Origin of the sequence: Spirillospora sp. CA-128828 (assembly GCF_050945415.1) — a bacterium.
Classification (GTDB): domain Bacteria; phylum Actinomycetota; class Actinomycetes; order Streptosporangiales; family Streptosporangiaceae; genus Spirillospora.
In genome coordinates this window covers 8,761,036-9,208,518 of sequence record NZ_CP191986.1, presented here as the reverse complement: position 1 = coordinate 9,208,518, position 447,483 = coordinate 8,761,036, and the positions used below count along the sequence as shown (strand labels likewise).

The window sequence follows — 447,483 nt, the reverse complement described above, 5'->3', positions numbered from 1 at the left end:
ATGGGCGCGCCGGAGTGTGCTCGGGGAGACCTCCGACAGCCCGTACCCGCCGATCTTCCCGGCCTCGACCAGCTCGCCGAGCACCCCGGCCGTCTCCTCGATCGGGGTCGTGGGGTCGAGCCGGTGCAGGTAGTACAGGTCCACGTGGTCGGTGCGGAGCCGGGACAGGCTGGCGTCCAGTGCGCGCCGGATGTAGTCCGGGCGGCCCATCCCCGGAATGAGGATCCCCTGCGAGTCCTGGTTCCCCCCGAACTTGGTCGCGAGGACGAACTCGTCGCGGCGCTTCTCCAGCATCCGGCCGATCAGGTCCTCACTGGACCCGCGGCCGTAGATGTCGGCGGTGTCGACGAACGTGAAGCCGGCGTCCAATGCGGCCAGGAGAGTGTCGGCGGCCTCGCTTTCCTCGACACTGCCGTAGACCGGCGCCAGGTTCATCGCACCGAACCCCACCACCGATACCTGCGGCCCGCCCGTTCCTAGAGTGCGATAACGCACTGAGAGTCACCTCTTGTCGCTTGTCGATTTGCCTCCACATTGCCGGGGCCCCGGCGTGCCGACCAGTGGCCGCCCATGGCTAGGAACCGCAGGGCTAGGCATGGGAGGGCAAACTTGAGCCATGGCGACACGCGAGATGGCGGATTTCCTGCGCTCCCGGCGCGACCGCATCAAGCCCTCGTCCGTGGGCCTGCCCGACAGCGGGCGCCGGCGCGCGCCCGGCCTGCGGCGCGCGGAGGTGGCGCAGCTCGCCGGGATCAGCCCGGACTACTACATGCGGCTGGAACAGGGACGCGGCATCCGCCCCTCGCCGTCCGTCCTCGACGGGCTGGCCAAGGCCCTCGTCCTGGACGACGACGAGCGCGACCACCTGTACCGGCTGGCGCTGTCCATGCCCTCGCCGCCGCACGCTCCGGCTTCCGTCCCGCCCGACGGCCCGGTGCACCCCGGCGTGCGGCGGCTGCTGGACGAGATCGACCCCGTCCCCGCCTACGTGATCAACGGACGGCTGGACGTGCTGGCCTGGAACCGGACGGCGGCGGCCCTCATGTCCGACCTGGCCGAGCTGCCCTGGCCGCGCCGCAACATGCTCAGGTACGCGCTCCTCGATCCTCGCGCCCGCTCGTTCTACGTGGAATGGGAGGAGATCGTCCGGCACGGCCTGGCGCAGCTGCGCACCGCCACCGGCCGCGACCCGGGCGATCCCGCGACCGAGGCGCTCATCGGCGAGCTGTCCGGGAGCCCGTGGTTCCGCACCTGGTGGGACAGGCAGGACGTCAAGGGACCGGGGATGGGCAGCAAGGAGTACTGCCATCCGGTGGTCGGCCGGATCACCCTCGACTACATCGGCATGATCCTTCCAGGGACCCCCGACCACCAGTTCGTCACCCTGACGGCCCCGGAGGACGGCCCCTCCCGCGCGGCCCTCGACAAGCTGGCGGCCCTGGCCCCGCCGGCCGCGGATCTGCGCCGGCCCTGACAAGGGTGTTCCGAACTTTCGGGGGCGGGCACGCGTTGGACTGTAGAGGCTAGGCCGAGGAGGAAGAACGTGGCTTCTCTCATCGACCGGATCAAACGGTTCGCCCAGGGCCCGCAGGGGCAGAAGGCGAGGGCGAGGGCGGAACAGATCGCCCGGGACCCGCGCAACCAGGCCAAGATCCGTCGGCTGCTGGCGCGCGTGCGCGGCGGCGGCCGCCGGCACTGATCACCGAACACCCGGACCCGTCCCCCGCCAGGGGACGGGTCCTCGTCATGTCGCATGCCGGGAGCGCCCTAGTCTGCTCCCCATGACCGGCGAGTATCTGTACTGGGAGAACGTCCCCACGCGGTGGAAGGACAACGACGTCTACGGGCACGTCAACAATGTCGTCCACTACTCGCTGATGGACACCGTCATTAACGGGTGGATGATCCGGACCGCCGGTTTCGACCCCGCGACCTCCGCGGCCATCGGGCTCTGCGTCGAGTCGCACTGCGAGTACAAGGCCGAGGTGTCGTTCCCCGACGCGATCCGGGTCGGGCTCCGCGTGGGTCAGCTGGGCCGCTCCAGTGTCCGCTGGGAGATCGGCATGTTCCGGGCGTCCGACGACGCGCTCATCGCCGAGGGCCACTTCGTCCACGTCTTCGTCGACCGCCGCACCCGCCGCCCAGTCGAGATCACCGGCCCCGCCCGCACCGCGATGGCGAGGCTTCTCAGGTGAGGACGTGGGTGGACAGGAGCCGCTCGAAGTCGGTTTCGAAGGCCTCGTAGCGGGTGCGGAGGTCGGGGCCCGGCCACTCCGGCGGGAGCAGGGACGAGGGGAGCAGCGGGTCGTTCAGGAGGTGGCGCAGGACGGCGGCGGCGTAGGTGAAGCGCTCGGCGATCGTGGTCGCGTCGGCGAGGGCCGTGCGGAGGGCGCCGGCCTTGGCGGTCCAAGCGTCCAGGTCCCAGAGGGCGGCGGCCAGCGTCTCCGGGGCTTCTTCGGGGCGGCCCACCAGGAAGGTGCACTGACGGACGACCGGGCCGGGGCGCGGGCGGGTCAGGTTGGCCGGGCGGAGCCAGGTGCCCTCGCGGAGTTCGGCGAGCCGGAGCGTCGACATGGCCTGGCGGAGCGCGGCGCGGTCGGCGGCGGGACGGCGTTCGGCGGTGATGACGGCGATCTCCCAGGTGCCGTCCCAGGGCCGGGTCGGGGGGAGGCGGGCCTCGTCCTGGCGGGCCTGCCGTTCCAGGAGCCGCTCGGTGAGGGCGTACGTGCCGCCGGACTGGACGAGGTCGCCGGCACCGACCATCCGGGAGAGCGCGACCCGGATCGTCCCCTCCGCGATGCCGAACAGGTCGCCGACGCGGACGAGGTACCGGGCCGGGAGCCGGGGCGGGTGGACGCCGAGCAGCGTGCTCAGGACGACGGACCGGGCGGTGAGCGGGCGAATCTCCAGGCTGTCCATGTCTGCTGCCGAGCCTATCGGCGGCGCCGCTGCCTAGAGGTGGGTCACGGCGAACTTCCAGTGGCCCTCCGCACGGATGTGGAGGAGGGTCGGCCCGGCCACCTCGCCTTCGGCCGTGGACGGGTCGGTGCCCCGCAGCACCTCGCGTCCCTGCTCGAAGTCCGGAGTGAGCTCGGTGACGGAGTAGGCGCCTCGGTCCTTGTGCTCCATGAGGATCCGCGCCGGTCCGCCGACGTAGTGGCAGACGAACGAGCCCCGTGACGCGATCCGCTCGTTGACGATGGGCACGGTGCCGCCAGGCTGCAACCACGCCGTCCAGGTGCCGTCGCACCAGATGTCGAGCTGGACGGTCGTGTCCGTGGCCCGCGGAAGTGGCGCCACAAGGCGGGCCGTCCCTTTGCCGCGAAGCGGCGTCGTCGCCCAGCCGTCCTGGAAGACGTCGACCTGGCATTTCTTATAGGCACGGATCCGTACCACGAGCACGGACGGCGCGTCCCCTTTGAGCCGCTGCAACCTGACTCTCGCGTTGCCTCGCCCCTGGGCGCGGTGCTTGCTGCTCAATCCCGGAGGGATCACCTTGAACGGCGGCGGCTCCTTCTGGGGGCCGTCGGATGCCGGGTTCGGGCCGCCCGGCCTGGGCGTCTCATGCCGGGCGGGGCGGACCGGTGCCGATCGGCGGGACGCTGCGGGACGGCGGCCCGTCGCGATGGGCGGCATTCCCTCGGCGAGCCGCACCGCATCGGCGGCGCAGACGTCGATCATGCGGGTGGCGCCGCCCTCGGGGGCCCAGGCGACGTGCTCGGTGGACGGGCCGTGGCGGGAGTCGAAGAAGCACGGGGGCCGCAGGGGGCGGCCGGACAGCCGGGCGTCCACGCGGGCGAGGGCGCTGCGTCCCTCGCTGAGGGCGTGGGTGACGTCCGCGGCGTCCTCGCGGTCGCGGTCTCCGACGAAGTCCCGCTTGGCCTGCTCGTAGGCGTCGAGAGCGCGGGCGTAGTCGGTCAGCAGGTCCGGGTCGGAGTGGTCGTCCGGGTCGAAGGGCAGCCGCGCGAGTTCTTCGCCGAAGGCGGTGATGTCCGCCTCGATGAGCGCCAGTTCCTCGTCCCGCCGGCGCCTGAAGAGTCCGAACATGCGCCCCCTCCCCGGTCGGGTCGATCGTATCGGCCGGCGATGGGATTACGACCTATCTTCAGGTGGTGGAGAACTGTAATGTCGGTGGCATGACCTCTTACCTGATCGAGTCGTTCGACCGGCTGCCGTTCGGGGACGCGGAGAAGGCGCGCCGGTACGCGACCGAGCGGTACCGGGGGGCCGCGGGCCGCAACTGGTACGACTGCGACCCCACGCTGCGGTTCCTGATGCGGCGGCATCTGGGGGACGGGTTCGGCTGGGCCGAGCCGCGGCTCAGGGAGCTGGGCGCGCTGATGGGCGGGCCGATCGCCGAGCGGGCCGAGGCGACGGACCGGAACCCGCCGCGCCTGGAGAAGTACGACCGGTGGGGGCGGGACGTCAGCGAGGTCGTCATGCCGCCGTCGTTCGAGGCGGCGCGGCGGGACATCGTCGCGACGTCGTTCACGCGGCCCGACTTCGCCGCGGAGGCGAAGCGCAGCGGCGTGGATCCCGCGCCCATGGGCGTCGCCTGGAGCTACCTGCTGGACCAGGCCGACATCGGAATGGCGTGCGCGCTCGGAACCGGTGGCGACATGGTCGTGCGGTTGACGGAGATGTTCGCGCCGGACGACGTCAAGGCGCGGGTCCGGGAGTTGTTCGCGGCCGGGGAGATGTCCGGCGAGGCCGCTCAGATGCTCACCGAGCGGTCAGGCGGATCGGATCTCGGCGCGCTCGAGTCGACCGCGTCCAAGGACGGCGACGCATGGCGGCTCAACGGTTTCAAATGGTTCGCGTCCAACGCCAACGGTTCGGCGTTCGTCGTGCTGGCCAAGCCGGAGGGGGCCGTGGACGGCGTCCGGGGAATCGCGCCCTTCCTCGTCCTCAGGGAAAGGCGGGACGGGTCGCGCAACGGCGTCCGGATCCGCCGGCTCAAGGACAAGCTCGGCACGCGGTCGGTCGCGTCCGCGGAGATCGAGTTCACGGACGCGGAGGCGTTCCTGCTGGCCCCGGCGTCGAGCGCCGGCGAGGGCGGGGACGGCAAGGGCCTCGCCCGCATGATGGAGCTGACGAACGGCGCCCGCCTCGGCATCTCCATGATGGGTCTCGGCTGCGCGCGGCGGGCCCTCGTCGAGTCGCTCTGCTATGCGCGGGCCCGGGAGGCGTTCGGGACCTCGCTCATCGAGCAGCCCCTCATGCGGCGGAAGCTCGCCGAGCTGATCGTCGAGACCGAGGCCGTCCAGGCGCTCGTGTTCGACGGATATCTGGGGCGCCCCCGGCTGCGAATCGGGGCGGCGCTCATCAAGCTGAGGGCCGCGCGGCTGGGCGTGACGGCCGCCAGTGACGCCATCGAGATCCACGGTGGGAACGGCTACATCGAGCAGTGGCCGGTCGCGCGGATCCTCCGGGACGCGCAGGTCAACCCGATCTGGGAGGGCGGCGACAACATCCTGTGCCTGGACGTCCGCCGCGCCATCGAACGGCAGGGCGCGCACGAGCCGTTCCTCGAAAGGCTCGCCCAGGCCGTCCAAGCCGCGCCGGAAGGCGACGACGCCACGGCAGAGCTGGTCGGCGCGCGCATCGAGCATCTCCGCCAGGCCATAGAGAAGTGGCGCGGCCTCGACAGGACCGTCGCCGAGGCGCGGCTGTTCCCGCTCGCCCAGTACATGGCGGACGTGTACGCTGCGGCCCTGCTGCTGGAACAGGCCGGGTGGGAGCGCACCGATTCCGGTGCGGACCGCAAGGCTCTGGTCGCGCGGCTGTACGCTCGGAGCCGGCTCGCCGACGCCGGTCCGCTGCGCGCGATCGACGCTCCGGCGGAGGACCTCGAACGGTTCAAGGACCTGGCGGACGGCGCGTTCATCGGCGACTAGAAGGCCGTGTGGCGCATCCGGCCGTGCCGGTCGTTGACCGAATGAGATTCGGGATCATAGGTTCCTTGAGGGCGGCCCGCCATGATCGAGGAGCAGAGCAATGACGCTGACCGTGGAGGAGGCGGGCCTCGCGCTCGCCGACCCGAAGGCATACGCGGACGAACGGCGGCTCCATGAGTCGCTGGCGCTGCTCCGCCGCGCGTCCCCGGTGCACCGGGTCGTCCCGCCCGAGTACAACCCGTTCTGGGCGATCACCAGGCACGAGGACGTCCTGGAGATCGAGCGCAACCACCAGGTCTTCCGCAACGCGCCGCGCCCGGTGCTCGGCACCGCCGAGTTCGACGAGCTGAACCGGCAGCGCATCGAGGAGGGCGTCGCGCTGCGCACGCTGATCCACATGGACGACCCCGACCACCGGGTCATCCGGGCGATCGGCGCGGACTGGTTCCGGCCGCGCGCGATGCGGGCGCTGGAGCCGCGCGTCCGCGAGCTGGCGAAACGGTACGTCGACCGGATGGCGGACTTCGGCGGCGAGTGCGACTTCGCGCAGGAGGTCGCCGTCCATTTCCCGCTGTACGTGATCCTGTCGCTGCTCGGCCTCCCCGAAAGCGACTTCGACCGCATGCTGAAGCTCACGCAGGAGCTTTTCGGCGGTGACGACGAGGAGTTCCAGCGCGGGACGACCAACGAGGAGAAACTCCAGGTCCTGCTCGACTTCTTCGCCTATTTCCAGGGGCTGACGGAGGCGCGCCGCAAGAACCCGACCGACGACCTCGCCTCCGCCATCGCCAACGCGCGGATCGACGGCGAGCCGCTGAACGACTTCGACACCGCGTCCTACTACGTCATCGTCGCGACGGCCGGGCACGACACGACCAGCGCGACGATCGCCGGCGGCCTGCACGCGCTCATCGAGCACCCCGACCAGCTCGAACGGCTGCGCGAGAAGCCGGAGCTGATGCCGCTCGCGGTGGACGAGATGATCCGCTGGGTCACGCCCGTCAAGGAGTTCATGCGCACCGCCGCCGAGGACTACGAACTGCGCGGCGTCACGATCCGCGAGGGCGACGCGGTGCTGCTGTCGTACCCGTCGGCGAACCGGGACGAGGACGTTTTCAACAACCCGTTCAGCTTCGACGTGGGACGCGACCCGAACAAGCACCTGGCGTTCGGATTCGGCGTCCACTACTGCCTCGGCGCCGCGCTGGCCCGCATAGAGGTGCGGGCCTTCTTCGAGGAACTCCTGCCGCGCCTGGACACGATCGAGCTCGCCGGGTCCCCGGAGAGCATCGCCACCACGTTCGTCGGCGGTCTCAAGCGCCTTCCCGTCCGCTACTCCCTGGCCTGAGGAACTCCTGGTGCAGATCAAGGCCGCGGTGCTGCGCGCCGCAGACGCCCCCTACACGATCGAGTCGCTCGACCTGGCCGACCCGGGCCCCGGCGAGGTCCTCGTCAAGATCGCCGGTGCCGGGATGTGCCACACCGACCTGCTGGGGCGCGTTCCCGGGGACCTGGTCGCGAAGCCGGTCGTCCTGGGGCACGAGGGCTCCGGCGTGGTCGAGGCGGTCGGCCCCGGCGTCACCGGCCTCACCCCCGGCGACCATGTGGTCATGTCCTTCGACTCGTGCGGGTCGTGCGACAACTGCCGCGCCGCGCAGCCCGGCGCGTGCCCGCAGATGACCGCGCTCAACATGCTCGCCATGCCGCTGGACGGCACGCCCCGCGCGACCGGGCCCGGCGGCGAGGCCGTCCACACCCGCTGGTTCGGGCAGTCGTCCTTCGCCGGCCACGCGCTCGGGACCGTCCGCAACGTCGTGCCGGTGAACAAGGACGTCCCGCTGGACGTGCTCGGCCCGCTCGGCTGCGGCGTGCAGACCGGGGCCGCGTCCGTGCTGGTCTCGCTCGGCGTCCGGGCCGGCGACAGCATCGCGATCTTCGGCACGGGCGCGGTCGGGCTGGCAGCCGTGATGGCGGCCCGGGTCGCGGGCGCGACCACGATCGTCGCCGTCGACCTGCACGAGTCGCGGCTCGACCTGGCCCGCGAGCTGGGCGCCACCCACGTCGTCAACGGGGCGGACGACGACATCGCCGGACAGATCCGGGCCCTCTCCGGTGGTGAGGGAGTGCAGTACTCGTTCGACACCACCGCCGTCCCCGAGGTCGTCTCGACGGCGGTCGCGTCGCTGCGCACCACCGGCGTCTGCGGCCTCGTCGGCGTGGGCGCCGCCGAGTACCGGCTCGACGCGAACCTCCTGCTCATGGGACGGACGGTGAAGGGCATCATCGAGGGCGACGCCGTCCCGCACACGTTCATCCCGAAGATGATCGAGCTCTGGGGGCAGGGACGGTTCCCGTTCGATCGGCTGATCACGACCTACCCGCTGGACCAGATCAACCAGGCGGAGGCGGACACGACGTCCGGCAAGGTCGTCAAGCCCGTGCTGATCCCCTAGACGACGCGATGGAGGAGGCCGTCGCCGCGGGCGAGGCGGCGGCAGTTCTCCGCCGCGACCGTGAAGTACCGGTCCCAGGTCTCGGTGGTCAGCCAGGCGACGTGCGGCATGACGACGACGCCGTCCAGGGCCAGTAGCGGGTTGCCGGCGTCGACGGGCTCCTTCTCGAAGACGTCCAGGCCGGCGCCGCCCAGCCGGCCCGACCGCAGCGCCGCGACCAGCGCCGTCTCGTCGATCACCGCGCCGCGCGCCGTGTTCACCACGATCGCGCCCGGCGGCAGCAGCGCGAGCCGGTCGGCGTCCAGCAGATGGTGGGTCTCGTCCGTCAGCGGGATGTGCACGGACACGATGTCGCTGGCCCGCAGCAGGTCGTCCAGCTTCCTCCAGGCCGGGTCGCCGGGCCGGGGCCGCCTCGACGTGTAGAGGACGGTCGCGCCGATCGCCTCCAGCATGCCCCGCAGCAGTGACGCGATCTCGCCGCCGCCGAGGAGCCCGACCGTCCGTCCGGCCAGTTCCCCGCCGACCAGGGACCGGTCGGCGGGCCAGCCCTCGCCGCGCCGCGTCCGCACGTCGAACGCCACGACCCGGCGCAGCGCCGCCAGCATCAGCAGCAGGGACGTCTCCGCGACGGCCTGCGCGTTGCGTCCCGGCATGTTCGCGACCGCGATCCCGCGTTCCCGGGCGGCGTCGAGGTCGATGGTGTTCACGCCGGTGCCGAGCTTCTGGATCAGCCTCAGCTTCGGCGCCCGGTCCATGTCGGCGGCCGTCAGCGGACGCAGCACATGCCAGATCACCTCGGCGTCCGGCAGCAGCTCGGCGAACCGCGCGTCGTCCTGCTCCGAGCAGCTCACGATGTCGAGCCCGGGCTCCTCGTGATCCATGTCGTAGTGCAGCAGCACCCGCATCCCGACCCCTTCCGTCCGTCCCTGGAACCCCGGCGCCGGTCTCCGGCGTTCCCGGGGATTATCGTGCGGATCATGTGGAACGGGCTTCCGATCGTGCAGGCGCCGATGGCGGGCGGGCCGTCGACCCCGGAGCTGGCCGCGGCCGTGTCGAACGCGGGCGGCCTCGGGTTCCTCGCCGCCGGCTACAAGACCCCCGGCGCCATGCGCGCCGACATCGCCGCGACGCGGAAGCTGACATCGCGCCCGTTCGGGATGAACCTCTTCATGCCGTCCCTGGACGAGGTCGACCCGGCCGAGGTGGCGGCCTACCGCGACCGCCTCGCCGCCGAGGCCGCCCGCCTCGGCGTCGCGCCCGGCACCCCGTCCGCCCGCGACGACGCCTACGAGGCCAAGATCGCCGACCTGCTGTCCGACCCGCCCGCCTTCGTGAGCTTCACCTTCGGCTGCCCGTCCCCGGACGTCATCCGGGCGTTCCAGGTTCGGGGCGTCATCGTCATCGTCACCGTGACCTCGGTGGACGAGGCCCGGCAGGCGTCCGCCGCCGACGCGCTCTGCCTCCAGGGGGCCGAGGCCGGGGGCCACCGGGGCTCGTTCGCCAACACCTTCGACGATCCGGTGCCGCTGCGGGTGCTGCTGCCGTCCGTCCGCGAGGTCACCGCCCGGCCGCTCATCGCCGCCGGCGGGCTCGCGACCTCCTCGGACGTCGCCGACGTCCTCTCCCTCGGCGCCGTCGCCGCCCAGATCGGGACGGCGTTCGTCCGCTGCCCGGAGAGCGGCGCGAGCGCCGTCCACAAGGCGGCCCTGGCCGATCCTCGCTTCACCTCGACCGCCATGACCAGGGCTTTCAGTGGACGGCCCGCCCGTGGCCTGGTCAACCGGTTCCTCACCGAGCACTCGGCGCACGCGCCGGCCGCTTACCCGGACGTCCACTACGTCACGTCGCCGCTGCGCAAGGCTTCGGCCGCCCAGGGCGACCCGGACGGCGTCAACCTCTGGGCCGGCGAGTCATTCCGCAAGGCGACCGAGACCCCCGCCGGCGCTCTCACCGCCGCCCTCACCCCGCGGTGAACCGGCGCGGCGATGAGTTTTCCCGTCGGTCGTGGTCAACCCTTCGACACCACCTCGATCCGAACGAGAGGGAGCGAATCGGATGGCCGCCGATGTGCAGAGAGAGCAGCAGTCCCAGCGGGATGCGGTCGCCTTGGGCGAGGACGAGGTCGCGGACGCCGTGAAAGCCGAGCGGCGGCGCCTTTCCGACTATCTGGAGAACCTCGATGACGAGGCCTGGACAGTGCAGTCGCTCTGCGACGTCTGGACCGTGCGGGAGGTGGTCGCGCACCTGACGATCAGTACGCGGGCCACGATCGGGTCCGTCATCGGGCCCGCGATCAGGGCGCGCGGCGACTTCGACCGGATGACCGCGCGGATGGCCCGTGACCGGGCGGCGCGGTTCACGCCCGCCGAGCTGATCCAGCAGCTGCGCGAGAGCGCCGAATCGTCCCGGCGCATGCCCGGCAGCGGCCCCATGGACCCGCTGATGGATCTGCTCGTCCACGGTCAGGACATCGCCCGCCCCCTCGAGCGGCGTCACGAGATGCCGGTCGAACTCGCCGTGCCGGCATTGGCGTACGTCGCGGGGAGCCGGTTCCACGGCGGGCCCAAGCGCCTCGCCGGGCTGGAACTCATCGCGACGGACGCCGACTGGTCGTGGGGGCGAGGGCTCCGGGTGCGGGGAAGCGCCGAGGACCTGCTCCTCGCCGCCGCCGGGCGTCCGGTCGCGCTCGCACACCTGACGGGTCCCGGCACCGACCTTCTGGCCGAGAGCCTCAGCGCCCGGTGAGGTCCTGCCCGCCGGACGGCTCGCGGCAGTGAGCGGCGGCGGGGTCTTCCCGGTCCAGGGCGGCGCGGTTACTCTGCTGATGGCGTCCATGCCGGTCGTTTGCGCCTTGCGCCTGGGAGGGTCCCGTCCGCGGGATCCGTTCGGCTCTTGCACCGGCTCCTCTGTCCCCGTTCTGGAGGAGTCGTCCCCGTGAGAATCACGCACAAGCGATGGGCCGCGGCCGTCGCCGCACCGGCGTCGGCCATGGCGGCGCTGGTCCTGTCCCTGGGCGGGCTGGTCGTGCTGTCAGCGCCATCGTCCGCCCAGCCCACCACCACGCCGCCCACGACTCCGCCGAGCGCCGACGAGACCTGCGCCGTGAAGCCGAAGCCCGCAGGCAAGGTGCTGCAGGGTTACTGGGAGAACTGGGACGGCGCGTCCAACGGCGTCCACCCGCCGTTCGGCTGGACGCCGATCGGCGACCCGGCGATCGGGCGGCACGGCTACAACGTGATCAACGCGGCGTTCCCCGTCATCCGCTCCGACGGCACCGTCCTGTGGGAGGACGGCATGGACTCGACGGTCAAGGTCGCCACCCCCGCCGAGATGTGCGCGGCGAAAGCCGCAGGCGCCACCCTCCTGATGTCCATTGGCGGCGCGACCGCGGGCATCGACCTCGGCTCCGGCAGCGTCGCGGACCGGTTCGTCCAGACGATCGTGCCGATCCTGAAGAAGTACAACTTCGACGGGATCGACATCGACATCGAGACCGGCCTGACGGGCAGCGGGGACATCGGTCAGCTGTCCACGTCGCAGGCCAACCTGATCCGCATCATCGACGGCGTGCTCGCCCAGATGCCGTCCGGCTTGGGGCTCACGATGGCGCCGGAGACCGCGTACGTGACCGGCGGCAGCGTCACCTACGGCTCCATCTGGGGCGCCTACCTGCCGATCATCAAGAAGTACGCGGACAACGGCCGGCTGTGGTGGCTGAACATGCAGTACTACAACGGCAGCATGTACGGCTGCTCCGGCGACTCCTACTCCGCCGGGACGGTCGAAGGCTTCGTCAAGCAGACCGAATGCCTGGACAACGGCCTGACCATCCAGGGCACGACGATCCGGGTGCCGTACGACAAGCAGGCCCCGGGCCTTCCCGCACAGCCGGGCGCGGGAGGCGGATACATGTCCCCGAGCCTCGTCGGCCAGGCGTGGAACCACTTCGACGGCCGGCTGAAGGGCCTGATGACCTGGTCGATCAACTGGGACGGCTCGAAGGGCTGGACGTTCGGCGACAACGTCCGCGGCCTGCAGGGCCGCTGACCCGAGCCCCGGGACGGGCCCGGCCCGTCCCGGGGCTTGACCTTGACGCCGGTGTCAAGGGTTAGCTTCGTAGTCGGCCACGGAGGCGAGGAGGGCCATGCGAATCGGGGAACTGGCCGCGCGGGCCGGTGTCAGCACCCGCACGCTGCGCTACTACGAGCAGCAGGGGCTGCTGCCGGCGCGGCGCGCGGCCAACGGCTACCGGGAGTACGAGGAGTCGGACGTGCGGCTCGTCGCCGAGATCCGCTCGCTGCTGGCGGCCGGTTTCACGCTGGACGACACCCGCCCGTTCGTGGACTGCCTGCGGGCCGGGCACGCCGACGGTGCCGCATGCCCCGAGTCGGTCGCCGTCTACCAGCGCAAGCTCGCCGAGATCGACACCGAGATACGCACCCTGATCCGCCGCCGCGCCGACGTGGCCGGCCAGCTCGCCCGGGCCTGTCCGGGCTGCGCACTGTCTACGGAGGGCACGAATGATCACGCTGACGGCCGAGAACTTCGACGAGCAGGTGCTCCGCGCCGGCAAGCCGGTACTGGTCGAATTCTGGGCGGACTGGTGCCCGCCCTGCAAGATGATCGCGCCGATCCTCGAACAGATCGAGGCGGAGCACGGCGACCGGCTGACCGTCGCCAAGATCAACGGCGATGACCACCCGGAGATCGTGGCCCGCTACGGCGTCATGGGCTTCCCCACGATGAACCTTTACCGCGACGGCGAAGTCGTCCGGCAGATCGTCGGCGCCAAGCCCAAGCGCGCCCTGCTGGCCGACCTGGACGGCCACATCTGACGACCGGCCCGCCCCGCGGGTACCTATCCTTGAGGTGGGTGGCGCTGCGGTAGGGGAGGGTGTCGTGCGGACGCTGTTGAACGTCATCTGGCTGGTGCTCGCGGGATTCTGGATGGCCCTCGGCTACGTGACCGCCGGGATCATCTGCTGCATCCTGATCATCACGATCCCGTTCGGCATCGCCTCGTTCCGCATCGCGGTCTTCGCGCTCTGGCCGTTCGGCCGGACGGCGGTCCCGAAGCGGAACGCGGGCGTCGCCTCGCTGCTGGGCAACATCATCTGGATCATCGTCGCGGGCTGGTGGCTCGCCCTCGGGCACCTGGTGACGGGCGTCCTGCTCTGCATCTCGATCATCGGCATCCCGTTCGGCATCGCCAACTTCAAGCTGATCCCGATCTCCCTCATGCCCCTGGGCCACGAGATCGTCTCGTCCGACGACTCCTTCGCCTTCTGACCGGACCTCCGGAAGGCCCGGCCTTCCGGCCGGGTCAGGAGGTCCAGGGGGTGCCGGTCAGGCGTTCGTAGACGTCGATGTAGCGGGCCCGGGTGGCTTCCACCACGTCGTCGGGGATCGCGGGGCCGGGCGGGGTGCGGTCCCAGTCGAGGGTGCTGCTCCAGTCGCGGACGTACTGCTTGTCCAGGGAATGCTGGGGACCGCCCGGCCGCCACTCGTCGGCCGGCCAGAAGCGGGACGAGTCCGAGGTCAGGACCTCGTCGCCGAGGACGAGCGTGCCGTCGGCCGCGCGGCCGAACTCGAGCTTGGTGTCGGCGATGATGATGCCGCGCTCGGCGGCCAGGGCGGCGCCGCGCCTGTAGATCTCCAGGGTGACGTCCTTGAGGCGGGCGGCGGTGTCGTCGCCGATCCCCCGGACGACGTCGTCATAGGTGATGAACTCGTCGTGGCCCTCGGTGGCCTTGGTCGTCGGGGTGAAGATCGGCTCGGGCAGCCTCGACGCCTCGACCAGGCCGTCCGGGAGCGGGACGCCGGAGACCGTGCCGGACTTCTCGTACTCCTTCAGGCCGAGGCCGGCGAGGTAGCCGCGGGCGATCCACTCGACGGGGAGCATGGTGAGGCGGCGGCAGCGGACGGCGCGCCCGGCCCACTCGTCCGGCACGTCGGTCGCGGACACGATGTGGTTCGGGATGATGCCGGCGAGCTGCTCGAACCACCAGAGGGAGAGCCGCGTGAGGATCTTGCCCTTGTCGGGGATCTCGGTGGGCAGGACGACGTCATAGACGCTGACCCGGTCCGACGCGACGAGGATCAGCTCGTCGCCGTCCGCGTAGACGTCCCTGACCTTGCCCGAGTGGACCAACTCCATGACGCTCCTCAACCTCGCAGTCCTGCCCGGTAGGAGTCTTCCACAGCGGATCTCCGCCGCCCGAGGTGGCACCGCGGGTCTCAGTCCTCGACGAGCACGCGCACGCTGTCGAGGGACGCGTCCGACGCGTCCGGTACGACCATCCCGGCGGACACCCCGGAGCGCGGGTAGTCCAGGACCGGCGACGTGATCCGCTCGCCCGGCAGGACGGCCGGGATGCCGGGCGGGTACGGGGTCAGCATCTCCGCGCAGACCCGTCCGGCGGCATCGGACGCCGCGACCTGCTCCGCCGGGCCGAAGAACGCGTCCCGGGGCAGGACGGCCAGTTCGAGGCGCAGGTCCCCGGGTGCCGGCACCTCGACGGCGGGCGTCCCGCGAAGGGAGCCGATGTGCGCGTGGAGGTCGCGCAGGGCGGCGAGCAGCCGCCCGGCGGTCTCCTTGTCGTCGGCGAAGGTGAGCTGCGCGCTGATCCGCCGGTGGTCGGCGAGATGCAGGTTGACGCGGTGGTGTTCGCGCAGCCAGTCGGCCGCCCGGTACCCGGTGACGCCGAGGCCGGCGATGTCGACGACGACGGGCAGCGGGTCGAGGGCGTAAGCGTGTCCGGGGCCGGTGAACTCGTCCGCGCCCTGCACGTCGAAGCCCGGGAGGGCCGAGATCTCCGCGCGGATGCCGGCGGCCAGGTCCAGCGCGTCCTGCAGCAGGCCATGCCCGTGTTCGACCATCTGCCGCCGCCACCCGTCCAGGCCCGCGTAGAGCAGGACGGACGGGCTGGTCGTCCCGAGCAGGTCCTCCCGCTGCTTGAGCACGGACGGGTCGACGAGATCGCCCTGCTGATGGAACACCGACCCCTGTTCCAGCCCGGCGCCCATCTTGTGGACGCTCGTCACGCAGACGTCGGCGCCGGCGTCCATGGCCCAGGTGGGCAGGTCGGGGTGGAACGGCAGGTGCGCTCCCCACGCCTCGTCCACGATCAGGGGCTTCCCGCGCTCGTGGCAGGCGGCGGCGATCGCGGCGAGGTCTGCGCACGTCCCGTAGGGCGTCGGGCTGGTGACGAGGGCGCCGCGCGCGTCGGGGTGCTCGTCGAACCCGGCCGCGAACGCCGCGGCGGCCGGCGGGTGCGCCAGATGCCGGGACGCGTCCCACTGCGGCTCCACCCAGAACGGCCGGACACCGGAGAGGATCAACCCCGACACGACCGACTTGTGGGCGTCCCGTCCGACCAGGAGCTTCTCACCCGGGCCCGCCACCGACAGCATCGCGCTCTTGACCGACAGGGAGCTGCCGCAGGTCGAGAAGAACGTCTGCTCGGCGTGGACGGCGTCCGCCATGAGCTCCTGGGCGCGCTCCAGCACCTTGCCGCGCGACTCGCGGTCGTCGAGGCCGGAGATCGCGAGCACGTCCGAGCGGAACACGGCGTCGCCGAGCACCTCCCGCACCCGCGGGTCGGCGCCCCGGCCCTGCTTGTGGCCGGGCGGGGTGAACGGCAGCTGCCCTTCGCGGTGGTAGGCGGCGAGGGCGTCGAGGACGGGGGCCTCCGAGTGATCCATGGCCGTCCCGTTCCCCCAAGGGTCCCGCAGTAACGCGAATGGGGCGGCGGTCACCGGGTAGGGCGGGCCTGAACGGTCGACAGGGAGCTACCGATGAACGATCGACTACCGGCTGAGGCTGAGCTGGCCTGGGAGGACTTCCACCGGCTCGTCAACATGACCTCCGACGAGCTGCGAACCTGGCTGCTCACGGACGCCTCGGGCGAGGAGGCCTTCCCGGCGGACGGCCCGGGCCCGGGAGTGTCCGAGCTCGGCGCTCGCGTGGTGGACGTGCTGCGCAAGCGGAAGGTCGACCTGACCGAGGACGACGCCGAGGTGATGACGGAGGTCGTCGACTTCGTGGAGGACCGCCTGGAGCACCGTCCGCCGAACGAGGAGCGGGACGAGGAGTGGCGGCACGCGCTGATGAGCGTGGGGCACGACCCGCTGCGTCCCGAACCGTCCAGCGCATAGGAGGCGAGGATCATGCCGAACCCGCAGCAGCCCGAGATCCGGCGGTCCGAGCGGACCGCGGTGACGGACGAGCCCGCGCCGGAGGCCGCCGACCCGAAGTCGACGAGGCGGAAGGGCCACGCGCACGGCACCGACAAGGGGAACAAGGGAGGCGGCGAAGGCGGCGGAACCCCGCCCGACCAGCAGCCTCCGCATCCCGAATAGCGGGCTTGCCGCAGGCCGCCCCGGAGTCTCCGGGGCGGCCTGCGCGGCTCAGGGGACTTCGGTCTGCGGGCTGTAGCCGTCGTCCTCGCCGCCGGGGGTGCCGGCTTCGGCGATCGGCGGGTCGGTGGGGCCGGGCGTGTGCTCTTCCCCGAAGTCGTCGTCCGTCTCCTGCGGCGCGCCCGCCTCGGCGCGCCGGTCGGCGAGCGGTCTGTCCTCGTCACGCTTGCGTTCGGTCATCGGCCCTCCTCAAGGGCGGGGCGGGCCCCGGCGGGCCGCCCCGGGACGTTCAGCCGCGCGCTTTGCCGATGGCGTCGCGGACGCGGTCGGCGACGGCCGCCATGGGACCGACCGCGAGGTTCTTGGCGGGCGACTCCGTCCCCTGATGGGGATGGGTCGGCGCGACCGCCTCGGCGGCCTTGACGGCCTTGGCCAAGCCGCGCATCTGCTCGGGCGTCGCCTCGCGTGCGATGCGCGGGAACTCTTCCTTCTCCTCGTGCGAGGCGTGCGCCTCCAGGTCCTTGTGGAACTTGGAGAACCGTTCTTGGAAGTCGGCCGAGTCCGGGTCCATCTTCTCCAGCTCGGTCAGGACGCCCTTGGCCTTGTTCTCCTCCTTGAGACGATCGTCCACCACGTGGGAGCCGTTGCCGATGGCGCGCCGCGCGAACGGGTGGACGACCTCCTCCTCGGCGGTCTCGTGCACGGCGAGGAGCTCGCGCAGCCGGTCGAAGGCGTCCTTGCGTACCTGGCCGTGGTTCCTCTCCACGGTCGACGCGAGGTGGCGTATCTGCTCGTGCTGCGAAAGCAGCAGGTCAACAACGTTCTCGGCCGGGTCGGCCATGATCAACCTCCTGGTTCGGGTCCGGTTCGGGGCGATACCCGGCCGGCGGGCTTCAACCCTCCGGGCGCCGCGGACGGCTGAGTAGGGTGAGTTCATGCTTCACGGGCGGGACCGGGAACTGGCCGCGATCGACGGGCTCCTCGGGCGGGTCCGCGCCGGGCGCAGCGGAACCCTCGTCCTGCGGGGCGAGGCCGGGATCGGGAAGTCCGCCCTCCTCGACCACGCCACCGAGGCCGCGGGCGACATGCGCGTCCTGCGCGGGACGGGCGTCGAGTACGAGAGCGCGATGCCGTACGCGGGCCTTCATCTGCTCCTCGGCCGGCATCTCGACCGGGTCGGCGGGCTCCCGGACGCGCAGGCCCAGGCGTTGCGCGCCGCCCTCAACATGGGCGGGCGGCTCGGCGAGGGCGACCGGTTCCTGGTGGGGCTCGCGGTGCTGACCCTGCTGTCCGACCTGGCCGAAGAGCGCCCCCTGCTGTGCCTGGTGGACGACGCCCACTGGGTGGACGGCCCGTCCGCCGAGGCCCTGCTGTTCGCCGCGCGTCGCCTGGAGGCCGAGCCCGTCGCGATCGTCTTCGCGGCCCGCGACGCGGACGCGCTCGAGTTCGCCGCGCCGGGCCTGCCCGAGCTGCGCCTGCGCGGGCTCGACCGGGACGCCGCGGCCGGGCTGCTGGCCGAACGCGCCACGGACCTCCCCCGGCACCGCCGGGAGGAGGTCCTGAGCGCGGCGATGGGCAACCCTCTCGCGCTGCTCGAACTGCCGGGCCGGGGCGGGCACGGGCCGGCGTACGAGCGGATCCGGCGGTCGTTCGCCGAGCGGATCGCCGAGCTGCCGGAGCCGGCGCGGCGCCTTGTCCTGCTGGTGGCGGCGGACGATCTCGGGGACGCCGGCGTGGTCGTCCGGGCGGCGCGGCGGTTCGGCGCGTCCATCGACGACCTGGAGCCCGCCGAGCGCGAGGGCGTGCTGCGCACCACCGCGGAGGGGCGGCTCGAGGTGCGGCATCCGCTGATCCGCACGGCCGCCATCGGGGACGCGACGCTCAACGTCCGCCTGGCCGCGCATGAGGCGCTGGCGGAGGCGTACCTGGAGCGCGGCGACGAATGCCATCACGCGTGGCATCTGGCCCGGTCGGTGACGGGCCCGGACGAGCATGTCGCGGCCGTCCTGGAGAAGACCGCCGAGACGGAGCGGAACGCGGGCGGCAACGCGTCCGTCGCCGCCATGTACGAGGGCGCCGCCGCGCTCAGCCCCGACCAGGCCGAGCGCGGCCGCCGGCTGGCGGCGGCCGCGCGCGCCTCCGCCGACGCGGGGCTGCCCGGGCGGGCGATCGAGCTGGCGGCCCGCGCGGAGGCCGACCTGCCCGATCCGATCGCACGGGCTGAGCTGACGCTGATCCGCGCGACCCTGGCGGACGAGCAGGACCGGACGCGGGACGCCCACCGGCTGTTCGCGGAGACGGCGGCGTCGGTCGCCGCGCTCGATCCGCGGACGTCCGGCTACCTGTACTTCCAGGCCGCGTCCGCCGCCGCGAACGCGGCGGACTTCGCCGCGCTGGACGACATCGTCGCCGAGGGGACGCGCCTCGGCGTGCCGAACGCGTCTCATCTGCGGGCGCTGAGCCGGGTGTTCGCCGGGCAGAACCCGCTGGCGGACGGCGGCGATCTCGCGGAGGGCATCGCGGGGCTGCGCGAGCTGATGGACGGGATGAGCCTCTGCTACGCGCCACGCGACCGGGTCCGGGTGGGCATGTGGCACCTCATGATCGGGGACGTGCGGGGTGCCGCGGAGGCCGCCGCCGCGCTGGAGCGGCGGTTCCGCGACCAGGGCGCGATCGGGCTGCTCGCGTCCGCCCTGATGCTCCGGTCCCGGACGGACCTGCTCCTCGGCCGGCACCGGGAGGCGCTCACCGGCGCGACGGAGGGGGCGCGGATCGCCGCCGACACCGGGCAGCACCGCATCCGCGTCTACCTCGACACCGTGCTGGCGCAGCTCGCCGCGATCGAGGGCGACGAGGAGCGCTGCACGGAGCTGACGGAGGAGGCGCTGGCGCGGGCCGTCCCGCCGAGCAACGTGCACGCCGCGGCGGCCCGCAGCCTGCTCGACCTCGGGCTCGGCCGATATGAGGCGGCCCTCGAACGGCTCGCGGACGTCGTCGCCGGGCCGAACCGGCAGGGTGCCATCGCAGCTTTGCCCGACCTCGTCGAAGCGGCCGTCCGGGCCGGGGCTCCGGAGCGGGCGCGGGAGGCGGCCGACTGGTTCGGCGGGTGGGCCGCGCAGGTCGGCCGACCGTGGGTGCAGGCGATCGCCCTCCGCTGCGCCGCCCTCCTCGACCCTGGCGACGCGCCCTTCTCGCGTGCTCTGGAGTTGCACCGGGAGGGTGGTAGCGCCTTCGAGCAGGCGCGCACCGAGTTGCTCTACGGGGAGTGGCTCCGCAGGTCACGGCGCCGGAACGACGCGCGGGCCCGGCTGCGTCCGGCACTGGAGACGTTCGAGCGGCTCGGTGCCGTGCCGTGGGCGGAGCGTGTCCGGACGGAACTGCGCGCCGCCGGGGAAAGCCTCGCGGACGGGCAGGAGCGAGACGATCTGGCCGCCCGCCTCACCCCGCAGGAGCTTCAAGTCGTCCGGCTGGCGGCGGAAGGGCTGAGCAACCGGGAGATCGGTGCGCAGCTCTTCCTCAGCCCCCGGACGGTCGGCTACCACCTCTACAACGCCTACCCGAAGCTCGGCGTCGCCGTCCGCGCCGAGCTCGCCCGCCTCGACCTCGCCTAGGCTCTGGCGTGCACGAACTCGATGAGCGCGGGGACGTCCTCGCCCTCCAGGACGATCCCGAAATCCTCGGCCAGTGTCTCGGGCAGTTCCTCGGGAGCCAGCGTGCGGCTTTCGGTGGCGCCGTCCGGGCGGGTGACGGTCAGCGTCGTCCCGTCCAGAACGTGGAGGGCGTCGGGCGAGAACTTCTGCGTGAACGGGCGGGCGGTGAACGGTGAGCGTGCGTTGGTCGAGACGTAGTAGTTGAACACGTCGAAGTCGATGCGGAACGTCTCGTTCAAGGGGAACGTGTGCCGCTGCACCCATCCGTCCGGGCCGCGCTGGTGCATCTCCCAGCCCGCCGTGTTGGGCTCCCGGGTCGTCACAGTGCGTCCGCGCTGAATCCGGAACCCCCAGCCGTCCTGGACGACCTCCTCGCCGTCGGTGAACCGCAGGGGTTCCAGCGGACCGGCGCCGAACCCCACGTCACACAGCCACGCCGGGTCGTCCCGTGACGCGTCCGGCGGGCGGACGTGCAGGAGCGCATGCGTGGACGGGCGCAGCTTCGGCGACCCGAGCGTCACCCGGGCCGCCAGCGCGGTGACCTCGTAGCCCAGCTTCTCCAGCACCGCCGCGAACAGCCGGTTGTGCTCGAAGCAGTAGCCGCCGCGAGGGCGTCCGACCAGTTTGGCCTGGACGGCGTCCAGCGACAGGTCGACCGGCCGCCCGAGCATGATCTCCAGGTTCTCGAACGGGATGGACGTGACGTGCGCGCGGTGCAGGGCGCGCAGGGTCGCGACCGTCGGGGCCAGGTCGCCGTCGTGGCCGACTCGCTTCAGATAGGCGGGCAGGTCGAGCAGCTCGCTCTGCCACCCGTACCCGAGGTCCTCGCTCATGTTCTCCCTCTCGCCGGTGCTGGGCGTAACACCTGACCCTGCACGGATCCTTCCCGCGTCCCCAGGTCCGGCCGCCCTTGGAGCGTGAACAGGACACGGGGCGCGGTCCGTACATCAGGGGTGACGGGTGACCTTCCGGACGTGAAGGGAGCCGGGACGGGGAGGCGGTGCTGTGGTCGAGGCGCGGGACCGCGTGGTGATCGGCGAGATCACGTTGCCCGGCGTGCGGCGGTCGGTCGGGTGCGCACGGAGCTTCGTCCGGAACGTGGCGGCGGGCCATCCCGGACTGGACGACATGGTCATGGTGGTGAGCGAGACGGTCGCGAACGCGATCACGCACACGGCGTCCGGGCTGGAGGGCGGGGTGGTGACGGTCGTCCTCGCGGCCGGGGGCGGGGTGTACCGGCTGGAGGTCGCCGATGACGGCGCGGCGGGCGGGCGGCCGCACGTGCAGGACGAGACGGGGGCGGAGACGGGCCGCGGGATGCGGATCGTGGAGGCGCTCGCGTCGCGGTGGGGGTTCCGCTCGGACGGCCCTCGGACGGTGGTGTGGGCGGAGTTCCCGGCCCCGGCCGCCGCGCGGCGGGGCCGGGACCGGGAGGCGCCGGTCAGCGGCCCCGGTTGAGCTGCCGGGTCGGCATCTGCCGGGCGTTGCGGCGGTTGTTCGCGAAATTCGCCGCCCTGAAGTCGGCGTTGTTCCGCTTGCCCCTCTTCTTGGGCTTGGGGAAGGGGTCGTTGCTGATGGCACGCATGAAGAGAACACCTCCGGGCACGTCTGAATTCGGCCATGGAAGGGCCGTGGAAAAGGTGGGTGGGCGCACGGCGACATCGCAGGTCACATGAGTGCGCATGCGATGAGAGGGTGCCTTGAAAGGAATGGGAGCGGGCCCGTGGACAATGCCGGGGGCGGCTCGACCGGAGAATGATCACAGCTCCATGCGTAAGAGTTAGCCATAGGTCCGGTGGGGTGTCAACCCGTTAATTTCGCTCCGGTGTGAACCCGGAGGGGGGTGAGCGGCGATACAACACCGGGAGGCCTCATGAAGCTGCTCGCTTGGGTCGCCGTCGCCGCCGCGGCGGTGATGGTGACGGGGAGCCTGTCCGCGTACGGGTACTACTGGAAGCTGCAGAACGCCGTCCAGCAGGAGGACGTCGACGAGCTGATCGGCGGGAACCGGCCGAAGAAGCTGAACGGCGCCACCAACATCGTGGTGCTCGGGTCCGACACGCGGGAGGGCGCCAACGCGCGGTACGGGAAGGGCCTGCGGAACAAGCCGCCCGCGTCCGACACGATGGTGCTGCTGCACCTGTCGCCCGGCGGCGGGCAGGCGATCGCCGTCAGCTTCCCGCGCGACCTGATGGTGCCCATCCCGGCGTGCACGCGCAGGGACGGGACGAAGGCCCCCGGCAGCGGCGTCGCCATGCTCAACGAGGCGATCGCCCGGGCAGGGCCGGCGTGCACGGTCAACACGATCGAGCAGGTCACGAAAATCCGCGTCGACCATTTCGTGCAGGTCGACTTCGTGGGCTTCAAGCGGATCGCGTCCGCGGTCGGCGGCGTGCCCGTCTGCGTGACGGACGACGTCCAGGACAAGGACTCGGGCCTGAACCTCACCAAGGGCCGGCACAGGCTGAAGGGCGAGGACGCATTGGCGTACGTCCGCAGCCGGAAGGGTTTCGGGAACGGGAGCGACACCGAGCGCATCAAGCGGCAGCAGCATTTCTTCGGCGCGCTCGCCAAGGAGGGGATGAGCAAAGGCGTCCTCACCGATCCCGGGAAGCTGAACGAGCTGCTCCAGGCGACGGCCGAGTCACTGACCACCGACAAGGGGCTGACGGTCGCGGAGATGCTGAAGATCGCGCAGGGGATGCGCGATCTGGACGCCGGCAAGCTGCGTTTCGTCACCGTGCCGTCCGGGCCGTATCCGCTGGACAAGAACCGGGTGGCACTGACGCGTCCGGCGTCCGACCGGTTCTTCAAGGCCATTCGTGAGGACGTGGTGGTGCCCGCGCCGGCGAAGGCGCAGGGCGCGCGGCCGGGGAAGGTGCGGGTGTTCAACGCCTCCGACGCGGAGGGACGTGGTGCGCAGGTCGCCGCGCAGCTCAAGGACGCCGGCTGGCAGGTCGCCGGGGTCGGCAACCTCGGCTCCCGCACCCGGGCCACCTACGTCCGGTACGGGACGGGCGCGGAACCGCAGGCGCGGGCGCTCGCCGGGCTGCTGCCCGGCGCGAGGGTCGCGCCCCGGGCGAAGACGGCGCCCGGCGTCGTCGATCTCGTCATCGGGACAGGGTTCACGCGTGTCCGGACGTCCGGCGGCATCCCGGTTCAGCAGGGGGAGAGCCGGGCGAGCGACGAGGTGTGCGAGCAGGTGGCGTGATCTGTGGGGTGCCGGTCGTTGACGCCATGACCGGGCCGCCGACAGCCTGGAGGCATGCGCGTCGCGTTCGTGATCTATGACGGGTTCCAGATCCTGGACCTGACCGGGCCGCACGAGGTGTTCCAGCACACCGGGCGGTACGAATGCCTGGTCGTCGGGCCTCAGGCCGGACCGGTGACCGCGTCGGGCGGGCTGTCGGTGCACGCCCGGTTCGGCCCGGACCTCGCGCCCGCGGGCATCGACACGCTGGTCGTGGCCGGTGGGATCGGGGTCCGCGAGGCGCGAGGCGACGCGGCGCTCGTCGGCTGGGTCGCGGAGGTCGCGCGGACGGCGCGGCGGGTCGCGTCGGTGTGCAGCGGCGCGCTCCTGCTCGCCGAGGCCGGGGTTCTGGCCGGCCGCCGTGTGACGACGCACTGGCGCCGGGCGGAGCAGCTCCGGACCGAGTATCCCGGGCTGGTGGTCGACTGCGACCCGATCTTCATCCGGGACGGGCATGTCTGGACGTCCGCCGGCGTGACGGCCGGGATGGACCTGGCCCTCGCCCTCGTGGAGGACGACCACGGCCGGGAGGTCGCGCACGAGGTGGCGCGGGAGCTGGTGATGTTCCTGCGGCGCCCGGGCAGCCAGTCGCAGTTCAGCGTCCCGCTGTGGTCGGCGCAGCCCGCGACGGACCCGATCCGGGCGGCGGTGTCGTCCGTCCAGGCCGATCCGGGCGCCCGGCACACCATCGCCGACCTGGCGAAACGCTCCGGCCTCAGCGAGCGCCACCTGCAGCGCAGGTTCACCGCCGAACTGGGCGTCCCGCCCGCCGCGTACGTGGAGCGCGTCCGGGTCGAGGCGGCGCGGCGGGCGCTGGCGGAGGGGGACGAACCCGTCGAGACGCTCGCGCGGCGGCTCGGCTTCGGCAGGGGCGAGACGTTGCGCAGGGCGTTCCACCGGCAGGTCGGTGTCGCGCCGTCCGACTACAGGGACCGTTTCAGAGGAACGAGGGAGTACGCATGACCACATATGGACTGCTGGTCTTCGAGGAGGCCGAGGAACTGGACTTCGTGGGCCCATGGGAGGTGTTCACGGCGTCGGCGATGGTGCGCGACCAGGGAGACAAGGCCGTACTGGTCGCCGAGCGGACCGATCCGGTCCGCTGTAACAAGGGCATGAGGGTCGTGCCCGACCACACTCTGGACGACCACCCGGAGCTGGACGTCCTCCTGGTTCCGGGTGGACGTGGCGCAAGGGTGACCCAGCCGCAGAACCCGTCCGTCACGGGCTGGATAGCGAAGGTCGCCGAACAGGCCGACTGGGTGACGAGCGTCTGCACGGGCTCGATCCTGCTGCACGCCGCAGGCCCGGCCAAGGGACGCAGGGTCGCGACCCACTGGGGATCAGAGGACGCACTGGAAGCCCGTGGTGACGTGACCGTCGTCCGCGACGCGCGCTACGTCGTGGACGGCAACCTGGTCACGAGCCAGGGCGTCTCCGCCGGCATCGACATGGCCCTCTGGCTGATCGGACGCATCCACGGCCGCGACCACGCACGGACCGTGCGCCGTTACATCCAGTACGAGCCCGCCCCTCCGTACATGGCGGACGAACCCCTCTGATCGGAACGAACATTCCGCCAAAGCGGTGATGATCTTCGCTTATCGGCATAATCACGCGAATGGCGATATCGCTTCCGGTGAGGTTCCGCAGCGACGGCGTGCGTGTGGCGGTGGAGACCGATCCACTGCACGCCCCGCTGCGCGACTTCCTCATCAACGACCTGGGCGAGGACGTCTCGGCGATCGCGCGCGCCCAGGGCCGGCTGAACGGGGACGCGGCGCGGCCCTGGCAGGAGCTCTACCGCTACCACCGCCTCGACTTCGACGGGACGATCGTGCACGTCCGGGACGTCGCCGGATGGGCGTCCTGCGACCTCGACCCGGCCGTCCTCCGGCAGTGCCTGGACGAGTACCTCCAGCAGGTCGGCGCCCTGCAGAGCCGCCGCAGCCTCGAACGCGACCTCGGCCAGGCGCGCAACGGCGAGCCCGTGGCCACATCGCTCGCCCTCGGTTCCGTCTCCCCGCGGAAGCAGGGATGGGCCCTGATCCAGTCGCCCCGGGCCGTGCTCGAGGACTTGGCCGGGCTCACCCCGCACCCGGACGGATGCCTGCCGCACGGTGTCCTGGGGACCGGTTCCGGTCCGTGCTGGGCCGACCTCGCCGTCCTGGACGAATCGGGAACACGCCTACGCGGCGGCACCAAGACGTTCATGCCCAGGGGCATCGACCCAGAACGCCTCATGAGCGAACTGGGCAACGCCTTGACCCAAGCCCGCTTCATCAGCGCCGTCCCAGGAGCGTGGTCAGGAGTCGTCGCCGGCGTACCTGTGCACGGCTACGTCGACCCGGACGCTGTACTACGGCTCCCTTGCGAGCCCATCGAGATCGGTGGGGTCGCGAGGCACGTCAAGGTCTTCTTCCCGGAACTGGCGGATTCCGGCGTTGACCTTGAGTCCGCGGCGTCCAGCGCGAGCGCCTTCACCGAGTCGGTGTACGGGCCGGTTCACGTCCTCACGGCGTTCCTGCTTCACGACGTGCAGAGCCACCGTCACCACTTGGAAATCGTCCGCGCCGCGCATCCCGGCTGGGAGCACACGGGCAACGCCTGCCATCTGCGCGTCGACGCCCAGACCGTCCGCCTGGAGCACCTGTGGCTGCCCGGGCACGCCTGCGAAGTCCCGACGCGCGAGTTCGCAGGCGTCCTCTACGAATACGAACGCCTGACGACCGCAGCCTAGAAAACCGGGAAGGAGTGCCCTGTGGCCGTTTCGGGACGACTTGTGGACCGCCTCCTCGGCCTTCCCGAATCGCCGTCGCCGCACGCCGAGGTAGTCCGCGACCTGCGGGTGCCGATGCCGGACGGAGTCGTGCTCGTCGCCGACCTGTACCGTCCGCGCGGTGCGGGGCCGCTGCCGGTCGTGCTGATGCGCACCCCGTACGGCAAGGCGCAGGCATTCGTGCGGCTGTTCGCGGGCGTCCTCACGCGGCGCGGGTTCCAGGTCGTCGTGCAGAACGTGCGCGGCGTCCTCGGATCGGGCGGGCGGTTCCACGCCTTCCACGACGAGAAGGACGACGGCCTGGCGACGCTCAAGTGGCTTCGTGCGCAGCCCTGGTCCGACGGCAGGATCGCGATGGCCGGCGCCAGCTATCTCGGGTTCACCGAGTGGGCGGTCGCGCCCTACGCGGATCCTCCCCTGGAGGCGATGGGCCTCGGCATCACCGCCTCCGAATTCGCGAGCTCGTTCTACCCGGGTGGTGCGCTGGCCCTGCACAACACGCTCGTCTGGTCGTCGTTGATGGGAACGCAGGACGAGAGGAGGCGGCCGTTCCACCACAGGCGGGTTCGCCAGGCGATGCGCCACCTGCCCGTGGGCGAAGCCGATCTCGCCGCCATCGGACGCCCCGAGACGTTCCTCCGTGAGGTCGCGGCCCACGCCGAGCCTGGCGACGACTTCTGGAAGGGCACCGACCACAGTGCCGCCGTCCACGAAACCCCCACTCCCACCACGATGGTGACGGGCTGGTGGGACCTCTTCTTGCGCGGCCAGCTCAGGGACTTCGCCGCCCTTCACGCGGCGGGACGCCAGGTCCGCATCACCATCGGCCCATGGGGGCACGACGGGAAAGCCCTCCGCGCGACGCTCTACGACCAGGTGTCCTGGCTGAACGCTCACTTTAACGGCGACAAGGCCCAGCTCCGTCAGGCGCCGGTAAGGCTGCACCTGCAGAAGGCGAACACCTGGCTGGACTTCGCCCAGTGGCCCCCGCCTGAAACCAAGCCCACGCCGCTCTACTTTTCCGGCGGCCTCACTTGGGACCGGCCAGACGCGGCCCCCGCCACGTTCACCTACGACCCGTACGACCCCACCCCGAACATCGGCGGCCCGCTCCTGTCACCCGGCAAGGGGCGGCAACACGACAACTCACGGCTCGAACGCCGTGACGACGTGGTCGTCCTCACCGGTGCGCCGTTGGCCGAAGACCTCGACCTGATCGGCCCAGTCTCGGCGACGGTCCACGTCCGGACGAGCACTGGCCAGGGGGATCTCTTCGTCCGTCTCTGCGACGTCGACCGCGCCGGCGTCTCCCGCAACGTCACCGACGGCATCCTGCGCATCACCTCGGAAGGGATCGTGCGCGCCGAGATCGAGATGCATCCGACCGCGTACCGCTTCCTGCGCGGCCACCGGCTCCGCGTCATGCTCGCGGGCGGCGCTTTCCCCCGTTTCGCCCGCAACCCCGGAACCGGCGACCCCACGGGCAGGGCCGTCGCGTTCCGCCGCACCCGGTTCGAGATCCTCCGCGACCGGGACCACCCGTCCGCCGTCCACCTGCCCATCTGGGCCGGCTAGCCGTCCTGCCCCCTGAGGTCGGGGCGCGGCCGTTGAGCGCGGAGAGTATTCCGTTCGTCGCACACGGTAGTCCGTTCGCCGACGCGCCCGGGCAAAGCCTCGATGGGCCCGGGAGGTGCTCGCTACGTTCTTCACATCCGCCGAACGGCCGGTGCGAGCCGCTTCGGGGGGAGCGGCCGGTCCTGTGCACGCGCCGGGGCCGACACGGCGGAACGGGGGGAGAGGGGTCACTTCGGGGGGAGTGGCCCCTCCGTCCGTTTCCGGGCTTTTGTTAGTTCGCTATAAGGCCGTCCGCACGAAGGTAGCGCCGTGCGAGAAGTAAAGAAGGCCAGGGCGTCCCACAATTCTGGCACCCGCGAATTCCCACCCCCTCGCGGTTTCGGCTAGTGAAGGGTACGCCCCCCATGAACAGGCATCTGACGCATGCGTTCAGAGTGCTCCCAGCCGCCGTTCTCGCCGCCTGCGCCGCGCTCGCACCCGCCGCGAACGCGGCCGCCCCCGCCGGTCCCGCCGCCGCCCGCCTCGCCGCCAATCCCTATGAGCGCGGGCCCGCGCCGACCGAGGCGAGCATCACGGCGGAAAAGGGCCCGTTCGCCATCGAGAAGATCGACGTTCCGGCGGGCAGCGGCACCGGTTTCAACAAGGGCACCATCTACGCGCCGACCGACCTGAGCCAGGGGACCTTCGGCGCCATCGCCGTCTCGCCCGGCTTCGTCTCCCCGCAGGCGCTGATCGACTGGTACGGCCCCCGCCTCGCGTCCCAGGGCTTCGTCGTCATGACCCTGGAGACCAACAGCCTGCTGGACGTGCCCGCCGCCCGCGGGGAGCAGCTCCTCGCCGCGCTCGACTACATGACCGGCAAGAGCACGGTGAAGAACCGCATCGACACCTCCCGCCTCGCCGTCATGGGCCACTCCATGGGCGGCGGCGGGACGCTGGAGGCCGAGAACAGGCGCACGTCGCTGAAGGCCGCCGTGCCGCTCGCACCGTGGGACACCAACTACGACTGGAAGAACGTCCGGACCCCGACCATGATCATGGGTGCGGACAACGACGCCATCGCACCGGCGGACTCGATGGCGCACTCGTACTACCAGAACCTCACGTCCGTCCCGGAGAAGGCGTACCTGGAGCTGAAGAACGCCGGGCACCTGACCTTCAACTCGCCGAACACGACCATCGCGAAGTACGCCATCGCGTGGATGAAGCGGTTCGTCGACAACGACGCCCGCTACGAGAAGTTCCTCTGCCCCGCACCGAAGCCGGACACCAACATCGCGCAGTACGAGGGAACCTGCCCGACCGGCTGAGCCCGATCTCCTGTGGGGGGACGACCCCCCACACCCCTCGCAAGAGCAGGCCGGCCCGGCTCCCTCCGCTCCGCTGGAGCTCCGCTCCGGGAGCCGGGCCGGCGCCTGTGACGGCCGTCCGCCCGGTCGTCACCGCCGCCTCGTGGTCCGGGCGCCGGGGGACAGCCGCCGGTCGCCCGGATCAAGGCGGACGAGGTGATGCAGGAGCAGCAGCAGCTCGATCCGCCGCTCGGGGTCGAGCATGACGCCGCCGAGGGTCTCCTCCAGGCGCCGGATCCGGTACCGGACGGTCTGCTCGTGGACCATGAGCCGCTCCGCCGCGGCCACCGCGTTGTCGCGGCACTCCATGTAGGTCAGCAGCGTGCGCGACAGCGCGTCCCGCCGGTGCGGCGGCAGCCGCATCAGCGGCGCCAGCCGGGTGCTCAGCGCGACGTCGATCAGCTCCTCGCTCTGCGCCGCGACCAGGCTCGGCAGATGGTCGAGGCAGCGCAGCGGCTCCTTGCCCGGCAGCACGCCGCGCTCCACCAGCGCGAGCCCCTGCCGCGCCCAGCGCAGCGAGAGCGCGGCACGGGACGGCGGAACGGACGGGCCGATCGCCGCCCCGCGTGTCCCCTTGATCGCGGCGAGCAGCCGGTCCCGGCCGGGGCCGTCCGGGTCGGGGCATATCAGGTAGGGGCCCGGGGCGTGCCAGTCGACGAGGAACACGGGCGGCAGCACCGGGACGGCCTGGTCGGGGCCCGGCCGGAGCGCCACGGCGGCCAGCGTCCGCGGCACCGGCCAGCCGGCCGACTTCGCCAGCTCCCCGACCGCCTCCGCGCTGGCGGGCGGGTCCATGATCAGCAGATCGCGCAGCCGCCAGCGGAACCGTTCCCGTTCCCCGGCGAGCTCGCCCTGGGCGTTCGCGTACCCCTGGCCCGCGGCGCTGGCGATGCGCTCCAGGAACACGAACAGCGACTCGGTGAACGACCCGAGGGTGTCCAGCGACCAGCCGAGCCGCCGGGCGTCCTTGATGAACCGGCGGCAGGCGACCTGCCCGCTCACCCGGATCGCGGTCTGCAGCCCGTCCAGGCTGCGCCCCTGCCGCGCCTCGTACGCGCCGATCCCCTCGAAGATGCCGGTGACCGTCGCCCACTCCACGTCCGGGCGGCCGATCGCCTCCATGAACTGCCGGACGGTCTCCTCGACCGCCCACCGCATCCGGCGGCCGTACCGGCTCTCCGGCGGGCGCGCGTACTCCGGGACGAGCCCCTGGATCTCCTCGACCATCTCGACCGCCGCCGCCTCCAGGTGCGGCAGCATCGGGCCGGCGACCTCCTCCGGGAGCCCGGACAGCGGGAAGTCCCTACCAGCGGACGGGGTGGTCCGGCTCATCACGCGCCCTCCTGAAGCCCGGCCGGCCTGTCATGCGGGGACGATCCCCGGCCGCCGTTCTCCAGAGTCCGTTCCGGACGCGTGCGGCGATAGGCACGCGCGGAAAGTTTCGATGGTTCCGGATTGTCACCCCGCTGACAGCCGTGAACCGGCCGTGCGGCGTGTCGCGACGGCCCGGACACGGTTCCGGGACCGCGCCGGCGGCGGGCACCGGCACATGAAAGGAGATCTCCCCGCAGCGGGCCTCGCGGGGCACTACCGGAATTCTTCGTAAAAGAATTCCCGGGCCTGTTCAAATATTCCGGGACGGCGCGTCAACCGGGTGGAGATCGCGGTGTCCGGCGGACGTTCCCGACCTGACGGCAAATGGTCGTTCCGGCACCCGGGCCGGAAAACTTGACCCGGCGGAAGTCGACTTCGGGGCCCGGCTGCGAAATGGTCTCCCCCATGGATTCACGAATTCGAGCCGCCGGGGCGTCCGGGCCCACCGGGTGGCTGCTGGCCTTTCTCGGCGCCCGCGAGCAGGCGCTGCGCACGCACACCGGGGTCGCCGCCGGCCCCACCGAATGGCTGCTGGTCTTTCTGGAGGTCGAGCGCACCGAGCTCGCGGCCCGGCAGCGCCCCGCCCCCCTGCTGGCGCGGCGCGGCAGGACCGAGGAGTCCCCGTTCGGCCGGCTGACCGCCCGCAGCGCGTAAAGGAAGTCATGACCATCGAGATGCTCCTCGCCGCCCTGATCGGCGGCGCGATCGGCCTCGCCGAAGTCGTCGCGCGCTACCGCGACAAGCCCGTCTCCGCCCTGCTGTCCCCGGGCGGCCTGCTGTTCGTCTTCGTCAACGCCAGCGCCTCCATCGTCGCGCTGATCGCGGTGACCGCCACCGGCTGGACGTTCGGGCTGCCCCCGGCCACACCCCCGGCGAGCCTCATGGTCGTCCGGGTGATCGCCGCCGGGCTCGGCTCCGCGGCGCTGCTGCGGATGTCGTTCGGCCCCGCGCAGAGCAGGGCCGCAGGCACCGGCCCCGTCGCCCTCCTCAACGGCATCCTGCGGATCGCCGACGGCGAGCTGGAGCGCAAGCGCGCCCTCAGCCGGCTGTCGCACAACGACCTGTCGGGGCTGTCGTTCGAACGCGACCACGCGGCCCTCGCCGAGCTGTGCTGCCACCTCATGCGCGAGTTCGACCTGTCCGAGGCGCAGCGCCTCGGCGGCCTCGCGGCCGAGTTGAGCGGCCGCGACGACCTCACCGACGCCGACAAGCTGGACTGCTGGGGGCTGGAGCTGACGCGGCTCGTCGGCGAGCGTGCCCTGCGCCAGGCGGCGCGGCGGCTGCGGGACCGTCCCCGCGACGACCCCCGCCCCGCCGAGCGCGGCGACCGCCCGGCCGCGCCGCAGTCCGAGCACGACCACCCGCTGGAGACCATGCCGGTGCGCCCGTCCGCCGCCAAGACCTCCCGCCTCGCCGCGAGCACGAACGGCAGAACGGAACGCAAATCGTTCAGCGATGCCTGACACCCCGTGAAATACCGGTGCGTCCCCCTATCCGGGCGCACCGGTATTTGCGCTGGGACGGCCGCTACTTAGGCCGGACGAACAATGGCGGGACAACGTCGGCCTCGTCCCGCTGCTCCAGGGCCGCCGCGATGCGGTGCAGCGCCTCCGCCATAGAGACGAGCGCCTGCACCTGGGCTGCGGCCATGAGGTTTCCCGGCGAGGGATCGGCGGCCTGCGCCTCCGCGGCCGCGTCGCTGGCCTGCTGGCTCCACCAATGCACACCGCGATTCTATTCGCGAACCGAATGCGGCACATTCCGCCGCGCCGCCCGTTGCCGGCACCGGAGAAATGAAAGGCCCCGCCGTGAACACAGAACCGCGCGCCGCACCGCCGCCCGGCCCCGCGCCCTGGACCGGGAAGCCGGTCCGGCGGCTGACCGCCGCCGAACTCGCCGAGGCACTGGAGTACCTGGAACGCCACCGCCCCGAGGACGACGTCCTCGGCCGCGCCCTCGCCGGCGAGTTCGCCCGCCGTACCGCCGCCACCGAGTTCGCCACCCGAAGCACCACCACCACGCCTCCGGCGGCATCGGGTTTCGGCGGGAGCCGTCGTTCCGGTCCCTGAGTACACGACCCGGGCCGCGTGAGTTCAGCGGGGAGGGTATACGTCGGTGCATGGACGTACGACTGCGGAGGGTGTACGAGCCGGCCTCGTCCGACGACGGGAAGCGGATCCTGGTCGACCGCGTGTGGCCACGGGGCCTGTCCAAGGACAAGGCGCGCCTGGACGAGTGGGAGAAGGACGCCGCCCCGTCGACCGAGCTGCGCAAGTGGTACGGGCACGACGTCGACAGGTTCGAGGAGTTCATCCGCCGCTACGACGCCGAACTGGCCGAGCCCGAGCGCGCGTCCGCGTTCGGCCGCCTGCGGGAACTCGCCGGCCAGGGCACCGTCACCCTTCTCACCGCGACCAAGGACGTCGACCACAGCCAGGCCGCCGTCCTCGCCGCCCGCCTCCGCGACTCCGGCTGACGTCGCGCCGTCCCCCGGTCGCGCCGGTCGAGCGCGGCCGGGGTTTCTACGTGTCCTGTACAGGCCGCTTGAATTCACCGGACCACTGGATGGAACGATCCTTTCCACCGTCCTGATCATTGGACGTTCCATTAGCGCTGTTCAATGCCGCGGAAGAGTTCGTTTCGTTGTTTTCTCTCGATCCGGAAATGTTGAAAAGCGGCGATTGACCCGCTGACCGGCGAAGTTTACGCTCCCTTTGCGCAGGTCCAGCGAGGAGGAATCGCATGCGTAAAGGGATTGCCGTTTCCGCTGCCGCTGCAATTGCCGGGATCGCGGTGACCGCCGTGCCCGCGTCCGCCGCCCCGCTCCGGGCGCACGGCCCGGACGGCTTGACGATCGAGATCGCGACCGTCAACGGGTCGGGCTGCCCGGCCGGGACGGCCGCCGTCGCCGTGTCGGACGACAAGGAGGCGTTCACCGTCACCTACAGCGACTACATGGCCCAGACCGGCGGTTCCTCCGGCCCGACCGACTTCCGGAAGAACTGCCAGATCAGCATGAAGGTGCACGTCCCGCAGGGGTTCACCTACGCGATCGCGTCCACCGACTACCGCGGCTTCGCCTACCTGGAGCCGGGCGCCGGCGGCATCGAGAAGGCGAGCTACTACTTCCAGGGAATGCCGCAGACCGCCGCCGTCTCGCACAACCTGAAGGGCGCCTACGCCGACAACTGGCAGTTCACCGACACCAATGACGTCGCGCAACTCGTCTACAAGCCGTGCGGCGAGGAGCGCAATTTCAACGTCAACACCGAACTGCGGGTGCTCAAGGGAACCTCGGACCCTGCGAAGACCAGCTTCATGTCCATGGACTCCACCGACGGCAGCATCAAGACCACGTATCACTTCGCCTGGAAGCAGTGCCCTCCGCGGTAATGCCGGCCCTGGCCCCACAGTAAAGGAGAATGATCGATGCGCACGGGACTGACCGTTTCGGCGGCCTGCCTGGCCGCCCTGGCGCTGCCGCTGTCCGCCGCCCCCGCTTCCGCCGCGCCGGCGGACCCGCCGCCGCCCGACCGGATCGTCATCGACGTCCTCACCGTGAACGGGTCGGGCTGCCACGCCGGGACGGCCGCGGTGGCGACGGCGAGCGACAACACCTCGTTCACCGTGACCTACAGCGACTACCTGGCCCAGACCGGCGGGAACTCCGACCCGACGGACTTCCGGAAGAACTGCCAGATCAACCTGGCCGTGCACGTTCCGCAGGGCTTCACGTACGCCATCGCCGGTGCCGACTACCGGGGCTTCGCGCACCTGGCGGAGGGGGCGACCGGCATGGAGAAGGCGAACTACTATCACCAGGGCATGGCGCAGACGACGCCGGTCAGCCACACGCTCCGCGGCGGCTACTCCGACAACTGGCAGTTCTCCGACCGGACGGACGTCTCCGAGCTCGTCTTCAAGCCGTGCGGCGAGGACCGCAACTTCAACATCAACACAGAGCTCCGCGTCTACAAGGGCACCTCGGACGCGGCGCAGACGAGCTTCATGACCTTCGACTCCACGGACGGAAGCGTCAAGACGACGTACCACTTCGCGTGGAAGAAGTGCCCCGCCTGACCCGACCCCGCCCACACCGCCGGGCCGCGTCCCACCCAGGGGGACGCGGCCCGGCCTCACGTACTCGCAAATTTGAACGTGTTCAAGATTCTGCGCTAGGGTGGCCGCCACGAGCCGGGGGTGGGGCCGATGAAGATTGTGATTCCCGGGGGTACCGGGCAGGTCGGCACGGTTCTGAACCGCGCCCTCACCGCCGCGGGCCATGAGGTCGTGGTGGTGACCAGGAGGCCGACGGGCGAGCGCGAGATCGCCTGGGACGGCCGGACCCCGGGCCCCTGGGCGGCGGCGATCGACGGCAGCGACGTCGTGATCAACCTGGCGGGGCGGAGCGTCAGCTGCCGCTACACGCCCGCGAATCTCCAGGCGATGATGGACTCCCGCGTGCATTCGGCCGAGGCGGTGGGCGCGGCGATCGCGGCCGCCGCGCGCCCGCCCGGGGTCTGGCTGCAGATGAGCACCGCCACCATCTACGCCCACCGCTACGACGCGCCCAACGACGAGGCGACCGGCGTGCTCGGCGGCGCGGAGCCCGGAGTCCCGGGCTACTGGGCCTACAGCGTCAAGATCGCGAAGAACTGGGAGCGCGCGCAGCAGGAGGTGCGCACGCCGTCCACCCGCAAGGTCGCCCTGCGCGCCGCCATGGTTATGAGCCCTGACCGCGGCGGCGTCTTCGACGTCCTGTCCTGGCTGGCGCGGCTCGGCCTCGGCGGCCCGGTCGCGGGCGGCGCGCAGTACGTGTCGTGGATCCACGACCACGACTTCGTCCGCGCGATCGAGTTCCTCGTGGCCCGGGACGACATCGCCGGGCCGGTGAACCTCGCCGCCCCGAACCCCCTGCCGCACCGCCCGTTCATGCGGGCGCTGCGCGCCGCGTGGGGCACCCCGGTGGGCGTGCCCGCGACCGCCTGGATGGCGGAACTCGGCGCGCTCGCCATCCGCTCCGACACCGAACTCCTGCTGAAGAGCCGCCGCGTCGTCCCCGGCCGCCTCCTCGACGCGGGCTTCTCCTTCCACCACCCGCACTGGCCGGAGGCCGCCGGCGACCTGGTGCGCCGCGCCCGCCGAAGCCGCCGCTGAGCTGAGGGGACGTGAGCGCGCTCACGGTGTGCCGCAGGGTTTCCAGGGGTCCTGCACGGGCAGGTCCCTGACCGTTGTGTGACGTGACCTTCGATGACCGGGGGGTTTCGAAGATGACCGCGGGGTGGTACGGGCCCGGAGGGCCGGACCCGTTCGAGGAGATGCTCGCCCGCTTCTTCGGCGCGCGGGCGCACCGGCGCCCGATGGAACGGATCAGCATCGCGCGGCTGATGAGCGAGCCCGCGCGCGAGCTGGTGCGGGACGCGGCCGCGCAGGCGGCGCAGTGGGGCAGCGTGGACCTGGACACCGATCACCTGCTGTGGGCGGCGACCCGCCAGCAGGGGACGCGGCACTGGATGGCACGGGCCGGCGCCGACCCCGACAAGATCAGGGAAGAGATCGAGGACCATGCGCGGCGGGGCGAGCCGCGGGACGTCCCGCCCGAGCTGACGCCGTCCGCCAAGCGCGCGCTGCTCGACTCGCACCAGGTGTCGCGGGCGCTCGGGTCGTCCTACATCGGGCCCGAGCACCTGCTGTTCGCGCTGGCGCTCGACCGCGGGTCCAGCGCGGGACGCATCCTGGACCACGAGCACGTGACGCCGGACTCGCTCCAGCAGGCGGCGGCCGGCGGTGGCCAGCCGCCGAGCGGCCCCGGCGGCGGCCAGCCGACCGGCACGCCCACGCTGGACGAGTTCGGCCGCGACCTGACCGCCCTCGCCCGGGAGGGCCGCATCGATCCCGTGATCGGGCGCGAGGACGAGATCGAGGAGACGGTCGAGGTCCTCTCGCGCCGCACCAAGAACAACCCCGTGCTGATCGGGGACCCCGGGGTCGGCAAGACCGCGATCGCCGAAGGGCTGGCGCAGCGGATCGTGGACGACAACGTCCCGGAGACCCTGCGCCGCAAGCGGATCGTCCAGCTCGACCTGGGCGGCGTGGTCGCCGGAACCCGGTACCGGGGCGACTTCGAGGAGCGGCTGAAGAAGGTCGTCGACGAGATCCGCGAGCACGCCGACGAACTCGTCGTGTTCATCGACGAGATCCACACCATCGTGGGGGCGGGCGGCGCGGAGGGCGCGATGTCCGCCGGCAACATGCTGAAGCCGCCCCTGGCGCGCGGCGAGCTCCACGTGGTCGGCGCGACCACCATCGACGAGTACCGCCGCAACATCGAGAAGGACGCCGCGCTGGAACGCCGCTTCCAGCCGATCCTGGTGCCGGAGCCGAGCGTCGACGACAGCATCGAGATCCTGCACGGCCTCCGCGACCGGTACGAGGCGCACCACCAGGTGCGGTTCACCGACGAGGCCCTCGCCGCCGCCGTCGACCTGTCCAGCCGCTACCTCACCGACCGGTTCCTGCCGGACAAGGCGATCGACCTCATCGACCAGGCCGGCGCCCGCGTCCGGCTGCGGTCCGGGACGCGCGACGGCGGCCGCCGCGAGCTGGAGGACCGCCTCGACCGGCGGCGCCGCGAGAAGGACCAGGCCGTCGCGGACGAGGACTACGAGAAGGCGTCCGAGCTGCGCGACGAGATCGTCCGGCTGGAGAAGGACCTCGCCGAGACGCGCGAGAACGGCGGGCCCGCCACGGTTCCCGAGGTGACCACCGAGGACATCGCCGAGGTCGTCTCCCGGATCTCCGGCGTCCCCGTCACCCAGCTCACCCAGGCCGAACGGGAACGGCTGGCCAACCTCGAAGAGCACCTGCACCAGCGGGTGGTCGGGCAGGAGGACGCGGTGGCGGCGGTGGCCCGGGCCGTCCGGCGGTCCCGCGCCGGGATGGGCGACCCCGACCGCCCGATCGGCGGGTTCCTGTTCCTCGGCCCGACCGGCGTCGGCAAGACCGAGCTCGCGAAGGCGCTGGCCGAGGCGCTGTTCGGCAGCCGCGACCGGCTGGTCCGGTTCGACATGAGCGAGTTCCAGGAGCGGCACACCGTCAGCCGCCTGATGGGCGCGCCGCCCGGATACGTCGGCTACGAGGAGGCCGGGCAGCTCACCGACGCCGTCCGCCGCCAGCCGTACTCGGTGATCCTGCTGGACGAGATCGAGAAGGCGCACCAGGACGTGTTCAACGTCCTGCTCCAGCTGCTCGACGACGGGCGGCTCACCGACGCGCAGGGACGCACCGTCGACTTCCGCAACACCGTCGTGATCATGACGAGCAACCTCGGCTCCGAGCTGATCACCGGCACCACCGAGATCGGGTTCGGCACGTCCGGCGGCGCCGGCTCCGCGCTCAGCGACCGGATCATGCGGCGGCTGCGCGAGTCGTTCCGGCCCGAGTTCCTCAACCGGATCGACGAGATCATCGTCTTCCGGCGGCTGGAGGCCGGCCAACTCCGCCAGATCACCGACCTTCTCCTGGACGAGACGCGCCGCCGCCTCCGCGCGCAGGACGTCACGGTCACCTTCAGTGCCGAGGCCGTGGACCTGCTCGCCGAGCGCGGCCACCAGCCCGAGTTCGGCGCCCGGCCGCTGCGCCGCACGATCCAGCGCGAGGTGGACGACCGGCTCTCCGACCTGCTGCTCTCCGGCGACCTGGGGCACGGCGGGCACGTCGATGTCTCCGCGGGGAATGGCGGCCTCCAGTTCGACGTCACTGCCAAGTAAGGGCTACAGTCCTCCTATAACTCTTACAGGAGGACGTGTGCACATACCGATCGCCGACTACGCGACGGGGGTCGAGGTCGCGAACGAACTGGTCAGCACGGCGCCGGGCGTGCGGGGCGGCGAGGCGCTTCCCGACCCCGCCGCACTGGCGGGCCTCCTCCCGCCGCTCGGCTTCCGGACGCCGGACGCCGAGGACGTCCACAAGGTCCGCCTCCTCCGCCGCGAGGTGCGCGCCGTCATGGAGACCGGGACCGCGGAGGAGGCGGTGGCGAGCGCCGAGCTGCTGGCGGGACACGCCGGGCTCGCGCCCGTCCTGCGCCGGGATCCGTCCGGTCGATGGCAGTGGTACGTCCCGACGGTCCGGGACGCGTCCCTCGTCGGCGAACTGGCCGCCGTCATCGGTGTCGCGCTGCTCGGCCTCGTCCGGGCGCTCGGGCACGAACGCTTCCGGCCCTGCGCCGCCCCCGGCTGCGGCGGCGTGTTCGCCGACGCCAGCCGTGCCGGGCGCCGCCGGTACTGCATGCCCGACTTGTGCGGCAACCGCCTCAACGTCGCCAACCACCGCGCGCGCCGCCGGACGGTGACCCAATGAAGCGGCGGAGCCGCACCGGGGGGTGTGGGGGGTCGTCCCCCCTCGGGAAGACGACGACGCTCAGCGGTGCCCTCCAACTGCCGGACGGGACCCCGATCCGGGGCCGCGGCCTACGCAACCCCCTGCCGGAAGGGCCCGTGCCCGACTTCGGCCTCTACCTGGGATCCGCCCGCCTCCGCCGCCGGCACGAACCGGATCTGCGCTGGCCGTCCGCGTGGATCGTCTGGCCCGACTTCCTACTGCCCCGGGATCGGGACGAGGCCATCCGGCAGATCCGCGCCCTGCACGAGCGCGCCCGCTCGGGCGCCTCGGCCGAGGTCGCCTGCGGGGGCGGCGTCGGACGCACCGGCACCGTCATCGCGTGCCTCGCCGTCCTGTCCGGCCTGGACCCGTCCGACGCCGTCGCCTGGACGCGCGAGCACCACCATCCGCGGGCCGTGGAGACCCCCTGGCAGCGCCGCTGGGTGACCGCCTTCCCGGCGTGACCTCGGCCGGGCCGCCCATCACCCGCCGAGGATCAGCTTCGCGCCGTGCTCGCCGATCATCATGCTCGGGGCGTTGGTGTTCCCGCCGATGATGCTCGGCATGATCGAGGCGTCCGCGACGCGGAGCCCCTCGATGCCGCGGACCCGCAGCTCCGGATCGACCACGGCCCGCTCGTCCGTCCCCATCCGGCAGGACCCGACGGGGTGGTAGACGGTCGTCGCGCGGTTCGGCAGCTCCTTGGCCATCGCGGCGCGGTCCGGGTACTCCGGTCCCGGTGACAGCTCCTCCGTCACCTGCCCGGCGATGATCTTGCTGGCCATCACCTCGCGGACGAGTTCGACGCCGTCCAGCAGCAGCCGCGCGTCGTCCGGGTCGGTGAGGTAGCCGGGGTCGATGACGGGCGGCGCGGACGGGTCGGCGGAGCCCAGCCGGACCGTGCCGCGGCTCTTCGGATAGATCAGCGTCGGCATGATCGTGAGCGCGGGCCGCTTGTCGACGGCGTGCCGCACCGGCGCGTCCTGGTTCGGGAACGGGTACGACCACGGCAGTGCGTGCAACTGGATGTCGGGCACGGCACCCGCCTTGCCGCTGCGGACGAACCCGACCGCTTCGAACACGGTGCGGGCCACCCACGTCCCGCCCCTGATCCACTCCTTGGCGACGCCCTTGGCGAAGTAGGGCGCCGTGCCCTTGTTGCGGGCCGTGTCCATGACGAAGGTCATCGGCAGGAACATGTGGTCGTGCAGGTTGTCCCCGACGGGAAGGTCGGCGCGCACCTCGATGCCGTGCTCCCGCAGATGCGCGGCCGGGCCCACGCCGGACAGCATCAGCAGATGCGGCGAACCGAACGCCCCGGCCGCCAGGACGACCTCCTTGGACGCCCGGATCGTCCCCTTGCCCTGCTTGGAGACGACCTCGACGCCTGTGGCCCGGCCCTTGTCGATCACCACACGCCCCACGGTCACGTTCGTCAGGACCGACAGGTTCGCCAGGCCGTGGTCGTCCAGGTAGCCGACGGACGAGCTGTAACGCAGCCCGTCCGCGACGCTCTGCTGGAAGATCCCGACGCCCTCCTGCTCGGCGCCGTTGTAGTCGTCGTTGCGCTTCACACCGACGGTCTCGGCCACCGCCTCGATGAACGCCTCCGACGCCGGCGTGAGGTCCTTCTGCCGGGTCACCTGGATCGGGCCGCCCGCGCCCCGAAGGTCGGTGGCGCCGTCCTCCCAGTTCTCCAGTCGCTTGTAGCTGTCGAGGACGTCGTCGAAGGCCCATCCCGCGCAGCCCTCGGCGGCCCAGTCGTCGTAGTTCTTGCGGTGGCCCCGCACGAACAGCATCCCGTTGATCGACCCGGACCCGCCGAGAACACGCCCCCTGACCTGCGGGATCTTCCGGTCGAGCGCGTTCTTCTGCGGAGCGCTGTAGAACCCCCAGTCCAGCCGCTTCTTCAGCTGCGGGACGTTGTGGAAGACGGCGATCAGCCCGGGCTTGCGCACCAGCCGCGTCCGGTCCGGCCCGCCCGCCTCGACCAGCACGACGCTCGCCCCCGACTCGGCCAGTCGCTTCGCCAGCACGCACCCGGCGCTCCCGGCGCCCACCACGACGTAATCAGCGGTCTGGTCCATGTGTTCCTCCCAGCGGCCGCCCCGTGTCGAGGCGGCCGCTCATGAGGGCCCGCGCCTGGCCCGTTCGGTCTCGCCCTCCCGGCCGGCCGCGGTCGCTCCCACCGGTCAGGCGACAAGTTGGGTGCGCCGATCGTAAAAGCCCCCAGCACCCCGCACCCGCCCAAGTCCCAATGACCGGAACCAGGAGGCCCTCTGGGTCTTGCGCGGGGTTGGCGGGGGAGTTAGCGTCGGGTGAATCCGATAGGAAAGTTTCCTATCTGATGGAGTTCCGATGCCCCGCTCCCGCTCCCCGCCATCGGTTCCGTGCGGCGTGCTCTCCGCCGCGACGGAAAACGACCACCCCAGCACGCAAGGACCCCCCGCATGAAGAAAGCAAGGCGCAGGCTCGCCGTGATCACGGCGAGCCTCGGAATCGCTCCCCTCGTCGCCGTGGTACTGCCGGCGACCTCGGCCTGGGCCCACGGTTACGTGTCGGCCCCGATGAGCCGGCAGGCCCAGTGCGCACAGAAGATCGTCCAATGCGGCTCCATCCAGTGGGAGCCGCAGAGCGTCGAAGGACCGAAGGGCCTGCAGAGCTGCAGCGGCGGAAACGCGCGGTTCGCCGAGCTCGACGACGACGGCAAGGGCTGGCGGGCCACCACCGTCGGCAACACCGTGACCTTCACCTGGACGTTCACCGCCAGGCACCGCACCCAGAACTACGAGTACTACGTCGGCGGCCGCCGCGTCGCGGTGGTCGACGGACACGACCAGCAGCCGCCGGAAAGCGTCTCCCACACCGTCGACCTCGGTGGCGTGTCCGGCCGGCAGAAGGTCCTGGCCGTCTGGAACATCGCCGACACGGCCAACGCGTTCTACGCCTGCATCGACCTGCAGGTGCAGTGATGGCGGGCCGCAAAGTGAGAAGGATCCCCGCGCTCCTCGGTGCCCTGGCGCTCGCGGCAGGGATGCTGTCGGCCGTCCTGCCGACGGCGCCGGCCTCCGCCGTCGCTTTCGTGGTGAGCGAGTCGCAGTTCGGCCAGATGTTCCCCAGCCGGAACTCGTTCTACAGCTACAGCGGGCTGACCACCGCCATGGCGTCCTTCCCGGGGTTCGCGAACACCGGCGGCGACACCGTGAAGAAGCAGGAGGCGGCGGCCTTCCTGGCCAACGTCAGCCATGAGACCGGCGGGCTCGTGTACATCGTCGAGCAGAACACCGGGAACTACCCGCACTACTGCGACGCGAGCCAGCCCTACGGGTGTCCTGCAGGGCAGGCCGCCTACTACGGCCGCGGTCCGATCCAGCTGAGCTGGAACTTCAACTACAAGGCGGCGGGCGACGCTCTCGGTCTCGACCTGCTGAACAACCCGTGGCTCGTGGAACGGGACGCGTCGGTGGCGTGGAAGACCGGGCTCTGGTACTGGATGACCCAGAACGGCCCGGGAACCATGACCGGGCACAGCGCGATGGTCAACGGCCGCGGGTTCGGCGAGACGATCCGCAGCATCAACGGCAGCCTGGAATGCGACGGCAGGAACCCCGCCCAGGTGCAGAGCCGGGTGAACGCCTACCAGCGGTTCACCCAGATCCTCGGCGTCCCCGCAGGCGGCAACCTGACCTGCTGACGACGCCCGATCCACCCGATCACCCAAGCGACGACCCGCGCCGGCCACCCCGCGCGCGGGTCGTCCGCCGTCGTTCCCGCTCCGGCGGGGGCGCGGGCTGACGCGGTGAAAGGGTTGTTGACGGGGGCGGTGGGCGTCCGTACTTTCGCTAGAAAGCGCTTTCTGAGCGCGTCGGAGCCGGGCCGCCGCCACGGGTTCGCTCGGCTGAGCTCCCCCGTGAAGGCGGTGACGATGCTTCCGAAGCAGGACTGGGAGCGCTCCCAATCAGGTCCGCCGACCGAGACCGCACGCACCGAGTTCCATCGCTTCTTCCTGCGGCACCACCGCGACCTCGCCCGGCTGGCCTTCCTGATGCTGGGCGATCCGGACGGTGCCGACGACCTGGCGGCGGACGCCATGACGGCCGCCTGGCAGCGCTGGGACCGGGTGCGCGCCGCCGACCAGCCCCTCGCCTATGTGCGCCGGATGGTCGTCAACATGTCGCGGAGCCGGATCCGCGCGCTGGTGCGCGAGCGCGACAAGGCCGCCCGGCTCGGCGCCATGTCGGACGACCGGATCCCCGCCCCGGACGTCCCGGCGGTCGTCGACATGCGCGCCGCGCTCCAGCGGCTGCCGAACCGGAAGCGGGCCTGCGTCGTCCTGCGGCTCGCCTTCGACATGTCCGAGAAGGAGACGGCGCACTTCCTCGGCGTCGCGGTGGGCACCGTGAAGAGCCAGACCTCCAAGGGCGCCGCCGAACTGGCGAAGGCGCTCGACGACCGGCACGGCTGACCAGCCGTCGACGGGGCCGTCAAGGCCGGCGGCAACCTTCCGGGGCCGGGCGGCGACTAGTGGGAAAAGCCTTTCCCAGGACGGTGCCGGCCCCCGCCCCGGCCGATCCCCACGGAGTCGCCTGTGAGATCGACACCCCGCCGGGCCGCACGCGGGCCCCGGCTCCTGCCGGCCCTGGCCGTCGCCGCCGCGATCGCCCTGACCCTGCCCGGCGTCACGGTGCCCGCCGGGCGTCAGGTCGCGGTGGCGCACCGGGCAGCCGCCGCGCGGCAGGCCGAAGACCTCGACCGCGGCCTGATCAGCGTCCGGTCGGGCGGCGGCAACTACGTCGGCTGGCGGCTTCTCGGCACCGACCCGCCCGCCGCCACGTTCGCCCTGTACCGGGGGACGACCCGCGTCGCCACGGTCACCGGCTCGACCAACTACTGGGACAACGGAGCACCCGCCGACGCGTCGTACACCGTGCGGCCGATCGTGAACGGCGGTGAAGGAACGCCGTCCGAGCCCTCGCTGCGGTTCGGCGACGGATACCTGGACGTGCCCATCCAGCCGCCCGGGTCGAACTACAGCGCCAACGACGCGAGCGTGGCGGACCTCGACGGCGACGGACGCCTGGAGTTCGTCCTCAAGTGGGACCCGTCCGACTCCAAGGACAACTCGCAGAGCGGCTACACAAGCGACGTCTACGTTGACGCCTACCGGCTGGACGGTACCCGGCTGTGGCGCCTCGACCTCGGCCGCAACATCCGCGCCGGTCAGCACTACACCCAGTTCCAGGTGTACGACTACGACGGCGACGGCCGCGCCGAGGTCGCCATGAAGACCGCGGACGCCACCGTGGACGGAACCGGAAAGGTCATCGGCAACGCGTCCGCCGATTACCGCAACTCCAGCGGATACGTCCTCAGCGGCCCCGAGTACCTCACCATGTTCGACGGCCGGACGGGCGCCGCGCTGCAGACCGTCGACTACGTGCCGCCGCGCGGCAACGTCTCGTCCTGGGGCGACTCGTACGGCAACCGCGTCGACCGCTTCCTGGCCGGAACCGCCTACCTCGACGGACAGCGTCCGAGCCTGATCATGGCGCGGGGCTACTACACCCGCACCGTGATAGCCGCCTGGGACTGGCGGGACGGCCGCTTCACCCGCCGCTGGACGTTCGACACCAACAGCTCCACCAACACCGGCCGGGGCTTCGACGGGCAGGGTTCGCACAGCCTGTCCGTCGGCGACATCGACGAGGACGGCCGGGACGAGATCGTCTACGGCGCCATGACGGTCGACGACAACGGCTACGGCCTGTGGACGACCCGCACCGGCCACGGCGACGCCCAGCACCTCGGCGACTTCGACCCGGCCCGCCCCGGGCTGGAGTACTTCAAGGTCAGCGAGTCGTCCGGCCAGCCGTCGTCCCTGTACATCGACCCGCACAACGGGCAGGTCCTCTGGTCCACGTCCGCCTGCTGCGACAACGGCCGCGGCGTCGCCGGCGACATCTGGACCGGACGACCCGGCGCTGAATTCTGGTCGGCCGCCGTCTCCGAGCTGCGCAGCGTCACCGGCAACAACGCGGGCCGCAAACCGTCCTCCATGAACTTCCTTGCCTGGTGGGACGCCGACCCGGTGCGCGAGCTGCTGGACGGAACCCACATCGACAAGTACGGCACGTCCGGCGACACCCGGCTCCTGACTGCCTCGGGCGTGCACTCGAACAACGGCACCAAGTCCGTCCCGTCGCTGTCCGGCGACCTGTTCGGCGACTGGCGCGAGGAGGTCGTCTGGCCGACCACCGGCAACACCGCGCTCCGCATCCACACGACCAGGGAGGTCACCGACCGGAAGCTCTACACGCTGCTGCACGACGTCCAGTACCGGACCGCTCTGGCCTGGCAGAACACCGCCTACAACCAGCCGCCGTACCCGAGCTTCTTCCTCGGGAACGGCATGTCCACCCCACCCCAGCCGCAGATCTACGTGCGGTGACGAGGAGGAACCCCGCATGTCCACCAAACCCCTGCTCATCGGAACGCTCGCCGTCGCCTTCGCCGCGGCCGCCGCAGGTACCGGCGCCGCGATCCAGGCCCGTCCCGCCGCCGCGGCCGAGTCCACCCCCGTCGGGTACGCGAGCATGAACGGCGGAACCACCGGCGGCGCCGCCGGGACCACCGTGACCGCGACGAGCGCGTCCCAGCTCAACACCTACGCGACGTCGAGCACCCCGTACGTCATCCGGATCACCGGCACGATCTCGGTGTCGGGCATGCAGAAGGTGGCGTCGAACAAGACGATCATCGGCGTCGGGACGTCCGGCCGCATCACCGGCGGCGGGCTCAACGTCTCCCAGGTCAGGAACGTCATCATCCGGAACCTGACGTTCACCGGCGCGAGCGACGACGCGATCAACGTCCAGTACTCGACGAACGTGTGGATCGACCACAACGACCTGTCCAACGGCCACGACGGCCTGACCGACATAAAGCGCGGGTCCGACTTCGTCACGGTGTCGTGGAACCGTTACCACGACCATGACAAGACCGCCCTGCTCGGCCACAGCGACGACAACGCGGGCGAGGACCTCGGGCATCTGCGTGTCACCTACGTGCACAACTGGTTCGACGGGACGAACCAGCGCCACCCGCGCGTCCGGTTCGCGAACCCGGTGCATGTGCTGAACAACTACTACAGCAACATCGGCAGCTACGGCGTCGCGTCCACAGAGAACGCGGGCGTCTACGTCGAGCGCAACTACTTCGAGAACGTCGAGCGGCCCACCTCACTGCAGGAGGGGTCGTCCGACGAGGGCAACATCAAGGTCCTGAACAACTACCTCGTCAACTCGGGGACGCCGGTCACCCGCAATCCCGGATCCGTCGCGGCGATCCCGTACTCCTACACCCCCGAGGCCAACAGCACCGTGAAGGCGACCGTCACCGCGGGCGCCGGGGTGGGCCACATCTGATCAGGCGACGCTCGCTCGGCGGCCCGGTCACTCGTAAGGGTTGCCGGGCCTGCCGATCCGCTGGAGGGACCGGCCGCGCAGGGCCTGGACGACCGTCGCCCCGCGGCCGGTCGCGGGCGGCTCCCAGACGCCCACGACCTGAACCCAGGAGTCGGCGGGCGGACGCGGCAGACCGCGCACGATCACCGGGAACGGGACGGCGTCGCCCGCGCAGCAGGCGACCTTGAGCCGGGTGACCCGCCAGCCGCGATCGCCCTTCCCGGCCGGGGTGACGAAGCCCGTCAGCCGCACCGGGACGCCCTCGAAAGCGGCAGGGGCGCCCGTCTGCGCCTCGTAGGCGCGGCCGATGAACTCGCCCATGCTCATCGAGACGGGCGCCCCGGTCCGCGGCAGGGGCGCGAAGCCTTCGGCCGGGGCGGGCGGCGGCGCCGTGCGGCCGGTGTCGCGGGACGCGGTGAACGAGCCGAGCGCGGGCGGCGCGATCACGAAGATCGCGAGTACAGGCAGGCAGAGCAGCCACGCCACCCGCGGTCCGTGGGAGTGCTCGTCGTCGTCGCCGGCGTCCCGCCACTCCCGGCGGAGGCCGGCGGTGCCCAGCACCAGCAGCGCCACGGCAGCGGCCACCAGCGGATACCGGAAGCCGGGCCGCACGTAGTTGACGTACTCGCCGCTGCCCAGCGTCGTCCACAGAATCGCGGCGCCGACAAGGACGAGCAGCAGGTTCTGCGCGGCCTTGCTCACGAGAGGAGCCCTCCCACCAGCGCGCTGACGCCCACCGCCAGGCAGAACGTCATCGGGACGAACCGGACCGCGAACCGGCGTCCGAAGAAGCCCGCCTGCAGGGCGATCAGTTTCAGGTCCACCATCGGCCCCACCACCAGGAACGTGAGCCGCGCGGTGGTGGAGAACTGCGACAGGCTGGCCGCCACGAACGCGTCGGCCTCCGAGCAGATGGACATCAGCACGGCCAGCAGCGCGAGCAGGAGGACCGACGCCCAAGGGTTTCCCGCCACTGCCGACACCCACCCGGAGGGCACCACCGCGTTGATGGTCGCGGCCCCGACGGCGCCCACCACGAGGAACCCCCCGGCGTGCATGATGTCGTGCCGCATGGCCTGCCGGAACGCCTCCAGCCGGCCGGCCGTCCCGTGCGCGTGCGGCCGGGACGGAACCCTGATCCAGTCGCCCTTGCCCAGCAGCAGCCACGCCCACCCGGCCAGCACCGCGACCAGCAGGGACGCGGCGAACCGTCCCGCGACCATCTCCGGCCGCCCCGGGAACGCGACCGCGGTGGCGACCAGCACGACCGGGTTGATCGCGGGGGCGGCGAGCAGGAACGTGAGTGCGGCGGCGGGCACCACCCCGCGCGCCATCAGCCCGCCCGCGACCGGCACCGACGCGCACTCGCACCCCGGCAGGACCGCCCCCATCGCGCCCGCGACCGGCACCGCCGCGGCCGGCCGGCGCGGCAGCACCCGCCGCCACACCGACGCCGGGACGAACGCGGTGATCGCGGCCGACAGCGCGACCCCGAAGACCAGGAACGGCAGCGCCTGCACGCACACCGCCACGAAGACCGTGGCCCACGCGTCCAGCGCCCGCGCGTCGATGCCCGGCGCCACCCAGATCCGGCCCAGCACCAGCCCCGCCGCGAGCACGCCGAACAGCAGCACGGCGCGGGTGCCCGGCGCCGATCCTCCGCGGCGTCCCCAGTCGGCGGGAGGCAGCAGTTCGTCCTCGGCCAACCCCAGGCCGGCACGATCACTCATGCCCGCCATCGTTCCAGGTGCCGGCGCTCGCGGATCACCGGTCGCCGGATCAGCCCCGGGCGGCGTCGAGGTGGGCGGCCGCGGCCTTCTCCAGATGGACCAGGTCGGAGGCGACGGTGGCGACGGTGAAGCCCTCGGCCAGCCGGATGGCGGCGGTGGCGCCGTCGGGCAGTGGACCCCGGCGGTCTCGATCATCACCAGGCACGCCACCGCCGCGTCCGCCTCGGCGGGACGGGGGCCGACCCGCAGCCCCGAGCACATCGGGCCGTAGCTGCGGGTGCCGGCCGGCGGATAGCGGCAGGCGCGGACGGCCGCGTCGTCACGGTCTGACCGGCCGGCCGGTCGTCAGGTGTGCGCGAGGAGGACGGCGGGGCTCTCCACGCAGTCGGCCACGTAGCGCAGGAAACCGCCCGCGGTGCCCCCGTCGCAGACCCGGTGGTCGAAGGTCAGGGACAGCTGGGCGACCTTGCGCGGCACGACCGCGCCGCCGTGCACCCAGGGACGGTCGATGACGCGGCCGACGCCGAGGAGCGCCGCCTCCGGATGGTTGATGATCGGAGTGGATCCGTCCACGCCGAAGACCCCGTAGTTGTTGAGGGTGAACGTTCCCCCGGTGAGCGCCTCGGGCGGCAGCCTGCCCGAGCGGGCGAGGCCGGTGAGCCGGGCCAGTTCCGCGGCGAGCCGCGCGGTCGTCATCAGGTGCGCGTCCCGGACCACCGGCACGACGAGGCCCCGGTCGGTCTGCGCGGCGAAACCGAGGTTGACGTGCCCGTACCGGACGATCTCGGCGCGCCCGGCGTCCACCGAGGAGTTCAGCTCGGGGAACCGCCGCAGTCCCTCGACGCAGATGCGGGCCAGCAGGGCGAGCAGGCCGACGCCGAGATCGGGGAGCGCCCGCCGGAGCGCGTCCCTCGCTTCGAGCAGGCCGGTGGCGTCGACGTCCACCCAGGTCGTGGCGTCGGGGATCTCGCTGCGGCTGCGGCTCATCTTGTCGGCCACCGCCCGCCGCAGCCCGCGCAGCGGGATGCGCTCCGTGGTCGGTTCGGAGGCGGCCGGGATCGGCGCCTCCGGGCGCGGGTCGTGACCGGCGGCGGCCTGTTCGACGTCGCGGCGGAGGATCACGCCGTGGGGTCCCGTGGGGGTGACGGCGGCGAGGTCCACCCCGTGCTCGCGGGCGATCCTGCGGACGAGCGGGGAGATCACGCGGGGCGCGCGCCGTGGCGCGGGCACGAGAGCCGGAGCGGCGGCCTTCCCGCCGCGGCGCCGCCGGCGCGACCCGGACGCGGGGCCGGTGCCGTAGCCGATCAGGACGTTGCCGGAACCGGCCTGTTCCTCTTCGCGGTAGCGGGCCGCAGCGGGGTCCACGTCCGCTGGGCCCTCGCCCGGGGCGTCCGCCGTGCCGACCGCGATGAGGGGTTCGCCCACCCCGAGGACGGCACCCGTCTCCGCGTGCAGTTCCAGCACGGTCCCTGCGTAGGGGACCGGAACCTCCACGGCCGCCTTCGCGGTCTCGACCTCCACCACGACTTGGTCGACCGCCACGACGTCGCCGACGGCGACCTTCCATTCGACGATCTCGGCCTCGGTCAGGCCTTCGCCAAGGTCGGGCAGGCGGAACACCTGCACCACGTCGGTCGCCGTCAAGACGCCTCCCTGGCCAAGTGCAGGACGTCGGGCTCGTCGTCGAACTGGAGCCGGTCGACGGCGTCGAGGATCCGGTCCACGTCCGGCAGGTGCGAGTGCTCCAGCTTCGGCGGCGGGTAGGGGATGTCGAACCCGGTCACCCGCAGCACGGGAGCGGCCAGCGAATGGAAGCAGCGTTCCTGGACGCGCGCCGCGATCTCCGCGCCCACGCCCGCGAATCCCTGGGCCTCCTGGACCACCACGCAGCGGCCCGTCTTGCGCACCGAGGAGACGACGGTGGCGTCGTCGAACGGGACGATCGTCCGGAGGTCGAGCACTTCGAGGGAGATGCCGTCCTGCTCCGCGGCCTCGGCGGCCTGGAGCGCCACCGGGACGCTGGGCCCGTAGGCGACCAGTGTCGCGTCCGATCCCGTGCGCCGTACCGCCGCCCGCCCGAACCGGGCGGCTCGCCGGTCGCCGAACGAGACCTCGCCCTTGGCCCAGTACAGCCGCTTCGGTTCCATGAAGACGACCGGATCGGGGTCCTCGATGGCCTCGCGGAGCAGGTGGTACGCGTCGTCCGGGGTCGCGGGCGTGACGACCTTCAGGCCCGGGGTGTGGGCGTAGTACGCCTCGCTGGAGTCGCAGTGGTGCTCGACGCCGCCGATGCCGCCCGCGTACGGGATGCGGATCACCATCGGCAGCGCCACCCGGCCGCGGGTGCGGTTGCGCATCTTGGCCACGTGCGAGGCGATCTGCTCGAACGCCGGGTAGGCGAAGGCGTCGAACTGCATCTCCACCACCGGGCGGAAACCGCCCATGGCCATGCCGACGGCGAGGCCCACGATCCCCGCTTCGGCGAGCGGGGTGTCGAAGCACCGGTCCTCGCCGAACTCCCCGGTCAGCCCGTCGGTGACGCGGAAGACCCCGCCCAGCGGGCCCACGTCCTCGCCGAAGACCAGGACCCGCTCGTCGTCGCGCAGCGCGTCCCGCAGCGCGGTGTTCAGGGCCTGCGCCATCGTCAACGCGGTCATGTCAGTCCTCCGCGGCGGTCAGCTCGGACGCGAGCAGCGCCCGCTGCTCGCGCAACTGGGCGGTGGGCTCGGCGAAGACGTGGTCGAACAACTCGAACGGGTTCGTCTCCCCGTCGGCGTTCATCTGGTCGCGGAGCCGGGAGGCGAACTCCTCGCCGGCCTCCTGTGCCGAGGCGACGTCCTCGTCGGTGAGGAGCGCCCGGCCGCGCAGGTAGGTCTCCAGGCGGGCGAGGGGATCGGCCGACTCCCACTCCTCGACCTCCCCGGCCTGCCGGTACCGGGTGGCGTCGTCGGCGTTGGTGTGCGCGTCCATGCGGTACGTGTGCGCCTCGACCAGGAACGGCCCGTGTCCGGCCCGCGCGTGCTCCACGGCGGCGGTCAGGACGGACAGCACCGCGACGAGGTCGTTGCCGTCCACCTGCTCGGAGCGGACGCCGTAGCCGATCCCCTTGTACGCGAGGGCCGGCGCGGCGGTCTGCTTGGCCAGCGGCACGGAGATCGCGTACTTGTTGTTCTGCACGAAGAACACGACGGGGGTCTTCAGGACCGCGGCGTAGTTGAGCGCCTCGTGGAAGTCGCCCTCGCTGGTGCCGCCGTCGCCGATGAAGGCCATCACGACGGCGTCCTCGCCCTTGCGGCGCAGGGCGTCGGCCATGCCGACCGCGTGGATGGTCTGGGTGGCCAGCGGCGTGCACTGCGGCGCGACGCGGCTGGCCGCCGGGTCGTAACCGCAGTGCCAGCCGCCCTGCAGCAGCGTGAGCACCTCGACGGGATCGAGGCCGCGGGACACCAGCGCCACCGAGTCCCGGTAGGTGGGGAACAGCCAGTCGTCGTCGCGGAGCGCGAGCACGCCGGCGATCTGGCACGCCTCCTGCCCGCGGCTGGACGGGTACACGGCGAGCCGGCCCTGTTTGGTGAGCGCGGTCGCCTGGCGGTCGAAGCGGCGTCCGAGGACCATGCGCCGGTACGCCTCGACCAGCCGCTCGTCCGGGGGCGCGGAGTAGCCGCCGGGCGGTTCGACGGCCGTGCCGTCGGCGGTGACGAAGCGCACGGGCACCGCCGCGGGCAGAAGATCGTCGACCGCCGGGTGAGATGTCCGCACGGACATGGCGCCGCTCGCTTTCTCTGGACGCATGACAAGCCAAGCGTCCGCGCGGGTGACCATACGTTCAAGATGTCGGGCACAATGAGCGACGAATGGCTTCCTGGTGGATGCGAAGGGGATCGAATGTCTTCCGAGGAGGGTCCGGAGCCCGGCCCGCCGGGACGTTCTGCCACCCGGCTGGACGACGTGGACCGCGCGATCATCGCCGAGCTGCGCCGCGACGGCCGGATGTCGGTGCGCACCCTCGCCGAGCGCGTGCACGTCTCCCGCGCCAACGCCTACGCCCGGCTCACCCGGCTGACCGGCGACGGAGTGATCACCGGTTTCACGGCCGAGGTGTCACACCAGAAGGCGGGCCTCGGCACCAGCGCGTACATCTCGGTCACCATCGAGCAGAACACCTGGCGGGCGGTGTCGGCCAGGCTCCGGGACATCCCCTACGTCGAGCACTTCGCGATGGTGGGCGGCGACTACGACATCCTCGTCCTGGTCAGGGCACCGGACAACACGGCGCTCAGGCACGTGGTGCTGGAGTGCGTCCAGGACATCCCCGGAGTCCGCGGCACCCGCACGTGGCTGGTGTTCGAGGAGTCCAGGGGACGCGGCGCGGAGCCCGCCGGCTGAGCCTGATCACCCGGCCTGCCCGGCACCGCGGCCCTGTTGCGCGGACGGGCCGTCTCGTGCGACGGTATTACTTACCGAACGATCAGTAAATGAGCCGGACGTCCGGAGGGACGATGACGACGACCCCCGCCGAGCCCGCGCCGGAGGAACGGCTGCAGGCCGCGTTCGACGCGACCATCGCGCGGCACGACCGCATCGAGCCCCGGGACTGGATGCCGGACGCCTACCGCAGGACGCTCGTGCGCCAGATCGCCCAGCACGCGCACTCGGAGATCATCGGCATGCAGCCCGAGGGCGCCTGGATCGGCCGCGCCCCGTCGCTGCGCCGCAAGGCGATCCTGCTGGCCAAGGTGCAGGACGAGGCCGGGCACGGCCTGTACCTCTACTCGGCGTGCGAGACCCTCGGGATCTCCCGCGCCGAGCTGACCGAGCTGCTGCTGAGCGGCAGGCAGAAGTACTCCTCGATCTTCAACTACCCGACCCCGTCCTACGCCGACGTCGGAACGATCGGCTGGCTCGTCGACGGCGCCGCGATCTGCAACCAGGTCCCGCTGTGCCGCACCTCCTACGGCCCCTACGGCCGCGCCATGATCCGCATCTGCAAGGAGGAGTCCTTCCACCAGCGGCAGGGCTACGAACTGCTGATGACGATGATGCGCGGCACCGATGACCAGCGCGCCATGGTCCAGGAGTCGGTCGACCGGTTCTGGTGGCCGTCCCTGATGATGTTCGGCCCGCCGGACGTGCGGTCCCCGAACAGCGAGCGGTCGATGGCGTGGGGGGTCAAGCGCAACTCCAACGACGAGCTGCGCCAGAAGTTCGTCGACATGACCGTCCCGCAGGCCGAGGCGCTCGGGGTGACGCTGCCGGATCCGGACCTCCGCTGGAACGAGGAACGCGGCCACTACGACTTCGGTGAGCCCGACTGGGACGAGCTCGCCGCCGTCATCCGCGGGGACGGGCCGTGCAACGCCCAGCGGCTCGCCCATCGCCGCGCCGCGCACGAGGACGGCGCCTGGGTGCGCGAGGCGGCCACGGCCTTCGCGAACCGTTCGGCGACTGCGGGTGCCCGATGAGCGCCGACGACCGGCGGGAGTGGCCGCTGTACGAGGTGTTCGTCCGCGGCAAGCGCGGGCTCAACCACGTCCACGTCGGATCGCTGCACGCCCCGGACGACGCGATGGCCCTGCGGCACGCACGCGACGTCTACACCCGGCGCAACGAGGGCGTGAGCATCTGGGTCGTCCGGTCCGACGCGATCACGGCGTCCAGCCCGGACGAGAAGGACCCCCTGTTCGCGCCGAACGGCGACAAGGTCTACCGGCACCCGACGTTCTACGAGATCCCCGAGAACGTCCCGCACATGTGAGGACACCATGAGCCACGACCCCGTGAGCGATGGGCAGGGCAGCGTCTTCGACGGCCTGATCGGCGGAGACTCCTCCCAGTGGGCGTTCGGCACCGACTTCGAGGACCCGCTTGCCGGTGTCGACACGACGGTTCCGGACGGCGCCGACCACGCCGAACTCGCCGCGTACTGCCTCATGCTCGGCGACGACGCCCTGATCATGTCGCAGCGGCTGTCGGAGTGGTGCAGCCGCGCCCCCGACCTCGAAGAGGACATCGCGCTGGCGAACATGGCGCTCGACCTCCTCGGGCAGGCGCGGCTCCTCCTCGCACGGGCGGCCGCCGCGGATCCCGGCGCGGTACCGGCCCTGCCCGGGGGCTCGCCCGTGCCCGCCGAGGACGCCCTCGCCTTCTTCCGCGACGCCGGGCGGTTCCGCAATGTGCGCCTCGCCGAAGTGCCGAACGGCGACTTCGCGCACGTCGTCGTCCGGCTGCTGCTGTTCTCGGTGGCCCGGCTCGCGCTGCTCGAACGGCTCCGTTCCAGTGCCGACACGGTGCTGGCGGCGGTCGCGGCCAAGGGTGTCAAGGAGGTGGCCTACCACCGTGACTGGGCGGGCCGCTGGTTCCTCACCCTGGCACAGGGGACCGCGGAGTCCAGGCGCAGGCTCGTCACGGCCCTCGACGCCCTGTGGCCGCTGCTGACCGAGCTCGTCTCCGCGCACCCGCTCGAACGGTCCCTCGCACTGGCGGGGGTCGGCGTCGACCCCGCGTCGCTCCGCGACGAGGTGGACGCCGTCCTCGGCCAGGTCCTCGCAGTGAGCGGTGTCGACCGTCCCGACGATGCCGCGCAGGCCGGATCGGGCGGTCGTGACGGCCTGCACACCGAAGCCTTCACCGCGCTGCTCGCCGAGATGCAGGTGGTCGCGCGGGCCCACCCGAGCGGGCGCTGGTGACCGCCCGGGAACGCGCGGTCCGGCTAGCGGGGCAGGCCGCCGGGCAGGTGCGCGACCCCGAGATGCCGATGCTCACCCTCGCGGACCTCGGCGTCCTGCGCGGCGTCGATGTCGACCCGCGGCCGGACGGCGATGTCGTCATCGCCCACATCACCCCCACCTACACCGGCTGCCCGGCCATGGCGACCATGCGCGACGACCTCGTCCACCGGCTGAACGACGCCGGGTTCCCGCACGTGGAGGTGCGCGTCGTGCTCGACCCGCCCTGGTCGAGCGACTGGATCTCCGAGCGCGGCCGGGCCGCCCTGCGGGAGGCCGGGCTGTCGCCGCCCGGCCCGGTCTCCAGTGGGGGGACGACCCCCCACACCCCCCGGCAAGAGCAGCCGGGCCGGCTCCCTCCGCTCCGCCGGAGCTCCGCTCCGGGAACCGGCCCGGCGAGCGGCCGCCCGGTGGGGCTCGTGCTCGGCCCGGTCCGGCTCGCCCCGCGCTGCCCGCGCTGCGGCTCGGCGTCCACCCGGCTGACCTCGGAGTTCGGCGCCACCGCCTGCAAGGCCCTCTACACCTGCACCGGCTGCCTCGAACCGTTCGAGCACGTCAAGGAGATCTGAGGATGACCATGCTCGCGCCCGCCCCGTCCCGGGCGGCGGCCTTCCACCCGCTGACCGTGTCGGCGGTGGACCGCCTGTGCGAGGACGCCGCGGCGATCACGTTCGCCGTCCCCGGCGAGCTGCGCGACGCGTACGCGTTCCGGGCGGGGCAGTCGCTCACCCTCCGCCGTGTCGTCGACGGGCAGGAACACCGCCGGACCTACTCGATCTGCGCCCCGGCCGGAGCCGCACCGCGCATCGGCGTCCGCGAGATCCCCGGTGGCCTGTTCTCGTCATGGCTCGTGCACGAGGTGGAGCCCGGGACCCGGATCGAGGTGCAGACCCCGACCGGCTCCTGGCGGGCCGACCCCGCCCTGGGGGAGCGGCACCTGTGCGTCGCCGCCGGGTCGGGCATCACGCCGATGCTGTCGGTCGCCTCGACGGTGCTGACCCACCCCGGCGCCCAGGTGTCGCTCCTGTACGGCAACCGGACCAGCCGCACGGTGATGTTCACCGAGGAGCTCGGCGACCTGAAGAACCGGTACGGTCCCCGGCTGCAGACCGTCCACGTGCTCTCCCGCGAGCCCCGCGAGGTCGAGTTGTTCTCCGGCCGCCTCGACGGCGGCCGTCTGCGCCGCCTCCTCACCGAACTGGTGCCGGTCGAGACGTTCGACCACGTCTGGCTGTGCGGGCCGCTCGACATGGTCGAGGACGCACGGGCGGTCCTCGACGACCTCGGCGTTCCCGCCCGCAACGTCCATGTCGAGCTCTTCTATGTGGACGCGCCCCCACCTCAGCCGCGACGGGACGACCGGGTGGCGCCCGGGGCGACGACCGAACTGACCACGGTCCTCGACGGTGTGCGCACCACCTCCACCGTCTCGCGCGAGACCACGCTCCTCGACTCGGCCCAGGCCACGCGCTCCGACCTGCCGTTCGCCTGCAAGGGCGGCGTCTGCGGGACGTGCCGCGCCGCAGTCCGCGAGGGCGAGACCGACATGCGCCGCAACTATGCGCTGGAGCAGTCAGAGCTGGACGCCGGGTTCGTCCTCACGTGCCAGACGTTCCCGGTCGGCGAGAACGTGACCGTCGACTACGACGCCTAGCCCCGTTCGTGGCGGGACAGGCCGTCGAAGGCGATGGCGGTGACCGCGTCGGCGACGGTCGCCGGGTCGTACGCCCCGTCCGGCCGGTACCACTCGACCAGCGAGTTCACCATGCCGAACAGCAGCCGGCTCACCAGCGCGGGCGGAACGTCGTCGCGCAGCGCGCCCTCCGCGACGGCGTCCGAGACGAGCGCGGCGAGGCGGTCGTCGAGCCAGCGCCGCCGTTCCAGCGCCGCCACCTCGACCTCGCTGTTGCCCCGCACCCGCAGAAGGAGCGTGACGGACGGCTGGTGCGCGGCGAGGACTTCGACGCTGCGCCGCACCACCTCGCGGAGGCGCCCGTACGCGGTGGCCCCGGCACCGTCCCGGGACGCCTCGGTCACGACCGCGGTGAGCTCGTCGAGAGCGTCGTCCAAAGCCTCACCGAGCAGCTGCTCCTTGCCCGTGACGTGGTGGTAGATCGCGGGCTTCGTCAGCCCCAGCTCCTTGGCCAGGTCGCCCATGCTCGTGGCGTCGTACCCCTTGCGGTTGAACAGCTCCACCGCGGCCCGCAGGATCGCCGGCTGGTCGTAACCGGGACGGCCCCGCCGGCGGCGCGGAGGAGGTTCGGCGGGCCCGGTCGACGTCACGCCTGCAGCATCTCACGGCGCCATGATCACCACCGACGCGTAGACTCCACGGGACGCCGGCTCAGGAGCCGTTCCGGGCGGGAGGGACTCATGCCGAAGCGCGCGCCGCGGCGGGTCATGCGGGTCGTGCTGAACCGCGACCTCATCGTGCACACCGCCGTCGGCCTGGTCGAGCGCGAGGGCGCGAAGGCGCTGTCGATGCGCGCGGTCGGCGCGGAGCTGGGCGTGACGGCGATGGCGATGTACAACCACGTGCCCGACAAGGAAGCCCTCGTCCGAGGCATCGCCGAGTACGTGATGGGCGGCATGGACCTGCCCGAGGAGCGGCCCGGCGACTGGCGGGAGGGCGCCCGCGACCTGGTCCGTGCCTTCCGCAGAACGGCGCAGGAGTATCCGCGGTGCATGGCGCTGGTGGTGGCGAACAGGACCGGGATCCCGGTCGGGCTGCGGGTGATCGAGCGTGCCCTGGTCATCTGCGCGCAGGCCGGTCTGGACACCGTCACGTCGGTGCATGTCGTGCGGTCGCTGATGGCCTACGTGCTCGGTTCCCAGCTGCGGGAGGCCGGCATGAGCAGGCTCCAGCGGCAGAAGGCCGGCGGCCTGGCCGACGACCTGCGGAGCCTGGACGCGGAGAAGTTCCCGCACGTCGTCGCGCTTCCCTGCGAGCTGTCCGAGCACGGGTCGGACGCCTCGTTCGAGTTCGGCCTGGAGCTGTTCCTGTCCTCGGTCGAGGTGATGGCGGCCGGGCGCTCGACCTGATGGACCGCTAGCGGGCCTTCCGCGGCAGCCGGTCGAGCGCGTCCAGCAGCATCTCCAGCCCGCACTCGAAGTCCGGTTCGAGGCCCGGGCGCGTCAGCTCGTCCGCCGCCTCGACCACGTGCGGGATCTCCGCGGGGTCCACTTCGAGCCGCAGGGCGGTGAGATCGCCGGGGAGCCGTCCCGGGATCGTGAGCGCCCCGCCCTCCAGCATCTGGGCGCCGATGACGTACGACATGAGCGCGCGGAAGGCGTGCACGGAGGTGGCGCCGTCGAACCCGGCGGCGTCGAACACCGCCAGCGCCTGCTCCGTCGTCCGCCAGCCGAACGTCTGGCCGGTGCTGCTGGTCAGCACCAGATGCGTGGTCCGCGGGTAGCGCCGCGCGATGGCGCGGAAGGCGGCGACCAGGGCACGCGCGCTGCGCTTCCAGTCCAGCCCGGGACCGGCGTCGAGGACGTCCAGGCCGGCGAGGACGGATTCCGCCACGGCCGCGAGGAGCGCGTCCTTGTTCGGCACGTGGTTGTAGAGCGACATCACGCCGACGCCGAGTTCTGCGGCGATCCTGCGCATGGACAGCGCCTTGGCGCCGTCCCGTTCGATGAGTGTGATGGACGTCCGAACGATCAGCTCGCGCGTCAGCGGACGCCGCTCCGCGTGCTCTGCCGTCTTCCTCGCCATCACCGTCCCTCTTCACCGATCCGTGCCGTGTGGCCAGGAAGTCCCCGCTACGCCCCCATAGAGCGTATCGACAGGGCACCGGCCGGCGGGGGCGCCGGCGCCGCTGAGGCGCCCTGTTGCGTACGTCATAAATCTTGTTTACAGCGTACGTACCGTGTCATGGTGATGGTGGGCCGAGGCACCACGTCCCCCGGAAACCTGGAGGTGTCATGACAACGGCGACCGCCGGAGTCGGCGACAAGGACTGGGTCGACAAGAAGAAGCACCTTTGGATGCTGGGGCTGGCCGTGCCGCTGTCGCCCTTCTTGTCCTGGGGGCTGGTCGTGCTCACCGGGTGGGACGTCCTGTGGTTCACCGGCGTCCTCATCTTGGGCGGTATCGGTCCCGTCCTGGACCAGGTCCTGGGGGAGGACTCGTCCAACCCGCCCGAGAGCATCCTGGCCTGGCTGGAGAACCAGAAGTACTACCGCTGGTGCACCTATCTCTACGTCCCGCTGCAGTACGCGGGCCTGGTGCTGGCCTGCTCGATGTGGTCGCGCGGGGACGTGTCCGTCCTCGGCAAGATCGGGCTCGCCCTGACGATCGCCAACGTCGGCGGCGTCGGCATCAACACCGCCCACGAGCTGGGGCACAAGAAGGAGTCGCTGGAGCGCCGGCTGTCGAAGATCACACTGGCGCAGACCGCCTACGGGCACTTCTACATCGAGCACAACCGCGGCCACCACGTCCGCGTCGCCACGCCGGAGGACCCGGCGAGCGCCCGGCTCGGCGAGAGCTTCTACCGCTTCTGGCCCCGGACGGTCTGGGGCGGCCTCAAGTCGGCGTGGCGCCTGGAGAAGGCGCGGCTGGCGCGCCGGGGCAAGCGTCCCTGGACGCTGCGCAACGACGTGCTGAACTCCTGGGCGATGACCGTCGCGCTGTTCGGTGTCCTGATCGGCGTCTTCGGCCCGGGCATCGCCCCGTACCTGGCGGCGCAGGCGGTGCTCGGGTTCACGATGCTGGAGGTCATCAACTACCTGGAGCACTACGGGCTGCTGCGCCAGAAGACCCAGAGCGGGCGGTACGAGCGGTGCGCTCCCAGGCACAGCTGGAACAGCAACAGCATCGCGTCCAACATCCTGCTCTACCACCTGCAGCGGCACAGCGACCACCACGCCAACCCCACCCGCCGCTACCAGGCACTCCGGCATTTCGACGAGGCGCCGCAGCTGCCCGGCGGCTACTCGGTGATGAGCCGCCTGGTGTTCGTCCCGCCACTGTGGCGGCGCGTCATGGACAAGAGGGTCATCGCCCACTACGGCGGGGACGCGTCCCTGGCCAACATCCAGCCCGGGCAGCACTCCCGCTACGGGGTCGTCCCGCCGGCGGTGCGGGAGAAGGCGGCGGCGTGACCTACCGGTGCCCGGTCTGCGGCTACGAGTACAGCGAGGAGATCGGAGAGCCCCGGGAGGGCTTCCCGGCGGGAACCCTGTGGCCTGACGTCCCCGACGACTGGTGCTGCCCCGACTGCGGCGTCCGCGAAAAGATCGACTTCGAGAGGGTGTGAATCCATGGAGTACCGGGTCTGGGAGTGCATGGTCTGCGGCTTCGTCTACGACGAGGCCGAGGGCTGGCCCGAGGAGGACATCCCGCCGGGCACCCGCTGGGACGACATCCCCGACGACTGGTCATGCCCGGAGTGCGGCGCCGCGAAGGCCGACTTCCAGATGACCGAGGTGACCCGTGCCTGACCAGGTTCGGCGGCCTCCAGGCGGTTAGCATCACCAGGTGTCGCATACCGTCGCCGGTGATTTCGTCGCGTACGGGCCGTCGCACTGGGCGGCGCTCGGCCTGTTCGCGATCGGCTGCGCCGGGCTGGTGCGGCTCGGCCGGACGCAGCGGACGGAGCCGGGCGGCGGGTTCGGAGGCCAGGCGAGGGGTTTCGGCAAGGCGTACGCGCTGGCGATCGTGTACGTGGTGATCGGCACCCATCTGTACTCGCTGCTGCCGGGGCAGTGGCGCATCGGCGGGTCGCTCCCGTTGCAGCTGTGCGACCTGGCGTGGGTGGTCGCGGTCGGCGCGCTGTGGACGTTCGGCCGGCGCTGGTTCGCGCTGACGTACTACTGGGGGCTCACCCTGTCGGTCCAGGCCCTGCTCACCCCGGCGCTGAACGGCGCCGACTACCCCGGCATCGACTACCTGGGCTTCTTCGGGATGCACCTGATGATCGTGTGGGCCGCCGTGTACCTGACCTGGGGGCTGGGGATGCGGCCGGGCTGGGGCGAGTACCGGTTCGCGGTCGCCGCCACCCTGGTGTGGGCCGTCGCCACGTCCGTCTTCAACGTGATCGCCGGAACCAACTACGGGTATCTCAACAGGAAGCCCGGCACCGCCTCGGTGCTCGACCTGATGGGCCCGTGGCCGTGGTACGTGCTGGTCGAGACCGTGATCATCCTGCTCGGCTGGGCCCTGATCACCTGGCCCTGGACCCGGATGGCCGGGCCCCGTCCGGCCGCCGGCCGGGAACGCCGCTGACCCGTCCCCCGCGCATGTCGCCTCGCACGAGGTTCAGGGCCGTGATGACGCCCCGCGGCCGGCGGCCGCCATCAGACCCCGACCGAGTCGTCCTCCAGCGGCGTCGCCGGGCGGAGCGCCTCCCGGGCCGCGATCGCCGCACCGCGGGCGCCCGCCATGTCCAGGTCCGGGACGACAGCGAAGATCGCCTTCTGCGCCTGCTCGACGCGCAGTGCCGTGTGCCGGCGCACCAGCGACAGCAGCCAGTTCCGGAACCGGGGGTGTGCCTCGACGACGCCGCCGCCCAGGAAGTAGGCGTCCGGATCGGTGAAATCCGCCGCGAGGGTGAAGAGCCTGCCCAGCGCCTTGGCCTGCTGCTCGAAGATCGCCAGTGCCAGCGGGTCGTCTCGTTCGGCGTAGGAACGCAGCAGCTTGGCGGCCTCCGCGAGCGGCACCTCCGACAACGGGTGGCCGGGGAAGCGGCTCAGCCAGTACGGCAGCAGATTCCGCCCGAGAGCGGTCAGCGAAGCGATGCTCTCCACATCCCCCGCGTTGCCGCAGTTGCACATGGGAAGCGGCTGCCCGTCCTCGACGACTCCCTCAAGGGGGATGCGGACGTGCCCCAGCTCCCCGGCCATACCGGACGCGCCCCGGACGACGCGCCCGGATTCGACCACCCCGCCACCCAACCCGGTCCCGACGATCGCAGCCACCGAGGAGCGTTCCATCGCCTCCGCGCCGAAATACGCGTGATGGGCGTACAAGGCCGCCGCGTTCGCGTCGTTGCTGTAGACGACCGGCAACCCGATCCGCTCCTCCAGCGCGGTGCGGATGTCGAAACCGGCCCATTCCTCGTGGCCGAAGTTCGTCGAGCCCTTCGCCGAGATGACCCCCTCGGCGGTCGCCGGACCCGGGGTGTCCAGCCCGACGCCGGCCACGGCCGACCTGCTCACCCCCGTGGCCTTCAGCACCTCGTCCAGGGACGTGCACAGCGCCCGCAGCGCCGCCTCCGGCCCCTCGCGAACACAACTGGCGGACTCCATGAGCCCCGACACCACGAACCGGCCCCCGGCGTCCAGGAGCGTCGCGTTGTTGGAGGTTCCGCCATTGTCAAGACCCACGATGTACCAAGGGCCGACTGCCATGCCCGCTCCCGTCCATGAATGCGCCGGCGCGCCCGGCGCACCCACAGCATGGAGAACCCGCCGCCCCGACGGCAAGACCGCGATGATCGCGCCGACCGGCCCACGGGGCTCACCGGCCGCCGTCAGGACGGCGTCAAGATTCCCCGCGTGCGCGGTCCGGGTGGTGCCGGTGACCTGATGCCCGGCGGCGACGAGAAGCGGCACGAGAGTTCTGCCCACGGCGACGGTGGCGCCGGCGACGAAGACGCGCACGGCGGGCTTTCCGATGTGGATGTCCGATGGAGAGCCGGGAGGCTCCGTCTCGACGGTAGGGAAGAATTAGTCCACTAAACTGGGCCATTAGATGGACAAAAGATTGGACAGCTTTCCAGCCCGGACGCCGGCGTCGGCCGTGGGGCCCGAGCTGTTCCTGGAGGTTCCGCCCAGAGGCGGGCGGCGCCGGGCGGTCGAGGAGTCGTTGCGGGCCGCCATCCGCGACGGGCGCCTCCTGTCCGGGGCGCGCCTGCCGTCGAGCCGGGACCTCGCCGCCGAACTGGGGGTGGCGCGCGGCACCGTCGCCGCCGCCTACGAGCAGCTGGTCGCCGAGGGCTGGCTCACGGCCCGGTCCGGCTCGGGGACGCGGGTCGCCGCCGGGGCACGCGCGCCGGCGCCGGCGCCCCGGGAGCACGCCGCCCCGCGGTCGTCCGCGCCCCGCCACGACCTGCGGCCCGGCCGCCCCGACACCGGTGCCTTCCCACGCGCCGCCTGGGCCCGCGCCATGCGGCACACGCTGCGGGAGGCGCCCGCCGACGCGTTCGACCTCGGGGATCCGAGAGGGCGGCCGGAGCTGCGGAGCACCCTCTCCGCCTACCTGGGCCGCGTGCGCGGCGTCCGCGCCGACCCATCGCATCTGATCGTGTGCTCCGGCTTCACGCAGGCGCTCGACCTGCTCACCGGGGTCTTCGCCGAGCTCGGGGCGGGGACGGCCGGGATGGAGAACCCCGCCATCGGCGACCACGTCTCGATCGTCGCCTCCCGGCTCGCCGTCGCGGACATCGCCGTGGACGCCGAGGGCATGTCCCGGGCGGAACTGGCCGCCTCCGCCGCGCAGGTCGCCGTGTGCACACCGGCGCACCAGTTCCCGCTGGGGACGAGCATGTCCCCCGGACGCCGGGCCGGGCTCCTGTCCTGGGCGGACGAGAACCTCGGCTGGATCGTCGAGGACGACTACGACGGGGAGTTCCGCTACGACCGGCGTCCCATCGGCGCGCTCCAGTCCCGCCGGCCGTCCCGGGTGATCTACGTGGGGTCGGCCAGCAAGAGTCTCGGACCGGCGGTGCGGCTCGGGTGGATCGCCTGCCCGCCGCGGCTGCTCGAACCGCTCGCCGAGGCCAAGCGCCGGGCCCGCCCCACCAGCCCGCTGGAACAGCTCGCGCTCGCCCGCATGATCGACAGCGGCGACTACGACCGCCACCTGCGCGGGGTCCGCGTGGCCTATCGCCGCCGCCGCGACCTCCTCGCCGAGGCGGTGCGCTCACGGCTGCCGCGAGCGCGCGTCCTCGGCATCGAGGCGGGCCTGCACGCCATCATCGAACTGCCGGCCGGCTCGCCGGACGAGGCGACGGTGTCCGCCGCGCTGCGCGCCGCGTCGGTGGACGTGCACACCCTGGGCGACTACCTGCGTCCGCCCCTCGGCCACGACCGGCGGCGGCCGTCGCTGGTGGTCGGGTACGGCACGCCTCCCACGCACGCCTACCCGGGTGCGGTCAACGCGCTCGTCGGTGTGCTGCGGAGGCTGGACGCGGCCTAGCGATCCGTGGACGCCCGGCGTCCCGGAACCTCGAACAGCCCAATGTTTCAGGCCGCGAATGGCCCAGTGTTCTGGGCCGATTCCGGCCTAGCGTGCCGTCCATGGAAAGCACCCCGCAGTCGAACACCGTTCTGACCGTCCTCCAGGAAGAGCAGCCGTCGATTCCCGGCGGGGCCTGTGCGATGACGGTCCACATCGAGCTGCCGCCGGGCGACCCGGGCACCCCGCCGCACCGCCACGCCGGCCCCGTCTTCGGCTACATGCTCGAAGGAGAAATGATCTTCGAGCTGGAGGGCGGGCCCGAGCGGGTGATCCGCGCGGGTGAGGCGTTCTGGGAGCCGGGCGGCGACGTCATCCACTACCAGGCGGCCAACAACCTCAACGACCGCCCGAGCCGATTCGTCGTCGTCATGATGTGCCTCCCGGGAGAGCCGATGCTCACCCTGGTCGGCGAGGAGGAACTGCGGCGGCGGCAGGACCGCCGCGCACCCCGCCCGTGACTCCGGCCCGTGACTCCGGCACGCGCCGCCGGCATGCGTGAGCGGCGGGCGGCCCGAGGGGCCGCCCGCCGCTCAGCCGGCGATCAGGCGGGGACGATGTTCTCCGCCTGAAGGCCCTTCTGGCCCTGCGTGATGTCGAACGACACCTTCTGGCCCTCCTGGAGCTCACGGAAGCCCTGGGCCGCGATGTTGGAGTAGTGGGCGAAGACGTCGGCGCCGCCGCCGTCCTGCTCGATGAAGCCGAAGCCCTTTTCCGCGTTGAACCACTTGACGGTGCCGGTGGCCATGATCGTCTCCTTCTGGATCGGTCCCGGTCGCACACCCTGTGCGGCCGGGGATGCCGCGATGGCCCATCCGGAAGATCCAGAACAACAAAAATGCGCCTGAGGTCAGATCCACCAGGCGCACGCACATGTCTTTGGGAACCGCAACTACCAGCGACGGTATCACATGATTTGGCGGGTCGACGGAAAACATGCGCAGGCCGCGCGCCGTGAATTTTCATCAGGCGCCGGAGTCTCCCCGCAAACGCTCAGGTGGCGCATAATGGGGGTAATGAAACCCACCAGACCCACCGGGCGGCGGCATCTGCCCACCAGCCCCTTCAAACCCCCGCCCGCGGCTCCGCCGACCAAGGAGTTCGAGCTGGGGGACCAGGTCACGCATGACAAGCACGGGCTCGGGCGCGTGCTGGAGGTCGAGCCCGGGCGTGCCGTCCTGGTCGACTTCGGGACGCGGAAAGTCAAGATTCTCGCTCCGTTCGCGAAGCTTTTCAAGCTCTGAGGCACCGCCGGGAACCCGGCCAGGGCAGGGCCGAATCCGCGGAATCGCCGACCGACGACCGCCGGGCCGGGAAAGGGCCCGCCCAGGCGGTTTTCAGGCCTGCCCTGGAGCCGGCAGCGGTGCCGTCTCCTCCTCCGGCGGGGTCACGTCGGCCGTGGGTTCCGCCGGGGTGTCGGAGACGCGCGCTCCCGCCATCTCGATCAGCCGGGCGGCCATGTCGCAGAACAGGAGCATCTGGCGAGCGGTGGCCGGGCTGAACGGCTGAGCGCCGGGTTGTCCCACGACGGCGAGCACTCCCCGGGTGGCCTCGCCCGTTTCCAGCGGCAGGATCAGGATCGGGCCGGCCGGCAGGCCGATGAGCGTCTGGTCGGCGGCGATCCGCGCCGACACGGCCCGGCGGGAACTGAACGCCCGGCCGAGCATCGACCGGCCGCGTCGCACCGTCAGCCCGCGTATCCGGTCGCTGTCGGTGCCGACCGCGACCTCGATCCGCAACGTGTTGCCCTCCTCGGCGGGGAGGGCCATGAACGCGAGAGGAACGCGCGCCAGCGTGCGGGCGTGCGCCGTCACGAGAGGCAGCATGCCGGACGGCCGGGTCCCGTTCAGGACCTCCGTCATCAGTTCGAACGCGGCGGCGAAGCGCCGGCGGTCCGCCCCGGTCGGCGCGGCTCCCGCGGACCCCCACCCGCTCGGTCCCAGATCGTCGCCCGTCATGTCGTCATCGCGATGTCGAGAGCTCCGACCGCGTGTCGAGAAACCAGGAGGACGCAGGCTTGGCCGTCCGCATCGGGAACCCCTCGTTCGCCATGAGTCTACGCCCTTTCGGGAAGCCCTATCTTGAGGGAGAGGGCGTGTGGGCTTCCGAGCCGGGGAGATGAGGCTCATGAGCGAAGTGTGGATCTCCGCCGCTGATGGCTCCGACATGATCCGCGCCGATGCGATCGTGATACTCCGCATGGACAAGACGGGCCGCCTGACCGCGCAGCTCCGCGACGAGGCGAAGGTCAACGTGACCCTTCTGGAGGGCTCGCCGGGTGGCGCCCGCCCGCCCGCCGACTTCCACCGCCTGCTGATCCGGATGATCGCCGAGCTCGCGGACTCCGGCGGTGCGCAACTGGTCCGCGCCCGGCAGGAGGGCGGCACATGGAGCTGGGCCAGTGAATCGCTCTAGCGCGTCGCGGCATGTTGGGAGAGCCGCGGGCGGGCAGAGGGGATATACGAGATGATGGGCGCGAGTTGCCGCACCGAGGGGCTGGCGCATGACGGACACTCCGCGACCGGAGATCGACACGACCGTGCCGCACTCGGCGCGCATCTGGGACTACTGGCTGGGCGGTAAGGACAACTACCCGGTCGACCGCGAGGCCGGCGACGCCGTCCTGCGCATACTGCCCGGGATCGCCGTGTCGGCCAAGCAGGACCGGGCCTTCCTCGGCCGCGCGGTGCGCTTCCTGGTCTCCCAGGGGATACGGCAGTTCCTCGACCTGGGCACGGGGCTGCCCACCGTCGACAACACCCACGAGGTCGCGCAACGTGTCGCGCCGGACTCCCGGATCGTCTACGTCGACAATGATCCGCTGGTGCTCGCCCACGCCCGGGCCCTGCTCACGAGCAGCGAACAGGGGGCGTGCGACTACATCGAGGCCGACATCCGCGACACGCGGGCGGTGCTGTCCGAGGCGGCCCGCACGCTCGATTTCGACCGCCCGATCGCGCTCATGCTGCTCGGCGTCCTGAACCATGTCCTGGACGACGACCAGGCACAGCGACTGGTCGCCGACCTGCTGAGCGCCCTCGCCCCCGGCAGCCATCTGGTCATCTCCCACACCTGCGACGCGACCACCGAGGAGCTGGACGGCGAAGCCATGCGCAGGGCCGTGCGGGAGGTGATGGAACGGGGCGGGACGCCGATCCGCGCCCGTTCTCCCGAGGAGATCGAGGCGCTGTTCGCCGGAACCCGGCTGCTGGAACCCGGGGTGGTGTCCTGCTCGCGGTGGCGGCCCGAGCCGTCCCCCTGGCGGGAGCCGGAGGTCCCGCACTTCAGCGGCGTCGGAGTCGTTCCCGGGGCTCCCTGAGACCACCGGATGAGCGCTGATCACAGGATGAGCGCGATGAAGATCAGGTAGGTCACGATGTTGACCAGCCAGCTGTGGGTGTTGATCCATTCCCTGACCTGGGGCATGGCCCGCTCCGCGCGCTTGTGGAGGAGCAGGAGGCCGAGCAGCGGCAGCGCCGCGATCAGAACGGTGGCGGCGATGAACGGCAACGCGTCGGCAAAGCTCGCGGAGTGCTGTTCCAGATGGGCGCCCACCGTCAGCATGACCGCGATGTCCGAGGGCATCAGCAGGATCACCAGAAGGCCGACCTTGAACGCCCTCCGGGGATCCGCCTCCATCAGCGTTCCGAGCCACTTGGGCGGCTTCACCGTCTCACGCTTCACGTAGCTCTTCACCGCCGCGGCGAGCAGGAGGGCGACGAGCGTGTACTGAATGATGCTCCCCACCGACCCCGCGTCGGAAGGGTCGCCGAAGGAGACGCCGTTTCCCAGCAGCGCGAAGACACCACGGGCGATGGCGGTTCCGACCAGCGCGGCGGTGGCCACACCCAGGAGGAAGGCCAGGGACACACGTACGGCCTGTTTGGTGGTCACCAAGACGATGGCGGACATGATCTGCGGTCCCACCATCATGGTGATGGCCAGCGGGAGTATGCGGAGATCCAAGTCTCCCCCCTCTCCGGCATCGGCGCCGCGATTCTCCGCCATCGATTCGCGCTCCAGGCGACCGACGCCTTACCTGCACATGCTGAGTCGGGCCACGCGTGCACGGCATCACCCGGACAAGGTGAGGTGAGCCCGGGAGACTTACCTTGTACGAGTAGAGTTCGTCGGGAGGAAGATCGATGACCCCACGGACCGACGCCGACGAGCTGACCGAGGAGCCCCGCATTCCGCTGAGCCGGAGGCGGGTGCTGCGCGCCGCGGCGGGGCTCGCCGACCGCGACGGCCTCGACTCGCTCACCATGCGCCGCCTCGCGCAGGAGGTCGGGGCGGAGGCGATGTCGCTGTACTACCACGTCGCCAACAAGGAGGCCGTCTTCGACGGCCTCGTCGAGGTGATCCTCGGGGAGATCATGGAGGCGGTGGAGCAGGTCGAGGCTCCCGCCCCGGACGAGGACTGGCAGGCCGCGTTGCGCGCGCGGATCCTCGCCGCCCGGGAGGTCTTCCTGCGCCACGGCTGGGCTCCGCAGCTGCTCGGAACCCGTACCACCACGAGCCCGGTCGTCATCGCCTACTTCGACCAGGTCGTCGCCGTCCTCCGCGCGGGCGGATTCTCCTACGATCTGGCCCATCGCGCGCTGCACGTCCTCGGCAGCCGCGCTCTCGGTTTCGCTCAGGAGCTGTTCCGGCCCGACGGCGCCCAGAGCGCGGACGCCGAGGCCGCCGCGATGATGGAGCAGATGGCCGACCGGTTCCCGAACATCGTCGGGATGCTGGCGCACGCCGTCCACGACGATCCGGACGGCACTCTGGGCTTCTGCGACGACCAGTTCGAGTTCGAGTTCGCGCTCGACCTGATCCTGGAGGGGCTGGAGCGGCGCCGCGCCGCCGGTTCCTGACCCCTTCCGACCTCGGCTGAGCGCGCCCGGTGCGCCGTCGTCTCCGGTTACGGGCCGAGTCCCGTTCCGGCGCGGCCCTTGACCCTCTTACGGCGTACGATTACCTTACGACGTACGAACACCTTACGTCGTACGACGGCGATCACACCCCGTCACCGAAGGGAAGACGCCATGAAAGCCTGGAGCTGGGACCGCTACGGCCCGCCCGAAGTGCTGACCCTCAAGGACGTCGACGAACCCGACATCGCCCGGGACGAAGTGCTCGTGCGGGTGCGGGCCGTGTCGGTCAACCCCTACGACTGGCGCCACGTGGGGGCCGACCCGAAGCTGGTGCGCCTCGGCATCGGCCTCCGCCGCCCGAGACCGGGCCTGATCCCCGGTGCCGACCTCGCCGGCGTCGTCGAGCGGGCAGGCGACGACGTGACCGGACTGCGTCCCGGCGACGAGGTCTTCGGGGAGGTCCGGCTGGGCTCGTTCGCCGAGACCGTCGCCGTCCCGCAGAACAGGCTGGCCGCCAAGCCCGCCCGCCTCACCTTCGAACAGGCCGCGTCGGTGTCGATGGCCGCGCACACCGCGCTGCAAGGGCTGCGGGACGTGGGACGACTCTCCGCCGGGCAGCGGGTCCTCGTCAACGGGGCGTCCGGCGGGATCGGCACCTTCGCCGTCCAGCTCGCCAAGACGCTTGGCGCCGAGGTCACCGGCGTGTGCAGCACCCGCAACATCGAACTGGTCCGTTCGCTGGGCGCGGACGACGTCGTGGACTACACCCGCGAGGATTTCACCGAGCGGAAGGGGCGATACGACCTGCTCATGGACATCGTGGGCGACCGGTCGCTGGCGCGGCTGCGGCGCCCGCTGACCTCCTCCGGCACGCTCGTGATCGTGGGCGGCATCGCCTCCGCCCGCGGCGGGTTACTGGGTCCGGCGGCACAGGTGGTCCGGGGGGCGCTGGCCTCCCCCTTCGTGAGCCAGCGCATCGTCACCGTCAGCTGGAAGCCCAACTCCACGGACCTGCGGTTCCTCGCGGAGCTCATGGACAAGAAGCAGATCGCACCCGTCATCGACAGGACCTACCCGTTCGCCGAGATCCCCGAGGCGCTCCGCTACATCGCGCGCGGCCACGCCCGAGGCAAAGTCGCCATCACCCTCTGATCGTCGTGGCCGCCATGAAGCGGGACGCGCTCATCCGCGGCGAAGGGGACACAATGCTCGGTGTGACGGGGTTGCTGGACGACGATGCGCTGGAGAGTTCGGCGGTGGTGGCCAACTGCGCGATGAATCGCGAGCGGTCGCTCAGCGGCTCGAACGGCTACGGCCGCGAGCTCGGCTTCGACGTCATGGCGGAGCTGGCGGACCGCGGTGCGCGGTCGGCTCGCGTACGGTGGCTGGACCTGTGCTGCGGGAGCGGGCGCGCACTTACAGAGGCGGCCCGGCTGCTCGCAGGCCGGGATGTGGGAGCACGGGTCGAGATCGTCGGGCTCGACCTGGTGGACCACTTCGTCGTGGCCCCCGTCCCGCCGGGATTGCGGCTGGTCGCCGGCTCTGTGGCCGACTGGGTCCCGACGGCCGGTTCGACCTGATCACGTTCTACGAACCGTTCGACGATCGGCCCGGCGCGATCCGCTGATCCGGACGGCGCCGGCGGGCCGGGAGGGGTCCCGTGCGGGCAGGCCGATCATTGTCGCCCGTGTGGGAGAGACAACGGACGGAAGTCCGCCAGATCGCGGGTGCCATCGCGTTCGAGACCGTCATGCGGTACGGGGACGCCCTCGCCAGATCGCCGCATGCCGAGAAGACCATGGAGGCGACGGCGGAGCGCGTGGCCACCGCTGTCGCCCGTGCGGTCGCCGGTGAGCGCGTGGCCCATGCCGAAGAGATCGTCCGGTCGGCCAGGTCGGCGGCGCTGGAGGCGGCCACCGGCGCGGCGGAGGATGTCGCGGAGAAGACGGCCGCGCGCCTCACGGCCGAGGCGGCGGCCGCGTCGCTGAAGGCGGCGCGCGAGGCGGTGGAGGAGGAACTGAAGGACGCCTGGGAGGCGTTCGAGGAGTCGAGGGAGGGGCTGCGGCGGTCCCTCGGCCGGTTCGCGCGGGAGGAGGCGGCCCGGGTGGTCGCCGAGATCGCCGCCGAGACGGTGCCGCCCGTCGTGGAGGTCAGGGTGGCGGGCGCCCCCGGCCCGGTCCGCCTCGGCGGTCACGCCCACGCCGTGCTCCCCGACGTCCTGCTCGCGCTCGGCGCCGGCTGCCACGTGCTCCTCGTCGGCCCGGCCGGCACCGGGAAGTCGATGATGGCGCAGCAGGCGGCGGAGGCGTTCGGGCAGGGGTTCCACGCCCTCTCCCTGGGGCCGACCACGCCGATGAGCAAGATCTTCGGCTACTACGACGCGCACGGCCACTACCACGCGACGCCCTTCCGCCGTGCCTTCGAGGACGGTGGGCTGATGCTGCTCGACGAACTGGACAGCGGCCATCCCGGGCTGCTGGCGGAGCTGAACCAGGCGCTCTCGCTGCGGTCCTGCGCGTTCGCCGACGGCATGGTCACCGCGCATCCGGACTTCCGCCTGGTGGCCACCGCGAACACCTACGGCACCGGCGGCGACCGGCAGTACGTGGGCCGGCAGGCGCTGGACGCGGCCACGCTGGACCGGTTCACGATCATCGACGTCCCGGTCGACGAGGACCTGGAGGAACTGATCGCGCTCGCGCACGCGCCCGCGCGGCCCGACGACACCCGGCGGGTGATCGCGGAGGTGCGGCGGCTGCGCGCCACGGCGGCCGAGAAGCGGCTGCCGGTCATGTTCTCGCCCCGCGCCGCCATCGACGCGGCCAAGCTGCTCCAGGCGGGGGCGAGCGTGGAACAGGCCGTCCGGTGGCGGGTGGTGCGGGGCATGTCGGCGGCACACCGCTCGGCCCTCGGGCTGGCGGAGGACGAGGAGTGAGCCGGGGGGACCCAGGACACGCCGACACCGTGCACGCACTTCGTCCGATCTGGTCCTGGCAGGAGTTCGTGGACCGGGCCTGCGCGCCCGACAGCATCGCCGACGGCAGCGGACGCCACAGCACCGCCGAGTGGGCCGGCGCGTCGTGGGACGAGACGATGCTGCTGGCCAGGGACGGCTGGACCACCGTGCTGCCCGAGGTGGACGCCGAGGTCGCCGAGCTGCGCGAGCGGGTCAAGGACGAGGTGCTGACCACGGCCCTCGTCCCCGCCTGGGACGTCACCGGCAGCGAGGTGGACATCGGCGCCTACCTGTCCGGCGAGCCGGAGTGCATGGTGGACGCGGTGCCGCAGCGGATCTCGGCGCGCGGCCGCGTCGTGACGTTCCTGGTCCCCGCGGGATTCGTCACCGACACCCCGCACTCGGCCGTGCACAACCGGGGGACGGCGCTGGCCGCGCTGTGTTCGTCGATCATCGCGTCCGGGCACAGCGTCGAGATCTGGTCGGGTTTCTGCCCCTACGTGAGCGAGACGGAGCGGTACGCGTCGGTGGCACGGGTGATCTCGGCAGCGGAACCGCTGGACATGGGACGGCTGATGTTCGTGCTGGCGCATCCGGCGATGCTGCGCCGGCTGTGGCTCGCGGTCTGGGACGGCGCGGAGAAGCCGGTGGCGTTCCGCATGTGGAAGGAGTTCTACGGGTGGCCGCCGTACGACTGCCATCCGGAGGATCTTCCAGAAGGCATCGAGGATCCGTACATCCTGCCCTTCCTGGCGCCGCACGACCCCCAGTGGCAGACGATGGACACCGCGCTCGCGTGGTGCAGGGAGATGTTCACCGGCCTCGGCCTCCTGCGGGCCGTCGCGGGATGAGACCGGGCGCCGGGTCAGGAGGTCCCGTGGCTTTCGCCGGTGGTGTTTCCGCTCGCCGATCCCCACCCGTTCATGATCCTGTCCACGACGACGCGGTAACTGACCTCGCCTTCCTTGTGGCGGTACTTGATGCGCCACTTCGCGGAGCCCGGATCGGCGGGGATGTCGACGGCGGTCCGCCACGGCAGCTTGACGTTCTTCAGCGTCGTGCTCTTCCCGTTGACCGTGTACGTCAACGACGTCAGCCTGACGTTGCCGGTCACGTAGAACTCCAGTACCCGGGTCCGCGCGGTGGCGGACGGGGAGGCGGATGCCGAGGACGCCGGCCCGGCCGGGGACGAACGGGGCGCCCGGTCCGGCCCGGTCTCACCCGAGGACGGCCCCGGGCCGCCCAGGACCAGGACGCCGGCGGCCAGTCCGCCCGCGATCAGAACCCCCGCCCCGGAGAGCAACACCGGGCGGCGCATTCGAACCCTCGCAAGACGGGGCCGGGCCGCCGGCGGGTTCTCCATCTCGGCGACCTGCCGGTGGATCTCGCTCGCGATCTGCGGCGGCCACGCCGTCCGGTCCCCGCCCGTGACCGGCGGGGCCGCCCGTGCCGCCAGTCCGGCGGGGTCCGGACGGGCGGCGGGGTCGGGGCGCAGACAGTCGGCGATCGCCGCCCGCAGGTCGTCGCCGATGACGGCCTCGGGGGAGCCCCCGCCGGGCGGGCCGCCGGTGCACGCGAAGGTCAGCGTGCAGCCCAGGGAGTAGACGTCGCTCGGGGGCCCGGCGGGCGCGCCGGCCTCCTGCTCGGGCGACATGTAGCCGCGCGACCCGGCCGGGGTGCCCGGAACCGTCCCGTCCGGGCGCCGCTCGCCCACGATGCCGAAGTCGATCACCCGGGGCCCGTCGGCGGTGAGCAGCACGTTCGCCGGTTTGAGGTCGAGGTGGACGTACCCGGCGCGGTGGATCAGGGTGAGCGCCTCGGCGAGACCGGCCGCCAGGGACCGGACGGCGTCCGCGGGCAGCGGGCCGAAGCGCCTGACGGCGTCCCGCAGCGAGACCGCCGGGAGGAACTCGGTCGCCATCCACGGCCTCGGCGCGTCCGGGTCCGCGTCCAGCATCCCCGGGCCGTACAGGCCGCCGACGGCGCGGGTGGCGGCGACCTCGCGGCGGAAACGGGCCCGGTGCTCCTGATCGCCGGCGAGGTCGGCGTGCATCATCTTCACCGCCGCGGCACGCCCGCCCGCGGACCGGCCGAGGTAGACGACGGCCATGCCCCCGGACCCGGCTCGCGCCAGCAGCCGGAAGCGGCCGGCCTCCCTGGGGTCGGTGTGCTCCAGTCCCCGCACCCGTCAGCCCCCGTCCGGTGGGGTGAGGGCCTTCACGTATCCGCCGGCGGTGCCGATGAACACCGAACCGCCGATGGCCACCGGTGCCGAGGTCCGGAGCGTGACATCGGCCGGATAGGTCCACTTGATCCGTCCGTCGGCCGCGCCGAGCGCGTAGACGTTCCGGTCGGCGCAGCTCGCGTACAGCGTGTCTCCGGTCAGGCCGAGCGCGTTCCACTGGTTCCTGGACGCGCCCGGAGCCAGCCGGCGCGACCACACGACCTCACCGGTCGCGGCCCGGACCGCGGACACGTCCCCGGCCGCGGTTCCGAAGTGGACCAAACCGCCCCCCTTCCCGAATCCGAAGCTCTCGTAGACCGTGTCGCCGAAGTACCTCTTCCAGACGAGCGCGCCGGTGTCCGCACGCAGCGCGTGCACCGTGCCGGGCCCGTCGAGGACGAAGACCAAGCCGTAGCAGACCTGCGGGTAGTGCGCCCACTCCACCTGATACGTCCAGCGGGGACGGCCGCTGCCGGCGTCCAGGGCGGCCACCCTCGTCCTGTCGGCCACGACCACCACGTCGTCGGCGACGGCGATCCCGTACTCCGCCTTCACGGGAGCGTTCCAGCGGCGCCTGCCGTTCTTCCTGCCCAGGGCGGTCACCGAGTAGTAGCCGAAACAGGCCATCTTGGTGCCGGCCACGGGATACATCGGAACGTTCTTCTCGGACGGCCATGGGCGGCTCCACCGCTCGGCACCGGAATCGGCGCGAAGCATGGTGAGACGCGAGGCGAAGTGGTCGACGAGGAACACGTCGCCGCCGTTCACGCTGACGTGGTCGACGTCGACGGAGCGATGTTTCCAGCGTGTCTTCCCCGTGTCCGGGTCGAGGGCTTTCAGGATGCCGTCGCCGTGCGCCAGGAGAACCCCGCCGGCCGCCAACAGGTCGGGGTAGTAGTCGCCCGCTTTCACTTTCCACCGCGACTTCGCCCGAGGGGGCGGGGTGGACGGTGATGGCGTGGGGGACGGCGTCGCCGCCCGCGCGGCCGGACGCCGGACGGGGTCCCGGTTCCTCGACAGCGTGGCCGCGCCCGCGGCGACACCGGCCGTGGCGAGCGCCGCGGCGCCGCCGATGAGCAACGCGCGTCTGCTCGGTACTCGGGTCGCGGTGGGCGGGCCGGACACGGCGTCGCCGTCCGTGGTCGGCGGCTCGGCGGTCTCCTCCGCCGAACCGGCCCGGTCGGCGACCGTGGCGGAGGCGGCCGGGGGCATCGCGGACTCGGGCAGGCCCCGGGCCTGGACGGTCCGGCGGCCGATGGCCTCGGCGACGCCAGCCGGCAGCCACCTGGCGCCGTGCGCGGGACCGGCCCCGTCCAGCCTGGCGAGCAGGCCGGCGGCGGAGGGGCGCCGCTCCCGCTCCAGCCGGAGGCAGTCCCCGACCAGGTCGCGCAACCACGGGTCGGAGATCCCGCCGAGATCGGCCTGCCCGGCCTTGATCCGTCTCAAGGTGGCCGCCGTGCCGTCGGCCGCGAAGGGCTCCGCCCCGGTCGCCGCGTAGGCCAGCACGGCACCGAGCGAGAACACGTCGCCGGCCGGCCCGACCTTGAGGCCGGCGGCCTGCTCGGGCGACATGAACCCCGGAGTGCCGGGCGTGCCTCCCACCCTGGTGATCGTGACGGCGTCCTCGGGACGGGCGATACCGAAGTCGATCACCCGGGGACCGCCGGCGGTCAGCATGATGTTCCCCGGCTTGAGATCGCGGTGCGTCAGCCCGGCCCGGTGGATGTCGACCAGCGCCTCGGCGAGTCCGGCGGCCAGCGTGCGGACGGCGGGCGCCGGAAACGGCCCATGCCCGGCGACCGCCTCCCGCAGCGACAGCCCAGGAAGGTAGGCGGTGGCGAGCCAGGGCGTCCCGGCGTCCGCGTCGGCGTCCAGCATCGAGGCGGTGAAGGCACCGCTGACGGTCCGGGCCGCGCCGATCTCCCGTTCGAACCGGGCCCTGTACTCGGCGTCGCCTGTGAATCTCGCACTGACGACCTTGACCGCGACCAGCCGGCCGCCCGGGGACCGTCCGAGGTAGACGACGCCCATGCCGCCGGCGCCCAGCCTGGCGAGCAGGCGGTAGTGACCGATCCGGTCGGGATCGTCCGGCCGCAAGCGCTGCACAGACCTGCCTTCCGCACGCTCTGGAGTCTCTCCACGCCCTTTTGTAACGACTTTCTCTCATGATGGCGTGGGGTTCCACTTGATCGAGTATGAAATCTTCGGAGGCTTCCCGGGAGGAAGGGCTGATGACAGTGCCGCGATTTCAACCCAAGGTGGAGTTCCTGCCGGCGGAGATCAGGACCCTCTCCGACGGAATTCCCCCGGCCCAGCCCGGGACACTGTTCGCCTTGGGGGCGCGCGGCGGGATGAGGGTCGCACCGGACGCCGGGTTCACTCTCGTTTTCGGGCGCCAGGAGGACTCCGTCCACGTCTGCGTGGGCCCGGGCGACACCCACGTCAGCCGGAGGCACGGCCACATCACGCGCGAGAATTCGCGCTGGATTCTGTACAACACCGGGAAACTGGCCATCCGGTTCCCCGGGTCGCGCCTGGTCCTCCGCGGCCAGTCGGCGGAACTGCCCCCCGCGGGATACATGCCGCTGTTCATCGTCGCACCCGATCAGGATCATTTGTTCGAGGTGCGGATCGCGGCGGGCGCCGCTCCACTGGGAGCGGGCGCCCGCAACGAGGCCCCGACCGACGAACGCCGGCCGTGGCGACTGGAGGCGTCCGAGCACCTGGTCCTGGTGTGCCTCAGCCAGCGGTACCTCCGCCACGACCCGGACCCGCAGCCCCTGACCTGGGCCCAGGTCGCCGACGAGCTGGGCCGCCTCCAGCCGAAGGCGGGATGGAACCAGAAGAAGGCCGCCCGCCGCGTCGAGAAGGTGCGCCACCAGCTGAGCGGCGAGGTGCCCGGACTGCTGGAGCACGAGGTCGCCCCGCCCATCGGCAACGCCCTCAACGTCAACCTGATCCGGAACCTGCTGATCACCGGCACCATCACCCCGGACCACCTGAGCCTTCTGGACGAACCGCCAGAGCGCTAGCGCCGGCCGATGGCCGGGCAGCGCTCGTCGCCGGGCGGGAGGGTTCTGGTGGCCAGGTAGGTGTTGACCTTGGCGTCGACGCAGGGGTCGCCGTACTCGCCGTAGATTCCGTGGGCGACGGCGTCGAGGGTGAGGAGCCGGGAGCCCGTCATCAGCCGGTGCATGGCCTTGCCGCCCTGGTAGGTGGTGGCGGCGTCGCCGGTGGCGGACACGATCAGCGCCGGGGTGGGGTTGCCGATCCGCGTCGGCTGCTCGCGTGGCGAGCCCGGCCAGAAGGCGCAGGGCCAGATGTTGTTCTTGAGCGGCCCGAACAGGGGGTGGCGCGACCGGCTGCGCTGGACGTCGTTCCAGTAGGTCTCGGGGTCGCGGGGGGCCGCGCGGTCGCCGCAGATGATGGCGGCCGCGGCGCTGCCGTACTGGGAGTTGGCGCTGGTCAGCAGGAACGCCAGGAGACCGTCCAGTTGTTCGTTGGGGGTCGCCGCGCGGCCGTTGGCGGCCTCGTTGAGGACGCGGACGGTGGAGGCGAACTCGGCGCGGTCGGCGGGCCGGTCGGCGGCGCTGCCGACATAGATGATCTGGGGGAGCGCGTGCTCGTCCACCAGGTACGGGCCGACCTTGAGGGGGCGTTCGGCCGCGGTGTCGGTGATGCGGCGCACCGTGGCGAGCACCTGGCGGCGAGTCTGGCCAAGGCCGTACACGTCGTGGTGTTCGGCCGCCCAGCTCGCCCAGGCGCGCAGGGCGTGCTCGGCCTCGTCCTCGGTGCCCTGCATGAGCCTCGGGCCGTACGTGCGGGGGTCGCCGGCACTGTCCAGCACGACACGGTCGGTCCGGCCTGGGAACATCTGGGTGTAGACCGCGCCCAGGTAGGCGCCGTAGGAGTAGCCGAGGAACGAGATCTTGCGTTCGCCGAGGGCCCTCCGGACGAGGTCGATGTCGCGGGCGGTGTCGCGCGTCGTGACGTAGGGGAGAACGTCGCCCTGGCCGCGGCGGCACCTTTCCGCGAGGTCGCGCTGGAAGGCGACCTGGCGATCGAATCCGGCGCGGTCGGACCCGGCGGAACGGAGCCACAGGCCGATGGGCCAGCCGCAGTCGAGCGGTGTGGAGCGGCCGACGAATCGCGGGTCCAGCCCGATGAGGTCGAACCGGGAGGCGACCTGCTTCAAGTACGTGCGGGTCTCCAGGGGCATGCCCAGTGTGGGCTCGGCCGGGCCGCCGCTGTTGAGCACCATGGTGCCGATCCGGTGGGCGCGGTCGGTCGCCTTGAGCCGGGACAGCGCGATCTTGATCGTGCGGCCGTCCGGCCGGGCATGGTCGAGCGGCACGGTGATCTGCGCGCACTGGGCGCCGGCGCGGTCGAGTTCACCGCCCACCGCGTCGTCGGGGCTCTGGGCGCACCGTTTCCAGGCGATGTGCCGATCGTGCTGGCGGCCTGGGGTGTCGGCGTGCGCCGCCTGGACGGCCAGGGGCGGCACGGCGGCGAGCATGAGCAGGAGGGCCGGGATCCGGCGTCGTGATCGTGTCATGGCTCAGAACGCTAAGTAACGGGGGCGGGCCTGTCCGATACAGCCTGCTGCCTCAAGAAGGTGGAGCGGGCTGTAGTGCCGCCCGGCCGATCGTCCCGCAGACTGGGCGTTGTCCCTGGCATCTGTGGGAGATCGGACGGCACGTGCGGGAGCAGTGGAAGCGAGCCTTTTCCGGCAATGGTTACCTGCTGGGAGCCTTGGGCACGGCCTTGGCCTCACTGCTCGCGCTGCCGCTGTGGCTTGTGCCGGGCCTCGCCGGCCCATGGGCCGAATGGCACCGCGGGCGCGCTGGGCGGCTGCTCGGCGACCCGGTGACCAGTCCGGGTGCACGGTGGGCACTTCTGTGGCCGATCGTGCACGGTGTCGTCGGCGGGGTGTTCGGTCTCGCCGCGTTGCTCTGCCTGGGCAATCTGCTGACGGTCGTCACCGTGCCGTTCTGGTGGGCGTTTCCCGCTTACACACGTCCCGAACTCTTCTGGAGCGTGAAGGTCAACGGCTGGGGGACGGCGCTGGTCCTGGGGCCGGCGCAGGTCGTCGTGCTCGGGGCGGTGGCGTTCTGGGTTCTTCCTGTGCTGGCGCGCGTCCACGCGCGGGTCTGCCTGGCGTTTCTGTCCCCGCCGATCACCGAGCGCCTCTCCGCGAGGATCGACGTGCTGACCAGGACCAGGGCCAGGGTCGTGGACGCCCACGGCGCCGAGCTCCAGCGGATCGAACGCGACCTGCACGACGGTACGCAGGCCCGCCTGGTGACGATCGCCATGTGCCTGGGCATGGCCCGCGAGTCGCTCACCGATGACGCCGAGACGGTGGCGGTGCTGCTCCGGCAGGCGCACGAGACCGCGGAGGAGGCGATGGTCGAGCTCCGCACGGTGCTGCAGACGATCTACCCGCCGATCCTCGCCGACCGCGGGCTGGACGGGGCACTGGCCTCCCTGGCGGCCCGGTCACGGGTGCCGGTACGTGCGGACGTCGGCGAGCTGGGGGCGATCCCCGCGGCCGTCGAGGCGGTGGCGTACTACGTGGTGGCCGAGGCGCTCACCAACGTCGCCAAGCACGGCGGCGCCGATCGGGCGGCCGTCCGGGTCGGGCGCGCCGGCGACCGCCTGTCGATCGAGGTCACCGACGACGGCGTCGGCGGTGCGGACGAGACCCGGGGGACCGGGATCGCGGGGATCCGGCGCCGGGTCCTCGCCCTGGACGGCACGGTCCGCCTGAGCAGCCCCGAAGGCGGGCCGACCACGCTCGCCGTCCGGCTTCCGTGTGCGTCGTGAAGGCCGAGGGGGTGCCGTGCGCGTCGTGATCGCGGAGGACAACGTCCTGCTGTCCACCGGGCTGGAACTGCTGCTGGCCACCAAGGGGTTCGAGGTCATGGCGACCGCCCGCGACGCGGAGGCCTTCGAGGACGCGGTGGCCGAGCACCGGCCCGACGTCACGATCGTCGATGTGCGGCTGCCGCCGTCGTTCCGCGACGAGGGGATCCACGCCGCGCTGCGCGCCCGACGCCGGCATCGCGGCCTGCCCGTTCTGGTGCTCTCGCAGTACGTCGAGCGGGACTACGCCGGCGAGCTCCTGTCGGACGGGCGCGGCGGGATCGGCTACCTCCTCAAGGACCGGATCGGCCGGGTGGCCGAGTTCGTCGACGCGCTGCGTCGCGTGGCGGCCGGCGGTACCGCCATGGATCCCGAGGTCGTCGCGCAACTCCTCGCCCGCCGCAACGGGGACCCCATCGACGACCTCACGCCGCGCGAACGGGAAGTCCTCGCCCGGATGGCGCAGGGACACGACAACACCACCATCGCCCGGCGGCTGAGCATCACCGAGAACGCCGTGCACAAGCACATCGGCAACATCTTCGCCAAGCTCGGCCTCGCACCCAGCGACAGCGGCCATCGACGCGTACTGGCGGTGCTGGCGTATCTCAACGGACGCGCTCCCGAAGCGTGACCTGCCTCCGCGTGTACCGCATGCCCGGTTCACGTGCTCGCGGCCACCGCCGCCGGATGCGCACGCAGCGCGACCCAGCTCGACAGCAACGTCACGGCGACGGTCAGCGCGCTCGCCGAACCGATCACGGTGAGGTAGATCCACAGTGGCCCGCCGGGCGTGGGTGAACCGCTCAGGGCGAGGCAGAACGGCACGAGCGTCAGCGTCGACACGGCACCGCCGAGGAGCACGCCGGCGAGGGCGACGGCCAGCCCCTCGACGCCCATCATCCGCAGGAGCCGGCCGCGGTCGGCCCCGATGAGCCGCTGCAGGGCGAACTCGCGCCGCCGCTCCAGCGCGGCGATGATCAGAGTGTTGACCTGCGAGATCACCGTGTAGCCGATGATCATCCCGACGAGCATGTAGTTCACCCAGGCGCCGATCCGCTCCTGCTCGGCGTGTGCCGCGGTGGCCTGGTCGCGGTCGGCGACCCGCGTCCCGGGACGGCCGGAAACAAGCCGGGCCAGCGCGGCGGTCAGCCGGGCATGGTCCACCCCGGGCGCGGCGCGGACGAGAATCTGCGCGGGGGCCCCCGACGTGACGTGCCGCGCCAGCAACGGAGCGGGCAGCATCACGGTCTTCGGTCCGGTGCGCGTGGTGAACAGCGCGACCACCCTCAGGTCGGCCTTCGCCCCATCGCCGAGGCGTAGCGTCACCGTGTCGCCCAGACTCACGCCGCCGCCGATCCGGCGGGCATGCTCGTTCGTCAGGGCGACCGTGTCGCCGCGCAAGGCGGTGAGCGACCCGGCGTTGACCGAGACCGCCGACGTGGCCGCGGCGCCCTCCGGTGTGACCCCGCGGAGAGGCAGCCCGTCCTCGCTCTGGGATCCGAAGCGCGGCGCCTCGATGTACCCGGTGCTGGTCACCAGTTCCGACGCCGCCGCGACCTCGGGCATCGTGCCGACGGCGTCGACGAGGTCGGGTGGCAGCCCGCTGGAAGACGAGGTGACCACGGCGTCCGCGCGCAGGCTCTCGCCGAAGTCGCGCTGCGCCTCGGCCGTCTGCGAGGTCTGCATGTAGATCAGGCCGGTGGCCAGTCCGGTGGCGAGCATCACCGGCGTGATCGCGGCCGCCGTCCTGATCCTTCGCGCCCGTACGTTCAGCAGCGCGAGGTGACCGGCGTGCCCCGACACCACGCGCAGTGCCGGACGCAGTACCGCGATGATGACCGGGGCGATCCGCGGGCCGAGCAGTGCGAGACCGGCCGCCCAGAGCATCGCCGAGGGCCCGGCGGTGCTGGCCGCGACCGGCCCCGACAGCACCAGCGCGGTGACCAGCGACAGCGCGACGGCGCCGGCCAGGCAGACCAGCGCGCAGACGATCCGGATCCACCCGAGCCGCCGGTCCTGCAGGGACGCCTCGGTGAGGGTCTCGGAAGGCCGCGCGGTCGCCGCGGCCCGGGCCGCGATGAACGCCGCCGCCACGGCGGTGAGGAGCCCGACGCCGGCTCCGGCCGCCGCCGGAATCCATCCCTGCCGGAAGACGACCTCGCCGGGCACGACGCCATGCGCTGTGAGCTGGTCGAACAGCATTCTTCCGGGGCGCGCTCCGGGTAGCCGCGCCAGTGCGACGGCGAGTGCGGACACCACGATCGCCTCACCGAGGACCATCCGCCGAAGCTGTCCCGGCGTCGTGCCGATGATCCGCAGCATCGCCATCTCGCGCTGCCGCTGCTGGACCGAGAGCCCCAGCGTGCTCGCCACGACGAAGACCACGACCATGATCGAGAGCCCTCCGAAGACCCCCGCCATCGGGATCAGGGTCTCCCCGGCGAGCCGGACGCCGGTGAATTCCGCCTGCCCCCGCTCGCTCCCGGTCGAGACGGTCACGTGGTGCCCCCTGAGCGCGGTCGCGATCCGTCCGCGGAGTTCGCCGGGGCGCGTTCCCTGTGCCGGAAACACCGCGATGGCGTCGATCTGCCCGGGTGCGATCCGCCGGATGTCCGCGTCGGAGAAGAACACCCCCGCTGGGAGTTCCGAGCGGCCTGCGACCAGGCCGACGACGCGGAACCGTTCGGGCGTCCCGCGCACCGTCAGCCCGACGGTGGCTCCGGCGGCCATCCCCGCCTTTGCGGCCGACCGTGCGTCGAGCACGGCTTCGCCGGGTCCGCTGGGCGGCCGGCCGGTGCTCAGGCCGTACGGCGCCAGTGAGGCCGACGACCAGCCATGGCCTGCGAACCGTTCGTCCACGTCGAGCGGCCGGTGGCCGTGGGCGAGCACGGTGACGGGGAAGGAGACGTCCGGCACCGCCTTGGCGACACCGGGCACCGCTCGTACGGCTTCCACCAGGTCAGGGGCCAGGCGGACCCGCTCCGGGAGCGTCACCCGCTCGTCGTCGCCGGACTCGGGCACCCGGTACGACTGGTCGCCGGCCACGACGACGGGTGCGCCGGCGAGCCGGCGCGGCGGGGCGTCGGTTCGGATGCCGGTCTCCATCAGCCCGCCGCAGGCCGTGACGATCACGACACCGAGGAACAGGGCGGCGAACGAGGCGGCGAAACCGCCCTTCCGGAACCGCAGGGTGCGCAGTGCGAGCCGGAACATCAGGACACCTCGCCGACATGACGTCCGGCGGGAGCGGAGCCCCAGGCGCCGAGGTGGGTCATCCGCTCGGCGATCGCGTCGGGGGAGGCTTCGCGCAGTTCGCCGGCCAGCCGCCCATCGGCGAGGAAGACGACCCGGTCGGCATGGGCGGCGGCCACCGGATCGTGGGTGACGATCACGACGGTCTGCCCGGCGGCACGCACCGCCTGGCGGAGCAGGGCCAGGATCTCCAGGGCGGTGCGGGTGTCGAGCGCACCGGTCGGCTCGTCCCCGAAGACCACCGCGGGACGGGTGATCAGTGCCCGCGCGATCGCCACCCGCTGCTGCTGACCGCCGGACAGCTCGCCGGGCCGGCGGCGCCCCAGCGAGCCGAGCCCGACCCGTTCGATCGCCTCGTGCACGGCGTCCCGTCGCGGCCGCCCGCCCGCGAGCCGGATCGGGAGTGCGACGTTCTCGGCCACGCTCAACGCCGGCAGCAGGTTGAACGCCTGGAAGACGAACCCGATGCGTTCTCGTCGGAGTCTGGTGAGGGCCCGCTCGCCCATGTGCGTCAGCTCGCGGCCGTCGAGGAGGACCGATCCCGACGTCGGCCGTTCCAGTCCCGCCGCGCAGTGCAGGAACGTGCTCTTGCCCGAGCCCGACGGACCCATGATCGCCGTGAAGGTGCCCGGCGCGAAGCCGATGGTGACCCCGTCGAGCGCGACGACACCGTTCCGCCTGCTTCCGAACTGTTTACGGACCGCCCCCAGACGAACCACTTCATCCGAGTCCGGTTTCGTTTCCGCGAGTCTCCGCATTTCCGCTCCCCATAGGCGCTGGACCGAGTCTCGTCGGCCGGGCGGGGAGCGCGGCAGATGCAGATGTCGCCAGTCGGCAGTGATGGACATCATCGATGAGGTGAGGACATCGGCATCTACCGGCGAAGAGAAGGCCGGGACCAGACTGTGCCCACGGTCGCTCAGAGGAGGCTACGTGTCCGATGCCGTCGCCTCGCTGGTAGTTCCCCGAATGGAGCACATATCCTGGCTCAATTGGGGTTCACGCGGGGAGGGCCTCCTGAAGCCGCGACTGAGAGTCAACAGTTCGGTCCAGCTGGCGACGAGTTCTATTTCGCTCATCACCATGAGCGCGATCGCCTACAGCGTGCTGATTCCCGCGGTGGAGCTGTGGCGTTTCGCTCTCAGATCCACCGGCACGACGCACACCGCCGTCGCGGTGATGGCCACGCTGATCTATCTGCCCCTGCACGTCAGGCACGTCCACCACGCCGCTCAAGGGACCCGTTCCACGGGGGCGGGCTGGACGGTCGCGGCGATGGCCGTGGTGATCATCGGCGTCCTTCCCTACCTCGGAACCTTCTGGCTGGGGCAGTTCCACGCGCTCGCCGTCTCCGTGCTCATCGTGCTCCGGCCTCCCTGGTCGCTCGCCCTCTTCGGGGCGATCGTGGCCGCGCAGACACCGTTGACGATCGTCTTCGGCCATCCCGAGATGGCTCCCTTCTTCACGATCGCCGGAGCCCTCAAAGGGCTGCCGGTGTTCCTCCTGATCTGGCTTGTCGGCGCCGTGCGGCGCCTTCACGCGGCCCGGCGGGCGCTGGCGGACGAGGCGGTGGCACGCGAACGACTGCGGATCGACGAGGATCTGCGGCGGACGGTCGGCACGGCCCTGGAGTCGATCGCCGTCCAGGGAGGACGGGCCGGCGCGCTGGCCTCGCTCGACAAGGCCGCGGCGGAGGCCGAACTGCGGGCGCTCGCCCAGAACTCACGACGGACGCTGGCCGAGGCCCGCCGGCTGATCCGCGGGTACCAGCACACCTCGCTGTCCGCCGAGCTCGACACGGCGGCCACGCTCCTGTCCGCGGCCGGGATAGAGAGCCGCTTCGCCCTCCCCGACGGCGACCTTTCGGACACCGTCGACGAAACCCTCCGCTCCACCCTGCGAGCCGGCGTCACCCGCCTCCTCCAGGACGACACGGTCCGGCGTTGCGTCATCGCGGTCTCCCGCCACGACGGCCGCCTGCGGCTGGAGGTCAACGCCGACACCGGCCAGGGGTGCGACACCGCGGCCAGTGCCCCGTGACGGCCCCGTCCGCCGACTGGTGGGAAGGCCCCGCCTGGTCGCCGCGGCGAGCCCGCTGGTTTCTCATCGCGGCCCACCTGCCGTTCATGCTGACGTCCCCGATCTACGCGATCACGGGACTGGACGGCCCGCCGGCCCGCCATCCCGCCGTCCCGCTGCTCGCGGGACTGGCCATCGGCGCCCTGCAGTTGCGGCACAGCTTCGCCGCCGTGCGGAGGGAACGTCCACGCGGCTGGCAGTGGACGTTCCTGCTCCTGATCGTCCTGGTGTACCTCCCGATGCCGTGGTTCACCGGGAACTGGATCGACATGCAGCTGTTCGTCGTGGTCTCGGCCATCATGCTGCTGCGCCGCCCGCTCGCGGTCGCGGTCGCCGTCCTCTCTCCGCTGGGGACTCTCGTGGGACTGGCCCTCACGGCGCCCGCCGAGTACGCCGACGTCGGCGTCGTCGCGGTGGCGGCCTGGGCCGTCTTCTGGCTGTCCGCCGGATTCACGATCGGGGTGGTGGCCACCTACGGATCGGTATGGCTGGTGCGGATCGTCGACGAGCTGCGGGCCACCCGCACCGAACTGGCCGAGGTCGCCATCGGACGGGAGCGGCTGCGGGTCTCTCGCGATCTGCACGACCTGCTGGGGCAGAGCCTGTCGGCGGTGTCCCTCAAGGGCGACCTGGCGCTGCGGTTGCTGTCCAAGGACACGCCCGCGGCCCGGGCGCAGATCGAGAACCTCACCCTCGTGGCCCGCGACGCGCTGGCCGGAATGCGCGCCGTGACCAGGAACGAGCACTCGGTCTCGTTGGAGGAGGAGACCAGGGGAGTGACCGCCCTGCTCGGCGCCGCGGGCATCGACGTCCGGCTCGACGTACGCCTGCCCGGGCTCGCCCCGGCCGTCCAGGATGTCCTCGCCTGGGCGGTACGGGAGGGAGTGACCAATGTTCTGCGGCACAGCGATGCCCGCATATGTACGATCACCGCGTCGCGCCGGGGCGGTTCCGTGCGGCTGGAGATCGTCAACGACGGCGTCCGCGAGCCGAAGGGCGAGGGCAGCGGCCTGGCAGGCCTGGCCGAACGTGCCCGCGCGCTGTCCGGCTCGGTGTCCGCCGACGGCGCCAAAGGCCGGTTCAGGATGCTCGTGGAGATTCCGGAGGAGGCGGCCTGATGATCAAAGTGCTGATCGCCGAAGACGTGCACATGATCCGTGGCGCCCTGGTCGCCCTCATCTCGCTGGAGGACGACATGGAGGTCGTCGCGGAACTGGACCGCGGGGACCGGATCGTGGCCGCCGCCCAGGAGACCCGGCCCGACGTGGCCGTCCTCGACATCGACCTGCCGGGTGCGGACGGCCTCACCATCGCCGGTGAACTGCACGAGCTGCTGCCCGAATGCCGGACGCTCGTCCTCACCGGGCTCAGCCGGCCGGGCAACCTGCTGCGCGCGCTCAAACTCCATGTCCGCGGCTTCATCATCAAGGACGCACCCGCCGAGACCCTCGCCGACGGCATCCGCCGGGTGGCCGCCGGCGAACGCGTGATCGACCCCGACCTGGTCGCCGCCGCGCTGGAAACCGGCAACAGCCCGCTGACCCAGCGTGAGGCCGACGTCCTCCGCGCCGCCGAAAGCGGCATCTCCACCGCAGAAATAGCCGCCGCCCTCTCGCTGTCGCGTGCGACCGTCCGCAACTACCTTTCCAACGCCATCACAAAGGTCAACGCCCGCAACCGCATAGACGCCATCCGGATCTCCCGGAACGCCGGCTGGCTGTAAGGACCCACTGCGCGGCGTCCCCAGTGCCGCCGGCATCCCGGGAGAGCATCCGTTGGGCCGATCCCGTCACTCGACGGGAATCGGGGGGATCTCGGCCAGGCAGCCGGTGCCGGTCACCCTCCCGGTGCGGAAGAACTCCGACTGCAACTCCATGACGCAGGGGTTGGCCTGCTCGTCGAACTCGGCGACGTGACCGGTGTTGGGTATCTCGATCACCTGGGCGCGCGGGTACTGCCGCGCGGCGGCCCGTCCCTCCGCGGTCGGGGTGTTGGCGTCGAGTTCACCGGAGAGGACGAGGACCGGCACGCCGGGCAGTGGCCGGTCGGTGGGCTGTACGGGCCCTTTCCGGTCCGGCCAGCGCAAGCAGAAGTTGCCGCGGTCGTAGATTCCGTTCGTCCAGGCGCGTGCCGTGAACGGGGCGAAGGCGCCCGAGGCCAGCCGCCGGCGTGCCCGTTCGTACTCCCGGGTCCGCGCCGGTACCGGGGCCTGCCGGTCCCACAGCGTCGGGTAGTCGTTGCAGATCACCGAGGCCCATGTGGTGAGCCCGTACAACTGCTCGTCGGCCTGCCCGCTCTGCCGGTCCTCCCTTCGTCGGGGAAGCCGGTCGCTGAGCGCCGGCTGGGCCCGTGAGCCGGCCACCTCGGTCAGCGGCCCGTAGTCGCCTTTCAAGGAGGCTCGCACCACACCGGGCAGGCGTCCCATGAGCTCCCGGTCTCCGGCGGCGTCGTAGGTGATGGCGGCCAGCGCCGTGTCGTCCAGCACGCGCTCGGCGCCCGCGCTCTCATAGGGGACGGGCCGCGCCCGCAGCCGCCCTGCCAGCGTGCCGAGGCCGGCGAGTACCTGATCGCCGTCGCACTTGCCCGCGCTGCGCTCGCACAGCACCTTGATCGCCTGCCTCATCGCCTGGGCGTTGGGGCGCGCCCACATGTCGAACTCCAGCGGATAGGCGCTCGACAGCACGATGGAGCGGACGTGCCCAGGGTGGCGCTGTGCGTACACGGTCATGAGATAGCTGCCGTAGGACTCGCCGAGCAGGTCCAGCTGGCCGATGCCCAGGTGCGCCCGGACCGCGTCGAAATCGTCGGCGGTGGCGGCCGAGGTGTAGTGGCGGGAGCGTTTCCCCAGTTCGCGTCCGCATCCCCGCACGGCGTCCAGCAGCCCGGAACGCGTCGCGGGGATGGCGTCGATGGAGAGGTCCTCGCAGCGCTGCGCGTCTGAGCCGCCGGTGCCGCGAGGGTCCATCAGCAGCATGTCGTGGGTATCGAGGATCTTGCCGAAGACGCCGGGGAGCAGCTGCGGCCGCTGCGCCAAGCCCACGATCGTGGCGTTGCCCGGTCCTCCGTCGTTGAGGGCCACCGTGCCGGCGGCGGGTGCGGTACCGCGGTGCCTGACCAGCATGTACCGCACCGTGGTCTCTCCGGACGCGGGGGCGGCGCGGTCCAGCGGCACCTGGATGGTTCCGCATGTGGTCTCCAGCCCCGGCGGTCTTGGACACGTCGTGTCCGTCCGGGCGGCCGCCGGGGCGGCCTGCGTGGCGGGCACGCCCGCCCATACGGCGGTCGCGGTGCCGGCCAAGGCCAGGACGGCGAGCGCCCTCGGACGGGCCGGCCGTTTCGCGGTGGTCTTGTTCAAGCCCGGCAGGGTCATTCCTCGCCCCTTCGCTCGGAGATGCTCGTCCGGGACGAGTCTGAGCGGCGGACGGGTGGATCCGGCAGATTCCGATGTCACCGACCACAGATGACGAACGTCATGAGGCCGATCCTGAGTCTTCTGACTCCGGCCGGGCGGATCGGGTCATGCGGGGCGGCGGCCGATGCCGGGGAGGAACCGGCCGACGTGGGCGGCGTACCGGCCGTAGTCCTGCCCGTGGACGCGGCGCAGGTACGGTTCCTCGACTGCGCGGACCTGCAGCTGGATCGCCGCGATGGTCAGGACCAGGCCGCCGAGGGAGACGGCGTTGGGGACCATCCCGGCCAGGCCCGCCGCGGTGGCGATCATGGCGGTGAAGATGGGGTTGCGGGCCAGGGCGAACGCGCCGGTGGTGACCAGGGCGGTGCGTTCGGTCTCGTCGACGCCGATGCGCCAGGAGGCGCCCATGGACATCTGCGCGGCCAGGGTGGCGGCCACGCTGAGCGCGGCCAGCGCCAGTCCGCCGCCGCGCACGATCGGGTGGTCCAGGACGCCGACAGGGCCGAGTCCGGCCAGGTCGGCGACGGGGCCGGCGGCGCCGACCAGCAGCGCGACGACGAAGGCGATCCGGGCCCACCACTGCATGCCGCCCGGGCGCAGGCCGGCTCCGCGGAATCCGGTGTCGCCGGTGCGGCGCCACTGCACCAGGCTGCGCAGCCCGAACGCCAGGGCGGCCCAGAACACGTAGATGATCAGCGCGGCCGTCGCCATGAGGTCCTCCGAGGGCTTGGTGCGGGGTGGGGGGTCCGGGAGCGGTTGCCTGAACATCTGAACAACTGCTCATATATTGAGCATAGGGCCGGGAGGCCTCGCCGTACAGGTGGCTTCGCCGCGCATGGGTTTGATCACAGCCGGTTCTGCGGCCGGCCGTCATGGCTGATGATTTGGGCGTCAGGTTCCGGCGTCGACTTCAGAGGTGGGCTTGTGAGCGTGGTAGCGGCAGTGCTGTCGGCCGTCATCGGCGTGTTGTTCGTCGTGACGGGCGGGGTGAATGTGCTCGGTGTCCGTCAGAGCCTGGCTGTGCGTGACCACTTCGGTATGGCGCCCGGAGTGTGGCGTGCGGTGGGGGCGCTGGAGGCCGCCGGCGGCGTGGGCGTGCTGATCGGAATCAAGGTGGCTCTTCTCGGTCTGCTCGCCTTGGGCGGTCTGACGCTGTTGATGCTCGGCGCCATCGCGTCGCGATTCAGGGTGCACGACCCCGCTCGCCTGCTTCTTGCCGACGTGGGTGTGCTCGGGCTGGTCGTGGCAACGGCCGCCACTCGTCTCACGACGTAGGCCACGCCTGGCTCGGGGGCTTCGTCGCGCGAAGGTCTGTTGCTCTGGCGGCCATGACGGCGGCGACCGCGCACAGGACCGCGACGAGTGACAACGCCGATCGCAGCGAAGTGGCGGAGGCGACGAAGCCGAGCAGCGGGGGTCCGACCAGGAAACCGGTGTACGCCATGGTGGCGACCGCGGACAGCGCCCGGGCGGGTGGCAGAAGCGGGGACCTGGCGGCGGCTTCGAAGGCGACCGGCGCGATGATCGACACGCCGAGACCCACGATCGCGAATCCCGCGACGGCGGCCGCCGGACGGGGCATGGTGAGCCCGCCCGCCAGTCCGACGGCGGCGATCACGGAGCCCGTCGTGATGATCCGCCGGGGGGTGAACCGGCCGCGCAGCGCGTCGCCGGAGAAACGGCCGATCAGCATGGTGGCGGAGAAGGCCGCGTAGCCGAGCGGCGCGACCGCCGTGGTGGAGCGCAGAGCGTCGCGAAGGTAGATCGCGGTCCAGTCGGCCATGGCCCCTTCCGCCACCGCACCGCAGAAGGCGATCGCCCCGATGCCCCACAGCGGACGGGGCGGCAGGCGGACGGCCCGCCCACTGCGGGCTCCGGAGTCACCCGGATGTTCGGGAAGGTCGCGCACCATCGAGGGGCGCATCGCGGCCAGCACCGCCGCTGCGATGGCGGCGACGGCGAAGAAGTGGTCCGTGAGGGACACCCCTTGTCCGGCGGCCAGCACGCCCGTAGCCGCACCGGCCAGTCCGCCGAGGCTGAAGAAGCCGTGCAGGGAGGACAGCACCGGGCGTCCGCGCCGCCTCTCGACCTGCAGGCCCTGCGCGTTCATGGCGACGTCCATTCCGCCGTTGCCCGCACCGAGCAGAACCAGGGCCCCGAACAGGGCCCACAAGGATGTCGCCATTGCCGGCAGAAGGAGCGCGGCACAGAAACCGAATCCGAAAACGCTGGTGGCGAACGCGCTCCCGCGGCGGGAACTCAGCCATCCGCTGGCTTGGAACGCCACCAGCGCCCCCGCCGACATCCCCAGAAGCGCCGCCCCGAGCTCCCCGTGGTGCAGTCCCGACCGCTGGGCGGCGCCGGGGATCCGCGCGAACCAGGTCGCCAGGACGAACCCGTTGACGAAGAAGACGACGGAGAGACCGGCCCGCTCGGCGACCTTGATCACGATGCTCAGGTGCGCAGTCCGGGCAGGACCTCCGTGGCCACCGCCTCCAGGACCCGTTCCGAACCCGCGAAGACGCCCTCCCGCCGGGGCCACGGCGCCACCACGTCGGTGAACCCGAGCTCGGCGGCACGGCCGAGGAAGTCCCGGTAGGTCTCGACCGACGAAAGGGAGAACACCGGTGCGGCGTCGGTCTGCACGAATCTGCGGACGGACCCGCGCTCCCGCCCCTGATCGTCCAGCGCCTCGTCGAACCGTGCGGCGGCATCGGCGACATGCCGCCACCAGGTGTCGAGGTCGTCGCTCGGCGCTCCCGTGGTGATCCACCCCTGCCCGAACCGGGCGGCCACCCGCAGCGCCTTCGGGCCGTTGGCCGCGATCACGAACGGCGGGCGAGGCGACCGCACCGGGCCGGGGGCGTTGCGCGCGTCCACGGCCGCGTAGTACTCCCCTGTCAACGTGACCCGCTCGCTGCTCAGCAGGGCGTCCAGGAACTCCACGAACTCCGCGAACCTCCGGAGCCGGCTCGCCGGCCTCCCGTCCGCGCCGAGCACGGTGGAGTCGTAGTCACCGGCCCCGCCCGCCCCGACGCCGAGCGTGAACCTGCCCGCCGACACGTCGTCCAGCGCCAGGATCTCCCGTGCGAACGGCACCGGATGCCGGAAGTTCGGCGAGGCGACGAGCGTGCCGAGCTCGATCCGCCCGGTGGCCCGCGCGGCCAGCGCCAGCGTCGGCACGGCCCCGAACCACGGACCGTCGACCAGCGACTCCCAGCCCAGGTGGTCGAAGGTCCACGCGTGGTCGAAGCCGTACTCCTCGGCCCTCCGCCACTTCGGCTCGGCGTCCGGCCAGCGGTACTCCGGGAGAATGACGATTCCGGCTCTCATCGGTCGACTCACTCCTCGTCGGGACGGGCGGCGGCCGGGATCCCGGCCGCCCTGATCACAGATGCTGCTCGCGGGCCCGCGTCCGGTGGTACTCGTCCTGACGCTCGTCGGTGATGTACGCGGGAACCGGGAAGTCCCACCACCCGGGCGTCCAGGGGCCCGCCGCGTCGCGGTCGGTCGGCACCTCGACCAGTGCGGGGGCGCCGGACTCGATCGCCTTGCGCAGTGTGGGCTCCAGCTCGTCCGGCCCTTCGACCCGCCAGGACTGCAGCCCGAACGCCTTGCCCAGCGCCGCGTAGTCGGGGCTGTAGGGCTCCCCGCCCGGGTGGTTGAACTCGGTGCCGATGTGCCGTGACGTCTGCTTGCGCTGGCCGCCGCGGATTGACATGTATCCGGCGTTGTTCTGCACGACGTACACCACGGGCACGTCGTTGGTGACGCTGAGCGCGATCTCCTGGGCGGTCATGAGGAAGTCGCCATCGCCGAGAACGCAGACGACATCGGCCTCCGGCCGGCCGAGCTTGGCGCCGACGGCGGCGGGCACCGCCCACCCCATGGAGGAGAACCCGCCGGAGGTGAGGTGGGTGCGGGGCTCGTACACCGGGAAGGTCTGCTTCACCGCTCCCTGGGTGTTCCCGGAGCCGACGACGATGACCGCGTCGCGCGGAAGGATCTTGCGCAGCGCGCCGAGCGGGCGCTGCGAGGTGAACGGGAAGCGGTTGCTGTCCCGGCGTCCGGCGAGCTTGCGCTCCCAGTCCTCCTTCAGAGTGGCGAGATGGGCGAGGTACTCGGCGCGGGCGGGCGTCGCCGCCGGCAGCGAGTCGGTGATGGCCGCCACCGCGCACCTGGCGTCCGCGACGATGCCGACCTCGGCCGGGTAGTTCTTGCCGATCTCATGCGGGTCGACGTCGATGTGGATCAGCTTGGCCGGCGGAATGGAGAAGCTGACCCCCTGGGCGTAGCTGGAGGCCGACCAGTCGGTGAACCGGCAGCCGACGGCGACGACGACGTCCGCCGCCGCGGCGATCCCGTTGCCGGGGATCGTGCCGGTCTGGCCGACGCTCCCGGCGAACAACGGGTGGTCTTCGGGGAAGGCGCTCTTGCCGTTCCACGTGGTCACCACCGGGACGCTCCAGCGTTCCGCGAGGCCCAGCACCTCCTGGCCCGCGTCCCCGCTGATCGTCCCGCCACCGACGACGATCACCGGCCGCTCGGCGGCGCGCAGCACGGCGGCGGCGCGGTCGACGGCCTCCGGGTCGGGATACTGGCGGCCCACCGGCAGGCGTGAGGCGAGGTCGTGCAGCGAGACGTCGGCGCTCTCGGCCTGGACGTCCATCGGTATCTCGACGTGCACCGGCCCCGGCCGTCCGGTCAGCATGGAGTTGAAGGACCGGTGGAGGATGAAGGGGAGCTCGTCGACCCTGGTCGCCACCCAGTGGCGCTTGGAGACGGCCTCGGCCACCTTGGGGAAGTCGTTGGCGGTGTACCGGTCGAGCTCCTGGAGCAGGCCGTGGCCGCGCATGTGCGTGGGCGGGCCGCCGGTGATGACCAGCACGCTCGTGGAGTCGGCGAAGGCCGTGGCCATGCCGATCACGGTGTTGCTGGCGCCGGCGCCGATCGAGGTGACGGCGGCCATCGGACGGCCCGTCGTCCGGTAGTAGCCGTCGGCCAGGTGAACGGCGCTCTGCTCGTGGAAGACCTGGATGAACGGGATCCGGGACTCCTGGTCGAGGAGGGCGTCGGTGAGGGACCAGATGCCGTGGCCGGGGATCCCCGCCACGTGGTCGACTCCGTAGTTGCGCAGGGTGCGTGCGACGATCTGGCCGCCGGTGAGCACGGGCACGGTGCACTCCTTTCGGTGGAGGTGAGACGTCGGTCTGTTGAGGTCAGGGCCGCTGGTCCCGCAACCGGCGGGCGACTTCGATCGCGTCGCCTTCCTGCGCGTCCGACCCGTCCCCGGGCCGGACGGTGAGGAGGTAGGCCAGGCCGGCGCCCGCGACGATCAGGAAACCGATGAGCGCGATCCACCGGTCGTAGAAGGGCAGGTCCGAGTCCCCGGTGGGCTGGGCCAGGAGAATCATCGCGAGTATCCCGTACAGGAGCGCGGCGACCGTCACCGGGAGCCCGGCCTTGCCCATGCTCCACGCGCCGGCCGGGCGCCAGCCCTTCAGCCGCATGCGCAGCGCCGCCAGCACGACCATCTGGAAGGCGACGTACCCCGCGAGCATCTGGAACGCCGCGATGCGGAACAGCGAGTCCGGCGCGAAGTACACGAACAGGAACAGCGCCAGCGGCGGGATGTTGACGGCGATGAGGGCGTTCACCGGGACGTGCCGCTTGGCCGAGATGCGGGAGAAGACGTGGCTGCCCGGGAACATGTCGTCGCGGGCGAAGGAGAACACGAGCCGGCTGGCCGCCGCCTGCTGCCCCATCACGCAGGCCAGGAACGAGGTGAGCGCGACGACGAGGAACGCCTTGGCGCCGACCGAGCCGAGGGAGTTCTACAGGATGGCCGGAATCGGGTTCCCGACGTCGCCTGACACGATGGCCGGAAGGTCCGGCGCGGCCAGGACGTAGCCGGCGTAGGACAGCAGCGCCGAGCCTCCGCCGACGAGCACTGTCAGTTGCATGGCCCGGGGGATCCGGCGGGCCGGGTCGGGCACCTCCTCGGCGACCTCGCCGCAGGCCTCGAAACCGTAGAACAGCAGGAGCCCGACCAGCGACGCGGCCAGGAACGGGCCGAAGTACCCCTCGCCGTGGCCGCCGGTCCCCATGGTGTCGAAGAAGACCGAGAACGGCTGGTGCCGCTGGAAGACGAGCAGGTACAGGCCGACGGCGATCACCCCGACCAGCTCCGCCGCCAGTCCGATCTTGGAGATGCGGGCCAGCGTCCGCGTGCCCGTCGCGTTGAGCACCAGCCCGATCGCCGTGACGATCACGGCGATGACCAGGCGCGACCCGGGCGAGGACTGGGCGCCGGGATCGTCGGCCGTGCCGAACAGCAGGCTGGCGACGAAGTCGGCGCTGAACAGCGCGGTGGTCGTGATGCCGATGATCACACCGCAGATGTAGATCCACGACAGCAGCCACGCGTACCGGCCGCTCCACAGCCGCCGCGCCCACTGGTAGAGCCCGCCGGCGAGCGGATACTGCGCCACGACCTCGCCGAACACCAGCGCGACGAGGAACTGGCCGGCGGCGACGATGCAGATCCAGAAGACGGCCGGGGGTCCCGCCGTCGTCAGGCCCTGCGCGAACAGCGCGATCACCCCGACGAGCGGCGACAGGTAGAGGAAGCCGAGTGCGAAGTTGGCCCACAGCCCCATCTGACGTTCGAACTTCTGCTCGTAGCCCAGCGCCTTGAGCTGGGCGTCGTCTGCGGAGACCTGCGGGCGGCCGTCTTGTGTCGTGGACATCGGCCTTACCTTTCGTGATCCGTGGCGTGGTCGGTCCAGGCGGGTTCCCGGCCGCCGGCGGCGGCCGCCCGGATGTCGCCTGACCGGGCGTGGCCTTCGAAGTTCTCGAGGCGGGAGACCCGGCCGCAGACCTCGCCGAGCAGAGCGCTCGTCGCGGGGTCGCGCACCTCTTGGTAGGTGACGGTCTTGAGGAACTTCCCCACCCACAGACCGCCCGTGTAGCGCGCCGCACCGAGCGTGGGCAGCACGTGATTGGTGCCGATCACCTTGTCGCCGAAGGAGACGCACGTCCCCGCGCCGAGGAACAGGGCGCCGTAGTCGCGCATGCGCTCCAAGGCCATGCGGGGGTCGGCGGTGATGATCTGCACGTGTTCGGAGGCGTACGTGTCGGCCAGCGCGTAGGCGGTGTCCAGGTCCTCGACCACCCGGACCTCACCGTGGTCGCGCCAGGCCGGACCGGCGACCGCGTTCGTCGGCAGGCCGGGAAGGAGCCGCTCGACGTGCTCGATCGTCCGCCGGCCGACCTCCGTGGAGGTCGTGATCAGCACGGCCGGCGAGTCCGGGCCGTGCTCGGCCTGACTGAGCAGGTCGACCGCGACGACGAACGGATCGGCGGTCTCGTCGGCCACGATGAGGATCTCGGTCGGGCCGGCGAACAGGTCGATGCCGACCTCACCGAACAACTGCCGCTTCGCCTCGGCGACATAGGCGTTGCCCGGGCCGGTGATCAGCGGCACCGGCGCGATCGTCTCCGTGCCGAGCGCCAGCGCCGCGATGGCCTGCACGCCTCCGAGGACATAGATCTCGTCGGCGCCGGCGAGATGCATCGCCGCGATGCTGACCGGCGGAGGCCGCCCGCCGCCGGGCGGCGTGGTGGCCGCCACCCGGTCGACGCCGGCGACCTTCGCGGTGACGACCGTCATGTGGGCCGATGCGGTCAGCGGATACCGTCCGCCGGGCACGTACGCGCCCGAGGCCGAGACGGGGATGTTGCGGTGGCCGAGCACCACCCCGGGCAGCGTCTCCACCTCGATGTCGCCGATCGAGTCGAGCTGCGCCCGGGCGAAGCCGCGCACCTGGTTCTGGACGAACCGGAGATCGTCCAGAACCGTCTCGGGCACCGACTTCACGATGGCGGCGATCTCGTCGTCGCGCAGCCGGTACGAGTCCGGCGCCCAGCCGTCGAACCTGCGGGAGCAGCGCCTGACCGCGTCGTCGCCTTCGGCGCGCACATCGGCGATGACCTGCGCGACCGTCTCGATGACCTGCGGATCACCGGCACGCGCCGGCGTCTCTCCCGCTGCGGCCTTCAGGCTGATGGACACTCGGACTCTCCCTTGCGAAAAGACGTGGGCTCGATGTCGGAGGCGCTCCGAACGGCTCTGTCAGCCGGGTCAGGCTGCCGGACCGATCGCGGCGATGGGGAGAAGTCTTGCGACGCATCACCGCCGCTGACAGACTCGCGATGCGAAGCGACAGGCCCGATCACTGCACAGTCCGTGCAGTGACCGAGATTCCGGTGGAGAAGGGTTCTCGATGGGGCTCACGACCGAAGCGGTTCTGGATCTTGAGATCTTCCGGCGTGCCGGCGCCAGGATCTTCGCCGGGCACCGCAACCTGCATCGAACGGTCCGCTGGGTGCACGCAGGGGAGATCCCCGACATCGCACGGTTCCTTTCCGGCGGTGAGCTGCTGCTCACTGCGGGTCTCGGCATCGGGCGCACCGACGAGGAACAGCGCACCTACATCCGGCGGATCTGGTCGGCGAACGCCGCCGTTCTCGTCGTCGAGCTGGCCGGACGGGCGTTCGCCACGATGCCGGACGGCGTGGTCGAGGAGGCCGAGCGGCTCGGTCTCCCCGTGGTCGGCCTGAAGGAGGAGATCCCGTTCGCGGAGGTGTCCGCCCAGGTGCACGAGATGCTGGTGGAGCAGCGCGTGCAGGAGCTCACCGCCGAGGAGGCCATCGGCCAGGCCTTCATGAACCTCCTGCTGGACGGCCAGGACTCCCTGGCGCTCACCGCCGAGCTGGCGCGGCGGGTCGGTCACCCGATCGTGCTTGAGGACATGTCCCACCAGGTGCTCGCCTACGCCGGGCGCACCCCCGAGGCCGACCAGATCATGGCCGAGTGGAGCACCCATTCGCGGGTCCTGCACGAACTCCAGCCGCTGTCACCTCGGGGGCATCGCCCCCTGCCCTCGGTGCGGGCGCGGACCGCGGCCGACTTCGCCGAGTGCGCCCGCCGGCCCGTCGTGCTCCGGGGCGAGTGCTGGGGCTGGTTGCACGTCCTGCACGGCCCCGCCGAGCTCGCCGGGCCGGACCTGTACGCGCTGGATCGGGCCGCCGCGGCCGTGGCCATCACGCTGCTGAGCGAACGCGAGATCGGAGCGCGCTCGGCCCAGCGGCAGAGTGCCCTGGTCAACCGGCTCATGCTGGGCGACCTGTCCGGTGAGGAGTTCGTGCGGAAGGCGCTGGCGCTCGGCCGCGACCTGCGCCGCCGGCGGCTCCTGGTGATCGTCGTCGGCAAGGACGGGGCGGACGGCACCTTCGGAGAACAGGACCTGTCCGAGACCCTGCGCGGTGTCGGTGCGCCCGCCGTCGTCGCCGACATGGGCGACTACACGCTGGCGGTGGCGGGGCTGCCGCCGGACACGCCGGACCGTGCGATCGTCGACGCGCTGGACGGCCATCGGGTGCGCGCCGGGATCAGCCGGATCATCGAGCCCGCGAACCTGCCGGCCGCCGTCCAGCAGGCCCGCAACGCCGCCGCCGCGGCGGCCGCCCGCCCGGATCCGTCCGTGCTGCGCTTCGACGACCTCGGCGTCCTGCGGCTGCTGGTCGCCCTGGCCCAGGGCCCCGAGCTGGCCGGCTATGTGGAGGACGAACTGGGCGTCCTGCTGCGGCACGACGCGAGCAGCGCGAACCGCCTCCTGCCCACGCTCCGGGCCTACCTGGAATGCGACGGCAACAAGTCCCAGGCCGCGAGCACGCTGTACGTCCAGCGGCGCACGCTGTACTACCGGCTCGAACGGCTCGACCGGTTGATGGGCGTCTCCCTGGACGACCCCGCTGTGCGCGAGCGTCTCCTGCTGGCGGTGCGCGGCCTCGACCTCCTGCAGCGGCCGTTCGCCGCCGGATGAGCCATGCGGGGGCCCATGCACGGTATGTGCAAGCCCGGCCGCGATCCTGCACGCGATGGCCCTCCTCGGTCCGCCCTTTCGCTGCCTAGGGTTCAACCCTCGACCCCTCGGACCAAGGAGCTTCGATGACACAGGTGTTCGGCGGGAACAGGCCGGCGGTGATAGCCGATCCACCGGACGAACTCGAATGCGACATCCTCATCATCGGCTCCGGCATGGGCGGCGGCACGCTCGCCTACGCGCTCCGCGACTCCGGGGCCCGCGTCCTGATCGTCGAGCAGGGCGACTTCCTGCCCAAGGAGGTCTCCAACTGGTCGGCCAAGGATGTGTTCGTGGACGGCCGGTACAAGAACTCCGCCCTCTGGTACGACGAGACGGGCAGGGGCTTCGTCCCGGGCAACTACCACTACGTCGGCGGAAGCACGAAGATGTACGGCGCCACGCTGCCCCGCATGCGCGAGCACGACTTCGACGAGGTCGAGCACCCCGACGGCGTGTCACCGGCATGGCCCCTGAGCTATGACGACCTTGAGCCCCACTACGCCGAGGCCGAGCGCATGTTCTGGGTGCACGGCCGGAAGGGCGAGGACCCCACCGACCCCTGGCGCTCGACGGACTTCCCGTTCGCGCCGGTATCCCATGAACCGGCCGTGGCCGGGTTCGAGGCGAGCCTGCGCGAACAGGGTCTGCACCCCTTCCACCTTCCTCAGGCGATCGATCTGCGGGAGGGCGGCAACTGCATCCGATGCCCGAGCTGCGACGCCTTCCCGTGCCTGGTCGACGCCAAGGGAGACGCCGACGTCGCCGCCGTGCGCCCGGCACTGAAGTCGCCGACGGTCCGGCTGCTCACCCGCGCCGAGGTCAAGCGGCTGGAGACCGATTCGCGCGGCCGCCAGGTCACCACCGCCCGGGCACGCCGCGACGGCCGTGACATCTCCATCCGGGCGAAGCGTTTCGTGGTCTCGGCCGGCGCGGCCAACACGGCGGCACTGCTGCTCCACTCCGCCTCCGACGCGCACCCCACCGGCCTGGCCAACCGCTCCGACCAGGTGGGCCGCAACTACATGACGCACGTCACGACGTTCTTCCTGGCGGCGGACCCTCGGCGGACCAACGACGACGTCTACCAGAAGACGCTCGGTCTCAACGACTGGTACAGCGCCGGAGCGGACAACCGCCACCCCCTGGGCAACGTGCAGGGGCTCGGCAAGTTGCGCGGCCCGATGGTCAAGAACGCCCGCCGGATGGTCCCGATGCCGATCCTCGACGCCGTGACGCGCCGCACCCTCGACCTGTTCCTCCAGACCGAGGACCTTCCGCTTCCGGAGAACCGGATCCGGCTCGGCTCCGGCGACCGCATCGTGGTCAGCCGCCGGCCCACCAACCTGTCCGCGCACCGTGAACTTGTCACCCGTATGAAGCAGGTGGCCCGCCGCGCCGGATACCCGGTGACCCTCCACCAGATGCTGGGCATCGAGGCGACGTCGCACCAGTGCGGCACCGCCCGCATGGGCGAGGACGGGGCCGGCAGCGTCGTGGATTCCCGCTGCAAGGCCCATGACGTGGACAACCTCTGGATCGTCGACAGCTCACCCTTCCCATCGTCCGCGGCGGTGAACCCCGCCCTCACGATCGCGGCCCTCGCGCTCCGGGTGGCCGCCGCGGGCGAGCTCACCTCCTGACCGGCCGACACGAACGGAGAAGTCATTGAACGGCGACCAGGCGAGCCCGCGGGGCGTCCCCACCATCCGGAGCGTCGACCACGTCGCCTACACGGTCCCGGATCTGGACGCCGCCGTGTCCTTCTTCGTCGACCACTTCGGCGGCGAGCTGATCTTCTACGACGGCCCTTTCTCCGGGCAGGCCGAGGAGATGACCCGCCACCTGAACGTCGACCCCCGCGCCGTCTGCCGCCTGGCGATGGTCCGGGTCGGCCTGCACACCAACCTCGAACTGTTCGAATACGAAGCTCCCGAGCAGCGGCCGTCACCCCCGAGGAACAGTGACATCGGCGGCCATCACCTGGCGTTCTATGTCGACGACATCGACGCCGCGCACGCGTATGTCAGCGCGATCCCCGGGGTCACCCTCATGGACGGACCCAACGGCGTCGCACCGGACTCCCCGGTGGCGGGCCAGCGCTGGTTCTACTTCCTGACCCCCTGGGGCATGCAAATGGAACTCACCTCCTGCCCCGGCGGCCGCTTCTACGCCGACCTGCCCGGAGCGCGAATGGCTCCTCCGAGTGAACACTGGCGATAGCCCTGCCGACGAAGGGGTGAACTGTTCGGCCCTCGCCTGTGATGCGTCTGCATATCCACCCCGGCTCGGCACGGTCAGTTTCCGTAGCGCGCCCGGCACACCAGCAGGGCGCCACGGAAAACCAGAAGGAGGAAGGCTGTGCCGAACCGAATCGACGTGCCGGACAAACCTGACGTGCACCTCGACGATGTCGCGTATGACGCGATCGAATTGGCCAACGAGTCCGGTGAGCCCGTGACGGTGGCCCTCGGAGAGAGGGAGACCGTCGTCGAGCCCGGTACCAAGGTCGGCCCTGCGGCAATAACCGCGCGTTTGCTCTACGCAGACGAGCGGTAGCAATCCGCAACTGACGGTGGTCCGGTGCAGCACGGCCGGACCATCGTCCCCTGAAACCACCTGCCGTGGGTGATTCCGGTGCCCTCGGGGGCGAGGAGCGTTGGCCGCATCGGATGAGGACGGGCCGACGACAGGAGGACCACCATGAACGAGCTTGCGAGACCCATCGCCGCGACGGACTACCCCCTGCTGAACGTCTTCTGGACCATGCTGTGGTTCTTCCTGTGGGTCCTGTTCCTGATGGTGCTCTTCAGGATCCTCGCCGACATCTTCCGCGACGACCGGCTGAGCGGCTGGGGCAAGGCGGGATGGTCGATCTTCGTGATCGTGCTGCCCTTCCTCGGCGCCATCGTGTACCTGATCGCGCGCGGCAGGGACATGGGGGAACGCGACCTGCGCGCCGTCCAGAAGCGCGACGACCAGTTCCGCGCCTACGTCCGCGATGCGGCCGGGCCGCCGGAGCACACGAAGACCGACGAACTGGTCAAGCTCGCCGAACTCAGGAACCACGGCGACATCAGCGAGGTGGAGTTCCAGCAGGCGAAGACCAAGATCCTCGCCTGAACCGTCTCAGACGCTCTGGGCGGTGACGCGGCCGCCCTTGACGGCGTCGGCCAATGCCCGGTGGTCGCGTTCGTTCTGGTCGGCGTAACTCTCCGCGAACTCCCCCAGGGCCCGGTCGAAGGCATCGCTCTTGCCGAGATAGGCGGCGATCGCGATCGGATCACCGGAGCGTGCGTGGGCCCGGGCCAGGGACGCCCCGCACAGCCTGCCGAAGAGTTCCATCGTGTCCGGCGGCATCGTCTCGGGCTGGGCGATTCCCTTCCAGTCGCGCAGTTGCCGCACATAGAAGTCGCGTTGCCGCGCGGCGGCGGCGTACGGGGCGAGGACCGACTCTCCGGCCTCCTTCGCCTGCAGCAGCAGGGGGTCTTCGTCGTCCCTGCCCAGCATCAGGACGATCCAGCAGCGGGTACCGACGCTGCCGACACCGACCACCTTGCGCGCCATGTCCACCGGATGGAACCGGCTCAGCAGATGCCTGCGCTCGGGGGAGAGGCTGCGGCGGTAGCTCTGGAGCAGGCCTCGCAGCGTCCTTTCGAGTTCGGAGCGCTCCTCGTCCGGAAGCAGGTCCGCGATGGGGGTGATCAGGGGCGGGTCGGGGTTGATGCGGCGCCTGCGGCCGTCGGCCGGACGCGTGAGCTTGTCGAACGCCTGGATGTTGTCGCGGGTGCGGGCCTTGGCCTTCGCCCGGGACGCTCTCCGGCGGGCGTTCTTGTCCAGGCGCTCCTGCAGGATCGCCTGGAGTTGGTCGGCGTCGTCCTGGGCGTACCAGACGTCGAGGGTGCGCATTGCAGCGAGGTCGTGCATCCGCTTCCTGTAGGCCTGGACGCAGGTCCGCACGATGGCCCGGCGTTCCCCGGCGGTGAAGGCGTTGGCGCGGGCGGCGATGACGAAACTGGTGGCGAGCCGCTTGACGTCCCATTCGAACGGTCCCGGCAGGGTCTCGTCGAAGTCGTTGATGTCGAAGAGCAGATGGCGCTCGGCCGAGGCGAGGAGCCGGAAGTTCAGCAGGTGCGCGTCGCCGCACAGCTGCGTCGTGATCCCGGTGTGCGGCGCGGGTCCGAGATCCGCGGCCATGATCGCGGCCGCGCCCCGGTAGAACCGGAACGGTGACTCCAGCATTCGTCCGTACCGGATCGGCGCGAGTTCCGGGACGCGCTCGGCGGACTGCCGTTCGATGACGCCGATGGGATCCGGACGCTGTCCGTCCGGTTCGAACGCGGCGTGCCCGGTGCGGGGCACCCTCGCACGCGCGGCCTTGCCGTACGCGGCCCGCTCCGAAGGGCTCAGGTGATCGCTACGAGCCGTCGTCATGGCCGGTCCTTCCACTAGACGCCTCCCGCCATTGCGTCGCCGTCGGCGCAGGCGCCGCATCACCCGGATGAGGTGAATGGCCGGCGCTCGTCAGCGGGTGAAGATCGTGCTGGCCAGGGCGACGTGGAGGGCGGTGCCGCCGAGGATGCTGAGCAGGGCGTTGCGGCGCCACAGGTGCAGGACGATGGTGGCCGCCAGGGCGGCCGGCGGGGCCAGAGCCTCCGGCCGTGGCAGTGGCAGGGTCGCGGAGGCAGTAGACGACCAGGATGGCCATGACGCCGGCGGGCATGCGGGTGTTGAGGTACCGGACGATGCCGCTGGCGCGCAGGGGCGCCAGCGCGGCGAACGGCAGGGCCCGCAGCGCCCAGGTGACGGCGGCGGCGACGATGATCGCGGCGATGGCGTAGCGGGAGTCAGGCATGGCCGGGCCTCCGGCCGGTGGTGGCGTACCTGACCAGGAGCCCGCCGGTGAACAGGGCGAAGGCGACCAGGAGTACCTGGCCGGGGAACAGCAGCCGGGCGGCCAGTGCGCTGAGGAGGGCGAGCACGGGGATGGGCAGGTCGCCGCGCAGGTCGCGCAGGGCGTCGAGTGCCAGCACGGTGAACAGGGCGGTCAGGGCGAAGTCCAGGCCGGTGACGCTGCCGGGAATGACGGAGCCGAGCAGGGCCCCGGCGGTCGCGCTCGCTGTCCAGTACAGGTGCAGGAACGACTGCAACCACAGGATGCGCCGGCCGGGCCAGGAGCGGGCCTCCTGACCGGTGGTCAGCGCGTAGGCCTCGTCGCTGAGCGCGAAGGTGCCGTACGCCTTTCCGAGACGGCCGGTCACACGGTGCAGAGGGAATGACAGCGCGTAGAAGACGTGCCGTACGTTCACCATGAAGGCGGTCACAGCGACCGACGCCAGCGGGGCGCCGGCGGCGACCAATCCGATCAGCAGGAACGAATCGCGGAACGCCGCCCGTGCGGAAGACGTCCGCGGCGGGGCGGGCCGAGGCCGGTCACCGGCAGGACGGACGGTTGAGCAACGTCGAACTGGCCCGGCGGGTGGGCCTGACCCCGCCGCCCTGCCTGCGCCGCCTCAGGCGGCTGGAGGAGGGCGGTGTCATCACCGGCTACCGCGCGATCATCAACCCCGAGGCCGTCGGCCGCGGCCTGGAAGTCCTGGTCAGCGTCGAGGTCTCCGCCACCGACCGGGAGACCGTCGAGTTCCGGCGTATGTACGGCCGCCCCGACTACTTCATCCGCGTCGCCGTCGTCGACCACGCCGCCTACGAAGCCTTTCTCACCGGCAGGCTCTACGGGCTTCCCGCGGTCCTGCGCCTGGAATCCCGCCTCACCATGAAGAAGATCAAGGCGGACGGCTGATGTCAGGGCGGCACCCGGATCGTCGTGAGGGCGGCGGCTCCTAGCGTTCGGCCTGCGACGTGACGCGCTGAACGGCCTGGACGGCGGCATCAGGCTGCTCGACGTAGATGTAGTGTCCGCTCTTCGCGGCCGTGGTCAGCCGGCTGCGGCTGGATAGCGCGAGCCATTTGCGCTGGCCTGCGGTCCACGCCTGCTCCAGGCGCGGCCCGTACTTGGGAACGGCGGCGAGGTACGGCTTCCCATGCTTGATCACCTCGACCGGAATCCTTCCGGCCGGACGGACCTCTCCGTCGGTCATGACGAGCTTTTCCGGGTTGTTCCCTTGGAAGATCGCAAGATTCTGCGTGCGCAGCTGGGCCGCCTGCCCCGTGGCCGACTTGGGAATCGCCTTCGTGATGTCCTCGGCGATGGTCGGTGGCGTCGCGTCCATCAGGACCAGCCCCTTGACCCTGTTCTGATGGTCGGGGGCGTACCGTGCGGCGATCAGCCCGCCCATCGAGTGCCCGGCCAGGACGACCGGCCTGTCACCGGCGACCCGATCGAGCACCCCGGTCAGGATCTTCCCCGTGGTGGCGAAGCTCTGCGGACCGTCCGGCTTGTCGCTCGCGCCCGCGCCGAGCCGGTCGTAGGAGCAGACACGATTCGTCTTGCTCAGGGTCTTCTGGAAGGCGGCCATCTTGTCCAGCCCATCGCCCCCTCCGTGCAGAAGGACGACGACCGGTTTGCCTATCGCCAGGGCGCCCGAACATGACACGTTCACCGACCGGCCCGCGACATCGATCTTCTTGGTTCCCGAGAACGGATCGGCAGAGGCTTTGGGAGTATCGGAGGCGAATGGGTCCCAATCCGCCGCCGTATCGTCATCGCAACCGGCGAGTCCCGCGCCGGTCACGGTGCAGCAGAGCGCGACCAAAGCGGCTGCCTTGATCTTGCTGGGCATGATGTCCTCCGGTGTGAGAATCCACGCTGAAATGATTCCGATGGCGTGTGGTGGGAAATCGGCGGAAGCGCCGCCGCTTCGCCGAAACGCTATGGAATCGACGGCTCGGGAATCGTCACCGCACGGTGGACATTCGCCGGTAGCTCGCACGGGGGACAGGGGTCCCGCCGCCAGCGGCCGATTCCGCATCGGCGCAGCGCACGGGCCGCCGCGGCCGCTACCCTCCTCCAGTGATCGATCTCCGGCGGATCCCGGACATGTGGCGGCGGTGTGACGTCACGGTCCGGGACCTCCCGTTGGCGCTCCTGCTGGTCGTCGCGTCGTTCCTGCCCGTGCTCCGCGGCCAGGAGACCGAGGTCGGCGACATGCCGCCGCGACCCTTCGACGCGCTGGCCATCGTGGTGCTCGCCCTGGTGTGCCTCCCCCTCGCCGTCCGCCGTCGGTGGCCTGCCGCCTGCCTCGCCCTGGTGTCGCTCGGCTTCGCCGTCGCCGAACTCCGCAGCTACCACATGGTCGCGGGCACCGCGCTGCCCTTCGCCCTGCTGAGTGCGGGCGCCCACCTGGAACGTCACCGGCGCGCCACTGTGGCCGTCCTGTCCGTGGTCTATGTGATGCTGGCGATCGAGCTCGACCGGTCGGGCTCGACCGAGGGCCTGGACGGATTCGTGGTCTTCTACGTGGCGCTGGCCGTCACGTGGGGGATCGGGGCCTGGTTTCGCTCCGGCCGGGCCGCCGAGGCCGAACGCCGCCTCCGCGTCGCCGAGGCCACCCGCACCGCCGAACGCACCCGCATCGCCCGCGAACTCCACGACGTCGTGACCCACCACGTGACGGCGATGGTCGTGCAGGCCGAGGCGGCACGCTACCTGACGGCCGTCCCCGATCGCCTCGACGAGACCCTGAACGCCGTCGGCGACACCGGGCGGCGGGCCATCGGCGACCTGCGACACCTGCTCGATCTGCTCAATCCCGACGACGACACCGTTCCCGACGGCGGCACAGCTGCCAGAACGCCGTCCGTCGGCGAACTCCGCACGCTCGTCGAGCAGACGCGCCTGGCCGGCCAGCCGGTGGAGTTCACCGAGGAGGGCAGGCCGGCGGCGGCGGCCGGCAGCGCCGAATTCGTGGCCTACCGGGTCGTGCAGGAGGCCCTGACGAACGCCCTCAAGTACGCCCACGGCAGCCGCACCGTGGTCCACATGCGCTATGGCTCTAGGGAGATCACCGCGGAGGTCAGCACCGATGGTTCCCGCTCGCCGTCCGGGTCTCCCGGCGGGAGCGGGCGGGGCCTCGCCGGGCTCCGCGATCGCGTCGACGCCCTGGGCGGCGAGTTCAGCGCGGACGACCGGACGGGCGGCGGCTTCTTGGTGCGGGCGCGCATCCCCGCGGGCAGCCCCTCGTGAGCGCGCCGATCCGGGTTCTGGTCTGTGACGATCAGGCGTTGATCCGCACCGGGTTCGCGACGATCATCGATGCCCAGCCCGACCTTGAGGTGGCGGGGGAGTGCGGGGACGGACGCGCCGCGGTCGACCTCGCCCGCCGGCTGAACCCGGACATGGTGGTGATGGACGTCCGGATGCCCGTCCTCGACGGGATCGAGGCGACCCGCCTGCTGGCCGGCGCCGGGGTGCCGGATCCCGTCAAGGTGCTCGTGGTGACGACGTTCAACCTGGACGAGTACGTGTACGAGGCGTTGCGCGCGGGAGCGAGCGGATTCCTGCTCAAGGACGCCCCGCCGGCGCAGCTCCTCCACGGCATCCGCACCGTCGCGAGCGGAGCCGCGCTGCTCGCGCCCGAGGTGACACGGCAGCTCGTCGGCAGATACGCGGCGCGGATCCGTCCGCCGGACGGCACGACGGACGACGTCGCGCTGACCCCGCGCGAACTGGAGGTCCTGCGCCTCATCGCCGACGGCCTGTCCAACAGCGAGATCGCCGCAACGCTGGTGCTCAGCCACGAGACCGTCAAGACGTACGTGTCGCGCATCCTCACCAAACTCGACCTGCGGGACCGCGTGCAGGCGGTGGTCTACGCCTACCGCAACGGCCTGGTCACCTGAAACCTCCACCGCAAAGCGGGCTGTGGCGGAACCACCCGACGAGGGGCATCGTCTCTTCTTCCATGAACTTCCCGGGCGAGGGCGTCAACTCGGTTCCGGACTCATGGTCGGCGCTACTGCATCCGCGCCGTGACCTCGGGCCCGTTCCGGCGATCGAGCTCGACGGAGAGGCCGCGCGCCGCTGGCGTGCACGGCTCGACGGTGACCGCGCCGAGATAGAGAAGGTCCTGGCCGCGGTGGAGACCGCAGGGGCGGCGGAGGCGGTCCGCGCCTACCTGGACGGCGCCGCCGACCCAGTCGGCGCGGCGTTCGTGGCGGTCGCGGTCCTCGGCCGCGACGGTGACCTGGCGGGTGCGGACGAGGAGCAGGCCGCCGCACGCTACGCGGAGGTGGTCGACGCGTGGGCCGTGGAGCAGGGCGTCGTCTTCGCCGCGTGCGCGTTCACCGAGATGCAGGGCATCGTGGTGCGGCGCGACCTCCCGGCAGGGCGGCGGAACGAGCATGCGCTGCGTTACCGCCGGACCGGGAAGATCACCACCTTGCGGACCGAGCGGCCGGACGATCCGGCGGAGCGGTATCTGCGCGGCTGGCGGGCGGGCCGCCGGATGCGCGCTCTGCTCGCCGCCGCGTCCGACGACGACTACGGATCCGCGGTGGAACGGCTCGGCTCGCTCCGTACCACCCGGGTGCGGCGCGCGACCGCCGCCTACCTCGTTCCCACCGAGCTGGACTGGGTGGAGCAGTGGTGCCGGGAACGTCCGAAGGACCATCTTCACGCGACGGGCGTGTGGGCCATGCGCTTCTGCGCTGTGAGCATTCCGGCGCACCTCGCGGCGCTGGGGGACTCGGCGGTCCTGAGCGGCGAGGCCCTCGAATGTCCGGTGCTGACCACGATGGCCGTGGCGCTGGGGGACGCGCTCGCCCCGCTGTTGTCGGTGGCTCTCAGACGCCATGACGGCCTCGATGTCGGCGTGCTTGCCGCGATCCCCGGCGATGCCTCGTTCCGCCTGCTCCTGGAGACCGCCGAGCAGACGCCCGCGACGGACCTGCTGCGCGACGCGCTGCACCGTTACCCGGTGCGGACGCTCGACCAGACCGCCCGGTTGTGCGCCAGGGGAGGCCGCACGGGTACGGTCGCCTCCGACGTCCTCGACGCCTGGGCGCGCACCGAGCCGGACCTGCTCCGCTCCGCCGCTCCCGAGCTGGGCTCCGGGGCCCGGCGGCTCGTCTCCGCCGCAATGGAGAAAGCCCGGCCATGCCCCGAGGCCCCCGCCGGCGCGCTGCCCAAGGCGCTGGTCGCGCCCGCGTGGACCCGCAGGTCCGAGCTCGCCGAGCCTGTCACCATCCCGGGTCTGAAGGCCCCCGACGAGGTCACGGTCCACTGGACCGACGGCGCGCACCAGGCATGGGCCCAGGCCGACATCAGGGAGTGGGCCGGCAGCTACGGCGTCAAGCCGGACTGGGACAGGATCTGGCGTCCCGGCGATTGGCGCGACAGCGGGATCGTCCTTCCCCTGGTGTTCGCCCAAGCCCCGTTGGACGTGGCGCGCCCCCTGCTCGCCGAGTGGGACACCACCGAAGGGCATCGGGTCCCCAACGCGATCAAACGGACGGTGGCCCGATTCGAGATGGAGGTCTACCCGCTCGTGTTGCGGGAGCTCGGCACAACTCCCGTTCCTACGGCGAGTTCCTCCTGCCCTACTGCGGGGCCGAGGTCGCCGTGCTCATGGCCGACTGGTTCGTCCGGCTCAAGGCCGCCCGGAAGACCGCGGCCGCCTGGCTGGAATGGCACGGCACCGCCGCCGCCCGGATGCTGGTGCCCGCCGCGCTCGGCAAGGAGGGCCCCGCCCGCACTGCGGCCGAGGCCGCACTGCGGCACATCGCCGCCGTCCACGACGACGAGACGGTCCTGGCCGCCGCCCGCGAACAGGGCGAACCAGCTGCCGCCGCACTCCGGACGTTCCTGGCCACCGACCCCCTGGACGTCGTTCCGCCGACCGTCCCCGCCACACCCGGCTGGCTGGACCCCGCCTCGCTCCCCCGGGTGGCGCTGCGCGACCGGCGCACCCGCCTGCCGGACGACTCGGTCGTTCACCTGCTCACGACGATGGCCCTCTCAACGCTCGACGCCCCGCATCCCGGACTGCGCGTCGTGCGCGAGACCTGCGATCCGGCGTCTCTGGCCGAGTTCTCCTGGGGGGTGTTCCGCGCCTGGCAGTCGAACGGCATGCCGTCGCGGAGCAGCTGGGCGTTCACCCAGCTGGGCCTGCTCGGCGACGACGAGGCCGCGCGCCGCCTCACCCTCCTCCTCCGGGAGTGGCCGGGCGAGGGCGGGCACGCCCGAGCGGTCACCGGCCTGGACGTGCTCGCCGCCCTCGGCACCGACATCGCGCTCATGTGCCTCAACCAGATCGCGCAACGGGTGCGGTACAAGGGGCTGAAGACCAAGGCCCGCGAGCGGATGGGACAGATCGCCGACCGGCTCGGCCTCAGCCCCGACCAGCTCGCCGACCGCCTCGTCCCCGCGCTCGACCTGGCCGCCGACGGTTCCCTCACCCTGGACTACGGGGCCCGGACGTTCACCATCGGCTTCGACGAGGCGCTCCGGCCGCAGGTCGCCGACCAGGCGGGCAGGCTCCGCAAGTCCCTCCCCAAACCCGGCGCGAAAGACGACGCGCGGCTGGCCCCCGCCGCCTACCAGCGGTTCGCGCAGCTCAAGAAGGACGTCCGCGCCATCGCCTCCCACCTGGTCAACCGGCTCGAACGCGCCATGGTCGACCGGCGCCGCTGGACCGCCGAGGAGTTCACCGCGCTCTTCGCCCGCCACCCGTTGACCCGGCACATCGCCGGCCGCCTGGTCTGGCTCGCCGTCACCGACGATGCCACGCGCACGTTCCGCCTCGCCGAGGACCTCACCCTCGCCGACGCCGCGGACGCCGCCTTCGTCCTCCCCGGCGACGCACGGATCGGCATCGCGCACCCCCTCGACCTCGGCCACGACCTCGCGACCTGGGCCCAGGTCTTCGCCGACTACGGGATCCTTCAGCCGTTCCCGCAGCTCGGCCGCGACACCCACCGGCCGACCGAGGCGGAGAGGACGGGCCACCGGCTCGAACGGTTCGAGGGCGTGACCGCGCCGACGGGCGTCATCCTCGGGCTGACCAGCCGAGGCTGGGAACGCGGCGACCCGCAGGACGCGGGGATCGAGCACGCCTTCCTGCGCCCCCTGCCCGAAAACCGGTACGCGCTGGTCTTCCTGGACCCCGGCTTCGTCGCGGGCGGGACCCACGCGTTCGAGGAGCACACCCTCACCCACGTCTTCGTGTCCGACGACCGGTACGGAACGGCGCTCGGAAGTACGGTCCGGCTCGGCGACCTCGACGAGGTCACCGCATCCGAACTGCTCCGCGACCTGGCCGTCCTCAAGGAGGCCACCACGTCCTGACCGGCGGCGCGGCGGCGACATGGCTCGACCTCCGCGTTCTGATGAACGCTCTCCCGCCGGGCCGCGTCAGACGACCATGCGCCGCCTCGTCCTCATCGGAATCCCCGTAGCCGTCTTCTGCGCGTGGGCCTTCTACCCGGCCGTTCTCGCGTACACGTTCACTTTCGGTGAGACGGGCACCGCCACCGTCGCCGCATGCCGTCCGGGCAGCGGAGCGGGCCGTACCACCTCCCTCCCCTCCTGCCACGGGACTTGGCGTACCGCGGACGGGGAGTTCGGCGAGGGCGGAATCTACAACCTGAATCCCCATGAGGCCGGGGGCGACACCGTCCAGGTGCGGATCGGTCCGCTGGGCCCCTACGCGTACGGGTGGGCCAAGATATGGGTGACGCCGGTCGTCTCCGGGGTCCCCATCCTGCTCGTCCTTGTCGTCTCCGTCGTCGTTTACCGGACGAGAGTCCTCCCTGGCCGCAGGCTCACCGATTCCATCCTCACCGCACCCGGCGCGCTGATCGTGTCCGACGCCGCGGTGCACCGCCCCGACGACTCACCGCATGTCCTCCTCAGAGCTCTGCCGGATCCACCGCTCGGTCATCGGCGTCTCGAACTGCCGGGCCGGATGGAGCGCACGGACGAGCGTCCCGGCCCCAAGGGCCGCCGCATCATCTTCCAGTCCGTACTGGACGCGGACGAAGGCCCGGTGATGCTCCTTGAGCACCGTTCGGATGCGGCGCTGGAACCCGAGACCGTGCTGCTCGACCCGTCCGGCGCCCCACGGATGATCGTCCGCCGGAACGGCGTAGGACGATTCCGGTTGCTGGACGCCACCGGTGCCGAACTGGGATCAGCCCGTGCGCCCCGGGGTGTCCGCACTCCGGCTCTGGAGGTCCGCGACGGTGAAGGGAGGCAGATCGCCATGACCGCCAAGCGCGGGCCGAAGTGGGTGCTGCGAGTCCAGGAGGAAGCGCCGCAACCGCTTCGCGACGCCGCGCTGGTCCTCGCCCTCGTCCAGAGCCGCATCATCTACTAGAAAAGATTTTGGCGCGTTCCACAAGGTCGTCGCGTTGTGACTCGGGAGCGCAGGTCGTTGGGCCCCCGATGCCGTTGACCCCCTAGATGATCTTAGATAGATTTCCCTGCAATGGTGCGCTCGGCGATATGGCGATAAGGGTTCGTGGCCGGACCACTCCGATCTGAAAGGGGTTGTTGCACCGCCTCCCCGGGGATATTTCCCGGGTGTTTCGCGCAATTAATGCGATCGTCGGCGGCCTATCGGGGTGGCGCCGGAGATCCGGTGCCGATTTCGCTCCCACAGTGATCGGAGAACCGATGACGATCTCGCTCACCGACCAGGCGGGCGTCGACTCCCAGGACGAGTTCGACCTCGACGTCCGGGTCTCGGAGCTGTCGACGTCCGCCGAGATCCTCAGCTGCACCGACTCCTGTCCATGCTTCACCGCCCCCTGCCAGTCCACGCCGACCTGCCTGGAAGGCATCTGATCAGCCCGGTGCGCGGCGCCCGGCAAGGGTGATCCGGAGCAACCGCGCCGGATCCCGCGCTGGACGTTCCCGGCCCCGCGCCCTTGGCGGATGACCGTCCGGCCGGAGCCCCGGACCATTTTCATCCGACCGTCCCGATATGGGCGCAGCAGGAAAATGGTTCGCCCGACAGGGACCGGAGCTCCGCCGGACGGGCATTTGAGAAACGGCAGGACGATTTTGGGCGTGGATGGCAGGAAACTGACCCGCAAAGAGGTCGCCGAGCTCGCTCGCCAGGTGGCCGATCGATTGGCCACTGCCCCTGCGGCCGGCGGGTGGGAGAATTTGGGGAGCGGAGATCTCGGAATTGCTTTCGCCCTTCTCCACGCGAGCGAGGCACTGGATGACGAGCGTTATCTCAAGGCCGGTCAAGCCGTTCTTCGCCGCGCCGCCGAGGCCACCGCGCGGGAACCTCTGGTGGCGGCGGGCCTGTTCACCGGTACAGCGGGCTTCGCATGGGTGCTCGCCGAGTTCGCGCGCCGTGATCCGCGTTATGGAAGATCGCTGCGCTCGGTGACCGACCGTCTGGCCGAGCGGACGCCGGATCTGCCGGAGCACGGCGGTGTCGCCCTGGGCGACTACGACGTGATCAACGGTGCGGCGGGGCAACTGGCCGCCGTGCTGAAGGCCGCGGAGACCCTGGGTGCGGCCTCGGACAGCAAGCCGCTGGACGCCGCCGACAGGCTCGTCGCCTACCTCCTCAAGGTCACGGACCTCGACGCGGACGGTGCGCCGAACTGGTTCTGCCCACCTCGGCTGTACCCCAAGGCGGCGCCCTGGTTCCATGACCAGTTTCCGGACGGGATGTACAACCTGGGCTTCTCCCATGGGCTGCCGGGAATGCTGGCCGCGCTGACGCTGGCGGCCCTCGCGGGGATCAGGCGGCGGGAGGCGGAGGAACGGGTCGCCGAGCTCGCGGACCGGCTGGCGGAATGGCGCCTGGACGACGGCGGCGGACCGAGCTGGCCCGGCGCCCTGCGGGCCGCCCCCGGGTCCCGGCTCCCCGTCCGCACCGAGGACGACGCCCCGGCCCGTACGGCGTGGTGCTACGGCGCCCCCGGTGTCGCGGCCGCGCTGCTGTCGGCCGCCACGATCAGCGGAGACACGTCCCTCGCGGTCGAGGCCCTCACCCGTGTGCGCGACACCCCGCAATCCGAGCGCCGGACGTTCGCCCCCACCCTCTGCCACGGTGTGGCCGGGCTGCTCAGCGTGTACACGCGGGCCTACGCGCAGACCGGCGACCCCGTCTTCGAGGAGATGCGGAACGACACTCGCGCGCGGTTGTGCGCCATGGCGTCGGACGAGCATCCCTTCGTGTTCGCCGACATGCCCGAGCCGGACAGCCCGTCGCACAACACCGGGCTGCTTGAGGGCGCGGCAGGAGTGCTGCTCGCCCTGCTCGGCACGGTCTCTCCTGAAGCCTCCCGTTGGGACGAGGTGCTGTTCTTGACACCGACGGCCATGAGTGCGGCATGAAGCACACCGGCCCCTACAAGGCGAGCGGGTTCTTCCTGCTCAGAGCTCCGGCGCTGCCGGTCCGCCCGATGCTGGACATCCTGGGGTCGTTCCCGGCCGCGGCGGGTGACGCTGAGGACGGCTGGCGGGACGACCACGCCCAGGCCCTGCTCAAGCTGTGGGGCATGCCGGGAGTGTCGGCCGCGATCCGTTCCGCGACGTCCGATCTCGCCGATGCCGTCGACCGCCTCGATGACCTGTCCCCGAAGGATCGGCACCGGGCCGTGCTGAGCCTCGGCCGCTACCTCAACAGGATGAGCCTCCGCGCGACTCCGTTCGGGCTCGTCGCCGGAGTCGCCGGCGGCTTCTTCGGCCGCCCCGGCGACCGAGCACACGCGCGGCTCGGTGACACCGCCATCGGCAGGGCGCGGGCCAGAGCCGACATGGGCTGGGTGATGCACCTGGCGAAGCGCCTCGCCAAGGATGCGGGCTTCGCCCCTGAGCTGCTGGTACGCCACAACGATCTGCTCTACGCGGGACGCGGCAGGGTGTGGCTGCAGTCCGCCGACGGCTACGGGACGAAAGAGAATCGCGCGGTCAGTGTTCGCCTGAACGGACCCCTCCTCGCCGTCCTCGAACACACGACGATGCCGAGGACCCTCGGCGACATACGCGCCCATCTGGTGGCCGGCTACCCCGGTGTCGCGGCGGAGAAGATCGACGGCCTGCTCCGGGAGCTGCTCGAACTCGACATCCTCGTCACCGCCGAGCGCCCCGGAATGCTGGCAGGCAGCGAGGGCACGCAGCTCCGCTCCCTGCTGCCGGCCATCGCGGACCCGGTGATGGCACAGGCCCTCGACGACGTCGAGGACGCGATCCAGGCGTTCAACCGGAACCGCGACGTGCACGGCGACCTGCGCGCGCGCATCGAGTTGCGGGCCAGGGCCGCCGCCGGGGACTACGAAGGCCAGGTCCTGCAGATCGACTCCGCGCTGGGTTTCGCGTCGCCCCCTGTTCTCCCTCAGGAGGTGGCCCGACTGGCGGAGGACGCGGCACGGGTGCTGTCCGTCGTGGGATCCGATCAGTACCCGCCGCCACTGCGGGAGTACGCCGACGCTTTCGTCGAGCGTTACGGGCTCGGCGCTGAGGTCCCTGTGCTGGAACTCCTCTCCGAGGAGTCCGGGCTCGGGCCTCCGGCGGGCTACCTCTGCCCGGAGCGGTCGTATCCGCTCGCCGGCGAGGAGGCCGACCCACCGGCCTGGACCGAACGCGAGGCGCTGCTCGTACGGATGGTGTCCACCGCGCTGGCCCGGCGCAGCATCAAGGTCTCCCTCGACGACCACCTCCTCGCCGAGTTCACCGACGCCGCGCACCTCGCCGACGACGACCGCCCCAGGTGGCCCTCGATCGACGTCCATCTGCAGCTCACGCCCCCCGGAACCGGTGGCGAGGGCTGGCGCGGCTTCGTCTCGGGGGTCGGCGTCACCCTCGGCGGCCGGACCTTCGGACGGTTCCACGACCTGCTCGCGCCCGAGGTCCAGTCCGCGCTGCGGGACCTGGCCGCCGCCGAGGAGGAGCTCATCGGGGACGCGCTGACCGTCGAGCTGACCTACCTGCCCTCGGACGCCCGGGCCGCGAACGTGTCGATACGGCCGCTGCTGCACGAGTGGGAACTGCCGGTCAACGTGGCTACCGACCGGCCCGCCGACCGTCTGATCGAGCTCGCGGACGTCTTCGCCGGCGTCGACGGCGGACGGCTCTACCTCCGCAGCCCGCGGCTGGACCGCCGCTTGCACGTGACCCAGCGTTCGATGCTGAACCTGGGAAAGGCACCGAACGTCTGCCGCTTCCTCGTCGAGATCTCGACCGCCCAGGCGCGGCGGGTCTCGCCCTTCGAGTGGGAGCGCCTCGCCGAAGCCACCCCGTTCCTGCCGCGGATCGAACGGGCCGGCCTCGTGCTCCGGCGAGCACGCTGGAGGCTTCGCGAGGACTCCATCGCCCGGGAGGCGGGGTGGGGGCACGCGGATCCGCTGCCCCCCTTCGCCGATGCCGTGCGGGCCTGGAGGGAGACGTGGATGGTGCCGCGCCTCGTCCACATGATCCAGGCCGACAACTCCATCCTGCTCGACCTCACCGGCGCGCCGTCCCTGGCCGAGCTGCGCGCCGCGATGGCGCGCGCACGGGCACAGGGCGGCGACGTCCTGCTGGAGGAGGCGCTGCCCGACCCGGACGAGGGGTTCCTCACCGATGCCTCCGGGGAGCGGTACGTCTCCGAGGTCGTGGTCCCGCTCGTGCGGGTCGACCCCGGTTCCGCCGAAAAGACCGCACCGCGGGGATCCGGGACGCGGCGCGCGCCGTTGACCGAGCGCGTCAAGCCGGTCGGCAGCGACTGGCTGTACGTCAAGCTCTACGCCGAACCGGACGCGCACGACGCCCTGGTGACCGACGACCTGGCCGCGTTCGCCGAGCGGCTGACCGGGCGGTACGGCGTCGCGGAACCGTTCTTCATCCGCTACGGCGACCCCGCGCCCCACCTCCGCGTCCGGTTCCACGTTCCGGACGAGGCGGTCCGAGAGAAGATCCTCGGTGAGACCGCGCAATGGGCGCGCGCGCTCACCACCAACGGCCGGGTCATCGAGTTCACGTTCGCCGCCTACCACCGCGAGATCGACCGCTACGGGGGCACCGACCTGATCGGACACGCCGAACGCTGGTTCCAGCGGGACAGCACCGCGGCCACGCTGCTGCTCGGGCACCTGCGCCAGGCGCCCCCCGAAGATCGTGTCGCGATGACCGCGCTCAGCCTGGAGCACATGGGCCGGATGCTGCTCCCCTCGCTCGACGACCGCCGCCGCCTCGCGCGGTCGGCCGCCCCCGGCCATGTCGGAGGTGCGGAATATCGCGACGCGGGACGCGCGCTCTGGGCGGACCTCACCGGCGGCGGTGCCGGCGCCCCCGCGCTCGCCAAGGCCGAGGAGATCTGGCGGCCCGCCGCGGCGGCGCTCACACGGCGCACCGACGAACTCGGGACGGGCCGCACGAACATCGCCGGGAGCCTGCTGCACCTGCACTGCAACCGGATGGGCCTGCCCCGCGACAAGGAGGAGATCACGTTCGGCGTCTGGCGGCGCCTGCTGGACAGGATCGCCAACACCTCGAACCGCTGAGGAGCGATTCCCGGGCGCTGGGCCCGGCGAGGCCATGCCATGTCGCCGCCTCGACGGCGACGAATATGTCGAGTTTGACCCGGGCATAGGCGGCCATCCGGTCGTCCTACGCCGCCAGGGCATCCAGCGACTGGTGGGTGCCCGATACCGCAGGCCTTCGCGACCGCATGGAGCTTCAGCTCGCCCGGCTCGTGCATCATCGGTGCGACCGGACATGTGTCCAATCTAGGAGGGGATCTTCATGACCGTTCACGGCAAGGTCGTCGCGATCACCGGCGCCAGCAGCGGAATCGGTGAAGCGACGGCTCGCCACCTCGCCTCGCTCGGCGCGGCCGTCGTCCTCGGCGCCCGCCGCACCGACCGGCTGGACCGGCTGGTCGCCGAGATCCTCGCCGCAGGCGGCGAGGCGGCCGCCACGCGCGTGGACGTCACCGATCCCGACGACCTCCAGTCGCTGGTCACCGTCGCCGTTGAGCGCTTCGGCCGTCTGGACGTCCTGGTGAGCAACGCCGGGATCAGCAGGATCAGCTCCATAGCGGACCTGGACGTCGACGGCTGGTCGGCGATGGTCGACGTGAACCTCAAGGGGGTCCTGCACGGGATCGCCGCGGCTCTGCCGGCGTTCCGCCGTCAGGGCACTGGTCACCTTGTCACCGTCGTCTCGACCTCCGGCCTGAAGATCGTGCCCACCCAGGCGGTGTACGCCGGGACGAAGAACGCGGTACGCACCCTCCTGGAGGGCCTGCGGCAGGAGAGCACCGACGGGGTCCTGCGGACGACGTCGATCTCCCCGGGCTACGTCCGCACCGAGCTCATCGACACCGCCGTCGACGATCCGGCCGTGCGCGAGCAGGCCAGGCAGAACATGGCCGATCTCGGCATCGACCCCGCGGCGGTGGCCCGGGCGATCGCCTTCGCGATCGACCAACCCGACGATGTCGAAATCGGGGACCTGACCATCCGACCAACTCGCCAAGGCTGAGTGAGGCAGGGTCCCGACAAAAGTATTGCTAGCAATGATCAATGTTCCAGCAAATGACCGTTTTGGGTGACATGAACTGCTCATGTACCAGATATGCGGACCCCGGCATCTACGCCAAGATTCCCGAACGGACAGCGGCCCATCATCGGCAGGCTCGCGACAAGCGCTCTGTTGATCGGTGCGCTCGGGCTCGTCACACTTCCGGGGTGCGACGACGATGACCACCGTTCTGCCACGCTGCAGCGGGCGACCAAACCGGACGGCCGAAAGACGAAACGTTTCACCATCGCGGCGACGGGTGACTTCCTTCTGCACCGAATCGTGATGGATCAGGCGGCCTCCGACGCGCGCACCGAAAAGCAGGACGGGTACGACTTCATGCCGATGCTCGCCGGGCTCAATCCCCTGATCGGCCAAGCGGATCTGGGGGTCTGCCACATCGAGACGCCGTTGGCCTCGCGATCGGGGCCCTTCATCGGCTACCCGGTGTTCAACTCGCCACCGCAGATCGTGGACGCGATCCGCGAACTGGGCTACGACACCTGCTCCACCGCCTCCAACCACGCCATCGACCAGGGAGAACCGGGCGTGCGCCGGACGCTCGACACCCTGGACAAGGCGGGCATCAGGCATGCCGGTACGGCGCGCACCGCGGAAGAGGCGAAGAAGATCAACCTCCTGGACGTCAAAGGGGTAAAGATCGCACAGCTTTCCTATACGTACGGCACCAATGGCATGACGAAGCCCCCTGGAAAGCAATGGCTCGTGAACGACGGGCTGAACCCCGGCAAGATCCTCGCGGAGGCGTCCAGGGCCAAGGAATCCGGTGCCGGCATCGTGATAGTCAGCCTCCATTGGGGCCAGGAATACCAGCACGAGGCCACGCCCGAGCAGCGGCGCCTGGCAGCGACCCTGCTGCGCTCCCGCAATGTCGACCTGATCCTCGGCGGCCACGTACACGTCGTTCAGCCTTTCGAGCAGATCAACGGCAAGTGGGTCGCATACGGAATGGGTAATCAGGTCGCCAATCCGACGGCGGGCACCCAGGCCACCCACGAAGGGCTCGTCGCCCGGTTCACCTTCACCTGGGACTCCCACGGACGGCGGTGGAAAGAGCAGCCCTCCTTCGTCCCCACGCTCGTCGAGCCCGGCCCGCCCATCAGAGTCCGGACTCTCATCCGCGGCGATTCGGCGGACCAGGCGGCAATTGACGACACGACACGAGTGGTACGAAGCCTCGGATACGACGTTCCCGACGCTTCGGATCAGGTCACCTCAATGAACCTTCAACGCCCTGCGAGAAACTGACACCGCGCCCGCGCCCGCGGGCAGGACCGCGGCAGCAGGGTCGGAGCGCGGGACGGCGGCGGCGCGGACCTACGGTCACTCCCACAGGCGTATGCGCTTCCCGTGGCCGAAGTCGTTGAAGTCGGCGACCACGGCGCGCCAGCCGTCCGGGTCGGCGAGGTGGGGACCGTCTATTCCGCCACCGAACTCGACGAGACCCTGCTCGTTGACGTGCGCCGTGAAGTAGGTGCCTATGTAGGAGGTCTCCGTCCGGACGTCCCAGTGGTAGCCAGAAGCACGTGATCGTCGATCGCGTTGAGGCCCCGGCGGGCTTCTTCCCGGTGCGAGGCGTCCTCCGCGTCCAGGAACTTCACCAGCGTGCTGCGCGAACCGCATGACGGCGGTTCGCAGATCCCGCCCCTACTCCGCAGGAGTCCGACTCATCCCCGCTTTTCGACCAAGAGGAGCAGCGCGTATGTTGCGCCGAGCGTGATGAGCCGGCGGCTGCCCCGGACTTGCTGTGCGGGACGCCCGCTACGGCCGTGCGGTCGACCTGTCAGCGCAGGGTGCGCAGGGGAACCCGGCGGAAGGTGATCGTCTCGTACGGGCCGGCGTTGCCTGTTTCGTAGAGGACGCCGACGGTCCTGGCGTCGAGCTGGACCAGGTCCGAGTAGGCGGCCGGCAGACCTGAGAGGGCGAGTGCGGATCGCCAGGTGGACCCTTGGTCGGTGCTGACGCGGAGGGTCAGGGCGGCGCGGCTGTTCGGGTCGGCCGGGCCGGAGTAGAGCAGCGGCGCCTGGGGGCCGGACGGCTGGAGGACGCTTCCCTGGACGACCGGGCCGGTCAGTGTGGCCTGCGGACGGAAGGGTGTTTGCAGCGTTTGGCCGCCGTCCAGGCTGAGGGCGTCGGCGCGGGTGCCCGGGGCGGTGCCGTTGTGCTCGCGGGTGTTGAAGTAGACGCGGCCGTCGGGTAGCTGTGCGGCCGTCGTCTCGTTGACGTTGACGTAGCCGTCGGGATTGTCGTCCACGTAGCCGATGTGCCAGGTCTGGCCGTCGTCGTCGCTGTAGAGGGAGTGCCCGCCGTAGTACCTGGCCTCGGTGCCGGTGTCGGTGGAGCCGGCGGGTGGCGCGATCGAGTGGTTGGCCGGGACGACGAGGCGACCGGTGTGGGCGCCGCGGGTCAGCCGGATCGCGTGGCCGGGACCCGTGGCGTACCAGCGCCAGTTGCCGAGTTTGGTGGACGTGGTGATCTCGCGGGGGCTGGACCAGGTGGCGCCCTCGTTGTCGCTGGACTGGACGAAGACGCGACGGCTCTCGTCGGCCGTGACCTCGCCCCGCATGATCGCCGCCTCGCCGGCGGTGCCCGCGTTGTAGGTGGTGAGCAGGACGATGCGGCCGCTCTCGCTGACGACGGGCGCCGGGTTTCCGGACGTGTTGGGTCCGCTGTCCTGGACGACCTGGAGCGGTCCCCAGGTGCACCCGCCGTCGGTGGACCGCTTGACGACGGTGTCGATGTTGCCGGCGTCGCCCAGCCCGGCGGACCGTCCTTCGGCAAAGGCCAGCAGGTCTCCGGACTTCGTGCGGATCACCGCCGGGATGCGGAAGGCGCTGTAGCCCTCGGTGCCCGTCCTGTAGAGGACGGACGTCTCGCAGCGTGCGGCCTGTGCGCCCCAGGCGGGGGCAACGGCGCTGGTGAGGACGGTCGCGAATCCGGCGGCAAGGGCTGCGCTGCGAGTGAGGGACGGCATGCTCTCCTCCAAATCGCAGGACGTCCGATGTCCTACGTCCTAGGGAAGGTAAGGGTGCGCCTCAAGAACGTCAAGCCTAGAGGGCATCCGACGTCGGACGTAGGATGTCCCACATCCACCCCACTGGGAAGGCTCGATATGCACGAGGCACCTGAGAAACCACCGCCGATCCGTCGCCGTCCCTTCACCTGGCGACGAGCCGCTCTGACGTTCGCGGTCCTGCTCGTCGGGTCGCTGGTCAACCCCATGGCCGCCCGGTCGGACACCGCGGCCGCCCCCTTCTTCGATGAGCAGGTGCTGTTCAAACAGCGCGACTTCGGTTACGCGTGCTTCCGCATTCCGGCCGTCGTCCGGGCGAACGACGGCACGCTGCTGGCCTTCGCCGAGGGACGCGTCAAGGACTGCGGCGACGACGAGGACATCGACCTGGTGCTGCGCCGCTCGTCCAACGGCGGGCAGACCTGGGGGCCGCTGCAGGTGGTCTCCGAGGGCAACGGCGAGACACACGGCAACCCGGTGCCGATCGTGGACAAGCGCACCGGACGGATCGTCCTGGTGACCACGCACAACGGCCCCGCGCCCTGCCCGAACGGCTGCGACCGCGACCCGTACGTGCAGTTCAGCGACGACAACGGGGCGACCTGGTCGGCGCCCCGGGAGATGACCGAGGGCAAGCGGCCCGAGTGGAATTTCTGGTATGCGACGGGTCCGATGCACGGCATCCAGCTCACCCACGGGCCGCACGCCGGACGCCTCGTCGTCGGCGCCAACTACGAGATCAACGACGGCGTGAAGCCGCACGTCTACGGCACGCACCTGCTCTACAGCGACGATGCGGGCGCGACCTGGCACATCGGCGCGGAGGGCTCGTTCGACGACGGCTCGATCATCGCGCAGGAGATCACGGTCGTGGAACTGTCGGACGGCCGGGTCTACGCGCTCGCCCGCGAGCGGGGCACCGATCCGGGGCACCGCGCGTACGCGATCAGCAGTGACGGCGGCGAGACGTTCGACAAGCCGTTCCGGACCCTCGACCTGGCAATGCCGGACGTCCAGGCATCGACGCTGCGGCTGCGCTCGACCGGCGACGGGGACGCGGGAAACCGCATTCTCCTGTCGGCGCCGGCACATCCCGTCGCGCGGGAGGCGATGGCGGTGCGCTCGTCCTACGATGAGGGCCGTACCTGGCAGCCCTGGGACAAGGGCAAGGTCTTCTGGTGGGGACCGTCGGCGTATTCCGACATGGTCAAGATCGACGATGACCAGGTCGGGCTCTATTACGAGGCGGGAGTGTCCACGCCTTACGAGTCGATCCGCTGGGCACGTTTCAACGAGGCATATCTCGCCACGCCCAACGGCACACCGCCGGGGATTCCCGGGCCTCCCGCTCCCGGCCCGACGACTCCGGACCGTTCGGAGAATCACAATGACGCCTATGTCCGGGGCGGGGCGCAGCCAGTGCCCGGACGTTTCGGCAACGGTCTTGGCCTGGACGGCGTGGACGACCGCGTCGAGGTGCCTTTCGACAAGTCGATCGACGTCGGCGGCGGCGACTTTTCGATGATGACGTGGTTCCGGTATTCCGACACCACCGGGTCGCATGCGCTTTTCTGGGCGTACCGGGTAGGCAGCGGCACCACGCCGCAACTGTGGCTGCGCGCGGAACCGGCCTCGAATCGGATCCGGGCGCTGATCATGGTGGATCGGTTCAACATCAGCGTCCAGTCGGCGAGCGCCTACAACGACGGCCAGTGGCACCACGCGGTGCTGCAACGCGTTCGCGGACGGTTCGCGCTGAGCATCGATGGTGTGGAAGTCGCCTCGACGACCGTCCCGCCGGGTTCGGTCACGGAGGGCAAGGAATTCGGCGTCAACGGAATCCACATCGGGCAGCGGCTGGACGGCGTCGACCGTTTCCGCGGCACGCTCGATGACGTTCGCGTCTACCGGCGGGCGCTGAGCCCCACCGAACTGGATCTGATCCGGACGCGCAACGCACCGATCGGTGGAGAGCTCGGGCTCTCCCTCCCCTTGGAAAAGGTCGGCTGACCCGGAGCTACCGGGGCTTCCCGCGCCGCGGCGCGGGAAGCCCCGGTACACGAGAACGATGAGCGTGTCCCGTACTGATTGGGCTGGGAACGTCACCCGTCCAGGAACGTGCCGTATTCGGGATCGACGACCAGGACCACGGCGCCGAACAGCAGGGTCGCGGGCAGGATCCAGGCCAGCGCGACGCACAGCCGCATCATCCAGCCGTTGAGGGCGAGGCCGCCGAGCAGGATCGAGATGCCAAGACCCGCCCACAGCACGTCCGAGCGCCAGTCGCCTTCGGCGGCCCCGCCGCGCGGATGAGCGAGCTCGGCCTGGCCGGACGCCCGGCCGCACCCGACCTGGTCCGCCGCCAGTTCACCGCTGTCGCGCCGGACGTGCTGTGGTGCGGGGACGTCACACAGATCAACCGTTGCAGATGAGGCCGAAGGCGCACACCGCCCCCGGCGGTGGTGATCAGCATCAACTCGGCGCCCCAGCAGATCGACGAATACCGCCTTCTCGTTCACCCGGTGGTCCTGGGTGCGGGCGAGCGGATCTTCCTCGCTCCGCTCACCATCGAGTTGGACAGCACCATCGTGTTCAGCGGCGGAGCCGTCGCGCACGTCTTCGCGGCGCGCCCGCGACCAAGCTGATCGGCAACCGGGGGCGGGCGCCCTCGTCGGTGGCAGCCATGGGGGCCACCGCCTGTTGCGCGTCGATGTCGTTCGTCCTTGCCGAGTAGCTGTGGGTGCTCCACGTTTGGCCACCTGGCGCCACTGATCGAAGCGCTGTCGGGATAGATCGGGTCGCATCAGGCTTCTGGGACCGGTTGCCACTGCCGCAGAGACGATAATCCGTTGGTCCATGCCTCCGTGACCTCGCAGAATAAGGCTTCGTGGTCACCTTCGTCTGCATCCGCTGCGATCAGCGGCTCACGGAAGATCTCGTCGAGGTGCCCCTTCCGCCGGCGGTTGATGAGGAACTCCGCGGCCCGCAAGGGTTCCTGCCGGCACGGATGCCGCGAGGGACCTTTTCGATCGCCCCGGAGTTGGGCGGGTTCCTTCTCTGTCCGGACGACATCACCGGAGTTGATCTGCACCCCGACTCCCGGCGTCGCAACGGTTGCTGCGGCCTCGACGGGTTGGACGGCCCCAACCTGATCTGCGCCGGGTGTGGTGCCGAGGTCGCGACGAAACAGTCGGATTGCTGGTCGCAACGGCAGGTCACCCTGCCGCCGGCTGCGGTCCGGCCGTGGTCGACTTGATTGGGGCTGGTCTTGTGCCCGGCGATGACCGGGCGTGGGATTACAGTGCGATCCGTGGGATTCATGCGGGACCGTCGGGACGGCGTCCGGGCCGTCCGTGAGTTCGCAGAGGCGCGCGGCTGGACCTTCATCACCTCGGCGGAAGAGCACCGGGCCCTCCTCGAACGGCTGCACGGTGAGCCGTTCCATCCCGAGTACCCGGAGCCGACGCCGTACCTGGTGCCCGGCCGGCGACAGCATCGGCTGTTCCACGTCATGCGCGGTGCCCACCACGGAGGATCCGCGGTCCTGTTCCTTTACACGGCCGAGCAGGAGATCCTCGACGACGGGTTCGGCAGGCGCGGCCGGGAGAGTTCGAGCTACTGGATCGTCGCGCTGGTGGACCTGCCGACACGTGTCCCTCGCCTGCAGGTCACGCCCCGTACAGCCATGCTGCCGCCGCGGCCGGGGATCACCACGGCGGACCCGCGCATCGACGAGAACTTCCACGTCCACACCGACGATCCCGCATGGGCTTCCCGGGCGGTGAGCGGACTGGCCCCGATTCTGCTCCAGGGCACCGGCCGGGCGTGGCGGATCTCCGGGGCCGCCATCGTGACCTGGGAGTGGATCAGGGCCCGGCCGCCGGGCATCCCGCTCGACCGGGTCGACGCGGTACTGGATGAGTTGGCTCTCATCGCCGACGGGATCTCACGACCACCGGACAGGTCCAGGCCCGGGAATCTTGAAGATGCTTGATCACTTGCCCTGACGCCACCACAAGGGCCGGGGGAAGCCGTGTTGCTGAAGGTGTCGCTGGAACGCGGTCGGCGGGCGGGGGCGGTAACTGGAGGCTTCCGTGTCCTGTTCGCTGAGGCGTTGGATGTGATCGCGATTGCGGTCAGGACATGCTGGAGGTGGACCTTGGAGGTCCCGCCGTAGCGGTAGTGGCACATCCGATGGCCGTTGACGGTGCCCTCGACGCCCGAGCATGAATGATAGAGGCGCAGCCAGGCGGGATCCTGCTGGTCGGCGCGGTTCTTGGCCTGGATCCGGTGCAGATGCCGGGGTAGGAAGTCGATCGTTCGTGGTGGGGTCCGTCTGGTGCAACGGGACCGATCGGGACACGGTGCGTGGTGATTCTTGTGGAAGCGGGCCACCAGGCAGGGGGCCATCGCCGGGGCCTGGACCCAGGTGCCGGTGACCTTGCCGTTCGGGCAGGTCACAGTGCGGTGAGCGAAGTCGATGGCGACGGCCGAGGTGTAGCCGGCGTGAACCAGGATGTTAAGGCTTGCGCGCCACGCCACCGTATGCCCATATTGGCCCAGCGCTTGGGTGCGCAGCGGAGTGAACCCCGACCGCCAGTTGCCCCCGGTGCTGCTGGCCGAGGACGACGTGGTGACACGAAGGCGTGAGCATGCCCTCGCCCAGGTCTGGCCGACGCTGCTGGGAACGCTGCGTACGGTCGTCTCCGAGCCCGGTCACATACTCTTCGTTAGCGACGCGTCCGGAAATCTGATGTGGTCGGCGGGACAGCCAGGCACGCTGCGACAGGCCGAGCGGGTGCATCTGGTCCTGGGGGCGTCCTGGAACGAGGAGGCCGCGGGGACCAACGGCGTCGGGACCACCCTGGTGACGCAGCGGCCCTTCCAGGTATACGGCGCCGAGCACTACATGTCCGTGGCGACTTCCTTCACCTGCTCCGGCGCGGCGATCCGCGATCCACTGACCGGCGCTCTCCTGGGGGTCGTCGACCTGACCAACAGCGTGAAAGTCCCTCGCGAGCTGAGCCTCGCGGCCGTGACCGGCGCCGCCCGCCTGGCTGAATCGTGCCTGCGCGAGGCGGCCGACCGCGAGCATGCTCGGCAGCATGATCTCTACCTCGACCGCCTGACCCGTCGTATGGGCGTGCACAGCGCGATCGTCGCCCCGGACGGCCACGTCATCCATGCCGATCCACCCCGATGGCTGCCACAGCGCCTGCCCGGACCCCTCACAGAGGGGCTCACCCTGCTGCCCGATGGGCGACCGGTGATCGCCGAACGTCTGGCGCCCGGCGGTCCGTTCTTCGTCCTGGCGCAGTCCACCACGACCGAAGTTCAAGACGACCTGGTCTTCGGCGGACTGGGAGCCCGCCGTGCGTGGCTGCGGATCGACGGCATCAGCCAAGAGCTCAGCGGCCGCCATGGCGAATTGATGGCCGTCCTGCTGTCCACTCCCGGCGGTCTGACCGCTGAACAACTAGCCCACGAGATCTACGGCCCGGACGGGAAGGCGGTCACCATCCGCGCCGAACTGGCCCGGCTGCGCCGCCTGGTCGGCTATCGCCTCGCGTCTGAGCCGTACCGGCTGACCGGCCCGATCCAGGCTGACTTCATCGACTTTGACAATGACCTCGCTGCTACCGGGGTGAACGAACTACTTGATCGCTACCCAGGCCCACTGCTGCCCGCCTCCCGCGCTCCAGGAGTTGTGGCGCTGCGCCAACGGCTCCATCAACGGCTGCGCGACCGCGTGCTGAAAGACGCCAACGCCGACGCCATAACACGCTGGATGACCAGCCGGCACGGCCGAGACGACCAGGAAATCGCCCACGCACTGGACATACTGCGCCAGCCCCGGAGCACCAATGAACCCCGGCATCAGAGTGGCTCGAGTCCTTGATTCGGCTCCAGACACTGCTATGTCGATGGCGGTGTCCGCTCCAAAACAAAACGCTGACGGCGCCTCCCGCATCCTGATCAACGCTCCCCTGACATTGCCACCTCTCAAAAACATCAAAGCAATTCGCGCAGGGGCGTCGAGGTCGCCCTTGTCGAACCCTCTGGACCACTTCACCCACTGTCGCGCCGCCGACGCGGGCCGAGTTCAAGATCGAGCCGGAGCACGAAGTCGATAGCCGGGGCCACGAACAGCTGTTGAAGTCACCAGGTGCTGGTGGCGGCCCTTGGCTTGGAGTTCGGCGGCGGTGCGGCCGGAGGCTGCCAGGTGCTGCAGCGTCGAGTGGCGCAGTTGGTGGAGGGGCCAGCCGCGGCCATTCCTTCACTATGAACCGTCCGGACCTCAACAGAGTCGTCGAGGAGCAAGCGCGACGGCTCGAACATCCAGGCCTCTGCGGAGAAGTGGTGGGCCATCTCCGACACGATGCTGGACGCTTACGCCGACACACTGATGGCGGTCGCTGGCAACATGGTCGCCGGCATGTTTGCAAGCAAAGACCGCAACCGTGATCCCGCAGTCGTCGACAAGGTCGTCGTCGAGTTGGCCCCCGCCGCCGACTGGCAGTGGCTGGTCGGCCGGCCCAGCCCGATCACCTGGAGTCGATCGCAGGCCAACCCTGTGCGCAAGGGCGGAAGTGTGATCGTCGAGAGCCTCCGGACCGAGCGCCCCCACCACATCGACGCCCGCCACGGCTGGTCGCTGGACGTCACCACGGACGGGAGGTCGCCCGGGCCGAACCTCGCCGTCACTTCAATCAACCCCGGCACCATGACAGTTGCCCTCCTCTGATCACAGCCCGCAATGGCACGGGCCTTCTCCCGTAGCTGTCGGCTAAGATCGCTGCCGGTCGCCCGCCAGCACGGTCAAGGCGGGCACGGCCCCGATGGCCACTGGCGGGGTACCGCCAATGGGCTGTCCGCAGGCTCAACCCCGAACTCGTGCGCGCACGCTTTCGGCACCGCGATCGGTGGGGGATTTCAGCGAGGAGTCGAATGAGATGAGCGATCGGCCAGGGACCGAAAAGGCCAAGTCCAAGAGGTGGGTACGAATTTTCTTCGCGGCCGCTGGAGTGGCCCTCTTGGTCTGCGCGATATTCATGCTGGTCCTGGGCTCGCCGGCGGGCACCTACGTGCCGGTGCTCTTCTCCGCGTGCGTGACGTTCTATATGGCGCTCAGGTGGGACCGGCTCAGCGTCGGGGGATGGTGAACGGGCTGCTGTCCAATCGCTACTTCGGCCCTGGGGGCACGTTCGAGACAACACTGTCTTACCGACAGGCCGCCCACCCTGGGGACGCGTTCGGGAGAAGACCGCCGAAAAGAAAACAGGGCCCCTTCACGCACAGGTGAAGGGAGCCCGCCTTGTCACGCAGACCGTGTGTGTAACCGGCCAGCGCTAGTTGGTCGCCACGACCCCGCTCGCGGACGACGACTGCCCTGCGCTCTTCCCACTTGCGCTTCTCGTGGCGGGGCAGTTGCTGCACGTGGAGTTGCAGGTGACGCTGCTGTCGTAGATGCAGACGGTCATTATGACCTCCCAGATCTGTTTTCGAACCTCCGCCTAATGGGGGAGGCCCGACCTTATGGTCGGCGTGGGTAACTGTCCGCGTTCCAGTCCGTTTCGCAACCGTCCCCGATCCCCCGCCCCGACCGGCAACGGCCTGCAGCTGCTCGGCGTCCTTCTCTCGAACGTGGCCCACGCCGCCAACTGGACGAGCGGCGCAGGTCACGCGGTGTACGCGGCGCCGGTCCGTCGGGCGAATTCCGGTCCGGGCACGGCGGGATAAATCAGGCGGGAAGCGCGGCAACGCGGCCTGATAGCTGACGCGACAGGGTGAGGATGAAAAGCGCCGCTGCAGGTCGGCGGTCGGTCCGGGCTCCTGGGCGTGGCCCTGGGCGCGGTCGGCTTCGAGTAGTTGTCAACCAGCCGGCCACCCTCCGCTACCCGGGCGCTCGGGACACGTTCGGGAGGACGCCTGGATGGACGGCGTCCCCCACGGACCCCACCGAACACCGGGCCGCCGCAGCACTCAACGATTCTGCCGCAGCGTGAGGTTGAGACGGGGAGCGTCACAGACGATCCTTCCCGGCCGGGGCATCAGCCCCAGCCTTCCGGATCATCACCCCCACCAACACGATCTTCCGGACAGTCCCACGCCTCAAGCGTTTCCATGATCCTTCCTACGGAGTGGTGGGAAGCCGTCTATAGGCTTCGCGCCATGGTGCGGCGGCGGTTGGTGGTGGCGGGTTTCGTTGTGGCGATCCTGACCGGCCTGCTGTTCTGGCCGGTGGTTATGGGTTATACGCTCACCGCCGGCGAGAAGGCCGCGGCGGATGTCGCCGAATGCCACAGCGTGCGGACCGGGAAGACGACGAAGCTTGTCTGTACGGGCACGTGGCGCACCCAGGGCGGACACGCCGGCTCAGGCGAGATCTACGGTCTCGATCGCGACGACGCGGGACGCACCGGCGTGGCCGTGCGGATCGGGCCCATGGGCCCATACGCGGGCGGGTTTGCAAGGAACGGCATCTTGTTCATCGGCCTGATCCCGCTTGTTCTTGCGGCGGTGGTGCTGCCGGTGTTCGTCGTCGCTCTGGCCGGCCCCGGCAGGACCCTTGCCCGGCACCTGCTTGCCGAGCCCGGAGACGGGCTCGTCGTGCTCATCGGCCGGAAAGATGCGCGCCACCCGGACGGTCGGCCGTACGCCACCCGGGGTACCGCCAAGGCGCCACCTGGGTATAGCCGCCTCGAACTGCCCGGTCGGCACCGCAGGAACTACGAGCGCTCCACTTTGGAGGTGTTGGCGGGGATCTCTCGCGACGCCACGACGTTCTCTGCCCTGCATGGCTCCGGCGGTGAGCCCCTGATGATGATTGAGCGGCGCACGAGCAAGGACTACCAGCCGGAGTTCCTGATGCTCGATGCGACCGGTACCGCCAAGCTGATGGTGCGCCGTACGACCGTCCATCCCACCTTGCGCTACACGCTGCTGAGCCCTAACGGACAACAAGTCGGTTCGGCAAAGCCCGTGGGCAGCGGCGCCACGACCATGAAGGTCATGGACGTCCACGGCCGCGAGGTCGCGACGATGGCTCGGCTGGGACGCCGGTGGGTGCTGCGGGCCGTACCGTCCGCGCCGCCCCTACTGTGCGACGCAGCGATCATCCTCACGTTCTCCCTGATTGGCATGGACTGACGCGGCGAAGCTGGCGTCTGGCTTCCGTGAAAGCACACACTCTCGTTCTCCACAAACAGCACTCAGGGCCGGGGGCGGCGGGGCTGGCTCGGGCTGCCCGGTCATCCAGCGCAGCAGCCGGAACGCGCGCTCCTGTCGCTACTGGCCGAGGCTGCTGTATCTGTCAAGCCGCTGATTGGAGCTCTTCCGCGCGGGCGAGGTTGTCGGGGGGTCGGTTCTCCAGGAGCTTGAATACCTGGCGTGCGACAGTGCGTTTAGACAGCGGCGTGCTTCGCGTGGTGTCCTGCCCTCGCTGGGGCGTCGCTGGATGTAAGCCCTGGTCGTCGGGTCGACGTGGGTGCGAACCAGCACGATGGTGTGCAGTGCGCGGTTGAGATGTCGATCGCCGGAGCGGTTGAGCCGGTGGCGAGTGGTCAGACCGGATGATGCGGGGATCGGTGCGGTGCCGGCGAAGGCAGCAAACGCGGCCTCAGAGCGAAACCGGCCCGGGTGAGACCATCTCACCAGGACCTGCGCTGCGTTGATCGGGTCGACACCGACCAACTGCAGGAGTTCAGGCGCCATCGCTTCGACCAGGTCGGCGATCTCGGCCTCCAGGTCTACGGCCGCGGCGCGGAGCGCCTGGACGCGGATGGCCGTGCTGCGCGGAGCCTGGCCGGTCATGCGGTGTTCGATGGTCTGGGCAGGCTGGGCACGTAGCCGCGCAAGCCACCAGCCAAAGTCCGACACCAAGCTCTTCCCCCTCCTTCTGGCGAGGTGTTGCCCACGCTTGAAGTCGGAAAGCCACCGCTACAGGTAAACCTGAGCAACAGCGGAACTGGCGAATCGAGCATGGCGAGTGAAAAATTCACACTCAGGAAGATCGACAGGTTCAAGACCTACACCGACGGGTTCTCAGACGAAGCACATCGAGCCCAGAACGGGAGTTTGTTTGCCTCGTGCTCGATATCAAGAACGTGGGCACGGCCGAGGGCTACACCTACACCTCCGCCCACTGGGTAGGCGCAGACGGCAAGGTAGTGTCCAGCATTGACACCATCGGCGGAGTTTGCGAGGCCAAGGGGCTGCTTGGCGGCATTCTCGGCCAGGACAACCCCGAACCCGGGCAATACATATCAGGAACGATCAGCTACGACGTACCAACTGACCAGCCAGGCACGATCGCTGTCGAAGACCGAAACGGGATGCTGCTGTTCCTTATCAACTACGAACCGGAATCGGCTACGGTAAAGGTCACTCAGTAGCAGGATGAGGAGGGGAACACACATGGCTCAGAAGGTCATAGTTCAGATGACAGATGACCTCGACGGGGACGAGGCCAACGAGACGGTGTCGTTCGCCATCGACGGCAGGGCTTACGAGATCGACCTCAGCGAGAAGAACGCTGACAAGCTTCGAACCGCTCTTCACCCGTTCATGGACAAGGGGCGTCGACTCAAGGCGGTCAGGGGCGGCAAGGCTGCGGCTCGCAGCGCCAACAGCCGGGAGCGTAGCGCCGAGATTCGCGAGTGGGCGAAGTCCGCCGGCATCAAGGTGAACGAGCGCGGGCGCATCCCCGCCAACGTCATCGAGCAGTACGAAGCGGCTCACTAGCCGGACATGCGTAGAGGGACCCACCCATGCCGGTGGGTCCCTCTACGCATGTCCGCATGGAACCTGACTCGGCTCAGCTGGTGCGCACCTCGTCAGTTGATCCCTGACTCGGCTCACGATTCGGGGCCGGTTCCTGGCCATTCCAGTTTGGGAATCGTCCCCCCATGGGCGCCGAGCGGCCCGGTGCCATCGGATCCTCCCGGCTCCTTCCCGGCCATCCGGCAGGTGGGCTGGTCATCCCGGCAGGAGAACGTCTGTGTGCCAACCGCGTAGGTGTTCGTCCGCCGTCCGCCGTGTGTCGTCCGCCGTGCGTCTACCGCTCCCGGACTGCGTAGGTCAGGTGGGTCGCCCGCTGCGTCGGCTCCGCGCGGACCGGCTCCAGGGCCACGCGGCCCGGGTCCACGCCCTCGAACAGGCGGACTCCGGAGCCGAACAGTACGGGCGACAGCGCTATCGAGAACTCGTCGATCAGGCCGGCGTTCACATACTCCAGGATCGTCGTGCCGCCGCCCGCGATGCGGACGTCGCGGTCGCCGGCGGCCTCGCGGGCCTGGTCGAGCGCGGACTCGATGCCGTCGTTGACGAAGTGGAAGGTGGTCCCGCCCGGCCGCTCCCAGGGGTCGCGCTTCTCGTGCGTCACGACGAAGACCGGCGTGTGGAACGGCGCTTCCTCCGGCCACATCTGCTCGCCGGCGTCGAACATGCGCTTGCCCATCACGCTCGCGCCGGTGCGCTCGAACGTCTCCCGCGCGATGTCGTTGTCGCGCCCTTCCTCGCCGCCCTCGCCGAGCTTCAGGTTCTCCCGGAAGAACCGCTGCGGGAGGATCCACGCCTGCAGTTCCATCCACTGCTGCCCCATCAAGTCCCCGAGGGACTCGGGCGCGATGAACCCGTCCAGTGACATCGACACGCTGAAGAACACCTTGCCGGCCATCAGCCCTCCACTCCCTTCCGAACGATCTCGGTGACGTAGGCGGCCAGGTTGCTCAGGGTCTGCCGGCCGCCCTCGATCGCGTGGTACTTCTCGACCGCCTCTTCGCGCAGCTGCTTGGTGGGGAACACCGTGCGCATCTCGATCCGGGTCGCCGCCCCGTCGGGCGCGAACGTCAGGACCGACTCGAAGGCGTTCGGGTCGACGCGGGACTCACCGTGCAGCAGCGTGATCCGCTCCGGTGGGACGATCTCGGTCCAGGAGATCCACTCCTGGTAGTCCGTCCCGTCCGGTCCGTGCATCACGAAGTCCCACTCCCCGCCGACGCGGAACGCGAAGGCCCGCGTGGTGGTGGTGAACCCCTCCGGCCCCCACCACCGCGACAGGTGCCGCACCTCGGTGAACGCCTCGAACACCAACTCCCGCGGGGCGTCGATGACCCGGGAGATCACGATCTCACGGTCGGCCGTTGCGGACTGCGCCGGCGCTCCTCGTCCCATCGCGCTCATCAGCTACTCCTCCTGCCTTGCCTGCTTGAGGTCCTGCACGTATGCGTCCAGCCGGTCGAAGCTCTCGTTCCAGAACCGCTCGAACCCGCCGGCCCACTCGTGGACCGGCCGCAGCCCGCGGGCGTCAAGGCCGTACAGGCGCTGCTTGCCTGCCTTGCGGTCCCGCACCAGCCCGACCTCCCGGAGCACCCGCAGGTGTTTGGACGCCCCCGGCTGGGTCATCCCCAGCTCCCGGGCCAACTCGGTCACCGGCCGCTCACCCGCCCGCAGCAGCACCAGGATCTCCCGGCGCTGCGGCTCGGCGATCGCGTTGAAGACGTCCGACGTCGTCGCTGCTCGTGCCATGGTCGCCATCATATGCCCATATCGGCATATGTCAAGCGAGAGAGGAATCAGGCGGGTCTTGTCAGATGGCGATCGTGACCCTTGTCACCTGGCTCGGCTCAGGCTAGGGCGCACCTCCTCAGTTGATCTGGGCCAGCGCGTCGCGCAGGTCAGGCGCGAGTAGGCCCTCGCCGGTCAGGGGTGGGGACTCACTTATGCCGGTGGGTCCCTCTACGCATGTCCGCATTGGAACGCGACGTGGACGTGATGGGGCTGCCAACACGGAGCAGAAACCGGCGGCGGACGTGTCCAAGGTCGGGCAGGGCGCGGTCAGTTACGTGGTGAGACAGGGGACGGGGCGACCATTACGGGTCATCCGACATGACCGGTACGAACAAGCCGAACCCGACACCCGCCAGCGGTGCGCGGCACCTCTTGCCGCTTACCGTCTGGCTCTCAGACCAGATGATCAGCAGTGACGGGCTCGCAGAGCTCCTGCATCAGACCGGCGAACTCGCTCACGCGGTCGTCCACGCCCACCCTGACGACAAGGCGGATCTCTACGCGAAGCTGGGGCTGAAGATGACGTACTACCCCGGACACAACTAGTGGAAGCCAAGGTGAACCCGGCTTCCACATGTGCTGATGGCTTGTGTCCGAGGGGGGACTTGAACCCCCATGCCCCGTAAAGGGCACTAGCACCTCAAGCTAGCGCGTCTGCCTATTCCGCCACCCGGACCGGTCGCAGGCCGCAGCGGGGCTGCGGCGGGCTTCACCATACCAAAGGAGACGAGTCGCGGCGAAGTCGATCGGCGGGGCACCATGGGACGGTACGCGAGGACGCGAGGAGATCACTGTGGTTCAGCCGACCGCTGAGGACGAGGTCGTCCGGCTCTGCCAGGAACTGATCCGGATCGACACCAGCAACCCGGGCGATCATTCGGGGCCGGGGGAGCGGGCGGCGGCGGAGTACGTCGCGGAGAGGCTCGACGAGGTCGGGCTGGAGTCGCGGATCTTCGAGTCGCATCCGGGGCGGGCCAGCCTCGTGGCGCGCATCGAGGGGGAGGACCCGGGGCGGGACGCGCTGCTGCTGCACGGGCACCTCGACGTCGTGCCGGCGCGCAGGGAGGACTGGACGCGGGATCCGTTCGGCGGGGAGATCGCGGACGGGTGCGTCTGGGGCCGCGGGGCCGTGGACATGAAGGACATGGACGCGATGATCCTCGCCGTCGTCCGGCAGCGGCTCAGGGAGGGGCGCAAGCCTCCGCGGGACGTGGTGCTCGCCTTCCTGGCGGACGAGGAGGCCGGGGGCAAGTGGGGTGCGCAGTGGCTCGTCCGGGAGCACCCGGAGCTGTTCGAGGGGTGCACCGAGGCCGTGGGGGAGGTCGGCGGGTTCAGCCTGACGGTGCCCGGGGACCGGCGGATGTACCTCATCGAGACGGCGGAGAAGGGCATCGGATGGATGAACCTGACCGCCACCGGGACGGCCGGGCACGGGTCGATGGTGCATCCGGACAACGCGGTCACTGCCGTGGCGGCGGCGGTCGCGCGGCTGGGGTCGCACGAGTTCCCAGTGCGGCTGACGAAGTCGGTGCGGGCGTTCCTGGAGCGGGCGTGCATGGCCTACGGGGTGGAGTTCGATCCGGAACGTCCTGAAAAGTGCCTTGACGAGATCGGGCCGCTGGCGCGAATGATCGGGGCGACGCTCAGGAACACCCTCAACCCCACGCGGCTGGATGCCGGATATAAGACGAATGTCATTCCGCAAAGCGCTACGGCTCAGGTGGATGGACGGTTTTTGCCCGGATATGAGGAGGAGTTCTTCGCAGTAGTGGACGAACTTCTCGGGCCGGACGTCCAGCGTGATTTCGTCCACTATGACCATGCGGTCGAGACGGACTACGAGGGGGCGCTCGTCGCGGCGATGGAGGCGGCTCTGACCTCGGAGGACGCCGGAGCGCTGCCGGTGCCGTACTGCCTCAGCGGCGGGACGGACGCCAAGTCGTTCGCCCGGCTGGGCATGCGGTGCTTCGGTTTCGCGCCGCTGAAACTGCCCCCAGAGTTGGACTTTTCCGGAATGTTCCATGGGATCGACGAACGCGTTCCGGTGGACGGGCTGCGTTTCGGCGCCAGGGTCCTCGACAAATTCCTTGATCGCTCCTGAATTTGCCATCACCAATGCGTTCCGTGGTGCTATCGTCACCATTCGTTGAGGGCGGGTTTGTCGCAACGGAAGGTGTCCGGTGGCAGGTGACGCGGCGCGGATTCGGACGGTTCCCGTCCGGCTGAGTCGCGTCGCCGTCCGGCGGCTGCTCGTCCTCGGCGGGCTGCTGGTGGCGGGCTGGCTGCTCGGGTGCGCCGGGCATTCGGCGCACGCCGACGAGGTGCCGCCCGTGCCGCGGCCGGCGGGTGTCGTCGCGAAGACGCCCCTGCTGAAGGCCGCGGTCACCACCGTCCACGAACGCGAACCGGTGCGCCGGGTCGTGCGTGCGGTGGCGCAGAAGGCGAAACCCGGCCCGCATGTGCGGGACGCGTCGCCGCCGAAGCCGGCGGTGCCGCCCGCACAGGTGGCGGGGCATGAGGTCGCGCCGCCCTCGCCGAGGGGCATCCCGGCGGCGAAGATCCACCGGCGGCCGGTGCGACCCGTCGTTTCCGCCGTTTCCCGAGCGCGCACGAGCATCGGGCATGGGGCGCGCCATGCCGTCCGGCACCACCGGGCGCCGCTGCCGGCGCCCGAGCGGCCCGGCACGCATTCGGCGGCCGGCGCCGTCGTCGTCCCCGGCGCGACCGCGGGCATCCCGGTCACCGGAACGTGGGCTCCCGCCCCGCCTCGTGCGGCGCGACCGCGCGTCTCCGGCGCGCTGCCCCCGGCCGTCCGCACCGCCGCGGACGAGCCGTCCTTCGCGCCCGACTAATCCCCGATCACAGGCTCCGGACGGGCGCCCGTGCGGCTCGGGCGCGCCGATCCGGTCATTCGCCGTGCCCTTCCGCGCGGCATTTCCCGAGACACGTGTGTCTCTCACCATCTCCCCGAACGGAGCATCATGCGAACGTGGGCAAAAGGCACATCCCGTGCCGCGCTGCTCACCGCGGGCTTTGTCGCTCTCGGTGTCAGCGCCATCCCCGGTACCGCCCTCGCCGACATCACGAACGGCAACGGCGGCGTCCTGAGCGGCAACCAGGTGGACGTGCCGATCTCCGCGCCCGTCGACGTCAGCGGCAACGGCGTCACCCTGCTCGGCAACGGCTACGCCACCTCGCACGGCGGCGTCAAGATCCACAAGCGCGACGGCGGCCGGCGGACGTCCGGCGCGCACGGCATCGCGTCCGGAAACCAGGTCAACGCCCCCATCTCGGTCCCGGTGAACGTCTGCGGCAACGCCGCCGCCGTCCTCGGCGAGGCGGACGCGGGCTGCAAGGGCGGCGCGACGGTCAATGACGGCGGCACGCGCGGTCAGCGCACGAACGGGACGAACGGTGTCCTCGCCGGAAACCAGGTGAACGCGCCCATCTCCATCCCCGTCAACGTGTGCGGCAACGCGGTCGCGGCCGTCGGCGACGCGGTCGCGGGCTGCGAGGGCGGGTCGCTCGTGAAGAACGGCGGAAACACCGGTTCCGGGCAGAAGACGTCCGGCATCTTCGGCGTAGGCGCCGGCAACCAGGCCAACATCCCGATCAGCGTGCCCGTCGACGTCTGCGGCAACGCCGTGGGGCAGGCGGCGGCGTCCTGCGAGGGCGGCGCGTCCGTCCGCAACGGCGGCCATCGGACGGGACGGCAGACCACCAACGGCGCCTTCGGCGTGCTCTCCGGAAACCAGGGCAACGCCCCGGTCAGCGTCCCGCTGACCGCCTGCGGCAACGCCGCGGCACTGGTCGGACGGGCCGGCGCGTTCTGTGAGGGCGGTGCGCACGCGCGCAGCGGCTCCGGCGGCGACCAGCACACGTCCGGCGTGGGCGGAGTCCTCTCCGGAAACCAGGGCAACGCTCCGATCTCCCTCCCCGCCGAGGTCTGCGGCAACGCCGCTGCCGTCGTCGGCCTGGCCGCCGCGAGCTGCAACGGCCAGACCCTGGTCGAGGGGCCCCACGGGTCCGGCGCCCAGACGTCCGGTGACCACGGCGTCGGCACGGGCAATCAGGGGAACGCGCCGGTCGAGAACCCCGCCGAGGCGTGCGGTAACGCGGCCGCCGTCCTCGGCCTCGCCTCGGGCCTGTGCGAGGAGGGCCCTGGCCACGGCGGCTACCACCCCTACTCCCGCACGACCGGCGCGGCCATCCCGTCGCGGCCCGCGACCACGCCCGGCGTGAACGGGCTGGCCAAGCTCGTCGCGTTGCCGAAGGCGAGCGGCCTGCCGAAGGCGAGCGGCCTGCCGAAGGCGAACGGTCTGCCGAAGGTCAAGGGTCTGCCGGCGGTCGGTTCCGCGGCACGGCCTGGTGGGCTGCCCAACGCGAACGGCCGCCGTGCGACGGGTGGTGTTCTGCCGCGACTGGACGGGGTGACCAATGTCGGGTCCACCGGGAAGCAGCTGGTCAAGGGCAAGGGGCCGGCGCTCGGCGACGGCGGTGCGCCGATTCCGGTGTCGCTGCTCGACACGCAGGCCCTGCCGGGTGGCGCCGGCCTGCCCAAGATCAACGGTCGGCGCGCGGCGCACGGTGTGCCCGTGGCCGGGAGCCTGCCCCGGGTGGACGGGCCGGCGAAGCTGATCGCGCTGCCCAAGGTCCACGGGCTGCCGTCGGCCGACGGCCTGACCAAGGTGCCGGGCGCCCGCCTGCCGGTGGGGAAGGCGGGGAGCGCGCTTCCGTCCGCCGGGACGCTGCGGAAGGCGGGTGCGAAGCCCGCACTGGTCTCCGCCGTCCCCGGTGTGCCGCGCGGGCGGGCGCTGCCCGCCACGCCGGTCGTGCCGGTCGCGGGCCACCGGCTGCCCAAGGTGGCTGGGCCGGCGGTCGGCCACGTTCCCGCGACGGACGGGATCGGGCAGGTCAGGAAGGTCGCGGCCGAGCAGAAGATCACGTCCGGGGCGCAGGCCGGCTCGCTGCGGGCGCCACTGGTGGCCGGGGTGCTGGCCGCGGTGGCCGGCGCGCTGGCGCTGACCCGCCGCGTCGGGACGGCCCGCCGCTAGCCCCGCGGAAGAGGCCGGCGTGGCGGTGCGGCCACGGTGCGGCGAGCCGCGGAAGATCTTCGCCCGTCCCGGAAGGCGCGGTCCGGGGCGGGCGAAGCCATGCCGGAAGGCCGATCCCGGCCGGATCGGTAACGATACGTCAGGGGGTCCGTACGTGGTGCTACGCTCCGGACGGACCGCAGGGAACGGTCAGAACGTGCGGACCGCACGGATGACCTTGCGGCGGAGTTGAATACGACGGCGTCCGTCCGGGTACAGGCGCAACCGATCGATCTCCCAGCCGCCGCGTTCCGCGTGCTCGGTGAGGATCTGCCGGGCGGTATCACGCGTGGTGCCGCGGGGCAGTGACAGGACGAGGTAGGTGTACTCCGCCATTGCGACCATTATTACTTGGTCTAACGGCCGTCCGGCACCGTACCGTGGCCTCCCGGTCCACGCGGAGTCCGGCGGCATGTCATCCTGTCGGAGGCGTGCGGCGGTGAGAATCCCGTCCCTCGCAAGGGGCGGCACGATGATCGTGGGACGGCGGCGGGAGCGCCCGGGCATGAACGCGCCGTCATGCGGCGTTGTAGGAAGCCGGTAAGAAAGAGCCTGTGTAAGAAGAATCGAGACTGCGAGGTTGGAGCGACTGTGCCAGCCAAGAACGGCACCGCGAACAGTGGCCGGGGCAACGGCGCGGCGACGCGCCTGGTGATCGTCGAGTCGCCCGCGAAGGCGAAGACGATCGCCGGGTACCTGGGCCGCGGCTACATCGTGGAGTCCAGTATCGGCCATATCCGGGATCTCCCGGGGAGCGCCTCGGAGGTGCCGGCCAAGTACAAGGGCGAGCCGTGGGCGAAGCTCGGCGTGAACGTCGAGCAGGACTTCGAACCGCTCTACGTGGTCAACACCGACAAGCGGCAGCAGGTCCAGAAGCTCAAGAAGCTGCTGGCCGAGGCGGACGAGCTGTTCCTCGCGACGGACGAGGACCGGGAGGGCGAGGCGATCGCCTGGCACCTTCAGGACGTCCTGAAGCCGAAGGTCCCCGTGCACCGGATGGTCTTCAACGAGATCACCAAGGACGCGATCCAGCGCGCCGCCGCGAACCCGCGCCAGCTGAACATGCGCCTGGTGGACGCGCAGGAGACGCGCCGCATCCTGGACCGGCTCTACGGGTACGAGGTCAGCCCCGTCCTGTGGAAGAAGGTCATGCCGAAGCTGTCGGCGGGCCGCGTGCAGTCCGTGGCGACGCGGCTGGTGGTCGAGCGGGAGCGGGAGCGGATCGCGTTCGTCCCCGCCCACTACTGGGACATCGCGGCACAGTTCGACACGCACAAGGATGAAGAGCCCACGGTGTTCAAGGCCGGGCTCATCTCCGTGGACGACAAGCGCGTCGCGCAGGGCCGTGACTTCGCGGCCGACGGCACGCTGAAGACGCGGGACGTGCTGCACCTGGACGAGCCGGCGGCGCGTGCGCTGGCGGAGCGGCTCCGCGGCCGCCCGTACGAGGTCAAGTCGGTCGAGCGCAAGCCGTACACGCGCAAGCCGTACCCCCCGTTCCGGACGACGACGCTTCAGCAGGAGGCCAGCCGCAAGCTGAGCTTCTCCGCGAAGTACACGATGTCGGTCGCGCAGAAGCTGTACGAGAACGGCTTCATCACCTACATGCGAACCGACTCGATCACGCTGTCGGAGACGGCGATCACGGCCGCGCGGCGGCAGGCGGCGTCGCTGTTCGGCGGCGAGTACGTCCCGGACAAGCCGCGCGTCTACGCGTCGAAGGTGAAGAACGCGCAGGAGGCGCACGAGGCGATCCGCCCGGCGGGCGAGACGTTCCGGACGCCGGCGGAGACGGGCCTGTCCGGCGACCAGTTCCGCCTCTACGAGCTGATCTGGAAGCGGACGATCGCGTCCCAGATGAAGGACGCCGCGGGCCAGTCGGTGTCCATCCGGGTCACGGGGGTCTCGACCCGGAACGAGCGGGCCGAGTTCGGCGCGACCGGTAAGACGATCACCTTCCACGGCTTCCTCAAGGCGTACGTGGAGAGCGCGGACGACCCGTCGACAGACCGCGACGACCAGGAGCGGCGGCTGCCGAACCTGGCGGAGGGCGACCCGCTGACCGCGAACGCGGTGGACGCGGAGGGCCACTCGACCCGTCCGCCCGCCCGCTACACCGAGGCCAGCCTGGTCAAGGAGCTGGAAGAGCGGGAGATCGGCCGCCCTTCCACCTACGCCTCGATCATCGGGACGATCCTGGCCCGCGAGTACGTGTTCAAGAAGGGCACGGCGCTCGTCCCGTCGTTCCTGGCGTTCGCCGTGGTCAACCTGCTGGAGCAGCACTTCGGCAACCTGGTCGACTACGACTTCACCGCCCACATGGAGGACGGTCTCGACGAGATCGCGCGCGGCGAGGCCGAGCGCGTCCGCTGGCTGACCCGGTTCTACTTCGGCGACAGCGGTGAGGAGGGCCTCAAGGAGCTGGTCGGCGACATCGGCGACATCGACGCCAAGGGGATCAGCTCGTTCCCGATCAAGGACACCGACATCGTGGTCCGGGTCGGCCGGTACGGGTCCTACCTCGACCGCGACGGCGAGCGGGTCAACATCCCCGACGACCTTGTGCCGGACGAGCTGACCGCCGAGAAGGCCGAGGAGCTGATGGCGCAGCCGTCCGGCGACCGGGAGCTCGGCACCGACCCGGAGACGGGCCGCACGATCGTCGCCAAGTCGGGGCGGTTCGGCCCCTATGTCACCGAGATCCTGCCCGAGCCCGCGCCGCCCGCCGACGGGAAGAAGCGGACGAAGAAGGCCGACACCCCCAAGCCGCGCACCGGTTCCCTCTTCAAGTCGATGTCGCTCGACTCGATCACGCTCGACGACGCGCTGAAGCTGCTGGCTCTGCCGCGCACGCTCGGCGAGCTGGACGGCGAGCCGGTGACCGCGCAGAACGGCCGTTTCGGTCCCTACATCAAGCGGGGCACCGACAGCCGCTCGCTCGGCTCGGAGGAGGAGCTGTTCACCGTCACGCTGGAGCAGGCGAAGGAGCTGCTGGCCCAGCCCAAGCAGCGCGGCCGCCGGGCCGCGGCTGCCGCTCCGCTGCGTGAGCTGGGCAAAGACCCGGCGAGCGGGGAGCCGGTCGTGGTGAAGGAGGGGCGTTTCGGTCCCTACGTGACCGACGGTGAGACGAACGCGTCCCTGCGCAAGGGCGACGAGGTCGAGTCGATCACGATCCAGCGCGCCGCCGAGCTGCTCGCGGAGCGCCGGGAGAAGGTGGCCGCGGGCGGCGGGAAGAAGAAGACGGCAACCCGGCGCCGAACCTCCGCAAAGTCCGGCTCCTAGGGACATCTACGCCGATACCCTGACCGACATGACCAGAACGGGCGCACCTCGGCCGCACCCCGCAGCCTCACCGCCGCCGGGCGTTTCGTCGCTTACCTCGGCCGTGCCGTTCCAGCGGCTACGGATCGTGTTGTCGTTGTCCAGCGTCGCCCAGTGGCTCAGCGTCCCCGCGCTGACCGCGATGGCCGCGACGCTGACCCGCGACGACGACCCCGCCACCACCGCGCAGGCGGTCGGTGGCACGCTCGCGCTGATGCTGCTGCCGGCGGTGGTGCTCGCACCGCTCGGGGGCGTGCTCGCCGCCCGTGTCGACCGCCGGCTGATGCTGATGATCACCGACGTGCTGCGGCTGGTGGTCGTCCTGACGGTGCCGCTCGTGGACATGCTGCCGTGGACGCTCGCGGCGGCGTTCCTCGTCTCCTGCCTGAGCCTGCTGTGGGTTCCGGCGGCGCGCGCGTCCCTGCCCGCCCTGGCCCCGGACGAGGAGCTGCGTCCCGCCGCCCGCCGCACCGCGACCCGTGTGCTGCACGGCCCGGCCCCGGCCGCCGCACTGCTGTTCGCCGTCCTCGCCCTCATCGCGGGCGGGACGCTCGGCGAGGGCTCCCGCGCCGACCTCGCGCTCTACGTGACGGCGGGTCTCTTCCTCGTCGCGACCGCCGCCGTCGCCACGATCCGCGAGATCCCGGTGACCGAGCACGCCGCCGTCCCCTCGCCGCTGAAGCTGATCTTCCAGGGGCCGGGGACGGCCGCCGCGCGCGGGCTCGGCCTCGCGATCGCCGGCGCCTCCGTCACGGCGGCCGCGGTCGTGGCCGTGGCCCGCGTCCACACCGGCGAGCTGGGAGGCGGCGACGCCGGGTACGGCACGGTCCTGACCGGGCTCACCGTGGGGTTCGGTTTCGGGTTGTTCCTCGGGCCGCGCGCCCTCGTCCCGTTCAGCCGCCGCAGGCTCCTCGGCCTTGCCGTGATCGCCGCCGCGCTGGCGCTGGTCGTGCTCGCCCTCGTCCAGAACCTCGTCGTCGTCGAGTTCATGACGGCGTTCCTGGGTGTGTTCGCCGGCGCCGCCTGGTCGAACGCCAACGCCGCGGTGAACGACCCCGACGCGTCCGAGGACAGCCGCCCGTCCGCCTACCTGCGGTCGGTCGCGCTCGTCACCGTGCTGGTCGCGTTCGCCGCCGTCCCGCTGATCGCCGGGGCGCTCGGCTCCCACCGGATCGACATCGGCGGCGGCTACGACTTCCACGGGTCGAACGCCGCGCTGCTGATCGCCGCCGTCGTCGCCCTGCTGTCCGGGCTCCTCGCGTACCGGAGGCTGGACGACCGGCGCGGCATCCCGCTCGTCCCCGATCTGCGCGCGGCCCTGCGCGGCGAGATCTACACGCCGCCGGAGCAGGCCGTCGCCGCGCCCCAGCAGCCCGTCCGCCGCAACCGCGGCGTGTTCGTCGCGTTCGAGGGCGGCGAGGGCGCGGGCAAGACCACCCAGGCGCGGCTCGCCGCGATCTGGCTCCGCGACCACGGCTACGACGTCGTCACGACGCACGAGCCGGGCGCCACCAAGATCGGCATGCGGCTGCGCGCGATGCTCCTCGACCGCGACACGACGGGCCTGTCCGTCCGCGCGGAGACGCTGCTGTACGCCGCCGACCGGGCCGACCACGTCGCCAACGTGATCAGGCCGGCGATGGACCGGGGCGCGATCGTGGTCAGCGACCGCTACGTCGACTCGTCCCTCGCCTACCAGGGCTTCGGACGGCAGCAGCCCGTCGAGGACATCGCGCGGGTCAACGCGTGGGCGACCGGCGGGCTCGTCCCGGACCTGACCGTCCTGCTGGAGATCCCCCCGCAGGCGGGCCTGAACCGGCTGTCCGCGCCCGCCGACCGCATCGAGTCGGAGTCGGCGGACTTCCACGAGCGCGTCCGCGCGGGCTTCCACGCCCTCGCCGAGGCCGACCCGGACCGGTACCTGATCCTGGACGCGAGCCGCCCGCAGGGCGAGCTGAGCCGCGAGATCCAGTACCGCATCCGCGAGATCCTTCCCGACCCCGTCCCGGCCGGCACCGAGGACGTCACGAGCACGTTCCCGGTCATCACGGACTACTGATCCGGCTAGCCTCTTTCCCATGAGCGTGTGGGACGACCTGGTCGGGCAGGAACCCGTCATCGCGCAGCTGTCATCGGCCGCCGGGGGAACGGGCGGCCCTGCGCACGCGTGGCTGTTCACCGGGCCTCCCGGTTCCGGACGCGTCGCCGCCGCGCGGGCGTTCGCGGCGGCGCTGCAGTGCACGGAGACGCCGCGGGGATGCGGGCACTGCGCGTCCTGCCACCAGGTCCTCCAGGGCACGCACGCGGACGTGGAGGTCGTCCGCCCGCAGGGGCTGTCGTTCGGCATCAAGGACGCCCGCGCGCTGGTGCTGCGGGCCTCGTCCTCGCCGAGCGGGCACGGCTGGCAGATCGTGCTGTTCGAGGACGCCGACCGGGCCACCGAGGGCGCCGCGAACGCGCTGCTGAAGTCGATCGAGGAGCCGCCGGCGCGGACGATCTGGCTGCTGTGCACGCCGTCGCCGGAGGACCTGCTCATCACGATCAGGTCGCGCTGCCGGCTGGTGACGCTGCAGACCCCGCCGATCGGGGCCGTCGCCGACTTCCTCGTCCAGCGGGACGGTGTCGAGCGGGAGACCGCCGAGGTGGTGGCGCGGGCCGCGCAGGGGCACATCAGCCGCGCCCGCCGGCTGGCCTCGGACCCCCGGATGCGCCGGGTGCGCGACGACGTGGTGGCGATCCCGCGCCGGCTGACCGGGGTGAGCCCGGCGGTGGCGGCGGCGGAGACCCTCGTGAAGGCGGCCGAGGCGGAGCGGAACTCTCAGACCGCCGAGCTGAACGAGACGGAGACGTCCGCCCTTCGCAAGGCGCTCGGCGAGAGCGAGAAGGGGCGGATGCCGCGCGGCACGGCGGGCGCGCTCAAGGAGCTCGAAGTCCGGCAGAAGTCGCGGGCGACGCGCGTGCTGCGCGACGCTCTCGACCGGACGCTGCTCGACCTCGCGTCCTACTACCGTGACGTGCTGACGCTGCAGCTGGGGGCGGGCAGCGAGCTGGTCAACATCGAACTCGGCCCCGAACTGCGGACGGCGGCGGGGACGGGACGCCCGGAGGACACCCTCCGCCGCCTCGATGCGATCATGGACTGCAGGGAGAGGCTGGCGGCGAACGTCAACCCGCAACTGGCGTTCGAGGCGCTCGCCCTCGCCCTGCGTACCGGCTGACATCGCATCGCGTGACACTTGCGTACGGCTTACAAGAGATGTCCCTATTCGTTACATTTCCGTACGCGTCTCTCAACAAGCGCACAAGTAGCGTCTGCTGGCTGATCAACAGAAAAGCGGGCTAGTCACCCCCACGGCCAGGAGGTCTGCTTTGCGGCGAGCCTTGATTTCCGTCGCGTGTGCCGTCACCACCATGGCGGCTCTCGCGTTCCCAGCGTCAGCGGCTCCGAACCCAACGCAGGCGAAGGGTGCGGAGTCGGAGTATGTCGTCCTCTACAAGGAGGGCGTTTCTCTAGGTTGGGCCCACCAGGCCGTCAGGGCGGCCGGTGGCAAGGTCGTCCACGAGAACCGTGACGTGGGCGTCGCGACCGTCCGTTCGGACAACCCGGAGTTCATCCACGCCGTGATGAACCAGCGGGCGCTGGAGGGCGTCGCGCACAACCGGGTCATCGGCGAGGCACCGAAGACGAAGAAGAAGGCCGCCAAGATCGAGCGGCTGGTCGGCGTCAAGGGCGCGAAGAACAAGGTCGCCCTGACCGGCAAGCCGTCCAAGGACACCGAGCCGCTCGCGGATCTGCAGTGGGACATGAAGCAGATGCACGCGACGGCCGACGGCTCGTACAAGAAGGAGCCGGGCGACAAGCGCGTGCTGGTCGGCGTCCTCGACACCGGTGTCGACGGTGACCACCCGGACATCGCGCCGAACTTCAACCGGAGGCTCAGCCGGAACTTCACGCACGACATCCCGACCGACGCCAACGGCAACGAGGTCGACGGACCCTGCGAGTTCAAGTCGTGCGTCGACCCCAACAACTGGGACGACAACGACCACGGCACGCACGTCGCGTCCACGATCGCCTCGCCCCGCAACGGCCTCGGCATGGCCGGCGTCGCGCCGGACGTGTCGATCGTCAACCTGCGGGTCGGCCAGGACTCCGGCTACTTCTTCCTCCAGCCGACCGTCGACGGCCTGACCTATGCGGCCAAGAACGGCATCGACGTCGTCAACATGTCGTACTACATCGACCCGTGGCTGTGGAACTGCGGCAACAACCCCGCCGACAGCCCCGAGGACCAGCTGGAGCAGCGGACGATCATCAAGGCCGCCCAGCGGGCCCTCGACTTCGCGCACAAGCGGGGCGTCACGCTGATCTCCGCCGCCGGCAACGACTTCGTCGATTACACGAAGACGAACGACGACGCGACCAGCCCCGACTTCCCGTCGGTGCCGGGTGAGGAGCCGCACGACCGGACCGTCCCGGCGAGCTGCGTGTCGATGCCGTCCGAGGGCGAGCACGTCATCCCGATCTCGGCGACCGGCCCGAGCGGCCGCAAGTCGTACTACAGCAGCTTCGGCAACGGGTACGTCGCGGTGGCGGCGCCCGGCGGCGACAAGGTCGACAACGCGGACCAGCGTCCGGACGACAAGGGCGGCATCTGGGCGGCCTACCCCGAACGGCTCGCGAAGGCGCGCGGCGAGCTCAACGCCGATGGCACGCCGAACGTGCCGTACATCATCCGCAGCTGCAAGGGCGACAAGTGCGCCTACTACCAGTCGCTGCAGGGCACGTCGATGGCCTCGCCGCACGCCGTGGGCGTCGCCGCGCTCATCGTCAGCAAGTACGGGCACCGGGACCGCCAGGGCGGCCTGACCCTGGACCCGGGATTCGTCGAGAAGATCCTGCGCGGCACCGCGACCGCAAAGGCATGCCCGAGCCCCAGCACGACCGAGTACGTCTGGTACACGAAGTCGGGCGACGAGTGGGTGAAGCACACCTCGACGCAGACCTGTGAGGGCTCGAAGGGGCAGAACGGCTTCTTCGGCAACGGCATCGTGGACGCGCTGAACGCCGTCTCAAGCTGACCCTGTATCAGGCCACCCCAGGACACGGCCCCCGGCGACCCTGCCGGGGGCCGTGTTCTTTTCACCGAGGGACGATCTGGTGCGGTCTGTGGCAAGGTGAACACCGACCGTGTCTCGGACGTGGCGGGCGAAGGAGCGACGATGACCGAGCCGGAGGAGCGGCCCGGGGACACCGGCGAACCCCCGGCCGGACGGCCCCGTACGTGGCTGATCGTCGGCGCGGCGGTGGTGGCCGTCCTGCTGACGGGAGGCGCGCTCGCCGCGAGCTTCTACGCGATGCGTGACGAGGGCAACGCTGCGCAGTCCGGAGAGCGTCAGGTGGCGGTGTACTTCTGCATCCGCTCGTCGACCGCTCCCAGTTGCCGGGGCGGGGAGACGACGGATCTGATGCGGCAGACGGTCACCCAGCGCGTCAAGGCCATGCCCAAGGTGCGCAGTGTGGTGTACGAGTCGCAGCAGCAGGCGTACGAGAGGGCCAAGAAGGTCTTCAAGGACCGCAAGGACCTGCTCGACGCACTGAGTCCCGGCGACGTCCCCGATTCGCTGCGGCTGCGCGTCGCCGACACCGCGGGCGCCGAGGCGGTCAAGGCGGCGCTGGCCGGCGCCGCGGGCGTGGAGGACGTCGTGATCCAGCCGCTTCGCCCTCGGGCATGATGGAGGGATGCCGTACCGAGTCACCTTCGTCTGCACGGGCAACATCTGCCGCTCCCCGATGGCCGAATGGGTGCTGCGCCACCACGTCGAGGAGGAGCGGCTGGACGTCGACGTCGACAGCTCGGGCACCGGCAACTGGCACGTGGGCGACGAGGCCGACGACCGGACGATCGCGGCGCTCGAGCGGGCCGGGTACCGGTCGGCGCACATGGCGCGGCAGTTCGAACCCGGCTGGTTCGGCCGTTACGACCTGATCCTGGCGCTGGACAAAGGGCATCTGCGGGCGCTGCAGTCGATGGCGCCGGACGCGGAGGCGCGCGGCAAGGTACGGCTGCTGCGCGAGTTCGACCCGGACGCGGGCGGCGACCTGGACGTCCCCGACCCGTACTACGGGGGCCGCGCCGACTTCGACATGGTCTTGGAGCAGGTCGAGGCGGCGATGCCGGGCCTCTTGGAGGAGATCCGCACGGCGCTCAAGGAGAACTGACCAGGGTGCGGCTCGAACGTCTCCTCGGAACCGCGGTCGAGCATGTGCGCGACCTCGGCTCCAGCCATTCCTGGACGCTGCACAGGGCTTCCCTGGCCGACGGCCGCGAGGTGTTCGTGAAGGCGGCCACCGATAGGCCCGGCGTGTTCGCGGCCGAGGCGGCCGGACTGCGCTGGCTGGCGGAGGCGGGCCCCGGAACGCCCGTCCCAGAGGTCGTCGCGGCGGACGACCACATGCTCGTCCTGCCGTGGCTCCCGTCGTCGTCGCCGTCCCCGGCGGCCGCCGAACGGCTGGGGCGGGAACTGGCCGCCCTGCACACCGGGGACCGCCCGGCCGCCTACGGCGCGCCCTGGGACGGCTACATCGCCGACCTGCCGCTCGACAACACGTCCGACGACCGCGCCTGGCCGCGCTGGTACGCCGAACGCCGCCTCGAACCGTTCCTCCGGCTCGGCGCGCGGCACCTCTCGTCCGGCGACGTCCGTCTTGTCGAGCGCGTGATGGCGGACGTCGAGACGCTCGCCGGGCCGCCGGAGCCGCCGTCCCGCATCCACGGCGACCTGTGGTCGGGGAACGTCCTGTGGACGGACGAGCGGGCGCTGCTCATCGACCCGGCCGCGCACGGCGGCCACCGTGCGACCGACCTGGCCATGATGGCGCTTTTCGGGACACCGCACCTCGAACGCGTCCTCGCCGCCTACGATGAGGCCGCGCCGCTGGCGGACGGATGGCGCTCCCGCATCCCGCTGCACCAACTGCACCCGCTGCTCGTCCATGTGGCGCTGTTCGGCGGGTCGTACCGGGCCTCCCTGGTCGACGCGGCCCGTGCGTCGCTAGGCTGACGCGGCTTGCGACTTCGCTTCGATGTGGTAACTCCGCGTTCATGGGTGTTTGTCGCGATGTAGATGAGATAGAAACGACGGGCGATCCGGCAAGAGAGGCAGGTGCGAGGAACACCCATGGACGAAGGCAGGCGCGAGGACCCGGGAACCCGCCTCGGCTCGTGGAAGGGTCTCGTCCCCCTCGGCATGGCCGCCGCGGCCGCGCTGTTCATCGGCGGCGGCGTGGACGTGGTGCACCGCCACCAGCGTGCCGCCGATGAGGAGCACGACGCCAAACCCGCCGCGAAGGCCGAGAAGACGGAACCACTGTTCGTCGTCGGCGTCACCAAGCCGGGTACGGCGTTGGTGGTCCGGGACGTCCACACAGGCGCGAACGTGGGCCTGCCCGTGGCCGCGCCGGAAGGCCGCCGCTTCCACCGCGTCGCCGCGGCCAAGGACGGCTCCTACGTCGTCGCGTCCTACGGCGACCACAAGGTCACCTTCCAGCGCCTCCGCCTGGACGGCCACGGACGTCCCAAAGACCTCAAGGACATCCCGAACGCCACCGTCCCTGGCGTCTCCACGGCCTGGTCGGACCTCTCCCTAAGCCCGGACGGCGACCACATCGCCTACGTCACCTACAGAGGCGCACGCAGCCGCGTGGACGTGGTCTCACCCAAGACCGGCACCCACAAGGCGTGGACGACGAAGCTGCGCGCTCGCGTTGGAAGCCTCTCCTGGTCCGGCGCCACACTCTCCTTCGTCTGGAGTTCGGCCGGCTCGGCCAGACACCAGGTCCGCACACTCGACACCAACGGCGCCGCCGGCGACCTCAGGGTCAGCAAGGCCGTCATGCTCCTGCCCAGGGGCAGCTCCAACGCCGTCCTAAGCCGGGACGGCAACTCCCTCATCGTGGCCGTAGCGAAGAAATCCGAACTGACGCTCCAGACCTACACACTGCAGGGAAAACCCATCAAGGCCCTGTGGACCCAGAAGGTCAAGGGTGAGCTCACCGGCCTCGACGTGGGCCACACCGGCGGTGTCATCGCGACCGCAGGCGACCTGTACGCGCAGGGCGTCCCGGCCGTCCCAGGGGAGGATCTCGCCGACGCCGCCTGGTGAGACCTAGAGTGGGTCCCACGGAATCGGGCGAATGGAGCGAAACTGTGGGCATGGTGATGGCCGTCAGCTTCACCCGTTACGGTCGGCTCTACTACCTCGACCCCGGCGCGCACAGCCCCAAGGTCGGCGACAGGGTCCTCGTCCCGACCGACTCGGGTCCCGAGGTCGCCGAGTGCGTGTGGGCGCCGCAGTGGGTCTCCGACGACATCGGCGGCCTCCCCGAATGCGCCGGCCCCGCCACCGACGAGCACCTCGCCCGCGACGAGGCCAACCGCCGCCGCCGCGCCGAGGGCCGCTCCATCGCCAAGCGCCTGATCCGCAAGCACGAACTTCCGATGAAGGTCATCGGCGTCGACTACCTCGACGCCGACAACGTCTTCAAGATCTACTTCACCGCCCCGCACCGGGTCGACTTCCGCGCCCTCGTCCGCGACCTGGCCCGCGGCATCAAGGCCCGCGTCGAACTCCGCCAGGTCGGCCCCCGCGACGAGGCCCGCCTCCAGGGCGGCATAGGCCCCTGCGGCCGCGACCTGTGCTGCGCCACCTTCCTCAAGGACTTCGAGCCCGTCTCCGTCCGCATGGCGAAGGAACAGGACCTCCCCGTCAACCCCCTCCGCATAGCCGGCGCCTGCGGCCGCCTGATGTGCTGCCTCAAGTACGAGCACCCGTTGTATGTCAAGGCGCATGACAGCATGCCGAAGCTGGGATCCCGCGTGGACACCCCGAACGGCCCAGGCCAGGTGGTAGGCCGCAACGTTCCCGCAGACAAGGTCACAGTCCGCCTCAACAGCGGCGGCCGCTGCTCCTGCCCCTCAGCCTCAGTCTGCTCCCCCCGCCAACAACACGACGCCCTCTATGACCCCGCCCCGGACGGCGACACGGTCTGACCTTCCGCTTTTCAGAAGTGGCAACGACCGTGATCACGCGGAGGCTGCCGAGGTAGAAGGTGCCGCACGGTCGGCGCCGGTGCCCTGCGTGTGGGGCCGTTGCCGTCATTACGAGTCTCACGAACAAGATCCACGCCCGTCCAGCCCCGTCCGCTGACCTGTTAGACGGCCCTCCAGGACACCCTTTAGTTCCACGATCGTCCAACCTCGTCCAGACCCGCCGTTAGCAACCGCGTTGGCAATCGAGGTTCGGCAAGAGACCGGAATCGAACCCGCTGTCAGCTTGGGAATAGTTCCGATCTTGCCTGCTGGCCCCGTTGACCTGGCGTTGGCGTCACGACCTACCGCAAGTGACCGTGCTCGGGCAGCCGGCACCGTTGTCCCGAAGCGCCGGGAACGATGAACGTTGCACGCTGCCGTTGTTGCCGGACGGTCCCGGGTGACCCCGAGGCAGGCTCGGGTGTCGTGTTCCTCAAAGGAGAACCCCATGGGTGCTCAGAACTCGTCCAGCATGTCCCCCAAGGCTGCTGCGGAGAAGCTGGAGATCCTCCAGGACCTAGTCGCACGGGCCGCCGCTGGCAACCGGGAGGCCGGGAAGCTGGCCCAGGAGCTGGCCGGGCAGATGCTGCCGGCCCTGCGGAACATGGTGTGCGGGCTGATCATCGTGACCGCGAGCGAGACCATCGCCGCGGCGTTCGCGGAGGGCCTCCTCTCCATGGACGACCTCAGCAAGCCCTCGAACGACAACTGACGGCCGCCTTGTAGCCCTTCAAGGCGATCGCACACATCAAGGCAATCGACGAAAGAGCCAGCAAGATCAAGCTCTGACCTGCTGACCTCGGGGGGGCGGCCCAGCGTAACCACGCTCTGAGCCGACCCTTCCAACCCGAACCCCCGGCACACCGTGCCGGGGGTTCCTTATGTGCGCGGGGAAGGATCGGACACCCGCTCTAATGGAGTTCAAGGAGAAGGCGCCGCGGCTGGGGTCGCGGGTCAGTACGCCGGAAGGGGACGGTCAGGTGATCGGCTACAACGTCCCCGCCGACAGGGTGACGGTCAAGGTGGGCTCCCGCCGCTGCTCCTGCCCCTCCGCCTCGGTCTGCTCCCCCCGCCAACAACACGACGCCCACTACAACTCCGCCCCAGGCGACGGCACCGCCACCTGACCTGCGCGTTGCGGCGCGTCGATCCCGGCTGGTGCCATCACGGGAGGGACGCTCCCTGCTCGACGCCGTGCCGTCCTGCGGTCATGCCGGTGGGGAGCCCGGACCGGCGAGGCCGTGCAGCAAGAGCCGGGTGAGGGTGTCGATCACCTCGTCGTCGGAGCGACCTGACTTCGGGCCGCCGGTGAACAGCGCGTAGGCGAGCATTGACAGCAGCCCGCCCATCGCCGCCGCGACCAGTTCCGGGTCGCCGGGGAGCGGGTGCCCCGTCTCCCGTAGGTGCTCCAGGTGCTCGCGGAGCACCCAGGTGTCCTCTGTCAGGCGCCGCCAGAGCTCGCCGGCACCGGGGCCGGCGGCCATCGCCTGCTCGAACAGGGCGATCATGATGGGCCGGTTGTCCCGCATCAGGTGCCAGGCCACCGCCAGATGCTCGCGGAGCTGGTCCCGGTCCGTCAGGTCGTGCGGCGGGTGATCCTCGCCGGCGAGCCGATCGTGCGCATGGCCGTGCAGGTCGGCGAGCAGGGCCTGGAGCAGGTCCTCCTTGCTCGCGAAATGGTCGTAGAAGGATCCCGTGGCCCGGCCGGCCGCAGCCGTGATGTCCGTGATCTTCGTGTTGAGGTAGCCGCGCTCCACGAACTGCCGTCGGGCGGCCTCTTTCAGCGCCGCCGCGGTCTCCTCGGCCTTGGCCTTACGTACCCCCACGGGACCTCCCCTTGACGTCGTCATCGACGCGCCAGCATACTGAAGGCGTTTTCACCGAATACAGATTCAGTGAATGAGAATTCAGGGAGGTGTCCATGCGGGTAGCGGTGGTGGGCGGCGGGGTCGCCGGGTCGGCGAGCGCGATCGCGTTGGCACGGATCGGCGCTGAGGTCACGCTCTTCGAGGCCTACGAGGATCCCGCCGGTCCGGTCGGGTCGTTCGTCAGCCTGTCCGTCAACGGGCTGTGCGCCCTGGAGGCGCTCGGGTGCCTGGAGGCGGTTCAGCGGGCGGGCTTCCCGGTGGACAGGCAGCGCATGTGGTCCGGGAGGGACAGGCCGCTGGGCGACGTACCCCGCGGACGACGGGCCGATGATCCGCTGCGCAGCGTGACACTGATGCGCGCCGACCTGGTCGGTGCGCTTCGGGAGGAGGCGATGCGAGCCGGTGCCCGGATCGCGGTCGGCACGAGGATCACCACCGGTGACTCACACGATCCGCTGACCGCCGGCGCCGATCTGGTCGTCGGAGCGGACGGCATCTGGTCGGCCGTCCGCCGGACGCTGAACCCCAATGCTCCCGAGCCGCGCTACGCAGGCCTGTACTCGGTCTCCGGCGTCACCGACGGGCCCGTGCGTCTGCCCGGAGTTCGGCCGCAGGGATTCAACATGGTCTTCGCGCGCCGAGGGGCCTTCATCTACCTGCCCGCTCCAGACGGCACCGTGTGGTGGTCGGCTCAGGTCGCCGCGGCGGACCCGCCGGACCCGGCCGCCGTCGGCCTGGCGGAGCTGACCGAGTCGTTTCGTACCGAGCCGACGCCGCTCGCCATGCTCCGCGCCTCCTCGGCGGTGACCGCCGCGACTCTGCTGCACGTGCTCCCCCCGGTGGCACGCCGCCACGACGGCCGCACGGTGCTGGTCGGCGACGCGGCCCACCCGGTCGGCGCCGGGCAGGGGGCCTCGATCGCGATCGAGGACGCCGTCGCACTCGCCCGTGAACTGGCGGCGGCGAACGGCGTCCCAGCGGCGTTGGCCGCGTTCGACCGGATACGTCACGACCGTACGGGAAAGCTGGCCAAGACGGCGGCCGCCAACCGGGACGCCAAGACGGCGGGGCCGGTGGCTGCCCGCCTCCGCGAAATCATGATGCCGTTCTTTTTCAACCGCTTCTACGAGAAGGCCACGGGCTGGCTATACGACCACGACCCGGGACAACTGCCCGTGGCCCGAACATTCTGACCTCGCGCGGCCTTCGGCGCGGCTCTGCTCAACGGGGATGGGACGCAGAAGCGACGATGATCAGGCTCGCCGAGCTTGCGGGCCACCTCGAACCATCCGGGCAGGATGGGATAGTGCGGGCATGGATCTTCGAGCCCACGCCGACGCCTGGCTGGCGGCGTGGAAGGCACGCGACCTCGACGCGATCATGGCTTGCTACCCCGACGACGTCGACTTCGCCGCCTCCACAGTGGAGCGTCGCTGGGGCCGGCCCGATGGCCGCTGCCCGGCCCCGGCGGCTATGCGTTGCTCTATCGGCGGGAGAACGGCAACCGCGTGCTCGACGTCGTCGAGCTTGACCAGCACGGACAGACTGCCCGCGTCCGTGCCTTCTACGAACATGAGCAGCGGTAGCGTCAGCTGCGCCGTGTGATCGCCCAGGCCGACGTCCTCGTGCACGACGGCGTCTGGTGTTCGAAGAGTCCCCCATCGACCAGCCGCCGGCGCTCACCAGCGACACACTGGCCATGGTCCGCGACGACCAGGGCTGGAGCCGTCTGGTCCCGCTGCCCCTAAAGATCGACCTGCTCGACGAAGCCATCGCCGTCGTTGAGGCACTGCGCGCCGGCTGCCCGGACTTGAAAAGCGCGAGGGGGGACGGACGGTCTTCGCTGCAAATGCTGCACAAGGCGGCAAGGCTGAACGCCTAAAACCAGAGAAAGAGAGGTCTGGCATGAGTCAGATGCCCGACAGGCTCCGAGACGGGCTGGCGAAGCCAGTCGTCCTGGAGACCAATCGAGAGACCGCGGGCTGGGGTCTCTTCACCCCCAACCCGGAAGCCGTACTGACCGTGAAGTCCGGCGCGTGCGTCACCATCAACACCCTCAGCTGGGTCGGGGCGACCGCCCCCGAGGGTCCGGTCGCCTACTTCGAGGCACTGGGTGTGCCCGCCGGCCAGTTGCTGCCCGAGCTGATGGAAATGGCGGAGGTGCCGCGCCCGAACGGATCCAGTGGCCACATCCTCACCGGGCCGATCGGCGTCGAGGGCGCCGAACCGGGCGACGTGCTGCAGATCCGCATCCTGGATGTCTCGCCGCGAGTTCCCTACGGCGTGAACAGCACCGGCCCGGGCTCCGGGGTCCTTGACGATCTGCTGGACAGGCGAACTTTCCGTCTGTTCCAGCTCGATCCTGATCGGCGCTTCTATCCCTTCGTGGGCGGCATCGAGATTCCCTTCAGGCCGTTCGCGGGGGTTATGGCGGTCGCGCCGCCCCCCTCGGTCGGCGCCGTATCCGCCAACCCACCTGACAGGTGGGGCGGCAACATGGACTTTCGTGATCTCGTCGCGGGTTCGACGCTGTACCTGCCGGTCTTCCAGCCGGGCGGCATGTTCTACACGAGCGACACCCACGGCGCGCAGGGTCACGGAGAGGTCAACCAGACCGCCATCGAGCACTCGATGGCGGTGACCGTACAGCTCATCGTGCACAAGGGTGGCGTCCTGACGTTTCCGCGTGCGGAAAACGACGATCACGTCTGGTTCATGGGGATCCACGCGGATCTCTACAAGGCCATGAAGATCGCCAACCAGGAGGTCGTCGACTATCTCGTCAACGTCATGGCGATGAGGGATGTCGAGGCCTACAGGTTCTCCAGCCTCGTGGTCGACTTCAAGGTTGCCGAGGCGGTGAACGGCAACAAGGTCGTCGTCGCCGAGGTCCACAAGGACCGGCTGCGGCCTCTGACGGACGGGGCCGGCGTTCCCGTTGTGGGTGGCGGGCTCCACTCGCCTGCCTGAGGTCCACTGAGCTCTAGCTCCGTGGGTCTGTAGTACAAGGCGTCCCGGCGGAAAGGCGGCATCAAGCCGCCCACTGCCGGGACGCTTCTCCTTCTACGGACGCCCGTCTACTGCTCGGTGAGAGCGACCGCACGGGTCAGGGCGCGTTCGGCGGCTTCTGGGGTTCGTCGGCCCAGGCCGCATGCCGGGGACACATCGACCGTGCGGCCGAGGACGGTCTCGACCGTGCGCAGGACCTGCCGCTGCTCGTCCAGGCTCTGCTCCTCGTGCACCAGGCCGGCGATGAGGCGGACATCCTGCGGCATTCGGGCGAGCCGTCCGAGATCTCGGTAGAAGCCGGGCTCCGGCGCCGGTGGCTCGTCCCCGGCGGCCAGCGGGACGTGCACGTACTCCAGAACTCGGCCCTCCGGCCACGCTCGGAGAAGTGCTTCCGTCAGGGCGACCAGCGGCGCGGTGGACTTCATGCGCTTCAGCGCCTTGTGGTTGAGGTCGCCGACGCACAGGTGGACGCCGAACCGGGTGCCGGGCGGCGCGGCGGCGGCCAGCCGGGTCATGCCGCGCGCGAGGAACCGCGCCGCCAGTCCGCGCAGCGGCGCGGGGGCCGTGGTCACCATGACCAGTTCCACCGGGAACTCGAGCTGGAAGAGCACGTCGTTCCCGCCCTGCTCGGCGATCTCGTTGATCTCCCGGATGAGCGCCTGCCTGAACGGCGCGCGGCGGGTGAAGGCACCGGCGGGTCCGAAGGTGAAGAGGGCGAGATCGAGGTCGCCCGGGATGCCGACCTGGAAGGACAGGCCGTCCAGCCCGTGTTCGGTGCGGATCTCCTTGAAAACGGCGTAGCTCTCCTTGGCGTCCCTGACGTGGCCGAGGTCGAGGGAGTCGGCGGTGAGCCGGTGCCCCCTCCTCATCTTGAAGACCGGCGCGTCGTCGTATCCCGACCAGTGGCCGTCCTTGCGGAGGACGACGTCGGGACGGCTCCTGAAGGCCTCGATGATGTGGACGACCCAGTTGCGCCGCTCGCCCACCTCGCCGTCCGCGAGCGTTCTCAGGTGCCGGCCGGTCTTCTGGACGGCGGCGGTCATCGCCTCGCGCACGTTTTCGGCCGGATAGCTGCCGACGAGATGGATAGAGCGTTCCTGCACGAGGTCACCTCTAGAACGGGGGGCCGGCACCGAGGGCCCCGCAAGAGTAAGTGCTCGTGAGCGCGCTGTAAACGACGGTTTGGCGCGTGCCATCTGCGGTCGGCTGGGCGAGCGCCGACCCCCGTAGGAGGCCCCGTGAGACTGCGCGTACCCGCTGCCGTGGCCGCGACGGCTACTACTTCCTCACCGCGGGTGGTTGTGCGCAGGTGGGGACGCCGCTGTTCGCCGACGCGGGCCTGACCGTCCAGCTCGGGACCGTCGTCGCGGTCACGGACGCCGCCGTCGGGCTGGCCCGCTACGTCGAGCCTCAGGTCGAGAGACCCGGGAGCGTGCTCCTCTATCCCGGGTCCCAGGACATCACCGCCGCGGGCAGGCCGGTGGTCGGGCAGCGGGTCTGCCGCAGCAGCCTCATCACCGGCCTGCACTGCGGCAGCGTGACGGCGGTCAACGTTTCGGTGAACTTCCCCGAAGGGGTGATCACCGGCCTGGCGAGCACGAACATCTGCACCGAACCCGGAGACTCTCCGGGGGCGCCCTACTTCGCCGGCGCCACCGCGGTCGGGATCGCGATCGGCGGCGTCGGCGATTGCAGCAGCGGCGGGTCGTCCTTCTTCCAGCCGATCGTCGACGTGCTCAGCGCCTTCGGTGTGAGCGTGTACTGAGCCGTCCAGGCGGTGACCGGGCGGACGCACCGCGGTCAGCGCTTCGGGAGGAACTGGGCCAGGGCCGCGGTGACGGCGCAGAAGGCCATGACCGGCAGGAGTGACGTCCTGAAGGCGTCCGCGACGCTGCCCAGGGCTCCGTAGAACACGATGCCGACCAGGGCGACGCCGAGGGCGTTGCCCACCTGCTGCGCGGTCGACAGGACACCGGCGGCCGATGCGGCGTGGCGGTCCGTCACGCCCGACAGGACGATCGCGGAGAGCGGCGCCAGGACGAAGCCCATACCCGCTCCCGCGAGCGCCAGGCCCGGGATGAGCCAGCCGATGGGGTGCCCGATCGCGGTGAGCAGCAGCAGGCACCCGGCAGCCTGCACTGCGGCGCCCAGAGCCAGCACCTGCCGTCCCAGGCGGGCGGCGACGGCCGTGGCGCGGGTGGATGCGGCGAAGTAGCCGGCGCCCAGGGCGACGAACAGCAGGCCCGATTCCAAGGCGCTGAGGCCGCGTCCCTGCTGGAGATACAGGGCGAGGTAGAGGAAGAAGGACGCCAGCGCCAGGGTGTAGACGAGCGCCAGGCCGCTGCCGACGCGGAACGCGGCCTCGCGGAACAGTGAGGGGGCGACGAGCGGGGCCTTGCCGCGGCGCTGCGACAGAGCGAACACGGTCAGCAGGACGGCCGATGCCCCGAGCGACGCCCACGTCCAGGCCGGCCAGCCGAGGCGGCGTCCCTCGATCAGCGGCAGGACGAGCGCGATGAGGCCGAGCGTGACCAGGACGGTTCCGGCGACGTCCAGCCGGGTGCCCGAGGTACGAGGCTGGGACGGGACGGTCCTGCGGATCAGCGCCAGCGTGACCACGCCCACCGGGACGTTGATCAGGAAGATGCTGCGCCAGCCGGTGCCGAACAGGTCGGCCTGGATCAGCACGCCCCCGATGAGCTGCCCGAACACGCCCCCGAGACCGAGCGCCAGGCCGTAGGCGGTGAACGCGCGGGCGCGGCGCTCGCCGGTGTAGACGCCGTTGATGATGCCGAGGACCTGCGGCATCAGCAGCGCGGCGGCGACCCCCTGCACGACCCTTGAGGCGATCAGCGCGCCGGGGGACGGGGCGAGCCCGCACGCGAGCGACGCGGCGGTGAACAGGGCGAGGCCGAGCGCGTACATCCGGCGGCGCCCGAACAGGTCGCCGAGCCGCCCGCCGGTGATCAGCCCGCCGCCGAGCGCCAGCCCGAAGCCGGCGACCACCCACTGGATCGCGGTCGCGCCGGCGCGGAGATCCGCCTGGATGTCGGGGATCGCCACGTTCACGATGAAGAAGTCGAGCGTCGTGATGAAGATGCCGGTGAGCAGGACGAGCAGGCTGGCGGTCGACGCGCCGTGCTCGGGCGCCGCCTCCCGCCGCCTCAGTTCCGGAGTCGCCGTGTGCGACATGTTTCTCCTCAGGTCGTCGTGTACGTCTCGACGATCGCGCCGGAGGGGTCGTCAAGGCGATGACGTGAGAGGTAATGCGGAGTGGTCCGGCCCGGCGATCCACCGGTACCTCGCCCGGCGGCTCGGCCGCGACCTGGCCGACGAGCAGTCCGATGGGTGAGCTCCACCGCATGTACGACGACGTGCCCCCACCCAGCCCGGTGGTCCTGGCCGAGGGCCGGGCGCGCTGGTCACCCTCGCCCGGGACGGCGGACCCCGCCGCGCGCGACCCCGGCGGTACCGCGGCCTGCTGGCGGTCGCCCTGGCCGGCGCGGTGGCCGCCGGGGCCGTAGTCGTGGCGGCGCGGGACTCGGACGGCGGCGGTCCTCGCGAGTTCCGGCTGGTCAGCGCCCACGAGGTGCTAACCCGTGCCGCAGCCGTCGCCCACCTGGAGCCCGAGCTTCACCCCCGCTCATCTGTGGCTGGTGCGCGAGATGCCGAGGATGCTGAAGCACTGGAAGTCGCAGCTCAACGATCCCCCCGCCGCCACCCCGAGCGCGGGCAAGCCGTTCGGCGACTGGAACTGGTACGGGATGGGCGAACTCGTCGGGGACTACCTGCCACCCGAGCTGCGCGCGCAGGTCTTCGAGTTCCTCAGCGACGTCCCGCGGGTCAAGGTGGACGAGCGTCGCCACCGACGCCCTCGGCCGTCCCGCCGTCGCCCTGTCCCAGGACTCCGACGGCGGCCGGCTGGAGCTGATCTTCGATCGCGCCACCTACCGCTTCCTGGGCAGCCGCTACCTCGATCTGACGCCCCGCCCGAAGGGCGGCGACCCGACCGGCCTGCCCGAGAGCGGTGCCGGTGAGGTGAAGACCACCGTCCTCCAGGTCAAGGCGGTCGACCGCCTCCCCACCCGATCCTGATCCCACCCGATCCTGATCCCACACGGCGGCCCGGCATCCCCGCGATGCCGGGCCTGCCGATGCGCGCATCGTCCATGCAGCCGAGCGGCTCATGGACGTCGCGTAATTCGGTTGTTCGGTTCGCCGGGGCTGTTTAGCGTCCCGTTGCATGAGTTCACCGGTGCCGGACGGGCCTGTACGGCTGCTTGGAATCGACGACCTGGCCGCCTGCCAGCGCCTGGCTGAAGACCGCGAGTGGGGTCGCGAAGACCACAAGTGGCGGTTCCTGTTCTCGGTCGGCGACATCTATGGCATCGATGACGGGAACGGTGAACTCGCCGCGACAGTGGTGTCGACTCCATACGGCAAGGACGTCGCGGCCATCAGCATGGTGCTGGTCGCCAAACGCTTCGAACGCCGTGGTCTGGGCGGCCGCATCATGCGCTACGCGATGGACAATGCGGGCACGTCAAGCCTCTGCCTGACCGCGACCGAGTACGGGCGCCCGCTGTACGAGCGTCTGGGATTCCGCTCCGTGGGGTTGTGCACGACCTATAAGGGGACGGCTGAGGAGACGTCCGAGCGAAGCGTGTCCGTGCCGGTTGAGGCTGCGGATATGGCTGCGGTCCACGCGCTCGACACCGAGGTCTTCGGCGCCGACCGCGCACGGCTGGTCGAGGGCCTGCCGTCGTTCTGCGCGACGTTCCGAGTCGTCCGGGACGAGACCGGCATGGCGGGGTTCGGAGGCGCGTGGTGGAACGACGGACGGGCCGTGATCGGTCCCGTCATCGCCCGGGACAGCGAGACCGCCCTCACCCTCGTGGACGAGGTCGTCCCGGCCGGCCCGATCCGCCTGGACATCGACCACCGTCACCCGGAACTGATCGCCTGGTCCGAGCGGCACGGCCTCAGCCCCGCCTTCACCACCACGATCATGGAATACGGTGACGCGATCGAGAGCGACCCGTCCCGGCTCTACCTCCCCGTGGCCCAGGCCCTCGGCTGACCTGGTCTGGCCGGGCACATCTAGCGGTCGGCGGGTTTGCCCAGGAATCCGGCGAGGGTGCCGCGGTTGCGCTGGAGGCCCTCGATGCGTGCGTCCAGGGCCGCCAGTTCCCGGTCCAGAAGGTCGCGGATGTCCGCGCACCAGTCGAACTCGGGCCCGTCGTCCCGGGTGCACGGGAGCACCGACCGGATCACGTCGGTGGACAGGCCCGCGTCCAGCAGGACGCGGATCTTCCGCACGGTGAGGACGGAGCCGTCGTCGTAATGGCGGTACCCGTTCGGGCCGCGTGCGACGTCGAGAAGGCCCTGCTCCTCGTAGTACCGCAGCAGCCGCGAGCTGACCCCGGTACGCCGGGACAAGTCCCCGATCAGCATGCCACCGTCCCCGCTTGACCTTCTCACCAGTGTGAATGCCTAACGTCGTTCCGTAAGCGATCATTCCGCTCTGCTTGGGGACACGCATGACCTCTCTTGTCGTTCAACGCAACGGCCGCGCGGCGACCGTCGAAGAGTTGGCGCCGCTTGCCTTCGCGGGCTATGCCCACTTCACCGCCATGCAGGTGCGCGGAGGCCGGGTCCGGGGCCTCGACCTTCATCTGGAACGGCTGAGGTTCGCCTCGATGGAGCTGTTCGGCCGAGCGGTACCCGATGATCGGGTGCGGTCCTGTTTGCGGGCGGCGCTGGAGGCGGGGCCGGCAGACGTCTCCCTGACGGCGACCATGTACTCGCCGCCGGGGGAGTTCACGACGGACGGGAGTGATCGGGAGCCCGACGTCCTGGTCCGTAGCGGGCCGCCAGCGTCCGGCCCGTCGGGACCGCTGGCGCTGGCGACGGTCGAGTACGAACGGGTCCTGCCTGCGGTGAAGCACGTCGGTGAGGTGGCCAAGACCTACTTCCTACGTCGGGCCGACCGGGACGGGTTCGACGACGCCGCCTTCGTCGACCGCCGGGGTCGGCTCAGCGAGGGGACGATCTGGAACCTGGCCTTCTGGGACGGCGACGCCGTGGTGTGGCCCGACGCGGAGATGCTGGTCGGGACCACGATGGGCATCGTCCGCCGGCAACTGGACCGCTTGGGCGTCCCCCAGCGCGTCCAAGAGATCACAGCCGCCGACCTGCCGGCGCCGGCCGGTGCCGTGGTCATGAACTCCTGGACGCCGGGTGTCGCCGTTCACCGGATCGGCTCTGTGCCCATACCCGAAGCACCGCGCTTCCTGGAACTGCTTCACCAGGCCTACCAGGCCGAACCGCTCACCGAGTTCTGAGGTGCGCGAGCCCTGCCCGCAAGATCTGCGGGTCAGGCTCGGGGGGCCAACCGCCGCAGGGCGTTCGCCGCGAGTTCCGCAAGGTGCCCGGGACAGTCCCAGCCCGCGACCGTCGGGCGAGGGTTGTCCAGGTCGTACTCCTCCATGTCCTCGCCGTCCTCCTCGGCGAAGGCGCGGTCCTCCAGCCAGTCGTCCAGCTCGTCCCAGCCGTCTTCGCCGTATGCGACGGCTTCGATGACGGACGGCCAGCGCTCGAAGGCCGGTTCGCCGGGATGCCCGGATTCGTCGTGCGGGCAGCGCGTGTTCAGCGCAGCGTCGTCGATCGAGGCGAACGCCTCGCGGCACAGCGTGACGATCGCCGGCCCCATCCACTGTTGCTCGCCCTCACCGAACGGGGTCATCACGTAGAGGGCGAGCACCAGCGCCGCGCTGTCGTTCGCTGATCCGGCAAGGAGTCGTCGTGCCAGCCAGACGACTGTGAGCCGGTTGTCGCCGACGACGGGCAGATGGGAGAACTCGTCGGCCCGGGCGCGCAGATCACGCTTGAGCGCGCCGGAGAAGTCGATTCCGCCGTCCTCGTCCAGGTAGAGCCCGTCCAGCCGACCGACGTCGGGAAGCCCGCCCTGGCCTGGTTCCTCAGCCAAGATCACAGCCGTTGGGACGCTTCAGTCGCTCACAACGTTCCAGCCCCGCCGTCGCGGGCCGGGGCACGTCCCGGAAGGCTCGTCCTCGGCAACCTCAGAACTTCGTCTTCGGCCGCTCCTGCAGGACGCCGTCGACGAAGATGTCAACCTTCTCGCTGTAGAAGCAGACGAGACCGGCGACCTTACGGCTCTCGTCCAGTGGGGTCGGATACGACCAGGCCAGATCCGGGTGGAGTTCGCCGCCCGCGCGGACCGACCAGTACTCCGCGGTGCCCTTGTACGGGCAGTGCGTCACGTTGTCGGTGTGTTCGAGCAGGTCCATCCGGACATGCGGCTTAGGCAGGTAGTACCGGACCGGCAGGCCCGTCTCGAACAGCAGGCGCGGGCTCGACGACTCCGCGACCGTCACCCCGTCCACCTCGACCCGGACATGGCGTGACGCCGCGAGAACGTCCACGCGCGTGTGCGGGTCACGGGGGTGGACGAAGACCTCCTCGTCCTCCTCGAACCACGCGTCCATCGCGTTCCAGTCAAGCCGGACGAGCCCCGGAAGCTCAGTGTGGCGGAGCGCGGCGCCGGGGGCCTGCGCCCCGTCCACCTTCACCGTGTAGGCGGTGGATTCGCCCCGGCTCGGCGAACGCTTGCCCGGTCCGTCCTCGACGAGTTCGGCCCGGACGTCCTCTTCGGGGAAGTAGTAGGTCGGGTAGTAGGGGATCTCCCAGACGAGCGACGGCCGTGTGGTGTCGGCCACGAGACGGCCGCCGAGATACGTCCGGACGCGCTTGCCGCTTTCCTCGATCCGGAGGCTGGTCTTCCGCGATGTGCCCATGCCTGGGCAACCAACCGCATGGAGGACCTATTTCATTTAATTCTCACACTCGCCTCACGAGAGGCACATGCGCGCCCAACAACCTCATCCGCATGAATCGGACTCTCCTGGTCAACGGTGCGCTGGGCGCGCTGCTCGTCGCCGGGGCCGGCACCGCATATCTGACACTCGGCGACGGAGGCGGCGACGCCGTCGCGTCCACCAGGCCCTCGTCCGTCTCGCGCGGGACGGTGGTCTCGTCGGTGTCGGCGTCCGGCTCGGTGGAAAGCGCCCGTAGCCGTTCCCTGTCGTTCGGCGCCTCGGGGACGGTCGCCAAGATCTACATCAAGGCGGGCCAGAAGGTGGCGGCGGGCGACGTCCTCGCCCGCCTCGACCAGACCGAGGCGATCGAGAACGTGAACGCCGCGAAGGCGAACCTGGCCGTCGCCGCCGAGGGGGACACCTCGTCCGACAAGGGGTACGCCAGCTACGTCCAGGCGCAGAACTCCTACAACTCCGCTTTGCGCGCGTATCAGGGGACCGTCCTGAAGGCGCCGTTCGCTGGGACGGTGACCGCCGTCAACGGGACGGTGGGCGGTAGTTCCAGCGGCTCGTCGTCCTCCTCTACGTCCTCGTCCTCTTCCTCGGGGGCGGGTTCGGGGGCCGGGGCGGGAGCCGGCGGTTCGTCGTCCTCCACTTCCTCGTCCTCTTCGGGATCGGGTTTCGTCGAGCTGGCCGACACCGCGCATCTCCAGATCGAGGGCGACTTCACCGAGGCGGACACCACCAAGCTGAAGGCCGGCCAGTCCGCGACGATCTCGTTCGACGCGCTGACCGGCAAGACCGCCACCGGCAAGATCACCGCGGTGGGGCTGTCGCCGACGACCACCGACAACGTCGTGAAGTTCCCCGCCACGATCTCGCTGAGCGACGTCCCGTCCGGTGTCCGGCTCGGGCAGACCGCCACGGTCGAGATCACGGTCGCGAAGGCGGAGAACGTCCTCTACGTGCCGAGCGCCGCGGTTAAGACGGCGGGTGGGCAGAGCACGGTCACCGTCGTCCGGAACGGCGAACAGATCCCCACCACGGTCGAGACCGGCGTCAAGGGCGACCAGGGCACCGAGATCAAGTCGGGCCTGAACGAGGGCGATCAGGTCGCGGTCACCTCCACCACCGGCTCCGGGACGACGGGGACCAACGGCCGCCAGGGCCTCCCGGGCGGTGGCGGTGGTCTCGGGGGCGTCCCCGGCGGCGGAGCCCCGGGCGGCGGGGCCCCGGCCGGCGGAGGCCGCCGATGAACGCGCCCGAGCCTTACAACCCGTCCCAGCCCCCGACCCCGCCCGCGGGGTCCGGCAGGGCAGAGGCCTGGCCAGGCCGATCCGGCAGGGCTTGGCCGCCTTCGCCGAGCGGGCCACCCGCTTCGCCCGGGCCACCCGACGGTGCAGGCGCTTCGTCGGTGATGTCCGGCGGGGTGCCGGCTTGGCCCGATGAAGCGGGCGGCGGTTCGGTTTGGTCCGGGAAACCGGGCGGGGCCGGGTCTTCACCCGGGATGCCGAGCAGAGTGCCAGCTTCGTCCGATGGGCCCTCCGAGGCGAAGGCTTCGTCAGGGGAATCCAGCAAGAGGTCGGCTTCACCTGCGGAGACAGGGAGGAAGCCGGTTCCGTCGGGGATGCCGGGCGCCGGGTCGGATCATCGTGGTGCCGGGTATCCGGCGACGCCCGTCCCGCGGGGGCGCCGGCCGACGGGTCCGCCATTTGTGCTCGACGTGCGCGACGTGACCAAGGTGTACGGGACGGGCGACACGGCCGTCCATGCCCTGCAAGGCGTTTCGCTGACCGTGGAACCCGGCGACTACGTGGCGATCATGGGCGCGTCCGGCTCCGGAAAGTCGACGCTGATGAACATCATCGGCTGCCTGGACGTGCCGAGCGGCGGCCGCTACCTCCTCGACGGCATCGACGTCGTCGGCCTGGACGAGCGGAACCTCGCGATCCTGCGCAACCGGCGCATCGGGTTCATCTTCCAGTCGTTCAACCTCATCCCGAGGATGACCGCGCAGGCCAACGTCGAACTGCCGCTCGCCTACGGCGGGATCAAGGGCACCGAGCGCCGGCGCCGCGCCCTGGCCGCACTCCGCGAGGTCGGCCTCGCCGATCGCACCCGGCACGAGCCGAACGAGCTCTCCGGCGGCCAGCAGCAGCGCGTCGCCGTCGCCCGCGCCCTGGTCACCGCGCCGACGCTGCTCCTCGCCGACGAGCCGACCGGCGCCCTCGACAGCGGCTCCACCGCCGACGTCCTCGGCGTCTTCGACCGGCTCAGCCTCGCCGGCCGCACCATCGTCGTGATCACCCACGAGGACGACGTCGCCGCGCACGCCAAGCGGATCGTCCGGCTCGTGGACGGCCGCGTCGTCGAGGACGTCCGGCGCGCACCCGTCGCCGCCCCGCCGCCCACCGTGTCCTGGACGACGGAGGGCGCTCGGTGAGCCCTTTCGAAATCCTGCGGTTCGCCCTGCGCGGACTGTCGGCCAACAAGCTGCGCAGCTCCCTCACCACGCTCGGCATCCTGATCGGCGTCGGCGCGGTGATCCTGCTCGTCGCGGTCGGCAACGGCTCGTCCGAGCAGATCAAGAAGAGCATCCAGCGCCTCGGCGCCGACTCGCTGACCGTCACCCCGTCGACGACGGGCGGCGGCCGCGGCTTCGGCGGCTTCCCCGGCGGACCGGCGCAGAGCGGGACCGACTCCGGCCCCCGAATCCAGGCCCGCGACCTCACGGCGCAGGACGCCGAGGCCCTCACGGCCGCGACGTCCGTCAAGAGCGCCTCACCGGTCGTGACCAGCCAATCGGTCACCGCCGGGTATGAGGGAACGAGCGCCACCATCAACCAGTTCGTCGGGACGACCCCGTCCTATTTCGCCGCCGCGAACAAGACGGTCGCGTCCGGCACGGCGTTCACGGACGCCGACGCGACCGCCGCGCGCAAGACGGTCGTGATCGGCAGCACGGTGGCGTCCGACCTGTTCGGACGCGTGAACCCGATCGGCAAGAAGATCGACGTCGGCGGGATACGGTTCACGGTCGCGGGCGTCCTCAAGGCGACCGGCTCCTCGTCGTCCACCTTCTCCGATCCGGACAGCATCGCCGTCGCGCCACTGGCCGCCGTCCAGGAGACCCTCACCGGCTACGGCGCGCTGGACCAGATCATCGTCCAGGCGAAGGACAGCGACGCCGTCGACACGGCCCAGGCCGAGATCACCGAGATCCTCGGCCAACGGCACGACACCGATTCTTCGGGCGCCGCCGACTTCACGGTGTCCAGCCAGGCGAGCGTCCAGTCGGCGGTCAGCGAGTCGAGCCGGACCTTCACCGTCCTGCTCGGCGCCGTCGCCGCGATCAGCCTCCTCGTCGGCGGCATCGGCATCACCAACATCATGCTGGTCACCGTCACCGAACGGACCCGCGAGATCGGCATCCGCAAGGCCATCGGCGCGCCACGCGGCGCGATCCTCGGCCAGTTCATCGCGGAGGCCACCGTCCTCAGCCTCATCGGCGGCCTGCTCGGCGTCCTCGCCGGCGTGGTCGGCAGCCTCTTCACCATCGTCGGCGTCAAACCCGTCCTGGTGCCGTCGTCGATCGTCCTGGCCCTCGGCGTCTCGGTGGCGATCGGCCTGTTCTTCGGCAGCTACCCCGCCAACCGCGCCGCCAAGCTCCGCCCCATCGAAGCACTCCGCCATGACTGACCCCCAAAGGACCACCATGCCCCTCCCAGCCCTCCCACCCGGACCCCCCAGCCTCAACCCAAACGTCACCACCCCAACCACCACCCCAACGATGGGGCCGGCGTGAGCAAGCGTTTCAGGGGGCGTGGATCGGCCGCCCCAGACGAGCAACTCGAACCCGCTGGTCCGTCCCTCACCGGCCGAGCGGCCACACCGAGACCGCAGACCACGCCGGGAGCGCAGACCACGCCGGGAGCGCAGACCACGCCGGGAGCGCAGACCACGCCGGGAGCGCAGACCACGCCGGGAGCGCAGACCACGCCGGGAGCGCAGACCACGCCGGGAGCGCAGACCACGCCGGGAGCGCAGGCAACGCCGGGCGTGCAGGGCTCGCCGGGGGCGAAAGGTATGGCGGGAGCTCAGGGGAGGGCGGACGGTTCCGCGACGGATGCCGAGCTGCTGGCAAGTTCGCCGTTCGATGAAGATCTTGACGCCGAGCTGGCGGCACGGCCGCAGCGGCGATCTCTGCCAGGGCCGACGCTCTACCTCGCGGCGGGAATCGTTCTGGTCGCCGGGTTCCTCGGTGGTGTCCAGGCACAGAAGTGGTCGTCGGACGGCTCACGTCCGTCCGGCGCTGGAGGTCTGGCGGCCGGGCCTGAAGGCGGACGTGCCAGATCCGGCTACGGCGGCGCGCCGGGCTACGGCGGAGCGGCGCCCGGCTTCGGTGGCCAACCCGGCGGAGCGATGCCCGGAGGCGGCCAAGGAACCGCTCCAGGCGGCGGGACGGGGACCGTTGGAACCGTCACCAAGGTCGTCGGCGACGCCCTCTACCTGCGCACATCGTCCGGCAAGACCGTGAAGGTCAAGACGAGCGGCACGACCAGGGTCCGCATCACCAAGGACGGCGAGCTGCAGGACCTCGGCAAGGGCTCGACCGTCGTCGTGCGCGGCTCCACGGGCACGGACGGCACGGTCACCGCGTCCGCCGTCACCGAGGGCTCGGCCCGCTGACAGGGCCCCAACACCGAACAAGGAGAACCATGGCGATGAACAACGCGAACGCACGCCGGATATTCGGCGTCCTGGCCGCCGGCGGTGTGCTGTTGCTGAGCACAGCGTGTGGCGGCGGCGACAAGGCGGACTCGGGTTCCGGCAAGGCGGCCGGCGCCGACCCGATGGCGTCGTTCCGTGCCTGCCTGGAGAAGCAGGGCGTCAAGATGCCGCAGGGCGGCAACGGCCCCGGCGGTGGTGCGCCACCGTCCGGCCGCCCGACCGGGGCCCCGACCGGCCGTCCGAATGGCACTTCGACCGCGCGTCCGAGCGGAAGGCCGACCGGCCGTCCGACGGGTGCTCCGTCCGGCCGGCCGACGAGATCGGCGGCCGAGCAGAAGGCGATGCAGGCGTGCGCCTCCCTCGCCCCGCAGCGCGGGACCGGCGGTGGCCAAGGCGGCCCGCCCGGGGGCGCCCCGCAACAAGGCGCGCCCCCGGCCTCCTGACAGAAGCGCTGGCTGGCCACGCCGCGGACGGGCAGACCCACGCCGCTGACGGGGCGGACCACGCCGCTGACGGGGCGGACCACGCCGCTGACCGTCAGTCTCGTGGCGGTCTCCTCGAGAATGGGCGGTCTCCCCAGAGGGTGGGCGGTCTCCCCGGGGATGGCGGTCTCCCCTGCGAGGCACATCTCACGGCGTGGTGAGCGGGGCCTGCTTCGGTCTGTGGGGGACGGCAAGGATCGGGATCAAGCAGAGGAGCAGGATCGCCGCCGCCCACCAGAAGGTTTCGGTGAAGGCGTTCGTCAGGAGCGTCGGCGTGTCCGCCGTGCGGTGCGCGGCGGCCTCGTCCAGGTTGCCGGACGCGCCGGGGATCTCGTCGCGGATTCCGATCTGCAGGACGACCGCCGTCAGCGCCGTGCCGAAGGAGCTGCCGACGCGGATCAGGATGTTCGCTCCGGTGGTGGCCCCGGGTACCGCCTCCCGGGGCAGCCCCTGGTAGACCATCGCCATCAGGCACGGGGCGATCATGCCGTGGCCGAGCCCGACGACGAACATCGCGCCCATGATCAGGCCGCGCCCGGTGTCCGGGGAGAGAGTGGTGAGGGCGACGGTTCCGGCGAGTACGCAGAGGACGCCGCCGATGGCGAACCAGCGTCCGCCGAAATGGTCGGCCAGCCGCCCCGACACCGCCATGGTGATCATCGCGCCGATCCCCATCGGCGCGAGCAGCCAGCCCGCGTCCAGCGCGGACTCCCCGCGCACGATGCCCGCGAACAGCGGGATGAGGATCATGACCCCGAACACCGCCGCGCTGTAGAGGAAGAACCCACCGGTCGCGGCGGTGAAGGCCCGAGTGCCGAGACGGCGTAGCGCGATGAGCGCGTCGTCGCCCTTGCGGAACGCATGCACGGCGAACGCCACGACGAGGACGCCACCGGCGATCGCCGCGGAGAGGAAACGTCCGCCCGTCAGGCTTTCCCCGTTCCCGGCCGCCGACAGGGCGTACACGAGAGCCGCCAGACCGGGGGAGAGCAGCAGCATTCCGACGACGTCCAGCCGGGCGTCCGCGCTGCGCTCGTCGTCGCGCGGCAGCATCCGCAGCGCGGCCAGCAGCGCCACCGCGCAGAACGGGACGTTGACGAAGAACATCCAGCGCCAGCTCAGATTGTCGACGATCACGCCGCCGAGCAGAGGGCCGAGGACCGGCGCGAGCATCGCGGGCACCGAGATGATGCTCATCACCCGTCCCATCCGGTCGGGGCCGGCCTCCTGGACGAGCATGGTCTGCCCGACGGGCATCAGCATCCCGCCGCCGAACCCCTGCAGGACGCGGAACGCGATCAGTGCGGGCACCGACCACGCGAGCCCGCACAGCAGCGACCCGCTGATGAACAGTGCGAGCGAGACGAGCCACATCGTCCGGGTGCCGAACCGCCGCACCGACCACGCGGTCATCGGAATCGCCATCGACAGGGCGAGTGTGTAGCCGGTCACGACCCACTGGATGGTCGAGAGCGAGGTCTCGAAGTCCTGGCCGAGGGACGTGATCGCGACGTTGACGATGGTGCTGTCGAGGACGGTCATGATCGCGCCGAGCACCACGACGACCGCGAGGTTGCGCAGGCGCGGGTCGATCCCCTCCCCGCGGGTCGGCGGTGCGGTTCCTGTCGTGGTCATCCGGGCGCCCCCTCGGTTTCCGTACGCTGTATCGGTCACACCATACACCGTATCCGCGAATCCGTACACCGTATCGATACGCCGTATCGCGTACGATCCAGTTGTGACGGAAAAACCAAGGTCAGGCGATGTATGGACACGTCCGCGCGGTGGGCGGCGCCCGAAGCTGACGCGGGAGGCGATCGTCGAGACGGCGATCAAGGTGGCCGACGCCGAGGGCCTGGACGCGGTGTCCATCCGCCGCATCGCCGGAGACCTGGGCGTCCGCGCGATGAGCCTCTACACGCACATCGACGCGAAGGAAGACCTCCTCGACCTCATGTACGACGAGGTCGCAGCGGAGGTGCTGGTCAAGGGCGAACTGCCGGACACCTGGCGGGAGGCGATGTTCGAGGTCGCCGACAGGGAGCGCCAGGCGGGCCTCAGACACCCGTGGATGCTGGAACTCGCCGGGCGCTCACCGCGCATGGGGCCCAACGGGCTGCGTCATGTCGAGCAGTCCCTGGCGGCGGCCGGCCGGCTCACCGACGACCCGGAGAGCATGCTGGCGATCGTCAAGACGATCGACCACTACATGTTGGGCTTCATCACGATGGAGCGGCATCTCGGTGAGGACGGTCTGCGGGGTGCCAACACGAGCCCCTTGGAGCAGGACTACGTCCGGCGCCTCTTGGAGCGCGGTGAGCTCCCCCACCTCAAACCCTTCGTGGACACGGGCCTCCACCGTCGTGACACTTTTGAGCAGGGGCTCAACTGGCTGCTCGACGGCATCGAACACGAATACCGACGGAAGTAGCCTCAGGCACTGTGCCGACGTAGCGTAGGCGACGGCGTACGTGCCGCTACGACGAGACGGGGACCAGGTGCGGGCAACGAGGTTCATCAGCGTGGCCGCCGTGCTGGCACTGGCGACGGCCACCGGTTGCGATGGCGCCCACAAGGGAGAGGCGTCGTCGCCGGTACCTGCGGGCCTGGCGTCCTTCTACGGTCAGAAACCTTCCTGGAAGGACTGCGGGGGCGGTTTCGAGTGCGCAACCGTCCAGGTTCCGCTGGACTACTCCAAGCCGTCGGGCGAAAAGGTCGGCATCTCGGTCGTCCGGCTCCCTGCCGAGGACAAGTCCGCCCGGATCGGTTCGCTGCTCACGAACCCCGGCGGCCCTGGCGGTTCCGGTGTCGACTTCATCAAGCAGTCAGCCAGTGGCTTCGGGGACGAACTGCGCCGCCGCTTCGACATCGTCGGCTTCGACCCGCGCGGTGTGGCGGCCAGTGACCCCCTTCGCTGCAACACCGGCCCCCAGTTGGACGAGTTCTTCGCCACCGACGCCTCCCCAGACGACCAGAAGGAGACCAGCACACTCGGCGGCGAAAGCAAGGCGTTCGCCGAGCGCTGCAAGACCAAGGCCGGATCGGAACTCCCCCATGTCGGGACCGCTGACGCCGCCCGCGACATGGACGTCCTGCGCGCAGCCCTGGGCGACAGCAAGCTCACCTACTACGGCGCCTCCTACGGCACCTACCTGGGCGCCTCCTACGCCGAACAGTTCCCCAAGAACATCCGTGCCTTCGTCCTGGACGGCGCCGTCGATCCCAAACTCTCGTCCACCGAGCTGCTGATCGAGCAGGCGAAGGGCTTCGAGACCGCCCTCCGCGCGTTCGCCGACGACTGTGTGAAGTCGGGCGGCTGCCCCTTCGGCACCACGGCGGACGCGGTCATCAACAAGATCGCGTCCTTCCTCGCCGCCACCGACAAGAAGCCCCTCTCCAACACCCGCGACTCCCGCAAGGTCACCGAATCCCTGGCCGTGATGGGTATCGCCAGGGCCCTGTACGTCAAGCAGTACTGGCCCGTCCTGCGTCAGTCCCTCATCCGGGCGATGGAGAAGTCCGACGGCACCTACCTCCTAGCCCTCGCGGACGAGATGGTCGAGCGCAAGGCCAACGGCTCCTACAGCAACCAGACCGACGCCAACATGGCCGTCAACTGCGTCGACAAACCCAACCCCCCGAACCTCGCCACCTACGGCAAGGCCGCCGCCGAAGCCAAGAAGGTCGCTCCCCGATTCGGCCCCTTCGTCGTCTGGGGCGGCCTCCCATGCGTCTACTGGCCCGTCCAGACCAAACAGGAGCCGAAGCCAGTCACCGCCAAGGGCGCCGCTCCCATCGTCGTCATCGGAACCATCCGCGACCCCGCAACGCCGTACAAGTGGGCGCAGAGCCTCGCCGGCCAGCTCTCCAGCGGCGTCCTCCTCACCTTCGACGGCGACGGGCACACCGCCTACCTGCAGGGCAACTCGTGCATCACCAAGGCGACCGACGACTACCTGACCACGACCAAGCCGCCCAAGGACGGGACCACCTGCCGCTGAATAACCAGTGCGCACCCACCCCCGAAGACCCGGTAGACTGCTTCCGGCCGTGCCCCGCACGGCACGCCGCCTTAGCTCAGTCGGCAGAGCGATTCACTCGTAATGAATAGGTCATCGGTTCGATTCCGATAGGCGGCTCCCAGCTCAGAGGCCCATCACGATCATTCGCGATGGGCCTTCTGCATGACTGCCTGACACATTGGCTGACTAGAGCCGCGTCAGAGAACCTTTGGCCGGGGGGTGGCGGCTGGACATGAGCGCTCGACACTGGCTGATCACGGGCGCTCGGGTGCGAGCAACTTCATACTTTGCGGAGTCTTACCGCACGACGCCGACTACCTTCGGCCGGACGGAGTGGTCCTGCAGGCAGATTCTTCTCGGGGTGGCTCGTCCGCCCAGTCGAGCCAGTGGCCGAAGGGTGATCTGGCGCCGACCGAGTCCGGATGGATCGGGCCACCCCAGCCAGTAGCGACCAGGTAGCCGTCTTCGTCGCCGTGCCACTTCTCGCGGACGAGGAGCTCGTCAGCCGCCTGTGCCTTGTAGTGCGCCCCGGAGCACGGTCGTGGTCTCGTCATCGATGCTCTCGACCCGAGACCGGCCGCTCTTGGTCGCCCGTTCGATACGTTCGCCGGCGACCACGCCCGCTGGCCGCTGATCGTGATCTGCTTCGCGTCCAGATCAAGGGCGCTCGACGATCGACCGCGGCCGGCCCGGACGCCGGGGTGCGGCCTCGTCGGTCCGGTCCCGCCGCCCGGGCGGCCCTTGCCAGCGCGACGCCAGGAAGCCGAGAAGGTTCCCCATGACCCCGGCGGCTCCCATGACGTCCGTGCCGGCAGTGATCAGGTGGCCTTGCCAGGGGCGATGTAGAGGTTCATGTCGGTGAAGTCGAGGGTGATGTTGTAGGGCTTGAAGAAGCAGTGGGCGAAGTGGCCGATCGTGTCGAACCCCGGCCCGTAGGGCCAGGGCACGTTGACCGGCATGTTCGGGTCCGTTTCGCAGTAGACCTCGTTGGCGATGGCGTCGCCGAGGCGGATCTCCTTCGGGTAGCAGGGGTAGGTGGTGGTCGCATGGCTGTGGGCGAACGTCTCGAGCGGGCGGTCGTAGTCGGTGCGGACGCCCAACTGCTTGGCCACCTCACCGGGCATGCCCGCGGTGGTCGCGCCGCTGCTCCCGCCGAAGTTCACGCCCATCACCCGCGGGCCGGAGCCGGCGATGCTGCCCATGCTGCTTACATCGTGGTCACGTGACAGCCACAGCGGCAGGCGCTTGGCGCCCGCCCGTGCGGCGTCGGCGCGTACCCGTCCGGCCGTCTCGGGAGTCGGGCGGCGCAGGACCAGTGACCGGCCCGCGTAGTCGAAGGTGGTCAGCAGGTGGTAGAAGACCCACGTGCCGATCAGGCCGTCGCTGTCAGTGCCGACATCTTCGCCCGACTCCGTCGACGACCAGCCCACGGGGACGTTGCGCAGTTCGATGCCGCCCAGCTTGAAGGAGTCCAGCACCCCGTAGTACACCCATATGGCGGTGCCTTCGAAGTCGGTCTTCTCCTTGTATACGGGGCTCAGCCCGGCTTCCTTGGCCACCGTCGCGGTCACCTGCAGATTCGGGGCGCCGGTGTAGAACGTGAAGCGCTTGGACGGTCCGTTGTTGACCGAGGCCTCCACCAGCGGTTCCGGGTCCATCTGCAGCCATGGCACACGGCCGATGTCGCCGTGAATCTGATACGGCTTGCCGCGGATTGCCGCGAACCATTTCGCGTAGCCTTCCTCGCCGGCCGCTTGCCAGCGCGCCACGGAGAGGGAGAACTTGTCCTGTCGGATGTAGCAGTCGCCCAGCAGCGCGTTGGTCTCCTTGTCACCGGGCGCCAGTTCGAGGGCCATCGTGAGGTACTTCTCCGCGTCGGGGAACTTGTTGGCCAGCAGCCCGACGTAGCCGCGCTGGCGCGCCGCGTGCAGGTTCGTGGGGTCCTTTTTCAGGATCTCCTCATACGCGCGACCGGCCTGCTCGAACTTCCCGGCATTGAACAGCGCATCCGCGTCACTGTCGTCGGCGCGCGCCGTAGCCGCCTTGCCCAGCAGCGGTGTGGCGACGGCCGCACCGGCCACCACGGCCGCGCCCCGCAACAGCGAACGCCGGTCCCATTTCCCGTCATCAGCCACCGGCCTTCCTCTCTTCCGTGATCACCTTCCGAAGCCGGGGCACCAAGCCCTCGACAGGGACCGCTGTGGTCCGTGCCTCCATAGAAGACGGGAGAGTGTTGCAGTGGCGTATGCGATTTTCGGTACGCCCGCGATACACCCGACCCCCGGCATCAAGGAACCGGCACACGCCGGTGAGAAGACCCCGCCGCCGGTGACCGCGACAGCCCGGCTATTGCACACGTCGCGAGTTGGGTGGTGTCGTGACGAGCCAGGTGCGTCGATGATTCGGGACGATGAGGTGCGGTGTACGCGGCCAGGTAGCTTGGGCGTGCTCGAAGCGGAGGCTCACAGCCGCTCAGCGTGATGGCCGAGTTGGCGTGCCCCCAGCCGAGCGGCCACGACGTGCACATGGCCGCCCGGCGGGAGGCGAGTCGTCACGTGGGTGTGGTGCAGGTGGTGGACCCGAGCATGGGGGAGCCGCTCAGCCGGACGCGGCGTCGATGAGGCGAGCGGTGATCAAGTGGCCTGTACGCGGCCTGATCACCTGACGGGCGTGATCGGAATCAGCCCCAGTCGTACGCCACATAGTCCGCGTAGATCCAGCCCTTCGTGCTGGGCCAGTCCGTGTGGTACCACAGGTTTCCGTAATTGTTTATGCATGACTTGTCGACATGGATGAGCTTGCCGTAGCTGAACCTTGCGAGAATGCTAGATGACCCGTAGTAGTTCGAATGCACCGGAGCGCTGCTGACGACGACTTCCATAATCAGGTCACGGCCGGAGCATGAAGCCGCGGCGGCACTGGGCGTAGTAGCCAGAGCAGGCGCGGAAATCATCGACGCAACCACCATGGATACGGCTCGCTTGCGCATTGTTCCTCCTTCGGTCGAGGTCGCCGGTTCGGGAATGAGGCCACAGCTCGGGCGATTGCCGTTGGCGGCCAGAGGACCTTTCGTGCGAGTTGCGATCATGGTGATCTCACCCATATTCGGTGTCAAGAGTCGATGGCTCTCATTTTTGGCGTCAGGTGGTTGCCCGGCGGCCGGGGACTGCTTTTCGTAGCAGGGTCGACACTGGGTGCGCTTGGTCGGCAGTGGGCGATCGACGGTTTCAGTCAGTTTTTTGGCTGCCCGAATCTGCGAATAGAAGCGCCTTGACAAAGGGCTCCACTTGGCGCAAGGACCGCGTCCCCCACTGAGTGCCCGGTGAACTGAACGAGTCCAGGGCAAAGCAGCATCCCAGCTCACCGGCACGCCCCCGGTTTGCCCAGGCTCGTTGGATCGGCTGCCGGACGGCTGAAGGGCGGCCGGACTTGCTTGCGCGCTCCCGGCCAATCTCCTCCCCAATGGGGGGTGGAGTGCGGGTCGACGACGGCGTGCCCTCGAGCTCGACAACGCCTCCTTGGAGGCTTGGGTGAGCACCCTCGCCGCCCTCATCACCAAGATGGAAGGCTGCGGCCGTCATGCTGCCCGCGAGCCCGCCGGTCGCCTGGCAGAGGTCAACTGCGCCGACAGCCCGACGACCCGAAACAGGGACTGAGGGCTTCGCAGCCCTCAGCCTCCGGACCGTGCTCCAAATTGGGGGAATGCTAACGCGGTCACTGACAACGGGCCCTGGACGCGGGCGGAAGCAGTGGCCGTGCATGAGTTTCAGGAAGCAGGCCAGAGGACATGCGCAAAGGCACGGCGCCCGGCGGTCGCGTTCGACGCCGGAGTGCCGGGGCCGGCCTGGATCGCCGGCCCCGGCCGCACCGCGGCTCAGTCCACCGCCGGGGCTTGGTCGGCGACGGAGACCTTCAGTTGCGCCGAGTTGGTCAGGACGCTCCCGATCGGCGCTCCCGCCTGCTCGGCGTCCGTGACGACGCTGCGCTGGCCGAGATACCGGTAGGTCTTCTGGTCGAAGATGTACTCCTCGCGGACTCCGCTGCCTGGTGTGGTCAGTGCCACGGCGACACCGGTCCGGCCCGCCGCGTCCACCGCGCGGCCGACGGTGGTGACGCCGCGGATCGCGGCCGCCGCCCGGAACAGCGCGGCCCGTTGCGCGGCCGGCATGTAGGCCTCGCTGAGCATGCCGCCGACGTTCTGCCACGCCTGCGCGTCGGCTTCGGGACCGTTGCCGAGGCCGGTGTAAAGGTGCTGGTACATCTTGGCCGGGTCGGCCGGCAGGCGGCTCAGGTAGGCGTAGTCATTGCGCAGGTGCTCGGCTCGGTCGTCGAAGTCCGCGGCCTTGGAGAGAGAGCGGTGGCCGACGTCCTGGCGGGCCTCCGGTGGGATGGGCCAACCCGGGTACGGCTTGGGCGGCAGCGTCTTGGACCACAGGACACCGTGGGTGGCGTCACCTTCCACAGGCAGCCAGATCTTGCGTTCCTGGCGCGCCAGGTATCGAGCCTGCCGATCGTGGGAGTTGCTGTCGACGGGGTCCATGGTCTGCGACTCGAAGACCATGAACTGGCCCGGGCGGGGGCGCAGCTCCGGGGTGGCGGCCGCGTGGTCCGCGGCCCGCTTGAGGACCTGCACCGACGCCACGGGCATCGTGTGGACGACCGGGGGCGCGCCGGGCTCCCCGTCCGCGGTAACAGTGACCACGGCGGCCGTGACGGCGGCGGCGACCCCCAGCCCGGCTCCCGCCAGGCCGACCCGCAGCCGCAGCGCCCGGCGAGGGCGCCCGGGGACCCGCCGTCCGGCGGCCCGCTCGGGGCTCGGGGCCGCGTCCCGCAGGACGCTCAGCAGGCGGTGCTCCTCGGCCCGCACACCGGTCAGGTCGAGGTCGGGGACTTCCGAGCGGAACCACTCAAGTTCGGTCATCTCATTCATGGACGGGTTCCTCACTGACGTAGATCACGGAGTCGGTCTCACCGAGGTGCCGGCGAAGCTTGTGCCTGGCCCGGTTGATGCGGGACCGCACCGTCCCGACGCGCACGTTCAGCGCCTGCGCGGCCTCCGCGTAACTGAGATCGCCCCAGGCCACCAGCAGCAGCGCGTCGCGGTGCCCTTTCGGCAGCGCGGCCAGCGCGCCGGCCAGCGCCCGCCTGGACGCCCCCGCGCTGAGCCGCTCGTCACTGCGCTCGGTGAACGGCGCCATGACCGGGTCGGTGCCCATCCGCTCCAGGACGCGCAGCTGCCGCACCTCCGCCCGCACATGCCGGCCCATCAGATTGGTGGCGATCCCGTACAGCCAGGGCCGCGCGTTCGGGCGAGCCAGGTCGTACCGGTCGCGCTGACGGAACGCCGTCAGGAACGTCTCGGCGACCACGTCCTCGGCGGCGTCGGCGCCCAGCCGGCGGATCACGTACCGCTTGATGTCGGGGGCGTATCGGCGGAACACCGCGGCGAACGCCTCGGGCTCCCGCCGGGACCGCCTGATGACGGACGCATCGTCGGCGTCCGCTTCGCTCGTCTCACTCATACTCGGCCTCTCGGCTTCGGAACGGGATACCCGTTGTTGCCGAGCCGCCCGCGACCGGTTCCCGCCCTCGACGCCTGGACCTGGGCTCACCGGACGATCGAAGCACTCCACCACATCCGCGACGCCATCGCCGCGAAGACCGGTGTCAGATCCGCACCGGTACGGTCCCGCCGCCATGGCCTTGCGCAACCTCGCCATCGGCCCCTTGGGACTCTGCGGCTGGAGCAACATCGATGCCGCCATCTGGCATCACTATCGTGACGCCACCCGCCTCTTGGTCACCCTCGCCCTGACCCTGGCAATCAGCCAGGATGCCGAAGTACTGGGCCGCTTTAGGCGTGGTCATCGCGAGTGAGCCTTTTACAGCGTGGCCGCCGGGTTCGGTGTCTCTACCGCCGCTGCGTGCCAGTACGTCATCGAGGCAGTAATGGTGCCGGTCGCGCGCAGGCCCAAACTCGGCCGGGATTTGGCCAGGCCGCTGCCGATGGGCTGGATTACCTCGTCTGGACGGCACCCTCATCGCGATCGAACGAGTGGCCGCCGATTGGCACTCTTTCTGGAAGACGGCGCAGGCGCGGAATGAACCGGCAGGTCATCGCCAGTCCGGCCAGTGAGGTCGGGTGGGCGTCGAGCGCGCTTCCCGGTGACGTCCACGACCTGACTGCCGCCGCAGACCTTGAGGAGTATGTGCGCACACTCTGAAGGCCGCCGGGCTGGTGTTGCTGGCCGAGGAGGGGGACCGTGGCGCGTGCGAACGCTGCTCGGTCCCTGGAAACACCAGGGGCAGACCCCAACCGCTCAGGAACGCCGATCGGGCGCACGCCCACCGCGCGGCCTCTGGCGAGCGCGCTCTCATCAGCCGGCGGAACCCTCCGCTAGCTTTGCTGCTGCCCACGCCTGCCAGTCATGCGGGCAAAGCCGGCCACGCTTCTGCGGAACAACCGGGGGACCACCACACGCTGTGAAGGCTCGGCGCTTCTGGGGCGCGGTTAGAGGGTCAGACGGAGGCTGCTTCGAGTTTCGCGGCCAGTCGCTTGTTGCCGCCGAGCACCCCCGCCCAGCCGAGCATGCCACCGTCCATGAAGTATGCGTCGGTGGCCTGCCCGTCCGTTTCGTAGCGGACGTGCACCCACCTGTTGGTGCCCATCTGGGTGCGTCCGATCGCCAGGATCGAGCCCACGACATCTCTGCTCCCGCCAGAGAAATGGAACCTCCCGTGTTGAAAGGTCAGTGAGCCTCGGTCCTCCCAGGCGGGCACGTTCACGGCCGCGGTCGAGCGATACCAGATGTTGTTCACGGGTCCTCCTCGTTGACTCGCGTTCCATCTGATAAGAGCCCGTGCGGAGAGCCCAGGTTCATGGCGACTTGCGCAAGCGGCCTCTGGGTGGGACAGGCCCTCAGGTGTGGCCCGTGCCGCTCTCTTCGGGGAGGACGTTCGGGGCGTGGAGTGGCTCGTGGCTTGTGATCGCGCGGCTTTCGCGGTCGCGTCGAGCGTTGCCGGTGTCGATGAACTCCGGGGGGAGGCCGTGCGGTGCGTCCCGTAGCCCATGGAACGGGAGGCGCATGGCCAGATCTGGATTCGATGCGTGGAACGGCCAATGGTGACGTGATGATCGTGACTGTACGGTCGGCGCATGACGACCGTGCTATGCGTGCCACAGTGGCAAGGATCCTGTTCGGTCAACGCACCGCGGTTGGCAGTGGGGGCGAGGCGCAGCGCCGGACTGGTCAGGGCCGATCGCCTGGTCACTGTGCCGGTGCTTGATTCGGGCGGAGACCTCGATGGTGGGGTACGCGCGCTGGACGTCCTGCTGGAGAACCTGCGGCTGACGCGGGAGGCCTTGGACGGCATCGACGACGCGGTCATCACCGTCGGTGGCGACTGCGGTGTGGATCTGGCGCCGATCGCCGCCGCGCGCGCCAGGTACGGCAATCGGCTGACGGTCTTGTGGATCGACGCGCACCCGGATCTCTACACTCCGCAGACGCTGCCATCAGGCGCCTTCCATGGGATGGTGCTGCGTACGCTGCTGGGCGAAGGCCCGGCTCCACTCGTTCCAGAGCTGCCGCTGAAGCCGGAACAGGTGATCATCGCGGGGCTGCGTGCGTTCGAACCGGATGTACGCGAGCAGATCGAGGCGTACATCGACAGGGCCGGCATCCGGTGCTACGGCGTGGAGGACTTCGAAAGGGCGGCTGACGGCATCACCGGACCGGTGTACGTGCATGTCGATCTGGACGTTCTCGACCCTGCGGCATTCGGCTCGACCTGTTATCCCGAAGGCGGCGTGGCTCCGCAACGCGTGATCGCCCTGGTCTTGCGTCTGGACAACGTGGTCGGCGCGGCCATCACCGAGCACGCCCCGGCCGATGAATTCACCGATGCCGGTGAGGCCGACGTGATCCGCCGCCTGGCGGCCGCGCTCCCCCTCTGACCCCAAGCCGCAGGACGCGTCCTTAGATCAAGGTCTCGATGTGCGGTGGACCGTGGTGGGTGGATGAGTGCATGCCCCGGCATGGTCCGACCGACCGGGAGCGGATGATGCAAGTCGGCGCAAGTTCGGGCGGGAGGGGGTGGCGAGGTTGCCGCTGCGTACGGCAGCGGCCTCGAACATTGCGAAGGTGTCCCGCGGGATCAGTCGGTCAGGTGCTCCGCGAGGATCTTCAGGTGGGTGTCGCGGGCCTCGGCGTGGCAGCGGCGGCCGGCCTCGGTGATCTCGACGAACACGCCGCGCCGGTCGTCCTGGCAGAGTCCGCGCTGGACGTAGCCGTGCTTCTCCAGGCGGGCGACCGTGCGGGACAGGGCGCTCTGGCTGAGGTACATCGCAGCGGCGATCTCCTGCATGCGGCGCTTCTCACAATGGAGATCGACGAGGCGATCGAGCGTCTCGTATTCACTCATGCTCAGGCCGTGGTCGTCCTGCAGGGCACGATCCAGGGCGCACGCCACTGTGTTGTAGCAGGTCGCGAGCTCGCGCCAGCGGCCGACCAGCGTTGTCTCCGCCTCCATGCCGCGCATCTTAGCATGCACATGCATGAGATGCACCTGCATTAAATTCGCCCGAATTTTGTGCGTGGACATTTGATGCACGTGCATGTAACGTCCTCCGACGTGACTATCACCGACACCTCACCCGACTCCACCGTCCGTGCGCCGGCCGCCGCGAGCGCGTCGGCCGAACAGACCTGGACTCCCCGGCTGTGGGGAGTCCTCGCGGTCCTGTGCGCCGTGCTGTTCCTCGACGGACTCGACGTCTCCATGGTGGGCGTCGCGCTGCCGTCGATCGGCACCGAGCTGGGCCTTTCCACCACGTCACTGCAGTGGATCGTCAACGGTTACGTCCTCGGCTACGGCGGGCTGCTGCTGCTCGGCGGGCGGACCGCCGACCTGCTCGGCCGCCGCCGGGTCTTCCTCGCCGCACTGGCCGTGTTCGCCGTCGCGTCGCTCGTGGGCGGCCTCGTCGACGACGGCACGTTGCTGATCGCCACCCGTTTCGTGAAGGGCCTGGCCGCCGCGTTCACCGCGCCGACCGCCCTGTCCATCCTGACCACCACCTTCCATGAGGGACCCGCGCGCAACCGGGCGCTGTCGGTCTTCTCCGTCTTCGGCGCCAGCGGCTACTCGTCCGGGCTGATCCTCGGCGGGTTGCTGACCAGCTTCGGGTGGCGCTGGACGTTCCTGACGCCGGTGCCGCTCGCGGTCCTCGCCCTCGTCGCGGGCCTTGCGCTGATTCCGCGGGACAAGCCGGCGGCCGGTGGCGGCCATGACCTGCTCGGTGCCGTGACGCTCACCGGCGGCATGCTGATCGCGGTCTACACGGTGGTCTCCGCGCCCGACCGCGGCTGGCTGGATCCGGTCACCCTGGGCTCCGTCGTCCTCGCGGCGGCCCTGCTGACCGCCTTCTTCGTCACCGAGAAGAAGGTGCGGCACCCGCTGATCCGGCTCGGCATCCTGCGGATCGGCTCGATCGTCCGGGCCAACCTGAGCATCGTCGCGCTCTTCGGCTCGTACCTGAGCTTCCAGTTCATGATGACGCTCTACCTGCAGGACGTGCTGCGCTGGTCGCCGCTGAAGATGGCCATGGCGCTGCTGCCGGCCGGCCTCATCGTGGCGTTCGGCTCCCCGTTCGTCGGCCGGCTGATCGACCGGTACGGGACGCCACGGCTGATCATCAGTTCCATGACGTCCCTCAGCCTCGGCTACGGCTGGTTCCTCGCCACGGCCGGGAACGCCCCGCACTACGCGTTCACGATCCTGCCGACGATGCTGCTGCTGGGCGGCGGGTTCGCGTTCGGGTTCAGCTCGATCATGGCTCAGGCCACCGACGGGATCGACGACTCCGAGCAGGGGCTGGCGTCCGGCCTCGTCCAGACCTCGGGCCAGGTCGGCGCCGCCCTGGTGCTGGCCGTGGTCACCGCCCTGGTCGCGGGCGGCACGGCGGCCGGCGGTGACGGCTTCGGCGAGTTCCACCCGGGCGTCAACCTGGTCAGTGCCGTCGCCGTGGTCGGCTTGGTTCTGAACCTGATTCCCCTGCTCAACCGATACCGCGCCAAGCACGCCTGACCCTTCAACCCCAGGCCACCACGGTCGGCCGTTCGGACTCAAGCGCTGAGCCCGAACGGCCGACCGTGGTGGCCGCTCAGGTTCACGACCAGTCCCGAGTCGAGTCCCACGCCCGCAGGTCGCACCCCTCACCGCCAAGCCCGTGGCCCAAAAGGGGCGGGCGGTTGTGCATGGCGGAGGCCACGGGTCGGCGCGCATGACCACGGCGTCCGCCATGTCGACCAGCAGCGGCAGAAAGGCGTGTGGCACGGCGGTGCTGCAGGTCGAGCGTCATCCATGCCGGGCAGGCTCACCGCGGCTGTGCGCGGGGTTGGGCCGGGGGTTCGGGGTGGTGGGTTGAGCCCCGTAGAGGGCGGGTGTGCGGGGGCGTCCATTCTGGGACGCCCCCGCCTTGGTCTAATTGGGGCGTTTCCAGAAGGGGCGGCGAGGTTGGGGAGCGCCGGTGAAGTCGGCGAGGACCTGCAGGGCGCGGGTCCAGTGGGCGTTGATGGTCGCCTCGTCTGCGCTTGGTTCCATCCGGCGGAGATCCTCGCAGAGGGCTGCCAGGAATGTGGTGTCCAGGCCGTGCTCCTCCATCCGCAGGACGACCGACCCCAGGACGGGGAGGAGATCCCTCAGCAGGTGGTGGACTCGTTCGTCCCGCGCTTCCGGCACCTGGCGGAGGCGGTCCAGCACGTTGGTCAGCTCCTGTTGGAAGCCGGTGAGGCCGGGGACGCCGCGGGTCTGCTCCGGCACCGGCCGGCTCGGCGCCTTGGGCCTGGCGCGGGGACGGCCGGCGCCAGGACGCGGCGCGCCGTAGGACGGTGGCACGGCCCGTTCCACCATGGGCGGCGGGCCGCCGGGTGCGGCGGGCATGGGAGGGCCGCCGGCTGGTCGTGCGTCGAGGAAGTCCGCGGGATCCTCGTCGGCCATGAATGCGGCATGGGCCACCCGCGGAGCGGCCATCGGGGCGCCCCAGCCCTGGGGCATCTCGACCGGCTGGACGACCTGGTGCGGGGTGCCGCCATCAGTCGACACCCGGCTGTCCACGGCCACGAAGGCGGTGAAGCGGCACAGCACGCCGAACCGGAGCGAGGTCGCGACGATGCGTTGCTCCAGGTCCTCGGGCCCGCCTATCGTGTAGCGGTCCTCCAGGTCGCGGAGGTGGGCGCGGGCCCAGATGGACGTGGCGGCCGCGTCCTTGGCGACGACGCCGGAGGCGTGCTGCTCCCAGGGCGTCCCGTCGGATGCGGTGCCCCGGACGGACAGTGATCCGGAAGGCGTGCCGCTGAACCGGCCCGCGATCACGAGCGGCACACCGGGGAACAGGGCGCCCAGCCGCGCGGGGGCCACCGTCCCGGAGGCGATCGCCAGGCCGTCTGCATGCAGGGTGAGGCCGGTCGCGATCGGGGCGGTGATCCGATGATGGATGTGTTCCATCGCCTCGTCGAGGCGGTCCTCGGACTCCACCAGCTCGCAGCGGCCCCCGCCGATCGCGGCGAGACGGTTCAGGAACCCGGCGTTGACCGCCTGGTCGATCCCGACGGTGTGAACGCGGACGTTGCGGAGTCGGGGTTCCAGGTGCGCGAGGAACTGGTCCTCGTTGCCGACCTGCCCGTCGGTGATGAGGACGAGTACGCGGTCGCGGGTTGAATCGGCGAGCAGCCGGCAGCCCTCGTCGAGCGGCGCGAGCATCTCCGTGCCGCCGCGCGCCCCCAGGGAGGCCAGGTGCTCTACGGCACGGAACCGGTTGCGGTCCGTGCCGTCGGCGAGTCCGGTCCCGAGGTCGCGCGGGCGTTCGGTGACGGTGTCGAAGGACAGGACGGCGAACCGGTCCTCGATGCGGAGCGTGTCGACGATGCGCGCCGCGGCGCGGCGTGCGGCGACCATCTTCCAGCCGTGCATGCTGCCGGAGCGGTCGAGGACGAGCACCACGTCGCGTGGGCTGGGCCTTGCCTCGCCGGACGGCAGCACGGTGAGGCTGAACGTCCCCTCTTCGCCGGATTCGTCCGGGATGAGGGTGAGGGCGGCACTCTCCTGCGGAGCGAAGTCCAGGCGGAGGATGAAGTCGCGGTCGAGGCGCTCGCCCGGTTGCAGGCGCAGGGTCGTCCGGTCGCCGTCACCTTCTTCGGCGACCACGTGCAGCGCCGACCGGACCTGGGTCAGCGGCAGCCCGGCCGGGTCGATGTCGACGGTGACGGCCAGGCGGACGGGGTTCGGAAAGCCCGGCAGCAGGACGGGCGGGCTGATCCGGGACGCGTCCGGCACGGCGTGGGTGTCGTCGGCCACGCCGGATCCGGCGCGGTCGCCGCCCAGGGGCGCGCCCGGTATGTAGCGGGGCGCGACGACGAGCGGGAAGCGGAACGTCGCGCTGGACGCCGACTCGTGCGGCAGCGGCTGGTGGAGCGTCAGCCTGATCGTCACGCGTTCACCGGGGAGGATGTTGCCCACCCGCATGGTGAAGACGTCCGGGCGGTCTTCTTCGGCGATGGCCGCGCGCTGCCCGGCGGCTATCGCGGTGTCGTAGTCCTGCCGTGCCTGGCCGCGCTCCTTCAGTTCTCCTTCGATGACCCGGTCGGCGGCCTCCATGCGCAGCGCGGTGACCGCGGCGCGGTCGGGCAGGGGGAAGATGTAGGTGGCCTCCAGCGGCGTGTCGAACGGGTTGCGGAAGCCTTGGACGACGTCGATGCCGGCGGCCAGGCCGGTGATCGACGCGTGCACGTCGACCGAGTCGAGCGGCAGGTTCCCCTTGTCGGTGCTGAGCGCGCCGAACCCGCGGTCGGGGACCGGTGGCGCGGTCTCGGGTAGTGGCAGGATGCGCACGGTCACTGGATCCTCCGGGATTCATCGGCGGGCGGGAACGCGGGGGTTTCGGCGTGGGAGAGAAGACCGAGCCGGCGCAGCTCGTCGAGCAGCGGACGTGCGGCGGTCTCGATCGCGGCGAGATCGTCACCGCTCAGGGTGGGTGCGTCCAGAAGGACGGTGAGGCCCGGCGCGAGCCGAACCCCTTGAACGACTGCGGGACGGGACGCGCCGTACCCGTCGGCGACGGCGGCCTGGCTGAAGGACACATCCGGCCGGGCACTCCAGAAGGCACCCCGCTCGCGTCCCTTCTCCTCAGCCGCAGGGCCTTCGGTGGGATGCGCGGTCTCGGCATCGGCTTCGGCCGGCAGAGTGTCTTCCCGGGCGGCCGCCCGGCTTCTCCTCCGGTGGGCCGGGGCCGGTGCGGAGGTGCTCCTGCCGGGAAGGCCCGAGCGGGGCACCTGTTCTCCGTCCTGAGCGGTCGGGGTTCGGGGAGCGGCGGGCTCCGGCGCTCCATCACTCGAATCGGTGGGCTGTGCGTGCAGACCGTGTAGACCGTGTAGGCCAGGGGGCCGCGCCGGGGTCGCGGTGGGGTCCACCGGGGCTCCGGATGCTGCTGTGTCTTCGGCGTCAATGCCCGGCTCCCCTTGTCCCGTGGAGGGAGGCGGCCGGTCGGCCGGGGCGGCGGGCTGGTGCCGGGGAGCCGGGCTGGACGCGGCGGGGAGGGCGGCGATCTCGGAGAGGGTCGCGTCGGTGGCGGCTGCGAGCTCGACCTGGATCTCGGCGATGGAGCGGCCCTCGGCCTGGCGGCGCTTCACCGCCACGAGCTGGAGGAGATGGCGGGGGCCGTACAGCGCGGTGCGGCCGCGGCGTCCGAGGGGCGGATCGACCAGGCCGATCGTCGTGTACCAGCGGATCAGCCGCTCGTTGGGCAGATCGCGAACCCGGCCGCTGACCTGCGCGGATCCATCCGCTGCCAGGGCTGCTGCGGCGTGTTCCGCCAGCTCGCCGATCGTCCAGGTGCCGTCCATGGCCTCATGGTGACACTGTCATGATGACAGTGTCAAATAGTTCTGGAGATCGACTTCGAAAAATCCTTGATGGAACCACTGGGCTGCCGCACGCTTGTGCCTCCAGGTGCGGCTCGGGGGCGGCGGAAACGAGGCCTTGAGGTGCGCAGCAGCGGTATCGGCGTGTCAAGCGCGGGGGCCTCGGCCCGGCACCGCTACCGCGTGCTCGCCGCACGGCATCGCTGGGAAAGACGTGCGGTACGGGCGGTCATGGCCTGTGCTGCCGGGATCGTCGCGGCGGGCGTGGGCACCTGGTGGGTAGGCGTCGGTGTCGCCGTTCTCGTCTTCGCCATGCATGCGGGCTATTCGAGATTCCGGTCCGGCGTCGTGACCGGCTGGCGCCGGGGAGCCCAGGCCGAGCGCCGTACAGGACGCCGGCTGGCGCGCCTCGATCCGGCGGGCTTCCACGTTCTGCACGACCGGGCCCTTCCGGGCCGTTCTACGCCCACCGCCAACCTGGACCATCTGGTGGTCGGTCTCACTGGCGTCTACGCGATCGCGAGCCGGAGATTCCGGCGGGGTGCTCGGTTGCGTGCCGATCAGCGCCGCGTCTGGGTGGGGCGCGGCCAGGTCGGCGGGGTGACCGTTCTCGCCATGCGGGCCGCCGAAACGGTCGCCGAGCTGCTCTCCGGAGAGTTGGGCTATGACGTATCCGTCACGCCGATGGTCGTCGTCCACGGAGCACGGGTCACCCGAGAAGGCGTCCAGGCCGGGGAGGTGCTCTATCGCGCCGCGAGGGCGATCCCACGCGCCATAGCCTCGGAACCCGTTATCTATACGAGCGCGCAGGTCGCCGCTATCGCTGCCGGTGCCGAGAGCCTGCTTCCGCCGATGATGGAAATGCTGCCGCCCGACTGATCATCAATATCAGAGCCATTCACTCTGGGTATCTACTTGACCGCATACGGACATGACGACCTGGTCATCTGAATCATGCGAACCTTGCAGGATGTCGGTCATTTCGCCCAAAGCACTCAAATCTGACACTTCGCAAAGGTATTGCGGAACGCACAAGAATGGTGTTCGGTATCTGAGTCTGATCTCTTGAATTTGCCAGTAAAGAGCGCCCGAAGCCTTTACCTTTCTGGCATGAACGACCATCTCCTGGTCGAGGCGCTGCGCGAGCGCGATCCCGGTGCCACGGCCGCCGTGTACGACGCCCATGCCGGCAGGCTCTTCGCGTACTGCTGGTTCCAGTTGCGATGCCGTGACGCTGCGCAGGTCGCCTTACGCGACACGTTCATCGTGGCTGAAGCGCACATCGGCAAGCTCCGCGATGCCGACCGGTTCGGTCCATGGCTCTATGCCCTCGCCCGCCTCGAGTGTTCCCGGCGTCTGCCTCCCAGGCACCAGGCACCCGACGTGCCGGTCGCCAGCCACGACCAAGAGGACGTGGACCAGCGCATCACGGCCTGGCATGCGGTACTGGCGCTGCGGCCCCTCTCGCGGGAGATCCTGGAGCTGCGGGTCAGGCACCAGTTGTCCGTCCCTGATCTCGCCGCGGTGTTCGGTATGTCGCTGAAGGACGCGCAGGCGGCGCTCGACCGCGCCCACGGCGAGCTGGACGAGGCCTTGACCGCGGAGATACTCGCGGACAAGGGACCCTACGGTTGCCCACAACGCGCTCTACTCCTGCGTGAGCGGCGTGGAGACCTCACCGACGACCTCAGTAAGCGGCTTATGGAGCACGCGGAGGGCTGCTCAGTCTGCGGAGCCTTCCATCCCCGAACCGTGTCCGCCGCCAAGGTCTACGGGCTGCTGCCGGACGCGACTCCGGCGGCAGAGCTGCGCCTTCGAGTGATGAGCTGCTTCCTGGACCCGGAACTGGTGGGCTACAGGCTCTTCGTGGCCACCCGGGTCATGGAGTTCACGCCGGAGGGCTTTCCTGTCCAGTCCCCTGGGGCGGGGCGTCCGGCCAAGACGTCACGCGCAACTGGATGCTGGATACTCGGCCGTTCGCGCAGGACGTCCGCCGAGGGAACGGCGGCCAACCTCTACGCACAGGCCGTTCGCGCTGCCGCAGTGCTCGCGGTTGTCGCGCTCCTATCCGGAGGTGGGGTCGCCTCCATGTTCGGGCTCATCGGTGGCGGACGGAAGGGGGCGGGAGGGGTCGCCGGCCCGCATCCGACAGCGGTTCCAGGCTTCTCTCAGGTACCTGAGTCCGTGCGACGACCACCCGGGCACGCGAACGGCCCCGGAAACCTCGACGCCGCCCCCGTGTCGGCCACGTTCCCGCTGGGCGCACGTACGTCCTCCGCACCACCGACGGCCTTTCCGGCGCCGTCCTCTGCACTGGTCTCCTCACAGGAGCCGTCCGGGCCCGCGGCCACGGGTGCACTAGCGGTCTCCCCTCTCTTCCTGGATCTGGCAGGGGGTTCAGAGGGCTTCGTGGAACTGCGCGCAGAAGGCGGACCAGTCACCTGGCAAGCAAAGAGTCATGGACCACTACTGGTCAGCCCGCCTTCTGGACACCTCCAAGCCGGGCAGAGCGTGACCGTGCGTGTCCATGTCTCGCGTAAGCAGAACTCGCGTGGGGACGGAACCATCACCTTCCAGCCGGGAGGGAGTCAGGTACACGTCACCTGGCGCCCTGATGCCCCCGGCCCGGATCCGACGCCTACGCCTACGCCTACGCCGACGGGTTCCGGGTCGGCGACTCCGTCCACGCCACCCGAGACTCACCGGCCGGGCACTCCGTCACCGCCGACCCCGGAGCCAAAGCCATCCGGCTCACCGCCGGCCGAAAGCGAACCGGACCCCTCACCGTCACCGTCACCCTCGTCCGAGCCGTCCTCGGGGACGGCCTCGTCTGGAGCGAGTCCCACGCCGAGCGCCTGACAGGGAGTGGCGCTCGTACCCGCCATTGCCAGAGTCAACTACTTTTCGTAGGTGATCGTTTGCGCTAAGCAATACATCACTGGGGGAGGACGTGATCATGGCATCTGGCGCAGCACGGCCCCGTCGCGCGATCCCGTCCCCGGCCCGGAGCAACGCGCTGCGGCTGGTCGCCTTCACCACTGGCGTATCGATGTGCATGAGCCTGTTCGTCCCGGCCGCGTACGCCCGTCCCTCCGCCGACCCCAGCCCCAGCGCGAAGGACATCGAGCAGAGCGAACAGCAGGTCAGGGAGCGGGCCGCCGAGGTCGGACGGACGAAAGCCATGCTCGTACTGGCGGACGGCGAACTCGACAGGCTCGCCATCGCCGCGGAGGCGGCGGTGGAGCGGTACAACGGCGAGCAGCTGAAACTGCAACGCTCACAGCAGGCGTACTGGGACACCCAGGCACGGCTGGCCGAGGCGAACCGGAGAGTTGAGGAATCCAGGGCCGGACTGGCGTCGTTCGCCGCGCAGGTCTACCGGGACAACACCGGATACGACGAGATGTCATCGGCGGTCGCAGGCAACGGCGGGCCGCAGGGCTTCATGGACCGTGCCGGCATGGTCAAGATGCTTGCTGAACGGCGAGCGGCCATGGTCCACCGGGTCGAAGCGTCCAAAACCGTCGCGGATGTGTTCCGGCGTCAGGCGAAGGTGGCGCTGGACGAGCAAGGAGCGGCCACCAGAAGCGCCGACGAGGCCAAACGGCTCGCGCAGGACGCGGTGTCCAAGCAACAGGGGTCCGTTCAACGCGTTGAGGCCGACAAGCGTCGACTAGAGCGCCGACTTGGCAAGGCCCAAGCACACGTCTCCGAGGTCAAGCGCGCGCGGGAACGGGCCCTGGAGAAGGCGAAGATACGCAAGGCGCGATCCGATTTCTCTGACTCTGCGGCGGGGCCGACCCTGGCGGCGGCACGCGGTGCCATCGCTGTCCAGGCGGCGCTGAAGTGGCTTGGCACGCCCTACTCCTGGGGTGGAGGCGACATGGACGGTCCCAGCTACGGCGTGGCACAAGGTGCCGGGATCGTGGGCTTCGACTGTTCAGGACTCACCATGTACGCGTGGGGCAAGGCCGGCGTACGTCTCGACCATTGGACGGGCACCCAATGGACATCCGGCCCGCACATCCCCATCAGCGATCTGCGTCCCGGTGACCTTGTCTTCTTCGCTACCGACAAGTCCGATCCCGCCACCATTCACCATGTCGGTCTCTACATCAGCGGCGACCGCATGGTGGAGGCGCCCTACACCGGTGAACGGGTGCGCATCTCAAGCATCCACCGAAGCGACCTGATCGGGGCCACACGTCCTACCGCTTGACGACACCCGCCCTTGGAAAGGCGGGAACCCTTCCGTAGGACTTGCGTACGGAAGGGCTCCTCGCGAGGCGTGTCGCATGGCGGCGGGAAGCGGATCAACGCCGTCCGCGACTCCCTCTCCCGGCCCCGGAACGGCCCGGCCTGCGGTCGGCGGGGCCGGACGGCGTGTCAGTGGCCGCCCTGGTCCGCGGCGCGCTTGAAGGAACGCTCGATCTCCTGCTCGGCCTCGACGCGGCCCACCCAGCTGGCGCCCTCGACGGACTTGCCGGGCTCCAGGTCCTTGTAGACCTCGAAGAAGTGCTGGATCTCGAGGCGGTCGAACTCCGCGACGTGGTGGATGTCGCGCAGGTGCTCCATACGGGGGTCCGTGGCGGGGACGCACAGGACCTTGTCGTCGCCGCCTGCCTCGTCCGTCATCCGGAACATGCCCACGGTGCGGCAGCGGATGAGGCAGCCCGGGAAGGTCGGCTCCTGCAGCAGGACCAGCGCGTCCAGCGGGTCGCCGTCCTCACCGAGGGTGTTCTCGATGAACCCGTAGTCGGCCGGGTACTGCGTCGAGGTGAACAGCATGCGGTCGAGCCGGATGCGCCCGGTCTCGTGGTCCACCTCGTACTTGTTCCGCTGGCCCTTGGGGATCTCAATGGTGACGTCGAAATTCAAGATGTCCTCCGCTCCCTGCGCGCTCGCAGTGAATAGTCTTTCGGGAACCTGTGGGTGAGGCCGGCCCCACAGGACGAGTGTTCCCTGTATAAGGATGTCGCACGTTGGTGAGTGCTGAGTGGGAGAGGGGCGGTCACGTGCCTGGACGGGGCCGAGCCCTCGTGGTCCTGTCGCTGTCTCTCCTTAACGTTTTCGCCCTCGCCGCAGGGGTGGCAGTGGTGAAACTCACACCGGAGCGGCACTTGTCGCCGCAACCGCCCAGCGTGGCGGCGCGTGACGTCGTGCAGGTCCCGGCCTCGGCGGCCGCGATCGCCGCCGCCGATCCCGGATCGGGACGACCGCCGAACCCGTCCACCCTGGCGGGACGGCTTTCGGCGCTGATCGGCGGCCCGCAGGCGAAGATCAACGCGGTGGTCGTCGACGCCGAAACCCGCCGGCCCCTGTACGAACTGCGCGCCGACCGTCCCGCCACACCGGCCTCGACGACGAAGCTGGCGACCTCGGTCGCGGCACTGGCCGAGGTCGGCCCCGCGCACCGGATCACCACCCGGGTCGTACGCGGGACGGGAGGCGGGATCGTGCTGGTCGGAGGCGGGGATCCTACCTTGACGGCCCTTCCCGCGCGTCCTGAAGCCGACCATCCGCCGTATGCGTCCCTGTCGGACCTCGCCCGTCAGACCGCCACGGCGCTGAAGGCGTCCGGGCTTCGCAAGGTGCGCGTGGACTACGACTCGTCCGCGTACCAGGGCTCTCCTACGGCCGCCGGGTGGAAGCCCAATTACCTGCCGGACGGTGAGGTGGCGCCTGTCTCCGCCCTGACCGTAGATGAAGGACGGATCGCACCCATGGACCCGTCCAGGAAGGCGCGGGTCTCTGATCCACCTGCCGCTGCGGCGGGGCAGTTCGCACGTCTGCTGTCCAAGAACGGACTCAAGGCGAGCGCCGGGCGAAGGACGGTCGCACAGAAGGGGGCCGCGCAGCTCGGCGCCGTTCAGTCACCGCCCTTGTCCGCGCTGGTGGAGCACTTGCTGACCGATAGCGACAACGACGTGGCCGAGGCGATGGCGCGCCAGGTCGCCATCAAGCTGGGCCGTCCGGCGACGTTCTCGGACGCCGCTCAGGCCGTCCGGCAGGTTCTGGCCAGGTTGGGTGTCGCGGAGGGCGTTTCCGTCAACGACGGCAGTGGGTTGTCGCCTCGCAACCGCATCTCGCCTGTCGCCCTGGCCCGGATCGTTTCGCTCGCCGCTGGCCAGGACCACCCGGAGTTGCGTCCGGTCATCACCGGCATGCCGATCGCCGGATTTTCGGGGACGTTGAGTCCGCCGCGCTACACGGTCGCGTCCAGCCAGGCGGGGGCGGGGATGGTCCGCGCGAAGACCGGCACTCTGGCGGGCGTCAGCACGCTGGCCGGGCTCGCCTATGACGCCGACGGCCGGCTGTTGGCGTTCGCCTTCATGGCGGGGGACGGGAAGGGCCCGGTCGATCCGGGGAAGCTCGACCAGCTGGCGGCGGCCGTCGCGACCTGCGGGTGCGGCTGATCCTCCGGTTATCCAGCTGATCCTTCGGTTATCCACAGGTGCTTGTTCTGCTGCGTTCCGGTGGCGGGAGAGGCAAGGGTGGAGGGGTACGGTCCGCCCCCGGGTGGGTGGGGCATCTTTTTCGTGGAATGCGGGATATGCGGCTGCGTGTGGGGTCCGCCGTACGGGAGATAACCAGAACGGTTGTTCGTTGAACGACCATGCAGGGCGCTCCGGCGCCACGTCCGAAACGTACGGTGGAGTACATGAGCGCCTCAATGATCGACTGGAACGTGGCGGTTCAAGCGGGGACCCGGCTCGTCCGGCCGGGACCGCAGGTCACCCATGCCGAGGCCCGTGAAGTCGTGAAGGAGTTGCGCGAGCTTTCGAAGATCGCCCACGGGCATGTGCGGGACTTCACCGGCATGGCATCCGAGCTCGACCCCGACCCGGCGACGGTCGTGGACAGGCCCGGGTGGATCCGCGCCAACGTGGACGGTTTCCGCGTGGTGCTGGAACCGCTCATGGACCAGATGTCCGAGCGGCGCGGCCCCAGCCCTCTCGGAGGTGCGGGCAACGTTGTCGTCCAAGCCGTTGGTTCCCGTGTCACCGGCATGCAGGTGGGCGCGATCCTTGCGTACATGGCCAGCCGTGTCCTGGGGCAGTATGAGCTGTTCCTGCCGCCGGACCCCTCAGGTCGTGCGCCCACAGGACGTTTGACCTTGGTCGCGCCCAACATCGTCCATGTCGAGCAAGAACTCGGTGTGGAGCCGCATGACTTCCGCCTCTGGGTGTGCCTACATGAGGAGACGCACCGCGCCCAGTTCACCGGGGTGCCTTGGCTGCGCGAATACGTGCAGGACCAGATGACCAAGTTCCTCCTCGCGTCGGACCTCGACCCAGGCGTGATGCTGGACCGCATCCGAGACGCGGCCGAGGCCGTCGCAGACGCGGTGCGCGGCGGAGACGCCAACCTCATCGACGCGATCCAGAGTCCCGAGCAACGCGAGATCCTCGACCGCCTCACCGCGGTGATGACGCTGGTCGAGGGGCACGGCGACTACGTCATGGACGCGGTCGGCCCGGAGGTCGTGCCGTCCGTCCAGCAGATCAGGTCCCGCTTCCAGGGACGGCGTACCGGCGGCTCCAAGCTCGACAAGACGATCCGGCGCCTGCTCGGCATCGACCTGAAGATGAAGCAGTACGCGGAGGGGTCGCGGTTCGTCCGGCGGGTCGTCACCGAGGTCGGCATGAGCGGGTTCAACCAGGTCTGGCAGTCGCCGGAGACGCTCCCGACGCATGACGAGATCAAGGAGCCGGCCCTGTGGATGGACCGGGTCGTCGGGCCGCGCTCCATCGACTCCCCGCCCAAGGCCAACGAGGCTTGAGGGCCGCCGGTGCGCGGCGCCATGTGGTGGTAGACGTTTCCCATGGGCCCTGATCCGGCGGTGGCGGCGGTACGCCTTGCGGTGCGCCGGGTTCTCGCCGACCTTCCGCAGGGCGAGATGGTTCTCGTCGCCTGCAGCGGAGGCGCGGATTCTCTGGCGCTCGCAGGTGCGGTGGCCTTCGAGGCGCCTAGAGGGGGGCGCCCCGCCGGCGGGATCACGATCGACCATGGTCTCCAGGACGGTTCGGACGACCGTGCGGACTCCGTGGTCCGAACGATGGCCGGGCTTGGCCTCGACCCCGCGGGATCGGTCGCGGTCACCGTCGATGGGCCCGGTGGCCCGGAGAACGCGGCCCGTGACGCCCGATACGAGGCGCTCGACAGCGCGGCCGCCCGATTGGGTACCGCGGCCGTCCTTCTCGGCCACACCCAAGACGACCAGGCTGAGACGGTGCTGCTGGGCCTGGCACGTGGTTCCGGGGCCCGGTCCCTGGCCGGCATGCCGCCCAGGTTCAAGCGCTCCCACGACGTCCTCTACGCGAGGCCCCTTCTGGAACTGGACCGTGCGACCACACGCCGGGCCTGTAGGGCCATGGGGCTGGACCCTTGGGACGACCCCCACAACATCGATCCCGCCTACGCGCGCGTACGGGTCCGGCACGAGGCTCTCCCTGCCTTGGAGAAGGCTCTCGGGCCCGGGATAGCCGAAGCCTTGGCCCGGACGGCCAGGATGCTGCGCGACGACGCCGACGCCCTGGACGAGCTGGCCGCCCGCGCCTACGCCGACCTGCGGACCGTTGAGGACGGCCACAGCGTGGCAGTCCGCCTGGAAGGGCTTGAAGAGCTGCCCAGAGCCGTCCGTACCCGGGTCCTCAGGAAGGCGGCGGTCATGGCCGGAAGCCCACCGGGTACGCTCGCGGCGGTCCATGTTGACGCAGTGGATCGGCTGGTCACGGCCTGGCACGGCCAGCGGCACGTGGATCTGCCCGGGGGGCTCCGAGCCGTCCGGCGGTCTGGAAAGCTCCTGTTCGGCCCGGTTTGACCGTGGCGTGCGGGCGAGGTCCGAGCGATGAGGGTGGGGTTGTGGACGAGAAGGACCTGGGCAACGATCTGGCGAAGGTACTGATCCCTGAGGCCGACCTGCAGGCCAAGGTGCGGGAGCTCGCCGCCCAGATCGACGCCGACTACGAGGGCAGGGACCTGCTGCTCGTCGGTGTCCTCAAGGGCGCCGTCATGATCATGGCTGATCTGGCCCGGGCACTGCACTCGCCCGCGTCGATGGATTGGATGGCCGTCTCGTCCTACGGCTCGGGGACCAAGTCGTCCGGCGTCGTCCGCATCCTCAAGGACCTCGACACCGACATCATCGACCGCGATGTCCTGATCGTGGAGGACATCGTCGACTCGGGCCTGACCCTGTCGTGGCTGGTGAGCAACCTGCGTTCGCGTGGCCCCGCCTCGTTGGAGATCTGCGCGCTGCTGCGCAAACCAGAGGCGGTCAAGACCGAAATCGACGTGAAGTACATCGGGTTCGACATCCCGAACGAGTTCGTCATCGGCTATGGGCTCGACTACGCGGAGAAGTACCGGAACCTGCCGTTCGTGGGCACGCTGGCCCCGCACGTCTACGGCGGCGACGGGGCCTGAACGCACTGGACAGAGGGCACACCGGTCGTCCGGATGGGGCGGCACCGGTCAGAGGCACGCGAACGGCCCCAGGGAACAAGGGACCGTGACGAATCGTTGCAAGGGTCGTTGACGGGTATATGGATGGGATGCGGGAGAACGGCGTCGGCTGCGTCTCCTGCGCCTGCGGTGTACCGTCGATGTCCCGGACCCTGGGTCCGGGAGCACGTGAGGGAAGCCGCCACGGCGGGTCCGGAGCCTCGGGCGACGGGCCTTCGCCGGACGCATTGTTGGTCGCAGTGGCGTTCGTCCCCCGGGACGGGCGAGGATCACACACAGACGTTGGTCAGGAGGGACGGGCCCCCACAGGGGTAACCGGATAAATGGACGTGAAGCGCTACTTTCGCGGGCCGCTGCTGTGGATCCTGCTGTTCGGCCTTTTGGTCGCCCTCGTCATGTGGGGCGTCAACCCCGGCCGTTCGTTCGAGAAGGTCGACACCTCCAAGGTGGTCCAGGAGATCAACGCGGGCCAGGTGAAGTCCGCCAAGATCGTTGACAAGGACCAGCGGATCGAGCTCACCCTCAGGAACGGCAAGCAGCAGCAGGCCTCCTGGGTCGACGGCCAGGGACTCCAGCTGCAGCAGCAGCTGCAGAAGCAGGCCGACGCGGGCAAGCTGCCCGGCGGCTACAACGTCGATGTCCCGAAGCAGAGTTTCTTCCTGAACCTGCTGTTCAGCCTGCTGCCCATCGTGGTCATCGTGCTGATCTTCCTGTTCATCATGAACCAGATGCAGGGCGGCGGCTCGCGGGTGATGAACTTCGGCAAGTCCAAGGCCAAGCTCATCACCAAGGACACCCCGAAGACCACCTTCGCCGACGTGGCCGGGGCCGATGAGGCCCTGGAAGAGCTGGAAGAGATCAAGGACTTCCTGCAGAACCCGGCGAAGTTCCAGTCGATCGGCGCCAAGATCCCCAAGGGCGTGCTGCTGTACGGCCCGCCCGGCACCGGTAAGACGCTGCTGGCGCGCGCCGTGGCCGGCGAGGCGGGCGTGCCGTTCTACTCGATCTCCGGCTCCGACTTCGTCGAGATGTTCGTCGGTGTGGGCGCGTCCCGCGTCCGCGACCTGTTCGAGCAGGCCAAGACCAACGCCCCCTCGATCATCTTCATCGACGAGATCGACGCCGTCGGCCGGCACCGCGGCGCGGGCCTCGGCGGCGGTCACGACGAGCGTGAGCAGACCCTGAACCAGCTGCTGGTCGAGATGGACGGGTTCGACGTCAAGGGCGGCGTGATCCTGATCGCCGCGACGAACCGTCCCGACATCCTCGACCCGGCGCTGCTGCGCCCGGGCCGCTTCGACCGCCAGGTCACCGTCGACCGTCCCGACCTGGAGGGCCGCAAGGGCATCCTGCGGGTGCACGGCCGCGGCAAGCCGTTCGCGCAGGACGTCGACTTGGACGTCATCGCGCGCCGCACCCCCGGCTTCACCGGCGCCGACCTGGCCAACGTCATCAACGAGGCGGCACTGCTCACCGCGCGCTTCGACCGCAAGCTGATCGACATGGACACCCTGGAGGAGTCCATCGACCGCGTCATGGCCGGGCCGGAGCGCAAGACCCGGGTGATGTCGGAGAAGGAAAAGAAGATCATCGCCTACCACGAGGGCGGGCACGCTCTGGTGGCGCACGCGCTGCCGAACTCTGACCCCGTGCACAAGGTGACGATCCTTCCGCGCGGCCGGGCCCTGGGCTACACCATGACCCTCCCGATGGAGGACAAGTTCCTCACCACGCGCTCCGAGATGACCGACCAGCTCGCCATGCTGCTCGGTGGGCGCACGGCCGAGGAACTGGTGTTCCACGAGCCGACGACCGGTGCGGCCAACGACATCGAGAAGGCCAGCTCCATCGCCCGCAACATGGTGACCGAGTACGGCATGAGCGAGCGCCTGGGCGCCCGTAAGTTCGGCACCGGGCAGGGCGAGGTCTTCCTCGGCCGCGACATGGGCCACGAGCGCGACTACTCCGAGGACATCGCGTCCGCGATCGATGACGAGGTCCGCCGCTACATCGAGGCGGCCCACGACACGGCGTGGGAGATCCTCGTCGAGTACCGGGACGTCCTCGACGAGCTCGTCGTCAACCTGATGGAGAAGGAGACCCTGTCGAAGGACATGGTGCTGGAGATCTTCGCGCCGATCCAGAAGCGGCCGCACCAGAACTCCTACACCGGCTACGGCAAGCGCCTCCCGTCGGACCGTCCGCCGGTGCTCTCGCCCAAGGAACTGGCCCTGCTCGGCCCGCAGGACGTCGCCGACCTGACCAAGAACAACGGCCAGGGCGGCGTCACCTCCGAGGCCGTCGACCCGGCCCCGGGCGAAAGCTGACCGTCTTGGCGATTCCGTACGACGAGGCGCCTCTCGAAGAGGACCCGCAAGAGGAGACTCTGCACGGCGGGCACTTCGACCATGCGCGCATCGAGAAGGCCGTCCGGGAGATCCTGATCGGCATCGGGGAGGACCCCGACCGTGACGGGCTCCGTGAAACGCCCGCGCGGGTGGCGCGGGCGTACGCGGAGCAGTTCGCCGGCCTGCGCCAGACGCCCGAGGACGCGCTGACCACGGTGTTCGACGCCGACCATGAGGAAATGGTCCTGGTGAAGGACATCGAGGTGTACTCCGTGTGCGAGCACCACCTGGTGCCCTTCCACGGGGTAGCGCATGTGGGGTACACGCCCAACAAGAAGGGGCAGATCACCGGTCTGTCGAAGCTGGCCAGGCTGGTGGACGTGTACGCCCGCCGGCCGCAGGTGCAGGAACGCCTCACCAGCCAGGTCGCGGACGCGCTGATGAAGGTCCTGGAGCCGCGCGGGGCGATCGTGGTGATCGAGGCCGAACACCTGTGCATGACAATGCGCGGTGTGCGGAAGCCCGGCGCGAAGACGGTGACGTCGGCGGTGCGCGGCGACTTCCGGGATCATGCCGAGACGCGTTCCGAGGCGATGAGCTTGATTCTCGGCCGCGCCTGATCGTCCGGCCCTCTCGGGGCCACCGAACCGTCCGAACGGGCCTCAGCGTCGCACTGAGGCCCGTTCCGTCGTTTCGGGAGGGGGTATGCCGGACGCACCGGGGCGGCGAAGGCGCCGCTCCGGCGGAGGGATTCCAAGGCATAGGGTTGGGTGACATGACCAGTGCCGCCGTTCCGGGGCTGCCCGCGCCAGGGCGCTGCCTCGTCATGGGCGTGGTCAATGTGACCCCGGACTCGTTCTCGGACGGCGGTGCCTGGTTCGACCCGGAGAAGGCCATCCGGCATGGGCTCGACCTTGTCGCGGAGGGCGCCGACATCGTTGACGTCGGCGGTGAGTCCACTCGGCCTGGCGCACAGCGTGTGTCGCAGGGCGAGGAACTGCGCCGCGTGCTTCCCGTCATCAAGGCGCTCACCGCTGAGAACGTTCCGGTCAGTGTCGACACCATGCGTGCCGAGGTCGCTGAGGCCGCGGTCGGTGTGGGCGCCCGTCTGGTGAACGATGTCAGCGGTGGTCTGGCCGACCCGGACATGCCGCGGGTGGTGGCCGCGGCAGGTGTCCCGTACGTCGTGATGCATTGGCGAGGCCACAGTCACGACATGCAGACCCGCGCCATCTATACGGACGTTGTCCGTGAGGTACGCGACGAGCTGCAGCACAGGGTCGACGCCGTGCTGAACGAGGGCGTCGATCCGTCGCTGATCGTGCTCGACCCAGGGCTGGGCTTCGCCAAGAACCCGGAGACGGGGCATAACTGGTCGCTGCTCGCCCATCTGGACGCGTTCACCGGTCTCGGCTATCCCGTCCTGGTAGGGGCGTCCCGCAAAGGGTTCCTGACCCGGCTCCTGGCCGAACCGGACGGGACGCGCCGCCCGTTCGCCGAATGCGACGACGCGACCGTGGCCATCACGGCGCTCGTAGCGGCCGCTGGGGCATGGTGCGTGAGGGTGCACAGGGTGCGGCCCAACGCGGACGCGGTGCGAGTGGCGGCCGCCATGCGCGCGGCCCGTCCAGCCAATGAAGACCGTTCCGACGACGGAGGTCCCCGCCTGTGAGCCGTGCCGTGAACCGCGCCGACGTGGACGAGGTCCACGCCGAGTTCTATGCCGCGTTCGAGGAAGGCGACTTCGACCGGATGTCGGCGGTGTGGGCGGACGGCTCCTACGCCGAAGGCGTCTCCTGCGTGCATCCCGGCTGGACGATGCTGCGGGGACGTGAGGCGGTGCTGCGCTCGTGGGCGCTCATCATGGCCAACACGACCTACATCCAGTTCGTGCTGACCGACGTCGAAACCGATGTGTACGGCGACCACGCCGTGGTGACGTGCAAGGAGAACATCCTCACGGCCGACGAAGACACCGAGGCCGGGTTCCTCGCCGGGGGAAGCATCGTCGCGACGAACGTGTTCGTGCGGGTGGACGGGGAGTGGCGGCTTCTGCTGCACCATGGTTCGCCCGTCCTCAACGTCGTGGATGCAGAGGAAGAATGACTCTCGACCGCATCGAGCTGCGCGGGCTCCGCGCGCGGGGACGGCACGGATGCCTGCCCGCCGAGCGTGAGCTGGGCCAGGAGTTCGTCGTGGACGCCGTCCTCGGCCTCGACACCCGCCCGGCGGCGGCGGGCGATGACCTCTCGCGTACCGTCGACTACGGAACGCTCGCCGGCCGGCTGGTCGCCGTCGTCGAGGGGGAGCCCGTCGACCTCCTCGAAACATTGGCCGACCGGTTGGCGAAGATATGTCTGGAAGACCGGACGGTGTCCGAGGTCGAGATCACCGTCCACAAGCCGAGCGCCCCGATCCCGCACCCCTTCACGGACGTCGCCGTGAAGATCACGAGGAGTCGCCCATGACAGCGTCCGACCGCATGCCCGACCGCACCGCCACCGGTGGACACATGCTGGTCCAGCACCGTGTCGTGTTCTCGATCGGCAGCAACCTCGGGGACCGGCTGGACAACATCCAGGAGGCGGTCGACGCGCTGTTCGACGCTCCGGGGCTGCACTTCGTGGCGTTCTCCCCCGTCTACGAGACCGCTCCCTACGCGCCGCCGGGGGAGAGCATCCCCGAGCAGGGCGACTTCCTGAACATCGTGCTGGTCGCCGACACGCGGCTGCCACCGGAGAACCTGCTTGAGCGCGTCCTCAACATCGAGAACTCGATGCGCCGGGAACGTGTGGTCCGCTGGGGCCCTCGGACCCTCGACATCGACATCGTGGTGTTCGGGGACATCTCGATGAGCGACCCCGAACTGACGCTCCCGCACCCGCGCGCGCACGAGCGCGCCTTCGTTCTCGTCCCGTGGGCCGACATCGAGCCGGACGTTCTCCTGCCGGGGCACGGCCGCGTCGGTGACCTGGCCCAGGCCAAGCAGTCCGAGGGTGGTCCGTCGGCCGTCCGGAGGCGCGACGACCTGGCGTTGCAGCAGCCTGCATGAAACCGTCCCGTCCGCTGTTCCTCATCGCCCTCGTGGTCGTCATAGGCGTGATCACGTGGGCGGTGCTGCATTCTGCCTACGTCTCGCTGCCGCCGCTGCCATGGACGGCGGTGCCGACGCTGCTGCTCCTCGCCCTCGGCGAGGGCTTCAGCGGGCTGAACGTGCTGCTCCGCATCCGCCGCGCCCCGGGCAGGAGGCGGGGGCCTGACGCAGGACGCAAGCCGGCGCAGAAGCCGCAGAAGCCGCTGGACCCGCTGGCGGTGGCGCGCCTGGCCGCCCTGGGGAAGGCCAGCGCGCACTCCGCCGCGGTCATCGCGGGGGTGTTCGCCGGTTTCGCCGCGAGCCTGGCGTCCTCCCTCGACAAGCCGACGCCCCGGCACGACTTCTTCGTGAGCGGCGGGACGTTCCTCGCGGCGTGCGTGCTGGTGGCTGCGGCGTTCTTCCTGGAGTACGCGTGCCGGGTGCCCAAGGACCCGGACGAGGAGGAACGCGACCGCCGCGCATCACGCGCCTGAGCGCGTGTGAGGGTCCGGACGTGTGGTGCAGGGCTATTTGTCGATGTCGCCGACGACGAAGAACATCGAGCCGAGGATGGCGATCATGTCCGCGACCAGGTTGCCGGGCAGCAGTTCCGTGAGCACCTGGATGTTGTTGAACGACGCCGACCGAAGCTTCATGCGCCACGGTGTCTTCTCGCCGTGCGACACGAGGTAGTACCCGTTGAGGCCCAGCGGGTTCTCCGTCCAGGCGTAGGTGTGGCCCTCCGGAACCTTCAGCACCTTCGGAAGCCGCTGATTGATGGGGCCGGGCGGGAGGTCCACCAAGCGGTCGAGGCAGGCGTCGGCGAGGTCGAGGGACGCGTGCACCTGGTCCAGCAGGCACTCGAACCGGGCCAGGCAGTCGCCCTCCGACCGGGTGACCACGCGGACGTCCAGGTCGCCATAGGCGAGGTAGGGCTCATCCCGGCGGAGGTCGAAGTCCAGGCCGGAGGCACGCGCGATAGGGCCGGACACCCCGTACTGCAGGATCTGCTCCTGGGTGAGGACACCGACGCCTCTGGTGCGCGCACGGAAGATCTCGTTGCCCATGATGAGGTCGTCGATGTCGCCCATGCGGCCACGGACCTCGGACACCGCCGTCCGCGCGCGCGCCGTCCAGCCGGCCGGCAACTCGTCCTTCAGCCCGCCGACCCGGTTGAACATGTAGTGCATGCGTCCGCCGGAGATCTCCTCCATGACCCGCTGCAGCGCCTCACGCTCACGGAACGCGTAGAAGATCGGGGTGATGGCGCCCACTTCGAGCGGATAGGAGCCGAGGAACATCAGGTGGTTGAGGATCCTGTTGAGCTCCGCCAGCAGCGTCCTCGCCCAAACGGCGCGTGCCGGGACCTCCATGCCGAGCATGCGTTCGACGGCGAGAACGACACCGAGCTCGCTGGAGAACGCCGACAGCCAGTCGTGCCGGTTCGCCAGGACGATGATCTGGCGGAAGTCGCGGACCTCGAAGAGCTTCTCCGCGCCCCGGTGCATGTACCCGACGATGGGCTCCGCAGCCGAGATGCGTTCGCCGTCCAAGGTCAGCTTCAGCCGGAGCACCCCGTGTGTGGACGGGTGCTGGGGGCCGATGTTCAGGGTCATGTCCTCGGTGGCGAGCTCCTTGGCGCCCGCACCGATCCCGACGATCCGTTCGGTGGTCATGGTCGCGTCTCCGCCGCTCCGGTCACCGCTTCATGGTCCCATGGCGAGCGGTACTCGTTATCCGGTTGACTAGGGGGCAATGAACGCGAGCCACGGCGAACCGCCATACGAGCCCGTCGCGCAGCCTGGAACCCAGGGCGCGGCGCACCAGCCCGCGCCGGCCGGCCCGGGCCCAGGCGGTCAACCGCCTGGTCAGGGGCAGGTACAGGCACCATACCCGCCGCCGCAAGGCCCGCCCGTCTATCAGGCGGACCAGGCGTTCGCGCCTGGGGGCGGCCTTCACTGGTCGCCCATTTCCAAGCGCCATGCCTTGCACAGGCTTCTCACGGCCGTCCTGTGGGCGATTCCGGTCGGTGGCGTGGGGGCGTTCATCGTTTGGAGGAACGGCGGCGTCATAGCGGCCGCGATGTGGATCGCCGCCACCTTCCTTGGGGTCGTGCTCACCTCGCTGGTCGCGGAACTGGATCGTCGGGCGTACGGCTATGTCGAGCGTGGCGACGACCTCATCGTGACCCATGGCGTGTTCGTGCGGCGCCTCATCGTCGTCCCGTACGGACGGATGCAGTTCGTGGACGTCACCGCGGGGCTTCTTGAGCGGTGGATGGGCATCGCCACCGTCCGGATGCACACCGCCGCGGCCGCGACGGACGCGACCATCCCGGGGCTGCCCGCCGCTGAGGCCGCGCTGCTGCGCGACCGTCTGGCGCAAAAGGGCGAAGAACGGAGCATGGGGCTATGAGCGGCCCCTACGGCCCCTACGGCCCGTACGGTCCGCCAGGACCACCGAGACCACCCGGCCCACCGGGACGCCCTGGCCCTTACGGTCCCCAAGGGCGGCCAGGGCCGCCATACGGCCCGCCAAGTCCTTCATATGGCCCGCCTCGTCCTCCATATGGCTATGGACCCGCGCAGGTGCAGCGTCCGCAGATCCCGTTCTCCGCGGGCACGCACAGGCTCCACTGGGCGACGGCCCCGCTGCGCGCGTTCATCTTTCTCATCATCTACTTCGTCCTTCTCGGCTTCCCCCTGCTGCTGACCCAGACGGACAGCGGTGTCACCCTGGCCCTCACCGCGGACGTGATTTTCAGGTTCATCCTGGTGACCGTCCCCATGGGCGTGGTCGCGGTGGTCACCGGCCTCTGGTCGTGGCTGGCCCTCCGCTTCCGCATCGACAACGACGATCTCGTCGTCGAGACCGGCATCCTCCGCAAGAACGTGCGCCGCATGCCGCTTTCGCGCATCCAGGCCATCGACCTTGTCCGTCCGCTGGTGACGCGGGTGTTCGCGCTGGCGGAAGTGCGGGTGGAACTCGCCGGCGGCGAGCAGAGCGAGATCGCCCTCCGGTACCTGGGACGGCAATCGGCGCAGCGACTGCGCGCCGAACTCCTGGCCCGCGCGGCGGGGCTCCCGGGCCAGACGCCGGAAGCGCCCGAACGGCACCTGTGGAGGGTCCCCTTCGGGTCCCTGCTCGGCTCACTGGTCGTGCGGCTGCCCGTCCTCGGGACGGCGCTGCTCTTCCTCGCGTCCCTGATCTTCTTCGTGATGTACGCGGAGGGCGGCATCCTTGCGGTCACCGTCCCCGTCCTGCTCGGGCTCATCCGGGCGGTGGTCGCGCCCCTGGTGATGTACGCGAACTTCACCGTCGCGATGTCGCCGGACGGGATCCGGCTGCGCTACGGGCTGCTGGAGACCCGGATGCAGACGCTGCCTCCAGGCCGGGTCCAGGCCGTCAGCATCGTGGAACCGCTGATCTGGCGGAGTCTCGGCTGGGCCCGCGTCGAGGTCACCGTCGCCGGATACGCGGGCGAGCGCCAAGCCCTGTCCTCGACCTTGCTGCCCGTCGCGCCCCGTCACGTCGCCATGCACCTCGTCTCGCAGGTCTTTCCTGGGACGAACGTCGATGCCGTGGCCCTTGTCCCAGCCTCGTCCAAGGCCGTGGCGATCGACCACGCCGATGGTGCCGGCACTGACGACGTCGTCTTCGTGACCCGGCACGGGTGGCCATGCCGCCGTACGGACGTCATCGCGCACGCGCGTGCGCAGAGCGTGCGGCTCACAGTGAACCCGTTCCAGCGCATGCTGGGGCTGGCCACCGTCCACGTGGACGCGCCCCCCGGGCCGGTCCAAGTCGCCGCGACGGACCGCGAACTCGGCGAGGCCCGGGCCATCGTCGAATCAACCGCCCGCCGCGCCCTCGCCGCCCGCCGGGGCGGCGGCGGAGACCCCACCCGCTGGGCCCGCTGACCCGCCTCCACAGGTAAGACCGGCGCCCCTCGCCTACGGCGTTCACCCAGATGACGAGCCTTCGACGGCCCTCTCCCGCAGCGACGTGCGAGGGCTGGAGCGGCAACGGTTATCCACAGAACATGATTCTGCTCACCCCTCTCGCGGCCGTACCCCACGATGGACCCGGTCGGCCCGCCCGAGGGGGAGGGCGGGCCGACTCTGGCAAGGGCAGGGGGAGGGCCAGAAGGTCTGCGAGGGACGGGGGCAGGACGAAGGCGTAGTTGCCGAGGATGTTTGCGATCGAGGGTTTCGAATTGTTTCGAAAGGTATCGGGATAGTGCCCGCTAATGTACGTCGACTCGGGGCGTGGGATTAACCGGGGGTGTGATGTCTGGGCTTTGAGAAAGTGGCGGCCTTGCGGCATGGAGGGTCGTCGGCGTGGCGACGTGCGGTTCACGTGCTGCGAGGACGACGGGCCCGGGGATCTGCGGAACTCGCGGGTGGCTTGGAGTTCGAGGTGAGTTCAGGGTGCCGGGTCGGCCGCGTTGGAAGGCGTTTTCGGTGAATCGTTCTTGACGCGGTGATCTCGGCGGCGTACGTTCGGCCGGAAGTTCGAAAGAGTTCGAAATCTTTCGAAGGTGTGGCCCTCGTTCGCGGAGTCGATCGGAGAGCTGTGGTGAGACGCCGTCCGCTTGTCCATGTCCGGCGCCCAGTGCGGAGAACGGGTGCCCTCGCGCAGCGTGTGAACGGGATGCCTCCGGGCGCCAGGTCGGCCGGCGTCCTGGTGCTCGTGGCCGCCCTCGTCGCGGCATCGTTCTCGGTCGCCGCCACGGGCGCGGAGGGCGCGCCTCGCACGGCGGGCGGCCGGGCCGCGCCGAAGATCGGCGGCCACTGGGTCGGCAGCTGGGCGTCGATGCCGCAGCTGACCGAGCCCGGCAACATGCCTCCGCCCCCGTTCACCCAGGACGAGGGGGTCTTCGACGACGCGACCCTGCGCCAGACCGTCCGGGTCTCGGCCGGCGGCCGGAACGTGCGCCTGCGGTTGTCCAACGCGTTCGGCATGGCGGCGCTCCCGATCACCAAGGTGTCCGTGGCGCTGCCCGCCGGCGGGAAGGCGGGCGTCAGCGCGATCGAGCCGGGGACGTCCCGGTCCGTGACGTTCCATGGCCGCTCGGCGACGGTCATCCCGGTCGGCGCGCAGATGGTCTCCGATCCGCTGACATTCCCGGTGGCGCCCCGGTCCATCCTGACCGTGACGATCTACCTGGCGGACGGCCAGGCCTCGACGAACATCACGTCCCACCCCGGCTCCAGGACGACCTCTTACATGCTGGCGGGCGACCATGTCGGAGACACCGATCTGCCTGGGGCGACCCACACCGACCACTGGTACTTCCTCAGCGGACTGGAGGTGTGGGCCCCTCCCGCCACCGCGACGGCCGCCATACTGGGGGACTCGCTCACCGATGGACGCGGCTCCACGACCAACATGAACGACCGCTGGCCGGACCAGTTGCTGGACGCGCTGCAGTCCCGTCCGGCCACGAGCGGAATCGCCATCGTCAACCAGGCGGCAGGTGGCAACCGCGTCCTCAACGACGGTCTGGGCCCCAACGCCCTCGCCCGGCTGGACCGCGATGTGCTCGCCCAGAGCGGCGTCCAATGGCTGGTCGTGTTCGAGGGGGTCAATGACATCGGCACCACCGAAGCCGCTCCGGCGGCGCAGAAGCAGGTCGCGGACGATCTCATTGCGGCCTACGACCAGATCATCGTCCGCGCGCATGCGCAGGGCATCCGGGTGTACGGCGCGACGCTCACCCCGTTCGGCGGCAACACCATGTACGACGACCCGGGCGGGTACCGGGAGGAGGCGCGCCGGACCGTCAACACATGGATCCGCGCCGGCCACCGCTTCGACGCCGTCATCGACTTCGACCGCGCGGCCCGCGACCCGGCCGACCCGCACCGGCTCCTGCCGTCCCTCGATGTCGGGGATCACCTGCACCTGAACGCCGCCGGCTACAAGGCACTCGCCGACGCCGTCCCGCCGGCCCTTTTCCGCCGGGCACCGCTTCCTCCGACCTTCGGCTTCAACTGATGCCACCCCCAGAACGATTCGCAACGGGCCCCCGCCCGCTGCCCCGCGCGACACTCCGGCCGGACCTCACGCCGCCCCCCGCCGGAATATGAGCGCGCCGGTCGCCGGACCGTCCGCCGAGTAGTGGGAGCAGAACGAGGCATGGACGTCCGGCGGCCGGTGTCCGACCGAGGCTCTCCCCACGCGGCGGCGGCATCGGCCGACCACAGCGGGCCCTCCAGGCCCCTCCCGCCAACCGGCACCACGGTCCGTGTCAGCCGGCGTCACGACCGATATCGGCTGGACGGTGCGAGGGCCGCGTCGGCCATGCGGTGTGACCGGCGGTGTCGGCTGGGCTGTGCCACGCCAGGTGTCGGTCGGCGCCATGAGCGGTGTCGCGCCACCGCCCACCCGACTCGGGTTGGTGGTGGCGCGGGTGGTTTCGGGTGTCCGGGCTGGGCTGTGAGTTCGTGGCTGCGCGGTATGACGGTGGTCGCCGGGGGCGTGTCCGTCGGGGTGGAAGAGTGCATGTCAACTGCGCCTGGGGTGGTGGCGTGTTACCGGGCGGGGGTCTGTCCGGCTCGGGCGCTTGCCTGGTCGACACCCGGAGCGTCAGTTGGTGAGGAGGTCGTGTAGGCGGGCTGCGAAGGCGTTTGGGAAGGCCGTGTTGCCGTTGTGGCCGCCGGGGAACTCGACTAGGGGCGTGTTCAGGACGGTGGCCAGTTCTCGGGCGCACTGGCAGTTCCACGCGTGGATCGAGGCGGCGCCTGCGGCGGGGATGATGCGCGTCGTCGTGGCGGCGGCGGTGATCTCGGCGGCGCCGAGGGTGTCGCGGCGGAGGCCCGCGACGTCGTTGGTCAGGTAGTAGGTCATGTCGGACGCGCGGTCCTCGGTCATGGGGACCGTGGTGACGCCGGACTCGGTCTTCATGCTCGCGGGATCGAGGCCGGTGGCGGCGGCGACCTTCGCGACGGCGGCGCGCCAGTCGCCGGTGCGGGCGGTGCTCTCGACGTCGGCGAGGATGCGTTCGATCCGGGCGCGGTCGGCGGGTGGCAGCAGGCCGGGGGTGGCGGGATCGTGGGCGATGAGGGTGGCCAGTTGCCCGGGGTGGGCCGCCGCCAGGTGAAGGCCGTAGAGGGCGCCGAGGCTGCATCCGAGCATGAGCGCGGGTTCGTCGGTGAGGGCGGCCAGTAGGTGGTGGACGTCCTCGGCGTGCGTCTCCGGCGGGACGAAGGCGGACGGGTCGGAGACCTTCGTCCGGGACAGGCCGCGCCGGTCATAGGTGACGACGGTGTAGTGCTCCACCAGGCGGTCGACCATGTCGGCGCTGCGCCGGGCATCGCCTTCGCCGCTCTGGCCGATGACCAGCATCGGTCCGTCGCCCCTGACCTCGACGTACAGGTCGGCGCCGGGAGCGGGAAGCATCGTGGTCTTGACGGACATCAGGTCCTCCTTGAGGAGTGTGGGTCTTCGCGATAGGCCGCCGGGACGGTCCTCGCGGTCGGCCCGGGGGCTCGCAGGTGATGCCACCGTAAAGCATCGAAATAGATGTACCAAGTTAGATGCATCTAGAATGATGTAAGTTGAGGCCGTGAACGGAGTCGAGCTGTTCCTGCTGGGCCGGACGCTGATGAAGATCGGCGAGGAGGCCATGCCCTCCCCGCGTGACGGGAGGAGGGGCGGGACGCGCGCGGTCCTGATCGTGCTGAGCGACATCGTCGTCCACCCGGACAGCGCCGTCGGGGAGATCGCCGAGCGCACCGGGCTGCCGCAGAGCCAGGTCTCGACCGCGGTCGCGCGGCTGCGGGAGACGGGGTCGGTGGTGGCGGCGCCCGATCCGGGCGACCGCCGCCGCTCGCTGGTGCGCGTCGCGGACGAGCCGTCCGAGCGGGTGGCCGAGGTGCGCGCGACCACGATCGACGCGGCCCTGGCGGCGGCCCTCGGCGGAGACGAGCACGTCGGCGAGGTGACGGCCGCACTGGAGACGCTGGCGCGCCGTCTTTCGCCCGGTTCGGTGGCCCAGCTTCGCTCCGGATAAGTCCGGGATGCGAATATCGTCGGCACATGAGCGATTTGGCCTATGACCCCTGGTCCCCCGCGTTCGTGGCGGACCCGTATCCGGCGTTCGAGCGACTCCGCGCCGAGCGTCCGGTGTTCTTCCACGAGCCCACCGGCCAGTGGGTGATCAGCCGGTACGAGGACGTCGACGCGCTGCTGCGGGACCGGCGCCTCGGACGGTCGTACCTCCACATCGCGGGCCACGAGGAGTTCGGCCAGGCTCCGGAGGCCGAGTTCCTCAAACCGTTCTGGGATCTCATCCGCGCCGGGATGCTGGACGTGGAACCCCCCACGCACACGAGGCTGCGGCGCCTGGTGTCCAAGGCGTTCACCGCCCGCATGGTGGAGGGACTTCGCCCGACGATCAGGCGCCTGGCCGGCGAACTGGCGGCGGCGCTCGCCGACAAGGGCGGCGGCGACCTGCTCGCCGAGGTCGCCGAGCCGCTGCCCGTCAACGTGATCGCGGAGATGCTCGGCGTCCCCGTCGAGGACCGTCACCTTCTGCGCCCGTGGTCGGCCGGCATCTGCGGCATGTACGAGCTGAACCCGTCCGAGGAGGCGCAGCGGACCGCCGTACGCGCCGCCGTGGAGTTCTCGGACTACCTGCGCGGTCTCGCCCGCACCCGGCGGGACGAGCCGCGCGACGACCTCATCACAGCGCTCACCCAGGTCGTGGACGAGGGCGACCGGCTCACCGAGGACGAGCTGATCGGCACCTGCGTCCTGCTGCTCAACGCCGGCCACGAGGCCACGGTCAACGCGACCGGCAACGGCTGGTGGTCGCTGTTCCGCAACCCCGGTGAGCTGCAGCGGCTCCGCGCCCGGCCGGAGCTCGTCCGCACTGCCGTGGAGGAACTGCTGCGCTACGACACCCCGGCGCCCATGTTCGAACGCTGGGTCCTGGAGGACATCACCGTCGCCGGCGTCGGCATTCCGCGCGGCTCCGAAGTGGCGTTGCAGTTCGCGTCCGCCAACCGCGACCCCGAGGTGTTCGCGGATCCGAACCGGCTCGACCTATCTCGCGACCCGAACCCGCACATCACGTTCGGCCTCGGGATCCACTACTGCCTGGGCGCGCCTCTGGCCCGCATCGAACTCGCCGAATCGTTCGGCGCGCTCCTGCGTGCGGCCCCCGACCTGCGCCTCGCCGCCGAGCCGAAATGGAAGCCCGGCTATGTCCTGCGTGGTCTGGAGAGCCTCCATGTGGAACGCTGACCTGCTCGACGGCGATCCCGGAAGCCCGAACACGGAGGCGTCTACTCAGGCCCTCTGGCAAGGCTTGAGGGCGGCGGGGATCGGAATGCCGACGGTCTGGGTGAGCCAGCCGAAGCCGCCCAAGCCGGACGGGTCGGTCAGCTCGGCGTCCTCCCCGGCGTGGCAGAGGGCGGCGAGGTAGGCGCCGGGATCACGGTGGGCGAGGTCCAGCGGCGGGCGGCTGCCGGACAGGCCGAGGGCGCGCAGGGCGTCGCGTTGCGTGGTCAGGAGGGTGGACGTCGCGCCGGCGCGCTCCCCGGCGACGCGGCAGGCGTCGAGCGCGACATGGGCGGTGACGTCGCATGATCCGTCCGGGACGGCGGGGACGGTCGCGCCGTCCCGGTAGCCGGTCAGCGTCCCGTACACGGGGCGGGCCTCACGCGAATGCGAATAGTCGACCGCGAGCGCGAGACCGCAGGACATCCGTCCCACGACCGACGCCCACGCGGCGCAGCGCGGATGTCCGATCTCGGCGCGGTCGCCCGGTTCGCGCAGCGGCCACCAGCGCTCCAACCAGTCCCGGTCCTCGTCGGTCGGCGCGGGGCCGGGGCGTTCGGTGCCGGTGGACGGTTCGACGAGCACGGTCCGGACGCCGTCCGGGGTGCGTTCCACCACGTCCAGCGGCACGTTGTCGAGCCACTCGTTCGCGACGGCGAGCCCGGTGATGCGGCCGGGCAGGTCCGGACGCCAGATGATCTGGGACGGGATCTCGGCGGGCCGCGGCGCGATCTCCACCGCGGTCGGCACGAGGCGGGAGGCCAGTTCGGGAGGCACATCGGCCAGGACGCTGCTCAGCAGGCGTCCGGACCCGGCGCCGATGTCGACCACGTCCAGCCGCCCGGGACGCCCGAGGAGCGCGTCGACCTCGATCAGCAGCCGGGCGATGGCGGCGGCGAATCGCGGCGAGGCGTGCACCGAGGTGCGGAAATGCTCGGCGGGGCGTTCCCCGCGCCGGTAGAAGCCTTCCTCCCCGTAGAGCGCCCGTTCCATCGCGGTGCGCCATGTCAGCCATCCGGAAATCACCGACTCCACGACTGTGACGTTACCGTGGGCGAGGGCCTCTGGACGGGCACTGCGGGCCATCCTTGCGGTGGACGTGCGTCCGACCTGCGGCTGATCTCGGACCGACCGGCGGGTACGTACGCTGTTCGGCATGGTGGCGAGCGCATGGGAGTGGCTGCGGCGTAGGAGGCCGCTCGTCGACGCGTTCTTCGCGCTGCCGGTCCTGCTGGCGGCGCTGCCCTCGCTGCTGGGTGGCTCCGCTCAGATCAACAATGGACGGTACGTGCTGCTGACGGCGGTACTGGCCGCGCCGCTCGTGCTGCGCCGGACGTTCCCCAGGACGATGTTCGGCGTGGTCGCGCTGATCTCCTTCGTTCAGTGCGTGCTGGGGGTGATCCCGGTGCCCGCGAACATCGCCGTCCTGATGTGCCTCTACACGGTCACGGCCGGATTCACGTTCCGCTGGGGGCTCGCGGCCGCGCTGACCGCCGAGGCGGGCGCGGGGATGGCGACCTTCCGCTACCCGTCCGGCGCCGACGACCGGAAGTTCACGTTCGTGATGCTGACGGTCCTGGTGGCGGGTGTGTACATCCTCGGCATGCACATGCGCACACGCCGCGCGTACCTGCGGTCGGTGGAGGAGCGGGCCGAGCGGCTGGAGCGCGAGCGCGACAACGAGGTCAAGGTGGCCATGGCCGCCGAACGCGCGCGGATCGCCCGCGAGCTGCACGATGTCGTGGCGCACAACGTCAGCGTCATCGTGGTGCAGGCGGACGGCGCGTCCTACGCGATCGACACCGATGTGGGACGGGCCCGGCAGGCGCTCGACACGATCTCCTCGACGGGACGGCTGGCGCTGGCGGAGATGCGGCGGCTCCTCGGCGTCCTGCGGGAGAACGACGACGCGGGGGTGTTCGCGCCGCAGCCGGGTGTGGCGCAGCTGGACGACCTGGTGGAACAGGTTCGCGCGTCCGGGCTGGCGGTGACGTACGAGGTGGACGGGACGCCCGCGGACATGTCGGAGGGACGCCAGCTCACCGTCTACCGGATCGTCCAGGAGGCGCTGACCAATACGCTCAAGCACGGAGGCCCGCGGGTGACCGTGTCCGTCCGGCTGCGGTACGCGAAGGACGCGCTGGAGATCCGGGTGGACGACGACGGCCGCGGCGCCGCCGCCCCCGACGACGGGCGGGGCCACGGCCTCGCCGGGATGCGCGAACGCGTCGCCGTTTACGGCGGCGCCGTCCGCGCCGCCCCGCGCGTCGGCGGCGGCTTCGAAGTGGTCGCCCGGATTCCGGTGCACGAGGAGGTCGCGGCATGACGGAGGTCGAGGACGTGGCGGCGCCCATCCGGGTGGTGCTCGTGGACGATCAGGAACTGGTGCGGGCCGGGTTCCGGATGGTGCTGGACGCGCAGCCCGACATCGAGGTCGCGGGCGAGGCCGGTGACGGCGTGCAGGCGCTGGAGCTGCTGCGCGGCACACGGGCCGACGTGGTGCTCATGGACGTCCGGATGCCGCGGATGGACGGGATCGAGGCGACGCGCCGGGTGGTGGCGCAGTCCGGGCCGAAGGTCGTCATCCTGACCACGTTCGACCTGGACGAGTACGCGTTCGCGGCGATCAAGGCGGGCGCGGGCGGGTTCATGCTGAAGGACGCGGGCCCGGCTCAGCTCATCGAGGCGATCAAGGCGGTGCACTCGGGGGACGCGGTGGTGGCGCCGAGCACGACGAAGCGGCTGCTGGACCGGTTCGCCGTGCATCTGCCGGACGCGGAGGAGAAGGCGGGCGGCGCGCTGGAGAGCCTGACCGAGCGGGAGGGCGAGGTGCTGCGCCTCGTCGCGCGGGGGATGTCGAACGCGGAGATCGCCGGCCGGCTGTACGTCTCCGAGGCGACCGTGAAGACCCACATGGGCCGGATCCTCATGAAGCTCGGCCTGCGCGATCGGGTGCAGGCCGTCGTGTTCGCCTACGAGACAGGCCTGGTGAAAAGCGGCCAAAGCGGCCACTAAGCGTAACGTATTGATTACTCCGTGGTGACTTTTTGCCTTCAGCGTGGTGTTCGCTATTGGTCTACCTGAGAGTAGCTGGGTAACTACCGTACGCGACGCCGTCTTAGCGGGCGGACGTCGGCAAATGTCAGATCGGGCCTGCTAAGCCCACGTACGGGAGGACTCTCGTGTTCAAGAAGCTTGCCGCCACCGGCATCCTCGGCTTCGCTGTCGCCGGCTCCGCTTTGGCCGCGACGCCCGCCTACGCCGCCACCTACGGCGGCGACGGCGGTCACCATGGCAAGGGCCACCATGGCAAGGGCGGCGACGACTGGTTCAGCAACAACAAGACCAGCGACAACTTCGGGATCCTGAACGGGACCCAGGTCATCGCGCCGATCTCGGTGCCGGTGGACGTCTGCGGCAACGCCGTCGCCGTCATCGGCGGTGCCAAGGCCAAGTGCAAGGGCGGCTCGTCCGTCAAGTTCGGGCGCTGACCGACACAGGACGGGCCTGACGCCCGTCGCCGAGGCGCCGGAGACCTGCGTTGTCTCCGGCGCTTCGCCGTGTGCGGGCGACGGAGCCGCGATCCCCGCGCGCGCCGCCCGCGCGCGGGGTCGGCGGGAGGGGGGACGGGTTCGTACGACTCAGGTCGTACGGGAGTCCGCTCGATAGTCGTGAGAGTGACGCGGAGCGTGGCCCGCGGGCCGATGGCAGGGACGGCGCCGGTTCCTAGCGTGGAGCCCGATCATCCACGACCGCGAAGGAGTCACCGTGACCAGCACGTTCGCCGAGCCGCCCGGGGGAGCCCCGGCCGCGGCGGTACCGCCGGCCGTCACCGCCGAGGGCGTTTCGAAGGTGTACGGGTCGGGTGACGCGGCCGTCCACGCGCTGCGCGGCGTCAGTGTCGGGTTCGCGCGGGGCGCCTTCACCGCGATCATGGGGCCGTCCGGGTCTGGGAAGTCCACGCTGATGCACTGCCTGGCCGGGCTGGACACCGTCACCGGCGGGCGGATCGTGCTCGGCGACGCCGAGATCACCGGGATGGGCGACCGGCAGCTGACGATGTTGCGCCGCGACCGCGTCGGGTTCGTGTTCCAGGCGTTCAACCTGCTGCCGACGCTCACCGCTGAACAGAACATCCTGCTGCCCATGGAACTGGCCGGGCGCAAGCCCGACCGGGCGTGGTTCGGCCGGGTCGTGGACACGCTGGGGCTGCGCGACCGGCTCGGGCACCGTCCGAGCGAGCTGTCGGGCGGCCAGCAGCAGCGGGTGGCGTGCGCCCGCGCGATCGTCGCCCGCCCCGAGGTGATCTTCGCGGACGAGCCGACCGGCAACCTCGACTCCCGCGCGGGCGCCGAGGTCCTCGGGTTCCTGCGCGCCTCGGTCCGCGAGATGGGGCAGACGATCGTGATGGTCACCCACGACCCGGTGGCCGCCTCGTACGCCGACCGGGTGGTCTTCCTGCGGGACGGGGAGATCGTGTCGGAGATCTTCCAGCCCACCCCGGACACCGTCCTCGACCGCCTCAAGAGCCTGGGGGCGTGATGCTGCGGACGACTCTCGCGGGCCTGCGCGCCCACAAGCTGCGGCTGCTGCTGACGGCGGTGGCCATCACCCTCGGCGTCGGCTTCATCTCCGGCACGTTCGTCCTGACGGACACGATGGACAAGGGCGTCGCCAAGACGTTCGCGAAGTCCGCCGACAGGGTCGACTTCGCTGTACTGCCCAATGACGACGACCCGGACAAGGGCGTCCCCACGCACCTGCTCGGCGAGGTCCGTGCCCTTCCCGGTGTGACGGACGTCCAGGGCCTGGTGCAGGGCGATGCCGCTCTGGTCGGCAAGGACGGCAAGGCGGTCGGCGACTTCCCCACGGTCGGCATGTCCGTGCCGTCGGGACGGCTGCTGCGCTACGACGTCGACAAGGGCCGGCCCCCCTCCGGCGGCGGTGAGACCGTCCTGGACACCGAGGTCGCCAAGCGGGAGGGCTACACCGTCGGCGACACCGTGACCGTCCTCGACAAGAAGGAGCGGCCGCACAGGTTCAAGGTCGTCGGGCTGGTCGACTTCGGCATCGACCAGGAAGCGAGCTTCCGCGGTGCCGTGGGCTTCGACTCCGCGACCGCGATGCTGATGACCGGCGAGAAGACCTACCGCGAGCTCGACGTCGCGGGCGGGAGCAAGGCCGCCGTCAAGGCCGCGGCGGGCGGCTCGTACGAGGTGTACACGGGCGAGGAGCTGGGCGCGCGGCTCGCCAAGGCGGCGGGCGCCGACACGAAGATCATCCGAACCGGGCTGCTGATCTTCGGCCTGGTCGCGATGCTGGTGTCCGCCCTGGTCATCTACAACACGTTCTCGATCCTGATCGCGCAGCGGATGCGGGAGATGGCGCTGCTGCGCTGCGTCGGCGCGACCCGCAGGCAGGTGTTCGGCGGAGTGGTCGCCGAGTCCGCGGTGGTCGGCCTCGTCGGCTCGGTGCTCGGCCTCCTCGCCGGTGTCGGCCTCGGTGAGGGCGCGCTGGTCGCGGTCAACAGGCTGGACGCGAACGTGTCCGTCGCCGGGCCGTCCCTGGCGGTCCGGACGATCGTCATCGGCCTGCTGGTCGGCATCGTCGTGACCGTCCTGTCGGCGCTGCTGCCCGCCCGCGCCGCCACCCGGGTCGCACCGGTCGCCGCGCTGCGCGCCGACCTGGAGCCCGGCAGCGGACGGTTCCGGCTCGGCCTCCCGCGCACCGTGATCGCCGTCCTGCTCGGCGCCGCCGGCCTGGCGCTGGGGGTGCTCGGATCGGTCGTCATGGAGAAGGGCGAGACCGCGATGTACATGGTCGCGTTCTCCGGCGGCGTGTTCTTCCTCGCCATGATCGCGGCGATGCCGGCGCTCGTCCGCCCGCTCGGGCGGCTCGCGGGCGCGGCGCCGGCGCGGCTCGGCGGCGTCCCGGGACGGCTGGCCGTGGCGAACGCGCAGCGCGCGCCGCGCCGCACCGCGACCACGACGATCGCGCTGACCGTCGGCGTCGGGCTGATGAGCCTGTTCGCGGTGGTCGCGGCGAGCGGAAAGGCGACGGCGTCCCACAAGCTGGAGGAGCAGTTCCCCGTCCAGTTCCAGATCCGGACGCAGGACTTCGACGGGACGCTCCCGCACGCGCTCACCGAGGCGCTGCGCAAGCGGCCCGAGGTCACCGGCGTCGTGGAGACGCGAAGCAAGGACACCAAGGTCGGCGGAGACGACGAGGAGATCGAGACGATCACCACGTCGGCGCTCGGCACGATCCTGAAACCCGACATGAAGCAGGGGACGCTCGCCGCCGCGCTCAAGCCGGGGACCGCGATGGTGGACGCGGAGACGGCCAAGACGGCCGGCCGGGGCCTCGGACAGACCCTCCAGGTCAGGACGGCGCGCGGCACCGTCCCGGTCAAGATCACCGCTGTGTACGCGGCGGGCGGGAACTTCGAGGGCGTCCTCGTCCCGGAGGCGGACTTCACCCGGTACTTCGGCGTGCGGGACCCGGCCGGGATCTACGTCAAGACCCGCGACGACATCCCCGCCGCGCAGGCCCGCAAGGCCGTGGACGAGGCGGCGCGCCCCTTCCCCGCGGCGAAGGTCGCGTCCTCCGCCGAGTTCGAGGAGACGATGACCAAGGCCATCGACATGATGCTGATGATCTTCGGCGGGCTGCTCGGCCTGGCGATCGTCATCGCGCTGTTCGGTATCGCGAACACGCTGACCCTGTCGGTCGTGGAGCGGACGCGGGAGTCGGCGCTGCTGCGCGCCCTCGGCCTCACCAAGCGCCAGCTCCGCCGCATGCTGTCCGTCGAGGCGCTGGTCATGGCCGTGATCGGCGCGTTCACCGGGGTCGTGCTCGGGGTGGCGTTCGGCTGGGCCGCGACGCACGCGATGGCGGCCGACTCGATCTTCGCGCTGCCCTACCTCCAGGTCATCGGGTTCGTCGTCCTCGCCGGCGCCGCCGGGACGGTCGCCGCGGTGATGCCGGCGCGGCGCGCCGCGAAGACGTCCATCGTGGAGTCCCTCGCGCATGACTGAATGGGGGGCGGGGTGACGATCGTCACCTACCGGGCCGCGTGGCCGGGTCCCGCGGGTACCCTGGTGCGCGCACGTCCGGTACCTACCTGAGGACTGGAACGAAACCGATGGACCCACAGGTCACGCCCTCTTCCGGCGCGCCCGGAGACGGGCCGGGCCCCGGTGGGGGGACGACCCCCCACCGGAGGAACGAGCCGGAGAACCCCGCGGACCGGCCCGCGCGGCTCGCGGTCGGCGTCGTCGGCGCCGGCCGCGTCGGCACGGCGCTCGGCGCCGCGCTGTCCCGCGCGGGCCACCGCGTGGTCGCCGCGGCCGCCGTCTCCGAACGGTCGCGTGCCCGTGTCGAGGATCGCCTCCCCGGCGCGGACACGGCCCCGCCGCCGGACGTGGTCGCCGCCGCCGATCTGGTGCTGCTGACCGTCCCGGACGACGAGCTGCCCGAACTGGCCGCCGGCCTGGTCTCCGCGGGCGTCCAGGTCACCGGCAAACTCGTCCTGCACACGAGCGGGCGGTACGGGACCGCCGTCCTGGACCCGCTCACCCGCGCGGGCGCGCTGCCGCTGGCCCTGCACCCGGTGATGACGTTCACCGGACGTCCGGACGACGTGAACCGACTCACCGGCATCTCGTTCGGCGTGACCTCCCCCGAGCCGCTGCGGCCGGTCGCGGAGGCTCTCGTCCTGGAGATGGGCGGCGAGCCCGTCTGGATCACCGAGGAGGCCCGCCCGCTGTACCACGCGGCGCTGGCCGGCGGCGCGAACCACCTGGTCACGCTGGTCATCGAGTCGATGGACCTGCTGGGCCGGGCGGGCGTCGCCGAACCCGGCCGGATGCTCGGCCCGCTCCTCGGCGCCGCCCTCGACAACGGTCTCCGGCTCGGCATCGACGGCCTCACCGGTCCGGTCGCCCGCGGCGACGCGGGCACGGTCGCCGGCCATGTCGCGGAGCTGGCCAAGGTGTCGCCGGAGAGCCGCCGCGCCTACGTGGCGCTGGCCCGCCTCACCGCCGACCGGGCCCTCGGCGCCGGACTCCTCAAGCCCGAGGACGCCGAACGGCTCCTCGAAGCACTGGCCGACTGACGAGGAAGGGGACGGACGTGACACCGGTCGTCGTGCGGACGCGGGAGGAGCTGGCCGAGGCCCGGTCGCGGGTCGAGGGCACGCTGGCGCTCGTCCCGACCATGGGCGCGCTGCACGAGGGGCACCTGTCCCTGATCCGGCAGGCCGGGCGGCGGGCCGGCACGGTCGCGGTCAGCATCTTCGTCAACCCGCTCCAGTTCGGTCCGGGCGAGGACTTCGACCGGTACCCCCGGACGTTCGCCGCCGACCTCGAAGCGTGCGCGGCCGAGGGCGTGGACCTGGTCTTCGCGCCGGGCCGCGAGATCATGTACCCGGGCGAGCCGCAGGTCACGATCAAGTCGGGGCCGATGGGCGAGGTCGCCGAGGGTGCCGCGCGGCCCGGCCATTTCGACGGGATGCTCACCGTCGTGCTGAAGCTGCTGAACCTCGTCCGTCCCGACGTGGCGATCTTCGGGGAGAAGGACGCGCAGCAGCTCGCGATGATCCGCCGGATGGTCGCCGACCTGAACGTGCCGGTGGAGGTCGTCGGCGGGCCGACCGTCCGCGAGCCGGACGGCCTGGCCCTGTCGAGCCGGAACCGCTACCTCTCCGCGGCGGAGCGCGAGACGGCCCTGGCCCTGTCGCGCGCCCTGCGCGCCGGGGCGGACGCCGCCGCCGCGGGCCCGGACGCCGTGACCGCCGCCGCGAACGCGGTCCTCGACAAGGCCACGGCCGCCGATCCGCCCCTCGGCCTCGACTACCTGGTCCTCGTCGACCCCTCGACCTTCACGGCGGTCGCGGGTTCGCACGCCGGGCCGGCCGTCCTCGCCGTCGCCGGCCGCGTCGGCGCCACCCACCTGATCGACAACGTTTCCCTCCAGTTCGGCAAGGAGCACTGATGTTCCGGACGATGTTCAAGTCGAAGATCCACCGCGCCACCGTCACCCAGGCCGACCTGCACTACGTCGGCTCGCTGACCATCGACCAGGACCTGATGGACGCCGCCGACCTGCTGCCCGGCGAGCAGGTGTCGATCGTGGACATCGACAACGGCGCCCGGCTGGAGACCTACCTGATCGCGGGCGAGCGCGGCTCCGGCGTCATCGGCATCAACGGCGCGGCGGCCCGCCTCGTCCAGCCGGGCGACCTCGTCATCATCATCAGCTACGCGCAGATGACCGATGCGGAGGCCCGCGAGTTCGTCCCCGCCGTCGTCCACGTCGACCGGTCCAACAAGATCATCTCGCTGGGCTCCGACCCCGCCGAGCCCATTCCCGGAACCGGCACCACGCGCGGCGACCTCGTCCACGGCTGACCCGTTCCGGCCGTAGGCGGGGGGCCGGGGGTTCGACTGGTCCGGGGTTAGGGTCATAATGACGAGAACCTCGACCCCGGAGGAGGGCCAGTGATCCCTTCCGTTCTCCACGCCCCCGCACCCGGCTGGACCGCCGAAACCGACGTCGTCGTCATCGGCTCCGGCATCGCCGGCCTGGTCGCCGCGCTGCGCTGCCGTCCGCAGGGCCGCGTCCTGCTTGTCACCAAGGCCCTCCTGGACGCCGGGTCCACCCGCTGGGCGCAGGGCGGGATCGCCGCCGCGCTCGCGCCCGACGACACGCCGGAGGAGCATCTGGCGGACACCCTGACCGCCGGCGTCGGGCTGTGCCACGAGGACGCCGTCCGGGCGCTCGTCACCGAGGGCCCGGACGCGGTCCGCGGGCTGATCGAGCTGGGCGCCGCGTTCGACCGCACCGGCGACGGCATCGCGCTGACCCGCGAGGGCGGCCACCACCGGCGCCGCATCGCGCACGCCGGCGGCGACGCGACCGGCGCGGAGATCAGCCGAGCCCTCCTCGCCGAGCTCAAGGACTCCGGCGTCGAGGTCATCGAGCACGCGCTGGTCCTCGACCTGCTGAAGGACGCCGCCGGACGCGCCGCCGGGATCACCCTGCACGTCATGGGCGAGGGCCAGCCGGGCGGCGTCGGCGCCGTCCGGGCCCGCGCCGTCGTGCTCGCCACCGGCGGGCTCGGCCAGGTGTTCTCCGCAACGACCAACCCCGAGGTGTCGACGGGCGACGGTGTCGCGCTCGCGCTGCGCGCCGGAGCCGAGGTCACCGACCTGGAGTTCGTCCAGTTCCACCCGACCGTGCTGTGGCTCGGCGAGGGCGCGACCGGGCAGCAGCCGCTGATCTCCGAGGCCGTCCGGGGCGAGGGCGCCCACCTCGTCGACGACGCCGGGGAGCGCTTCATGGTGGGGCGCCACGAGCTCGCCGAACTCGCCCCGCGCGACGTCGTCGCCAAGGGGATCATGAACCGGATGCACGAGACCGGCGCGTCCCGCATGCTCCTCGACGGCCGGCACTTCGGCGCGGCGATGTGGGAGAAGCGGTTCCCGACCATCCTGGCCGTGTGCAGGCATCACGGCATCGACCCCGTGAAGGAGCCGATCCCGGTCAGCCCCGCCGCCCACCACGCCAGCGGCGGCGTCCGCACGGACCTGTACGGCCGCACATCCGTCCCCGGCCTCTACGCCTGCGGTGAGGTCGCCTGCACCGGCGTCCACGGCGCCAACCGCCTCGCCTCGAACTCCCTCCTGGAGGGCCTCGTCTTCGCCGGCCGAATAGCCACCGCCCTGGCCCACGATCTGGCCGCCACCCTCCCCACTCCCGGTGAGCGTTCCGGGGTGGGTGGGCTGCTCGGGGCGGAAGCGCGGGGGGAGATTCAGCGGGTCATGACCTCCTACGCGGGGGTGCTGCGCGGAGCGGAAGGGCTGGAGAGGGCCGCCGCCGAGCTGGAGCGGCTCGGGGACGGCCGGAGCGCGGAGCCCGGCGTGGAGGCTTGGGAGGCCACCAACCTGCACACCGTCGCGTCCGCGATCGTGGCGGCGGCGCGGCGGCGGGAGGAGACGCGCGGGAGCCACTGGCGGGAGGACTTCCCCGAGCGCGCGGACGGGACGTGGCGCGGCCACCTCGTGACCCGGCTGGCGGGGAACGTCCTGACGACCACCTACGAACCTCTGGAAGGAAAGCGCTCATGACACCCGAACTCTCGCAGCGGCTGAGCGCCGCCGGGCTCGATCCACAGGCTGTGGAAAACCTCGTCCGGACGGCGCTGGCCGAGGACGGGGAGGTCGACGTCACCAGCACGCCGATCTTCGCACCGGACGACACCGCGGCCGGGGAGCTGCGAGCGCGCGAGGAGGGTGTCGTCGCAGGTGTTCCGGTCGCGTGCGTCGTGTTCGAACTGCTGGACGTGGCGTACGAGGCAAGGGCGGCCGACGGTGACCGGGTCGTCCCCGGGCAGGTCCTCATCTCGGTCGGCGGACCGACCAGGGCCGTCCTCAGAGCAGAAAGGACCGCCCTGAACCTCCTCACGCACCTGTCCGGAATAGCGACCGCCGCGCGCAGGTGGATGGACGCCATGGAAGGCACCAAGGCCAAGGTCCGCGATACCCGAAAGACCCTCCCCGGCCTGCGGGCCTTGCAGAAGTACGCCGTGCACTGCGGCGGCGGCGTGAACCATCGCATGGGCCTGCAGGATGCCGCCCTCATCAAGGACAACCACATCGCCGCGGCCGGAAGCGTCACCAAGGCGTACGAGGCGATCCGCGCCGTGTACCCGTCCCTGCACATCCAGGTGGAGTGCGACACTCTCGACCAGGTCGAGGAGGCCCTCGCGGTGGGCGCGGCGAGCATTCTGCTGGACAACATGACCGACGCCGAGATGACCGAGGCGGTGCGCCTTGTGGCGGGGGAGGCGGAGCTTGAGGCCAGCGGTGGCCTTACGCTGGAGCGGGCCCGAGACGTTGCCGTGACCGGGGTGGACTACCTTGCCGTCGGCGCGCTGACGCACTCGGCGCGCGTGTTCGACATCGGCCTTGACTTCTCCTGACCAGCGGGGACCGGATGCTGCTCACCATCGACGTCGGTAACACCCAGACCGTCCTCGGCCTGTTCGAGGGCGACGAGGTGATCGAGCACTGGCGGATCAACACCGATCCGCGGCGCACCGCCGACGAGATCGCGGTGGTCCTGCAGGGGCTGGTCCAGCAGAGCCCGCTGCTGGCGGAGACTGACATCAGCGGCATCGCGCTGTGCTCCACGGTGCCGTCCGTCCTGCACGAGATGCGGGAGATGTGCCGCCGCTACTACGGCGACGTGTCCGCGGTGATCGTGGAGCCGGGCGTCAAGACCGGCGTCCCGGTCCGGATGGACAACCCCAAGGAGGTCGGCGCCGACCGCATCGTGAACGCGCTCGCGGCCGTCCACACCCACGGCGGTCCCGCGATCGTGGTCGACTTCGGCACCGCCACGACGTTCGACGCCGTCTCCGCCAAGGGCGAGTACGTGGGCGGCGCGATCGCCCCCGGCATCGAGATCTCGATAGACGCGCTGTCGTCGCGCGGCGCGCAGCTCCACAAGATCGAGCTGGCCAGGCCGCGCAACGTGATCGCGAAGAACACCGTCGAGGCGCTGCAGTCCGGGATCATCTTCGGTTTCGCCGGGCAGGTGGACGGCATCGTCGAGCGCATGTCCGAGGAACTCGCCGAGGAACCGGACGAGGTCACGGTCATCGCCACCGGCGGCCTCGCCCCGCTGGTCCTGGAGGAGTCCCGCAGCATCGACGTGTTCGAGCCGTGGCTCACCCTCATCGGCCTCCGCCTCATCTACGAGCGGAACACTCCTTGACATCCTCCCCCTCGTGAACGAGGGGGATTCCAACAGCAGCTACCCCGTGAGGGGCAGGTCGTGTTGAGGTTCACGGTTCGCGGGCCTACCTAATGGCGGGCCTCCCCGTGCAGCGACCGCATGCCCTGCGGCCGTATCGCGGATGTTCATGGCCGCGTTCACGTCGGCGTTGACCCTATGCCCGCAGGTCACGCACGCGAAGACCGCTTGGCTCTTGCGGCTCTCCCCGGCGACATGCCCGCAGGCGTTACAGGTCCGCGACGTGTACCGCGGATCGATCTTCACGACGCGTCCAGGCGCCTTGTGCTCCAACCGGGTCACCAGAGCACCCCACCCGGCAGCCAGGATGCCCCGGTTCAACCCGGCCTTCCGACCCACGCAGCGACCTGGCGCTCCAACGGTGCCCCTGGCCGAGCGGGTCATGCCCCGGATGTTGAGGTCCTCGACGGCGATCATGTCGAACCGGCGGGCCAGATCGGTGGAGGTCTTCTCGATCCAGTCTTTGCGCCGGTCGATCTCGCGGGCCCGCAGCCGGGCGATCGCGGCCTTGATCCGGGCCCGCCGCTTGGAGCCGCGCTGGGCGCGGGCGAGTTTGCGCAGCAACCGCGCAAGCCGTATGTACTCCGTCTCACACAGGCCTGGCGCATTGAGGAGGTCACCGGTCGACAATGCCGCGCTGACGGCCACGCCGCGATCCACCCCCACCGCCTCACCCGTGCCGGGTGCGGGGATGGGGGCGGGGAGGGCGGCGAACGCCACATGCCAGCGCCCTGCCCGATCCCGGGTGACGCGATAGGACTTGGCGGCATCGGGGACGGGCCGGGACCAGCGGAACCGCACCCACCCCACCTTGGGCACCCTCACCTGACCGACCCGCCGCGACACCCGCCGGACGTCACCGGGCTTGAGTGCCACGACTCGGAACCCCTCATGTCGCCCGGCCTTACGCCAACTCGGGCGACGGTGGGTACCGGCGAAGTAGTGGCCCATGGCCTGGGTGAAGTCCTTGAGCGCCTGCTGCTGCACCGTCACCGACCCGCCGCGCAGCCAGGCGAACTCCGCCCTCGCCTGGGTGAGCTGGCGGCACTGCTCGGCGAACCCCGGTGCCGACCCGCGCCCCGGCCGCCAGCAGGCGTGCTGCTCGACGGCGAGATTCCAGACGAACCGGGCGTGCCCGCAATGCTCCAGCAATGCCTGCTCTTGAGCGAGCGTCGGCTGCAGACGGTAACGGGACATGCCCAGAAAGCTACCGGCCACCACCGACGACCCGCCGTCCTCTCTGCGGAGCACCTTACGGCACCGGCCACGTTCCCTCGCCGCCCTAAAGGCGGGAGCCCCCCGCGCCGTGGGCGCCATGTGAACGGCGCGCCCGGGCGGCGGCGCGGCTGTTCCTGTCCCCGCCCGCGGTCACCGCGCACGTCCAGCGGCTCGAGCGGGAGCTGGGCGTCCGCCTGCTGGAACGCTCCCCGCTGCGGCTCACCGAGGCGGGCGAACGGCTCGTCCCGCACGCGCGGGCGGCCCTCGCGGCCGTGGACGCCGCCGCGGTCGCGGTCGCCGGCCCGCGTGAGGACGACGATCCGGCGCTGCGCGTCGGCGTGATGGGCCACGGCTCGGCCGAGTTGACCCCGGCCATCGTCCGCGCGTTCCGCCGGGCGTGGCCGCGCACCCGGCTGACCATCGCGCCGCTCGACTTCACCGAGCACGTCTCGGCGCTGGTCGAGCGCAAGGTGGACGTCGCTTTCGTACGTCCCGCACCGGACGACGACCGGGTCGAGTGCGACGTGCTCACCACCGAGCCGCGGATCGTCTGCGTCCCGGCGGACGGCCGTTTCGCCGAAGCCGGCGCGCTGCGGCTCGCGGACGTCCTCGACCTGCCGATCGTCGCCGTCCCCGACGGCACGCCGGCCGTGTTCACCGACTACCTGTACTTCACCACCGCCGTGAACGGCCAGCTCGGGCGGCGCGGCCCCGACCTGGCGCGGACCCCGCAGGACGTGCTGCACAGCGTCGCCGCCGGCCGCGGCGTCGGGTCCGCGCTGCGGTCGTTCGCGCGCTTCTACCCGTGGCCGGGTGTCCGGTTCGTCCCTATCGTGGACGCGCCGTGGGATAGCAGCGTCCTCGCGACGCGCCGCGGCGACCCCGACCCGCGGGTCCGCGCGTTCCGGTCCCTCGCCGCCGCGCTCGCCCGCGATCTAGGCCCCGTCGTCTCCGGCGGACCGCCGCCCGGACCGGGCGACAGTGCGGAAGTCGTTCGCGGGGCACCGGACGGCCTGGATAGCCTTGCGATGTGAGTGACGAGACCTTCGACGAGCTCCCGGAGCAGATGCGCGTGCGCCGGGAGAAGCTCGACCGGCTCCGCGAGAGCGGGATCGACCCCTACCCGGTGACCTTCCCGCGGACGGCGACGACCGCCGAGATCCGCGCGAAACACACCGGCCTGGAGCCGGGCACCGAGACGGGCGAGAAGGCCGGCGTCACCGGACGCGTCATGCTGGTCCGCAACACCGGGAAGCTGTGCTTCGCCACCATCCGGGACGGCTCCGGCGACATCCAGGTCATGCTGTCGCTGGCCAAGGTCGGGCAGGAGCAGCTCGAATTCTGGAAGCGCGAGGTCGACCTCGGCGACCACATCGGTGTCGAGGGCGAGATCATCACGTCCCGCCGCGGCGAGCTGTCGATCATGGCGGACCGGTTCGCGATCACGTCCAAGTGCCTGCGGCCGCTGCCGGAGAAGCACGCCGGGCTGACCGACCCGGAGGCGCGGGTCCGGCAGCGCTACGTCGACCTGATCGTCAACGACGAGGCCCGGAAGACGGCGCGGATCCGCAGCGCCACGGTCCGCGCGGTGCGGGACTTCTGGCACGAGCAGGGCTACCTCGAGGTCGAGACGCCGATGCTCCAGCCGATCCACGGCGGGGCGGCGGCGCGTCCGTTCAGGACGCACATCAACGCCTACGACATGGACCTCTACCTGCGCATCGCGATCGAGCTGTACCTGAAGCGGCTCGTCGTCGGCGGCATCGAGAAGGTCTTCGAGGTCAACCGGAACTTCCGGAACGAGGGCGCGGACTCCACGCACAACCCCGAGTTCACGATGGTGGAGGCGTACGGGACGTACCTCGACTACAACGACATGGCCGACCTGACCCAGCGGATGTACCAGAAGGCGGTCGTCGCCGCCCTCGGCACCACCGTGGTCGTCCACGACGGAACCGAGATCGACCTCGGCCTGGCGGAGTGGCCGCGGATCACGCTTTACGGGTCGGTGTCGGAGGCGCTCGGCGAGGAGGTCACCCCGCACACGCCGATCGAGGCCGTGCGCAAGCTCGCGGACGCCCGCGACATCTCCTGGGACCCCAAGTGGGGGCAGGGCAAGCTCGTCCAGGAGATCTTCGAGGCGCTCGTCGAGCACACCCTCGTCCAGCCCACGTTCGTCATGGACTACCCGGTCGAGACGTCCCCGCTGACCCGCCAGCACCGGGAGGAGCCCCTCCTCACCGAGAAGTGGGACCTCATCGGGTTCGGGACGGAACTGGGCACCGCCTACTCCGAGCTGGTCGATCCGGTCGAGCAGCGCCGCCGCCTCACCGAGCAGTCGCTGCTCGCCGCGGGCGGCGACCCCGAGGCCATGCAGCTGGACGAGGACTTCCTGCGCGCCCTGGAGTACGCCATGCCGCCCACCGGCGGGATGGGCGCCGGCATCGACCGCATGATCATGGCGTTCACCGGCAAGGGCATCCGCGAGACGATCCTGTTCCCGCTGGTCAAGCCCGAATAGTGACCGGAAGGTCACGTAGCCCGCGCAGGACGAGGTTGTCCCGGTAGACCAGGTCGCCGGTGGCGAGGGCCACGTCGCGTTCGAACAGCCTGCCGAGCGCGACCTGGCCCTCCAGCCGGGCCAGGGGTGCGCCGAGGCAGAAGTGGACGCCGTGGCCGAACGACAGGTGCTTCGGGGTGTCGCGCCCCTCGGTGTAGCGGAGCAGGTCGAGCCGGTCCGGATCCTCGAAAACGGCCGGATCGCGGTTGGCGGCACCGGTCAGGAGCAGGATGAGCTTGCCGCGCTCTAGGAGCGTCCCGTCCAGGTCTACGTCTTCCAAGGCCGATCGCAGCGTGAGCTGGACCGGCGGGTCGTAGCGCAGCAGTTCCTCCACGGCCGCTTGTACGTTCCCGGGCCGCTCCCTGAACAGTGCCAATTGGCCGGGGTCGCGAAGCAGCGCCAACGCGCCGTTCCCGATGAGGTTCACGGTCGTCTCATGTCCCGCTACGAGCAGCAGGACGCACGTGGCGAGTAGTTCCTCCTCCGTGAGGGCATCTTGGCCGTCAGAGACGCTCACAAGCGCGCTCAGGAGGTCGTCCTGCGGCTCGGCGCGGCGCTTCGCGGCCAGTTCCTGGAAGTACGCCCCGAATTGCGCGCGGGCCGCCTCTCGCTGCGCGATCTCGGCCTCCGGCAGCAGGAAGTCGGGGTCGAGTCCGCGTGCGAGGCTGTCCGACCAGACCTTGAACAGGTCGCGGTCCTCGGGCGGGACGCCGAGCATCTCGCTGATCACGATGACGGGGAGCGGATACGCCAGGGTGGCGATCAGGTCGACCTCGCCGGAGACGTCCTCCAGCAGTTCGTCGACGAGCTCCTCGACGCGGGGCCGGAGCCTCTCCACGAGGCGGGGCGTGAACGCCTTGCTGACGAGCCGCCGCAGCCGGGTGTGATCCGGCGGATCCATGGTCAGGAACGACCGGTTCCGCGCCACCGAGCCGCGCCACGGCTCGCCGCCCTCCGGACGGTGCCCGAACCGCGGGTCGCGCAGCACCCGCTCGCTCAGTTCGTAGGACGTGGTGACGCGCAGCCCGACGTCCGTCCGCGTCAGGCTCCGCCCGTCCGCCGCGAGCGTTCGGTAATGCGCGTACGGGTCGGCCCGGAAAGCGGGATCGCCCGGATCGAACCCGAGAACCGCCGCCGCACCCGCCTGTCCCGTCCCATCGGCCATGTCCCCAGGGCACCCGAATCTCAGACGGACTGTCAATAGCGTCGGCGGACCGAACCGCTAGGCGCTCTCCCGGATCACGAGATCGGGCCGCTGGACGACCTGCCGGTGCTGGTGCGACTCGCCCTCGCTCATCTCGGCCATCGCCAGCTCGGCTGCCTCCCAGCCGAGCTCGCGGCGCGGCTGCCGGATCGTGGTCAGCGGGACGGCGGCGCTCGCGGCCAGCTCGATGTCGTCGTAGCCGATCACGGCGATGTCCTCGGGGACGCGGACGCCGAGCCGGGTCAGTTCGTTGATCAGGCCGATGGCCAGCAGGTCGTTGGCGCAGAACACGCCGTCCGGCCGCGGCGACATCGCCATGATCTGGTGCGCCGCCGCCTGGCCCGCGGTCGGGTTCAGGCCGTCCCGGATCACGGTCGAGGGCTTGCCGAGACCCGCCTCGGCGATCGTGCGGGCGGCTCCGGCGCGGCGCTCCACGCAGGACTGCGGCTCCGGAACGCCGGTCACGAAGGCGATCCGCCGGCGGCCGATGCCGAGCAGGTGCGCTGCGGCGATCTCACCGCCCGCGACGTGGTCGACCTGGGCGGAGCAGGCGTCGGACGCGTCCCGGTCGATCAGCACCACGCTCATGCCCGCGGCACGGAGCCGGGAGATGTCGCGGGCGCCCAGCCCGACCGGGATGATCAGGACCCCGGCGGCGCGCTGCTCTTGCAGGAGTTCCAGCGAACGGCGCTCCTTGGCGGCGGAATGGTCGCTGGAGAACCACAGGGCGTCGTGGCCCGCCGCGTTGAGCGCCGCCTCGGCGCCGTACGCGACGTCGGTCGCGTACGGATTGGTCAGGTCCTCGACGACGACGCCGAAGGCCCGGCGCGGCTGATCGCCGAACTCGCCCGCGGTGCGTTCCGGCCCCCTGCGGAGCCGGCGCGCGGACTCGTTGCGGACGAATCCGAGCTCCTCGATCGCCGCGCGAACCCGGTCACGGGTAGCTTCGGCCACGAGATCTGGCCGGTTTAGGACATTCGAAACGGTCCCAACTGAGACTCCAGCCCGCCTCGCGACCTCACGAATACTGGTCTGTGGCAACTTGCTCCTCGTCCCGGCCCAGGGGCGTTTTCCCAGGTAGTGGAGTTTTGCATGTTGTGGCGCCGAATGCACTGTCACGCATTGTGACCAATCGGCCGCATATTGCCGTTGAATGGCGCTTGACGGGCCGGATCCGGCCGCCTAGCGTTCCGAGCCGAAGCGTAGCTTGAAACGATTCACGATCTTCGTTCACTGCGAGATCGGCGGGTCCGGCGAGAAGGGGCGGGTGCGGATGGCTGGCGACCTCATCCCGTCTCCCTCGGCAGGCCAACGCCTGAATCGTCACCCGGAGTTCCCCCGTACACCCCTGCAATCGGCCATGCGGCCACCTCCGGCCAAGCTCGCGAGACAGAAAAGGAACCCGATGATCTAAGTCCGGAGGGCTCCGGACCCGGCAACCCAACGCGCGTACAGATCAAGGCCAACCCCGTGCCTGTGCAGCGGACGGCTGCATCCCCGCGGTCATCACCTCGGACGAGGGAGGACGGAGTGGAAACAGCCACACTCGCACGTCGTGGCACCGACGATTTCGGGCTGAACGAGGAGGAGATCCGGCTGCTCGCCCAGATCGCCAGCGGTGTCACCGCCGATGTGGCGGCACGCAAGCTGGAATTGAGCGCCCGGACCTTGCGGCGCCGGTTGCGGACGATCTGCGACCGGCTGGAGGTCAACACCCCTATCGAGGCCGTGGTGTGGGCGGCCCGAAGGCAGCTCATCTAGCTGTGACACCCCCGACGCTCGCCAGGGGACGGGCGGGCGTCATTGGAGAACCAGGCGGCTCATCCGAATCCCGTCCGACCCCGCAGCGGCGGCGCCGGCAACCTGACAGGTAGGTCCCTGCAGGGGGCGTCGCCGCGGACGGCATTCGGGTCGGAGATCCTGGTCATCCGGGCGCTCAGGACGGACGTGCTCAGGACGGCGCACCCGGCCCCGGTCGCTCGGCATGGGCGGTCGAGACGATTGCACGCGTCCGGTGGAGGTCCGGGGGTCAGGCCACGCGCACGCCGCCGGCGAAGGGTCGCCCGGCCATCGGAGCGATCTTCACGACGTCGCCGGTCTGCGGCGCGTGCAGCATCTTGCCGTCGCCGACGTACATGCCCATGTGGTGGAGGTCGGAGTAGAAGAACACGAGGTCGCCCGGCTGGAGCTCGCTGCGCGACACGTGCGTGCCGGCGTTCCACTGGCTGCCGGTGTAGTGCGGCAGATTGATGCCGACCTGCTTGTAGGCCCACATCGTCAGGCCGGAGCAGTCGAAGGTGGTCGGCCCGGCGGCGCCCCACACGTACGGGCGGCCGATCTTGCCCATCGCGTACCGGAGCGCCTGCGCCGCCTTGCCGGTGCCGATGACGGGAAGCTTGGTGAGCTGGGTGGGGTCCTTGTCGACGAGCTTGCCGCGGACCTTCTCGTAGGTGTCGGTGACCTTCTTGCGCTGCGACTCCAGCTGCGTCCGCAGGTCCTTCACCTGCGAGGCGCGCGCCTCGGCGGACTTGCGCGCCCGCTGCGCGGACTGCATGGCCTGCATCAGGCCGAGTACCTGGGTGCTGTCCTGCTTGGCGAAGTAGTGGAGGGTGGCGGCCTGGTCGAGGATGGCCTGCGGGTCCTGCGAGGCGACGAAGGAGACCGTGGGGTCGGAGCCGCCCTGCATGTAGCTCGTCGCGGCGAGCGAGCCGACCTTCTGCCGGATCGCCTCCAGCGACTTCTCCTGCCGCTTGGCGTTCTCGGTGGCGACCTTGGCCGCGCGCTGCGACTGCGCGAGCTTGACCTTCAGCCCGTTGTACTGCTCGGTGAGCTGCTCCAGCTGGTCGGCGAGCTTGAGGGCCTTGGACCTGAGCTCCTTGGTGGACGGCTCGGGGTCGGCGTGCGCGACGGCGATCGTGTGCGGTGCGATCGCGTGGGGGGCCGCTGAAAGAACGATGAACGCGCCGGCCAGGGTGGCCGCGCGGCCGCGGAATCGTGAACGGGAAGCAGTCCGCGATCGCTCCACGAATTCTCCTCTCCTTGTCCGCCTACCGGGTTAGCTGACGGGTTCGGGCCGGAGGAGCCCGTCCGCGGGCGCGCGAATACTTCACACGCGGCTGCGGATTCACCCCTTTCGGTTCGGCGGCTCGGGGGCGATCCCCCGAACGTTCCGAAAGTGGGTCCCCGGCTCCCCGGGGCGCTGGTTGCGGCCCGTGGACTCGGCGGTTCGGCCTCGGTGCTGCGGTCGGCCGACGTCAGCGAAGGACACTAACGGAACCCGCATTGGATGCCAACCAGAACATGCGAAATTGCAGGTCGTGAGGATGCTGGACGACGGATGCGCCGGGTCCGTCCCGGCTGGTCCCGTGCTCCGGCTCACTCACCGCGCAATGCTGGTGCCTAGTTGCTTTTATCTAGTCACTCATGCGGTGCGGTCACGGGATGTGGGGGCGGGGCTTCGGTAAGTCGCGGGTGTTCGATAATCTCGTTTGTTTGTGGAAGTCGTGATCCGGCGTGCCCGTACCGCCGACGTCCAGGAGATCCGCAGGCTCGTCGACCTGTACGGGTCGGGACGACGCCTGCTGAAGAAGACGACGGTCAAGCTGTACGAGGACGTCCAGGAGTTCTGGGTCGCCGAGGACCTCCAGCACGGGGCGCCCGGGCGGGTCATCGGCTGCGGCGCCCTGCACATCATGTGGGAGGACCTGGCGGAGGTCCGCTCGGTCGCCGTGGACAAGGGCTGCGGCGGACGCGGAATCGGGCACCGGATCGTGACCCGCCTCCTGGAGACTGCACGGGAACTCGGTGTGCGAAGGGTGTTCTGCCTTACCTTCGAAGTGGAGTTCTTCGCCCGCCACGGCTTCCAGCCGATCCTGGGCACTCCGGTGGCGCCTGAGGTGTACGAGGAACTTCTCCGCTCCTACGACGAAGGCGTGGCAGAGTTCTTGGACCTCGACCGGGTCAAGCCGAATACGTTGGGCAACACCCGGATGTTGCTTCGCCTGGAGGACTGACCCAAATGAGCGATTCCCCCAACCGCGGGCGGCCCCGTCGGCCCCGACTGCCGCAGCAGGGGCAGGGTTCCTACGGCCCGCCGCCTCCGTACCAAGGTTCGCAGTGGCAGCAGCCCCAGCAACAGCCGTCCCAGCAACAGTGGCAGCAGCAAAGGCAGGAGCCGCAAACGCAGCAGTGGGGCGGGCAGCCCTCCTATGAACCCGCCTACGACGAGTACGGCTCCTACGGCGACTCCTACGGCGATGCTGACCTGGCGCTGGCCCCGATCTACCGGCGGGCGGGCGCCCGGATCATCGACAACGCGCTCGTCGCGGTCTTCGGCTTCGCCCTCGTCCTGCCGGTGACGATCGGTGCGTTCGGTCTGGGCAAGCCAGGCAGCAAGACAGAGGACGAGGGCGGTGTGTGGAACTGGCCCATCATCTTCACCCTGTTCTGCGTCCTGTCCGTGCTGCCTTTCATATACGAGGCAGTCCAGTTGTCCATGTGGGGGCGAACGCTTGGTAAGCGCGTCCTGGGTCTCGGCATCGTTCAAGCGCGCCCTGTGGGGAGCCCGCTCACCACGACGCAGGCCGTCTGGCGCGCTGGAATCACCCATGTCGCCTACCAGCTCGGCGTTTTCTTCTTCCTCGTCTTGGCGGTGATGGTGTGGGACTACGCCGCGTACGGGATGGTGCTGGTCTGGGCGGGCGCGCTGATGGCCTACCTGTGGGCGATCTGGGACCAGCCCCTGCACCAGGCGCTGCACGACCGCTTCGCCGGCACGCTCGTCATCGACGAGCGGGTCGGATATGACGAGTACTCCGAGTACTCGGAGTAGGGCCGCGATGGCGGCATCGCTCGCCGAGCCCGGCCAGCGCCTCCTGGCCCGCGTGACCGACACGCTCGTCGTCGGTGTGCCCGTCATCGTCGTGGTGCGCGCCCTCGTGTCCGGGCACACCGTGGACATCGTCGCTCCGCCCGCCGTGGCCGGATGCATGCTGCTGTACGAGGCGGTTCAGCTCGCTCTCTGGGGCCGGACGCTCGGCAAGCGCCTCGCCGGCATCGAGGTCGTCGTGACGGCGTCTCAGTCGACCGATCAAGCCGTCCCAGAGGGCGCTGCGGAGCCCGGTGGCGCGGAACCCGGGGGTGTGGAGCCCGATGGCGCGGGGGCCGGTGGGTCGTGGGTGCTGCCCACCTCCGTGCCGGGATTCGTTCCCGTGGCGGCCGTCGCGCCGGAGGAGACCGCGACGTCCGCGGCCGAGACGTCCGCTGCGGAGGCGCCCGTCGCGCACGCGCGCCCGGACGTCCTGCGTTCGGTTCTCCGCGCCGCCGTCTATTCACTGCCGGTCGCGGTCCGGCCGATTCCCGTTCTCGGTGTGCTCGCGAGCATCTTCTGGGTGGCGAACGCGGGCATGTTGTTCGAGGGGAACCGCCGCCAGGCGATCCATGACAGGCTGGCCGGGACCCTCGTGGTAAAAAGCACGCGTCCCGATTCATCGGCCTTCTGAGGCGCTCTCAGACGCGCGCGGAGGCGCTCGCGAGATCTTGATACCGCCCACTGCGGTGGGCGGCCTGCCGCGCGGCCCGGGATCGTCCAGGTGCGCCATGCACGTTTTTCACTGAGATGCCCGCTCTGTTTCGGACGCCCGGGCGCTGACGGCGAATGCCAGCTCGTTCCGGTTACGGTCCCGAATCAGGCCGGGATGTGTCTCGTCCCGGACGCCGCCTCCGCTTTGGAAGTTGCTGAGGAACCGTTGCCAAGGCTTCTACAGAGCCGCTTGTTAGGTACCGGTGGACTTACTTCGGGCGGGATACGGCCGCGCTTCGAACGGACCTTTCGCGCAGCATGCCCCTCTCCGTGGGAGGGGAGGCGGGAGCGGGCGGGCTCGCGGGTCTCGGACGTCAGGTTGAAGAAGCGGGGCAGGGGTGGGATTGTGCCTCAAACTCCCGTTTTCGGGATGAAGGGCGGCGGGCGGCTTCCGCACGGGGAAGCGGGTCGCCGACTTCTCGTCCCCGGACGCGGCAACAGATTTCGAGGCCCGCCCGCTCCCGGTTATCCGTCGACATCGGCCGGTCGGAGCGCTGATCACGTGCCGCGGGCCACCCGCGCATTACCGGTGGGAGGCGGGGTTGCCGCCGTTACGCCAGGGTTAATCGGCGGTGCCGGCGGCGCCGCCCGCAAACCCGGGTCAATGTGCGGACACCCGCCCAGGTCAGCACGGTGCGCCGTGACAGCGGTCACTCATGAAAACTCGGGCGGTGTCCGGTGAGGTTGGAAATTCATGGAACCCGTGCCCGGCGCCGACCACGTCCTGCGGTCAGGTCGCGCCGGAAACGACGAGGTCGATTACGCCGGGTCACGGGCGGAAGGTGACTTCGGGTCGGGCGCCGGTTCATCGGGTGCGTTGGAATTGTCAGCGGCGAAGTTCTCGGTATATCTTTGTCAACCGATTGAAGTTTGCTCCAGCTGAAAGGTCTGTCCCCATGGCACAGAAGGTTCAGGTGCTTCTCGTCGACGACCTCGACGGTGGCGAGGCGGACGAGACCGTAGCGTTCTCGATCGACGGCGCCTCCTACGAGATCGACCTGAGTGGCCCCAACGCGACGAAGCTGCGGGAATCGCTGCAGCCGTTCGTCGACAAGTCCCGTAAGGCGGGCACCGTCTCGCGCCGCCGCCGGCAGCGCGGCGCGTCCAGTCGCGAACGCAGTGCCGAGATCCGCGCCTGGGCCAAGAACAATGGCATCAAGGTCAATGAGCGCGGCCGGATCCCGGCCCACGTGATCGAACAGTACGAGGCGGCCAACTGACCCGCACGGCCACCGGCGGCCCGTCTCCGTTCGTGGGACGGGCCGTTCGCTGCTCGCAGTGACGCGCCCTGGATTCGCCGGCGTTCAACATCGATGCGAAGAGCCGTTCGCTTGTGGCGTAGCGCCCGTGCGGTTCGCCGCGTCCGCGGTGAGGTACACAGGCCGCGCGGGTGGAAACTCCATCCCATTCGGCACTCTCGGCCCGCGCCCTGACCCACCTGCGGAAAGCCCCTCGTTCGCTTGGGGCGTAGCGGGAACATGACGCACCGATGCGGTAGTTGGATGAGACTGAACAGCGCATAGCTGGGGAACGTCTCCTGGTGGGAGTGCACCGGGCGGCCTCCTCGGGGCGGGCTAGCATGCGGAAGGACAGTTCCGGACGTTCCGGACTCTGCCCAACCGCTCTGTGAGGAGCGACGAGATGTTCGAGAGGTTCACCGACCGCGCGCGGCGCGTTGTCGTCCTGGCTCAGGAAGAGGCCAGGATGCTCAACCACAACTACATCGGCACCGAGCACATCCTCCTGGGTCTGATCCACGAGGGTGAGGGTGTGGCTGCCAAGGCTCTGGAGAGCCTCGGCATCAGCCTTGAGGCCGTGCGCCAGCAGGTCGAAGAGATCATCGGCCAGGGCCAGCAGGCGCCGTCGGGCCACATCCCGTTCACTCCGCGTGCCAAGAAGGTCCTTGAGCTGTCGCTGCGCGAGGCGTTGCAGCTCGGCCACAACTACATCGGTACCGAGCACATCCTGCTCGGCCTGATCCGTGAGGGCGAGGGCGTCGCCGCCCAGGTCCTGGTGAAGCTGGGCGCCGACCTGAACAGGGTTCGCCAGCAGGTCATCCAGTTGCTGCACGGTTACCAGGGCAAGGAGCCGGCCGCCTCCGGCGGTCCCACCGAGGCGGCTCCGTCCACCTCCCTTGTGCTCGACCAGTTCGGCCGCAACCTGACGCAGGCCGCGCGGGAGAGCAAGCTCGACCCGGTCATCGGCCGGGACAAGGAGATCGAGCGGGTCATGCAGGTGCTGTCCCGCCGCACCAAGAACAACCCCGTCCTCGTGGGCGAGCCCGGCGTCGGCAAGACCGCCGTCGTCGAGGGCCTCGCACAGAAGATCGTCAAGGGCGAGGTGCCCGAGACGCTCAAGGACAAGCAGCTCTACACCCTCGACCTCGGCGCGCTGGTCGCCGGCTCCCGGTACCGCGGTGACTTCGAGGAGCGCCTGAAGAAGGTGCTGAAGGAGATCCGCACCCGCGGCGACATCATCCTGTTCATCGACGAGCTGCACACGCTCGTCGGCGCGGGCGCCGCCGAGGGCGCGATCGACGCCGCGTCCATCCTCAAGCCGATGCTGGCGCGCGGTGAGCTGCAGACCATCGGCGCGACCACGCTGGACGAGTACCGCAAGCACCTGGAGAAGGACGCCGCGCTGGAGCGCCGCTTCCAGCCGATCCAGGTCGCCGAGCCGTCGCTGTCCCACACGATCGAGATCCTCAAGGGCCTGCGGGACCGCTACGAGGCGCACCACCGCGTGTCGATCACCGACAGCGCGCTGGTCGCGGCCGCGCAGCTCGCGGACCGCTACATCAGCGACCGGTTCCTGCCCGACAAGGCGATCGACCTGATCGACGAGGCCGGCTCGCGGATGCGCATCCGCCGCATGACCGCGCCGCCGGACCTGCGCGAGTACGACGAGAAGATCGCCGACGTCCGGCGCGACAAGGAGTCCGCGATCGACGCGCAGGACTTCGAGAAGGCCGCGGCGCTGCGCGACTCCGAGAAGCAGCTGCTCGGCCAGAAGGCGCAGCGGGAGAAGGAGTGGAAGGCCGGCGACATGGACGTCGTCGCCGAGGTCACCGACGAGCTGATCGCCGAGGTCCTCGCCACCGCCACCGGCATCCCGGTCTTCAAGCTGACCGAGGAGGAGTCGACCCGGCTGCTGCGCATGGAGGACGAGCTCCACAAGCGCGTCATCGGCCAGGAGGACGCCATCAGGGCGCTCTCCCAGTCGATCCGGCGCACCCGCGCCGGGCTGAAGGACCCGAAGCGTCCCGGCGGCTCGTTCATCTTCGCCGGCCCGTCCGGCGTCGGTAAGACGGAGCTGTCCAAGACGCTCGCCGAGTTCCTGTTCGGCGACGAGGACGCGCTGATCCAGCTCGACATGTCCGAGTTCATGGAGAAGCACACCGTCTCGCGGCTGTTCGGCTCCCCGCCCGGCTACGTCGGGTACGAGGAGGGCGGCCAGCTGACGGAGAAGGTCCGCCGCAAGCCGTTCTCGGTCGTCCTGTTCGACGAGATCGAGAAGGCCCACCAGGACATCTTCAACTCGCTGCTCCAGATCCTGGAGGACGGCCGCCTCACCGACGCGCAGGGCCGTGTCGTGGACTTCAAGAACACCGTCATCATCATGACGACGAACCTGGGGTCCAAGGACATCTCCAAGGGCGTCTCCATGGGCTTCGCCCGGCAGAACGACGAGCAGGGCTCGTACGAGCGGATGAAGGCGAAGGTGTCGGAGGAGCTGAAGCAGCACTTCCGCCCCGAGTTCCTCAACCGCGTCGACGACACGGTGGTGTTCCACCAGCTCACCCCGAAGGAGATCATCCAGATCGTCGACCTGATGATCGCCAAGGTGGACGACCGACTGCACGACCGCGACATGGGCATCGAGCTGCGGCAGGAGGCCAAGGACCTGCTGGCGCTGCGCGGCTACGACCCGGTGCTCGGCGCCCGGCCGCTGCGCCGCACGATCCAGCGGGAGATCGAGGACAGCCTGTCCGAGAAGATCCTGTACAACGAGCTCAAGCCCGGGCAGATCGTGATCGTCGGTACCGAGGGCTTCGACCCGGAGAACACGGACTCGGCGGAGAACGCCAAGTTCACGTTCAAGGGCGTCCCGAAGCCGTCCACCGTCCCGGACAGCCCGCCGCCCATCGAGGGCGCGGTCAACTTCAACAAGGACTGACGTCCTGCGCAAAGGCCCGCGGCCGGATCCGTCCGGTCGCGGGCCTTTCGCATGCGCGGGGGCCTCCTGGGAGCAGAGCGGCCTCACCGAAGTGTCATAGCCGACGCCTAGTGTTCGAACATGTATTCGAATGCGATCGGATCGGCGGCGGAGTTCGGCCGCCGGGCAAGCGAGGGTGATCTGGCGCACGCGTTCCTGCGGGATGTGCGGGCCCGCGCGCCGGCCCGGCTTCCGATCTTCCGGTCGCAACTGCAGGGCGAGCTGCTCGCGCGGCTCCTGCTGGGACCGGCCCGCGAGGTGTCGATGCTCGACCTCGCCGTGATGCTCCGGACCGATCTGGCGTCGGTGATGCGCGAGGTGGAACGGCTGGCGCGCGCCGACCTTCTCACGCTTCGCCGGACCCTGGCCGGTCGCCTGGTGGCCGGGAACACCGCAAGCCCCTTGTACGAGCCGCTCGCACGCCTCCTGACGCTGACGTGCGGCCCGGCGGCGGTGATCGAGGAGGAGTTCGGGCGTCTCCGCGGTGTCCGCGAGATCTACCTGTTCGGTGCCTGGGCAGACCGTCATGCCGACAGGCCGGGCGATCAGCCGGGGGACGTGGAGGTCCTGGTCATCGGCGAGCTCTCACCCGACATTGTCCACGACGCGGCGCAGGAGGCCGCGGCACGCCTGGGCCTGCCGGTCCACCCGGTCGTGCGGGCGCCCTCGGAATGGGAGGACGACACCGACCCCTTCCTACGCGAGATCCGAAGCGGCCCCCTGACAAAGCTCTGAGAACCAAGCCAGAACGTTCGAGGCGGCCACCTAAGGGTGCGTTGACGCGCGTCGCGCGGCCGAGGGGGGCACCACAGGCGCCACGGGGGACGGCAGGGCGCGCACAGCGCATGGGCGCGTGTAGGGGTCAGGGGGTGTTGGGTTGGGCGGGGGTGGTCAGCCAGGTGTTGATCTCCTTGTGCAGGCGGGTCTTGGTCGGTGGCGGGGCGAAGGAGGCTTCGGTGGCGGCGTGGGCCAGGTCGGCGAGGGTCGCGTCGTCGTAGCCGAAGGTGTCGCGGACCCGGGTGTACTCGGTGGTGAGGGGCGTGCCGATCAAGGAGGGGATGTCGGTGTTGAGGGTGACGACCAAGCCCGCGTCGCGGAGCCGGGGGAGGGGGTGGGTGTCGAGGGTCGAGGCGAAGCCCAGGGCGACGTTGGAGGACGGGCACACTTCGAGCGGGATCCCGCGTTCTCGCACCTCCGCCACGAGATCCGGGTCGTCCAGGACACGGATGCCGTGGCCGAGCCGCTCGGTGCGGCCCGGACCGAGCGCCTGCCGGATGCTGGCCGGGCCCTCGCCCTCGCCCGCGTGGTGGACGACGTGGAGCCCGGCGTCCCGGGCGGCGGCGAACACCTCGGTGAACGGGTCCCCGGGGTGGGCCTCGTCGCCGGCGAGGCCGATGGCGACCACGCGGTCATGGCGGCGGGCGAGGTCGAGGGTCCGCCAGGCACGGTCCACCGAGCGGCGGCGGGAATGGTCGAGGATGAGGCGGCACTCGATCCCGAAGGCGTCCTGACCGGCCTCCAGGCCCTCCAGGACGGCCGCGAGCGGCATGCCCATATCGCCGAGGCGCTCGCCGTGCGCGGCGGCCGTGAAGGAGACCTCGGCGTAGCGGGTGCCCTGGGCGGCCTCGTCCTCGCAGTACTCGTAGGCGATCCGGCGGAAGTCGGCGGGCTGCCGCAAGCATGCGCGGACGAGGTCGTTCTGCGCGAAGAAGGAGGCGAAATCGCCGAACCGGCCGACGTTGTCAGGGATCTGTACGCCGTTGGCCGTGCCGATCTCGCGGAGCGTGCTCCACCGCACGGTGCTTTCCAGATGGACGTGCAGGTGGGCTTTGGGCAGGGTCAGTAGATCGCGCACGGCCGTACGGTACGGGCCCGTCGGCAGGCTGACCAACCATTATTCGCGTCGACCTCGCGCCACCGACGACGTCGCCGCGCACGATGTGCTCACGGCGCCCGGATGGAACCGCTTGCGCCTCTGGATCGCCCAACGGTCGACGTCCGGCCGATCGGCCGGCATCCGGTGAGGAGCCCACGAGCATCGTGTTGAACAGAGTCCACCGCATCGAGGACGGGCGGCGCATCGAAGGGGTCGTGCGTCCCGTCTTCATCCACAACTTCTCGTACCACCTCACGAACCTGCTGGTGTTCGCGGACGGTGCGATCAACTGCTGGGAATGGGTCGACCTGGACGGCCTGCGCGAGAAGCTCGAAAGCGGCTGGGTGGTGACGGAGGTACCCGAGGGCGGTGAGATCAGCGCGTTCGAACTGGGCCGCTGGAAGGTCTCGGAACCCATGTTCGGCCTCACCGCGGAGATGCTTCTGGGGGAGGTGGCCGACGACATCGAGAAGTTGAACGACCGTCCCGACTCCACCGACCGCTGCATGGCGGCGCTGGACCGGTACCTGGAGTCGCGCGACGAGGCCGACCGGCTGGCGCTGCGGGAGGCGTACCTGGCCATCCCCGAGCACAAGCGCCATTACTCGCTCGGCGACATGAACTACAAGGACCGGCCGCTGGTCTTCCTGTGCACGGATATCGGCGAGCGCCCCATAGGCGGATGGTTCGACGATGACGAGATCACCGAGGACATGCGCGAATGGGCGCTGGCGTACTTCGCCGACCGGGACCGGGCGCGGGCCGAGTACGAATCCAAACGCCCGGCGGACGACCCGGCCGAGCCGGCGGAAGGGACGATCCACCTCGGCGGACGCGTATTTCCAAAAGGCTGGCCAGAGGACGCGGGAATCGACGCGCTGCAGAACGACTGCCCGGCCCCGATCGAGGTCGGAGAGGTCGTCTACCCGTCGGTCGTGCACGCCTACTGGGCCCTGTCCACCGCCGATCCCAGGGCGCGGGAGCGGATCCGCGCGGCCGGGCGCCCGTACGACGCCCAGAAGATCGCCGAGGGCGCGCCCCGCGTGCAGGACTGGCCGCAGATCCGGACGGCGGTGATGGCAGGCCTCCTGCGTGCCAAATACGCACAGCATCCCGACCTGGCGAAAGTGCTGCTCGGAACGGGCGACGCGCCCATCGCTTACACCGGGATGGAGTCCGACCACTGGATCACGCGTGGCGGAATGGGGCGTAACTGGGTGGGGCGCCTTCTCGAACTCGTCCGCTCCGAAATGCGGGCCCAAAAATCCGGCATTCCCTTTCCCTGACGCGCCCCACGCGCCTAAGATGATCAACTCTGTCATCGGGGAAGGGAAATGCTGTGAAGCAGAGGCTGGTGTACGGGGCGGTCGGGTTAGTGACCGCGGCGGCGCTGGCGGGTTGCACCGCCGCGCCGGGACGGGTCGAGGCGGCGCCGGTCGCCGACGTGGGGAAGACGAGCAAGGTCGCGGAGCAGCTGCGGCAGGTCATGGACCGGCTCAGGTTCCAGGAGGTGCTCGACACGGCGCCGCCGACCACGGCGCAACTCCGCTCGGCGCGGAATCCCATCGACAAGGAGGCCCAGCGCACGCGCCCGTTCGCCGCGGCCGACCCCAAGCCGATCGTCCAGCAGCCGCAGATGGACGCGACGATCATCGAACTGGACAAGCGGGGCCGCCCCGTCTCGTCCGGCACCGTTCTGATGAGCCCGCGCCACCAGCACGGCGTCGTCGTGCCCGTGGACCGGAACCTGTCCACCACGAGCGTGCGCTGGCGCCAGTGGGACGATGCCGGGTGGTACAAGAACAAAGGTCAGGGGACCATCGACGTGGTTCCGGGCAGGGAGAACGCGCCCCTCGACCACATGCTCGACTATCCCGCGTCCGTCCTGAAGCTCATGGTCAACTTCGGGGTTCTGCGGCTCGTCGACCAGGGCGAGATCAAGCTCGACGACACCTACTCCTACGCCCCGACCGAGATCAGCCCCCTGTGCGGCGAGGCCACCAGCAACACCGTCCGCAAGTACATGGACGCGTCGCTGACGTCGTCGTCCAACGCCGCGTCATGCGCGCTGATCAAGCTGCTGCACGACCACCATGCCGTCGACTCGCTCAACCAGGCGTTCCAGGACCTCGGCCTTGAGACGCTCCAGCTCAAGGGCACCAGGGCCTCCAACGGCGGCCGCTGGTCGAACGAGATCACGATGAGCTCGCTCGACACCGCCAAGCTGCTCACCCTCGTCAACGGCGCTCCCGGCACCGTATGGACGGCGCCGAACGGCAAGCCCGTGAAGAGCGACGACGTGCTGAGCCCGGCGTCGCGCAAGTTCTTCCGCGCGGAGCTCGCGCAGCAGGGCTTCAACGACATGCTGTCAACGACGAACTGGTGCGGCGGGACGTATCCGGCGGCCGGCCTGCCGAACGCCGCCCCGAAGCGCTGGATCGGCGCGGACGGCACCGTGACCGTCGACGGCAACAAGTTCGGCCGCGACGTCCGTCCCTGCAACAAGCGGGCCGAGGTCACGTTCGCGCACAAGACGGGCTGGGTGAACAACTCGGGGGCCGACGCGGGAATCGTCCGTGCCCTGCCCGGCAAGGGCGGCCGCAGCTACGTCATCGTCGTCTTCTCGAACCTCGGCACGCAGTACGTCGACGCCGGGCGCCCCGAGACGCCCCCCGGAATCTTCCCGTTCTCGTTCACCGAGAAGTTCGCGAAGCTGGGCCGGACCATGGACTCCTACGAGAAGCGCCGCGCCGGTCACTGAGGGAGGGCGTAGCGGCCGTCCTCCAGCGGGTCCACCAGGCCGTCGGCGATGAGAGCGTCCAGGGCGCGTTCGCGTTGGACGGCGTCCGACCAGACGACGTCGAGGGCCGGTTTCGGCACCGGACCCTCGGCGTCGCGTAGGACGGCGAGGATTCGGCCGCGGCACTGGCGGTCCGTGCCGGCGTACGTCTGGCCGCGGCGCGGCGGGCCGTCGTAGGCGGGTCGGCCGGCGAGCTGCCACGCGCATTGGCCGATCACCGGGCAGTCGACGCAGCGCGGGGTGCGGGCGGTGCAGACCAGCGCGCCCAGTTCCATGACGGCGACGGCCCAGCGCGCGGCGGTCGCCGGATCGGCCGGCAGCAGGCGCTCGGCGCGTTCGACCTCGGCCTTCGTCTGCGACTTCGGCGGGTACTCGTCCCCGGACAGCAGCCGGGCCAGCACGCGCCGGACATTGGTGTCCAGGACAGCGTGCCGCTGGCGGAACGCGAAGCTCGCGACGGCGGCGGCCGTGTAGGCGCCGATGCCGGGAAGCGCCAGCAGGTCCGCATGCGACGACGGCACCTCGCCGCCGTGCCGTTCGGTGATCGCCCGGGCGCTCTCGTGCAGCCGCAGCGCGCGCCGCGGGTAGCCGAGCCGCCCCCACGCCCGGACGGCCTCGCCGGACGGTTCGGCGGCCAGCGCCGCGGGTGCCGGCCAGCGGGTCAGCCACGCGTCCCACACGGGCAGGACGCGGGAGACCGGCGTCTGCTGAAGCATGATCTCGCTGACGAGGACGCCCCAGGGGGTCGCGTCCGGCGCCCGCCACGGGAGATCCCGGGCGTTCGCCTCGTACCAGTCGAGGATCGGGGCGGTGTACACGGAGTTGAGGTTCATGGCGCGTCGCCATTGTGGCACGCGGCGGGTCGGCCCCTCTTTCCGGTTCGGTGAATGCATACTGACCGCATGGGGGCGAGCACTGAACGTGACCGGGCCGGTTCGGGACTCGATCAATACTGGCGGCGGCGCGTGGTGGCCCTCGGCGGCGTTCTCGGCGCCGTCGGACTGCTGGCCTGGGCGTGCGCCGGAGGCACCGGCGGCGCGGGGGAGGACGAGCCGGTCCGGAACGCGGGCGCCGCGGACAGCGCGAGCCCTCCTCCGCCGCCCAGCGCGATGCCGACGGTCACCGTCACCACGACGACCACACCCGAGCCGCCGGAGCCGGCCGACGGAGGTCCCTGCGACGACAAGGACCTCGTCGTCAACATGTCCGTCCCGAAGAACACCTACCAGGGTTCCGAACGGCCTGAATTTCGCATCACGGTCGTCAACACGGGCAAGGGTTCCTGCGCGTTCGACACGGGATGGCTGGACGTCCGCATCACGTCGGGTGCGGATCGGATCTGGTCGTCCGACAGGTGCCGCAAGGGCAAGGCGCCGAAGGAGACGCTCCGGCGGGGCATCCCCTACGTCGACAACGTCGCGTGGGGCCGCCAACGCGGCTGCGAAGCCGCCGCCCATGCCCGTCCCGGCACCTACGTGGCCGCCTTGAAGGGCGCGAAGGTCAAGAAACTGATCTTCAGTCTCCGCTGAGCCGGGCACGCTGTGCCCGGCCTGGATTCAGGGTCACACGTAGCGTTCGAGGATGGACGACTCGGCCAGGCGGGAGAGGCCCTCCCGGACGCTGCGGGCACGCGACTCGCCGACACCGCCGACGGCCTGGAGGTCGTCGATGCTGGCGGCGAGAAGCTTCTGCAGGCCGCCGAAGTGCTCGACGAGGCGTTCGACGACCATGCCGGGCAGCCGGGGCACCTTGGCGAGCAGCCGGAAACCCTTGGGGCTGACGGGAAGGTCGAGAGCGTCCGGGCCGGAGAAGCCCATCACCTCGGCCACCGTGGACAGATCCAGGAGGTCGTTGGCCGACAGGGTGTCCAGCGCGGAAAGGATGGCGTCCACGCCGCGGGCGCGGGTGTCGTCGGACGGGTAGTCGCGGACGATCAGTTCCCGGTCGGCGTCGACGCCGGACACCAGCTCGTCCAGCTGGAGGGAGAGGAGCCGGCCGTCGGTGCCGAGCTCGACGACATAGCCCTCGATCTCGTCGGCGATGCGGCGCACCATCTCAAGGCGCTGGACGACGGCGCTGACGTCCCGGACGGTGACGAGGTCCTCGATCTCCAGCGCGGACAGGGTGCCGGACACCTCGTCGAGCCGGAGTTTGTAGCGTTCGAGCGTCGCCAGGGCCTGGTTGGCCTTGGACAGGATGGCCGCCGAGTCCTCCAGGACGTAGCGGATGCCGTCCAGATACAACGCGATGATGTGCATCGACTGGCTCACCGAGATGACCGGCAGGCCGGTCTGGCGGGCCACGCGTTCCGCAGTGCGATGGCGGGTGCCCGACTCTTCGGTGGGGAGGGTCGAGTCCGGCACGAGGTGGACGGCGGCGCGGACGATGCGGGTGTGGCTGTCGTCGAGGACGATCGCGCCGTCCATCTTGGCGAGCTCGCGCAGCCGGGTGGCGGAGAACTCGACGTCGAGCTCGAAACCGCCCGTGCAGAGTTCCTCGACCGGCTTGTCGTAGCCGAGCACGATCAGGCCGCCGGTGTGGCCCCGCAGAATCCGTTCGAGCCCGTCGCGGATCTGGGTGCCGGGAGCCACCGCGGCCAACGTGGCGCGGCGTCGTTCGTCATGACCCTTGTCGTGTGATGGCACCTGACCCCCGGAGGTCGCTGGACGGCGTCAGTTTACCGAGGCGGGCCGCGCCCCGGTTCCTCCCCAGGTCGCATGCCCGAGTTGTATGCAGTAATACTCTGGCGTGACTTCCGTCAGGGTGCCGTAAACGACACCTGGAGCGCCTGTTTCAGGCTGTCGACCTCCATCACCTTCATGCCCTCGTAGCTGCTGAGCTGCGGATCCGCGCGTTTGAGCGGCGACCCGTCGGCGAGTTCGAGGGAGCCGCGCGGGACCACGGCGTGCTTGAACCCGAGCCGGGCCGCCTCGGCGAGCCGCCGCTGGACGCCGGGCACGACGCGGACCTCCCCCGCGAGGCCGACTTCGCCGAGCGCGATCAGGCTGTTGGACAGCGCCTGCTCGACCGTGGACCCGGCGACGGACAGCGCGAGCGCCAGGTCGACGGACGTCTCGGTGAGCCGCACCCCGCCGACCGTCGAGACGTACACGTCCTGCTCGTGCATGGAGATCTTGCAGCGCTGCGCGAGGACGGCGAGGACCATCGCGACGCGGGACGTGTCGAGCCCGGACGTCGCCCGCCGCGGCGCCGGCAGATGCGACTTCGCGACCAGCGACTGCACCTCCGCGACCAGCGGCCGCCGCCCCTCCAGGGTCACGGTCACGCACGTCCCCGGCACGGGCTCCTCGCGGCGGGTCAGGAACAGGCCGCTCGGGTCGGGCAGCCCGACGATGCCGACCTCGGACAGGTCGAAGCAGCCCAGCTCGTCCGTCGGCCCGTAGCGGTTCTTCACCGCGCGGATCATGCGGAGCCGGGAGTGCCGGTCGCCCTCGAAGTACAGGACGACGTCGACCAGGTGCTCCAGCAGCCGTGGCCCGGCGATCGCGCCCTCCTTCGTGACGTGGCCGACCAGCACGACGGTGATGCCGCGCTCCTTCGCGACCCTGATCAGGTTGGCCGCGACCTCCCGGATCTGGGTGACGCCGCCGGGCGCGCCGTCCACCTCGGACGTCCCGATCGTCTGGATCGAGTCGACCACGAGAAGCGTCGGCTCCACCGAGTCGATGTGCCCGAGGACGGCGGACAGCTCCATCTCCGCCGCCAGGTACAGGTGGTCCGTGATCGCCCCGACCCGGTCGGCGCGGAGCCGCACCTGCTCGGCCGACTCCTCACCCGTCACGTACAGGACGTTCCTGCCCGCGCCGTCCGAGCCCGTCGAGGCCAGCGCGGCGACCTCCAGCAGCAGCGTCGACTTCCCGATGCCCGGTTCGCCCGCCAGCAGCAGGACGGCCCCCGGCACGATCCCGCCCCCGAGCACCCGGTCCAGCTCGTCCAGCCCCGTCGGGCGCGTCTGCGCCGTCCGGACGTCGACCTTCCCGATCGGACGCGCCGGCGCGCTGACCGGCCCGGCGGACACGACCCGCGCCGGAGTCGCGGACGCCGCCTCGGTGACCGTCCCCCACGTCTGGCATTCGCCGCAGCGTCCCACCCACTTGGACGTCTGCCACCCGCACTCCGAGCACCGGTAGGCGGCCTTAGCCGTCTTAGCCTTCGCCATGCGCGGCAGCCTAAAGCCACGCACCGACAGTGCTGGCCCAGGGGTAGCGACCCCCCTGGAACCCCCCGTCACGAGCCGGTCGATCCTCACGCCACGGCTGAGGTCACCGTGACCGTGCGGGTTTGTGGTGTGTCGCTGCGGTCGCCCGGCTCGACGGGCATGCGCGCTCCGCTCGCTGCACTCGCTCCACGCGCCTGCCCGCGCCCCGGCTGAGGCTCAGACCCAGGGGCCCCGTGGGCTAATCGGTTTGTTTGCGGGCTCGTTGTATTAGGTCGCCGAGGTGGTCGGAGACTGTGCTGGGGCGTTCGAGCATGGCCATGTGGCCGGCGGTGGGGATGATCTCCAGGCGGCCGGACGGGACGCAGGAGGCGATCTTGAGGCTGTGCTCGACCGGGGTGAGCATGTCGTTCTCCGCGCCGATGACGAGGGTGTCGGCGGCGCCGAGGGACGCGCAGTCGCTGATCACCTCGGTCGTGATCATGGAGCGGAAGAAGTCGACGAAGGCGTCCATCCGGGTCTCGGTCATCATCTGCTCGGCGAACGCGACCGCGGCGGGGCCGGCGTCCGGGCCGAAGGCGATGAGGTCCTCGATGAGGGTGGCGGCGTCGCGGCCGAGGTGGCGGACCCGCTCGATGGCGCCCGAGCCCGCGCCGAGGGCGCCGAGCGCGCGCGGGAGGACGCGTTGCGTGGTCCGTGCGACCAGCGTCGGCAGGCCGAGCGTGACCTCGCCCAAGCCGCCGGACGACGTGCAGAGCAGCCCCGTCGCGAGGATCTTTCGTCCGAGGAGTTCGGGGTTCTCGTCGGCGTACCGCAGGACGGTCATGCCCCCCATGGAGTGCCCGACGAGGACGACGGGCGTCTCGGCGGGGACGGTCGCGTCGATGACGGCGGCGAGGTCGCGGGCCAGGCGGGGGACGGCGTAGCCGTCGCGGGCGCCGCCGTCGGAGCGGCCGTGGCCGCGGTGGTCCCAGAAGACGAGCCGGCCGAGGCCGCGCAGGGCCTTGCGCTGGAAGTGCCAGGAGTCCTGGGTGAGCGTCCAGCCGTGGGAGAACACGACGGCGAGGTCGGTGCGGTCCTCGCCGTCGATCTCGGCGTACAGGCGCGTGCCGTCGTCGGCGCGGACGGGGCAGGGACGGCCGCGCAGCGATCCGAAGGGCTCGCCGGCGAACGGGTCGGGCCGCAGCTGCAGGCGGCGCATGGCGCGGCGCTGGGCGACCATCCCGGCGCCGGCGCCCGCGGCGCCGAGGGCGGTGGCGGCGAGAGCGCCGCGAAGCATGGACGCGGTGACGGGAGTCGTCTTGGCGGTGCGGCCCATGGTCCGTCCCTCCTGTGACTAACTAGTCAGTAACTCAGGGGCAACGCCACCACAAATTCACCGCATAGTCCACCTCAAGACCAGGGTGATCGCGCAGGCAGGCGTCGGCGAGATCGGGCGGGAACTCGATCCGGAGCACCGCGGCCAGATCCTCCCTGTTCTGGAACGACCACCGGATCAGCAGGGGTTCGCGGGAGAAGCCGCGGCGGGTCCAGAACCGCTCGACCGCGTCCGGATCGTACTTGGGCAGGCTGCGCCGGAACCAGCGGCCGAACGTGGAGCGGGTCGCGTCGTTGTCGATGATGAAGATCGCCCCGCCGCGCCGGACGACCCGGTCGAGTTCGCGCAGGCCCGGCTCGCAGCCCGGCCCGAAGAAGTACGCCCAGCGGACGTGGACGACGTCGATCGAGGCGTCCGGAAGCGGCAACGCCTGAGCGGTGCCGACACGGACGGTGACGTTGGGAAGGTCGCGCGTCCGCCGCGCGGCGGCCGAGGCGAGGCCCGCGTGCGGCTCGACGCCGATCACGCGGTGCGCGTCCGCGGCGAAGAACGGAAGGTGGAATCCGGTGCCGCAGCCGAGGTCCAGGACGTCCGACCCCGTCCAGGGGCGGATCGCCCGCATCGCGTCGGCCAGCACGCCGTCCGGGTCGACGGCGCGGTTCTCCAGCTCGTAGACATGAGGGGAGTTCCAGATGTTGGGACTGGGTACGGCGCCCGGCGCGATCTCGGCCACGGGGACAGAGAGTAGCCGCGCCCGCGGCGGAGAAACCCAGATCACCGCAGGCGAGTGTTTCATCACGGCCGCCGCCGCATAGGCTTTCCTTGCGTACACTGCCGAGCGATCATTCCTGGCGAGGAAGCCTTGACCCCGCAGCACAACGGCGTCTCTTCACCCGTGCTCCGCGTGCCGGACGCGCCGATCACGCTCTCCACCGCGTCGGTCTACCCGGAGAAGGTACCGAGCGCCTTCGAGATCGCCGCGCTGCTGGGGTACGACGGTATCGAGGTCATGGTCTCGACGGACGCCTCGTCCCAGGACCTGAACGTCCTGCGCCGCCTGTCCGACTACCACCAGGTCCCGATCAAGTCGATCCACGCGCCCTGCCTGCTGCTCACCCAGCGGGTGTGGGGGCGCGACCCGTGGGGCAAGCTGGTGCGCTCCAAGGACGTCGCCGAGGAACTGGGCGCCGAGGTCGTCGTCGTCCACCCGCCGTTCCGCTGGCAGCGCGACTACGCCAAGGAGTTCGTCGAGGGCCTCGCCCGCATGCAGGACGAGACGGACGTCCTGTTCGCGGTCGAGAACATGTTCCCGCTCAAGGCTCGTGGCGCGGAGGCGGGCATGTACCTGCCCGACTGGAACCCCGTCGACCAGGACTACCCGTACGTGACGCTCGACCTGTCCCACACCGCCGTTTCGGGTTCCGACGCCATCGACATGGCGGAGAGCCTGGGCGACCGTCTGCGGCACATCCACTTGGCCGACGGTGTCGGCGTCATGAACAAGGACGAGCATCTCGTTCCGGGCCGGGGCAACCAGCCGTGCGGCCCGATGCTGGAGAGCCTCGCGGAGGGCGGCTTCCGGGGGCACGTCGTCCTGGAGGTCAACACGCGGCGCGCGTCCAGCCGGGTGGAGCGGATGGAGGATCTCGCCGAGGCCCTGGCGTTCGCCCGCCTGCACCTTGCCGCGGCCGACCACACCTGGGAGGTCACCTCGGCGGGCGAGATCACCCGCCGGGGCGTGCGGCGGTGACGGACCCGAGACCCGCCGGGAGCCGGACGCGGGGGCCGGGTCGCCGGCCCGGCCCGACCGAGACCCGCGAGAAGATCCTGGCCGAGGCGCGCGACCTGTTCGCCGAGAAGGGCTACGACGGGGCGTCGCTGCGCGCCATCGCCCGCGCCGCCGGCGTCGACCCCGCCCTCGTCCATCACTTCTTCGGCAACAAGGAGGGCGTGTTCATCGAGGCGATGCGCTTCCCGGTGGACCCCTCCGTCCTGCTGCCGCGGATCCTGTCGGCTCCCCGGGACCGTCTCGGCGAGCTGATGGTCCGCACGTTCCTGGACGTGTGGCGGGACGCCGACCGCCGGGCGCCGATGCTGGCGATGCTCCGCTCGGCGATGACGAACGAGCGGGCGGCGGCGCTGATGCGCGAGTTCGTCGCGTCCGCGCTGTTCGGGCGGGCCAGGCAGGCCACGGACGCGTCGCCGCTCGGGATCCAGGCGGCCGCCGGCCAGATGATCGGCCTGATGATCCTGCGGTACGTGCTCTGCATCGAGCCGCTGGCCTCCGCCTCCGAGGACGAGCTGATCGAGCTGGTGGCGCCGACCATCCAGCGCTACCTCACGTCCTGAGCCTCACGAGAACCCTTGACCCGGCCCCCGTGTCGGCTTAAATTCAACACATGATGAGTTCTAGTTCGGCGAGCACCGCCGACCCGACGGTGGACGTGCGCGACCTGCGGGTCGTCCGCGGCGGCCGGGAGGTGCTGCACGGGCTCACCTTCCAGGTCCCGCACGGCTCGATCGTGGGGCTGCTCGGTCCGAGCGGCTGCGGGAAGACCACCCTGATGAGGGCGCTCGTCGGCGTCCAGATCGTGCGGAGCGGCACGGTGACCGTGCTCGGCGACCCCGCGGGATCGCCCGGCCTGCGGCGCCGCGTCGGGTACGCGACGCAGCGGCCGGCCGTCTACGCCGACCTCACCGTCACCGAGAACCTGCGCTACTTCGCGTCCGTCCTGCGGGCCCCGCGCTCGGACGTCGACCGCGTCATCGACGAGGTCGGGCTCGGCCGGAGCCGCGACCAGACGGCGGCGACGCTGTCCGGCGGGCAGCTCAGCCGCGCCAACCTCGCCGTCGCGCTGCTGGGCGCGCCCGAGCTGCTCGTCCTGGACGAGCCGACCGTCGGCCTCGACCCGGTGCTGCGGCAGGAGCTGTGGGAGCTGTTCCGGGAGCTGGCCGAACGGGGCGCCACCCTCGTCGTGTCCAGCCACGTCATGGACGAGGCGGGCCGCACCGACCGGCTGCTGCTCATGCGCGAGGGCGTGGTCCTCGCCGACGGCACACCGGACGGGCTGCGCTCCCGCACCGGGACGCCCGACCTGGAAGCGGCGTTCCTCCACCTGATCACCGAGAAGGCCGGGAGCCCGACATGAGCGCCGCCGTCACCTTCGCCACGATGCGGCGCATCCTGGCGCAGCTCAAGCACGACCACCGCACCCTCGCGCTGCTGATCGGCGTGCCGACACTGCTGATGATCCTGCTGCGGTACGTGTTCGACCAGCCGGCCGTCTTCGACCGGATCGGGCCCATGCTGCTCGGCCTCTTCCCGTTCATCGTGATGTTCGTCGTGGCCAGCGTCGCCACCCTCCGCGAGCGGACGAGCGGCACCCTCGAACGGCTGATGACCATGCCGCTCGGCAAGCTGGACCTGCTGCTCGGCTACGCGTTCGCGTTCGGCCTGCTCGCGCTGGTCCAGGTCGCCGTCGTGCTGGCCATCTCGCTGACCTGGCTCGACCTGGACCTGGACGGCTCGCTCGGCTCGCTGGTCCTGGTCTCCCTGCTGGACGCGCTGCTCGGCATGGCGCTCGGCCTGTTCGCCAGCGCGTTCGCCCGGACCGAGTTCCAGGCCGTCCAGTTCATGCCGGCGTTCGTCCTGCCCCAGCTGCTGCTCTGCGGCCTGATCGTCCCGCGCGAGAACATGGCGGGCTGGCTCCAGGCGATCGCGGACGTCCTGCCGCTGTCCTACGCGGTCGAGGGCATGCAGGAGATCAGCGGCAGCCCCGACTTCACCGGCACCCTGGCCCTCGACGTCTCGGTGATAGCCGCCTTCGCCGTCGTCGCCCTCCTCCTGGGCGCGATAACCCTGAGGCGCCGCACGGCATGACCCGTAAGGGGCGGGTCGGGTTTACCGGGTGGGCCGCTTCCGCCTTAATCGGACAGGTGGGTCGAACTGGGCCATCCCCGCCCGAGGGGGCTGGTAGCTTCGCGCCATGACCTCCCCAGATCTTTCCGGTTCACAGGCGTCGCAGGGGCCCGACGAGGCTTCGCGGCCGTCCGCGGGGGCCCAGGCCACCGAGGCGCCGGGTGCCCCTGGGGCGGACGCCGAGAACGCGTTCTGGGGCGGGGGCGACGGGGACGGCGGCGGGGAGCGTGCGCGGAAGCGCCGGTGGCCCCGGATCCTGATCGCGGTCGGGGTGTTCCTGGCGCTGGTCGTGGCCGGGCTCGGCGGGCTCGTGTGGCAGCGGCAGTCGTCCTACAACGGCAACATCGACCGGATCAAGGGCGTGATGCCGGACGACGGCTCGAAGCGCCCCGGCCCGAGCGCCGCGGGCACCGAGAACTGGCTGCTCGTCGGGTCGGACTCGCGCGCCGCCGCCACGACCGGGGAGGGCAACAACGTCTGGAAGCCGGGGCAGCAGCGCACGGACACGATCATGCTGCTGCATCTGCCGGCGGACCGGAAGAAGGCCTACATCGTCTCGTTCCCGCGCGACTCGTGGGTGGAGATCCCCGGCTACGGCCGGCAGAAGATCAACGCGGCGTTCTCCTTCGGCGGGCCGAAGCTGCTGATCGAGACGATGGAGAACCTCACCGGGATCCGCATCGACCACTACGGCGCGATCGACTTCGAGGGGTTCAAGTCGATGACGGACGCGCTCGGCGGCGTCACCGTCAACATCAGGCAGAGCGTGTACGACCCGGCGCGCAAGAAGCAGTGGGCGGCGGGCAGGCAGAAGCTGAACGGCGAGGAGGCGCTGCTGTTCGTCCGGCAGCGCTACAACCTGCCGAACGGCGACTTCGACCGGATCAAGCGGCAGCAGGCGTTCCTCGGCGCGCTCGCCAAGCAGGCCGCCGACCGCGGCACCCTCACCAACCCGCTCAAGCTCGACAGGTTCCTGTCGGCGCTCACCAAGTCGATCAGCGTGGACGAGGGCGTGTCGGCGGGCGACCTGCGCTCGCTGGCGCTCAGCATGCGGGACGTGCGGGCCTCGGACGTGATGTTCATGACGCTGCCGCACAAGGGCACCGGCATGCGCAACAAGCAGAGCGTCGTGTTCCTGGACACGACGAACGCGAAGGCGCTGTTCGAGGCCGTCAAGACCGCGCAGATGGCGGAGTACGTGAAGCAGCACGGCGCCGGCAACAGCCTCGGCACCGTGTCGTGATCGCCGGCGGCCGCGGCGGGCATAACCTGGGACGGTAAGGCCCAGGGACAAGGGGTTCGCACAGTGCTTCGTCAGGCGTTGCTCGTCGCGTCGCGCAGCGGTGGCGCGCGCAGGGTCATGGAGACCGCGCCGTTCACCGGCGACGTCGTCCGCCGCTTCATCGCCGGGGAGACGATCGAGGACGCGGCACGCGTCACGAACGACCTGACCGGTGAGGGCCTGCTCGTCACCTTGGACGTCCTGGGCGAGGACACGCACGACGAGGCGCACGCCGAAGCGAACGTCACGCACTACGTCGAGCTTCTGGAACGTCTTGGTGCCGCTGGTCTCGGCACACGCGCAGAGGTGTCACTGAAGCTCTCCGCCATCGGGCAGACCTTCGACGCAGACCTCGCCGTGGAGAACGCAAGGCGGGTCTGTGCCGCCGCCCGTTCCGCCAGTACGACGGTCACCCTCGACATGGAGGAGCACGCGACCGTCGACTCGACGTTGGGTGTCGTCCAGGAACTACGGCGAGACTTCCCGGACGTGGGCGCGGTCATCCAGGCGTACCTGCGGCGCGCTGAGGAGCACTGCGCGGAACTGGCCTACGAGGGTTCGCGCGTAAGGCTGTGCAAGGGCGCCTACGCGGCACCGACGGCGGTCGCCTTCACCGACAAGGAAGAGATCGACCGGTCGTATGTGCGGTGCATGAAGGTCCTGATGGCAGGCAAGGGCTACCCGATGCTCGCCACGCACGACCCCCGGCTCATCGACATCGCGGGTGCGCTGTCCACTCTGAACGAGCGTGACGCCGACACGTTCGAGTACCAGATGCTCTACGGGATCCGCCCGCAGGAGCAGCGCCGTCTCGCCGCCCAGGGCGCGCAGGTCCGCGTCTACGTCGCCTACGGCCGCGAGTGGTACGAATACTTCATGCGCCGCCTCGCGGAGCGTCCCGCCAACCTGCGCTTCTTCATGCGCTCCCTCGTCGGGCGGTCCTGACCCCCGGCTATAGGCTGGACCGGTCGTTGAATCCCCACGTCAAGGTATGCCGATGATCGCGATTCTGGGTGCCGGGAAGATGGGCGAGGCGCTGCTGTCCGGAGTGCTCCGGGCCGGCCGCCGCCCGTCCGAGCTGATGGCGACCGCGCGCCGGGAGGAGCGCGGCGCGCTCCTCCGCGAGCGGTACGGCATCGAGATCGTGTCGAACGCGGACGCCGCCGCCAAGGCCGGGACGCTGGTCCTCGCGGTGAAGCCGCAGGACATGGGCGCCCTGCTGGACGAGGTCGGCCCGCACGTCCCGGCCGGCCGGCTGGTGATCTCCATGGCGGCGGGCATCACGACCGGGTTCATCGAGGCGCGGCTGCCGGAGGGCGTGCCCGTCGTCCGCGTCATGTCGAACACGCCCGTCCACGTGGACGAGGCGATGAGCGTGATCTCGCCCGGGTCGCACGCGGGCGAGGAGCACCTGAAGCTGGCCGAGGAGCTGCTGTCCCCGGTCGGCAAGGTGCTGCGCATCCCCGAGTCGCTGCAGGACGGCGCGACGGCCCTGTCCGGCAGCGGCCCCGCGTACTTCTACTACCTGGTCGAGGCGATGGTGGACGCGGGCATCCTGCTCGGCATGCCGCGCGCCGCCGCGCTGGAGATGGTCATCCAGTCGGCGGTGGGCGCCGCCGTCATGCTCCGCGACTCGGGCGAGCACCCGGTGCTGCTGCGCGAGGCGGTCACGTCCCCGGGCGGGACGACCATCGCGGCGATCCGCGAGCTGGAGCGGCACGGGGTGCGCGCCGCCGTCCTGGAGGCCATCGAGGCGGCCCGCAACCGGGGGCGCGAGCTGGCGGGCGGCTGACCGGCCGCCGGGACGCGGCACCCCGGGACAAAGTTCATCTTTGAACATTGATCCGGCACGGGGGGTTCGTCCGTGTAAGGAATATGGGACTCATACTCCGCCTGATCGTCGCCGCCGGACTGGCCGCCGACGCCATCGTGCACTGGAAGTTCGCTCCCGAGATGGCCTTCGTGCAGGGCGGGTCCATCGACGGAGACCTGCTGTTCCGCATCCAGGCCGCGGTCGCCGGCGTCACCGCCGTGGTGATCCTCACCTACGCGACACGCTGGGCGTACGCGCTCGCGTTCCTCGTCGCGGCGAGCGCGGTCGGCGCCCTCGTGCTCTACTACTACGTCGACATGGGCGCGCTCGGCCCGCTGCCGGACATGCACGAGCCCGTCTGGTACACGGAGAAGACGATCAGCCTCGCCGGTGAGGGCGGCGCCGCGCTGGCCGCGGTGGTCGGCTTCCTCACCGTGAAACGCGGCAGGCGCCGGCAGGAGGACGAGGTCTACGAACGCGAGCCCGCGAGCCGCTTCTGATCCGTGTCACGATTCGCCCGCCGATTCCCGCCCCACCCGGCTAACATCCAGTTGATCTTGGAGTGTGGGGGCCCTGGATGGAAGACCGGCGCGAACGACCGACCGAGATGCCGCGGGCGGCGTCCGCCCTGCGCAAGGCGCTGCTCAAGGCGCGCGTCCCGCGCTTCATGGCCGAGCATGCCGCCGCCCTGCTGGCCGGGCTGCTGACGAAGCCGAAGGACCGGCGGGACTAGGCGGCCCTGGTCCGTTTCCCGGACGTGCGGGTGACGGTCCGGACGAAGCGGGCGGCGTCGTCCATCGCGGCGTCGGCCTCGGGCAGCACGCGGTTCAGGATCTGGAAGACGTGCATCTGCCCGTTCCAGACCTGCAGTTGGCAGTCGGCTCCGGCGCTCTCCAGGGCGTCCGCGAACGCCTCGGCCTCGGCGCGCAGGACCTCGGCGCCGCCGACCTGGATCAGGACGGGCGGCATGTCCGTCCAGGCGCAGGAGAGCAGGGCCAGCCGCGGGTCGTCGAATCCGGCCGGCCCCACGACCAGGCGGGCGACCCGGCGCACCGATGATGCGCTGATGTACGGGTCGTGGGCGAGGTGCTGCGTGCGGATGGAGAGTTCGCAGGTCAGGTCCACCCAGGGGGAGAACAGGACGAGCCCGGCCGGGTTCGGCAGGCCGAGCCGGCAGATCTCGCCGGCCAGCACGGCGGACAGGTGCCCGCCCGCCGAGTCGCCGGCGAGGACGATGCGGGACGCCGGTATGCGCCGCGCGAGCAGCCACCGGTAGGCGGCGACCGCGTCCTCCAGCGGCGCGGGGAACTGGTGTTCGGGCGCGAGCCGGTAGCGGGGGACGAGGACGGGCAGGCCGGTGTCGAGCGCCAGCCGCGACGTGATCGGGCGGTGCGTGCGCGGAGAGCAGAAGATGTAGCCGCCGCCATGCAGGTACAGGACGGCGCCCCGGGTCTTCTTCCCGGTGACCTCCCGGGAGATGATCCACTCGCCCTTGACCGGCCGGTCACCGCCGTCCTTGGGCGGCGGATCGTCCACCGAGTCGACCCGGACGTGCGGGCTGTGCCGAAGCAGCAGGGCCGCGGCGTCCATGGTCGACCGCGCGGTCCGGATGCCGGTGGCATGGCCGGGGAGGTAGTTCAGGAACGGGCGAACGCCGAGGCGAAGCGCGTTGCTTATCGCGCGGCTGCGAACGCTCGGGCCGTCCATCTACCCCCCAAGTGGAGATTTCGCCTGCTAGCGGTATGCCCGTTTCTGGCGAGTAATTCACGTCACACGTCTGTAGCGGGGTTCGTCCCGCTCTCGACCGCTGTGGGGCAGGTCACGTGATCCGCGCGATACCGTGAGGCCATGAGCAGTCCCGATTCGTCCCCGCCCTCCGGTCCCGAGAGCTGCGGACTTGAGATTTTCTGGGACGAGCGGCTCATCTCCTACGACTTCGGCCCCGGGCATCCCATGAATCCCGTTCGGGTCGAGCTGACGATGGCGCTGGCACGCGCACTCGGCGTCCTGGACCGCCCCAACGTCCGGGTCTCGGAGTTCGAGGCGGCGGACGACAAGCTGCTCCGGCTCGTCCACGAGGAGTCCTACATAGCGGCGGTCAAGCACGCCGGCGCGACCGGCCTGCCCGAGATCGCGTACGGCCTCGGCATCCCCGACAACCCGGTGTTCCTCGGCATGCACGAGGCGTCCGCGCTGGTCGCGGGCGCGTCGGTCGCCGCCGCGGAGGCGGTGTGGACGGGGAGCGCGGAACACGCCGCGAACATCTCGGGCGGCCTCCACCATGCGCTGAGCGGCGCCGCGAGCGGGTTCTGCGTCTACAACGACCCCGCCATCGCGATCGCGTGGCTGCTGGAGAACGGCGCCGAGCGCGTCGCCTACGTCGACATCGACGTCCACCACGGCGACGGCGTCCAGGCGGCCTTCTACGACGACCCTCGTGTCCTGACGATCAGTCTGCACGAGACGCCGCGGACGCTGTTCCCCGGCACGGGCTTCCCGGACGAGACGGGCGCGGCGGGCACGTCCGTCAACATCTCGCTGCCGCCCGGCACCGGAGACCGGCCGTGGCTGCGCGCGTTCGACGCGATCGCCCCGCCGCTGCTGCGCGCGTTCCGCCCGGACGTCCTGGTCACCCAGCAGGGCGCGGACGGCCACGCCCTCGACCCGCTCGCGCACCTGATCCTCAGCGTGGACGGGCAGCGGACGGCGTACTCGATGCTGCACCGGCTCGCGCACGAGACGGCGGGCGGACGGTGGGTGCTGACCGGGGGCGGCGGCTACGAGCTGGTCCAGGTCGTCCCTCGGGCGTGGACGCACCTGCTGGCGGAGGCCGCCGGCGGGCGGATCCCGCCGGACACGGAGACGCCGGAGGAGTGGCGCGATCTCGTCCGGCGGCGGACCGAGGAGATCGCTCCCCGCCGCATGACGGACGGGACGGACGCGGTGGAGGTCGTCAGGTGGGGCGACGGCTACGACCCGGCGAACCCGGTGGACCAGGCGATCCTGGCGACGCGCCGGGCGGTGTTCCCCGAGCACGGCCTCGACCCGATGACGGACGAGTGACCGCGCCGACGCGCGACGAGCTGCGCGCCCACCTCGTCCGCACGATGATCGCGGGCGACGTCGCCACGCCGCGCCAGAACAACCTGCTGCACTACCGGCGGATGGCCGCCGGGAACCTGTACTACCAGTTCGGCCTGGAGCTGAAGCCGTCGTGGACGGAGCGGGACGTCCTGGAGATGATGGTCGAACGGTGCGGCGTCGACCCCGATCCCCGGCACATCTACGGGGACGACACCATCGACCCCGACATCACCCTCGACACGCTTGAGGCGATGGGCGACCGCATCGGTCTCGCGGCCCGCCGCGGGGAGAACGTGGTGGTCGCGACCGGGCATCCGGCCACGCTGACGCCGCTGTACCAGGCGGTCGCGCGGGCGCTGGAGGGCGCGGGCTGCCGGCTGCTGACGCCTGCGGCCGGCTGGACGTACGAGATCGAGACCGGCTACGGCGGCTCGGAACTGCGCCGCATCGTCTACGCCCGGCCAGGTGTCGCGATGCTGGAGGGTGACGACTTCCGGACGCACCACACGCACGATCCGCACCCGATGGAGGCCATGCTCCGGGAGCTCGCCGATACCGATTCTGAGAGCGGTGCGGAAGCTAAACCCGATATCTGGCCGGATCTGGCCATCGCCGATCACGGCTGGGCCGGGGCCGCCGGGCAGGCGGGCATCGACACCGTCGGTTTCGCGGACTGTAACGACCCGGCGCTGTTCGCCGGGGCCGCCGAGGGCAAGATCGACGTGGTCGTCCCGCTCGACGACGGCGTCTCCCCGCACCACTACGCGCCGCTGACCGCCTACATCCTTGATCGCGCGGGCCTGCACCTGTCCGATTGATCCTGCTTACTCCGGAGTTAGGGTCGGGTTGCCGCCGTCCGGCCTGTCACGGCGTGTGACAGGGCTGCCATGACGAGGCGCATGGGCTTGCCGGATGCTGTCGGGAACGGCGGAACCGCAGGTCAACACGGGGTTTCGGTGGACAACCGTTCGTCGCGCCACGCGTTGTGCCGTCACGTCCACGCTCCGTACGACATCAGGACTGTATCCACCCGGTCAGGTCGGGATACGGAAATGTGCGGAACTCCCCTCTTGCGACTGCCGATACGCGATTTACGCTGGAGGAAGTACACGTGCGTGATCAAAGTCACCCAAAGGGCCGGTGCGCGGCACGTGTGGAAGAGGGCGTCCGATGACCTCAGGCGAGCGACCTCTGAGCGAGGTCAGGTTCCTGACCGTTGCCGAAGTGGCGGCGGTGATGCGGGTGTCCAAGATGACCGTCTACCGTCTCGTCCACTCGGGCGAGCTTCCCGCGATCCGCGTGGGCCGCTCGTTCCGGGTCCCCGAGCAGGCCGTTCACGATTACCTGCGCGACGCGTACATCGAAGCCGGATAACGGGTAGGGGCGGGGCATGACCCCGCCGCGAACTCCATACCCGGCCGTGCAGGGGGCGTCGGGAAGGTCCCGAGGGACCGTCCCGAAGCTGGGGAAGCAGGACGAGGACCGGCAGAACGGTCCGGACACCGAGCGGACGGGCGGTGGCCCGAGGCCACGCCCGCCCGGACTGAACGGTGCCCGGCACCGTGCGACGCGCGGTGCCGGCCGCCGTCCGTCCGGCCGTCCGTGCGGCCGAACCCGTGGCCGCAGGGCAGGCCGCGGCATGATCTCCACCGCCACGGCGGTAGTCTTGTGCGTCGGACCGTGCGCGCTTTTCGAGTCATGCTCGCCTGCGGCACGTTCGTCTCCTGCACATCACCCGATTCGCCGAGCGAGGTCCCGTGGGCTCCGTCATCAAGAAGCGTCGCAAGAGGATGGCCAAGAAGAAGCACCGCAAGCTTCTGAAGAAGACGCGCATCCAGCGCCGCAACAAGAAGTGATCACACCGGCCGTCAAGCCGTAAGGGGTGGGGCGCACAGTGTCCTCCATACCCGCCGCCGCGGCCCGTGTCGTCCTCGTCACCGGCGTCTCCCGTTTCCTGGGGGCGCGGGTCGCGAACACCCTGCAGGCCGACCCGGGCATCGAGCGGGTCATCGGGGTGGACACGGTGCCGCCGGCCGAGTCGCTCGGCCGCACCGAGTTCGTCCGGGTCGACATACGCACGCCCGACATCGCGAAGATCATCGCGTCGGCGGGGGTGGACACGGTCGTGCACCTCAACCTGGTGACCTCCTCGTCCGTCCCGCGGGCGAAGGTCAAGGAGCTCAACGTCATCGGGACGATGCAGCTGCTCGCGGCCTGCCAGCGCTCGTCCGACATGCGCAAGCTCGTGGTGCGGTCGTCGGCCGCCGTCTACGGCTCCTCGCCGATGGACCCGGCCGTCTTCACCGAGCGGGACGAGCCCGCCGAGGCGCCCAAGAGCGGCTACGCCAAGGACGCGGTCGAGGTCGAGGGCTACGTCCGCGGTCTGAGGCGGCGCCGCTCCGACCTGACCGTGTCGGTGCTGCGGTTCGCCAACTTCCTCGGCCCGGGCGTCGACTCGCCGCTCACCCGGTACCTGCACCTGCCGGTCGTCCCCACCGTGCTGGGCTTCGACCCGCGGCTCCAGTTCGTCCACGAGGACGACGGTGTCGAGGTGCTGCGCCGCATGACGGTGGAGGACCATCCCGGCTGCTACAACGTCGCCGGGGACGGCGTGCTGCTCCTGTCGCAGGCGCTCCGCCGCGCCGGGCGGCCGTACCTGCCCGTCCCGTCGCCGTCGATCTCGGTGCTCGGCGACATGGGGCGCCGGTTCGCCGGCCTGTCCGGGTTCTCGCCGGAGCTGCTGCGCTGGCTGACGTACGGCCGGGTCATCGACACCACCGCCCTGGAGGACGAGCTGTCCTGGCGTCCCAAGTACAGTTCCGAGGCCGCGTTCGCCGACTTCGCCGCCGCGCAGGGCCTCGGCCACAGCAGGCTGACCGCGTTGCTGGGACGTGCCTGAAAGCCGCAGGGACGCGCCTGAGAGGGGAGCCGAGATGATGAACGCGCACCACGAGGACGACGAGGGCGCGCAGGTCATCCGGCTCGCCACCGCCCGCGAGGACTCCGGCGACCCCGGCTCGGGTGCCTCTGGTGGCTCCGCCGAGTCCAGCACGCTGGAACGCGGCATCGCCTCCGGCCTGGCGTTCCTCAGGCGCCGGCTGGCCGGCGACTACGAGGTCGACGAGTTCGGCTTCGACCCCGAGTTCAACTCGACGCTCCTCCTGCCGCTCGCCCGTGCCCTCTACGAGCACTGGTTCCGCGTCGAGCTGGACGGCCTGGACAACCTTCCCGAGGGCGGCGCGCTGCTCGTCGCGAACCACTCCGGCACCATCCCGATCGACGCGCTCATGCTGACGGTCGCGCTGCACGACCACGCCGACCGCCAGATCCGCCTCCTCGGCGCCGACCTCGTCTACCAGATCCCGCTGTTCGGGCACCTGGCCCGCAAGGCCGGCCACACCCTCGCCTGCCAGGCCGACGCCGCCCGCCTCCTCGGCAAGGGCGAGCTCGTCGGCGTCTTCCCCGAGGGCTTCAAGGGGGTCGGCAAGCCCTTCGCGGACCGCTACAAGCTGCAGCGCTTCGGCCGCGGCGGCTTCGTCGGCACCGCGCTGCGCGCCGGCGTCCCGATCGTCCCGTGCGCCATCGTCGGCGCCGAGGAGATCTACCCCAAGATCGCCGACCTGCGCCCGCTGGCGCGGCTGCTCGGCCTCCCGTACTTCCCGATCACCCCGACGTTCCCGCTGCTGGGCCTCGCCGGGCTGGTCCCGCTGCCGTCCAAGTGGATGATCCAGTTCGGCGAGCCGATGACGCTGGAGGAGTACGACGCCGACGCCGCCGACGACCCCATGACGGTCTTCAACATCACCGACCACGTCCGCGAGAACATCCAGCACATGCTGTACGAGACGCGGCTCCGCCGGGGCCCCGCCTTCCTCTGACCGTTCTCCGCCCGCCCTAGAGTGAGCGCATGCTGCCGCTCCGAAGCCGCATGGGCCCCCGCGACCTGGGCGAGCCGCACCGTGCCTCCAGCCCGCTGGAGCTGCTGTTCGACCTGACTTTCGTCGCCGCGGTGTCGCAGGTCGCCGGACGGCTCGCCCACGCCACCGAAGAGGCGCACGTGGGCGGCGCCATCGCGCCGTTCCTCATGGTGTTCTTCGCGATCTGGTGGGCGTGGATGAACTTCACGTGGTTCGCGTCCGCGTACGACACCGACGACGTCCTCTATCGCGTCATGACGTTCGTGCAGATGGCGGGCGTCCTCGTCTTGGCGGCCGGAGTGCCCTCCGCGTTCGACGGCGACTTCACCACCGTGACCATCGGCTACCTCGTCATGCGCGTCGGCCTGGTGAGCCTCTGGCTGCGCGCCGCCGTCGCGCATCCCGCCGGACGCGCCACAGCCCTCCGCTACGCCGCCGGCCTCTCCATCGTCCAGGTGTTCTGGGTGTCGCGGCTCGCGCTCCCGGACGGCGGCCCGATGTGGCTGTTCTTCGTCCTCGCGGCGCTCGACCTGTCCGTCCCGCTGATCGCGGAGCGGCCCGGCATGACGACCTGGCACCCGCATCACATCGCCGAACGATACGGGCTGTTCACGATCATCCTGCTGGGGGAGAGCGCCCTCGCCGCGACGAACGCGGTGCAGGACGCCGTGGCGCACGGCGTGAGCGGCGAGCTCGTCACGATCGCCCTGGCGGGCCTCGCCATCCTGTTCGCGCTCTGGTGGCTCTACTTCTCCGAACCCGCCGGCGAAGGGCTGGAACGGCGCCGCGACCGGTCCTTCATCTGGGGATACGGCCACTACCTCGTCTTCGCCGCGCTCGCCGCCATCGGCGCCGGCCTCGAAACGGCGGTCGTCTCGGCGGGCGACCACATCGAGGCGAGCACGCGGACGGTGGTCGCCTCCGTCGCCGTCCCGATCGCCGTCGTCCTCGTCATGCTGTGGGCCCTGCACGCCCCGATGCGCCGGACGACCGTCCGTCCGGAGCTCATCGGCGCCACGGCCGTTCTGACCCTCCTCACGATCCTTGCGGCCCCTGCCCTCGGCGTCGCGGCGACCCTCATCGTCATGGCCGTCCTCCTGTCCCTCCTCCTCGCCGCGACCCTCACCCGCGAGGCACCCGGGGCCGGCGATCTGGCGAAGTAGGATCGCCACGTCGACCGCGATCTACGACGGGGGTTGAAATGTCGCGAGAAGTCATGGCCCGCGAGGTTGAGATCGAGGTGGACGGCGCCGGACCGATGGCCGCGTACCTGGCCCGGCCGGCCGATCCCGGCGGGTGCCCGCCGGTCCTCGTCTGCGCGGAACTGTGGGGCCTGACGAACGAGGTCCGCGAGATCGCCCGGCAGGTCGCCGCCCTCGGGCACGTCGCGATCGCCCCCGACCTGTACCACCGCTCCGGGGCGGACACCGCGCACGGCATGGCCGAGAGCGACGCCAACCGGCAGCGCGCCTTCGAGCTGCTCGGCCGGCTGACCCGGGACGGCGTCGAAGCCGACCTCCGCGCCTGCCTCGCCCACGCGCGCGAGCACGCGGACGCCGCCGGGAAGGCGGGCGTCCTCGGCTTCAGCCTCGGCGGCCACATCGCGTTCTTCGCGGCGACCCGCCTCGACCTCGCCGCGGCGGCGATCTACTACCCCGGCTGGCTGCCCGTCGCCGGTACCGCGCTGAGCCGTCCGGACCCCCTGCTGGACGACGCCGCCGCGATCACCGCCCGCGTCCGCATGTTCTTCGCCGAACTCGATCACGTCATCGACGCCGAACAGCGCGAGCAGATCGGCGCCGCGCTCACGTCGGCCGGCGTCCGGCACGAGGAGGTCGTCTACCCGGGCGCCCGGCACGCCTTCTTCTTCCCCGGCCGCGAGCCCTACGACAAGCCCGCCGCCGACGACTCCTGGAACCGCGTCCGCGACCTTTTCGCCACCGAACTCTGACCAGCGGCCCGGCGGTATTGCGCGAGACGCCGCCAATGCGAATCCGGCCTTCGCGGGGACTGAATGATGTGCGTTCGGCCTTCGCTGCGGCAGTGACGCCCGCATCGTGTCCTGATAGAGGCTTCGCACGGTAATAAATCAACCTGGCACCGTTCAAGGTCCACGAACATTCCGCACTCCCGCGATTACTTATCGTTCTTCGGCCGATCGTTACGGTCTGGAGCCTGGACCGCGGATCTCGCCACGCCAGAAGCCTTTGCGTATGATCAACAGGGTCGTCCGCCGCCGAGTTGGAGGCGCAATGGCTTTGGAGACCGTGCCCGCCGGCGTCGATGTCACGACCCCAAACGTCGCGCGTATTTATGACTACTTCCTCGACGGGAAAGATAACTACGAAGCCGACCGAGAAGCCGCCGAGCAGATCATGCGGAAGGCGCCGGCGACGCGCGCCACCGCCCGGGCAGGCAGGCACTTTCTTGCGCGCGTGGTCCGATTCCTCGCCGTCGAAGCGGGAATCGATCAGTTCCTGGACATCGGGTGCGGGCTGCCGACCCAGCAGAACGTGCACGAGGTGGCGCAGGCGGCGCGTTCTGACGCGAGCGTGGCCTACGTCGACAATGATCCCGTCGTCCTCGCGCACGCGCGGGCACTGCTCGCGAAACAGCCGCGGACCACGGTCATCGAGGGAGATGTCCGCTATCCAGAGTCGATCCTGCGGAATCCGGACCTGACGGCCGTCCTCGACCTGGAGCGTCCGGTCGGCGTGCTGATGTTCTCCGTCCTGCACTGCGTGGCCGATGAGGACCTGGTGCAGGACGCGGTCCGGCGGTTGCGTGACGCGGTCGCTCCGGGAAGCCACCTGGCGATCTCGCACATCACCAGGCCGCCTGCGGCGTCCACCTACCGCAAGGCCGCCGAGGAGGCGGCGCGGACATACCGGGACCGGGGCGTCAACACCAGCATGACCTTCCGCGACCGGGAGCAGATCGCCGGGTTCTTCGGCGGGATGGAGGTGCTGGGGCCAGGGCTGGTCCAACTGCCCGACTGGCGACCCGATCCGGAACTGGGGCCGGTGTCCGGGCACGGCCTCCCCGCCACCTACCTGTGCGGTGTCGCCCGCAAGGACGTACGGTGAACGCGCCACACGTCCCGTTCGACCCGTTCGCCGGGCCGGGACCTGCCGGACAAACCCATCCGCACTTGGACGAGCTGCGCGAACGGCATCCGGCGTTCCGCAGCACCGTCGGCCACGGCTTCTGGGTGCTGACGCGCTACGACGACATCCTCGCCGCATTCCAGGACCCGGAGACGTTCTCCAGCCGCGCGATCGCCGTCATCGACCCGAATCCGGGGTACCAGTGGATCCCGGTCATGCTGGACCCGCCGCTGCACACGACCTGGCGGCGTCTCCTGCGGCCGTTCTTCACACCCACGGCCGCCGCCGTCCTGCGGGACCGCATCACCCGGCACTGCGTCGCGCTGATCGACGACCTCAAGCCCAGGAACGAGTGCGACTTCGTCGCCGACTTCGCCCGCCTCTACCCCACGACGATCTTCCTGGAGCTGCTCGGCCTCCCCGCCGAACGGCTGCAGGAGTTTCTGGGCTGGGAGTACGCGATTCTGCATCCGCCGCCCTCCGGCGGCGGAAGGGGCGAGGCCATGGCGGCGCTGACGGCCTGCTTCACCGAGCTGATCCAGAACCGCCGGGCGCATCCGCAGGAGGACCTGATCAGCGCCGCGACCACCTTCGCCGTCGACGGACGGCCGGTCACCGACGACGAGCTGCTGCAGCTGTGCATCCTGCTGTTCCTCGCCGGTCTCGACACCGTCACCGCGCAGCTGTCCTACATCTTCTGGCATCTGGCCCGGCATGACGCCGACCGGGCCCGCATCACCGGCGACCCGGACGACATCCCCGACGCGATCGAGGAGCTCCTCCGCGTCTACTCCATCGTCCTCCCGGCTCGCAAGCTCACCCGCGACGTCGACCTGCACGGCTGCCCGATGAAGGCCGAGGACATGGTCATGCTCCCGCTCGCCATGGCGACCCGTGACCCCCGCGCCGTGCCCGCCGCGTCGGCCGTCGACCTGGACCGCCCGCCGACCCGCCACCTGGCGTTCGGCGCGGGCCCGCACCGCTGCCTCGGCGCGCACCTGGCCCGCCTCGAACTCCAGATCGCCCTGCGCGAGTGGCACGCGCGGATTCCGGACTACCGCATCACCCCCGGCGCCCAACCCCGTGAGCACGCCAGCCTCGTCCTAGGCCTGGACACCCTCCCCCTGAGCTGGTGACCATCACCAGGCCGTGCGGTACCTGAGGAGCCGGCCGATCTGCGCAGTGGCCGTCTCGATCCTGCTCAAGCGGTCAGCGGCGCGGCGAGCCACCGGCGCGGCCGCAGGCGGCCCGCCGGACGCCGTCTCTCCGCGTCGTCATCGGGCCGGGCTGCGCGCTGCCGACCTGGGCGGCGGCGTATTTCGCCTCCGAGCGTCGCCGCCATAGGGCTTCGCCCGAGCCTCGCTACTTCTGCGCGCAGTCGTACTTCTCGACCGCGTCGAAGGCGGCGCTGTCCTCCTTGCCGTACAGGGGATCCACGACGTCGCGGACCTTCGATCCGTCCTTCAGCTTGCTCGACGAGGTCTTGATCGCCTTGAGGACCGTGCGGAACTGTTCGGCGATGTCCGGCGGCGCGCTCGTCTCCATCTCCTCGCCCCAATGGAGCACCAAGGTGGCCTGCCTCCGCAGTTCCTTGAAATCCAGCGGTTGACCGCTGATCGCCTTGCCCACACCTGAGCGGAATGAGAGGACGCCGACCTGGAACGTGGACAGGTCCAGGCAGAAGGCGGACGTGGGCGATGGAGTCGGCGACGCGGGTGCCTTCGAGGACGACCGGGAAGCTGCGGACGACGCGTTGTCCGAGGTCGAACAGCCCGTGGCGATCAGCGCGGCCGTCAGCGTGAAGGCCCACGTACGGGGAGCACTCATGGACGGAGGGTAAAGGGCGTGTCGCGGGAGGGGTCCTGAAACCCGAAACCGACAAGCAACCGGTCACCCGTCCTCTGCTGGAGTTTCGTCCGGTTTCTGGTGCGGACGGTGAACGGCTTCGGAGCAGGGTGGCGACAAGGACGGCGCCCAGCGCGAGGAGGGCCACAGCGATGAGTGCCAGCGAGAAGCCTGCCGTGGCGTCGCATGGCCAGGGGTGACCAGTACCGCCAGCCCACCGCACCACCGACCTGTTGAACGGAGGTGAGCACGGCCGACCAGAGGCCGACGTTCTCCTCGCAGGCGCCCGCAACCGCACCGGCCGTCAGAACAGCAGGCTCAGGCTCATGCCGCCGGCGACGACACGGGTCCGCAAGGAGAGGAAGGACAGCGGCACCAGCGGCTCGGCCGTCCGCTACTTGTTGCCGGCCATGACGTTGGTGACACGCCTCAGCCGACGGATCTGAGCCCGCTAAATGAGCCGCCTGACCAAGGCTCACCCCGGTCTTCCTCCTCACCGGCTTGACCTTCACGCTGATGTGAACCCCTACCGTCCTGCAGCATGACACCAGGAACAACCCGGCGGCGTGCCTCGATCATCCACGGCTATGGTGCAACCCCCGAAGATCACTGGTTTGCCTGGCTGGGCGAACAACTCAACGCGGCTGGCATCCCGGCCACGATCCCGGCTCTTCCGACCCCACAAGCCCCAGATCCCGCACTGTGGACGGAAGCCGTACGCACCGACTTGGGGACCCCTGACGAGAACTCGATCGTCGTCGCGCACAGCCTGGGCTGTCTGACGGTGCTGCGCTACTTGCGAACACTTCCGGACCCTTGGCACCTTGGCACCCTCGTGCTGGTCTCCGGATTCGTTGACCAACTGCCCGCGCTCCCGGAACTGAACTCCTACATCGGCGACGGCTGCGACGTGAAGGAGCTCATCAACAACATCGGTCGACTCACGATCATCCGGTCGGACGCAGACCCGTACGTTCCCCCGGGTCACACCGACCGTCTCGCCGGCCTGCTCGGGGTCTCAACAGAGGTGGTCCCCGGAGCCGGTCACTTCCTCGCTTCCGACGGCGTCACATCGCTAAGCGAAGTTCTTGAAGCGATCGCGCCGTAATGGGGAAGCGAATTGTGCGGTAACGCCCACTGTCCGTTGAGGGACGACGACATCTCGTGGAGACCGATATAGCCGCCATGGCGGCCTCGGCTTGCGTGATCGGTCTTCAGCACCCGAATCCGCACCCGCCGCGACCTCTAAGGCAGCGACAGCGGTCGTGTTCCTCCGCCGGGCGGGAATCGTGGTTCACCGTCACACACCACCAGATCCACCCGACACACCCCGCCGCAACGGGAAAGTCGAGACGGTGTGCACGAACGCGGTGCCGACCCTCGGCACGTAGCGGCGGGAGCCGTCGGGGTGTTGCGGGCGCCGGTGCGGCGTGGTGGTGGCCTCACGGTTACGTTCGCTCTGGACCCGGCCGACATGCCGCCAGCCGCTGCCGTCGCTGGATGTTTTCCAGTTTTCTTGACGTCCACGCGCAGCATCGCACCGGGGTCGTGTCGTAGGCCGGATCGGTTCGCCGGTGGCGCGGTCGAGGTGCGAGAGGCGGTTGAGACGGCATCTGGTCAGCACGGCATGCACGACGGAGGCCAGCATGTCCAGGCGTCCGGCGATCTGGGTCCCAGCCGCTGTTTCCAACGAAGGTGCACGATCTTGCGGACCACAGGTCGTGGGGTGCGGGACGGGCTGTGATGTGGCTGCGAGGACCGGTCGACCATGCCGGCTGCACGCAGACGGCGGTACCGCTCGGCCCAGCGTTCGGCAGTTGCGCCAGGACACCCCCATAGTGTTCGGCCACCCGGGCGATCGGCCAGCCGTCCTCGACGATCCGCCGCGCCGGCCGAAGACGACCACGAGGGGTCAGGGCAGCTTTAGCGTGGGGACACAACCTCAACCAACCTGACTGGGCAGTACACCTAGACCGGGTCTGCGGTGCTGAAGTCGAGGTCGTCCTAGGCGCTGTGGAGGGCGAGCTCATCGCACGGGCGAGGAGCCTGCGGGTGGTGTGTCGGGCGCTAGTACCCGTAGGCGTGTGGTCGTGCGTCAGTGGCCCCGAACCCATGGGCGATTGCGCGCTGCGGCGGAACGGCGGTGTTTGTCAGGGGGCGCCGGGGCGGGTGGCTGACCTTGGCGGGGTGCCCATGGGGTATGGCGCTTGCCGGGTGGAGATGTCACCTGGGTGAGGTGCGATGATCGTTTTGGGTTCCACGATCCTGTGGTCTGGACTGTCGCGGCCGGGAAGCTGTGACGCGTGGGTGCGAGAAGCGCCGCCGGGTGTGAGAAGCCGGTAGGTGTAGGAGGCGCGGTCGCTGTTCTTGGTGATCTGGAGTCGGCCCGGGTTGGTGTGTTTGTAGCGGTTGTGCCAGCCGCAGCACAGGGCGAGTTTGTCGATGTCGGTGGGTGAGCCGAGGGCCCATCCGTTCACGTGGTCGATTTCGCACAGTGTCCCGGGGACTTCGCAGCCTTGGACGGCGCAGGTCGGGTAGAGGGTTTCCAGGACGCGGCGTTGGGCGGGGGTGGCGAACCTTTCCCGATGGCCGAGGTAGAGCGGGATGTTTCCCTTGCCGAGCAGGAGGGGTGAGACTCCTGCGTTGAGGGCGATGCGGCGGGCTTGGGCGGCGGGGATGGGGGTGCCGTCGGTGAGGCGCGCGGGGGTTTGGCCGCCGGTGAGGGTGTCCAGGTCGCAGATGACGGTGACCTTGGTGGCCCGGTGCCCGCCCGACAGGACGCAGGTGAGGGCCGCCGCCGTGCGTTCGGACAGGTCGCGCTGGTCGTCGGTTCCGGCGGGTTTGGCGAGCGGGCCGAGCGTGCCGTCCCAGATCGCGGCGTCCTCGGCGTTCAACCAGCCTTTGATGTAGCGGCCGCCGTCCAGGGAGCGGGCCGAGTCGACCCAGGACCGCTCGTACCCGCGCTTCGCATCCTGGGGGGCCGCTTCGATGCCGTCGCGTTCGGCGATCACATCCCGGATGCGGCGGCCGAAGGTGGCGACCTTCCCCGCGGAGAAGCCCTGATCGACCATCCCGAGCAGGATTTCTTCGGCGGCCTGGCAGTCCTGGTCGTCCAGCCGGGCGACCGCGCCCGCGATGGTCGCGGCGTATCCGAACGACAGCTCGCCTGCGGCCCACCGATCGGTCACCTCGGTGAGGCGGTGCCGCTGGCGGGCCAGGGCGAGGCGTTCCTTGGCCCGGCTGTCGCGCATGCCGAGCCGATTACGCAGCCACGACTGGGTGGACGGGAATCCCCACCGCTGAACCTCGCGTCCGGTGTCGACCACACCGATGAATCCGGCGAGGGCGGCTTCGTGCATGTCGGTGGCGGCGGCCAGGGTCTCGGCAAGTTCCAGGCACGCCGCCGCTGATTCGGGAGCGGCGCGGCGTGCAAGTTCGGCCGCGATCGCGGACGCGGCGTTCACCAATTCCATGGTGGACGCCGCATCAAGCTCGACCGCGACCGTTTGCATGATTCCATAATATGTGATCCATGACGCTTGAGCTTTATGTTTCTGGCTGGAATATTGTCACCCTCTGGCTATGTCGGAGTTTGACGAAGTTTCCGCACCATAGCGCCCCCGGCACTTCGCGAACCCCATCACCCTTCATGTTCGGTGTACGGCGCCGCTCCGCGCATTTTAAGACCCTCTGGATTGTCCGTCTTCGGCTCGTGGAGAGCGGTGGGGGCGGCGCGTCGGGCAGAGGGCAGGCGGAGCCTGCCCGACGAAAGCTGCACTCAGGGGCCGCAGAGGCTCCAAAGTCAAGGGTGGGACGAAGTCCCATCGCGAAGCGACGCCGAAGGCGCCCTTGACTTTGGAGGGGCGGCCCCGTACGCAGCGCCGCCCCCACCGCTCGCCGAAGAACCACGAACATAGGAAATACGACACGGAACACAGCACACGAACCACACGCAGGAAACGAGCCACAGGAACGATGTAGAAAACGAAGCAGGCAACCGCGTCGCCAAAATGACGCAGAGTGGACGAACCGGCTCGTGCGAACGCGGGAGTGCTTGGACCTGGAATGGCGAGGATCGCGCATCGAAATCAGGGTGCATGTCGAACCGGGTCATCGCGGATCCTGCCCATAGGAGGGACGGCGGTTTCACTCCCGGGCACGACCTGAAACCTGGGTGAAAGCGGGTTGAAGGCGGGGGCGCGCACGCTTCATCACATGAGCACAGAAGCAAGGCAGACGGCCATCCATGCGACCGGTCTGCGGAAGGCGTTCGGGGACAAGGTCGTCCTCGACGGAATCGATCTGGATGTGCCGCGCGGGACGACCTTCTCGCTGCTCGGGCCGAACGGGGCGGGGAAGACGACGGCGGTGCGGATCCTGTCCACGCTGATCCGCGCGGACGCCGGCGACGTGCGCGTCGCGGGGCGCGATCTGGCGAAGGACCCCGACGGGGTGCGCAGGGCGATCGGTGTGACCGGGCAGTACTCGGCGGTCGACGGGCTGCTCACCGGCCGGGAGAACCTGATCCTGATGGCGGACCTGCACCGGCTCGGCAAGACCGGCGGACGCCGGGCCGCCGACGTCCTGCTGGAGCGGTTCGACTTGGTGGAGGCGGCGAACAAGACGGCCGCCACCTACTCGGGCGGGATGCGGCGGCGGCTCGACATCGCGATGACGCTCATCGGCGACCCGCAGATCATCTTCCTGGACGAGCCGACGACCGGGCTCGACCCGCGGAGCCGGCGGACCATGTGGGAGATCATCCGCGAGCTGGTCAAGGGAGGCGTGACGATCTTCCTGACGACGCAGTACCTGGAGGAGGCGGACCATCTCGCCGACAAGATCGCCGTGCTGGACGGCGGCCGGCTGGTCGCCGAGGGCACTGCGGACGAGTTGAAGCGGCTGGTTCCGGGCGGGCACGTCCGGCTCCGGTTCGCCGACCTGGCCGCGCTGGACGTGGCGGCGCGCACGCTCGGCGTGGTGACCCGAGACGACGAAGCGCTCGCGCTGCAGGTGCCCAGCGACGGCGGCGTCCGCTCGCTGCGGGCGCTGCTCGGCCGCCTGGAGGACGCGTCCATCGAGGTCGACGAGTTCTCCGTGCACACCCCCGACCTGGACGACGTCTTCCTCGCCCTCACCGGCCAGAGCAAGGCACCCGCCGGCCAGACCAAGACCCTCACCGGCCACACCGAGAACGAGAAGGTGACCTCCCGATGACCACGCTCACGCTCGCGGCGACGGACTCCGCGACGATGCTGCGCCGCAACCTGCGGCACGCCCTCCGCTACCCGTCCCTGACGATCGGCGGGATGATGACGCCTATCCTGATCCTGCTGCTGTTCGTCGGCGTCTTCGGCAATGCGCTCGGCGACGGCGTCGGCGGGACGGCCAAGGGCGACTACATCGGCTACGTGACGCCAGGGATCATCCTGATGGCCATCGCGTCCGGGTGCATGTCGACGTCCGTCGCCATCTGCATGGACATGACCGAGGGCATCGTCGACCGCTTCCGGACGATGGCGATCTCGCGGTCGTCGCTGCTGACCGGGCACGTCGTCGGCAGCATGATCCAGACGATGATCAGCACCGCCGCGGTCATCGGCGTCGCGGTCGCGATGGGCTTCCGGACGCACGGGAGCGTCCTCGACTGGCTCGCCGCAATCGGCCTGATGCTGCTGCTCACGTTCGCGCTGACCTGGTTGGCCGTGACGCTCGGGCTGCTGGCGAAGAACCCGGAGGGCGCCAGCAACACGCCGCTGATCATCCAGTTCCTGCCGTTCATCGGCAGCACGATCGTCCCGCCGGAGTCGATGCCGACCGGGGTGCGGTGGTTCGCCGAGTACCAGCCGTTCACCCCGATCATCGAGACGATCCGGGGACTGCTGACGGGCTCGCCGAACGGACACGACGCCGCCCTCTCGGTGGCGTGGTGCGTGGGACTGGCCATCGTCGGCTACACGTGCTCGAAGGTCCTCTTCAACCGAAAGGCGCCCCGCTGACCAAGGGCCGATGGTCAGGAGCCACTGACCAGGCTCCGCTAACCAGGTCGGTTGGCCGGACGCCGTTGCCCGGACCCGTGGGCGGGCGCCGCTGGTCGGGACGCCGTTGGGCGGGCGCCGGTTGATCGGGCGCGGCTGGTCGGGGTCAGCGAGCGGGTGTTGCTTACCAGGGTGGTTGGGCCGGTGTCGTTGGGTGGGGGCCGGTGGCCGGGCTTGCTGGCGGGGCGCTGCTGGTCGGGATGCCCGCTCAGCGGGTGCCGTTGATCAGGCTCGGCTGATCAGGGGCCACCGGCCAGGCCCGCTAATCCAGGCCTCCTTGGCTGTGGCCGCGGGTGGAGCACGCGGTGGCGGACGCCGGGCGGAGCGGGCGGTGCTTGGGCAGGGCCTCGCTGATCAGGCTCGTTGGCTGGGGCGCTGTTGAGCGGGCCTGCCGGCCGGACGCCGCTGACCAGACCGGCTGACCGGTGCTGCTGGCCGACGCCGCCGGCCGGGCCCGGCTGATCAGGGGCCGCTGGTCAGGTCCCGCTGATCAAGGCCTCCTGGCCGGGCCTCGCTGATCAGGTTCATTGGTTGGGGCGCTGTTGGGCGAGCGATATGGGGGGCCTGCTGGCCGGACGCTGCTGACCAGTTCCCGCTGACCGTCGGTTGACCGGGGCTGCTGGCCGGCGTCGCCGGCCGGGCCCGGTTGATCGAGGGCCGCTGGCGAGGGGGCATTAGCCAGGCCCCGCTGACCAGGCCCGCTGGCTGAGCGCCGTTGGCCGGCGGGCGGTGCTAAGTGGGTGCCAGTTTTCTCGCGGCTTCCCGTAGTTCTGTACGGCTCAGGCCGGCGTAGGCCGATACCGCGTCGGCATACGCCGGTCCGTCGGCGTTCTCGGCCGCGCGGCGGACGAGCGCGGACGACATGGTCGGCTGGAACGCCCGGACGTGGTGCATCCGTTCCGCCAGTGCGATCGTCCGTGCCGCCCGTCGCCGGACGTCCGGGGACGCGCCGGGACGGGCGAGGTCGACCATCGCCAGCGCGAGCAGCAGCCCGCCGCTGAGGGGAAGATCCATGAAGAAGGACGGCATCGGGATCTCCGGCTCGGCGAGCAGGGCCGACAGCTTGGCGGGCAGCCCCGCGACGATGTCCTCGACGAGATCGACGCGGCCGTGCCGGGCGTGGGCGACCACGGTGACGCAGTGGGCTTCGAGGGTCCACGGGTCGAGGCCGGGCGCCGACATCGGGTTCTCGTCGTTCGCGAGCCGCTCCACCGCCTGCCGCCACAGCCGCAGGCCGGTGTCGACGTCGCCGCGTCCGAACGCGATCTCCGCGCGCGCACCGAGATTGAACGAGGCCGTGCCGAACGACTCGTCCGGTCCCTGTACGAGGGACTTGTCGAGCCATTCTTCCGCCTCGTCGACCTCCCCGAGTGACTGGTGGACGGACGCGAGCGCCCACAGCAACCCGAACACGTCGGGCCATCTGTACTGTTCGAGCAGGTCGAACGCCACTCGCAGGTGATGCAGGGCCCGCTCGCCCTTGTCGAGTTGCATGAGCAGCTCGCTGAGGCGGGAGTGCGTGACCAGCCGCAGCCAGGGGATCCCCGACGCCTCGGTCGTCGCCACCATCGCCTCGGTGGCCGCGAATGCGCCGTCCACGTCGCCGTTCCGCTCGCGGATGTAGCCGCGGACGCAGTTCGCGATGGTCGCGAGGGACGGCTCGTCGCTCGCGCACATCCCGGCGAGGACGCGTGAGTCCGGCCCGAGGATCTCCGGCACGGCGGCCACGACCGTCGCCATGGCCCGGACCAGGCTTGTCGGCGGCGCGGGCGGCAGGCGGCGCAGCGCGACGAGTGTCCGCGTCGCCCGCGCCCCCTTGAACAGGAGCGTGGTCATCGTGCCCAGCGCCAGGGCCGCCCGGGTGATCTCGACGTCAGCGGGCCCCGGCCGGATGCGGCTCAGCAACCCGGCGGTCTCCTCCGTCAGGACGATCATCCGGCTGTAGGCGGATTCGAGCATCCACAGACCGCCGAGGACGGCGGCGACCGCCGCGACGGCCGGGCCGTCCTGCCGGATGAGCCCGTGGCGGAGCGCCTGGAGGAGGTTTTCCTGCTCGACCCGGACGAGTTCCACGTGGACGAACGGATCCGCGCCGAACAGCGGCTCCTGGTGCGCCGCGCCGAACTCCCGTGCCCAGTTGAGGAGCCCGTCGACCGCGCGCTCGGTTTCGTCTTCCGCCTCCCGGTGGGACGCGCTGAACTCGCGGACGCTCTCCAGCATCCGGAACCGTGTCGTCCGGCCGCCCTCGACCACTTCGAGGAGCGACTGGCCGACGAGGTCCTCCACGACCTCCAGTACGTCGTCGCCGACCACGAGATGTCGCGCCGCCTCCGCGGTGAACCCGGCGGAGAACACCGACAGCGACCGCATGGCCGCCCGGCCGGACGGGGTGAGCAGGTTCCAGCTCCAGTCGACGACGGCCCGCATGGTCCGGTGCCGGGACGGCGCGTCGCGCGCGTTCCCGCGCAGCAGCGTGAACCGGTCGTCCAGGCCGCGGGCGATCTCCGGCACCGACATGACCCGGACGCGGGCCGCGGCCAGCTCGATCGCGAGCGGCAGGCCGTCGAGATGACGGCACAGTTCCTCCACCGGCCCGGACGGCAGGTCGACGCCGGGACGCGCCGCCTGCGCCCGCTGGTGGAAGAGCTCGACGGCGGTCGGCGGGTCCAGCGCGGGCAGCGGATACACCGACTCCGACGACAGGCCGAGCGGTGCGCGGCTCGTCGTGAGCACCTGGAGGTCCCGGGTCATCGAGACGAGGGCGCCGGCCAGCGCGGCGGCGCCTTCGACGACGTGTTCGCAGTTGTCGAGGACGAGCAGGACGGGCCCGGTCCCGAGCACATCCGCGATCCCGGAGACCAGGTCGCCGGGGCCGCCGCGGCGTCCGTGCGTCCGCGGGGACTCGCCGACGCCGAGCACGGACGCGACCTCGCCCGCCACGTCCTCGTCCTGCGCGACGCCGGCGAGCGCGACGAGGTGCACGGCCCGCTGCGGGGCCTCCCGCGCGACCGTGTTGGCCAGCCGGGTCTTGCCCAGCCCGCCCGGCCCGACGATCGAGGTGATGCGGGACGTGCGCAGCAGGTTCAGCACGGCGGCGAGATCACCGGCGCGGCCGAGCAGCGGGTTCGGCTCGTGCGCGACGCCGCGCCGGAAGGGGGGCGCCTCGTCCTGGAGCAGCTCCTGCTGGACGTGCTGGAGGACGCCGCCGGGATCGGTGCCGAGCTCGTCCCGCAGCGCGCGCCGGTAGGACTCGTACCGCGTCAGCGCGGCCGACGGTCCCGCCGTCGACGCCTCGCAACGCAGCAGCTCGGCGAGCACCTCCTCGTCCCGTGGATGTTCGCGGGCCACGGCGGTGAGCGCGTCGAACCCTTCCGCGTGCCGTCCGAGCCGGGCCAGGGCCAGCGCACGGGCGCGCATCAGCGTCCAGTACGTGGAGACCCGCTCCGCGCGCAGGACTGACACCGGGTCGTCCGCATCATCGGGTTCCGGCGGGCCGTCCCACAGCGCGAGCCCCTCCTCGGCGTGGACGAGGGCGCCCGCGTGGTCGCCTTCACGAGAGGACCGGGCGCTCGCGGACGCGGCGAGGACCACGGCCGAGGCGTCCACCGCGGACTCGTCCAGGCCCAGCCGGTATCCGGCCGGAGTGCTCGCGATGACGTCCGCGCCCAGCTGCGATCTGGCCCGGGAGACCACGACCTGGAGCGCCTTGGCGGGGTTCTCCGGACGGCCGTCCGGCCACAGCCCCTCGACCAGGCGCACGACGGGCACGCCCGCCCGCGGCTCACCCGCGAGGAGCGCGAGCAGGCCGCGCAGGCGCGGGCTCGTGACGTCCCGCCCACGGCAGGCGACCCGTGACAGCAACGTCAGCTCGACGGTCACGGGGACAGGTTAGAGCGTGCGCGGAGCGCGCCGGTGGGCCGTGTGGGGTCGTGCTCCCGAGCCGACGATCAGGCCCGGTAGTGGCGGCGGAGCGCGATGCCGGCCGCGACGCCGCCCGCGATCGCGCCCGCGCCCGCGGCGGCGGGCAGCGCGACCATCGTGACCTTGCGTCCGGTGCGGAAGTCGTGGATGGGCCAGCCGTGGTCCCTGGCGTGCGCGCGCAGCTCCGCGTCCGGGTTCACCGCGTGCGGGTTCCCGACCGCGGTCAGCATCGGCAGGTCGTTGATCGAGTCGCTGTAGGCCGAGCAGCGCGCCAGGTCGAGCCCCTCGCGCTGCGCCAGCGCCCGGACGGCCTCCGCCTTCGCCGGCCCGTGCAGCAGGTTCCCGACGAGCCGCCCGGTGTAGACGCCCTCGCGGGTCTCGGCGACGGTGCCGAGCGCGCCGGTGAGCCCGAGCCGGTGCGCGATCGTCCGGGCGACCTCGACCGGCGTGGCGGTGACGAGCCACACCTGCTGCCCGGCGTCGAGGTGCTGGAGGGCGAGGGTGCGGGTGCCGTGCCAGATGCGGTCGGCCATCACCTCGTCGTAGATCTCCTCGCTGAGCTTGACGATCTTGTTGACCCGCTGCCCGGCGACGAACGCGAGCGCGGCCTCCTTGGCGCTGCCGATGTGCTCGGAGTTCTCGGTGCCGCGCAGCCGGAACGCGGCCTGCCCCCACGCGAACATCGCGAGGTCGCGCATGGTGAACAGCTTGCGGGCGGCGAGACCGCGCGCGAAGTAGTAGATGGACGCGCCGCGCATCATCGTGTTGTCGACGTCGAAGAAGGCCGCGGCGGCGGGGTCGGGCGCCGGGAGCGGGCCGAGTTCGGCGGCCGCCGCTGCGGCCTCCCCGGCGCTCTTGTGGTCCTCGTCCCTGCCGCGTCCCCAGAATTCGCGCTGCCAGAATCGCCGCATGAGGCGAAGCCTAGTCAACCGCCTCCCCGCCGCCGTCTCTCCGGCCGCGATTGCGACAGTCCTCACTCCGGCCGCTCGCGGCCGCCACGAGCCGCTCGCGCAGCACGGCCCGGAACCGCGGGTCCGGTCCCGTCTCGCTCGCCCGCAGCCGGGCCAGCGCGTTCCCCCGCTCGCTGATCTTTCCTCGCTTTGTCTTCACTGCCCGGTTCTCACTGGCCGCTCCTTTGCGGACTCCAGGCGCGAACGCGCTCTTGCCCGCACAAACGATCGGACACTGGGCCGGGTTACGGCCCGGAAGTTAATTGTTAAACAATCCAATGCGCTTCACGTGGGCGACGTCAACCGTGCGGGCGGGCCGCGCGGTGCGGAGGGTCAGCCCCGCAGGTCGTCCGGGAGCATACGGCCGAGTGACCGCACGGCGCGGTACTGCAGCGCCTTGATCGCGCCCGGCTTCTTGTCCATGACCAGCGCGGTCTCGGCGACCGTCAGCCCGTGCAGGAACCGCAGCACGACGCACTCCTGCTGCTCGGAGCCGAGCCGCTGGACGGCGAGCAGCAGCGTCCGGTTGGTCATCGCGTCCAGGACGGCCCGCTCCGGCCCCTCCTGCGGACGGTCGGGCTCGACCAGCTCGGCGGTGCAGACCTCCAGCCGGTAGCGGCCGGACTTGAAGTGGTCGGCGACCAGGTTCCGGGCGATCGTGACCAGCCAGGCCCCGAAGTCCTTGCCCTGCCAGTGGAAGTCGCAGATGCGGCGGAGGGCGCGCAGGAACGTCTCGCTGGTCAGATCCTCGGTGAGCGAGTGCGTCCCGACCCGGTAGTACACGTACCGGTAGACGAGTTCGACGTAGTGGTCGTAGAGGGAGCCGAACGCTTCGGCGTCGCCTTCCCGCGCCCGCAGCACCAGCGCCTTGAGCACCTCGGCGCGGTCTGCCGCCCGCTCCGGCGCGCGCTGCACGGGACGCACGAGGGTCCCACGGGAATGCCGAGGAAGCGGGACGAGCCCGGCGTCGAGGGTCAAGCTGCTCATGCAGTTCTCCTCGGGGCGTACGCGACCTCCGGCGTGATCTGCCACTCTAGAGACCGAAAGGTATGAGAGCAATGAGTGCTTTTCATCCACCGCGTATCACGAGCCCCGCACGGCCCGGCCCGCCGAGGAGAGGCGCGCGCACCGGTACGTTCCCGGGGAGCGGTTACCCGTCAGCCCCCCGCATCGGGCACCATTGAGCGCGATGGTTGCTCTTCTCGCGCTCCTGGCGACCCTTGGCGCCTTAGCCGCCACAGGGTTGCTGGTTCAGCGTGCCTACAAGGAACGGCTGCTGTACCTCATCGCGTGGTCGTTGACCCAGGTCGGGCTGACGCTCGCGCTGCTGTGCATGGGCCTCGGCCTCATGATGGGGTTCAACGGCCCGCTGTTCCGCGTCATGGAACTCGGCGCCGCGCTGATCGGGCCGGTCTGGCTCGCTCTCGGCATGATCGAGCTGATCGCGCGGTACGTGCAGGTGCGGTTCGCCGGCTGGCTGTTCGCGATCTCCTACACGGTCGTCGCGATCGTCATCCTGATCCTGGACCCGCTCAAGGGCTCGCTGTCCAAGAGCCTGCCGAAGCCGAGCGCCACCTACGACGCGCTGCCGCTGCTGCTGATCGACGGCGCGCACGTCGTCGCGGTGATCGCGCTGGCGGGATGCACCGGCGTGACCGCGTGGCTGGCCAGCAAGCGCGACCAGGAGGCGGCGGAGCTGCTCATCCCGGTCGCGCTGGTCGCGCTCGCGGGCGTCCTCGTGGTCAGCGGTACCCGCGGGTTCCTGCCCGCGCCCCTCGCGGCGATCGCGCTCGGCGCCGCCGCCGGCCTCGTCTGGTACGGCTCGGTGCGCACGATCCCGGTGTACGAGGAGGGCGACGGCTACGACGAGTACGAGGACGAGCCCGTGACCGGCTACGAGGAGCAGGGCTACCCGTCCGCCGCCAAGGCGGAGCCCGTCCCGGCGCCGACGCCGCCGCCGGATTCCAGGCGCGGCGAGCTGCGCTTTCCCGAACCGGTCGCCGAGGAGTTGCGCTACCCCGTGAACACCAGCATCCCGGAACAGCCTCCGCAGCCCGCCCCGCCCGCTTACCCCGACAATCCGGCCGGGCCGACGGCGATCGACGGAATCGGGAACGTGCTGGAGCAGGCGGCGCTCGGCAGGGCCAGGCCGGGCGCGCCCGGCGGTGAACTGGCGAATGCGTGCGGGCAGATCACCGTCTACACGCTGCTGGACGGGCGCGAGGACGCCTTCGACCGGCTCGCCACCGACCTGGTGAAGGCGGCGCTGGCCGCCGAGCCGGACACGCTGGTCTTCGCCTCCCACGACGTGGTCGGCGCCCCCACGCAGCGGATCTTCTACCAGCTGTTCCGGGACGAGGCGGCGTTCGCCGCGCACCGCCGCCAGCCGCATCTGCAGCGGTTTCTGGCGGAGTCGCGCACCCATGTGCTCGCCACGAACGTCATCGAGCTGAAGCTCGGCCCGGCCAAGATGCCGCTTCCCGCGCCGGAGTTCCCCGGGAGGTGACATGGCGGCGAACATCATGATCACGCTGCTCGGGAAGCCCGGCTGCCACCTGTGCGAGGACGCCCGCGCGGTGATCGAGCGCGTCGCCCGCGACCTGGACGTGCCGTGGGAGGAGCGGGACATCACCCGGTCCGAGGAGGACACCGAGCAGTACTGGGAGCAGATCCCGGTCACGCTGATCAACGGCGTCCAGCATGACTTCTGGCGCGTCGACGAGGACCGCCTCCGCGCGGCGATCGCGAAGCTGCGCTAGCCCGGTATGTCTGGTCGGTCACACCCGCTCTCCGCTCGGCGCCCGGCCCGTAAGCTGGGAAGTCCCTGATGGACGGGCTTTTCGCGGCGTCGTCCGGGGCGGCCGCGGCCCGCGGGACCGGGGGGTGACTTTGTGCGCGTATTCACAAAGGCTTAACCTGGTGGACAGCCCTGGGGCGGTCAGGCCGCGGCCGTGCGGCCGCCACCTGGTCGCGCACGCCGAGGGTCAGGGGACATCCGTGCCCCGTCCCCAGCGTCGAGCCCTAAGAGCAGGCCGTGACACCTCGACAGAACCGCCACCGCGATCGCGCGGGCCGCGGCATCCCCGAAGCCACCGTGGCGCGGCTGCCGGTCTATCTGCGCGCCCTCACCGGGCTGCAGGAGCGCGACGTCGCGACCGTCTCGTCCGAGGAACTGGCCGCGGCGGCCGGCGTCAACTCGGCCAAGCTGCGCAAGGACCTGTCCCACCTGGGCTCCTACGGGACGCGCGGGGTGGGTTATGAGGTCGAGTACCTCGTCTACCAGATCTCCCGCGAGCTCGGCCTCACCCAGGACTGGGTCGTCGCGATCATCGGTGTCGGTAACCTTGGCCGTGCCCTGGCCGGCTACGGCGGTTTCGCGTCCCGCGGCTTCCGCGTCGCCGGCCTGCTCGACGCGGACGAGTCCATCGTCGGACAGGAGATCTCCGGCATGACGGTGGAGCACATCGACAGGCTTGAGGACATGATCGCCGGGCACGGTGTGTCCATCGCCGTGATCGCCACCCCGGCGGGCGCCGCCCAGGGGGTGTGCGACCGCGTGGTGGCCGCCGGCGTGACGAGCGTCCTGAACTTCGCTCCCGTGGTGCTCTCGGTTCCCGACGGGGTCGACGTCCGCAAGGTCGACCTGTCCATCGAACTGCAGATCCTCGCGTTCCACGAGCAGCGCAAGGCCGGCGGGCCGGACGGCTTCGCGCCGCTGGCCGCCGGTGACGCGCCGCCGGGCACCGCTCATTACGTAGAGACGGTGGAAGCATGAGCGGAGCAGGCAGAGACGCGGGAGACGGCAGATGAGCATTCTGGTCGTGGGGCTCAGCCACCGGAGCGCGCCGGTGGCGGTGCTGGAGCGGGCGGCGGTCGCCGGGGACGACCTGGTCAAGCTGCTGCACGCGGTGCACGAGTCCGCGAACGTCGTCGAGGCCGCGATCGTCTCGACGTGCAACCGGGTCGAGATCTACGCGGTCGTCGACAAGTTCCACGGCGGCGTCTCGGCCGTCTCCGACCTGCTGGCCCTGCACTCCGGCGTCCCGATGGACGACCTGTCCCGGCACCTCTACGTCCACTACGAGGAGCGGGCCGTCCAGCACGTGTTCGCGGTGGCGTGCGGGCTGGAGTCGATGGTCGTCGGCGAGGGGCAGATCCTCGGGCAGATCCGGCAGGCGTTCCGGCTCGCGCAGGACGAGGGCACGCTCGGCCGCGATCTGCATGACGTCCTTCAGCAGTCGCTCCGGGTGGGCAAGCGCGCCCACCACGAGACCGGGATCGACAAGGCCGGCGCGTCGCTGGTCAGCGTGGGGCTGGACGTCGCCGTCCGGCATCTCGGGCCGCTGGAGGACGTGCGCGCGCTGGTGGTCGGCGCCGGTTCGATGAGCTCGCTGGCCGCGGCCACGCTGAGCCGGGCCGGAGCGCGCGAGGTGGTGGTGGCCAACCGCACCCACGAGAAGGCGGTGCGTCTCGCCGAGTCGCTGGACGTCCCGTCCCGCGCGATCGAGCTGTCCGTCCTGGACGCGGCCGTCGCCGAGGCCGACCTGGTGGTGTCGTGCACCGGCGCCGCCGGCCTGGTGATCACCGCCGCGCGGCTGGCGGCGCGCGGCGTCGGCTCCGACGGCCGGCCCCGCTTCTTCCTCGACCTGGCGCTGCCGCACGACGTGGAGCGGGCCGTCCGCGACCTGCCGGGCGTCGGGCTGGCCGGGCTGGACGACCTGCGGACCGCGCAGGAGGCCGCGCACGCGATCGGCCCGGAGGCGGTCGAGGCCGTCCGGCGGATCGTGCGCGAGGAGGTCGAGGCGTTCCTCAGTGCCGCCCGCGCCGCCGCGGTCGCCCCGACCGTGGTCGCGCTGCGCAGCAAGGCGGCCGAGGTGGTGGAGGCCGAGCTGACCCGGCTGACCGGGCGGGTGCCCGAGATGGACGGCAAGGCTCGCCGGGAGATCGAGCAGACGGTCCGGCGCGTGGTGGACAAGCTGCTGCACGCGCCGACCGTCCGGGTGAAGGAGCTGGCGGCGGCGCCGGGCGGCGACTCGTACGCCGACGCGCTCCGCGAGCTGTTCGACCTGGATCCGAAGGCCCCCGAGGCGGTCGCCCGCGCGAACATGGGTGAAACCGACACGCGGGACGTGGACGCGGGGTGTGACGACGCCGACTGCGTCAGCCCGGCCTCCGCGCCGGGGGACGTCCCGGTGTCGGATGTCCCTGTGTCGGATGTCACGGTGTCGGATGTCCCGGATGCGGACGTCGCGGTGTCGGACGGCGTGAATGTCGAGACGGTGAACGCGCAAGCCGCGAGCGTCCGGGCGGTCAGTGCCCGCGACGCGGTTCCGGCGCGCGAAGGAGACGAGAAGTGAGTACGGGGAGCAGGGGCCCGCTCCGGCTGGGGACCCGCAAGAGCCTGATGGCGACGACCCAGTCGCAGGGCGTCGCGGACGCGTTGTCGCGGCTGACGGGGCATGCCGTCGAACTGGTCGGGGTAACGACGCAGGGTGATGTCTCCAAGGCCCTGCTCGCCCAGATCGGCGGCACGGGCGTTTTCGTCAACGCGCTCCGCGACAAGGTGCTGTCCGGCGAGGTGGACTTCGCGGTGCACTCGCTGAAGGACCTGCCGACGTCCGAGACGCCCGGGATCGTCCTCGCGGCGACGCCGCTTCGCGACGACCCCCGCGACGCCTTGTGCGGCCCGTCGAAGCTCGCCGACCTGCCGCGCGGCGCGCGCATCGGCACCGGGTCGCCGCGCCGGGTCGCGCAGCTGCGCGCGCTCCGCGCCGACTTGGAGATCGTCCCGATCCGCGGCAACGCCGACACCCGGCTCCGCAAGGTCACCGACGGCGAGCTGGACGCCGTGGTGCTGGCGAACGCCGGCCTGGCGCGGATCGGCCGGCTGGACGCGGTCGGCGAGGTCTTCGACCCGGACCAGATGCTGCCCGCCCCCGGGCAGGGCGCGCTCGCCCTCGAATGCCGCGCCGACCGGGCCGACCTCCGCGCCCTGCTCGAAGCGGTCGACGACCCCGCCACCAGGCGCGCCGTCGTCGCCGAGCGGACGGTGCTGAACGTGCTGGAGGCGGGTTGCTCCGCGCCTGTGGGAACATACGCTGCCGAAGTAGATGAAAGGCTGCATCTTACGGCGACCGTCGCGGCGTACGACGGAAGCCGGCAGGTGCGGCTGTCCGCAAGCGGCCACCCGGACGCCGCTGAGCAGATCGGACGCGACCTCGCGGACCGGCTGCTCGCGCAGGGGGCCGACCAGTTGATGGGGGAGCGCGATTGAGCCCCGCCGCGAAGAGCACGCCCGCCGAGAGCACGAAGTCCGCCGCCGCGAAGTCCGCCGCGTCGAAGTCCGTCGCGACGTCCACCACGAGGAAAGAGCCGCCGCCCGTGCAGGCGCCCGCCGGAACCGGGATCGTCGTGATCGTCGGCATCGGCCCGGGTGATCCCGGGCTGCTGACCCTGCGCGCCGCGACCGAACTGGGGCGCGCCGACACGGTGATCGTGAGCCGGGTGCACTGCCCGGACGAGATCCTGGCGCACTGCCGCCCCGACACGGAGATCGTCGACGTGTCCGAGGGCGACCCGGTCAAGCTCGCCGTGCGGGCCGCCCGGCAGGGCCGCCGCGTCGTCCGACTGAAGCGCGGCGACCCCGGGCTGGCCTGCGGGCTGGCCGACGAGGGCGGCGCGCTGCACAAGGCCGGCGTCCCGTTCGAGGTGGTCCCGGGCGTGTCGTCGGTGACGGCCGTGCCGGGCTACGCCGGCATCCCGCTGACGGACGCCTCGCACCGCGAGGTCCGCGTCATCGACGCCTCCGAGGGCGGCGTCGACTGGGAACGGTTCACCGAGCCGGACGTCACCCTCGTGATCCTCGGCGTCGAGGGCGCGGTCGCCGAGGTCGCCAAGGGCCTGGTGGCGGCGGGACGTCCCGACTCCACCCCGGCCGCGATGACCAGCCTCGGCACCACCACCGACCAGGAGACCGTCGTCTCCACGCTGGGCCGGCTCGCCTCCGCCACCAAGGGCATGGAGACGCCCGCCCTGATCATCGTCGGCGACGTGGTGAACTGGCGCGACAAGCTGTCCTGGTTCGAGACGAAGCCGCTGTTCGGCTGGCGGGTCCTGGTGCCGCGGACGAAGGAGCAGGCCGCGTCGCTGTCGGACCAGCTGCGCGGGTACGGGGCCGTCCCGGACGAGGTACCGACGATCTCCGTCGAGCCGCCGCGCACCCCGCAGCAGATGGACCGCGCCGTGAAGGGCCTGGTCACCGGGCGGTACGAGTGGGTGGTGTTCACCTCCACCAACGCGGTGAAGGCCATCCGGGAGAAGTTCGTCGACTACGGCCTCGACGCCCGCGCGTTCGCCGGCCTGAAGGTCGCCGCCGTCGGTGAGCAGACCGCCGCCGCGCTGGTCGCGTTCGGGATCCAGCCCGACCTCGTCCCGTCCGGGGAGCAGTCCGGCGAGGGCCTCGCCCGCGAGTGGCCGCCCTACGACGAGGACCTCGACCCGATCAACCGGGTGCTGCTGCCGCGCGCCGACATCGCCACCGACGTGCTCATCGCCAGGCTGACCGAGCTCGGCTGGGAGTGCGAGGACGTGACCGCCTACCGGACGGTGCGGGCCGCGCCGCCGCCCGCGCCCATCCGCGAGGCGATCAAGGGCGGCGGGTTCGACGCCGTGCTGTTCACCTCGTCGTCCACGGTGAAGAACCTGATCGGGATCGCCGGCAAGCCGCACAACGTGACGGTGATCGCCGTGATCGGCCCGCAGACGGCGAAGACGGCCGAGGAGTACGGCCTGCGCGTCGACGTCATGGCCGAGAAACCGTCGGTGTCCGCCCTCGCGGAGGCGCTCGCGGAGTACGGTGCCAGGCGGAGGGCGGCCCAGATCGAGGCGGGGGACCCGCTCCGCAAGCCAAGCCAGATGCGCCGGGGGGCCCGGCGCCGGAAGTAGCTCACACAGAGGGATCATGTCTGCTCAGTTCCCCGTCGCCCGCCCGCGGCGGCTGCGCCGTACGCCCGCCCTGCGCCGGATGGTCGCCGAGACCCGGCTCCGCCCGGCCGAGCTGGTGCTGCCCATGTTCGTCAAGGAGGGCATCTCCGAGCCGCAGCCGGTCGGGTCCATGCCGGGCGTGTACCAGCACACCCGCGACAGCCTGCGCAAGGCCGCGCACGAGGCCGCCGACGCCGGCGTCGGCGGCCTCATACTGTTCGGCATCCCGGCCGAGAAGGACGGGACCGGCTCCGCCGCCGACGACCCGGACGGCATCGTCCAGCTCGCGCTGCGCGACCTGTCGTCCGACCTGGGCGACACCACCGTGATCATGACGGACCTGTGCCTGGACGAGTACACCGACCACGGGCACTGCGGCATCCTCACCCCGTCCGGCGAGATCGACAACGACGCCACGCTGGAGCGCTACGCCTCCATCGCGCTGGCGCAGGCCGAGGCGGGCTCCGCCGTCGTCGGCCCGTCCGGGATGATGGACGGCCAGGTCGGCGCGATTCGGACGGCCCTCGACACCGCCGGCCACTCCGAGACCGCGATCCTGTCGTACTCGGTGAAGTACGCCTCCGCGTACTACGGCCCGTTCCGCGAGGCCGCCGAGTGCGCCCCGCAGTTCGGCGACCGCTCCACCCACCAGCAGGATCCGGCCAACGCCGACGAGTCGCTCCGCGAGGTCTTCCTCGACATCGACGAGGGCGCGGACATGGTCATGGTGAAGCCCGCCGGCGCCTATCTCGACATCGTCCGCCGCGTCCGCGACGCCGTGGACGTCCCCGTCGTCGCCTACCAGGTGAGCGGCGAGTACGCGATGATCGAGGCCGCCGCCGAGAAGGGCTGGATCGACCGCGAGCGCACGATCATGGAGTCCCTCCTGTCCATCCGCCGCGCCGGCGCGGACATCGCCCTCACCTACTGGGCGACCGAGGTGGCCCGCCTGCTGGACTGAGGCACCTGTCCCAGGACACATCTCTCTAGTCACTTAGGGTTGTTTTCCGGGGGTTGCCGTGTCCGCGGTTCGGTCCGGCGGGCATCATCGGTAACCAGGAACTCACGGTGCGACCTGGTGCTATGGGGGGCGGAGATGCTGGCGGTCTCGGGGAGCAGACGGCAGAAGGCGGCGCGTGACCGGATGGCCGCGGCGGCGCGGGACTACGCCGATCTGGGGTGGCCCTGCTATCCCGGCGCGCATCCTCCGGCGGGCGGTGACAGGGCGTGTTCGTGCGACCGGATCGGCTGTCCGGACCCCGGCGCGCATCCGGTGTCGGCGGCCTGGGCGCATCAGGCCAGCGTGGACGCCGATGTGATCAAACGGTGGTGGTCGGAGCGTCCGCAGGCCAACATCATCCTGCCGACCGGCCGGGTCTTCGACGTGTTCGACGTCCCGGCCGCGGCCGGGACCATCGCCCTCGACCGGATCGACCGGGACGACGTTCCCGTCGGTCCGGTCGCGTCGTTCGGGGATGACCGGCACCTGTTCTTCGTCGCCACGCGCGGCGCCCCCGTCGACGAGGACGAGTGGTGGTCCTGCCACCTCGACACCTCGCCCGAGGACGTCGTCGAGACGCCGGGGATGCGGTGGCACTGCCGGGAAAGTTACGTCGTCGCGCCGCCGTCCGTCCTGCCGTCCGGGCGTGAGGCCGCCTGGCTGCGTCCGCCGTCCCGCGACCCGCTCCCGGACCCGCTGCGGCTCCTTGAGCTCCTCTCGGACGCCTGCGAGGACGCGTAGGCCCTAGCGAGGCGCCTTGACGGCGGGCTTGCGGCCCCAGTTGTCGTAGGAGCCGTGCTGCATCTGGTTGCGGCCCTTCTCCGGCCCGGCGCGGACCCAGAACTTCACCGGACGGTGGCCCGCGTCGAGCTTGATGGCGAACGCGATCTGCTGGGCGCCGGTCTCCTGCGACATCCGCGCGTACATCGGGCCGACGCCGGGGGCCTGCGCCAGCTTCGCGGCCGGGGCCTCGCCCTCGTAGATCGAACCGGACCTGGTGAGCCTGGTCGCCGCGCGCAGCAGCGCCGTCAGGTTGGCGACGGAGCCGCCCTGGCGCACCTGGTCGCCGGCCGCCGGGTAGCCGCGCCCGCCGAGCGCCGACGACCGCCACTTCTTCCCGGCGCGGATGTACAGCCGGTCCTGGACAATGACGGCCCGCACCGGTTTGCGGGCCGAGCCCGTCCCGGCGAGCGTCATCGTGAAGGACGGCGAACCGCCCTCCACCAGGCCGATCGTCCCCTTGCCGGTGACGGGGAAGCCGCAGCAGCCCGTCTGCCGGTAGCTGAACGCGGCGCCCGGCGCCCCGGCGACCGCCTGCTCGATCTGCGCGATGAGCGGTGCCGGGTTGACGCCGCCGGCCGGCAGCGTCGGCTGCGGGGTGCTGCTCTGCGCCGGGGTCGGCGTCGGCGGGTCCTTGTCGTCCTTCTTCAGCAGCACCAGCGCCGCGGCGGCCACGGCCCCGGCGACGACGAGGACGGCGATGATCGCGAAGACCCAGCGCATCCGGGACCGGCCGCGCCGCGGCCCGCCGGTGACGACCGGGTTGCGGCCGCTGCTGCGGGAGGACTTCGGCTTCGGCCTCGGCGGTTCCGGCTGCTGCGCGGCCTGCGCGGCGAGCTCGGTGAGGCGGCCGCGGCCCTGCGCCTCCCAGGACGGCCCGTAGGCGGAGACGGCGGCCTCCTCCAGGGCGGCCAGGTAGTCGGCGGCCGACTTCGGGCGGTGTGCCGGGTCCTTCGCAAGGCCCTGGTGGATCAGCGCGCGCAGCGGCCCGGGCACCTCGTCGGCCGGGATGGGCGCCTCGCGGTGCTGCCGGGCCATGTTCCGGCCCGTGTACGGGGGATGGCCGGTGAGGCACTCGTAGAAGACCGCGGTGGCGGCGTACAGGTCGGTGGCGACGGTGGCGGGCGCGCCGTCCCACAGCTCGGGCGCCGCGTACTGCGGGCCGTGCTGCGCCTCGGTGCCCGCGGGCGCCGTCGCGAAGTCGGCGAGCCGGGCGTTGCCGTCGCCGTCCATGAGGATGTTCGCCGGGCGCATCGAGCCGTGCACGATGTCGTGTTCGTGCGCCGCCGCGAGCCCGAGGAGCGTTCCGCCCAGCACCGACAGGGCCGCGAGCGGTCCTGTCGGGCCCTGCGCGGCGAGGACCCTGCGCAGGCTGACGCCCTCGATGCTCTGCATCACGATCGCCGCGCCGTCCGCGGTCTCCACGAAGTCGTAGAAGTCGACCACGTTCGGGTCCTCGAGCTGCGACAGGTTCCGGGCGGTCGCCCGGAACCGCGCCAGAAACGCCTCGTCGGCGCCGATCGCGCCGTCGAGGTACTTGATCGCAACCCGTGTGCTGGTGAGGTCGTCGACCGCCAGCACCACCCGGCCCGAGGCGCCGCCCCCCAGCTCCCGCTCGTGGGTGAAGCCCGGGACCGTCCAGCCGTCAACCACGGTGAAAGCCATCCCTCCGATGTCGTACTTGGTGGAATATCGGCCCGTACGCCGTGAGGTCAAGGCAAGTCGCCGAACTGCAACTGAGAGACTGGAAAAGTGACTGGTATCGATCACTCCCAGCAGCTGTTCGACCGTTCCGCCGCGGTGGTCCCCGGCGGCGTCAACTCGCCGGTGCGGGCGTTCGGCGCCGTCGGCGGGACGCCCCGCTTCATGGAGTCGGCGCGCGGCCCGTACCTGACGGACGCCGACGGGAACACCTACGTCGACCTGGTGTGCTCGTGGGGGCCGCTGATCCTCGGCCACGCCCATCCGGCCGTCGTGGAGGCGGTGCGGAACGCGGCGGGCCACGGCACCTCCTACGGCGCGCCGACGCGGGGCGAGGTCGAGCTCGCCGAGGAGATCGTCGCCCGGACGCCGGCGGCGATGGTCCGGCTGGTCAACTCGGGCACCGAGGCGACGATGTCGGCGATCCGGCTGGCGCGCGGGTTCACCGGCCGCACCAAGATCGTGAAGTTCGCGGGCTGCTACCACGGGCACGTCGACTCGCTGCTCGCCGCGGCCGGCTCCGGTGTCGCCACGTTCGGGCTCCCCGACACCCCGGGCGTGACCGGCGCGACCACCGCGGACACGCTGATCCTCCCCTACAACGACGTCGCGGCGGTGGAGACGGCGTTCGACGAGCACGGCAACGACATCGCCTGCGTCATCACCGAGGCGGTGCCGTGCAACATGGGCGTCGTCCCGCCGCTGGCCGGGTTCAACGCGCTGCTGAAGCGGCTCTGCGAGCGGTACGGCGCGCTGCTGGTCGTCGACGAGGTGCTCACCGGCTTCCGGGCGTCCAGGTCCGGGTGGTACGGGATCGAGGGCGTGCCGGGCGACCTGATGACGTTCGGGAAGGTGATGGGCGGCGGGCTGCCCGCCGCCGCGTTCGGCGGGCGCGCCGACATCATGGACCACCTCGCCCCCGCCGGGCCCGTCTACCAGGCAGGCACCCTGTCGGGGAACCCGCTCGCCACCGCCGCCGGGCTCGCGACGCTGCGGCACGCCACGGACGAGGTGTACGCCGCGATCGACCGGTCGGCGGAGATCGTGTCGAAGGCCGCGTCCGAAGCGCTGGAGCGGGAGGGCGTCCCGCATTCGGTGCAGAACGCCGGCAACCTGTTCTCGGTCTTCTTCAGTGAAGGGCCGGTGGGCGATTTCGCCGCCGCGCAGCGCCAGGACTCCAAGGCGTACGCCGCCTTCTTCCACGCCGCCCTGGAACACGGCGTCTACCTTCCGCCGTCCGCGTACGAGGTGTGGTTCCTGTCGTCCGCGCATGACGAGGAGGCTCTGGGCCGCGTCCTGGACGCCCTCCCGCACGCCGCCCGAGCCGCGGCCCAGGCCGCGTCCTAGAGGCGTTCCAGGGCCGTCCTAGGCGGGCAGGAACGGAACGCCTTCATCGCGGCAGAGACCGATTCGGGACGCGGAGCGTGCAGGGGAGCGCGCACCGCGGGCTCGTCGATCAGCCCTTCCTCCGCCAGGCATGCCTTGAGGACCGCCGGGGACGGTTCACCGAACAGCGCCTCGGCCATCGGCAGCAGTGCGTTGTGGAACGCCAGTGCGCGCGCCGCGTACCCGTCGCGTGTCGCTCGCGCCATCGCGGCGTAGGCGGCCGGTGCGAGGCACGCGCACGCCGCGACGCCCCCGGACGCGCCGAGCTGGAGCATGGGGTAGATGTACGCGTCGTCCCCCGACAGGATCGACTTGCCCGGGTTGGACGCCAGCATGGCGAGGGTGTCCTGGTCGATCGCGCCCGCGCAGTGCTTCATGGCGACGACGCAGTCGAGGGCGAGGATCTCCACGAGGGTGGAGGCGGACAGCTGCTTCCCCGTCCGGTACGGGACGTTGTACGGGACGAGCGGGACGTCCACGGCGGCGCCGATCGCGGTGAAGTGGTCGACGATCCCCTCGTCCGACGGCCGCAGGTAGTACGGGACGACGACGAGCAGCGCGTCCGCCAGCGGCGCGCGCTCTCGGGCCTGCCGGATCGAGTCCTCGGTGCCCATCGTCCCCGCGCCGACGGTCAGCGGTGTCCCGTGCTCGATGGAGACGGCGCGGCACACCTCCAGCACCGTCCGCTGCTCGGCGGGGCTCAGCAGGGCCGCCTCACCCGTCGTGCCCAGCGCGACCAGACCCGCCGCGCCGTTCTCCAGGCAGTGGACGGCGAGGCGTTCGAGCGACTTGGCGTCCACGTCACCCGAGCGGGTGAACGGCGTGACGAGCGACGCGTGGATTCCGTGCATGAGGTCTCACCTCGTTCGGACGGGTTCCCCGGCGACCGGGGCGATGTCGATGCGGGAGCGCAGGCGGATGCTGCCGGCGGCGACGCCCGAGATGATCAGGGCGGCGCCGGCGAGCCGCGTCGCGTCCACGTGCTCGTCCAGCAGGAGGGCCGCCGAGAGGAGCCCGAACGGCGGGACGAGCAGCGAGTACATGGCGACCGTGCTCGCCTCGTACCGGCGCATCAGCCAGCCCCAGGCGCCGAAGCAGAACAGCGTGGAGACGTAGGCGATGAACGCCATCGAGCCGAGGCCGGCGAGGGACAGGTCGCGCACCGCGTCCGGCGCGGCCCCCGGCCCCTCGAAGATCAGCGACAGGGCGAGGAGCGGGAGCGGCGGCACCAGGGACATCCAGACCATGAACCCGAAGGCGTCGACCGGCTCTCCGGCGGACTGGTTCATCCGCCGCATGGCGACGTTGGCGAGCCCCCAGCTCGCCGCCGCGAGCAGGCAGATCAGGAACGCGCCGACCGGGCTGCCGCCCTCGGCCTGGGCGACGCCGAGCAGCGTGACGCCGCCGAACGCGACGACCATGCCGGCGATCTGCCGGGCACCCGGGCGCTCACGCAGCAGCAGGCCGGCGAACAGCGCCGTGAAGATCGCCTGGATCTGCAGCACGACCGACGCCAGGCCGGCGGGCATGCCCATGCTCATGCCGAGGAACAGCAGGCCGAACTGCCCCACGCCGAGCGGCAGGCCGACCAGCAGGAGCCAGCGGGCGGCGACCGGCGGCCGGCGGACGAAGAAGACCGCGGGCACTGCCGCGGCCGTGAACCGCAGGGCGGCCATCAGCAGCGGCGGGAGGTCGTCCAGGGCCACCTTGATCGGGACGAAGTTGAAACCCCACAGCGCGGCGATCAGGGTGGCCAGCAGGACGTGGCGCGATCTCATGTCTCGATCGTGAGGAAACTCTCGCTTTAGGACAAGCGAGAACTTCTTGACACCTCGTTTTAGTATTGCTTCATGCTTGATCTGGAACGGCTGCGCGCCCTGCACTCCGTCGCGACCTACGGCTCGGTCAGCGCCGCCGCGGACGTGCTCCACGTCACCACCTCGGCCGTCTCCCAGCAACTCGCCAAGCTGGAGCGGGAGACCGGCCAGAAGCTCCTCGAACGCAACGGCCGCGGCGTCCGCCTCACCGACGCCGCCGAACTGCTCGTCGCGCACGCGGAGCGGATCCTGTCGCTCGTCGAGCAGGCGCAGGCCGACCTGGAGGCGCACCGCGGCTCCGTCGTCGGCCGGCTCACCGTCGCGGCGTTCCCCACCGCGATCCGCGGGCTGATGCCCGCCGGGCTGCGCGCGCTCCGCACCGACCATCCCGACCTGCGCGTCCTGCTCCGCGAGGAGGACCCGATGCGCAGCATGCCGCTCGTGCTGCGCGGCGACTACGACATGGCCGTCGTCCAGGACTGGAACAACGAGCCGCTCCCGCTCCCCGAAGGCCTGCACAAGGGCGTCATCTGCGACGACGTCGCGGACGTGGCGCTGCCGTCGGGGCACGATCTGGCCGGACGCGACACGATCGACCTCAAGGAGCTGGCCGGCGACCCGTGGATCAGCTCCTCACCCGACAGCATCTGCTGCGACTGGCTCATGCGGACGCTCCGCGCCATCGACAGCGAACCCAGGATCGACCACATGGCCTACGAGTTCGCCACGCAGCTGTCCCTGGTGGCCGCCGGGCTCGGCAACGTGATCCTGCCCCGCCTCGGCCGCTGCGACGTCCCGCCCGGCGTCGCGATCGTCCCGCTGTCGGCCCCGCTGTCGCGCCGCGTCTACGCGGTGTGGCGGGAGGAGGCGGCCCGCCGCCCCGCGATCCGCGCCGTGGTCACCGCGCTGCGCTCCGCCGTCCCGGCGGGTGCTCAGGCGCTTGCGGGCGTGCCCGGCTGACCCGTCCGAACCGCCCGCCGGAAACGACCGTCATATCGGTCGGTTTTCGTGATCGGAATGTGGCGGAGGGTACGTGGACGACGCGTGGCGGGTCGACGGATTCGCGGAGGTGCGGGAGCTCGGCGCGGGCGCCCAGGGACGGGTGGTGCTCGCCCGGCACGAGGCGTCCGGGACGCCCGTCGCGATCAAGTACCTGGCCGCGCGGGCGGACGAGGACGACCGGGAGCGGCTGCGGCACGAGGCCCGGATGCTCGGCCAGGCGGACAGCCCGCACGTGGCGCGGCTCTTCCAGCTCGTCGAGGGGCCGGACACCGCCGCGATCATCATGGAGGCCGTCGACGGGGTCTCCCTCAAGGAACTGCTGGAACGGCACGGGGCGCTCGCCCCCGAGGCGGCGCTGACCGTCCTCAAGGGCTCCCTGCTGGGCCTCGCGGCCGCGCACGGGGTCGGCGTCGTCCACCGCGACTACAAGCCCGCGAACGTCGTCGTCCCGGCGGACGGGCGCAGCCGCCTCGTCGACTTCGGCATCGCCACCCCGGCCGGGCAGGAGGCGGGCGGCGCCGGCACCCCCTACTACATGGCGCCGGAGCAATGGAGCCGGCACGTCCCGACGCCCGCGTCCGACGTGTACGCGGCCACGTGCGTGTTCGTGGAGTGCGTCAGTGGACGGCGGCCGTACACCGGGGGCCGGGTGGAGCTGATGCGGGCCCATCTGACCGGCGCGGTGCCGGTCGAGGCGGTGCCCGAGCCGCTGCGTCCGCTCGTCCTGCGCGGCATGGCCAAGGCGGTGGAGGACCGTCCGGACGGCGCCGCGGCGTTCGTGGAGGATCTTGAGCGCGTCGCCGGCGAAGCCTACGGCCAGGAGTGGGAGTCGCGGGGCGTCAGGGCCCTGTCCGCTTCCGCCGTCGCCCTGGCCGCGCTGTTCCCGCTCGCCGCCTGGATGATGCCCGGCGTGGCGGGCACCGCCTCCGTCGCGGGGACGGCGGCGGGCGTGACCGGCACGGCGTCCGCGGCCGGGCAGGCGGCCGGGCACGTCGCCGGGCACGCGGCCGGGGCGGGGAAGCTCGCCGGGGCCTCCGCCGTGAAGGCGTTCCTCGGCAGCGGTGCGGGCATGACGGCCGCCGCGGTCGGGACGGTCGTGGTCGTCGGGGCCGGCGCCGTCGCCGTCCAGGAGGTCACCAAGAAGGACCCCGCGCCGAGGCCGAGCGTCGCGGTCAGGACCGTGGCGGACGTGCGGACGTGCCCCGCCACCGGCCCGGCCGGCGAGGTCCTGACGACACCGGCCGGGCCCGCGAAGGTGACGCTCCCGGCGCAGGTGAGACTGCCGAAGGACACGACCGTGTACCGGACGGGCGAGGGACTGGTGATCGGTCCCTCGAACGTCCGGTGCGAGTCCTCGATGGGGGCGAACGGGGGCGGCACCACGATCGGCGATTTCCGGACGGCGCGGGTCGTGCAGTTCTGGCAGGGGTCGGTCGGCGGGATCAGAACCCAGCTCTGCGAGTACTTCCCGGACTCGCCCCAGGCGCAGAAGGAACGCGCGGAGGGCAACGAGTGCACGTCCACGGTGTCGTCCCGGCAGGCGCTGCCGACCGGGGTGCCCGGAATCCAGGCGGTCCTCACGCGCGGGCCGGCGACCGACGACCTGCCGCCGTCGCCCGCGGTCCAGGCGCAGGTGGTCGTCCTGACGTCGCGTGGGCTGGCGTGGCCCCTCACCTGCACGGCTCCCCTGTCCCACGCCGACATCTGCAACGCCGCGCTGACCTACTGGTTCGTCCAGGGACTGGGGAACGCCAAGCCCGCCAAGGCCGACCTCGACCGGGCCGCCGAGCGCATCGCGGCATACGTCGCGTCCACCCGCATATGACCGCCCCGGGGCAGCGACCGGAGGGCACGCCCGGTGGACGGGACGACCGGGCCGCGCGGGTAATCTGACCGCGATGACTGACACGACTACCGTTCACCTGCTGCGGCACGGTGAGGTGCACAATCCCGAAGGCATCCTTTACGGGCGGCTTCCCGGCTATCGCCTCAGCGAGGACGGCGTCCTCATGGCGAAGGCCGCCGCCAAGTGGTTCGCCGAGCGGGACGTCACCGCACTGTTCTCGTCGCCGATGCAGCGGGCGCTGGAGACGGCCGCGCCGCTCGCGGACGCGCTGGACCTGCCCGTGACGGTGGACGACCGGCTGATCGAGGCGGGCAACCACTTCGAGGGGCTGACGTTCGGGGCCGGGGCCGGCTCGCTGCGCCGTCCAGAGCACTGGCGGCATCTGGTCAATCCGTTCCGGCCGTCGTGGGGCGAGCCCTACAGGGAACTCGCCGCCCGGATGCGCGCGGCCGTGATCAGGGCGCGCGAGGCGGCGCGCGGACACGAGGCCGTGTGCGTCAGCCACCAGCTGCCGATCTGGATCCTGCGGAGGCACGCCGAGCACCGCCGGCTCTGGCACCACCCGAGCCACCGGGAGTGCTCGCTGGCCAGCCTCACGAGCCTGACGTTCGAGGGTCATCGGCTGGTCGAGGTCGCCTACTGCGAGCCCGCCGCCGGGATCGCGAAGGGACCCAGTGTCGCGGGCGCCTGACCGCACCGCTAAGTTGTACTACGTCCCGTAGTAGTAGGAGGAGGGGCACGTGAACCCCCGCCGAATCGCCCTGCCCCGAGCTCGCGCCACCGCCGCCGTCACCGCGGCCGTCGCGCTCGGCGGGCTGCTGGCCGGCTGTGCCGGGACGAACGCCTCCGGGAGCGGCCCCGACGGCGGCGACAACCGCTTCATCTCCGGCGACGGGAACGTGACGCAGTACGGGCCGGCCGACCGCAAGACCGTCCAGAACGTGACCGGGGAGCGGCTCGACGGCAAGGCGTTCAAGCTCGCCGACTTCAAGGGCAAGGTCGTCGTCGTCAACTTCTGGGCGTCGTGGTGCGCGCCCTGCCGCGGCGAGGCTCCGTCCCTTGAGCACGTCTACGACGAGAACAAGGCGCAGGGGGTCGAGTTCCTCGGCGTCAACTTCAAGGACTCCAAGGCCAACGCGCAGGCGTTCGAGCGCAAGCTCAAGGTCGGCTACCCGAGCCTGTTCGACGCGGACGGCCAGGTGACGCTGGCGTTCCGGGAGGTCCCGCCGAGTGCGATCCCGAGCACGCTCGTCCTCGACCGGCAGGGCCGCGTCGCCGCCCGCGTCATCGGCGCGACGACGTACTCCAAGCTGAACCCCCTGGTCGCCAAGGTCCGCGCGGAAAAGTGAGCACGTCGCGGAGGAACGCCTGCCCGCCGCCGAGCGGAGCGACGCCATGAGCACGGTCGGCGAGACGGTCGTGAGCGGGTCGCTCGTGGCGGCGGCGCCGCTGGCGGCCCTCGCCGGGCTCGTCTCGTTCGCCTCGCCGTGCGTCCTGCCGCTGGTTCCCGGCTACCTGTCGTACGTGACGGGCATGACCGGCGTCGACCTCGCCGAGCAGCGGCGCGGACGGCTCCTCGCCGGCGTGCTGCTGTTCGTCGCGGGCTTCAGCGCCGTGTTCGTCAGCTACGGGGTCGTCTTCGGCGGCCTCGGCCGGTGGCTGCTGGAGTACCAGGACACGATCACCCGCGTCCTCGGCGTCGTCACGATCGTGTTCGGTCTCGCGTTCATGGGGTTCGTCCCGGGCTTGCAGCGGACGCTGAAGTCGGGGCGCCTCCCGGCGGCCGGGCTCGCCGGGGCGCCGCTCCTCGGGGTCTTGTTCGGGCTTGGCTGGACGCCGTGCATCGGCCCGACGCTCGGGGCCGTGCAGGGGCTCGCCATCACCGAGGCGAGCGCCGGGCGGGGCGCACTGCTCTCACTGGCGTACTGTGCGGGTCTCGGACTGCCGTTCGTGGCCACCGCGATCGCCTACCGGCGGGCGCTCGGCGCGTTCGGCGCCGTGAAGCGCCACTACCCCCTGGTCATGCGGATCGGCGGGGGGATGCTCGTCCTCATCGGGGTGCTGCTCGTGAGCGGCCTGTGGGGTGACCTGACCATCGAGCTGAGGTCGTGGATCAGCGGCTTCGAACCGGTGATTTGAGATGACTACCGACCACGTCAAGGAATCCGGCACCGAGGCGCCCGCCGCGCGGCAGGCGCCCGAGGAGGTGCCGCGCCCCAGGGGCATCGGCCCGCTCGGCTGGCTGCGCTGGGGCTGGCGGCAGCTCACCACGATGCGGACCGCGCTGGTCCTGCTGTTCCTGGTGGCGCTCGGCGCGGTGCCGGGGTCGATCCTGCCGCAGCGCGGACAGGCCCCCGAGAAGGTCGCGGCCTATCTGGACGAGCACAAGACGCTCGGGCCGTGGCTGGACAAGCTCTCGATGTTCGACGTGTTCGCCGCGCCCTGGTTCGCGGCGATCTACATCCTGCTGTTCGTCTCGCTGGCCGGCTGCGTCGTCCCGCGCGCGGTCAAGCACTACCGGTCGATGCGGGCCCGGCCGCCGGCGGCGCCCCGCAACCTCGGCCGGCTGCCGCAGTCCGCGACGTACGAGACGGACACGGCCGCGGACGACGTCCTCGCCGAGGCCCGCAAGCTCCTGCGCGGACGCCGGTTCCGGGTGGACGTCGCCGACGGCGCCGCGTCCGCCGAGAAGGGCTACCTGGGCGAGACGGGCAACCTGCTCTTCCACCTGGCGTTGCTGGCACTGCTGTTCGCCCTCGGCCTGGGCAACCTGTTCGGCTACCGGGGCGATGTGCTTCTGACCGAAGACAAGACGTTCGCCAACTCGCTCAGCCAGTACGACCAGTTCACGCCGGGACGTGCCTTCAAGGGCGGCGAGCTCGCCCCGTTCACGGTCACGCTGGACGACTTCAAGGCGGCGTACGAGACCAAGGGCGACAAGCGCGGCCAGGCGACCTCGTTCGACGGCCACATCCGCTACCGGGCCACCCCGGGCGGCAAGGAGAAGCCCTACGACCTGCGGATCAACCATCCGCTGAAGGTCGGCGGCGCGAAGGTGTACCTGCTCGGCCACGGCTACGCGCCGGTGTTCACCGTGCGGGACGCCAAGGGCAACATCGCGTTCCAGGACTCGGTGCCCTTTCTGGAGATGGAGCCGCGGAACATGACGTCCGAGGGCGTCATCAAGGTTCCGGACGCGGAGCCCGACCAGCTCGCCTTCTACGCGATCCTGTGGCCGACCGCCGTCGCCAGCGAGGACGGCAAGCAGATCGTCTCGGCGTTCCCCGCGCCGATCCGCCCGGTCGTCACGATCTCCTCGTTCAAGGGCGACATCGGCCTGGACTCCGGAGCCCCCCAGTCGGTCTACAAGCTGGAGGGCATCGGCAAGACCCTGCAGCCGATCAAGGGCGGGCAGAAGCTGCTGGAGCCGGGGGAGACGTTCCAGCTGCCCGGCGGCGCCGGCTCGGTCAGGTTCGACGGGCTCAAGGAGTACATGACCATGTCGGTCAACCACGACCCGGGACGCATCCCCGCGCTGATCGCGGCGGTCCTCGCGGTGCTGGGCGTGGCGACCTCGTTCATGGTCCGGCGGCGCAGGGTGTGGGTCCGTGCGAGCGCCGGAGAGGGCGGGCGTACGGTGGTGGAGGTCGGCGGCCTCACACTGGGGAACCCGACCTCGGAGTTCGACGACATCGTGGCCGCGCTGCGCGGACCGGAGGACGGGCCCGGATCCGAGCCCGGTGAGACCGAGCCCCCGACCGATCGGGATTCCGGGTCGGCCGACGAACCTAAGGAGTGACGAGGTGAGCAACGCCGACCTCGCGAACCTGAGCGACAAGCTCATGCTGACCACCGTGGTGATGTACATCGTCGCGCTGGTCGCCTACGCCGCCGACCTGGGCTTCGGCCGCAGCCGCGGGGCGGCGGAGACCGTCGCCGCGAAGGCGGACGCGAAGGTGCTGGTGGGCGCCGCCGGGGCCGGGACCGCGGACGGCGCCGCCGCGAAGGACGACGTCCCCGCCACCGCGCAGGACGTGTCGGACGAGCGGGCCCGGGTCGACTGGATCCGGCTCGCCGTCCTGCTGAACGTGCTCGGCTGGGGCGCGCACCTCGGCGTCCTGGTGACCCGCGGGCTGGCCGCGAACCGGTGGCCGTGGGGGAACATGTACGAGTTCCTCACCGCCATCTCCTTCGCCGCCGTCACCGCGTTCATCGTCGTGATGCTCCGCTACAAGGCGCGGTTCCTCGGCGCGTTCGTCATGGCCGCCGCGGTCATCGCGCTGGGGGTCGCCAACATCTGGCTGTACGACTCGGTGGGCCCGGTCAGCCCGGCGCTGAACTCCTACTGGATCGCCATCCACGTCACCGCCGCGATCACCGCGACCGGCTCGTTCACCGTCGCGGGCGCCGCCACGATCCTGTACCTGGTGAAGGAGCGGGCCGAGTCGCGCGGAAAGGTCGCGGCGGACGGCGTGCTGTCCCGCATCCCGTCGGTGGAGAGCCTCGACCGCCTGTCGATGCGGGTCACGATGTTCGCGTTCCCGATCTGGACGGCCGCGATCATCATGGGCGCCATCTGGGCCGACCAGGCGTGGGGCCGCTACTGGGGCTGGGACCCGAAGGAGATCTGGTCCTTCGTCACCTGGATCGTCTACGCCGCGTACCTGCACGCCCGCGCCACCGCCGGCTGGAAGGGCCGCAAGGCCGCGATCCTGTCGCTGCTCGCCTTCGCCGCGCTGCTCTTCAACTTCTTCGGCGTGAACTACATGTTCTCCGGCCTGCACTCCTACGCCTGACGGAGGCCGGACCGCCGGCGGCCCGTGACTCCCGGGGATGACGGCATGTCGGGTTCCGGCTTACCCTGCCTCCGGGACCCGGTCCAGCGGCGAGCGCCGCTCGATACCCCCGCGGGTCCCGCTGACAGAGGAGCCCGATGCGCTTCAAAGGCGTGCACCGCAAACCCCGGGAGCCGAGATCCCGGGAGGCGTTCCGCGGCGGCCGGGTCCGCGCGGTCGGGGACGAGGTGTCGTACGCCCCGTCCCCGCCCGACTCGGGGCAGGTGCGGCCGCGCAGCAACCAGCCGCGCGACCGGTTCGGCCGGTTCCGCAAGGCGGGTCGCGACGACGACTACGCGCTCCGCCCGGACCGCCAGGGCGACGCCCCGGTCGACACCGCGGGCGGCCCGCGCGGGCTCACCGGCCGGTTCGGGCGGCGCGCTAAGCCGCGGGCGGGCGACTACTCGTGGCGCGACTTCGAGCTCGACGACGACCGGCTGCGCGTGGAGCCGTACCCGCCGGGCATGCCGCACGCCGCCGACGGCCGCCGGAACTGCGGCGTCCTGGAGAGCGTCCTCTACCGGCAGTGGGACGTCCGGGAGGGCCCGCCGACACCCGAGGTGATCGGCGCGGTGGACAGCCTGGCGTCGCTGCCCGAGCCGCTGAAGGAGAAGCTCGCGAGCGGGCTCGACGGCATCTACGTCGGGCCCGGCGGCGTCCCGCAGCTGGACGACATGGGCCACCTGCGCGACCGTCCGCTGCCCTCGGGCCGCGCCACCTGGGACATCTGCGCCGGCGCCTACGGCGACCGCAAGATCGTCGTGGGGGACCGGCCGTCCCCGACCCCGGACGTGATGCTGCACGAGGTCGGCCACGCGCTCGACGACATCGACGGCGACGACGGCGAGTGGACGTCCGACAGCCCCGCCTTCCGGAAGCTGTACGAGGAGTGCCGTCCGCACCTCGCGAGCGAGTTCCACAAGCAGCCGGACGCGCTCGGCCGCCGCGAGTTCTTCGCCGACGCGTTCGCCGCGATCTCGTCCCGGCAGCGTCCGGCGCTGGTGGATATGCTCGCCGGCGACATCCGGCAGGCCCTTGAGGTCATGCTCTTCTTCAACCGCAGGTACGGGATCTAGGACACCGTGATGGCAGGACGCGCGGCGACAGACGGCGAAGGTGGACGACGATGCACGTGATCCGGCTCCCCGACGGCACGCTCCTCGTTCCGCACAGCGTTCTCTCCGACGCCGGCGAGTCCGGGCCCGAGGCGCGCGGCGAACGGATCATCGCCGACGCGTACGTCGAGATCGGGCCGGACGACCCGGACTACGAGCGGCTTCTCCCCGGGTCGGTCACCGCGGAGGAAATGGAGGCCGCGCGGCGCCGCTGGCGGGACGAGGACGCGGAGCTCGCGCGCCTGTTCGAGGAATGGGAGGCGGGTAACGCCCAAGAGGAGTGAGCGGGAAGGAGCGAGACCGCGGGGCGTGGGAGGAGACGCCCCGGCCGCCCGGGCGAGGACTGCCTTCGGCGCGGCGGTCCGGGCGGCTCAGGGGCCTGCTAGCGGGCCGAATGCTCGGCGACGGGCTCCTCGCCGCGCAGCAGCGCGTGCACCTCGGACTCGCGGAAGCGCCGGTGGCCTCCCGGAGTGCGGATGCTGCTGATCCGGCCCGCGGCGGCCCACCGGGTGACCGTCTTCGGGTCGACCCGGAAGAGGGCGGCGACCTCCCCTGGGGTCAGCAGGCGCTCGCTCGTGCTCTCCACGTTTTCTCTCCCCCTTTGTCCCGCTCTCGGCGCGGGTGGACTGTTTAACAGTGTGGCGGGTCAAGACCGATTTCTCCCTTGTTTTCGCAAAAGATCACCGACGGTAATTCGCCGAGCTGGAGCGATGACGGACGGTGATCGCGGCATCGGTCACTGTGATCACGCTGACCCCGTTTGACCTGCCATGTCACGCCTGGAAGGCCCCTGCGGACCGCCGCTCGAAGTAGTCTCCGACCATGTCCGATCTTGTTTCGCTGCCGGAGATCGAGCGGGCCGCCGAGCGCATCGCGGGCGTCGCCGTCCGGACGCCGCTCGTCCCGTTCCCGCGCGACCCCGCCCCCGCCGGAGCCGGCGGGCCGGCGCTGCTGGTGAAGGCCGAGTCGCTGCAGCCGATCGGCGCCTTCAAACTGCGCGGCGCGTACTCCGCCATCTCGTCCCTCGACCCGGAGGAGCGTGCGCGCGGCGTGGTGACGCACTCCAGCGGCAACCACGCGCAGGCCGTCGCCTACGCGGCCCGCGCCCTCGGCACCAAGGCCGTCCTGGTCATGCCGCACACCACCCCGGGCGTGAAGGTCGACGCGTGCATCGCGCTCGGCGCCGAGGTCGTCTACGTCGAGCCGACCTCGCGGGCCCGGGCCGAGACCGCGGGCAAGCTCGCCGCCGCGCACGGCTTCACGATGATCCCGCCCTACGACGACGCGCGGATCATCGCGGGCCAGGGCACCACCGGAATGGAGATCGTCCAGGACCGCCCGGACGTGGACGTCGTGCTCGTCCCGGTCAGCGGCGGCGGCCTCATCGCCGGTGTCTCCGCCGCGGTCAAGGCGCTGCGCCCGGAGGCGAAGGTGATCGGCGTCGAGCCGGAGCTCGCCGCGGACGCCCGCGACTCGATGGCCGCCGGACGCCCCGTCTCCTGGGGAGCGGAGGAGACCGGCCGCACCATCGCCGACGCCCTGCGCGTCCAGCAGGTCGGCGACCTGCCGTTCGCGCACATGCGCGCACACGTGGACGGCATCGTCACCGTCACCGAGGACGAGATCCGCCGGACCATGCGCCGCCTCGCCCGGGAGGCCCGGCTCATCGCCGAACCGGCCGGCGCCGTCGCCACCGCCGCCTACCTCCACCACCGCGCGGAACTCCCCGAGGGCCGCACCTACGTCTCGATCCTCTCCGGCGGCAACGTGGACCCGGCCCTCTTCCTGGACGTGCTGCGTTAGCCCGGGAGGCGACCCCGCGGAGAGATCGTTGACGTGCGGGGTTAGGCTCGGGGGGTCATGCGTTCCGTCATTCTCTACACCGCCGCGCGCCTCACGATCTTCGCGGCGACCGCGGGCGTGCTCGCGCTCTTCGGGGCCCGCGGGTTCCTGCTTCTGCTGCTCGCCCTGCTGATCAGCGGGATCGTCAGCTACGTTCTGCTGTCCGGGCAGCGTGACCGGATGTCCGCCGTGGTCGTCCGGGGCGTCCGCGCCCAGCGGGAGAGGTTCGAGAAGTCGGTCAGCAAAGAAGACGGGGTGCGTCCCCGCACGGACTGACCCGCGAGCCCGCGCGTCCGGGGCTCCCCGCTTGCTTCTAGGGTGGGGTCATGACCCGCGCTTCACTCGACAAGCAGCCCGCCGACGTCGCGGCGATGTTCGACGGCACCGCCGAGCGGTACGACCTGCTGAACACGCTGATGACCGGTGGTCAGGACCGGCGGTGGCGGCGGGAGGTCGTCCGGGCGCTGGAGGCCAGGCCGGGTGAGCGGATCCTCGATCTCGCGGCCGGGACCGGAACCTCGTCGGTCCCGTTCGCCGAGGCCGGCGCCGACACGGTGGCGTGCGACTTCTCGCTCGGCATGCTGCGCGTCGGGGTGCGGCGGCAGACGGGCGTCCGAGGGCTGAGGTTCGTGGCGGGGGACGCGCTGCGCCTCCCCTTCGCGGACGGCTCGTTCGACGCCGTCACGATCTCGTTCGGGCTCCGCAACGTCGCCGACACCGGCCGTGCCCTGCGTGAGCTGCGCAGGGTCGCGAGGCCCGGCGGGCGGCTGCTGGTCTGCGAGGTGAGCCACCCCCCGAACGCGCTACTGGCGCTCGGCCACAAGGCGCATCTCCGGTACGGGCTGCCGCTGCTGGCGCGGGTCAGCTCCAATCCCGGCTCCTACCGGTACCTGGCCGAGTCGACGCTGGCCTGGCCCGACCAGGCGGCGCTGGCGCGGCTGATCCAGGAAGCGGGCTGGGGCGATGTGCGCTGGCGCGATCTCACGTTCGGGGTGGCCGCGATGCACCGCGCAGTCAACCCCGGCTGACATTCCGCGGCCGGTGGGTTCGGACCGGTCCAAACTTGGACCACCCCAGAAGTACCCACCAGTCGTGATAAAGGAATAGACTCCCCACCGGATCCTTGTGAAGTACTTCACAAGCGAACGAGCGAAGAGGACCACCGTGACCGACTCCACCCGACACGCGGACGTCATCGTCGTCGGGGCAGGCCCCGCCGGATCGTCGACCGCCTACTGGCTCGCGCAGGCCGGCCTGGACGTCTTCCTGCTGGAGAAGGCCACCTTCCCGCGCGACAAGATCTGCGGCGACGGTCTCACCCCCCGGGCCGTCCGCGCCCTCATCGGCATGGGCGTCGACATCAACGACCCGGGCTGGGGGCGCAACAAGGGGCTGCGCATCTACGGCGGCGGCGTGAAGGTCGAGCTGCCCTGGCCGGAGCTCGCCTCGTTCCCCGACTTCGGGCTCGTCCGCAAGCGCACCGACCTCGACCAGCTGCTCGCCGAGCACGCCGCCAAGGCCGGCGCGCAGCTGCTCCAGGGATGCACGGTGACCGGCCCGATCGTGGACGAGCGCACCGACCGCATCATCGGCGTGACCGCCGACTACGAGGGCGGCGAGATCGAGTTCCGCGCCCCGCTGGTCGTCGCGGCCGACGGCAACTCCACCAGGCTGTCGCTCGCCATGGGGCTGCGGCGGCGTGAGGACCGGCCGATGGGCGTCGCGGTCCGCCGCTACTTCCAGACCCCGCGCCACGACGACGACTTCATGGAGGCGTGGCTGGAGCTGTGGGACGGTCAGCGCCTGCTGCCCGGCTACGGCTGGGTGTTCGGCGTCGGCGACGGGACGTCCAACGTCGGGCTCGGCCTGCTCAACACCAGCAAGGCGTTCCAGAACGTCGACTACCGGGGCATGCTGAAGCGCTGGTGCGCGCAGATGCCGGAGGACTGGCAGTTCGACGAGGAGCACGCGACCTCCAGGATCCGCGGCGCGGCGCTGCCGATGGGCTTCAACCGGCAGCCGCACTACACCCGCGGGATGCTGCTCGTCGGCGACGCCGGCGGCATGATCAACCCGTTCAACGGGGAGGGCATCGACTACGCGCTGGAGTCCGGCCGGCTGGCCGCCGACATCATGGTGCAGGCGCTGGCCCGCCGCACCCCGGCGCAGCGCGAGCGGACGCTGTACGAGTACCCGCGCATCCTGAAGGACGAGCACGGCGGCTACTTCACCCTCGCCCGCGTGTTCGTCCAGGCGATCGGCGACCCGCGGGTCATGAAGTTCCTTACCGCGCACGGCCTGCCGCACCCGACGCTGATGCGGTTCACGCTGAAGCTGCTCGCGAACCTGACCGACCCGAAGGGCGGGGACGCGATGGACCGGGTCATCAACGCGATGCAGAAGGTGGCGCCGACGGCATGAGACACCACCCTCTGAATTTCAAGCTTCCGCTGGTGAGCGGACTAAAGTGCAGTACCCGACCCCCTGAGGGGAGCTCTATTGATCACCTTGGTTAGGGTGGCGGGTCGCGGACGGCCCGTCCCGTACAACGTCGTACGTCCCGAGGAGAGGCTGTAGAGACATGGATCTCTATATTCCGATCATCGTGCTGGGGGTGCTCGCCTTCGCCTTCGCCGCCGGCTCGGTGGCGATGGCCGCGCTCACGGGGCCCAAACGGTGGAACCGTGCCCGGCTGGACGCCTACGAGTGCGGCATCGAGCCGACGCCGCAGCCGGTCGGCGGCGGGCGTTTTCCGGTCAAGTACTACCTGACGGCGATGCTGTTCATCGTCTTCGACATTGAGATCATCTTCCTTTATCCCTGGGCGGTCGCTTTCGACCGGATGGGGCTGTTCGGCCTTGTCGAGATGGTTCTTTTCATCGTCACCGTGCTCGTGGCGTACGCCTACATCTGGCGGCGCGGCGGTCTGGAGTGGGACTGACATGGGCCTAGAGGAGAAACTTCCCAGCGGCTTCCTGCTGACCACGGTCGAGCAGGTCGCGGGGTGGGCGCGCAGCAGTTCGGTGTGGCCGGCGACGTTCGGCCTGGCGTGCTGCGCGATCGAGATGATGGCGACCGGCGACCCGCGGCACGACTTCTCCCGGTGGGGCATGGAGCGTGCCTCGGCGACGCCGCGGCAGGCCGACCTGATGATCGTGGCGGGCCGGGTGAGCCAGAAGATGGCGCCGGTGCTGCGGCAGATCTACGACCAGATGACCGAGCCGAAGTGGGTCATCGCGATGGGCGTGTGCGCCTCGTCCGGCGGCATGTTCAACAACTACGCGGTCGTGCAGGGCGTGGACCACATCGTCCCGGTGGACATCTACCTGCCCGGCTGCCCGCCGCGCCCGGAGATGCTGCTGGACGCGATCCTGAAGCTGCACGACAAGATCAACAACACCAAGCTCGGGCCGCAGCGCGCGAAGCAGATCGCCGAACTGGAAGAGGCCAAGCGCCGCCAGCTGCCGCTGCTCGGACAGGGAGCGTGACACATGAGTTCCCAGAATCCTGAGCAGCAGGCCGAGCAGGGCGCCGACCAGCTCCCCGCGCAGGCCGAGGAGGAGCGCCGGGAGCAGCCCGTCGCCCGCAAGGGCATGTTCGGCGCGAAGACGACCGGCGACACGTCCGGCTACGGCGGCCTCGTCATCCGGCAGAGCCCGAAGGTGTCCGCGCAGCGCCCGTACGGCGGGCCCGGCGGGGCGGCGGAGGCCGGCGAGTTCGACGAGATCGCCGACGAGCTGGAGCGCGCCTTCCCGACCTTCGGGGACGCGATCGAGCGGGTCGTCGTCGACCGCGGCGAGATGACGTTCTTCGTCAAGCGCGAGCACCTGGTCGAGGTCGCGAAGACCATGCGGGACGATCCGTCCCTGCGCTTCGAGCTGTGCTCGGGCGTGTCCGGTGTGCACTACCCGAAGGACGAGGGCGCCGAGCTGCACTCGGTCGTGCACCTGCTGTCGATCACGCACAACCGGCGGGTCCGGCTGGAAGTGACCTGCCCGGACGCCGACCCCCACGTCCCGTCGCTGGTGCCGGTCTACCCCACGAGCGACTGGCACGAGCGGGAGACCTACGACTTCTTCGGGATCGTCTACGACGGCCACCCGGCGCTGACGCGCATCGAGATGCCCGACGACTGGGTCGGCCATCCGCAGCGCAAGGACTACCCGCTCGGCGGCATCCCCGTCGAATACCGAGGTGCGGAGATCCCGCCGCCCGACGAAAGGCGGTCGTACGTATGAGTTCCACGAAGTACACCGAGTACGACGCCTACGCGGCGGAAGAGGCGGCCGAGGGCAGGGTCTTCGACGTCAACGGGCAGGACTGGGACCAGGTCGTCGCCGGTGCGGAGGACCTCGGCGACGAGCGGCTCGTCGTCAACATGGGCCCGCAGCACCCGTCCACGCACGGCGTGCTCCGGCTGATCCTGACGCTCGACGGTGAGACGGTGAACGAGGCCCGCGTGGGCATCGGGTACCTGCACACCGGCATCGAGAAGAACATGGAGTTCCGCACCTGGACGCAGGGCACCACGTTCTGCACCCGGATGGACTACCTGGCGCCGATCTTCAACGAGACGGCGTACTGCCTGAGCGTGGAGAAGCTGCTCGGCGTCACCGAGCAGGTCCCGGAGCGGGCCCAGATCATCCGCGTGATGATGATGGAGCTGAACCGCATCTCCTCGCACCTGGTCGCGATCGCCACGTTCGGGCTGGAGCTCGGCGCGACGACGGTGATGCTGAACGGGTTCGTCGAGCGCGAGTACACCCTCGACCTGTTCGAGGAGATCACCGGGCTGCGGATGAACATGGCCTACGTCCGTCCGGGCGGCGTCGCGCAGGACCTGCCGAGCGGCGCGACCAGCAAGATCCGCGACTATCTCGACCGGATGCCGAAGCGGCTCCAGGCGATGCGCAAGCTGATGGACGACAACCACGTCTACAAGGCCCGCACGCAGAACGTCGCGTACCTGGACCTGACCGGCTGCATGGCGCTCGGCGTCACCGGCCCGGTCCTGCGCGCGACCGGCCTGCCGTGGGACCTGCGCAAGTCGCAGCCCTACTGCGGCTACGAGAACTACGACTTCGAGGTCGCGACGCAGGACACCTGCGACGTGTACGGCCGCTACCTCGTCCGGATGGACGAGATGGAGGAGTCGCTGAAGATCGTCGAGCAGTGCCTGGAGCGGCTGCAGTCCGCCAAGGGCCCGGTGATGATCGAGGACAAGAAGATCGGCTGGCCGGCGCAGCTCGCGATCGGCGCGGACGGCATGGGCAACTCGCCCCGGCACATCGCGCACATCATGGGCACCTCGATGGAGGCGCTGATCCACCACTTCAAGCTGGTGACGGAGGGCTTCCGGGTGCCGGCCGGGCAGGCGTACGCGCCGATCGAGTCGCCGCGCGGCGAACTGGGCGCGCACGTCGTCAGCGACGGCGGCACCCGCCCGTACCGGGTCCACTTCCGCGAGCCGTCCTTCGTCAACCTGCAGGCCACCCCGGCGATGGCGGAGGGCGGCATGGTCGCCGACGTCATCGCTGCCGTGGCCAGCATCGACCCGGTCATGGGGGGAGTGGACCGATGACGTACGAACCGGAGATTCGGGAGCGGCTGGAGGCGGACGCCAAGGCGATCATCGGCCGGTACCCGCGGCCGAGGTCGGCGCTGCTGCCGCTGCTGCACCTGGTGCAGTCGGCCGAGGGCCACGTCACCGAGGACGGGATCGAGTTCTGCGCGCAGCAGCTCGGCATCACCCCCGCTCAGGTGACGGGCGTCGCGACGTTCTACACGCAGTACAAGCACGCGCCCGTCGGCGAGTACCACGTCGGCGTCTGCATCAACACGCTGTGCGCTGTCATGGGCGGCGACCAGATCTGGAACGAGCTGAGCGAGCACGCCGGAGTCGGCCACGACGAGGCGACCGCGGACGGCAAGGTCAGCCTGGAGCGGATCGAGTGCAACGCGGCCTGCGACTTCGCGCCGGTGATGATGGTCAACTGGGAGTTCTTCGACAACATGACTCCCGAGAAGGCGAAGCAACTGGTCGACGACCTGCGCTCAGGTAAGCAAGTGCTTCCTTCGCGTGGCCCCGAGCATCTGGCCACGTGGAAGGAGGCGTCCCGCGTGCTCGCCGGGTTCCCGGACGGGCGCGCGGGCGAGGGCGTCCAGGCCGGGCCGGAGTCGCTGGTCGGCCTGAAGCTCGCGCAGGAGCGCGGCTGGGAGGCTCCGTCGGCGGACGTCGACCGGGAGCGGCCTGAGGAGCCGGTGAAGCCGGAGCAGATCGCCGAGCCGCCGCACGAGCCGGGCAAGCCCGTTCCGGGCGAGGCGAAGCCCGGGACCCAGGAGGGGCGGAACAAGTGACCACGCTGACCCCGATCCTCACCAAGAACTGGGATCAGGCCGACTCGTTCACCCGCGAGGGGTACGAGCGCGACGGCGGCTACCGGGCGCTGCGCAAGGCGCTCGGCATGGAACCGGACGAGATCGTCCAGGCGGTCAAGGACTCCGGCCTCCGCGGCCGCGGAGGCGCCGGCTTCCCCACCGGCATGAAGTGGGGGTTCCTGCCGCCGACCAGCCCGAACCCGCGCTACCTGGTGGTGAACGCGGACGAGTCCGAGCCGGGCACGTGCAAGGACATCCCGCTGATGATGGCCAACCCGCACGTGCTCGTCGAGGGCGTCGTCATCAGCTCGTACGCGATCAAGTCGAACCTCGCGTTCATCTACGTGCGCGGCGAGGTCCTGCACGTGATCCGCCGGCTGCACCAGGCGGTGGCGGAGGCGTACGAGGCCGGCTACCTCGGCAAGGACATCCTCGGGTCCGGGTACGACCTGGACGTCGTCGTGCACAGCGGCGCCGGGGCCTACATCTGCGGCGAGGAGACGGCGCTGCTGGACTCCCTTGAGGGGTTCCGCGGACAGCCCAGACTGAAGCCTCCCTTCCCGGCGGTGGCGGGCCTGTACGGCGGGCCCACCGTCATCAACAACGTCGAGTCGATCTCCTCGGTTCCCGCGATCATCGGAAACGGTCCGGAGTGGTTCGCCGCGATGGGCACCGAGAAGTCCCAGGGATTCGGGATCTTCTCGCTGTCCGGGCACGTCACCCGGCCCGGTCAGTACGAGGCGCCGCTCGGTATCACGCTGCGGGAACTGCTCGACATGGCGGGCGGCATCCGGGAGGGGCACCGGCTGAAGTTCTGGACGCCCGGCGGGTCGTCCACGCCGATCTTCACCGAGGAGCACCTGGACGTGCCGCTGGACTTCGAGTCCGTCGGCGCCGCCGGGTCCATGCTCGGCACCCGGGCCCTGCAGATCTTCGACGAGACGACCTGCGTCGTCCGGGCCGTGCTGCGCTGGTCGGAGTTCTACGCGCACGAGTCGTGCGGCAAGTGCACGCCGTGCCGCGAGGGCACCTACTGGTACAAGCTCATGCTGAAGCGGCTGGAGGCCGGCCAGGGCACCGAGGAGGATCTGGAGACCCTGCTGGACATCTCCGACAACATCCTCGGCCGCGCGTTCTGCGCCCTCGGCGACGGCGCGACGAGCCCCGTCGTCTCGTCCATCAAGCTGTTCCGGGACGAGTACCTCCAGCACTTCGAGCAGGGCGGCTGCCCGTTCGACCCGGCCAAGTCCACCCTCTGGGGAGGTGCCAAGTGACCGTCACCGACGACAAGTCGGCGGTGGAGAAGCCCGTGGAGATGGTCTCCTGCACCATCGACGGCTTCGAGATCGAGGTGCCGAAGGGCACGCTGATCATCCGGGCGGCGGAGCTGCTCGGCATCCAGATCCCCCGGTTCTGCGAGCACCCGCTGCTCGACCCGATCGGCGCCTGCCGGCAGTGCCTGGTGGAGATCCCCGACGCCGGCAACGGCCGCGGGATGCCGAAGCCGCAGGCGTCCTGCACCACCACCGTGATGCCGGGCATGGTCGTCAAGACCCAGCTCACCTCGCCGGTGGCCGACAAGGCCCAGCACGGCATCATGGAGTTCCTGCTCATCAACCACCCGCTGGACTGCCCGATCTGCGACAAGGGCGGCGAGTGCCCGCTGCAGAACCAGGCGATGTCCAACGGGCGGGGCGAGTCGCGGTTCGCGGAGACCAAACGGACCTGGCCGAAGCCGCTCCCGCTGTCCAGCCAGGTGCTGCTCGACCGTGAGCGGTGCATCCAGTGCACCCGCTGCACCCGGTTCTCCGAGCAGATCGCCGGCGACCCGTTCATCGACCTGTTCGCGCGGGGCGCGAAGGAGGAGGTCGGGACGGCCGACGGCAACCCGTTCCACTCCTACTTCTCCGGCAACACCGTGCAGATCTGCCCGGTGGGCGCGCTGACCGGCTCCGCGTACCGGTTCCGGTCCCGCCCGTTCGACCTGGTGTCGCAGCCGAGCGTGTGCGAGCACTGCGCGTCCGGCTGCGGGCTGCGCACCGACCACCGGCGCGGCAAGATCACGCGGCGGCTGGCCGGGGACGACCCGCAGGTCAACGAGGAGTGGAACTGCGACAAGGGCCGCTGGGCCTTCACCTACGGGACGCAGCCCGACCGGCTCACGCACCCGTTCGTCCGCAACGAGGACGGCGAGCTGGAGCCGGCGTCGTGGCCCGAGGCGCTCACCATCGCGGCACGCGGCCTCGCGGCGGCGCGCGGCTCCGCCGGCGTGCTGACCGGCGGCCGCGTCACCCTTGAGGACGCCTACGCCTACGCCAAGTTCGCCCGGATCGCGCTCGGCACCAACGACGTCGACTTCCGTGCCCGCCCGCTGTCGGACGAGGAGTCGCGGTTCCTCGCCTCCTCGGTCGCGGGACGGTCCATCGAGGTGTCCTACTCCGATCTGGAGAAGGCGCCGGTCGTCCTCCTCGCCGGCTTCGAGCCGGAGGAGGAGTCGCCGATCGTGTTCCTGCGGCTGCGCAAGGCGTTCCGCAAGAACCGGCTGAAGGTGTACGCCGCCGCCCCGTTCGCGACGCGCGGGCTGGCGAAGGTCGGCGGCACGCTGCTGCCGACGGCGCCCGGCGCGGAGGCCGAGACGCTCGGCTCGCTGATCGGGGACGACGCCCGCTCCGACATCCGCACGCTGCTGGAGACGCCCGGCGCCGTCATCCTGGTCGGCGAGCGGCTCGCCACCAGCCCCGGCGCGCTGACGTCCGCGGTCCGGGTGGCGCAGGTGACCGGCGCCAGGCTGGCGTGGGTGCCGCGCCGGGCCGGGGAGCGCGGCGCGATCGAGGCCGGGGCGCTGCCCGGGCTGCTGCCGATCGGCCGCCCGGTCACCGACCCGGAGGCGCGCGCCGAGGTCGCCCGCACGTGGAACGTCGCCGAACTGCCCGCCGGGCCCGGCGAGGACGCGGACGGCATCATCGCGGCGGCGGCGGGGGGCCGGCGCGGCGCCCTGCTCGTCGGCGGCGTCGACCCGGACGACCTGGCCGACCCGGAGGCGATGCTGCGGGCACTGGCTGCCACCCCGTTCGTGGTCAGCCTGGAGCAGCGGCCGAGCGCGGTCACCGACCGCGCCGACGTCGTCCTGCCGGTCGCGGCGGTCGCGGAGAAGTCCGGGACGTTCGTCGACTGGGAGGGCCGCGGCCGCCCGTTCGACGTGGTGCTGAAGTCCGCCGGGCGCATGTCCGACCTGCGGGTGCTGGACGCGCTGGCCGACGAGATGGACGTCCACCTGGGGCTGCCCGGGCCGGATGCCGCGCGCCGCGAGCTGACCGCCCTCGGCGCCTACCGCGGCGAGCGCCCGGAGGCGCCGAACGTCGCGCAGGCGCTGCCGCCGCACCCCGAGCAGGGCGCGGCGCTGCTCGCGACGTGGCGGCTCCTGCTGGACAGGGGCCGCATGCAGGACGGCGAGCCGTTCCTCGCGGGCACCGCGAAGCCCGCCGCCGCCCGGCTGTCGCCCGCGACGGCCGCGGAGATCGGCGCGACCGGCGCGGTGACGGTGTCGGCGGCGCGCGGCGAGGTCACGCTGCCGCTGGAGATCACCCCCGACCTGCCCGACCGGGTGGTGTGGCTGCCGACGAACTCGGCCGGCTGCGCGCTGTTCCGGGACCTGGGCGCGGCCGCGGGAGGCGTCGTCAAGATCGCGAGCGGTGTGCTCGCGAGCAGTGAACAGCACGCTGGAGGTGGGAAATGATCCCGCTCGCCGCGGCCGCGCCGCCCCTCGCCGAGCCGGCGCCCGGAACCGGAGTTCCGGGCTTCGGCGACGATCCGTGGTGGCTGATCGGCGGCAAGGTCCTCGCCGTCTTCGTGTTCCTCGTCGTGACCGTGCTCATGACGATGTGGATCGAGCGCCGTGTCATCGGCCGGATGCAGCTGCGCGTCGGCCCGAACCGGGCCGGGCCCTTCGGCCTGCTGCAGGGCCTCGCGGACGGCGTGAAGCTGGCGCTGAAGGAGGACATCGTCCCCCGCCAGGTCGACAAGGTCGTGTTCGTCCTGGCGCCGGTCATGTCGGCGGTGCCCGCGTTCATCTCCTTCATCATCATCCCGTTCGGGCCGCGGGTGTCGGTCTTCGGGCACGAGACGGCGCTGCAGGGCACCGACCTGCCGGTCGCGGTGCTGCTCGTCCTCGCGATGTCGTCGATGGGCATCTACGGGATCGTGCTGGCCGGCTGGTCGTCGATGTCGCCGTACTCGCTGCTCGGCGGGCTCCGCTCGTCCGCGCAGATGATCTCCTACGAGATCGCGATGGGCCTGTCGTTCGTGGCCGTGTTCATGTTCGCGGGCTCGATGTCCACCTCGCAGATCGTCGCGGCGCAGCACGACAAGTGGTTCGTGGTGCTGCTCGCGCCGTCCTTCGTCGTGTACGTGATCACGATGATGGGCGAGTCGAACCGCATCCCGTTCGACCTGCCGGAGGGCGAGGGCGAGCTGGTCGGCGGCTTCCACACCGAGTACTCGTCGCTGAAGTTCGCGATGTTCTTCCTCGCGGAGTACATCAACCTGGCGACGCTGTCGGCGCTCGCCACCACGCTGTTCCTCGGCGGCTGGCGGGCTCCCGCGCCGATCTCCACGGTGTGGGCGGGCGCCAACTCCGGCTGGTGGCCGGTGCTGTGGTTCCTGATCAAGATCTTCCTTTTCATCTTCTTCTTCATCTGGCTGCGCGGCACGCTGCCGCGCGTCCGCTACGACCAGCTGATGAAGCTCGGCTGGAAGGTGCTGATGCCCTTCTCGCTCGGCTGGATCCTGCTGGTCGCGACCATCCGCGCGCTGCGCAACGACGGCTACGACATGCGGCAGATCGTCATCGTGGCCGCCGTTGCCGCCGCGGTCGTGCTGGTCGCCACGGTGATCTGGGAGATGGTCCGCGGCGGTGAGGGCGAGAAGGAGATCGTCCCGGACGCCGCGCAGGGGCCGCGCACCGACCCGGCGGCTGGCGGGTTCCCGGTTCCGCCGATGGACGCGCCCCACTACCACGGCCGCGCCCGCGAGCCGAGCCGGCAGGCCACGATCGAAACGCCCTCCGAGGAGGTCACCAGTGGGACTCACTGATTTCCTGAACCCGGTCAAGGGGTTCGGGGTCTCGTTCCACCAGATGTTCATGAAGAGCGAGACCGTTCAGTACCCCGAGGTGAAGAAGCCGACGGCTCCCCGCTTCCACGGCCGGCACCAGCTCAACCGGTGGCCGGACGGACTGGAGAAGTGCATCGGCTGCGAGCTGTGCGCGTGGGCGTGCCCCGCGGACGCGATCTTCGTCGAGGGCGCCGACAACACCGCGGACGAGCGGTACTCGCCCGGTGAGCGGTACGGCCGCACCTACCAGATCAACTATCTGCGCTGCATCCTCTGCGGGCTCTGCATCGAGGCGTGCCCCACACGGGCGCTCACGATGACGAACGAGTACGAGCTCGCCGACGACAGCCGCGAGAGCCTGATCTACACCAAGGAGATGCTGCTGGCGCCGCTCCGCGAGGGCATGGAGGCGCCGCCGCACGAGATGCGGCTCGGCGACACCGAGGAGGACTACTACCGCCTCGGCCTCCAGCCCGAGGACGCGCCGAACGTCTCCGCGGAGGGCGGCGGACGGGCGAGCGCCGACCAGGCGGTGAAGGCGGAGAAGCGCCGCAAGGGCGGTGACGGCAGGTGAACACCGCGCATGTGCTCGCCGCGGAGGTCGCGGACAAGCAGTCCGGAGAGCCGTTCTTCTTCTGGCTGCTCGCGGTCGTGTCGGTGCTCGCCGCGCTCGGCATGATCTTCGCGCGGAAGGCGGTGCACTCGGCGCTGCTGCTGGCGACCGTGATGCTCTGCCTCGCCGCGCTGTACGCGATCCAGAACGCGCCGTTCCTGGCGTTCGTGCAGGTGATCGTCTACACCGGCGCGGTGCTGATGCTGTTCCTGTTCGTGCTGATGCTCGTCGGGGTCAGTTCCACCGACTCGCTGGTGGAGACGATCCGGGGGCAGCGCTTCTGGGCGGTGATCGCCGCGGTCGGCTTCATCGTCCTGCTGGCGGTCGGGCTCGGCAACGCCTCGCTCGGCGACTCGGCCGGGCTGAACCAGGCCAACTCCGAGGGCAACGTGATCGGGCTGGCCCGGCTGCTGTTCTCCAAGTACGTGTTCGCGTTCGAGGCGACCAGCGCCCTGCTGATCACCGCGGCGCTGGGCGCGATGGTGCTCGCGCACCGGGAGCGCACGGAGCCGAAGCCGACGCAGAAGGACCTGTCCAAGGAGCGGTTCCTGTCCGGCGACCACCCGGGCCCGCTGCCCGGTCCCGGCACCTACGCCCGGCACAACGCCGTCGACATGCCGGCGCTGCTGCCGGACGGCACGCCCTCGGAGCTGTCCGTCAACCCGGTCATCGCGGCCCGCACCGACACCGCGGAGCGGCACGCCGACCTGTACGGCGGGACCGAGGAGGAGGCCGTCGAACGGGACGTGGCCGCGGTGAAGGCGGTCACCGAAGAGGCCAAGGACGCGGACGCCGAGTCGCGCGTCGTCAAGTCCGGATCGCAGGCCGCCGGCGGCAGCGCGGGCGGCCCGGCGGGCGGCAGCGAGCGTGAAGGCGAGGCTGGTCAATGAGTCCGGGGCACTACCTGGCGCTCTCGGCGGTCCTGTTCACCATCGGAGCGCTCGGCGTCCTCGTGCGCCGCAACGCCATCGTGGTGTTCATGTGCGTCGAGCTGATGCTGAACGCGACGAACCTGGCGTTCGTCACGTTCTCCCGCATGCACGGCAACCTGGACGGCCAGATCATCGCCTTCTTCGTGATGGTGGTGGCCGCCGCGGAGGTCGTGGTGGGCCTGGCGATCATCATGACCATCTTCCGGACCCGCAGGTCCTCGTCGGTCGACGACGCGAACCTGCTGAAGTACTGAGAGGTCGGGGATGAAAGCGGAAGGCATCCAGGCCGCGTCCTGGCTTCTCATCGCGCTCCCGCTCGCGGGCGCCGCGATCCTCCTGCTCGGGGGGAGGCGCACCGACAAGTGGGGCCATCTGCTCGGCGTCACGATGTCGCTCGCGTCGTTCGCGGTGGGCGTCGCGATGTTCGTCCAGATGCTCGGGTACGACGCCGAGACCCGGCGCCGCACCCTGCACCTGTGGGACTTCATCGACGTCGGCTCGTTCAAGATCGGCGTGAACCTGCTGGTGGACCCGCTGTCCATCAGCTTCGTGCTGCTGATCACCGGGGTGGGCTCGCTCATCCACATCTACTCCGTCGGCTACATGGCCGACGATCCCGACCGGCGCCGGTTCTTCGCCTACCTGAACCTGTTCGTCGCGGCGATGCTGCTGCTGGTGCTCGGCGACAACTTCCTGATCATGTTCCTCGGGTGGGAGGGCGTCGGCCTCGCCTCCTACCTGCTGATCGGGTTCTGGCAGCACAAGCCGACGGCCGCGACCGCGGCGAAGAAGGCGTTCGTCGTCAACCGCGTCGGCGACATGGGGCTGATCATCGCGATCGCGCTGATGTTCGCCACCTTCGGCACCATCGACTACGAGCCGATCCTCGGCACCGGCGCCGAGCATGTGGGCCTCGCGTCCCACCTCAGCACCGGCACCGCCACGGCGATCGGGCTGCTGCTCCTTGTCGGCGCGTGCGGCAAGTCGGCGCAGCTGCCGCTGCAGTCCTGGCTGCTGGACGCGATGGAGGGCCCGACCCCGGTGTCGGCCCTCATCCACGCGGCGACGATGGTGACCGCGGGCGTCTACCTGATCGTCCGGTCCGGGCCGATCTTCGAGATGTCCGACACCGCGCAGCTGGTGGTGACGATCGTCGGCGCGGCCACGCTGCTCGCCGGTGCGATCATCGGGTGCGGCAAGGACGACATCAAGAAGGCGCTCGCCGGGTCGACGATGTCGCAGATCGGCTACATGCACCTCGCCGCCGGCCTCGGCAAGCCCGGCTACGTCTTCGCCATCGCGCACCTCATCGCGCACGGCTTCTTCAAGGCGGGCCTGTTCCTCGGCGCCGGCTCCGTCATGCACGGCATGAAGGACGACGTGAACATGCGCCACTACGGCGCGCTCCGCTCGGTGATGGTGCTCACCTACGTGACGTTCGGGCTCGGCTACCTCGCGATCATCGGCTGCCCGCCCTTCTCCGGCTTCTTCACCAAGGACGGCATCATCGAGGCCGCGTACGACAAGGGCGGCACGTCCGGGATGATCCTCGGCTCATGCGCGCTGATAGGCGCCGGCATCACCGCCTACTACATGTCGCGGGTCATGTTCATGACGTTCTTCGGTGAGAAGCGCTGGGACGACGACGCCCACCCGCACGAGTCACCGGCCGTCATGACCTGGCCGCTGATCCTGCTGGCCTTCGGGTCCGTCTTCGCGGGCGGCTACCTCATCCTCGGGCCGTTCGCCGGATTCCTCGAACCGGTCGTCGGGGCGCCCGAGCACGAGCACGAGTTCGCGTGGATCACCGCGCCCGGCGTCGCCACCTTCGTGCTGATGATCGTCGGCGCCGGAATCGCCTGGGTGCAGTACGGCGGCCGGAAGGTGCCGCGCGAGGCGCCCAAGGGATCCTTCGTCACCGTCGCGGCCCGCAAGGACCTCTACGGCGACGCGCTCAACGAGTCGCTGCTGATGCGTCCCGGCCAGTGGCTGACCAGGCTGGCGGTCTGGTTCGACGGACGCGGCGTCGACGGCGCCGTCAACGGAACGGCCGCCGGCGTCGGCGGCAGCTCCGGCCGGCTCCGCCGCGTCCAGACCGGCTTCGCCCGCTCCTACGCCCTCTCGATGCTGGGCGGCGCGGCCCTCGTGGTCGCGGCGCTCCTGGTGGTGAACGTGTCATGAGCGACTTTCCCTGGCTGAGCGTGCTCATCGCGCTGCCACTGGCGGGCGCGGTGCTGCTCAGCGCCATCCCGCGCGAGCGGGAGGCGCTGGTCAAGCAGTTCGCGCTCGGCGTCTCCCTCGTCGTCGCCGCCCTCACCGGCGTCATGGCGGCGGACTTCGACGCGGGCGGGCCGCGCTTCCAGTTCACCGAGAAGTACTGGTGGATCAAGGAGTTCGGGGTCCACTGGGCGGTCGGCGTGGACGGCGTCGCGCTGGTGCTGATCCTGCTGTCGGTGATCCTCGTCCCGCTGGTCATGCTGGCGTCGTGGAGCGAGGCCGACCGGTCCGGCGGCGTGGACGTCCCGGCGAAGCGGTCGGTGAAGACGTACTTCGCCTTGCTGCTGTCGCTGGAAGCGGCCATGATCGGCGTTTTCGCGGCGACCGACGTGTTCCTCTTCTACGTCTTCTTCGAAGCGATGCTCATCCCGGTGTACTTCATCATCGGGTACTACGGCGGCGCGCAGCGCTCCTACGCGGCGGTCAAGTTCCTTCTGTACTCGCTGTTCGGCGGGCTGCTGATGCTCGTCGCCGTCATCTGGCTGTACCCGCTGTCGGCCAAGTCCGTCGACGACGGCGGCCTCGGGCACGGGACGTTCATGTTCGACGAGCTGTCGAAGATGAACGTCGACCCGACGACGGCGAAGTGGCTTTTCCTCGGCTTCTTCGTCGCGTTCGCGATCAAGGCACCGATGGTGCCGGTGCACACCTGGCTGCCGGACGCGGCGCAGCAGTCCCCGGCGGGCGCGCTGGTGCTGGTCGTCGGCGTCCTCGACAAGGTCGGCACGTACGGGATGCTCCGGTTCTGCCTGGAGCTGTTCCCCGGCGCCGCCAAGTGGGCGACCCCGGTCGTGCTCGCGTTCGCGGTGCTCAGCATCATCTACGGTGCGATCCTCGCGATCGGCCAGGTCGACATGAAGCGCCTCATCGCCTACACGTCGGTGTCGCACTTCGGGTTCATCGTGCTCGGCATCTTCGCGATGACGTCGCAGGGGCAGTCCGGTGCCGCGCTGTACATGGTGAACCACGGGTTCTCCACCGGCGCGCTGTTCCTCATCGTCGGCTTCATGATCGTCCGGCGGAGGTCGGCGCGGATCTCCGACTTCGGCGGGGTGCAGAAGGTCGCGCCCGTCCTCGCCGGGATGTTCCTGATCGCCGGCCTGTCCGCGCTGTCGCTGCCCGGCCTGTCGACGTTCGTGTCGGAGTTCCTCGTCATCGTGGGGACGTTCAGCCGCTACGAGTGGGCGGGCGCCCTCGCGGTCAGCGGCGTCGTGCTCGCCGCCATCTACGTCCTGTGGATGTACCAGCGGACCATGGGCGGCCCGAAGGTGCCCGCGGTCGAGGGCATGAAGGACCTGTCCGCCCGGGAGAAGTGGGCCGTCGCCCCGATCATCGCGATCATCGTGGCGATGGGCTTCTTCCCGCAGCCGGTGCTGCACGTGATCAACCCGTCGGTGGACCACACGCTGGCCCGGGTCGACAGGCACGATCCGGCGCCGGACATCACCGGTAACGTCGCCGAGAACGGAGCCCGTCCATGAGCACCACCAGTCAGGTGAGCGGCGTCCTCGCGCAGGGGGGTGACATCCCCGCGCCGCACATCGAGTACGGGCAGATCGGCCCGCTGCTGCTGGTCCTCGGCGTCGCCGTCGCCGGCGTGCTCGTCGAGGCGTTCGTCGGCCGGAACGGGCGGTACTACGCCCAGGTGCCGCTCGCGTTCCTCGGCCTCGCCGGAGGCTTCGCCTGGACGATCGCACTAGCGTGGCGCGACAACCCGCACCACGTCGCCGCCGAGGGCGCGCTGGGCGTGGACGGCCCCACACTCTTCATCCAGGGCACCATCCTGGTGCTGGCGCTCGTCAGCCTCCTGCTGATCGCCGAGCGCGGGAACGGCAAGTCCGGCATCGTCGGCGGCCACTTCGCCGCGCAGGCGTCCGCCCTGCCCGGCAGCGAGGCCGAGCAGCGCACCAGCGAGGCCGGGATCACCCAGACCGAGGTGTTCCCGCTGATGATGTTCGCCGTCGGCGGCATGATGATGTTCCCCGCCGCCAACGACCTGCTCACCATGTTCGTGGCGCTGGAGGTCATGTCGCTGCCGCTGTACCTGCTGTGCGGGCTCGCCCGCCGGCGGCGCCTCCTCTCCCAGGAGGCGGCGGTCAAGTACTTCCTGCTGGGCGCGTTCTCCTCGGCGTTCTTCCTGTACGGGACGGCGCTGCTGTACGGGTACGCCGGGTCCGTCCGGCTGTCGGACATCTCCGCGCAGATCAGCAAGGACGCGGGCAGCGAGACCCTGCTCCTCGCGGGCGTCGCGCTGCTGTCCGTCGGGCTGCTGTTCAAGCTCGGCGGCGTCCCGTTCCACATGTGGAAGCCGGACGTCTACCAGGGCGCCCCGACCCCGATCACGGCGCTGATGGCGTCCTGCACCGTCGTCGCCGCGTTCGGCGGGATCCTGCGCGTCTACTACGTCGCGTTCGAGACGCTGACGTGGGACTGGCGGCCCTTCATGTGGGGTGTGGCGATTCTCACCATGATCGCCGGGTCGATCATCGCGATCACGCAGACCGACATCAAGCGGATGCTGGCCTACTCGTCCATCGCGCACGCGGGCTTCCTGCTCATGGGCGTGATCGCCAGCTCCCCGGACGGCCTGTCGAGCACCCTGTTCTACCTGGTCGCCTACGGTTTCACCTCGATCGGCGCGTTCGCCGTCGTCACGATGGTGCGGGACGCGGGCGGCGAGGCCGGGCACCTGTCCCGCTGGGCGGGGCTCGGCAAGCGGTCCCCGGTCGTCGCGGGCGTGTTCGCCTTCTTCCTGCTGGCCTTCGCCGGCATCCCGCTGACCAGCGGATTCACCGGGAAGTTCGCGGTGTTCAAGGCGGCCGTGGAGGAGGGTGCGACGCCGTTGGTGATCGTCGCGGTGATCTCCTCCGCCGTCGCCGCGTTCTTCTACGTCCGTGTGATCGTCGTCATGTTCTTCAGCGAGCCGGACGCGGAAGGGCCGGTCGTGGTGGCCGGGCCGGCGACCGCGGTCGCGGTGGCCCTCGGGGTGACGGCTACTGTGGTACTCGGCGTGATTCCGCAGCCCGTTCTGGACCTCGCGGGAACCGCCACGACCCACATGTTCGTCCGGTAGGGAGTCTTGGGTGAGCAACCCATCCGCTGAGAAGTCCGGCGGGCCGGCCATCGAGGAGACCGGCCCGTTCGGGCTTCCCGTCGACGCCGCGCTCGCGGCCGACGCCAAGGAGCGCCTGGCCTCCGTGGAGGCACTCCTCCAGGAGTGCGTGCGCGGCGAGGATCCGCTGCTCAGCGAGGCCTCGCGGCATCTCGTCGAGGCGGGCGGCAAGCGGTTCCGGCCGATGCTGGTGCTGCTCGCCTCCCACTTCGGCGACCCGGCGGCGCCCGGCGTCGTCCCCGCCGCCGTCGTCGTCGAGCTGACCCACCTCGGCACCCTCTACCACGACGACGTCATGGACGAGGCGACCGTCCGCCGCGGCCAGCAGTCGGCGAACTCCCGCTGGACGAACACCGTCGCCATCCTCACCGGCGACTACCTGTTCGCCCGCGCGTCCGACCTGCTCGCCGACCTCGGCCCCGAGGCGGTCCGCATCCAGGCCCGCGCGTTCGCCCGCCTCGTCCGCGGCCAGATCCAGGAGACCGTCGGCCCCACCCCGGACGCCGACCCCCTCAAGCACTACCTGCAGGTCGTCGCCGACAAGACCGCGTCCCTCATCGCCGTCTCCGGGCAGTTCGGCGCCCTGCTCTCCGGGGCCCCCGCCCACGTCGTCGACACCGTGACCTCCGCCTGCGAGAAGATCGGCATCGCCTTCCAACTCTCCGACGACATCCTCGACATCGACTCGGAGACCGAGGAGTCCGGCAAGACCCCCGGCACCGACCTCCGCGAAGGCATCCGCACCCTCCCGATGCACCTCGTCCTCGCCGGCATCGGCTCCGGCCCGGACGACGCCCGCCTCCGCGACCTCCTCGTCCAGGACCTCACCGACGACGCCCTCCACACCGAGGCCCTCACCCTGCTGCGCGCCCACCCCGCCATGGACCGCGCCCGCGCCGACCTCCGCCGCTGGGCCGAGGACGCCCGCACCGAACTCCTCACCCTCCCCGAAATCCCCGCCCGCGAAGCCTTCACCAACCTCTGCGACTACGTGGTAAGCCGCACTGGCTGATGTCGGGCGGGCACCAACCTGACAGACAGGCGTGTACTAAGCGGGGCCGTGTGCGGCGCCGACCGTCGGTCGGCGGCGCACACGGCCCCGCTTCAATGTTTCAGGCGTTCTGGGGTTCTGGTTCTTCGGTGACTCCGCGGGACTTCATGGCGTGCAGGACGAGCTTGATGAGGACCTCCTTGCAGGAGGCGAGGCGGCGGGCGTCGCAGAGCACGACGGGAACCTTGGGGCCCAGGTTGAGGGCCATCTGGATCTCCGCCAGGTCGAAGCGTTTGGCGCCCTCGAAGCAGTTGACGGCGACGACGAACGGGGTGTTGCGGCGCTCGAAGTAGTCGACCGACGGGAAGCAGTCGGACAGGCGGCGGGTGTCGGCGAGGACGACGGCGCCGAGGGCGCCGAGGGCGACCTCGTCCCACATGAACCAGAAGCGTTCCTGGCCGGGGGTGCCGAACAGGTAGAGGACGTACTCGTCCCGCATGGTGATGCGGCCGAAGTCCATCGCGACGGTGGTGGTGTTCTTGCGCTCCACCCCGGAGATGTCGTCCACACCGATGCCCTCATCGGTGAGGATCTCCTCGGTGCGCAGCGGCTGGGTCTCGGAGACCGTGCCCACCATCGTGGTCTTGCCGACCCCGAAGCCGCCCGCGATCACGATCTTGACCGCGGTGGGGAGCCGGCGGGCGCGCATGTCGCGCCTAGAGGGCCCGGAGACCATCGATCACCGCCTTGTAGAGCCTGATGTCGTGCATGTCCGCCTCCGGTTCCGGTTCCTGCATGGAGACGAACCCCTTGTCGAGCAGGTCGCCGAGCATCACCCGCACGGTCGCGACGGGCAGGTCGAGATGGCCGGTGATCTCGGCCACCGACATCACCGACTGGCACAGCCGGATGATGGACAGGTGCTCGGGACCGAGGCCGATCGCTCCCTCGAGTTCGGGCCCGACCGCCACCACCAGGGTGATGAGGTCGAACTTGCCGCGGGTCGGCTCGATGCGGCCGCTGGTCATCACGTAGGGCCGCACCATCGGGCCGGCGTGCTCGTCGAGGTACCGGTCCTGGACGGGCGGACGCGTCGTGGGATCGTCCGGCCGGTGCTCCTGCGCCGGATCCTCGGGGGGCATCATGTCGGCCGGCCCTCCGCGGCGGACTCCGAGCGGGACGGCGACGTCAGGTGGTGGCCCATGGCCGTCACGAGCATCGCCATCTCGTAGGCGATGAGGCCGACGTCGGCGTCCTCACTGGCGAGGACGGCGAGGCAGGCGCCCTTGCCGGCGACCGTGACCAGCAGGAACGCCGACGCCATCTCGACGATCGTCTGCCGGACGGGGCCGCCGCCGAAGCGGGTGCCGGCGCCCTTGGCGAGGCTCTGGATTCCGGAGGCGACGGCGGCGAGGTGCTCCCCGTCGTCCTGTGTCATGCCCTTGGAGGACGCAATGAGCAGGCCGTCCGCCGATAGCACGACCGCATTGCGGGCGTGGGGCAGCCGGTGGACCATGTCGTCCAGCAACCAGCCCAGATCGGATGAGGAACCGGTCTTCTGCGTCACTGATCTGCCTCGCCTTCCGCTGCGTTCGTGCCGGGAGCCTCGCCGTGCCTGTCCGACCGGGCCGCGTCGGAACGCCCGCGCCGGGTGCCGCGCTGGTACGAGCCCATGATCCGCTGGATCTCCTCGGGGGAGCGGCCCGGGTCGTCCTGCTCATCCGGCTCGTCGGTGACAACGGGCTCGTCGGTGCGCAGCGGCTCGGCAAGGTTCGCCTGCGGCACCCGGACGGGGAGCCCGGATGGTGTGGTGGAGTTGTCGGGCACGGCTGACCGGTCCTCCGGCTCGATGGTGTCGGGGCGTCCACCGCCCTCGGGGACGTCGTCGTGCGGCGGTGGCGGCTCCGCCGTGAGGGCTTCGGGTGCCGGCTCCGGGACGCCGTCGCCGGGCATGGGCGGTTCCGACGCCGGCGGCGGCACCGCCACCAGCGCGGGTCCGATGGGCTGTTGCGGGCCGGTGCTCGCCGGTGGCAGCGTCGTGGTGGTGGACGAGCGCCCGGCCGGGGCGGCGGCGCCGACCATGGTGGGCCGACGCACCTCCAAGCCGTTCTGGGTGGTGGTGCCGACGGCGACGGGCGCCGGGCCCTGCTCGACGATCAGGTCCCGGGGGATGACGACGACCGCTGTGGTGCCGCCGTACGCGGACCGCTTCAGCGAGACCTGCAGTTTGTACCGCTCGGCGAGCTTGCTGACCACGAACAGGCCGAGCTGGACGGAGCTCTGCAGGTTGAAGTCGGGCGGGTCGGCGATCCGCTCGTTGATCTCGGCGAGCTTGTCGTCGGTCATGCCGAGCCCGCGGTCCTCGATGTCGATGGCGAAGCCGCTGGCGACGAGGTGCCCGCCGATCTGCACGACCGTGTCGGGCGGGGAGAACGACACGGCGTTCTCGATCAGCTCGGCGAGAAGGTGGGTGACGTCGCCGACCGCGCGTCCGGCCAGTTCGACCGGGCCGAACGGCAGCACGGTGACGCGGGTGTAGTCCTCGACCTCACCGACCGCGGCGCGGACTACGTCCACCATGGGGACGGCGTTGCGCCAGCCGCGTGCCGGCAGGGCGCCGGACAGCACGATGAGGTTCTCGGCGTTGCGCCGCATGCGGGTCGCGAGGTGGTCGAGCCGGAACAGCTCCTCCAGCTCCTTGACCTCGATGTCGCGTCGGCGCTCCATGGTGTCCAGCATGGTGAGCTGCCGGTGCACCAGCGTCTGGGTGCGCCGGGCCAGGCTCAGCAGGACGTCCCGGATGCCGCGGCGCAGCTCCGCCTGCTCGACGGCGGTACGGATCGCGGTCTCCTGGACGGCGTTGAACGCGCGACCCACCTGGCCGATTTCGTCGGTCCCGAACTGCAGCGGCGGCGCCTCGACGGAGACGTCCACCTTCTCGCCGTGGCCGAGCCGGTCGACGACTCCGGGGAGTCGCTGTTCGGCCAGTTCCCAGGCGGCGCCGCGCAGCCGTTCGAGCTGCCGGACGAGGGCGCGTGCCGTGGTGATCGACACGATGACGGACGCGATGACCGCGAACAGACCGAGCCCGCCGGCGAGCAGCAGGCGGACGATGACCCAGGTGGCGATGGGCTTCGCACGATCCACGAGTCGGTCACCGGACGACTGGATCTGGTGGCGCATGTCCGCGAGCGCGGGTTCGGCCGCGGCGTTCCATCGTTCCGCCGTCACCGAAGGACGGGGCGCGGAACGGCCCTGTTTCGACGTCGGGGTCCGGCGGTTCTGCATGATCTCGTCTTCGAGCGCCTGGATCTGGGCGAACTTCGCGTTTTGTGTCAGCCCCCGATACAGGATTCGATCCGAGTCCTGAATGTCGAGGAGCGCCTGCGCGGTGTTGTGCCGCCGGGTACCGACTGTCTGGGTGAACGTGATGAGCTCGGGCTGGGTGACCCGGCCGGTCGCGAGCGAACCCGCCATCAAAGCGTCTTCCTGGGAAAGCAGTTCCCACATGCGGTTGAGCTCGAGGAGCGTCCGGGTGTCGCGGGCGAAATCCTTGTCGTCCAACGTCGCGAGCGAATCGTAGACCCGGAAAATAGACTCGATGACCCCGGAATATCCGCTTGCCACCCTGCCGCGGTCGTTCGTCCCGGCGTCGATGGCGTGCCGGGTCGCGTCAACGGACTTCAACCGGTCGAGCATCTGGCCGACACGGCGCTCCAGGGTCGCGCCGCCGAACCGGCCGACGTTGCCCCCGCGCGCGAGCCGGACGGCCTCCGCACGCGTCTTGTTCGTGCGGGCCCGCTGCGCGTTCAGGGCGGACATGGCGGCCGAGCTCGGCCTGGCCATCTGGACCATGGACAGCCTGCGTTCCCGTTGCAGGTCGGCGAGCAACGGGTCGGTCGGTTGGGCGAGGGCGGTGTCCAGCGCGCTGACGCCGAGGAGATTGACGCCCTCTCGCAGGGTCACCCACGCGGCGAAAACCCAGAGTGCCGTGAGGGAAAGCAACAGGGCCGTGATCTTGGTTCTCAGGCGCGAGTTGCGGAAGCGCATTACAATCGCCCCAACAATATGTGAATTGGTTCGCAACCCGCTGCTGCCTGGAAAGCCGGCACGGACCGCGCGGTGTGGTGGATGCAAGGGCGACGGCTAGCCGCCGTTCCATACGGCGTAGAAGACTAGCAACATGAACATAACCCCTCAAGGTGAATCGTCAACCACAACTGCTTTGCCGCTTTTGAGAGCTGTGTCAACGCCATCCGGTGTGGCGTAATTCACTCACGAAAGAGGGGTGATGCGCCGGTCTTCGTGCCCGCGAGGTGCAGAGCCGCGAGCACCGCCGCCCGGATGATCGCCGCGGGCCGGTAGAGGTCCTTGTCATGCCAGAGCGCCGGCTCGTCTGCGTCCTCGTCATCCGGCCTGATGAGCGAGCGATTCAGGTGGGGAACGGCCCTCCGCACGGCGTTCTCGACGTCCTCGCCGGGCGCCGCGCCCGTCAGCAGGAGGAGTTGGACCGCGTACGCGGTCTCCTCAGCTGTGCCACCCCAACGCCCCCAGGATCCGTCCGGTCGCTGGGTTCCGAGGACCCAGTGCCTGGCCGCGGCGACCGCCGTGGCGGAGTCCGTCCCCCCGAACCTCGCCAGGGCGATCGCGCAGCACGCCGTCGCGTAGTGCGGAGAAGCGTGCCACCGGTCCGACCAGCTTCCGTCCGGCCGCTGCAGCGCGCGGAGCCAGCCGGCCGCCTTCGCCATGGTCGCGGCGTAGCGAGGGGCGTCGGCGCCGGGCGAGCCTGTGGCGAGGTACTGCCCGAACGCCTCCAGGACGTGCGCGTTCGTCGTGGTCGACGCACCGTCCTCTCCCTGCCAGGTGCAGAAGTGCGTGCCCGTCTCGTAGGCGTAGAGCGGGTCCGGCCGGTGCGGCGCTCCAAGCAGGGCGAGAGCGTAGAGCGCGCCCGCGGTGGTGTCGGCGTCCGCCGGCAGGCCGTCCGCCGCCGGGGTGCCCGCCGGGCCGAGCGGCGCCGTCAGGCTGAGGACGAGCCGGGGCGGGACGTCGACCGGGACGCCGGCACGGACCAGCCACGCCAGCACCCAGCCGCGCTCGAACACCGTCAGCGGGAAGCCGCACGGCACCGGTCCGCCGTGCTGTGTCACCACGGTCTCCAGGTACCAGCGGGCGGGACTGCTCGGGTCGTCCGCCGTCCGTGCGCCCAGCCAGGCCGCGGTCGCCGCGGGTGACGCGCCGATCGTGCCGGTCGGTCCGGGGCGCAACCGCGGCAGACGGGCGGGCTCGTCCCCGGCGATCTCCAAGGCGTGCATCAGTTTCTGCGGCACCTCTGCGCCGGATCCGAGCAGTGCCCGCACGAACTCCAGCTTCGTCCGGTCCAGGCCGGCCGGTGGGCCGAGTTCCCGGCCCGCCCATGCGGCGAGACCCGGTTCCGGACGGTCGCTCAGCCGCGCCAGCGAGGCGCTGATCCGCTCGGTCAGGGCTGGGGCGGTCAGCTCGATCGCCGGCAGATCGGGCAGTTCCAGGGCCGCTCCGGACGGCCCGCACATCCGCGTGGTGATCGCCCGCAGACCGAGGGCGGCCGCCCGCACCAGCCGGTGCCGGTGAAAGGAGGTCGCCCGTCGGCCACGCCTTTCGCCACCCGCGTCGGTGAGCTCCGAGAGGATGGCCTCGACCGCGCTCAGGGTCGGGATCAGCGCGTAACCGTCATCGGGCGCCCCCCACCTGCCGTCGGGACGTTGCGTTTCCAGTAGGTACGAGACGCGCCGGTCGTGGGCGCTGAGCCATGGCGCGAAGGTTACGAGCCGGCCGGTCTCGTAAACCGACGGCGAGACCTGCCCCCACGGATGGGCCAGCAGCTGGCCGACGAGTTCCCGAGCGGCACCGGCCGGCTCGCCACCGCGCGGGTCGGCCTCGTGGGACGCGGGTTCATGGGACTGGACGGCGGATCTCGCCACAGGACAGTCGTCGACGCTCACAGCGTGCCCCAGAAATCGGTCACTCCGTAGAAGCCCGCGCAGAAATCCATCTGCCGTTCCATGTACTCCGCCAGTTCGGGGGCCCCGCTCTCCGCGGCACCCCGGAGCAGCGTCCGGGCCTCGCTGGTCAGTTCCCCGATCCGTTCCTCGACCTCGGCGCGCGGCCGGTCGAGCAGCAGGGCGTTCAGGTCGCCCCACTGGACGTCGCGTTCATATGTGCCGAAGTCGTTCAGCAGCCGGATCACCCGCTGGACGGCCCAACTCGCCGCGCGGACCGTGGGAACGTTCCCGCCGCCCCCGGACGCGATCCAGTGTGAGGCGAACACGAACGAGAACCCCAGGTTGTCGGCGTTCGCGAGGTACTCCTCGAAGGTCGGGCCGCGCCCGCCGTCCGCCCGTGCCGTCTTCCAGTCCCATTCGAGCGCCATGGCGTCGAGCACGCGCTGGAGCTCGTCCCGCCAGACGTCCCGGAGCCCGGGGTAGCCCGGTTCCGCCTCCAGTTCCCCGCGGATGGCGGCGAGGAAGCGCACCAGTTCCTCCTCGGCGGCGGCGCCATCAGGGGGCCCCACGGTGGATCCGCCGTCCGCGACCGTCGCGCACCTCTGGACGAGGTTCGCCACTTCCACGCGAGACGTCGCGGCGTAGTCGATCAGCCAGTCGAGACCGAAGCACCACAGGCAGACCCTGTTGGCCATACGGAGCCCGCCGGCGCTGAGCCCGGGCCCACTGAACGCCGCCGCCAGCGCGAGCGTGCTGAACAGCGCTGGATCGAACGCCTTCGCGTCGTACAGCGCGGGATGCTCGGCGGCCCAGGCGCGCATCTGCCGCTGCGCCTGGCCGGCGACGGCGCAGATGGTCCCGGCCTCAAGAGCCGGCATGCTCGGCGGGGCGGTCCCTCCGGGACCCGGATGAGGAGGGTCGGTGAGTTCGCCGGACGTGCTCTCCGTCATCGGGACCGCTCCGCCGGACGCAACCTCAGATACAGCGGTTGGTTGGGGCGGAGCGTCGCACCGATCCGCGCCTCGACCGGGCCGTCCGCCGGCACCAGCGACGGGTGGTACCGGCTCAGGATGGCGGTGAGGATCAGTTCCGCCTCCATATTGAACACGTGCCGGCCGATGCACTGGTGCGGCCCGCCTCCGAAGGGGAAGTAGGCGTAGCGGTGGCGGGCGCGGTTCCGCTCGGCCGTGAAGCGTTCGGGGTCGAACTCCAGGGGCCGGTCCCACACCGATTCGAGGCGGTGCGTGAGGAACGGGCTGATCAGCACTGTCTGCCCGGCCTTGACCGGAACGCCGCCGATGCTGGTGTCGTTGAGAGCGATCCGCGGAAAGATCCAGCCGACCGGATACAGGCGGAGCAGTTCCTGGACGACCTGCCTCACGTACGGCAACCGGTGCAGATGATCGGGTCGGACGGCGTCGTCCCCCACGCCTTCCCCGATCTCCGCCCGGAGCCGGTCGGTGACCTCCGGCCGCCGATCGAGCATCGGCCACAGCCAGGTCAGCGCCACGGTCGTGGTCTCGGTGCTGGTGGCCCACATGGCGAGCAGGTTGTCGCGGACCCAGTTGTCGTCCAGGCCGCTGTCCTCGGTCATCCGGGCCTTGCACAGGGCGGTGAAGATGTCGTATCCCTCACCGGCGTCGTACCGGAACCGGTCGACGAGTTCGTAGAGCGTCTCGTCCATGACCCGCAGTCCCTCGGCGAACGCGCGGTCGCCGGGCAGCGGGATCGACTTCGGGACGAACGGCAGCAGGAAGCGGAACGCGATGGAGGTGGCCAGCTTCTCCATCGCCGGGATCAGCCGGTCGGCCTCCGCCGTCCGGATCTTGTCGCCGAACAGCACCTTGATCACGGTGTCGTGGACGATCCGTCCCATCTCCGGCATCACCTCGATGGGCCGGCCCGCACGCGCCGGCTCGTCCAGCTGCCGGACGGCGTCGTTGATCGCGCGGGCCATGTGGTCGCCGAGGGATCTGATGGTGCGGGTGGAGAACACCGGCTGCAGGACCCTTTTGCTGAGCTCCCACTCGGCGTACTCGGACATGATGCTGTCGCCGAACAGGCCGTGCAGCGGGCGCCAGAACGTCCCGTCCCGGACGAAGTTCTGCGACTCCTGCCGCAGTACCTGCTGGACGTGATCGGGATGAGTCACCACATAGGGGTGGGACGCACCGAGGTCGAGCCGCGCCACCTCGCCGCCGGCGGCGGTGCCGATGCGCAGGATCTCCCGTAGAGGATCACGGATGAATCGGGAGGCCGTGCGGTAGAGCGGGAAGTTCTTCGCTCGCCGGACGGGGACGGCGTCAACGTCAACGGACACTTCCGACTGCCCCTCGGTGTGAAGTTGAAGGCACTCGATCCGCTGCCTCTCGTGCGGACGCGCCGCGAGGCAGAGTTGGGGGATTAGGGATTTCTGTCCACGTCTGTGATGCTTGGGCGTTTTGTATATATCGCTGGAAGTATCACATGATCAATTAACGGGGATCAAGGGGGCGAAGGGAAGTAATGTCAGCCCATTTCGGGTGGCGTTCATCACTTGCCGGACGGGTTGTCTCATGAGTTGAGCTGTCCTGACAGTGTCCGTCCAGGTCACGACCTGGCAAATGCGCGATGTTAGTTCTTGAACACGCTGAGTAGCGGACGCCGAAAAGGAATGGTGCCCGCCTTATCCCGGTTACCGGTCGCCTCGGTCGGTCGGGAGGATGTCGGGCCACGCGACCCGTCCCGCCACCCGGACCTCGCCGGTCACCTTCCGTGCCCCGCATCGCGCCTCGACCGGGTACGTGCTGGGCGTCGCGTCCCGCCGCACGGTGGCGGTGCCGTCCACGGTCCGTCCGGCGAACGCCTCGGACCGCGCGGCCACGTCGCCCGCGCACCCGGGCATCGAGAGGCGCACCTGCTCTCCGGGCCGGGCCATGCCGGGCTTCACCGCGACCTCGTCCTGATCGGTCGCCTCGCCTGTCGCCGGGGTCAGCATGCCTGCCGCGATGAGCGCTGTTCCCAACACGGTGACGCTGACCAGACGCAACGGGAGCTCCTCGAATCCGGCATTTGACGACCGGCACTCTAGCTCCTCTAAGCGGTTTCGGGCACCGCTTCCCGGCGTCCGGCGCTCAGCCCGTCCCATGTCAACGTCACCAGTGCGAGCCACACCAGCAGGAACCCCGCCCACCGGCTCGGCGGCATCTCCTCGTGCTGGACGAACACCCCGATGGCGAACTGCAGCACGGGCGCCAGGTACTGCAACATGCCGATCGCGGTCAGCGGCAGCCGAATGGCCGCCGCGTTGAACAGCATCAGCGGAACCGCGGTCACGACACCCGCGGCCGCAAGCAGCGTCGCGTGCCCCGCCCCGTGATGCCCGAAGGTCGCGGTGCCCCGCCCTTCAAGCGCGAGGACGAAGACCAGCGCAGGCAGGAACATCACGGCCGTCTCCACGGCCAGGCTCTCCGCCGAGGGCATGTCGGCGAACTTCTTGAGCAGCCCATACGTCCCGAACGCGAACGCCAGCACGAGCGCGATCCATGGGGGCCGCCCATAGTCGACGGTCAGCACGACCACCGCGGCCGCCCCCATGCCGACCGCGCCCCACTGCCACGGCCGCAGCCGTTCCCGGAAGATCACCACGCCGAAGACCACGCTGATCAGCGGGTTGATGAAGTACCCGAGCGCGGACTCGATGGTCTGCCCGCTGTTGACGGCGTAGATGTAGGTCCCCCAGTTGACGCTGATCACCACCGCCGCCAGCGTCAGCAGCACGCCCTGCCGCCGGCTCAGGCCGCGCACCCGGCTCCGCCGTACCGCCAGCAAGACGGCCACGGCGACGAGCGACCACATGATCCGATGCGCGAGGATCTCCACCGCACCCGCCGGCTTGAGCAGCGGCCAGTACAGCGGGAACAGCCCCCACATCACATATGCCGCGACCCCGCACGTCATCCCCAGCTTCGCCACAGGGAGCAACGTACCAGCGTGTAATGATCGAAACGTCACACGCTCATGTCATGCCCGGCTGATCAGCCGTGATCAGCCTTGGCACGGTGAGGGTGAGGCGTCGCCACAGGTCGGGGGCGCGGGCGTTCCACAGCACGGCGGCGGGTTCTCGTAGCAGTCGACGCAGATCGGCTGCCCTGCCTGGGGGGCGTCGGCCTGGTGGGTGGCCCGGCATCTCTCCGGCCGGCCATGCGGGCACATGGGGTCGTCCCTGTGGGGGCGACATGGTTGGGTCTTCCCGGCCTTGGCCCGGTGGGCGTGGACGGCACCGAACGAGGGAGCGGCCAGAGTGAGGAACACGCGCGGGTGCCCGCTGTCCTCCTCCCGCATCGGAGGGGCGGGTCCACCCCTAGGTGACCCTTCCTCCTGGGGATCTTGTCCAATGCGCCTTACCGACGGCTCGTAGCGCCTCGCTGCTGGTCGCGCTGTACCTGGGGATTTCGATCGGTCTGCACGGACATGTCACCGCTGCACGGGTTGGGGGGTGAACCTTCGATAGGCAATGATCAGTTCCGTCGGAACACCGGGCCTCTCCTGGCTCTCTTCCCCCCGGAGGAACACATGACGCTGCATCAGATCCCGGTACCGACGGAACACATCTACGACACACAAACGCGGCTACGCGACTTCGGACCGGTGGTACCGATCGAACTCGCCGGTGGCGTCGTCGTGTGGGCGGTGACCACGCACGCCGCGGCGCATGAGGTACTGGCCAACGACAAGGTGTACGCCCGTAACGCCCGCAACTGGCTCGCTCTGCACGACGGCACCATCCCGGCGGACTGGCCGTTCCGGGCACTCGTCGAGGGCGAGCACATGGCGCTGCAGGACGGCCTTGACCACCGGCGGCTGCGCACGATGGTGAACAAGGTGTTCACGCCGGCGCGGGTGGCCACGTTGGCCCCCAGGATCGAGGAGATCACCGCCTCGCTCCTCGACGACCTGGCCGCGGCCGGCGACGGTGCGGACTTGGTGCCGCTGTTCGGCGAGGCCCTGCCGATGCAGGTGATCTGCGAACTGTTCGGCATCCCGCAGCAGGAGCGGGCGCCTTTCCGAGCCTGGACCGAAGCGGTGCTCAGCGCCAGCGCGCAGGCGGTCGAGGCGCGCATGGCGATGGTCGACTACCTTGCCCGGTTCGCCGACCGCCGACGCAACGACCCGCGGGACGACCTCACCTCGATGCTGATCAAGGTGCAGGAGGACGGCGAGGTCACACTGTCCGACAGCGAACTCGCCGACCTGCTGTTCCTGTTCGTGATCGCCGGGCATGAGACCACGAAGCACCTGCTCGACAACGCCGTTGTGGCGTTGTCCTCGCACCCCGACCAGCGCGACCTCGCCATCCGGGACGGCCTGTGGGAACAGGTCGTCGAGGAGACGCTGCGCCGCTACCCCTCGGTGCCGATGGCCGTATTCCGGTTCACCACGCAGGACACGAAGCTGGCCGAGGTGGAGTTGCCCGCCGGCGCCGCGCTGCTGCTGTCGCTGTCGGGGACCGACCCGGCGCAACACGGCGCCGACGCCGGCCTGTTCGACATCACCCGTACCCAAAAGGCCCATCTGGCGTTCGGGCACGGGCCGCATTTCTGCATCGGCGCGCCGCTGGCCCGGCTGGAGGGCAAGATCGGGCTGGCCGCGCTGTACCAGCGGTTCCCGAAGCTGCGAATGGCGGTCGACCCAGCCGAGCTGGTGTACGCCTCATTCACCACCTCGGGACCGGCCTCGCTCCCGGTACACCTGGACTGAGCGCCGTGGGCCGTGGTCGAAGACGAGGTATATACCGATTAAGAATTTGGGCGCGCCCTGGCGGTTCAGTCGGAACTGACGGCACGCGCGCGGCACCGCGCCCCCGGTCCCGTTGACCTGCTCGTCGCCGCAGCTGCCGACCTGCATGGTGTCACCCTGCTGCACTGTGACTTCGACCAGATCGCCGACGTGTCCAGCCCGGCCATGAAGTGGCTCGCCGAACCCGGCACCCTCGACCGGCCCAAGGGGTGAGCACGGCCGTACTACACCGGGCTGCCCGCACTGGTCGCATAGGAGTACAGACTCACAGGAAGCCGTGCCGTCAAGGCGGCGCCCGCTGCGCACCCACCGGCTTCACGGACACAAGCACACTGCGATCTGGATGCCCTTGTCCGACGGTCACGCGGCTACCACGTCGCCGTCCAGACAGGGCAGGAACGCGCGGTCTTCGAGGGTGAGGCCGGGGTTAGCAGGCGGCGGATGTTGCGGACCCGCACGACGACGCTGCGACGACGGCTCCGCCATCGACAGGGAGCACCGGTGGCCGGCGCATTCGCGCTCTCCCTCACCGGTGGAGTGTTCACATGGGTGTACTTGCGCGGCGTTCGTCGCTCCAAGTCCACCACCCCGAAGATCAGGTCTGCACATGGGTTGCTCGATGCGATCCTCGTGCACACCGTTCACAACGTCGTGGCCGCGCTCGCGCTCGCGATCTCCCTGCTGCTTGGCTCCTCGCTGCTTCCACAGGCCCGCCGTCCAGCCGAGTCGTTCGGTGGCCTGCCGGTTGACCCACCACAGAGTCCGTCTCAGTGGGCCGATGTCTTGCTTGCGTAGGTGATGATGTTGTCGCGGTAGGAATGTGTCGCCTTGTCGAAGGTGCCGCCGCAGGTGACGAGCCTGAGCGTGGCATGGCGGGTGGGGCCGTAGACCTTCTGGGACGGGAACCGGGACTTGGGCACCTTCTCCACCGCCTCGACGGTGAACACCGCGGTCCGGCCGTCCCGGCGGGTCACCTCGACCGTGTCATCAGGCCGGAGCCTGCCCAGGTCGTAGAAGACGGCGGGACCGTTGCGGTCGTCCACGTGGCCGAGGATCACGGCCGGGCCCTGCTCACCGGGCGACGGGCCCGGCGCGTGCCAGCCCGCGATCCTGGGCCGGTCGATCGGCGGCGTTCCCGCCGACCCGTCCGGGTTCGGGCTGAGCGGTGTCACCGCCGCCCGCACCCCGATGGACGGCAGCGCGATCCGGGTGGGCTCCGACCGTCCGAGGACGGGCCCGGGGTGGCCGGCCGGCCGTGGGGAGGCGGCCCACGCGGGCGGACCGGGCGGACCCGGGTGGCCGCGCAGGGCCTGGACGATCAGCGCAAGGCCCGCAAGGAGCAGGACGGCGGCCGCCGCCGCGGGGAGGCGACGGCCGCCACGGGTCCCGCTGTCAGGACCGGTCATCGCCGCGCCGGCGCCGGATCACCATCGTGCCGCCCGCCCCGAGGAGCAGGGCGACACCGGCCCCGAGGAACGCCGGGCTCGCGTGCTTCATCGCACCGCCGGCACCCGTCTTCGCGCCTCCGCCGGGCGGCGGGGGCTTCCCGGCGGTCACCGTCACCGATTCCTTGGCGGCGCTGTTGCCGCACTGGATGATGACGGGATGCGTCGTCAGCGCGGCCGTCGACGAGATCTGGGCCGGGACGGTCGTGGCGCCGGCGGCGAAGTTCACGGTCGCCGTGAACGCGGGTGAGGTCACCGTTCCGGGGCTCGCCTTGCAGACCGCCGGAATCTTGACCGTCACGTTCTCGCCCCGGTGCGCCGGATCGGGCGTCACGGCCCCGGCCGCCATCGCGGGCGCCGCCAGTCCCGCGGTGGTCGCGAGACCGGCCCCGGCGATCGCGATGGCGCCGAGCGTCGTCATCTTTCGCATTTCTCCCCCTCGCGACACGGCGGCGATCCGTGACCGCTCGGTGACCGTGTCTATGAGGGGGTTCGATCCGCGACTCCCGCGCACTGTTGGCAACGCGCTCGCAAAAATCGTCGAATTCCCCTTAAATCCGCCGACCCGTCGCTTCCACGGCGCTCCGGGCTTCCAAAGCCGTCATCCTCCTGAGCCGGGCGGCCCGCACCTGCTTGGACGCCCCTCGCCGTGCCGTGCTGTAGGCCATGACCGCTATCTCAGGGTGGCGCCGGTCATTGTTCGACGGAAACGACGATGCTGTTGGCGGCCTTTCTCCTGACCCCAAGGTTCAGGCGCGCCAGCGATTGGCCGTCGCCGCGGTCGGCGATGACGACATGAGTTAGAGAGAACCCGCCGACCGCCTCCGGCCGCATTGACTCCCGGCCGCATTGACTCCCGGGCGGGTGGCTCTCCCGGTTCGGTGCTCAGTGCCCGGTGTCCTGGCGGAGGCTGGAAAAATCACGTGCCCGGTGTCCCGCGGGTGCATCAGAATCGCCGGCATGAGGGACGAGGATGGTCTGCTGCTGGTGGGCTATCGGGCCGTGGCGCCGTGGATCGTGCCCGCGCCGAGGGACGATCCACTGCTGCCACCTCGGGTTCTGACCATGAGCGATCATCTGGTCGATCCGGTGCCCGACGACGACACCTGGTTCGCATCGGCCGAAGCGGCTGTCGCGCTGACCCGGCACACGACCGAGACCACGGCGCGGGTGATGGCGATGGGTGTTCATGAGCGTGACGCTGATGACGTGATCGGGCTCCGGTTGACCTTGGACACCGATCAACTCTGCCTTAACGAGAATGTACGAACACCCTGGCCTGCCCGGCTCTACGTGCTCGGTTATGAACTCATCGGCATTGAGGCCTGCGGCTTCCATAGCTGGCTGTGCTACGGCGAGGTCGCTTCCTGGGCTCACCGCACGCTTGGACTACAGCTCAACTCCCACGGCCTGGTGAACTCGCCGGCCGATGCGAAACGCCTCGGCGAAGCCGCGGAGGAGCCGGGTTCCGGGCTCCCGCCGATCCCATGGGTGGCCGCCGCCATCGCCGTCGCTGACCAGTGATGGTCAGGGGAGGGTGGCGAGTGCCTGCTTCCATGTCTCCTGGTCGCGGGCCTCGCCGGGCGCGTTCACCTCGGTGAAACGAAGGGTCCCGGACTTGTCGACCAGGAAAGTGCCGCGTACGGCCATGCCTCGGTCAGCGTTGAAGACGCCGTAGTCCTTGGCGACCGCGCCGTGCGGCCAGAAGTCGGAAAGCAGTGGGAACCGGTAGCCCTCGTCATTGGACCACGCCTTCAGTGAGAACATGTGATCGACGGAGACGCCGAGGATTTGGACGTTCTCGTTCTGGAAGCTGCCGATGTCGTCCCGGACGGCGCAGAGTTCACCGGTGCAAATACCGGAGAAGGCGAACGGGTAGAAGACCACGAGCACATTGCGTGCCCCGCGGAAGGACGAGAGCGTTACCTCCTGGTTGTTCTGGTCCTTCAACGTGAAGTCAGGGGCCTCGGTTCCGACCTCGGGTGCCATGCGTGGGGCTCCTCAGCTTGGGGTTGCCGGTGGGATGAGCCTAGGCGGTCCGGAGGCGGGTGAGGCGTCAGTGGTCGACGGTGACGACAACCTTGCCCAACTGGGTGCCCGATTCGATGTGGCGGTGTGCCTCGACGATCTCGTGCAGGGGGAAGGTTCGGTCGATGGCGGGTTCGAAGGCGCCGGTGGCCAGGCCCGAGGAGACGAACGCGGCGGCGCGGCGCAGCCGGTCCGAATCGGTCGTCGTCTCGTGGAGCGTGTAGGTCCGCATGTTCAGGGCGGGCATGCCGAGCACGAATCCCGGATAGGGGGTCGTCTCGCCGCTCATGGCGCCGTACTCCAGGAGCGTGCCGCCAGGGGCGACGACCTTCGCCAGGTCGATCACTCCCGGGCCGGCGACGGCGTCGAAGATCAGCTCGGCGCCTCGTCCGGCGGTCAGGTCGCGGACGCGGTCGACGAGGTTCTCCTCGGCGGTGACGATCACGTCCGACGCTCCCGCCTTGAGCAGCGCGTCCCTCTTGGCGCCGGTGCGGGTGGTGGCGATGGGGCGTGCTCCGACGCGCACCGCCGTGCGGATCGCGGCCAGGCCCACGCTGCTGGACGCGGCGGTGAGCACGACCGTGTCTCCGGCGCGCATCCCCCCGACCTCGACGAGGGCTCCATAGGACGTCAGGTACGGCATCCACACCGCGGCGCCTTCGACCGCATCGACGCCGTCGGGGCGGTGCAGCACCGCGGACGCGGGGACGATCGCGCGGTCGGCGTACACGCCGTAGTCGTTCATCGAGAAGGCGGGGACCACGCTGACCGGCCGGCCGGGCGCGAAGCCCGTCACGCCCGTGCCGGCGGCCTCGACGACGCCCGCCGCCTCGGCGCCGAGCAGGGCGGGGAAGCGCTTGACCGGCTCGATGTAGCGGCCGCTGCGGAAGAGGACCTCGGCGCGGTTGAGGCCGATCGCGCCCACCCGGATCAGCAGTTCGCCGGGGCCGGGCTCGCCCACCTCCACGTCCTCCAGCCGAAGTACCTCCGGTCCTCCGACTTCGTGGAACCGCACCGTCCTCGCCATCGGGCATGTCCTTTCGGTCAGGTGACGGCCGCGCCGCCGCTCCCACTCAAACGCAAAGTCCGATCGCTGTCAAACTTCGATGAGCATCGTACTTCGATCGGTGTCGTACCATGACCCCGGAGGTGGCGATCGATGGCGGTGCGGACCAGCGGGCGGGAACGCGTCCCGCCTCACCCGGACGTTCGGGAGATCGGCCTTCAGCAGGTGCTCGAGGCCCTGGTCGACCCGGTGCGCCGCCTGATCGTCGGCGAGCTGTACGCCGTCGGCCGCGATCTCAGCTGCGGCACGATCGAGCTGCCGGTCAGCAAGTCCACCGCGACCCATCACTTCAACGTCCTGCGCGAGGCCGGCCTCATCCGCCAGTACTACGTCGGCACCTCCCGCATGAACGCGCTGCGCCGCGAGGAGATCGACGAAGCCTTTCCCGGGCTCCTCCAAGCAGTGGTGGCCGGGCGTAGGGACTGAATCCTCAGCCGAGGGACGAGACGTAACCCAGGGCCACGGCCGCGGCGGTCAAAGCGGCGAGACGAGGGATGGAAGGGCGCGGCGCGCTGAGCAGCATGCGCAGGCCGAGCGGGACGAATGCCAGGCAAAGGCCGGCCGTCGCGACCATGGAGAGCGGCGTGGTGCCCTTGAGGACGCCGAGGGGGAGCGCGGCGGTCAGCGCGAGGGCGACCGAGCTCACCGGCCCCAGGGTGCGGGTTCGGTAGGCGGCGAACGCGAGCAGGGGCCAGCCGAGCATGATGGCGAATGTCGTGTAGTGGAAGATGTGGAAGCCCTGGTAAGAGGCCGCCACGGCTTGGGTCGCGGTGATGCGGCCCTGTGCGTCCACAAGCTGGAAGGCCATGTGGTCGGCGCCCGCGTGGAACGTCCGGGTGAAGAGGCCGAGGGTGACCAGAGTCCCCGCAAGGCCGGCCATCTGGGTGCCGATGAGGCGGGTCAGGGCGAGCACGCCCGGAGCCAGGGCGACGGTGCCTGCGACGAACGCACTGTAAGACGCGGTCATGAGCATCGGGTGGTCGTCGTAGGCGGCGAGTTGGTCCGGGAAGAAGAACGCGAAGCGCACGCGGAGGAGAACCCCGGCAAGCAGTAGAGCGGGGCCGAGCACGAGGGATATGCCGGCGACCCAGCGTGTGTTGGGCATGCCCACAACGGTCTCCGAACTCGGACAACGCGGAATCGGGCCGCTGTGGACAATCGCGCTTCATCCCTGTGGCAGGCGTTCTGTAGGCGCGGCCTTGGCGCCGTCCTACTCCAGGACGATCCACAGTGGGTTGATGTGGGCGGTGGACAAGCTCGATTAGCGTTCAAGCCGTGCGTCGTGGGTTCGTGTTCGATGTGGTGGCCGCCGCCGTAGTGGTAGTGGCCAATGTGCTCGTCGCCGGCAATCTCCTCAAGGGCCGCGACGACTTCGCGCCATGGTTCCTCAGCTCTGTGTTCGTTGCGGTTGGGCTCGGCCTCGTGCTCACGGCCCGCCGCAAGTGGCCGATGGGGTCACTGGGTGCGGCGCTGGCCATCTCGGGGGTCGCCACGGTCGCGGGTGTCTTGTGGGAGCCGTTCGTCGTGGTGTCTCTTGGGCTGTACCTGGTGACGGTCAGGCGCGGTTCCCGTCCGGCTCTGGCGTACTGCCTGGGGGTGGTGTCGGCTGCGAGCCTGGTCGGGCAGGTCGTCCATCCGAGGTGGAGCCTCGTCGTCGCCTCCTGCTGGACGGCGGCCGGCCTTCTGCTGACCATGGCCGCGTGGGTCATTGGACGGACGGTGCACGCCCGAAGGTCGGACGCAGAGCGGCTGGAACGGCAGCGCGAGCATCAGATCGTGATCGACGAACGGCTGCGCATCGCGCGGGAACTCCACGATGTCGTCACGCACGGGATGGGCCTCATCGCGGTCAAGGCGGGAGTCGCCAACCACATAGCCGAGGAGCGGCCGGGGGAGGCGCGGGAGGCGCTCCGGGTCATCGAGGCCACGAGCCGGGAGGCGCTCACGGAGATGCGCCGGCTCCTCGGGGTCCTGAGGGACGAGACGGACGGCTTCTCACCGCCCGCCTTGGCCGGCCTCCCCGACATGGTGGAAAGAGTGAAGTCGGCCGGTGTGCGCATGGAGTTGTCCGTCTGGCCAATGGACGTCCCCGAGGGCGTCGAACTGGCCGTGCACCGGATCGTACAAGAGGCGGTCACCAACGTCGTCAAGCACGCGGCGCCCGCCACGTGCAGAGTGGACGTCCGCGAGGAACGAGGTGTGGTGCTGATAGAGGTCACCGATGACGGCCCAGGCGGCGATGTGACACCGGGCGGGCACGGACTGGTCGGCATGCGGGAACGCGTCGCCATGTACGGCGGACGGTTCGAAGCGGGGCCGCTGCCAGAGCGAGGGTTCAGGGTCAGCGCCACGATCCCGTACAAGGCGCAGGCGTGAGCGAATCGATCAGCGTTCTCGTCGCGGACGACCAGGCGCTGCTCCGTGGGAGCTTCCGGGCCCTCATCGAGACGGCGCCCGGTCTGAGCGTGGTGGGTGAGGCCGCAGACGGGGCGGAAGCCGTCGAGCTTGCTCAGTCCCTGCGTCCCGACGTCGTCCTCATGGACGTGCGCATGCCCGTGATGGACGGCATAGAGGCCACGCGCCGCATACGTGCCGACACGGATGTGCGCGTCCTCATCCTGACCATGTTCGACTTGGACGCCTACGTCTTCGCCGCGCTGCGCGCAGGGGCAGCGGGTTTCCTCCTCAAGGACACCCCGCCCGCTGACCTGCTCGCGGCCGTCCACGTCGTCGCGGCCGGTGAAGGTTTGCTCGCGCCGACCGTGACACGCCGCCTCATCGAGGAGTTCGCGCGACGTCCCGAGCCGGGACGGCCCCTGCCGAGGCGGCTCGACGGTGTCACCGAACGGGAGCGCGAAGTGCTGACGCTGATCGGCAAAGGGCTGTCGAACGGCGAGATGGCCGAACACCTGAGCCTCAGCCTGGCGACCGTGAAGACCTACGTGGGACGACTCCTGGCCAAGCTCCACGCCAGGGACCGGTCGCAGCTCGTGATCGTCGCCTACGAGACCGGCCTCGTCCCCTGAAGGAGGCCGATTGGCGTCCTCAGACCCGGACCCAGTCAACCGGGGAGGGTCGGGCGGCGGTCGCCTCCTTGCAGAGCGACGGTATGTGGGAGCCGTCGCTGGAAACGACCTTTGCAGGGCCCGTGGCGCTGGCGGCGGTGGCCACCACCAGGGCGTCGATCACGCACTCGTGACCGCTAAGTCCGGTGGAGTCCAGTAGAACGGCGGCCGCGTCCGCGATGGCCTCGGTGACCGGGACGACCGTGAGCCTGGATCGAAGCCAGGTCATCCGCTTGCCTGCCCGACCGGCTCGGCGTTGTTCCGCGATGGTCACGGCGCTGATGGCGGGTACGAACTCCTCCCGCACCGCCAGTTCCAGCCGTGCCGTCATGCGCCGGTCGTCATCGGCCAGGAGCGAAAGGCCTTGGGCGTCAAGGACGAACGCCGGGCCGTTCAGGGCTGTGGAGCCCGTCATTCGCCGCGCCACGCCGCTTCCGCCTCAGCCAGTTCGGCATCGGTGAACTCCCCATGCCGTGCGATGTGGTCGTCAACGACCTCCTGGGCCTTGAGTAGCGCCAGGTGACGCTCGGCCGCGGCATCGAGGAACTGGGAGAAGCCGCGTGCCCCTGTCCGAGCCTCGATCTCGTCCACGACAGACTCGCGCAAGGTCACAGACTTCTTCACCGTCTTGTCCGGACGCCCGCCGGCGTTAGCGTCCTTCTTGCGCCGCTTACCTGGTGCGGTGGCGCTGCGTGGAACATCGGTCATGCTCCGAGAGTACTACTAAAAGTAGGATAATCGTGCGAGCTCCACGCCAGGGATCGCTCTCAGCTCGTGATCGTCGCCTACGAGACCGGCCTCGTCCCCTGAAGGAGGATGGGGGTATGGAACTGAAGCCGGGGTTGCGGGCGGAGCTGGCGATCGTCGTTGGGGAAACGGACACGGCCGCGGCCTTGGGGAGTGGAGATGTGGACGTCCTCGGGACGCCGAGGCTGCTCGCGCTCGCCGAAGCCGCCACCGTCAAGGCGGTCGGTCCTCACCTGGGCGAAGGCGAGACCTCGGTCGGGACGCGGGTGGAGCTGGAACATCGGGCGCCCAGCCCGGTGGGCGCCCGGGTGACGGTCGGGGCCGAGCTGCGGGAAGTGGACGGACCGCGGCTCGCGTTCGGGTTCGAGGCCGCCGACGAGCGCGGCACGACGGTGGCGAAAGGTCGTATCGAGCGGATCGTCGTGGATCGGGAGAGATTTCTGGCGCTGGCGAAGCGGTGAGAACGGGATCAGTACGGCAGGAGACGGCCCGAAGGCGTCCGCAGGTCGGTAGGGCTCGGTTGACGTGGGGGCTTGGGGCGCTTGATGAGCTGCTGCCGTGCCATGGTGATCATCTCCCCCCATCGGGCCGGACTTAACCCGCAGGTCGAGTGGTTACCTCGTACGACGCGCCCGCCGTCCACGAGGTTCGCTGAGCTTATGCGACCAACACGGCCGGTTCGACCGATTTTCAGGAAGCCGTCATCGACGTAGCGCGATCATCCGGTCGCCGAACGTGTCAGGAGACGATGTCGCGTGCCCGGAAGCGGCGGAAGGCCAGAGCGAAGAGGACGGCGGCGTAGGTGATCGAGACGGCCGCGCCCTTGGCCATGCCCGCCCACTGGATGTCCGGTTGGAGGGCGTCCATCCAGGAGTACATCCAGTGGGTCGGGAGGAAGTCGCGCCAGGAGCCGAGTGCGGTGACGGCGTCCAGGATGTTGCTGACGATGACGAGCCCGACCGCTCCGCCGACCGCCCCCAGCGGAGAGTCGGTCGTCACCGAGAGCAGGAACGCCAGCGCGGCGACGACGAGCTGCGCGACGAGCGAGTAGCCGATGATGATCGCCATCCGGCCGAGCGCGGTGCCCACCGGGACGGTGCCGCCGGTCGGCAGCTCGACGTCGCCCCAGCCGAACCCGGCGGTTCCCGCGACCAGCGACATCAGCGGCAGGCTGACGACCGCGACGACCGCGTACGAGAGGGCGACGACCAGCTTCTGGCGCAGCAGCCGGGCGCGCGGCACCGGCGCGGCCAGCAGGTAGCGCAGGGACGACCAGCCCGCCTCGCTCGCCACCGTGTCGCCGCAGAACAGCGCGACCGCGACGACCAGCAGGAAACCGGTCGAGACGAACAGGGCGAACAGGGCGAAGTTGAGCGCACTGGACGTCGCGACGTCGACCAGGCTCGGCACGCCGTCCGGCCCCGGGTCGCCGCCGAGCTTGAACGCGGCGACCAGCACCCACGGCAGGACGAGCAGGATGCCGAACGCGACCAGCGTGCGGCGGCGCCGGAACTGCCGGACGGCCTCCACCCGCAGGGGCAGCGTCCGCCGGACGTCGTACGCGGTCATGACCCTTCTCCGATGATCTCCAGGAACGCGTCCTCCAGGCGGCGCCCGGAGCCGACGATCTCGGCGACCGGGCCGGCGGCGACGCGGCGGCCGCCCGCCATGACGACGGCGTGCGTGCAGGTCTGCTCGACCTCGGCCAGCAGGTGGCTGGAGACGATGACCGTCCGCCCGGCCGCCGCGTACCGGACGAGGACCTCCCGCATCTCGCGGATCTGCGGCGGATCGAGCCCGTTGGTCGGCTCGTCCAGGACGAGGAGGTCCGGCAGCCCGAGCATGGCCTGCGCAATGGCGAGACGTTGACGCATCCCCTGCGAGTAGGTTCGGACGGCCCGGTCCAGCGCCGACCCCAGGTCGGCTATCTGCAGCGCCTCCTCCAGATGGGCTTCGTCCTGGGGACGGCCCGTCGCGCGCCAGTACAGATCCAGGTTGTCGCGGCCGGAGAGATGGGGCAGGAACCCGGGTCCCTCGACGAACGAACCAAGCCGGGACAGGACAGGTGCACCCGGGTACACGCGATGCCCGAAGATCTGGATCGAGCCCGAGTCCGGGTGGATCAGCCCCATGAGCATGCGCAGGGTCGTCGTCTTCCCAGCGCCGTTCGGGCCGAGCAGACCGAGCACCTGACCCTTCTCCACCCGGAAAGACAGGTCGGCCACAGCGAGGTGCCCGTTCTTGTAGGCCTTCGTCAGGCCCGTTATCTCCAGGGGCACGTTGCTGTCTGTTTCGGCGCCGCGCCTACGGCGCCAAGGCAGGAGAATCGCGGCCGCGAGGGCGAGACCGGCCACCGGCAGTCCCCACACCCATGCGGGTAGAGGCGCCGATGCGGTCTTCAACGACGGGACAGAGGGAACGGTCAGCGGCGAAACCACCTGCACCTTGTACGACGAGGGCGCGACTGGGGTCGCGAACCCCATGTCCGTGGTGGCGATGACCAGACGCAGCCGATGCCCGCGATCGAAGCGGTAGTCCATCGCCGGGAGGGTCACCGTGACCTCGTCCCCGCCGGACACCCTGAACGGCGCCGCGAGCCGCCGCGCCGGAGTGGCCGTTCCGCCTGGCGCGACGTCGTAGAGCTTCGCGAACAGCGGCCCGTCCCCGTGGATTTTCAGCCGGACGGTCGCGGCCCCCGTCAGCCACACCGGATGGTCCAGCGGGCGCGTGTCGAAGGTGGCGGTCTGCCCTGGCATGTCCGCCGGCAACTGGCCGCCCAGGGACCCGCCCAGGGTGCCGCCCAGCGATCCGAGCGCCCCCAGCCCGGGCAGCGCCGAGATCGACGCGGGCGACCCGCCGGCCGGGTTGAAGATCGTCTGCTCGCCGCCGCTCAGCGGCAGCGCCGAGGGCACGCCGGAAAGCCCCGGATAGCGCCGTGTCGTCGCCTCGTCCACGACGACCTCTTGGGTGGACGAGTCGAGCCCGCCCGCACGCGTCACCGTGAAACCGTCCGGCGAAGGCGGCTCGGACCGCATGAGCCGTGCGTCGAAGAAGTCGCGCACCAGCCCCTCGACCCGAGCGGTCTCCGGGTCGCCGCCGTCGTGCCCGCCCTGGAACCACACCACCGAAACCGGCGCGCCGTTCGCGGCGATCGCGCGCGCGTTGGCATCGGCCTGGTCGAGCGGGAACAGCGAGTCGGCCTGGCCCTGGACCAGCAGCGTCGGCACCTTGATCCGGTCGGCGACCGAGGCCGGGCTCGACCGCCGCAGAGTGGAGAGCGCCGACTCGGTCGGACGCCCCTTCTCCGCGATCTCCTGATACATGTCGCACACCGACGGCAGGAACCGCCCGCACGCGGTCCGGGTCGCGCTGCCGGTGAAGAACAACCCCGCCCAGAGCTTCTTGAACACCCCGTCCGAGGGCGCCGCACCGGCCGCGCCATCGGGGAACAGCGCGTCCGGGAGGCTGTTCCAGGTGATCTGCGGCGCGATGGCGTCCACGCGCCTGTCGTACGCGGCGGTCATCAGGGCGATAGCCCCGCCGTAGGACTGGCCCGCCATCCCGACGCGCGGGTCGCCGGGCCCGTCGAGCAGGACGTCCGGGCGCCGCGCCAGCCAGTCGATCAGCTGGCGGGTGTCCTTCACCTCGTAGTCGGGCGAGTTGAGCGCGATCTCCCCGGTCGACCGGCCGAACCCGCGGGCCGACCAGGCCAGCACCGCGTACCCGGCGCGGGCCAGTTCGCGCGCCTCGCCCGCCACGTCCCGCTTGCTGCCGCCGAAGCCGTGCCCCAGCAGGACCGCCGGGCCCTTCGCCCGGCCGACCGGCCGGTAGAACGTCGTGTCGAGCGTGACGTGCTGGTCGTCCTTCGGGCCGTCGACCACGGCGATGCGCTGCTCGGACGTCTCGACGCGGGCCGCGCCGCCCGCCGTCGCGCCCCAGGCCGCGCCACCGCCCGCCAGCGCGACCGCGACCACCGCCGCGGTCCAGCGCGCGGACCGTCCCGTCCTGCCCCACCGCGCCCGGAGCGCGCCCGCCGGCCTCATGGTCAGAACCCTATGCGGGCCGCATGGCCACCTGCTCCGACCTGAAGTCGATCTCCGCTGCGCCCGCCGCCGTACGCCGGGCCGTCCCGTTACACCTCGCGGCGTACGGGCGGGGCGAGGGCGGCGGTGAACATGGCGGTGAGGCGGTCGGTGAGCTCGGCCGGGTCGGCGGCGCGCAGGTCGCCGAGGCCGAGCAGGCGCCGGACGGGCGCGCCGCCCATGATGATCGTGGACGCGAGCAGCGCCCGTGCGCGGGCGTCCGGCCCCTCCAGTTGCGCCACCAGCGGCTGGACGATCACGTCCTCCAGGTACTGCAGCAGGATCTCCCTGACCTCGGGATGGCCGACCGACCGGTCCAGCATCCGGGACATGGCGGTGACCCCGTGCTGGTCGATCTGCCGGACGAAGTGCTCGGCGAGCCGGCGCGGCAGCCCCTCGGGATCGCCTGCGATGACGCCGCGGATCACCGACTCGCCGGCCAGCACCTCGCCGAACAGCGCCGCCTTGGAGCCGAAGTACCGGTTGACGAGCGCCATGTTCGCCTCGGCGCGGGCCGCGATCATGCGGACGGTGACGCCGTCGTAGCCGTGCTCGCCGAACAGGTCGCGGGCGGCGTCCAGGATGCGGCGCCGGGTGGCCTCCCGGTCGCGTTTCGGCCGCCGCTCCACCGCGCGCTCGGTCTCGTCCTCGACCCGCATCCCCCAAAACCCCCGGTCGCCGGCGACGTTCCGTGCCCAGTATCGGTGACGGTCCGTGCGAGTGGTCGACGAGTTGCAAGTAAACAAGCGTCTACATAAGATACATGTAAAGCACAGGTAATTCCGCCTACGCATGGGGGCAGGGTGGCTCAGGCGAGCGCGGCGTCGCACGGCCCGGTGGCGCCGGAGCAAGCGAGACCGCAGTACACGCACCGTCAGATCCTGGAGATCCTCGCCGGTCTGATGATGGCGATGCTCACGTCGATGATCTCGACCTCGGTCGTCGCCACGGCGCTGCCGACGATCGTCGGCGACCTCGGCGGCCAGGACAAACTGTCCTGGGTCGCCAGCGCGTCACTGCTGACCATGACCGCGTCCACGCCGCTGTGGGGCAAGCTGTCCGACATCGCCGGGCGCAAGCTCATGTTCCAGACCGCGCTGATCATCTTCGTCGCGGCCTCGGTGGGCGCCGGGCTGTCGCAGAACATCGGCCAGCTGATCGCGGCCCGCGCGTTCCAGGGCCTCGGCGTCGGCGGCCTGTCCGCGCTGGCCCAGGTCATTCTCGGGGACGTGGTCGAACCCCGGCAGCGCGGCCGCTACGCCGGCTTCATGGGCGCGGTGTTCGGCGTCTCGACCGTCGCCGGGCCGCTGCTCGGCGGGTTCATCGTGGACGCCGACGGCCTCGGCTGGCGCTGGTGCTTCTACGTGTGCGTCCCGCTCGCGGTCGTCGCGTTCCTGGTCATCCAGAAGGTGCTGAAGCTGCCGAAGGTGCGCCGCGACACCCGCATCGACGTCTTCGGAGCGTTCACCATCACCGGCAGCGCCGCGGTGCTGATGCTGGTGCTGTCCATGGGCGGGACGGAGTTCGACTGGAACTCCGAATGGACCTACGGCCTGCTCGGCGTCGCCGCCCTGCTGCTCGTTCTCGCGGTCGTCGCCGAACGCGTCGCGCGCGACCCGATCCTGCCGCCCCGGCTGTTCCGCAACCGGACGTTCGTGCTGGCGTCGTTCGTCTCGATCAGCGTCGGCATGGCGATGTTCGGCGTGATGATCTACATGCCGCAGTACCTGCAGATCGTCAAGGGCATGAGTCCGACGGCGTCCGGCCTGATGACGCTGCCGCTCGTCGTCGGCATGCTCATCACCTCCACCGGCTCCGGGCAGATCGTCACCCGGACGGGCCGCTACAAGCTCTTCCCCGTGGTCGGGCTGCTGTGCGTCGCCGGCGCCATGTTCCTGCTGTCGCGGCTGCACACCGACTCGCCGAAGCTCGTCATCGGCGCGGACCTCGCGGTCCTCGGCATCGGGATGGGCCTCAGCCTCCAGATCCTCATCCTCGCAGCGCAGAACGCCTCTGCGCCAAACGATCTCGCGTCGACCACATCGGGCGTATCCTTCTTCCGCAATCTGGGAGGTGCGATGGGTGTGGCCGCGTTCGGTGCGATCCTCACCAACCGGGTGACGGACGAGATAAGCAGCGGGTTCCGCACGGCGGGCATCCCGATGCCGGCCGGCGGGGGCGGACCCGACCTGGGCTCCCCGGCGGAGATCAAGAAGCTGCCGCCGCAGGTCCTCGGCATCATCCAGGACGCGTTCACCAGCTCGCTGGAGACCGTCTTCCTCGTCGGCGTCCCCGTGGCGCTCGTCGGCTTCGGCGCGGTGCTCCTGCTGAAGGAGCTGCCGCTGCGCGGCTCGGCGCACCGGGGCAAGGCCGAGCCGCCGGCCGGCGGGCCCGCGGACGACGCCCCGGCCGAGAGCGGTGTCGTCCGGCCCCCGTCGCCCGTCGTCCGGACGGGTGCGGTCGCCGCGGTCGGCGCCGGCAGGCACGCGCGCGACGGCGGCCCCGCCGACGAGGGCCGGCTCGCCATGGTCGCCGCGACCCCGCCGGAACCGCCGAACGGCGCGTCCCCGGCCGCCCCCGGCCTGGCCGCCGAGGTGCACCTCCTCGCCCGGCAGAACGGGCACGACGGGCAGAACGGGTCCGGCGGCGGCGTTCCCGTTCGCGGCGTCGTCCGGAGCGGCGACGGCGTGCCCGTCCCGTCCGCGGCGCTCACCCTCATCGGCGGGGACGGCCACCAGCTGGCCCGCGCGATCACCCAGGAGGACGGCCGGTACGCGCTGCCGGCGCCCGGCCCCGGCAGCTATGTGCTGATCGCCGCGACCGGCGAGCACGAGCCGCAGGCCGCGACGCTGGTCGTCGGCGGCCGGCCGGTCGAGTACGACCTGCTGCTGGCCGGCAACGGCGGCCTCGGCGGGACGGTCCGCAGCGCCGACGGCACGCCCATCGTGAACGCGATGGTCGTCGTCACCGACGTGCGCGGCGACGTCGTCGGCACGGGCCGCACCGACGCCGCCGGGCAGTACGCGTTCAAGGACATCGTCTCCGGCACCTACACGCTCGCCGTCAGCGCCGCCGCGCACCGCCCGGTCGCGATGCCGGTGGACGTGACCGGAAACGGCCAGGCGCGGCTCGACATCGAGATGCCGCCCGGCGCCCGGATCCGCGGGACGGTCCGCAACGAGTCCGGCGCACCGGTCGGGGACGCGCGGGTCACGCTGGTGGACGCCGCCGGCAACGTCGTCGCGATGGCGATCACCGGTCCGGACGGCGAGTACGCGTTCACCGACCTGACCGGCGGGCAGTACACCGTGATCGCGTCCGGCTATCCTCCGGTTGCCACCGGTCTGTCGCTTTCGGGCAGCGGGCTGGACGGCCACGACCTGAAACTCGGCTACCCGGACGAGTGACGGACACGAGCGAGCCCGGCCGCCCGCCGGCGGCGGCCCCGAACACACGAACCTGGAGTGCGGGTCGTTGATGGACGCGAACCGAGGTCTGCACGGCACGGTGCGGACGAAGGACGGCTGGGCGGTGCGGCACGCCATCGTCACGGTCACCGACCTGACGGGCGACCAGGTCGCGCGCGAGCAGACCGGGGAGGACGGCGTGCTCGCCGCCGGCCCGCTGCCCGCCGGCACGTACACGGTGATCGTGACGGCGCCGGGCTTCCAGCCGGCCGCGTCGACACTGATCGTGTCCAGCGCGGGAATCGCGGACATCGGGAAGATCGTGCTGGCCCGCGCGGGCGATGTCGAGCTGCCGCCCGCCGGCACGTGGACGATCGACCCGGCGCACTCCATCATCGGCGCCGTCGCGCAGCATCTCGGGCTGACGAGCGTCCGCGGCCGGTTCGCCTCGTTCGAGGGCCGTATCGAGGTCGCCGAACCGGTCGAGGAGTCGACGGTCACGGCGCGCATCGAGGCGGCGTCCATCGACACCGGCAACAAGACGCGCGACGACCATCTGCGCTCCGCCGACTTCATGACCGCCGACGTCCACCCGGTCATCACCTACGAGAGCGACGGGCTGACCGGAGCCGGCCCCGACCGCTGGACGGTGCACGGCCGCCTCACCCTCAACGGCATCACGCACCCGGTCGACCTCGACATGACCTATCTCGGCAGCGGCACGGACCCGTGGGGCGGCGTCCGGGCCGCGTTCCGCGCCACCGCCGAGCTGCGCCGCGCCGACTTCGGCATCCGCTTCAACCAGATCCTTGAGGCGGGCATCGCGCTGGTCGGCGAGAGCCTGAAGGTCGAGCTGGAGATCCAGGCCGTCCGGGGCGAGGAACTTCCGCAGGCGTGACTACCGGCCCTTGAGCTCGCGGACCAGCGTGTTCGCCGAGGCCCGGTCCGGCGAGCCGGTCACGACGACCTTCCCGTCCGTGATCGCCATGTCGACGCGGGGCAGCGTGACCAGCCGGTCGCGGACGACGAAGGCGAGGTCCCGCCCGACCGTCGCGCGCGTCAGCCCGGCGAACGCCCGCCGGTCGACCGGGCGGAGCGTGACGGCCACGTCGTAGCCGCCCGGCTTCACCCGCGACTTCTGCACGCGCAGATCGGCGACCTTGTGGATCGCGATCCCCTGGGTGAGCCGGTAGCAGGTCACCCCGGTGGCGGACTGCCCGGTGATCCCCTGCGTCCCGGCGGGGCACTGGCCCGGCGCCGCCTGCGCGACGGGGTAGATGTGCAGCGGCGCGGCCAGCGTCACCGGCCGTGCCTGCATCGAGGACGCGATCATCGCGCCGGTCACCGCGACCGCCGCGATCAGCACGCCGAGCGTGAGCACCATGACCAGCAGCGCCGACCGGTGCTGGTCGGCGGCCTTCGCCGGCGCGACGGGCTCCCGGTACGGGCGGCCCTGCCGCCGTGCCGCGCGGCTCCGCTTCGCCTCCGCCGCCTCCCGCCGCCGCTGGGCCGCCCGCGCCCGCCGGCGCGCCGCCTCCGTGTCCAGGGGTTGCGTCTTCGCGGCAGGCAGGACGGCCGTCGCCGGACCGCGCGTTTGCGGACTCTCCCGCGACTCGGCGAGGTCTCCGGCGCGCTCCTTGCCGACCTCCATCGGCCGGGTGCTCCCACCCGCCGGATAGAACGGCTGAGCCGCCTCGACGACCTGCTCCGCCCGCACCGCCTCGCCGGGCTGCGCACCGGTGCCGGGGTTTCCGATGCCGGTGGGCCGTGTCGTGTCGGTGAGCAGGGCGACGTCGGCCGGTGGCGGCGGCCATTTCAGATTCGGGTCGGGGGCGGCCGCAGGCGCGGGCGGTGTCAGGGGACGAGTGGGCTCCTCATCACGCGGTCGACCCTTGTTCCGGCGCGGAATGACCCGCATCGTCACCTCCCCGGCTCCATGATCTCCCCCCAGTCTTTCAGGACGAGGCCTCGGCCCGCATCGTGTCCTGTCCAAGGCGGTCACGAAGCCGCCGTCTCCCGCCACGAGAGGAACCGTGCCCCGTTCACGGGATTTCAACGGTCTTCTAGCGAGGAATCCCGGCCGTTCACGTTCACGGCCAGTGTGAATCGCTTCCCTCGTGCCCAGCGTGCAGCGCCGTCTAGCCCGGTCGCTGTTGCTGGTCGATGTATGCCTTGATGATGTCCAGGACGCGGCGAAGTAGGACGGGGAGACCCCATCTCCCCACAGCGCTCCGCCGGTACCTGGCGAAGAAGACCAAATGGACATGGAGGGCTGGAGACGACGCTGCGACCTCGGCAAATATCCAGATTTGGTGCCCCTTGCGGTGAAATAGACCAAGGGTAAACAGGTGTTAGATTGGCGGTCATGAAATTGGTGGTGCAGGTAAAGCTACTGCCGACCGCCGAGGAGGCGGTGGCGCTGGCCGAGACCCTGCACACCGCCAACCAGGCCGCCGACCATGTCTCCACGGTGGCCTACCGGCAGGGCATGTTCTCCCGGGCCGGGCTGCAGAAGCTGCTGTATCACCAGGTGAAGGCTCTGGGGTTGTCGGCGCAGCCGGCGCTGCATGTGATCCGGAAAGCGGCCGACGCCTACACCACCCTGCACGCCCAGATCGACGCGGGCCTGCTCGGCCCGGAGTACTCGAAGCGACGCCATAAGGCCGAGTCCAAGCCGATCGCCTTCCGCCCGGACGCGGCGCAACCATTTGATGATCGCTGCCTTTCATGGCAATACGACGCGCGGACCGTGTCGATCTGGACGGTGCACGGCCGGTTGCAAGGCATCGCCTACACCGGCAAGCCACTCAACACCGATCCGGTCGACTGGATCGGGGTGGACCGGGGGATCGAGAACCTGGCCACCACCTCCGACCAGACCAACTATCAGGGGCAGGCCCTGAAACGCTATCGGCGCCGCGCGGCCCGCCGCCGCGCCGAACTCCAGAAGAAGAAGGCGGCCGGATCCCGGTCGGCTGCCCGTCGGCTGGCCAAACGCAATCAGCGGGAGGCCCGGCACGCCACCGGCGAGAACCACAAGATCAGCAAGCAGATCGTGGCCGATGCCCAACGCACCGGACGCGGCATCGCCGTCGAGCAACTCGACGGGATCCGCGGCCGGGTCCGGCTCAAGCGGCACCAGCGGGCCACGCTGTCATCCTGGCCGTTCCACCAGCTCGGCACCTTCCTGGAATACAAGGCCCGCCGGGCCGGGGTGCCGTTCCTGCAGGTGGATCCGCACTACACCTCCCAGAGGTGCCCCGTGCCGTGGTGCGGGCACGTCTCCCGCCGCAACCGGCCCACTCGGGGCCGGTTCCGCTGCGTCGTGTGCGGGCTCGCTGGCCTTGCCGACGACATCGCCGCCGTGAACGTCCGCCAGCGGGCGCGCACGGTGTGGACATTTGTCACCATGCCCGACCCCGCCCCCCACCACCAGCCCACACGGGCCAGACGCAGAGGACGGGGTGATGCGCCCCCGGCACGGCGGCCAGCCGCTACGGGGAGCGCGACGAAGCGTGAAGACCGGGCCACCAAGCCCGGCCGTCCACGGCCGAGAAGGTGACAGCGCGCGAAGGCCCGGCCCCGGACGAAGCGGGACCGGGCCTGCGAACACGCGTCCTAGTCGATGCGCCAGGTGTCGCCGCTGCCGAGCAGCGCGGCGAGGTCGCCCTTGCCCTGCGTCTCGGCCGCCTCGTCGAGCTGGGCCCGCATCAGCTCGTCGTAGGACGGGCGGTCGACGTCGCGGAAGATGCCGATCGGGGTGTGCTCGAACGCCGGCTGGTCCAGCCGCGACAGCGCGAACGCCTGCGACGGGTCCGGGTTGCGGGCGTCGTGCACGGCGATCTCGGACGCGTCGACGTCGGCGACCTTCACGACCTCGAACGACCCGGCCGGGTTGCGGCGCAGCGCCTTGGAGCGGTCGGCGCCGAACACGATGGGCTCGCCGTGCTCCAGCCGGACGGTGACGTCGTCGCGGACGGAGGCGTCCTTGAGCGGCTCGAACGCGTTGTCGTTGAAGATGTTGCAGTTCTGGTAGATCTCCACCAGCGCGGTGCCGCGGTGCTGGGCGGCGGCCCGCAGCACCGACTGCAGGTGCTTGCGGTCGGAGTCGATGGTGCGGGCGACGAACGTGCCCTCGGCGCCGATCGCCAGCGACAGCGGGTTGAAGGGCGCGTCCAGCGACCCCATCGGCGTCGACTTGGTGATCTTGCCGAGTTCGGACGTCGGTGAGTACTGGCCCTTGGTCAGCCCGTAGATCCGGTTGTTGAACAGCAGGATCTTCAGGTTGACGTTGCGGCGCAGCGCGTGGATGAGGTGGTTGCCGCCGATGGACAGCGCGTCGCCGTCCCCGGTGACCACCCACACCGACAGGTCGGGACGGGACGTCGCCAGCCCGGTCGCGATCGCGGGCGCGCGGCCGTGGATGGAGTGGAACCCGTAGGTGTTCATGTAGTACGGGAACCGGGACGAGCAGCCGATGCCGGAGATGAAGGTGATGTTCTCGCGGCGCAGGCCCAGTTCGGGCAGGAAGGACTGCACGGCCGCGAGGATCGCGTAGTCACCGCACCCGGGGCACCAGCGCACCTCCTGGTCGGTCTTGAAGTCCTTCATGGACTGCTTGCCGTCCGCCTTGGGGACCAGGGACAGCAGCGACCTGCCGTTCCCGTTCCCGTTGGCGGTGCCGTTGCCGTTCACGGCGCCGTTCGCTCCGTTCTCACTCACTGTCGATCACATCCTGGATGACGCCCTGCAGCTCTTCGGCCTTGAAGGGCAGGCCGCGGACCTGGTTGTAGCCGATCACGTCGATGAGCAGCCGGCCGCGCAGCAGCAGGGCGAGCTGGCCGAGGTTGATCTCCGGGACGATGACCTTGTCGTAGGAGCGCAGCACCTCGGGCAGGTTGGCGGGGAACGGGTTGAGGTGGCGCAGGTGGGCCTGGGCGATGGTGCGCCCGGACCTCCGGACCCGCCGCACGGCCGCGGAGATCGCCCCGTACGTCCCGCCCCAGCCCAGCACCAGCACGCGTGCCTGGCCGGACGGGTCGTCCACGGCGAGCGGCTCGATGTCGTTGGCGATCCCGTCCACCTTGGCCTGGCGGAGCCGGACCATCCGGTCGTGGTTGGCGGGGTCGTAGGAGATGTTGCCGGTGCCGTCGGCCTTCTCCAGGCCGCCGATCCGGTGCTCCAGCCCGGCCGTGCCCGGGATCGCCCACGGGCGGGCCAGGGTGGCCGGGTCGCGCTCGAACGGCCGGAACCCCTCCTCCGAGGAGCCCGCCTCCGGGCCGGCGAAGTCCGGTTCGATCGTCGGCAGCGACTCCACGTCCGGGAGCTTCCAGGGTTCGGACCCGTTGGCCAGGTAGCCGTCCGACAGCAGGATCACCGGGGTGCGGTACTTCACCGCGATCCGGGCCGCCTCCAGCGCGGCGCCGAAGCAGTCCGACGGGGACTGCGGCGCGACCACCGGGACCGGCGCCTCACCGTTGCGGCCGTGCATCGCCTGCAGCAGGTCGGCCTGCTCGGTCTTGGTCGGCAACCCGGTCGAGGGACCGGCCCGCTGCACGTCGATGACCAGCAGCGGCAGCTCGGTCGCCACCCCCAGGCCGATCGTCTCGCTCTTCAGCGCGAGGCCGGGCCCGGAGGTGGTGGTCACCCCCAGCGAACCGCCGAACGAGGCGCCCAGGGCCGCACCCACCGCGGCGATCTCGTCCTCGGCCTGGAAGGTCCGCACCCCGAAGCGCTTGTGCTTGGAGATCTCGTGCAGGATGTCCGAGGCCGGGGTGATCGGGTAGGAACCCAGGAAGATCGGCAGCCCACTCTGCACCCCGGCCGCGACCAGCCCGTAGGCCAGCGCGAGGTTGCCGGTGATGTTGCGGTACAGCCCTGGCTCGTGCTCGGCCGGCTTGATCTCGTACTGCACCGAGAACGCCTCGGTGGTCTCTCCGTAGGACCAGCCCGCCTGGAAGGCCGCGATGTTGGCCTTCATGATCTCGGGCTTGCTGGCGAACTTGCGCTCCAGGAACGCCAGCGTCCCCTCGGTGGGACGGTGATACAGCCACGACAGCAGCCCGAGCGCGAACATGTTCTTCGCGCGCTCGGCGTCCTTCTTGGAGATGTCGAAATCCGCGAGCGCCGTCACCGTCATCGACGTCAGCGGCAGGGCGTGCACCCGGTACTCGGCCAGCGAGTCGTCCTCGACCGGGCTCGTCTCGTACCCCACCTTGGACAGGTTGCGCTTGGTGAACTCGTCGGTGTTGACGATCAGGTTCGCGCCGCGCGGCAGATCGGCCAGGTTGGCCTTCAGCGCGGCGGGGTTCATCGCCACCAGGACGTTCGGGGCGTCGCCCGGAGTCAGGATGTCATGGTCGGCGAAGTGCAGCTGGAAGCTGGACACGCCGGGCAGCGTCCCGGCGGGGGCGCGGATCTCGGCCGGGAAGTTCGGCAGCGTCGACAAGTCGTTGCCGAACGCCGCGGTCTCCTGGGTGAAGCGGTCGCCGGTCAGCTGCATACCATCGCCGGAATCCCCGGCGAATCGGATGATGACACGGTCGAGCTGCTGGACCTGTTTGGTCACAGAGGAAGACCTCCTCGACGCGCAGCATCCGTCCTGGAGGAGGCGTCCAGGATCGTGATGCTACTAAGGCTTACCTTCATGGTATGTCCGGGATCGGATGGTGTTATCGGGGACGGGCCGCTCACTGGGACGAGGGCGCGCTTCGTCCGGGTGCCGGTGGCCGCGGGTCATGAAGGCTGTGCCGGGAAGGCACTGACGGGCGGCAACCGCTCCGCAGGTCCTATCAGGTGATACGACCTGGACTGGTCCCCGAGTTCATCCCGAACACAGGCAGCTGCGCTGCCGGCACAGGTCGACGTGCAGTCGCCGGACCAGGAGCCGCGCGGGACTCGTCGAGGAGCCTTGGCTCCCCAGGGGCGTGAGGTTCACGTCCCGAAGTGTAGACAGCATGAACATCGTTCCAGGGCACCGCCCCCGGCGTGGGGCTCAGGGTGTCCCTGGTGTCTGTGATGTGGCGACTTCCGGCCGCTCCGACCGCTTGACTGAGGGTTCTCCCGATACGGTCGGCGTCGGCGTGGACGGTTTGGGCTTCATGACCGCCTTGCGCTCCCGGTCGACGCGCGCGAGCAGCGCGGGCACGTCGGCCGCGTCCACCGCCTCGCCGACGACGCGGGCCGTCGCCGCGTACGGGTAGGAGCCGGGGTTGTCGAGTGCCGCGCGCATCCAGCGCCGCCACAGCCCGCTCGTGACGGTGCAGCGCAGCGTCAGCGCCCGGTTGGCCGGGACCGGCCCGGACCCGGTGCACGACCCGAGCGGCTCGCCCCTGGACGTGATCGACGCCCGCAGCGCCGCCCGCGCGCCCTCCGGCACCGACCCCGCCGGCTGGGTGAGCGTGGCTGGCACGCTCACCGTGCAGCCGGTGGTGTTCTGGTCGCAGTTGCTGAACGCGAGCGTCCCGGGCGTGAAACGCAGGCTCGGGTCGGCCGCCCCGCCCAGCCTCGCCACCCGCGGGCGCAGCTCGGCGAACAGCGTCGCCGGGGCGGCCACGGGTGCGACGGTGAACCGCGGCGCCGCCTGCCCGGCCGGCCGTACCGCCAGCAGCCGGTGCGGCGCCGCCGCGGTGAGCAGGTACTCCGCGCCCGGCGTCTTGATCCGGTACGCCGGGACGCCGTTCACGTTCTCCGTGGGTGGCTTCGCCGGCGCCTTGGCCAGCATCGTGGCGATCGACTTGGGGCCGAGGACGTCCGGCAGGTCGAAGCCGGGCATCGACGCGGGCGCCTTCGTCCAGCGCCCCGCGTAGTACTCCGGATGCGCGACGCCGCTCACGTAGGTCTGCCAGAACGTCGTCCCGGCCCTGATGTAGGTGACGCCGTCGATCGCGACGACCTCCGCCGTCAGCACTCCCGCGGTGAGCGTCCCGGACGCCGAACCCGCCGGCGTCACCCGCAGCTGCGCCTGGACGGGCCGCCCGCCGACCGTCAGGGTGCCGTCGTAGCGCAGCCCCGTCCCGGTCGTGAGCGCCTTCCCGGCCTCGACCGTCCATGCGGGCGGCGCCGCCGCCGTGGTCGCCTTGGGCTTCTTCTTCGCCGGCTCGTCGCCCCCGGCGACCACCGCCGCGGCGACGGCGCCCATCGCGATGACGACCGCCGCCGTCCCGGCGACGACGAGAACCCGCCGACCCCGGCCCCGAGTCTTCCGCCCCGCCGTCCCCGGAGGAACCGGGCCGCCCGGCGGGAAGGGAGCACCATGCTGGAAGGCGTCCACCGGCATCGGGCCGCCGGGCGGAACCGCGAACCCGGGCGGCGGAACATCATGCTGGAACGAGTCCGCGGGCATCGCCCCGTCCACATCCATGGGGGCGTCCGGAGGCGGGGGAGCGTCCGCCGGTATCGCCTCGCCCGCCGGGGCGGGAGCCGCGCCGGACGCGGCAGGGCCCGGCGAGCCCGCAGGGGGTGGAGGCGTGGCCGGGTGGGGGCCCGCTACGTGGACGTCTCCGGGGTGGGGGCCGGGTGGGGCCTGGCGGTCCGGCTGGGGGTCGGCCGTCCCGGCGTCGTCCGTGGACGGGGGTCGGGAAGAGGCCGTCGGTGACGGCTCGTCCTGTTCAGCGCTCACTCGGGGCTCACTCTGCTCACTTCCGGGGCCAGGTTTCGGCCCGTCCGTCAGGCACAAAGCAAGGGGGTGGAGACGTCCCCAGGGGGAGGCCGGCCGGGGCTCTGGACCGTTCGAGGGGTTGGGTCCGGCCACCGGGGCCCTGAAGGGGCGTCCTCAAAGAGCATAAGGGTGCCCGGCGGCGCTTTCCCCCTGGCGGGGAGGAGCGCGGCCGGGCACCCTGGCGGCGGAGGGTCAGCGCGCGGGGCGCCTCACCTGCGGCCTCATTCGCTGTCGAGCCCGTTCTGCAGCGCCTGAACTTCGGAGGACGTGGCGCCGATCACCTTGTACTGGGCGTGCTTGTAGAAGGTGCCGCCGGTGGCCTTGGCCCAGCTGGTCCACGCGGCGCTCGTGACCCGGCAGCTCGCCCACTGCGAGTCGGTGCCGGTGATCGTGATGCGGGTGGTGCAGTTGCCGAGGTCGCGGCCGGTCAGCGTGCTGGCGGTGATCCGGAACCGGACGTCGATCGTGACGGGCTTCTCCACGTCGTACGGCGGACGGATCTTGGCCTCGACCGTGCAGCCGGAGTTGCCGTTGCAGCCGCCCCGCTTCCACTCGTCGACCGTCGGCCGCGCCTCACCGTTGAACGAGTCCTTCAGCTCGCCCATGTTGGTGCGCATGTTCGAGATGACGGTCGAGGCGTCGCCGGAGTCCTTCGGGGTGACGTCCACCGCCACGCGCGGCGTGGTCGCCTCGTACCGCAGCAGCTTGGAGTCGTCGTCGTCGGTGATGTAGAGCGTGGAGGAGAAGGTGCTGAACTTCAGGGCCTTCTGCCCCTGCCAGGTCGTCTCGATCGGCTTCACGCTCGACGTCCGGGCCGAGCGGATCTTGCTCGCCAGCGCGGACGGCGACAGCTGCGTCTTGAAGTCGAGGTCGAGCTCGTCGTCGCCCAGCCGGCCCCACTGCTCACCCGTGGTGAGGAAGAACGGGTCGTCGGTGGCGGAGATCTGCCGCGTCCAGTAGGACTTGTCGGCCTTCACGAACAGCTTGCCGTCGGCCGACAGCACGGTGACCTGGTCGCCGTTCCAGGAGACCGGCCCCATCGCGCGGCCGCCCTTGGTGACGTTCAGCTCACCGCGGAGCGTGTCGCTGCCGCCGAACGTGCCCTTCAGCTGGACGACGTCGGCGGTGTCCATGTTGCTCGCCGCGGCGGTCAGCTTCTCCTCGGGGGACTTGCCGCCGCCGTTGGCCACGATCAGCACCACCACGGCGATGATCACCAGCACGGCGACACCGCCGCCGATCAGGCCGATCACCAGGCCGGCGCCACCGCCGCGCTTCGGCGGCGGCGGCATCGCGGGACCCATCGGGGAGCCGGGGGGCGGGGGGAAGAAGGGAGGCGGCGTTCCAGGGCCGCCGAAGCCGCCGGGCGGCGGAGGCCCGCCCGGACCACCCGGACCACCCGGGCCGCCGGGACCGGGCCCGCCCGGGCCCGCTGGCGGCGGCGGAGGCGGCCAGGAGGCACCGCCCGGGGATTCCCAGCCCGGGGGAGGCGGAGGGTTACTCATCCGGTCACGTCCTTCCAGGTCAAAGTGACCCCATGCAAACCTAGTGTGCAGCAAAAGCATGACATTGTGATCCTCCGGGGTGGAGGTACGACGCCACACTCCTCGATGCTGGTCGGGAGGTACTGGATGAGACGCACGCGAGGAGGATCTGGTGCATAACTATTTCGACACATATGCCGTCGTGGTCGTGCTGCTCCTCGCCGGCGCGGGGGTCGTCGCCGGCGCGCTCGCCGCGAACCGGCTGCTGCGTCCGCACCGGCCGACCGCCGAGAAACTGACGACGTACGAATGCGGCGTCGACCCCGTCGGCGAGGGCTGGGCCCACTCGTACGTCCGCTACTACGTCTTCGCCTACCTGTACGTGGTCTTCGCGGTGGACGCGGTGTTCCTCTTCCCCTGGGCGACGGTCTTCTCCGCGCCCGGCTACGGGGCGACGACGCTCGGCGAGATGTTCGTCTTCCTCGCGTTCCTGGCCGCCGGACTCGCATATGCGGGCAAGAAGGGCGTCCTGTCCTGGGTCTGAAGCCCCTGGCGCTGTAACAATGGCGTTGTGGGCACTATCGATCTACCGCCGCCGAGCGTGGGGCCGCTGTCGCGGCTGGCGCCCAAGCCGATCAAGTTCGTGCTCAACTGGGGCCGCCGCTATTCGCTGTGGGTCTTCAACTTCGGCCTGGCCTGCTGCGCCATCGAGTTCATAGCGACGTCGATGAGCAGGCACGACTTCATCCGGCTCGGCGTCATCCCCTTCGCGCCCGGCCCGCGGCAGGCAGACCTGATGGTCGTCTCCGGCACCGTCAGCGACAAGATGGCGCCCGCGGTGCGGCGGCTGTACGAGCAGATGCCCGAGCCGAAGTACGTGATCTCCTTCGGGGCCTGCTCCAACTGCGGCGGCCCGTACTGGGACTCCTACTGCGTGACCAAGGGCGTCGACCAGATCATCCCGGTGGACGTCTACGTGCCCGGCTGCCCGCCCCGTCCGGAGGCGCTGCTGCACGGCATCGTCCACCTGCAGGAGAAGATCGCGGCCGAGTCGCTCGGCGACCGGTACGGCGGCGGCGAGCCGCTCAGCCCGCCGCCCCCGCCGCGTCCGCTGACGGGGACGGTGCTGCGCCGCCCGCTGAAGCCGCCGCCCCCGCCGGACCTGCACGACACCTTCGAGCACTGGAGCACCCAGGCCGAGGAGGCCGCCCCGGGCGAGGGCGCCGCCGACGAGACCATGCCGGTCCGGCACCTCGGGGACGCCGAAGTCCAGGCCGAGACGCCCGCCGCCGAGCCCGAACCGGAGGTGGAACGCGCCGCGCCGCCCGCCCGGCCGGGCGACACGACGCAACCCGTCCACGTGGTTCCGGACGACCAGGCCACACCCCCCGCCCGGCCGGATGACAGGACGCTGCCCGTGCCGCCTGTGGAGGGTGGAGAGGCCGCGCCGCCGGTTCGGCCGGACGACAGGACGTTGCCCGTGCCGCCCGTGGAGGATGAGGCTTCGTCGCACGACCCGTCGATCATCCCCGGTCTGGCCGACGACGAGCACGACGACCAGATCGGACGGGACCGGTGAGCGCCGGGCTCGCGGAGGCCTGGGCGGGGCGGTTCGGCGACGAGATCTCGGCCGAGGAGACGTTCGGCGGCCTGGCCGTCGGGGTGCCCCCGGAGCACTGGATCGACGCGCTGACCTTCGCCCGCGACGACCTGTCCTGCGGATTCTTCGACTGGCTGACCGGCGTGGACGAGGCGGCGGAGGGCTTCGCGGTCGTCGTCCACGTGTACTCGCTGGAGCGCCGCCACCATCTGCTGATCCGCACCCGCGTCCCGAAGCGGGCGCCCGTACTGCCGACGGCCACGGGCGTGTACCGGGGCGCCGCGTGGCACGAGCGGGAGACGGCGGAGATGTTCGGGATCCTGTTCGAGGGCCATCCGAACCTCGTCCCGCTGCTCCTGCCGGAGGGCTTCCAGGGCCATCCGCTGCGCAAGGACTTCGTGCTCGCCGCCCGCGTCGCCAAGCCGTGGCCGGGCGCCAAGGAACCGGGCGAATCGGGGCACGGCGCCCCGAGCCGCCGCCGCGTCCGGCCGCCGGGTGTGCCTGACGAAGGTCCTTGGGCGGCCGCGGCGGAGCGCCGGCGGCCCCCGGAAGGGCAGGGCCGCGATGCTTGAGGTCGTCGGCAAGCTGGTCCTGGTCGCCGCCGCGTTCGCGCTGCTGCCGCTGCTGGTGGGGCAGGCCGAGCACAAGGTCATGGCGCACATGCAGGGCCGGCTCGGCCCGATGTACGCGGGCGGCTTCCACGGCTGGGCGCAGCTCGTCGCCGACGGGGTCAAGTTCGCGCAGAAGGAGGACGTGGTCCCGCGCGACGCCGACCGGTGGGTGTTCAAGCTGGCGCCAGGCGTGGCGATCGTCCCGTATCTGCTGGTCCTGCTCGTGATCCCGGTCGGGCCGGGCGGGCAGGTCGCGCTCGACCTCGGTCCCGGGGTCTTCTTCGCGCTCGCCGTGATGGGCGTCGGCGTGATCGGCGCGATCATGGCGGGCTGGGCGAGCGCGAACAAGTACTCGCTGCTCGGCGGGATGCGGGTCGCGGCGCAGCTGATGTCGTACGAGCTGCCGATGGTGTTCGCGGCGTCGTCGGTGGCGATGGCGGCGGGGACGCTGTCGCTGCAGGGCGTCGTCGAGGAGTGGCGCTGGTGGTGGCTGCCGTGGCAGGCGGTCGGCGGCGTGGTGTTCTTCGTCGCGGGGCTGGCGGAGCTGCGCCGCCCGCCGTTCGACATGCCGGTCGCCGACTCGGAGATCATCTTCGGCCCGTACACCGAGTACGGCGGGCTGCGGTTCGCGCTGTTCATCCTGGCCGAGTACGCCGGGATCGTGGTGCTGTGCGGGCTGACGACCGTCCTGTTCCTGGGCGGCTGGAAGGGCCCGTTCCTGAACACGGAGCTGGGCTGGCTCTGGACGCTGCTCAAGGGCGGCGTGCTGGCGTTCTGCGTGATCTGGCTGCGGGTCAGCTACCCGCGCATGCGCGAAGACCAGCTGCAGAAGCTCGCCTGGGCGTGGCTCGTCCCGCTGTCGCTCGCCCAGCTGGCGCTGACGGGCGTCCTCAAGGTCGCCGCCTGATCCTCACGTGAGGAAGATCGTGTACTCGGCCAGCTGCGGGAGGACGTCCGGCGGGAGGTCGGCGTCCACCGCCATCTCCTCGGCGGACAGGAACCCGCCGGTCTCCTCGCGGCGGCGGACGATCCGGTCGGCGAACTCCGGTGTCATGCCGGGCAGCGCTTCGAGGATCGCCCGGGGGACGTGGTTGACGTCCACGAGCCCGCCGTCGTCGTAGGTGCGCGGCACGTCGGGGCGGCCGATCCGCAGCTCGCGGGCGAGCGCCGGGTCCTCGGCGGCGAGCGCGCGCGCCTCGTCCCGCAGCGTCCGGCGGTACTTGGCGACCTCGACGGCGTGCTCGTTGGCCCGGTTGCGCGGGATCCCGCGGGGGAAGACCGACGACCGGACGGCGAACGCGTGCCCCGTGCCCGCGATCCACAGCAGGACGCCGATGAACGTGCCGAGGACCGCGAAGACCGGATCGCCCGACTGCACCATGGTCACGACGGCGGCGGTGCCGGCGCCGTAGCCGACGGCGGTGGCCCCGAGCCCCCACGATCCGCGCCGGAGGGCGGCGTAGAGGAACGAGAACGGCGTCCCGTAGCCGAGGGTGATGAACGGTACGAACGCCCACAGGATGCCCCGGGCCACCTCTGGGGCCGGCCCGAGGACGGGCGGCGGGCCGGGAGGCTGCGGCGGTGCCGGCGGGCTCGGATACGGGGACCGCCAGCCGGGCGGCGCGGGCGGGCGCCGTGTGGGCCGCCTGCGGTCGGACGCCGGGCGAGAGCGGTGACCGGGCCCCGGCTCATAAGGGCGGTCCGCGTGATGACCCACTTGCCCTCCTTGCCCGCAAACCGGCCTACTAGCTCATGGCCTACACCCGTTTGGACGAACGTGGAACCCACCGCGTTCCCCCCAGGCTCATCGTGCGCAATCATGGGGCGCGTGGGACGGCTACCAGGAGGCGGGCTGGCCAAGGGGCTGGCGGTCACGTTGCGGACGATGACGCGGCGCTCGATAACACGTCAGTATCCGGAAGTGCAACCCGACCTGCCGCCGCGCAGCCGGGGCGTCATCGCGCTTTTCGAGGAGAACTGCACGGTGTGCATGCTGTGCGCGCGCGAGTGCCCCGACTGGTGCATCTACATCGACTCGCACAAGGAGACCCTTCCGGCGGAGGGCGGCGGACGTGCCCGGACCCGCAACGTCCTCGACCGGTTCGCGATCGACTTCGCGCTGTGCATGTACTGCGGGATCTGCATCGAGGTGTGCCCGTTCGACGCGCTGTTCTGGTCGCCCGAGTTCGAGTACGCCGAGTACGACATCGCGGAGCTGACGCACGAGAAGGAACGGCTGCGGGAGTGGATGTGGACCGTCCCGCCGCCGCAGGCCCACGACCCGTCCGCCGAGCCGCCGAAGGAAGTGGGCGCGGCGGAGAAGGCCGCCGCGCGGGCCGCCCGCCGGCCCCCGGGGGCGGGAGCATGAGCGGGGCGAACCGGACGAAGCGTCACGGGGAGCGCCCATGAGCGGCCAGGAGATCGTGTTCGCGCTGCTGGGCGTGGTGGCGGTCGGGTCCGCGATCCTGGTGGTGACGACGCGGCAGCTCGTCCACGCGGCGCTGTGGCTGGTGGTGTCGTTCGGCGCGCTCGCGGGCGGCTACCTCGTCCTGACGGCGGAGTTCGTCGCCTGGGTGCAGGTCCTCATCTATGTAGGCGCCATCGTCGTGCTGCTGCTCTTCGGGATCATGCTGACGCGGGCGCCGATCGGGGAGTCCGCCGACCTGGACTCCGGGAACCGGTGGGTCGCGCTGGCCGTCGCGGTCGCCACCGCCGCCGTCCTGGTCACGCTGATGGTCATCGGGTTCCGCGACGAGCGGATGCCGCTGCACGCGGGCGGCGGGTCGGCGGACGAACTGGGCGCGAGCGTGTTCCGGACGTGGGTGCTGCCGTTCGAGGTCCTGTCGGTGCTGCTGCTGGCCTCGCTGGTCGGCGCGATCGTCCTGTCGCGGTCGGACATCGGGGCGCGCCCGGAGACCGGGGCGCGGGCGGACGAGGAGGGCGACGTCTGATGCATCTCGCCTACCCCACGGTCGTCGCCGCCCTGCTGTTCTCCGTCGGCGTGTACGGGGTGCTGGCACGGCGCAACGCGATCCTCGTGCTGATGTCGGTCGAGCTGATGCTGAACGCGGTGAACCTCAACCTCGTCACGTTCGACGTCTGGTACCGGGACCGTCTGCACGGCGGACAGGTCCTCACGCTGTTCACTATCGTGATCGCGGCGGCGGAGGTCGGGCTCGGGCTGGCGATCGTCCTGCTGGTGTTCCGCAACCGGCAGATGATCGAAGTGGACCGGCTGCGCGCGCTCTCCGAGGACTCCGGCCCCTCCGGGGAGTCTGAGGCGGAGGCAGGAAACCGGCCGGAGCCGGTCGAGGAGGCCGCGCCGTGATCTGGCTCTCGTCCCTGGTCGCTCTCCTGCCGTTCCTCGCCGCGTTCGCCGGGATGCTGTTCGGCCCGTCCCTCACGCGGGCCCTGGGCGGCTCCGGGGGCTCGCCGCTGCGGAACGGGCGGGCACTGACCGCCTGCGCGCCGGTCGCGGTGTCGCTCGTCCTCTCGGCGGTCGTCGCGTTCGCCGTGTGGCGCGACCCCGGCGAACGCACGGGCACCCTGACGCTGGTCGACACCGGGTCGGTACCGATCCGGGTCGGGCTGCAGGTGGACGGACTGGCCGCGGTCGTCGGGCTCATGGTCTGCTGCGTGGCGCTGGCCGTCCAGGTGTACTCGGTCGCGTACATGAAGGACGACCGGCGGTACTCGTCCTACGCCGCGTTCATCTCGCTGTTCACGTCCGCGATGCTGCTCGTCGTCTACGCCGGCGACCTCCTCGTCCTGTACGCGGGCTGGGAGGTCATGGGCATCTGCTCGTACTTCCTGATCGGCCACCACTGGGAGGACCGGGCCAACTCGCGGGCGGCGGTCAAGGCGTTCCTCGTCACGCGGCTCGGCGACGTCGGCTTCCTGATCGGCGTGATCGTCCTCGGCGTGGGCGCCGGGACGTTCCAGATCGACCAGGTGATCCGGGCGGCCGGCGACCTCCCGCACTCGACGGTGACGGCGGCCGCGCTGCTGCTGCTCGCCGGGGTCGCGGGCAAGAGCGCGCAGTTCCCGCTGCACACCTGGCTGCCGGACGCGATGGCGGGCCCCACCCCGATCAGCGCCCTCATCCACGCGGCGACGATGGTCGCGGCGGGTATCTACGTCGTCGCGCGGCTGTACGGGGTGTTCCTCGCGGCCCCGTCCGCGCTCGCCGTGCTGGGCATCGTCGCCGTGCTCTCCATGGTCGGTTCGGCGTGCGCGGCCCTCGCACAGGACGACCTGAAACGCGTCCTGGCGTACTCGACGATCAGCCAGCTCGCCGTGATGGCCGCGGGCCTGGCGGTCGGCGCGAAGTCGGCGGCGATCTTCCACCTGCTGACGCACGCCGCGTTCAAGGCGCTGCTGTTCCTCGCGGCCGGCTGCGTGATCGTGACGGCCGGGTCGAACATGCTCGCCCGCTACGGCGGCCTGCGGCGCGGAATGCCCATCACGTTCTGGTCGATGACGGTCGGCTTCGCCGCCCTCGCGGGCGTCCCGCCGTTCAGCGGATGGTTCAGCAAGGACGCCGTCATCGAAGCCGCCCAGCACGCGGCCACGCACGGCGGCGAGGTCGAAGCGGGCGGCTGGTTCGCGTACGCGCCCCTCAGCGAAACCTCGCAGGGGCTCGTGAAGGTCACGTCCGGCGGGGACGTCGTCCAGGCTGACCTGCCGGGTGGCGTCGCGTGGCTGGTCTATCTCGGGTTGCTGCTCACGGTCGTGCTGACGGCGGCCTACGCCATGCGGGCCTGGCTGATGACGTTCTTCGGCGAGAGGCGCGGGACGTACGAAGTGCGCGATCCGTCGAGAATCATGTCGTGGACGGTCGCGGCGCTGGCCGTCCCCGCCGCGATCCTGGGCTTCTTCGGGCTCGGCGCTCCCGAACTACGTCCGCAGCCGGGAGCCTCCGTGCTGAGCGTGGTGCTGCTCGCTCTGGGGGCGGGTGGGGCGTTTCTCGTCTGGAACCGCGACCCGGCGCTGGATCCTGCGCGCGCTCTTGGGCCGGTCCGTCCTGCATTTGCGAGGGCCTTCTTCGTGGACGAGCTGTATGCGGTGGCGATCGTCCGGCCCGTCCAGGCTCTGGCGCGCCACGTCGTCCTCTTCGACCGGGGACGGGTGGACGCCGCCGTCGTCGGGACCGGACGGGGCGCGCGGCGGCTCGCCGGCCTGGTCAGAATCGTCCAGAACGGTAATCCGCAGACGTATCTCACCGGCCTGCTCGCCGGTGTCGTCGTCATCGTGGCCGCGGTGGTGATCTTCCAGTGATCTTCGTGCTGATGATGGCGATCCCGCTGTCCGGGGCGCTGGCGATGCTCGTCCCGGCGAACCGGTTCCTGCGCACCGGTTTCGCCGTCCGCGCCTTCGGGACGGCCGTGTCCGCCGCGACCCTGCTGGTCGCGATCTCGGCGATGACGGCGTTCGACTTCGACGAGACCTCGCGTATGCAGTTGGAGGTCGACCGGGCGTGGGCGCCGGCGATCGGCCTGCGCTTCCACCTCGGCGTGGACGGGATCTCGCTGCCGCTGGTCGTGCTGACCGCCCTGCTGACGTTCCTGTGCTTCCTCTACACGCTGAAGCACCCGCCCGAGGGCGGCAGGATCCGGCTGCTCACCGCGCTCCTGTTCGTCCTGGAGATCGGGATGATCGGCACGTTCGTCGCGCTCGACCTCGTGCTGTTCTTCGTGTTCTTCGAGACCGTCCTGGTCCCCATGTACGTGGTGATCATGCTGTGGGGCGGAGCGGGCCGCCGCGCCGCCGCCTACAAGTTCATCCTCTACACCCTCCTCGGGTCGGGGCTCCTGCTGGCCGGGATGCTGCTCGTCGGCGCCAAGGCGGGCACGCTCGACATGACCGACCTGGCCGCCCGGCACGGGTCCGGTCTGTCGCACGGCATCCAGATCACGGCGTTCGCCCTCATGGGGATCGGATTCGCGGTCAAGGCACCGATGTGGCCGCTCCACACGTGGCTGCCCGACGCGCACACGGAGGCGCCGACGGTCGGATCCGTCCTGCTGGCCGGGGTTCTGCTGAAGATGGGCACGTACGGGCTGGTCCGCGTCGCCCTGCCCCTGGCACCCGACGGAGCACGGTTCTGGGCGCCCTGGCTCGGGCTGCTCGCCGTCATCGGGATCGTCTACGGCGCGCTCGCCTGCCTCGCCCAAAGCGACCTGAAACGGATGATCGCCTACTCGTCCGTCGGGCACATGGGCTTCGTCCTGCTCGGCATCGCGACCCTCACCCCGGTCGGCATCAACGCGGCGCTGTTCGGCAACATCGCGCACGGCCTCATCACCAGCCTGCTGTTCTTCCTCGCCGGATCGGTCAAGGAACGCTGGGGCACCGGCGACATGAACGCGATCGGCGGCGGCATGCTCGGCACGTCCCCGCGGCTGGCCTCGATCCTGACGTTCGCGTCCGTCGCCTCGCTCGGGCTGCCGGGCCTCGCCGGATTCTGGGGCGAGGTGCTGGCCCTCGTCGGCGCCTACCGCCCGCACGCAGACCTGCCGCGCGAGACGTTCGTCACGTTCATGGCCGTCGCCGCGCTCGGCACGGTGCTGACCGCCGCCTACTTCCTGCGGATGCTCGCCAAGCTCACCCACGGGCCGTCCGACGGCGTCGCCGTCCCGCGCGGCCCGGTCGCGGCCGTCTCCCTGCAGGAGTACGCCGCCTGGACGCCGCTGATCGCGCTGACGCTGCTGGTCGGTCTCTGGCCGAAGACCCTGCTGGACGTGACCACGGGCCCGGTCCGCGCCCTGTTCGGAGGCGGCTGATGATCCAGGACATCGACTACGCGGCGATCGCGCCGCCGCTGATCCTCGCCGTCGCCGCGATCGGGCTGCTGCTCGCGGACGCCTTCGACGTGCCTCGCCGCGTCCTGTCCCTGCTGTCCGGCGGGTCCCTCGCCGCCGCGCTGATCGCCGTGATCGCGCTGTCCGCCGGCGATCGCCGCGCCACGTTCTGCCTGCCGGACGGCCTGCGGCACGGCGGCCCCCGCTCCTGCTCCTACGTCGCGGACGACTTCACGCTGCTGTTCCAGGGGATCGTCCTCGGCGCCGCCGTGATCGTCGTCCTGCTGTCCCTCCGGGAGATCACCGACTCCAGGATGCCGGCGGGGGAGTACCACTTCCTGCTGCTCGCCGCCGTCATCGGCGCGCTGGCGCTGGTCGCCGCCCGCGACCTCGTCCTGCTCGTCGTCGCGCTGGAGACGCTGTCGCTGCCGGTGTTCGCGCTGGCCGCGCTCCGCCGCTACGACGGCACGGCGTCCGAGGCCGCCCTGAAACTGTTCCTCGTCTCGGTGATCTCCACCGCGATCATGCTGTTCGGGATCAGCCTCGTGTACGGCGCCACCGGCGCCATGCACCTGGACCGGATCGCGCCCGCCCTCTCCCGGCTGCCGTCCGAGCTGGACCCGATCGCGGCGGTCGGGTCGGTGCTCGTCCTCGCCGGGTTCGCGTTCAAGGTCGCCGCCGTCCCGTTCCACTTCTGGGCGCCGGACGTCTACCAGGGCTCCCCGCTGCCCGTCGCCGCGTTCCTCTCCGTCGTGTCGAAGGCCGCCGGGTTCGCGGGGCTCGCGATCGTCCTCGCGCTCGGCCTGCCCGCGTACGGGCACGTGTGGGGGCCGGTCATCGCGGTGCTCGCCGCGCTCACCATGACGCTCGGGAACCTCGCCGCGCTCCGGCAGCGGACCGCGATCCGGCTGCTGGCCTGGTCGTCGGTCGCCCAGTCCGGCTACATGCTCGCGCCGCTCGCGGTCGGCTCGCACCGGCTCCCCGAGGCCGTCGCCGCCACCACCGCCTACGTCGCGTTCTACGCCGTCATGAACATCGGCGCGTTCGCCGTCGTGATCGGCTTCCGCCGCCGCGATCTGGACGACTACCGCGGCCTCGCCCGCCGCAGTCCCGCCGTCGCCACCGCCCTCGCCTTCTTCCTGATCTGCCTCGCCGGGCTGCCGCCGGGCGTCATGGGGCTGTTCGCCAAGGTCGTGGTGTTCCGCGCCACCGTCGCCGGCGGCGTCACGTGGCTGGCCGTCGTGATGGCGGTCAACACGGTGATCGGGCTGTACTACTACCTCGCGTGGGCCGTCCGGCTGTTCACCCCGTCCACCGCCGACGAAGAGCACGAGGCCGTACCCGGGATGGGCGTCCGCGCTGCGATCACCGCGGCCGCGGCCGGTGCGATCGTGCTGTCGGTGGCGCCCCAGATCGTCCTGCAGACGGTCGTACAGGCCTCTTAGGCGGGAACGTTCACCCAGGTCAACCCGTTGATATTGATGGCGGAAATTCGACGGGGAGGCGGGCGGAAGTGCGGTTCAACGGCGTCAAGACGGCAGCACTGATCGCCGCGCTGTCGGCTTTGATGCTCGTCGCCGGATGGGCGTTCGGCGGCACCATGGGGCTGACCATCGCGCTGGTCATCGCGCTGGGGACCAACGGCATCGCGTACTGCTTCAGCGACCGGATCGCGCTGCGCTCCATGCGCGCCCACCCGGTCGGCGAGGTCGAGGCGCCGAGGCTGTACCGGCTCGTCCGGGAGCTGGCGACCTCCGCGCACCAGCCGATGCCGCGCCTCTACGTCTCGGAGACCCGCCAGCCCAACGCCTTCGCGACCGGACGCAACCCGCGCAACGCCGCCGTCTGCTGCACCCGCGGCATCCTCCAGATCCTGGACGAGCGGGAACTGCGCGCCGTCCTCGGGCACGAGCTGTCCCACGTCTACAACCGCGACATCCTGATCTCGTCCGTCGCCGCCGCCATCGCCACCGTGATCACCTACCTGTCGCACCTGGCGATCTTCCTGCCGTTCGGACGGTCCGAGGACGACGACGGCCCCGGCGTCCTCGGCGCGCTGCTGATGCTCGTCCTCGGCCCGGTCGCCGCCGCCGTCGTGCAGATGGCGATCAGCCGGACCCGCGAGTTCTCCGCCGACGCGGCCGGCGCCCGCCTCACCGGCGACCCGCTCGCGCTGGCGTCCGCCCTCCGGAAGATCGACGCCGGTACCCGCGCGATGCCGCTGCCGCAGGACCCCGAACTCGCCACCACCAGCGCCCTGATGATCGCCAACCCGTTCTCCGGCGCCGGGATCGGCAGGCTGTTCTCCACCCACCCCCCGACGGCCGACCGGATCGCCCGCCTGGAACGCATGGCCGGCCGCCGCTAGAACCTGGACGAATTCGACCGAACCACTCAGGGCGCTGCCGCGTCATAACACACGAGAGCGCGCCGGCCACTTCTGCGGGGGATGGGGCCGGCGCGCTCCCTGTATGCGGCTACCGGTAGTTCACGAACTGCAGCGCCACATCGAGGTCCTTGCCCTTCAGCAGCGCGATGACGTCCTGAAGATCGTCCTTCTTCTTCGAGCTCACCCGCAGCTCGTCCCCCTGGATCTGGGCCTTGATGCCCTTCGGCCCCTCATCCCGGATGATCTTCCCGATCTTCTTCGCGTCCTCCTGCGCGATGCCCTCCTTCAGGCCCACGCCCAGCTTGTGCACCTTCCCGGACAGCTTCGGCTCCCCCGGGTCGATCGCCTTCAGCGAGATGCCCCGCTTGACGAGCTTGTCCTTCAACACGTCCAGCACCGCGTTCGCCCGCTCCTCGGTGTTCGCCTGGATCTCGATCGACTCCCCCGACCACTTGATCCCGGCGTCCACGTTCCGGAAGTCGAACCGGTTCGCCACCTCCTTGGCGGCCTGGTTCAACGCGTTGTCGACCTCCTGCCGGTCGAGCTTGCTGACGATGTCAAAAGAGCTGTCGGCCATCGCACACACATCCCCTCAGCAGCACCTTCGCGACCCAGAGAGCGTATCGACTCCCCGCGATCAAGCCCACGCCCGCACGTCCCGCCTCGATGTCACACCCACTCCCACCGTCCGCTATTCTTTCCAGTGCCGTCGCGCAAGCGACACCACGGCGGGTTGCCCGAGTGGCCAATGGGAGCGGACTGTAAATCCGTCGGCTTAGCCTACGCAGGTTCGAACCCTGCACCCGCCACCACCACGTAGAACGGCCCCTGACCAGCTAGAACGCTGTCAGGGGCCGTTCTCGTTGTTCCCGGTAGCTCCCCACTCCTACCGGCCATTGCCGGGTGTTCACGGAACAGTCACGGAACACGGCCGGGGCGTCCGAGCGCCCTCTAGTCGACGTCCTCGACCGCGTTGTCGCCCGGACCCGTGTGAGGAGGCACCTTCGGCTTCCACTGCGAGCAGTAGGTGTGGAGCGAGTCGAAACGCCCGGTGTAGGCCGCGTACAGCGTGGCGTTCCGCACGCGGAGGATGTTCTCGTCCTGCTGGCGCAGTGCCTGGACGGTGAGGTTGTGGCTGCCCACGTACAGGCCGGACGACTTGCCCTTACTGATCTGCATGAACTTCTCGTGCATCCACGAGATGTTGTTCACCGGCCCGCAGTACCTGACGCCGCCCTCGATGTAGGAGCTGTACGCGAGCTTGTTGACCGCCGCGTAGATCAGCTCCGCCCCACCGTCCTCATAGGCGATGTCCCCGGTGAGCACTCGGACCGTACAGCCGCGCTTCCCAGCATCGATGAGCGCGTTGGCCACCGCCATCCGGGCGACCCTGACGTTCGCCACGTTGATGACGTCGTCGCTGGCACTGCGCGAGCACCTCGCCGCCTTCACGTCCGCCACGACCGGATCGTTGGACGCACTCGTGCGCGCTTTCCCGGCGGCCTCCCTCCGAGGGAACGTGTAGACCTGATACTTCCCGCCGGACGGCTTGTACACGTGACTCGATCCGTAGTTGTCGAGCCGCCCCGACCTGTTCGCGAGACGGTACATGTCGTCGAAATATCTGCTGTAGAACCTGTACAGCCCGGCGTCCCGCACCGTGATGGTACTTTCGTACGAGGTCCACTCGTGCAGATTGGCGGACGCCACGTAAACGACGTTCCGCGCGACGCCTCCCCCCTTCTTCGCGACCTTGTCGATCGTCATGAACTTGTTGTGCATGCGCGAGTAGTTGTCGCCGACCTTCCGGTTGGCGGCGCATCCGCGAGTGGATATGTAGCGCCCGCTCTGCTTCGGGAACCCGCCGGCGCCGTCCGTGACCCGCTGCCCGCACGTCCGCACCGCATCGGGCGAGTCGGCGAACGCCGCCGTCAGCTCCTGGTACTGCGGCATGCCGATCTCGCTGCCGTTGATGACGACCCTGACCTTGACGCCCCGCCCCTTCGCCCTGCTGAGAGAGGTCACGATCTTGCTCTGGCTGAAGTAGTACAGCGGGAGCCGGATCTTCGCCCCGCTCGGCGCGGCGTCGATGAGGGCCTTGGCGTGATCGGAGATCACCGTGTTGTCGTCCTCGGTGAACTTCACATAGTCGTCCACCTGATCGAGAGCGATGGGAATCGCCTCATTCGGCGGATCGGCGTGCACCGGACCGGCCGGGAGCGCGGCACTCGCGAAAGCGAGCGCACTGAGAGCGACGGGCACCTTGAGGGGGAGCTTGCGGGACATCTTCAGCCTTCCGGTAGGGATCTGAGCCTCGCTGTTGGATGCCTTCTGACCGATGTCACATCCGCTGTCTTGCCAATGAGGCTAAAAACCCTCCGAACCCTCAACTAGGGCCCTAGGACCCTAGGACCGCACAGCGGGGACCCCAACCCGAACACCTCACGCCCAAACACCAGCGCTGCCACTGAGCCATCTGGCACAGGACGGCCAGAACGCCTCCGCGCAGCTCACCGGTGTCGATGATTTCGCCGGCCCCCTCCGGTCGTCCTGGCGGGCATCGCACTCCTAGCTAGTCGCCGTCCTTGAGAGCGTCCTCGATACGGCCGTTCCACATGTGCTCGTGGCCGTCGATGCACCCGGCGTAGACCCGTAGCAGCACGTCGACGCCGTGCCCAGCGCGGCGGGCGACCTCCGGCGCCGGGACGCCGGCGTTCAGGGCGAGCGTGACGCCGCTATGGCGGAGGTCGTAGGGCCGCCCGGCCAGGGGAGAGGCCACCTGTGTGGGTGTGAGCGCCATGCCGCGGGCGAGCTGCCAGACGCGCCCGTACACGCTCTCTGAGAGCGGCCCACCACGCCCACCAGAGAACAGCCGACCGTCCGGCGCCGTCCGCGCGCACGGATCTCCTCGCTGCGGGTCGACCGGAACTTCAACGAGAGCGGCATGGTCAAGGTGCGGGACGAGCGGCTCTCGGTGGCGGTGGCCGCGCAGACGAACGTGGTCGTGGAGCTGCGGGAGCCGATGGAGATCGTCCGGCCGCTCGGCGGGCGTTCCGTGGTCCGGACGATCCGGTTCTTCGCCGACGAGCCCGGGGCCGTCACCCTGAACGCCGTCCCGTCCGGCGGATGAACAGGCACGCGACTCCGGCGGCGGCGGTGACGACGGCGGTCATCAGCCAGGCGGTGTCGTAGTCGCCGTCGCCGTCCCGTCCGAGGACGGCGATCAGTGCGGCGACGCCGATGACGGTGCCGACCTGCCGCGCCATGGTGACGACCGCGGACCCGGTGGAGAAGTTCGCCGGCGGCAGCGCCGCCACGGCCGCGCCGATCAGCGTGGGCAGCGTCAGCCCGACCCCGACGCCGGTCAGCAGCATGCCGGGCAGCATCCCGGCCGCGTAGCCGTCCGCCATCCGCCACGCCCACCAGCCGATGCCGGCGGCGAACACCGCGCAGCCGGCCGCCGCGAGCGGGCCCGCGCCGGCGCGGCGGGCGAGCGGCGCGCCGCCGACCGCCAGCGCGGGCACCATGAGCGGGCCGGGCGTGATGGCGAGGCCGGTGCGCAGCGCGGACCATTCCCAGACGTCCTGGCACCAGAGCACGCAGGACAGCAGCATCGCGGCGAACGCCACCGCGAACAGCACGTTGGCGAGGGACGCGGGGCTGAACGCGGGGACGCGGAACAGCCCCAGCGGCAGGACGGGCGACGGGTGCCGCGCCGAGCGCAGCAGGAACCAGGCGACGAGGACGGCGGCGGCGAGAAGCGCGCCGGTGACCTCGATTCCGCTCCAGCTCTCGGTCTTGACGACACCGAGCGCGAGGGCGGCGATGCCCGCGGTGAGCAGGGCCGCGCCGAGCAGGTCGGGCCGCCCGGCGTCGCGGCGCGCCGCCGTGCCGGGCAGCAGCCTGCGGCCCGCGATCAGGGCGGCGGCGCCGACGGGCACGTTGACGAGGAAGATCCACCGCCAGTCGAGTTGGGTGAGCAGCCCGCCGGCGACGGGGCCGAGGGCGGCGGCGAGGCCGCTGATGGCGGTCCAGCCGCGCACCGCGGACACCCGTCGCTCGGGCGGCGCGGCGGCCAGCAGCAGGCCGAGCGAGGACGGGATGAGCATCGCCCCGCCCGCCGCCTGCACCACCCGGGCTCCGACGAGCCACCACACGCCCGGCGCGAGCGCGCAGCCCACGGAGGCGAGCGTGAACACGGCGATGCCGAGCAGGTAGGCGCGCTTCGCCCCGGCACGGTCGGCCAGGCCCCCGGCGGGCACCAGCAGCGCGGCGAAGACCACGGCGTAGGCGTTGAGGATCCACGACAGCGATGCCAGGGACGCCCCGGCGAAGTGGCCGCCGATCTGGGGCAGCGCCACGTTGACGATGAACACGTCGAGATTGGACATCGCCACCCCGGCCGCGACGATCGCGAAGACGGCCCCGAAGCGCGCGGCCGTCCCCTGCCCGGACGTCTGCTCTGCCGCCCGCGTTCCCGAACTGCCCACGGCCCCTCCAGGACTCGGCCCAGTGGCACGGGACGCTAGCAACATAGAGTTGGAAAACACAACTCACAAGCTCAACGAGGCGATGGCGGGACTCGGCCGTCCGCCCGGCAGGCAGATCGAAACCTCGGCGTGGTAGGACAAAACGCATGTCGCCGACGGTGCTGCCCAGGGGTGCGGCCATCGACCTGCCCGCAGCCGAGAGATGGACGGTCGCCGCCTGCTGGAACCGGCACGCGCTCTGCGAAGTGGACGTGGTGGCGTTCGCCCTGTGTGAGAACGGCCGCGTCTCCCGCGACGAGGACTTCGTCTTCTACGGCGCGGCCGAGACGCCCGACGGGACGGTGCGCCTGGCGGCGCGGGGCCCCACCGAGCAGGCGATCGTCATCGACCTGACCGCGCTTCCCGAGGCCGTCCGCACGGTGACGATCGCGGCGGCGATCGACGGGACCGTGACGTTCGGCGACCTCGGGCCCGTCCGGCTTTCCGCCGGACCCGGCGACGGAGAACCGGCGCACGCGCAGGCGACCCTCGACAACGGGACCACGGAGCGGACGATGCTGGTCGCCGAGGTCTACCGCCGCGGCCCGCGATGGCGGCTGCGCGTCGTCGGCCAGGGCTACGACTTCGGACTGGCCGGGCTGGCGCGCGGATTCGGCGTTGATGTCGAGGGATAGGCGGATTTACTCCGGGACGGCGGGTGCGGGTTTTGGTCTAGCGGTCCCGCGCGGGGCGACCGACGGGGTAGACCTGCATCCGTGCAGGTGAGTTATGTGAGCGAGGCGACGCCGGGGCGGCCGAACGAGGACTTCGTGGCGGCCGGGCCCGGGTGGGTCGTGCTGCTGGACGGCGCGACGGCGCCGCAAGGGGTGGACAGCGGGTGCCGGCACGATCCGGCGTGGCTGGTGCGCAGGCTCGGCGGGCGGATCGCGGCGCTGCTGGCGCTGGAGGACGGCAAACCGCTGCCCGATCTGGTCGCCGAGGCGATCAAGGTCACCGGGGAGGCGCACACCGGGACGTGCGATCTGCGGAATCCGGACAGCCCGTCCGCGACCGTGTCACTGCTGCGGCGCCGCGACGAGGTCGTGGAGTGGTTCGTCCTCGCCGACTCCCCGATCGTGGTGGACGTCGGCGAGGTCAGGGTCTTCCGGGACGACAGGGTCGATCATCTGCCGAGCTACACCCTGGAGGGCGTCCGGGCGTCGCGGAACAGCCCCGGCGGGTTCTGGGTGGCCAGCACGAAACCGGAGGCCGCGTACGAGGGGCTGACCGGTGAGGTGCCGGTCGCGGGGCTGCGCCGGGCGGCGGTGCTGAGCGACGGCGCGTCCAGGCTCGTGGAGCGGTTCGGGCGCATGGACTGGGACGACCTGCTCCGCCTCCTGGACGAGGAGGGCCCGCGGGAACTCGTCAGGAGGACCAGAGCCGCGGAGGCGTCGGCGACCAAGGCGAGAGGGAAGCAGTACGACGACGCCACCGCGGTCTTCGTGCGCTTCTAGCGCGTCGGAGCCGTGATGTGCGGCCACCAATCGCCGAGGTCCTCGGGCAGGTGCATTCCCTCGACGCGCATCATGGCGGGCATCATCGGGAAGCGCCGCCCGGCCGGGAACGTCCGCTCGTAGGACGGCGGGTCGAGCACGACGACGCGGGTGCCGTTCACCACCGGGATGTCGGCGGGGACGCCCTCGTTCCAGATCATCTCGCCGTGAGTGTCCACGAGGTTCCACGGGCTGGAGATGATCGGCCGCCCGTCCGGGACGTCGGCGTTCAGGAAGCAGGCGATGATCTCCGGGGCGGGACGGTCGCCGGTCAGCCCGCCGGGACGCCCGATGAGCGCGCCCGCGAGCAGGACGTGCAGCTGGAAGTTGTCGCCGATCCCGCCGATCGTGACCGTCCAGCCCTTGCGGCTCGCGCGGTCGAGGACGAGGAGGCGCTCGCCGTCCAGGACGCGCAGCAGCGCCTGGTAGTGGTTCATCTGCCCGAGGTGCTCGCCGGCCTTCCCGGCGGTGAAGGCGAGGAAGTCGCGCTCGGAGAGGCCCGCCCGCACCGACGGCGCCATCTGCAGGACGGTGCACCCGGCCATCGCGAACTGCGGCAGCGCGAACCACGACATCATCGCGGTCACGGTGCCGTCCCCCAGGTGGGGCTCGACGGTGTCGAAGACCTGCTGGGACGGCTGCTCCTCCTGCATGTCGGGCGGCGGCTTGCCGCCGGTCGCGGCCTCCCACGCGTTGCCGAACGCCAGGGCCGCGGCGGTGACGTCGGTGATGCGGTCGACGACGGCCGCGCCGACGGGGGCGGGGTCGGCGCCGTTCTCGATCCAGGCGCCGGTGACGATGGCGAGCCAGCCGCCGAGGTTCGGCGGCGCCTCGGCGACGCCCTCGGCGAGGCGGGGCAGTGCGGCGTCCATCTCGGCGGGGGAGGCCGCCTGGGACGCCTGCATGAGCTGGGGCAGGAGGTCGCTGAAGGACTGGTCCTCGACCACCGCGGCCCGGACGATCTGGTCGACGAGTTGCTGAAGCGCCATGGTCGATCACCCTGGCACAACGGCCGGGACGGAAGGGAATCCGCCCCATCATTCTGGAATTTGGTTCTAGAATGGGCGCCATGGAGCCCCAGGATTTCGCCGACGTGCTCAAGGCCGTCCGCAGCTTCGTCCGCGAGCAGGTCGTCCCCCGTGAGGAGGAGATCGAGGAGACCGACGCGATCCCGGAGCCGCTGCGCCGAACGTCCCGGGACATGGGGCTCTTCGGGTACGCGCTGCCCGAGCAGTACGGCGGGCTCGGCCTGTCGCTGGGGGAGGAGGTCCGCCTCGTCTTCGAGCTCGGCTACGCCAGCCCCGCGTTCCGCTCCATGTTCGGCACCAGCAACGGCATCGCCGGGCAGGTCCTGGTGAACTCCGGGACGGACGCGCAGAAGGACGCATGGCTGCCGAGGCTCGCGTCCGGCGAGGTCATCGGGGCGTTCGCGCTCACCGAGGCCGAGGCCGGCTCCGACCCCAGCACGCTGTCCACGACCGCGGCCCGCGACGGCGACGACTATGTCATCGACGGCGCCAAGCGGTTCATCACCAACGCCCCCGAGGCCGACGTCTTCATGGTCTTCGCCAGGACGGGCGGCGCCGGCTCCCGCGGCATCTCCACGTTCCTCGTCGAGAAGGGCACGGACGGCCTCAAGGTCGGCCCGTCCGACCAGAAGATGGGGCAGCGCGGCGCCCACACGGCCGAGGTCTTCTTCGATGGTGTGCGCGTCCCCGCGGACGCCATGGTCGGGACGGAGGGAACGGGGTTCCGCACCGCCATGGCGTCGCTCGCCCATGGACGCCTCAGCATCGCCGCCGTCTGCGTGGGCCTCGCCCAGAGGATCCTGGACGAGACCGTCGCCTACGCGAAAGAACGCAGCCAGGGCGGTAAGACGATCGGCGAGTACCAGCTCGTCCAAGGGCTCATCGCCGACTCGCAGACGGAGGTGTACGCCGGACGCTCGATGGTCCTGGAAGCCGCCCGCGCCTACGACGCCGGTGAGGACACCAAGCAAGGCCCGTCCTGCGCCAAGTACTTCTGCTCCGAGATGGTCGGACGCGTCGCCGACCGCGCCGTCCAGGTCTACGGCGGCATGGGCTACATGCGCGGCGTCGCCGTCGAACGCTTCTACCGCGACGTCCGGCTCTTCCGCATCTACGAGGGGACGAGCCAGATCCAGCAGCTCGTCATCGCCCGCAACCTGCTGCGCTGACCAGCGCGGACACCGGCGAGGGAATCCGGTTCGCAACACCCGCCCGGGCCGTGTATGGTTTCACTGCGCGAACGACGCAGGCCCCTTTAGCTCAGTCGGCAGAGCGTCTCCATGGTAAGGAGAAGGTCTACGGTTCGATTCCGTAAAGGGGCTCACGGCATTCTGGCCGCCATCCGGCACTCTCGGACGGCGGCCTTCGTCGTTTCCGGTGCCGACCGCCCCGATTCGCTCCGTACCGGGGCCTGTGGTACCGTCCCACCGGTTCCAGCAGGACGTTTCGCAGCTCATCGGTGCACCCGGTAACCTGGGAGACGGTCCCGCGGAGCCCGCGAGACCGATTCCCCGAACCTCACCCGGGTTTTCGCGTTTCCAGGGCTCGGTGAGCATCCGGTATCCTTGCAATCCGGTCCACACCGACCACCACGGCGGGGTAGCTCAGTCAGGCAGAGCAAGCGGCTCATAATCGCTGTGTCGCCGGTTCAAGTCCGGCCCTCGCTACTACCCATGTCTCTCATCCCCGGTCCCGGGGGTGAGCAGGCCTGGGTCGAATCGCCGGCCGTCCACCGGGGCGGCCGAGATCCGAAGATCCATGTCCCTTACCAAGAAAGGCACTCCATCGTGGCTGCCACCGACGTCCGGCCGAAGATCACGCTGGCCTGCCAGGAGTGCAAGCACCGCAACTACATCACGCGGAAGAACCGGCGCAACGACCCGGACCGCCTTGAGATCAAGAAGTACTGCCCCAACTGCAGGACGCACCGTCCGCACCGGGAAACCCGATAGCGGAGTCCGCAGCACGGCGACTTCTTCGCACGCTTGCCCCGACCTGATCAGCCCGTCCTCGTCGATGAGACCCGCGAGGGCGGGCTGAACGTCGTTCTGTTACCGTCCGTCCGGAGAGACGAACCAGCGTGCCCGGGCGGGCACCCGGGCACCGTGCGGGCACCGGGGCCCCGTTCGGCCTGGAGGGACGGACTGCATGGCACTCAACCGTGATTTCATCGGGCGGAGCTTCCCGCCCAGCGACCCGTACGAGGTCACCCGGGGGAAGATCCGCGAGTTCGCGGACGCGATCGGCGACCGCAACCCGGTCTACCGCGACCAGGAGGCGGCCAAGGCGGCCGGGCACCCCGACGTCATCGCGCCGCCCACCTTCCCGATCGTCGTCTCCCTCGGCAACGCCGCCCTCGCCGACCCCGAGCTCGGGCTGAACTACGCGATGGTCGTCCACGGCGAGCAGCGGTTCGAGTACACCCGCCCCCTGCACGCCGGCGACGTCGTCACCTGCACCGCGACGATCACCGAGATCAAGTCGATCGGCGACAACGAGAAGATGTCGGTCGAGACCGACGTCAGGACGACCGAGGGCGAGCTGGTCTGCAAGTCCTACAACACGATCGTGGAGCGGGGGGCCTGATGACCGCCAAGGTGAAGTACGCCGACGTCGAGGTCGGCACCGAGATCCCCGCGCAGACGTACGCGATCGACCGCGCGAACCTCGTCATGTACGCGGGCGCGTCCGGCGACTTCAACCCGATCCACTGGCGCGAGTCCGTCGCCAAGGCCGTCGGCCTCCCGGACGTGATCGCGCACGGCATGTACACGATGGCGCAGGGCGGCCGGTTCGTCACCGACTGGGCCGGCGACCCGGGCGCCGTGGTGGACTACGGGGTACGGTTCTCCTCTCCGGTCGTCGTCCCCGACGAGGGCGGTGCGACGCTGGAGATCAGCGGCAAGGTGGAGGAGAAGCTCGACGACGGCAAGGTCGTCGTGGCGCTCACCGCCAGGTCCGAAGGACAGAAGGTCCTCACGCGCGCGAAGGCGGTCGTCAGGCTCGCCTGAGCGGAGCGGAACGGCGCACCGGCCGGGGCCGCCCCCGGCCGGGCACCGGACCTGCACGCCGGCGAGGGGCACGCACGGGAGGGGAAGACGACGTGGCGGTGTTCGCCGAAGACGTGAACCTGGCCGGATACACCACGCTGCGGCTCGGCGGGCCCGCCCGCCGCTTCGTCGAGGCGACGACCGAGTCCGAGCTCGTCGCCGCTGTCCGCAAGGCCGACGACGACGGCGAACCCGTCCTCGTGCTCGGCGGCGGCAGCAACCTCGTGGTGTCCGACGACGGATTCCCCGGCACCGTCGTCCACGTCGGCACTCGCGGCACCGAACGCGTCGCCGCCGAAGGCGACCGCGTCCTCGTCCGCGTCCAGGCCGGCGAGGAGTGGGATCCGTTCGTCGCCCGCTGCGTCACCGACGGGCTCGCCGGCGTCGAATGCCTCTCCGGCATCCCCGGACGCGTCGGCGCGACCCCGATCCAGAACGTCGGCGCCTACGGGCAGGACGTCAGCGAGACGGTCGTCGAGGTCCGCGCCTACGACCGGCAGGCCCGCGCCTGCGTCACACTCGACCGCGACGCCTGCCGCTTCACCTATCGGCACAGCGTCTTCAAGGGCAGTGACCGGTACGTCGTCCTGGACGTGACCTACGCGCTCCACGAGGCCGAGGAGTCGCAGCCGGTGGCCTACGCCGAACTCGCGCGGAAACTCGGCGTCCTGCCGGGCGACCGGGTCACGCTGAAAGAGGCGCGCGACGCCGTCCTCGAACTGCGGCGCGGCAAGGGCATGGTCCTGGACGCCGCCGACCCCGACACCCGCAGCGCGGGATCGTTCTTCACCAACCCGGTCCTCGAAGCCGCCCAGGTCGCCGACCTCGAACGCCGCGTCGCCGAACGCCTCGGCCCGGACACGGCGTTCCCCCGCTACCCGGAGATCGGCGACCGGGTCAAGACGTCCGCCGCCTGGCTCATCGACCGTGCCGGTTTCACCAAGGGCCACGCCCGGGGCCCGGCCCGCATCTCCACCAAGCACACCCTCGCCCTCACCAACCCGGGCGGCGGGAGCACCGCCGACCTGCTCGCGCTGGCCCGCGAGGTGCGCGGCGGCGTCCGGGACGCGTTCGGCGTGGAACTGGTCAACGAGCCGGTCCTCGTCGGGGTGACCCTCTGAGCCCGGTGTGACGCTTCGGACAACGGCCCGCTGAGCAGCGGTTGATAGTGTTGTGGCGTCGAGGGGGAGTAGTCCCAATCGCGTGATCGACATACTGGCGCCGCCGACGGCGCCCGGTCGCGCGGGCCCGGTCACCGACCGCGGCGGACGAGACCTTCGGCCTGGCAGTCATGCCGGGCCGAGGTCGCGTGCACAAGAAGCCCCCGGCCCTTCGCCCGGCATCCGAGCGAGAGGGAACCGGTGTCCGCCTTCCTCATCAGCCTGGCCGTGATCTTCGTCGCCGAACTGGGCGACAAGAGCCAGCTCATGGCCATGACCTTCGCCACCCGCTTCCGCGCCCTCCCGGTGCTGATCGGCATCACGGCCGCGACCGCGATCGTCCATCTGGCGAGCGTCGCCCTCGGCGCGACGCTCGGCGCCGCGCTCCCGACCGGCCCGATCTCGATCATCACCGGCATCGCCTTCCTCGGCTTCGCGCTGTGGACGCTCCGCGGCGACGAACTGGACGCCGACGAACGCGACAAGGCCCGGCGCGCCACCGGCTCGGCGATCCTCGCCGTCGGCGGGGCGTTCTTCCTGGCCGAACTGGGCGACAAGACGATGCTCGCCACCGTCACCCTCGCCGCCGACCACGGCGGCCTCCTCGGGCTCACCGGCGTGTGGCTCGGCTCGACGGTCGGCATGGTCGCCGCGGACGCGCTCGCGATCGTCGTCGGCCAGGCGCTCGGCCGCAAACTCCCCGAGCGGGTCATCAAGTACGGCGCCGCGGCCGGTTTCGCCGCCTTCGGCGCCATCCTCCTCGTCGAGGGCCTCACGGCCTGACCCGCGGTCCGAGCCTTGAAACGGGCCCGGGGCGGGAACCATGACCGCAGGGCCCTCGACGACCGCGGGGCTCGGCCGCGGCAGGGTCCGGACGGGAGTACGACCGTGGCCCTACCCGCCTCCCTTCCCCCGCCCCGGCAGGTGCTCGGCACACGTCTCCAGCTGAGCGACGAGGCCGCCGCCCGCATCCGCGAACTGATCATGGACGGCCGGGTCCGGCCCGGCGACCGCCTGCGGCTCGAACGGCTCGCCGTGGAATTCGGCATCAGCGTCACGCCCGTCCGGGAGGCGCTGAAGTCGCTGCGCAGCGAGGGGTTCGTCATGCTCGAACCGAGACGCGGGTTCGTCGTCGCGCCACTGTCGAAACGGGACGTCCAGGACCTGTTCTGGGTGCAGGCCGGCATCGCCGCCGAGCTGACGGCACGCGCCGCGCCCCGGATCGGCCCAGCCGTCCTGCGCGAACTGGACGTCCTCCAGCACGCGATGGAACGTGCCAGGGCCGCGCGCCGCCCCGACCTGATGGAAGACCGCAACCACCTCTTCCATCGGGAGATCAACCTGACCGCCGCCTCGCCGAAGCTCGCCTGGTCGCTGGGGACGGCGGCACGTTACGTCCCGCGCGGCCTCTACGGGCGCCTCGCCGACTGGCCGGGCCTCGCCGTCCACGACCACGCGCGGATCCTCGCGGCGCTCCGCGACGGGGACGCGCCGGCCGCGGCGCGGGAGATGCGCGGCCACATCGTCCGCGCCGGCGAACTGCTGGTCGCGCACCTCGAACGCCGGGGGCTGTGGCGTCCCGACACGCGCGACGGCTAGCCGCCGAGCCAGGCGTCGACCCCGGCCAGCAGCCGTCCCCGCAGGTCGTCGGGGGCGGCTGAGGCCCGGATCGACTGCCGGGCCAGCTCCGCCAGCTCGACGTCGGAGAACCCGTGCTCGGTGCGGACGAGCTCGTACTGCCGCGCCAGCCGCGAACCGAACAGCAGCGGGTCGTCGGCGCCCAGCGCGATCGACGCGCCCGCCTCGAACAACCGCCGCACCGGAACCTCCGACGCCGTCGCCGCCACCCCGAGACTCACGTTCGATGCCGGGCAGACCTCCAGCGTCACGCCCCGCTCCACGATCCGCGACACCAGCCGTGGATCCTCGACCGCGCGGACACCGTGTCCGATCCGGTCGGCGTCCAACGTCTCCAGGCACTCCCGGACGCTCGCCGGGCCGAGCAGCTCGCCGCCGTGCGGGTCCGACAGCAGCCCGCCGCGCTTGGCGATCCGGAACGCGCCCTCGAAGTCGTACGCCCGGCCCCGCCGCTCGTCGTTGGACAGCCCGAACCCGACGACGCCCTTCCCCGCGTACCGGACGGCGAGCCGCGCGAGGGTCTTGGCGTCCAGCGGATGCCGCGTCCGGTTCGCCGCGATCACCACGCCGATGCCGACGCCGCTCGCCTCCGCGGCCGCCCGCGCCGCGTCCAGCACCAGCTCCACGGTCGGGGTCAGCCCGCCGAACATGGCCGCGTACCCGCTCGGGTCGACCTGGATCTCCAGCCAGCCGGACCCCTCCGCGGCCTCGTCCTCGGCCGTCTCGCGCAGCAGCCGGCGCAGATCGTCCGGCGTCCGCAGCACCGAGCGCGCGATGTCGTAAAGCCGCTGGAACCGGAACCAGCCGCGCTCGTCGGTCGCGTGCAGCCTGGGCGGCCAGTCCTCGACGAGGGCGTCCGGCAGATGGACGCCGTGCAGGGCGGCGAGTTCCACGAGCGTGGAATGCCGCATCGAGCCGGTGAAGTGCAGATGCAGATGCGCCTTCGGTAGCAGGGCCACGTCCGGACGGGCCGGGCCACGCGACGGGACGGGCTCACGACGGCCCGGGATGGAACGGTCCGGCAGGGCACGGTCCTGGGCCGGATGGGCTGAAACGGTACGGGCCTCCATGAGCCAATGTTGCCGGATCGGCGCCGGACTCGAACCCCCGCCCCGCCAGGATCACCACACCGGACTACCTCGCATGACACGCCACGGCCATCCCGCCCATGGGCATCTCGGAAAAAACTTTGGAATCGCGTGCAACCCCCTCCGGGCACCGTGCGTATACGAGGGGCGCCAGAGAGAAACAGGCACTCCCCCCCGCATGCAAGACCGGGCAGAAGGGTTACACCATGATCACGCTGAAGGCCGCCTTGATCGCAGCGTCCGCCGTCGGAACCGTGGCCGTGGGCGGCGGCGCGACGTGGGCGATGACCGGCTCCCACCACGACGCCGGCCTCCAGTCGCAGGGCTCCAAGGCCCCGGCCGCCACCCGCCAGCTCCAGGACGCCGCGCCCAAGGCCGCCCCGACGTGCCTCCCGGCGAAGTCCGACCTGCCGAAGGCCCCCGGCGCCGGAGTGAAGAAGCAGGTCGAGCAGCACCTCAAGCAGCACCCCGTCGGCAAGGACCTGCCGAAGACCCAGCTGCCGAAGGGGCAGGTGCCCGAGGGCGCGACGAAGGACCTCCCGAAGACCGGCGTGCCGAACACCCAGGTGCCCGGCGTCAAGGCCCCGGACGGCAAGAACCTCCCCGCCAAGCCCGGCGTGCCCGCCGTGCCCGGTGTGCCCGCCAAGCCCGGCGTCCCGGCGAAGCCCGGCGTCCCGGCGAACATTCCCACCTGCGCGCCGTCCACCGGCAACCTGCCGGGCGCCCCGGCCACCAAGCCGTCCGCGCGCGTCCCCGCCAAGCCCGGCGTGCCCGCCGTGCCCAACCTCGACTGCAGCAAGCTGCAGCCCGCCGTGCAGGTCGGCGGGCCGGTCGAGAAGGCCGTCATGCTGTCGAAGGGCCTGCGCTACGTGTCGGCCGTCCCGGGCTCCGCGGAACTGCGCAAGCAGCAGATCTGCGCCGTCACGCAGAAGTGGACCGGCAAGGCCGGCCAGGTGCTCACCGTCGAAACGCTGAAGACCAGCCCCGGAATGACGCAGAATCAGCTGCGGCAGGCGCTGAAGCTGCCCGAGGGCGGCACCCCGGCCACCGTGGCGGGTGTCACCACCTGGCAGGCTCCCGGTGGTAACGGCGTGCTGCTGTTCGACCCGAACGGCTACTCGCTGTTCGTCAACGGCAGCCCCGTCCTCGCCGGGAACGGGCTGAAGGACGTGGCCACCGCGCTGCACCAGGCCCGGTAACAGCACGCAAAGCGCGGGCGGGCGGCCCAGGCGCGGAGGCCGCCCGCCCTCGGCACGATGGAAATGCCGGAACTGCTCTAGCCGGGATGGAGCACTGTGGGGCGTCGAGACGACGAGTCGTTCGTGGAGTTCGTGGCGGCACGCGGCGATGCCCTGCTGCGCACCGCGGCACTGATGTGCGGGGCCCGGCAGGACGCCGAGGACATTCTGCAGACCGCGCTGGAGAAGGCGTACCGCCACTGGGGGCGGCTGGAGACGGGCAGCGATCCCGAGCCGTACGTCCGCAAGATCCTGGTCAATCTGGTGATCAGCCGGTCCCGGCGGTGGAAGGTGCTCCGGGAGATCCAGATGGCGAGGCTCCCGGAGACACCGGCCGCGTCACCGAACCACGCCGTCGAGTTGAGAGGAACCCTCATGGAGGAACTGCGCAAGCTCGGCCCCCGGCAACGGGCCGTGCTGGTCCTGCGGTTCTGGGAGGACCTCTCCGAGGCGGAGACGGCGCAGGCTCTCGGCTGTTCGGTCGGAACGGTCAAGAGCCAGGCGTCCCGGGGGCTCGCCAGGCTCCGGGAACGCCTCGACAAGAACCTGGCTCCACTGGGGAGATGAGCGATGGATCTGGAGAGTGAACTGCGGAAGGCCATGGCCGAGCAGGTGGCCGAGGCGTCCGCTTCGCCGTCGCTCGTCAACGACGTCAAACGGCGGCACCGCCGCCGCAAGTCCCGCATCCACGCGGCCGCGGGGGTGGCGGCCGCCTCGGTCGCGGCCCTCGCCCTCGTGCCCACCTATCAGTCGCTCCGGGCCACACCGGCCGGGAACTCCGAGACGACCCGTCCCACGAACAGCGTCTCGGCGTTCCGGTCGCCGGAGCGACTCCCCGCTCCGGGCCTCCCCGCGTCCCCGTCCTCGAAGGGGAGGCCTGGAGCGGACGCCTCACCGAAGCCGCAGGCGAATCCGCCCGGCGACGGCCGGGAACCGCACAAGCCCGGCCTGGGCGGCGCGGTGGGCAGACTGCCGTCCTGGATCACCTACCTGCCGGACGGCCTGGCCGCCACGGGGCCGTGCAAGGTCTCCCGCGGCACCGAGCGCGAGACCACCACGTGCGTGTGGCGCGGCGACGGCGGCTGGGTGGAGATCGCCCTGGTGAAGAGCGGCGGGCTCACCGGGCCCCAGGACCTCGTGAAGGCGCCGGGGGTCCCCGGGCACACGACCGTCCGGGGGATGCCGGCGCTGACCGCCGACCGGCCCGGCCCGGCACGCCAGATCTCCTGGATGGTGCGGCCAGGCGTCGGCGTCACCGTCACCGCCGCGGGGGCGGCCAAGGACAGGCTCATGACCATCGCCGAGGGCGTGCGCCCCTGAGGACCCCGCCCCGGCGGGACGTCTCGCGGCGGAGAGGGGCCGTCCGCGGGACGTCCCGCCGGGCTTCCGGGACGGGCCCGGCGGAGGCCCGCCCCACCCGAAACCGGCCCCGGGCTGTGTGCGCCCGGGGCCGGTTTCGAGTTCGCGGGATTCGCGGGAGAGGTCAGCCCGCCTCGGCGAGCAGCTTCCCGACGCGCGAGACGCCCTCGACGAGGTCGTCGTCGCCCAGCGCGTACGAGAGGCGGAAGTAGCCCGGCGTGCCGAACGCCTCACCCGGCACCAGCGCGACCTCGGCCTCCTCCAGGATCAGCGACGCCAGCTCCACCGACGTCTCCGGCCGCTTGCCGCGCAGCTCCTTGCCCAGCAGCGCCTTCACCGACGGGTAGGCGTAGAACGCGCCCTCCGGCTCGGGGCACACCACGCCCGGGATCTCGTTCAGCATCTTCACGATCGTGTGCCGGCGCCGGTCGAACGCCTTGCGCATCTCCGCGACCGCCGACAGGTCGCCCGTCACCGCGGCGAGCGCGGCGGCCTGGGACACGTTCGCCACGTTGGACGTCGCGTGCGACTGCAGGTTCTGCGCGGCCTTCACCACGTCCGCCGGGCCGACCATCCAGCCGACCCGCCAGCCCGTCATCGCGTACGTCTTCGCCACGCCGTTCAGGACGAGCGTCCGCTCGGCCAGCTCCGGCACCACCACGGGCATCGAGTGGAACTCGGCGTCCCCGTACACGAGGTGCTCGTAGATCTCGTCGGTGACGACCCAGAGGCCGTGCTCGTCGGCCCAGCGTCCGACGGCCTCGACCTCGTCTCGCGTGTAGACGGCCCCGGTCGGGTTGGACGGCGACACGAACAGCAGCACCTTCGTGCGGCCGGTGCGGGCCGCCTCCAGCTGCTCGACGCTCACCTTGTAGCCGGTCGTCTCGTCGGCGACGACGTCCACGGGCACGCCGCCCGCCAGCTTGATCGACTCGGGGTAGGTCGTCCAGTACGGCGTCGGGACGAGCACCTCGTCACCCGGGTCGAGGAGTGCCGCGAACGCCTCGTACACCGCCTGCTTGCCGCCGTTGGTCACGAGCACCTGCGACGCCTCGACCTTGTAGCCGGAGTCGCGCTCGGTCTTCTCGGCGATCGCGGCGCGCAGCTCGGGCAGCCCGCCCGCCGGCGTGTACTTGTGGAACCGCGGCACCCTGCACGCGGTCACCGCGGCCTCGACGATGTAGTCGGGAGTCGGGAAGTCGGGCTCGCCGGCGCCGAACCCGATGACCGGGCGGCCCGCCGCCTTCAGCGCCTTGGCCTTGGCGTCGACGGCCAGCGTGGCGGACTCGGATATCGCGGCGATGCGCTTGGAGATGCGAGGACGGTCGATGCTCATGTCCCTATCGTTACAGACGGCGCGCCGTGACCCGAGCGATATATCCGGGCCGGTCACCTGTGGGGGGACGACCCCCGCACCCTTGGAAGAACGACCGGTCGGACGGGGTTCGCCGCGGCGTCCGGACGATCTCCCGCTATTCGGTTCGACGCGGGCCCCTCCGGCACGTAGACTCACCCTCCAAGTGACGCGCCACCGGTGATACGAGCCTGTCCGCACGCGGGCATCCTCGTAAGGCCGTAAGCTGGGACGCGGCACCGTCCCGATCCCATGGTCGGGCTTCTCCTTAGCCGGAGAAACGAAGGGCAGTGGCTCAATTGGTAGAGCTCCGGTCTCCAAAACCGGCGGTTGGGGGTTCGAGTCCCTCCTGCCCTGCGAGGTGCGGTGCGCGCACCCGTGCCGGCCGCGCCACGGCGGCGCCGTGGCACTCCGCGGTACGGGACCGCGCGGCAACCACATGGTGGTTGGATCACGACCTATGAGGTGAACGGCGGCAAATGGCGACCGAGACTCGCGACGAGCCTGAGGCCAAGGACGAGGGCAAGGGCAAGAAGAAGTCCCCTTCCAGGCGGACCTCGCCTGCGCTCTTCGTGCGCCAGATCATCGCCGAGCTGCGCAAGGTCATCTGGCCGACGCGGCGGGAGCTGATCACCTACACGACCGTCTCGCTGGTGTTCGTGCTGGTCATGGTCGCGATCGTCTCCGGTATCGACTACGGGCTGCAAAAGGGCGTCTACGAGCTCTTCGGCTGACGCCGCGCGGCCGGGGCCGTACCGGGAGACCCGCCGTACCCTCGCAAGTCCATCACCGCAGACCGAGAGAAGAGTCACCGTGTCCGAGCCCTCACAGCCCTACGACGAGGCCGTTGCCGAGGCCCAGTCCGCTGCGGCTGCTGCGGCAGACCAGGCGGCGGAGCCCGTCGACGAGACGGCCGAGGAGGTCGTCTCCGCCGGCGACGCCGAGCCGGCGGACACGAAGCTGGAAGGCGAGGGCCCCGCGCCGGACGCGGCCGAGGGCGCCGCCGAGCTCGCCGAGTCCGTCGAGGGCGAGGAGCCGGCCGAGGCCGCCGAGCCGCCGGCCGACCCGTACGCCGACTTCAAGATGCAGCTGCGCCTGCAGCCGGGCGACTGGTACGTCGTGCACTCCTACGCGGGGTACGAGAACCGGGTCAAGACCAACATCGAGACCCGCACCCAGACCCTCAACATGGAGGACTACATCTTCCAGATCGAGGTCCCGCAGCACGAGGTGACCGAGATCAAGGGCGGCAAGCGCCAGAAGGTCAACGAGAAGGTCCTGCCGGGCTACATCCTCGTCCGCATGGAGCTCACCGACGAGTCGTGGGCCGCGGTCCGCAACACGCCGGGCGTCACCGGGTTCGTGGGGCTGCTGAACAAGCCGTCCCCGCTGAGCCTGGACGAGGTCGCCAACCTGCTCGCGCCCGAGCCCGAGGAGGGCGTCGCCAAGGCCGCCAAGGAGCAGGCCAAGGTCGCCGCCACCGTCGACTACGAGGTCGGCGAGTCGGTCACCGTCATGGACGGCCCGTTCGCCACCCTCCCCGCCACCGTCAACGAGATCAACGCCGAACAGCAGAAGCTGAAGGTCCTGGTCTCGATCTTCGGTCGCGAGACCCCGGTGGAGCTGTCCTTCAACCAGGTCTCCAAGATCTGACGGGCGCGCCTCGACCGGCGCATGGCGCCGGGGCACCGATGTGCCCGGCCCGGCGGCCATGTCTCCACGGCCTGGCCGATCCGCTCCGGTCAGCGCGTATCCTGGACGGGTTGTCTTCGTCCAGGCGACGACGAACTCGGTTCTCGTGTCGCTCTTCGGCGTGAGAAGCCGACGGCCCCGCGTATGCGGGGATGACCCCAAGAACATCGCCGCCCTCGTCAAGGTGCGGCTTTGCTCCCCGCGTAGGCGGGGATAGGGGTCGGTCAAGGTCCTAACACAGCGGTATGTTCCGCCCGCCGTGTTGCCCGGAGATCCGGGAGTCGGGACCACAGTGAAACGGAACGCTGAGGGAGAGGCATGCCTCCGAAGAAGAAGGTCGCCGCGCTCGTCAAGGTGCAGCTCCAGGCCGGTGCCGCCACGCCGGCGCCGCCGGTCGGTACCGCGCTCGGTCCGCACGGCGTCAACATCATGGACTTCTGCAAGCAGTACAACGCTGCCACGGAGTCCCAGCGCGGCAACGTCATCCCCGTAGAGATCACCATCTACGAGGACCGGTCGTTCAGCTTCGTCACCAAGACCCCGCCGGCCGCGCAGCTCATCCTGAAGGCCGCGGGCGTCGAGAAGGGCAGCGGCGAGCCGCACAAGACCAAGGTCGGCTCGGTCACCCGCGACCAGGTGCGCGAGATCGCCACCACGAAGATGCCCGACCTCAACGCCAAGGACCTGGACGCCGCCGAGAAGATCGTCGCCGGCACCGCGCGGTCGATGGGCATCGAGGTCAAGTAGATCACCCAGTGGAAGGGCCGGCGCTGGCCCGCACCACGAGTTCCAGTGGAGGAACGCACATGAAGCGCAGCAAGGGCTACCGCGCCGCGGCGGAGAAGATCGACCGGGACCGGCTGTACAGCCCGGTCGAGGCCGTGAAGCTGGCCAAGGAGACCGCGGTCACCAAGTTCGACGCGACCGTCGAGGTCGCCCTGCGGCTGGGCGTCGACCCGCGCAAGGCCGACCAGATGGTCCGCGGCACCGTCAACCTGCCGCACGGCACCGGCAAGACCGCCCGCGTGCTCGTCTTCGCCGTCGGCGCCAAGGCGCAGGAGGCGGAGGCGGCGGGCGCCGACCTGGTCGGCTCCGACGACATGATCGAGCGCATCCAGGGCGGCTTCCTGGACTTCGACGCCGTCGTGGCGACGCCGGACCAGATGGGCAAGGTCGGGCGCCTGGGCCGGGTGCTCGGCCCGCGCGGCCTGATGCCGAACCCGAAGACCGGGACGGTCACCATGGACGTGGCCAAGGCCGTGACCGACATCAAGGGCGGCAAGATCGAGTTCCGGGTGGACCGGCACGCGAACCTGCACTTCATCATCGGCAAGGCGTCCTTCGACGAGCGCCAGCTGGTGGAGAACTACGCCGCCGCCGTCGACGAGATCCAGCGGCTCAAGCCGTCCGCGGCGAAGGGCCGGTACGTCAAGAAGGCGGCGCTGACCACCTCGATGGGCCCGAGCATCCCGGTGGACCCGAACGCGGTCCGCAACCTGACCGCGGAGCTCGAAGAGGCCTGACGGCACGCGACGTCACCGGACGTCACCGGGCAGGGCGCCCCCGATCGGATCGGGGGCGCCCTGCCGCGTTCTGGCGCGGATCACCGGATACAACCCCACGGATCACCGGATACAACGATCGCAGTCCGGAACCGGACAATTTGGTACCCGATTCCTTAGTTACCGGTGGGGAACCTGGTGTTGAATTGCTCGCGTGAAGCGTCGAACCGACCGGGCCATCGCCATCTCCGCCGTGACCGCGGTGGCCGTCGTGCCCACTGCGATCCTGATGGTGGTGAAGGTCGGAGGCGACGGCCCCAAGGACACGGGCGCGCTGCCGCCCGCCGCGGCCATGGCCCAGCAGGATCCCGCCAACCCGAACGGCTCGGCGTCCGGCACGGTGTCGCCCGGTGCCTCCGGGGCGCCGGGGTCCGGAACGGGCGCGGGCGCCCGGCCGGGCACGCCGGGACCCGGAAGCGGACCGGCCGCGCACGGCCTGCCCACGGCACCGCCCCAGCCCGGCCCCAGCCTGCACTCCTTCACCCGCAAGACGGAGATGAAGGTGACGGTCGGCTCGGGCGGCGACTACAAGCACGCAACCGAGACCGCCTCCTTCACCCTCTACCCGAAGTTCGCGATGAACGCCGTCGGCGTCACGCGGACGATGAAGGGCGGCGAGCTCAGCGAGGTCACCCAGAAGGTGATCGTGCAGGGGAGCACCCTCAAGGGATACGACGGGCAGAAGTGGACGCAGTCCACGCTGTCGCAGGCGCAGCTGGGCACGCTGCAGAGCGGCTCGGACCCGCGGCAGTTCACGTTCATGATCGGGACGCTGCCCGGCATGACGGCGAGCGAGCCGGACGACGCCGACCGGACGCGCTTCACCGCGCAGGCGCTCATGGGCCGCGTGTACGCGCTGCTGCCGCAGGACGCCGCGGAGGCGTTCCGCAAGTGGATACCGGACAGCGCCGGCTGCGGGCTCGACATGTGGGCCGACAGCGAAGCCCGTCCGGCCTCGATCGCGTTGACCGCGCAGGCCCCCGGCGCGGGGTTCACCGGGTCGATGACCTTCGGTTCCTACCGGTGACGCAGCGGATACGGTCCCGCCGAACGGGTGCCGGGCGGCTACGCCGTTGGTCGTACCGTCCGGGGGGCCATTCGTACCACCGGGGGATGTAGCGCCGTTAGCGCCCCGAGACACTGGGAACACCAGCAGGGCGACAAGGGAGGCTCAACCCTCATGAACCGACGACTCGTGGTGGCGGCCGGAGGCACCGCCGTGGGTGCCGCGCTCCTCCTGTCCGGATGCAACGGGGACGGGTCGGAGAACACCGGCAACATGAAGCTCAGCGCGAACCAGGCGCTGCTGAAGGCGTCCGAGAAGACCGGTAAGACCGACACGTTCAAGGCCGACCTGACGGTGACGGGCACCGGCGACGGCGGCGGCAAGGTCCACGCCAACGGGCAGTTCCGGCTGCGCCCCTCACTGCAGTTCAGCGCGAAGCTGGACGAGTTCAGCCAGAACGGGCAGAGCGTCCCGGGCGCCAAGGGCCAGGCGATCTTCAAGGACAACGTGCTGTACGCGAAGGTCCCGCAGCTCGCCCAGTTCGTCAGCGGCGGCAAGCCGTGGGTGAGGATCGACGTGAACCAGGTGGCGCAGAAGACCGGCTTCGACGTCCAGAGCCTGGTCAGCCAGGTGCAGAAGGTGGACCCGGCCGAGCAGACGAAGATGTTCACCGGCTCCAAGGACGCCCGCCGGGTCGGCGCCGAGACGGTCGACGGCGTCAAGACGACGCACTACGCCGGGACGGTCACCGTCGACGACGCGCTGAACCGGCTGGACCCGCAGGCGCGGGAGAAGGTGCAGAAGTGGCTGCCGAAGGACCGCGGCAACGGCAAGATCAACTTCGATCTGTGGACGGACGGCGACAACCTGCCGCGCAAGCTCGTGTCCAAGGCGACCGGCTCGCAGGGCGAGAACGGCACGGTCACGGTCCTCTACAGCGACTACGGAAAGTCGTTCGGAGTGAACCCGCCGCCGTCGGACCAGGTGGGGCAGCTGTCCCTCGGCCAGCTCCTCGGCGGCAACTGAGCACGGTGAACCGCGGGGGCCTCCTTCGCGTCTGATGTACCGTTCGGCCCATTTCCCGGGCGTACACGACCGACCAAGGAGACCCCCACGATGATCCGTCGTTTCGCGGCCGGCGCGGCGCTGGCCACCGGCCTCGCCCTCTCGCTGACCGGCTGCCTCGGGGACGCCGGGAAGAGCGTGGACGATGCCGGCAAGGGCCTGAAGCTGACGGCCGCGCAGGTGCTCGGCAAGGCCGCCGAGAAGACCGGCCAGGTCGACTCGTTCCAAGCCGACATGACGATGCAGATGACCGGTTCGACCACCGGCGACATGTCGGCCAACGGCACCATGCAGTACCGCACCAAGCCGGACCTGGCCTACAGCATGAACTTCGGCCAGATGACGGTCGCCGGCAAGTCGATGTCCGGGATGGAGCAGCGGCTCGTCGGCCGGAACATGTACATGAAGATGCCGATGCTGACGCAGCTCGGCGGCGGGTCCAAGCCGTGGATCAAGATCTCGCTGGACGAGCTCGGCGCCAAGTCGGGCCTGAACATCGACGAGCTGCTCCAGCAGTCCCGGCAGATGGACCCGGTCCAGAACACCAAGATGCTGACGGCGTCCAAGGACGCGCGCGAGGTCGGCAAGGAGACGATCGACGGCGTCCAGACGACCCACTACACGGGCACGTACCGGATGTCGGACGCGATCTCGAAGCTGTCCCCGGAGACCCAGGAGGCGTACCGCAAGAGCCTCGGCACGACCGGCACGCAGGCCATGAACTTCGACCTGTGGGTGGACGGCCGGCAGCTGCCGCGCCAGATGACGATGAAGTCGCTGGAGTCGGAGGGCGGCACGATGACGATGACGATGAAGTACCGCGACTTCGGCAAGCCGGTGCAGATCACCGAGCCGCCGGCGGGCGAGGTCACCGACTTCGGCCAGCTGATGAACCGGCTCGGCAGCGGCGGCGGGCTCCCCGGCGCCTGACCCGCACGCGGATCGTCCGAGGGACCGCGCCCCGCCCGGGGCGCGGTCCCTCGCGCGTGGCGCCGATTTGGCCAAGCCGGGGGACGCAGATATCCTGTTCCCTGCCGAAGACCGCCGGTCGTCATCTCTCACGGGGTGACCGAAGGACCCGACTCAGTTCGGGCGGCCTGCGTAGGTGAGACGAGAGCTTCCCGTATGGCCTCCGTGCCGTGCCTGGACGTCCCGTGCGCCTGCGCCGGGGCGTTTTTTGGTGGATCGGCGTCCACGTCCCTTCGCGGATGTGGCGCGGATCGGACCACCCAGGTAATCGGAAGGAGGGCTATGGCCAAGGCCCACAAGGACGCGGCGATCGCCGAGCTCAAGAGCGAGTTCGAGAGCTCCAGCGGTGCCGTGCTGACCGAGTACCGCGGGCTTTCCGTCGCGCAGGTCAAGGAACTGCGCGACAAACTCGGCGAGACGGCGCGGTTCCGCGTGGTGAAGAACACGCTGACCAAGCGCGCCGCGAACGAGGCCGGTGTCGACGAGCAGTTCCGTGAACTGCTCGAAGGCCCGTCGGCCATCGCGTTCGTCCGGGGCGACGTGGTCGAGGCCGCCAAGGGCCTGCGCGACTTCGCCAAGGCGAACCCGATGCTGGTGATCAAGGGCGGCTTCATCGACGGTCAGTCGATGGACGCGGCCGAGGTCGCCAAGCTCGCGGACCTCGAATCGCGCGAGGTCCTCCTCGCGAAGCTGGCCGGCGCGATGAAGGGCTCGATGGCGAACGCCGCCGCGCTGTTCAACGCCCTGCCGACGCAGGCCGCCCAGCTCGCCGAGGCGCTGCGCGCCAAGCGCGAGTCCGAGGGCGAGGCCGCCGAGGCCCCCGCCGCCGAGGCATCCGCCGAGTAGGCATTCCCGCGGTCCCCGTACCACCCCAGATCACAAGCCATAGCGGAGGAAACATCATGGCGAAGCTGAGCACCGACGACCTGCTCGACGCGTTCAAGGAGATGACCCTTCTCGAGCTCTCCGAGTTCGTGAAGCAGTTCGAGGACGTCTTCGACGTCAAGGCCGCCGCGCCGGTCGCGGCCGTGGCCGCCCCCGTCGGCGGCGGTGCCGCCGGCGGTGGCGAGGAGGCCGTCGTCCAGGACGAGTTCGACGTCATCCTTGAGGGTGCCGGCGACAAGAAGATCCAGGTCATCAAGGAGGTTCGCGCCCTGACGAGCCTCGGTCTCAAGGAGGCCAAGGACCTGGTCGACGGCGCGCCGAAGCCGCTGCTGGAGAAGGTCAACAAGGAGACGGCCGACAAGGCCAAGGAGGCCCTGGAGAAGGCCGGCGCCTCGGTCACCGTCAAGTAGGACGCTCCAGAGCACCGGAGCCGCACGGCTCCACCGCTCTCTCGGGAGGCGGTCACCCCGGTCGGGGTGGCCGCCTCCCTTTCTGTGCCGAGGTGACAAACACTTGCGGGAAACCGTGCGCGCCGACGGGTTGTGCGGTTCTCGACCGGCGGCGTAGCGTCCCGTCCTGACGCTGTGGCCACCTGGGTCGCGCACGCCTCAACGGTGATGGCGGACGTCCGGTCGCGGCGGCCTGACGGCACCCCCTTGAGACGACGCTTCTTGGACCACTAGTCTCATTGGCGCCGTAAGTAACGATTGTCTTACGACGTCGCATTTAGCCGCTGATCTGGGCAGGAACCCCTTCCATTTGGACCGGGGGCCGCTACGGTAGTGGAACCCGATCTGGCTACCGGACGGTAGCAACACGGCGGACACAGGGTGTGACGACAGAAAGAGCCTGAGTGCTACTCGCTCATTGGTTCGGGATTCCCCCGGCCTGGACGAAAGGTGACGAGTGGGCGTCGAGATCAGAGTCGAGGGCCTGACCAAGTCCTTCGGCCGCCAGGTGATCTGGCAGGACGTGTCGCTGACCATCCCCTCAGGGGAGATCTCCGTCCTCCTGGGTCCGTCCGGCACCGGCAAGTCCGTCTTCCTGAAGTCGCTCGTGGGGCTGCTCAAGCCCGACCGCGGTCACATCTGGATCGGTGACCGCGACCTGCCGTACCTGCCCGAGTCGCAGCTGTACGACACCCGGAAGCAGTTCGGAGTCCTGTTCCAGGACGGCGCGCTGTTCGGCTCGATGAACCTCTTCGACAACATCGCCTTCCCGCTCCGCGAGCACACCAAGAAGTCCGAGTCCGAGGTCAAGCGCATCGTCCTCGAGAAGATGGAGATGGTCGGCCTCCTCGGCGCCGAGCACAAGCTCCCCGGCGAGATCTCCGGCGGCATGAAGAAGCGCGCCGGGCTCGCCCGCGCGCTGGTGCTGGACCCCGAGATCCTCCTGGTGGACGAGCCGGACTCCGGCCTCGACCCGGTCCGCACCGCGTTCCTGAACCAGGTCTTCATCGACCTCAACGCGCAGATCGGCGCGACGTTCCTGATCGTCACCCACGACATCAACACCGCCCGGACCGTCCCGGACAACATCGGCCTGCTGTACCAGCGGCACCTGGCGATGTTCGGACCCCGGGAGATGCTGCTGTCCAGCGAGGAGCCGGTCGTCCGGCAGTTCCTGAACGCCAGCAAGGTCGGCCCGATCGGCATGTCCGAGGAGAAGGACGAGTCCGAGCTGGAAGCCGAGGCCAAGATGGGGCTCGACTCCGGCAAGCTGCCCCCCATCCCGCCGCAGCAGATGGCCAGCAACGGGCTGCTCCGCGCCGGGATGCACGCCCCCGGCGCCTGGTGCGCCGCGCACGGCGTCACCCCGCCGCCCGGCTCGTTCATCGACGACCTCGGCCGCAACTGGGTCGAGGAGTGGCCGCGGTACGTGGCGTCCATGGCGCCCGTCGGCGCGCCCGCCGGCGGCGGGCCGGGCGGCATGCCGCCCGCCGGCCCGGCCCCCGGGGGCCCCGGTCAGTTCCCCGGCAACCCGCCGCCCGGCCGGCCCGGGGGTGCGGGGTACTGATGTCCGCTCCTGAAACCGGCATCGGCGCGGGCCGGCGGGGCGGGAAGGGCGGCGGTGCCGCGACGTTCCGGAAGATCGGTGACGGCGCGGCCAACGTCGTCGTCCGCGAGCCCGGACGGTTCTTCGCCCTGTGCCTGGACACCGCCCGCGCGACCTTCAAGTGGCCGTTCCAATGGCGTGAGTTCATCCAGCAGGCCTGGTTCATCGTCAGCGTCACGGTCGTCCCCACGATGCTCGTCGCGATCCCGTTCGGCGGCGTGCTGTCGCTGCAGGTCGGCGGGCTGATCCGGCAGCTCGGCGCGCAGTCCTACACCGGCGCGACCGCCGTGGTGGCGATCGTCCGGGAGGCCAGCCCGCTGGTCACCTCGCTGCTGGTCGCGGGCGCCGCCGGGTCGGCGATGTGCGCCGACATCGGCTCCCGGAAGATCCGCGAGGAGATCGACGCCATGGAGGTGCTGGGCATCAACCCGCTGCACCGCCTGGTGGTGCCGCGGATGCTCGCCTGCGCGTTCGTCGCGCTGTTCCTGAACGGGCTGGTCTCGGTGGTCGGCCTGATGGGCGGCTACTTCTTCAACGTGATGCTGCAGGGCGGCACCCCCGGTGCCTACCTGGCGTCCTTCAACGCGATCGCGCAGCTGCCCGACCTCCTCCAGGCCGAGTTCAAGGCGTTCGTGTTCGGCATCACCGCCGGCCTGGTCGCCGCCTACAAGGGCCTGAACGCCAAGGGCGGTCCGAAGGGCGTCGGCGACGCGGTCAACCAGACCGTCGTCATCACGTTCATGCTGCTCTTCCTGGAGAACTTCCTGATCTCCACGCTGTACTTCCAGTTCGTCCCGTCGAAGGGGATGTGATGGCTGCCCCTGGAAAGACGGGAAAAGCGGTCTCCCGGGTGGTGAAGGCGCCCCTCGACCGGCTGGACGACTTCGGCCACCAGATGTCGTTCTACGCCCGCGCGTTCGCGTGGGTGTTCCGGGTGCTGCGCCGGTACCGCACCGAGGTGCTGCGGCTGCTGGCGGAGGTGAGCCTCGGCACCGGCGGCCTCGCGGTGATCGGCGGCTCGGTGGTGATCGTCGGCTTCATGACGTTCTTCACCGGCAGCCAGGTCGGCCTGCAGGGCTACGAGTCGCTGAACCAGATCGGCACGGCCGCGTTCACCGGGTTCGTCGCGTCGTACTTCAACACGCGTGAGATCGCGCCGCTGGTGTCGGCGCTCGCGCTGTCGGCGACGGTCGGCTGCGGCTTCACCGCCCAGCTCGGCGCGATGCGGATCTCGGACGAGATCGACGCGCTGGAGGTCATGGCCGTCCCGTCGATGCCGTTCCTCGTCACCACCCGGATGCTGGCCGGGATGATCGCGGTCGTCCCGCTGTACATCGTGGGCCTGCTCGCCTCCTACGGGGCGACGCGAGTGATCGTGACGATGTTCTACGGCCAGTCGACCGGCACCTATGATCACTATTTCCATTTGTTCCTACCGCCGTACGACATCTTGTGGTCATTCGGCAAAGTGATCATTTTTGCGGTGCTGGTGATGCTGATCCACTGTTATTACGGCTACCACGCGTCCGGCGGCCCGGCGGGCGTCGGCGTCGCGGTGGGCCGCGCCGTGCGCACCAGCATCGTGGTGATCAACGTGGTGGACCTGATGCTCGGCATGGCGATCTGGGGCACCACCACGACCGTCCGGATCGCGGGGTGACGCCGGCATGAGCCAACGTGTGCGTTTCCGGGTGCTCGGCATCTCGATGATCGTCGTGATCGTGCTGCTGCTGGCGCTGACCGTGGCGCTGTTCAACAAGGCGTTCACGCCGGTGCTCAAGGTGACGGTGACGAGCGAGCGGGCCGGGCTGCAACTGCTGCCGCACTCGGACGTGAAGGTGCGCGGGCTGATCGTCGGCGAGGTGCGCGGCACCGACGCCACCGCCGACGGCGCGACGCTGCATCTCGCGCTGGACCCGGGCAAGGCCAAGCTGATCCCGCGGAACGTCCAGGCGCGGCTGCTGCCGAAGACGCTGTTCGGCGAGAAGTACGTGGACCTGGAGATCCCGGCCCAGGCCGGGCCGGCGGGGCTGCGCGAGGGCCAGGTGATTCCGCAGGACCGCTCGCAGGCCGCCGTCGAGGTCGGCAAGGTGCTGGACGACCTGCTTCCGCTGCTCCAGGCGGTGAAGCCGGCGGAGCTGAACGCGACGCTGAACGCGCTCGCGACGGCGCTGCAGGGCCGCGGTGACCAGATCGGCCGGAACCTGGAGGAGGCCGACGAGCTGCTGCGCAAGATCAACCCGCAGCTCGGCACGCTGGTGCACGACCTGCGCGGCCTGGCGGACGTGTCCGACATCTACAGCGCCGCGGCGCCGGACCTGCTGCAGACGCTGCGCAACCTCAACGTGACCAGCCGGACGATCACCGACAAGAGGGCCACGATCGAGCAGCTGATCCCGGCGACCACCGCGCTGGCCGAGGACGGCGACGTGTTCATGCGGCAGAACGGGCCGAAGATCATCGGCTTCAACATCGCCAACCGGGACGGGCTGGACCTGGTCGCCCGGTACTCGCCCTCCCTGCCGTGCGTGTTCGCCGGGCTGATGAAGATCAGGCCGGAGGCCGAGCGGGCGGCCGGCGCGAACGGCTCGAAGACCTTCAACCTGACCGTCGAGATCGTCAAGCCGCGGCCGGGCTACAAGTACCCGCTGGACAAGCCGGAGGCCCGCGACCAGCGCAACCCGCGCTGCTACGGGCTGCCGAACCCGAAGGTCCCGTCCCCCGACTACCTGGCGCTGGACGGGACGCAGGACGACCTGTGGTGGAAGAACCCCGATGACCCGAACGGCGGCGGAAGCCGAGGCCGGGCCTTGTCGAACGTCTTCGTGGACCCGGGCTCGATGAGCGAGAAGGACAAGCTCAAGAGCATCCTCGGGCCGCTGACGCGGACCCCCGCCGACCAGCTCTCCGACGTCTCAGCGCTGATGTTCGGCCCCCTGCTCGCGGACGGATCGGTGGTGACCGTCAAGTGAGGACGACGAGCGCGGCGATCAAGCTGGCGATCTTCGTGGTCGTCACCTCGCTGGTCACCGGAGTGCTGGCGATGACGATCTCCAACATGCGGTTCGGGGAGACCACCACCTACAAGGCGATCTTCTCGGACGTGACCGGGCTGCTGGACAAGGACGACGTCCGCGTCGCCGGCGTCCGGGTCGGCCAGGTCGAGCACGTCGAGCTCTACAAGGGCAGCCAGGCGAAGGTCACGTTCAGCCTGGAGAAGGACAACCTCTTCAAGGCGGGGCTGCCGTCGTCCACGCAGGTGCAGATCCGCTACCGCAACCTGATGGGCCAGCGGTACCTCGCGCTGACCGACGGCGCCGGGCAGGTCGACGACTACCTGAAGCCGGGCGGGACGATCCCGATCGGGCAGACGAAGCCGGCGCTGGACCTGACGACGCTGTTCAACGGCTTCCGCCCGCTGTTCAGCGCGCTGGAGCCGAAGGACGTCAACACGCTCGCCATGCAGATCATCCAGGTGCTGCAGGGCGAGGGCGGGACGATCAACAGCCTGCTCGCGCACGTCGCGTCGCTGACCAACACGCTCGCCGACCGGGACAAGGTCATCGGCCAGGTGATCGACAACCTGAACAACGTGCTCGGCACCATCGACGAGCGGCACACCGAGGTCAACCAGCTGATCACGGATCTGCGCGGGTTCGTCAGCGGGGTGTCCGGCGACCGCAGGGCGATCTTCGACTCGGTCGCGGCGATCAACGACCTGACCGGCACCACGCAGGACCTGCTCGCCGACGCCCGCCCGGACATCCGCAACGACATCGCCGGGCTGCGCAAGCTCACCGCCACGTTCAACGCCAATGGCAAGGCGATCGACCAGGGCCTGAAGCGGTCGCCGAAGCGGCTGGAGGGGCTGGTGAACATCTCCTCCTACGGGTCCTGGTTCAACATGTACATCTGCGGTTTCGACGCGAGGGTGCGGCTGCCGGGCGGACCGGTCTACCAGACGCCGGCGATCGTGAACGAGAACGCGAGGTGCAAGTAGATGAGGATCCCGTTCCGGGAACGCAACCCGGTCCCCATCGGGCTCTCCGCGTTCGCGATCATCATCGTCCTCCTGGTGCTGGCGATGAACCTGGAGAACATTCCGTTCATCTCCGGCGGCACCACCCACACCGCCGCGTTCAAGGAGGCGGCCGGGATGAAGGCCGGCGAGGAGGTCCGCATCGCGGGCGTCAAAGTCGGCAAGGTGACCGGCCTCGAACTCGACGGCGACCACGTCAAGGTCACCTTCCGGGTGGACGACGGGGTGAAGCTCGGCGAGCGCACCGAGGCCGACATCAAGATCAAGACGATCCTCGGCGCGCACTACCTGGCGCTCACCCCGCGGGGCCGGGGCAGGCTCGGCCACAACATCCCGATCGAGCGGACGCACACCCCGTTCGAGGTCGTGCCCGCGATCAGCGAGCTGAGCCAGCGGGTCGGGGCCATCGACGTCCAGCAGGTCGCGAAGTCGTTCGACGTGCTGTCGGACACGTTCAAGAACTCGCCCGAAGAGGTGCAGGCGTCGCTGCAGGGGCTGCGCCGGCTGTCGAACACTGTCGCGTCCCGGGACGACGAGCTGCACGAGCTGGCCGGCAAGGCCAAGGACGTCTCCAAGCTGCTCGCCGACCGCAACCAGGACTTCGCCAAGCTCGTCCAGGACGGCGACAAGGTGCTCCAGGCGGTGCAGGCGCGGCGGGCGGTCATCCACCAGCTGCTGATCAACACGGTCACGCTGTCCCAGCAGGTGAACGCGCTGATCAACGAGAACGAGAAGCAGCTGCGGCCGATGCTGGACAACCTGGCGAAGGTGAACGCGATCCTGCTGAAGAACCAGAACAACCTGGACCGGATCCTGCAGCTGTTCGCGCCGTTCGCCCGGCAGTTCACCGACGTCACCGGCACCGGCCGCTGGTTCGACTCGTGGATCCAGAACCTCATCCCCATCCCCGCGTCGATTCAGAACCCGCCGAGCGGCGGCGGGACGACGGCCAAGAAGCAGGGCGGCCAGCCGGGCAACGGCTCGCCCGGCAACGGCCAGACCGGCGCCAACCGCGACAACCCGTTGCCCTTCCTCCCGTGAGCAGCAGGCAGGTTCCCGTGCGCAACTCAGCGACCATCCTCCGCCTCGGCGGCGCGATCCTCGCCGTCGCGGTGCTGGCGGCCGCGCTCCTGCTGATCTTCCAGGAGCCGAAGCAGCGTCACCTGATGGCGTACTTCACCAAGACCGTCGGCCTGTACAAGGGCGCGGACGTCCGGATCCTCGGCATCCCGGTCGGCGAGGTCACGAGCGTCGAGCCGGCCGGCGACTCGGTCAAGGTCGAGATCAGGTACGACGCCAAGTACAAGGTCCCCGCGAACGCGCAGGCCGTCATCGTCAACCAGACGCTGGTCGCCGACCGGTACGTCCAGCTCACCCCCGTCTACAAGGGCGGCGGCGTCCTCGCCGACAAGGCGACGCTCGGCACGAACCGCACCGCGGTCCCGGTCGAGGTGGACGAGATCGGCGGCAACCTGAACGAGCTGTCCCAGGCGCTCGGCCCGCAGGGCGCCAACGCGCCGGGCGCGAACGGCGAGGCGGGCTCGCTGTCGCGGCTGCTGCAGGTCGGCGCCGCGAACCTGAACGGGCAGGGCGACGACATCCGGCAGACGATCGCGGACGCCTCCCAGGCGCTCAGCACGCTGAGCACCGACCGCGGCGACGTCGCCGAGACGATCAAGAACCTGCGGATCATCACCGACGCGATGAAGGCCAACGACCAGCAGATCAAGTCGTTCTCCGGGCACCTCAACGGGGTGTCGGGGCAGCTCGCGGGGGAGAAGGAGGAGCTCAGCGCGGCCCTCAACACCCTCGCCCCGACGCTGCGGAACGTGCAGCGGTTCGTCAAGGACAACCGCACCGAGCTCGCCGCCAACGTCCGGCAGCTCGCCCAGATCACCGGCGTGCTGGTGAAGGAGAAGGGTGCGCTCTCCGAGATCCTCACCGCCGGCCCGCTCGCCGTCAACAACCTGGCCCGCGCCTACGACCCGATCAGCGGCACCATCCACACCCGTGACAACTTCCGCCAGTTCAACAACCTGGCCGACTGGATCTGCTCGCTGGCGTACTCGGTCGGGACGCCCGCCAAGGAGTGCCTCGACTTCATCACGCCGTACAACGGCATCGGCAAGGCGCTGACCGGCTTCAGCCTCGATCTGTCCTGGATCACGGCGCTGACCACGCACTACGACCCGGTGCCGATCCCCCCGGACGCCTACGGCCCGCAGGGCGCGCCCGGCAAGTCCGGCAAGACGAGCACCACGAACAAGACGAACAAGACCGCGACGGCCGGAACGCAGAGCAAGCCGCGGGATCTCACCGCGCTGCTGCCTGGAGGTGGCCAATGAGCAGGACATGGCGCACGCGCCGGTACGTCCGCCGCGCCCGGCTGCTCGGCGCCGCCGCGCTCGCGGGCGTGACGGCCCTGTCCGGCTGCTCGTTCAACGGCGTGGAGTCGCTGCCGCTGCCCGGCGGCCCCGACCTCGGCTCGCACCCGAAGACCGTGAAGATCGAGTTCGAGAACGTGCTGGACCTCGTCCCGCAGTCCGCGGTCAAGGTCAACGACGTTTCGGTGGGGAAGGTCGAGAAGATCGACCTGGCCGGGGAGCCGGGCACGCGGGGCGGCTGGCACGCCCTGGTCACCGTCAAGTTCCGCGGGGACGTCAAGCTGCCCGACAACGCCGTCGCGACGATCGGCCAGACCAGCCTGCTCGGCGAGAAGTTCGTGCAGCTGGAGCCGCCGCAGAACCAGACCCCGACCGGGCAGCTCGGAAACAACGACCTGATCCCCCTGAATCGCACGTCCCGCGGCACCGAGATCGAAGAGGTGCTGTCGGCGATGTCGCTGCTGCTGAACGGCGGCGGCCTGGAGCAGGTCTCCACGATCAGCCACGAGCTGCAGGCCGCGATGGGCGGCCGCGAGTCGACGATCAGGTCGGTGCTGCAGCGGGTCAACACGTTCGCCGGGACGCTGGACCAGAACCGCGCCGCGATCACCCGGGCGCTGGACAGCATCGACCGGCTGACCGGCAAGCTCTCCGACGAGCGCAAGACGATCCAGGACACGATCGACAAGACGGGCCCCGCGATCGCGGTCCTCAACCGCAACCGCGCCGACCTCACCAAGATGCTGGTCGCGCTGAACAGGCTCAGCCGCACCACCACGTACGTGATCGACCACTCCAAGGCCGACATGCTGGCCAACCTGCGGGACCTCGACGTGATCCTGCGGAACCTCAACAAGGCCGGCTCCGACCTGCCGAAGTCGCTGGAGACGCTGATCACCTTCCCGTTCCCGGCGACGTTCGAGAACGTCATCGCGGGCGACTACGGCAACGTCCGGCTGACCCTGGACCTGGACTTCCAGTCCATCGCGCACAACCTGCTCGGCGGCACCGACCTGGAGGGGCTGCTCGGCAGCGGCAAGCAGATGCGCAGCATGCTGCAGGTGCCGAACGTGACGCTGCCGGACTCGCCGCTCGGCGTGCTGCCGCAGACACCGGGCGGCGGCACCGGGCAGGGCGGGCTGCCGGGCCTGCCCGGCGGCTCCACGCCGGCGCCCGGCAAGACGCCCGGCAGTACACAGGGCACGCAGGGGCGTCCGGGCGCGTTCGCCCCCGGCTACGGTGACGGCGGTCTGCGGACCCTGATGGCGGGGGGCCTCTCGTGATCCTGAAGCGCGGCGTCATCATCCAGCTGATCGCCTTCGCGGTCATCACCGTCGTCGGCGTGGCGATCGTCTCGGTGAACTACATCGGGCTCGGCCGCGGCCTGCTCGGCAAGCAGTACACCACCTACGTCGACCTCACCGACTCCGGCGGCGTGTTCACCAACGCCGAGGTCACCTACCGGGGCATCCCGGTCGGACGGGTCGGGCCCATCGAGCTGACCAAGGACGGCATCCGCGTCAAGCTGCTGATGGAGCGCGGCAAGCGGATCCCGCGCGAGGGCACGAAGGCCGTGGTGGCGAACCGGTCGGCGGTCGGCGAGCAGTACATCGACCTGGAGCCCACCCAGAAGAGCGGGCCCTACCTGGACGAGGGCGAGCCGTACACGATCCCCCGGGAACGCACCACGCTGCCCGTGTCCACCGCCGAGCTGCTGCGCAACGTCGACTCGCTCGTCGGCTCGGTGAACACCAAGGACCTCGGCGTCATCGTGGACGAGCTGGACAAGGCGTTCTCCGGCTCCGCCTCGGACCTGCAGTCGATCCTGGACGACACCGACCGGCTGCTGAAGACGGCCAACGAGGCGTACCCCGACACCGAGCGGCTGCTGAACAACAGCGTGACCGTCCTGGACACCCAGCGCGGGCAGGCCGCCAACATCCGGGGCTTCGCCCGGAACCTGAACGAGCTCACCACCTCGCTCCGCAACGACGACCCCGCGCTGCGGAAGACCATCGACAGCGCGCCGGGCGCGGTGGACGAGACGCACAAGGCCATCAACCAGCTCGCGCCGACGCTGCCCGTCCTCCTGGCGAACCTCACCACCACCGGTCAGATCATCGCGTCGCGCAAGGCGGGCCTGCGGTCGCTGTTCATCCTCTACCCGGTGACGGTCGCCGGCGCGTTCACCGTAACCCCCGGCGACGGAACCCAGCATCTGGGGCTCGCGCTGAACATCGACGCGCCGCCCGCCTGCACCAAGGGCTACGAGAAGACCAAGCACCGCTGGCCGCAGGACACGTCCCCCAAGAAGCCCCGCCTGGACACCGGCTGCACGGCTCCCCACAACGCGCCCACGGACGTGCGCGGAGCCCGGAACTTCCCGCGGGAGGCCATCGCGCCCTACCCGCAGGTTCCGCCGGGCGCGACGACGGGCGCCGGCTTCCCCGAGGGCGGCGCGTACGCCACCGACGGTGACGGCGGTGACGGCGGCGCCAAGACGGAGGCCAAGGGCAAGAGCTCCGGCAAGACCTCCGGGAAGGCGGCGGCCGCGGGGGCTCCGGCCGGGCAGCTGTCGAACGGCAACCTGTACCTGTCCTATCCGGCGGATTCAGTCGAATTCGCTGGATACGATCCAACGACGGGTGCGGTCTACGGGCCCGATGGCAAGCGTTATGTCATGCCGCGCAGCGCCGGTACTCGCCAGTTGGGAGAGGAATCCTCGTGGAAGTGGCTCCTGCTCGGACCGCTGAGCCAGTGAGGGGGACACGATGAGGCGCAGGCTCCCCATGGTCACCGCGATCGCCCTGAGCGTCGTCGTGGTCGGTCTCGCCATCGCGTCCGGCTGGCTCGGCGTCGTCTCGCTGCGGAACAAGGACGAGGCCGACCAGAAGGCGAAGGCGACCCAGTCGGCGCGGCAGATGGGCGTGAACCTGATGTCGCTCAACTCCGACACCGCCCAGCGCGACCTGGACCGCATCGTGAACGGCACCACCGGTGACTTCAAGAACAAACTGGCGGGCCAGTCGAAGGCGTTCATGGACCAGGTGACCAAGGCCAAGGCCAAGTCGACCGTCACCGACGTCGACGCCGCGCTGGTCTCCATCGACGGCGACTCCGCCGAGGTGATGGTCTCCCTCACCGGCACCGTCACGAACGACAAGGTGCAGAACGGCACGCCGCAGGGCTACCGGTACCAGATGGACCTCACACGGGTCGACGGCCGCTGGCTCGTTTCCGGACTGGAGGTTGTCCCGTGACGATCAAGTCGGAGGAGCGGGCGGCCCGGGCCGCCGAGCGCGCCGCGAGGGCCGAGGAGCAGGCGGCCAAGGCGGAGGAGGCCGCCGAGGCGGCCCGGCTCGCGGAGGAGGCCGCCGCGAAGGCCAGGGAGGCCGCGCGGCTCGCCCAGATCGCGGCGGACGAGGCCGCGGCCGTGGAGGCCGATTCCGAGGCCGACGAGGCGGATGAGACGGACGGGGCTCCGGACGAGGACGCCCCCGAGGCGGCCACATCCCTGGAGAAGCCCCGGCGGGGCGCGAAGGCTTCCGAAGACGCGTCCGGGGGCGACGACGCGGCAGAGGACGGCTCAGAGGCTTCGGAGGCCGCCTCCGTGGAGACGGAGGCCCCGGAGGACGCCGAAACCGAGCCCGGCGAGTCCGGCGAAGGCGATACCGACGACGAGGCGAAGGCCGACGATAAGACGAAGGCCGACGACAAGGCGGAGGTCGAGGACCAGGACGACGAGGCGAAGGCCGACGAGGGCGACGAGGACGTCAAGCCCGCGAAGGTCAAACGTCTGAGCCTCAGGAAGTCCGCCGAGTCCACCACCGATGACGACGACAAGCCGCGAGGCCGGTTCCGGTCTGGCGGCTTGTCCACGGTCATCACGGTCCTGGCCGTCCTGACGATCGCGCTGGGCGCCGGTACCACCGCGCTGGTGTTCAAGGTCCGCGAGCAGAATGCGACCGAGCAGGCGTCCAAGGAGGCTTCGTACGCCGCGTCACGCGCGGCCCAGAAGCTGTCGTCGTACGACTACCAGACGCTGGACGCCGACCTGAAGTCCGCGTCCGCGACGACGACGGGCAAGCTGCACACCCAGTACGACAAGCTTGCCCAAGAGCTCAGGACCGTCGCCGTCCAGCAGCAGGCCGTCTCCAACACGACGGTCATGAAGGTCGGCGTGGTGAGCGCGACACCCGACAAGGTCGTGGCCCTCGTCTACGCCAACCGGTCGTCCGCCACCAAGAACGACAAGCAGCAGCGGCTCCCCGAGCCGCTCCGCATCAAGATGACGATGGTCAAGAAGGACGGCAGGTGGCTCGCCTCGGCGCTCACCGTCCTCTCCTGACCCGCTGATCTCGCCGGACCCGCCGAGAACGATCGAGCGGCCGCCCTCCCGAGGGCGGCCGCTCGACGGCGTTTCACGGCCCTACCCGGCGGTAGGGCGTGGGATCTTAAACTATGGCCTTCCTCACTGCAGGTCAGGGCCCGAAAAGTCCAAGTCCGCTCTTGACTGACAGGCCCTGAGGGGCGATGCTCCATGGCAACGTGATGCATACTGCGGCGCTAGAGTTGCGAGCGGTGTACCAGTCGGCTACACTGCCCCTTTGCGCTGCCCTCTGACTATCCGCGTGTGAGAGCACCCCTGTGACGGTCCGTTTTGGACCACTTTGCGCAGGTCTCGGACGTGGATCGTCTGGCGTGCGTGTCGTCAGTTACGCCGCGAGCCCTCGGAAGGACCACTCTTGGCAGCCTCGCGCAACGCCTCGAATACCGCAACCGGTCCGAACCGCGTCTCCTTCGCGCGCATCAAGGAGCCGCTCGAAGTCCCGGACCTCCTTGCTCTGCAGACCAACTCCGTTGACTGGCTGCTGGGCAACGAGAGGTGGAAGGCCCGGGTCGAGGCGGCCCAGAAGGCCGGAAGTAAGAGCGTCCCGACCCAGTCGGGGCTGGAGGAGATCTTCGAAGAGATCAGTCCCATCGAGGACTTCTCCGGAACCATGTCCCTCTCGTTCCGCGACCACCGGTTCGAGCCGCCCAAGTACTCCGTCGAGGAGTGCAAGGACAAGGACATGACCTACTCCGCCCCGCTGTTCGTCACGGCGGAGTTCATCAACAACACCACCGGAGAGATCAAGAGCCAGACGGTGTTCATGGGCGACTTCCCGCTCATGACCCCGAAGGGCACCTTCATCATCAACGGCACCGAGCGCGTCGTCGTCTCACAGCTGACCCGATCGCCCGGCGTCTACTTCGACCGCGCCCTCGACAAGGCGTCCGACAAGGACATCTACGGCTGCCGGGTCATCCCGAGCCGCGGCGCCTGGCTCGAGTTCGAGATCGACAAGCGCGACAACGTCGGTGTGCGCATCGACCGCAAGCGCAAGCAGCCCGTCACCGTGCTGCTCAAGGCGCTCGGCTGGGACGAGGCGCGCATCCGCGAGCGCTTCGGCTCGTACGAGTCGATCAACGTCACCCTGGAGAAGGACCACACCTCCGGGCAGGACGACGCGCTGCTCGACATCTACCGCAAGCTGCGGCCGGGCGAGCCGCCGACGCGCGAGTCCGCGCAGACGCTTCTGGAGAACCTGTACTTCAACCCGAAGCGCTACGACGTCGCCAAGGTCGGCCGCTACAAGATCAACAAGAAGCTCGGCCTCGACCTGGACATGAAGCAGGGCACCCTGACCGAGGACGACATCGTCTCCACGGTCGAGTACCTCGTCCGGCTGCACGCCGGCGAGGAGGAGGCCACCCTCGGCTCGGTCGCCGTGCCGATCGAGGTCGACGACATCGACCACTTCGGCAACCGGCGCCTGCGCACCGTGGGCGAGCTGATCCAGAACCAGGTCCGGCTGGGCCTGGCCCGGATGGAGCGCGTCGTCCGCGAGCGGATGACCACCCAGGACGTCGAGGCGATCACGCCGCAGACGCTGATCAACATCCGGCCGGTCGTCGCCTCCATCAAGGAGTTCTTCGGCACCAGCCAGCTCTCGCAGTTCATGGACCAGACCAACCCGCTGGCCGGCCTGACGCACAAGCGCCGGCTGAACGCGCTGGGCCCGGGCGGCCTGTCGCGTGAGCGGGCGGGCATGGAGGTCCGCGACGTCCACCCGTCGCACTACGGCCGCATGTGCCCGATCGAGACGCCGGAAGGGCCGAACATCGGCCTGATCGGCTCGCTCGCCGCGTTCGGCCGGGTCAACCCGTTCGGGTTCGTCGAGACGCCGTACCGCAAGGTCACCGACGGTGTGGTCACCGAGCAGATCGACTACCTGACCGCCGACGAGGAGGACCGCTACGTCATCGCGCAGGCCAACTCCCTGCTGAACGACGACGGCACTTTCGTCGACGACCGCATCCTGGTCCGCCGTAAGGGCGGCGAGGTCGAACTGGTCCCCGCCCGCGAGGTCCAGTACATGGACGTCTCGGCGCGGCAGATGACCTCGGTCGCCACCGCGATGATCCCGTTCCTGGAGCACGACGACGCCAACCGCGCGCTGATGGGCTCCAACATGCAGCGCCAGTCCGTCCCGCTGCTGCGCAGCGAGGCGCCGCTGGTCGGCACCGGCATGGAGTACCGTGCCGCGACCGACGCCGGCGACGTCATCACGGCCGAGAAGGCCGGCGTCGTCGAGGAGGTCTCCGCCGACTACGTGACCGTCATGAACGACGACGGCACGCGGACCACCTACCGGGTGTCCAAGTTCAAGCGGTCCAACCAGGGCACCTGCTTCAACCAGAAGCCGATCGTCGACGAGGGCCGGCGGGTCGAGGTCGGCCAGGTCATCGCCGACGGGCCGTGCACCGACGACGGTGAGATGGCGCTCGGCAAGAACCTTCTCGTGGCGTTCATGCCGTGGGAGGGCCACAATTACGAGGACGCCATCATCCTCAGCCAGCGCCTGGTGCAGGACGACGTCCTCTCCTCGATCCACATCGAGGAGCACGAGGTCGACGCCCGCGACACCAAGCTCGGCCCCGAGGAGATCACCCGGGACATCCCGAACGTCTCCGAGGAGGTCCTGGCCGACCTCGACGAGCGCGGCATCATCCGCATCGGCGCGGACGTCGTCCCCGGCGACATCCTGGTCGGCAAGGTCACCCCGAAGGGCGAGACCGAGCTGACCCCCGAGGAGCGGCTGCTGCGCGCGATCTTCGGCGAGAAGGCGCGCGAGGTCCGCGACACCTCGCTGAAGGTGCCGCACGGCGAGCAGGGCAAGGTCATCGGCGTCCGGGTGTTCTCCCGCGACGACGGCGACGAGCTCCCGCCCGGCGTGAACGAGCTGGTCCGGGTGTACGTCGCCCAGAAGCGCAAGATCACCGACGGTGACAAGCTGGCCGGCCGGCACGGCAACAAGGGCGTCATCTCCAAGGTGCTCCCGGTCGAGGACATGCCGTTCCTGGAGGACGGCACCCCGGTCGACATCGTCCTGAACCCGCTGGGCGTCCCCGGGCGCATGAACGTGGGCCAGGTCCTGGAGACCCACCTCGGCTGGGTCGCCTCCCGCGGCTGGAAGGTCGAGGGCGACGACGCCGAGTGGAAGCGGGCCCTGACGGCGATCGGCGCCGACGAGGCCGACCCCTGGACGAACACCGCGACGCCGGTGTTCGACGGCGCCCGCGAGGACGACGTCACCGGCCTGATCGAGAGCACCCTGCCGAACCGCGACGGCCAGCGCATGGTCGGCCCGGGCGGCAAGGCGCGGATGTTCGACGGCCGCACCGGCGAGCCGTACAAGGACCCGATCTCGGTCGGCTACATCTACATCCTCAAGCTGCTCCACCTGGTCGACGACAAGATCCACGCCCGCTCGACCGGCCCGTACTCCATGATCACCCAGCAGCCGCTCGGCGGTAAGGCCCAGTTCGGCGGCCAGCGCTTCGGTGAGATGGAGGTGTGGGCGCTGGAGGCGTACGGCGCCGCCTACGCCCTCCAGGAGCTGCTGACCATCAAGTCCGACGACGTCCTCGGCCGCGTGAAGGTGTACGAGGCCATCGTCAAGGGCGAGAACATCCCCGAGCCCGGCATTCCCGAGTCCTTCAAGGTGCTCATCAAGGAGATGCAGTCGCTGTGCCTCAACGTCGAGGTGCTCTCCAGCGACGGCATGTCCATCGAGATGCGCGACACCGACGAGGACGTCTTCCGCGCCGCGGAGGAGCTCGGCATCGACCTCTCCCGCCGTCCGAACGAGGGCGCGATGAGCGTCGACGAGGTCTGAGAACTCAAGGGGAAAACAGTTGCTTGACGTCAACTTCTTCGACGAGCTTCGCATCGGTCTGGCGACCGCCGACGACATCCGCCAGTGGTCGCACGGCGAGGTGAAGAAGCCGGAGACGATCAACTACCGGACCCTCAAGCCGGAGAAGGACGGGCTCTTCTGCGAGAAGATCTTCGGTCCGACCCGGGACTGGGAGTGCTACTGCGGCAAGTACAAGCGCGTCCGCTTCAAGGGCATCATCTGTGAGCGCTGCGGCGTCGAGGTGACCCGCGCCAAGGTGCGCCGTGAGCGGATGGGCCACATCGAGCTGGCCGCGCCGGTCACGCACATCTGGTACTTCAAGGGCGTGCCGTCACGCCTCGGCTACCTGCTGGACCTGGCCCCGAAGGATCTGGAAAAGATCATCTACTTCGCGGCCTACATGATCACCAGCGTGGACGCGGAGCGGCGCGACCGCGACCTGCCCACGCTGGAGGCGCACATCTCGGTGGAGCGCCAGCAGATCGAGCAGGCCCGCGACGCGCAGGTCGAGGCCCGCCAGCAGAAGCTGGAGGGCGACCTCGCGGAGCTGGAGGAGGCCGGCGCGAAGGCCGACCAGAAGCGCAAGGTGCGCGACGGCGCCGAGCGGGAGATGAAGCAGCTGCGCGACCGCGCGCAGCGCGAGCTCGACCGTCTCGACGAGGTGTGGAGCCGCTTCAAGAACCTCAAGGTCCAGGACCTGGAGGGCGACGAGCTCCTCTACCGCGAGATGCGCGACCGGTTCGGCAAGTACTTCGAGGGCGGCATGGGCGCCGCGGCCATCCAGGCGCGGCTGCAGAACTTCGACCTCGACGCCGAGGCCGAGAAGCTGCGCGACATCATCCGCACCGGCAAGGGCCAGAAGAAGGCCCGCGCCCTGAAGCGGCTGAAGGTCGTCTCGGCGTTCCTCAACACCCGCAACAGCCCGCTCGGCATGGTGCTGGACTGCATCCCGGTGATCCCGCCGGACCTGCGTCCGATGGTGCAGCTGGACGGCGGCCGCTTCGCGACCTCCGACCTGAACGACCTGTACCGCCGGGTCATCAACCGCAACAACCGGCTCAAGCGCCTGCTCGACCTCGGCGCTCCCGAGATCATCGTCAACAACGAGAAGCGGATGCTGCAGGAGGCCGTCGACGCGCTGTTCGACAACGGCCGCCGCGGCCGCCCGGTCACCGGGCCCGGCAACCGTCCGCTGAAGTCGCTGTCCGACATGCTCAAGGGCAAGCAGGGCCGGTTCCGGCAGAACCTGCTGGGCAAGCGCGTCGACTACTCCGGCCGTTCGGTCATCGTCGTCGGCCCGCAGCTGAAGCTGCACCAGTGCGGCCTGCCCAAGCAGATGGCGCTGGAGCTGTTCAAGCCGTTCGTCATGAAGCGGCTGGTCGACCTCAACCACGCGCAGAACATCAAGTCCGCGAAGCGGATGGTCGAGCGGGCCCGCCCGGTCGTGTGGGACGTGCTGGAAGAGGTCATCACCGAGCACCCGGTGCTGCTGAACCGGGCGCCGACCCTGCACCGCCTGGGCATCCAGGCGTTCGAGCCGCAGCTGGTCGAGGGCAAGGCCATCCAGATCCACCCGCTCGTCTGCACCGCGTTCAACGCGGACTTCGACGGCGACCAGATGGCGGTGCACCTGCCGCTGTCCGCCGAGGCGCAGGCCGAGGCGCGGATCCTGATGCTGTCGACCAACAACATCCTGAAGCCGTCGGACGGCAAGCCCGTCACCATGCCCACCCAGGACATGGTCATCGGCCTGTACTGGCTGACGACGCAGAAGGACGGCGCCGAGGGCGAGGGCCGCGCGTTCGGGTCGGTCGCCGAGGCGATCATGGCCTACGACCGGCACGAGCTGGACCTGCAGGCGAGGATCCAGATCCGGCTGAAGGACATGCCGCCGCCGCGCGGCTGGAAGGCGCCCGAGGGCTACGAGCCCGGCCGGCCGTACCGGCTGGAGACCACGCTAGGCCGCGCGATCTTCAACGAGACGCTGCCGGACGACTTCCCGTTCGTGGACGACGAGATCGGCAAGAAGCAGCTCTCGGCGATCGTCAACGAGCTGGCGGAGACCTACCCGAAGGTCGCCGTCGCCAACGCTCTGGACGCGCTCAAGAGCACCGGGTTCCACTGGGCGACCAGGTCCGGTGTCACGATCGCGATCGACGACGTCATCACGCCGCCCAACAAGCAGGAGATCCTGAGCGGCTACGAGCAGCGCGCCGAGAAGGTGCAGCGGGAGTTCAACCGCGGCCTGATCACCGACGACGAGCGCAAGCAGGAGCTCATCGAGATCTGGAACAAGGCCACCGCGGACGTCGCGGTGGACATGGAGAAGGCGTTCCCGAAGGCCAACCCGATCTGGATGATGATCCAGTCGGGCGCCCGCGGCAACCCGCTGCAGCTCCGCCAGATCGCCGGCATGCGCGGCCTGGTCTCCAACCCGAAGGGCGAGACCATCCCGCGTCCGATCAAGTCGTCGTTCCGCGAGGGCCTGTCGGTCGTCGAGTACTTCATCTCGACGCACGGCGCCCGGAAGGGTCTCGCCGACACCGCGCTGCGCACCGCCGACTCGGGTTACCTGACCCGGCGTCTGGTGGACGTCGCGCAGGACGTCATCGTCCGCGAGGAGGACTGCGGCACCGACCGCACGATTCCGTTCGAGGTGGCCGACAGGCTGGCCGACGGCACGCTGGTCAAGCTGGCCACGTCCGAGACGAGCCTGGTCGGGCGCACGATCGCCGAGGACGTCGTCGTCGACGGGACGCTCATCTTCCCGGCCGACACCGACCTGTCCGACACGGTCGTGACGCGCCTGGTCGAGGCGGGTGTGGAGAAGGTCCGCACCCGCAGCGCCCTGGTCTGCGAGGCCAAGATCGGTGTCTGCGCCGCCTGCTACGGCCGCTCGCTGGCCACCGGCAAGCGGGTGGACGTCGGCGAGGCCGTCGGCATCATCGCCGCGCAGTCCATCGGTGAGCCCGGCACGCAGCTGACGATGCGCACCTTCCACACCGGTGGTGTGGCCGGTGGCGACATCACGCACGGTCTGCCGCGTGTCCAGGAGCTGTTCGAGGCCCGCATCCCGAAGGGTGTGGCCCCGATCAGCGAGGTCGCCGGCCGCGTCAAGATCGACGAGACGGAGAAGGCCCGCAAGGTCGTCGTCGTCCCGGACGACGGTTCCGACGAGATCGCCTACCCGGTGCCGATGCGGTCCCGCCTCCTGGTCAAGGAGGGCGAGGCCGTGGGCGTCGGCCAGCAGCTCATCGCGGGTGCGATCAACCCGCACGAGGTGCTGCGCATCCTCGGTCCCCGCGCCGTGCAGCTCCACCTGGTCCAGGAGGTCCAGGAGGTCTACCGGTCGCAGGGTGTGTCGATCCACGACAAGCACATCGAGATCATCGTCCGCCAGATGCTGAAGCGGGTGAACATCCTCGAGTCGGGCGACACCGAGCTGCTGCCGGGCGACCTGGTCGAGCGTCCGATCTTCGAGGCGACGAACCGGAACGTCGTGTCCGAGGGCGGGGTCCCCGCCGCCGGCCGCCCCGTCCTGATGGGCATCACCAAGGCCTCGCTCGCGACCGAGTCGTGGCTGTCGGCGGCGTCCTTCCAGGAGACGACCCGGGTGCTCACCGAGGCCGCGATGCACGCCAAGAGCGACCCGCTGCTCGGCCTCAAGGAGAACGTCATCATCGGTAAGCTCATCCCGGCCGGTACCGGCATGCCGCAGTACCGCAACGTCCGGGTCGAGCCGACCGAGGAGGCGAAGGCGGCGGTGTACTCCGTCGGCTCCTACGACGACGGCGCCGAGTACGCCTTCGGCCAGGGTTCCGGCGAAGCCGTCCCGCTGGAGGAGTACGACTTCGGCCAGTACAACCGGTAGTCGATCGACCAGGGGCCGCGCGGTTCGCCGCGCCGCCCCTGATCACCGGCTGCTTCGTCAGCGAAGAGGCCCCTTCCGATTCCGTCGGGAGGGGCCTCTTCGCGTGCCGGGCACCGGTGCGGGTCAGGAGGTCGTGACGGCCTCCAGCTCGGCGACGATTTCGGACGCGGTCACGTCGTCCAGTTCGCCGAACCGGTGGTGGACGTCGGTTTTCCAGCCATGGAAGTCGCCCGGCTCGTCGGCGAGCCAGACGGTGCGGAGGACCTGGTCGTCATTGCCGTCGCCCCAGCCGACCTGGATCCCCGGGTCGAGTTCGACCACCAGATGGAGCCCGCCGGGGACGGGACGGGAGATCCAGCGTTCGGTGCCGTTGTCCATGGGGGTTCCGCGCTGCCAGCCGCGCCGCTCCAGCCCGACGACCTTGCCCCATTCGGCGGTCCGCTTCTCCAGCCGCACCAGCCGGGACGCCGCGCGCTCGTCGTCGGTGAGCCGGTGCACGTCCCGTCCGAGCTGTGGAAAGGGCTGCATGATCTCGTAGTCGGCGAAGACCTCCGACCAGGCGGGGAGCGCGTCGCCGAGGGAGAGCGGGTGCGCCACCCTGATGTGCGCGGTGTCGGGCGGGACCAGTTCGTCGTCGTGGACGTCGGCGTAGGTGCGGTCCTCGGCGAGCCGGAACGCGGTGACCTCCGTGCCGGTGTCGACGAGCCACACGAGGCGGCGCACGATGTGCCACATCAGCGGGTGGTCGACCAGCAGGTCGCGGAACTCGCGCGGGGTCCAGCGGCGGCCGGTCGTCATCGCCAGTTCCAGCCGCCGGACCTGGTTCGGCATGGTCGCCCGGACGTCCTTCTTGAACTGCGTGAACGCGGCGTGGGCGGCGGGCGCGAGGTCCGGGTCGTCCTTGGCGCCGGGCTTGGGCAGGGCGGCGCGGCGGCGGCCCGTCTCGTCCGTCACGAACGGCTTGAGCTGCTCGTCGAAGCCGACGACGAAGCGGCGGGGGCCGTAGTCGAGCGTCATGCCGCCGTCGCCGTCGAGGCCGATGCCGGGGACGAGCCGGTCGGCGAGTTGCTCGCCGGTCAGGCCGAGCCGTGCGGCGACCTCCTGGATCTTCTCCCCGGCCCGCTGCTTGATCGCCTTGAACGGGGCCTTGTGGGAGATGCCGTCGAGCAGCATCAGCGAGGTCTCCGTGCCGATCATGGCGAGGACGTCCAGGCCCTTGACGGCCTTGTGGTGGCCGTTCTCGCCGGGCCAGGCGCGGATGACCGGGGCGAGGCGCCGTGCGGCGTCGTCGTCGCCGAGCCAGCCGACCGCCGTCAGCGCCCACGCGTCCTCGGAGCGTTCGCCGAACTGGCGCCACCGCTCGAACAGCGCCCAGGCGAACGCGGCCGGCGACTCGGCGTCGCAGGCTCGCCTGACGGCGTCCAGGCCGGGGTCGGGGTCGTCCGGCGGGGACATCGCGAGGATCGTCAGCAGATGCGGGACGGTCGAGAGCGGCAGCGTGCGCCCGCCGTCCGCCAGCCGGATCCGGGGCAGGACGGCCGGGTCGGCGAACGGCCCGACCTCGGGGATCTTCCGTGGGACGAGTTCCTCGGGGTCGCGCTCCAGCAGCACCGCCATCGCGTCGCCCGCCTCGTCGCGCCGCTCGCGCGCGACCCGGACGACGGTGTCGCGTCCCAGGTCCCGGGCGAGGGCGTGCAGGGCGTACTCGGCCGCGTCGCGTCGCTTGCCGGGCTTGCCGAACGCGGCGGGGAGGAGCAGGCGCACGGCCTGGGGCCCGTGCCTGCGCAGCCACGCCTCCGCGTGCGGGCGGCCCGCCTTGACGCGCAGCAGCCAGTCCGCGGCCAGTTCGGCGACCGGTTCCGCCGCGAACGGGACGACCACGTGCCCGCAGGCCGCCGGCCTGCTCCGGGCGCCCTTCACGACGGCGGTGAGCGCGTCCAGCCCGAACCGCTCGGCGAGCCTGGGCACCCACTTCTCGGGTTCCCGGTCCGCGCCGTACTGCTCCTTAGGCGGATACCAGCCCGCGACCAGATGCCGGACCTCCTCGACAGGGGCGTGTCCGAACAGGGCCACCTGCTCGTAACTCCGGAGCCGCCCCGCCTCGAAGTCCGCGATCCGTCCGTCCCACGGCCCGGTCATCTCGCCTTCGTGGCTCCAGCCGGCCGGAACCGGGAGCCCGTACGCGGTCCGCGTCTCACGTTCGTGCTCGTCTTCGTCTTCGGCCCAGACGAGAGTGGGCTCGGGGGCTTTCAGGCCCTTGATGACGATCGGCTCCGGCTTCTTCTGCTCTCGGGCCCAGGGCGGGTCGGTCAGCACGCCGGGCAGATCCGACGGGTCGGCGTCGGGGGTCTGGTCGAGGCCCGCGATGGTCCGTTCGACCATCGCCCGGACGTCCTCGCCGAGCGTGGGCGGCGCTGCCCGGATCACGTCGAGGTTGGCGCGCACATGCCCTTCGAGCAGCTCCGAGTCCTCTTCGGCGACCAGTTCCCGGACGGCCCGGATCGGGAACCGCTTCATCGCCTTCATCAGCTCGCCGCTCACGTGCGTGTTGGAACGTCGCCGGAGCAGCGCGCGGAGCGCCTCGTCGGACGGCAGGCGGCCCAGGACGTCAAGCAGCGCGTCCCGTCGCCGCGGGGAGTCGAGGTGCTCGTCGAGCGCGGGGACCAGGAGCGCCACGGCGGCGGGGCCGAGACCGTCCGCCAGGGCGTGCAGATTGTCCGGCACGTAGCAGTCCGCCGCGGTCAGCGTCGCCCTGTGGCCGAGAAGTTCGAGGTGCGCGGACGACCCCAGGCACCTGAACAGCACGTCGCGCGGCACCCCGTCGGGATGCCCGCAGAGGTCGGTCACCCAGTCGTCCTGAGTCGGGACCAGATAGGCGGTCAGGAGCCGCTGCCGGTACGAGCCCCGCCGCTCGGCGAGCCGTTCGACGGCCTTGGCGTACTCCTCCTCGGTCGCGGCGGCCAGCATCGAGCGGACGCGCAGAGCACCGTCCGGAAGCGCCCGGACGCCGCGTTTCCCCGGCTCGACGGGGCGGACGATCGTGGTCCGCCGTCCGTCCCGCATCGGCCCGGCCGCGTGGGCCTCCAGGCCCCACCTGTCGGTGAGCGCGCAGGCGGCGAACACGACGCCGTGCTCATAGGCCCACGCGTCCACGTAGTCCTGGTGCTCGCGCGACCAGACCGACTCGCCCGCCGTGATCAGCGACAGGACGGCCGCGCCGCGCGGATCCGGCTCGCCGCCGAGCCGGGCCCGCGCCGCCGCGGCGAGCACCGCCCCGGTTTCCGGTTCGCTCAGGGCCCGCTCGATCTGGTCGCGTGCCTCGTCGACGGCCCGCGCGACGACCTTGCTCGCCTCCGCGTCCAGCGTGATCTCCGGACCGGGCGCGCCATCGCGCCGCGGGTGGAGCCCAGCACGCCACCGCTCCGGCACGACCAGCACGTCTTCGTCGGGAAGCCGAACAAGATGATCATCCATGCCCGCCGACGCTAACAGCGCCCCCCGACACACCGCCGGAATTCCGCCCACACCGTCACGCCCTGATGCAAACCCACCGCTCGCGACAGCGCCCAGGGCGTCCTGGGTCTGGCCGACCGGCACGACGCCGACCGGCTGGAGGCCGCCTGCGCCAGGGCGCTGGCCGCCGACGACCCGTCCTACCGGACCGTCAAAGGCATTCTGGCCGCCGCACCCGAGCACGGGGCCCACATCAGCGAACACACCGGCGAACGCACCGACCAGGACGCCGGCGACGGCGGAGCGGCGGCGTTCCTGCGCGGCCCGCGGGGCCTGTTCGCCGACAACGTCGTCCCGCTGTCGGCGGCACGGTCAGCCGAAGCGTCCTGACCGTCCTGTGACAGCCCTGCTCGCCAGCGGGAGAACACAGGTGCCCGGCGTGGGGGCCGGGCGCCCGCAACAGACATCAGACAACAGATAAGGATACGGACTCATGACCAGCCAGTTCGAGACCGGCGCACTGGACAAGGCGCTGCGGAAGCTGAAGCTGTCGGGGATGCTGGAGACTGGACGCCCGCCTGAGCCAGGCCCGCGCCGGAGATCTGGGGCACGTGGAGTTCCTGTTGGCGCTGTGTGAGGACGAGATCAGCCGCCGCGAGGCCACGGCCATGCTCCGGCGCCGGCGCCGCGCCAAGTTCGAAGACCAAGTCACCCTGGAAGGGTTCGACTTCAAGGCCTCCAACAAGATCCCCGCCGCGGTGATCCGGGACCTGGCCACCTTGCACTGGCTGCACGAGGGCAGCTCGATCATCCTGTATGGCCCGGTTGGGGTGGGTAAGCCCCACGTCGCCCAGTCGCTGGGGCAGTTGGTCATCCGCGCCGGACACGGCGTCCGGTTCATCAAAGCCTCCCGCGCCCTGGCGCACCTATCCGGCGGCCATGCCGATGGGTCTTGGTCCAAGCGGCTGGCCGAACTCGCCCGCCCCGCCGTGCTCATCCTGGACGACTGGGCGATGCGCGAGCTCAAGGCCACCCAGGCCGACGATCTGTATGAGCTGGTCAGCGAACGCGCCGTCGCCCGCAAACCGCTGATCTTGACCTCCAACCGGGCCTCCAAGGACTGGTATCCGCTGTTCCCGAACAAGGTCGTCGGCGAGTCCCTGCTGGACCGGCTGATCAACAACTCCTACCGGGTGTTCATGGACGGCCCCAGCTACCGGCCCGACAAACGCCCCCCACACACCCCACGGCATCCGCCGGTCACCGCCAAGAAGCCCGATGAGCACCGACCGATGCCTTGCTGGAGCGGGCCGTCGCTCTGCTCACCCCGCGAGCGCCCCCGATGACTCCGGGGCCTGCTGCCACCAGGCCCACCAGACCCAGCACTGGCGCGACGCGGTACTCGTCGTCGGCTGGCTCTGCGACCTGGCCACCGGCCTGAACCGGCGAAGCCACCCCGCCCTGGACACCGCAACCGCCGAACTGGACATTCGGCGCCGGGGATGGAGGGCGAGCGATACAGCGGCCAAGCCTCATGGCTCAAGGACAACACTGAGACCGCGCGCCATGCGGCCGCAGCCGACTCCATCGGCTAGAAAGCAAACATCGTCGGATGGCTCAAATCAGCCATCCGACGATGCGGCGCCCTCCTCAAAGGGCTGTAAGCTTCCCCGCCGGTCGACAGGTAAGCGACGTCAGTGGATTTCGAAGAGGTCCAGGAGGTCCTGCCGAGCCTCCTCTTCGGTGAGGTCACCATCAGGCATGGCCCACCGTCCCCAGCACTCGACAGCCTCGACCAGGTCCGAGCCGATCTGCTCGATGGTGGGGCCCTGCTGCCGGATCCAGAGGTACGCCTCCGGCGTGCACAGGCCACTGTCCATGACCAAGTCCTTGAAGCCCTCCAAGGACCCGTCGAGCTCGATCACCTTGTCCCGATAGTCCTGGTGCTCCGGGTCGTTCAAGTACTCACGGTAATGAAAGTACAGCCCGTAACCCATCTCATGCTCCCCAGTTTGCGTCTGACTTCTCAGCCATCACCGTCCGCAGTGACGCGAGATCGGCAAGACGCGCGAGACCGAGGTCCAGAACCTCTCGTCCGATGCAATAGCTTGATCGCGACCTGCAAGTCACTGCTCAATTCCGTGATCGGCAATCGTGCTCAATTGGCTGATCTCGGTGGGTGGCGAGAGATCCGGAAGGGCCCTGCCCCGCGAAACCTCCAGGCGAGGGCATCGTCGGGCAGGGCGTATCGCATTTCCTCGGCCCGGACGCAGACGTGCCACCGCTGCTCGGCGGACAGGCGTCGGACGTCCCAGAGCAGGGCCGCCGTGTCGGCGGCCGCGGGGTCCTCGGGGGGAGACCCGTCCGGCAGCGGGATGCCGGTGATCGCGGCGAGAGCACCGGCGGGCATGTCGATCAGCGTGGACAGGTCGGCCAGCCTGTCCGGGGTCAGTTCGACCCTGCCCTCTCCGATCATCACGACCGTGACCGCGGACACGTACATGCGGCCGTTCGAGCAGTAGGCAAGAGCCTTGGCCGCGTTGCCCCAGGCCAGATTCCGATTCGCGTACAGCATGTTCGCGACCAGGGCCCCGAACCCCGCCTTACGCGGGTCGAACCATTTCCTCGGCACGTACGGGTCTCGGCGCGGCATCTGCGGCAGTTCTCGCACCAGTCGGCGCAACTCGGATCGCTGGTCCGCCGGAAGGCATATCGCATATCCCACCAGGTGATCGATGTACCGCCTGGCGGACGCGTCCAGGGGGGCCAGGCCATCCGGCACCTTTTGACCGGCCATCGCGAACAGGTCGGCCTTATGCAGCTCCAATGCCGGGGCCAATGCCTTGAGCAGTCCAGGGCCGGGCTGGAGGCCGTCAACGACATTTCGCAGTTCAGCCTCGGAGACCCCAGCGGCCTGCGACAGCCGACCGACATCCGACTTTCGGTGGTCGAGCAGCCGTTCCAGAAGCACGCCGAAAGGGGGAACCTCACCACCTCAGGCTACGCGTCTCGGGCGGCGAGAGTTCGAGAGAGCCGGACCATCTTGGCGCCGCCCCAGCAGGAGCGCTGTTGGGATGCGGCTTGACCCTCACGTTACGTGAGGGTCGAAGGTGTGGTGTATGAGCGAGAACTTCAACGCGTTCGAGATGAGTCCCGTGCCCGCTCCCGGCCCGGATGCGGTTCCGCCGGAGCCGTTCCGCGGCATCTACGGAATGCCCGCGTTCGCGACGGTCCCCACGAGCGATCTGGCGGAGTCGGTGGACTTCTGGATCCGCGGGCTCGGATTCTTCGAGCTGTTCGGCATACCCGGCAGGCTCGTGCATCTGCGCCGCTGGGCATTCCAGGACGTACTCCTCGTATCGGCGGAGAGCGTTCCGGAGCAGGCACCGGCGGTGAGCTTCAGTTTCGCGTGCGTGCTCAGCCAGGTCGATTCCCTCGTCGAGGACTGTCGCGCGTTGCGTCCGGACTCGGTCGACGGTCCCCGGGACACTCCCTGGAACACCCGCGATGGGGAGGTGATCACCCCCGAGAACGCACGGATCGTCTTCACCGCGGCGAAGCCCTTTGATCCGGCCAGTCGGGAGGCGCGGAACCTCGAAGCCGTCGGGATCACCCCGCCGGGCGTCGGCCGCGACAATGAGGAGCATGCCTGATGCCACAGACGCCGATGGCCTGACCGTCGGTCAGGCCGACTGGGCAAGGCAGTGCGTGAGCGGCGCCTGGCGCTTGGACGCGACTCTTGAGGTGACCTTCGTTCCGCACGCGGCCTGAGGCTCCACGATCCCTCCGGCGGCGGCCGAGTTCGCGTCGTCGCGCGGGGGTAGCCACGCCGCACCGGCGGCCGGAGCGCCACCGCGAGCGAGTCCAGATACTGGACGGCGGTCGCCCGCCTCAGCCGAGGCTGCCGGTGCAGGACGCGCTTGATCCGCGGGTCAGCATTTCGCCCACGTGATCTTCCCGCCCTCCAGCAGTGGCCGCGTCCCCCACGCGACGGCGAGCTGCGACACCATGAACAGCCCTCGCCCGCACGTCGCCGCGTGGTCCTCCGGCTGGATTTCGGGCCGCCCCTTCCCGCCGTCCCACACCTCGATGACGGGACGGCCGTCACGCTCGTCCCGCACCACCCGGACGACGATCGGCCCTTCGCCGTGCATCAGCGAGTTCGTGACGAGCTCGGAGACGACGACCCGCACATCCGAGTCGTCCGCGATACCCCACTCCCGGAACCACTCGGCGACGAACCGCCGAGCCAACGCCGGCGCCCGATCGGCCGGTTCGAGGACGAGCGTCGGCACCCCAGGCGCAACGGCTGTCGGATGCATCAGGCACCACCTTTGGCATCGTGTCGGATTTCGGCTGACACCACCGAACTGCATCGGCGACACTCTGTGTGACAAGGCGATGTCATCTGCGTAATCACGCCTGTAGTGGTTGAGAGTGACTTGCGGCTGCTTGCGGGGGAGCGCAGATCGGTTGTGAAAGGACTGTGAGGACCGTGGCCCGCAAGCCCCAGCGGACTTTCCAGGCCGTCAGCCCGACCCTGATCGCCTACGGCAATCAGGTGCGCTTCTACCGTGAGCGCACGGGGCTCAGCCAAGATCGTCTAGGGGAGCGCTTCCCTGTCAGCGGCTCATACATCGGCCAGATCGAGACCGGCAAGACCCGCTGCACGATTGAATTCGCCCAGCAACTCGACGAGATCGTTGGCGCTGAGGGTTGCCTCATGCGGCTCTGGAAGGACCTTGTCCAGGACGCTGCTTACCCAACGTGGTTCGACTGGCCCCCCATAGAGCGCGAGGCCGCGATGGTCCAAGCGTTCGAGCTCTCCGTGGTGCACGGTCTGCTGCAGACCCCCAAATACGCGATGGCCCTGCTCGACGACGAAGCCGCCGTCTCGGCCCGCATGGCGCGCCAAAGCATTCTGACGCGGGAGAACCCGTCTCCACCGGCGCTTTCCGTCCTGCTGGATGAGAGTGTCCTCACGCGTGACGTGGGCGGCCCTGAGATCATGAGGGAACAGCTTGAGCAACTGATCCTGCTGCAGAGAAGGCGGCTCACGGTCCAGGTAGTGCCCGCAGAGATACACGACGGTCTGTCTGGCTCATTCATCCTCGCGACAATGGCCGACCGCAGTGAGGTAGCTTATGTGGAGACTGCTCTGCGCGGCATGACCATGGCCGGTGCAGCGGACATTGCGAAGCTATCCGAGGCGCTGGTTTCTCTTCGTGCCAGCGCTTATTCGGTAAGAGAGTCCATTGAGCTGATTCGTAAGGTGGTTGAGGAGAAATGGACCTGAGCAATGCTCTGTGGCGTAAGAGTAGCCGCAGCACCAACAACGGGGGTGCGTGCGTTGAGTTGGCTTCCGGCCGGGGGATGGTTGCCGTGCGGGACAGCAAGAATCCAGACGGTCCAAAGCTTTTGGTGACCCGGAAGGCGTTCGCGTCGCTGCTGTCCGACCTCAAGCGGTAGTCCCGGTCGTGGACGAGTCATAAAGGTTCCGAGGACGACGCCGGTGAAACGCAGTCACGCCGTGGCTGAGGCTGTTTGAGACACGGTTCAGTACTGGGCGTCCAAGATGCGTCCGTCCGCGGTGCCGATGAGGACGCGGCCGTCTTCTGGTATCGCGAGCGATGTCCCGGAGGTCGGCATACCGTGGAAGGTCAGTGACTGCCTCCAGCGGGGCCTGCCGTCCGCGGCGCCCAAGGCGACGACCTCGCCCGAGTCCAGCGCCACGAGGACGGTGTCCTCGGCGGCGTCCATCGCCGTGACGACGGCTTCGCATTCGAAGACCCATTCGGGCTCGCCGTCCGCCCGCCGCCGCACCACGAACGCCTCGATCCGGCGGTGACCGGAGGGGACGACGGTGCCGGCATGGACCAGCGCGTCCGGCAACCGGACGCCGGGGCCACCGGAGATCCGGATACCGCGTCCGGCGTCCCAGTCCAGGGGGAACAGCGGCCGGACCATGCCGGAAGGGTCCAGGGCCGCGATCCACACGCCTTGCGGTGTGGGCTGGAGGAACAGCAACTCCGGGCTCCGGCGGACGACGAAGGTGGTGTTGGCGAACTCGTACTGGCCCAGGTCGAGGGGCGCCGACTCCTGCTGATCAGGGGACACCAGGGTGGTGCCGGCCTCGGTGGGGGCGTGCCGGGTGTCCAGCAGCATCACCCAGCCGTCCTGCCTCCCGGTCACCGCGACAGGGGTCTTCGAGCCGGCGGGACGCAGGACCTCGCCGTTCTGGAGCGACAGGAGTTCTACGCCGTTCGGCCGGTACCGCACGCGGGGTCCATCCCAGCCGGGCGCCCACTGGATCTCCACCCATGCCGCCTGCTGGTCCGGCGTGACGACGATCCGCCTGCCACCACCACCCGGCACCGGCGCCACCCATTCCCGCAGACCGGACGGCAGCCACGACTCCAGCCGCACGCCGTCCAGCGCGGCCAGGACCCGGCCGTCGCGTAGAGGCTCCACCGCCCGGACCTGGCGGCGCGGCGTGAAAGTCATGTTCCGGCACGCCGCGCTGAGCGATTCCAGGGTGCGCAGTGCCGCCTCCGAAGCGCCCGGGGGCACCGACGGCACGCGTTCTCCGGCCAGCTCGGCCGGGCCGATCGCCTTGGCGGGCAGGGCCGTCCAGTCGTCACGGGCGATGGACGCGGCGAAACCCCAGGTGTCGCCCTTGCCGCTCTCATCGTCGGTCGCGGCCAGGACCAGGTCGAGGCGGCGTTCGTTCAGCCACCGCGCGGACCGCACCTCCCGGGCCGGGGCGAACGCGGAGACGGTCTCACCCGAGAGCAGGTCGAGCAGGAGCAGTTCGCCTTCGTAGAAGAAGCCGCCGTCGTAGCTTCCGGTGCCGATGGCCGCCAGCGGCAGCACCGGATGGAACGCGATCGTGTTGACCGGCCACCGCGACGGAATCAGGGAGCGGCAGCGCAGGCCGTCCAGGTCGTAGACCCCGATGTGGCGAGTGCTCCGCCCGCTGGTGAGGGTGCCGGGCTGCCACCCGGGCGGGCCGACCCTGCCGCCGGCGACGACGACCCCCCGCAACTCGCTGACGGCCGCAACCGACGGAAAACCGATCTCGGCGAAGGGACGGTCGCCGAGGACACGATCGACGATCAGCGAATCCGGCACGGGCGCCCTCCGGGATTGGCCAGTCGGACCATCCTCGCAGTTGTTTCAGAACGGCGAACGGCTCAGGCCTTCGGCGCCTGGAAGAGCGGGGCGATGAAGGCGTCCACTTGGCGGCGGTCGTAGCCGCGCATCACCACGTCGAAGGCGGGACGTTCGATCTCCGCTGGACTCTCGGCGTCCACCAGTTCGGCGACCTTGTGGAGATACGCGTCGACCTGCATTCGGTGGTAGCCCTTCATTTTCAGGCGGAAAGGCGGTGGAGAACCGGACTGGAACGCCTTCAACTGCGCCACTCGCTCGGACCCGAGCTCTTGCCACGTCATGAAGGGAACGTAGCAGCGGGACGGGGATACAGGCGGGCCCGCGGCTTTCAGGCTCCCTCAGGCGAAATCCTCGGCGGTGATTCCGTCGGGATGTCCGGGGGGCCACTGCACCAGCTCGATCCTGTAGCCGTCGGGGTCTGTGAGCCATGAGACCTGGGGGCCGTCCGGCCCGCCGGGGCGTTCCACCGGGCCGGGACGCAGCCCCGCCTGCGACAGCGCCTCGACGGTGGCGGCGAGGTCATCGACCTGGACGGGGAGGTGGCTGAACCCGGTGCCGAGGTCCACCGGGCCGTCGGCCGGACGGTAGACCAGCTCCAGCGTGACCACCTCTTCCGTCGGAAACTTGAGCATGGCCAGAGTCGTGCCGCCGCCGACGTCCACGCTCCCGACGAGCTCGTACCCGAGCGCGGTGTAGAAGCCGAGGGAGACCGACAGGTCCGTGACCCGATATGCCGGGTGGAGCGTCTTCACCCGTCGACCGTAGCTCGGATGCGTATGGGCGACGGTCCGCTCCCACGTGGCGGGTGGCTCCTCGGATGGGTTCTCCGTGTGACAAGCCCGACAAATCGTTGGCACGGCCAATGAATGTGTTATCGTTGGTGATGCCAACGTTGGCCGTTCCAATGTTCGGCGGTCGAACCGATCCCATGGAGGCAAGGCCATGATCAAGCCGTTCCGCATCGATGTCCCCCAGGCCGACCTCGACGACCTGATCGACCGGCTCGCCCGCACCCGGTGGCCCAACGAGGTCGCCGACGCCGGGTGGGACTACGGCTTCCCGCTGGCGCGCCTCAAGGAGCTGGCCGAACACTGGCGCACCGGCTACGACTGGCGCGGGCACGAGGCCGAGCTCAACGAGCTTCCGCACTTCACGACCGAGATCGAGGGCCAGAACATTCACTTCGTCCATGTCCGGTCTTCGAATCCGGACGCGTTCGCGCTGATCCTCACCCACGGCTGGCCGGGTTCGTTCCTGGAGTTCCTCGACGTGATCGAGCCGCTTTCGCGCGACTTCCACCTGGTGATTCCGTCCATCCCGGGTTACGGCTTCTCCGGGCCGACCCACGAGCGCGGCTGGGACGCCGCCCGGATCGCGCGAGCCTGGGCCGAGCTGATGAGCCGTCTCGGGTACGAGCGCTACGGCGCGCAGGGCGGCGACTTCGGCGCGGGCATATCACTGGCGCTCGGCGCGGTGGCGCCCGAGCGGGTCGTCGGGGCGCACGTCAACTACCTGCCGACCCGGCCCGACCCCGACGCCGGCATCCAACTGTCTGCGACCGATGAGGCCCGGCTGGACAAGGTCAGGCAGCTGATGGCGAATCGTCCGCCCTACCAGGCGTTGCAGGCCCTCACCCCCCAGACCATCGGCTACGCGCTGACCGACTCGCCGGTCGGCCAGCTGGTCTGGATCGCCGAGCGCTTCGCGCAGTGGACGGACCCCCGCTCACAGATCAGCGACGATCGGATGCTCACCGACATCTCGCTGTACTGGCTGACCGCCACCGCGGCTTCCTCGGCGCGGCTGCACCACGATGCCGCGCGGGGGCGGACCGTGCAGTGCCCGGTTCCGGTCGGCGTTGCGGTGTTCGCGCACGACATCACGCAGTCGGTGCGCCCCCTGGCCGAGCGGCTGTACGACATCAGGCACTGGTCGGAGTTCGACCGCGGCGGCCACTTCGCCGCGATGGAGGTGCCGGAGCTGCTCGCCGAGGACGTCCGGGATTTCTTCCTCACCCTCCTCAAGCACGACGACCAGGCCGCCGCCCACTAGGCGGGTGTGGGGCAAATCGACAGGGCCGTGGCGTGCATGCCACGGCCCTTGGGCTTCCTGAGTGTTTGATCAACCGGTGGCGTCGCGTTCGGTGAAGACCTCGCGGGCGGCGGTGATGCCGTTGAGGGCGGCGGGGAAGCCGGCGTAGACGGCCATCTGGGTGATGGTCTCGATGACTTCCTGGCGCGTGCCGCCGGTGTTCAGCATGCCGTGGATGTGGACGCGCAACTGGGGCGCGACGGTGCCGAGCGCGGTGCAGGCGGCCACGGTGGCCAGTTCTCTGGTCTTCAGGTCCAGGCCGGTGCGCGAGTAGATGTCGCCGAAACAGAACTCGATGATGTAGCGGCCCAGGTCGGGAGCGATGTCCTGCAGGGAGGCGACGACCTGCTCCCCGGCGTGGCCGTCGATGTGCCGCAGTGCTTCCAGGCCGCGGGCGTAGCGGTCCCGGCTCGTCTCGTTCGGGTGGTCCTCGCCGGTGTCGTCGTCGCCGGCTTCGGGATGGGCGGCGAACGCCTGCCGGGCGACGGTCAGGCCGTTGAGGGCGGCGGGGATACCGGCGTAGACCGCTATATGCATGATCGTCTCGACGATCTCGCGGCGGGCGGCGCCGGCCTTGAGCGCGCCGCCGATGTGGAAGCGAAGCTGCGGGGCGGCGGTGCCGAGCGCGGTGAGTGCGGCCACGTTGGCGAGCTGCCGCTGCCGCAGGGTGAGGCCGGGCCGGTTGTAGATGTCGCCGTAGCCGAACTCGACGGTCAGGCGCCCCAGGTCAGGTGCGATGTCGTCCAAGCCGTCGATGACGGCGGTGTCGCCGATCTGGGTGAGCAGCGCCAGGCCGCGCTCGTAGCGGCTGTCGGTGGTGGAGGCGGAGGACAAAAAGGGCCCCTTAGTGGTAAACGGAACGTTTCGTAACGTTAGGCAAGAGTATGGCGACCTGCCGAGGCCTGTCAAAACGAAACGTAACGTCACGTCGTGCGGTAGGCTCCGGGCATGTCCGCCGCCACCCGTGTCCCCGATCCGGCCCGCCGCAACCGGCGCTCGCACCGCGCCATCCTGGACGCGACCTTCGACCTCGTCGCCCGCAAGGGCTACGCCAAGGTGACCATCGAGGGCATCGCGGCCGCGGCCAAGGTCGGCAAGCCCACCATCTACCGCTGGTGGCCCTCCAAGGGGGCACTGGCGCTGGACGCCGTCATCGACCGGATAGGCCACGCCCTGGACTTCCCCGACACCGGCGACATCACCGCCGACCTCGTCCAGCAGATCACCGAGGTCGTCACGCTGTTCTCCAGCGACGTCGGCGTCCTGCTGCGCGGCGTGATCGCCGAAGGGCAGAGCGACCCGGACGTCGCCGCCGCCGTGCGCGACCGCTTCATCGAACCGCGCATCCGCGCCTGCCGGCAGCGCTTGGACACCGCCGTCACCGCCGGGCAGTTGCGGGCCGGCGTCCCCACCCGCTCCATGGTCGAGTCGCTTTACGGCGCGGTCTACTACCGGCTCCTGCTCGGCACGGACGCCCTCACCGCCGCGGACGTCCCCGCGATGGTCGACAACGTGATCACCGGCCTGGCGCCGCGACCGGCGCGGAATGGCGCCCCTGGCCCGTCGGCCGACTGAGGTCTAGGGCTCATCGGTGTTCCGTCCGACGGCGGGGTGAAGGACATCACTGTCGCATTGCGCCTGGGAAATTGCGGATTGTCGGTAGGTGCGGACGGTCTCACTCTTGACGAGGCCAGCCGCAGCGCACGCCACTGGCACAACTAGGCGCAGAAGCGCGGTCGCGCGGTAATAGAACGGTTCTGGCCCCGCACGACGTGCGGGGCCAGAAATATGCCTCGCCGCAATTCCTTACGGCTCACGCTTGCCGGTTCCTGAGCGGCCTGGTCGCCTGTTTGGCCAGGCACGACGGGATTCCCGCCGTCGCGTCCGCCGCCTTGGTCCGGTAGGCGCTCGGCGGCATCCCGACCAGTTCGGTGAAGCGGGTGCTGAAGGTTCCGAGGGACGAGCAGCCGACCGCGAAGCAGACCTCGGTGACGCTGAGGTCGCCCCGGCGCAGCAGCGCCATCGCGCGTTCGATGCGTCGCGTCATCAGGTACGAATACGGCGATTCGCCGTAGGCGCGGCGGAACTCGCGGCTGAGGTGCCCCGCCGACATGTGCACGCCGCGGGCGAGCGCCTCGACGTCCAGGGGCTGCGTGTACTCCCGGTCCATCCGGTCGCGGACGCGGCGCAGCAGCGCGAGGAGGCGGAGGCGCTCCGGGGGCACGGGCCCCCCGGGCGCTCGGTGGTCGGCTTGCACGTCTGTATTGTCCCGAGTCGACTCCCGGCTCGTCCACTCCGGGCCCGCGGAGTGGACGAGCCGAGCCGGTCAGGCGCCGACGTAGGCCGCGAGGTGCTCGCCGGTGAGGGTGGAGCGGGCGGCGACGAGATCGGCGGGGGTTCCCTCGAAGACGACCCGGCCGCCGTCGTGGCCGGCGCCGGGGCCGAGGTCGATGATCCAGTCGGCGTGCGCCATGACCGCCTGGTGGTGCTCGATGACGATGACCGACTTGCCGGAGTCGACGAGCCGGTCGAGCAGGCCGAGCAGCTGCTCGACGTCCGCGAGGTGGAGCCCGGTGGTCGGCTCGTCGAGGATGTAGACGCCGCCCTTCTCCGCCATGCGGGTGGCGAGCTTGAGCCGCTGCCGCTCGCCTCCGGACAGCGTGGTGAGCGGCTGGCCGAGGTGCAGGTAGGCGAGCCCGACATCGGCGAGCCGGTCGAGGATCTTGTGGGCGGCCGGCGTGCGCGCCTCGCCGGCCTGGAAGAACTCCTCGGCCTCGGCGACCGACATCGCGAGCACCTCGGCGATGTTCCGGCCCCCCAGCGTGTACTCCAGCACCGACGCCTGGAACCGCTTCCCCTCGCACTCCTCGCAGGTGGACTCGACGGTGGCCATGACGCCCAGCTCGGTGAAGATGACTCCGGCGCCGTTGCAGGCGGGGCAGGCGCCCTCGGAGTTGGCGCTGAACAACGCCGGCTTCACGCCGTTGGCCTTCGCGAACGCCTTGCGGATCGGGTCGAGGAGGCCGGTGTAGGTCGCCGGGTTGCTGCGCCGCGAACCGCGGATCGCGCCCTGGTCGACCACCACCACGCCGTCGCGGCCGGCGACCGAACCGTGGATCAGCGAGCTCTTGCCGGAACCGGCCACGCCGGTGACCACGCAGAGCACCCCGAGCGGGATGTCGACGTCCACGTCCTGGAGGTTGTGCGTCGACGCGCCCCGGATCTCCAGTGCCCCCGAGGACGAACGCACCGAATCCTTGAGGGCCGCCTTGTCGTCGAGATGGCGGCCGGTGGTGGTGTCACTTCCGCGCAGCCCTTCCACGGTGCCCTCGAAGCAGACGGTGCCGCCCCCCGAGCCGGCGCCGGGGCCGAGGTCGACGACGTGGTCGGCGATGGCGATCGCCTCGGGCTTGTGCTCCACGACCAGCACGGTGTTGCCCTTGTCCCGCAGCCGCAACAGCAGGTCGTTCATCCGCTCGATGTCATGCGGGTGCAGGCCGATCGTCGGCTCGTCGAAGACGTAGGTGACGTCGGTCAGCGACGACCCGAGGTGGCGGATCATCTTGGTGCGCTGCGCCTCGCCGCCGGACAGGGTGCCCGCGGGACGGTCGAGCGAGAGGTAGCCCAGCCCGATCTCCGCGAACGAGTCGAGCAGGTGCTGCAGCCCGGTGAGCAGCGGGGCCACCGACGGCTCGTCCAGGCCCCGGACCCACTCGGCCAGGTCGCTGATCTGCATCTCGCAGACGTCGGCGATGCTCTTCCCCTTGATCTTCGACGACCGGGCCTCCGGGCCGAGCCGGGTGCCGTCGCACTCGGGACAGGTCGTGAACGTCACCGCGCGCTCGACGAACGCCCGGATGTGCGGCTGCAGCGCGTCGACGTCCTTGGCCAGGAACGACTTCTGGATCTTCGGGATCAGCCCCTCGTAGGTCAGGTTGATGCCCTCGACCTTGATCTTGGTCGGCTCCTTGTAGAGAAGGTCGTGCAGTTCCTTCTTGGTGTACTTGCTGATCGGCTTGTCGGGGTCGAAGAAGCCGCAGCCGCGGTAGATGCGGCCGTACCAGCCGTCCATGCTGTAGCCGGGGATCGTCAGGGCGCCCTCGTTGAGCGACCTGGCGTCGTCGTACAGCGCGGACAGGTCGAAGTCGGTGACCGAGCCCATGCCCTCGCAGCGCGGGCACATGCCGCCCAGCCGGTTGAAGGTCGCCTTCTCGGCCTTGGTCTTGCCGCCCCGCTCGACGGTGATCGCACCGCTGGCCTTCACCGACGGGACGTTGAACGAGTACGCGTTGGGCGAGCCGATGTGCGGCCGCCCGAGCCGGCTGAAGAGGATGCGCAGCATCGCGTTGGCGTCGGTCGCGGTGCCGACGGTGGAGCGGGGGTTGGCGCCCATCCGCTCCTGGTCGACGATGATCGCGGTCGTCAGCCCGTCGAGGAAGTCGACCTCGGGCCGCGCCAGCGTCGGCATGAACCCCTGCACGAAGGCGCTGTAGGTCTCGTTGATCAGCCGCTGCGACTCCGCCGCGATCGTGGCGAACACCAGAGAGCTCTTACCGGAGCCGGAGACGCCGGTGAACGCCGTCAGCCGCCGCTTGGGGATCTCGACGCTGACGTCCTTGAGGTTGTTCACCCGTGCCCCGTGCACGCGGATCAGATCGTGGGTGTCGGCTGCGTGCGGCGCAGGCGGCTGCGCGTCCGTGCTCGTGGCCATGCTCTTCGTGTCTCCATCCGTTGAGGGGTGCCGCCTGCGCGGTCTCCGCGGCGCGCCCGGCCGACGTCAGACTAGCCAGCGGCCGTCGCGCATCAGGTCCCGGCCGGTCAGCTCGTTCTCCTCGCGCCACGCCTGGACGCGCCGCGGGGTGATCCGGAACCAGCGGTACGGCGTGGCCAGGGTGCGCGGGTCGAAGCCGGTGCGCTCGGCGAACCGGTCGCCCCGCTCCCGCGGCAGCGCGCCGATCTCGAGCACCTCGACTTCGCCCTCGATCACGGAGACGTCGCGGGTGGGGCCGAGTGCCAGGCGAACCGTCCGCTTTTCCGGGGGGTGTGGGGGGTCGTCCCCCCACAGGAGACCGGTCCGGGTGGCGGCGAGGTTCCTGCCGGTCGGGCTGTCCGCCGGCGTGGCCAGCAGCAGCGCCTCGCCGTCCCACACGAAGGACAGCGGCACCAGGTACGGCGCACCGTCCGCCGAGGCACTGGCCACCCACACGTCGACGTCGTGGGCGAGCCGATGCTCGGTGTCGCGCCGGCGCTCGGCACGGGAGCGGGGTGTGGCGCTCATCGGTCCTGGAGTAGACCGAGGACGTTGCCGTCGGGGTCGGTGACGGTGGCCACCAGGCGGCCGCCGCCGACGTCGTGCGCGGGCTCCTCGACCTTGGCGCCGGCGGCGGTCATCTCGGCCAGCTTCGCCTCGATGTCCGGCACGTGCCAGTAGGCGACCGGCGAGGCCATGCCCTGCGGCCCCCCGTTCGGCACCAGCCCGATGTGCTGGCCTTCGGCCTCGAAGCCGACATAGTAGGACTCGTCCGTCTGCGGCGGGACGCCGAGCAGGGCGGCGTACACCGGCTTGGCAGCCGCCAGGTCGGACACGGGGTGCAGCACGGTCTTGATTCCCTGGGTGGCAGAACCGGTCATGATCACTCCTGAGGTCGTGGGTCGCATCGGACCGCCGTTTCTTCCGATCACGCTAATCGCGGCCCGGTGACCTCCGCTTCTCGATTCCTGACCGGTTCGGTCATCGGGGTTGGCCCGGGGCGGCCGGGGGACAATGGGGTGTGGCTCGGTGGGTCCTGCACGTCGATCTGGACCAGTTCATCGCCGCCGTCGAGGTGCTGCGCCGCCCGGAACTGCGCGGGCGGCCGGTCGTCGTCGGCGGTGACGGCGATCCGGCCAAGCGCGGCGTGGTCAGCACCGCCTCCTACGAGGCCCGCGCCTACGGCGTGCACTCCGGGCTGCCGCTTCGCACGGCGGTGCGGCGATGCCCGGACGCGGTGTTCCTGCCCGTGGACAGGGACCGCTACGAGGCCGTCTCGCACCAGGTCATGCAGACACTGAAGGGTCTCGGCCTCGTGGTCGAGGTGCTCGGCTGGGACGAGGCGTTCCTGGCCGTCGACGGCGACGACCCCGAGGCCGTGGCCGAGGAGATCCGTGACCGGGTGCGCGCGGCGACGGGACTCGAATGCTCGGTGGGCATCGGGCGGAACAAGCTCCAGGCGAAGCTGGCGACCGGCTTCGGCAAACCGGCCGGGGTCTTCCGGATCACGGGAGAGACGTGGTTCGAGGTGCTCGGCGACCGGCCGGCGGACGCGCTCTGGGGCATCGGGGCCAAGACGGCCAAGCGGCTGAAAGGGCTGGGCATCGCCACGGTCGGCGAACTCGCGGCGGCCGATCCGGGCGCCCTCGCCGAGGAGATGGGGCCGACGATCGGCCCGTGGCTGGTGCTGCTCGCGCAGGGCCGGGACAACTCGCCGGTGAGCGACGCGCCGTACGTCCCCCGCTCGTGCGGGCGCGAGACCACGTACCAGCATGATCTGGACGACTGGGAGGACGTCCGCCGCGAGGTCTCCCGGCTGGCGCGATGGGTCGCCGGCGACGTCGCCGACGACGGCAGGGACGTCGCCCGCGTCATCGTCAAGGTCCGGTACGCGCCGTTCATCACCCAGACCCACGGCCGGACGCTCGGCACGCCGACGGTCGGGCCCGACCGGATCGAGGAGGCCGCGCTCGCCGCCCTCGACGGGTTCACCGGCCGCCGCCCGGTGCGCCTCCTCGGGGTCCGCGCCGAGTTCGCGCGGTGAAGCTTGACCTGCCTCTATAGCTGCTTTTTACCTATTTGTCGGGTTTTGGGGTGTTGGGGGCCGGGGAGGTACGCCGTCGTTGCCAGATGTAGCGACGGGGGAGAGAGCACATGAAGAGGGTCATGACCGGGGCACTGATCGCCGCAGTCGTCGGGCTCGGGGGAGCGGGCGCCGCGGCGGCCGCCGAGCCGTCCCACGACCAGAACACGCGCCAGGACTGCCGCACCTACTCCAGCGTCACCAAGTGCGGCCAGGTCCAGCTCAACGAGAAGCAGCGCGCGTGCGTGACCTCGGCGGTCCAGCAGGGCATGACCGAGCGCCGGGCCACCGTGGAGTGCTCCGCCTTCGGGTAGGACCCGCCGCGATCACGAAGGGGCCCGATCCCATTCGGATCGGGCCCCTTCGCGTGCTGACCGGCGGCTCAGCGCGGGGGCTGGGCGTTGGTCCATTCGGTGATCTGGAACGCCTGGTACGAGGCCAGCTCGCCGGGCTTGTGGAATCGGTCGGGCATGTTCTTCGCCTCCAGCCGGCGGGGCTTGCCGTCGTCCCCCGTGGGGAGCGGCCGGCTGCCGTGCGGCGGGGTCGCCACGAGATCCCGGATGGCCAGCAGGGTTCCGGTGGCGGGGTCGACGACGAACTGACGCCGGTAGGTACCGAGCTGCTTGGGCGCGGTGAACAGGCCGAGGGGCGTGGTGGTCTTCAGCGGCAGCGAGATCACCGTTCCGGTGCGGCCGAGCGGGTCGGTCGTCGGGCCTTCGGCCCTGATGCCGGGCTGGGCCGCGAGCATCCGGTACACGGCCGCGCGCACCGCGGGCGGCGCGGGTGCGGTGGACAGCAGCGTCCCGGCCACGTCGGTCAGGGCCCTGATGCGCTCCTGCCCCCGCAGGGCACGGATCGGTTCCGCCTTCTCACCGTCCCGGGAGACGGCGTGCCAATGGCCCTTGAGACCCAGCAGGACCTTCTCCAGCTCCTCCGGCCGCGTGGGAAGCTCGGCGATCTGTGCCGGTGTCATGCCGTAGTACCGGTCGTCGGACGGCATCCAGTTCCGGCCTCCCTCCCCATAGGTCGACATGTCCAGGAACACCGTGCCCACGGCGCCCTCAGGGTCGGGAACCGGGACCATCTTGGGGGAACCCGCCGCCTCCCACTTCCGCTTGTCCTGGGCGGTGACCGGGACGTCGGCCAGTTCGACGTGGGAGCTGCGGCCCTTGCCGTCCGGGCCGATCCACGTCTCGTTCCCCTGCCTGGAGTCGACCTTGTAGTGGTTCGCGGCACTCTTGCCGACCGCGTAGATGTCGCCCATCACGGTCTTGGTGTGCCAGTAGCGTCCGGTCGGCGCCTTCTGCGCGTTGGTCGCGGCGACCAGCAGCGCGTTGCCGGGCGTGATGGTCTTCTCTCCGCCCGGCGCGGGGGACGAGTCGTCGCCCGGCCGCAGCGCGATGACGCCGACCGTCCCGGCGGCGACGGCCGCGGCCGTCGCCGCCGCCAGCAGCGGAACCTTGAAACCGCGCCGGGGGCGGGCCGGGACCCCGGTCCGCCAGTTGGTGCGCAGGGCGAGCCGGTCCGGGTTCTCCTGCTCGGCCAGCGCGGTCCTCATCTGCCGCAGCGCGTCGAGTTCATCCATTGGTCATCTCCTGAGGGAGGGCCTTGCGGAGCTTGTTCCGGGCCCGGTGGATCTTGGCCTTCACGGTGCCGAGCGGCAGATCGAGCGTCGCCGCGATCTCGGCGTAGGACATTTCGGCCCAGGCGAGGAGCAGGACGGCGTCGCGTTCCTGCGCGCTCAGCGAGGCGAGCGCCTTCGCCAGCGCCGGCCCGAGCGCGGCGGCCGCCGCGCGGTCGCCGGCAAGGTCGGCGACGCCGTCCTCGGCCGGGTCCACTCCGGTCCGGGCGAACGCCCGGTACATGCGCGTCTCCTGCCGGTGGTGCCTGGCGATCAGTTTCGCGGCGATGCCCCACAGCCAGGCGCCGAACTCCCGGCGTCCGTCGAACCTCGCCCGCTGCCGGAACGCGGTCGCGAACGCCTCCGACACGAGGTCGTCGGCGAGGGGCGGCCCGAGCCGCCGTTTGACGTAGGCGTGCAGCCGCGGCGCGTGGCGGCGGAACAGCTCACCGAAGGCTTCGGGGTCGTCCAGCGACGCGGCGACGATCCTTGAATCGTCCAGTTCGTCGCCGGCATGGCTCACCGCGCCCATGGGCGTCTTTTCATGGAGCCGATCTCCGTGAGTAGAGGATGCGGACACTCCCTCTATCCCGAAGCCCGCTCCCCGGTTGCGCTGAGGTCCGGGGTCAGTCCAGCGGGAGAGGACGGCGGGGGACGGGGGCCGACTGGAGGATCGAGGTCGTCGTGCGGGCGTAGGGGGTGAAGCGGTCCAGGATCGGTTCCAGCTCCTCGACCGCGCGCAGATGGGCGAGGAAGAAGAAGCAGTCGTCGCCCGTGATGCGGTGGCACTCGGTGATCTGCGGGATCTCGTCGGCGATCTTGGGGATGCGGCTCAGCTCGCGGGGGCTCGGGCTGACCCGGACGAGGATCGTGATCGGGAAGCCCAGCGCGACCGGGTCGACGGTGGCGTGGTAGCCGGTGATGACGCCGGTGTCCTCCAGCCGCTGGACGCGCTCGGCCACGGCCGGCGCGGAGAGCGCGACACGGCGGCCCAGCTCGGCGAGCGACGCGCGGCCGTCCCGCTGCAGCTCGGTGAGGATCCTGAGGTCGATCGCGTCGAGCGGCTTGGGTTCGTAGGCGCGGCCAGGTCGGCCCCTTCGGTTCGCCATTCCTCCAACCTACGAAGCGGCCGACGATACGGCCATGTCGTTTCCGCCTTGGACGTACTTCGTCGGCAGCGCCGTCTTCCACTACCTCGGCCCCTCCTTCGCAGTGCTCCTGTTCTCCCGTGTCGGCCCCCTGGGAGTGGCAGGAATCCGGATATGGAGCGCCGTCCTCGTGTTCGCGCTCTGGCGCCGGCCATGGCGGACGTTCGACCGCGACGGATGGCGGACGATCGTGGTCTGGGGCGCCGTGCTCGCCGCCATGAACTCGTCCCTCTATATGGCGATCGCGAGGTTGCCCTTGGCGACGGTGGCGGCGATCGAGTTCCTGCCCGTCGTCGGCCTGGCCGCCCTGGGAGCGCGAACCGGACGCAACCTCGTGGCACTGGTGGCGGCCGTCGCAGGCGTCTATGTACTGACGGACGTACGGCTTGAAGGTGAGCCGCTGGGGTTCGTCCTCGCGTTCGCCAACGCGGCACTGTTCGCGCTGTACGTGGTGGTCGCCCACAGGGGGAATCGACGGGCTGGCCATGGCGATGGTCGCCGCGACGGTGTTCGTCCTTCCCATCGGTGGCGTCCAGGCCGTCCCCGTACTGAACGATCCAGCCGTGCTCGCCGCGGGCATCGGCGTGGGCATCACGTCGTCCGTCATCCCCTATGTGTGCGACCAGTTGGCCATGGCGCGGCTCAGCCGGGCGACGTACGCGCTGATGGTGGCCCTGCTGCCGGCGACCGCGACCGTGACCGGCCTGGTGGTGCTGCGGCAGGTACCGACGGCGGCGGAGCTCGCAGGGGTCGGGCTGGTGATCGCCGGCGTCGCGGTCCACCGCGGAGAACGCTGAGAGGGCGGTTGCGGATCAGGCGTCCCGTGGACGGTCAGAAAGGCGGCGTCGTCCGACGATGCCGATATCAGCCCAACTCAAATCTGGAGTGTTGCCATGAGAAAACTCGGCCCTGTGCCGGACGCCTCCTCCGTCCTGATCATGATCCTCGGCCTCCCGGCCGACGTGGACATCCTCGTTGAGGGCGACCGCGACACCGTCGAGGCCGACCTGGAGCCCATCGGCGACGGCTTCGAGAAAGCCGCCGAGAAGGCCTCCCTCAAGCGGTCGGCGTCGGACGGGTCGGCGGTCCTGATGGTCCACCGCGCTTCTCGCCGGCCTCTCTTCTCCGGCCCGCCGTCCATCAGCGACGGGAGCCTGAAGATCACGGTCAGGGTGCCCCAAGGCATCGGGGTCCGCGGCATCGTCCGAGGACTCGTCACCGTCTCGGGCGGTTACGACAGGAACCTCTTCACCGTCACGAGCGATGCGGAGACCTACCTCTGAGGCCCACCCTCCGAGGAACAGTCGAGGGCCCGGGTTCACCGGGCCCTTCGCCTCTGAAGCCGACCTTGACGACGCCGGAAGCCGGAGGGGCATGGGGTACTGGATGAGCTTGAGCAGGTACGACGGCGGCGAGGTCGCGGCGGTGCTCGACCATCCGCATGGGTTGCGCGCCGGCCTCAGGCGGCTGTGGGACGTCTGGGACGACCTGCCCCTCGGCCCCGGATATGACCCGTCCGGCTCCCTGCGCAAACTGGAGGAGGTGGACACGCACCGGGCCTGGGACGCCCTGCACGTCCTCCTCACGGGCCACCCGGACGAGGACGAGGAGGCTGTTTCCGGAGATCCGCCCGCCTGCGATGTGGTGATGGGCGGCCTCGTCATGAACGAAACCGGGGAAGGCTCCCTCTTCCACGTCCCGCGCCTCCTGCGTCCCCACCAGGTTCGCGCGGTGGACGGTTTCCTACGCGCCCTGGACCGCGACACTCTGATCCGTGAGAGTCACGCGTATCTGAAGGAGATCCGGCCCTACTCGTTCGAGGGCTGGGGACGGCTGGCGAGCGGCGAGGCAGGGGACATGGTGGAACACGGCGTCCTCGCGAACGTCTTCGACACCGTCCGAGACTTCTACGCCCGCGCCGCGGCGGGCGGCAACGCCGTCATCAAAGAGATCGGCTAGGCCGGTCGTCCTCCTCTTGGTGGCCGCCGGGGGCGGGGTGCACCGTGGAGGGCGTTGAGAGGAGAGGTCATGGAACAGGTACGGCTCGGCACGACGGGAATGCGGGTCTCGCAGATCTGCCTCGGGATGATGAGCTACGGCGACCCCGGCATGCGGCCGTGGGCCTTGGACGAGGACGCGGCGGAGCCGATCGTCCGGCGGGCCGTGGAAGGCGGCGTGACGTTCTTCGACACCGCCGACATGTACTCCCGGGGCGTCAGCGAGCAGATCACCGGAAGCCTCCTGGCGAAGCTCTTCCAAAGGCGGGACGACTACGTACTGGCGACCAAGGTGTGTCTCCCCATGGGGGACGGCCCTAACGACAAGGGCCTGTCGCGCAAGCACGTGATGGCGGGCATCGACGCCTCGCTTCGGCGGCTCGGCACCGACTATGTGGACCTCTACCAGATCCACAGGTGGGACTACGGGACACCCATCGAAGAGACCATGGAGGCTCTGCACAACGTCGTGAAGGCGGGCAAGGCCAGATACATCGGTGCGTCCAGCATGTACGCGTGGCAGTTCGCCAAGGCCCAGCACGTCGCCGAGACACACGGCTGGACGAAGTTCGTCACCATGCAGAACCACTACAAATAGTACTTCACTTCATGCGCGTTAGGGCAGGACTCCACTGCGACCACGAAGAGTGATCGCCGTCCGCGCAGCACTTTCGGCGCAAGCTATGTGATGTGCCTCACTTTTTGCTCGGGTGCAGCCATGCGTCAGCAGGCATCACCGGACGCCACCGGACGCCAGCGGTCACCAACGGACAACCCCACACAGTGCGAAAGGCCCTACAGGCAGGGACTTGTAGGGGTTTGGTTGTCGCTGAGCCGTGGCAATCTTGATCACGGAGTCGCGCGAGCGTCTTCGTGACAGGCAAGTGGCATGCCGGGTCGGCTCCGGCACCGGGGTTCCCGTGAGGGGCCTCATACCAACGGACAGCCGTACGACATCGCACCTACGCACAGGCAGCAGCCAGCCGGGTGGGCTCCGGCACCGGAGATAGGCGCCAGGCGGAAGGCGTTCCGCTGATCAAGCCTCACACTGACAGCCCTTACCAACTTCTCTCAGATACGCCACTCGCCGAGAAGCATCTGACCACTCAGGCAGGCGTCAGCATGCCCGGCGTCAGGTGCTCGGGTCCCGAAGCACACCACGCGCTCTTTCCGCCGAGAGAAGGAGCGATCAGGGTTGGAACCCATCCCGGAAGCCATCGCATGGGGCAAGCGCCAGGCCGAGCGCTCCCCGCGCTGGACAGACGCCAAGTGGCGTCAGGTCGGGACGATCTTCGGGGTTGCGCTGTCCCCCGAAGGCTTCCCCGCCGGGCAAGACCAGGCCGAGGACGGCCAAGACGACGAGACCCTGCGGGACGCGGCATGAGCAGCGCCCCGCAGATGCCGGAACTACCGCCCGAACTTGCGGCCGCCGTACAGCGTGCGGCGATGCCGGACTTTCCCCGCTGGCACGAGATGATCAAGTCCACCGGAGGATGCGAGCAGCCGGTACGGCTACGTGGTGAGCGGATCACGCTGGACGGTGAGACCGGCGAGTTGATCGAGGCGTACTCGACTGACGATGAGCCGACCGGGTTCCTGATCACGGCGTGCGGGAACCGTCGTGCGTCCCGTTGCACCGCGTGCGCCGAGGTCTACCGAGACGACACTTACCACCTGATCATCTCCGGACTCACCGGAGGGAAGGGCGTCCCCGAGGAGGTCAGCGGGCACCCGTGCGTCTTCCTTACCCTCACAGCCCCCTCGTTCGGCGCTGTTCACGCCCACCGGGAGAAGGCCGGGAAGCCCCAGCCATGCCGACCCCGACGAGACAACCCCACATGCCCGCACGGCCGCCCTGAAGGATGCCGGGCACGGCACAAGCCCGACGACCCGCAGACCGGGCAGCCGATCTGCCGCGATTGCTACGACTACCCGGCCGCCGTCTTGTGGAACGCCCGCGCCCCGGAGCTGTGGCGACGCCTCACCCTCACCGTGCCGAGGCTGATCACGGCCGAGCTAGGCATCACCCACAAGGCCCTACGCGAGCAGGCCCGCCTGTCGTACGCCCGTGTCATCGAGTACCAGCGACGCGGGTTGATCCACTTCCACGCCGTGGTGCGCCTGGACGGGCCGGACGGCCCCGATCAGCCCCCGCCCGCATGGGCGACGACCGAGCTGTTGGAGCGAACGCTCCGCACTGCCGCCGCACAGGTTGAGGTGTCGGCCCCGGGAGGGGACGAGGGGAGCCCGCCGCTCGTCCTGCGGTGGGGGCGCCAGCTCAATACCCAGCCCATCCAGGTGGCGGCCGAGCTGGACGGCATTGCCGACAAGCACGTGGCCCGCTACATCGCCAAGTACGCCACCAAGGGCGCAGAGGACTCCGGCACCGTAGACCGCCCGATCCGGTACTCGACACAGATCAACGCGTTGAAGGTGTCCGAGCACGCCCGCCGCATGATCTGGACGTGCTTCACTCTGGCCGACCTGCGCGAGTACCACGACCTACGGCTACGCAACTGGGCTCACATGCTGGGGTACGGGGGACACTTCTCTTCCAAGTCCCGTCGCTACTCGGTCACGCTCACCGAGCTACGCCAGACCCGCGCCGACCACGCCGCCCAAGCAGCCCGCCATGCCGAGGGACTCCCCGAGCCGGACCCCAATCGGGACACGGTGACCACCGGGCAATGGAAGTACCTCGGAAGCGGTCTCATGCATGGAGAGCACTTCTGGGCAGAGCAGGCCCGCAACAGGGTCCAGCAGGCGAGAACCGTCCGGAATCAGCTCACCGAGCGTGACGAGGAGCGGAAGGCGAGCTAGCCCGGACCACCCGGCGTCGAGGAGTTTCATTACAGGGTCAAGGGCGCCCCGCTTCGCGGGTCGCCGGGCGGCCGCGCTCGGCTCTGCGAGCCGGGCATGCGGCCTGTTCCGTCCGTTCCCGTCTCGCGCCGCCGCGCACCGCCGCCCCACCCGCCAGCGGGGCATCATGAGCACGCAAGCGAGCCCGCACCGGCCAAGCGCCCATATCGGGTGACGTGCACGGTTCTGAGCCGTCCGTGCGGGACTCTGCGAAGGTCGGTTGAGCCCCCTGGTACCAGGGGGCTCCCGCCCCCTGGACCCCCGGAGCCGGAGCACTCATTCGCGCGAATCGGTCTTGCCTACATAGGCCCGTTCGCGCGAATAAGCACTCCGGACCGATGCGCGCCCGTGCAACCAGAAGCCGGGTCGATGTTGCTCGGACTCCCAGAGTTCGCACAGGTGCCGACAGGCGAACAGATCGGGGCTTTGCGTGAGACCCCCGTCTCCGGACGGTCGAGGGTGGTCGCTCACACGGCGATCGGCCTCAGCCAACCGAAAGGAGCCTGTCATGGCCGCAGGCAACGGGAACACCGGCGGGACGGGCGAAGATCCCGAACTCACCCAACAAGAGGAAGATGCCCTCATGGAGGGCCTCACCCTGGGGGCCCAGGCCTTCGACGCTCATCCCTCCTACCTGGAGGACGAGGTCAAGGGCGCTGGCCCCGACCCGGACCAGCTCAAGTAGGTAGTCCGGGAGAACGACCGGTCCGTGCTCCGATCAAGGGGCACGGACCGTACCTGTTTCGGAGCGGTGGCGGGTGCGTGGCTGGGCCCGTCCACCGCAGGGCGGGACCGTGGACGGCCGCCGCGCCTTGCGCGTGCGGCCTGGGGGCCGTTCGCGGCGCTGCCCCGACCACCGCCCCGCCCGCCGTGGACGGCCCGCACGTACCGCACCGCGCAAGCCAAGGCAGCCCCCGCGCAAGACAGGCCGCACCAATGCCGGGCAGCGGCTTCCAGGCCGGGCGACGCTTGAGACGGAATTGCCGACACGGCGCCGGCTGACTCCCTTCGGTCGCCCCTACGGGGTGGCCTACGGCCATCGACCGGCCCCAACCCTGCCAGCACACGGGGAAGCCGCGGCCCTCATGCCGTCACCGGCCGGACGGACGAGCCAGGAACTTGCGTTGAGGCCACGGCCAGGCCGCCGGGTTCTCGATCGCTTCGCGCAGTTCACGAGGGTTGGCCGCTTCCACCAGCCGCGTACCGTCGGACGAAGCGACCATCGCCCACCATGCCCCCGTGGCCCGCCCGTACCAGGCGACCACCCGCGACGCAGGACGCCTACTCATCGGACTGCGCGGCAAGCTTGCCCTTGACCGCCACGACCACATCAGGCATGTGCGCGTCGTCGGCCGGAGCGATCGCACCCCCGCCGGAGAACGCGAACCACAGCTCACCACCGCAGACCGCGCGCCGGTCGCAGCGAACCACCACTGGCGACCCGAACGCGGCAGGGACCGCAAGTAGCGGATCAGACTCGGCCACTTCCACCGCGTACCCGTGCGACTTGAGAGCCTGCGCCAACGCCCAGACCCGCAACCGCCGCGCCTCTGTGATCTCCGAAATCTCCGTTGCCATGACTCCACTCCTCGCATGCAGTCGGCTTCTGACTCAGCGTGAAGTGCGACCGTAGGCAGGACGGAACGCGGCGACCCGTACTCGCGTGAAGGGAAAGAACCCGTACTTCAGTACGGGTCAGACGACACCCGCTCGTTGAGCCAGGCCGCGCAGTGCCGGAGTACTGGCCCGATGCTCGCGACGTACCAAC

At 70.5% G+C, this 447,483-nt stretch carries 433 protein-coding genes, 6 tRNA genes, 7 pseudogenes and 1 riboswitch (2 of these 447 cut by a window edge); of the genes and pseudogenes, 302 read left to right on the top strand and 144 right to left on the bottom strand.

Annotated features, from left to right (window positions below; translation table 11 throughout):
- Positions 1–450: the start of an aldo/keto reductase gene (locus ACQPXG_RS44265; RefSeq protein WP_433470165.1), read on the bottom strand. It extends 486 nt beyond the left edge of the window; the window shows 450 of its 936 coding nt (coding positions 1–450); the start codon lies at positions 448–450; the stop codon falls past the left edge of the window.
- A 166-nt stretch (positions 451–616) separates the two neighbouring features.
- Between ACQPXG_RS44265 and ACQPXG_RS44260 the strand changes: the two genes are divergently transcribed.
- The 3 genes from ACQPXG_RS44260 (at position 617) to ACQPXG_RS44250 (ending at position 2,195) form a co-directional block, all read left to right on the top strand.
- The gene (locus tag ACQPXG_RS44260) at positions 617–1,474 is read left to right on the top strand and encodes a helix-turn-helix transcriptional regulator (RefSeq protein ID WP_433465122.1); all 858 of its coding nucleotides are present in this window, start codon (positions 617–619) and stop codon (positions 1,472–1,474) included.
- A 69-nt stretch (positions 1,475–1,543) separates the two neighbouring features.
- The gene (locus ACQPXG_RS44255; RefSeq protein WP_433465121.1) at positions 1,544–1,699 is read left to right on the top strand and encodes a hypothetical protein; all 156 of its coding nucleotides are present in this window, start codon (positions 1,544–1,546) and stop codon (positions 1,697–1,699) included.
- An 82-nt stretch (positions 1,700–1,781) separates the two neighbouring features.
- Positions 1,782–2,195 carry an acyl-CoA thioesterase gene (locus ACQPXG_RS44250; protein WP_433465120.1) on the top strand — a complete coding sequence of 138 codons (414 nt, stop codon included), beginning with the start codon at positions 1,782–1,784 and terminating at the stop codon, positions 2,193–2,195.
- On the opposite strand, the gene ACQPXG_RS44245 is transcribed toward ACQPXG_RS44250, so the two are convergent.
- The gene (locus tag ACQPXG_RS44245) at positions 2,188–2,919 is read right to left on the bottom strand and encodes a PaaX family transcriptional regulator C-terminal domain-containing protein (RefSeq protein ID WP_433465119.1); all 732 of its coding nucleotides are present in this window, start codon (positions 2,917–2,919) and stop codon (positions 2,188–2,190) included. The genes ACQPXG_RS44250 and ACQPXG_RS44245 overlap by 8 nt on opposite strands.
- 33 nt (positions 2,920–2,952) lie before the next feature.
- Positions 2,953–4,047 carry a hypothetical protein gene (locus ACQPXG_RS44240; RefSeq protein WP_433465118.1) on the bottom strand — a complete coding sequence of 365 codons (1,095 nt, stop codon included), beginning with the start codon at positions 4,045–4,047 and terminating at the stop codon, positions 2,953–2,955.
- An 89-nt stretch (positions 4,048–4,136) separates the two neighbouring features.
- Between ACQPXG_RS44240 and ACQPXG_RS44235 the strand changes: the two genes are divergently transcribed.
- From ACQPXG_RS44235 to ACQPXG_RS44225, 3 genes are all read left to right on the top strand, one after another.
- A complete protein-coding gene (locus ACQPXG_RS44235; RefSeq protein WP_433465117.1) occupies positions 4,137–5,897 on the top strand; it encodes an acyl-CoA dehydrogenase family protein in 1,761 nt (586 codons plus the stop codon).
- Positions 5,898–5,997: 100 nt separating this feature from the next.
- Positions 5,998–7,245, top strand: a complete 1,248-nt coding sequence (locus ACQPXG_RS44230) for a cytochrome P450 (RefSeq protein ID WP_433465116.1) — start codon at positions 5,998–6,000, stop codon at positions 7,243–7,245.
- 10 nt (positions 7,246–7,255) lie between these two features.
- Complete coding sequence (locus tag ACQPXG_RS44225) at positions 7,256–8,350, top strand: NAD(P)-dependent alcohol dehydrogenase (RefSeq protein ID WP_433465115.1); 1,095 nt, start codon at positions 7,256–7,258, stop codon at positions 8,348–8,350.
- On the opposite strand, the gene ACQPXG_RS44220 is transcribed toward ACQPXG_RS44225, so the two are convergent.
- Positions 8,347–9,255: an NAD(P)-dependent oxidoreductase gene (locus ACQPXG_RS44220; RefSeq protein WP_433465114.1), complete on the bottom strand. Its 909-nt coding sequence runs from the start codon at positions 9,253–9,255 to the stop codon at positions 8,347–8,349. The genes ACQPXG_RS44225 and ACQPXG_RS44220 overlap by 4 nt on opposite strands.
- 72 nt (positions 9,256–9,327) lie before the next feature.
- Here ACQPXG_RS44220 and ACQPXG_RS44215 point away from each other — a divergent pair, with 72 nt between their 5' ends.
- The 6 genes and pseudogenes from ACQPXG_RS44215 to ACQPXG_RS44190 all read left to right on the top strand — a co-directional run bounded on the left by ACQPXG_RS44215 (position 9,328) and on the right by ACQPXG_RS44190 (position 13,639).
- Positions 9,328–10,323 carry a nitronate monooxygenase gene (locus tag ACQPXG_RS44215; RefSeq protein ID WP_433465113.1) on the top strand — a complete coding sequence of 332 codons (996 nt, stop codon included), beginning with the start codon at positions 9,328–9,330 and terminating at the stop codon, positions 10,321–10,323.
- An 82-nt stretch (positions 10,324–10,405) separates the two neighbouring features.
- The gene (locus ACQPXG_RS44210; protein ID WP_433465112.1) at positions 10,406–11,095 is read left to right on the top strand and encodes a maleylpyruvate isomerase family mycothiol-dependent enzyme; all 690 of its coding nucleotides are present in this window, start codon (positions 10,406–10,408) and stop codon (positions 11,093–11,095) included.
- 189 nt (positions 11,096–11,284) lie between these two features.
- Positions 11,285–12,397 (top strand): chitinase, encoded by a 1,113-nt coding sequence (locus tag ACQPXG_RS44205; protein WP_433465111.1) that lies wholly within the window; start codon positions 11,285–11,287, stop codon positions 12,395–12,397.
- Between the two features lie 97 nt (positions 12,398–12,494).
- Positions 12,495–12,800 (top strand): annotated as a pseudogene (locus tag ACQPXG_RS44200) (MerR family transcriptional regulator); the annotation flags it as partial.
- A 70-nt stretch (positions 12,801–12,870) separates the two neighbouring features.
- On the top strand, positions 12,871–13,185 hold the full coding sequence (gene trxA / locus ACQPXG_RS44195; protein ID WP_433465110.1) for a thioredoxin: 315 nt from the start codon (positions 12,871–12,873) through the stop codon (positions 13,183–13,185).
- A 64-nt stretch (positions 13,186–13,249) separates the two neighbouring features.
- Complete coding sequence (locus tag ACQPXG_RS44190; protein ID WP_433465109.1) at positions 13,250–13,639, top strand: YccF domain-containing protein; 390 nt, start codon at positions 13,250–13,252, stop codon at positions 13,637–13,639.
- Between the two features lie 34 nt (positions 13,640–13,673).
- On the opposite strand, the gene ACQPXG_RS44185 is transcribed toward ACQPXG_RS44190, so the two are convergent.
- Complete coding sequence (locus ACQPXG_RS44185; protein WP_433465108.1) at positions 13,674–14,507, bottom strand: phosphoribosylaminoimidazolesuccinocarboxamide synthase; 834 nt, start codon at positions 14,505–14,507, stop codon at positions 13,674–13,676.
- A gap of 80 nt (positions 14,508–14,587) precedes the next feature.
- A complete protein-coding gene (locus ACQPXG_RS44180) occupies positions 14,588–16,054 on the bottom strand; it encodes an aminotransferase class I/II-fold pyridoxal phosphate-dependent enzyme (protein WP_433465107.1) in 1,467 nt (488 codons plus the stop codon).
- A gap of 93 nt (positions 16,055–16,147) precedes the next feature.
- Between ACQPXG_RS44180 and ACQPXG_RS44175 the strand changes: the two genes are divergently transcribed.
- Both ACQPXG_RS44175 and ACQPXG_RS44170 read left to right on the top strand, forming a co-directional pair.
- A complete protein-coding gene (locus tag ACQPXG_RS44175) occupies positions 16,148–16,507 on the top strand; it encodes a DUF3140 domain-containing protein (protein ID WP_433465106.1) in 360 nt (119 codons plus the stop codon).
- Positions 16,508–16,519: 12 nt separating this feature from the next.
- Entirely contained in the window at positions 16,520–16,711 is a 192-nt protein-coding gene (locus ACQPXG_RS44170; RefSeq protein WP_433465105.1) for a hypothetical protein, read from the top strand.
- Positions 16,712–16,759: 48 nt separating this feature from the next.
- Here ACQPXG_RS44170 and ACQPXG_RS44165 read toward each other — a convergent pair whose 3' ends face one another.
- Complete coding sequence (locus ACQPXG_RS44165; RefSeq protein ID WP_433465104.1) at positions 16,760–16,948, bottom strand: hypothetical protein; 189 nt, start codon at positions 16,946–16,948, stop codon at positions 16,760–16,762.
- A 49-nt stretch (positions 16,949–16,997) separates the two neighbouring features.
- A complete protein-coding gene (locus ACQPXG_RS44160) occupies positions 16,998–17,549 on the bottom strand; it encodes a hemerythrin domain-containing protein (RefSeq protein WP_433465103.1) in 552 nt (183 codons plus the stop codon).
- Positions 17,550–17,643: 94 nt separating this feature from the next.
- Between ACQPXG_RS44160 and ACQPXG_RS44155 the strand changes: the two genes are divergently transcribed.
- Positions 17,644–20,319, top strand: coding sequence for an AAA family ATPase (locus ACQPXG_RS44155; protein ID WP_433465102.1), 2,676 nt, complete (start codon positions 17,644–17,646; stop codon positions 20,317–20,319).
- Here the strand turns inward: ACQPXG_RS44155 and ACQPXG_RS44150 are convergent.
- Positions 20,316–21,191 carry an arylamine N-acetyltransferase family protein gene (locus tag ACQPXG_RS44150; RefSeq protein ID WP_433465101.1) on the bottom strand — a complete coding sequence of 292 codons (876 nt, stop codon included), beginning with the start codon at positions 21,189–21,191 and terminating at the stop codon, positions 20,316–20,318. The two genes, ACQPXG_RS44155 and ACQPXG_RS44150, sit on opposite strands and share 4 nt — an antisense overlap.
- Before the next feature lie 172 nt (positions 21,192–21,363).
- Between ACQPXG_RS44150 and ACQPXG_RS44145 the strand changes: the two genes are divergently transcribed.
- Complete coding sequence (locus ACQPXG_RS44145; RefSeq protein WP_433465100.1) at positions 21,364–21,816, top strand: ATP-binding protein; 453 nt, start codon at positions 21,364–21,366, stop codon at positions 21,814–21,816.
- On the opposite strand, the gene ACQPXG_RS44140 is transcribed toward ACQPXG_RS44145, so the two are convergent.
- Positions 21,800–21,943, bottom strand: a complete 144-nt coding sequence (locus tag ACQPXG_RS44140; protein ID WP_433465099.1) for a hypothetical protein — start codon at positions 21,941–21,943, stop codon at positions 21,800–21,802. The genes ACQPXG_RS44145 and ACQPXG_RS44140 overlap by 17 nt on opposite strands.
- Before the next feature lie 288 nt (positions 21,944–22,231).
- On the opposite strand from ACQPXG_RS44140, the gene ACQPXG_RS44135 reads away from it, so the two are divergent.
- From ACQPXG_RS44135 to ACQPXG_RS44110, 6 genes are all read left to right on the top strand, one after another.
- Complete coding sequence (locus ACQPXG_RS44135) at positions 22,232–23,569, top strand: LCP family protein (protein ID WP_433465098.1); 1,338 nt, start codon at positions 22,232–22,234, stop codon at positions 23,567–23,569.
- Between the two features lie 54 nt (positions 23,570–23,623).
- On the top strand, positions 23,624–24,571 hold the full coding sequence (locus ACQPXG_RS44130; protein ID WP_433465097.1) for a GlxA family transcriptional regulator: 948 nt from the start codon (positions 23,624–23,626) through the stop codon (positions 24,569–24,571).
- A complete protein-coding gene (locus ACQPXG_RS44125) occupies positions 24,568–25,170 on the top strand; it encodes a DJ-1/PfpI family protein (protein ID WP_433465096.1) in 603 nt (200 codons plus the stop codon). Before ACQPXG_RS44130 ends, ACQPXG_RS44125 begins: the two co-directional genes overlap by 4 nt.
- Before the next feature lie 59 nt (positions 25,171–25,229).
- On the top strand, positions 25,230–26,348 hold the full coding sequence (locus ACQPXG_RS44120) for a hypothetical protein (protein WP_433465095.1): 1,119 nt from the start codon (positions 25,230–25,232) through the stop codon (positions 26,346–26,348).
- A 21-nt stretch (positions 26,349–26,369) separates the two neighbouring features.
- Complete coding sequence (locus tag ACQPXG_RS44115; RefSeq protein WP_433465094.1) at positions 26,370–27,962, top strand: CocE/NonD family hydrolase; 1,593 nt, start codon at positions 26,370–26,372, stop codon at positions 27,960–27,962.
- A gap of 404 nt (positions 27,963–28,366) precedes the next feature.
- Positions 28,367–29,272, top strand: coding sequence for an alpha/beta hydrolase family protein (locus ACQPXG_RS44110; protein ID WP_433465093.1), 906 nt, complete (start codon positions 28,367–28,369; stop codon positions 29,270–29,272).
- 129 nt (positions 29,273–29,401) lie between these two features.
- Here the strand turns inward: ACQPXG_RS44110 and ACQPXG_RS44105 are convergent, their stop codons facing one another.
- A complete protein-coding gene (locus ACQPXG_RS44105) occupies positions 29,402–30,643 on the bottom strand; it encodes a helix-turn-helix domain-containing protein (RefSeq protein ID WP_433465092.1) in 1,242 nt (413 codons plus the stop codon).
- A 447-nt stretch (positions 30,644–31,090) separates the two neighbouring features.
- Here ACQPXG_RS44105 and ACQPXG_RS44100 point away from each other — a divergent pair, with 447 nt between their 5' ends.
- Positions 31,091–31,339, top strand: a complete 249-nt coding sequence (locus ACQPXG_RS44100; RefSeq protein ID WP_433465091.1) for a hypothetical protein — start codon at positions 31,091–31,093, stop codon at positions 31,337–31,339.
- Positions 31,340–31,347: 8 nt separating this feature from the next.
- Positions 31,348–32,148 carry a hypothetical protein gene (locus ACQPXG_RS44095; RefSeq protein ID WP_433465090.1) on the top strand — a complete coding sequence of 267 codons (801 nt, stop codon included), beginning with the start codon at positions 31,348–31,350 and terminating at the stop codon, positions 32,146–32,148.
- Positions 32,149–32,212: 64 nt separating this feature from the next.
- On the opposite strand, the gene ACQPXG_RS44090 is transcribed toward ACQPXG_RS44095, so the two are convergent.
- A complete protein-coding gene (locus ACQPXG_RS44090) occupies positions 32,213–32,410 on the bottom strand; it encodes a hypothetical protein (protein ID WP_433465089.1) in 198 nt (65 codons plus the stop codon).
- Between the two features lie 83 nt (positions 32,411–32,493).
- Here ACQPXG_RS44090 and ACQPXG_RS44085 point away from each other — a divergent pair, with 83 nt between their 5' ends.
- The 8 genes from ACQPXG_RS44085 to ACQPXG_RS44050 all read left to right on the top strand — a co-directional run bounded on the left by ACQPXG_RS44085 (position 32,494) and on the right by ACQPXG_RS44050 (position 39,531).
- Complete coding sequence (locus ACQPXG_RS44085; RefSeq protein ID WP_433465088.1) at positions 32,494–32,754, top strand: hypothetical protein; 261 nt, start codon at positions 32,494–32,496, stop codon at positions 32,752–32,754.
- Positions 32,755–32,804: 50 nt separating this feature from the next.
- The gene (locus ACQPXG_RS44080; protein WP_433465087.1) at positions 32,805–33,161 is read left to right on the top strand and encodes a DUF488 domain-containing protein; all 357 of its coding nucleotides are present in this window, start codon (positions 32,805–32,807) and stop codon (positions 33,159–33,161) included.
- Between the two features lie 266 nt (positions 33,162–33,427).
- Positions 33,428–34,078: a DUF4360 domain-containing protein gene (locus tag ACQPXG_RS44075; RefSeq protein ID WP_433465086.1), complete on the top strand. Its 651-nt coding sequence runs from the start codon at positions 33,428–33,430 to the stop codon at positions 34,076–34,078.
- A 36-nt stretch (positions 34,079–34,114) separates the two neighbouring features.
- Positions 34,115–34,765, top strand: coding sequence for a DUF4360 domain-containing protein (locus ACQPXG_RS44070; RefSeq protein ID WP_433465085.1), 651 nt, complete (start codon positions 34,115–34,117; stop codon positions 34,763–34,765).
- A gap of 129 nt (positions 34,766–34,894) precedes the next feature.
- Positions 34,895–35,842, top strand: a complete 948-nt coding sequence (locus ACQPXG_RS44065) for a TIGR01777 family oxidoreductase (protein ID WP_433465084.1) — start codon at positions 34,895–34,897, stop codon at positions 35,840–35,842.
- A gap of 113 nt (positions 35,843–35,955) precedes the next feature.
- Complete coding sequence (locus ACQPXG_RS44060) at positions 35,956–38,454, top strand: ATP-dependent Clp protease ATP-binding subunit (RefSeq protein WP_433465083.1); 2,499 nt, start codon at positions 35,956–35,958, stop codon at positions 38,452–38,454.
- A 37-nt stretch (positions 38,455–38,491) separates the two neighbouring features.
- A complete protein-coding gene (locus ACQPXG_RS44055; RefSeq protein WP_433465082.1) occupies positions 38,492–39,046 on the top strand; it encodes a CGNR zinc finger domain-containing protein in 555 nt (184 codons plus the stop codon).
- Positions 39,047–39,183: 137 nt separating this feature from the next.
- Complete coding sequence (locus tag ACQPXG_RS44050) at positions 39,184–39,531, top strand: phosphatase domain-containing protein (RefSeq protein WP_433465081.1); 348 nt, start codon at positions 39,184–39,186, stop codon at positions 39,529–39,531.
- An 18-nt stretch (positions 39,532–39,549) separates the two neighbouring features.
- Here the strand turns inward: ACQPXG_RS44050 and ACQPXG_RS44045 are convergent, their stop codons facing one another.
- Positions 39,550–41,154 carry a GMC family oxidoreductase gene (locus tag ACQPXG_RS44045; RefSeq protein ID WP_433465080.1) on the bottom strand — a complete coding sequence of 535 codons (1,605 nt, stop codon included), beginning with the start codon at positions 41,152–41,154 and terminating at the stop codon, positions 39,550–39,552.
- Positions 41,155–41,517: 363 nt separating this feature from the next.
- On the opposite strand from ACQPXG_RS44045, the gene ACQPXG_RS44040 reads away from it, so the two are divergent.
- The 5 genes from ACQPXG_RS44040 to ACQPXG_RS44020 all read left to right on the top strand — a co-directional run bounded on the left by ACQPXG_RS44040 (position 41,518) and on the right by ACQPXG_RS44020 (position 46,491).
- Positions 41,518–42,039, top strand: a complete 522-nt coding sequence (locus tag ACQPXG_RS44040) for a lytic polysaccharide monooxygenase auxiliary activity family 9 protein (RefSeq protein WP_433465079.1) — start codon at positions 41,518–41,520, stop codon at positions 42,037–42,039.
- Entirely contained in the window at positions 42,039–42,761 is a 723-nt protein-coding gene (locus tag ACQPXG_RS44035; protein WP_433465078.1) for a chitinase, read from the top strand. The genes ACQPXG_RS44040 and ACQPXG_RS44035 overlap by 1 nt, the downstream gene beginning before the upstream one ends.
- 231 nt (positions 42,762–42,992) lie before the next feature.
- A complete protein-coding gene (locus ACQPXG_RS44030; protein ID WP_433465077.1) occupies positions 42,993–43,532 on the top strand; it encodes a SigE family RNA polymerase sigma factor in 540 nt (179 codons plus the stop codon).
- 123 nt (positions 43,533–43,655) lie between these two features.
- Positions 43,656–45,515, top strand: a complete 1,860-nt coding sequence (locus ACQPXG_RS44025; protein WP_433465076.1) for a rhamnogalacturonan lyase — start codon at positions 43,656–43,658, stop codon at positions 45,513–45,515.
- A 16-nt stretch (positions 45,516–45,531) separates the two neighbouring features.
- Positions 45,532–46,491, top strand: coding sequence for a pectate lyase family protein (locus ACQPXG_RS44020; RefSeq protein ID WP_433465075.1), 960 nt, complete (start codon positions 45,532–45,534; stop codon positions 46,489–46,491).
- 27 nt (positions 46,492–46,518) lie between these two features.
- Here the strand turns inward: ACQPXG_RS44020 and ACQPXG_RS44015 are convergent, their stop codons facing one another.
- The 6 genes from ACQPXG_RS44015 to pdhA form a co-directional block, all read right to left on the bottom strand.
- A complete protein-coding gene (locus ACQPXG_RS44015) occupies positions 46,519–47,232 on the bottom strand; it encodes a TIGR03943 family putative permease subunit (protein WP_433465074.1) in 714 nt (237 codons plus the stop codon).
- Positions 47,229–48,269, bottom strand: coding sequence for a permease (locus ACQPXG_RS44010; protein WP_433465073.1), 1,041 nt, complete (start codon positions 48,267–48,269; stop codon positions 47,229–47,231). Before ACQPXG_RS44010 ends, ACQPXG_RS44015 begins: the two co-directional genes overlap by 4 nt.
- Positions 48,270–48,309: 40 nt before the next feature.
- Positions 48,310–48,465: a hypothetical protein gene (locus ACQPXG_RS44005; protein WP_433465072.1), complete on the bottom strand. Its 156-nt coding sequence runs from the start codon at positions 48,463–48,465 to the stop codon at positions 48,310–48,312.
- A gap of 140 nt (positions 48,466–48,605) precedes the next feature.
- Positions 48,606–49,904 (bottom strand): dihydrolipoamide acetyltransferase family protein, encoded by a 1,299-nt coding sequence (locus ACQPXG_RS44000; protein WP_433465071.1) that lies wholly within the window; start codon positions 49,902–49,904, stop codon positions 48,606–48,608.
- Positions 49,901–50,917 (bottom strand): alpha-ketoacid dehydrogenase subunit beta, encoded by a 1,017-nt coding sequence (locus ACQPXG_RS43995; RefSeq protein WP_433465070.1) that lies wholly within the window; start codon positions 50,915–50,917, stop codon positions 49,901–49,903. Before ACQPXG_RS43995 ends, ACQPXG_RS44000 begins: the two co-directional genes overlap by 4 nt.
- Position 50,918: 1 nt before the next feature.
- Entirely contained in the window at positions 50,919–52,025 is a 1,107-nt protein-coding gene (gene pdhA / locus ACQPXG_RS43990; protein ID WP_433465069.1) for a pyruvate dehydrogenase (acetyl-transferring) E1 component subunit alpha, read from the bottom strand.
- Between the two features lie 120 nt (positions 52,026–52,145).
- On the opposite strand from pdhA, the gene ACQPXG_RS43985 reads away from it, so the two are divergent.
- The 6 genes from ACQPXG_RS43985 to paaE all read left to right on the top strand — a co-directional run bounded on the left by ACQPXG_RS43985 (position 52,146) and on the right by paaE (position 56,639).
- Positions 52,146–52,646 carry an Lrp/AsnC family transcriptional regulator gene (locus ACQPXG_RS43985; protein WP_433465068.1) on the top strand — a complete coding sequence of 167 codons (501 nt, stop codon included), beginning with the start codon at positions 52,146–52,148 and terminating at the stop codon, positions 52,644–52,646.
- Between the two features lie 113 nt (positions 52,647–52,759).
- Positions 52,760–53,722: a 1,2-phenylacetyl-CoA epoxidase subunit PaaA gene (gene paaA, locus ACQPXG_RS43980; protein WP_433465067.1), complete on the top strand. Its 963-nt coding sequence runs from the start codon at positions 52,760–52,762 to the stop codon at positions 53,720–53,722.
- Positions 53,719–54,015 (top strand): 1,2-phenylacetyl-CoA epoxidase subunit PaaB, encoded by a 297-nt coding sequence (gene paaB, locus ACQPXG_RS43975; protein WP_433465066.1) that lies wholly within the window; start codon positions 53,719–53,721, stop codon positions 54,013–54,015. Before paaA ends, paaB begins: the two co-directional genes overlap by 4 nt.
- Before the next feature lie 7 nt (positions 54,016–54,022).
- On the top strand, positions 54,023–54,946 hold the full coding sequence (gene paaC / locus ACQPXG_RS43970; protein ID WP_433465065.1) for a 1,2-phenylacetyl-CoA epoxidase subunit PaaC: 924 nt from the start codon (positions 54,023–54,025) through the stop codon (positions 54,944–54,946).
- Positions 54,940–55,554: a PaaD-like zinc ribbon domain-containing protein gene (locus ACQPXG_RS43965; RefSeq protein ID WP_433470164.1), complete on the top strand. Its 615-nt coding sequence runs from the start codon at positions 54,940–54,942 to the stop codon at positions 55,552–55,554. The genes paaC and ACQPXG_RS43965 overlap by 7 nt, the downstream gene beginning before the upstream one ends.
- A 2-nt stretch (positions 55,555–55,556) precedes the next feature.
- Positions 55,557–56,639 (top strand): 1,2-phenylacetyl-CoA epoxidase subunit PaaE, encoded by a 1,083-nt coding sequence (gene paaE / locus ACQPXG_RS43960; RefSeq protein ID WP_433465064.1) that lies wholly within the window; start codon positions 55,557–55,559, stop codon positions 56,637–56,639.
- Here paaE and ACQPXG_RS43955 read toward each other — a convergent pair.
- The gene (locus tag ACQPXG_RS43955; protein WP_433465063.1) at positions 56,636–57,268 is read right to left on the bottom strand and encodes a TetR/AcrR family transcriptional regulator; all 633 of its coding nucleotides are present in this window, start codon (positions 57,266–57,268) and stop codon (positions 56,636–56,638) included. The genes paaE and ACQPXG_RS43955 overlap by 4 nt on opposite strands.
- Positions 57,269–57,358: 90 nt before the next feature.
- Here ACQPXG_RS43955 and ACQPXG_RS43950 point away from each other — a divergent pair, with 90 nt between their 5' ends.
- Positions 57,359–58,027, top strand: a complete 669-nt coding sequence (locus tag ACQPXG_RS43950) for a TetR/AcrR family transcriptional regulator (protein ID WP_433465062.1) — start codon at positions 57,359–57,361, stop codon at positions 58,025–58,027.
- A gap of 7 nt (positions 58,028–58,034) precedes the next feature.
- On the opposite strand, the gene ACQPXG_RS43945 is transcribed toward ACQPXG_RS43950, so the two are convergent.
- Positions 58,035–58,703, bottom strand: coding sequence for a TetR/AcrR family transcriptional regulator (locus ACQPXG_RS43945; protein WP_433465061.1), 669 nt, complete (start codon positions 58,701–58,703; stop codon positions 58,035–58,037).
- Positions 58,704–58,912: 209 nt separating this feature from the next.
- On the opposite strand from ACQPXG_RS43945, the gene ACQPXG_RS43940 reads away from it, so the two are divergent.
- Genes ACQPXG_RS43940 through ACQPXG_RS43925 form a run of 4 tightly spaced genes read left to right on the top strand, consistent with a single transcriptional unit; the run spans position 58,913 to position 61,217 of the window.
- Entirely contained in the window at positions 58,913–60,094 is a 1,182-nt protein-coding gene (locus tag ACQPXG_RS43940; protein ID WP_433465060.1) for an alkane 1-monooxygenase, read from the top strand.
- A complete protein-coding gene (locus ACQPXG_RS43935; RefSeq protein WP_433465059.1) occupies positions 60,091–60,249 on the top strand; it encodes a rubredoxin in 159 nt (52 codons plus the stop codon). The genes ACQPXG_RS43940 and ACQPXG_RS43935 overlap by 4 nt, the downstream gene beginning before the upstream one ends.
- Before the next feature lie 4 nt (positions 60,250–60,253).
- Entirely contained in the window at positions 60,254–60,433 is a 180-nt protein-coding gene (locus ACQPXG_RS43930) for a rubredoxin (protein WP_433465058.1), read from the top strand.
- A 37-nt stretch (positions 60,434–60,470) separates the two neighbouring features.
- Positions 60,471–61,217, top strand: coding sequence for a YwaF family protein (locus ACQPXG_RS43925; protein WP_433465057.1), 747 nt, complete (start codon positions 60,471–60,473; stop codon positions 61,215–61,217).
- 71 nt (positions 61,218–61,288) lie between these two features.
- Here the strand turns inward: ACQPXG_RS43925 and ACQPXG_RS43920 are convergent, their stop codons facing one another.
- Positions 61,289–62,593, bottom strand: a complete 1,305-nt coding sequence (locus ACQPXG_RS43920) for an ROK family protein (RefSeq protein WP_433465056.1) — start codon at positions 62,591–62,593, stop codon at positions 61,289–61,291.
- A gap of 91 nt (positions 62,594–62,684) precedes the next feature.
- Between ACQPXG_RS43920 and ACQPXG_RS43915 the strand changes: the two genes are divergently transcribed.
- Positions 62,685–64,130 (top strand): PLP-dependent aminotransferase family protein, encoded by a 1,446-nt coding sequence (locus ACQPXG_RS43915; RefSeq protein ID WP_433465055.1) that lies wholly within the window; start codon positions 62,685–62,687, stop codon positions 64,128–64,130.
- Positions 64,131–64,231: 101 nt separating this feature from the next.
- Positions 64,232–64,630 (top strand): cupin domain-containing protein, encoded by a 399-nt coding sequence (locus ACQPXG_RS43910; protein WP_433465054.1) that lies wholly within the window; start codon positions 64,232–64,234, stop codon positions 64,628–64,630.
- A gap of 83 nt (positions 64,631–64,713) precedes the next feature.
- On the opposite strand, the gene ACQPXG_RS43905 is transcribed toward ACQPXG_RS43910, so the two are convergent.
- On the bottom strand, positions 64,714–64,917 hold the full coding sequence (locus ACQPXG_RS43905; RefSeq protein ID WP_024936225.1) for a cold-shock protein: 204 nt from the start codon (positions 64,915–64,917) through the stop codon (positions 64,714–64,716).
- Between the two features lie 268 nt (positions 64,918–65,185).
- On the opposite strand from ACQPXG_RS43905, the gene ACQPXG_RS43900 reads away from it, so the two are divergent.
- Positions 65,186–65,413 carry a hypothetical protein gene (locus ACQPXG_RS43900; protein WP_433465053.1) on the top strand — a complete coding sequence of 76 codons (228 nt, stop codon included), beginning with the start codon at positions 65,186–65,188 and terminating at the stop codon, positions 65,411–65,413.
- Between the two features lie 93 nt (positions 65,414–65,506).
- Here the strand turns inward: ACQPXG_RS43900 and ACQPXG_RS43895 are convergent, their stop codons facing one another.
- Positions 65,507–66,127: a GAF domain-containing protein gene (locus ACQPXG_RS43895; protein ID WP_433465052.1), complete on the bottom strand. Its 621-nt coding sequence runs from the start codon at positions 66,125–66,127 to the stop codon at positions 65,507–65,509.
- Positions 66,128–66,296: 169 nt separating this feature from the next.
- Between ACQPXG_RS43895 and ACQPXG_RS43890 the strand changes: the two genes are divergently transcribed.
- Together ACQPXG_RS43890 and ACQPXG_RS43885 are read left to right on the top strand one after the other, a co-directional pair.
- Positions 66,297–66,584, top strand: coding sequence for a hypothetical protein (locus tag ACQPXG_RS43890; RefSeq protein WP_433465051.1), 288 nt, complete (start codon positions 66,297–66,299; stop codon positions 66,582–66,584).
- Positions 66,585–66,672: 88 nt separating this feature from the next.
- A complete protein-coding gene (locus ACQPXG_RS43885) occupies positions 66,673–67,488 on the top strand; it encodes an SAM-dependent methyltransferase (RefSeq protein WP_433465050.1) in 816 nt (271 codons plus the stop codon).
- A gap of 20 nt (positions 67,489–67,508) precedes the next feature.
- Here the strand turns inward: ACQPXG_RS43885 and ACQPXG_RS43880 are convergent, their stop codons facing one another.
- Complete coding sequence (locus tag ACQPXG_RS43880) at positions 67,509–68,177, bottom strand: GAP family protein (RefSeq protein ID WP_433465049.1); 669 nt, start codon at positions 68,175–68,177, stop codon at positions 67,509–67,511.
- 137 nt (positions 68,178–68,314) lie between these two features.
- Here ACQPXG_RS43880 and ACQPXG_RS43875 point away from each other — a divergent pair, with 137 nt between their 5' ends.
- The 5 genes from ACQPXG_RS43875 to ACQPXG_RS43855 all read left to right on the top strand — a co-directional run bounded on the left by ACQPXG_RS43875 (position 68,315) and on the right by ACQPXG_RS43855 (position 72,838).
- Entirely contained in the window at positions 68,315–69,031 is a 717-nt protein-coding gene (locus ACQPXG_RS43875) for a TetR/AcrR family transcriptional regulator C-terminal domain-containing protein (RefSeq protein ID WP_433465048.1), read from the top strand.
- A 171-nt stretch (positions 69,032–69,202) separates the two neighbouring features.
- On the top strand, positions 69,203–70,183 hold the full coding sequence (locus ACQPXG_RS43870) for an NAD(P)-dependent alcohol dehydrogenase (protein WP_433465047.1): 981 nt from the start codon (positions 69,203–69,205) through the stop codon (positions 70,181–70,183).
- Between the two features lie 5 nt (positions 70,184–70,188).
- The gene (locus tag ACQPXG_RS43865; protein ID WP_433465046.1) at positions 70,189–70,611 is read left to right on the top strand and encodes a hypothetical protein; all 423 of its coding nucleotides are present in this window, start codon (positions 70,189–70,191) and stop codon (positions 70,609–70,611) included.
- A 107-nt stretch (positions 70,612–70,718) separates the two neighbouring features.
- Entirely contained in the window at positions 70,719–71,966 is a 1,248-nt protein-coding gene (locus ACQPXG_RS43860; protein WP_433465045.1) for an AAA family ATPase, read from the top strand.
- Between the two features lie 29 nt (positions 71,967–71,995).
- Positions 71,996–72,838, top strand: a complete 843-nt coding sequence (locus ACQPXG_RS43855; RefSeq protein WP_433465044.1) for a DUF7192 family protein — start codon at positions 71,996–71,998, stop codon at positions 72,836–72,838.
- 14 nt (positions 72,839–72,852) lie between these two features.
- On the opposite strand, the gene ACQPXG_RS43850 is transcribed toward ACQPXG_RS43855, so the two are convergent.
- Both ACQPXG_RS43850 and ACQPXG_RS43845 read right to left on the bottom strand, forming a co-directional pair.
- Positions 72,853–74,172 (bottom strand): serine/threonine-protein kinase, encoded by a 1,320-nt coding sequence (locus ACQPXG_RS43850; protein WP_433465043.1) that lies wholly within the window; start codon positions 74,170–74,172, stop codon positions 72,853–72,855.
- Positions 74,173–74,175: 3 nt separating this feature from the next.
- A complete protein-coding gene (locus ACQPXG_RS43845) occupies positions 74,176–76,317 on the bottom strand; it encodes a PQQ-binding-like beta-propeller repeat protein (protein ID WP_433465042.1) in 2,142 nt (713 codons plus the stop codon).
- 125 nt (positions 76,318–76,442) lie between these two features.
- Here ACQPXG_RS43845 and ACQPXG_RS43840 point away from each other — a divergent pair, with 125 nt between their 5' ends.
- A complete protein-coding gene (locus ACQPXG_RS43840; RefSeq protein ID WP_433465041.1) occupies positions 76,443–77,243 on the top strand; it encodes a hypothetical protein in 801 nt (266 codons plus the stop codon).
- Here the strand turns inward: ACQPXG_RS43840 and ACQPXG_RS43835 are convergent.
- Positions 77,240–78,766, bottom strand: a complete 1,527-nt coding sequence (locus ACQPXG_RS43835) for an alpha/beta hydrolase (protein ID WP_433465040.1) — start codon at positions 78,764–78,766, stop codon at positions 77,240–77,242. The genes ACQPXG_RS43840 and ACQPXG_RS43835 overlap by 4 nt on opposite strands.
- A gap of 143 nt (positions 78,767–78,909) precedes the next feature.
- Between ACQPXG_RS43835 and ACQPXG_RS43830 the strand changes: the two genes are divergently transcribed.
- On the top strand, positions 78,910–80,037 hold the full coding sequence (locus ACQPXG_RS43830) for a sensor histidine kinase (RefSeq protein ID WP_433465039.1): 1,128 nt from the start codon (positions 78,910–78,912) through the stop codon (positions 80,035–80,037).
- Positions 80,038–80,053: 16 nt separating this feature from the next.
- Positions 80,054–80,710, top strand: coding sequence for a response regulator transcription factor (locus ACQPXG_RS43825; RefSeq protein ID WP_433465038.1), 657 nt, complete (start codon positions 80,054–80,056; stop codon positions 80,708–80,710).
- A gap of 29 nt (positions 80,711–80,739) precedes the next feature.
- Here ACQPXG_RS43825 and ACQPXG_RS43820 read toward each other — a convergent pair whose 3' ends face one another.
- Together ACQPXG_RS43820 and ACQPXG_RS43815 are read right to left on the bottom strand one after the other, a co-directional pair.
- The gene (locus ACQPXG_RS43820; protein ID WP_433465037.1) at positions 80,740–83,292 is read right to left on the bottom strand and encodes an FtsX-like permease family protein; all 2,553 of its coding nucleotides are present in this window, start codon (positions 83,290–83,292) and stop codon (positions 80,740–80,742) included.
- Complete coding sequence (locus tag ACQPXG_RS43815; RefSeq protein WP_433465036.1) at positions 83,292–84,050, bottom strand: ABC transporter ATP-binding protein; 759 nt, start codon at positions 84,048–84,050, stop codon at positions 83,292–83,294. The genes ACQPXG_RS43820 and ACQPXG_RS43815 overlap by 1 nt, the downstream gene beginning before the upstream one ends.
- Before the next feature lie 364 nt (positions 84,051–84,414).
- Here ACQPXG_RS43815 and ACQPXG_RS43810 point away from each other — a divergent pair, with 364 nt between their 5' ends.
- The 3 genes from ACQPXG_RS43810 to ACQPXG_RS43800 are packed head-to-tail and all read left to right on the top strand — an operon-like array spanning position 84,415 to position 87,133.
- Positions 84,415–85,371 (top strand): hypothetical protein, encoded by a 957-nt coding sequence (locus ACQPXG_RS43810; protein WP_433465035.1) that lies wholly within the window; start codon positions 84,415–84,417, stop codon positions 85,369–85,371.
- A complete protein-coding gene (locus ACQPXG_RS43805) occupies positions 85,368–86,528 on the top strand; it encodes a sensor histidine kinase (protein ID WP_433465034.1) in 1,161 nt (386 codons plus the stop codon). Before ACQPXG_RS43810 ends, ACQPXG_RS43805 begins: the two co-directional genes overlap by 4 nt.
- Complete coding sequence (locus ACQPXG_RS43800; RefSeq protein WP_433465033.1) at positions 86,528–87,133, top strand: response regulator transcription factor; 606 nt, start codon at positions 86,528–86,530, stop codon at positions 87,131–87,133. The genes ACQPXG_RS43805 and ACQPXG_RS43800 overlap by 1 nt, the downstream gene beginning before the upstream one ends.
- 66 nt (positions 87,134–87,199) lie before the next feature.
- On the opposite strand, the gene ACQPXG_RS43795 is transcribed toward ACQPXG_RS43800, so the two are convergent.
- The gene (locus tag ACQPXG_RS43795; RefSeq protein WP_433465032.1) at positions 87,200–88,765 is read right to left on the bottom strand and encodes an alpha/beta fold hydrolase; all 1,566 of its coding nucleotides are present in this window, start codon (positions 88,763–88,765) and stop codon (positions 87,200–87,202) included.
- Between the two features lie 162 nt (positions 88,766–88,927).
- Complete coding sequence (locus ACQPXG_RS43790; RefSeq protein ID WP_433465031.1) at positions 88,928–89,533, bottom strand: methyltransferase family protein; 606 nt, start codon at positions 89,531–89,533, stop codon at positions 88,928–88,930.
- A 213-nt stretch (positions 89,534–89,746) separates the two neighbouring features.
- Between ACQPXG_RS43790 and ACQPXG_RS43785 the strand changes: the two genes are divergently transcribed.
- The gene (locus ACQPXG_RS43785) at positions 89,747–90,097 is read left to right on the top strand and encodes a DoxX family protein (RefSeq protein WP_433465030.1); all 351 of its coding nucleotides are present in this window, start codon (positions 89,747–89,749) and stop codon (positions 90,095–90,097) included.
- Here the strand turns inward: ACQPXG_RS43785 and ACQPXG_RS43780 are convergent.
- The 5 genes and pseudogenes from ACQPXG_RS43780 to hisD all read right to left on the bottom strand — a co-directional run bounded on the left by ACQPXG_RS43780 (position 90,087) and on the right by hisD (position 96,896).
- The gene (locus tag ACQPXG_RS43780) at positions 90,087–91,271 is read right to left on the bottom strand and encodes an MFS transporter (protein WP_433465029.1); all 1,185 of its coding nucleotides are present in this window, start codon (positions 91,269–91,271) and stop codon (positions 90,087–90,089) included. The genes ACQPXG_RS43785 and ACQPXG_RS43780 overlap by 11 nt on opposite strands.
- A gap of 5 nt (positions 91,272–91,276) precedes the next feature.
- On the bottom strand, positions 91,277–92,155 hold the full coding sequence (locus ACQPXG_RS43775; protein ID WP_433465028.1) for an LLM class flavin-dependent oxidoreductase: 879 nt from the start codon (positions 92,153–92,155) through the stop codon (positions 91,277–91,279).
- 55 nt (positions 92,156–92,210) lie between these two features.
- Positions 92,211–93,998 (bottom strand): thiamine pyrophosphate-binding protein, encoded by a 1,788-nt coding sequence (locus ACQPXG_RS43770; RefSeq protein ID WP_433465027.1) that lies wholly within the window; start codon positions 93,996–93,998, stop codon positions 92,211–92,213.
- A gap of 43 nt (positions 93,999–94,041) precedes the next feature.
- Positions 94,042–95,481: pseudogene (locus ACQPXG_RS43765) on the bottom strand (APC family permease).
- A 95-nt stretch (positions 95,482–95,576) separates the two neighbouring features.
- Entirely contained in the window at positions 95,577–96,896 is a 1,320-nt protein-coding gene (hisD, locus tag ACQPXG_RS43760; RefSeq protein ID WP_433465026.1) for a histidinol dehydrogenase, read from the bottom strand.
- A gap of 211 nt (positions 96,897–97,107) precedes the next feature.
- Between hisD and ACQPXG_RS43755 the strand changes: the two genes are divergently transcribed.
- From ACQPXG_RS43755 to ACQPXG_RS43735, 5 genes are all read left to right on the top strand, one after another.
- The gene (locus ACQPXG_RS43755) at positions 97,108–98,709 is read left to right on the top strand and encodes a PucR family transcriptional regulator (protein WP_433465025.1); all 1,602 of its coding nucleotides are present in this window, start codon (positions 97,108–97,110) and stop codon (positions 98,707–98,709) included.
- Between the two features lie 125 nt (positions 98,710–98,834).
- Positions 98,835–100,391, top strand: a complete 1,557-nt coding sequence (locus ACQPXG_RS43750) for a GMC oxidoreductase (RefSeq protein ID WP_433465024.1) — start codon at positions 98,835–98,837, stop codon at positions 100,389–100,391.
- A gap of 25 nt (positions 100,392–100,416) precedes the next feature.
- Positions 100,417–100,971, top strand: coding sequence for a VOC family protein (locus ACQPXG_RS43745; protein WP_433465023.1), 555 nt, complete (start codon positions 100,417–100,419; stop codon positions 100,969–100,971).
- 138 nt (positions 100,972–101,109) lie between these two features.
- Complete coding sequence (locus tag ACQPXG_RS43740; protein WP_433465022.1) at positions 101,110–101,307, top strand: hypothetical protein; 198 nt, start codon at positions 101,110–101,112, stop codon at positions 101,305–101,307.
- Positions 101,308–101,451: 144 nt separating this feature from the next.
- Positions 101,452–101,871 carry an SHOCT domain-containing protein gene (locus ACQPXG_RS43735; RefSeq protein WP_433465021.1) on the top strand — a complete coding sequence of 140 codons (420 nt, stop codon included), beginning with the start codon at positions 101,452–101,454 and terminating at the stop codon, positions 101,869–101,871.
- Positions 101,872–101,877: 6 nt separating this feature from the next.
- Here ACQPXG_RS43735 and ACQPXG_RS43730 read toward each other — a convergent pair whose 3' ends face one another.
- From ACQPXG_RS43730 to ACQPXG_RS43720, 3 genes are read right to left on the bottom strand one after another with little or no spacing between them, the layout of a single operon-like run.
- The gene (locus tag ACQPXG_RS43730; RefSeq protein WP_433465020.1) at positions 101,878–103,182 is read right to left on the bottom strand and encodes a DUF2252 domain-containing protein; all 1,305 of its coding nucleotides are present in this window, start codon (positions 103,180–103,182) and stop codon (positions 101,878–101,880) included.
- Positions 103,166–103,603, bottom strand: a complete 438-nt coding sequence (locus ACQPXG_RS43725) for a branched-chain amino acid transporter permease (protein WP_433465019.1) — start codon at positions 103,601–103,603, stop codon at positions 103,166–103,168. The genes ACQPXG_RS43730 and ACQPXG_RS43725 overlap by 17 nt, the downstream gene beginning before the upstream one ends.
- On the bottom strand, positions 103,596–104,114 hold the full coding sequence (locus ACQPXG_RS43720) for an AzlC family ABC transporter permease (protein WP_433470163.1): 519 nt from the start codon (positions 104,112–104,114) through the stop codon (positions 103,596–103,598). The genes ACQPXG_RS43725 and ACQPXG_RS43720 overlap by 8 nt, the downstream gene beginning before the upstream one ends.
- 29 nt (positions 104,115–104,143) lie before the next feature.
- Between ACQPXG_RS43720 and ACQPXG_RS43715 the strand changes: the two genes are divergently transcribed.
- Positions 104,144–104,548 (top strand): Lrp/AsnC family transcriptional regulator, encoded by a 405-nt coding sequence (locus ACQPXG_RS43715; RefSeq protein ID WP_433465018.1) that lies wholly within the window; start codon positions 104,144–104,146, stop codon positions 104,546–104,548.
- Positions 104,549–104,588: 40 nt separating this feature from the next.
- Here ACQPXG_RS43715 and ACQPXG_RS43710 read toward each other — a convergent pair whose 3' ends face one another.
- A complete protein-coding gene (locus tag ACQPXG_RS43710) occupies positions 104,589–105,488 on the bottom strand; it encodes an alpha/beta fold hydrolase (RefSeq protein ID WP_433465017.1) in 900 nt (299 codons plus the stop codon).
- Positions 105,489–105,718: 230 nt separating this feature from the next.
- Here ACQPXG_RS43710 and ACQPXG_RS43705 point away from each other — a divergent pair, with 230 nt between their 5' ends.
- Complete coding sequence (locus ACQPXG_RS43705) at positions 105,719–106,891, top strand: sensor histidine kinase (protein ID WP_433465016.1); 1,173 nt, start codon at positions 105,719–105,721, stop codon at positions 106,889–106,891.
- Positions 106,888–107,547 carry a response regulator gene (locus ACQPXG_RS43700; RefSeq protein WP_433465015.1) on the top strand — a complete coding sequence of 220 codons (660 nt, stop codon included), beginning with the start codon at positions 106,888–106,890 and terminating at the stop codon, positions 107,545–107,547. Before ACQPXG_RS43705 ends, ACQPXG_RS43700 begins: the two co-directional genes overlap by 4 nt.
- 113 nt (positions 107,548–107,660) lie before the next feature.
- Here the strand turns inward: ACQPXG_RS43700 and ACQPXG_RS43695 are convergent, their stop codons facing one another.
- Positions 107,661–108,050 (bottom strand): hypothetical protein, encoded by a 390-nt coding sequence (locus ACQPXG_RS43695; RefSeq protein ID WP_433465014.1) that lies wholly within the window; start codon positions 108,048–108,050, stop codon positions 107,661–107,663.
- Positions 108,051–109,273: 1,223 nt separating this feature from the next.
- Between ACQPXG_RS43695 and ACQPXG_RS43690 the strand changes: the two genes are divergently transcribed.
- The 7 genes from ACQPXG_RS43690 to ACQPXG_RS43660 all read left to right on the top strand — a co-directional run bounded on the left by ACQPXG_RS43690 (position 109,274) and on the right by ACQPXG_RS43660 (position 119,443).
- Positions 109,274–110,992, top strand: a complete 1,719-nt coding sequence (locus ACQPXG_RS43690; protein WP_433465013.1) for a DUF4132 domain-containing protein — start codon at positions 109,274–109,276, stop codon at positions 110,990–110,992.
- A 76-nt stretch (positions 110,993–111,068) separates the two neighbouring features.
- Positions 111,069–112,022 (top strand): hypothetical protein, encoded by a 954-nt coding sequence (locus ACQPXG_RS43685; RefSeq protein ID WP_433465012.1) that lies wholly within the window; start codon positions 111,069–111,071, stop codon positions 112,020–112,022.
- A 299-nt stretch (positions 112,023–112,321) separates the two neighbouring features.
- Positions 112,322–112,492 carry a hypothetical protein gene (locus ACQPXG_RS43680; RefSeq protein ID WP_433465011.1) on the top strand — a complete coding sequence of 57 codons (171 nt, stop codon included), beginning with the start codon at positions 112,322–112,324 and terminating at the stop codon, positions 112,490–112,492.
- A gap of 90 nt (positions 112,493–112,582) precedes the next feature.
- On the top strand, positions 112,583–114,007 hold the full coding sequence (locus tag ACQPXG_RS43675) for a lanthionine synthetase C family protein (RefSeq protein ID WP_433465010.1): 1,425 nt from the start codon (positions 112,583–112,585) through the stop codon (positions 114,005–114,007).
- Positions 114,004–117,153 (top strand): lantibiotic dehydratase, encoded by a 3,150-nt coding sequence (locus ACQPXG_RS43670; RefSeq protein WP_433465009.1) that lies wholly within the window; start codon positions 114,004–114,006, stop codon positions 117,151–117,153. Before ACQPXG_RS43675 ends, ACQPXG_RS43670 begins: the two co-directional genes overlap by 4 nt.
- Before the next feature lie 241 nt (positions 117,154–117,394).
- Positions 117,395–118,135, top strand: coding sequence for an SDR family oxidoreductase (locus ACQPXG_RS43665; protein ID WP_433465008.1), 741 nt, complete (start codon positions 117,395–117,397; stop codon positions 118,133–118,135).
- A gap of 171 nt (positions 118,136–118,306) precedes the next feature.
- Entirely contained in the window at positions 118,307–119,443 is a 1,137-nt protein-coding gene (locus ACQPXG_RS43660) for a CapA family protein (RefSeq protein WP_433465007.1), read from the top strand.
- A 75-nt stretch (positions 119,444–119,518) separates the two neighbouring features.
- On the opposite strand, the gene ACQPXG_RS43655 is transcribed toward ACQPXG_RS43660, so the two are convergent.
- Both ACQPXG_RS43655 and ACQPXG_RS43650 read right to left on the bottom strand, forming a co-directional pair.
- Complete coding sequence (locus ACQPXG_RS43655; protein ID WP_433465006.1) at positions 119,519–119,818, bottom strand: hypothetical protein; 300 nt, start codon at positions 119,816–119,818, stop codon at positions 119,519–119,521.
- 160 nt (positions 119,819–119,978) lie between these two features.
- The gene (locus ACQPXG_RS43650; protein ID WP_433465005.1) at positions 119,979–121,169 is read right to left on the bottom strand and encodes a sialidase family protein; all 1,191 of its coding nucleotides are present in this window, start codon (positions 121,167–121,169) and stop codon (positions 119,979–119,981) included.
- A gap of 138 nt (positions 121,170–121,307) precedes the next feature.
- On the opposite strand from ACQPXG_RS43650, the gene ACQPXG_RS43645 reads away from it, so the two are divergent.
- Positions 121,308–123,218 (top strand): exo-alpha-sialidase, encoded by a 1,911-nt coding sequence (locus ACQPXG_RS43645; RefSeq protein WP_433465004.1) that lies wholly within the window; start codon positions 121,308–121,310, stop codon positions 123,216–123,218.
- A gap of 92 nt (positions 123,219–123,310) precedes the next feature.
- Here ACQPXG_RS43645 and ACQPXG_RS43640 read toward each other — a convergent pair whose 3' ends face one another.
- Complete coding sequence (locus tag ACQPXG_RS43640) at positions 123,311–123,727, bottom strand: hypothetical protein (protein ID WP_433465003.1); 417 nt, start codon at positions 123,725–123,727, stop codon at positions 123,311–123,313.
- A gap of 3 nt (positions 123,728–123,730) precedes the next feature.
- On the opposite strand from ACQPXG_RS43640, the gene ACQPXG_RS43635 reads away from it, so the two are divergent.
- From ACQPXG_RS43635 to ACQPXG_RS43625, 3 genes are all read left to right on the top strand, one after another.
- Positions 123,731–123,853, top strand: a complete 123-nt coding sequence (locus ACQPXG_RS43635; RefSeq protein ID WP_433465002.1) for a hypothetical protein — start codon at positions 123,731–123,733, stop codon at positions 123,851–123,853.
- 242 nt (positions 123,854–124,095) lie between these two features.
- Positions 124,096–124,464, top strand: a complete 369-nt coding sequence (locus tag ACQPXG_RS43630) for a hypothetical protein (protein WP_433465001.1) — start codon at positions 124,096–124,098, stop codon at positions 124,462–124,464.
- A 54-nt stretch (positions 124,465–124,518) separates the two neighbouring features.
- Entirely contained in the window at positions 124,519–125,202 is a 684-nt protein-coding gene (locus tag ACQPXG_RS43625; RefSeq protein ID WP_433470188.1) for a hypothetical protein, read from the top strand.
- Positions 125,203–125,342: 140 nt separating this feature from the next.
- Here the strand turns inward: ACQPXG_RS43625 and ACQPXG_RS43620 are convergent.
- A pseudogene (locus ACQPXG_RS43620) lies at positions 125,343–125,669 on the bottom strand (transposase); the annotation flags it as partial.
- A gap of 121 nt (positions 125,670–125,790) precedes the next feature.
- Between ACQPXG_RS43620 and ACQPXG_RS43615 the strand changes: the two are divergent.
- The 4 genes from ACQPXG_RS43615 (at position 125,791) to ACQPXG_RS43600 (ending at position 130,358) form a co-directional block, all read left to right on the top strand.
- Positions 125,791–127,107 (top strand): hypothetical protein, encoded by a 1,317-nt coding sequence (locus tag ACQPXG_RS43615; RefSeq protein ID WP_433465000.1) that lies wholly within the window; start codon positions 125,791–125,793, stop codon positions 127,105–127,107.
- 480 nt (positions 127,108–127,587) lie between these two features.
- Positions 127,588–127,953 (top strand): hypothetical protein, encoded by a 366-nt coding sequence (locus tag ACQPXG_RS43610; protein ID WP_433464999.1) that lies wholly within the window; start codon positions 127,588–127,590, stop codon positions 127,951–127,953.
- A gap of 208 nt (positions 127,954–128,161) precedes the next feature.
- On the top strand, positions 128,162–128,371 hold the full coding sequence (locus ACQPXG_RS43605) for a hypothetical protein (protein WP_433464998.1): 210 nt from the start codon (positions 128,162–128,164) through the stop codon (positions 128,369–128,371).
- A 1,009-nt stretch (positions 128,372–129,380) separates the two neighbouring features.
- Positions 129,381–130,358 (top strand): hypothetical protein, encoded by a 978-nt coding sequence (locus tag ACQPXG_RS43600; RefSeq protein ID WP_433464997.1) that lies wholly within the window; start codon positions 129,381–129,383, stop codon positions 130,356–130,358.
- Positions 130,359–130,496: 138 nt separating this feature from the next.
- Here the strand turns inward: ACQPXG_RS43600 and ACQPXG_RS43595 are convergent, their stop codons facing one another.
- Positions 130,497–131,087 (bottom strand): transposase, encoded by a 591-nt coding sequence (locus tag ACQPXG_RS43595; RefSeq protein WP_433470162.1) that lies wholly within the window; start codon positions 131,085–131,087, stop codon positions 130,497–130,499.
- 209 nt (positions 131,088–131,296) lie between these two features.
- Between ACQPXG_RS43595 and ACQPXG_RS43590 the strand changes: the two genes are divergently transcribed.
- Positions 131,297–131,602 carry a hypothetical protein gene (locus tag ACQPXG_RS43590; protein WP_433464996.1) on the top strand — a complete coding sequence of 102 codons (306 nt, stop codon included), beginning with the start codon at positions 131,297–131,299 and terminating at the stop codon, positions 131,600–131,602.
- 22 nt (positions 131,603–131,624) lie between these two features.
- Positions 131,625–131,951 (top strand): histone-like nucleoid-structuring protein Lsr2, encoded by a 327-nt coding sequence (locus tag ACQPXG_RS43585; RefSeq protein ID WP_433464995.1) that lies wholly within the window; start codon positions 131,625–131,627, stop codon positions 131,949–131,951.
- A 313-nt stretch (positions 131,952–132,264) separates the two neighbouring features.
- On the opposite strand, the gene ACQPXG_RS43580 is transcribed toward ACQPXG_RS43585, so the two are convergent.
- From ACQPXG_RS43580 to ACQPXG_RS43570, 3 genes are read right to left on the bottom strand one after another with little or no spacing between them, the layout of a single operon-like run.
- Positions 132,265–132,885 carry a dihydrofolate reductase family protein gene (locus ACQPXG_RS43580; protein ID WP_433464994.1) on the bottom strand — a complete coding sequence of 207 codons (621 nt, stop codon included), beginning with the start codon at positions 132,883–132,885 and terminating at the stop codon, positions 132,265–132,267.
- On the bottom strand, positions 132,885–133,391 hold the full coding sequence (locus ACQPXG_RS43575) for an SRPBCC family protein (RefSeq protein ID WP_433464993.1): 507 nt from the start codon (positions 133,389–133,391) through the stop codon (positions 132,885–132,887). The genes ACQPXG_RS43580 and ACQPXG_RS43575 overlap by 1 nt, the downstream gene beginning before the upstream one ends.
- 3 nt (positions 133,392–133,394) lie before the next feature.
- Positions 133,395–133,736 (bottom strand): ArsR/SmtB family transcription factor, encoded by a 342-nt coding sequence (locus ACQPXG_RS43570; RefSeq protein ID WP_433464992.1) that lies wholly within the window; start codon positions 133,734–133,736, stop codon positions 133,395–133,397.
- 360 nt (positions 133,737–134,096) lie between these two features.
- On the opposite strand from ACQPXG_RS43570, the gene ACQPXG_RS43565 reads away from it, so the two are divergent.
- Positions 134,097–134,324, top strand: coding sequence for a hypothetical protein (locus ACQPXG_RS43565; protein ID WP_433464991.1), 228 nt, complete (start codon positions 134,097–134,099; stop codon positions 134,322–134,324).
- A 44-nt stretch (positions 134,325–134,368) separates the two neighbouring features.
- Here ACQPXG_RS43565 and ACQPXG_RS43560 read toward each other — a convergent pair.
- Positions 134,369–134,454 (bottom strand) — tRNA-Leu (locus ACQPXG_RS43560).
- A 117-nt stretch (positions 134,455–134,571) separates the two neighbouring features.
- Between ACQPXG_RS43560 and ACQPXG_RS43555 the strand changes: the two genes are divergently transcribed.
- The 3 genes from ACQPXG_RS43555 (at position 134,572) to ACQPXG_RS43545 (ending at position 138,832) form a co-directional block, all read left to right on the top strand.
- Positions 134,572–135,879, top strand: coding sequence for a M20/M25/M40 family metallo-hydrolase (locus ACQPXG_RS43555; RefSeq protein WP_433464990.1), 1,308 nt, complete (start codon positions 134,572–134,574; stop codon positions 135,877–135,879).
- Positions 135,880–135,958: 79 nt separating this feature from the next.
- Complete coding sequence (locus tag ACQPXG_RS43550; RefSeq protein WP_433464989.1) at positions 135,959–136,630, top strand: hypothetical protein; 672 nt, start codon at positions 135,959–135,961, stop codon at positions 136,628–136,630.
- Between the two features lie 129 nt (positions 136,631–136,759).
- Positions 136,760–138,832, top strand: coding sequence for a chaplin family protein (locus ACQPXG_RS43545; RefSeq protein ID WP_433464988.1), 2,073 nt, complete (start codon positions 136,760–136,762; stop codon positions 138,830–138,832).
- A 189-nt stretch (positions 138,833–139,021) separates the two neighbouring features.
- Here ACQPXG_RS43545 and ACQPXG_RS43540 read toward each other — a convergent pair whose 3' ends face one another.
- Positions 139,022–139,207 carry a DUF5703 family protein gene (locus ACQPXG_RS43540; protein WP_021596264.1) on the bottom strand — a complete coding sequence of 62 codons (186 nt, stop codon included), beginning with the start codon at positions 139,205–139,207 and terminating at the stop codon, positions 139,022–139,024.
- A gap of 255 nt (positions 139,208–139,462) precedes the next feature.
- On the opposite strand from ACQPXG_RS43540, the gene topA reads away from it, so the two are divergent.
- The 11 genes from topA (at position 139,463) to ACQPXG_RS43485 (ending at position 152,411) form a co-directional block, all read left to right on the top strand.
- Positions 139,463–142,153 carry a type I DNA topoisomerase gene (gene topA / locus ACQPXG_RS43535; RefSeq protein ID WP_433464987.1) on the top strand — a complete coding sequence of 897 codons (2,691 nt, stop codon included), beginning with the start codon at positions 139,463–139,465 and terminating at the stop codon, positions 142,151–142,153.
- Positions 142,154–142,280: 127 nt separating this feature from the next.
- Positions 142,281–144,251, top strand: a complete 1,971-nt coding sequence (gene tmk, locus ACQPXG_RS43530; RefSeq protein ID WP_433470161.1) for a dTMP kinase — start codon at positions 142,281–142,283, stop codon at positions 144,249–144,251.
- A gap of 19 nt (positions 144,252–144,270) precedes the next feature.
- Positions 144,271–145,410: a DNA polymerase III subunit delta' gene (locus ACQPXG_RS43525; RefSeq protein WP_433464986.1), complete on the top strand. Its 1,140-nt coding sequence runs from the start codon at positions 144,271–144,273 to the stop codon at positions 145,408–145,410.
- A 193-nt stretch (positions 145,411–145,603) separates the two neighbouring features.
- A complete protein-coding gene (locus ACQPXG_RS43520; protein ID WP_433464985.1) occupies positions 145,604–147,274 on the top strand; it encodes a S8 family peptidase in 1,671 nt (556 codons plus the stop codon).
- A gap of 141 nt (positions 147,275–147,415) precedes the next feature.
- Positions 147,416–147,928 (top strand): permease-like cell division protein FtsX, encoded by a 513-nt coding sequence (locus ACQPXG_RS43515; protein WP_433464984.1) that lies wholly within the window; start codon positions 147,416–147,418, stop codon positions 147,926–147,928.
- A gap of 7 nt (positions 147,929–147,935) precedes the next feature.
- Positions 147,936–148,415: a low molecular weight protein-tyrosine-phosphatase gene (locus ACQPXG_RS43510; RefSeq protein WP_433464983.1), complete on the top strand. Its 480-nt coding sequence runs from the start codon at positions 147,936–147,938 to the stop codon at positions 148,413–148,415.
- Positions 148,412–149,257: a fructosamine kinase family protein gene (locus tag ACQPXG_RS43505; protein ID WP_433470160.1), complete on the top strand. Its 846-nt coding sequence runs from the start codon at positions 148,412–148,414 to the stop codon at positions 149,255–149,257. Before ACQPXG_RS43510 ends, ACQPXG_RS43505 begins: the two co-directional genes overlap by 4 nt.
- A gap of 117 nt (positions 149,258–149,374) precedes the next feature.
- On the top strand, positions 149,375–150,358 hold the full coding sequence (locus ACQPXG_RS43500) for a TolB family protein (RefSeq protein ID WP_433464982.1): 984 nt from the start codon (positions 149,375–149,377) through the stop codon (positions 150,356–150,358).
- A gap of 50 nt (positions 150,359–150,408) precedes the next feature.
- A complete protein-coding gene (locus ACQPXG_RS43495; RefSeq protein ID WP_433464981.1) occupies positions 150,409–151,245 on the top strand; it encodes a PSP1 domain-containing protein in 837 nt (278 codons plus the stop codon).
- A gap of 487 nt (positions 151,246–151,732) precedes the next feature.
- On the top strand, positions 151,733–151,996 hold the full coding sequence (locus ACQPXG_RS43490; protein WP_433464980.1) for a hypothetical protein: 264 nt from the start codon (positions 151,733–151,735) through the stop codon (positions 151,994–151,996).
- Between the two features lie 202 nt (positions 151,997–152,198).
- Positions 152,199–152,411, top strand: a complete 213-nt coding sequence (locus ACQPXG_RS43485) for a hypothetical protein (RefSeq protein WP_433464979.1) — start codon at positions 152,199–152,201, stop codon at positions 152,409–152,411.
- An 81-nt stretch (positions 152,412–152,492) separates the two neighbouring features.
- Here ACQPXG_RS43485 and ACQPXG_RS43480 read toward each other — a convergent pair whose 3' ends face one another.
- Positions 152,493–153,110 (bottom strand): TetR/AcrR family transcriptional regulator, encoded by a 618-nt coding sequence (locus ACQPXG_RS43480; protein WP_433464978.1) that lies wholly within the window; start codon positions 153,108–153,110, stop codon positions 152,493–152,495.
- 95 nt (positions 153,111–153,205) lie between these two features.
- On the opposite strand from ACQPXG_RS43480, the gene ACQPXG_RS43475 reads away from it, so the two are divergent.
- A complete protein-coding gene (locus ACQPXG_RS43475) occupies positions 153,206–154,345 on the top strand; it encodes an FAD-dependent oxidoreductase (protein ID WP_433464977.1) in 1,140 nt (379 codons plus the stop codon).
- A 195-nt stretch (positions 154,346–154,540) separates the two neighbouring features.
- Here ACQPXG_RS43475 and ACQPXG_RS43470 read toward each other — a convergent pair whose 3' ends face one another.
- The gene (locus ACQPXG_RS43470; RefSeq protein WP_433464976.1) at positions 154,541–154,783 is read right to left on the bottom strand and encodes a hypothetical protein; all 243 of its coding nucleotides are present in this window, start codon (positions 154,781–154,783) and stop codon (positions 154,541–154,543) included.
- Between the two features lie 11 nt (positions 154,784–154,794).
- Here ACQPXG_RS43470 and ACQPXG_RS43465 point away from each other — a divergent pair, with 11 nt between their 5' ends.
- A complete protein-coding gene (locus ACQPXG_RS43465) occupies positions 154,795–155,034 on the top strand; it encodes a DUF6196 family protein (protein ID WP_433464975.1) in 240 nt (79 codons plus the stop codon).
- Positions 155,035–155,057: 23 nt separating this feature from the next.
- Entirely contained in the window at positions 155,058–156,122 is a 1,065-nt protein-coding gene (locus ACQPXG_RS43460; RefSeq protein WP_433464974.1) for an acetamidase/formamidase family protein, read from the top strand.
- A 107-nt stretch (positions 156,123–156,229) separates the two neighbouring features.
- Here the strand turns inward: ACQPXG_RS43460 and ACQPXG_RS43455 are convergent, their stop codons facing one another.
- Positions 156,230–157,264, bottom strand: coding sequence for a hypothetical protein (locus ACQPXG_RS43455; protein WP_433464973.1), 1,035 nt, complete (start codon positions 157,262–157,264; stop codon positions 156,230–156,232).
- An 86-nt stretch (positions 157,265–157,350) separates the two neighbouring features.
- Here ACQPXG_RS43455 and ACQPXG_RS43450 point away from each other — a divergent pair, with 86 nt between their 5' ends.
- On the top strand, positions 157,351–157,926 hold the full coding sequence (locus ACQPXG_RS43450) for a S1 family peptidase (protein WP_433464972.1): 576 nt from the start codon (positions 157,351–157,353) through the stop codon (positions 157,924–157,926).
- Between the two features lie 35 nt (positions 157,927–157,961).
- On the opposite strand, the gene ACQPXG_RS43445 is transcribed toward ACQPXG_RS43450, so the two are convergent.
- Complete coding sequence (locus tag ACQPXG_RS43445; RefSeq protein WP_433464971.1) at positions 157,962–159,353, bottom strand: MFS transporter; 1,392 nt, start codon at positions 159,351–159,353, stop codon at positions 157,962–157,964.
- Between the two features lie 152 nt (positions 159,354–159,505).
- Here ACQPXG_RS43445 and ACQPXG_RS43440 point away from each other — a divergent pair, with 152 nt between their 5' ends.
- Both ACQPXG_RS43440 and ACQPXG_RS43435 read left to right on the top strand, forming a co-directional pair.
- A complete protein-coding gene (locus tag ACQPXG_RS43440) occupies positions 159,506–159,685 on the top strand; it encodes a hypothetical protein (RefSeq protein WP_433464970.1) in 180 nt (59 codons plus the stop codon).
- Between the two features lie 719 nt (positions 159,686–160,404).
- Positions 160,405–161,241, top strand: coding sequence for a GNAT family N-acetyltransferase (locus tag ACQPXG_RS43435; protein ID WP_433464969.1), 837 nt, complete (start codon positions 160,405–160,407; stop codon positions 161,239–161,241).
- A 20-nt stretch (positions 161,242–161,261) separates the two neighbouring features.
- On the opposite strand, the gene ACQPXG_RS43430 is transcribed toward ACQPXG_RS43435, so the two are convergent.
- Positions 161,262–161,615: a MerR family transcriptional regulator gene (locus tag ACQPXG_RS43430; RefSeq protein WP_433464968.1), complete on the bottom strand. Its 354-nt coding sequence runs from the start codon at positions 161,613–161,615 to the stop codon at positions 161,262–161,264.
- 86 nt (positions 161,616–161,701) lie between these two features.
- Here ACQPXG_RS43430 and ACQPXG_RS43425 point away from each other — a divergent pair, with 86 nt between their 5' ends.
- Positions 161,702–162,505, top strand: a complete 804-nt coding sequence (locus ACQPXG_RS43425) for an aminotransferase class IV family protein (protein ID WP_433464967.1) — start codon at positions 161,702–161,704, stop codon at positions 162,503–162,505.
- Positions 162,506–162,537: 32 nt separating this feature from the next.
- On the opposite strand, the gene ACQPXG_RS43420 is transcribed toward ACQPXG_RS43425, so the two are convergent.
- Entirely contained in the window at positions 162,538–163,149 is a 612-nt protein-coding gene (locus tag ACQPXG_RS43420) for a hypothetical protein (protein WP_433464966.1), read from the bottom strand.
- A 94-nt stretch (positions 163,150–163,243) separates the two neighbouring features.
- Complete coding sequence (locus ACQPXG_RS43415; RefSeq protein ID WP_433464965.1) at positions 163,244–163,978, bottom strand: DUF427 domain-containing protein; 735 nt, start codon at positions 163,976–163,978, stop codon at positions 163,244–163,246.
- 92 nt (positions 163,979–164,070) lie between these two features.
- Here ACQPXG_RS43415 and ACQPXG_RS43410 point away from each other — a divergent pair, with 92 nt between their 5' ends.
- The 5 genes from ACQPXG_RS43410 to ACQPXG_RS43390 all read left to right on the top strand — a co-directional run bounded on the left by ACQPXG_RS43410 (position 164,071) and on the right by ACQPXG_RS43390 (position 169,173).
- On the top strand, positions 164,071–165,255 hold the full coding sequence (locus tag ACQPXG_RS43410) for an efflux RND transporter periplasmic adaptor subunit (protein ID WP_433464964.1): 1,185 nt from the start codon (positions 164,071–164,073) through the stop codon (positions 165,253–165,255).
- A 458-nt stretch (positions 165,256–165,713) separates the two neighbouring features.
- Positions 165,714–166,442, top strand: coding sequence for an ABC transporter ATP-binding protein (locus ACQPXG_RS43405; RefSeq protein ID WP_433464963.1), 729 nt, complete (start codon positions 165,714–165,716; stop codon positions 166,440–166,442).
- On the top strand, positions 166,439–167,698 hold the full coding sequence (locus ACQPXG_RS43400) for an ABC transporter permease (protein WP_433464962.1): 1,260 nt from the start codon (positions 166,439–166,441) through the stop codon (positions 167,696–167,698). Before ACQPXG_RS43405 ends, ACQPXG_RS43400 begins: the two co-directional genes overlap by 4 nt.
- Positions 167,699–168,085: 387 nt before the next feature.
- Positions 168,086–168,688, top strand: a complete 603-nt coding sequence (locus ACQPXG_RS43395) for a hypothetical protein (protein ID WP_433464961.1) — start codon at positions 168,086–168,088, stop codon at positions 168,686–168,688.
- Between the two features lie 35 nt (positions 168,689–168,723).
- Entirely contained in the window at positions 168,724–169,173 is a 450-nt protein-coding gene (locus tag ACQPXG_RS43390; protein WP_433464960.1) for a hypothetical protein, read from the top strand.
- A 186-nt stretch (positions 169,174–169,359) separates the two neighbouring features.
- Here ACQPXG_RS43390 and ACQPXG_RS43385 read toward each other — a convergent pair whose 3' ends face one another.
- Complete coding sequence (locus ACQPXG_RS43385; RefSeq protein WP_433464959.1) at positions 169,360–170,847, bottom strand: DHA2 family efflux MFS transporter permease subunit; 1,488 nt, start codon at positions 170,845–170,847, stop codon at positions 169,360–169,362.
- Between the two features lie 103 nt (positions 170,848–170,950).
- Here ACQPXG_RS43385 and ACQPXG_RS43380 point away from each other — a divergent pair, with 103 nt between their 5' ends.
- From ACQPXG_RS43380 to ACQPXG_RS43370, 3 genes are all read left to right on the top strand, one after another.
- The gene (locus tag ACQPXG_RS43380; protein ID WP_433464958.1) at positions 170,951–171,643 is read left to right on the top strand and encodes a TetR/AcrR family transcriptional regulator; all 693 of its coding nucleotides are present in this window, start codon (positions 170,951–170,953) and stop codon (positions 171,641–171,643) included.
- A 67-nt stretch (positions 171,644–171,710) separates the two neighbouring features.
- Positions 171,711–173,213 (top strand): alpha/beta hydrolase, encoded by a 1,503-nt coding sequence (locus ACQPXG_RS43375; protein ID WP_433464957.1) that lies wholly within the window; start codon positions 171,711–171,713, stop codon positions 173,211–173,213.
- Positions 173,214–173,278: 65 nt separating this feature from the next.
- Positions 173,279–173,351 (top strand) — tRNA-Thr (locus ACQPXG_RS43370).
- Between the two features lie 701 nt (positions 173,352–174,052).
- Here the strand turns inward: ACQPXG_RS43370 and ACQPXG_RS43365 are convergent.
- Positions 174,053–175,369, bottom strand: coding sequence for an aspartyl protease family protein (locus ACQPXG_RS43365; RefSeq protein ID WP_433464956.1), 1,317 nt, complete (start codon positions 175,367–175,369; stop codon positions 174,053–174,055).
- Between the two features lie 545 nt (positions 175,370–175,914).
- Complete coding sequence (locus tag ACQPXG_RS43360; protein ID WP_433464955.1) at positions 175,915–176,337, bottom strand: hypothetical protein; 423 nt, start codon at positions 176,335–176,337, stop codon at positions 175,915–175,917.
- A gap of 427 nt (positions 176,338–176,764) precedes the next feature.
- On the opposite strand from ACQPXG_RS43360, the gene ACQPXG_RS43355 reads away from it, so the two are divergent.
- A complete protein-coding gene (locus ACQPXG_RS43355; RefSeq protein WP_433464954.1) occupies positions 176,765–176,890 on the top strand; it encodes a hypothetical protein in 126 nt (41 codons plus the stop codon).
- Positions 176,891–177,108: 218 nt separating this feature from the next.
- Here ACQPXG_RS43355 and ACQPXG_RS43350 read toward each other — a convergent pair whose 3' ends face one another.
- Both ACQPXG_RS43350 and ACQPXG_RS43345 read right to left on the bottom strand, forming a co-directional pair.
- Positions 177,109–178,164: a CU044_5270 family protein gene (locus ACQPXG_RS43350; protein ID WP_433464953.1), complete on the bottom strand. Its 1,056-nt coding sequence runs from the start codon at positions 178,162–178,164 to the stop codon at positions 177,109–177,111.
- On the bottom strand, positions 178,157–178,756 hold the full coding sequence (locus ACQPXG_RS43345; RefSeq protein ID WP_433464952.1) for an RNA polymerase sigma factor: 600 nt from the start codon (positions 178,754–178,756) through the stop codon (positions 178,157–178,159). The genes ACQPXG_RS43350 and ACQPXG_RS43345 overlap by 8 nt, the downstream gene beginning before the upstream one ends.
- A gap of 175 nt (positions 178,757–178,931) precedes the next feature.
- Here ACQPXG_RS43345 and ACQPXG_RS43340 point away from each other — a divergent pair, with 175 nt between their 5' ends.
- Positions 178,932–179,111 carry a hypothetical protein gene (locus ACQPXG_RS43340; RefSeq protein WP_433464951.1) on the top strand — a complete coding sequence of 60 codons (180 nt, stop codon included), beginning with the start codon at positions 178,932–178,934 and terminating at the stop codon, positions 179,109–179,111.
- Between the two features lie 200 nt (positions 179,112–179,311).
- Positions 179,312–179,428 (top strand): annotated as a pseudogene (locus tag ACQPXG_RS43335) (IS5/IS1182 family transposase); the annotation flags it as partial.
- A gap of 325 nt (positions 179,429–179,753) precedes the next feature.
- Here the strand turns inward: ACQPXG_RS43335 and ACQPXG_RS43330 are convergent.
- Complete coding sequence (locus tag ACQPXG_RS43330; RefSeq protein WP_433464950.1) at positions 179,754–180,053, bottom strand: hypothetical protein; 300 nt, start codon at positions 180,051–180,053, stop codon at positions 179,754–179,756.
- 337 nt (positions 180,054–180,390) lie between these two features.
- Between ACQPXG_RS43330 and ACQPXG_RS43325 the strand changes: the two genes are divergently transcribed.
- Positions 180,391–181,191, top strand: a complete 801-nt coding sequence (locus tag ACQPXG_RS43325) for an arginase family protein (protein WP_433464949.1) — start codon at positions 180,391–180,393, stop codon at positions 181,189–181,191.
- 200 nt (positions 181,192–181,391) lie between these two features.
- Here the strand turns inward: ACQPXG_RS43325 and ACQPXG_RS43320 are convergent, their stop codons facing one another.
- Positions 181,392–181,766, bottom strand: coding sequence for a MarR family winged helix-turn-helix transcriptional regulator (locus ACQPXG_RS43320; RefSeq protein WP_433464948.1), 375 nt, complete (start codon positions 181,764–181,766; stop codon positions 181,392–181,394).
- A gap of 102 nt (positions 181,767–181,868) precedes the next feature.
- On the opposite strand from ACQPXG_RS43320, the gene ACQPXG_RS43315 reads away from it, so the two are divergent.
- Complete coding sequence (locus tag ACQPXG_RS43315) at positions 181,869–183,320, top strand: MFS transporter (RefSeq protein ID WP_433464947.1); 1,452 nt, start codon at positions 181,869–181,871, stop codon at positions 183,318–183,320.
- 396 nt (positions 183,321–183,716) lie between these two features.
- On the opposite strand, the gene ACQPXG_RS43310 is transcribed toward ACQPXG_RS43315, so the two are convergent.
- Positions 183,717–186,128: a VIT domain-containing protein gene (locus ACQPXG_RS43310; protein WP_433464946.1), complete on the bottom strand. Its 2,412-nt coding sequence runs from the start codon at positions 186,126–186,128 to the stop codon at positions 183,717–183,719.
- Positions 186,125–187,132, bottom strand: coding sequence for a MerR family transcriptional regulator (locus tag ACQPXG_RS43305; protein ID WP_433464945.1), 1,008 nt, complete (start codon positions 187,130–187,132; stop codon positions 186,125–186,127). The genes ACQPXG_RS43310 and ACQPXG_RS43305 overlap by 4 nt, the downstream gene beginning before the upstream one ends.
- A gap of 141 nt (positions 187,133–187,273) precedes the next feature.
- On the opposite strand from ACQPXG_RS43305, the gene ACQPXG_RS43300 reads away from it, so the two are divergent.
- The gene (locus tag ACQPXG_RS43300) at positions 187,274–188,029 is read left to right on the top strand and encodes a nuclease-related domain-containing protein (RefSeq protein WP_433464944.1); all 756 of its coding nucleotides are present in this window, start codon (positions 187,274–187,276) and stop codon (positions 188,027–188,029) included.
- Positions 188,030–188,038: 9 nt separating this feature from the next.
- Here the strand turns inward: ACQPXG_RS43300 and ACQPXG_RS43295 are convergent, their stop codons facing one another.
- Positions 188,039–188,335: a hypothetical protein gene (locus tag ACQPXG_RS43295; protein WP_433464943.1), complete on the bottom strand. Its 297-nt coding sequence runs from the start codon at positions 188,333–188,335 to the stop codon at positions 188,039–188,041.
- 1,771 nt (positions 188,336–190,106) lie between these two features.
- On the opposite strand from ACQPXG_RS43295, the gene ACQPXG_RS43290 reads away from it, so the two are divergent.
- On the top strand, positions 190,107–191,369 hold the full coding sequence (locus ACQPXG_RS43290) for an NlpC/P60 family protein (protein ID WP_433464942.1): 1,263 nt from the start codon (positions 190,107–190,109) through the stop codon (positions 191,367–191,369).
- Between the two features lie 167 nt (positions 191,370–191,536).
- Here ACQPXG_RS43290 and ACQPXG_RS43285 read toward each other — a convergent pair whose 3' ends face one another.
- Positions 191,537–192,028 (bottom strand): inorganic diphosphatase, encoded by a 492-nt coding sequence (locus tag ACQPXG_RS43285; RefSeq protein ID WP_433464941.1) that lies wholly within the window; start codon positions 192,026–192,028, stop codon positions 191,537–191,539.
- Positions 192,029–192,246: 218 nt separating this feature from the next.
- Between ACQPXG_RS43285 and dacB the strand changes: the two genes are divergently transcribed.
- From dacB to ACQPXG_RS43230, 11 genes are all read left to right on the top strand, one after another.
- The gene (gene dacB / locus ACQPXG_RS43280) at positions 192,247–193,566 is read left to right on the top strand and encodes a D-alanyl-D-alanine carboxypeptidase/D-alanyl-D-alanine endopeptidase (protein WP_433464940.1); all 1,320 of its coding nucleotides are present in this window, start codon (positions 192,247–192,249) and stop codon (positions 193,564–193,566) included.
- Positions 193,567–193,823: 257 nt separating this feature from the next.
- Positions 193,824–194,933 carry a zinc-dependent metalloprotease gene (locus tag ACQPXG_RS43275; RefSeq protein ID WP_433470159.1) on the top strand — a complete coding sequence of 370 codons (1,110 nt, stop codon included), beginning with the start codon at positions 193,824–193,826 and terminating at the stop codon, positions 194,931–194,933.
- 42 nt (positions 194,934–194,975) lie between these two features.
- A complete protein-coding gene (tilS, locus tag ACQPXG_RS43270) occupies positions 194,976–195,974 on the top strand; it encodes a tRNA lysidine(34) synthetase TilS (protein WP_433464939.1) in 999 nt (332 codons plus the stop codon).
- A gap of 41 nt (positions 195,975–196,015) precedes the next feature.
- The gene (gene hpt, locus ACQPXG_RS43265) at positions 196,016–196,579 is read left to right on the top strand and encodes a hypoxanthine phosphoribosyltransferase (protein WP_433464938.1); all 564 of its coding nucleotides are present in this window, start codon (positions 196,016–196,018) and stop codon (positions 196,577–196,579) included.
- Between the two features lie 362 nt (positions 196,580–196,941).
- Positions 196,942–198,945 carry an ATP-dependent zinc metalloprotease FtsH gene (gene ftsH, locus ACQPXG_RS43260; protein ID WP_433464937.1) on the top strand — a complete coding sequence of 668 codons (2,004 nt, stop codon included), beginning with the start codon at positions 196,942–196,944 and terminating at the stop codon, positions 198,943–198,945.
- A gap of 59 nt (positions 198,946–199,004) precedes the next feature.
- The gene (folE, locus tag ACQPXG_RS43255) at positions 199,005–199,586 is read left to right on the top strand and encodes a GTP cyclohydrolase I FolE (RefSeq protein WP_433470158.1); all 582 of its coding nucleotides are present in this window, start codon (positions 199,005–199,007) and stop codon (positions 199,584–199,586) included.
- A gap of 155 nt (positions 199,587–199,741) precedes the next feature.
- Positions 199,742–200,638 (top strand): dihydropteroate synthase, encoded by an 897-nt coding sequence (folP, locus tag ACQPXG_RS43250; protein WP_433464936.1) that lies wholly within the window; start codon positions 199,742–199,744, stop codon positions 200,636–200,638.
- Complete coding sequence (locus tag ACQPXG_RS43245) at positions 200,635–201,072, top strand: nuclear transport factor 2 family protein (RefSeq protein WP_433464935.1); 438 nt, start codon at positions 200,635–200,637, stop codon at positions 201,070–201,072. The genes folP and ACQPXG_RS43245 overlap by 4 nt, the downstream gene beginning before the upstream one ends.
- Complete coding sequence (gene folB, locus ACQPXG_RS43240; RefSeq protein ID WP_433464934.1) at positions 201,069–201,434, top strand: dihydroneopterin aldolase; 366 nt, start codon at positions 201,069–201,071, stop codon at positions 201,432–201,434. The genes ACQPXG_RS43245 and folB overlap by 4 nt, the downstream gene beginning before the upstream one ends.
- A complete protein-coding gene (gene folK / locus ACQPXG_RS43235; RefSeq protein WP_433464933.1) occupies positions 201,431–202,018 on the top strand; it encodes a 2-amino-4-hydroxy-6-hydroxymethyldihydropteridine diphosphokinase in 588 nt (195 codons plus the stop codon). The genes folB and folK overlap by 4 nt, the downstream gene beginning before the upstream one ends.
- Positions 202,015–202,533 (top strand): DUF3180 domain-containing protein, encoded by a 519-nt coding sequence (locus ACQPXG_RS43230; RefSeq protein WP_433464932.1) that lies wholly within the window; start codon positions 202,015–202,017, stop codon positions 202,531–202,533. Before folK ends, ACQPXG_RS43230 begins: the two co-directional genes overlap by 4 nt.
- A 33-nt stretch (positions 202,534–202,566) precedes the next feature.
- Here the strand turns inward: ACQPXG_RS43230 and ACQPXG_RS43225 are convergent, their stop codons facing one another.
- Complete coding sequence (locus ACQPXG_RS43225; RefSeq protein ID WP_433464931.1) at positions 202,567–203,715, bottom strand: NADH-quinone oxidoreductase subunit D; 1,149 nt, start codon at positions 203,713–203,715, stop codon at positions 202,567–202,569.
- Positions 203,716–203,794: 79 nt separating this feature from the next.
- Between ACQPXG_RS43225 and ACQPXG_RS43220 the strand changes: the two genes are divergently transcribed.
- The 3 genes from ACQPXG_RS43220 (at position 203,795) to ACQPXG_RS43210 (ending at position 208,039) form a co-directional block, all read left to right on the top strand.
- Entirely contained in the window at positions 203,795–204,454 is a 660-nt protein-coding gene (locus ACQPXG_RS43220) for a PH domain-containing protein (RefSeq protein ID WP_433464930.1), read from the top strand.
- A 173-nt stretch (positions 204,455–204,627) separates the two neighbouring features.
- The gene (locus ACQPXG_RS43215; protein WP_433464929.1) at positions 204,628–205,959 is read left to right on the top strand and encodes a PH domain-containing protein; all 1,332 of its coding nucleotides are present in this window, start codon (positions 204,628–204,630) and stop codon (positions 205,957–205,959) included.
- A gap of 733 nt (positions 205,960–206,692) precedes the next feature.
- Positions 206,693–208,039 carry an SGNH/GDSL hydrolase family protein gene (locus tag ACQPXG_RS43210; RefSeq protein ID WP_433464928.1) on the top strand — a complete coding sequence of 449 codons (1,347 nt, stop codon included), beginning with the start codon at positions 206,693–206,695 and terminating at the stop codon, positions 208,037–208,039.
- A 591-nt stretch (positions 208,040–208,630) separates the two neighbouring features.
- Here the strand turns inward: ACQPXG_RS43210 and ACQPXG_RS43205 are convergent.
- Positions 208,631–209,461, bottom strand: a complete 831-nt coding sequence (locus ACQPXG_RS43205; protein ID WP_433464927.1) for an alpha/beta fold hydrolase — start codon at positions 209,459–209,461, stop codon at positions 208,631–208,633.
- Between the two features lie 148 nt (positions 209,462–209,609).
- On the opposite strand from ACQPXG_RS43205, the gene ACQPXG_RS43200 reads away from it, so the two are divergent.
- Positions 209,610–210,056, top strand: coding sequence for a MarR family transcriptional regulator (locus ACQPXG_RS43200; protein WP_433464926.1), 447 nt, complete (start codon positions 209,610–209,612; stop codon positions 210,054–210,056).
- Between the two features lie 26 nt (positions 210,057–210,082).
- Entirely contained in the window at positions 210,083–211,291 is a 1,209-nt protein-coding gene (locus tag ACQPXG_RS43195) for a cytochrome P450 (RefSeq protein ID WP_433464925.1), read from the top strand.
- Between the two features lie 45 nt (positions 211,292–211,336).
- Here the strand turns inward: ACQPXG_RS43195 and ACQPXG_RS43190 are convergent, their stop codons facing one another.
- Positions 211,337–212,362: an SAM-dependent methyltransferase gene (locus tag ACQPXG_RS43190; RefSeq protein ID WP_433464924.1), complete on the bottom strand. Its 1,026-nt coding sequence runs from the start codon at positions 212,360–212,362 to the stop codon at positions 211,337–211,339.
- 121 nt (positions 212,363–212,483) lie between these two features.
- Here ACQPXG_RS43190 and ACQPXG_RS43185 point away from each other — a divergent pair, with 121 nt between their 5' ends.
- From ACQPXG_RS43185 to ACQPXG_RS43135, 11 genes are all read left to right on the top strand, one after another.
- Positions 212,484–213,653, top strand: coding sequence for a sensor histidine kinase (locus ACQPXG_RS43185; RefSeq protein ID WP_433464923.1), 1,170 nt, complete (start codon positions 212,484–212,486; stop codon positions 213,651–213,653).
- Positions 213,650–214,342 (top strand): response regulator, encoded by a 693-nt coding sequence (locus ACQPXG_RS43180; RefSeq protein ID WP_433464922.1) that lies wholly within the window; start codon positions 213,650–213,652, stop codon positions 214,340–214,342. Before ACQPXG_RS43185 ends, ACQPXG_RS43180 begins: the two co-directional genes overlap by 4 nt.
- Positions 214,343–214,509: 167 nt before the next feature.
- The gene (locus ACQPXG_RS43175) at positions 214,510–214,818 is read left to right on the top strand and encodes a chaplin family protein (protein WP_433464921.1); all 309 of its coding nucleotides are present in this window, start codon (positions 214,510–214,512) and stop codon (positions 214,816–214,818) included.
- A 277-nt stretch (positions 214,819–215,095) separates the two neighbouring features.
- Entirely contained in the window at positions 215,096–215,869 is a 774-nt protein-coding gene (locus ACQPXG_RS43170) for an ABC transporter ATP-binding protein (protein ID WP_433464920.1), read from the top strand.
- Positions 215,869–218,364: an ABC transporter permease gene (locus tag ACQPXG_RS43165; RefSeq protein ID WP_433470157.1), complete on the top strand. Its 2,496-nt coding sequence runs from the start codon at positions 215,869–215,871 to the stop codon at positions 218,362–218,364. The genes ACQPXG_RS43170 and ACQPXG_RS43165 overlap by 1 nt, the downstream gene beginning before the upstream one ends.
- A gap of 107 nt (positions 218,365–218,471) precedes the next feature.
- A complete protein-coding gene (locus tag ACQPXG_RS43160; protein WP_433464919.1) occupies positions 218,472–219,443 on the top strand; it encodes a Rossmann-like and DUF2520 domain-containing protein in 972 nt (323 codons plus the stop codon).
- 17 nt (positions 219,444–219,460) lie between these two features.
- Complete coding sequence (panC, locus tag ACQPXG_RS43155; protein WP_433464918.1) at positions 219,461–220,321, top strand: pantoate--beta-alanine ligase; 861 nt, start codon at positions 219,461–219,463, stop codon at positions 220,319–220,321.
- Positions 220,321–220,737 carry an aspartate 1-decarboxylase gene (panD, locus tag ACQPXG_RS43150; RefSeq protein ID WP_433464917.1) on the top strand — a complete coding sequence of 139 codons (417 nt, stop codon included), beginning with the start codon at positions 220,321–220,323 and terminating at the stop codon, positions 220,735–220,737. Before panC ends, panD begins: the two co-directional genes overlap by 1 nt.
- Positions 220,738–220,827: 90 nt before the next feature.
- Positions 220,828–222,456 (top strand): L-aspartate oxidase, encoded by a 1,629-nt coding sequence (locus ACQPXG_RS43145; protein WP_433464916.1) that lies wholly within the window; start codon positions 220,828–220,830, stop codon positions 222,454–222,456.
- Entirely contained in the window at positions 222,453–223,310 is an 858-nt protein-coding gene (gene nadC, locus ACQPXG_RS43140) for a carboxylating nicotinate-nucleotide diphosphorylase (RefSeq protein ID WP_433464915.1), read from the top strand. The genes ACQPXG_RS43145 and nadC overlap by 4 nt, the downstream gene beginning before the upstream one ends.
- A gap of 14 nt (positions 223,311–223,324) precedes the next feature.
- Positions 223,325–224,107 carry a type III pantothenate kinase gene (locus ACQPXG_RS43135; protein ID WP_433464914.1) on the top strand — a complete coding sequence of 261 codons (783 nt, stop codon included), beginning with the start codon at positions 223,325–223,327 and terminating at the stop codon, positions 224,105–224,107.
- A 39-nt stretch (positions 224,108–224,146) separates the two neighbouring features.
- Here the strand turns inward: ACQPXG_RS43135 and ACQPXG_RS43130 are convergent, their stop codons facing one another.
- A complete protein-coding gene (locus tag ACQPXG_RS43130) occupies positions 224,147–225,343 on the bottom strand; it encodes an RNA-guided endonuclease InsQ/TnpB family protein (protein WP_433464913.1) in 1,197 nt (398 codons plus the stop codon).
- A gap of 143 nt (positions 225,344–225,486) precedes the next feature.
- Between ACQPXG_RS43130 and ACQPXG_RS43125 the strand changes: the two are divergent.
- The 3 genes and pseudogenes from ACQPXG_RS43125 to lysX form a co-directional block, all read left to right on the top strand.
- Positions 225,487–225,588, top strand: a pseudogene (locus ACQPXG_RS43125) (helix-turn-helix domain-containing protein); the annotation flags it as partial.
- Between the two features lie 48 nt (positions 225,589–225,636).
- Positions 225,637–226,398: a LysR family substrate-binding domain-containing protein gene (locus ACQPXG_RS43120; RefSeq protein WP_433464912.1), complete on the top strand. Its 762-nt coding sequence runs from the start codon at positions 225,637–225,639 to the stop codon at positions 226,396–226,398.
- A 32-nt stretch (positions 226,399–226,430) separates the two neighbouring features.
- Complete coding sequence (lysX, locus tag ACQPXG_RS43115) at positions 226,431–227,885, top strand: bifunctional lysylphosphatidylglycerol synthetase/lysine--tRNA ligase LysX (protein WP_433470156.1); 1,455 nt, start codon at positions 226,431–226,433, stop codon at positions 227,883–227,885.
- On the opposite strand, the gene ACQPXG_RS43110 is transcribed toward lysX, so the two are convergent.
- Together ACQPXG_RS43110 and ACQPXG_RS43105 are read right to left on the bottom strand one after the other, a co-directional pair.
- A complete protein-coding gene (locus ACQPXG_RS43110; RefSeq protein WP_433464911.1) occupies positions 227,872–229,089 on the bottom strand; it encodes a cytochrome P450 in 1,218 nt (405 codons plus the stop codon). The genes lysX and ACQPXG_RS43110 overlap by 14 nt on opposite strands.
- Before the next feature lie 57 nt (positions 229,090–229,146).
- The gene (locus ACQPXG_RS43105; RefSeq protein ID WP_433464910.1) at positions 229,147–230,241 is read right to left on the bottom strand and encodes a LacI family DNA-binding transcriptional regulator; all 1,095 of its coding nucleotides are present in this window, start codon (positions 230,239–230,241) and stop codon (positions 229,147–229,149) included.
- 417 nt (positions 230,242–230,658) lie between these two features.
- Between ACQPXG_RS43105 and ACQPXG_RS43100 the strand changes: the two genes are divergently transcribed.
- Positions 230,659–230,889, top strand: coding sequence for a LuxR family transcriptional regulator (locus ACQPXG_RS43100; protein ID WP_067629094.1), 231 nt, complete (start codon positions 230,659–230,661; stop codon positions 230,887–230,889).
- A gap of 268 nt (positions 230,890–231,157) precedes the next feature.
- Here ACQPXG_RS43100 and ACQPXG_RS43095 read toward each other — a convergent pair whose 3' ends face one another.
- Positions 231,158–232,153 (bottom strand): NlpC/P60 family protein, encoded by a 996-nt coding sequence (locus ACQPXG_RS43095; RefSeq protein WP_433464909.1) that lies wholly within the window; start codon positions 232,151–232,153, stop codon positions 231,158–231,160.
- 3 nt (positions 232,154–232,156) lie between these two features.
- Positions 232,157–232,362, bottom strand: a riboswitch (cyclic di-AMP (ydaO/yuaA leader).
- 260 nt (positions 232,363–232,622) lie between these two features.
- Here ACQPXG_RS43095 and ACQPXG_RS43090 point away from each other — a divergent pair.
- From ACQPXG_RS43090 to ACQPXG_RS43065, 6 genes are all read left to right on the top strand, one after another.
- Positions 232,623–233,141: an amino-acid N-acetyltransferase gene (locus tag ACQPXG_RS43090; protein WP_433464908.1), complete on the top strand. Its 519-nt coding sequence runs from the start codon at positions 232,623–232,625 to the stop codon at positions 233,139–233,141.
- 5 nt (positions 233,142–233,146) lie between these two features.
- Positions 233,147–233,959 (top strand): RDD family protein, encoded by an 813-nt coding sequence (locus ACQPXG_RS43085; RefSeq protein WP_433464907.1) that lies wholly within the window; start codon positions 233,147–233,149, stop codon positions 233,957–233,959.
- A gap of 7 nt (positions 233,960–233,966) precedes the next feature.
- Positions 233,967–234,629, top strand: a complete 663-nt coding sequence (locus tag ACQPXG_RS43080; protein ID WP_433464906.1) for an RDD family protein — start codon at positions 233,967–233,969, stop codon at positions 234,627–234,629.
- A 976-nt stretch (positions 234,630–235,605) separates the two neighbouring features.
- Positions 235,606–235,929 carry a histone-like nucleoid-structuring protein Lsr2 gene (locus tag ACQPXG_RS43075; RefSeq protein WP_433464905.1) on the top strand — a complete coding sequence of 108 codons (324 nt, stop codon included), beginning with the start codon at positions 235,606–235,608 and terminating at the stop codon, positions 235,927–235,929.
- Between the two features lie 421 nt (positions 235,930–236,350).
- Positions 236,351–238,885, top strand: coding sequence for an ATP-dependent Clp protease ATP-binding subunit (locus ACQPXG_RS43070; protein WP_433464904.1), 2,535 nt, complete (start codon positions 236,351–236,353; stop codon positions 238,883–238,885).
- A 120-nt stretch (positions 238,886–239,005) separates the two neighbouring features.
- Positions 239,006–239,659: a hypothetical protein gene (locus tag ACQPXG_RS43065; protein WP_433464903.1), complete on the top strand. Its 654-nt coding sequence runs from the start codon at positions 239,006–239,008 to the stop codon at positions 239,657–239,659.
- 127 nt (positions 239,660–239,786) lie between these two features.
- Here the strand turns inward: ACQPXG_RS43065 and add are convergent, their stop codons facing one another.
- Positions 239,787–240,779, bottom strand: coding sequence for an adenosine deaminase (add, locus tag ACQPXG_RS43060; RefSeq protein ID WP_433464902.1), 993 nt, complete (start codon positions 240,777–240,779; stop codon positions 239,787–239,789).
- Positions 240,780–240,964: 185 nt separating this feature from the next.
- Between add and ACQPXG_RS43055 the strand changes: the two genes are divergently transcribed.
- Together ACQPXG_RS43055 and ACQPXG_RS43050 are read left to right on the top strand one after the other, a co-directional pair.
- Positions 240,965–242,086: an NADAR family protein gene (locus ACQPXG_RS43055; RefSeq protein ID WP_433464901.1), complete on the top strand. Its 1,122-nt coding sequence runs from the start codon at positions 240,965–240,967 to the stop codon at positions 242,084–242,086.
- Positions 242,087–242,175: 89 nt separating this feature from the next.
- Positions 242,176–243,561: a serine hydrolase gene (locus ACQPXG_RS43050; protein WP_433464900.1), complete on the top strand. Its 1,386-nt coding sequence runs from the start codon at positions 242,176–242,178 to the stop codon at positions 243,559–243,561.
- On the opposite strand, the gene ACQPXG_RS43045 is transcribed toward ACQPXG_RS43050, so the two are convergent.
- Entirely contained in the window at positions 243,555–244,433 is an 879-nt protein-coding gene (locus ACQPXG_RS43045) for an A/G-specific adenine glycosylase (RefSeq protein ID WP_433464899.1), read from the bottom strand. The two genes, ACQPXG_RS43050 and ACQPXG_RS43045, sit on opposite strands and share 7 nt — an antisense overlap.
- Before the next feature lie 69 nt (positions 244,434–244,502).
- On the opposite strand from ACQPXG_RS43045, the gene ACQPXG_RS43040 reads away from it, so the two are divergent.
- Positions 244,503–245,129, top strand: coding sequence for a hypothetical protein (locus ACQPXG_RS43040; protein ID WP_433464898.1), 627 nt, complete (start codon positions 244,503–244,505; stop codon positions 245,127–245,129).
- Between the two features lie 33 nt (positions 245,130–245,162).
- On the opposite strand, the gene disA is transcribed toward ACQPXG_RS43040, so the two are convergent.
- From disA to ACQPXG_RS43020, 4 genes are all read right to left on the bottom strand, one after another.
- Positions 245,163–246,245 (bottom strand): DNA integrity scanning diadenylate cyclase DisA, encoded by a 1,083-nt coding sequence (gene disA / locus ACQPXG_RS43035; protein WP_433464897.1) that lies wholly within the window; start codon positions 246,243–246,245, stop codon positions 245,163–245,165.
- A 113-nt stretch (positions 246,246–246,358) separates the two neighbouring features.
- Positions 246,359–247,780 (bottom strand): DNA repair protein RadA, encoded by a 1,422-nt coding sequence (gene radA / locus ACQPXG_RS43030; protein WP_433464896.1) that lies wholly within the window; start codon positions 247,778–247,780, stop codon positions 246,359–246,361.
- Between the two features lie 238 nt (positions 247,781–248,018).
- On the bottom strand, positions 248,019–249,095 hold the full coding sequence (locus tag ACQPXG_RS43025) for an alpha/beta fold hydrolase (RefSeq protein WP_433464895.1): 1,077 nt from the start codon (positions 249,093–249,095) through the stop codon (positions 248,019–248,021).
- A gap of 34 nt (positions 249,096–249,129) precedes the next feature.
- Entirely contained in the window at positions 249,130–249,828 is a 699-nt protein-coding gene (locus ACQPXG_RS43020) for a class I SAM-dependent methyltransferase (RefSeq protein WP_433464894.1), read from the bottom strand.
- A gap of 129 nt (positions 249,829–249,957) precedes the next feature.
- Here ACQPXG_RS43020 and ACQPXG_RS43015 point away from each other — a divergent pair, with 129 nt between their 5' ends.
- The 9 genes from ACQPXG_RS43015 (at position 249,958) to ACQPXG_RS42975 (ending at position 256,842) form a co-directional block, all read left to right on the top strand.
- Positions 249,958–250,845, top strand: coding sequence for a sugar phosphate isomerase/epimerase family protein (locus tag ACQPXG_RS43015; protein ID WP_433464893.1), 888 nt, complete (start codon positions 249,958–249,960; stop codon positions 250,843–250,845).
- Entirely contained in the window at positions 250,842–251,444 is a 603-nt protein-coding gene (locus tag ACQPXG_RS43010) for a TetR family transcriptional regulator (protein ID WP_433464892.1), read from the top strand. Before ACQPXG_RS43015 ends, ACQPXG_RS43010 begins: the two co-directional genes overlap by 4 nt.
- Before the next feature lie 50 nt (positions 251,445–251,494).
- On the top strand, positions 251,495–252,244 hold the full coding sequence (locus tag ACQPXG_RS43005; protein ID WP_433464891.1) for an ABC transporter ATP-binding protein: 750 nt from the start codon (positions 251,495–251,497) through the stop codon (positions 252,242–252,244).
- Positions 252,241–252,975 (top strand): ABC transporter permease, encoded by a 735-nt coding sequence (locus tag ACQPXG_RS43000; protein ID WP_433464890.1) that lies wholly within the window; start codon positions 252,241–252,243, stop codon positions 252,973–252,975. Before ACQPXG_RS43005 ends, ACQPXG_RS43000 begins: the two co-directional genes overlap by 4 nt.
- Before the next feature lie 106 nt (positions 252,976–253,081).
- On the top strand, positions 253,082–254,257 hold the full coding sequence (locus ACQPXG_RS42995) for an LCP family protein (protein ID WP_433464889.1): 1,176 nt from the start codon (positions 253,082–253,084) through the stop codon (positions 254,255–254,257).
- 63 nt (positions 254,258–254,320) lie between these two features.
- Positions 254,321–255,241: a proline dehydrogenase family protein gene (locus ACQPXG_RS42990; protein ID WP_433464888.1), complete on the top strand. Its 921-nt coding sequence runs from the start codon at positions 254,321–254,323 to the stop codon at positions 255,239–255,241.
- Between the two features lie 52 nt (positions 255,242–255,293).
- Positions 255,294–256,088, top strand: coding sequence for a pyrroline-5-carboxylate reductase (gene proC / locus ACQPXG_RS42985; RefSeq protein ID WP_433464887.1), 795 nt, complete (start codon positions 255,294–255,296; stop codon positions 256,086–256,088).
- Between the two features lie 83 nt (positions 256,089–256,171).
- Positions 256,172–256,609, top strand: a complete 438-nt coding sequence (locus ACQPXG_RS42980; RefSeq protein WP_433464886.1) for a hypothetical protein — start codon at positions 256,172–256,174, stop codon at positions 256,607–256,609.
- 77 nt (positions 256,610–256,686) lie between these two features.
- A complete protein-coding gene (locus ACQPXG_RS42975) occupies positions 256,687–256,842 on the top strand; it encodes a hypothetical protein (RefSeq protein ID WP_433464885.1) in 156 nt (51 codons plus the stop codon).
- Here ACQPXG_RS42975 and ACQPXG_RS42970 read toward each other — a convergent pair.
- Positions 256,839–257,816, bottom strand: coding sequence for an alpha/beta hydrolase (locus ACQPXG_RS42970; RefSeq protein WP_433464884.1), 978 nt, complete (start codon positions 257,814–257,816; stop codon positions 256,839–256,841). The two genes, ACQPXG_RS42975 and ACQPXG_RS42970, sit on opposite strands and share 4 nt — an antisense overlap.
- A 141-nt stretch (positions 257,817–257,957) precedes the next feature.
- Between ACQPXG_RS42970 and ACQPXG_RS42965 the strand changes: the two genes are divergently transcribed.
- The 10 genes from ACQPXG_RS42965 (at position 257,958) to ACQPXG_RS42920 (ending at position 267,353) form a co-directional block, all read left to right on the top strand.
- Positions 257,958–259,172, top strand: a complete 1,215-nt coding sequence (locus ACQPXG_RS42965) for an acetoin utilization protein AcuC (protein ID WP_433464883.1) — start codon at positions 257,958–257,960, stop codon at positions 259,170–259,172.
- Positions 259,169–260,011, top strand: a complete 843-nt coding sequence (locus ACQPXG_RS42960) for a phosphatase (RefSeq protein ID WP_433464882.1) — start codon at positions 259,169–259,171, stop codon at positions 260,009–260,011. The genes ACQPXG_RS42965 and ACQPXG_RS42960 overlap by 4 nt, the downstream gene beginning before the upstream one ends.
- Positions 260,012–260,363: 352 nt before the next feature.
- Positions 260,364–260,567 carry a helix-turn-helix domain-containing protein gene (locus ACQPXG_RS42955; RefSeq protein WP_021591693.1) on the top strand — a complete coding sequence of 68 codons (204 nt, stop codon included), beginning with the start codon at positions 260,364–260,366 and terminating at the stop codon, positions 260,565–260,567.
- Between the two features lie 383 nt (positions 260,568–260,950).
- On the top strand, positions 260,951–261,049 hold the full coding sequence (locus ACQPXG_RS42950; protein ID WP_018654693.1) for a 30S ribosomal protein bS22: 99 nt from the start codon (positions 260,951–260,953) through the stop codon (positions 261,047–261,049).
- Positions 261,050–261,096: 47 nt separating this feature from the next.
- A complete protein-coding gene (locus ACQPXG_RS42945; protein WP_433470155.1) occupies positions 261,097–262,092 on the top strand; it encodes an NAD-dependent epimerase/dehydratase family protein in 996 nt (331 codons plus the stop codon).
- Positions 262,093–262,126: 34 nt separating this feature from the next.
- Entirely contained in the window at positions 262,127–263,071 is a 945-nt protein-coding gene (locus ACQPXG_RS42940; RefSeq protein ID WP_433464881.1) for a lysophospholipid acyltransferase family protein, read from the top strand.
- A 29-nt stretch (positions 263,072–263,100) separates the two neighbouring features.
- On the top strand, positions 263,101–264,273 hold the full coding sequence (locus ACQPXG_RS42935; protein WP_433464880.1) for a low temperature requirement protein A: 1,173 nt from the start codon (positions 263,101–263,103) through the stop codon (positions 264,271–264,273).
- Positions 264,274–264,326: 53 nt separating this feature from the next.
- A complete protein-coding gene (locus tag ACQPXG_RS42930) occupies positions 264,327–265,061 on the top strand; it encodes a dienelactone hydrolase family protein (protein WP_433464879.1) in 735 nt (244 codons plus the stop codon).
- A 301-nt stretch (positions 265,062–265,362) separates the two neighbouring features.
- Positions 265,363–266,196 (top strand): SAM-dependent methyltransferase, encoded by an 834-nt coding sequence (locus ACQPXG_RS42925; protein WP_433464878.1) that lies wholly within the window; start codon positions 265,363–265,365, stop codon positions 266,194–266,196.
- A complete protein-coding gene (locus tag ACQPXG_RS42920; protein WP_433464877.1) occupies positions 266,193–267,353 on the top strand; it encodes a cytochrome P450 in 1,161 nt (386 codons plus the stop codon). The genes ACQPXG_RS42925 and ACQPXG_RS42920 overlap by 4 nt, the downstream gene beginning before the upstream one ends.
- Before the next feature lie 226 nt (positions 267,354–267,579).
- On the opposite strand, the gene ACQPXG_RS42915 is transcribed toward ACQPXG_RS42920, so the two are convergent.
- Positions 267,580–268,044: a hypothetical protein gene (locus ACQPXG_RS42915; protein WP_433464876.1), complete on the bottom strand. Its 465-nt coding sequence runs from the start codon at positions 268,042–268,044 to the stop codon at positions 267,580–267,582.
- 559 nt (positions 268,045–268,603) lie between these two features.
- Here ACQPXG_RS42915 and ACQPXG_RS42910 point away from each other — a divergent pair.
- Positions 268,604–269,170, top strand: coding sequence for an RBBP9/YdeN family alpha/beta hydrolase (locus ACQPXG_RS42910; RefSeq protein WP_433464875.1), 567 nt, complete (start codon positions 268,604–268,606; stop codon positions 269,168–269,170).
- A gap of 1,042 nt (positions 269,171–270,212) precedes the next feature.
- Here the strand turns inward: ACQPXG_RS42910 and ACQPXG_RS42905 are convergent.
- Entirely contained in the window at positions 270,213–271,574 is a 1,362-nt protein-coding gene (locus ACQPXG_RS42905) for a DUF222 domain-containing protein (protein ID WP_433464874.1), read from the bottom strand.
- Between the two features lie 703 nt (positions 271,575–272,277).
- Between ACQPXG_RS42905 and ACQPXG_RS42900 the strand changes: the two genes are divergently transcribed.
- Both ACQPXG_RS42900 and ACQPXG_RS42895 read left to right on the top strand, forming a co-directional pair.
- Positions 272,278–273,279, top strand: coding sequence for an ATP-binding cassette domain-containing protein (locus ACQPXG_RS42900; protein ID WP_433464873.1), 1,002 nt, complete (start codon positions 272,278–272,280; stop codon positions 273,277–273,279).
- A complete protein-coding gene (locus tag ACQPXG_RS42895; RefSeq protein ID WP_433464872.1) occupies positions 273,276–274,061 on the top strand; it encodes an ABC transporter permease in 786 nt (261 codons plus the stop codon). Before ACQPXG_RS42900 ends, ACQPXG_RS42895 begins: the two co-directional genes overlap by 4 nt.
- Before the next feature lie 771 nt (positions 274,062–274,832).
- Here ACQPXG_RS42895 and ACQPXG_RS42890 read toward each other — a convergent pair.
- The 3 genes from ACQPXG_RS42890 to ACQPXG_RS42880 form a co-directional block, all read right to left on the bottom strand.
- Positions 274,833–277,979: an ATP-binding protein gene (locus tag ACQPXG_RS42890; RefSeq protein ID WP_433464871.1), complete on the bottom strand. Its 3,147-nt coding sequence runs from the start codon at positions 277,977–277,979 to the stop codon at positions 274,833–274,835.
- A gap of 68 nt (positions 277,980–278,047) precedes the next feature.
- Entirely contained in the window at positions 278,048–278,932 is an 885-nt protein-coding gene (locus ACQPXG_RS42885) for an HAD family hydrolase (RefSeq protein ID WP_433464870.1), read from the bottom strand.
- A 372-nt stretch (positions 278,933–279,304) separates the two neighbouring features.
- A complete protein-coding gene (locus tag ACQPXG_RS42880) occupies positions 279,305–279,958 on the bottom strand; it encodes a sigma-70 family RNA polymerase sigma factor (RefSeq protein WP_433464869.1) in 654 nt (217 codons plus the stop codon).
- A 256-nt stretch (positions 279,959–280,214) separates the two neighbouring features.
- On the opposite strand from ACQPXG_RS42880, the gene ACQPXG_RS42875 reads away from it, so the two are divergent.
- The 8 genes from ACQPXG_RS42875 to ACQPXG_RS42840 all read left to right on the top strand — a co-directional run bounded on the left by ACQPXG_RS42875 (position 280,215) and on the right by ACQPXG_RS42840 (position 288,695).
- On the top strand, positions 280,215–281,477 hold the full coding sequence (locus ACQPXG_RS42875; protein ID WP_433464868.1) for a putative quinol monooxygenase: 1,263 nt from the start codon (positions 280,215–280,217) through the stop codon (positions 281,475–281,477).
- Between the two features lies 1 nt (position 281,478).
- Entirely contained in the window at positions 281,479–281,730 is a 252-nt protein-coding gene (locus ACQPXG_RS42870) for a glutaredoxin family protein (protein ID WP_433464867.1), read from the top strand.
- Between the two features lie 275 nt (positions 281,731–282,005).
- Positions 282,006–282,746: a redox-sensing transcriptional repressor Rex gene (locus ACQPXG_RS42865; protein ID WP_433464866.1), complete on the top strand. Its 741-nt coding sequence runs from the start codon at positions 282,006–282,008 to the stop codon at positions 282,744–282,746.
- 31 nt (positions 282,747–282,777) lie between these two features.
- Positions 282,778–284,328 (top strand): glutamyl-tRNA reductase, encoded by a 1,551-nt coding sequence (locus ACQPXG_RS42860; protein ID WP_433464865.1) that lies wholly within the window; start codon positions 282,778–282,780, stop codon positions 284,326–284,328.
- 47 nt (positions 284,329–284,375) lie between these two features.
- On the top strand, positions 284,376–285,245 hold the full coding sequence (gene hemC, locus ACQPXG_RS42855) for a hydroxymethylbilane synthase (RefSeq protein WP_433470154.1): 870 nt from the start codon (positions 284,376–284,378) through the stop codon (positions 285,243–285,245).
- A 107-nt stretch (positions 285,246–285,352) separates the two neighbouring features.
- On the top strand, positions 285,353–286,915 hold the full coding sequence (locus ACQPXG_RS42850; protein ID WP_433470153.1) for a uroporphyrinogen-III synthase: 1,563 nt from the start codon (positions 285,353–285,355) through the stop codon (positions 286,913–286,915).
- 16 nt (positions 286,916–286,931) lie between these two features.
- The gene (gene hemB / locus ACQPXG_RS42845; RefSeq protein WP_433464864.1) at positions 286,932–287,915 is read left to right on the top strand and encodes a porphobilinogen synthase; all 984 of its coding nucleotides are present in this window, start codon (positions 286,932–286,934) and stop codon (positions 287,913–287,915) included.
- Between the two features lie 135 nt (positions 287,916–288,050).
- Positions 288,051–288,695 (top strand): bifunctional DNA primase/polymerase, encoded by a 645-nt coding sequence (locus ACQPXG_RS42840; protein WP_433464863.1) that lies wholly within the window; start codon positions 288,051–288,053, stop codon positions 288,693–288,695.
- A 3-nt stretch (positions 288,696–288,698) separates the two neighbouring features.
- Here the strand turns inward: ACQPXG_RS42840 and ACQPXG_RS42835 are convergent, their stop codons facing one another.
- Positions 288,699–290,399 (bottom strand): serine/threonine-protein kinase, encoded by a 1,701-nt coding sequence (locus ACQPXG_RS42835; protein WP_433464862.1) that lies wholly within the window; start codon positions 290,397–290,399, stop codon positions 288,699–288,701.
- A gap of 87 nt (positions 290,400–290,486) precedes the next feature.
- On the opposite strand from ACQPXG_RS42835, the gene hemL reads away from it, so the two are divergent.
- Positions 290,487–291,782, top strand: a complete 1,296-nt coding sequence (gene hemL, locus ACQPXG_RS42830; RefSeq protein WP_433464861.1) for a glutamate-1-semialdehyde 2,1-aminomutase — start codon at positions 290,487–290,489, stop codon at positions 291,780–291,782.
- Here hemL and ACQPXG_RS42825 read toward each other — a convergent pair.
- Positions 291,779–292,672 carry a dihydrodipicolinate synthase family protein gene (locus tag ACQPXG_RS42825; RefSeq protein WP_433464860.1) on the bottom strand — a complete coding sequence of 298 codons (894 nt, stop codon included), beginning with the start codon at positions 292,670–292,672 and terminating at the stop codon, positions 291,779–291,781. The genes hemL and ACQPXG_RS42825 overlap by 4 nt on opposite strands.
- A 6-nt stretch (positions 292,673–292,678) precedes the next feature.
- Positions 292,679–293,599, bottom strand: coding sequence for an EamA family transporter (locus ACQPXG_RS42820; RefSeq protein WP_433464859.1), 921 nt, complete (start codon positions 293,597–293,599; stop codon positions 292,679–292,681).
- A gap of 72 nt (positions 293,600–293,671) precedes the next feature.
- Between ACQPXG_RS42820 and ACQPXG_RS42815 the strand changes: the two genes are divergently transcribed.
- From ACQPXG_RS42815 to ACQPXG_RS42775, 9 genes are all read left to right on the top strand, one after another.
- Positions 293,672–294,598, top strand: coding sequence for a LysR substrate-binding domain-containing protein (locus ACQPXG_RS42815; protein ID WP_433464858.1), 927 nt, complete (start codon positions 293,672–293,674; stop codon positions 294,596–294,598).
- A 73-nt stretch (positions 294,599–294,671) separates the two neighbouring features.
- Positions 294,672–296,465, top strand: coding sequence for a serine/threonine-protein kinase (locus tag ACQPXG_RS42810; protein WP_433464857.1), 1,794 nt, complete (start codon positions 294,672–294,674; stop codon positions 296,463–296,465).
- A 73-nt stretch (positions 296,466–296,538) separates the two neighbouring features.
- Positions 296,539–297,177 carry a histidine phosphatase family protein gene (locus ACQPXG_RS42805; RefSeq protein ID WP_433464856.1) on the top strand — a complete coding sequence of 213 codons (639 nt, stop codon included), beginning with the start codon at positions 296,539–296,541 and terminating at the stop codon, positions 297,175–297,177.
- A 49-nt stretch (positions 297,178–297,226) separates the two neighbouring features.
- Entirely contained in the window at positions 297,227–297,835 is a 609-nt protein-coding gene (locus tag ACQPXG_RS42800; protein ID WP_433464855.1) for a TlpA family protein disulfide reductase, read from the top strand.
- Positions 297,836–297,881: 46 nt separating this feature from the next.
- A complete protein-coding gene (locus ACQPXG_RS42795; RefSeq protein WP_433464854.1) occupies positions 297,882–298,625 on the top strand; it encodes a cytochrome c biogenesis CcdA family protein in 744 nt (247 codons plus the stop codon).
- A 1-nt stretch (position 298,626) separates the two neighbouring features.
- Positions 298,627–300,285, top strand: a complete 1,659-nt coding sequence (gene resB / locus ACQPXG_RS42790) for a cytochrome c biogenesis protein ResB (RefSeq protein ID WP_433464853.1) — start codon at positions 298,627–298,629, stop codon at positions 300,283–300,285.
- A 4-nt stretch (positions 300,286–300,289) separates the two neighbouring features.
- A complete protein-coding gene (gene ccsB, locus ACQPXG_RS42785) occupies positions 300,290–301,282 on the top strand; it encodes a c-type cytochrome biogenesis protein CcsB (RefSeq protein WP_433464852.1) in 993 nt (330 codons plus the stop codon).
- A 137-nt stretch (positions 301,283–301,419) separates the two neighbouring features.
- Positions 301,420–302,397 carry a hypothetical protein gene (locus ACQPXG_RS42780; protein ID WP_433464851.1) on the top strand — a complete coding sequence of 326 codons (978 nt, stop codon included), beginning with the start codon at positions 301,420–301,422 and terminating at the stop codon, positions 302,395–302,397.
- A gap of 50 nt (positions 302,398–302,447) precedes the next feature.
- Positions 302,448–302,720, top strand: coding sequence for a hypothetical protein (locus tag ACQPXG_RS42775; RefSeq protein WP_433464850.1), 273 nt, complete (start codon positions 302,448–302,450; stop codon positions 302,718–302,720).
- A gap of 98 nt (positions 302,721–302,818) precedes the next feature.
- On the opposite strand, the gene ACQPXG_RS42770 is transcribed toward ACQPXG_RS42775, so the two are convergent.
- Complete coding sequence (locus ACQPXG_RS42770; protein ID WP_021593176.1) at positions 302,819–303,022, bottom strand: BldC family transcriptional regulator; 204 nt, start codon at positions 303,020–303,022, stop codon at positions 302,819–302,821.
- Positions 303,023–303,258: 236 nt separating this feature from the next.
- Here ACQPXG_RS42770 and ACQPXG_RS42765 point away from each other — a divergent pair, with 236 nt between their 5' ends.
- The 19 genes from ACQPXG_RS42765 (at position 303,259) to ACQPXG_RS42675 (ending at position 323,714) form a co-directional block, all read left to right on the top strand.
- A complete protein-coding gene (locus tag ACQPXG_RS42765) occupies positions 303,259–304,239 on the top strand; it encodes a threonine ammonia-lyase (RefSeq protein WP_433464849.1) in 981 nt (326 codons plus the stop codon).
- Between the two features lie 57 nt (positions 304,240–304,296).
- Positions 304,297–304,554: a DUF4229 domain-containing protein gene (locus ACQPXG_RS42760; RefSeq protein ID WP_433464848.1), complete on the top strand. Its 258-nt coding sequence runs from the start codon at positions 304,297–304,299 to the stop codon at positions 304,552–304,554.
- A 50-nt stretch (positions 304,555–304,604) separates the two neighbouring features.
- On the top strand, positions 304,605–305,306 hold the full coding sequence (locus tag ACQPXG_RS42755; protein WP_433464847.1) for a demethylmenaquinone methyltransferase: 702 nt from the start codon (positions 304,605–304,607) through the stop codon (positions 305,304–305,306).
- 136 nt (positions 305,307–305,442) lie between these two features.
- Positions 305,443–306,699 (top strand): geranylgeranyl reductase family protein, encoded by a 1,257-nt coding sequence (locus ACQPXG_RS42750; protein WP_433464846.1) that lies wholly within the window; start codon positions 305,443–305,445, stop codon positions 306,697–306,699.
- A 160-nt stretch (positions 306,700–306,859) separates the two neighbouring features.
- The gene (locus ACQPXG_RS42745; RefSeq protein WP_433464845.1) at positions 306,860–307,219 is read left to right on the top strand and encodes an NADH-quinone oxidoreductase subunit A; all 360 of its coding nucleotides are present in this window, start codon (positions 306,860–306,862) and stop codon (positions 307,217–307,219) included.
- A 1-nt stretch (position 307,220) separates the two neighbouring features.
- Complete coding sequence (locus tag ACQPXG_RS42740) at positions 307,221–307,766, top strand: NuoB/complex I 20 kDa subunit family protein (protein ID WP_433464844.1); 546 nt, start codon at positions 307,221–307,223, stop codon at positions 307,764–307,766.
- Between the two features lie 3 nt (positions 307,767–307,769).
- Positions 307,770–308,516: an NADH-quinone oxidoreductase subunit C gene (locus ACQPXG_RS42735; protein WP_433464843.1), complete on the top strand. Its 747-nt coding sequence runs from the start codon at positions 307,770–307,772 to the stop codon at positions 308,514–308,516.
- On the top strand, positions 308,513–309,859 hold the full coding sequence (locus tag ACQPXG_RS42730) for an NADH-quinone oxidoreductase subunit D (RefSeq protein ID WP_433464842.1): 1,347 nt from the start codon (positions 308,513–308,515) through the stop codon (positions 309,857–309,859). Before ACQPXG_RS42735 ends, ACQPXG_RS42730 begins: the two co-directional genes overlap by 4 nt.
- On the top strand, positions 309,856–310,635 hold the full coding sequence (gene nuoE, locus ACQPXG_RS42725) for an NADH-quinone oxidoreductase subunit NuoE (protein ID WP_433464841.1): 780 nt from the start codon (positions 309,856–309,858) through the stop codon (positions 310,633–310,635). Before ACQPXG_RS42730 ends, nuoE begins: the two co-directional genes overlap by 4 nt.
- Positions 310,632–311,930 carry an NADH-quinone oxidoreductase subunit NuoF gene (gene nuoF, locus ACQPXG_RS42720; protein ID WP_433464840.1) on the top strand — a complete coding sequence of 433 codons (1,299 nt, stop codon included), beginning with the start codon at positions 310,632–310,634 and terminating at the stop codon, positions 311,928–311,930. The genes nuoE and nuoF overlap by 4 nt, the downstream gene beginning before the upstream one ends.
- Positions 311,927–314,392: an NADH-quinone oxidoreductase subunit G gene (locus ACQPXG_RS42715; protein ID WP_433464839.1), complete on the top strand. Its 2,466-nt coding sequence runs from the start codon at positions 311,927–311,929 to the stop codon at positions 314,390–314,392. The genes nuoF and ACQPXG_RS42715 overlap by 4 nt, the downstream gene beginning before the upstream one ends.
- Positions 314,389–315,747 carry an NADH-quinone oxidoreductase subunit NuoH gene (gene nuoH / locus ACQPXG_RS42710; RefSeq protein ID WP_433464838.1) on the top strand — a complete coding sequence of 453 codons (1,359 nt, stop codon included), beginning with the start codon at positions 314,389–314,391 and terminating at the stop codon, positions 315,745–315,747. The genes ACQPXG_RS42715 and nuoH overlap by 4 nt, the downstream gene beginning before the upstream one ends.
- Positions 315,734–316,342 carry an NADH-quinone oxidoreductase subunit NuoI gene (gene nuoI, locus ACQPXG_RS42705; protein WP_433464837.1) on the top strand — a complete coding sequence of 203 codons (609 nt, stop codon included), beginning with the start codon at positions 315,734–315,736 and terminating at the stop codon, positions 316,340–316,342. The genes nuoH and nuoI overlap by 14 nt, the downstream gene beginning before the upstream one ends.
- Positions 316,339–317,271 carry an NADH-quinone oxidoreductase subunit J gene (locus tag ACQPXG_RS42700; protein WP_433464836.1) on the top strand — a complete coding sequence of 311 codons (933 nt, stop codon included), beginning with the start codon at positions 316,339–316,341 and terminating at the stop codon, positions 317,269–317,271. Before nuoI ends, ACQPXG_RS42700 begins: the two co-directional genes overlap by 4 nt.
- Entirely contained in the window at positions 317,268–317,567 is a 300-nt protein-coding gene (gene nuoK / locus ACQPXG_RS42695; RefSeq protein WP_433464835.1) for an NADH-quinone oxidoreductase subunit NuoK, read from the top strand. Before ACQPXG_RS42700 ends, nuoK (ACQPXG_RS42695) begins: the two co-directional genes overlap by 4 nt.
- A gap of 10 nt (positions 317,568–317,577) precedes the next feature.
- Entirely contained in the window at positions 317,578–319,494 is a 1,917-nt protein-coding gene (nuoL, locus tag ACQPXG_RS42690) for an NADH-quinone oxidoreductase subunit L (RefSeq protein ID WP_433464834.1), read from the top strand.
- A complete protein-coding gene (locus ACQPXG_RS42685) occupies positions 319,491–321,071 on the top strand; it encodes an NADH-quinone oxidoreductase subunit M (RefSeq protein ID WP_433464833.1) in 1,581 nt (526 codons plus the stop codon). Before nuoL ends, ACQPXG_RS42685 begins: the two co-directional genes overlap by 4 nt.
- Positions 321,068–322,663: an NADH-quinone oxidoreductase subunit NuoN gene (gene nuoN, locus ACQPXG_RS42680; protein WP_433464832.1), complete on the top strand. Its 1,596-nt coding sequence runs from the start codon at positions 321,068–321,070 to the stop codon at positions 322,661–322,663. The genes ACQPXG_RS42685 and nuoN overlap by 4 nt, the downstream gene beginning before the upstream one ends.
- A gap of 49 nt (positions 322,664–322,712) precedes the next feature.
- The gene (locus ACQPXG_RS42675) at positions 322,713–323,714 is read left to right on the top strand and encodes a polyprenyl synthetase family protein (RefSeq protein ID WP_433470152.1); all 1,002 of its coding nucleotides are present in this window, start codon (positions 322,713–322,715) and stop codon (positions 323,712–323,714) included.
- A gap of 100 nt (positions 323,715–323,814) precedes the next feature.
- On the opposite strand, the gene ACQPXG_RS42670 is transcribed toward ACQPXG_RS42675, so the two are convergent.
- The 10 genes from ACQPXG_RS42670 to ACQPXG_RS42625 all read right to left on the bottom strand — a co-directional run bounded on the left by ACQPXG_RS42670 (position 323,815) and on the right by ACQPXG_RS42625 (position 333,994).
- On the bottom strand, positions 323,815–324,429 hold the full coding sequence (locus ACQPXG_RS42670) for a GTP-binding protein (protein WP_433464831.1): 615 nt from the start codon (positions 324,427–324,429) through the stop codon (positions 323,815–323,817).
- Positions 324,410–324,838, bottom strand: a complete 429-nt coding sequence (locus ACQPXG_RS42665; protein ID WP_433464830.1) for a DUF742 domain-containing protein — start codon at positions 324,836–324,838, stop codon at positions 324,410–324,412. The genes ACQPXG_RS42670 and ACQPXG_RS42665 overlap by 20 nt, the downstream gene beginning before the upstream one ends.
- Positions 324,835–325,260 (bottom strand): roadblock/LC7 domain-containing protein, encoded by a 426-nt coding sequence (locus ACQPXG_RS42660; protein WP_433464829.1) that lies wholly within the window; start codon positions 325,258–325,260, stop codon positions 324,835–324,837. Before ACQPXG_RS42660 ends, ACQPXG_RS42665 begins: the two co-directional genes overlap by 4 nt.
- Positions 325,257–327,659 carry a nitrate- and nitrite sensing domain-containing protein gene (locus ACQPXG_RS42655; protein ID WP_433464828.1) on the bottom strand — a complete coding sequence of 801 codons (2,403 nt, stop codon included), beginning with the start codon at positions 327,657–327,659 and terminating at the stop codon, positions 325,257–325,259. Before ACQPXG_RS42655 ends, ACQPXG_RS42660 begins: the two co-directional genes overlap by 4 nt.
- 305 nt (positions 327,660–327,964) lie before the next feature.
- Complete coding sequence (locus ACQPXG_RS42650; protein WP_433464827.1) at positions 327,965–329,650, bottom strand: prenyltransferase/squalene oxidase repeat-containing protein; 1,686 nt, start codon at positions 329,648–329,650, stop codon at positions 327,965–327,967.
- Between the two features lie 17 nt (positions 329,651–329,667).
- On the bottom strand, positions 329,668–330,621 hold the full coding sequence (locus ACQPXG_RS42645; protein WP_433464826.1) for a terpene synthase family protein: 954 nt from the start codon (positions 330,619–330,621) through the stop codon (positions 329,668–329,670).
- Positions 330,618–331,991 (bottom strand): cytochrome P450, encoded by a 1,374-nt coding sequence (locus ACQPXG_RS42640; protein ID WP_433464825.1) that lies wholly within the window; start codon positions 331,989–331,991, stop codon positions 330,618–330,620. Before ACQPXG_RS42640 ends, ACQPXG_RS42645 begins: the two co-directional genes overlap by 4 nt.
- Positions 331,992–332,345: 354 nt before the next feature.
- Positions 332,346–332,699 (bottom strand): hypothetical protein, encoded by a 354-nt coding sequence (locus ACQPXG_RS42635; RefSeq protein WP_433464824.1) that lies wholly within the window; start codon positions 332,697–332,699, stop codon positions 332,346–332,348.
- Between the two features lie 47 nt (positions 332,700–332,746).
- A complete protein-coding gene (gene rarD / locus ACQPXG_RS42630) occupies positions 332,747–333,610 on the bottom strand; it encodes an EamA family transporter RarD (RefSeq protein ID WP_433470151.1) in 864 nt (287 codons plus the stop codon).
- Between the two features lie 87 nt (positions 333,611–333,697).
- Positions 333,698–333,994: a replication initiator gene (locus tag ACQPXG_RS42625; RefSeq protein WP_433464823.1), complete on the bottom strand. Its 297-nt coding sequence runs from the start codon at positions 333,992–333,994 to the stop codon at positions 333,698–333,700.
- A gap of 231 nt (positions 333,995–334,225) precedes the next feature.
- Between ACQPXG_RS42625 and ACQPXG_RS42620 the strand changes: the two genes are divergently transcribed.
- Positions 334,226–335,410 (top strand): cytochrome P450 family protein, encoded by a 1,185-nt coding sequence (locus ACQPXG_RS42620; RefSeq protein WP_433464822.1) that lies wholly within the window; start codon positions 334,226–334,228, stop codon positions 335,408–335,410.
- Between the two features lie 540 nt (positions 335,411–335,950).
- The gene (locus tag ACQPXG_RS42615; protein WP_433464821.1) at positions 335,951–336,244 is read left to right on the top strand and encodes a hypothetical protein; all 294 of its coding nucleotides are present in this window, start codon (positions 335,951–335,953) and stop codon (positions 336,242–336,244) included.
- On the opposite strand, the gene ACQPXG_RS42610 is transcribed toward ACQPXG_RS42615, so the two are convergent.
- From ACQPXG_RS42610 to ACQPXG_RS42600, 3 genes are all read right to left on the bottom strand, one after another.
- On the bottom strand, positions 336,217–336,855 hold the full coding sequence (locus ACQPXG_RS42610; protein WP_433464820.1) for a class F sortase: 639 nt from the start codon (positions 336,853–336,855) through the stop codon (positions 336,217–336,219). The two genes, ACQPXG_RS42615 and ACQPXG_RS42610, sit on opposite strands and share 28 nt — an antisense overlap.
- The gene (locus ACQPXG_RS42605; protein WP_433464819.1) at positions 336,842–337,324 is read right to left on the bottom strand and encodes a hypothetical protein; all 483 of its coding nucleotides are present in this window, start codon (positions 337,322–337,324) and stop codon (positions 336,842–336,844) included. Before ACQPXG_RS42605 ends, ACQPXG_RS42610 begins: the two co-directional genes overlap by 14 nt.
- Positions 337,325–337,587: 263 nt before the next feature.
- A complete protein-coding gene (locus tag ACQPXG_RS42600) occupies positions 337,588–337,728 on the bottom strand; it encodes a hypothetical protein (RefSeq protein WP_433464818.1) in 141 nt (46 codons plus the stop codon).
- 126 nt (positions 337,729–337,854) lie between these two features.
- Here ACQPXG_RS42600 and ACQPXG_RS42595 point away from each other — a divergent pair, with 126 nt between their 5' ends.
- Complete coding sequence (locus tag ACQPXG_RS42595) at positions 337,855–338,418, top strand: hypothetical protein (RefSeq protein ID WP_433464817.1); 564 nt, start codon at positions 337,855–337,857, stop codon at positions 338,416–338,418.
- A 3-nt stretch (positions 338,419–338,421) separates the two neighbouring features.
- On the opposite strand, the gene ACQPXG_RS42590 is transcribed toward ACQPXG_RS42595, so the two are convergent.
- Together ACQPXG_RS42590 and ACQPXG_RS42585 are read right to left on the bottom strand one after the other, a co-directional pair.
- Positions 338,422–338,883 carry a peroxiredoxin gene (locus ACQPXG_RS42590; protein WP_433464816.1) on the bottom strand — a complete coding sequence of 154 codons (462 nt, stop codon included), beginning with the start codon at positions 338,881–338,883 and terminating at the stop codon, positions 338,422–338,424.
- A 67-nt stretch (positions 338,884–338,950) separates the two neighbouring features.
- Positions 338,951–339,949, bottom strand: coding sequence for a zinc-dependent alcohol dehydrogenase family protein (locus ACQPXG_RS42585; RefSeq protein ID WP_433464815.1), 999 nt, complete (start codon positions 339,947–339,949; stop codon positions 338,951–338,953).
- Positions 339,950–340,081: 132 nt separating this feature from the next.
- Between ACQPXG_RS42585 and ACQPXG_RS42580 the strand changes: the two genes are divergently transcribed.
- Positions 340,082–340,414, top strand: coding sequence for an ArsR/SmtB family transcription factor (locus ACQPXG_RS42580; RefSeq protein WP_433464814.1), 333 nt, complete (start codon positions 340,082–340,084; stop codon positions 340,412–340,414).
- Between the two features lie 4 nt (positions 340,415–340,418).
- Here ACQPXG_RS42580 and ACQPXG_RS42575 read toward each other — a convergent pair whose 3' ends face one another.
- Entirely contained in the window at positions 340,419–341,093 is a 675-nt protein-coding gene (locus tag ACQPXG_RS42575; RefSeq protein WP_433464813.1) for a hypothetical protein, read from the bottom strand.
- Positions 341,094–341,263: 170 nt separating this feature from the next.
- Here ACQPXG_RS42575 and ACQPXG_RS42570 point away from each other — a divergent pair, with 170 nt between their 5' ends.
- Both ACQPXG_RS42570 and ACQPXG_RS42565 read left to right on the top strand, forming a co-directional pair.
- Complete coding sequence (locus ACQPXG_RS42570; RefSeq protein ID WP_433464812.1) at positions 341,264–342,364, top strand: sensor histidine kinase; 1,101 nt, start codon at positions 341,264–341,266, stop codon at positions 342,362–342,364.
- Complete coding sequence (locus ACQPXG_RS42565; protein WP_433464811.1) at positions 342,361–343,014, top strand: response regulator; 654 nt, start codon at positions 342,361–342,363, stop codon at positions 343,012–343,014. Before ACQPXG_RS42570 ends, ACQPXG_RS42565 begins: the two co-directional genes overlap by 4 nt.
- Before the next feature lie 19 nt (positions 343,015–343,033).
- On the opposite strand, the gene ACQPXG_RS42560 is transcribed toward ACQPXG_RS42565, so the two are convergent.
- Together ACQPXG_RS42560 and ACQPXG_RS42555 are read right to left on the bottom strand one after the other, a co-directional pair.
- Positions 343,034–343,468 carry a hypothetical protein gene (locus tag ACQPXG_RS42560; protein ID WP_433464810.1) on the bottom strand — a complete coding sequence of 145 codons (435 nt, stop codon included), beginning with the start codon at positions 343,466–343,468 and terminating at the stop codon, positions 343,034–343,036.
- Positions 343,465–343,761 (bottom strand): hypothetical protein, encoded by a 297-nt coding sequence (locus ACQPXG_RS42555; protein WP_433464809.1) that lies wholly within the window; start codon positions 343,759–343,761, stop codon positions 343,465–343,467. Before ACQPXG_RS42555 ends, ACQPXG_RS42560 begins: the two co-directional genes overlap by 4 nt.
- A 116-nt stretch (positions 343,762–343,877) precedes the next feature.
- On the opposite strand from ACQPXG_RS42555, the gene ACQPXG_RS42550 reads away from it, so the two are divergent.
- Positions 343,878–344,261 (top strand): thioesterase family protein, encoded by a 384-nt coding sequence (locus ACQPXG_RS42550; protein WP_433464808.1) that lies wholly within the window; start codon positions 343,878–343,880, stop codon positions 344,259–344,261.
- Positions 344,262–344,538: 277 nt separating this feature from the next.
- Here the strand turns inward: ACQPXG_RS42550 and ACQPXG_RS42545 are convergent, their stop codons facing one another.
- From ACQPXG_RS42545 to ACQPXG_RS42535, 3 genes are all read right to left on the bottom strand, one after another.
- Positions 344,539–345,369: an ABC transporter permease gene (locus ACQPXG_RS42545; RefSeq protein ID WP_433464807.1), complete on the bottom strand. Its 831-nt coding sequence runs from the start codon at positions 345,367–345,369 to the stop codon at positions 344,539–344,541.
- Positions 345,366–347,843: an alpha/beta fold hydrolase gene (locus tag ACQPXG_RS42540; protein WP_433464806.1), complete on the bottom strand. Its 2,478-nt coding sequence runs from the start codon at positions 347,841–347,843 to the stop codon at positions 345,366–345,368. The genes ACQPXG_RS42545 and ACQPXG_RS42540 overlap by 4 nt, the downstream gene beginning before the upstream one ends.
- Before the next feature lie 89 nt (positions 347,844–347,932).
- Complete coding sequence (locus ACQPXG_RS42535; RefSeq protein ID WP_433464805.1) at positions 347,933–348,541, bottom strand: TetR/AcrR family transcriptional regulator; 609 nt, start codon at positions 348,539–348,541, stop codon at positions 347,933–347,935.
- Between the two features lie 144 nt (positions 348,542–348,685).
- Between ACQPXG_RS42535 and ACQPXG_RS42530 the strand changes: the two genes are divergently transcribed.
- Together ACQPXG_RS42530 and ACQPXG_RS42525 are read left to right on the top strand one after the other, a co-directional pair.
- Positions 348,686–351,289: an MFS transporter gene (locus tag ACQPXG_RS42530; protein ID WP_433464804.1), complete on the top strand. Its 2,604-nt coding sequence runs from the start codon at positions 348,686–348,688 to the stop codon at positions 351,287–351,289.
- A gap of 70 nt (positions 351,290–351,359) precedes the next feature.
- Positions 351,360–352,187: a YceI family protein gene (locus ACQPXG_RS42525; RefSeq protein WP_433464803.1), complete on the top strand. Its 828-nt coding sequence runs from the start codon at positions 351,360–351,362 to the stop codon at positions 352,185–352,187.
- Here the strand turns inward: ACQPXG_RS42525 and ACQPXG_RS42520 are convergent, their stop codons facing one another.
- Complete coding sequence (locus tag ACQPXG_RS42520) at positions 352,188–353,207, bottom strand: SecDF P1 head subdomain-containing protein (RefSeq protein WP_433464802.1); 1,020 nt, start codon at positions 353,205–353,207, stop codon at positions 352,188–352,190. It abuts the gene before it with no gap.
- 495 nt (positions 353,208–353,702) lie between these two features.
- Here ACQPXG_RS42520 and ACQPXG_RS42515 point away from each other — a divergent pair, with 495 nt between their 5' ends.
- Positions 353,703–354,851, top strand: a complete 1,149-nt coding sequence (locus ACQPXG_RS42515; protein ID WP_433464801.1) for an RNA-guided endonuclease InsQ/TnpB family protein — start codon at positions 353,703–353,705, stop codon at positions 354,849–354,851.
- A gap of 56 nt (positions 354,852–354,907) precedes the next feature.
- Here the strand turns inward: ACQPXG_RS42515 and ACQPXG_RS42510 are convergent, their stop codons facing one another.
- From ACQPXG_RS42510 to ACQPXG_RS42495, 4 genes are all read right to left on the bottom strand, one after another.
- A complete protein-coding gene (locus ACQPXG_RS42510) occupies positions 354,908–356,011 on the bottom strand; it encodes a 2-oxoacid:ferredoxin oxidoreductase subunit beta (RefSeq protein WP_433464800.1) in 1,104 nt (367 codons plus the stop codon).
- The gene (locus ACQPXG_RS42505; RefSeq protein WP_433464799.1) at positions 356,004–357,857 is read right to left on the bottom strand and encodes a 2-oxoacid:acceptor oxidoreductase subunit alpha; all 1,854 of its coding nucleotides are present in this window, start codon (positions 357,855–357,857) and stop codon (positions 356,004–356,006) included. Before ACQPXG_RS42505 ends, ACQPXG_RS42510 begins: the two co-directional genes overlap by 8 nt.
- Positions 357,858–358,283: 426 nt before the next feature.
- Positions 358,284–359,651, bottom strand: a complete 1,368-nt coding sequence (locus ACQPXG_RS42500; RefSeq protein WP_433464798.1) for a hypothetical protein — start codon at positions 359,649–359,651, stop codon at positions 358,284–358,286.
- 518 nt (positions 359,652–360,169) lie between these two features.
- A complete protein-coding gene (locus ACQPXG_RS42495) occupies positions 360,170–361,240 on the bottom strand; it encodes a hypothetical protein (RefSeq protein WP_433464797.1) in 1,071 nt (356 codons plus the stop codon).
- A 364-nt stretch (positions 361,241–361,604) separates the two neighbouring features.
- On the opposite strand from ACQPXG_RS42495, the gene ACQPXG_RS42490 reads away from it, so the two are divergent.
- Genes ACQPXG_RS42490 through ACQPXG_RS42475 form a run of 4 tightly spaced genes read left to right on the top strand, consistent with a single transcriptional unit; the run spans position 361,605 to position 364,550 of the window.
- Complete coding sequence (locus ACQPXG_RS42490) at positions 361,605–361,976, top strand: NADH-quinone oxidoreductase subunit A (protein WP_433464796.1); 372 nt, start codon at positions 361,605–361,607, stop codon at positions 361,974–361,976.
- A 27-nt stretch (positions 361,977–362,003) separates the two neighbouring features.
- Positions 362,004–363,011: an NADH-quinone oxidoreductase subunit NuoB gene (nuoB, locus tag ACQPXG_RS42485; RefSeq protein ID WP_433464795.1), complete on the top strand. Its 1,008-nt coding sequence runs from the start codon at positions 362,004–362,006 to the stop codon at positions 363,009–363,011.
- Positions 363,008–363,604, top strand: a complete 597-nt coding sequence (locus ACQPXG_RS42480; RefSeq protein ID WP_433464794.1) for an NADH-quinone oxidoreductase subunit C — start codon at positions 363,008–363,010, stop codon at positions 363,602–363,604. Before nuoB ends, ACQPXG_RS42480 begins: the two co-directional genes overlap by 4 nt.
- Complete coding sequence (locus tag ACQPXG_RS42475) at positions 363,597–364,550, top strand: complex I subunit 1/NuoH family protein (RefSeq protein WP_433464793.1); 954 nt, start codon at positions 363,597–363,599, stop codon at positions 364,548–364,550. Before ACQPXG_RS42480 ends, ACQPXG_RS42475 begins: the two co-directional genes overlap by 8 nt.
- Positions 364,551–364,553: 3 nt before the next feature.
- Here the strand turns inward: ACQPXG_RS42475 and ACQPXG_RS42470 are convergent, their stop codons facing one another.
- Positions 364,554–365,360 (bottom strand): ComEA family DNA-binding protein, encoded by an 807-nt coding sequence (locus ACQPXG_RS42470; protein ID WP_433464792.1) that lies wholly within the window; start codon positions 365,358–365,360, stop codon positions 364,554–364,556.
- Between the two features lie 102 nt (positions 365,361–365,462).
- Between ACQPXG_RS42470 and ACQPXG_RS42465 the strand changes: the two genes are divergently transcribed.
- The 7 genes from ACQPXG_RS42465 (at position 365,463) to htpX (ending at position 372,811) form a co-directional block, all read left to right on the top strand.
- Positions 365,463–366,011, top strand: coding sequence for a NuoI/complex I 23 kDa subunit family protein (locus ACQPXG_RS42465; RefSeq protein WP_433464791.1), 549 nt, complete (start codon positions 365,463–365,465; stop codon positions 366,009–366,011).
- 37 nt (positions 366,012–366,048) lie between these two features.
- Positions 366,049–366,594 (top strand): NADH-quinone oxidoreductase subunit J family protein, encoded by a 546-nt coding sequence (locus ACQPXG_RS42460; protein ID WP_433464790.1) that lies wholly within the window; start codon positions 366,049–366,051, stop codon positions 366,592–366,594.
- Positions 366,594–366,971: an NADH-quinone oxidoreductase subunit NuoK gene (gene nuoK / locus ACQPXG_RS42455; RefSeq protein WP_433464789.1), complete on the top strand. Its 378-nt coding sequence runs from the start codon at positions 366,594–366,596 to the stop codon at positions 366,969–366,971. The genes ACQPXG_RS42460 and nuoK (ACQPXG_RS42455) overlap by 1 nt, the downstream gene beginning before the upstream one ends.
- Positions 366,968–368,920, top strand: coding sequence for an NADH-quinone oxidoreductase subunit 5 family protein (locus ACQPXG_RS42450; protein WP_433464788.1), 1,953 nt, complete (start codon positions 366,968–366,970; stop codon positions 368,918–368,920). Before nuoK (ACQPXG_RS42455) ends, ACQPXG_RS42450 begins: the two co-directional genes overlap by 4 nt.
- Positions 368,917–370,425, top strand: coding sequence for a complex I subunit 4 family protein (locus tag ACQPXG_RS42445; RefSeq protein WP_433464787.1), 1,509 nt, complete (start codon positions 368,917–368,919; stop codon positions 370,423–370,425). The genes ACQPXG_RS42450 and ACQPXG_RS42445 overlap by 4 nt, the downstream gene beginning before the upstream one ends.
- Complete coding sequence (locus ACQPXG_RS42440; RefSeq protein WP_433464786.1) at positions 370,425–371,888, top strand: NADH-quinone oxidoreductase subunit N; 1,464 nt, start codon at positions 370,425–370,427, stop codon at positions 371,886–371,888. The genes ACQPXG_RS42445 and ACQPXG_RS42440 overlap by 1 nt, the downstream gene beginning before the upstream one ends.
- Positions 371,889–371,956: 68 nt before the next feature.
- Positions 371,957–372,811, top strand: coding sequence for a zinc metalloprotease HtpX (gene htpX, locus ACQPXG_RS42435; protein WP_433464785.1), 855 nt, complete (start codon positions 371,957–371,959; stop codon positions 372,809–372,811).
- A 109-nt stretch (positions 372,812–372,920) separates the two neighbouring features.
- Here the strand turns inward: htpX and ACQPXG_RS42430 are convergent, their stop codons facing one another.
- Positions 372,921–373,409, bottom strand: coding sequence for a YajQ family cyclic di-GMP-binding protein (locus ACQPXG_RS42430; RefSeq protein ID WP_433464784.1), 489 nt, complete (start codon positions 373,407–373,409; stop codon positions 372,921–372,923).
- 150 nt (positions 373,410–373,559) lie between these two features.
- Between ACQPXG_RS42430 and ACQPXG_RS42425 the strand changes: the two genes are divergently transcribed.
- Positions 373,560–373,644 (top strand) — tRNA-Tyr (locus ACQPXG_RS42425).
- Positions 373,645–373,783: 139 nt separating this feature from the next.
- Here ACQPXG_RS42425 and ACQPXG_RS42420 read toward each other — a convergent pair.
- Positions 373,784–375,118: a phospholipase D-like domain-containing protein gene (locus ACQPXG_RS42420; RefSeq protein ID WP_433464783.1), complete on the bottom strand. Its 1,335-nt coding sequence runs from the start codon at positions 375,116–375,118 to the stop codon at positions 373,784–373,786.
- A 286-nt stretch (positions 375,119–375,404) separates the two neighbouring features.
- Positions 375,405–375,611 (bottom strand): hypothetical protein, encoded by a 207-nt coding sequence (locus tag ACQPXG_RS42415; protein WP_433464782.1) that lies wholly within the window; start codon positions 375,609–375,611, stop codon positions 375,405–375,407.
- A gap of 165 nt (positions 375,612–375,776) precedes the next feature.
- On the opposite strand from ACQPXG_RS42415, the gene ACQPXG_RS42410 reads away from it, so the two are divergent.
- Positions 375,777–375,962 (top strand): hypothetical protein, encoded by a 186-nt coding sequence (locus ACQPXG_RS42410; RefSeq protein ID WP_433464781.1) that lies wholly within the window; start codon positions 375,777–375,779, stop codon positions 375,960–375,962.
- Here ACQPXG_RS42410 and ACQPXG_RS42405 read toward each other — a convergent pair.
- Positions 375,931–377,322, bottom strand: coding sequence for an MFS transporter (locus ACQPXG_RS42405; RefSeq protein ID WP_433464780.1), 1,392 nt, complete (start codon positions 377,320–377,322; stop codon positions 375,931–375,933). The genes ACQPXG_RS42410 and ACQPXG_RS42405 overlap by 32 nt on opposite strands.
- Before the next feature lie 146 nt (positions 377,323–377,468).
- Here ACQPXG_RS42405 and ACQPXG_RS42400 point away from each other — a divergent pair, with 146 nt between their 5' ends.
- Together ACQPXG_RS42400 and ACQPXG_RS42395 are read left to right on the top strand one after the other, a co-directional pair.
- Positions 377,469–377,996 carry a TerD family protein gene (locus tag ACQPXG_RS42400; RefSeq protein ID WP_433464779.1) on the top strand — a complete coding sequence of 176 codons (528 nt, stop codon included), beginning with the start codon at positions 377,469–377,471 and terminating at the stop codon, positions 377,994–377,996.
- Between the two features lie 96 nt (positions 377,997–378,092).
- Positions 378,093–378,815: a protein phosphatase 2C domain-containing protein gene (locus ACQPXG_RS42395; RefSeq protein ID WP_433464778.1), complete on the top strand. Its 723-nt coding sequence runs from the start codon at positions 378,093–378,095 to the stop codon at positions 378,813–378,815.
- Here ACQPXG_RS42395 and ACQPXG_RS42390 read toward each other — a convergent pair.
- Complete coding sequence (locus ACQPXG_RS42390; RefSeq protein ID WP_433464777.1) at positions 378,812–379,843, bottom strand: hypothetical protein; 1,032 nt, start codon at positions 379,841–379,843, stop codon at positions 378,812–378,814. The genes ACQPXG_RS42395 and ACQPXG_RS42390 overlap by 4 nt on opposite strands.
- 80 nt (positions 379,844–379,923) lie before the next feature.
- On the opposite strand from ACQPXG_RS42390, the gene ACQPXG_RS42385 reads away from it, so the two are divergent.
- The 9 genes from ACQPXG_RS42385 (at position 379,924) to ACQPXG_RS42345 (ending at position 385,691) form a co-directional block, all read left to right on the top strand.
- Entirely contained in the window at positions 379,924–381,051 is a 1,128-nt protein-coding gene (locus ACQPXG_RS42385) for an acyl-CoA dehydrogenase family protein (protein ID WP_433464776.1), read from the top strand.
- Between the two features lie 80 nt (positions 381,052–381,131).
- Positions 381,132–381,204, top strand: a tRNA-Thr gene (locus tag ACQPXG_RS42380).
- 271 nt (positions 381,205–381,475) lie between these two features.
- Positions 381,476–381,549 (top strand) — tRNA-Met (locus ACQPXG_RS42375).
- A gap of 120 nt (positions 381,550–381,669) precedes the next feature.
- The gene (rpmG, locus tag ACQPXG_RS42370; RefSeq protein ID WP_026404241.1) at positions 381,670–381,834 is read left to right on the top strand and encodes a 50S ribosomal protein L33; all 165 of its coding nucleotides are present in this window, start codon (positions 381,670–381,672) and stop codon (positions 381,832–381,834) included.
- Between the two features lie 196 nt (positions 381,835–382,030).
- Positions 382,031–382,468 (top strand): MaoC family dehydratase N-terminal domain-containing protein, encoded by a 438-nt coding sequence (locus ACQPXG_RS42365; protein WP_433464775.1) that lies wholly within the window; start codon positions 382,031–382,033, stop codon positions 382,466–382,468.
- Positions 382,468–382,893: a MaoC/PaaZ C-terminal domain-containing protein gene (locus tag ACQPXG_RS42360; RefSeq protein WP_433464774.1), complete on the top strand. Its 426-nt coding sequence runs from the start codon at positions 382,468–382,470 to the stop codon at positions 382,891–382,893. The genes ACQPXG_RS42365 and ACQPXG_RS42360 overlap by 1 nt, the downstream gene beginning before the upstream one ends.
- A 92-nt stretch (positions 382,894–382,985) precedes the next feature.
- Positions 382,986–384,053: a UDP-N-acetylmuramate dehydrogenase gene (locus ACQPXG_RS42355; protein ID WP_433464773.1), complete on the top strand. Its 1,068-nt coding sequence runs from the start codon at positions 382,986–382,988 to the stop codon at positions 384,051–384,053.
- A gap of 240 nt (positions 384,054–384,293) precedes the next feature.
- The gene (locus ACQPXG_RS42350) at positions 384,294–384,875 is read left to right on the top strand and encodes a TMEM165/GDT1 family protein (RefSeq protein ID WP_433464772.1); all 582 of its coding nucleotides are present in this window, start codon (positions 384,294–384,296) and stop codon (positions 384,873–384,875) included.
- 105 nt (positions 384,876–384,980) lie between these two features.
- Complete coding sequence (locus ACQPXG_RS42345) at positions 384,981–385,691, top strand: GntR family transcriptional regulator (protein WP_433464771.1); 711 nt, start codon at positions 384,981–384,983, stop codon at positions 385,689–385,691.
- Here the strand turns inward: ACQPXG_RS42345 and ACQPXG_RS42340 are convergent.
- Entirely contained in the window at positions 385,688–386,689 is a 1,002-nt protein-coding gene (locus ACQPXG_RS42340; RefSeq protein WP_433464770.1) for an adenosine deaminase, read from the bottom strand. The genes ACQPXG_RS42345 and ACQPXG_RS42340 overlap by 4 nt on opposite strands.
- A 335-nt stretch (positions 386,690–387,024) precedes the next feature.
- On the opposite strand from ACQPXG_RS42340, the gene ACQPXG_RS42335 reads away from it, so the two are divergent.
- The 3 genes from ACQPXG_RS42335 (at position 387,025) to ACQPXG_RS42325 (ending at position 389,376) form a co-directional block, all read left to right on the top strand.
- Positions 387,025–388,017, top strand: a complete 993-nt coding sequence (locus ACQPXG_RS42335) for a hypothetical protein (RefSeq protein WP_433464769.1) — start codon at positions 387,025–387,027, stop codon at positions 388,015–388,017.
- A gap of 96 nt (positions 388,018–388,113) precedes the next feature.
- Positions 388,114–388,623 (top strand): SigE family RNA polymerase sigma factor, encoded by a 510-nt coding sequence (locus tag ACQPXG_RS42330; protein ID WP_433464768.1) that lies wholly within the window; start codon positions 388,114–388,116, stop codon positions 388,621–388,623.
- Between the two features lie 3 nt (positions 388,624–388,626).
- A complete protein-coding gene (locus ACQPXG_RS42325) occupies positions 388,627–389,376 on the top strand; it encodes a hypothetical protein (RefSeq protein ID WP_433464767.1) in 750 nt (249 codons plus the stop codon).
- Between the two features lie 163 nt (positions 389,377–389,539).
- Here the strand turns inward: ACQPXG_RS42325 and ACQPXG_RS42320 are convergent, their stop codons facing one another.
- Entirely contained in the window at positions 389,540–390,751 is a 1,212-nt protein-coding gene (locus tag ACQPXG_RS42320) for a pyridoxal phosphate-dependent aminotransferase (protein WP_433464766.1), read from the bottom strand.
- A gap of 302 nt (positions 390,752–391,053) precedes the next feature.
- Here ACQPXG_RS42320 and ACQPXG_RS42315 point away from each other — a divergent pair.
- The 23 genes from ACQPXG_RS42315 (at position 391,054) to ACQPXG_RS42205 (ending at position 418,540) form a co-directional block, all read left to right on the top strand.
- Positions 391,054–391,126, top strand: a tRNA-Trp gene (locus ACQPXG_RS42315).
- A 122-nt stretch (positions 391,127–391,248) separates the two neighbouring features.
- Complete coding sequence (gene secE / locus ACQPXG_RS42310) at positions 391,249–391,503, top strand: preprotein translocase subunit SecE (protein WP_433464765.1); 255 nt, start codon at positions 391,249–391,251, stop codon at positions 391,501–391,503.
- 79 nt (positions 391,504–391,582) lie between these two features.
- Positions 391,583–392,422: a transcription termination/antitermination protein NusG gene (nusG, locus tag ACQPXG_RS42305; protein ID WP_433464764.1), complete on the top strand. Its 840-nt coding sequence runs from the start codon at positions 391,583–391,585 to the stop codon at positions 392,420–392,422.
- Positions 392,423–392,779: 357 nt separating this feature from the next.
- Positions 392,780–393,208, top strand: coding sequence for a 50S ribosomal protein L11 (gene rplK, locus ACQPXG_RS42300; RefSeq protein WP_433464763.1), 429 nt, complete (start codon positions 392,780–392,782; stop codon positions 393,206–393,208).
- 59 nt (positions 393,209–393,267) lie between these two features.
- Positions 393,268–393,984: a 50S ribosomal protein L1 gene (rplA, locus tag ACQPXG_RS42295; RefSeq protein WP_433464762.1), complete on the top strand. Its 717-nt coding sequence runs from the start codon at positions 393,268–393,270 to the stop codon at positions 393,982–393,984.
- A 193-nt stretch (positions 393,985–394,177) separates the two neighbouring features.
- The gene (locus ACQPXG_RS42290) at positions 394,178–395,050 is read left to right on the top strand and encodes a hypothetical protein (RefSeq protein WP_433464761.1); all 873 of its coding nucleotides are present in this window, start codon (positions 394,178–394,180) and stop codon (positions 395,048–395,050) included.
- Positions 395,051–395,203: 153 nt separating this feature from the next.
- On the top strand, positions 395,204–396,055 hold the full coding sequence (locus ACQPXG_RS42285; protein ID WP_433464760.1) for a hypothetical protein: 852 nt from the start codon (positions 395,204–395,206) through the stop codon (positions 396,053–396,055).
- A gap of 90 nt (positions 396,056–396,145) precedes the next feature.
- Positions 396,146–397,024: an LppX_LprAFG lipoprotein gene (locus ACQPXG_RS42280; RefSeq protein ID WP_433464759.1), complete on the top strand. Its 879-nt coding sequence runs from the start codon at positions 396,146–396,148 to the stop codon at positions 397,022–397,024.
- A 321-nt stretch (positions 397,025–397,345) separates the two neighbouring features.
- Positions 397,346–397,909: a 50S ribosomal protein L10 gene (gene rplJ, locus ACQPXG_RS42275; protein ID WP_433464758.1), complete on the top strand. Its 564-nt coding sequence runs from the start codon at positions 397,346–397,348 to the stop codon at positions 397,907–397,909.
- Between the two features lie 56 nt (positions 397,910–397,965).
- Entirely contained in the window at positions 397,966–398,358 is a 393-nt protein-coding gene (gene rplL / locus ACQPXG_RS42270) for a 50S ribosomal protein L7/L12 (protein ID WP_433464757.1), read from the top strand.
- A gap of 496 nt (positions 398,359–398,854) precedes the next feature.
- On the top strand, positions 398,855–399,964 hold the full coding sequence (locus ACQPXG_RS42265) for an ABC transporter ATP-binding protein (protein ID WP_433464756.1): 1,110 nt from the start codon (positions 398,855–398,857) through the stop codon (positions 399,962–399,964).
- The gene (locus ACQPXG_RS42260) at positions 399,964–400,815 is read left to right on the top strand and encodes an MlaE family ABC transporter permease (RefSeq protein ID WP_433464755.1); all 852 of its coding nucleotides are present in this window, start codon (positions 399,964–399,966) and stop codon (positions 400,813–400,815) included. The genes ACQPXG_RS42265 and ACQPXG_RS42260 overlap by 1 nt, the downstream gene beginning before the upstream one ends.
- Positions 400,815–401,663 (top strand): MlaE family ABC transporter permease, encoded by an 849-nt coding sequence (locus ACQPXG_RS42255; protein WP_433464754.1) that lies wholly within the window; start codon positions 400,815–400,817, stop codon positions 401,661–401,663. The genes ACQPXG_RS42260 and ACQPXG_RS42255 overlap by 1 nt, the downstream gene beginning before the upstream one ends.
- 7 nt (positions 401,664–401,670) lie before the next feature.
- Positions 401,671–402,975: an MCE family protein gene (locus ACQPXG_RS42250; protein ID WP_433464753.1), complete on the top strand. Its 1,305-nt coding sequence runs from the start codon at positions 401,671–401,673 to the stop codon at positions 402,973–402,975.
- Complete coding sequence (locus ACQPXG_RS42245) at positions 402,972–404,003, top strand: MCE family protein (protein WP_433464752.1); 1,032 nt, start codon at positions 402,972–402,974, stop codon at positions 404,001–404,003. The genes ACQPXG_RS42250 and ACQPXG_RS42245 overlap by 4 nt, the downstream gene beginning before the upstream one ends.
- Positions 404,004–405,083, top strand: coding sequence for an MCE family protein (locus ACQPXG_RS42240; protein WP_433464751.1), 1,080 nt, complete (start codon positions 404,004–404,006; stop codon positions 405,081–405,083). It begins immediately after the preceding gene.
- On the top strand, positions 405,080–406,387 hold the full coding sequence (locus ACQPXG_RS42235; protein WP_433464750.1) for an MCE family protein: 1,308 nt from the start codon (positions 405,080–405,082) through the stop codon (positions 406,385–406,387). The genes ACQPXG_RS42240 and ACQPXG_RS42235 overlap by 4 nt, the downstream gene beginning before the upstream one ends.
- A complete protein-coding gene (locus ACQPXG_RS42230; RefSeq protein WP_433464749.1) occupies positions 406,384–407,709 on the top strand; it encodes an MCE family protein in 1,326 nt (441 codons plus the stop codon). Before ACQPXG_RS42235 ends, ACQPXG_RS42230 begins: the two co-directional genes overlap by 4 nt.
- Positions 407,706–409,187: an MCE family protein gene (locus ACQPXG_RS42225; protein ID WP_433464748.1), complete on the top strand. Its 1,482-nt coding sequence runs from the start codon at positions 407,706–407,708 to the stop codon at positions 409,185–409,187. Before ACQPXG_RS42230 ends, ACQPXG_RS42225 begins: the two co-directional genes overlap by 4 nt.
- A gap of 10 nt (positions 409,188–409,197) precedes the next feature.
- On the top strand, positions 409,198–409,686 hold the full coding sequence (locus ACQPXG_RS42220; RefSeq protein WP_433464747.1) for a hypothetical protein: 489 nt from the start codon (positions 409,198–409,200) through the stop codon (positions 409,684–409,686).
- Positions 409,683–410,774, top strand: a complete 1,092-nt coding sequence (locus tag ACQPXG_RS42215) for a hypothetical protein (protein ID WP_433464746.1) — start codon at positions 409,683–409,685, stop codon at positions 410,772–410,774. The genes ACQPXG_RS42220 and ACQPXG_RS42215 overlap by 4 nt, the downstream gene beginning before the upstream one ends.
- Positions 410,775–411,171: 397 nt before the next feature.
- Positions 411,172–414,648, top strand: coding sequence for a DNA-directed RNA polymerase subunit beta (rpoB, locus tag ACQPXG_RS42210; RefSeq protein ID WP_433464745.1), 3,477 nt, complete (start codon positions 411,172–411,174; stop codon positions 414,646–414,648).
- A gap of 19 nt (positions 414,649–414,667) precedes the next feature.
- On the top strand, positions 414,668–418,540 hold the full coding sequence (locus ACQPXG_RS42205) for a DNA-directed RNA polymerase subunit beta' (RefSeq protein WP_433464744.1): 3,873 nt from the start codon (positions 414,668–414,670) through the stop codon (positions 418,538–418,540).
- Between the two features lie 123 nt (positions 418,541–418,663).
- On the opposite strand, the gene ACQPXG_RS42200 is transcribed toward ACQPXG_RS42205, so the two are convergent.
- The gene (locus ACQPXG_RS42200; protein ID WP_433464743.1) at positions 418,664–422,014 is read right to left on the bottom strand and encodes a DUF4132 domain-containing protein; all 3,351 of its coding nucleotides are present in this window, start codon (positions 422,012–422,014) and stop codon (positions 418,664–418,666) included.
- A gap of 87 nt (positions 422,015–422,101) precedes the next feature.
- Here ACQPXG_RS42200 and ACQPXG_RS42195 point away from each other — a divergent pair.
- Together ACQPXG_RS42195 and istB are read left to right on the top strand one after the other, a co-directional pair.
- Positions 422,102–422,383: pseudogene (locus ACQPXG_RS42195) on the top strand (hypothetical protein); the annotation flags it as partial.
- A gap of 176 nt (positions 422,384–422,559) precedes the next feature.
- Positions 422,560–423,339: an IS21-like element helper ATPase IstB gene (gene istB, locus ACQPXG_RS42190; protein ID WP_433470150.1), complete on the top strand. Its 780-nt coding sequence runs from the start codon at positions 422,560–422,562 to the stop codon at positions 423,337–423,339.
- Positions 423,340–423,687: 348 nt separating this feature from the next.
- On the opposite strand, the gene ACQPXG_RS42185 is transcribed toward istB, so the two are convergent.
- Both ACQPXG_RS42185 and ACQPXG_RS42180 read right to left on the bottom strand, forming a co-directional pair.
- The gene (locus ACQPXG_RS42185) at positions 423,688–423,954 is read right to left on the bottom strand and encodes a hypothetical protein (protein ID WP_433464742.1); all 267 of its coding nucleotides are present in this window, start codon (positions 423,952–423,954) and stop codon (positions 423,688–423,690) included.
- Between the two features lie 197 nt (positions 423,955–424,151).
- Positions 424,152–424,964, bottom strand: coding sequence for a hypothetical protein (locus tag ACQPXG_RS42180; RefSeq protein WP_433464741.1), 813 nt, complete (start codon positions 424,962–424,964; stop codon positions 424,152–424,154).
- 148 nt (positions 424,965–425,112) lie between these two features.
- Between ACQPXG_RS42180 and ACQPXG_RS42175 the strand changes: the two genes are divergently transcribed.
- Entirely contained in the window at positions 425,113–425,646 is a 534-nt protein-coding gene (locus ACQPXG_RS42175) for a VOC family protein (protein ID WP_433464740.1), read from the top strand.
- Positions 425,647–425,925: 279 nt separating this feature from the next.
- Here the strand turns inward: ACQPXG_RS42175 and ACQPXG_RS42170 are convergent, their stop codons facing one another.
- Positions 425,926–426,315 carry an ATP-binding protein gene (locus tag ACQPXG_RS42170; RefSeq protein ID WP_433464739.1) on the bottom strand — a complete coding sequence of 130 codons (390 nt, stop codon included), beginning with the start codon at positions 426,313–426,315 and terminating at the stop codon, positions 425,926–425,928.
- Positions 426,316–426,488: 173 nt separating this feature from the next.
- On the opposite strand from ACQPXG_RS42170, the gene ACQPXG_RS42165 reads away from it, so the two are divergent.
- Both ACQPXG_RS42165 and ACQPXG_RS42160 read left to right on the top strand, forming a co-directional pair.
- On the top strand, positions 426,489–427,289 hold the full coding sequence (locus tag ACQPXG_RS42165) for a helix-turn-helix domain-containing protein (RefSeq protein ID WP_433464738.1): 801 nt from the start codon (positions 426,489–426,491) through the stop codon (positions 427,287–427,289).
- Positions 427,280–427,462 (top strand): DUF397 domain-containing protein, encoded by a 183-nt coding sequence (locus ACQPXG_RS42160; protein WP_433464737.1) that lies wholly within the window; start codon positions 427,280–427,282, stop codon positions 427,460–427,462. Before ACQPXG_RS42165 ends, ACQPXG_RS42160 begins: the two co-directional genes overlap by 10 nt.
- An 87-nt stretch (positions 427,463–427,549) precedes the next feature.
- Here the strand turns inward: ACQPXG_RS42160 and ACQPXG_RS42155 are convergent, their stop codons facing one another.
- From ACQPXG_RS42155 to ACQPXG_RS42145, 3 genes are all read right to left on the bottom strand, one after another.
- A complete protein-coding gene (locus ACQPXG_RS42155) occupies positions 427,550–429,124 on the bottom strand; it encodes a hypothetical protein (RefSeq protein WP_433464736.1) in 1,575 nt (524 codons plus the stop codon).
- A gap of 62 nt (positions 429,125–429,186) precedes the next feature.
- Positions 429,187–429,447: a DivIVA domain-containing protein gene (locus tag ACQPXG_RS42150; RefSeq protein WP_433464735.1), complete on the bottom strand. Its 261-nt coding sequence runs from the start codon at positions 429,445–429,447 to the stop codon at positions 429,187–429,189.
- Between the two features lie 57 nt (positions 429,448–429,504).
- Positions 429,505–429,918 carry a VOC family protein gene (locus tag ACQPXG_RS42145; RefSeq protein ID WP_433464734.1) on the bottom strand — a complete coding sequence of 138 codons (414 nt, stop codon included), beginning with the start codon at positions 429,916–429,918 and terminating at the stop codon, positions 429,505–429,507.
- A 190-nt stretch (positions 429,919–430,108) separates the two neighbouring features.
- On the opposite strand from ACQPXG_RS42145, the gene ACQPXG_RS42140 reads away from it, so the two are divergent.
- The gene (locus ACQPXG_RS42140; protein WP_433464733.1) at positions 430,109–431,218 is read left to right on the top strand and encodes an epoxide hydrolase family protein; all 1,110 of its coding nucleotides are present in this window, start codon (positions 430,109–430,111) and stop codon (positions 431,216–431,218) included.
- 69 nt (positions 431,219–431,287) lie between these two features.
- Here ACQPXG_RS42140 and ACQPXG_RS42135 read toward each other — a convergent pair whose 3' ends face one another.
- Entirely contained in the window at positions 431,288–432,091 is an 804-nt protein-coding gene (locus ACQPXG_RS42135) for a carboxymuconolactone decarboxylase family protein (protein ID WP_433464732.1), read from the bottom strand.
- A gap of 114 nt (positions 432,092–432,205) precedes the next feature.
- On the opposite strand from ACQPXG_RS42135, the gene ACQPXG_RS42130 reads away from it, so the two are divergent.
- A complete protein-coding gene (locus ACQPXG_RS42130) occupies positions 432,206–432,832 on the top strand; it encodes a TetR/AcrR family transcriptional regulator (protein WP_433464731.1) in 627 nt (208 codons plus the stop codon).
- Between the two features lie 238 nt (positions 432,833–433,070).
- Here ACQPXG_RS42130 and ACQPXG_RS42125 read toward each other — a convergent pair whose 3' ends face one another.
- The 4 genes from ACQPXG_RS42125 to ACQPXG_RS42110 all read right to left on the bottom strand — a co-directional run bounded on the left by ACQPXG_RS42125 (position 433,071) and on the right by ACQPXG_RS42110 (position 436,888).
- Complete coding sequence (locus tag ACQPXG_RS42125; RefSeq protein WP_433470149.1) at positions 433,071–433,427, bottom strand: helix-turn-helix transcriptional regulator; 357 nt, start codon at positions 433,425–433,427, stop codon at positions 433,071–433,073.
- 156 nt (positions 433,428–433,583) lie between these two features.
- Entirely contained in the window at positions 433,584–435,968 is a 2,385-nt protein-coding gene (locus tag ACQPXG_RS42120) for an ATP-binding cassette domain-containing protein (protein WP_433464730.1), read from the bottom strand.
- 66 nt (positions 435,969–436,034) lie between these two features.
- A complete protein-coding gene (locus ACQPXG_RS42115) occupies positions 436,035–436,535 on the bottom strand; it encodes a pyridoxamine 5'-phosphate oxidase family protein (RefSeq protein WP_433464729.1) in 501 nt (166 codons plus the stop codon).
- On the bottom strand, positions 436,532–436,888 hold the full coding sequence (locus ACQPXG_RS42110) for a VOC family protein (RefSeq protein ID WP_433464728.1): 357 nt from the start codon (positions 436,886–436,888) through the stop codon (positions 436,532–436,534). Before ACQPXG_RS42110 ends, ACQPXG_RS42115 begins: the two co-directional genes overlap by 4 nt.
- Positions 436,889–437,028: 140 nt before the next feature.
- On the opposite strand from ACQPXG_RS42110, the gene ACQPXG_RS42105 reads away from it, so the two are divergent.
- Both ACQPXG_RS42105 and ACQPXG_RS42100 read left to right on the top strand, forming a co-directional pair.
- Positions 437,029–438,051: a DNA polymerase IV gene (locus ACQPXG_RS42105; protein ID WP_433464727.1), complete on the top strand. Its 1,023-nt coding sequence runs from the start codon at positions 437,029–437,031 to the stop codon at positions 438,049–438,051.
- 110 nt (positions 438,052–438,161) lie between these two features.
- Complete coding sequence (locus ACQPXG_RS42100; protein ID WP_433464726.1) at positions 438,162–438,404, top strand: hypothetical protein; 243 nt, start codon at positions 438,162–438,164, stop codon at positions 438,402–438,404.
- 68 nt (positions 438,405–438,472) lie between these two features.
- On the opposite strand, the gene ACQPXG_RS42095 is transcribed toward ACQPXG_RS42100, so the two are convergent.
- The 3 genes from ACQPXG_RS42095 to ACQPXG_RS42085 all read right to left on the bottom strand — a co-directional run bounded on the left by ACQPXG_RS42095 (position 438,473) and on the right by ACQPXG_RS42085 (position 440,820).
- The gene (locus tag ACQPXG_RS42095; protein ID WP_433464725.1) at positions 438,473–439,675 is read right to left on the bottom strand and encodes a CU044_5270 family protein; all 1,203 of its coding nucleotides are present in this window, start codon (positions 439,673–439,675) and stop codon (positions 438,473–438,475) included.
- Entirely contained in the window at positions 439,668–440,243 is a 576-nt protein-coding gene (locus tag ACQPXG_RS42090; protein ID WP_433464724.1) for an RNA polymerase sigma factor, read from the bottom strand. Before ACQPXG_RS42090 ends, ACQPXG_RS42095 begins: the two co-directional genes overlap by 8 nt.
- Before the next feature lie 94 nt (positions 440,244–440,337).
- On the bottom strand, positions 440,338–440,820 hold the full coding sequence (locus ACQPXG_RS42085) for an Lrp/AsnC family transcriptional regulator (RefSeq protein ID WP_433464723.1): 483 nt from the start codon (positions 440,818–440,820) through the stop codon (positions 440,338–440,340).
- Between the two features lie 524 nt (positions 440,821–441,344).
- Here ACQPXG_RS42085 and ACQPXG_RS42080 point away from each other — a divergent pair.
- From ACQPXG_RS42080 to ACQPXG_RS42050, 7 genes and pseudogenes are all read left to right on the top strand, one after another.
- Entirely contained in the window at positions 441,345–441,656 is a 312-nt protein-coding gene (locus ACQPXG_RS42080; protein WP_433464722.1) for an EamA family transporter, read from the top strand.
- Positions 441,657–441,752: 96 nt separating this feature from the next.
- Positions 441,753–442,142: a hypothetical protein gene (locus ACQPXG_RS42075; protein WP_433464721.1), complete on the top strand. Its 390-nt coding sequence runs from the start codon at positions 441,753–441,755 to the stop codon at positions 442,140–442,142.
- Between the two features lie 103 nt (positions 442,143–442,245).
- Positions 442,246–442,818, top strand: a complete 573-nt coding sequence (locus ACQPXG_RS42070; RefSeq protein WP_433464720.1) for a DUF1877 family protein — start codon at positions 442,246–442,248, stop codon at positions 442,816–442,818.
- A 69-nt stretch (positions 442,819–442,887) separates the two neighbouring features.
- Positions 442,888–443,448: pseudogene (locus ACQPXG_RS42065) on the top strand (aldo/keto reductase); the annotation flags it as partial.
- A gap of 603 nt (positions 443,449–444,051) precedes the next feature.
- Positions 444,052–444,240 (top strand): hypothetical protein, encoded by a 189-nt coding sequence (locus ACQPXG_RS42060; protein WP_433464719.1) that lies wholly within the window; start codon positions 444,052–444,054, stop codon positions 444,238–444,240.
- Positions 444,237–445,676 (top strand): replication initiator, encoded by a 1,440-nt coding sequence (locus tag ACQPXG_RS42055; protein ID WP_433464718.1) that lies wholly within the window; start codon positions 444,237–444,239, stop codon positions 445,674–445,676. The genes ACQPXG_RS42060 and ACQPXG_RS42055 overlap by 4 nt, the downstream gene beginning before the upstream one ends.
- 547 nt (positions 445,677–446,223) lie before the next feature.
- Positions 446,224–446,400 (top strand): hypothetical protein, encoded by a 177-nt coding sequence (locus ACQPXG_RS42050; protein ID WP_433464717.1) that lies wholly within the window; start codon positions 446,224–446,226, stop codon positions 446,398–446,400.
- Between the two features lie 596 nt (positions 446,401–446,996).
- Here the strand turns inward: ACQPXG_RS42050 and ACQPXG_RS42045 are convergent.
- Positions 446,997–447,293 carry a hypothetical protein gene (locus ACQPXG_RS42045; protein WP_433464716.1) on the bottom strand — a complete coding sequence of 99 codons (297 nt, stop codon included), beginning with the start codon at positions 447,291–447,293 and terminating at the stop codon, positions 446,997–446,999.
- A gap of 117 nt (positions 447,294–447,410) precedes the next feature.
- Positions 447,411–447,483, bottom strand: the 3' end of a protein-coding gene (locus tag ACQPXG_RS42040; RefSeq protein ID WP_433464715.1) for a helix-turn-helix domain-containing protein. Its footprint extends 1,145 nt past the window's final position; 73 of the gene's 1,218 nt are visible here — the last part of the coding sequence; the start codon falls outside the window, past its right edge; it ends in the stop codon at positions 447,411–447,413.

Excerpts from the sequence above, each read along its gene's own strand:
- ACQPXG_RS42730 (WP_433464842.1), top strand. The coding sequence starts at position 308,513 with ATGAGTTCCACGAAGTACACCGAGTACGACGCCTACGCGGCGGAAGAG.
- ACQPXG_RS44070 (WP_433465085.1), top strand. The coding sequence starts at position 34,115 with ATGCGCACGGGACTGACCGTTTCGGCGGCCTGCCTGGCCGCCCTGGCG.
- ACQPXG_RS43930 (WP_433465058.1), top strand. The coding sequence starts at position 60,254 with ATGGAGTACCGGGTCTGGGAGTGCATGGTCTGCGGCTTCGTCTACGAC.
- tilS (WP_433464939.1), top strand. The coding sequence starts at position 194,976 with ATGGGCCCTGATCCGGCGGTGGCGGCGGTACGCCTTGCGGTGCGCCGG.
- ACQPXG_RS43430 (WP_433464968.1), bottom strand. The coding sequence starts at position 161,615 with ATGCTGATCGGGGACTTGTCCCGGCGTACCGGGGTCAGCTCGCGGCTG.
- ACQPXG_RS42665 (WP_433464830.1), bottom strand. The coding sequence starts at position 324,838 with ATGATGCCCCCCGAGGATCCGGCGCAGGAGCACCGGCCGGACGATCCC.
- ACQPXG_RS43110 (WP_433464911.1), bottom strand. The coding sequence starts at position 229,089 with ATGGCCGATGGGACGGGACAGGCGGGTGCGGCGGCGGTTCTCGGGTTC.
- ACQPXG_RS42230 (WP_433464749.1), top strand. The coding sequence starts at position 406,384 with ATGAGCAGGACATGGCGCACGCGCCGGTACGTCCGCCGCGCCCGGCTG.
- ACQPXG_RS42605 (WP_433464819.1), bottom strand. The coding sequence starts at position 337,324 with ATGCGAAAGATGACGACGCTCGGCGCCATCGCGATCGCCGGGGCCGGT.
- ACQPXG_RS43320 (WP_433464948.1), bottom strand. The coding sequence starts at position 181,766 with ATGGAGGCGGAGACAACGCTGGTCGGCCGCTGGCGCGAGCTCGCGACC.
- ACQPXG_RS43875 (WP_433465048.1), top strand. The coding sequence starts at position 68,315 with ATGACCCCACGGACCGACGCCGACGAGCTGACCGAGGAGCCCCGCATT.
- nuoL (WP_433464834.1), top strand. The coding sequence starts at position 317,578 with ATGAAAGCGGAAGGCATCCAGGCCGCGTCCTGGCTTCTCATCGCGCTC.
- ACQPXG_RS44170 (WP_433465105.1), top strand. The coding sequence starts at position 16,520 with ATGCCGAACCCGCAGCAGCCCGAGATCCGGCGGTCCGAGCGGACCGCG.
- ACQPXG_RS43520 (WP_433464985.1), top strand. The coding sequence starts at position 145,604 with ATGGCGGCTCTCGCGTTCCCAGCGTCAGCGGCTCCGAACCCAACGCAG.
- ACQPXG_RS42970 (WP_433464884.1), bottom strand. The coding sequence starts at position 257,816 with ATGGACGGCCCGAGCGTTCGCAGCCGCGCGATAAGCAACGCGCTTCGC.
- ACQPXG_RS42420 (WP_433464783.1), bottom strand. The coding sequence starts at position 375,118 with ATGTCCCGCAAGCTCCCCCTCAAGGTGCCCGTCGCTCTCAGTGCGCTC.
- ACQPXG_RS43205 (WP_433464927.1), bottom strand. The coding sequence starts at position 209,461 with ATGTCCGTCAAGACCACGATGCTTCCCGCTCCCGGCGCCGACCTGTAC.
- ACQPXG_RS43995 (WP_433465070.1), bottom strand. The coding sequence starts at position 50,917 with ATGACCGCGTTGACGATGGCGCAGGCCCTGAACACCGCGCTGCGGGAC.
- ACQPXG_RS43885 (WP_433465050.1), top strand. The coding sequence starts at position 66,673 with ATGACGGACACTCCGCGACCGGAGATCGACACGACCGTGCCGCACTCG.
- ACQPXG_RS42410 (WP_433464781.1), top strand. The coding sequence starts at position 375,777 with ATGGTCAAGGTGCGGGACGAGCGGCTCTCGGTGGCGGTGGCCGCGCAG.
- ACQPXG_RS43690 (WP_433465013.1), top strand. The coding sequence starts at position 109,274 with ATGGCCGACTGGTTCGTCCGGCTCAAGGCCGCCCGGAAGACCGCGGCC.
- ACQPXG_RS42760 (WP_433464848.1), top strand. The coding sequence starts at position 304,297 with ATGCGTTCCGTCATTCTCTACACCGCCGCGCGCCTCACGATCTTCGCG.
- hemB (WP_433464864.1), top strand. The coding sequence starts at position 286,932 with ATGTCTGCTCAGTTCCCCGTCGCCCGCCCGCGGCGGCTGCGCCGTACG.
- ACQPXG_RS43680 (WP_433465011.1), top strand. The coding sequence starts at position 112,322 with ATGACGATCTCGCTCACCGACCAGGCGGGCGTCGACTCCCAGGACGAG.
- ACQPXG_RS42755 (WP_433464847.1), top strand. The coding sequence starts at position 304,605 with ATGACCCGCGCTTCACTCGACAAGCAGCCCGCCGACGTCGCGGCGATG.
- ACQPXG_RS42250 (WP_433464753.1), top strand. The coding sequence starts at position 401,671 with ATGAGCCAACGTGTGCGTTTCCGGGTGCTCGGCATCTCGATGATCGTC.
- ACQPXG_RS43160 (WP_433464919.1), top strand. The coding sequence starts at position 218,472 with ATGGACCCACAGGTCACGCCCTCTTCCGGCGCGCCCGGAGACGGGCCG.
- ACQPXG_RS43135 (WP_433464914.1), top strand. The coding sequence starts at position 223,325 with ATGCTGCTCACCATCGACGTCGGTAACACCCAGACCGTCCTCGGCCTG.
- ACQPXG_RS44120 (WP_433465095.1), top strand. The coding sequence starts at position 25,230 with ATGGCGATATCGCTTCCGGTGAGGTTCCGCAGCGACGGCGTGCGTGTG.
- ACQPXG_RS43540 (WP_021596264.1), bottom strand. The coding sequence starts at position 139,207 with ATGGCGGAGTACACCTACCTCGTCCTGTCACTGCCCCGCGGCACCACG.
- ACQPXG_RS42460 (WP_433464790.1), top strand. The coding sequence starts at position 366,049 with ATGAGCGGCCAGGAGATCGTGTTCGCGCTGCTGGGCGTGGTGGCGGTC.
- ACQPXG_RS42325 (WP_433464767.1), top strand. The coding sequence starts at position 388,627 with ATGGATCTGGAGAGTGAACTGCGGAAGGCCATGGCCGAGCAGGTGGCC.
- ACQPXG_RS43695 (WP_433465014.1), bottom strand. The coding sequence starts at position 108,050 with ATGCTCGTTCCGCCGCCCTGCCGGGAGGTCGCGCCGCACCACGATGCC.
- folK (WP_433464933.1), top strand. The coding sequence starts at position 201,431 with ATGACAGCGTCCGACCGCATGCCCGACCGCACCGCCACCGGTGGACAC.
- ACQPXG_RS43575 (WP_433464993.1), bottom strand. The coding sequence starts at position 133,391 with ATGAGCGCGATGGGACGAGGAGCGCCGGCGCAGTCCGCAACGGCCGAC.
- ACQPXG_RS43750 (WP_433465024.1), top strand. The coding sequence starts at position 98,835 with ATGACACAGGTGTTCGGCGGGAACAGGCCGGCGGTGATAGCCGATCCA.
- ACQPXG_RS44235 (WP_433465117.1), top strand. The coding sequence starts at position 4,137 with ATGACCTCTTACCTGATCGAGTCGTTCGACCGGCTGCCGTTCGGGGAC.
- ACQPXG_RS42545 (WP_433464807.1), bottom strand. The coding sequence starts at position 345,369 with ATGACCGCGTACGACGTCCGGCGGACGCTGCCCCTGCGGGTGGAGGCC.
- ACQPXG_RS42070 (WP_433464720.1), top strand. The coding sequence starts at position 442,246 with ATGAGCTTGAGCAGGTACGACGGCGGCGAGGTCGCGGCGGTGCTCGAC.
- ACQPXG_RS42965 (WP_433464883.1), top strand. The coding sequence starts at position 257,958 with ATGAGCAGTCCCGATTCGTCCCCGCCCTCCGGTCCCGAGAGCTGCGGA.
- ACQPXG_RS42220 (WP_433464747.1), top strand. The coding sequence starts at position 409,198 with ATGAGGCGCAGGCTCCCCATGGTCACCGCGATCGCCCTGAGCGTCGTC.
- ACQPXG_RS43390 (WP_433464960.1), top strand. The coding sequence starts at position 168,724 with ATGAACAACGCGAACGCACGCCGGATATTCGGCGTCCTGGCCGCCGGC.
- ACQPXG_RS44250 (WP_433465120.1), top strand. The coding sequence starts at position 1,782 with ATGACCGGCGAGTATCTGTACTGGGAGAACGTCCCCACGCGGTGGAAG.
- ACQPXG_RS43685 (WP_433465012.1), top strand. The coding sequence starts at position 111,069 with ATGCGCCGCCTCGTCCTCATCGGAATCCCCGTAGCCGTCTTCTGCGCG.
- ACQPXG_RS42825 (WP_433464860.1), bottom strand. The coding sequence starts at position 292,672 with ATGCACGGAATCCACGCGTCGCTCGTCACGCCGTTCACCCGCTCGGGT.
- ACQPXG_RS42935 (WP_433464880.1), top strand. The coding sequence starts at position 263,101 with ATGCTGCCGCTCCGAAGCCGCATGGGCCCCCGCGACCTGGGCGAGCCG.
- ACQPXG_RS44260 (WP_433465122.1), top strand. The coding sequence starts at position 617 with ATGGCGACACGCGAGATGGCGGATTTCCTGCGCTCCCGGCGCGACCGC.
- folP (WP_433464936.1), top strand. The coding sequence starts at position 199,742 with ATGACCAGTGCCGCCGTTCCGGGGCTGCCCGCGCCAGGGCGCTGCCTC.
- ACQPXG_RS42600 (WP_433464818.1), bottom strand. The coding sequence starts at position 337,728 with ATGCGGCCGGAGGCGGTCGGCGGGTTCTCTCTAACTCATGTCGTCATC.
- ACQPXG_RS44095 (WP_433465090.1), top strand. The coding sequence starts at position 31,348 with ATGACCATCGAGATGCTCCTCGCCGCCCTGATCGGCGGCGCGATCGGC.
- ACQPXG_RS43870 (WP_433465047.1), top strand. The coding sequence starts at position 69,203 with ATGAAAGCCTGGAGCTGGGACCGCTACGGCCCGCCCGAAGTGCTGACC.
- ACQPXG_RS43325 (WP_433464949.1), top strand. The coding sequence starts at position 180,391 with ATGACGACCGTGCTATGCGTGCCACAGTGGCAAGGATCCTGTTCGGTC.
- ACQPXG_RS43385 (WP_433464959.1), bottom strand. The coding sequence starts at position 170,847 with ATGACCACGACAGGAACCGCACCGCCGACCCGCGGGGAGGGGATCGAC.
- ACQPXG_RS43915 (WP_433465055.1), top strand. The coding sequence starts at position 62,685 with ATGGACAAAAGATTGGACAGCTTTCCAGCCCGGACGCCGGCGTCGGCC.
- ACQPXG_RS43410 (WP_433464964.1), top strand. The coding sequence starts at position 164,071 with ATGAATCGGACTCTCCTGGTCAACGGTGCGCTGGGCGCGCTGCTCGTC.
- ACQPXG_RS43025 (WP_433464895.1), bottom strand. The coding sequence starts at position 249,095 with ATGGGCCGCACCGCCAAGACGACTCCCGTCACCGCGTCCATGCTTCGC.
- ACQPXG_RS43985 (WP_433465068.1), top strand. The coding sequence starts at position 52,146 with ATGTCTTCCGAGGAGGGTCCGGAGCCCGGCCCGCCGGGACGTTCTGCC.
- ACQPXG_RS43605 (WP_433464998.1), top strand. The coding sequence starts at position 128,162 with ATGAGCGATCGGCCAGGGACCGAAAAGGCCAAGTCCAAGAGGTGGGTA.
- ACQPXG_RS43755 (WP_433465025.1), top strand. The coding sequence starts at position 97,108 with ATGGGGCTCACGACCGAAGCGGTTCTGGATCTTGAGATCTTCCGGCGT.
- ACQPXG_RS43225 (WP_433464931.1), bottom strand. The coding sequence starts at position 203,715 with ATGACCACCGAACGGATCGTCGGGATCGGTGCGGGCGCCAAGGAGCTC.
- ACQPXG_RS42560 (WP_433464810.1), bottom strand. The coding sequence starts at position 343,468 with ATGACGGGCTCCACAGCCCTGAACGGCCCGGCGTTCGTCCTTGACGCC.
- ACQPXG_RS42910 (WP_433464875.1), top strand. The coding sequence starts at position 268,604 with ATGACACCAGGAACAACCCGGCGGCGTGCCTCGATCATCCACGGCTAT.
- ACQPXG_RS44045 (WP_433465080.1), bottom strand. The coding sequence starts at position 41,154 with ATGGACCAGACCGCTGATTACGTCGTGGTGGGCGCCGGGAGCGCCGGG.
- ACQPXG_RS43040 (WP_433464898.1), top strand. The coding sequence starts at position 244,503 with ATGGGGGCGAGCACTGAACGTGACCGGGCCGGTTCGGGACTCGATCAA.
- ACQPXG_RS43895 (WP_433465052.1), bottom strand. The coding sequence starts at position 66,127 with ATGACGGGCGACGATCTGGGACCGAGCGGGTGGGGGTCCGCGGGAGCC.
- ACQPXG_RS44175 (WP_433465106.1), top strand. The coding sequence starts at position 16,148 with ATGAACGATCGACTACCGGCTGAGGCTGAGCTGGCCTGGGAGGACTTC.
- ACQPXG_RS42115 (WP_433464729.1), bottom strand. The coding sequence starts at position 436,535 with ATGAGCGCCACACCCCGCTCCCGTGCCGAGCGCCGGCGCGACACCGAG.
- ACQPXG_RS42895 (WP_433464872.1), top strand. The coding sequence starts at position 273,276 with ATGACCACGCTCACGCTCGCGGCGACGGACTCCGCGACGATGCTGCGC.
- ACQPXG_RS42500 (WP_433464798.1), bottom strand. The coding sequence starts at position 359,651 with ATGGATGTGGACGGGGCGATGCCCGCGGACTCGTTCCAGCATGATGTT.
- panD (WP_433464917.1), top strand. The coding sequence starts at position 220,321 with ATGTTCCGGACGATGTTCAAGTCGAAGATCCACCGCGCCACCGTCACC.
- nadC (WP_433464915.1), top strand. The coding sequence starts at position 222,453 with ATGACACCCGAACTCTCGCAGCGGCTGAGCGCCGCCGGGCTCGATCCA.
- ACQPXG_RS42540 (WP_433464806.1), bottom strand. The coding sequence starts at position 347,843 with ATGAGGCCGGCGGGCGCGCTCCGGGCGCGGTGGGGCAGGACGGGACGG.
- nuoN (WP_433464832.1), top strand. The coding sequence starts at position 321,068 with ATGAGCACCACCAGTCAGGTGAGCGGCGTCCTCGCGCAGGGGGGTGAC.
- ACQPXG_RS42390 (WP_433464777.1), bottom strand. The coding sequence starts at position 379,843 with ATGGCGCTTCAGCAACTCGTCGACCAGATCGTCCGGGCCGCGGTGGTC.
- hemC (WP_433470154.1), top strand. The coding sequence starts at position 284,376 with ATGGCGACGACCCAGTCGCAGGGCGTCGCGGACGCGTTGTCGCGGCTG.
- ACQPXG_RS42170 (WP_433464739.1), bottom strand. The coding sequence starts at position 426,315 with ATGCATCCGACAGCCGTTGCGCCTGGGGTGCCGACGCTCGTCCTCGAA.
- ACQPXG_RS42955 (WP_021591693.1), top strand. The coding sequence starts at position 260,364 with ATGACCTCAGGCGAGCGACCTCTGAGCGAGGTCAGGTTCCTGACCGTT.
- ACQPXG_RS44100 (WP_433465091.1), top strand. The coding sequence starts at position 31,091 with ATGGATTCACGAATTCGAGCCGCCGGGGCGTCCGGGCCCACCGGGTGG.
- paaC (WP_433465065.1), top strand. The coding sequence starts at position 54,023 with ATGAGCCACGACCCCGTGAGCGATGGGCAGGGCAGCGTCTTCGACGGC.
- ACQPXG_RS43525 (WP_433464986.1), top strand. The coding sequence starts at position 144,271 with ATGAGCGTGTGGGACGACCTGGTCGGGCAGGAACCCGTCATCGCGCAG.
- ACQPXG_RS44035 (WP_433465078.1), top strand. The coding sequence starts at position 42,039 with ATGGCGGGCCGCAAAGTGAGAAGGATCCCCGCGCTCCTCGGTGCCCTG.
- ACQPXG_RS42820 (WP_433464859.1), bottom strand. The coding sequence starts at position 293,599 with ATGAGATCGCGCCACGTCCTGCTGGCCACCCTGATCGCCGCGCTGTGG.
- ACQPXG_RS42915 (WP_433464876.1), bottom strand. The coding sequence starts at position 268,044 with ATGAGTGCTCCCCGTACGTGGGCCTTCACGCTGACGGCCGCGCTGATC.
- ACQPXG_RS44215 (WP_433465113.1), top strand. The coding sequence starts at position 9,328 with ATGTGGAACGGGCTTCCGATCGTGCAGGCGCCGATGGCGGGCGGGCCG.
- resB (WP_433464853.1), top strand. The coding sequence starts at position 298,627 with ATGACTACCGACCACGTCAAGGAATCCGGCACCGAGGCGCCCGCCGCG.
- ACQPXG_RS44125 (WP_433465096.1), top strand. The coding sequence starts at position 24,568 with ATGACCACATATGGACTGCTGGTCTTCGAGGAGGCCGAGGAACTGGAC.
- ACQPXG_RS42440 (WP_433464786.1), top strand. The coding sequence starts at position 370,425 with ATGATCCAGGACATCGACTACGCGGCGATCGCGCCGCCGCTGATCCTC.
- ACQPXG_RS42125 (WP_433470149.1), bottom strand. The coding sequence starts at position 433,427 with ATGGACCGGGAGTACACGCAGCCCCTGGACGTCGAGGCGCTCGCCCGC.
- proC (WP_433464887.1), top strand. The coding sequence starts at position 255,294 with ATGATCGCGATTCTGGGTGCCGGGAAGATGGGCGAGGCGCTGCTGTCC.
- ACQPXG_RS42535 (WP_433464805.1), bottom strand. The coding sequence starts at position 348,541 with ATGCGGGTCGAGGACGAGACCGAGCGCGCGGTGGAGCGGCGGCCGAAA.
- ACQPXG_RS42095 (WP_433464725.1), bottom strand. The coding sequence starts at position 439,675 with ATGGATGAACTCGACGCGCTGCGGCAGATGAGGACCGCGCTGGCCGAG.
- ACQPXG_RS42285 (WP_433464760.1), top strand. The coding sequence starts at position 395,204 with ATGAACCGACGACTCGTGGTGGCGGCCGGAGGCACCGCCGTGGGTGCC.
- folB (WP_433464934.1), top strand. The coding sequence starts at position 201,069 with ATGACTCTCGACCGCATCGAGCTGCGCGGGCTCCGCGCGCGGGGACGG.
- ACQPXG_RS42645 (WP_433464826.1), bottom strand. The coding sequence starts at position 330,621 with ATGACGGAGAGCACGTCCGGCGAACTCACCGACCCTCCTCATCCGGGT.
- ACQPXG_RS43495 (WP_433464981.1), top strand. The coding sequence starts at position 150,409 with ATGGTGATGGCCGTCAGCTTCACCCGTTACGGTCGGCTCTACTACCTC.
- ACQPXG_RS42335 (WP_433464769.1), top strand. The coding sequence starts at position 387,025 with ATGATCACGCTGAAGGCCGCCTTGATCGCAGCGTCCGCCGTCGGAACC.
- ACQPXG_RS43810 (WP_433465035.1), top strand. The coding sequence starts at position 84,415 with ATGAGCGCGATCGCCTACAGCGTGCTGATTCCCGCGGTGGAGCTGTGG.
- rarD (WP_433470151.1), bottom strand. The coding sequence starts at position 333,610 with ATGACGTGCGGGGTCGCGGCATATGTGATGTGGGGGCTGTTCCCGCTG.
- ACQPXG_RS44040 (WP_433465079.1), top strand. The coding sequence starts at position 41,518 with ATGAAGAAAGCAAGGCGCAGGCTCGCCGTGATCACGGCGAGCCTCGGA.
- ACQPXG_RS42555 (WP_433464809.1), bottom strand. The coding sequence starts at position 343,761 with ATGACCGATGTTCCACGCAGCGCCACCGCACCAGGTAAGCGGCGCAAG.
- ACQPXG_RS42080 (WP_433464722.1), top strand. The coding sequence starts at position 441,345 with ATGGCGATGGTCGCCGCGACGGTGTTCGTCCTTCCCATCGGTGGCGTC.
- ACQPXG_RS42620 (WP_433464822.1), top strand. The coding sequence starts at position 334,226 with ATGACGCTGCATCAGATCCCGGTACCGACGGAACACATCTACGACACA.
- ACQPXG_RS43210 (WP_433464928.1), top strand. The coding sequence starts at position 206,693 with ATGCCTCCGGGCGCCAGGTCGGCCGGCGTCCTGGTGCTCGTGGCCGCC.
- rplK (WP_433464763.1), top strand. The coding sequence starts at position 392,780 with ATGCCTCCGAAGAAGAAGGTCGCCGCGCTCGTCAAGGTGCAGCTCCAG.
- trxA (WP_433465110.1), top strand. The coding sequence starts at position 12,871 with ATGATCACGCTGACGGCCGAGAACTTCGACGAGCAGGTGCTCCGCGCC.
- ACQPXG_RS42260 (WP_433464755.1), top strand. The coding sequence starts at position 399,964 with ATGTCCGCTCCTGAAACCGGCATCGGCGCGGGCCGGCGGGGCGGGAAG.
- lysX (WP_433470156.1), top strand. The coding sequence starts at position 226,431 with ATGCGCGTGCGCCGGGAGAAGCTCGACCGGCTCCGCGAGAGCGGGATC.
- ACQPXG_RS42590 (WP_433464816.1), bottom strand. The coding sequence starts at position 338,883 with ATGGCACCCGAGGTCGGAACCGAGGCCCCTGACTTCACGTTGAAGGAC.
- ACQPXG_RS42550 (WP_433464808.1), top strand. The coding sequence starts at position 343,878 with ATGGAACTGAAGCCGGGGTTGCGGGCGGAGCTGGCGATCGTCGTTGGG.
- ACQPXG_RS42055 (WP_433464718.1), top strand. The coding sequence starts at position 444,237 with ATGAGCAGCGCCCCGCAGATGCCGGAACTACCGCCCGAACTTGCGGCC.
- ACQPXG_RS43570 (WP_433464992.1), bottom strand. The coding sequence starts at position 133,736 with ATGGCACGAGCAGCGACGACGTCGGACGTCTTCAACGCGATCGCCGAG.
- ACQPXG_RS42090 (WP_433464724.1), bottom strand. The coding sequence starts at position 440,243 with ATGGGCGCGGTGAGCCATGCCGGCGACGAACTGGACGATTCAAGGATC.
- ACQPXG_RS42885 (WP_433464870.1), bottom strand. The coding sequence starts at position 278,932 with ATGCGGCGATTCTGGCAGCGCGAATTCTGGGGACGCGGCAGGGACGAG.
- ACQPXG_RS43940 (WP_433465060.1), top strand. The coding sequence starts at position 58,913 with ATGACAACGGCGACCGCCGGAGTCGGCGACAAGGACTGGGTCGACAAG.
- ACQPXG_RS42610 (WP_433464820.1), bottom strand. The coding sequence starts at position 336,855 with ATGACCGGTCCTGACAGCGGGACCCGTGGCGGCCGTCGCCTCCCCGCG.
- pdhA (WP_433465069.1), bottom strand. The coding sequence starts at position 52,025 with ATGTCCGTGCGGACATCTCACCCGGCGGTCGACGATCTTCTGCCCGCG.
- ACQPXG_RS42940 (WP_433464881.1), top strand. The coding sequence starts at position 262,127 with ATGATGAACGCGCACCACGAGGACGACGAGGGCGCGCAGGTCATCCGG.
- ACQPXG_RS43435 (WP_433464969.1), top strand. The coding sequence starts at position 160,405 with ATGAGTTCACCGGTGCCGGACGGGCCTGTACGGCTGCTTGGAATCGAC.
- ACQPXG_RS43670 (WP_433465009.1), top strand. The coding sequence starts at position 114,004 with ATGAAGCACACCGGCCCCTACAAGGCGAGCGGGTTCTTCCTGCTCAGA.
- ACQPXG_RS43900 (WP_433465053.1), top strand. The coding sequence starts at position 65,186 with ATGAAACCCACCAGACCCACCGGGCGGCGGCATCTGCCCACCAGCCCC.
- ACQPXG_RS44150 (WP_433465101.1), bottom strand. The coding sequence starts at position 21,191 with ATGAGCGAGGACCTCGGGTACGGGTGGCAGAGCGAGCTGCTCGACCTG.
- ACQPXG_RS43350 (WP_433464953.1), bottom strand. The coding sequence starts at position 178,164 with ATGAATGAGATGACCGAACTTGAGTGGTTCCGCTCGGAAGTCCCCGAC.
- ACQPXG_RS42045 (WP_433464716.1), bottom strand. The coding sequence starts at position 447,293 with ATGGCAACGGAGATTTCGGAGATCACAGAGGCGCGGCGGTTGCGGGTC.
- ACQPXG_RS42175 (WP_433464740.1), top strand. The coding sequence starts at position 425,113 with ATGAGCGAGAACTTCAACGCGTTCGAGATGAGTCCCGTGCCCGCTCCC.
- ACQPXG_RS42520 (WP_433464802.1), bottom strand. The coding sequence starts at position 353,207 with ATGCGGGTCATTCCGCGCCGGAACAAGGGTCGACCGCGTGATGAGGAG.
- ACQPXG_RS43275 (WP_433470159.1), top strand. The coding sequence starts at position 193,824 with ATGATCGACTGGAACGTGGCGGTTCAAGCGGGGACCCGGCTCGTCCGG.
- ACQPXG_RS43445 (WP_433464971.1), bottom strand. The coding sequence starts at position 159,353 with ATGTCGCACACGGCGACTCCGGAACTGAGGCGGCGGGAGGCGGCGCCC.
- ACQPXG_RS42050 (WP_433464717.1), top strand. The coding sequence starts at position 446,224 with ATGGCCGCAGGCAACGGGAACACCGGCGGGACGGGCGAAGATCCCGAA.
- ACQPXG_RS44210 (WP_433465112.1), top strand. The coding sequence starts at position 10,406 with ATGGCCGCCGATGTGCAGAGAGAGCAGCAGTCCCAGCGGGATGCGGTC.
- ACQPXG_RS42255 (WP_433464754.1), top strand. The coding sequence starts at position 400,815 with ATGGCTGCCCCTGGAAAGACGGGAAAAGCGGTCTCCCGGGTGGTGAAG.
- ACQPXG_RS43910 (WP_433465054.1), top strand. The coding sequence starts at position 64,232 with ATGGAAAGCACCCCGCAGTCGAACACCGTTCTGACCGTCCTCCAGGAA.
- ACQPXG_RS42525 (WP_433464803.1), top strand. The coding sequence starts at position 351,360 with ATGGACGCGAACCGAGGTCTGCACGGCACGGTGCGGACGAAGGACGGC.
- ACQPXG_RS43775 (WP_433465028.1), bottom strand. The coding sequence starts at position 92,155 with ATGAGAGCCGGAATCGTCATTCTCCCGGAGTACCGCTGGCCGGACGCC.
- ACQPXG_RS42495 (WP_433464797.1), bottom strand. The coding sequence starts at position 361,240 with ATGCCGCCGCCGCCGAAGCGCGGCGGTGGCGCCGGCCTGGTGATCGGC.
- ACQPXG_RS42475 (WP_433464793.1), top strand. The coding sequence starts at position 363,597 with ATGCTTGAGGTCGTCGGCAAGCTGGTCCTGGTCGCCGCCGCGTTCGCG.
- ACQPXG_RS42625 (WP_433464823.1), bottom strand. The coding sequence starts at position 333,994 with ATGCGGGAGGAGGACAGCGGGCACCCGCGCGTGTTCCTCACTCTGGCC.
- ACQPXG_RS43510 (WP_433464983.1), top strand. The coding sequence starts at position 147,936 with ATGCCGTACCGAGTCACCTTCGTCTGCACGGGCAACATCTGCCGCTCC.
- ACQPXG_RS44135 (WP_433465098.1), top strand. The coding sequence starts at position 22,232 with ATGAAGCTGCTCGCTTGGGTCGCCGTCGCCGCCGCGGCGGTGATGGTG.
- ACQPXG_RS42360 (WP_433464774.1), top strand. The coding sequence starts at position 382,468 with ATGACCGCCAAGGTGAAGTACGCCGACGTCGAGGTCGGCACCGAGATC.
- ACQPXG_RS43295 (WP_433464943.1), bottom strand. The coding sequence starts at position 188,335 with ATGGGCGTCGTACACGGCGGCCGTGGCACCGGGATCGCGCTCGCGCAG.
- ACQPXG_RS43395 (WP_433464961.1), top strand. The coding sequence starts at position 168,086 with ATGGCGGGAGCTCAGGGGAGGGCGGACGGTTCCGCGACGGATGCCGAG.
- ACQPXG_RS43130 (WP_433464913.1), bottom strand. The coding sequence starts at position 225,343 with ATGTCCCGTTACCGTCTGCAGCCGACGCTCGCTCAAGAGCAGGCATTG.
- ACQPXG_RS42900 (WP_433464873.1), top strand. The coding sequence starts at position 272,278 with ATGAGCACAGAAGCAAGGCAGACGGCCATCCATGCGACCGGTCTGCGG.
- ACQPXG_RS43475 (WP_433464977.1), top strand. The coding sequence starts at position 153,206 with ATGCGGGTAGCGGTGGTGGGCGGCGGGGTCGCCGGGTCGGCGAGCGCG.
- ACQPXG_RS42110 (WP_433464728.1), bottom strand. The coding sequence starts at position 436,888 with ATGACCGGTTCTGCCACCCAGGGAATCAAGACCGTGCTGCACCCCGTG.
- ACQPXG_RS43835 (WP_433465040.1), bottom strand. The coding sequence starts at position 78,766 with ATGACACGATCACGACGCCGGATCCCGGCCCTCCTGCTCATGCTCGCC.
- ACQPXG_RS44220 (WP_433465114.1), bottom strand. The coding sequence starts at position 9,255 with ATGCGGGTGCTGCTGCACTACGACATGGATCACGAGGAGCCCGGGCTC.
- ACQPXG_RS42200 (WP_433464743.1), bottom strand. The coding sequence starts at position 422,014 with ATGGATGATCATCTTGTTCGGCTTCCCGACGAAGACGTGCTGGTCGTG.
- ACQPXG_RS42735 (WP_433464843.1), top strand. The coding sequence starts at position 307,770 with ATGAGTTCCCAGAATCCTGAGCAGCAGGCCGAGCAGGGCGCCGACCAG.
- ACQPXG_RS43610 (WP_433464999.1), top strand. The coding sequence starts at position 127,588 with ATGCTGGACGCTTACGCCGACACACTGATGGCGGTCGCTGGCAACATG.
- ACQPXG_RS42995 (WP_433464889.1), top strand. The coding sequence starts at position 253,082 with ATGACCTCCCCAGATCTTTCCGGTTCACAGGCGTCGCAGGGGCCCGAC.
- secE (WP_433464765.1), top strand. The coding sequence starts at position 391,249 with ATGGCGACCGAGACTCGCGACGAGCCTGAGGCCAAGGACGAGGGCAAG.
- ACQPXG_RS43005 (WP_433464891.1), top strand. The coding sequence starts at position 251,495 with ATGATGAGTTCTAGTTCGGCGAGCACCGCCGACCCGACGGTGGACGTG.
- ACQPXG_RS42860 (WP_433464865.1), top strand. The coding sequence starts at position 282,778 with ATGAGCATTCTGGTCGTGGGGCTCAGCCACCGGAGCGCGCCGGTGGCG.
- ACQPXG_RS43710 (WP_433465017.1), bottom strand. The coding sequence starts at position 105,488 with ATGCCCAGCAAGATCAAGGCAGCCGCTTTGGTCGCGCTCTGCTGCACC.
- ACQPXG_RS43800 (WP_433465033.1), top strand. The coding sequence starts at position 86,528 with ATGATCAAAGTGCTGATCGCCGAAGACGTGCACATGATCCGTGGCGCC.
- ACQPXG_RS42980 (WP_433464886.1), top strand. The coding sequence starts at position 256,172 with ATGGGACTCATACTCCGCCTGATCGTCGCCGCCGGACTGGCCGCCGAC.
- ACQPXG_RS44075 (WP_433465086.1), top strand. The coding sequence starts at position 33,428 with ATGCGTAAAGGGATTGCCGTTTCCGCTGCCGCTGCAATTGCCGGGATC.
- ACQPXG_RS42840 (WP_433464863.1), top strand. The coding sequence starts at position 288,051 with ATGCTGGCGGTCTCGGGGAGCAGACGGCAGAAGGCGGCGCGTGACCGG.
- ACQPXG_RS42925 (WP_433464878.1), top strand. The coding sequence starts at position 265,363 with ATGGCTTTGGAGACCGTGCCCGCCGGCGTCGATGTCACGACCCCAAAC.
- ACQPXG_RS42740 (WP_433464844.1), top strand. The coding sequence starts at position 307,221 with ATGGGCCTAGAGGAGAAACTTCCCAGCGGCTTCCTGCTGACCACGGTC.
- ACQPXG_RS43950 (WP_433465062.1), top strand. The coding sequence starts at position 57,359 with ATGCCGAAGCGCGCGCCGCGGCGGGTCATGCGGGTCGTGCTGAACCGC.
- ACQPXG_RS42745 (WP_433464845.1), top strand. The coding sequence starts at position 306,860 with ATGGATCTCTATATTCCGATCATCGTGCTGGGGGTGCTCGCCTTCGCC.
- ACQPXG_RS43820 (WP_433465037.1), bottom strand. The coding sequence starts at position 83,292 with ATGTTCCGGCTCGCACTGCGCACCCTGCGGTTCCGGAAGGGCGGTTTC.
- ACQPXG_RS42835 (WP_433464862.1), bottom strand. The coding sequence starts at position 290,399 with ATGGCTTTCACCGTGGTTGACGGCTGGACGGTCCCGGGCTTCACCCAC.
- ACQPXG_RS44140 (WP_433465099.1), bottom strand. The coding sequence starts at position 21,943 with ATGCGTGCCATCAGCAACGACCCCTTCCCCAAGCCCAAGAAGAGGGGC.
- ACQPXG_RS43600 (WP_433464997.1), top strand. The coding sequence starts at position 129,381 with ATGGTGCGGCGGCGGTTGGTGGTGGCGGGTTTCGTTGTGGCGATCCTG.
- ACQPXG_RS43070 (WP_433464904.1), top strand. The coding sequence starts at position 236,351 with ATGTTCGAGAGGTTCACCGACCGCGCGCGGCGCGTTGTCGTCCTGGCT.
- nuoE (WP_433464841.1), top strand. The coding sequence starts at position 309,856 with ATGACGTACGAACCGGAGATTCGGGAGCGGCTGGAGGCGGACGCCAAG.
- ACQPXG_RS43000 (WP_433464890.1), top strand. The coding sequence starts at position 252,241 with ATGAGCGCCGCCGTCACCTTCGCCACGATGCGGCGCATCCTGGCGCAG.
- ACQPXG_RS43195 (WP_433464925.1), top strand. The coding sequence starts at position 210,083 with ATGAGCGATTTGGCCTATGACCCCTGGTCCCCCGCGTTCGTGGCGGAC.
- ACQPXG_RS42670 (WP_433464831.1), bottom strand. The coding sequence starts at position 324,429 with ATGGTCTCCGGGCCCTCTAGGCGCGACATGCGCGCCCGCCGGCTCCCC.
- ACQPXG_RS44065 (WP_433465084.1), top strand. The coding sequence starts at position 34,895 with ATGAAGATTGTGATTCCCGGGGGTACCGGGCAGGTCGGCACGGTTCTG.
- ACQPXG_RS42595 (WP_433464817.1), top strand. The coding sequence starts at position 337,855 with ATGAGGGACGAGGATGGTCTGCTGCTGGTGGGCTATCGGGCCGTGGCG.
- ACQPXG_RS42815 (WP_433464858.1), top strand. The coding sequence starts at position 293,672 with ATGCTTGATCTGGAACGGCTGCGCGCCCTGCACTCCGTCGCGACCTAC.
- ACQPXG_RS43490 (WP_433464980.1), top strand. The coding sequence starts at position 151,733 with ATGGGTGCTCAGAACTCGTCCAGCATGTCCCCCAAGGCTGCTGCGGAG.
- ACQPXG_RS42385 (WP_433464776.1), top strand. The coding sequence starts at position 379,924 with ATGGAGCCCCAGGATTTCGCCGACGTGCTCAAGGCCGTCCGCAGCTTC.
- ACQPXG_RS42120 (WP_433464730.1), bottom strand. The coding sequence starts at position 435,968 with ATGGCCACGAGCACGGACGCGCAGCCGCCTGCGCCGCACGCAGCCGAC.
- ACQPXG_RS44060 (WP_433465083.1), top strand. The coding sequence starts at position 35,956 with ATGACCGCGGGGTGGTACGGGCCCGGAGGGCCGGACCCGTTCGAGGAG.
- ACQPXG_RS42240 (WP_433464751.1), top strand. The coding sequence starts at position 404,004 with ATGAGGATCCCGTTCCGGGAACGCAACCCGGTCCCCATCGGGCTCTCC.
- paaE (WP_433465064.1), top strand. The coding sequence starts at position 55,557 with ATGACCATGCTCGCGCCCGCCCCGTCCCGGGCGGCGGCCTTCCACCCG.
- ACQPXG_RS42765 (WP_433464849.1), top strand. The coding sequence starts at position 303,259 with ATGTCCGATCTTGTTTCGCTGCCGGAGATCGAGCGGGCCGCCGAGCGC.
- ACQPXG_RS43500 (WP_433464982.1), top strand. The coding sequence starts at position 149,375 with ATGGACGAAGGCAGGCGCGAGGACCCGGGAACCCGCCTCGGCTCGTGG.
- ACQPXG_RS44105 (WP_433465092.1), bottom strand. The coding sequence starts at position 30,643 with ATGAGCCGGACCACCCCGTCCGCTGGTAGGGACTTCCCGCTGTCCGGG.
- radA (WP_433464896.1), bottom strand. The coding sequence starts at position 247,780 with ATGGCGAAGGCTAAGACGGCTAAGGCCGCCTACCGGTGCTCGGAGTGC.
- ACQPXG_RS43725 (WP_433465019.1), bottom strand. The coding sequence starts at position 103,603 with ATGCCTGACTCCCGCTACGCCATCGCCGCGATCATCGTCGCCGCCGCC.
- ACQPXG_RS43675 (WP_433465010.1), top strand. The coding sequence starts at position 112,583 with ATGACCGTCCGGCCGGAGCCCCGGACCATTTTCATCCGACCGTCCCGA.
- ACQPXG_RS43075 (WP_433464905.1), top strand. The coding sequence starts at position 235,606 with ATGGCACAGAAGGTTCAGGTGCTTCTCGTCGACGACCTCGACGGTGGC.
- ACQPXG_RS42400 (WP_433464779.1), top strand. The coding sequence starts at position 377,469 with ATGTCGCCGACGGTGCTGCCCAGGGGTGCGGCCATCGACCTGCCCGCA.
- ACQPXG_RS43890 (WP_433465051.1), top strand. The coding sequence starts at position 66,297 with ATGAGCGAAGTGTGGATCTCCGCCGCTGATGGCTCCGACATGATCCGC.
- ACQPXG_RS42320 (WP_433464766.1), bottom strand. The coding sequence starts at position 390,751 with ATGAGCATCGACCGTCCTCGCATCTCCAAGCGCATCGCCGCGATATCC.
- ACQPXG_RS43460 (WP_433464974.1), top strand. The coding sequence starts at position 155,058 with ATGAGTCAGATGCCCGACAGGCTCCGAGACGGGCTGGCGAAGCCAGTC.
- ACQPXG_RS44130 (WP_433465097.1), top strand. The coding sequence starts at position 23,624 with ATGCGCGTCGCGTTCGTGATCTATGACGGGTTCCAGATCCTGGACCTG.
- ACQPXG_RS43340 (WP_433464951.1), top strand. The coding sequence starts at position 178,932 with ATGGCCTTGCGCAACCTCGCCATCGGCCCCTTGGGACTCTGCGGCTGG.
- ACQPXG_RS43440 (WP_433464970.1), top strand. The coding sequence starts at position 159,506 with ATGGGTGAGCTCCACCGCATGTACGACGACGTGCCCCCACCCAGCCCG.
- ACQPXG_RS43185 (WP_433464923.1), top strand. The coding sequence starts at position 212,484 with ATGGTGGCGAGCGCATGGGAGTGGCTGCGGCGTAGGAGGCCGCTCGTC.
- ACQPXG_RS42140 (WP_433464733.1), top strand. The coding sequence starts at position 430,109 with ATGATCAAGCCGTTCCGCATCGATGTCCCCCAGGCCGACCTCGACGAC.
- ACQPXG_RS43220 (WP_433464930.1), top strand. The coding sequence starts at position 203,795 with ATGAACGCGAGCCACGGCGAACCGCCATACGAGCCCGTCGCGCAGCCT.
- ACQPXG_RS44020 (WP_433465075.1), top strand. The coding sequence starts at position 45,532 with ATGTCCACCAAACCCCTGCTCATCGGAACGCTCGCCGTCGCCTTCGCC.
- ACQPXG_RS42160 (WP_433464737.1), top strand. The coding sequence starts at position 427,280 with ATGGACCTGAGCAATGCTCTGTGGCGTAAGAGTAGCCGCAGCACCAAC.
- ACQPXG_RS43880 (WP_433465049.1), bottom strand. The coding sequence starts at position 68,177 with ATGGCGGAGAATCGCGGCGCCGATGCCGGAGAGGGGGGAGACTTGGAT.
- ACQPXG_RS43165 (WP_433470157.1), top strand. The coding sequence starts at position 215,869 with ATGCTGCGGACGACTCTCGCGGGCCTGCGCGCCCACAAGCTGCGGCTG.
- ACQPXG_RS43290 (WP_433464942.1), top strand. The coding sequence starts at position 190,107 with ATGGCATCTGGCGCAGCACGGCCCCGTCGCGCGATCCCGTCCCCGGCC.
- ACQPXG_RS43045 (WP_433464899.1), bottom strand. The coding sequence starts at position 244,433 with ATGAACCTCAACTCCGTGTACACCGCCCCGATCCTCGACTGGTACGAG.
- ACQPXG_RS42795 (WP_433464854.1), top strand. The coding sequence starts at position 297,882 with ATGAGCACGGTCGGCGAGACGGTCGTGAGCGGGTCGCTCGTGGCGGCG.
- ACQPXG_RS43345 (WP_433464952.1), bottom strand. The coding sequence starts at position 178,756 with ATGAGTGAGACGAGCGAAGCGGACGCCGACGATGCGTCCGTCATCAGG.
- ACQPXG_RS44245 (WP_433465119.1), bottom strand. The coding sequence starts at position 2,919 with ATGGACAGCCTGGAGATTCGCCCGCTCACCGCCCGGTCCGTCGTCCTG.
- ACQPXG_RS42905 (WP_433464874.1), bottom strand. The coding sequence starts at position 271,574 with ATGCAAACGGTCGCGGTCGAGCTTGATGCGGCGTCCACCATGGAATTG.
- ACQPXG_RS43565 (WP_433464991.1), top strand. The coding sequence starts at position 134,097 with ATGACCGGTACGAACAAGCCGAACCCGACACCCGCCAGCGGTGCGCGG.
- ACQPXG_RS44165 (WP_433465104.1), bottom strand. The coding sequence starts at position 16,948 with ATGACCGAACGCAAGCGTGACGAGGACAGACCGCTCGCCGACCGGCGC.
- ACQPXG_RS43735 (WP_433465021.1), top strand. The coding sequence starts at position 101,452 with ATGAACGAGCTTGCGAGACCCATCGCCGCGACGGACTACCCCCTGCTG.
- ACQPXG_RS43730 (WP_433465020.1), bottom strand. The coding sequence starts at position 103,182 with ATGACGACGGCTCGTAGCGATCACCTGAGCCCTTCGGAGCGGGCCGCG.
- ACQPXG_RS42085 (WP_433464723.1), bottom strand. The coding sequence starts at position 440,820 with ATGGCGAACCGAAGGGGCCGACCTGGCCGCGCCTACGAACCCAAGCCG.
- rplJ (WP_433464758.1), top strand. The coding sequence starts at position 397,346 with ATGGCCAAGGCCCACAAGGACGCGGCGATCGCCGAGCTCAAGAGCGAG.
- ACQPXG_RS43360 (WP_433464955.1), bottom strand. The coding sequence starts at position 176,337 with ATGGGTGAGATCACCATGATCGCAACTCGCACGAAAGGTCCTCTGGCC.
- ACQPXG_RS43790 (WP_433465031.1), bottom strand. The coding sequence starts at position 89,533 with ATGGCGACGGCCGCGCTGATCATCTACGTGTTCTGGGCCGCCCTGGCG.
- rplA (WP_433464762.1), top strand. The coding sequence starts at position 393,268 with ATGAAGCGCAGCAAGGGCTACCGCGCCGCGGCGGAGAAGATCGACCGG.
- ACQPXG_RS43415 (WP_433464965.1), bottom strand. The coding sequence starts at position 163,978 with ATGGGCACATCGCGGAAGACCAGCCTCCGGATCGAGGAAAGCGGCAAG.
- ACQPXG_RS44160 (WP_433465103.1), bottom strand. The coding sequence starts at position 17,549 with ATGGCCGACCCGGCCGAGAACGTTGTTGACCTGCTGCTTTCGCAGCAC.
- rplL (WP_433464757.1), top strand. The coding sequence starts at position 397,966 with ATGGCGAAGCTGAGCACCGACGACCTGCTCGACGCGTTCAAGGAGATG.
- ACQPXG_RS43655 (WP_433465006.1), bottom strand. The coding sequence starts at position 119,818 with ATGCGGTTCGCGCAGCACGCTGGTGAAGTTCCTGGACGCGGAGGACGC.
- ACQPXG_RS44010 (WP_433465073.1), bottom strand. The coding sequence starts at position 48,269 with ATGGCGGGCATGAGTGATCGTGCCGGCCTGGGGTTGGCCGAGGACGAA.
- ACQPXG_RS43580 (WP_433464994.1), bottom strand. The coding sequence starts at position 132,885 with ATGGCCGGCAAGGTGTTCTTCAGCGTGTCGATGTCACTGGACGGGTTC.
- ACQPXG_RS43080 (WP_433464906.1), top strand. The coding sequence starts at position 233,967 with ATGGCGGCATCGCTCGCCGAGCCCGGCCAGCGCCTCCTGGCCCGCGTG.
- nuoK (WP_433464835.1), top strand. The coding sequence starts at position 317,268 with ATGAGTCCGGGGCACTACCTGGCGCTCTCGGCGGTCCTGTTCACCATC.
- nuoK (WP_433464789.1), top strand. The coding sequence starts at position 366,594 with ATGCATCTCGCCTACCCCACGGTCGTCGCCGCCCTGCTGTTCTCCGTC.
- ACQPXG_RS43065 (WP_433464903.1), top strand. The coding sequence starts at position 239,006 with ATGTATTCGAATGCGATCGGATCGGCGGCGGAGTTCGGCCGCCGGGCA.
- ACQPXG_RS43305 (WP_433464945.1), bottom strand. The coding sequence starts at position 187,132 with ATGGACGGCACCTGGACGATCGGCGAGCTGGCGGAACACGCCGCAGCA.
- ACQPXG_RS44080 (WP_433465087.1), top strand. The coding sequence starts at position 32,805 with ATGGACGTACGACTGCGGAGGGTGTACGAGCCGGCCTCGTCCGACGAC.
- ftsH (WP_433464937.1), top strand. The coding sequence starts at position 196,942 with ATGGACGTGAAGCGCTACTTTCGCGGGCCGCTGCTGTGGATCCTGCTG.
- ACQPXG_RS43665 (WP_433465008.1), top strand. The coding sequence starts at position 117,395 with ATGACCGTTCACGGCAAGGTCGTCGCGATCACCGGCGCCAGCAGCGGA.
- ACQPXG_RS44230 (WP_433465116.1), top strand. The coding sequence starts at position 5,998 with ATGACGCTGACCGTGGAGGAGGCGGGCCTCGCGCTCGCCGACCCGAAG.
- ACQPXG_RS44155 (WP_433465102.1), top strand. The coding sequence starts at position 17,644 with ATGCTTCACGGGCGGGACCGGGAACTGGCCGCGATCGACGGGCTCCTC.
- paaB (WP_433465066.1), top strand. The coding sequence starts at position 53,719 with ATGAGCGCCGACGACCGGCGGGAGTGGCCGCTGTACGAGGTGTTCGTC.
- ACQPXG_RS44030 (WP_433465077.1), top strand. The coding sequence starts at position 42,993 with ATGCTTCCGAAGCAGGACTGGGAGCGCTCCCAATCAGGTCCGCCGACC.
- ACQPXG_RS42805 (WP_433464856.1), top strand. The coding sequence starts at position 296,539 with ATGACTGACACGACTACCGTTCACCTGCTGCGGCACGGTGAGGTGCAC.
- ACQPXG_RS42075 (WP_433464721.1), top strand. The coding sequence starts at position 441,753 with ATGAGAAAACTCGGCCCTGTGCCGGACGCCTCCTCCGTCCTGATCATG.
- ACQPXG_RS42575 (WP_433464813.1), bottom strand. The coding sequence starts at position 341,093 with ATGCCCAACACACGCTGGGTCGCCGGCATATCCCTCGTGCTCGGCCCC.
- ACQPXG_RS43545 (WP_433464988.1), top strand. The coding sequence starts at position 136,760 with ATGCGAACGTGGGCAAAAGGCACATCCCGTGCCGCGCTGCTCACCGCG.
- ACQPXG_RS43905 (WP_024936225.1), bottom strand. The coding sequence starts at position 64,917 with ATGGCCACCGGCACCGTCAAGTGGTTCAACGCGGAAAAGGGCTTCGGC.
- ACQPXG_RS43840 (WP_433465041.1), top strand. The coding sequence starts at position 76,443 with ATGACAGTGCCGCGATTTCAACCCAAGGTGGAGTTCCTGCCGGCGGAG.
- ACQPXG_RS42975 (WP_433464885.1), top strand. The coding sequence starts at position 256,687 with ATGGAAGACCGGCGCGAACGACCGACCGAGATGCCGCGGGCGGCGTCC.
- ACQPXG_RS42100 (WP_433464726.1), top strand. The coding sequence starts at position 438,162 with ATGAAGAGGGTCATGACCGGGGCACTGATCGCCGCAGTCGTCGGGCTC.
- ACQPXG_RS42930 (WP_433464879.1), top strand. The coding sequence starts at position 264,327 with ATGGCCCGCGAGGTTGAGATCGAGGTGGACGGCGCCGGACCGATGGCC.
- nuoH (WP_433464838.1), top strand. The coding sequence starts at position 314,389 with ATGATCCCGCTCGCCGCGGCCGCGCCGCCCCTCGCCGAGCCGGCGCCC.
- ACQPXG_RS42580 (WP_433464814.1), top strand. The coding sequence starts at position 340,082 with ATGGCGGTGCGGACCAGCGGGCGGGAACGCGTCCCGCCTCACCCGGAC.
- ACQPXG_RS42775 (WP_433464850.1), top strand. The coding sequence starts at position 302,448 with ATGCACGTGATCCGGCTCCCCGACGGCACGCTCCTCGTTCCGCACAGC.
- ACQPXG_RS43425 (WP_433464967.1), top strand. The coding sequence starts at position 161,702 with ATGACCTCTCTTGTCGTTCAACGCAACGGCCGCGCGGCGACCGTCGAA.
- ACQPXG_RS44110 (WP_433465093.1), top strand. The coding sequence starts at position 28,367 with ATGAACAGGCATCTGACGCATGCGTTCAGAGTGCTCCCAGCCGCCGTT.
- ACQPXG_RS42780 (WP_433464851.1), top strand. The coding sequence starts at position 301,420 with ATGCGCTTCAAAGGCGTGCACCGCAAACCCCGGGAGCCGAGATCCCGG.
- ACQPXG_RS42430 (WP_433464784.1), bottom strand. The coding sequence starts at position 373,409 with ATGGCCGACAGCTCTTTTGACATCGTCAGCAAGCTCGACCGGCAGGAG.
- ACQPXG_RS43650 (WP_433465005.1), bottom strand. The coding sequence starts at position 121,169 with ATGCCGTCCCTCACTCGCAGCGCAGCCCTTGCCGCCGGATTCGCGACC.
- ACQPXG_RS42150 (WP_433464735.1), bottom strand. The coding sequence starts at position 429,447 with ATGACGTGGCAAGAGCTCGGGTCCGAGCGAGTGGCGCAGTTGAAGGCG.
- ACQPXG_RS44180 (WP_433465107.1), bottom strand. The coding sequence starts at position 16,054 with ATGGATCACTCGGAGGCCCCCGTCCTCGACGCCCTCGCCGCCTACCAC.
- ACQPXG_RS42585 (WP_433464815.1), bottom strand. The coding sequence starts at position 339,949 with ATGGCGAGGACGGTGCGGTTCCACGAAGTCGGAGGACCGGAGGTACTT.
- ACQPXG_RS43515 (WP_433464984.1), top strand. The coding sequence starts at position 147,416 with ATGACCGAGCCGGAGGAGCGGCCCGGGGACACCGGCGAACCCCCGGCC.
- ACQPXG_RS42870 (WP_433464867.1), top strand. The coding sequence starts at position 281,479 with ATGGCGGCGAACATCATGATCACGCTGCTCGGGAAGCCCGGCTGCCAC.
- ACQPXG_RS42130 (WP_433464731.1), top strand. The coding sequence starts at position 432,206 with ATGTCCGCCGCCACCCGTGTCCCCGATCCGGCCCGCCGCAACCGGCGC.
- ACQPXG_RS44185 (WP_433465108.1), bottom strand. The coding sequence starts at position 14,507 with ATGGAGTTGGTCCACTCGGGCAAGGTCAGGGACGTCTACGCGGACGGC.
- ACQPXG_RS43645 (WP_433465004.1), top strand. The coding sequence starts at position 121,308 with ATGCACGAGGCACCTGAGAAACCACCGCCGATCCGTCGCCGTCCCTTC.
- ACQPXG_RS42880 (WP_433464869.1), bottom strand. The coding sequence starts at position 279,958 with ATGAGCAGCTTGACCCTCGACGCCGGGCTCGTCCCGCTTCCTCGGCAT.
- ACQPXG_RS43180 (WP_433464922.1), top strand. The coding sequence starts at position 213,650 with ATGACGGAGGTCGAGGACGTGGCGGCGCCCATCCGGGTGGTGCTCGTG.
- paaA (WP_433465067.1), top strand. The coding sequence starts at position 52,760 with ATGACGACGACCCCCGCCGAGCCCGCGCCGGAGGAACGGCTGCAGGCC.
- ACQPXG_RS43945 (WP_433465061.1), bottom strand. The coding sequence starts at position 58,703 with ATGGCGAGGAAGACGGCAGAGCACGCGGAGCGGCGTCCGCTGACGCGC.
- ACQPXG_RS42365 (WP_433464775.1), top strand. The coding sequence starts at position 382,031 with ATGGCACTCAACCGTGATTTCATCGGGCGGAGCTTCCCGCCCAGCGAC.
- ACQPXG_RS43585 (WP_433464995.1), top strand. The coding sequence starts at position 131,625 with ATGGCTCAGAAGGTCATAGTTCAGATGACAGATGACCTCGACGGGGAC.
- ACQPXG_RS43230 (WP_433464932.1), top strand. The coding sequence starts at position 202,015 with ATGAAACCGTCCCGTCCGCTGTTCCTCATCGCCCTCGTGGTCGTCATA.
- ACQPXG_RS42685 (WP_433464833.1), top strand. The coding sequence starts at position 319,491 with ATGAGCGACTTTCCCTGGCTGAGCGTGCTCATCGCGCTGCCACTGGCG.
- ACQPXG_RS42465 (WP_433464791.1), top strand. The coding sequence starts at position 365,463 with ATGGGGCGCGTGGGACGGCTACCAGGAGGCGGGCTGGCCAAGGGGCTG.
- ACQPXG_RS42280 (WP_433464759.1), top strand. The coding sequence starts at position 396,146 with ATGATCCGTCGTTTCGCGGCCGGCGCGGCGCTGGCCACCGGCCTCGCC.
- ACQPXG_RS43485 (WP_433464979.1), top strand. The coding sequence starts at position 152,199 with ATGGAGTTCAAGGAGAAGGCGCCGCGGCTGGGGTCGCGGGTCAGTACG.
- ACQPXG_RS43085 (WP_433464907.1), top strand. The coding sequence starts at position 233,147 with ATGAGCGATTCCCCCAACCGCGGGCGGCCCCGTCGGCCCCGACTGCCG.
- ACQPXG_RS44240 (WP_433465118.1), bottom strand. The coding sequence starts at position 4,047 with ATGTTCGGACTCTTCAGGCGCCGGCGGGACGAGGAACTGGCGCTCATC.